At 65.2% G+C, this 456,015-nt stretch carries 404 protein-coding genes, 11 tRNA genes and 1 pseudogene (2 of these 416 cut by a window edge); 200 read left to right on the top strand and 216 right to left on the bottom strand.

Annotated features, from left to right (window positions below; translation table 11 throughout):
* From AC1VVM_RS10905 to AC1VVM_RS10895, 3 genes are all read right to left on the bottom strand, one after another.
* Positions 1-200, bottom strand: partial view of a hypothetical protein gene (locus tag AC1VVM_RS10905; RefSeq protein WP_482955060.1) — the 5' end (the start) only. 286 nt of this gene lie to the left of the window's left edge; 200 of the gene's 486 nt are visible here — the first part of the coding sequence; it begins with the start codon at positions 198-200; the stop codon falls past the left edge of the window.
* Between the two features lie 388 nt (positions 201-588).
* Positions 589-1,581 (bottom strand): cobaltochelatase subunit CobS, encoded by a 993-nt coding sequence (gene cobS / locus AC1VVM_RS10900; RefSeq protein ID WP_482955059.1) that lies wholly within the window; start codon positions 1,579-1,581, stop codon positions 589-591.
* 83 nt (positions 1,582-1,664) lie between these two features.
* Positions 1,665-2,393 (bottom strand): winged helix-turn-helix transcriptional regulator, encoded by a 729-nt coding sequence (locus tag AC1VVM_RS10895; protein ID WP_482955058.1) that lies wholly within the window; start codon positions 2,391-2,393, stop codon positions 1,665-1,667.
* Positions 2,394-2,547: 154 nt separating this feature from the next.
* Between AC1VVM_RS10895 and AC1VVM_RS10890 the strand changes: the two genes are divergently transcribed.
* The 8 genes from AC1VVM_RS10890 to AC1VVM_RS10855 all read left to right on the top strand — a co-directional run bounded on the left by AC1VVM_RS10890 (position 2,548) and on the right by AC1VVM_RS10855 (position 7,248).
* On the top strand, positions 2,548-3,216 hold the full coding sequence (locus tag AC1VVM_RS10890; RefSeq protein WP_482955057.1) for a glutathione S-transferase family protein: 669 nt from the start codon (positions 2,548-2,550) through the stop codon (positions 3,214-3,216).
* A 3-nt stretch (positions 3,217-3,219) separates the two neighbouring features.
* The gene (locus AC1VVM_RS10885; RefSeq protein WP_482955056.1) at positions 3,220-3,591 is read left to right on the top strand and encodes a DUF1428 domain-containing protein; all 372 of its coding nucleotides are present in this window, start codon (positions 3,220-3,222) and stop codon (positions 3,589-3,591) included.
* Positions 3,592-3,593: 2 nt separating this feature from the next.
* Entirely contained in the window at positions 3,594-4,394 is an 801-nt protein-coding gene (locus tag AC1VVM_RS10880; RefSeq protein WP_482955055.1) for a VOC family protein, read from the top strand.
* Positions 4,395-4,493: 99 nt separating this feature from the next.
* A complete protein-coding gene (locus AC1VVM_RS10875; RefSeq protein WP_482903951.1) occupies positions 4,494-5,120 on the top strand; it encodes a glutathione S-transferase family protein in 627 nt (208 codons plus the stop codon).
* Complete coding sequence (locus tag AC1VVM_RS10870; RefSeq protein WP_132385147.1) at positions 5,117-5,611, top strand: VOC family protein; 495 nt, start codon at positions 5,117-5,119, stop codon at positions 5,609-5,611. Before AC1VVM_RS10875 ends, AC1VVM_RS10870 begins: the two co-directional genes overlap by 4 nt.
* Positions 5,608-6,273 carry a glutathione S-transferase family protein gene (locus tag AC1VVM_RS10865; RefSeq protein WP_482955054.1) on the top strand — a complete coding sequence of 222 codons (666 nt, stop codon included), beginning with the start codon at positions 5,608-5,610 and terminating at the stop codon, positions 6,271-6,273. Before AC1VVM_RS10870 ends, AC1VVM_RS10865 begins: the two co-directional genes overlap by 4 nt.
* Positions 6,274-6,295: 22 nt before the next feature.
* Positions 6,296-6,766: an SRPBCC domain-containing protein gene (locus AC1VVM_RS10860; protein WP_482955053.1), complete on the top strand. Its 471-nt coding sequence runs from the start codon at positions 6,296-6,298 to the stop codon at positions 6,764-6,766.
* Positions 6,763-7,248 (top strand): GFA family protein, encoded by a 486-nt coding sequence (locus AC1VVM_RS10855; protein WP_482955052.1) that lies wholly within the window; start codon positions 6,763-6,765, stop codon positions 7,246-7,248. The genes AC1VVM_RS10860 and AC1VVM_RS10855 overlap by 4 nt, the downstream gene beginning before the upstream one ends.
* 3 nt (positions 7,249-7,251) lie before the next feature.
* Here AC1VVM_RS10855 and AC1VVM_RS10850 read toward each other — a convergent pair whose 3' ends face one another.
* Positions 7,252-7,842, bottom strand: a complete 591-nt coding sequence (locus AC1VVM_RS10850; RefSeq protein ID WP_482955051.1) for a J domain-containing protein — start codon at positions 7,840-7,842, stop codon at positions 7,252-7,254.
* Between the two features lie 39 nt (positions 7,843-7,881).
* Between AC1VVM_RS10850 and AC1VVM_RS10845 the strand changes: the two genes are divergently transcribed.
* Positions 7,882-8,154, top strand: a complete 273-nt coding sequence (locus AC1VVM_RS10845) for a BolA family protein (RefSeq protein WP_207904602.1) — start codon at positions 7,882-7,884, stop codon at positions 8,152-8,154.
* A 232-nt stretch (positions 8,155-8,386) separates the two neighbouring features.
* Here AC1VVM_RS10845 and AC1VVM_RS10840 read toward each other — a convergent pair whose 3' ends face one another.
* Positions 8,387-9,460: a DUF2332 domain-containing protein gene (locus AC1VVM_RS10840; protein WP_482955050.1), complete on the bottom strand. Its 1,074-nt coding sequence runs from the start codon at positions 9,458-9,460 to the stop codon at positions 8,387-8,389.
* A 38-nt stretch (positions 9,461-9,498) separates the two neighbouring features.
* On the opposite strand from AC1VVM_RS10840, the gene hisG reads away from it, so the two are divergent.
* The 7 genes from hisG (at position 9,499) to AC1VVM_RS10805 (ending at position 17,679) form a co-directional block, all read left to right on the top strand.
* Positions 9,499-10,155 (top strand): ATP phosphoribosyltransferase, encoded by a 657-nt coding sequence (hisG, locus tag AC1VVM_RS10835; protein WP_132385140.1) that lies wholly within the window; start codon positions 9,499-9,501, stop codon positions 10,153-10,155.
* Positions 10,155-11,444: a histidinol dehydrogenase gene (gene hisD, locus AC1VVM_RS10830; protein ID WP_482955049.1), complete on the top strand. Its 1,290-nt coding sequence runs from the start codon at positions 10,155-10,157 to the stop codon at positions 11,442-11,444. Before hisG ends, hisD begins: the two co-directional genes overlap by 1 nt.
* The gene (gene nusB / locus AC1VVM_RS10825; RefSeq protein ID WP_482903944.1) at positions 11,441-11,896 is read left to right on the top strand and encodes a transcription antitermination factor NusB; all 456 of its coding nucleotides are present in this window, start codon (positions 11,441-11,443) and stop codon (positions 11,894-11,896) included. The genes hisD and nusB overlap by 4 nt, the downstream gene beginning before the upstream one ends.
* A 69-nt stretch (positions 11,897-11,965) precedes the next feature.
* Entirely contained in the window at positions 11,966-12,925 is a 960-nt protein-coding gene (thiL, locus tag AC1VVM_RS10820) for a thiamine-phosphate kinase (protein WP_482955048.1), read from the top strand.
* A gap of 522 nt (positions 12,926-13,447) precedes the next feature.
* Positions 13,448-15,541, top strand: a complete 2,094-nt coding sequence (locus tag AC1VVM_RS10815; protein WP_132385136.1) for a sodium-translocating pyrophosphatase — start codon at positions 13,448-13,450, stop codon at positions 15,539-15,541.
* Positions 15,542-15,649: 108 nt separating this feature from the next.
* Complete coding sequence (locus AC1VVM_RS10810; protein WP_482955047.1) at positions 15,650-16,816, top strand: GNAT family N-acetyltransferase; 1,167 nt, start codon at positions 15,650-15,652, stop codon at positions 16,814-16,816.
* Positions 16,813-17,679, top strand: coding sequence for a transcriptional regulator (locus AC1VVM_RS10805; RefSeq protein ID WP_482955046.1), 867 nt, complete (start codon positions 16,813-16,815; stop codon positions 17,677-17,679). Before AC1VVM_RS10810 ends, AC1VVM_RS10805 begins: the two co-directional genes overlap by 4 nt.
* Positions 17,680-17,740: 61 nt before the next feature.
* Here the strand turns inward: AC1VVM_RS10805 and AC1VVM_RS10800 are convergent, their stop codons facing one another.
* The 3 genes from AC1VVM_RS10800 to AC1VVM_RS10790 form a co-directional block, all read right to left on the bottom strand.
* Entirely contained in the window at positions 17,741-20,422 is a 2,682-nt protein-coding gene (locus AC1VVM_RS10800) for a M1 family metallopeptidase (RefSeq protein WP_482955045.1), read from the bottom strand.
* 406 nt (positions 20,423-20,828) lie between these two features.
* Positions 20,829-22,772: an excinuclease ABC subunit UvrC gene (gene uvrC, locus AC1VVM_RS10795; protein ID WP_482955044.1), complete on the bottom strand. Its 1,944-nt coding sequence runs from the start codon at positions 22,770-22,772 to the stop codon at positions 20,829-20,831.
* A gap of 102 nt (positions 22,773-22,874) precedes the next feature.
* Positions 22,875-25,481, bottom strand: coding sequence for a TonB-dependent receptor (locus AC1VVM_RS10790; RefSeq protein WP_482955043.1), 2,607 nt, complete (start codon positions 25,479-25,481; stop codon positions 22,875-22,877).
* A 244-nt stretch (positions 25,482-25,725) separates the two neighbouring features.
* On the opposite strand from AC1VVM_RS10790, the gene infA reads away from it, so the two are divergent.
* From infA to AC1VVM_RS10750, 8 genes are all read left to right on the top strand, one after another.
* Positions 25,726-25,971 (top strand): translation initiation factor IF-1, encoded by a 246-nt coding sequence (gene infA, locus AC1VVM_RS10785; protein ID WP_007014967.1) that lies wholly within the window; start codon positions 25,726-25,728, stop codon positions 25,969-25,971.
* Positions 25,952-26,593, top strand: coding sequence for a Maf family protein (locus AC1VVM_RS10780; protein ID WP_482955042.1), 642 nt, complete (start codon positions 25,952-25,954; stop codon positions 26,591-26,593). The genes infA and AC1VVM_RS10780 overlap by 20 nt, the downstream gene beginning before the upstream one ends.
* Positions 26,586-27,560 carry a ribonuclease gene (locus AC1VVM_RS10775; protein ID WP_482955041.1) on the top strand — a complete coding sequence of 325 codons (975 nt, stop codon included), beginning with the start codon at positions 26,586-26,588 and terminating at the stop codon, positions 27,558-27,560. The genes AC1VVM_RS10780 and AC1VVM_RS10775 overlap by 8 nt, the downstream gene beginning before the upstream one ends.
* The gene (locus AC1VVM_RS10770) at positions 27,557-27,736 is read left to right on the top strand and encodes a DNA gyrase inhibitor YacG (protein WP_482955040.1); all 180 of its coding nucleotides are present in this window, start codon (positions 27,557-27,559) and stop codon (positions 27,734-27,736) included. The genes AC1VVM_RS10775 and AC1VVM_RS10770 overlap by 4 nt, the downstream gene beginning before the upstream one ends.
* 100 nt (positions 27,737-27,836) lie before the next feature.
* A tRNA-Phe gene (locus AC1VVM_RS10765) sits at positions 27,837-27,912 on the top strand.
* 331 nt (positions 27,913-28,243) lie between these two features.
* Entirely contained in the window at positions 28,244-29,431 is a 1,188-nt protein-coding gene (locus AC1VVM_RS10760) for an efflux RND transporter periplasmic adaptor subunit (protein WP_482905194.1), read from the top strand.
* 7 nt (positions 29,432-29,438) lie between these two features.
* On the top strand, positions 29,439-32,636 hold the full coding sequence (locus AC1VVM_RS10755) for a multidrug efflux RND transporter permease subunit (RefSeq protein WP_482955039.1): 3,198 nt from the start codon (positions 29,439-29,441) through the stop codon (positions 32,634-32,636).
* On the top strand, positions 32,633-34,045 hold the full coding sequence (locus AC1VVM_RS10750) for an efflux transporter outer membrane subunit (RefSeq protein ID WP_482903934.1): 1,413 nt from the start codon (positions 32,633-32,635) through the stop codon (positions 34,043-34,045). Before AC1VVM_RS10755 ends, AC1VVM_RS10750 begins: the two co-directional genes overlap by 4 nt.
* A 1-nt stretch (position 34,046) precedes the next feature.
* Here the strand turns inward: AC1VVM_RS10750 and AC1VVM_RS10745 are convergent, their stop codons facing one another.
* Both AC1VVM_RS10745 and AC1VVM_RS10740 read right to left on the bottom strand, forming a co-directional pair.
* Entirely contained in the window at positions 34,047-35,084 is a 1,038-nt protein-coding gene (locus AC1VVM_RS10745; RefSeq protein ID WP_482955038.1) for an NAD(P)H-dependent amine dehydrogenase family protein, read from the bottom strand.
* Between the two features lie 87 nt (positions 35,085-35,171).
* The gene (locus tag AC1VVM_RS10740) at positions 35,172-36,857 is read right to left on the bottom strand and encodes an MFS transporter (RefSeq protein ID WP_482955037.1); all 1,686 of its coding nucleotides are present in this window, start codon (positions 36,855-36,857) and stop codon (positions 35,172-35,174) included.
* A gap of 271 nt (positions 36,858-37,128) precedes the next feature.
* Here AC1VVM_RS10740 and AC1VVM_RS10735 point away from each other — a divergent pair, with 271 nt between their 5' ends.
* Both AC1VVM_RS10735 and AC1VVM_RS10730 read left to right on the top strand, forming a co-directional pair.
* Positions 37,129-38,382 carry an acetyl-CoA C-acetyltransferase gene (locus AC1VVM_RS10735; RefSeq protein WP_482903931.1) on the top strand — a complete coding sequence of 418 codons (1,254 nt, stop codon included), beginning with the start codon at positions 37,129-37,131 and terminating at the stop codon, positions 38,380-38,382.
* A 16-nt stretch (positions 38,383-38,398) separates the two neighbouring features.
* Positions 38,399-38,887 (top strand): MarR family winged helix-turn-helix transcriptional regulator, encoded by a 489-nt coding sequence (locus AC1VVM_RS10730; RefSeq protein WP_207904600.1) that lies wholly within the window; start codon positions 38,399-38,401, stop codon positions 38,885-38,887.
* 101 nt (positions 38,888-38,988) lie between these two features.
* Here AC1VVM_RS10730 and AC1VVM_RS10725 read toward each other — a convergent pair whose 3' ends face one another.
* The gene (locus tag AC1VVM_RS10725) at positions 38,989-39,300 is read right to left on the bottom strand and encodes a hypothetical protein (RefSeq protein WP_132385123.1); all 312 of its coding nucleotides are present in this window, start codon (positions 39,298-39,300) and stop codon (positions 38,989-38,991) included.
* 339 nt (positions 39,301-39,639) lie between these two features.
* Between AC1VVM_RS10725 and AC1VVM_RS10720 the strand changes: the two genes are divergently transcribed.
* From AC1VVM_RS10720 to AC1VVM_RS10700, 5 genes are read left to right on the top strand one after another with little or no spacing between them, the layout of a single operon-like run.
* Positions 39,640-40,869, top strand: a complete 1,230-nt coding sequence (locus AC1VVM_RS10720; protein WP_482903930.1) for a CaiB/BaiF CoA transferase family protein — start codon at positions 39,640-39,642, stop codon at positions 40,867-40,869.
* A 60-nt stretch (positions 40,870-40,929) separates the two neighbouring features.
* Positions 40,930-41,220, top strand: a complete 291-nt coding sequence (locus tag AC1VVM_RS10715; RefSeq protein WP_482955036.1) for a hypothetical protein — start codon at positions 40,930-40,932, stop codon at positions 41,218-41,220.
* A gap of 4 nt (positions 41,221-41,224) precedes the next feature.
* Positions 41,225-42,724: a class I adenylate-forming enzyme family protein gene (locus AC1VVM_RS10710; protein WP_482903929.1), complete on the top strand. Its 1,500-nt coding sequence runs from the start codon at positions 41,225-41,227 to the stop codon at positions 42,722-42,724.
* On the top strand, positions 42,708-43,913 hold the full coding sequence (locus AC1VVM_RS10705; RefSeq protein ID WP_482903928.1) for a CoA transferase: 1,206 nt from the start codon (positions 42,708-42,710) through the stop codon (positions 43,911-43,913). The genes AC1VVM_RS10710 and AC1VVM_RS10705 overlap by 17 nt, the downstream gene beginning before the upstream one ends.
* Entirely contained in the window at positions 43,907-45,334 is a 1,428-nt protein-coding gene (locus tag AC1VVM_RS10700; RefSeq protein WP_482955035.1) for an amidohydrolase, read from the top strand. The genes AC1VVM_RS10705 and AC1VVM_RS10700 overlap by 7 nt, the downstream gene beginning before the upstream one ends.
* Here the strand turns inward: AC1VVM_RS10700 and AC1VVM_RS10695 are convergent.
* A complete protein-coding gene (locus AC1VVM_RS10695; protein WP_482903926.1) occupies positions 45,260-46,192 on the bottom strand; it encodes an enoyl-CoA hydratase/isomerase family protein in 933 nt (310 codons plus the stop codon). The two genes, AC1VVM_RS10700 and AC1VVM_RS10695, sit on opposite strands and share 75 nt — an antisense overlap.
* Positions 46,193-46,519: 327 nt before the next feature.
* Between AC1VVM_RS10695 and AC1VVM_RS10690 the strand changes: the two genes are divergently transcribed.
* The gene (locus AC1VVM_RS10690) at positions 46,520-47,326 is read left to right on the top strand and encodes a helix-turn-helix domain-containing protein (protein WP_482903925.1); all 807 of its coding nucleotides are present in this window, start codon (positions 46,520-46,522) and stop codon (positions 47,324-47,326) included.
* Positions 47,327-47,402: 76 nt separating this feature from the next.
* On the opposite strand, the gene AC1VVM_RS10685 is transcribed toward AC1VVM_RS10690, so the two are convergent.
* A complete protein-coding gene (locus tag AC1VVM_RS10685) occupies positions 47,403-48,743 on the bottom strand; it encodes an amidohydrolase family protein (protein ID WP_482903924.1) in 1,341 nt (446 codons plus the stop codon).
* Positions 48,744-48,960: 217 nt separating this feature from the next.
* Here AC1VVM_RS10685 and AC1VVM_RS10680 point away from each other — a divergent pair, with 217 nt between their 5' ends.
* From AC1VVM_RS10680 to eco, 3 genes are all read left to right on the top strand, one after another.
* The gene (locus AC1VVM_RS10680) at positions 48,961-51,171 is read left to right on the top strand and encodes an acyl-CoA dehydrogenase family protein (protein WP_482955034.1); all 2,211 of its coding nucleotides are present in this window, start codon (positions 48,961-48,963) and stop codon (positions 51,169-51,171) included.
* Positions 51,172-51,194: 23 nt separating this feature from the next.
* Positions 51,195-52,013 carry an enoyl-CoA hydratase/isomerase family protein gene (locus tag AC1VVM_RS10675; protein ID WP_132385113.1) on the top strand — a complete coding sequence of 273 codons (819 nt, stop codon included), beginning with the start codon at positions 51,195-51,197 and terminating at the stop codon, positions 52,011-52,013.
* A gap of 447 nt (positions 52,014-52,460) precedes the next feature.
* The gene (gene eco / locus AC1VVM_RS10670) at positions 52,461-52,883 is read left to right on the top strand and encodes a serine protease inhibitor ecotin (protein ID WP_482955033.1); all 423 of its coding nucleotides are present in this window, start codon (positions 52,461-52,463) and stop codon (positions 52,881-52,883) included.
* 77 nt (positions 52,884-52,960) lie between these two features.
* On the opposite strand, the gene AC1VVM_RS10665 is transcribed toward eco, so the two are convergent.
* The 11 genes from AC1VVM_RS10665 to cysD all read right to left on the bottom strand — a co-directional run bounded on the left by AC1VVM_RS10665 (position 52,961) and on the right by cysD (position 64,669).
* On the bottom strand, positions 52,961-53,701 hold the full coding sequence (locus tag AC1VVM_RS10665) for a TetR/AcrR family transcriptional regulator (RefSeq protein ID WP_243652339.1): 741 nt from the start codon (positions 53,699-53,701) through the stop codon (positions 52,961-52,963).
* A 46-nt stretch (positions 53,702-53,747) separates the two neighbouring features.
* On the bottom strand, positions 53,748-55,226 hold the full coding sequence (locus AC1VVM_RS10660) for an aldehyde dehydrogenase family protein (RefSeq protein WP_132385743.1): 1,479 nt from the start codon (positions 55,224-55,226) through the stop codon (positions 53,748-53,750).
* A gap of 47 nt (positions 55,227-55,273) precedes the next feature.
* Positions 55,274-56,011 (bottom strand): SDR family oxidoreductase, encoded by a 738-nt coding sequence (locus AC1VVM_RS10655; protein WP_132385111.1) that lies wholly within the window; start codon positions 56,009-56,011, stop codon positions 55,274-55,276.
* Between the two features lie 166 nt (positions 56,012-56,177).
* Complete coding sequence (locus tag AC1VVM_RS10650; protein ID WP_132385110.1) at positions 56,178-56,624, bottom strand: MarR family winged helix-turn-helix transcriptional regulator; 447 nt, start codon at positions 56,622-56,624, stop codon at positions 56,178-56,180.
* A 93-nt stretch (positions 56,625-56,717) separates the two neighbouring features.
* Positions 56,718-57,134 (bottom strand): nuclear transport factor 2 family protein, encoded by a 417-nt coding sequence (locus tag AC1VVM_RS10645; RefSeq protein WP_482955032.1) that lies wholly within the window; start codon positions 57,132-57,134, stop codon positions 56,718-56,720.
* 12 nt (positions 57,135-57,146) lie between these two features.
* Positions 57,147-58,847, bottom strand: coding sequence for a class I adenylate-forming enzyme family protein (locus AC1VVM_RS10640; RefSeq protein ID WP_482955031.1), 1,701 nt, complete (start codon positions 58,845-58,847; stop codon positions 57,147-57,149).
* Positions 58,848-58,954: 107 nt separating this feature from the next.
* Entirely contained in the window at positions 58,955-59,938 is a 984-nt protein-coding gene (gene acuI / locus AC1VVM_RS10635; RefSeq protein WP_482955030.1) for an acrylyl-CoA reductase (NADPH), read from the bottom strand.
* Positions 59,939-60,227: 289 nt separating this feature from the next.
* Positions 60,228-60,896 carry a TetR/AcrR family transcriptional regulator gene (locus AC1VVM_RS10630; protein WP_482903915.1) on the bottom strand — a complete coding sequence of 223 codons (669 nt, stop codon included), beginning with the start codon at positions 60,894-60,896 and terminating at the stop codon, positions 60,228-60,230.
* 73 nt (positions 60,897-60,969) lie between these two features.
* Complete coding sequence (locus tag AC1VVM_RS10625; protein WP_482903914.1) at positions 60,970-61,710, bottom strand: 3'(2'),5'-bisphosphate nucleotidase CysQ; 741 nt, start codon at positions 61,708-61,710, stop codon at positions 60,970-60,972.
* Entirely contained in the window at positions 61,710-63,647 is a 1,938-nt protein-coding gene (gene cysN / locus AC1VVM_RS10620) for a sulfate adenylyltransferase subunit CysN (RefSeq protein WP_482955029.1), read from the bottom strand. Before cysN ends, AC1VVM_RS10625 begins: the two co-directional genes overlap by 1 nt.
* A 119-nt stretch (positions 63,648-63,766) precedes the next feature.
* Positions 63,767-64,669: a sulfate adenylyltransferase subunit CysD gene (cysD, locus tag AC1VVM_RS10615; protein WP_482903912.1), complete on the bottom strand. Its 903-nt coding sequence runs from the start codon at positions 64,667-64,669 to the stop codon at positions 63,767-63,769.
* A 105-nt stretch (positions 64,670-64,774) separates the two neighbouring features.
* Between cysD and AC1VVM_RS10610 the strand changes: the two genes are divergently transcribed.
* Entirely contained in the window at positions 64,775-65,872 is a 1,098-nt protein-coding gene (locus AC1VVM_RS10610; protein ID WP_482955028.1) for a helix-turn-helix transcriptional regulator, read from the top strand.
* A gap of 173 nt (positions 65,873-66,045) precedes the next feature.
* Here AC1VVM_RS10610 and AC1VVM_RS10605 read toward each other — a convergent pair whose 3' ends face one another.
* From AC1VVM_RS10605 to AC1VVM_RS10595, 3 genes are read right to left on the bottom strand one after another with little or no spacing between them, the layout of a single operon-like run.
* Positions 66,046-67,302 carry an MBL fold metallo-hydrolase gene (locus AC1VVM_RS10605; protein WP_482955027.1) on the bottom strand — a complete coding sequence of 419 codons (1,257 nt, stop codon included), beginning with the start codon at positions 67,300-67,302 and terminating at the stop codon, positions 66,046-66,048.
* Position 67,303: 1 nt separating this feature from the next.
* Positions 67,304-68,311, bottom strand: coding sequence for a zinc-dependent alcohol dehydrogenase (locus AC1VVM_RS10600; RefSeq protein ID WP_482903909.1), 1,008 nt, complete (start codon positions 68,309-68,311; stop codon positions 67,304-67,306).
* 23 nt (positions 68,312-68,334) lie between these two features.
* On the bottom strand, positions 68,335-69,126 hold the full coding sequence (locus AC1VVM_RS10595) for an SDR family NAD(P)-dependent oxidoreductase (RefSeq protein WP_482955026.1): 792 nt from the start codon (positions 69,124-69,126) through the stop codon (positions 68,335-68,337).
* 170 nt (positions 69,127-69,296) lie between these two features.
* Between AC1VVM_RS10595 and AC1VVM_RS10590 the strand changes: the two genes are divergently transcribed.
* The 3 genes from AC1VVM_RS10590 to AC1VVM_RS10580 all read left to right on the top strand — a co-directional run bounded on the left by AC1VVM_RS10590 (position 69,297) and on the right by AC1VVM_RS10580 (position 72,083).
* Complete coding sequence (locus AC1VVM_RS10590; protein ID WP_482903907.1) at positions 69,297-70,193, top strand: helix-turn-helix transcriptional regulator; 897 nt, start codon at positions 69,297-69,299, stop codon at positions 70,191-70,193.
* Between the two features lie 148 nt (positions 70,194-70,341).
* The gene (locus tag AC1VVM_RS10585; RefSeq protein ID WP_482903906.1) at positions 70,342-71,523 is read left to right on the top strand and encodes a sulfotransferase family protein; all 1,182 of its coding nucleotides are present in this window, start codon (positions 70,342-70,344) and stop codon (positions 71,521-71,523) included.
* 86 nt (positions 71,524-71,609) lie between these two features.
* Entirely contained in the window at positions 71,610-72,083 is a 474-nt protein-coding gene (locus AC1VVM_RS10580; RefSeq protein WP_482903905.1) for a VOC family protein, read from the top strand.
* On the opposite strand, the gene AC1VVM_RS10575 is transcribed toward AC1VVM_RS10580, so the two are convergent.
* Positions 72,070-72,837, bottom strand: coding sequence for a Coq4 family protein (locus AC1VVM_RS10575; protein WP_482955025.1), 768 nt, complete (start codon positions 72,835-72,837; stop codon positions 72,070-72,072). The two genes, AC1VVM_RS10580 and AC1VVM_RS10575, sit on opposite strands and share 14 nt — an antisense overlap.
* 84 nt (positions 72,838-72,921) lie before the next feature.
* Between AC1VVM_RS10575 and AC1VVM_RS10570 the strand changes: the two genes are divergently transcribed.
* Positions 72,922-73,584 carry a TetR/AcrR family transcriptional regulator gene (locus tag AC1VVM_RS10570; protein ID WP_482955024.1) on the top strand — a complete coding sequence of 221 codons (663 nt, stop codon included), beginning with the start codon at positions 72,922-72,924 and terminating at the stop codon, positions 73,582-73,584.
* Here the strand turns inward: AC1VVM_RS10570 and cofH are convergent.
* Genes cofH through cofE form a run of 3 tightly spaced genes read right to left on the bottom strand, consistent with a single transcriptional unit; the run spans position 73,554 to position 77,559 of the window.
* The gene (gene cofH, locus AC1VVM_RS10565; RefSeq protein ID WP_482955023.1) at positions 73,554-75,872 is read right to left on the bottom strand and encodes a 5-amino-6-(D-ribitylamino)uracil--L-tyrosine 4-hydroxyphenyl transferase CofH; all 2,319 of its coding nucleotides are present in this window, start codon (positions 75,870-75,872) and stop codon (positions 73,554-73,556) included. The two genes, AC1VVM_RS10570 and cofH, sit on opposite strands and share 31 nt — an antisense overlap.
* An 11-nt stretch (positions 75,873-75,883) precedes the next feature.
* Positions 75,884-76,828: a 2-phospho-L-lactate transferase gene (gene cofD, locus AC1VVM_RS10560; RefSeq protein WP_482955022.1), complete on the bottom strand. Its 945-nt coding sequence runs from the start codon at positions 76,826-76,828 to the stop codon at positions 75,884-75,886.
* Positions 76,825-77,559, bottom strand: a complete 735-nt coding sequence (gene cofE / locus AC1VVM_RS10555) for a coenzyme F420-0:L-glutamate ligase (protein WP_482903900.1) — start codon at positions 77,557-77,559, stop codon at positions 76,825-76,827. Before cofE ends, cofD begins: the two co-directional genes overlap by 4 nt.
* Positions 77,560-77,691: 132 nt before the next feature.
* Here cofE and npdG point away from each other — a divergent pair, with 132 nt between their 5' ends.
* From npdG to AC1VVM_RS10535, 4 genes are read left to right on the top strand one after another with little or no spacing between them, the layout of a single operon-like run.
* Complete coding sequence (gene npdG, locus AC1VVM_RS10550; RefSeq protein WP_482903899.1) at positions 77,692-78,342, top strand: NADPH-dependent F420 reductase; 651 nt, start codon at positions 77,692-77,694, stop codon at positions 78,340-78,342.
* Positions 78,339-78,983, top strand: a complete 645-nt coding sequence (gene cofC / locus AC1VVM_RS10545; protein ID WP_482903898.1) for a 2-phospho-L-lactate guanylyltransferase — start codon at positions 78,339-78,341, stop codon at positions 78,981-78,983. Before npdG ends, cofC begins: the two co-directional genes overlap by 4 nt.
* 14 nt (positions 78,984-78,997) lie before the next feature.
* The gene (locus AC1VVM_RS10540; protein WP_243652336.1) at positions 78,998-79,855 is read left to right on the top strand and encodes an SDR family NAD(P)-dependent oxidoreductase; all 858 of its coding nucleotides are present in this window, start codon (positions 78,998-79,000) and stop codon (positions 79,853-79,855) included.
* Positions 79,856-79,868: 13 nt separating this feature from the next.
* Positions 79,869-80,789, top strand: coding sequence for an LLM class F420-dependent oxidoreductase (locus AC1VVM_RS10535; RefSeq protein ID WP_482955021.1), 921 nt, complete (start codon positions 79,869-79,871; stop codon positions 80,787-80,789).
* A 224-nt stretch (positions 80,790-81,013) separates the two neighbouring features.
* On the opposite strand, the gene thiE is transcribed toward AC1VVM_RS10535, so the two are convergent.
* On the bottom strand, positions 81,014-81,652 hold the full coding sequence (gene thiE, locus AC1VVM_RS10530; protein WP_482903896.1) for a thiamine phosphate synthase: 639 nt from the start codon (positions 81,650-81,652) through the stop codon (positions 81,014-81,016).
* 27 nt (positions 81,653-81,679) lie between these two features.
* Entirely contained in the window at positions 81,680-82,228 is a 549-nt protein-coding gene (locus tag AC1VVM_RS10525; protein ID WP_482903895.1) for a hypothetical protein, read from the bottom strand.
* A gap of 101 nt (positions 82,229-82,329) precedes the next feature.
* Between AC1VVM_RS10525 and AC1VVM_RS10520 the strand changes: the two genes are divergently transcribed.
* Complete coding sequence (locus AC1VVM_RS10520) at positions 82,330-82,890, top strand: hypothetical protein (protein ID WP_482955020.1); 561 nt, start codon at positions 82,330-82,332, stop codon at positions 82,888-82,890.
* A gap of 60 nt (positions 82,891-82,950) precedes the next feature.
* On the opposite strand, the gene AC1VVM_RS10515 is transcribed toward AC1VVM_RS10520, so the two are convergent.
* The 5 genes from AC1VVM_RS10515 to tkt all read right to left on the bottom strand — a co-directional run bounded on the left by AC1VVM_RS10515 (position 82,951) and on the right by tkt (position 89,576).
* Positions 82,951-83,874, bottom strand: coding sequence for a fructose bisphosphate aldolase (locus AC1VVM_RS10515; RefSeq protein WP_482955019.1), 924 nt, complete (start codon positions 83,872-83,874; stop codon positions 82,951-82,953).
* Positions 83,875-83,962: 88 nt separating this feature from the next.
* Positions 83,963-85,072, bottom strand: a complete 1,110-nt coding sequence (locus tag AC1VVM_RS10510; protein WP_482955018.1) for an acyltransferase family protein — start codon at positions 85,070-85,072, stop codon at positions 83,963-83,965.
* A 22-nt stretch (positions 85,073-85,094) separates the two neighbouring features.
* Positions 85,095-86,294 carry a phosphoglycerate kinase gene (locus AC1VVM_RS10505; RefSeq protein WP_482955017.1) on the bottom strand — a complete coding sequence of 400 codons (1,200 nt, stop codon included), beginning with the start codon at positions 86,292-86,294 and terminating at the stop codon, positions 85,095-85,097.
* 269 nt (positions 86,295-86,563) lie between these two features.
* On the bottom strand, positions 86,564-87,571 hold the full coding sequence (gene gap / locus AC1VVM_RS10500; protein WP_132385081.1) for a type I glyceraldehyde-3-phosphate dehydrogenase: 1,008 nt from the start codon (positions 87,569-87,571) through the stop codon (positions 86,564-86,566).
* Positions 87,572-87,587: 16 nt separating this feature from the next.
* Positions 87,588-89,576 carry a transketolase gene (tkt, locus tag AC1VVM_RS10495; protein ID WP_482955016.1) on the bottom strand — a complete coding sequence of 663 codons (1,989 nt, stop codon included), beginning with the start codon at positions 89,574-89,576 and terminating at the stop codon, positions 87,588-87,590.
* Positions 89,577-89,787: 211 nt separating this feature from the next.
* On the opposite strand from tkt, the gene AC1VVM_RS10490 reads away from it, so the two are divergent.
* The 4 genes from AC1VVM_RS10490 to AC1VVM_RS10475 all read left to right on the top strand — a co-directional run bounded on the left by AC1VVM_RS10490 (position 89,788) and on the right by AC1VVM_RS10475 (position 91,529).
* A complete protein-coding gene (locus AC1VVM_RS10490; RefSeq protein WP_132385079.1) occupies positions 89,788-89,973 on the top strand; it encodes a hypothetical protein in 186 nt (61 codons plus the stop codon).
* Positions 89,970-90,311 carry a cell division protein ZapA gene (locus AC1VVM_RS10485; protein WP_482955015.1) on the top strand — a complete coding sequence of 114 codons (342 nt, stop codon included), beginning with the start codon at positions 89,970-89,972 and terminating at the stop codon, positions 90,309-90,311. The genes AC1VVM_RS10490 and AC1VVM_RS10485 overlap by 4 nt, the downstream gene beginning before the upstream one ends.
* A 397-nt stretch (positions 90,312-90,708) precedes the next feature.
* The gene (locus AC1VVM_RS10480) at positions 90,709-91,311 is read left to right on the top strand and encodes a 5-formyltetrahydrofolate cyclo-ligase (RefSeq protein ID WP_482955014.1); all 603 of its coding nucleotides are present in this window, start codon (positions 90,709-90,711) and stop codon (positions 91,309-91,311) included.
* Positions 91,312-91,349: 38 nt separating this feature from the next.
* A complete protein-coding gene (locus AC1VVM_RS10475; protein WP_482955013.1) occupies positions 91,350-91,529 on the top strand; it encodes a DUF2842 domain-containing protein in 180 nt (59 codons plus the stop codon).
* A 104-nt stretch (positions 91,530-91,633) separates the two neighbouring features.
* Here AC1VVM_RS10475 and AC1VVM_RS10470 read toward each other — a convergent pair.
* Together AC1VVM_RS10470 and AC1VVM_RS10465 are read right to left on the bottom strand one after the other, a co-directional pair.
* Positions 91,634-91,710, bottom strand: a tRNA-Asp gene (locus tag AC1VVM_RS10470).
* A gap of 64 nt (positions 91,711-91,774) precedes the next feature.
* A tRNA-Asp gene (locus AC1VVM_RS10465) sits at positions 91,775-91,851 on the bottom strand.
* Between the two features lie 245 nt (positions 91,852-92,096).
* Between AC1VVM_RS10465 and AC1VVM_RS10460 the strand changes: the two genes are divergently transcribed.
* Complete coding sequence (locus AC1VVM_RS10460) at positions 92,097-92,552, top strand: hypothetical protein (RefSeq protein ID WP_482955012.1); 456 nt, start codon at positions 92,097-92,099, stop codon at positions 92,550-92,552.
* A 1-nt stretch (position 92,553) separates the two neighbouring features.
* Here AC1VVM_RS10460 and AC1VVM_RS10455 read toward each other — a convergent pair whose 3' ends face one another.
* From AC1VVM_RS10455 to recG, 8 genes are all read right to left on the bottom strand, one after another.
* Entirely contained in the window at positions 92,554-93,138 is a 585-nt protein-coding gene (locus AC1VVM_RS10455) for a YdeI/OmpD-associated family protein (RefSeq protein ID WP_482955011.1), read from the bottom strand.
* Between the two features lie 14 nt (positions 93,139-93,152).
* The gene (locus tag AC1VVM_RS10450; protein ID WP_482955010.1) at positions 93,153-94,469 is read right to left on the bottom strand and encodes a dihydrolipoamide acetyltransferase family protein; all 1,317 of its coding nucleotides are present in this window, start codon (positions 94,467-94,469) and stop codon (positions 93,153-93,155) included.
* A 4-nt stretch (positions 94,470-94,473) separates the two neighbouring features.
* Complete coding sequence (locus AC1VVM_RS10445; protein WP_465152597.1) at positions 94,474-95,526, bottom strand: alpha-ketoacid dehydrogenase subunit beta; 1,053 nt, start codon at positions 95,524-95,526, stop codon at positions 94,474-94,476.
* 5 nt (positions 95,527-95,531) lie between these two features.
* Entirely contained in the window at positions 95,532-96,830 is a 1,299-nt protein-coding gene (locus tag AC1VVM_RS10440) for a thiamine pyrophosphate-dependent enzyme (protein ID WP_482955009.1), read from the bottom strand.
* Positions 96,831-96,984: 154 nt separating this feature from the next.
* Positions 96,985-97,962: a thymidylate synthase gene (gene thyA, locus AC1VVM_RS10435; RefSeq protein WP_482956341.1), complete on the bottom strand. Its 978-nt coding sequence runs from the start codon at positions 97,960-97,962 to the stop codon at positions 96,985-96,987.
* A gap of 116 nt (positions 97,963-98,078) precedes the next feature.
* Positions 98,079-98,155: transfer RNA gene (locus AC1VVM_RS10430), tRNA-Pro, on the bottom strand.
* Between the two features lie 312 nt (positions 98,156-98,467).
* On the bottom strand, positions 98,468-98,773 hold the full coding sequence (locus AC1VVM_RS10425) for a YdaS family helix-turn-helix protein (protein WP_132385070.1): 306 nt from the start codon (positions 98,771-98,773) through the stop codon (positions 98,468-98,470).
* A 67-nt stretch (positions 98,774-98,840) separates the two neighbouring features.
* A complete protein-coding gene (gene recG / locus AC1VVM_RS10420; protein ID WP_482955008.1) occupies positions 98,841-100,898 on the bottom strand; it encodes an ATP-dependent DNA helicase RecG in 2,058 nt (685 codons plus the stop codon).
* A gap of 110 nt (positions 100,899-101,008) precedes the next feature.
* On the opposite strand from recG, the gene AC1VVM_RS10415 reads away from it, so the two are divergent.
* The 3 genes from AC1VVM_RS10415 to mfd all read left to right on the top strand — a co-directional run bounded on the left by AC1VVM_RS10415 (position 101,009) and on the right by mfd (position 105,476).
* The gene (locus tag AC1VVM_RS10415; RefSeq protein ID WP_132385068.1) at positions 101,009-101,431 is read left to right on the top strand and encodes a host attachment protein; all 423 of its coding nucleotides are present in this window, start codon (positions 101,009-101,011) and stop codon (positions 101,429-101,431) included.
* Between the two features lie 186 nt (positions 101,432-101,617).
* Positions 101,618-101,899, top strand: a complete 282-nt coding sequence (locus tag AC1VVM_RS10410; protein ID WP_482903882.1) for an FAD assembly factor SdhE — start codon at positions 101,618-101,620, stop codon at positions 101,897-101,899.
* Positions 101,900-102,002: 103 nt separating this feature from the next.
* Entirely contained in the window at positions 102,003-105,476 is a 3,474-nt protein-coding gene (mfd, locus tag AC1VVM_RS10405; RefSeq protein ID WP_482955007.1) for a transcription-repair coupling factor, read from the top strand.
* An 18-nt stretch (positions 105,477-105,494) separates the two neighbouring features.
* Here the strand turns inward: mfd and AC1VVM_RS10400 are convergent, their stop codons facing one another.
* Positions 105,495-106,817, bottom strand: coding sequence for an EAL domain-containing protein (locus AC1VVM_RS10400; RefSeq protein ID WP_482955006.1), 1,323 nt, complete (start codon positions 106,815-106,817; stop codon positions 105,495-105,497).
* A gap of 102 nt (positions 106,818-106,919) precedes the next feature.
* Here AC1VVM_RS10400 and AC1VVM_RS10395 point away from each other — a divergent pair, with 102 nt between their 5' ends.
* The 4 genes from AC1VVM_RS10395 (at position 106,920) to AC1VVM_RS10380 (ending at position 110,446) form a co-directional block, all read left to right on the top strand.
* Positions 106,920-107,699: an NAD kinase gene (locus AC1VVM_RS10395; RefSeq protein WP_132385064.1), complete on the top strand. Its 780-nt coding sequence runs from the start codon at positions 106,920-106,922 to the stop codon at positions 107,697-107,699.
* Positions 107,700-107,856: 157 nt separating this feature from the next.
* Positions 107,857-107,931: transfer RNA gene (locus tag AC1VVM_RS10390), tRNA-Asn, on the top strand.
* 81 nt (positions 107,932-108,012) lie between these two features.
* Positions 108,013-108,087 (top strand) — tRNA-Asn (locus AC1VVM_RS10385).
* A gap of 214 nt (positions 108,088-108,301) precedes the next feature.
* Positions 108,302-110,446 carry a TonB-dependent siderophore receptor gene (locus AC1VVM_RS10380; RefSeq protein ID WP_482955005.1) on the top strand — a complete coding sequence of 715 codons (2,145 nt, stop codon included), beginning with the start codon at positions 108,302-108,304 and terminating at the stop codon, positions 110,444-110,446.
* Between the two features lie 97 nt (positions 110,447-110,543).
* Here AC1VVM_RS10380 and secA read toward each other — a convergent pair whose 3' ends face one another.
* Positions 110,544-113,282, bottom strand: a complete 2,739-nt coding sequence (gene secA, locus AC1VVM_RS10375) for a preprotein translocase subunit SecA (RefSeq protein ID WP_132385062.1) — start codon at positions 113,280-113,282, stop codon at positions 110,544-110,546.
* Between the two features lie 108 nt (positions 113,283-113,390).
* Positions 113,391-113,669: a hypothetical protein gene (locus AC1VVM_RS10370; protein WP_482903878.1), complete on the bottom strand. Its 279-nt coding sequence runs from the start codon at positions 113,667-113,669 to the stop codon at positions 113,391-113,393.
* Positions 113,670-113,821: 152 nt separating this feature from the next.
* On the opposite strand from AC1VVM_RS10370, the gene argJ reads away from it, so the two are divergent.
* From argJ to AC1VVM_RS10350, 4 genes are all read left to right on the top strand, one after another.
* Positions 113,822-115,048 (top strand): bifunctional glutamate N-acetyltransferase/amino-acid acetyltransferase ArgJ, encoded by a 1,227-nt coding sequence (argJ, locus tag AC1VVM_RS10365; RefSeq protein ID WP_482955004.1) that lies wholly within the window; start codon positions 113,822-113,824, stop codon positions 115,046-115,048.
* Between the two features lie 2 nt (positions 115,049-115,050).
* Positions 115,051-115,689 (top strand): glutathione S-transferase family protein, encoded by a 639-nt coding sequence (locus tag AC1VVM_RS10360; protein WP_482955003.1) that lies wholly within the window; start codon positions 115,051-115,053, stop codon positions 115,687-115,689.
* Between the two features lie 26 nt (positions 115,690-115,715).
* Entirely contained in the window at positions 115,716-116,528 is an 813-nt protein-coding gene (locus AC1VVM_RS10355; protein ID WP_482955002.1) for an inositol monophosphatase family protein, read from the top strand.
* A 160-nt stretch (positions 116,529-116,688) separates the two neighbouring features.
* Entirely contained in the window at positions 116,689-117,699 is a 1,011-nt protein-coding gene (locus AC1VVM_RS10350; protein ID WP_482955001.1) for a hypothetical protein, read from the top strand.
* A 76-nt stretch (positions 117,700-117,775) separates the two neighbouring features.
* Here AC1VVM_RS10350 and trxA read toward each other — a convergent pair whose 3' ends face one another.
* The 9 genes from trxA to katG form a co-directional block, all read right to left on the bottom strand.
* The gene (gene trxA / locus AC1VVM_RS10345; protein ID WP_132385056.1) at positions 117,776-118,096 is read right to left on the bottom strand and encodes a thioredoxin; all 321 of its coding nucleotides are present in this window, start codon (positions 118,094-118,096) and stop codon (positions 117,776-117,778) included.
* Positions 118,097-118,181: 85 nt separating this feature from the next.
* The gene (addA, locus tag AC1VVM_RS10340; RefSeq protein ID WP_482955000.1) at positions 118,182-121,688 is read right to left on the bottom strand and encodes a double-strand break repair helicase AddA; all 3,507 of its coding nucleotides are present in this window, start codon (positions 121,686-121,688) and stop codon (positions 118,182-118,184) included.
* A complete protein-coding gene (gene addB / locus AC1VVM_RS10335; RefSeq protein ID WP_482903874.1) occupies positions 121,685-124,699 on the bottom strand; it encodes a double-strand break repair protein AddB in 3,015 nt (1,004 codons plus the stop codon). The genes addA and addB overlap by 4 nt, the downstream gene beginning before the upstream one ends.
* The gene (locus AC1VVM_RS10330) at positions 124,692-125,417 is read right to left on the bottom strand and encodes a nucleotidyltransferase family protein (RefSeq protein WP_482903873.1); all 726 of its coding nucleotides are present in this window, start codon (positions 125,415-125,417) and stop codon (positions 124,692-124,694) included. Before AC1VVM_RS10330 ends, addB begins: the two co-directional genes overlap by 8 nt.
* Positions 125,414-126,412: an aminoglycoside phosphotransferase family protein gene (locus AC1VVM_RS10325; RefSeq protein ID WP_207904598.1), complete on the bottom strand. Its 999-nt coding sequence runs from the start codon at positions 126,410-126,412 to the stop codon at positions 125,414-125,416. The genes AC1VVM_RS10330 and AC1VVM_RS10325 overlap by 4 nt, the downstream gene beginning before the upstream one ends.
* A complete protein-coding gene (tsaE, locus tag AC1VVM_RS10320; protein WP_482903871.1) occupies positions 126,409-126,855 on the bottom strand; it encodes a tRNA (adenosine(37)-N6)-threonylcarbamoyltransferase complex ATPase subunit type 1 TsaE in 447 nt (148 codons plus the stop codon). Before tsaE ends, AC1VVM_RS10325 begins: the two co-directional genes overlap by 4 nt.
* Complete coding sequence (locus AC1VVM_RS10315; RefSeq protein WP_482903870.1) at positions 126,852-129,218, bottom strand: PAS domain-containing sensor histidine kinase; 2,367 nt, start codon at positions 129,216-129,218, stop codon at positions 126,852-126,854. The genes tsaE and AC1VVM_RS10315 overlap by 4 nt, the downstream gene beginning before the upstream one ends.
* A 253-nt stretch (positions 129,219-129,471) precedes the next feature.
* Positions 129,472-130,887 carry an adenosylhomocysteinase gene (gene ahcY, locus AC1VVM_RS10310; protein ID WP_132385050.1) on the bottom strand — a complete coding sequence of 472 codons (1,416 nt, stop codon included), beginning with the start codon at positions 130,885-130,887 and terminating at the stop codon, positions 129,472-129,474.
* A gap of 214 nt (positions 130,888-131,101) precedes the next feature.
* On the bottom strand, positions 131,102-133,294 hold the full coding sequence (gene katG, locus AC1VVM_RS10305; RefSeq protein WP_482903869.1) for a catalase/peroxidase HPI: 2,193 nt from the start codon (positions 133,292-133,294) through the stop codon (positions 131,102-131,104).
* Between the two features lie 1,060 nt (positions 133,295-134,354).
* Here katG and AC1VVM_RS10300 point away from each other — a divergent pair.
* Positions 134,355-135,089, top strand: a complete 735-nt coding sequence (locus AC1VVM_RS10300) for a class I SAM-dependent methyltransferase (RefSeq protein ID WP_482903868.1) — start codon at positions 134,355-134,357, stop codon at positions 135,087-135,089.
* A 22-nt stretch (positions 135,090-135,111) separates the two neighbouring features.
* Here the strand turns inward: AC1VVM_RS10300 and AC1VVM_RS10295 are convergent, their stop codons facing one another.
* From AC1VVM_RS10295 to AC1VVM_RS10245, 11 genes are all read right to left on the bottom strand, one after another.
* Positions 135,112-136,626 carry an L-lactate permease gene (locus AC1VVM_RS10295; RefSeq protein WP_482954999.1) on the bottom strand — a complete coding sequence of 505 codons (1,515 nt, stop codon included), beginning with the start codon at positions 136,624-136,626 and terminating at the stop codon, positions 135,112-135,114.
* A gap of 3 nt (positions 136,627-136,629) precedes the next feature.
* A complete protein-coding gene (locus tag AC1VVM_RS10290) occupies positions 136,630-137,640 on the bottom strand; it encodes a 2-hydroxyacid dehydrogenase (RefSeq protein ID WP_482903866.1) in 1,011 nt (336 codons plus the stop codon).
* A gap of 174 nt (positions 137,641-137,814) precedes the next feature.
* Positions 137,815-138,771 carry a L,D-transpeptidase gene (locus AC1VVM_RS10285; RefSeq protein WP_482905190.1) on the bottom strand — a complete coding sequence of 319 codons (957 nt, stop codon included), beginning with the start codon at positions 138,769-138,771 and terminating at the stop codon, positions 137,815-137,817.
* A gap of 123 nt (positions 138,772-138,894) precedes the next feature.
* Positions 138,895-139,158, bottom strand: a complete 264-nt coding sequence (locus AC1VVM_RS10280; RefSeq protein ID WP_132385045.1) for a GlsB/YeaQ/YmgE family stress response membrane protein — start codon at positions 139,156-139,158, stop codon at positions 138,895-138,897.
* A gap of 164 nt (positions 139,159-139,322) precedes the next feature.
* Positions 139,323-140,159, bottom strand: a complete 837-nt coding sequence (locus AC1VVM_RS10275; protein WP_482954998.1) for a universal stress protein — start codon at positions 140,157-140,159, stop codon at positions 139,323-139,325.
* 89 nt (positions 140,160-140,248) lie between these two features.
* Entirely contained in the window at positions 140,249-140,998 is a 750-nt protein-coding gene (gene fabI, locus AC1VVM_RS10270; RefSeq protein ID WP_482954997.1) for an enoyl-ACP reductase FabI, read from the bottom strand.
* 23 nt (positions 140,999-141,021) lie between these two features.
* Complete coding sequence (locus AC1VVM_RS10265) at positions 141,022-142,230, bottom strand: ABC transporter permease (RefSeq protein WP_132385042.1); 1,209 nt, start codon at positions 142,228-142,230, stop codon at positions 141,022-141,024.
* Positions 142,230-142,985 carry an ABC transporter ATP-binding protein gene (locus AC1VVM_RS10260; RefSeq protein ID WP_482954996.1) on the bottom strand — a complete coding sequence of 252 codons (756 nt, stop codon included), beginning with the start codon at positions 142,983-142,985 and terminating at the stop codon, positions 142,230-142,232. The genes AC1VVM_RS10265 and AC1VVM_RS10260 overlap by 1 nt, the downstream gene beginning before the upstream one ends.
* Before the next feature lie 10 nt (positions 142,986-142,995).
* Positions 142,996-144,321 (bottom strand): efflux RND transporter periplasmic adaptor subunit, encoded by a 1,326-nt coding sequence (locus AC1VVM_RS10255; RefSeq protein WP_482903861.1) that lies wholly within the window; start codon positions 144,319-144,321, stop codon positions 142,996-142,998.
* A gap of 2 nt (positions 144,322-144,323) precedes the next feature.
* Positions 144,324-145,787: an efflux transporter outer membrane subunit gene (locus AC1VVM_RS10250; RefSeq protein WP_482905189.1), complete on the bottom strand. Its 1,464-nt coding sequence runs from the start codon at positions 145,785-145,787 to the stop codon at positions 144,324-144,326.
* 181 nt (positions 145,788-145,968) lie between these two features.
* The gene (locus tag AC1VVM_RS10245) at positions 145,969-147,009 is read right to left on the bottom strand and encodes an NAD(P)-dependent alcohol dehydrogenase (protein WP_482903860.1); all 1,041 of its coding nucleotides are present in this window, start codon (positions 147,007-147,009) and stop codon (positions 145,969-145,971) included.
* Positions 147,010-147,157: 148 nt separating this feature from the next.
* Here AC1VVM_RS10245 and AC1VVM_RS10240 point away from each other — a divergent pair, with 148 nt between their 5' ends.
* Complete coding sequence (locus AC1VVM_RS10240) at positions 147,158-148,054, top strand: LysR family transcriptional regulator (protein WP_482954995.1); 897 nt, start codon at positions 147,158-147,160, stop codon at positions 148,052-148,054.
* A 40-nt stretch (positions 148,055-148,094) separates the two neighbouring features.
* On the opposite strand, the gene AC1VVM_RS10235 is transcribed toward AC1VVM_RS10240, so the two are convergent.
* Positions 148,095-149,084, bottom strand: coding sequence for an aldo/keto reductase (locus AC1VVM_RS10235; RefSeq protein ID WP_482954994.1), 990 nt, complete (start codon positions 149,082-149,084; stop codon positions 148,095-148,097).
* Positions 149,085-149,204: 120 nt separating this feature from the next.
* Entirely contained in the window at positions 149,205-152,441 is a 3,237-nt protein-coding gene (locus AC1VVM_RS10230; RefSeq protein ID WP_482954993.1) for a CHASE domain-containing protein, read from the bottom strand.
* Between the two features lie 179 nt (positions 152,442-152,620).
* Between AC1VVM_RS10230 and AC1VVM_RS10225 the strand changes: the two genes are divergently transcribed.
* Entirely contained in the window at positions 152,621-152,962 is a 342-nt protein-coding gene (locus AC1VVM_RS10225; protein ID WP_482903857.1) for an Hpt domain-containing protein, read from the top strand.
* Positions 152,963-152,967: 5 nt separating this feature from the next.
* Here AC1VVM_RS10225 and AC1VVM_RS10220 read toward each other — a convergent pair whose 3' ends face one another.
* Positions 152,968-153,825, bottom strand: coding sequence for a response regulator (locus AC1VVM_RS10220; RefSeq protein ID WP_482954992.1), 858 nt, complete (start codon positions 153,823-153,825; stop codon positions 152,968-152,970).
* Here AC1VVM_RS10220 and AC1VVM_RS10215 point away from each other — a divergent pair.
* From AC1VVM_RS10215 to AC1VVM_RS10195, 5 genes are all read left to right on the top strand, one after another.
* On the top strand, positions 153,751-154,725 hold the full coding sequence (locus AC1VVM_RS10215) for a hypothetical protein (RefSeq protein ID WP_482903855.1): 975 nt from the start codon (positions 153,751-153,753) through the stop codon (positions 154,723-154,725). The genes AC1VVM_RS10220 and AC1VVM_RS10215 overlap by 75 nt on opposite strands.
* A gap of 13 nt (positions 154,726-154,738) precedes the next feature.
* Positions 154,739-155,221 (top strand): hypothetical protein, encoded by a 483-nt coding sequence (locus tag AC1VVM_RS10210; protein WP_482903854.1) that lies wholly within the window; start codon positions 154,739-154,741, stop codon positions 155,219-155,221.
* A 74-nt stretch (positions 155,222-155,295) separates the two neighbouring features.
* Positions 155,296-156,345, top strand: a complete 1,050-nt coding sequence (locus tag AC1VVM_RS10205; protein WP_482903853.1) for a hypothetical protein — start codon at positions 155,296-155,298, stop codon at positions 156,343-156,345.
* An 18-nt stretch (positions 156,346-156,363) separates the two neighbouring features.
* On the top strand, positions 156,364-161,448 hold the full coding sequence (locus tag AC1VVM_RS10200; RefSeq protein ID WP_482954991.1) for a hypothetical protein: 5,085 nt from the start codon (positions 156,364-156,366) through the stop codon (positions 161,446-161,448).
* Complete coding sequence (locus AC1VVM_RS10195) at positions 161,445-163,517, top strand: proprotein convertase P-domain-containing protein (RefSeq protein WP_482954990.1); 2,073 nt, start codon at positions 161,445-161,447, stop codon at positions 163,515-163,517. The genes AC1VVM_RS10200 and AC1VVM_RS10195 overlap by 4 nt, the downstream gene beginning before the upstream one ends.
* Before the next feature lie 60 nt (positions 163,518-163,577).
* On the opposite strand, the gene AC1VVM_RS10190 is transcribed toward AC1VVM_RS10195, so the two are convergent.
* Together AC1VVM_RS10190 and AC1VVM_RS10185 are read right to left on the bottom strand one after the other, a co-directional pair.
* Complete coding sequence (locus tag AC1VVM_RS10190; RefSeq protein WP_482903850.1) at positions 163,578-164,984, bottom strand: sugar porter family MFS transporter; 1,407 nt, start codon at positions 164,982-164,984, stop codon at positions 163,578-163,580.
* A gap of 79 nt (positions 164,985-165,063) precedes the next feature.
* Positions 165,064-166,137: a LacI family DNA-binding transcriptional regulator gene (locus AC1VVM_RS10185; RefSeq protein ID WP_482903849.1), complete on the bottom strand. Its 1,074-nt coding sequence runs from the start codon at positions 166,135-166,137 to the stop codon at positions 165,064-165,066.
* A gap of 368 nt (positions 166,138-166,505) precedes the next feature.
* Here AC1VVM_RS10185 and AC1VVM_RS10180 point away from each other — a divergent pair, with 368 nt between their 5' ends.
* Positions 166,506-167,387, top strand: coding sequence for an aldose 1-epimerase (locus tag AC1VVM_RS10180; protein WP_482954989.1), 882 nt, complete (start codon positions 166,506-166,508; stop codon positions 167,385-167,387).
* Positions 167,388-167,441: 54 nt separating this feature from the next.
* Here AC1VVM_RS10180 and AC1VVM_RS10175 read toward each other — a convergent pair whose 3' ends face one another.
* A complete protein-coding gene (locus tag AC1VVM_RS10175; RefSeq protein ID WP_482903847.1) occupies positions 167,442-168,308 on the bottom strand; it encodes an SDR family NAD(P)-dependent oxidoreductase in 867 nt (288 codons plus the stop codon).
* A 229-nt stretch (positions 168,309-168,537) separates the two neighbouring features.
* On the opposite strand from AC1VVM_RS10175, the gene AC1VVM_RS10170 reads away from it, so the two are divergent.
* Positions 168,538-170,175 carry a DUF5597 domain-containing protein gene (locus tag AC1VVM_RS10170; RefSeq protein ID WP_482954988.1) on the top strand — a complete coding sequence of 546 codons (1,638 nt, stop codon included), beginning with the start codon at positions 168,538-168,540 and terminating at the stop codon, positions 170,173-170,175.
* Between the two features lie 28 nt (positions 170,176-170,203).
* On the opposite strand, the gene AC1VVM_RS10165 is transcribed toward AC1VVM_RS10170, so the two are convergent.
* Entirely contained in the window at positions 170,204-170,911 is a 708-nt protein-coding gene (locus AC1VVM_RS10165) for a UTRA domain-containing protein (protein WP_482956340.1), read from the bottom strand.
* The gene (locus tag AC1VVM_RS10160; protein WP_482954987.1) at positions 170,902-172,281 is read right to left on the bottom strand and encodes a formimidoylglutamate deiminase; all 1,380 of its coding nucleotides are present in this window, start codon (positions 172,279-172,281) and stop codon (positions 170,902-170,904) included. Before AC1VVM_RS10160 ends, AC1VVM_RS10165 begins: the two co-directional genes overlap by 10 nt.
* 97 nt (positions 172,282-172,378) lie before the next feature.
* Here AC1VVM_RS10160 and hutI point away from each other — a divergent pair, with 97 nt between their 5' ends.
* The 4 genes from hutI to hutU all read left to right on the top strand — a co-directional run bounded on the left by hutI (position 172,379) and on the right by hutU (position 177,744).
* Entirely contained in the window at positions 172,379-173,581 is a 1,203-nt protein-coding gene (gene hutI / locus AC1VVM_RS10155; RefSeq protein ID WP_482954986.1) for an imidazolonepropionase, read from the top strand.
* A complete protein-coding gene (hutH, locus tag AC1VVM_RS10150) occupies positions 173,578-175,107 on the top strand; it encodes a histidine ammonia-lyase (RefSeq protein WP_482954985.1) in 1,530 nt (509 codons plus the stop codon). The genes hutI and hutH overlap by 4 nt, the downstream gene beginning before the upstream one ends.
* Before the next feature lie 151 nt (positions 175,108-175,258).
* Positions 175,259-176,065, top strand: a complete 807-nt coding sequence (hutG, locus tag AC1VVM_RS10145; RefSeq protein ID WP_482954984.1) for an N-formylglutamate deformylase — start codon at positions 175,259-175,261, stop codon at positions 176,063-176,065.
* Between the two features lie 14 nt (positions 176,066-176,079).
* A complete protein-coding gene (gene hutU / locus AC1VVM_RS10140; RefSeq protein WP_482954983.1) occupies positions 176,080-177,744 on the top strand; it encodes a urocanate hydratase in 1,665 nt (554 codons plus the stop codon).
* Between the two features lie 270 nt (positions 177,745-178,014).
* Here hutU and AC1VVM_RS10135 read toward each other — a convergent pair whose 3' ends face one another.
* The 6 genes from AC1VVM_RS10135 to AC1VVM_RS10110 all read right to left on the bottom strand — a co-directional run bounded on the left by AC1VVM_RS10135 (position 178,015) and on the right by AC1VVM_RS10110 (position 184,756).
* Complete coding sequence (locus AC1VVM_RS10135) at positions 178,015-179,094, bottom strand: oxidoreductase (protein WP_482903840.1); 1,080 nt, start codon at positions 179,092-179,094, stop codon at positions 178,015-178,017.
* Positions 179,087-180,718 (bottom strand): NAD-dependent malic enzyme, encoded by a 1,632-nt coding sequence (locus tag AC1VVM_RS10130; RefSeq protein ID WP_482903839.1) that lies wholly within the window; start codon positions 180,716-180,718, stop codon positions 179,087-179,089. The genes AC1VVM_RS10135 and AC1VVM_RS10130 overlap by 8 nt, the downstream gene beginning before the upstream one ends.
* Positions 180,719-180,915: 197 nt before the next feature.
* Positions 180,916-182,250: a dicarboxylate/amino acid:cation symporter gene (locus AC1VVM_RS10125; RefSeq protein WP_482954982.1), complete on the bottom strand. Its 1,335-nt coding sequence runs from the start codon at positions 182,248-182,250 to the stop codon at positions 180,916-180,918.
* Between the two features lie 459 nt (positions 182,251-182,709).
* Positions 182,710-183,093 carry an OsmC family protein gene (locus tag AC1VVM_RS10120; RefSeq protein WP_482903837.1) on the bottom strand — a complete coding sequence of 128 codons (384 nt, stop codon included), beginning with the start codon at positions 183,091-183,093 and terminating at the stop codon, positions 182,710-182,712.
* Positions 183,094-183,104: 11 nt separating this feature from the next.
* A complete protein-coding gene (locus tag AC1VVM_RS10115) occupies positions 183,105-184,001 on the bottom strand; it encodes a pirin family protein (protein WP_482903836.1) in 897 nt (298 codons plus the stop codon).
* 56 nt (positions 184,002-184,057) lie between these two features.
* Positions 184,058-184,756, bottom strand: a complete 699-nt coding sequence (locus tag AC1VVM_RS10110; protein ID WP_482903835.1) for a pirin family protein — start codon at positions 184,754-184,756, stop codon at positions 184,058-184,060.
* 132 nt (positions 184,757-184,888) lie between these two features.
* On the opposite strand from AC1VVM_RS10110, the gene AC1VVM_RS10105 reads away from it, so the two are divergent.
* From AC1VVM_RS10105 to AC1VVM_RS10035, 15 genes are all read left to right on the top strand, one after another.
* Positions 184,889-185,818, top strand: a complete 930-nt coding sequence (locus tag AC1VVM_RS10105; protein WP_482903834.1) for a LysR family transcriptional regulator — start codon at positions 184,889-184,891, stop codon at positions 185,816-185,818.
* Positions 185,819-186,220: 402 nt separating this feature from the next.
* On the top strand, positions 186,221-186,880 hold the full coding sequence (locus AC1VVM_RS10100; protein ID WP_132385011.1) for a hydrolase: 660 nt from the start codon (positions 186,221-186,223) through the stop codon (positions 186,878-186,880).
* Positions 186,881-187,023: 143 nt separating this feature from the next.
* Complete coding sequence (locus tag AC1VVM_RS10095) at positions 187,024-187,860, top strand: alpha/beta fold hydrolase (RefSeq protein WP_482903832.1); 837 nt, start codon at positions 187,024-187,026, stop codon at positions 187,858-187,860.
* 39 nt (positions 187,861-187,899) lie between these two features.
* The gene (locus AC1VVM_RS10090; RefSeq protein ID WP_482903831.1) at positions 187,900-188,145 is read left to right on the top strand and encodes a DUF1427 family protein; all 246 of its coding nucleotides are present in this window, start codon (positions 187,900-187,902) and stop codon (positions 188,143-188,145) included.
* 32 nt (positions 188,146-188,177) lie between these two features.
* A complete protein-coding gene (locus AC1VVM_RS10085; RefSeq protein WP_482903830.1) occupies positions 188,178-190,022 on the top strand; it encodes an amidohydrolase in 1,845 nt (614 codons plus the stop codon).
* 164 nt (positions 190,023-190,186) lie between these two features.
* Positions 190,187-191,080, top strand: coding sequence for a glyoxalase (locus AC1VVM_RS10080; protein WP_482903829.1), 894 nt, complete (start codon positions 190,187-190,189; stop codon positions 191,078-191,080).
* Between the two features lie 3 nt (positions 191,081-191,083).
* Positions 191,084-191,512 carry a DoxX family protein gene (locus AC1VVM_RS10075; RefSeq protein ID WP_482954981.1) on the top strand — a complete coding sequence of 143 codons (429 nt, stop codon included), beginning with the start codon at positions 191,084-191,086 and terminating at the stop codon, positions 191,510-191,512.
* A 177-nt stretch (positions 191,513-191,689) separates the two neighbouring features.
* Positions 191,690-193,054 carry an alginate export family protein gene (locus AC1VVM_RS10070; protein ID WP_482903827.1) on the top strand — a complete coding sequence of 455 codons (1,365 nt, stop codon included), beginning with the start codon at positions 191,690-191,692 and terminating at the stop codon, positions 193,052-193,054.
* Between the two features lie 12 nt (positions 193,055-193,066).
* Positions 193,067-193,759, top strand: a complete 693-nt coding sequence (locus tag AC1VVM_RS10065) for a YoaK family protein (protein ID WP_482903826.1) — start codon at positions 193,067-193,069, stop codon at positions 193,757-193,759.
* Between the two features lie 141 nt (positions 193,760-193,900).
* Complete coding sequence (locus AC1VVM_RS10060; protein ID WP_482903825.1) at positions 193,901-194,308, top strand: DoxX family protein; 408 nt, start codon at positions 193,901-193,903, stop codon at positions 194,306-194,308.
* Positions 194,309-194,435: 127 nt separating this feature from the next.
* Positions 194,436-194,963: an RNA polymerase sigma factor gene (locus AC1VVM_RS10055; RefSeq protein WP_482903824.1), complete on the top strand. Its 528-nt coding sequence runs from the start codon at positions 194,436-194,438 to the stop codon at positions 194,961-194,963.
* A gap of 38 nt (positions 194,964-195,001) precedes the next feature.
* Positions 195,002-195,928, top strand: a complete 927-nt coding sequence (locus AC1VVM_RS10050; protein ID WP_482903823.1) for a FecR family protein — start codon at positions 195,002-195,004, stop codon at positions 195,926-195,928.
* Between the two features lie 4 nt (positions 195,929-195,932).
* A complete protein-coding gene (locus AC1VVM_RS10045; RefSeq protein WP_482954980.1) occupies positions 195,933-198,335 on the top strand; it encodes a TonB-dependent receptor in 2,403 nt (800 codons plus the stop codon).
* 302 nt (positions 198,336-198,637) lie between these two features.
* A complete protein-coding gene (locus AC1VVM_RS10040) occupies positions 198,638-201,835 on the top strand; it encodes an autotransporter outer membrane beta-barrel domain-containing protein (RefSeq protein WP_482954979.1) in 3,198 nt (1,065 codons plus the stop codon).
* A gap of 158 nt (positions 201,836-201,993) precedes the next feature.
* A complete protein-coding gene (locus AC1VVM_RS10035) occupies positions 201,994-202,965 on the top strand; it encodes a glutathione S-transferase family protein (protein ID WP_482903820.1) in 972 nt (323 codons plus the stop codon).
* Between the two features lie 179 nt (positions 202,966-203,144).
* Here the strand turns inward: AC1VVM_RS10035 and AC1VVM_RS10030 are convergent, their stop codons facing one another.
* Positions 203,145-203,609, bottom strand: a complete 465-nt coding sequence (locus AC1VVM_RS10030) for an Lrp/AsnC family transcriptional regulator (RefSeq protein WP_132384998.1) — start codon at positions 203,607-203,609, stop codon at positions 203,145-203,147.
* A gap of 132 nt (positions 203,610-203,741) precedes the next feature.
* On the opposite strand from AC1VVM_RS10030, the gene AC1VVM_RS10025 reads away from it, so the two are divergent.
* Together AC1VVM_RS10025 and AC1VVM_RS10020 are read left to right on the top strand one after the other, a co-directional pair.
* Positions 203,742-204,488: a tryptophan 2,3-dioxygenase family protein gene (locus AC1VVM_RS10025; RefSeq protein WP_482903819.1), complete on the top strand. Its 747-nt coding sequence runs from the start codon at positions 203,742-203,744 to the stop codon at positions 204,486-204,488.
* Positions 204,485-205,609, top strand: a complete 1,125-nt coding sequence (locus AC1VVM_RS10020) for an aminotransferase class V-fold PLP-dependent enzyme (protein WP_482954978.1) — start codon at positions 204,485-204,487, stop codon at positions 205,607-205,609. Before AC1VVM_RS10025 ends, AC1VVM_RS10020 begins: the two co-directional genes overlap by 4 nt.
* 2 nt (positions 205,610-205,611) lie before the next feature.
* Here AC1VVM_RS10020 and AC1VVM_RS10015 read toward each other — a convergent pair whose 3' ends face one another.
* Together AC1VVM_RS10015 and AC1VVM_RS10010 are read right to left on the bottom strand one after the other, a co-directional pair.
* On the bottom strand, positions 205,612-206,622 hold the full coding sequence (locus AC1VVM_RS10015; RefSeq protein ID WP_482956339.1) for an endonuclease/exonuclease/phosphatase family protein: 1,011 nt from the start codon (positions 206,620-206,622) through the stop codon (positions 205,612-205,614).
* A 270-nt stretch (positions 206,623-206,892) separates the two neighbouring features.
* Entirely contained in the window at positions 206,893-207,696 is an 804-nt protein-coding gene (locus AC1VVM_RS10010) for a hypothetical protein (protein ID WP_482903817.1), read from the bottom strand.
* Positions 207,697-207,979: 283 nt separating this feature from the next.
* On the opposite strand from AC1VVM_RS10010, the gene ku reads away from it, so the two are divergent.
* Both ku and ligD read left to right on the top strand, forming a co-directional pair.
* The gene (ku, locus tag AC1VVM_RS10005; RefSeq protein ID WP_482903816.1) at positions 207,980-208,837 is read left to right on the top strand and encodes a non-homologous end joining protein Ku; all 858 of its coding nucleotides are present in this window, start codon (positions 207,980-207,982) and stop codon (positions 208,835-208,837) included.
* A 3-nt stretch (positions 208,838-208,840) separates the two neighbouring features.
* Positions 208,841-211,378: a DNA ligase D gene (gene ligD / locus AC1VVM_RS10000; RefSeq protein ID WP_482903815.1), complete on the top strand. Its 2,538-nt coding sequence runs from the start codon at positions 208,841-208,843 to the stop codon at positions 211,376-211,378.
* A gap of 220 nt (positions 211,379-211,598) precedes the next feature.
* Here ligD and AC1VVM_RS09995 read toward each other — a convergent pair whose 3' ends face one another.
* Together AC1VVM_RS09995 and AC1VVM_RS09990 are read right to left on the bottom strand one after the other, a co-directional pair.
* Positions 211,599-211,841: a hypothetical protein gene (locus AC1VVM_RS09995; RefSeq protein WP_482903814.1), complete on the bottom strand. Its 243-nt coding sequence runs from the start codon at positions 211,839-211,841 to the stop codon at positions 211,599-211,601.
* 259 nt (positions 211,842-212,100) lie between these two features.
* Positions 212,101-212,793: a FadR/GntR family transcriptional regulator gene (locus AC1VVM_RS09990; protein ID WP_482903813.1), complete on the bottom strand. Its 693-nt coding sequence runs from the start codon at positions 212,791-212,793 to the stop codon at positions 212,101-212,103.
* A 159-nt stretch (positions 212,794-212,952) separates the two neighbouring features.
* Between AC1VVM_RS09990 and AC1VVM_RS09985 the strand changes: the two genes are divergently transcribed.
* The 8 genes from AC1VVM_RS09985 (at position 212,953) to AC1VVM_RS09950 (ending at position 221,334) form a co-directional block, all read left to right on the top strand.
* Positions 212,953-214,425, top strand: coding sequence for an aldehyde dehydrogenase family protein (locus AC1VVM_RS09985; protein WP_482903812.1), 1,473 nt, complete (start codon positions 212,953-212,955; stop codon positions 214,423-214,425).
* 10 nt (positions 214,426-214,435) lie between these two features.
* The gene (locus AC1VVM_RS09980) at positions 214,436-215,218 is read left to right on the top strand and encodes a carboxymuconolactone decarboxylase family protein (RefSeq protein WP_482903811.1); all 783 of its coding nucleotides are present in this window, start codon (positions 214,436-214,438) and stop codon (positions 215,216-215,218) included.
* The gene (locus tag AC1VVM_RS09975) at positions 215,211-216,032 is read left to right on the top strand and encodes an NAD(P)-dependent oxidoreductase (protein ID WP_482903810.1); all 822 of its coding nucleotides are present in this window, start codon (positions 215,211-215,213) and stop codon (positions 216,030-216,032) included. The genes AC1VVM_RS09980 and AC1VVM_RS09975 overlap by 8 nt, the downstream gene beginning before the upstream one ends.
* On the top strand, positions 216,029-216,799 hold the full coding sequence (locus tag AC1VVM_RS09970) for an SDR family NAD(P)-dependent oxidoreductase (protein WP_132384986.1): 771 nt from the start codon (positions 216,029-216,031) through the stop codon (positions 216,797-216,799). Before AC1VVM_RS09975 ends, AC1VVM_RS09970 begins: the two co-directional genes overlap by 4 nt.
* 12 nt (positions 216,800-216,811) lie before the next feature.
* Positions 216,812-217,597 carry an SDR family oxidoreductase gene (locus AC1VVM_RS09965; protein WP_482903809.1) on the top strand — a complete coding sequence of 262 codons (786 nt, stop codon included), beginning with the start codon at positions 216,812-216,814 and terminating at the stop codon, positions 217,595-217,597.
* A 131-nt stretch (positions 217,598-217,728) separates the two neighbouring features.
* A complete protein-coding gene (locus tag AC1VVM_RS09960; RefSeq protein ID WP_482903808.1) occupies positions 217,729-219,117 on the top strand; it encodes an amino acid permease in 1,389 nt (462 codons plus the stop codon).
* 151 nt (positions 219,118-219,268) lie between these two features.
* Positions 219,269-220,900, top strand: a complete 1,632-nt coding sequence (locus AC1VVM_RS09955; RefSeq protein WP_482903807.1) for an NAD(P)/FAD-dependent oxidoreductase — start codon at positions 219,269-219,271, stop codon at positions 220,898-220,900.
* The gene (locus AC1VVM_RS09950; RefSeq protein ID WP_482903806.1) at positions 220,900-221,334 is read left to right on the top strand and encodes a GtrA family protein; all 435 of its coding nucleotides are present in this window, start codon (positions 220,900-220,902) and stop codon (positions 221,332-221,334) included. The genes AC1VVM_RS09955 and AC1VVM_RS09950 overlap by 1 nt, the downstream gene beginning before the upstream one ends.
* 9 nt (positions 221,335-221,343) lie before the next feature.
* Here AC1VVM_RS09950 and AC1VVM_RS09945 read toward each other — a convergent pair whose 3' ends face one another.
* Positions 221,344-222,414, bottom strand: coding sequence for an alpha-hydroxy acid oxidase (locus tag AC1VVM_RS09945; RefSeq protein ID WP_482903805.1), 1,071 nt, complete (start codon positions 222,412-222,414; stop codon positions 221,344-221,346).
* A gap of 80 nt (positions 222,415-222,494) precedes the next feature.
* The gene (locus AC1VVM_RS09940; protein ID WP_482903804.1) at positions 222,495-223,286 is read right to left on the bottom strand and encodes an energy transducer TonB; all 792 of its coding nucleotides are present in this window, start codon (positions 223,284-223,286) and stop codon (positions 222,495-222,497) included.
* Between the two features lie 355 nt (positions 223,287-223,641).
* On the opposite strand from AC1VVM_RS09940, the gene AC1VVM_RS09935 reads away from it, so the two are divergent.
* The 6 genes from AC1VVM_RS09935 (at position 223,642) to AC1VVM_RS09910 (ending at position 229,091) form a co-directional block, all read left to right on the top strand.
* The gene (locus AC1VVM_RS09935) at positions 223,642-224,286 is read left to right on the top strand and encodes a PepSY-associated TM helix domain-containing protein (RefSeq protein ID WP_482903803.1); all 645 of its coding nucleotides are present in this window, start codon (positions 223,642-223,644) and stop codon (positions 224,284-224,286) included.
* An 11-nt stretch (positions 224,287-224,297) separates the two neighbouring features.
* Positions 224,298-224,774 (top strand): DUF2271 domain-containing protein, encoded by a 477-nt coding sequence (locus tag AC1VVM_RS09930; RefSeq protein WP_482903802.1) that lies wholly within the window; start codon positions 224,298-224,300, stop codon positions 224,772-224,774.
* 16 nt (positions 224,775-224,790) lie between these two features.
* Positions 224,791-225,753 carry a DUF4198 domain-containing protein gene (locus AC1VVM_RS09925; protein ID WP_482903801.1) on the top strand — a complete coding sequence of 321 codons (963 nt, stop codon included), beginning with the start codon at positions 224,791-224,793 and terminating at the stop codon, positions 225,751-225,753.
* A gap of 10 nt (positions 225,754-225,763) precedes the next feature.
* The gene (locus AC1VVM_RS09920) at positions 225,764-226,747 is read left to right on the top strand and encodes an FAD:protein FMN transferase (RefSeq protein WP_482954977.1); all 984 of its coding nucleotides are present in this window, start codon (positions 225,764-225,766) and stop codon (positions 226,745-226,747) included.
* Between the two features lie 167 nt (positions 226,748-226,914).
* Positions 226,915-228,387 (top strand): aspartate aminotransferase family protein, encoded by a 1,473-nt coding sequence (locus AC1VVM_RS09915; RefSeq protein ID WP_482903799.1) that lies wholly within the window; start codon positions 226,915-226,917, stop codon positions 228,385-228,387.
* Entirely contained in the window at positions 228,384-229,091 is a 708-nt protein-coding gene (locus AC1VVM_RS09910; RefSeq protein WP_482903798.1) for an HAD family hydrolase, read from the top strand. Before AC1VVM_RS09915 ends, AC1VVM_RS09910 begins: the two co-directional genes overlap by 4 nt.
* Before the next feature lie 152 nt (positions 229,092-229,243).
* On the opposite strand, the gene AC1VVM_RS09905 is transcribed toward AC1VVM_RS09910, so the two are convergent.
* From AC1VVM_RS09905 to AC1VVM_RS09890, 4 genes are all read right to left on the bottom strand, one after another.
* Positions 229,244-230,278 carry a lysylphosphatidylglycerol synthase transmembrane domain-containing protein gene (locus tag AC1VVM_RS09905; protein WP_482954976.1) on the bottom strand — a complete coding sequence of 345 codons (1,035 nt, stop codon included), beginning with the start codon at positions 230,276-230,278 and terminating at the stop codon, positions 229,244-229,246.
* A complete protein-coding gene (locus AC1VVM_RS09900) occupies positions 230,275-230,910 on the bottom strand; it encodes a response regulator (protein ID WP_132384976.1) in 636 nt (211 codons plus the stop codon). Before AC1VVM_RS09900 ends, AC1VVM_RS09905 begins: the two co-directional genes overlap by 4 nt.
* Positions 230,907-232,544, bottom strand: coding sequence for a sensor histidine kinase (locus tag AC1VVM_RS09895; protein WP_482903796.1), 1,638 nt, complete (start codon positions 232,542-232,544; stop codon positions 230,907-230,909). Before AC1VVM_RS09895 ends, AC1VVM_RS09900 begins: the two co-directional genes overlap by 4 nt.
* Before the next feature lie 247 nt (positions 232,545-232,791).
* Positions 232,792-233,889 (bottom strand): DUF5694 domain-containing protein, encoded by a 1,098-nt coding sequence (locus AC1VVM_RS09890; RefSeq protein ID WP_482954975.1) that lies wholly within the window; start codon positions 233,887-233,889, stop codon positions 232,792-232,794.
* A gap of 205 nt (positions 233,890-234,094) precedes the next feature.
* Between AC1VVM_RS09890 and AC1VVM_RS09885 the strand changes: the two genes are divergently transcribed.
* Entirely contained in the window at positions 234,095-234,508 is a 414-nt protein-coding gene (locus AC1VVM_RS09885; RefSeq protein WP_482903794.1) for a hypothetical protein, read from the top strand.
* A 39-nt stretch (positions 234,509-234,547) separates the two neighbouring features.
* Positions 234,548-235,090 carry a Ros/MucR family transcriptional regulator gene (locus AC1VVM_RS09880; RefSeq protein ID WP_482903793.1) on the top strand — a complete coding sequence of 181 codons (543 nt, stop codon included), beginning with the start codon at positions 234,548-234,550 and terminating at the stop codon, positions 235,088-235,090.
* Positions 235,091-235,182: 92 nt separating this feature from the next.
* Here the strand turns inward: AC1VVM_RS09880 and AC1VVM_RS09875 are convergent, their stop codons facing one another.
* Positions 235,183-236,814, bottom strand: a complete 1,632-nt coding sequence (locus tag AC1VVM_RS09875; RefSeq protein ID WP_132384973.1) for a Na+/H+ antiporter — start codon at positions 236,812-236,814, stop codon at positions 235,183-235,185.
* 236 nt (positions 236,815-237,050) lie between these two features.
* Between AC1VVM_RS09875 and trhO the strand changes: the two genes are divergently transcribed.
* Positions 237,051-238,028 (top strand): oxygen-dependent tRNA uridine(34) hydroxylase TrhO, encoded by a 978-nt coding sequence (gene trhO, locus AC1VVM_RS09870; protein WP_482903792.1) that lies wholly within the window; start codon positions 237,051-237,053, stop codon positions 238,026-238,028.
* A 238-nt stretch (positions 238,029-238,266) separates the two neighbouring features.
* A pseudogene (locus AC1VVM_RS09865) lies at positions 238,267-239,823 on the top strand (inorganic phosphate transporter).
* A 161-nt stretch (positions 239,824-239,984) separates the two neighbouring features.
* Here the strand turns inward: AC1VVM_RS09865 and AC1VVM_RS09860 are convergent.
* A tRNA-Met gene (locus AC1VVM_RS09860) sits at positions 239,985-240,061 on the bottom strand.
* Between the two features lie 108 nt (positions 240,062-240,169).
* Positions 240,170-240,712, bottom strand: coding sequence for a 2'-5' RNA ligase family protein (locus tag AC1VVM_RS09855; RefSeq protein ID WP_482903740.1), 543 nt, complete (start codon positions 240,710-240,712; stop codon positions 240,170-240,172).
* A gap of 132 nt (positions 240,713-240,844) precedes the next feature.
* Here AC1VVM_RS09855 and AC1VVM_RS09850 point away from each other — a divergent pair, with 132 nt between their 5' ends.
* Positions 240,845-241,255, top strand: a complete 411-nt coding sequence (locus AC1VVM_RS09850) for a sugar transporter (protein WP_482903739.1) — start codon at positions 240,845-240,847, stop codon at positions 241,253-241,255.
* 34 nt (positions 241,256-241,289) lie between these two features.
* Here the strand turns inward: AC1VVM_RS09850 and mltG are convergent, their stop codons facing one another.
* The 4 genes from mltG to aspS all read right to left on the bottom strand — a co-directional run bounded on the left by mltG (position 241,290) and on the right by aspS (position 246,007).
* Positions 241,290-242,264: an endolytic transglycosylase MltG gene (gene mltG / locus AC1VVM_RS09845; RefSeq protein ID WP_482954974.1), complete on the bottom strand. Its 975-nt coding sequence runs from the start codon at positions 242,262-242,264 to the stop codon at positions 241,290-241,292.
* Between the two features lie 26 nt (positions 242,265-242,290).
* Positions 242,291-243,550 carry a beta-ketoacyl-ACP synthase II gene (fabF, locus tag AC1VVM_RS09840; RefSeq protein ID WP_482954973.1) on the bottom strand — a complete coding sequence of 420 codons (1,260 nt, stop codon included), beginning with the start codon at positions 243,548-243,550 and terminating at the stop codon, positions 242,291-242,293.
* A 171-nt stretch (positions 243,551-243,721) separates the two neighbouring features.
* Complete coding sequence (locus tag AC1VVM_RS09835; RefSeq protein WP_007013838.1) at positions 243,722-243,958, bottom strand: acyl carrier protein; 237 nt, start codon at positions 243,956-243,958, stop codon at positions 243,722-243,724.
* A 240-nt stretch (positions 243,959-244,198) separates the two neighbouring features.
* Complete coding sequence (gene aspS, locus AC1VVM_RS09830; protein WP_482905186.1) at positions 244,199-246,007, bottom strand: aspartate--tRNA ligase; 1,809 nt, start codon at positions 246,005-246,007, stop codon at positions 244,199-244,201.
* A gap of 239 nt (positions 246,008-246,246) precedes the next feature.
* On the opposite strand from aspS, the gene AC1VVM_RS09825 reads away from it, so the two are divergent.
* The 3 genes from AC1VVM_RS09825 to AC1VVM_RS09815 all read left to right on the top strand — a co-directional run bounded on the left by AC1VVM_RS09825 (position 246,247) and on the right by AC1VVM_RS09815 (position 249,910).
* Positions 246,247-247,575: a hypothetical protein gene (locus AC1VVM_RS09825; RefSeq protein WP_482903736.1), complete on the top strand. Its 1,329-nt coding sequence runs from the start codon at positions 246,247-246,249 to the stop codon at positions 247,573-247,575.
* A 93-nt stretch (positions 247,576-247,668) separates the two neighbouring features.
* Positions 247,669-248,853, top strand: a complete 1,185-nt coding sequence (gene rnd, locus AC1VVM_RS09820) for a ribonuclease D (protein ID WP_132384966.1) — start codon at positions 247,669-247,671, stop codon at positions 248,851-248,853.
* A 160-nt stretch (positions 248,854-249,013) separates the two neighbouring features.
* The gene (locus AC1VVM_RS09815; RefSeq protein WP_132384965.1) at positions 249,014-249,910 is read left to right on the top strand and encodes a hydrogen peroxide-inducible genes activator; all 897 of its coding nucleotides are present in this window, start codon (positions 249,014-249,016) and stop codon (positions 249,908-249,910) included.
* Positions 249,911-250,081: 171 nt separating this feature from the next.
* On the opposite strand, the gene AC1VVM_RS09810 is transcribed toward AC1VVM_RS09815, so the two are convergent.
* Both AC1VVM_RS09810 and pgsA read right to left on the bottom strand, forming a co-directional pair.
* Positions 250,082-251,212 (bottom strand): MFS transporter, encoded by a 1,131-nt coding sequence (locus tag AC1VVM_RS09810; protein ID WP_482903735.1) that lies wholly within the window; start codon positions 251,210-251,212, stop codon positions 250,082-250,084.
* Between the two features lie 221 nt (positions 251,213-251,433).
* Positions 251,434-252,027 (bottom strand): CDP-diacylglycerol--glycerol-3-phosphate 3-phosphatidyltransferase, encoded by a 594-nt coding sequence (gene pgsA / locus AC1VVM_RS09805; protein ID WP_132385728.1) that lies wholly within the window; start codon positions 252,025-252,027, stop codon positions 251,434-251,436.
* Between the two features lie 201 nt (positions 252,028-252,228).
* Between pgsA and AC1VVM_RS09800 the strand changes: the two genes are divergently transcribed.
* Positions 252,229-253,542, top strand: coding sequence for an MFS transporter (locus AC1VVM_RS09800; protein WP_132384963.1), 1,314 nt, complete (start codon positions 252,229-252,231; stop codon positions 253,540-253,542).
* Between the two features lie 43 nt (positions 253,543-253,585).
* Here the strand turns inward: AC1VVM_RS09800 and AC1VVM_RS09795 are convergent, their stop codons facing one another.
* From AC1VVM_RS09795 to AC1VVM_RS09785, 3 genes are all read right to left on the bottom strand, one after another.
* The gene (locus tag AC1VVM_RS09795; protein ID WP_243652323.1) at positions 253,586-253,804 is read right to left on the bottom strand and encodes a hypothetical protein; all 219 of its coding nucleotides are present in this window, start codon (positions 253,802-253,804) and stop codon (positions 253,586-253,588) included.
* A 211-nt stretch (positions 253,805-254,015) separates the two neighbouring features.
* Positions 254,016-254,198: a CsbD family protein gene (locus AC1VVM_RS09790; protein ID WP_132384961.1), complete on the bottom strand. Its 183-nt coding sequence runs from the start codon at positions 254,196-254,198 to the stop codon at positions 254,016-254,018.
* Positions 254,199-254,320: 122 nt separating this feature from the next.
* Positions 254,321-254,734: an EVE domain-containing protein gene (locus AC1VVM_RS09785; protein WP_482903734.1), complete on the bottom strand. Its 414-nt coding sequence runs from the start codon at positions 254,732-254,734 to the stop codon at positions 254,321-254,323.
* Between the two features lie 157 nt (positions 254,735-254,891).
* Between AC1VVM_RS09785 and AC1VVM_RS09780 the strand changes: the two genes are divergently transcribed.
* The 6 genes from AC1VVM_RS09780 (at position 254,892) to AC1VVM_RS09755 (ending at position 261,499) form a co-directional block, all read left to right on the top strand.
* On the top strand, positions 254,892-255,827 hold the full coding sequence (locus AC1VVM_RS09780; RefSeq protein ID WP_482903733.1) for an isopenicillin N synthase family dioxygenase: 936 nt from the start codon (positions 254,892-254,894) through the stop codon (positions 255,825-255,827).
* Between the two features lie 155 nt (positions 255,828-255,982).
* On the top strand, positions 255,983-257,674 hold the full coding sequence (locus tag AC1VVM_RS09775) for a putative bifunctional diguanylate cyclase/phosphodiesterase (protein ID WP_482956338.1): 1,692 nt from the start codon (positions 255,983-255,985) through the stop codon (positions 257,672-257,674).
* A 225-nt stretch (positions 257,675-257,899) separates the two neighbouring features.
* Positions 257,900-258,733: a diaminopimelate epimerase gene (dapF, locus tag AC1VVM_RS09770; protein ID WP_482903731.1), complete on the top strand. Its 834-nt coding sequence runs from the start codon at positions 257,900-257,902 to the stop codon at positions 258,731-258,733.
* Positions 258,730-259,908: a MiaB/RimO family radical SAM methylthiotransferase gene (locus tag AC1VVM_RS09765; protein WP_482903730.1), complete on the top strand. Its 1,179-nt coding sequence runs from the start codon at positions 258,730-258,732 to the stop codon at positions 259,906-259,908. The genes dapF and AC1VVM_RS09765 overlap by 4 nt, the downstream gene beginning before the upstream one ends.
* Positions 259,905-260,846, top strand: coding sequence for a signal recognition particle-docking protein FtsY (gene ftsY / locus AC1VVM_RS09760; protein WP_482903729.1), 942 nt, complete (start codon positions 259,905-259,907; stop codon positions 260,844-260,846). Before AC1VVM_RS09765 ends, ftsY begins: the two co-directional genes overlap by 4 nt.
* On the top strand, positions 260,846-261,499 hold the full coding sequence (locus AC1VVM_RS09755) for an inner membrane-spanning protein YciB (RefSeq protein WP_132384955.1): 654 nt from the start codon (positions 260,846-260,848) through the stop codon (positions 261,497-261,499). Before ftsY ends, AC1VVM_RS09755 begins: the two co-directional genes overlap by 1 nt.
* A 66-nt stretch (positions 261,500-261,565) precedes the next feature.
* Here the strand turns inward: AC1VVM_RS09755 and AC1VVM_RS09750 are convergent, their stop codons facing one another.
* The 10 genes from AC1VVM_RS09750 to AC1VVM_RS09705 all read right to left on the bottom strand — a co-directional run bounded on the left by AC1VVM_RS09750 (position 261,566) and on the right by AC1VVM_RS09705 (position 270,067).
* The gene (locus AC1VVM_RS09750; protein ID WP_482903728.1) at positions 261,566-262,690 is read right to left on the bottom strand and encodes a TonB family protein; all 1,125 of its coding nucleotides are present in this window, start codon (positions 262,688-262,690) and stop codon (positions 261,566-261,568) included.
* Between the two features lie 83 nt (positions 262,691-262,773).
* Complete coding sequence (locus AC1VVM_RS09745) at positions 262,774-264,729, bottom strand: potassium transporter Kup (RefSeq protein ID WP_132384953.1); 1,956 nt, start codon at positions 264,727-264,729, stop codon at positions 262,774-262,776.
* Positions 264,730-264,833: 104 nt separating this feature from the next.
* Entirely contained in the window at positions 264,834-265,562 is a 729-nt protein-coding gene (locus AC1VVM_RS09740; RefSeq protein WP_482903727.1) for a tetratricopeptide repeat protein, read from the bottom strand.
* Positions 265,559-265,951: a cytochrome c-type biogenesis protein gene (locus AC1VVM_RS09735; RefSeq protein ID WP_482905185.1), complete on the bottom strand. Its 393-nt coding sequence runs from the start codon at positions 265,949-265,951 to the stop codon at positions 265,559-265,561. Before AC1VVM_RS09735 ends, AC1VVM_RS09740 begins: the two co-directional genes overlap by 4 nt.
* 26 nt (positions 265,952-265,977) lie before the next feature.
* Positions 265,978-266,544: a DsbE family thiol:disulfide interchange protein gene (locus AC1VVM_RS09730; RefSeq protein ID WP_482903726.1), complete on the bottom strand. Its 567-nt coding sequence runs from the start codon at positions 266,542-266,544 to the stop codon at positions 265,978-265,980.
* A complete protein-coding gene (locus AC1VVM_RS09725; RefSeq protein WP_482954972.1) occupies positions 266,541-268,517 on the bottom strand; it encodes a heme lyase CcmF/NrfE family subunit in 1,977 nt (658 codons plus the stop codon). Before AC1VVM_RS09725 ends, AC1VVM_RS09730 begins: the two co-directional genes overlap by 4 nt.
* On the bottom strand, positions 268,514-268,978 hold the full coding sequence (gene ccmE, locus AC1VVM_RS09720) for a cytochrome c maturation protein CcmE (protein ID WP_132384950.1): 465 nt from the start codon (positions 268,976-268,978) through the stop codon (positions 268,514-268,516). Before ccmE ends, AC1VVM_RS09725 begins: the two co-directional genes overlap by 4 nt.
* Positions 268,979-268,980: 2 nt before the next feature.
* Positions 268,981-269,121: a hypothetical protein gene (locus AC1VVM_RS09715; protein WP_165912053.1), complete on the bottom strand. Its 141-nt coding sequence runs from the start codon at positions 269,119-269,121 to the stop codon at positions 268,981-268,983.
* Positions 269,122-269,124: 3 nt separating this feature from the next.
* Positions 269,125-269,853, bottom strand: coding sequence for a heme ABC transporter permease CcmC (gene ccmC, locus AC1VVM_RS09710; RefSeq protein WP_482903723.1), 729 nt, complete (start codon positions 269,851-269,853; stop codon positions 269,125-269,127).
* 137 nt (positions 269,854-269,990) lie between these two features.
* Positions 269,991-270,067 (bottom strand) — tRNA-His (locus AC1VVM_RS09705).
* A gap of 195 nt (positions 270,068-270,262) precedes the next feature.
* Here AC1VVM_RS09705 and AC1VVM_RS09700 point away from each other — a divergent pair.
* Positions 270,263-270,895, top strand: a complete 633-nt coding sequence (locus tag AC1VVM_RS09700; RefSeq protein WP_482903722.1) for a prolyl hydroxylase family protein — start codon at positions 270,263-270,265, stop codon at positions 270,893-270,895.
* 34 nt (positions 270,896-270,929) lie between these two features.
* Here the strand turns inward: AC1VVM_RS09700 and AC1VVM_RS09695 are convergent, their stop codons facing one another.
* Positions 270,930-271,478 carry a superoxide dismutase family protein gene (locus AC1VVM_RS09695; protein WP_482903721.1) on the bottom strand — a complete coding sequence of 183 codons (549 nt, stop codon included), beginning with the start codon at positions 271,476-271,478 and terminating at the stop codon, positions 270,930-270,932.
* 203 nt (positions 271,479-271,681) lie between these two features.
* Here AC1VVM_RS09695 and AC1VVM_RS09690 point away from each other — a divergent pair, with 203 nt between their 5' ends.
* On the top strand, positions 271,682-272,038 hold the full coding sequence (locus tag AC1VVM_RS09690) for a PilZ domain-containing protein (RefSeq protein WP_482903720.1): 357 nt from the start codon (positions 271,682-271,684) through the stop codon (positions 272,036-272,038).
* A gap of 97 nt (positions 272,039-272,135) precedes the next feature.
* On the opposite strand, the gene rpmE is transcribed toward AC1VVM_RS09690, so the two are convergent.
* From rpmE to AC1VVM_RS09635, 11 genes are all read right to left on the bottom strand, one after another.
* On the bottom strand, positions 272,136-272,363 hold the full coding sequence (gene rpmE / locus AC1VVM_RS09685; RefSeq protein WP_132384945.1) for a 50S ribosomal protein L31: 228 nt from the start codon (positions 272,361-272,363) through the stop codon (positions 272,136-272,138).
* 122 nt (positions 272,364-272,485) lie between these two features.
* A complete protein-coding gene (gene fabZ / locus AC1VVM_RS09680) occupies positions 272,486-272,938 on the bottom strand; it encodes a 3-hydroxyacyl-ACP dehydratase FabZ (RefSeq protein ID WP_132384944.1) in 453 nt (150 codons plus the stop codon).
* Positions 272,939-272,958: 20 nt separating this feature from the next.
* Positions 272,959-273,558, bottom strand: coding sequence for an OmpH/Skp family outer membrane protein (locus AC1VVM_RS09675; protein ID WP_482903719.1), 600 nt, complete (start codon positions 273,556-273,558; stop codon positions 272,959-272,961).
* Positions 273,558-276,095, bottom strand: coding sequence for an outer membrane protein assembly factor BamA (bamA, locus tag AC1VVM_RS09670; protein WP_132385724.1), 2,538 nt, complete (start codon positions 276,093-276,095; stop codon positions 273,558-273,560). Before bamA ends, AC1VVM_RS09675 begins: the two co-directional genes overlap by 1 nt.
* 173 nt (positions 276,096-276,268) lie before the next feature.
* On the bottom strand, positions 276,269-277,654 hold the full coding sequence (rseP, locus tag AC1VVM_RS09665; protein WP_132384942.1) for an RIP metalloprotease RseP: 1,386 nt from the start codon (positions 277,652-277,654) through the stop codon (positions 276,269-276,271).
* A gap of 48 nt (positions 277,655-277,702) precedes the next feature.
* Entirely contained in the window at positions 277,703-278,863 is a 1,161-nt protein-coding gene (locus tag AC1VVM_RS09660; protein WP_482903718.1) for a 1-deoxy-D-xylulose-5-phosphate reductoisomerase, read from the bottom strand.
* 8 nt (positions 278,864-278,871) lie between these two features.
* Complete coding sequence (locus AC1VVM_RS09655) at positions 278,872-279,645, bottom strand: phosphatidate cytidylyltransferase (protein WP_482903717.1); 774 nt, start codon at positions 279,643-279,645, stop codon at positions 278,872-278,874.
* Positions 279,632-280,336 (bottom strand): polyprenyl diphosphate synthase, encoded by a 705-nt coding sequence (gene uppS / locus AC1VVM_RS09650; RefSeq protein WP_132384939.1) that lies wholly within the window; start codon positions 280,334-280,336, stop codon positions 279,632-279,634. Before uppS ends, AC1VVM_RS09655 begins: the two co-directional genes overlap by 14 nt.
* Positions 280,337-280,367: 31 nt before the next feature.
* A complete protein-coding gene (frr, locus tag AC1VVM_RS09645) occupies positions 280,368-280,925 on the bottom strand; it encodes a ribosome recycling factor (RefSeq protein WP_132384938.1) in 558 nt (185 codons plus the stop codon).
* A gap of 3 nt (positions 280,926-280,928) precedes the next feature.
* Entirely contained in the window at positions 280,929-281,648 is a 720-nt protein-coding gene (gene pyrH, locus AC1VVM_RS09640) for a UMP kinase (RefSeq protein WP_132384937.1), read from the bottom strand.
* A 134-nt stretch (positions 281,649-281,782) separates the two neighbouring features.
* Positions 281,783-282,223: a winged helix-turn-helix transcriptional regulator gene (locus AC1VVM_RS09635; RefSeq protein ID WP_482903716.1), complete on the bottom strand. Its 441-nt coding sequence runs from the start codon at positions 282,221-282,223 to the stop codon at positions 281,783-281,785.
* 54 nt (positions 282,224-282,277) lie between these two features.
* On the opposite strand from AC1VVM_RS09635, the gene AC1VVM_RS09630 reads away from it, so the two are divergent.
* Positions 282,278-282,886 carry an NAD(P)-dependent oxidoreductase gene (locus AC1VVM_RS09630; RefSeq protein WP_482903715.1) on the top strand — a complete coding sequence of 203 codons (609 nt, stop codon included), beginning with the start codon at positions 282,278-282,280 and terminating at the stop codon, positions 282,884-282,886.
* A gap of 78 nt (positions 282,887-282,964) precedes the next feature.
* Here AC1VVM_RS09630 and tsf read toward each other — a convergent pair whose 3' ends face one another.
* The 5 genes from tsf to AC1VVM_RS09605 form a co-directional block, all read right to left on the bottom strand.
* Positions 282,965-283,888: a translation elongation factor Ts gene (gene tsf / locus AC1VVM_RS09625; RefSeq protein WP_132384934.1), complete on the bottom strand. Its 924-nt coding sequence runs from the start codon at positions 283,886-283,888 to the stop codon at positions 282,965-282,967.
* Between the two features lie 117 nt (positions 283,889-284,005).
* On the bottom strand, positions 284,006-284,761 hold the full coding sequence (rpsB, locus tag AC1VVM_RS09620; protein ID WP_132384933.1) for a 30S ribosomal protein S2: 756 nt from the start codon (positions 284,759-284,761) through the stop codon (positions 284,006-284,008).
* A gap of 1,033 nt (positions 284,762-285,794) precedes the next feature.
* Positions 285,795-286,625 (bottom strand): CDP-alcohol phosphatidyltransferase family protein, encoded by an 831-nt coding sequence (locus tag AC1VVM_RS09615; RefSeq protein WP_482905184.1) that lies wholly within the window; start codon positions 286,623-286,625, stop codon positions 285,795-285,797.
* 20 nt (positions 286,626-286,645) lie between these two features.
* A complete protein-coding gene (locus AC1VVM_RS09610) occupies positions 286,646-287,395 on the bottom strand; it encodes a phosphatidylserine decarboxylase (RefSeq protein WP_132384931.1) in 750 nt (249 codons plus the stop codon).
* A 191-nt stretch (positions 287,396-287,586) separates the two neighbouring features.
* Positions 287,587-287,672 (bottom strand) — tRNA-Tyr (locus AC1VVM_RS09605).
* A gap of 172 nt (positions 287,673-287,844) precedes the next feature.
* Between AC1VVM_RS09605 and AC1VVM_RS09600 the strand changes: the two genes are divergently transcribed.
* Both AC1VVM_RS09600 and AC1VVM_RS09595 read left to right on the top strand, forming a co-directional pair.
* Positions 287,845-288,660 carry a TrmH family RNA methyltransferase gene (locus tag AC1VVM_RS09600; protein ID WP_482903713.1) on the top strand — a complete coding sequence of 272 codons (816 nt, stop codon included), beginning with the start codon at positions 287,845-287,847 and terminating at the stop codon, positions 288,658-288,660.
* Positions 288,661-288,691: 31 nt separating this feature from the next.
* Positions 288,692-289,534 (top strand): hypothetical protein, encoded by an 843-nt coding sequence (locus AC1VVM_RS09595; protein ID WP_482903712.1) that lies wholly within the window; start codon positions 288,692-288,694, stop codon positions 289,532-289,534.
* Between the two features lie 124 nt (positions 289,535-289,658).
* Here the strand turns inward: AC1VVM_RS09595 and AC1VVM_RS09590 are convergent, their stop codons facing one another.
* The 4 genes from AC1VVM_RS09590 to AC1VVM_RS09575 form a co-directional block, all read right to left on the bottom strand.
* Complete coding sequence (locus AC1VVM_RS09590; RefSeq protein ID WP_067732802.1) at positions 289,659-289,931, bottom strand: HU family DNA-binding protein; 273 nt, start codon at positions 289,929-289,931, stop codon at positions 289,659-289,661.
* Positions 289,932-290,349: 418 nt separating this feature from the next.
* The gene (gene rplS / locus AC1VVM_RS09585) at positions 290,350-290,718 is read right to left on the bottom strand and encodes a 50S ribosomal protein L19 (RefSeq protein ID WP_132384929.1); all 369 of its coding nucleotides are present in this window, start codon (positions 290,716-290,718) and stop codon (positions 290,350-290,352) included.
* Complete coding sequence (gene trmD / locus AC1VVM_RS09580) at positions 290,715-291,461, bottom strand: tRNA (guanosine(37)-N1)-methyltransferase TrmD (RefSeq protein ID WP_482903711.1); 747 nt, start codon at positions 291,459-291,461, stop codon at positions 290,715-290,717. The genes rplS and trmD overlap by 4 nt, the downstream gene beginning before the upstream one ends.
* 61 nt (positions 291,462-291,522) lie before the next feature.
* The gene (locus AC1VVM_RS09575; RefSeq protein WP_482903710.1) at positions 291,523-292,437 is read right to left on the bottom strand and encodes a LysR substrate-binding domain-containing protein; all 915 of its coding nucleotides are present in this window, start codon (positions 292,435-292,437) and stop codon (positions 291,523-291,525) included.
* A gap of 101 nt (positions 292,438-292,538) precedes the next feature.
* Between AC1VVM_RS09575 and AC1VVM_RS09570 the strand changes: the two genes are divergently transcribed.
* Positions 292,539-292,856 (top strand): hypothetical protein, encoded by a 318-nt coding sequence (locus AC1VVM_RS09570; protein ID WP_482903709.1) that lies wholly within the window; start codon positions 292,539-292,541, stop codon positions 292,854-292,856.
* 47 nt (positions 292,857-292,903) lie between these two features.
* Here the strand turns inward: AC1VVM_RS09570 and rimM are convergent, their stop codons facing one another.
* From rimM to AC1VVM_RS09545, 5 genes are all read right to left on the bottom strand, one after another.
* Entirely contained in the window at positions 292,904-293,413 is a 510-nt protein-coding gene (gene rimM, locus AC1VVM_RS09565; RefSeq protein ID WP_482903708.1) for a ribosome maturation factor RimM, read from the bottom strand.
* A gap of 20 nt (positions 293,414-293,433) precedes the next feature.
* Positions 293,434-293,868: a 30S ribosomal protein S16 gene (rpsP, locus tag AC1VVM_RS09560; protein WP_132384924.1), complete on the bottom strand. Its 435-nt coding sequence runs from the start codon at positions 293,866-293,868 to the stop codon at positions 293,434-293,436.
* Positions 293,869-293,898: 30 nt separating this feature from the next.
* The gene (gene ffh, locus AC1VVM_RS09555) at positions 293,899-295,347 is read right to left on the bottom strand and encodes a signal recognition particle protein (RefSeq protein WP_482903707.1); all 1,449 of its coding nucleotides are present in this window, start codon (positions 295,345-295,347) and stop codon (positions 293,899-293,901) included.
* Positions 295,348-295,578: 231 nt separating this feature from the next.
* Positions 295,579-295,654 (bottom strand) — tRNA-Ala (locus AC1VVM_RS09550).
* Positions 295,655-296,144: 490 nt separating this feature from the next.
* Positions 296,145-296,465 (bottom strand): TIGR02300 family protein, encoded by a 321-nt coding sequence (locus AC1VVM_RS09545; RefSeq protein ID WP_132384922.1) that lies wholly within the window; start codon positions 296,463-296,465, stop codon positions 296,145-296,147.
* 235 nt (positions 296,466-296,700) lie between these two features.
* On the opposite strand from AC1VVM_RS09545, the gene aroA reads away from it, so the two are divergent.
* The 7 genes from aroA to AC1VVM_RS09510 all read left to right on the top strand — a co-directional run bounded on the left by aroA (position 296,701) and on the right by AC1VVM_RS09510 (position 303,018).
* On the top strand, positions 296,701-298,023 hold the full coding sequence (gene aroA / locus AC1VVM_RS09540) for a 3-phosphoshikimate 1-carboxyvinyltransferase (protein ID WP_482905183.1): 1,323 nt from the start codon (positions 296,701-296,703) through the stop codon (positions 298,021-298,023).
* A 59-nt stretch (positions 298,024-298,082) separates the two neighbouring features.
* Complete coding sequence (locus AC1VVM_RS09535; protein WP_132384921.1) at positions 298,083-298,346, top strand: CBU_0592 family membrane protein; 264 nt, start codon at positions 298,083-298,085, stop codon at positions 298,344-298,346.
* Positions 298,347-298,423: 77 nt separating this feature from the next.
* Positions 298,424-298,669 (top strand): hypothetical protein, encoded by a 246-nt coding sequence (locus AC1VVM_RS09530; protein ID WP_482903706.1) that lies wholly within the window; start codon positions 298,424-298,426, stop codon positions 298,667-298,669.
* A gap of 54 nt (positions 298,670-298,723) precedes the next feature.
* The gene (locus tag AC1VVM_RS09525) at positions 298,724-299,344 is read left to right on the top strand and encodes a (d)CMP kinase (protein ID WP_482903705.1); all 621 of its coding nucleotides are present in this window, start codon (positions 298,724-298,726) and stop codon (positions 299,342-299,344) included.
* A 238-nt stretch (positions 299,345-299,582) separates the two neighbouring features.
* Positions 299,583-301,289 (top strand): 30S ribosomal protein S1, encoded by a 1,707-nt coding sequence (rpsA, locus tag AC1VVM_RS09520; protein ID WP_132384918.1) that lies wholly within the window; start codon positions 299,583-299,585, stop codon positions 301,287-301,289.
* A 390-nt stretch (positions 301,290-301,679) separates the two neighbouring features.
* Complete coding sequence (gloB, locus tag AC1VVM_RS09515; protein ID WP_132384917.1) at positions 301,680-302,438, top strand: hydroxyacylglutathione hydrolase; 759 nt, start codon at positions 301,680-301,682, stop codon at positions 302,436-302,438.
* A 16-nt stretch (positions 302,439-302,454) separates the two neighbouring features.
* Positions 302,455-303,018 carry a nucleoside 2-deoxyribosyltransferase domain-containing protein gene (locus AC1VVM_RS09510; protein WP_482903704.1) on the top strand — a complete coding sequence of 188 codons (564 nt, stop codon included), beginning with the start codon at positions 302,455-302,457 and terminating at the stop codon, positions 303,016-303,018.
* 78 nt (positions 303,019-303,096) lie between these two features.
* On the opposite strand, the gene purT is transcribed toward AC1VVM_RS09510, so the two are convergent.
* From purT to AC1VVM_RS09455, 11 genes are all read right to left on the bottom strand, one after another.
* The gene (purT, locus tag AC1VVM_RS09505) at positions 303,097-304,263 is read right to left on the bottom strand and encodes a formate-dependent phosphoribosylglycinamide formyltransferase (protein ID WP_482903703.1); all 1,167 of its coding nucleotides are present in this window, start codon (positions 304,261-304,263) and stop codon (positions 303,097-303,099) included.
* Between the two features lie 32 nt (positions 304,264-304,295).
* A complete protein-coding gene (locus AC1VVM_RS09500) occupies positions 304,296-304,436 on the bottom strand; it encodes a magnesium transporter (RefSeq protein ID WP_482903702.1) in 141 nt (46 codons plus the stop codon).
* Positions 304,437-304,573: 137 nt separating this feature from the next.
* Positions 304,574-305,404, bottom strand: a complete 831-nt coding sequence (locus AC1VVM_RS09495) for a hypothetical protein (protein WP_482903701.1) — start codon at positions 305,402-305,404, stop codon at positions 304,574-304,576.
* 170 nt (positions 305,405-305,574) lie between these two features.
* Positions 305,575-306,180: a F0F1 ATP synthase subunit B family protein gene (locus AC1VVM_RS09490; RefSeq protein ID WP_482903700.1), complete on the bottom strand. Its 606-nt coding sequence runs from the start codon at positions 306,178-306,180 to the stop codon at positions 305,575-305,577.
* Positions 306,173-306,667 carry a F0F1 ATP synthase subunit B family protein gene (locus AC1VVM_RS09485; RefSeq protein ID WP_132384913.1) on the bottom strand — a complete coding sequence of 165 codons (495 nt, stop codon included), beginning with the start codon at positions 306,665-306,667 and terminating at the stop codon, positions 306,173-306,175. The genes AC1VVM_RS09490 and AC1VVM_RS09485 overlap by 8 nt, the downstream gene beginning before the upstream one ends.
* A 106-nt stretch (positions 306,668-306,773) precedes the next feature.
* The gene (locus AC1VVM_RS09480; protein ID WP_054439786.1) at positions 306,774-306,998 is read right to left on the bottom strand and encodes a F0F1 ATP synthase subunit C; all 225 of its coding nucleotides are present in this window, start codon (positions 306,996-306,998) and stop codon (positions 306,774-306,776) included.
* A gap of 40 nt (positions 306,999-307,038) precedes the next feature.
* The gene (locus tag AC1VVM_RS09475) at positions 307,039-307,821 is read right to left on the bottom strand and encodes a F0F1 ATP synthase subunit A (RefSeq protein ID WP_482903699.1); all 783 of its coding nucleotides are present in this window, start codon (positions 307,819-307,821) and stop codon (positions 307,039-307,041) included.
* A 54-nt stretch (positions 307,822-307,875) separates the two neighbouring features.
* Positions 307,876-308,196 (bottom strand): AtpZ/AtpI family protein, encoded by a 321-nt coding sequence (locus AC1VVM_RS09470; protein WP_132384911.1) that lies wholly within the window; start codon positions 308,194-308,196, stop codon positions 307,876-307,878.
* Between the two features lie 501 nt (positions 308,197-308,697).
* Positions 308,698-309,093, bottom strand: a complete 396-nt coding sequence (locus AC1VVM_RS09465; RefSeq protein WP_482903698.1) for a YdbL family probable chaperone protein — start codon at positions 309,091-309,093, stop codon at positions 308,698-308,700.
* On the bottom strand, positions 309,093-309,329 hold the full coding sequence (locus tag AC1VVM_RS09460; RefSeq protein ID WP_243652316.1) for a YnbE family lipoprotein: 237 nt from the start codon (positions 309,327-309,329) through the stop codon (positions 309,093-309,095). The genes AC1VVM_RS09465 and AC1VVM_RS09460 overlap by 1 nt, the downstream gene beginning before the upstream one ends.
* A 47-nt stretch (positions 309,330-309,376) precedes the next feature.
* Entirely contained in the window at positions 309,377-312,580 is a 3,204-nt protein-coding gene (locus AC1VVM_RS09455; RefSeq protein ID WP_482954971.1) for an intermembrane phospholipid transport YdbH family protein, read from the bottom strand.
* Positions 312,581-312,619: 39 nt separating this feature from the next.
* Here AC1VVM_RS09455 and radC point away from each other — a divergent pair, with 39 nt between their 5' ends.
* The 7 genes from radC to AC1VVM_RS09420 all read left to right on the top strand — a co-directional run bounded on the left by radC (position 312,620) and on the right by AC1VVM_RS09420 (position 319,423).
* Complete coding sequence (radC, locus tag AC1VVM_RS09450; protein WP_482903696.1) at positions 312,620-313,462, top strand: RadC family protein; 843 nt, start codon at positions 312,620-312,622, stop codon at positions 313,460-313,462.
* Positions 313,462-314,205 carry an NRDE family protein gene (locus AC1VVM_RS09445; RefSeq protein WP_482903695.1) on the top strand — a complete coding sequence of 248 codons (744 nt, stop codon included), beginning with the start codon at positions 313,462-313,464 and terminating at the stop codon, positions 314,203-314,205. The genes radC and AC1VVM_RS09445 overlap by 1 nt, the downstream gene beginning before the upstream one ends.
* A gap of 549 nt (positions 314,206-314,754) precedes the next feature.
* Complete coding sequence (locus AC1VVM_RS09440; RefSeq protein WP_482903694.1) at positions 314,755-315,891, top strand: endonuclease/exonuclease/phosphatase family protein; 1,137 nt, start codon at positions 314,755-314,757, stop codon at positions 315,889-315,891.
* A 179-nt stretch (positions 315,892-316,070) separates the two neighbouring features.
* The gene (gene purB / locus AC1VVM_RS09435) at positions 316,071-317,384 is read left to right on the top strand and encodes an adenylosuccinate lyase (protein ID WP_482903693.1); all 1,314 of its coding nucleotides are present in this window, start codon (positions 316,071-316,073) and stop codon (positions 317,382-317,384) included.
* A gap of 101 nt (positions 317,385-317,485) precedes the next feature.
* Entirely contained in the window at positions 317,486-317,824 is a 339-nt protein-coding gene (locus tag AC1VVM_RS09430) for a LapA family protein (RefSeq protein ID WP_132384905.1), read from the top strand.
* A 4-nt stretch (positions 317,825-317,828) separates the two neighbouring features.
* Positions 317,829-318,506 (top strand): orotidine-5'-phosphate decarboxylase, encoded by a 678-nt coding sequence (gene pyrF / locus AC1VVM_RS09425; RefSeq protein ID WP_482903692.1) that lies wholly within the window; start codon positions 317,829-317,831, stop codon positions 318,504-318,506.
* A 161-nt stretch (positions 318,507-318,667) separates the two neighbouring features.
* Positions 318,668-319,423 (top strand): SIMPL domain-containing protein, encoded by a 756-nt coding sequence (locus tag AC1VVM_RS09420; protein WP_482903691.1) that lies wholly within the window; start codon positions 318,668-318,670, stop codon positions 319,421-319,423.
* A 196-nt stretch (positions 319,424-319,619) separates the two neighbouring features.
* On the opposite strand, the gene AC1VVM_RS09415 is transcribed toward AC1VVM_RS09420, so the two are convergent.
* Positions 319,620-320,042, bottom strand: coding sequence for a DUF4019 domain-containing protein (locus AC1VVM_RS09415; protein WP_482954970.1), 423 nt, complete (start codon positions 320,040-320,042; stop codon positions 319,620-319,622).
* A 48-nt stretch (positions 320,043-320,090) separates the two neighbouring features.
* Here AC1VVM_RS09415 and AC1VVM_RS09410 point away from each other — a divergent pair, with 48 nt between their 5' ends.
* Positions 320,091-320,732 carry a phosphoribosylanthranilate isomerase gene (locus tag AC1VVM_RS09410; RefSeq protein ID WP_482903689.1) on the top strand — a complete coding sequence of 214 codons (642 nt, stop codon included), beginning with the start codon at positions 320,091-320,093 and terminating at the stop codon, positions 320,730-320,732.
* Between the two features lie 134 nt (positions 320,733-320,866).
* Here AC1VVM_RS09410 and AC1VVM_RS09405 read toward each other — a convergent pair whose 3' ends face one another.
* Complete coding sequence (locus tag AC1VVM_RS09405; protein WP_482903688.1) at positions 320,867-321,334, bottom strand: outer membrane protein; 468 nt, start codon at positions 321,332-321,334, stop codon at positions 320,867-320,869.
* Positions 321,335-321,621: 287 nt separating this feature from the next.
* Here AC1VVM_RS09405 and trpB point away from each other — a divergent pair, with 287 nt between their 5' ends.
* The 3 genes from trpB (at position 321,622) to AC1VVM_RS09390 (ending at position 325,041) form a co-directional block, all read left to right on the top strand.
* A complete protein-coding gene (trpB, locus tag AC1VVM_RS09400; protein ID WP_482903687.1) occupies positions 321,622-322,863 on the top strand; it encodes a tryptophan synthase subunit beta in 1,242 nt (413 codons plus the stop codon).
* Between the two features lie 3 nt (positions 322,864-322,866).
* Complete coding sequence (gene trpA / locus AC1VVM_RS09395; RefSeq protein WP_482903686.1) at positions 322,867-323,643, top strand: tryptophan synthase subunit alpha; 777 nt, start codon at positions 322,867-322,869, stop codon at positions 323,641-323,643.
* 102 nt (positions 323,644-323,745) lie between these two features.
* On the top strand, positions 323,746-325,041 hold the full coding sequence (locus AC1VVM_RS09390; RefSeq protein ID WP_482903685.1) for a bifunctional folylpolyglutamate synthase/dihydrofolate synthase: 1,296 nt from the start codon (positions 323,746-323,748) through the stop codon (positions 325,039-325,041).
* 4 nt (positions 325,042-325,045) lie between these two features.
* On the opposite strand, the gene AC1VVM_RS09385 is transcribed toward AC1VVM_RS09390, so the two are convergent.
* Positions 325,046-326,380 (bottom strand): MFS transporter, encoded by a 1,335-nt coding sequence (locus AC1VVM_RS09385; RefSeq protein WP_482903684.1) that lies wholly within the window; start codon positions 326,378-326,380, stop codon positions 325,046-325,048.
* Positions 326,381-326,479: 99 nt separating this feature from the next.
* On the opposite strand from AC1VVM_RS09385, the gene AC1VVM_RS09380 reads away from it, so the two are divergent.
* The gene (locus AC1VVM_RS09380; protein WP_482903683.1) at positions 326,480-328,036 is read left to right on the top strand and encodes a pseudouridine synthase; all 1,557 of its coding nucleotides are present in this window, start codon (positions 326,480-326,482) and stop codon (positions 328,034-328,036) included.
* Positions 328,033-328,605, top strand: coding sequence for a 16S rRNA (guanine(966)-N(2))-methyltransferase RsmD (gene rsmD / locus AC1VVM_RS09375; RefSeq protein WP_132384895.1), 573 nt, complete (start codon positions 328,033-328,035; stop codon positions 328,603-328,605). The genes AC1VVM_RS09380 and rsmD overlap by 4 nt, the downstream gene beginning before the upstream one ends.
* A 7-nt stretch (positions 328,606-328,612) precedes the next feature.
* Here rsmD and AC1VVM_RS09370 read toward each other — a convergent pair whose 3' ends face one another.
* Together AC1VVM_RS09370 and AC1VVM_RS09365 are read right to left on the bottom strand one after the other, a co-directional pair.
* The gene (locus tag AC1VVM_RS09370) at positions 328,613-328,870 is read right to left on the bottom strand and encodes a hypothetical protein (RefSeq protein ID WP_132384894.1); all 258 of its coding nucleotides are present in this window, start codon (positions 328,868-328,870) and stop codon (positions 328,613-328,615) included.
* Between the two features lie 90 nt (positions 328,871-328,960).
* Entirely contained in the window at positions 328,961-329,563 is a 603-nt protein-coding gene (locus AC1VVM_RS09365) for a hypothetical protein (protein WP_482903681.1), read from the bottom strand.
* A gap of 146 nt (positions 329,564-329,709) precedes the next feature.
* On the opposite strand from AC1VVM_RS09365, the gene AC1VVM_RS09360 reads away from it, so the two are divergent.
* Complete coding sequence (locus AC1VVM_RS09360) at positions 329,710-331,995, top strand: ATP-dependent helicase (protein WP_482903680.1); 2,286 nt, start codon at positions 329,710-329,712, stop codon at positions 331,993-331,995.
* Between the two features lie 7 nt (positions 331,996-332,002).
* Here AC1VVM_RS09360 and AC1VVM_RS09355 read toward each other — a convergent pair whose 3' ends face one another.
* The 4 genes from AC1VVM_RS09355 to AC1VVM_RS09340 form a co-directional block, all read right to left on the bottom strand.
* Positions 332,003-332,602, bottom strand: coding sequence for a methyltransferase family protein (locus tag AC1VVM_RS09355; RefSeq protein WP_482903679.1), 600 nt, complete (start codon positions 332,600-332,602; stop codon positions 332,003-332,005).
* A gap of 142 nt (positions 332,603-332,744) precedes the next feature.
* Positions 332,745-334,190: a carboxylesterase/lipase family protein gene (locus AC1VVM_RS09350; protein ID WP_482903678.1), complete on the bottom strand. Its 1,446-nt coding sequence runs from the start codon at positions 334,188-334,190 to the stop codon at positions 332,745-332,747.
* 249 nt (positions 334,191-334,439) lie between these two features.
* Positions 334,440-335,897 (bottom strand): DEAD/DEAH box helicase, encoded by a 1,458-nt coding sequence (locus AC1VVM_RS09345; protein ID WP_482903677.1) that lies wholly within the window; start codon positions 335,895-335,897, stop codon positions 334,440-334,442.
* A gap of 179 nt (positions 335,898-336,076) precedes the next feature.
* Positions 336,077-336,697: a hypothetical protein gene (locus AC1VVM_RS09340; RefSeq protein WP_482903676.1), complete on the bottom strand. Its 621-nt coding sequence runs from the start codon at positions 336,695-336,697 to the stop codon at positions 336,077-336,079.
* 154 nt (positions 336,698-336,851) lie between these two features.
* Between AC1VVM_RS09340 and AC1VVM_RS09335 the strand changes: the two genes are divergently transcribed.
* Entirely contained in the window at positions 336,852-338,303 is a 1,452-nt protein-coding gene (locus AC1VVM_RS09335) for an FAD-binding oxidoreductase (protein ID WP_482903675.1), read from the top strand.
* Positions 338,304-338,432: 129 nt separating this feature from the next.
* Positions 338,433-339,203 carry a SapC family protein gene (locus AC1VVM_RS09330; RefSeq protein ID WP_482903674.1) on the top strand — a complete coding sequence of 257 codons (771 nt, stop codon included), beginning with the start codon at positions 338,433-338,435 and terminating at the stop codon, positions 339,201-339,203.
* 330 nt (positions 339,204-339,533) lie between these two features.
* On the opposite strand, the gene AC1VVM_RS09325 is transcribed toward AC1VVM_RS09330, so the two are convergent.
* Positions 339,534-340,472 carry an N-formylglutamate amidohydrolase gene (locus AC1VVM_RS09325; RefSeq protein ID WP_482903673.1) on the bottom strand — a complete coding sequence of 313 codons (939 nt, stop codon included), beginning with the start codon at positions 340,470-340,472 and terminating at the stop codon, positions 339,534-339,536.
* Positions 340,473-340,625: 153 nt separating this feature from the next.
* Between AC1VVM_RS09325 and cpdR the strand changes: the two genes are divergently transcribed.
* The 4 genes from cpdR (at position 340,626) to AC1VVM_RS09305 (ending at position 344,062) form a co-directional block, all read left to right on the top strand.
* Positions 340,626-341,000: a cell cycle two-component system response regulator CpdR gene (gene cpdR, locus AC1VVM_RS09320; RefSeq protein WP_482905182.1), complete on the top strand. Its 375-nt coding sequence runs from the start codon at positions 340,626-340,628 to the stop codon at positions 340,998-341,000.
* A gap of 146 nt (positions 341,001-341,146) precedes the next feature.
* Positions 341,147-341,221, top strand: a tRNA-Val gene (locus tag AC1VVM_RS09315).
* Between the two features lie 196 nt (positions 341,222-341,417).
* Positions 341,418-342,689: a DUF3422 family protein gene (locus AC1VVM_RS09310; protein ID WP_482954969.1), complete on the top strand. Its 1,272-nt coding sequence runs from the start codon at positions 341,418-341,420 to the stop codon at positions 342,687-342,689.
* Between the two features lie 149 nt (positions 342,690-342,838).
* A complete protein-coding gene (locus AC1VVM_RS09305; RefSeq protein WP_132384811.1) occupies positions 342,839-344,062 on the top strand; it encodes an NADP-dependent isocitrate dehydrogenase in 1,224 nt (407 codons plus the stop codon).
* Positions 344,063-344,386: 324 nt separating this feature from the next.
* Here AC1VVM_RS09305 and AC1VVM_RS09300 read toward each other — a convergent pair whose 3' ends face one another.
* The 3 genes from AC1VVM_RS09300 to AC1VVM_RS09290 form a co-directional block, all read right to left on the bottom strand.
* Complete coding sequence (locus AC1VVM_RS09300) at positions 344,387-345,244, bottom strand: TauD/TfdA dioxygenase family protein (RefSeq protein WP_482903671.1); 858 nt, start codon at positions 345,242-345,244, stop codon at positions 344,387-344,389.
* 217 nt (positions 345,245-345,461) lie between these two features.
* Complete coding sequence (locus AC1VVM_RS09295) at positions 345,462-346,307, bottom strand: TauD/TfdA dioxygenase family protein (RefSeq protein WP_482903670.1); 846 nt, start codon at positions 346,305-346,307, stop codon at positions 345,462-345,464.
* Positions 346,308-346,442: 135 nt separating this feature from the next.
* Entirely contained in the window at positions 346,443-347,030 is a 588-nt protein-coding gene (locus tag AC1VVM_RS09290) for a TetR/AcrR family transcriptional regulator (protein WP_482903669.1), read from the bottom strand.
* A gap of 113 nt (positions 347,031-347,143) precedes the next feature.
* On the opposite strand from AC1VVM_RS09290, the gene AC1VVM_RS09285 reads away from it, so the two are divergent.
* From AC1VVM_RS09285 to AC1VVM_RS09270, 4 genes are all read left to right on the top strand, one after another.
* Positions 347,144-348,214, top strand: a complete 1,071-nt coding sequence (locus tag AC1VVM_RS09285) for a PA0069 family radical SAM protein (RefSeq protein WP_482903668.1) — start codon at positions 347,144-347,146, stop codon at positions 348,212-348,214.
* 79 nt (positions 348,215-348,293) lie between these two features.
* Positions 348,294-349,091 (top strand): enoyl-CoA hydratase/isomerase family protein, encoded by a 798-nt coding sequence (locus AC1VVM_RS09280; protein WP_482903667.1) that lies wholly within the window; start codon positions 348,294-348,296, stop codon positions 349,089-349,091.
* Between the two features lie 61 nt (positions 349,092-349,152).
* A complete protein-coding gene (locus AC1VVM_RS09275) occupies positions 349,153-349,440 on the top strand; it encodes a hypothetical protein (RefSeq protein ID WP_482903666.1) in 288 nt (95 codons plus the stop codon).
* A gap of 6 nt (positions 349,441-349,446) precedes the next feature.
* Positions 349,447-349,845 (top strand): GFA family protein, encoded by a 399-nt coding sequence (locus AC1VVM_RS09270; protein WP_482903665.1) that lies wholly within the window; start codon positions 349,447-349,449, stop codon positions 349,843-349,845.
* Between the two features lie 204 nt (positions 349,846-350,049).
* Here AC1VVM_RS09270 and AC1VVM_RS09265 read toward each other — a convergent pair whose 3' ends face one another.
* Together AC1VVM_RS09265 and dnaE are read right to left on the bottom strand one after the other, a co-directional pair.
* Positions 350,050-351,648, bottom strand: a complete 1,599-nt coding sequence (locus AC1VVM_RS09265) for a long-chain fatty acid--CoA ligase (RefSeq protein WP_482903664.1) — start codon at positions 351,646-351,648, stop codon at positions 350,050-350,052.
* Between the two features lie 112 nt (positions 351,649-351,760).
* Positions 351,761-355,363 (bottom strand): DNA polymerase III subunit alpha, encoded by a 3,603-nt coding sequence (dnaE, locus tag AC1VVM_RS09260; protein ID WP_482954968.1) that lies wholly within the window; start codon positions 355,361-355,363, stop codon positions 351,761-351,763.
* Positions 355,364-356,329: 966 nt separating this feature from the next.
* On the opposite strand from dnaE, the gene AC1VVM_RS09255 reads away from it, so the two are divergent.
* Positions 356,330-356,452 carry an RcnB family protein gene (locus AC1VVM_RS09255; protein WP_482903662.1) on the top strand — a complete coding sequence of 41 codons (123 nt, stop codon included), beginning with the start codon at positions 356,330-356,332 and terminating at the stop codon, positions 356,450-356,452.
* A 66-nt stretch (positions 356,453-356,518) separates the two neighbouring features.
* On the opposite strand, the gene AC1VVM_RS09250 is transcribed toward AC1VVM_RS09255, so the two are convergent.
* From AC1VVM_RS09250 to AC1VVM_RS09235, 4 genes are all read right to left on the bottom strand, one after another.
* Positions 356,519-357,010 (bottom strand): glutathione peroxidase, encoded by a 492-nt coding sequence (locus tag AC1VVM_RS09250; RefSeq protein WP_482903661.1) that lies wholly within the window; start codon positions 357,008-357,010, stop codon positions 356,519-356,521.
* The gene (locus AC1VVM_RS09245) at positions 357,007-357,291 is read right to left on the bottom strand and encodes a hypothetical protein (protein ID WP_132384799.1); all 285 of its coding nucleotides are present in this window, start codon (positions 357,289-357,291) and stop codon (positions 357,007-357,009) included. The genes AC1VVM_RS09250 and AC1VVM_RS09245 overlap by 4 nt, the downstream gene beginning before the upstream one ends.
* 91 nt (positions 357,292-357,382) lie before the next feature.
* Positions 357,383-358,096, bottom strand: a complete 714-nt coding sequence (locus tag AC1VVM_RS09240) for an ABC transporter ATP-binding protein (RefSeq protein WP_482903660.1) — start codon at positions 358,094-358,096, stop codon at positions 357,383-357,385.
* Positions 358,089-359,330 carry a lipoprotein-releasing ABC transporter permease subunit gene (locus AC1VVM_RS09235; protein WP_132384797.1) on the bottom strand — a complete coding sequence of 414 codons (1,242 nt, stop codon included), beginning with the start codon at positions 359,328-359,330 and terminating at the stop codon, positions 358,089-358,091. Before AC1VVM_RS09235 ends, AC1VVM_RS09240 begins: the two co-directional genes overlap by 8 nt.
* Positions 359,331-359,698: 368 nt before the next feature.
* Between AC1VVM_RS09235 and purF the strand changes: the two genes are divergently transcribed.
* From purF to AC1VVM_RS09220, 3 genes are all read left to right on the top strand, one after another.
* Positions 359,699-361,147, top strand: coding sequence for an amidophosphoribosyltransferase (gene purF, locus AC1VVM_RS09230; protein WP_132384796.1), 1,449 nt, complete (start codon positions 359,699-359,701; stop codon positions 361,145-361,147).
* A complete protein-coding gene (locus AC1VVM_RS09225) occupies positions 361,144-361,905 on the top strand; it encodes an SDR family NAD(P)-dependent oxidoreductase (RefSeq protein ID WP_482903659.1) in 762 nt (253 codons plus the stop codon). Before purF ends, AC1VVM_RS09225 begins: the two co-directional genes overlap by 4 nt.
* Before the next feature lie 87 nt (positions 361,906-361,992).
* Positions 361,993-362,331 (top strand): PilZ domain-containing protein, encoded by a 339-nt coding sequence (locus AC1VVM_RS09220; RefSeq protein WP_132384795.1) that lies wholly within the window; start codon positions 361,993-361,995, stop codon positions 362,329-362,331.
* Positions 362,332-362,341: 10 nt separating this feature from the next.
* Here the strand turns inward: AC1VVM_RS09220 and AC1VVM_RS09215 are convergent, their stop codons facing one another.
* Positions 362,342-362,785, bottom strand: a complete 444-nt coding sequence (locus tag AC1VVM_RS09215; RefSeq protein ID WP_482903658.1) for a YiiD C-terminal domain-containing protein — start codon at positions 362,783-362,785, stop codon at positions 362,342-362,344.
* Between the two features lie 237 nt (positions 362,786-363,022).
* Here AC1VVM_RS09215 and AC1VVM_RS09210 point away from each other — a divergent pair, with 237 nt between their 5' ends.
* Positions 363,023-363,661, top strand: coding sequence for an outer membrane protein (locus tag AC1VVM_RS09210; RefSeq protein WP_482903657.1), 639 nt, complete (start codon positions 363,023-363,025; stop codon positions 363,659-363,661).
* Positions 363,662-363,737: 76 nt separating this feature from the next.
* On the opposite strand, the gene AC1VVM_RS09205 is transcribed toward AC1VVM_RS09210, so the two are convergent.
* Positions 363,738-365,030, bottom strand: a complete 1,293-nt coding sequence (locus AC1VVM_RS09205; protein WP_482903656.1) for a class I SAM-dependent methyltransferase — start codon at positions 365,028-365,030, stop codon at positions 363,738-363,740.
* 40 nt (positions 365,031-365,070) lie between these two features.
* Positions 365,071-366,459: a cryptochrome/photolyase family protein gene (locus tag AC1VVM_RS09200; RefSeq protein WP_482905181.1), complete on the bottom strand. Its 1,389-nt coding sequence runs from the start codon at positions 366,457-366,459 to the stop codon at positions 365,071-365,073.
* A gap of 41 nt (positions 366,460-366,500) precedes the next feature.
* Here AC1VVM_RS09200 and AC1VVM_RS09195 point away from each other — a divergent pair, with 41 nt between their 5' ends.
* Positions 366,501-367,241, top strand: a complete 741-nt coding sequence (locus AC1VVM_RS09195) for a phosphatase PAP2 family protein (protein ID WP_482903655.1) — start codon at positions 366,501-366,503, stop codon at positions 367,239-367,241.
* Here AC1VVM_RS09195 and AC1VVM_RS09190 read toward each other — a convergent pair.
* The 3 genes from AC1VVM_RS09190 to AC1VVM_RS09180 form a co-directional block, all read right to left on the bottom strand.
* Positions 367,198-368,166 (bottom strand): metal-dependent hydrolase, encoded by a 969-nt coding sequence (locus AC1VVM_RS09190; RefSeq protein WP_482903654.1) that lies wholly within the window; start codon positions 368,164-368,166, stop codon positions 367,198-367,200. The genes AC1VVM_RS09195 and AC1VVM_RS09190 overlap by 44 nt on opposite strands.
* A 336-nt stretch (positions 368,167-368,502) precedes the next feature.
* Complete coding sequence (locus AC1VVM_RS09185; RefSeq protein WP_482954967.1) at positions 368,503-369,534, bottom strand: 2-oxoacid:ferredoxin oxidoreductase subunit beta; 1,032 nt, start codon at positions 369,532-369,534, stop codon at positions 368,503-368,505.
* A 22-nt stretch (positions 369,535-369,556) separates the two neighbouring features.
* Entirely contained in the window at positions 369,557-371,536 is a 1,980-nt protein-coding gene (locus tag AC1VVM_RS09180) for a 2-oxoacid:acceptor oxidoreductase subunit alpha (protein ID WP_482905180.1), read from the bottom strand.
* 282 nt (positions 371,537-371,818) lie between these two features.
* Here AC1VVM_RS09180 and AC1VVM_RS09175 point away from each other — a divergent pair, with 282 nt between their 5' ends.
* Positions 371,819-372,301, top strand: a complete 483-nt coding sequence (locus AC1VVM_RS09175; RefSeq protein WP_132384788.1) for an RNA pyrophosphohydrolase — start codon at positions 371,819-371,821, stop codon at positions 372,299-372,301.
* Positions 372,302-372,591: 290 nt separating this feature from the next.
* On the opposite strand, the gene AC1VVM_RS09170 is transcribed toward AC1VVM_RS09175, so the two are convergent.
* The 4 genes from AC1VVM_RS09170 to AC1VVM_RS09155 form a co-directional block, all read right to left on the bottom strand.
* Positions 372,592-373,134 (bottom strand): tetratricopeptide repeat protein, encoded by a 543-nt coding sequence (locus AC1VVM_RS09170; RefSeq protein ID WP_132384787.1) that lies wholly within the window; start codon positions 373,132-373,134, stop codon positions 372,592-372,594.
* Positions 373,135-373,147: 13 nt separating this feature from the next.
* A complete protein-coding gene (locus AC1VVM_RS09165; RefSeq protein WP_482903652.1) occupies positions 373,148-374,320 on the bottom strand; it encodes an RsmB/NOP family class I SAM-dependent RNA methyltransferase in 1,173 nt (390 codons plus the stop codon).
* Positions 374,321-374,341: 21 nt separating this feature from the next.
* On the bottom strand, positions 374,342-375,799 hold the full coding sequence (guaB, locus tag AC1VVM_RS09160; protein ID WP_482903651.1) for an IMP dehydrogenase: 1,458 nt from the start codon (positions 375,797-375,799) through the stop codon (positions 374,342-374,344).
* 74 nt (positions 375,800-375,873) lie between these two features.
* Positions 375,874-377,484, bottom strand: coding sequence for a M28 family peptidase (locus AC1VVM_RS09155; RefSeq protein WP_482903650.1), 1,611 nt, complete (start codon positions 377,482-377,484; stop codon positions 375,874-375,876).
* 182 nt (positions 377,485-377,666) lie between these two features.
* Between AC1VVM_RS09155 and ypfJ the strand changes: the two genes are divergently transcribed.
* Entirely contained in the window at positions 377,667-378,536 is an 870-nt protein-coding gene (gene ypfJ / locus AC1VVM_RS09150; protein WP_482903649.1) for a KPN_02809 family neutral zinc metallopeptidase, read from the top strand.
* Positions 378,537-378,669: 133 nt separating this feature from the next.
* Positions 378,670-379,410, top strand: a complete 741-nt coding sequence (locus AC1VVM_RS09145; protein ID WP_482903648.1) for a hypothetical protein — start codon at positions 378,670-378,672, stop codon at positions 379,408-379,410.
* Between the two features lie 16 nt (positions 379,411-379,426).
* Here the strand turns inward: AC1VVM_RS09145 and AC1VVM_RS09140 are convergent, their stop codons facing one another.
* The 7 genes from AC1VVM_RS09140 to sdhC all read right to left on the bottom strand — a co-directional run bounded on the left by AC1VVM_RS09140 (position 379,427) and on the right by sdhC (position 385,496).
* A complete protein-coding gene (locus AC1VVM_RS09140) occupies positions 379,427-381,169 on the bottom strand; it encodes a M56 family metallopeptidase (RefSeq protein ID WP_482954966.1) in 1,743 nt (580 codons plus the stop codon).
* The gene (locus AC1VVM_RS09135; RefSeq protein WP_132384782.1) at positions 381,166-381,579 is read right to left on the bottom strand and encodes a BlaI/MecI/CopY family transcriptional regulator; all 414 of its coding nucleotides are present in this window, start codon (positions 381,577-381,579) and stop codon (positions 381,166-381,168) included. The genes AC1VVM_RS09140 and AC1VVM_RS09135 overlap by 4 nt, the downstream gene beginning before the upstream one ends.
* Positions 381,580-381,652: 73 nt before the next feature.
* Positions 381,653-382,084, bottom strand: coding sequence for a YidH family protein (locus tag AC1VVM_RS09130; RefSeq protein WP_482903646.1), 432 nt, complete (start codon positions 382,082-382,084; stop codon positions 381,653-381,655).
* A 26-nt stretch (positions 382,085-382,110) separates the two neighbouring features.
* Positions 382,111-382,701 (bottom strand): HdeD family acid-resistance protein, encoded by a 591-nt coding sequence (locus AC1VVM_RS09125; protein ID WP_482903645.1) that lies wholly within the window; start codon positions 382,699-382,701, stop codon positions 382,111-382,113.
* Positions 382,702-382,895: 194 nt separating this feature from the next.
* On the bottom strand, positions 382,896-384,704 hold the full coding sequence (sdhA, locus tag AC1VVM_RS09120) for a succinate dehydrogenase flavoprotein subunit (protein WP_482903644.1): 1,809 nt from the start codon (positions 384,702-384,704) through the stop codon (positions 382,896-382,898).
* Complete coding sequence (sdhD, locus tag AC1VVM_RS09115) at positions 384,704-385,090, bottom strand: succinate dehydrogenase, hydrophobic membrane anchor protein (RefSeq protein WP_132384778.1); 387 nt, start codon at positions 385,088-385,090, stop codon at positions 384,704-384,706. Before sdhD ends, sdhA begins: the two co-directional genes overlap by 1 nt.
* A 10-nt stretch (positions 385,091-385,100) precedes the next feature.
* Positions 385,101-385,496 carry a succinate dehydrogenase, cytochrome b556 subunit gene (sdhC, locus tag AC1VVM_RS09110; protein ID WP_482903643.1) on the bottom strand — a complete coding sequence of 132 codons (396 nt, stop codon included), beginning with the start codon at positions 385,494-385,496 and terminating at the stop codon, positions 385,101-385,103.
* A 236-nt stretch (positions 385,497-385,732) separates the two neighbouring features.
* Here sdhC and bla point away from each other — a divergent pair, with 236 nt between their 5' ends.
* On the top strand, positions 385,733-386,701 hold the full coding sequence (gene bla / locus AC1VVM_RS09105; RefSeq protein WP_482954965.1) for a subclass B3 metallo-beta-lactamase: 969 nt from the start codon (positions 385,733-385,735) through the stop codon (positions 386,699-386,701).
* The gene (locus AC1VVM_RS09100; RefSeq protein WP_482903641.1) at positions 386,698-387,600 is read left to right on the top strand and encodes a 50S ribosomal protein L11 methyltransferase; all 903 of its coding nucleotides are present in this window, start codon (positions 386,698-386,700) and stop codon (positions 387,598-387,600) included. The genes bla and AC1VVM_RS09100 overlap by 4 nt, the downstream gene beginning before the upstream one ends.
* A gap of 39 nt (positions 387,601-387,639) precedes the next feature.
* On the opposite strand, the gene AC1VVM_RS09095 is transcribed toward AC1VVM_RS09100, so the two are convergent.
* Entirely contained in the window at positions 387,640-387,912 is a 273-nt protein-coding gene (locus AC1VVM_RS09095; protein WP_132384774.1) for a PilZ domain-containing protein, read from the bottom strand.
* Positions 387,913-388,143: 231 nt separating this feature from the next.
* Between AC1VVM_RS09095 and sciP the strand changes: the two genes are divergently transcribed.
* Positions 388,144-388,446 (top strand): CtrA inhibitor SciP, encoded by a 303-nt coding sequence (sciP, locus tag AC1VVM_RS09090; RefSeq protein WP_132384773.1) that lies wholly within the window; start codon positions 388,144-388,146, stop codon positions 388,444-388,446.
* A gap of 100 nt (positions 388,447-388,546) precedes the next feature.
* Here the strand turns inward: sciP and ligA are convergent, their stop codons facing one another.
* The 4 genes from ligA to AC1VVM_RS09070 form a co-directional block, all read right to left on the bottom strand.
* Complete coding sequence (gene ligA / locus AC1VVM_RS09085) at positions 388,547-390,706, bottom strand: NAD-dependent DNA ligase LigA (RefSeq protein WP_482954964.1); 2,160 nt, start codon at positions 390,704-390,706, stop codon at positions 388,547-388,549.
* A gap of 180 nt (positions 390,707-390,886) precedes the next feature.
* Positions 390,887-391,981: an OmpA family protein gene (locus AC1VVM_RS09080; RefSeq protein ID WP_482903639.1), complete on the bottom strand. Its 1,095-nt coding sequence runs from the start codon at positions 391,979-391,981 to the stop codon at positions 390,887-390,889.
* 395 nt (positions 391,982-392,376) lie between these two features.
* A complete protein-coding gene (gene recN, locus AC1VVM_RS09075; protein WP_132384770.1) occupies positions 392,377-394,053 on the bottom strand; it encodes a DNA repair protein RecN in 1,677 nt (558 codons plus the stop codon).
* A gap of 185 nt (positions 394,054-394,238) precedes the next feature.
* The gene (locus AC1VVM_RS09070; protein WP_132384769.1) at positions 394,239-395,039 is read right to left on the bottom strand and encodes an outer membrane protein assembly factor BamD; all 801 of its coding nucleotides are present in this window, start codon (positions 395,037-395,039) and stop codon (positions 394,239-394,241) included.
* Between the two features lie 210 nt (positions 395,040-395,249).
* Between AC1VVM_RS09070 and AC1VVM_RS09065 the strand changes: the two genes are divergently transcribed.
* From AC1VVM_RS09065 to AC1VVM_RS09055, 3 genes are read left to right on the top strand one after another with little or no spacing between them, the layout of a single operon-like run.
* On the top strand, positions 395,250-397,028 hold the full coding sequence (locus AC1VVM_RS09065) for a cation:proton antiporter domain-containing protein (protein WP_482903638.1): 1,779 nt from the start codon (positions 395,250-395,252) through the stop codon (positions 397,026-397,028).
* 18 nt (positions 397,029-397,046) lie between these two features.
* Positions 397,047-398,066, top strand: a complete 1,020-nt coding sequence (locus tag AC1VVM_RS09060) for a hypothetical protein (RefSeq protein WP_482903637.1) — start codon at positions 397,047-397,049, stop codon at positions 398,064-398,066.
* Between the two features lie 44 nt (positions 398,067-398,110).
* Complete coding sequence (locus AC1VVM_RS09055) at positions 398,111-398,320, top strand: hypothetical protein (protein WP_482903636.1); 210 nt, start codon at positions 398,111-398,113, stop codon at positions 398,318-398,320.
* Between the two features lie 4 nt (positions 398,321-398,324).
* Here the strand turns inward: AC1VVM_RS09055 and AC1VVM_RS09050 are convergent, their stop codons facing one another.
* Both AC1VVM_RS09050 and AC1VVM_RS09045 read right to left on the bottom strand, forming a co-directional pair.
* Positions 398,325-398,774 (bottom strand): DNA-deoxyinosine glycosylase, encoded by a 450-nt coding sequence (locus AC1VVM_RS09050; protein ID WP_482903635.1) that lies wholly within the window; start codon positions 398,772-398,774, stop codon positions 398,325-398,327.
* Positions 398,775-399,091: 317 nt separating this feature from the next.
* Entirely contained in the window at positions 399,092-400,045 is a 954-nt protein-coding gene (locus AC1VVM_RS09045; protein WP_482903634.1) for a glutaminase, read from the bottom strand.
* Positions 400,046-400,359: 314 nt separating this feature from the next.
* Between AC1VVM_RS09045 and AC1VVM_RS09040 the strand changes: the two genes are divergently transcribed.
* From AC1VVM_RS09040 to AC1VVM_RS09015, 6 genes are read left to right on the top strand one after another with little or no spacing between them, the layout of a single operon-like run.
* Positions 400,360-401,760 (top strand): class-III pyridoxal-phosphate-dependent aminotransferase, encoded by a 1,401-nt coding sequence (locus tag AC1VVM_RS09040; RefSeq protein WP_482954963.1) that lies wholly within the window; start codon positions 400,360-400,362, stop codon positions 401,758-401,760.
* A complete protein-coding gene (locus tag AC1VVM_RS09035; protein ID WP_482954962.1) occupies positions 401,760-403,355 on the top strand; it encodes a glycosyltransferase family 39 protein in 1,596 nt (531 codons plus the stop codon). The genes AC1VVM_RS09040 and AC1VVM_RS09035 overlap by 1 nt, the downstream gene beginning before the upstream one ends.
* A gap of 43 nt (positions 403,356-403,398) precedes the next feature.
* Positions 403,399-404,397, top strand: coding sequence for a UbiA family prenyltransferase (locus AC1VVM_RS09030; protein WP_482903631.1), 999 nt, complete (start codon positions 403,399-403,401; stop codon positions 404,395-404,397).
* 1 nt (position 404,398) lies between these two features.
* Positions 404,399-404,782, top strand: a complete 384-nt coding sequence (locus AC1VVM_RS09025; RefSeq protein WP_482903630.1) for a hypothetical protein — start codon at positions 404,399-404,401, stop codon at positions 404,780-404,782.
* Entirely contained in the window at positions 404,779-406,242 is a 1,464-nt protein-coding gene (locus AC1VVM_RS09020; protein WP_482903629.1) for a GMC family oxidoreductase N-terminal domain-containing protein, read from the top strand. The genes AC1VVM_RS09025 and AC1VVM_RS09020 overlap by 4 nt, the downstream gene beginning before the upstream one ends.
* A 2-nt stretch (positions 406,243-406,244) precedes the next feature.
* Positions 406,245-407,270 (top strand): NAD-dependent epimerase/dehydratase family protein, encoded by a 1,026-nt coding sequence (locus AC1VVM_RS09015; RefSeq protein ID WP_482903628.1) that lies wholly within the window; start codon positions 406,245-406,247, stop codon positions 407,268-407,270.
* 78 nt (positions 407,271-407,348) lie between these two features.
* Here AC1VVM_RS09015 and alaS read toward each other — a convergent pair whose 3' ends face one another.
* The 5 genes from alaS to smpB all read right to left on the bottom strand — a co-directional run bounded on the left by alaS (position 407,349) and on the right by smpB (position 415,406).
* On the bottom strand, positions 407,349-410,009 hold the full coding sequence (gene alaS / locus AC1VVM_RS09010; protein ID WP_482954961.1) for an alanine--tRNA ligase: 2,661 nt from the start codon (positions 410,007-410,009) through the stop codon (positions 407,349-407,351).
* A gap of 664 nt (positions 410,010-410,673) precedes the next feature.
* The gene (recA, locus tag AC1VVM_RS09005) at positions 410,674-411,750 is read right to left on the bottom strand and encodes a recombinase RecA (RefSeq protein ID WP_132384755.1); all 1,077 of its coding nucleotides are present in this window, start codon (positions 411,748-411,750) and stop codon (positions 410,674-410,676) included.
* Positions 411,751-411,847: 97 nt separating this feature from the next.
* The gene (locus AC1VVM_RS09000) at positions 411,848-414,301 is read right to left on the bottom strand and encodes a hybrid sensor histidine kinase/response regulator (RefSeq protein WP_482954960.1); all 2,454 of its coding nucleotides are present in this window, start codon (positions 414,299-414,301) and stop codon (positions 411,848-411,850) included.
* Positions 414,298-414,927: a DUF2062 domain-containing protein gene (locus AC1VVM_RS08995; protein ID WP_482903625.1), complete on the bottom strand. Its 630-nt coding sequence runs from the start codon at positions 414,925-414,927 to the stop codon at positions 414,298-414,300. Before AC1VVM_RS08995 ends, AC1VVM_RS09000 begins: the two co-directional genes overlap by 4 nt.
* Positions 414,924-415,406: an SsrA-binding protein SmpB gene (gene smpB, locus AC1VVM_RS08990; RefSeq protein ID WP_132385708.1), complete on the bottom strand. Its 483-nt coding sequence runs from the start codon at positions 415,404-415,406 to the stop codon at positions 414,924-414,926. The genes AC1VVM_RS08995 and smpB overlap by 4 nt, the downstream gene beginning before the upstream one ends.
* A gap of 254 nt (positions 415,407-415,660) precedes the next feature.
* Here smpB and AC1VVM_RS08985 point away from each other — a divergent pair, with 254 nt between their 5' ends.
* Complete coding sequence (locus AC1VVM_RS08985) at positions 415,661-417,601, top strand: alpha/beta hydrolase family protein (protein WP_482903624.1); 1,941 nt, start codon at positions 415,661-415,663, stop codon at positions 417,599-417,601.
* A 447-nt stretch (positions 417,602-418,048) separates the two neighbouring features.
* Here AC1VVM_RS08985 and dapA read toward each other — a convergent pair whose 3' ends face one another.
* On the bottom strand, positions 418,049-418,930 hold the full coding sequence (gene dapA, locus AC1VVM_RS08980) for a 4-hydroxy-tetrahydrodipicolinate synthase (protein WP_132384751.1): 882 nt from the start codon (positions 418,928-418,930) through the stop codon (positions 418,049-418,051).
* A 79-nt stretch (positions 418,931-419,009) separates the two neighbouring features.
* Here dapA and AC1VVM_RS08975 point away from each other — a divergent pair, with 79 nt between their 5' ends.
* Positions 419,010-420,974: a lytic transglycosylase domain-containing protein gene (locus AC1VVM_RS08975; protein ID WP_482903623.1), complete on the top strand. Its 1,965-nt coding sequence runs from the start codon at positions 419,010-419,012 to the stop codon at positions 420,972-420,974.
* A 213-nt stretch (positions 420,975-421,187) separates the two neighbouring features.
* Here the strand turns inward: AC1VVM_RS08975 and AC1VVM_RS08970 are convergent, their stop codons facing one another.
* A complete protein-coding gene (locus AC1VVM_RS08970) occupies positions 421,188-422,552 on the bottom strand; it encodes a glycoside hydrolase family 27 protein (protein ID WP_482954959.1) in 1,365 nt (454 codons plus the stop codon).
* A gap of 120 nt (positions 422,553-422,672) precedes the next feature.
* On the opposite strand from AC1VVM_RS08970, the gene greB reads away from it, so the two are divergent.
* The 3 genes from greB to AC1VVM_RS08955 all read left to right on the top strand — a co-directional run bounded on the left by greB (position 422,673) and on the right by AC1VVM_RS08955 (position 424,830).
* Positions 422,673-423,158, top strand: a complete 486-nt coding sequence (gene greB / locus AC1VVM_RS08965) for a transcription elongation factor GreB (RefSeq protein WP_132384748.1) — start codon at positions 422,673-422,675, stop codon at positions 423,156-423,158.
* A 113-nt stretch (positions 423,159-423,271) separates the two neighbouring features.
* Positions 423,272-424,252: a TauD/TfdA dioxygenase family protein gene (locus AC1VVM_RS08960; RefSeq protein ID WP_482903621.1), complete on the top strand. Its 981-nt coding sequence runs from the start codon at positions 423,272-423,274 to the stop codon at positions 424,250-424,252.
* Positions 424,253-424,317: 65 nt separating this feature from the next.
* Positions 424,318-424,830 carry a hypothetical protein gene (locus AC1VVM_RS08955; RefSeq protein ID WP_482903620.1) on the top strand — a complete coding sequence of 171 codons (513 nt, stop codon included), beginning with the start codon at positions 424,318-424,320 and terminating at the stop codon, positions 424,828-424,830.
* A gap of 196 nt (positions 424,831-425,026) precedes the next feature.
* On the opposite strand, the gene AC1VVM_RS08950 is transcribed toward AC1VVM_RS08955, so the two are convergent.
* A complete protein-coding gene (locus tag AC1VVM_RS08950; RefSeq protein WP_482954958.1) occupies positions 425,027-425,695 on the bottom strand; it encodes an outer membrane protein in 669 nt (222 codons plus the stop codon).
* A 291-nt stretch (positions 425,696-425,986) separates the two neighbouring features.
* On the opposite strand from AC1VVM_RS08950, the gene rlmN reads away from it, so the two are divergent.
* Positions 425,987-427,303: a 23S rRNA (adenine(2503)-C(2))-methyltransferase RlmN gene (gene rlmN, locus AC1VVM_RS08945; protein ID WP_482903618.1), complete on the top strand. Its 1,317-nt coding sequence runs from the start codon at positions 425,987-425,989 to the stop codon at positions 427,301-427,303.
* 101 nt (positions 427,304-427,404) lie between these two features.
* Positions 427,405-428,388 (top strand): formylglycine-generating enzyme family protein, encoded by a 984-nt coding sequence (locus AC1VVM_RS08940; RefSeq protein ID WP_482954957.1) that lies wholly within the window; start codon positions 427,405-427,407, stop codon positions 428,386-428,388.
* 121 nt (positions 428,389-428,509) lie between these two features.
* On the opposite strand, the gene AC1VVM_RS08935 is transcribed toward AC1VVM_RS08940, so the two are convergent.
* From AC1VVM_RS08935 to AC1VVM_RS08920, 4 genes are all read right to left on the bottom strand, one after another.
* Positions 428,510-429,247, bottom strand: a complete 738-nt coding sequence (locus AC1VVM_RS08935; RefSeq protein WP_132384744.1) for a response regulator transcription factor — start codon at positions 429,245-429,247, stop codon at positions 428,510-428,512.
* Between the two features lie 1,023 nt (positions 429,248-430,270).
* Positions 430,271-430,972 carry a PIG-L deacetylase family protein gene (locus AC1VVM_RS08930; protein ID WP_482903616.1) on the bottom strand — a complete coding sequence of 234 codons (702 nt, stop codon included), beginning with the start codon at positions 430,970-430,972 and terminating at the stop codon, positions 430,271-430,273.
* A gap of 3 nt (positions 430,973-430,975) precedes the next feature.
* Positions 430,976-431,878, bottom strand: coding sequence for a methionyl-tRNA formyltransferase (locus AC1VVM_RS08925; protein ID WP_482903615.1), 903 nt, complete (start codon positions 431,876-431,878; stop codon positions 430,976-430,978).
* Between the two features lie 21 nt (positions 431,879-431,899).
* Complete coding sequence (locus AC1VVM_RS08920) at positions 431,900-433,153, bottom strand: glycosyltransferase family 4 protein (protein ID WP_482903614.1); 1,254 nt, start codon at positions 433,151-433,153, stop codon at positions 431,900-431,902.
* Positions 433,154-433,552: 399 nt separating this feature from the next.
* Between AC1VVM_RS08920 and AC1VVM_RS08915 the strand changes: the two genes are divergently transcribed.
* From AC1VVM_RS08915 to AC1VVM_RS08895, 5 genes are all read left to right on the top strand, one after another.
* On the top strand, positions 433,553-435,652 hold the full coding sequence (locus tag AC1VVM_RS08915; RefSeq protein ID WP_482903613.1) for a polysaccharide biosynthesis protein: 2,100 nt from the start codon (positions 433,553-433,555) through the stop codon (positions 435,650-435,652).
* 14 nt (positions 435,653-435,666) lie between these two features.
* Positions 435,667-436,914 carry a DegT/DnrJ/EryC1/StrS family aminotransferase gene (locus AC1VVM_RS08910; protein WP_482903612.1) on the top strand — a complete coding sequence of 416 codons (1,248 nt, stop codon included), beginning with the start codon at positions 435,667-435,669 and terminating at the stop codon, positions 436,912-436,914.
* Complete coding sequence (locus AC1VVM_RS08905; protein ID WP_482903611.1) at positions 436,911-437,765, top strand: sulfotransferase domain-containing protein; 855 nt, start codon at positions 436,911-436,913, stop codon at positions 437,763-437,765. The genes AC1VVM_RS08910 and AC1VVM_RS08905 overlap by 4 nt, the downstream gene beginning before the upstream one ends.
* A gap of 176 nt (positions 437,766-437,941) precedes the next feature.
* Complete coding sequence (locus tag AC1VVM_RS08900; protein ID WP_132384737.1) at positions 437,942-438,547, top strand: polysaccharide biosynthesis/export family protein; 606 nt, start codon at positions 437,942-437,944, stop codon at positions 438,545-438,547.
* A gap of 4 nt (positions 438,548-438,551) precedes the next feature.
* Positions 438,552-439,790 (top strand): outer membrane beta-barrel protein, encoded by a 1,239-nt coding sequence (locus AC1VVM_RS08895; protein WP_165912032.1) that lies wholly within the window; start codon positions 438,552-438,554, stop codon positions 439,788-439,790.
* A gap of 206 nt (positions 439,791-439,996) precedes the next feature.
* Here AC1VVM_RS08895 and AC1VVM_RS08890 read toward each other — a convergent pair whose 3' ends face one another.
* Genes AC1VVM_RS08890 through AC1VVM_RS08880 form a run of 3 tightly spaced genes read right to left on the bottom strand, consistent with a single transcriptional unit; the run spans position 439,997 to position 443,663 of the window.
* A complete protein-coding gene (locus AC1VVM_RS08890; RefSeq protein WP_482954956.1) occupies positions 439,997-441,190 on the bottom strand; it encodes a glycosyltransferase family 4 protein in 1,194 nt (397 codons plus the stop codon).
* Positions 441,187-442,569 (bottom strand): pectate lyase family protein, encoded by a 1,383-nt coding sequence (locus tag AC1VVM_RS08885; protein ID WP_482903608.1) that lies wholly within the window; start codon positions 442,567-442,569, stop codon positions 441,187-441,189. Before AC1VVM_RS08885 ends, AC1VVM_RS08890 begins: the two co-directional genes overlap by 4 nt.
* Positions 442,566-443,663, bottom strand: coding sequence for a sulfotransferase family protein (locus tag AC1VVM_RS08880; protein ID WP_482903607.1), 1,098 nt, complete (start codon positions 443,661-443,663; stop codon positions 442,566-442,568). Before AC1VVM_RS08880 ends, AC1VVM_RS08885 begins: the two co-directional genes overlap by 4 nt.
* 337 nt (positions 443,664-444,000) lie before the next feature.
* Here AC1VVM_RS08880 and AC1VVM_RS08875 point away from each other — a divergent pair, with 337 nt between their 5' ends.
* From AC1VVM_RS08875 to AC1VVM_RS08855, 5 genes are all read left to right on the top strand, one after another.
* Complete coding sequence (locus tag AC1VVM_RS08875; RefSeq protein ID WP_482903606.1) at positions 444,001-445,329, top strand: hypothetical protein; 1,329 nt, start codon at positions 444,001-444,003, stop codon at positions 445,327-445,329.
* Positions 445,326-446,789, top strand: a complete 1,464-nt coding sequence (locus tag AC1VVM_RS08870; protein ID WP_482903605.1) for a lipopolysaccharide biosynthesis protein — start codon at positions 445,326-445,328, stop codon at positions 446,787-446,789. The genes AC1VVM_RS08875 and AC1VVM_RS08870 overlap by 4 nt, the downstream gene beginning before the upstream one ends.
* Positions 446,786-447,982, top strand: a complete 1,197-nt coding sequence (locus AC1VVM_RS08865) for a glycosyltransferase family 4 protein (protein WP_482903604.1) — start codon at positions 446,786-446,788, stop codon at positions 447,980-447,982. The genes AC1VVM_RS08870 and AC1VVM_RS08865 overlap by 4 nt, the downstream gene beginning before the upstream one ends.
* Before the next feature lie 112 nt (positions 447,983-448,094).
* On the top strand, positions 448,095-450,419 hold the full coding sequence (locus tag AC1VVM_RS08860) for a GumC family protein (RefSeq protein ID WP_132384731.1): 2,325 nt from the start codon (positions 448,095-448,097) through the stop codon (positions 450,417-450,419).
* Positions 450,420-450,443: 24 nt separating this feature from the next.
* Positions 450,444-451,022, top strand: coding sequence for a sugar transferase (locus AC1VVM_RS08855; protein ID WP_482903603.1), 579 nt, complete (start codon positions 450,444-450,446; stop codon positions 451,020-451,022).
* On the opposite strand, the gene AC1VVM_RS08850 is transcribed toward AC1VVM_RS08855, so the two are convergent.
* Genes AC1VVM_RS08850 through AC1VVM_RS08840 form a run of 3 tightly spaced genes read right to left on the bottom strand, consistent with a single transcriptional unit; the run spans position 451,008 to position 453,827 of the window.
* Positions 451,008-451,715, bottom strand: a complete 708-nt coding sequence (locus AC1VVM_RS08850; RefSeq protein WP_482903602.1) for an HAD family hydrolase — start codon at positions 451,713-451,715, stop codon at positions 451,008-451,010. The genes AC1VVM_RS08855 and AC1VVM_RS08850 overlap by 15 nt on opposite strands.
* The gene (locus AC1VVM_RS08845; RefSeq protein WP_482903601.1) at positions 451,708-452,679 is read right to left on the bottom strand and encodes an ATP-grasp domain-containing protein; all 972 of its coding nucleotides are present in this window, start codon (positions 452,677-452,679) and stop codon (positions 451,708-451,710) included. Before AC1VVM_RS08845 ends, AC1VVM_RS08850 begins: the two co-directional genes overlap by 8 nt.
* On the bottom strand, positions 452,679-453,827 hold the full coding sequence (locus AC1VVM_RS08840; protein ID WP_482954955.1) for a glycosyltransferase family 4 protein: 1,149 nt from the start codon (positions 453,825-453,827) through the stop codon (positions 452,679-452,681). Before AC1VVM_RS08840 ends, AC1VVM_RS08845 begins: the two co-directional genes overlap by 1 nt.
* A gap of 225 nt (positions 453,828-454,052) precedes the next feature.
* On the opposite strand from AC1VVM_RS08840, the gene AC1VVM_RS08835 reads away from it, so the two are divergent.
* Entirely contained in the window at positions 454,053-455,648 is a 1,596-nt protein-coding gene (locus tag AC1VVM_RS08835; protein WP_482954954.1) for an ArnT family glycosyltransferase, read from the top strand.
* Between the two features lie 153 nt (positions 455,649-455,801).
* Positions 455,802-456,015, top strand: the 5' end (the start) of a protein-coding gene (gene rfbF, locus AC1VVM_RS08830) for a glucose-1-phosphate cytidylyltransferase (RefSeq protein WP_132384725.1). It continues 623 nt past the right edge of the window; 214 of the gene's 837 nt are visible here — the first part of the coding sequence; the start codon lies at positions 455,802-455,804; its stop codon lies off the right edge, out of view.

Raw genomic sequence — 456,015 nt, 5'->3', positions numbered from 1 at the left:
TCGCCAGATTGGCTGCCTTGCGGCATCCAGCCGGAGACTTGAGGCATACATCTATCAAGGCTGTATGCAGGAAGGGGCGAATTTGCCCTCGCCTGATTGAGGCATCCGAACAGCAACAACGCTGCTACTGCCGACACAATCAAGCGAATCTGCACAGAACCCCCTGAAAGCGCGATCAAAAGCATTTTGCGTCCATTCAAGCGCGTTCGCTAGCCTCAATACAGTCATTCGGCCTGGCACCGCCATACTTCAAGAGCGGACGTCACTGCCTTTCGCTCATTCCGACCATCGTTTCGATCCCGCTCAGGCTGAGCTTGTCGAAGCCCCCGCGGCGTGGCGCTGTTGCTCCCATCCTTCGACAAGCTCAGGATGAGCGGGGTGTGAGGCGGTCGGGCGGAGGAATAGCGTTTCGGGAGAAGCCGGTTCCCCGCTCCAAGGCTGCGGTTGCCGCAGTGTCGGATGACGAAGCGAGAATGCGGTTCGGAGCGACATCTCCGCGCCTCCGCGTGATCCAATCTCCTCAACACCTCTCCACAGGCACAAAAAAGGGAGGCCGGAGCCTCCCTTTCCGATCCCGTCGCGGCCAACTCAGGCCTTGGAGACAATGCTTTCGGGCAGCTCCGTGCCGAACACGCGCTGGTAGTATTCGGCCACCATGACGCGCTCGGTCTCGTCGCACTTGTTGAGGAACGAGAGGCGGAACGCGAAGCCGACGTCGTTGAAGATCGCCGTGTTCTGCGCCCACGTGATGACCGTACGCGGGCTCATCACGGTCGAGATATCGCCGTTCATGAAGCCCTGGCGCGAGAAGTCGGCAACCTTGACCATCTGCGCGATGGTCTTGGCATCGATCTGCGGCACCTTCTTGGAGACGATGTCGGTCTCGACCGGCTCGGGCAGATAGTTGAGGCCGACCACCAGATTCCAGCGGTCCATCTGGCCCTGGTTGATCTGCTGGGTGCCGTGATAGAGACCCGAAGTATCGCCAAGGCCCACCGTGTTGGCCGTGGCGAACAGGCGGAAGTTGCGATCGGGGCGGATCACGCGGTTCTGGTCGAGCAACGTCAGCTTGCCCTCGGTTTCCAGAATGCGCTGGATCACGAACATCACGTCCGGACGGCCGGCGTCGTATTCGTCGAACACCAGCGCGACCGGGTGCTGGAGCGCCCAGGGCAGCAGGCCTTCGCGGAACTCGGTAACCTGAAGACCGTCACGCAGGACGATGGCGTCGCGGCCGATCAGGTCTATACGGCTGATATGCGCGTCGAGGTTGATGCGGATGCACGGCCACTTCAGACGCGCGGCCACCTGCTCGATATGCGTCGACTTGCCGGTGCCGTGATAGCCCTGCACCATCACACGGCGATTGTAGGCAAAGCCCGCAAGGATCGCGAGCGTGGTGTCCGGATCGAAGACATAGGTCTCGTCGATGTCGGGCACACGTTCGTCGGCGACGGAGAAGGCAGGCACCTTCATGTCGATATCGATCCCGAAGGTCTCACGGACGTCGACTTCGATGTCGGGCGCGGCAAGGACGGTGGCGTCGCGGTTCTCGGGCTTCATGGTCTCGGACTCAGTCATCGTGCCTATCGGGTAGACAAGCGGGCGCTGCACCGCAACAGCCTTTGACGGAGGAATGATACGCGCCGGCGAACTATTCCGCTTCAGGACCGGAACTTGGGCGGCAATGCGAAGAGGTCGATAAACTGCGCGGCCAGTGCCGGATCGCCTTCGATCGCCAGCTTTCCGCCCGCCTCCTCCACCGTGCGCTTGCCGTAGAAGACCGGGAGAAAATCGGAGGCGCTATCCGCGCAGAAGCACAGTTCGGGCGCCGTCATCGCGTCTCCGGCGGGATGGACGATCAGTTCTCCGTCTTGCACGCGGGCAGCGAATTTCTGGCCACCGATCTCGAAAGCCGCCAGTAGCGAAAGATCGCCAGCGCGCGCCCGGTCGATCAGCGCCCGCAGCGAAAGCATCAGCGAAACCGGCGTAAACGCTAAAGCCGGATCGTGCCCCGGCGAGCGCAGCCCCCAGCGCACCAGTTCGAGCAGGACCGGCTCCAGCCCGTGTCCCCACTCCGTCAGGCCATAGACCTGCACCGAGGCGGGCAGTGCCAGCTTGGTGCGGCGAACGATTCCCGATGCCTCCAGCGAGACCAGTCGCTCGGTCAGCACTTTGGCGCTCAACGTGGGCAGCGCCGCGCGCAATTCGTTGAAGCGACGCGGACCGAGCAGCATCTCGCGCACGATCAGCAGCGACCAGCGCTCACCGATCAATTCGAGCGCCAGCGAACCGCCGCAGGCGTCTTCATACCAGCGGCCGTGGCGCGCGGCAGCCTGCGAGCCCGAAGCGCATGCCTCCTTCTCCATCCGCTTTGCTCGCTTCGTCGTCATACCAGTTTCATTTAGTAACTTCATAGTTGCTTTTTGTAACTCATAGGATCAGCTTTCTGCAAGAACGATTCGCCGCAAGGGCAACCTTGGACGAACACTTCGCGGGTCCGATTGCGGACCGACCTATGCTATGAACATCATCGGGAGAGAGCAGATGCCTGTTTGCGACAACGCAGCAACGGTGATCAGCGGTTTCAACAACGTGCCCCCACCGGTGCGTGGGCAGGTGCGCGATCTGCGCATCCGCTGGGCGCTCGAAGAGATCGGGCGCGATTATCGGATGGAACTTTTCGACGCGATGGCCCCGCGTACCGACCAGTACCGCGAGTGGCAGCCCTTCGGGCAGGTTCCTGCCTTCGAAGATGGCGAAACGCGCATGTTCGAAAGCGGCGCGATCCTGCTTTACCTTGGCGAACAGGACGAACGCCTGCTCCCCACCGATCCCGCCACGCGCTGGCAGGCGATCACCTGGCTTTTTGCGGCGGTCAACAGCGTCGAGCCGTTCGTGACGCAAGTGACCGCGCTCGACCTCTTCCACGCCGGCGAGGCCTGGGTGGCCGAAGCCCGTCCCGGCGTCGTCCAACTGGCCGAACGCAGGCTCGCAGTGACCCAGAAGGCCGTGCGCGATCGCGAATGGCTGGCGGGCCCCTTCTCCATCGCGGACATCGTCATGGTCACCGTGCTGCGCTGCATTGACCATACCGCGATCCTCGAAGGCTTTCCCGCGCTTGCCGCCTACAAGGCCCGCGCCGAGGCCCGCCCCGCCTTCATCCAAGCCCTGACCGAACAACTGGACGCCTATTCCGCCCCCGCAGGAGAGTGAGCCATGGCCTACGTCGACGGTTTCCTGATCCCCGTATCGCTTGCCAACAAGGACAAGTTCATCGCCCACGCGCGCGAATTCGACGACTACTTCATCGAATACGGCGCGCTTCGAGTCTGGGAATGCTGGGGCGACGACGTGCCCCACGGCAAGCAGACCGACTTTTACCGCGCGGTCGACGCCAAGGAGGACGAGACGGTCTGTTTCAGCTGGATCGAATGGCCGGACAAGGAAACCCGCGACCGGCAGATGGGCCTGCTGATGGAACTGATGAAAAACGACCCGCGCTTTGACCCCGCGCATAATCCCCCGCCCTTCGATGGCGCGCGGATGGTCTTCGGCGGTTTCCAACCTGTCGTCCAAGTGGGAGAATGACCATGGCCAATCCTGTTGGCAGCTTCATCTGGTATGAACTTCTCACCAGCGACGTCGATGGCGCCGCAGCCTTCTACAAGGCGGTGGTCGGCTGGACGTTCTCGGCCCATTCCGATCCCGGTGCGGGCGGCATGGACTACCGCATGATCCAGCGGGACGATGGCGGCATGGCCGGCGGCGCGATGCAGATCACCCAGGACATGGCGATGGGTGGCGCCCGCCCCTGCTGGCTGCCCTATCTCAATGTCGAGGACGTGGACGCCAAGGTCCACGCCATCGTCGCCGAGGGCGGCCGCGAACAATTGCCCGCCTTCGATCTGCCTGTCGGCCGCATCGCCATGGTCGCCGATCCGCAGGGCGTGCCGATCTATCTGATGAAGCCGGTGCCACCCGCGGGCCAGACCGATTCCACCAGCGATGTCTTCTCCGTCACGGAGAACCAGCACGTGCGCTGGAACGAACTCGCCAGCCCCGACCAGGCCGCCTCGATGGCGTTCTACGGCAAGCATTTCGGCTTCGAATTCAATGACAAGATGCCGATGGGCGATATGGGCGATTACTGCTTCATCGGCCACCATGGGCAGACACTCGGCGCGATCATGCAGCGCCAGAGCGACCAGCAGCCGGCGATCTGGCTGTTCTACTTCGGCGTGCCGTCCATCGCCGCGGCGAAATCGGCAATCGAAAACAACGGCGGGAAGGTCCTGATGGGCCCGCACGAGGTTCCCGGCGGGGACTGGATCGTCGTTGCAGTGGACCCGCAAGGCGCCGGTTTCGGCCTTGTCGCCCCCAAGGGCGACTGATCCGCACGCGCATCGGTGAACGCGCCGATCGGCGCTTGACGATCGGCGTTTGTTCCATGATTGTTCCAACTCGGACGCGGATTGCGAGGAGCACCGGGAATGGCTGACTACACCTTCTACACCAACCCCATGTCGCGCGGTCAGATCGCTCGCTGGGCCCTCCACGAAGCCGGCGCCAATTACGATCAGGTCATCATCGATTGGAAGGAAAAGCCGGCAGGCTTTCTGGACATCAACCCGATGGGCAAAGTCCCCACCATCGTCCACCATGCCGAAGGCGGGGATCGGGTGGTGACAGAAGCCGCCGCGATCTGCCTCTACCTTGCCGAGATGCATCCCGAAGCGGGGCTGCTGCCCAACGACGGCGAGATGGCGGACTATTACCGCTGGACGTTCTTTGCGGCCGGCCCGGTCGAACAGGCGATCACGTCGCGCCATTTCAAGAGCGAGCCCGCGCCTGAGCAGGAGATGATGGCCGGCTGGGGCAGCTTCGACCGCACGATGAATGCGCTGGAAAAGCATCTCGAAGGGCGCGACTGGGTTTGCGGCGCGCGCTTCACCATGGCGGATGTCTATGTCGGCAGCGCGGTGGACTGGGGCCTGACCTTCGGCACCATGCCGCCGCGTCCGGCCTTCGTCGCTTATGCAGAGCGGCTTCAGGCCCGCGACGGCTACAAGGCCGCCAAGGCTGTCGACAACACGCTGATTGCGGAGATGAAGAAATGACCGCCCGCACCAAGAACCGCGTCTGCCTCTGGTACGACGGTACGGCCGAGGACGCCGCGACGTTCTACGCCAGCGTCTTTCCTGACACGCACGTCACCGAAGTGACCCGATCGCCCACCGATTATCCCGATGGCAAGACGGGCGACGTCATCACGGTGGAATTCTCGGTCATGGGGATCGAGTGCATCGGCCTCAACGGCGGCCCCAGCTTCCCGCACAGCGAGGCATTCTCGTTCCAGGTCGAGACGCTGACGCAGGAAGAGACCGACCGCTACTGGAACGCCATCGTCGATAATGGCGGCGCTGAAAGCATGTGCGGCTGGTGCAAGGACAAGTGGGGGCTGTCCTGGCAGATCACGCCGAAGGCCTTGTCGGACGCCCTCACCGATCCTGACCGTGCCGCTGCCAAGCGCGCGATGGAGGCCATGATGACGATGCGCAAAATCGATATCGCTGCGATTGAAGCGGCATTTTCCGGAGCTTCCGCGTGAATTCCGAACCCGTCCTCGAACTCTTCGGTCATCCTTTCTCGTCCTACACGTGGAAGGTTCTGATCGCGCTTTATGCTTACGACGTGCCTTTCACCTTCAGGGTGGTTGACCCTGAGCATCCGGACAATGCGGAAGTGGTCCAGACCGCGGGCCCGCAAGGCAAATTCCCGGTGCTGCGCGATGGCGAAAACCTGCTGTTCGAAACGACCTCGATCCTCGAATATCTGGACCGTCACCACATTGCGCCGGGCACGCTGCTGCCCGAAGATCCTGATGCGGCAACGGCGATCCGCATGCTCGACCGGGTCTTCGACAACTACGTGATGAATATCATGCAGATCGTCGTGGACGAGCATATACGCGCACCGGACGATCCCGATATGGCGCGCTGCGCCGAAGCCCGCACGCGGCTGGAACGCACTTATGCCTGGCTTGAAGGCTGGCTGCGATTCTATCCGCAGATGGACCATGTAACCCTGATCGAGTGCGCGGCAGCCCCGTCGCTGTTCTATGCCGACTGGGTGCATCCCATCCCCGAATCGCTGCCTCGTCTTCGGCAATGGCGCGCACATCTGCTCTCTCTGCCGCCAGTCGCGCGCTGCGTGGATGATGCCCGGCCGTTCCGTTCCTACTTCCCGCTCGGCGCACCCGACCGCGACTGACACTCTTCTGGAGAGATTGCCCGTGAGCGAAACGGACAACGAGCTTTCGATTACCCTCTATATCGACGCCCCGACCGACAAGGTCTGGGATGTCCTCGCCAACCGTCAGGAAGAATGGTGGTGCCCCCGCCCCTGGCGTGTCGAAGTCGACGAGCAGGACAAGCGTCCGGGCGGCGTCTGTCGGATGACCATGTACGGTCCTGACGGCGAAACTGCGCCGCAGAACGGCATCTACCTCGCATTCGACGAAGGCCGACGTTTCGTGACGACCGATGCCATTACATTGACGGAATCGGGCGAGTTCCAGCCGTCTGGTCCGTTCATGATCGGCATCTGGGAAATCGAACCCGAAGGCAACGGCACCCGCTACACCGCGCGGGCCCGCCATTGGAACGCGGAGACCATGAAGAAGCATGACGAGATGGGCTTCGTGGACGGTTGGTCGGCCTGCGCCCGGCAACTCGCGGAGATCTGCGAAGGCAAAGCCGCTTGAGCGCAGGGGCTGAAGGGGGCTGCACTTGCGGGCAGGTCCGTTACCGCCTGCTGGACGATCCGATCGTTGTCCATTGCTGCCATTGCCGCTGGTGCCAACGCGAGAGCGGCAGCGCCTTTGCGCTCAATGCCGTGATCGAGGCTGACCGGGTAGAACTGATCGGCGAAAGTGCGCCGGAGCGCATCGACACGCCCTCGCTGAGCGGCAAGGGGCAAGCGATCCTGCGCTGCCCCAACTGCAAGGTGCCAGTCTGGAGCCACTACGGCGGCGCGGGTGACAAGGCTGATTTCATCCGAGTGGGCACGCTCGACGATCCCGACATCTGCCCGCCCGACGTGCATGTTTTCACCGAGAGCAAGCAACCCTGGGTTGTCCTGCCCGAAAGCGCTGAGCGGTTCGAGCAGTTCTATTCCGGCAAGGATGTCGTGCGCATCTACGGCGAGAACGGGGCGGCGCGCTGGCGAATCCTGCGCGGCCGCTGATTCTCAGGCGAAAGCGGCGGCCTTGCGAAGCAATTGGTAGGCTTCGACCACGTCCTGAAGGCGCGTGGCGTGGCCATGATCGCCACCATTATGGTCCGGGTGATATTGGCGCAGCAGCCGCGTGTAGCGCAGCCGCAGCGTTTTCCGGTCGATGTCGCCATCGAGCCCCAGTACTTCCAGAGCGCGCCGTTCATTCGGCGTGAAGCGCGCATTCTCCGGCTTCATATCGGCCTGACGACGGCGCACATGTGCCCTTGCCCGCGCGCTGATCGCTTCGAGCGGGTCGGCGAAATCGGCCCAGCGCGGCGCTCCGTCCACACCCGCATCCGGGCGGAAAGCCCGCGTCTGCGTCTCCCAGCCATGGAGCGGAGACTGCGCCCGGAGGATCTGCTCCGAATCCATGCCGTCGAAATAGTCGTAGCCCGCATTGAACTGGCGCACGTGATCTAGACAGAACCAGCGATAGTCGCCCGGCCCGTCAAAACCAGAGGGGCGACCGCCCGGTGCGCGGAACTCGCCCGTCTCTTCGCAACCCGGCCAACCGCACTCGCGGCTGCCGGATTCGACCCTGCCATGAAATCTCGTATGTCTCACCGGCTTCCAGATGGGGGATTGAGCGCCTAAATGGAAGCCATGACCGGACCGATCGAACAGGAAATGCGTCAGCTGCTCGAAGCAGCTTTCGCCCCCAGCCACCTTGCAGTGATCAACGATTCCGCCACCCATCGCGGCCATTCTGGCGATGATGGCAGCGGCGAATCGCATTTCACCATCGAAATCGAAAGCCCCCGTTTCGAGGGCGTCTCCCGCTTGCAGCGCCAGCGCCTGGTCAATGCCGCGCTGGGCGACATTCCCGGCGAACGCGTTCATGCGGTGGCGATCAAGGCCCGCGCGCCGGGGGAATAAGGCAGCCAAAGCAAGTTCTTCAGGAAGCCAATCTCGTCGCCCCCGCGAAGGCGGGGGCCCCGCTGCCTTACTTCTGCGCTCTCAAGAAAAGCGGGGTCCCCGCCTTCGCGGGGACGACGAAGTGCTAGGCATCAAGTGAAGTGCCAGACTTCAGGCGAATGGCAAACTAGGGCCGAAGGGCAGACTTCGGCCAAATGACGGGCGCCGGCGAAGCTGCACGCCTCAGTGGCCCCTAACCCAGCCACTCGATCCATGCCCCGTGCGCGTGAGCACGCGCCAGCAAGTGCCATTCCTCGCCGCCGGGCCAATAGCGCACTGTCAGTGCATGCCCGAGCTTGGTCCGGTATCCCTCGACCGAAATCCATGCAAGCGGCTTGTCCGCACTCGCCGCAGCCCCGGCCGCTTCCATGGCCTGCGCAATCCTCACGCGCTGATCCTCGGGAACGTACTGCATGACGATCGAGTGCATCAGCACGCGCGTCGTGCCCGCCGCCTGCGGCATGGCGAGTTGCCGCTCGACGAAATCCGCTGCATTCATCTTCACCAGTTCGGGTGCATGCTCGCTCGCCGCGGCGATGGCAGCATCGAGTCTGGCGAAGCGCTCCGTGTGCTCGGGCCAAATATAGGCGCGCAGCCGCTGCGCCTGCGCCGGATCGGCAAGGTCGACCGGCGCGACATCGCCCCCCCTCAGCGACGCGAACGAGATCGGCTCCGACGGCGGCGGCGCACCGCGCCATTCGGGCGCGAATTGCATGACCGCCCGCTCCGGCCCGACGGTGACACCGCCCAGATCGTAACGATAGCGGTCCAGCATGAGGTTGATGCCCGCGCTCGCGCCGACTTCCAGACATTCGAAGCGGGCAGGCAGGCCCTTCGCGGCCAGCCAGAGCATCGCGGCAACGAAGTTGGACGAACGGCCCGCCTCATTGGTCTGCGGCGGCCCGTCCAGCCAGGGCATCAGTTCGGCATCGTGACGGCGAACCACATCGCGCAGAATCGCAGCGTCGTCCGCAGGATCGCCCGCATAAATCGGCGCCAGCGCAGGCTCACGGCCGGACTGGTGCAAAGCATGGATCCCCCCGGCTGCGCGCAAGGGCACGGCATCCGCCAGCGGCATGCCCTGCCAATCGCGGATTCGCGTCAGGAACGGCCCCGCATCCGCGTCGCCCAGCACGGCAGCCAGCCCAGCGACGATGCGCGCGGTGATCGGGGCGCCGTTTTTGCGGCAATATTCCACCTGATTGGCGAAAGCCTCGGCCACATTGCCGCCAAAACCTTCGCTGAACTCTTTCTGGTCCTGTGCCATGTTGCCCTTTCGCCACTTGCCGCCTAAATGCGCGCACCATGCCGACAACCTTGACCTTTGCCGTGCCCAAAGGGCGAATCCTCGACGAGGCGCTGCCGCTGATGGCACGCGCCGGTGTGGTGCCCGAAGCGGAGTTCCACGACAAGAAGTCTCGCGCGCTGTCATTCGCGTGCGAGAACAGCGAGATGCGCCTGATCCGCGTCCGCGCTTTCGACGTGGCAACCTTCGTCGCGCATGGTGCCGCGCAAGTCGGCATCGTCGGCTCCGACGTGGTGGAGGAATTCGCCTATCCCGACCTCTACGCTCCGGTTGACCTCAATATCGGCCACTGCCGCCTGTCGGTTGCCGAGCCCGAGGGCGAAATCGGCGGCCCGCTGCCCTCGCACTTGCGCATCGCCAGCAAGTATCCGAACCTCACGCGCCGCTATTTCGAAAAGCTGGGCGTGCAGGCCGAAGTCGTGAAGCTCAACGGCGCGATGGAACTGGCGCCTTCACTGGGCCTCTCCAGCCGCATCGTCGACCTCGTTTCGACCGGCCGCACGCTCAAGGAAAATGGCCTCGTCGAGACGAGCCGCATTCTCGACATCTCGGCGCGGCTCATCGTCAACCGCGCGGCGCTCAAGACCGATGATCGCGTCGCGGCGCTGGTCGATGCGTTCCGTGCGCTGGTTGCCGAAACGAAAGCGGCCGCCTGATGCTGCGACTTTCCAGCAAGGACGCCGGATTCGCCGAGGCATTCCGGCAAGTGGTTGCCGACCGCCGCGAGAGCGCCGTCGACGTTGCACGTGACGTGGCCGACATTCTGGCTGCCGTGCGCGCACGTGGCGATGCGGCGCTAGCCGAATACACCGCCCGGTTCGACGGCCACGACCTCGATGAAAGCGGCTGGCGGATCGACGCCGAGACCTGCCGCGCCGCCTTCGATGCCCTCACCCCGGAACTTCGCGCCGCGCTCGAACTCGCCGCCGCGCGGATCCGCGCCTATCACGCCGCGCAGCTTCCCGAGGACCGCGACTACACCGACGAGGCCGGCGTCCGCCTTGGCGCTGTGTGGCGCGCAGTCGATGCCGCCGGACTCTATGTTCCGGGCGGCCGGGCCGCTTACCCCTCCTCGATGCTGATGAACGCGATTCCCGCCAAAGTCGCGGGTGTCGAGCGTCTCGTCGTCGTCACGCCGACGCCGAAGGGCGAAGTCAACGCGCTCGTCCTCGCCGCCGCGCACCTTGCCGGCGTGGACGAAGTCTGGCGCGTGGGCGGTGCCCATGCCGTGGGCGCGCTGGCCTATGGCACCGACAGGATCGCGCCTGTTGATGTGATCACCGGCCCCGGCAATGCCTGGGTGGCCGAAGCCAAGCGCCAACTCTACGGCGTGGTCGGCATCGACATGGTGGCCGGCCCGAGCGAAATCCTCGTCATCGCCGATGCGAAGAACGAACCGCGCCGCATCGCCGCCGACCTGCTGAGCCAGGCCGAGCACGATCCCACCTCTCAGTCGATCCTCATCACCGACGATGCCGCCTTCGCGGACGCTGTCGCCGAAGCGGTGGAACTGGAACTTTCCGCCCTCGCCACGCAGGCAACCGCGCGCCAGTCGTGGAACGACTACGGCGTGATCGTCGTCGTCGAGAGCTTCGACGAGGCCCCGGCGCTGGCCGATGCGCTGGCTGCCGAACACGTCGAGATCGCCACCGACGATCCCGAAAGCCTGTTCCGCCGGATCCGCCACGCCGGATCGGTGTTCCTTGGCCGCATGACCCCCGAAGCGGTGGGCGATTACGTCGCCGGCCCCAACCACGTGCTGCCCACCGGGCGCCGCGCGCGGTTCGCCTCGGGCCTGTCGGTCCTCGATTTCATGAAGCGCACCAGCTTCATCCAGCTCGATCAGGCGGCGCTTGAGGCCATTGGCCCTGCCGCCGTTGCCCTTGCCGATGCCGAAGGGCTTCCCGCGCACGCGCGCTCCATTTCCGTGAGACTTTCCCAATGAGCAATTCCAAGCCCAATTCGAAGCAGGCCCGCTCCGCAGCGCGCCTCGCCGCCGTTCAGGCTCTCTATCAGTTCGAGATGGAAGGCACGCAGCAGGCCATCCTGCTCGACGAATTCCACCGCCATCGCCTTGGCGCGGAAATCGACGAGGACCAGTACGCCACTGCCGAAGTCGCTTTCTTCGACGATGTTGTGAAGGGCGTGATCGCCCGTCGCGACGAGATCGACGAACTGCTGTCCGGCAAGCTGGCCGAAGGCTGGTCGCTCGCCCGTCTCGACAAGACCATGTTGCAGATCCTGCGCGCCGGCACCTACGAACTGCTGGCCCGCGCGGACGTGCCGACCGGCGCGGCGATCGGCGAGTATCTCGACGTCGCCCACGCCTTCTTCGATGAGCGCGAGGCGAAGTTCGTCAACGGCGTACTCGACGCTGTCGCGAAGGCTGTACGCTGACATTTGTGCGCAGCATGACCGTGCACTCGTGATCTCGACAATGGGCCCTCTCGGGCCCATTGTTATATCATGACCCGCGAATTTGCCTTCATCGAAGCCCTGCGCGCCATTGCCGTGAGCCCGGCCGCGCGCGGACTTGCCGACGATGCGGCGGTGCTGGAAATCGGCGGCGAAAAGCTGGTCCTGACCATGGACACGCTGGTCGAGGGCATCCACTTCCTGCACGACGATCCGCCGGAAAGCATCGCCTGGAAGCTGGTGGCGGTGAATGCCTCGGACCTTGCCGCCAAGGGCGCGGAGCCGCTCGGCTGCCTGAAATCACACGCCCTCGGAGAAGACGAGTGGGACCGCGCTTTCCTGCGCGGGATGGACAATGCCTGCCGCCACTTCGCGCTGCCGCTGTTGGGCGGCGATACGGTACGCATGCCGCGCGGATCCGCCCGCAGCTTCTCGCTTACCGCGATCGGACGCGGGCTGGAGGATGTGGCAGTGCCCACGCGCAGCGGCGCGCAGCCGGGCGACATCGTCTGGTGCAGCGGAACGCTGGGCGATTCCGGCCTTGGCCTGGCACTGCTGTCCGACCCGGTGAAGGATGTCAGCCCCGATCATGCCTGGCTGATCGACCGCTACCGCCGCCCCATGCCCGAACCGGCACTCGGCGTCGCGCTCGCACCGCTGACCAGCGCGATGATGGACGTGTCCGACGGGCTGCTGATCGACGCGCGCCGGATGAGCGAGGCAAGCGGCGTCGCCGTTCATTTCGACATTGCCGAAGTGCCGCTCTCGGCCGCCTATCGCGCCGTTGCCGGCGACGATCTCGACCAGCGCATTGCGGCGATGACGGCAGGTGACGACTATGTACTGTTGTTTACCGCGCCGCCGGTACACACCGCTTATCTGCGCGCGGCGGCAAAGGGGCTGGAAACCGAGATCCACGCTATCGGGACGGTGACCCCGGGGAGCGGCATAGTCCTTGAATGGAAGGGCACGCCGATTTCGTTGCCGGACAGGCTCGGCTACCAACACTAGGCCACGCGAATGAAGCGTGGCGCGAGGCTGCCATCCTTCGACAAGCTCAGGATGAGCGGGGTGGTGGCTGCACCCCGTCCGCCCTCTCCGCACCTGCCCCTCCTCCCGCTCAGGCTGAGCCTGCCGAAGCCTCCCGAGGCGTGGCACACGAAGCCTCCATCCTTCGACAAGCTCAGGACGAGCGGGGTGGTGGCTGCACCCCGTCCGCCCTCTCCGCACCTGTCCCTCCTCCCGCTCAGGCTGAGCTTGTCGAAGCCCCCGAGACGTAGCGCGAGGTCTCCATGCCTCGACAGGCTCAGCCTGAGCGGAGTGTGGGAGGCTATCTTGGCCCCCTACTTTTCATTTCTCGACAACCGGCGATCATTCACGCCCCACGTCATCCGAACGCGTTTTGCGGCAGTAAAGTCGCCTTCAAACGAAGTCGCTTGCCACTAATCCTCCTTATCTATAGCCCTTTACGTCACGAACGGGAAAACCCGTCGCAAATTGCGCATGTCCGCATTGGGAAAAAGGGGGCGTTTTGTGAATCCAGTCACGATCGCGATTGTCCTGGGATTTGTGGCCTTACTTTACGGCCTCATAACCAGCAGACAGGTACTCGGTGCTCCGGCCGGTTCCGAAAAGATGCAGGAGATCGCCGCCGCCATCCAGGAAGGCGCACAGGCCTACCTCAAGCGGCAGTATTCGACCATCGCCGTCGTCGGCATCGTGGTCGCCATCATCATCTCGCTGACCCTGGGCCACATCTCGGCCATCGGCTTCGTGATCGGCGCGATCCTTTCGGGGGTCGCCGGGTTCATCGGCATGAACATCTCCGTCCGATCGAACGTGCGCACTGCCGCCGCCGCGCAGACCGGCCTGCAACCGGGCCTGACGCTGGCCTTCCGCGCGGGTGCCATCACCGGCATGCTCGTTGCGGGGCTCGCCCTGCTCGCGATCGCGGTGTTCTACTGGTACCTGACCGGCCCCGGCGGCCACACCGTCGGCGGTGAGGACCGTACCGTGGTGCAGGCGCTGACCGCCCTTGCCTTCGGCGCTTCCCTGATCTCCATCTTCGCGCGCCTTGGCGGCGGCATCTTCACCAAGGCGGCCGACGTCGGGGCCGACCTCGTCGGCAAGGTGGAAGCCGGCATTCCCGAGGACGACCCACGCAACCCCGCCGTCATTGCCGACAACGTGGGTGACAATGTGGGCGACTGCGCCGGCATGGCCGCCGACTTGTTCGAGACTTACGTCGTCACCGTGGGCGCCACCATGGTACTCACCGCGCTGCTGATGAAGGGTGTCGACAACTTTTCGGGCCTGATGGCGCTGCCGCTGCTGATCGGCGGCGTCTGCATCGTTACCTCGATCATCGGCACCTATTTCGTCCGCCTCGGCAAATCGCAGAACATCATGGGCGCCATGTACAAAGGCTTCCTGGTCACGGCGGTACTCTCGGTGCCGGCGATCTGGTGGGCGATCAACTATGCGCTGGGCGACATCTCGGCCGAAATCGGCATGACCGGCTTCGATGGCCGCGCGCTGTTCCATTGCGCACTGGTCGGGCTTGTCATCACCGGGCTCATCATCTGGATCACCGAATACTACACCGGCACCGGCTACCGCCCGGTCCGCTCGATCGCCAAGGCCTCCGAAACCGGCCACGGCACCAATGTGATCCAGGGCCTTGCCGTCAGCCTTGAGGCGACTGCGCTGCCGACGCTGGTGATCATCACCGGTATCATCATCGCCTACCAGCTCGCGGGCCTGCTGGGCATTGCCTATGCCGCCACCGCCATGCTGGCACTTGCAGGCATGGTCGTCGCGCTCGATGCTTATGGCCCCGTGACCGACAATGCCGGCGGCATTGCCGAAATGGCCGGCCTTGACGACAGCGTGCGTGAGAAGACCGACGCGCTCGATGCCGTGGGCAACACCACCAAGGCCGTCACCAAGGGCTATGCCATCGGCTCGGCCGGGCTTGCGGCGCTGGTGCTGTTCGCAGCCTACACCGCCGACCTTCGCGAGTTCTTCCCCGATCTCGACGTCGATTTCAGCCTTGAGAACCCTTACGTCATCGTCGGCCTGTTGCTCGGCGCGCTGCTGCCTTACCTGTTCGGATCCATGGGCATGACCGCCGTGGGCCGCGCGGCGGGCGACGTGGTGGTGGACGTGCGTGAGCAGTTCAAATCCAACCCCGGCATCATGACGTACGAGACGAGGCCGGACTACGCCCGCACCGTCGATCTGGTGACCAAGGCAGCGATCAAGGAGATGATCGTCCCCTCGCTGCTACCGGTGCTGGCACCGATCGTGGTGTACTTCGTCATCAGCTTCGTCGCGGGCGTGGAGAACGGCTTTGCCGCACTCGGCGCATTGCTGCTGGGCGTGATCGTCGGCGGCCTGTTCGTTGCGCTCTCGATGACCTCGGGCGGCGGCGCATGGGATAACGCCAAGAAGTACATCGAGGACGGCCACCACGGCGGCAAGGGCTCCGAAGCCCACAAGGCCGCAGTGACGGGCGACACCGTGGGCGATCCCTACAAGGACACCGCCGGCCCCGCCGTGAACCCGATGATCAAGATCACCAATATCGTCGCGCTTCTGCTGCTCGCCGCGCTGGCGGCACACTAAGCGATCGACCGCGATGCAAGGGCCCCGGCGGAGCGATCCGCCGGGGCCCTTCCCATTTTCACGGAGCCGTTAGCGTTTCCTTGAGCCGGGCACGCTAGAAGGCGCTTCATGTTCACCGCCGCGCCCCTGCCGCACGAGGACGAGACCGGTTTCGGCCGATCCGATCGTGCGGCATCCGATGACGGCCATATCGCCTGCCTGCCCTGGCGCGCGATGGAGAGCGAAGTCGACGCCTGGGACGCACTCGCCCACCGGGCCAGCGAGCCCAATCCCTTTTTCGAGAGCTGGTATCTACTGCCTTCGCTGCGGCATCTGGGCAGTTCCGAATGCGTATCGATGCTGCGGTTCGAGCGGCATGGCCGTCTGGCCGGACTGCTCCCGGTGGTGCGCAGCCGCCAGTACTATCGCTGGCCCGTGCCCAATCTGGCAGGATGGCTCCACGCCAATGCCTTCCTCGGCACGCCGCTGATCGAGCGTGGTGGGGAAAGCGCATTCTGGCGAGCCCTGTTCGACTGGACGGATCACGCGCCCGGCACCGCCCTCTTCCTGCACCTACGCGAAATGTCGCTGGAAGGCCCGGTCCATGACGGACTTCTGGCGGCGCGAGGCACCCGCGCGGTGGAGACCGTGCACCGCGAAGAGCGCGCCGTGCTGCACTCGCCCCTTTCGCCGGATGACTATCTGGAAGCCTCGCTCACCGGCAAAAAGCGCAAGGAGATGCGCCGCCAATGGAATCGCCTTGCCGAACGCGGCCATGTCACCATCGAACGCTGCCGTAACGACGACGGGCTGGACAACTGGGCACGCCAGTTCCTCGCGCTCGAAATGGCGGGCTGGAAAGGCAAGGCTGGATCGGCGCTGGCGAACCATGAAGGCACCGCCAGACTCTTCCGCGAGGCCCTGGCCGGTGCCGCCGCGCGCGGACGGCTGGAGCGACTGGCATTGCGGCTGGACGGCAGGCCCATCGCCATGCTGGCGACGTTCCTCACGCCGCCGGGCGCCTTTTCCTACAAGACCGCCTTCGATGAGGGATTCTCGCGCTTCTCGCCCGGCGTCCTGCTCCAGCGCGAATATCTCGACATGCTCACCCGCCGCGAGATCGCATGGACCGACAGCTGCGCGGCCGAGGACCATCCGATGATCGATCATATCTGGCGTGAACGCCGCGCGGTCGGGCGCCTGTCCATTGCCATCGGCGGGCCGCTGCGCCGCGCGCTTTTCCGCCGCTTCGTCACGGCCGAACTGGCGCGCAATCCTGCGAGGCCCTGCCCATGAACGCCCAGTCCGCCCTGCCCGGTCGCTCTGTCTTCGACCAATCCCAGCGCGAGTGCTTCGCCCGTAATTATCCGGAGATCCCGCACAAGCTGGCCCATGCGCTGCGCAGCCATCCGCTGCTGGAACTGGAAGCGCTTGCCGAACTGGCCGAAGGCTTACCCGCCGGGTCGATAGAGTACAATTTCGGCAACCAGCCGCTCGGCGTGGACGGCAAGCCCGCGCCCACCGGCATTCCCATCGGCCGCACCATCCGGGAGATCGAGACCACCAATTCCTGGGCGGTCATCAAGAACGTCGAACAGCATGCGGACTATGCCCGCCTGCTGGAGGATCTGCTCGGCGAACTGCGCCCGGTGATCGAGGCGCGAACGGGGCGCATGATGAAGCTGCAGGGCTTCATTTTCGTCACGTCAGCGGGCGGCGTGACACCCTACCACTTCGATCCCGAGCACAATATCCTGCTGCAAGTGCGCGGCAACAAGGTCATGACCCAGTTTCCCGCCGGCAATCCCCGTTTCGCGCCGGACGAGGTCCACGAGACGTACCACACCGGCGGCGGCCGCGAACTCAAGTGGCGGGACGATCTGCTCGACGGCGGTCGGGAATTCGCGCTTCAGCCGGGAGAGGCTGTCTTCGTTCCGGTTATGGCGCCGCATTTCGTGCGGAACGGCACCGAGCCCTCGATATCGCTCTCGATCACGTGGCGGTCGGAATGGAGCTTCGCGGAAGCCGATGCCCGCGCGCTCAACGGGGTTTTGCGCCGTTTCGGGCTGAAACCGAAGGCGCCCGGCCGCTGGCCGGCGCGCAATCGGGGCAAGGCGCTGATCTGGCGCGTGCTGCGCAAGTTCGGCGTGGCGAAGTAACCGCCACCCCGGCCCTTCACGGAGCCAATGGTCAGGGAGGGTGTTACCCCTCCCCAATCCTTTACTTCTTCGTCTTCACCCAGGCCGCGACCTGCTCGCGCTGGCGCGGACGGTTGGCGATGCGTTCCTTGAGCGCGGTCAGCGCCTGCACCACCGGCTTGGCCTCATCGGCCGGAAGCGTCGCGGCATAGGCCTCCACCTTGGCGACCATGGCCGGATTGGTGCTGGACGCCACGATGCGCGCGAAGAAGCGCGCACGGCCGGAATGCTCGATCAGCGCATCGACACGGGCCTGATTGGCGCGCACGAAGTCGAAGGCCATCTCCGGATGCGCGCGGGCGACCGAGGTGATGATCTGCGAGGCACTGGTGGCGTCAGGCGTGCCCGAAATCGCCAGCGCCAGCGCTTCCTTCGCCAGCGCCTCGTCGCTTACGAGGCCGAGATCGGCGTAGTACAACTGGCGTTCGACAAAGCCGGTCGCGCCGGTCGCCAGCTTGCGCAGCAGCTCCCAATCCGCACGGTTGGCGTTGGCCGCCGCCACGCCGAGCCAGGTGCCCTTGAGCGGACCGTCGAGCGACTTGGGATCGGCCGCCAGCCCCTGCAGGCGGCGACGCGCCTCGGCCACGACGCGCGGATCGCCTACGCCGCCCAGCGCGTCGATAAGCTGCGCGCGCAGCTGGGTATCGACGAGCGGTTCGTCGGCGACCGGATCGAAGCCCAGCTTGGCCAGACGCGGCGACCATTTGGCGGAGATCATGCCGCCGATGCGGTCCTTGGCCGGGCCCTTTTCGAGCAGGTCATAGACGTTCTGCCACCGCGCCACGGCCTTGCCCGCCAGCGTGGCGTCGGCATTGCCGGGGATCGCCGACAACAGGTCGAGGCCCACCGACATGTCCTGATAACCGGCGAACGAAAGCGAGAGGTTGTCGCGCACCAGACCGTACTGGTCGATCGGTGCCAGCGTGCCGAACGAAGCCTTCAGCGCCTTGATCGCGCTCGCCGAATAGAGCGTGCGGTAGTAGCCGAGCTGGCCCGCGTTCACGAGCACCGGGCCGCAGCCGGGCAGCATCACGCTTTCGCTCCGGCCGGTCATCAGGTGGCGGACCGGCGCGGCATCACCCACGCGCACCAGCAGGGGCATCGGCCAGAGCGGTGCTTCGCCCCCGCGCGTTGCCGGATCGAGCGAGAACGCGTCCTGCGTCAGGTCGAGACGGGTCTGCCCGCCGACGCACGAAACCGCGTTGACGCGCAGCAGCGGCACGCCCGGGGTGTGGGTGAATGCCTCGGCGATGCGGTCCACGTCCTTGCCGCCGGCATCCTCCATCGCCGCCCAGAGATCGCGGCTGGAGGTGTTCGAATAGGCATGGCGCTTCATGTAGAGGCGCATGCCGTCGCGCCAGGTATCGGGCCCGACATAGTCTTCGAGCATGGCGATGACCGCCTGCCCCTTCTGGTAGGTGATCGAATCGAAGGCCTGCTCCATCTCGGAGACAGTGCGCACCTTCTGCACCACCGGATGCGTGGTCGGCAGCGCGTCGAGCGCCATGGCGCCTTCGCGCCCGTCGATGCCGCCCAGCTTCCAGTTCCATTCGGGGTGGAAGTGATCGGTGACCTTGTCGGCCATCCAGCTCGCGAAGCCCTCGTTCAGCCAGATGTCGTCCCACCAGGCCATTGTCACCAGATCGCCGAACCACTGGTGCGCGGTTTCGTGCGCCTGCACCGAATAGATCGACTGCTTGCCCGAGGGGCTGGTGATGGCGGGATCCATCAGCAGGATGCGCTCGAACGTCATGATCGCGCCCCAGTTCTCCATCGCGCCGAAGAACTGCGAGGTGCCGGGGGCAGCGATGTTGTCGAGCTTGGGCAGCGGGAACTTCACGCCGAAGTAATCGTCGTACCACGGCAGGATCTGGGCGAGGCCCTCCCGCGCATAGTCCGCCTGCTTGCCGCTGCCGGTGGGGGCGACGATGCCGACATCGACGCCGTCCGCCGCCATCTGCGAGGAACGCTCGAAGTCTCCTACGCCGAAGAACAGCAGGTAGGAACTCATCTTCGGCGTCGTGCCGAAGGTCACGCGCTTGAGACCGCCGGGAAGCACTTCCTGCCCCTTCACCGGCATGTTGCTCAGCGCCATGCGGTCGGCCGGGACGATGGCCGAGAGGTCGAACGTCGCCTTGTAGCTGGGCTCGTCGAAGCTGGGGACGAAGCGGCGGGCATCCGGCGCCTCGAACTGGGTGAACAGGCCGCGCACTTCCTTGCCCGTACGCTTGTCGGGATAGTCGAGCGCGAAGAGGCCCGAGGGCTGCGTGCCGATCTTGCCGGTGTAGACGATATCGAGGCGGTACTGCCCTGCCGCGATGGTTGCGGGCGCGGCGAAGCGCAGGGTCTGCGCGGCTTCGTCGGTCGAGACGGTGAGCGGCACCGGCTTGCCGCTTACGGGAACCAGCGACGCGCTGGAGACGGTCAGGCCATTGCCGTGCAGCGTCAGTGCGTCGGTGGCGGAAAAGACCGTCACGTCGATCGACACATTGCCCTTGAAGGTCAGCGCCTGCGCGTCGGGCGTCACTTCGATGCGATAGTGGGTGGGCCGGGCGTTGCGCGGAAGGTCGCTCGGGACGCTCTCGGCAAGCGGCGCGAGCGTGGCGGCGGGCACTGCCGGCGCGGCAGCGGCGAAAGCGTGGGCGGATATGGCGAAGGCGATCACGGCACCGGCCGTGGCAAAATTACGCAGGGAAGAACGCATGGGGGGCGAAAGCTCCGGGATATCGGGTATTGCTGCGCAGACAGAACGCCGCGCCAGTCATGCGCGCGTGGTAGCGCGAAATGTCGCGTAGCGGCCATGTCGTTCGTCGATGGGAGTCGGCCGTTCGACCTGTCGCATCCTTATCGTCGTTCCCGCGAAGGCGGGGACCCCGCTTCCTTCTTCAAGCTTGAGGCAGCCCCAAGGAAGCGGGGCCCCCGCCTTCGCGGGGGCGACGGGTTTGGTTGTTGAATCTTAGATCAAATGTCTACGAACGCGCCCCATCCCTCGTCATTGCGAGCGCAGCGAAGCAATCCAGAGCGGCGCAGGAACGCTCTGGATTGCTTCGCTACGCTCGCAATGACGAAGTCGTTTATCGATGAGCAGCGTGGGTCGATCCGTGCCGCCCTCAACCGCCCGGATGGTAGAAATCGTAGATCGTCTGCGCCACTGCCGCGCTAACGCCGGGCGCGCGCTGGAGGTCCTCAAGGCTGGCCGCCCGCACCTTCCCCGCCGTCCCGAAGTGCAGCAAAAGCGCGCGTTTGCGAGCCGGGCCAATGCCGGGAATCTCGTCCAGCGGGCTGGCCGTGATGGCGCGGCTGCGCTTCGCCCGGTGGGCGCCGATCACGTAACGGTGGACCTCGTCCCGCAGCCGCTGGAGGTGGAACAGCAGCGGCGAATTGACCGGCAGCATCTTCTCGCGTCCGTCGGGGAAGTGGAAAATCTCGCGCCCTTCGCGACCATGGTTAGGGCCCTTGGCGATGGCGATAAGGTTCACATCCTCGATGCCGAGTTCCTCCAGCGCGTCCTTCACCGCGCTCATCTGGCCCTTGCCGCCGTCGATCAACACCAGGTCCGGCCACATGCCGCTCTCACGTTCCGGATCTTCCTCCTGCACGCGGCCAAAGCGCCGGGTCATGACTTCGCGCATCATCGCGAAGTCGTCATTGCTCTGCGCCTCGCGGATGTTGAACTTACGGTACTGGTTGGTGAGGAAGCCCTCCGGCCCCGCCACCACCATCGCGCCAACCGCCTTGCTGCCCTGGATATGCGAGTTGTCGTAGACTTCCACGCGCTGCGGCAGGTCCGGCAATTCGAGGAATTCCGCCATCTCGCGCCAGATTTTTGCCTGCGAGCCACGCTCGGCCATACGGCGGTCGAGCGCTTCGACGGCGTTTCGGGTTGCCTGATCCATCAGGCGGCGACGGTTGCCGCGCTGGGGTACCGAGATCTCGACCTTGCCGCCAGCCAGTTCGCGGAAAGCCTCGGCCATCAATTCGGCCTCGGGCAGTTCGCGGTCGACAAGGATCGTGCGCGCCGGCGGTACTTCCTCGTAGAACTGGGCGAGGAAGCTTTCGAAGACCTCCTCCTCGGAAAGCCCCTCGGTGTGCGTCGGGAAGAAGGCGCGGTGCCCCCAGTTCTGGCCGCCGCGAATGAAGAAGGCCTGGATGCCGACCTGCCCGTTCTTGCAGGCCATCGCGAAGATGTCGGCGCTGTCCATGCCCTCGGCATTGATCGCCTGACTGCCCTGAATGAAGGTCGCCGCGCGCAGCCGGTCTCGCAACATGGCCGCGCGCTCGAAGTCCAGCGCTTCGGCGGCTTCGGCCATCTGGCTCTCGATCTTCTTCTGCACCGCGCTCGACTTGCCGCCGAGGAAGTCCTTCGCCTCCTTCACGAGTTCGCCGTAGCCCGCCTCGTCGATGCGGCCGACGCAAGGCGCCGAGCAGCGCTTGATTTGATAGAGCAGGCAAGGCCGGTCACGCCGCGAGAAGAAACTGTCCGTGCAACTGCGCAGCAGGAACAGCTTCTGCAACGCGTTGATCGTGGTGTTGACCGAACCGGCGCTGGCGAAGGGGCCGTAATAGTCGCCCTTCATCTTGCGCGCACCGCGATGCTTCATGATGCGCGGGAAGTCATGTTCGGCCCGCAAGAGGATGAACGGGAACGATTTATCGTCGCGCAGCAGCACGTTGTAGGCCGGACGGAAGCGCTTGATGAGCTGCGCTTCCAGCAACAGCGCCTCGGCCTCCGAATTGGTGGTGACGATGGTCATGCTGCGCGTCTGGCTGACCATGCGCTGGAGCCGGATCGGCAGCCGCTCCCACTGCGTATAGTTGGCGACGCGGTTCCTCAGCACCCGCGCCTTGCCGACATAGAGCACATCCCCGCGCGCATCCTGCATGCGGTAGACGCCGGGCTTCGACGGCAGCGTGCGAACCGTCTCGCGGATGACCTCCACGCCTTGCTGGAGATCGGGCTGATCGGAGCCGCGCAGGGTGAAAGTCGCCTGCTCCTCATTGAAGCGTGCGGTGCCCTTGGGGTGTTCGGGAGTTCCGGCAGGTGTTCGCGCCATTCCCGCCAGATAGGATATCGCGGCCGGATCGGGTAGACCCGGCCGCGATCAATCCTCAGAGGTGTTTTCGAAAATCCGCCGTCCGCGGATTTTGCGATGGCCTCAGAACATCTTGCGCAGATCGATCCCGATCACGCGGCCCTGCGGATTGCGATAGGCCGGTTGATAGGCAATCGGCACTTCGCCGTTGTCGTCGGTGACCTTCTGGCGCGTATCGAACAGGTTGTTCGCCACGAACGAAACGCGCATCCCCTTGAGGATCGGCATTTTCTTCACCAGTTCGGTATTGCGGCTGAGATCCGCGAAAATGCGCAAGTTGGCGACGAAAGTGCTGCCGAAGTGCAAGTCCGAACTGGTCGGCGCGCCGGTGCCGTCCACCGTGCTGGGCGCATCCCATTCGGCCTTCAGGCGCAGGCCGTAGCCATTCACGAACATGCCGCCCTCGGCCTCGATCACGTGGCGCGGCACGCCGCCCGCCGTCAGTGCGCCGCCGTTGAGCTGGTCGAGCACCGGCACGCCATCGGCGATCTTCACGTCATCGGTGAAGCGCCAGGTGTGGTAGATCGAGAAGTTCCAGCGCGCGCCTTGTGGGCCGCGTCCGCCGCCCATCATCGGCGGCGGACCGCCGAAGCCGCCGCCCCCGCCACCGGAGCCGCCAGAGCCACCACCGCCGGAATGGCCAGCGCCGCCCCCACCGGATCCACCACCCGCGCCGCCCGGCGGGGGACCGCCCGGAGGCGGGCCGCCGAAGCCGCCAGGGCCGCCCTGCGGCTGCGCACCGATATTGCCCGAAAGGTTGAAGCCCCAGCGGATGCGTGAGCTGGTCTCTTCGGCGAAGGTCACCGCACGGCGATCCACCGCCGTCAGGTTGCCCTCGTCATCGCGCGTCACGCGGTCCGGGAAGGCCGCCTCGACCGCAGGCGTGAGCATCGGGAACGCCTCGGAGACATTGCTCGAATGGTTGTGGAAGTACTCCACCACCATGTTCGAGCGCTGCATGAACGGAAGTTGCCATGTCGCCGAGAGCTTGATGTCCCGCTGCATTTCCTTGACGAGATCGGGGTTGCCGCCGCTCGTCACCGTCACCAGCGCGGTCTGGTTCGTGGTAAAGTCGTAGACCGACACATTGTAGGTTTGCACCACCGGCGCACCCAACTGGACCAATGTCGGCGCGGCCTCGTTGACCAGATAGCTCGCCTGGAACGTCAGCTTGCCGGTGGGCGACCAGGTCAGCCCCGCGCTCCAGTCCGTCAGCGTGCCGAAGTCCGACAAGTGGTCGAGTCCGCCGCTCAAGTTGAGCGTGATATCGCCGATCGCGCCAAGCACATCATTATTGCGGCTGGTCAGCGGCACCGCGAGGTTAAGGCCGCCGGACACGTCCCCGCGCGTGAGGCCCACCATGCCCATCTTCGAGGCCGAGTTCTCACTGGCGCTGTGCGTATAGTCATAGCCGCCCTTGAAGGTCAGGTTGGCATCGCCCGCCGGCATCGTGAAGGGACGGCCCGAAAGCGTCGCCAACGACGACAGCGTGGTCGTGCGGTTGCGCGCTTCGTCCACGCCCGCGCCCGGTACGACCGGCAGCGCGCCGTCGATGGCGAGCGCGCCCGATTTGGCCGCGTCGATCAGACCCGAGGTGTCGCGCGGACGGTCGGTATCGGTCTCGGTAATCGTGTAGCCGGCGTCATTGGTGACGTTGAAATTCCAGCCGCCAAGCATGCGGCTGTAGCCGAGGCCGGCCTGGAATTCGTTGGTCTCCACCCGCGTCGCCAGCGGATCGGGCAAAGTGCGAACGGCAGAATCGCCGTCATGGACCAGCTTGACCGTATCGAGGCCGGACCAGGCGTTCGTCACCGAATGCGTGAACGTGCCATTGGTGGTGAACGAGCCGTCGAAGCCGTCCTTGCCGATGCCCTGCGTCATCGTGCCGTTCAGTGTGAACTCGGAATCGGCAGCGGCCAGACTGCGATAGCGCGCCGGATCGGGATCGCCCGCCACGGTCGGCAGCGAGTCCGGATCCTGCCGCACGTCGCGCTCGTTTTCCGTCAACATCGAAGTGTCGGTGTACTTGGCGGCCACGTTGAAGCGGCGCGGCCCGACGGTCTTGAAGAACCCGCTTTCCAGCTCGTAATTGTCGTAGCCGCCGCGGGTCGGCAGATTGTACTCGCCCGAAACCGTGGTCGCGGAGAACTTCTTCTTGAGGATGATGTTCACCACCCGCTGGTTGGCCGGATAGCCGAAACGCAGCGCCACTTCCTCGGGCAGAACCTCCATGCGGCGGATCGCTTCGGGCGGAATGTCGCGCATCTCACGGAAGCTGGTGATGCGCTGGCCGTTGACGAGGATCACCGGACGCCCGTCCCCGCGCCCACGCCCACTGCCGGTCTGCGGCGAAATCGCATCGATCAGGTCGGCGATCGAGTTGACGCCGTAAGCGGCAATGTCGTCCTCGTCGTACGTCTGGATCGGCTGGCTGGGTACTTCGAGCTGCCCGGCGATACGCGCGGCGGTGACCACGATTTCATGTCCGTTGCTCTTCACCGTCGGTGCCGGCGTGGATTCGTCGGTTGCCGCCAACGATGTGGGCACGGCTGGCACAGCGACGCTCGCATCCGCAGGCTGGGCATGAGTCTCCTGAGCACTGGCCAGTGCCGGAACCATCGCCGACAGGCTGACGCCCGCCGCGAGGGGGATCAGATGAACGCAACGCAACTCAGGATCTCCGCCAAAAAGATATAGTTTCCCCCACCCGGCGGCGCTGATGCCGCGACTGCGAAAAGGTCGCAAGGCGGCGCCGGGTAACATTTTGTCGCAACTGGAGAACCCGTCACCGCAGGGGTACCCAAATGGGTCAAGTGCCCCAAAAGAGCCAAATATTCGCCAAGGCTTCCATTTTTGGCGAGTCGTGGCTATGTCGCGCCGCGACGACACAACAAGCTCACGGACTAGATCGCCGATGGCGAAAGAAGAACTCCTTGAAATGCGCGGCCGCGTGGTCGAACTGCTCCCGAACGCCATGTTCCGTGTAGAGCTCGAAAACGGCCACGAAATCCTCGGTCACACTGCGGGCAAGATGCGCAAGAACCGCATCCGCGTGCTGGTCGGAGACGAAGTTCTGGTCGAACTGACCCCCTATGACCTCACCAAGGGTCGTATCACCTACCGTTTCATGCCTGGTCGCGGTGGCCCCGGTCAGTACTGACGCCGCGTCCCCCAGCGGGGACGCCATCGCACCGCGTATCGACGCTTCTGCGCAGTTGCAGTTGATCCTCGCTTCGGCGAGCCCGCGCCGCCGCGAACTGATCGGCCGACTGGGCCTGACGCCGCACGCGATCATTGCCGCCGACATCGACGAAACGCATGACGCGCGCGAACACCCGCGCGCCTACGCCCGCCGCATGGCGCGCGAGAAAGCGCTCGCGGTTGTCGCAGATCATGCCCATGTCCTTGCCGGAGACACCGTGGTCGCCTGCGGCCGCCGCGTGCTACCGAAGGCCGAGGACGAGAAGACCGCGCGCGAATGCCTGGCTCTGTTGTCCGGCCGTCGCCACCGCGTGCATTCCGCAATCGCCCTGAAATCGCCCGACGGCACGCTGCGCGAGCGGCTGTCCGAAACGATCGTGCGCTTCAAGGCACTCTCCCGCGAGGAGATCGAGGGCTATATCGGCGGCGGCGAATGGCACGGCAAGGCGGGCGGCTACGCCATCCAGGGCAGCGCCGAGGGGCTTATCACCGCGATTTCCGGCAGCCATTCCGGCGTCGTTGGCCTGCCGCTCTACGAGACCCGCGCGCTGCTCAAGGCCGCGGGGTTCGCGATTGCCTGAATGGCTCGTCGAGGACGGGATCGGCGAATCCCGAGCGGTCCTTGTCGACAATGGCGAGGTGCTCGCCGCCCGGCTTGACTGGGACGACGGCCTGAGAGCGGGTGAAGTCGCCGAGGCGGTGCTGACCTCGCGCGCGAAAGGATCGAAGCGCGGCACGGCACGCTTCGCATCGGGCGCGGAGGCACTGGTGGACGGTCTTCCCGCCGACGCCAGCGAGGGCCGTCCCTTGCGCCTTGTCGTCACGCGCGCCGTCATCGCGGAAACGGGACGGCTCAAGCGAGCGCAGGCAAGGCCCACGGAACATCAAGTCCGCCCTGCTCCTTCACTGGCCGAATCGCTGCGGGAGACCGGATTGCCGGTCCGCACCGTGCGCGCTTTCCCCGAAGATCCCTGGCCCGAACTTTTCGCGGAAGCCTTCGCGGGCGAGATCACGTTCGACGGCGGCGCGATCCTCGTGATCCCGACCCCCGCGATGACTCTGATCGATATCGACGGCACCCTGCCACCGTCCACCCTCGCCCGTGCGGCCGTCCCCGCCATCGCGCGCGCAGTGGAGCAGTTCGACCTTGGCGGCTCGATCGGCATCGATTTCCCCTCGCTGGAGCGCAAGGACGACCGCCGCGCCGTGGACGAGGCCATGGCGGCCGCGCTCGATCATTGGCCGCACCAGCACACCGCAATGAACGGATTCGGATTCGTCCAGTTGGTGGCGCGGCTGGAGCGCCCCTCGATCCTCCACCGCCTGCGCCACGATCCTGCCGGAGCCTGCGCACGCCTGCTGCTGCGCCGCGCCGAACGCATTACGGAGCCCGGCACGTTGCTGCTCACTGCCCATCCGCGCGTGCGGGCGAAAGTCCTGCCGCAGTGGGAGACCGAACTCGCGCGCCGCGCCGGCCGCACGCTGCGATGGCAGGAGGACGCGACGCTTGCGCTCACCGGCGGATTCGCGCAGGCGATCACATCATGACCACGAAAATCCGCAAGTGCCCGATCTGCGGCAAGCCGCGCAGCGACGAACACACGCCGTTCTGTTCCAAGGGCTGCCGCGACCGCGACCTCGTGAAGTGGCTGGCCGACGGCTATGCCCTGCCCGGCCCGCCCGCCGATCCGGACGTACCCGAAATTTTTCCACAGGACGATTGAAGCGGCACTGTCATTTTAGGGTTGCCAAGCTCAGCGCCCTTCGCCATAGGCCCGCCACCGACACGGAACGGTCGCTTCGGCACCGCACCGAACCAGGGATGCCCGGGTAGCTCAGTTGGTAGAGCACATGACTGAAAATCATGGTGTCGGCGGTTCGATCCCGTCCCCGGGCACCACTTCCTTAACCGGAAGTGGTGCCTTTTTCTTTGCGCCGCTCCCGCACTTCCCCTGCCCACACATTCGGAATTGTATCGCGCATCGCCGTGCCGTCATGGCGATTCGCGAAGACGGGGCCGGCAACATGGCCCCCATGACCGATTCCGGCTCCGGCGAGGCTGAAAACACCTCCACCGTTCGACTTTCCTGTTCATCGCAAGTGTCGGAAATCGCAATTAGTCACAAATTGTCGCACCTGCGAAATGGCGACTTGCGAAGCCTCGCGAATGCCTTGATAGCTCGCGCATCCTTCGACACGCGGTGCGCAACTTGAAATCGACCATGCCCACGATGCTTCCGGCCTTTCCGATGCGCCGGACCACTCTCACGCTGATCCTTGCCTCGCTTCTGGTCGGATGCTCCGGTCAGGGTGCGAAGGATGCATCTAAGCATCCCACGCAAGTCGGCTACATCGTTGCCCAGCCTTCGACCGTCCCGCTCGCGGTGACGCTGAACGGCCGCACCGTGGCTTTCGAAACCTCGGAAGTCCGCCCGCAGGTCAACGGCGTGATCGTCAAGCGCTACTTCACCGAAGGCAGCTACGTTCGCGCCGGCCAGCAGCTGTTCCAGATCGATTCAAGCCTCTACCGGGCGGCGGTCAATCAGGCGCAGGCCGATCTCACCAGCGCCCGCGCCACCGCAGAGGCCGCCAGCGCCAAGGCGGATCGCTACAAGCCGCTCGCGGACATGGAGGCAGTCGCCAAGCAGGACTATGCCGATGCGCTGGCCACTGCCCGCTCGGCCCGCGCCTCGATCGCGCAGAATGCCGCGGCGCTGGACACCGCGAAGACCAATCTGCGCTTCACCACGGTCCCGGCCCCGATCAGCGGCCGCATCGGCCGTTCGCTGTTCACCGTCGGCGCGCTCGCCAGTGCCAGCCAGGCCGATCCGCTGGCCGTGATCCAGCGCATGGACCCGATCTATGTCGACATGCAGCAGTCGGCGGCCGACATCACCGCGCTGCGCCGCAGACTGGCGGCTGGCGGCATCAATCCGGGCAGCACCACGGTTCACCTGAAGTTCGACGACGGCAGCAAATACGCTTACGCCGGAACCGTGCAGTTCTCCGAAGTGACGGTGGACGAAGGCACCGGCACGGTGACCTTGCGCGCCAAGTTCCCGAACCCGGACGGCCTGCTGCTGCCGGGCATGTTCGTCTCGGCGATCTTCGACCAGGCCAACGACCCCAATGCCTTCCTCATCCCGCAGAACGCCGTCCAGCGTGACTTCGATGGCTCTGCCTTCGTCATGACGGCGGGCGACGACGGCAAGGCCGGTCGCCGCAAAGTCGTCGCGGACCGCACCAGCGGCGCCTATGTCGTGGTAACGTCCGGGCTCCAGCCCGGAGACAAAGTCATCGTGCAGGGCCTGAACGGCCTGAAGCTCGGCACCGAAATCAAGGCGGTGCCATCGACGGCGCCGCAGAAGGTGGAACCGCGGGCTGCCAAGCCCGGTGAAACCGGCGCGAAGGGCCACTGATCCTCCCATGTCCCGGATATTCATCGACAGGCCGATCTTCGCCTGGGTTCTCGCCATCATCGTCATGCTGGCCGGCGCCGGCGCGCTGGTTTACCTGCCCAACGAGCAGTATCCGGACATCGCGCCCGCGCAGGTCAATATCCGCGCGACCTACAACGGCGCCTCGGCCGAAACGATCGAGAACAGCGTCACCCAGATCATCGAGCAGCAGCTGACCGGCATCGACGGCCTGCTATACTTCTCGTCGCAATCCTCGAACCGTGGCCAGGCCACGATCAGCGCGGTCTTCGCCAAGGGTACCGACCCCGACATCGCGCAGGTGCAGGTCCAGAACAAGGTCCAGTCCGCGCTCTCGCGCCTGCCGCAGGCGGTGCAGAGCCAGGGCGTTACCGTCACCAAGTCGAACCCCGACCAGCTGCTGCTGGTGGCCGTCTACGACGAGACCGACGGGCGTTCGAACCAGGACGTTTCGGACTACCTGACCTCGAACATCCAGGACCCGCTCTCGCGCCTTGAAGGCGTGGGCGACGTCAACGTGTTCGGCGCGCCGCACGCGATGCGCATCTGGCTCGATCCCGCCAAGCTGGCCGCCGTCTCGCTGATGCCGAGCGACGTGACCACGGCGATCACCGCGCAGAACACCGAAGTCGCCGCAGGTGAAATCGGCGGCCTCCCCGCGCCGCAGGATCAGGCGATCGACGCCATCGTCACCGCCGGTTCGCGCCTGCAAACGGCCGACCAGTTCCGCGACATCGTGCTCAAGACCAACAGCGACGGCTCGACGGTAACGATCGGCGACGTCGCCCGTGTCGAGATCGGCGCGGACAATTACAGCACGATCAGCCGCATCAACGGGCACCCCGGTGCCGGTATCTCGATCTCGCTTTCGCCGGGCGCCGACGCGCTGGCGACGGCCGAGCGCGTGAAGGCGGCGATGTCGCAGCTTGCCGTGGGCATGCCCGATGGCCTTGCCTACGATTACGGCAACGATTCCACGGCGTTCATCAAGCTGTCGGTCTCCGAAGTCGAAAAGGCGCTGTTCGAGGCGATCGTGCTGGTCGTCATCGTCATGTTCGTGTTCCTGCAGAGCTGGCGCGCCACGCTGATCCCGGCCATTGCCGTGCCGGTGGTGCTGCTGGGCACCTTTGCGGTGTTCTACATCGCCGGGTTCACGATCAACACGCTGACGCTGTTCGGCCTTGTCCTTGCGATCGGCCTGCTGGTCGACGACGCCATCGTCGTCGTCGAGAACGTCGAACGATTGCTGGAGGAAAATCCGGGCATGACCGCCCGGCAGGCGACCATCAAGTCGATGGAGGAAATCCAGGTCGCGCTGATCGCCATCGCGCTGGTGCTGTCTGCCGTGTTCCTGCCGATGGCCTTCTTCGGCGGCTCGACCGGCGTGATCTACCGCCAGTTCTCGCTGACGATCGTCGTTGCCATGGTGCTCTCGGTGCTGGTGGCGTTGATCCTCAGCCCCGCACTGACTGCAACGCTGCTCAAGGCCAAAGTCCACGGCAAGGAAGAGCCGACCTGGTTCGACCGCCACGTGCCGTGGCTGGCGAACTTGTGGCTGCGCTTCCACACCGGCTTCAACAACGGCTTCGAGCGCCTGACCAACGGCTATGTCCGCCGCGTCGAGCACGTGGTCGCGCACAAGTGGCGCTGGCTCGGGCTGTTCCTGATCGCCTGTGCCGCAACGTATTTCCTGTTCCACCGACTGCCCACCGGCTTCCTCCCCAACGAGGACCAGGGTTCGATCATGGTGCAGTGGCGCCTGCCTGCAGGCTCGCCGCGCACGCGCACCGAAGACGTGCAGCACAAGATCGAGCAGTATTTCGCGACGTACGAAAAGGGCAACGTCGAGAACATGTTCACCGTCTCGGGCGGCGGACAGGGCGCGGCCGGCCAGAACACCGGACAGGCCTTCATTACGCTGGTCGATTGGGACAAGCGTCCGGGTTCGAAGAACACCGCCGATGCCATCGTCCAGCGCGCCAACGGGGCCTTCAAGGGGCTGCGCGACGCACAGGTCTTCACGCTGGTTCCCGGCGCAATTCGCGGCCTCGGTCAATCGTCCGGCTTCACCATGGAGCTTCAGAACCGCTCGGGCATGACCCGTTCGCAGTTCCAGCAGGCGCGTGACCAGCTGCTGAGCAAGGCCGCTGCCGACAGCCGCCTGACCAACGTGCGCCTAAGCGACCTTCCCGAAGTCTCGACCCTGAAGATCGCCACGAACACGCGCGCGCTCACGGCCTATGGCCTCACCGCCGCGAACGTGAACAACACGCTGCAAACGGCGTGGGGCGGCACGTACGTGAACGACTTCCTCGACAAGGGCCGCGTGAAGAAGGTCTACGTTCAGGGCGACGCGCAGTTCCGCTCGCGCCCCGAAGATCTCGCGCGCTGGTTCGTGCGCGGTTCGAACGGGCAGATGGCGCCCTTCTCGGCCTTCTCGACGCAGAGCTGGTCAACCGCGCCAAGCTCGACCTCGCGCTTCAACGGCCTGCAGGCCTATGAATTCTCGGGCACTCCGTCGCCGGGCGTCAGCTCGGGCACGGCGATGCAGATCATGCAGGATCTGGCCAGCCAGATCCCCGGCACCGCCGTCGCATGGTCGGGCTCGTCCTATCAGGAGCGCCTGTCCTCGGGTCAGGCCCCGGTGCTCTACGCACTGTCGCTGCTGGTCGTGTTCCTGTGCCTTGCCGCGCTTTACGAAAGCTGGTCGATCCCGATCGCGGTGATCATGGTCATTCCGCTCGGCCTGCTGGGCGCGGTTCTGGCGGTCACGCTGCGCGGGCTTGAGAACGACGTTTATCTGCAGATCGGCCTGCTCACGACCATGGGCCTTGCCGCCAAGAACGCGATTCTCATGATCGAGTTCGCGGAAATGGCCGAAAAGCAGGGCAAGCGCGTGATCGAAGCGGCACTGGAAGCTGCCCGCATCCGCCTGCGTCCGATCCTGATGACCAGCTTCGCCTTCATCTTCGGCGTGCTGCCGCTGGCCGTGGCAAGCGGCGCAGGCGCCAACAGCCGCATCGCCATCGGTACGGCCGTGGTCGGCGGCATGCTGACCGCGACGCTGCTGGCGATCTTCTTCATCCCGCTGTTCTTCGTGCTCGTACGCCGGGGCGTGCGCGATGGCCTTGCCGCTGTCCGTCACCAGATCCAGAAGCGCCGCGAAGCGAAGGGAGACGCCGCATGATCCGCTCCCGCACCCTGAAGCTGGCGGCACTTGCCCTGCCCGCCATGGCCCTGAGTGCCTGCTCGATGGCGCCGAAGTACGTGCAGCCGACGCCGCCGGTCTCGCAATCGTGGCCGGTGGGCGATGCCTATCTTGCGCAGAGCGAGGCGAACCTCCCGCTGGTTTCCTACACCGAGATCTTCCGCGACCCGCGCTTGCAAAAGCTGGTCGAACAGGCGCTCACCGAAAACCGCGACTTGCGCGTGGCAGCGGCCAATCTCGCCGCAGCCCGCGCGCAAGTGCGCGTGACCCGGGCGGACCAGATCCCCGCGATCGGCGCCACCGCATCGGTCACGCGCAACGAAGTCAACGGATCGGGCGATGCCACCGCGCTTTCGCTCAAGGGCGGCATTTCCAGCTTCGAGATCGACTTTTTCGGCAAATACGCCAGCGCCACCGAAGCCCAGCGCAACACGGCGCTCTCGACCGAAGCCGCTGCCCGCACCGTCCGCCTCGGCCTCGTCGCCGATCTGGCGCAGGCCTGGGCGAACTATGGTGCCGACCGCGACCTGCTGAACATCGCGAAGGCCACGGCTGACAACGCCCAGCACTCGGTCGTGCTCAACACCGCGCGCCTCAAGGGCGGCGTCGCACCGCGCACCGACCTGAGGCAGGCCGAACAGGTCCTGGAAACGGCCAAAGGCGACCTTGCGGCGCAGACCGCCCTGCTCGCGCAGGACGTGAACGCGATCCGCCTGCTGGTCGGCGCCGATTTCGACGAGAGCCTGCTTCCCGGCGGCATCGACGAGGTCAATGCCCAGCTCGCCGTGCTACCCGCCGGCACCAGCTCGCAGGTCCTGCTGCGCCGTCCCGACGTGGTCGAGGCCGAGTACGAGCTACGTGCCGCCAATGCCGACATAGGTGTCGCTCGGGCCGAACTGTTCCCTTCGATCTCGCTGACCACCCTGCTCGGCTTTGCGAGCGACGGGCTGACTTCGCTCTTCAGCAAGGGCGCCTTCGCGGCCACCGCTGGCGCCGACGCAAACTGGACGATCTTCAACGCGGGCGGCAAGCTGGCCAACGTCGATGTCTCGAAAGCCAAGCGCGATGCTGCGTTGGCGACCTATGAGAAGTCGATCCAGACCGCCTTCAGCGAAGTTTCCGATGCGCTGGCCGATCAGGGCACGCTCGGTGAACGCCTGCGCGCGGCCAGCAGCTACACCAATGCCGCCGCCGACACCGCGCGCCTGACCGAGGCGACATACAAGCAGGGCATCGCCAGCTCGCTCGATAACCTCGATGCCCAGCGCAGCCTCTACACCGCACGCAAGCTGGAAATCGCGACGCGGCTTGCCGTCGCCAGCAACCGCGTCACGCTCTACCGCGTACTCGGCGGCGATCAGGCGACCGCCTCCGAGCCGCCGCGATAAGTCAGCCGAAAATCGGGATGATCTGTGGCAGGTCCACGGTCGTCCTGATACCCGGTGCAGCCGCGCAAACGGCCGGAATCGCATTGACCGGACGATGCGCGGTGAGCCCCGGAGTGAAGGCGGCATAGTCCTCGGGCGCCACCGGGAACATGATGTCCATCCGCACCGGCGTATCGCCGCCGGTGGTCACGCGCCAGCCCGATTCCCGCAGATCCCAGTCGTGCTCGATATCGGTGGTGACGTACCAGTTGGCACGAAAACGCATGATCGGCTCGCCCTTGTGCAGGCAGGTGATCGTGGTGCGCATGGCCCCGACGGTACCCGCCGGCACAGTGCCTGCCGCGATGGTCAGGTCCTGCTTCGTTGCGGAAAGTTCGCCGAACGCCTCGATCGCATCGATCTCAAGGCCCATGGCGTCGGCCACTTGCGAGAGCGAGCTGCCGAAGTCACCCTTGAGATGCTCGGCCCGGCGCTGGTCGAACGGGGCCATTTCCGCACCGAAGCCCATGATCTGGAACAGCATTTCCGGCGAATCGCGGCTCGATACGTCGGCGAATTCGTCGATGGTCAGAACGCCGTGGCGACGCTCCAGCGAGAGCAGCGGGATCGCCAGCGCCTCTGTCACGAAGCCCGGGCTCGATCCGGTGGAGTAGACCGAAGTGCCGCCTTTCGCGCAGGCCGCCTCTACCCGCGCGCGAATGTCGGCATCCATCAGGCGCGGATTGTGGAAGTCGCCGCGCGTGGTGATGACGTTCTTGCCCGAAGCCAGCAACGCGCAAAGCTCGCCCCAATCGGTGCCCTGCCGCATGTAAAGCACGCAATCGGCATCCAGCGCGAGGATATCGTCCAGCGAATTCGTGGCGCGCACGCCGGTAGCCGGCAGCCCGCAAAGTTCGCCCGCGTCCTTGCCCGCCTTCTCGGGTGACGAGACCCAGAGGCCCACAAGCTCCATGCGCGGATGCTCGATCACGGTGCGCAGCGCGCGGCTGCCGACATTGCCCGTGGCCCACTGAACCACGCGCCAGATCTTGTCCTGCATTATATTCTCTCCCGCAATTCGTTGCTTCACCACGCCAGCGAGCGTCAGCCTCGGCAATTCCCTTATGGGGACAGACTGAAAGACGCCTCAGGGCGCCATCCAGCCCACCGTTTCCTGTTTCGGATCGTACGATTCCGCCTTCCAGCGCACGGAGCCGAACGGCCGCTCCAACTGCCGCCGTACGCGGTTGGCCGGGCGCGTCCGGTTGAAGGCGTCGGCGGCGGCCTGGATCTCGTAATCGGCCTCGGTAAAGCGGTCGCGCAGCCGCAGGTAATCGCCCCAGGTCGGGCAATGATAGCGTTCGGTCCAGAGTGACGGATTGGCGATGTCACGCGCGATGGACCACGCGAATCCGCCGTTTCGCTTACGCATGGACTGCATCTTCATCATCGTCGCGTAGAATTCGCGCGCCTGATCGGGATCGACGTCATAGTCCACCTCGATCACCACGGGCCCCGAACGCAGCGTCAGCGCCATGCCGACCTCGGGCTCATGGCCCAGCGGCATTTCGGACGTGCCGCTGGCGGTATCGCGCGCAATCGGCAGGATGAAACCGAGCAGCGCCGTTGCCGCCACCGCCAGCCCCGAGGCGAGCATGGCGTGGGCAACGCCCTGCTGCTGCGCGAATTGCCCCCAGCACCAGGCACCGATGCCGATCCCGGCAGTGATGGCCGAGGAGAACAGCGAAAGCGCACGCGCCGTCACCCAGCGCGGCGCCGAAAGCTGCACGGTGACGTTGAGCATGGCGATGGTCAGGATATTGCAGGCGCCCACTAGCAGGAAAGCCGCGCAGGTCAATATGAGGTCGTGACTGAAGCCGATCACCGCCAGCGCCGCGCCGGTGCCGATCGCGAAGAGGCGCACGGCCATCTCGGTCGAGATCGTCTCGCGGATGCGGCTGACGAAGAGCGCGCCCGTCACCGCGCCAACGCCCTGCGCGCCGAGCAGAAGGCCGTAAGTCGCGGCATTGCCGTGCAGCAGGTCGCGCGCGATCAGCGGCGCCAGTGCGGAAGCGGTTGCAGTGGAAAGCCCAAAGGCCAGCACGCGCAGCAGCGCCGTGCGGATCGCCGGGGCGTGGAGCGCATAACGCGCCCCGCCGAGCATGGCCCGGTCCATCCGTTCCGGCGGCAGCCGCGAAGGTACGTGCCGCCTCCGCCACATGACGAACGCGAAGAACAGCGGAAGGTAGAGCAGCGCGGTCATGCCAAAAACCGCACGGGCCCCGTAGAGCACGACGATAAGACCCCCGAGCGCCGGCCCGAAGCTGCGCGCGACATTGTAGCTGATCGTTCCCAGCGCCACGGCGGCGGGTAGATGCTCGCGCGAGACCTGCTCGGGAATCGAGGCCTGCCAGGACGGCGAATAGAGCGCCACGCCCGCACCGATCAGCGCGCAGAACAGCAGCAATATCCAAGGCGTGACAAGGCCGAGGAACGCGATAGTCGCCAGCACGGCAGCGCAGCATGCGCTGCAAGCAAGCCCGGTCATGGCGATACGGCGGCGGTCGAACATGTCGGCGATGGCGCCCGCAGGCAGTGTCACTACCATCAGCGGCAACATCATCGCGCTCTGCACGAGCGCCACCATTTCCGCCGAACTGGTGAGCCGCGTCATTTCCCATGCCGCGCCGACGCCGAGGAAAAGCTGCCCGAAATTCGAGAACAGGCTGGCCGTCCAGATCCGGCGGAACGTGCCCTCCCGCAAGGGCGCGAATGCGCCGCCCTGCCCGGTTATCACGTCTTGCGATGTTTCGTCGTGGCCGCTGGCCCCCACGCCTTTCCCCTTTATCCTGTCCCTACCCCTTGCTTTGTCCCGCGCATCGCTACCGTCAAGCCGGGCCTGCGCCGCCGTCACGATCTATGGCCTTACTGCGTATGCTTGACGGGGTGACTGTAAGCTCCGATATACTTTCAAATGAAAGCAATCGCCGCTGCGATAGGACAGCCCCCTCCAATTGCAATTGCCCTGACCTGCCAGCATGACCTCAAGCCAAGGCGCCGCAAATGACCACCGGCGCCACATGGGAATTTGAGGAGATCCGATCGTGACCGAAGCCTGGATCATCGACACTGTGCGCACCCCCCGGTCCATCGGCAAGATGGGCAAGGGCGCGCTCTCGCAGATGCACCCTGAGCATCTCTCCGCCACCGTTCTTGCCGCTATCAAGGAGCGTAACGCGCTCGATACCTCGGATGTGGATGACGTGATCTGGGGCGTTTCGGCGGCGATCGGCCTACAGGGCGGCGATATCGGCCGTATGGCCGCGCTCGACGCCGGCTATGACGTGCGCGCCGGCGGCGTCACGCTCAACCGCTTCTGCGGATCCAGCATCACCGCCACCAACCTTGCCGCCGCAATGATCATGTCAGGCATGTCGGACCTGATGGTCGCGGGCGGGATGGACATGCTTTCCTACGCCAATGCGCATGGCATGAAGATGCGCGAAGCCGGGGTCGGCAGCGCCGGCATGGGCGCGGGCAATCCCCGGCTCCAGGCCAAGCATCCGCAGACAAACCAGGGCATCGCCGCCGACGCCATCGCCGCGATGGAAGGCATCAGCCGCGAAGAACTGGAAGCGTTCGGCGTAGAGAGCCAGCGCCGGGCCGCCGTCGCCATCGCCGAGGGCCGCTTTGACCGCTCGACGATCGTGGTGAAGGACGATGAGGGCAACGTGATCCTCGATCATGAGGAATACCCGCGCCCCGACACCACCGCAGAAGGCCTGGCTCAGCTCAAGCCGGCATTCGAAATGTTCTACAACATGCCCTCGGCGCCGGGCGGCAAGACTTACGTCGAACTGGTCAACCAGGTTTACCCCGACCTCGATGTGAAGCCGATCCACCATGTCGGCATTTCCTCGGGCGTGGTGGATGGCGCTTCCGCGATCCTGCTGGCGTCCAAGGACTATGCCGAGAAGCACGGCCTCAAGCCCCGCGCACGCATCGTCGCCATGGCCGAGATCGGCGATTGTCCGACGCTCATGCTCAACGGCCCGGTGCCGGCGGCCAAGAAAGTGCTGGCCAAGGCGGGACTGACCAAGGACCAGATCGACGTCTGGGAAGTGAACGAGGCTTTCGCCGTCGTGGTCGAAAAGCTGATCCGCGACCTCGATCTCGACCGCGCGAAGGTGAACCCCAACGGCGGCTCGATCGCGCTAGGCCATCCCATCGGCGCGACCGGCGCGATCCTGATCGGCACCGCGCTTGACGAACTCGAACGCACCGGCGGTCGCTACGGGCTCATCACCATGTGCGCTGCTGGCGGCATGGCGCCCGCCATTATCATCGAACGAATTTGAACCAAGGAGATACGTGTTGGCCACCGAGGCGGAAGACAAGCTGAGCGGGCGATTTGTCGATATTCTGAACGACAAGGACGAAAGCCCCCGCCGCCAGGTGAGCCTGCGCATGACGGTGATTGCGCGCCTCCAGCGCAACAAATTCGATCGGCTTGTTACCGAATTGAACGTCACGCGCTCACAGTGGGCGATGATTGCGGTGGTGGCGCGCTATCCGGGTTCGACCCAGCGCACCATCGCCGAATATCTCGAAATGTCGGAAGCTTCGGCAGGCCGGCTGATCGACCGACTGTGCACGGAAGGACTGCTCGAACGGCGGGACCGGCGCGATGACCGGCGGGCCCGCTCGGTCTATCTGACCGAGGCCGCGCGGCCACTGCTCGACAAGCTCGGCCTGATCGCCTCCGAAGCGGAAGCACGCATGTTCCACGGCTTCTCCGACGAGGAAGTGGGGCAGCTTCGCGACTATCTCAGCCGCATCTACGACAACGTCAGCCGGGGGTAAGCGCCGGGTTGCCACCCGGTTCTGCTCCACACTGGACTACACAAACAAAAAAAGGGCGGCACCGAAGTGCCGCCCTCTCTTTTTCGTGGCAGTCGGAAGACTTACTTCGCCGAAGCGAGGTCCTTCTTCGTCAGCGAGGTGGTGAGCTTGCCCTGGGCATCGGTCAGGCTGGTAGCCGGAACGGTGATCAGACGGCCGTTGAGGATAACCTGCGGGTTACCATCGGCAGCAACGCGGTAGATCGGGGCAATGCGGGTGCCGTTGGCGGCATAGAGCATCTTGCCGGCGCTCAGGTCGACCGGAGCAGCAGCTTCTTCGGTCACGGCGCGAACCGACTGGGTGGTTTCAGCGACAGCCGGGACAGCGAAAGCGGCGATCGAGGCGACGGCGGCAAGGGCAACGAACTTCTTCATGAGGAACTCTCCAAATCTGAAGCGGGTCGGTCCCCGCGATTTACTCACCTAGGTTAGTAATTCCGTACCTAGGTGTCAATTGCGATTGCCGCAACCGCACAAACTATTTTCGCAACCATCGCTCCCGCGCAGTTTCTCGGGGGTAGCGGCGTTGCCGCAGCGCAGCATGCAATGATCGCACCAGCGAATCCGGGGCTTGATCGTCGCCACGATGGGCTGCGGTGTTGCTCCGGGCCACCTTTGCGCGCAAATCGAAACCAACCGGTGCGACCGGCGAAAACCCGCCTTTCGCACCCTGACCGATACGATAAAACGCAAGATAAAACTGGGGACTGTCAGATGCCGACAAAGGTCATGCAGGGCGTGCGCGTCCTTGAAGTGGCACAGTTCACGTTCACGCCCGCAGCCGGTGCAATTCTGGCCGACTGGGGTGCGGACGTCATCAAGATCGAACACCCCGTGCGCGGCGATACCCAGCGCGGATTCCTCAACATGGGCGGCGTGCAGCTCGATCCGCTGCGCCACACCCTGTTCGAACATCCCAACCGCGGCAAGCGCAGCGTCGGCATCGACCTGTCGACCGCGGAAGGGCAGGAACTGCTCTATGAACTGGCCAAGCAGTGCGACGTGTTCCTCACGAATTACCTGCCGCAGGTCCGCCAGAAGAACCGCTTCGATATCGAGCACATCCGCGCCGCGAACCCGAACATCATCTATGCCCGTGGCAGCGCCTGGGGTGACAAGGGCCCCGAACGCGAAAAGGGCGGTTTCGACGGCACCGCGTTCTGGTCGCGCAGCGGCATCGCGGACTGCATGACTCCGCCCGAACTGCCCGGCCCGCTCTCTCAGGGCATGCCCGCATTCGGCGATTCGATCGGCGGCATGTTCATCGCCGGCGGCATTTCGGCGGCCCTCTTCCACCGCGAAAAGACTGGCGAAACCGCCGAACTCGACGTCTCGCTGATGAGCACGGCTGCCTGGGCGTCGGGCGCGAACATCGCGCAGGCCGTTGAGACCGGCGTGATCACCAAGAACTCGATGCCCAGCTCCGGCGGCGGCGCGAAGAACCCCTTCATGGGCAACTTCTGGACCTCTGACGGCCGCACCATCAACTTGTGCATGGTCAGCCCCACCGGCCTGATCCAGGACACCTTCGAACACATCGGCCGCCCCGAAGCGGCGAACGATCCGCGTTTCAAGGACGTGCTGAGCCTGATCGAAAATGCGAAGGCCGCCAGCGACATCCTTGTCGAAGCCTTTGCCGAAAAGCCCTTCGCCTACTGGCGTGAGCACCTCAAGACGCTGAAGGGTCAGTGGGCGCCGATCCTCAACCTGCTGGAACTGGCAGGTGACGAACAGGCGATCGCCAACGACATGCTGATCGAGGTTGAGGCGGCAGACGGCGGTGCACCGCTGAAGCTGGTGCGCAGCCCGGTGCAGTTCAATCGCGAAGCACTGGAAACCACCCGTTCGCCGCAGGCGTCCGAACATACCGAGATGGTTCTCATGGAATTCGGCGTCGAATGGGACAAGATCGAAGAACTCAAGACCAAGGGCGCCATCGCCTGAGATAGAGTGCCTGAGGCACCCTGCCGGTCACGCTAAAACAGATTACGAGGAATTGGGAAAATGAAGCCTGGAACCCGTCTCAAGAGCGCCACCTGCGACACCGAAGTTATGGTGATCCGCTGCGCCGACGGCACGATCGAATGCGGCGGCGCGCCGATGGGCGAAGCCAAACCCGCCGAGCCTGCTCCCCTCGCCGCCGATTTCACGGCCGGCACGCTGATGGGCAAGCGCTACGTCGATGCGGACGGCAAGTACGAACTGCTTTGCGTGAAGCCCGGCAAGGGTTCGCTCTCGGTCGATGGCGTCGCGCTTGTCACCAAGGACGCCAAACCGCTGCCCGCCTCGGACTGACCCGATGAACATCGCGCTTCTTCTCGAAATGGCGGCCGAGGCCGCGCCCGACCGTGTCGCACTCGTCTGCGACGGTCGGCGCTGGACTTATGGCGATCTGCTCGATGCCGCACGCGGCGCTTTCGAGCTGATCCGCCAGAGCCAGGTGGAATATGTCGCGCTGCTCGACGAGAGCAGCGAGGCCGCGGTGATTGCGGTGTTCGGCGCGGCGCTGGCCGGCGTGCCCTATTGCCCGCTCAACTACCGCCTGCCGGACGCTGATCTCGCCGCCCTGCTCGGCCGCATCACGCCGGCACTGGTTATCGGTGATGAGGAGCGTATCCAGCGCCTGGCGGGCGAACACGACCACACCGTGTTCTCGCGCGAGGAATTCGTCCTCAAGGCACAGGAAACCGTGCCCGACGACGATGCGCGCGAGTATGATCCGGGCGAAGGGATCGCCATCCAGCTCTTCACCAGCGGCACCACCGCTGCGCCGAAGGCGGCGATCCTGCGCCACTCCAACTTGCTCGGCTACATTTTCGGCACGGTCGAATTCGGCTCGGCCGATGAAGCCGACGCCGCGCTGGTGGTCGTGCCGCCCTATCATATCGCGGGCATTTCGGCCCTGCTCTCGTCGATCTACTCGCTGCGCAAGATCGTGATGCTACCCAGCTTCTCGCCCGAAGGCTGGCTGGCGCTGGTCGGCGGCGAGGCCGTCACGAACGCCTTCGTCGTGCCGACTATGCTAGCACGTATCATCGACGCCATGGAAAAGGGCGCCAGCGGCGAGGTCTCCTCGCTCCGCGCGATCGCCTATGGCGGCGGCAAGATGCCGCTGGAAGTGATCCAGAAGGCGCTGGAACGCTTCCCCGAGGCCGGCTTCACCAATGCCTATGGCCTCACCGAAACCAGCTCGACAATCGCCCTGCTCGGCCCGGACGAACACCGCGACGCCCTGGCGTCCGATGATCCCAAAGTCCGCGCGCGCCTGACCTCGCTGGGCAAACCGATCCCGACCGTCGAGATCGAGATTCGCGGCGAAAACGGCGAGGCTCTGCCTGCCGGCGAAGCGGGCGAGATCTATGTGCGCGGCGAGCAGGTTTCGGGTGAGTACAAGGAAAAGAGCGCGCTCGATTCCGAGGGCTGGTTCCCGACCCGCGATGCCGGTTTCATGGACGAGGACGGCTATCTGTTCCTCTCCGGCCGTGCCGATGACGTGATCGTGCGCGGCGGGGAGAATATGTCGCCGGGCGAGATCGAGGACGTGCTGCTCACGCATCCGGCCGTCGCCGACGCCTGCGCCTGCGCGATCCCCTCGGTCGAATGGGGCGAGTCGGTCGGCGTTGCCATCGTTACGCGCGAGGGCCATGCCCTCCCCTGCGAAACCGAGCTCAAGGACCTCATCCGCGCCCGCCTGCGTTCCTCGCGCGTGCCCGAGAAAGTCGTCTTTGTCGCCGAGCTGCCCTACAACGAAATGGGCAAGCTTCTGCGCCGCAAGGTCAAGGATGTCCTTGCCGGCTGACGATGATACCCCCGGCCCGGCGATCCCACTGGCTCGCTGGGCCGACCGGCAACTGGACGCGCTTGCCCGCGATTTCGGACTGCCGCGTTTGTCAGGCGCCACGCTGCTCGGCGAGCGCGCGGCGCACGGCGATTATCGGATAGCGGGACGCATCTCGGCCGGGCTTGGCGGCAGCCGCCTCATGCCGACGCGTGACGGCAACTGGTTCGCGCTCACCCTGATCCGGGAAATCGATCGCGAGCTGCTGCCCGCCCTGTTCGGCGATGCCGGGTTGGATGTGCATGACAGCACCGCGATTGCGGCATCCGTGCTGCGCGGCAATGGCGCCGAACTGCTCGAACGCGGGCGCATGCTGGGCCTTCCGGTCGCCCTGCTCGACGAAATTCCCACATCTCCGCCCGTGGAGGTGATCGCACGCGGTCCGCGCCGCGAGCGGACTGCACAGCGCCGCCCGCTCGTCATCGACATGTCTGCGATCTGGGCGGGGCCGCTGGCCGGGCACTTGCTCTGGCAGGCCGGCATGGACGTCGTGAAGGTCGAAAGCCGCACCCGGCCCGACCTCATCCGCCGCGACGATCCGGCGACTTTCGACCTTATCAACCAAGGCAAGGCCAGCGTCCTGGTCGATTTCGCCAGCGACGTCGAGAAAGCGCTTCTCGTCGACCTGATCCGCCGTGCGGACGTGGTCATCGAAAGCGCGCGGCCGCGCGCCCTGCTGCATCTGGGCATCGATGCCGAAGCGCTGGTGCGCGAGATTCCGGGCCTCGTCTGGCTCACGGTCACGGGCCACGGCGCGCGGGGCGAGGCTGCCAACTGGGTCGGCATCGGCAATGACTGCGGCGTTGCTGGCGGCCTCTCCCGGGCGCTCGCGGATGTGACGGGCGAGCCGGGCTATGTAGGGGACGCGATTGCCGACCCGCTCACCGGCATCACCAGTGCGCGCGAGGCGCTGAAAGCCTTGCGCAGCGGCGAAGCACAGCGCATCGGTCTGTCCATGAGCGCAATCACAGCCATTGCACTGGCCGAGGAACGGGCCTTCGACGCCGCCTTGCTCGAAGCCGAACTGCGCGGTTGGGGAGCGGGCCTCGGCCGGCGCTTCCCCGCGCTCGAACGCCGCGCGACGCAAGCGCCCGTCCGCGCCCTAGGCGCCGACACTGCGCACTATCTGCCTGCACTGGCATCATGCTGATCCGAAGCGCGGAAATTCACGGTCACGGCTTGGCCGATTTGCGCATCGAAGGCGATGTCATCTCCGCCATAGGTGCCCTCACCCAGCGCCCCGGTGAACCCGTTATCGAGGCAAAAGGCGGTGTTCTTCTGCCGGGCCTTCACGACCACCATATCCACCTTGCTGCGCTGGCAGTGCGCGCCGCTTCGGTTGACTGCGGCTCGCCTGCCGTGCGCGATCGCGACGATCTGGCCAGAGCGCTGACGCAGCCCGGCTCAGGCTGGCTGCGCGGTTTCGGATTCTGCGAGAGCGTGCTGGAAGGCACGCTGCCCGATGCGTCGGTGCTCGATACCTTGGTGCAGCATCGCCCGGCCCGCCTGCAACATCGTACCGGCCGCATGTGGCTGCTCAACAGCGCCGCGCTTGACGAACTGCTGGCCGAAAATACCCCACCACCGGGCCTGGAACGCGATGGTGACCGCTTTACCGGGCGCCTTTTCGACGAAGACGCCTGGCTACAACAGGCACTCGCCGGCACCCCGCCCGATTTCTCGCAAGCGAGCGCAGACCTTGCCCGCTGCGGCGTGACCGGCCTTACCGACATGTCGCCGCGCAACGATGCGGTGATGGCGCATCATTTTGCACAGCAGGCAGAGTGCGGACATCTTGCCCTGCACGCCGTGATCGCGGGCCGACTTTCGCTTGTCGATGCGCCGCAACATGGCTGGCGGCTTGGCCCGGCCAAGCTGCACCTGCACGAGGCCGCGCTTCCCGATTTCGACGCGACATGCGCGTGGATCGCCGAGGCGCATGCGCAAAAGCGTGGAGTCGCAGTTCACTGTGTGACCGAAGTCGAACTCGTCTTCACGCTTGCGCTGTTCGAAGTCGTTGGCGCCCAGCACGGCGACCGCATCGAACATGCCTCGATCGTTTCGCCCGAACTGGCCGCGCGCATGGCCGCGCTCGGCCTTTGGGCCTGCGTCCAGCCGCATTTCGTCCATGAGCGCGGCGAGCGTTATCTCCGCGATGTCGAAGCCCAATACCAGCCCGACCTTTACCGCCTGCGCACACTGCGCGAGGCCGGAATCATTCTAGCGGGCGGCAGCGATGCGCCTTACGGCAGCCCGGACCCGTGGGCGGCGATGCGCGCCTCCGTGCTGCGCAACACGCGCGAAGGCACGCCGTTCAATCCCGATGAAGCGCTGACACCCGAACAGGCGCTCGCGCTCTACCTTGCCGATCCGCTCGATCTTTCACGCCAGCGCCGAATTGCGGTGGGCGAAGTAGCAGACCTTTGCGTGCTCGACAGACCCTGGCGGGACGCTCGCGAACGGCTGAAAAGCGCGGATGTCCGCGCCACGTTGGTTTCAGGGCAACTCGTCCACCAGCGCATCGACGAGCCTCCAATTCAACGCCTCGCGCGCCGTGAGGCGGCGGCCTGAAAGTATCATGAGCAATGTGCGCTGCCGCCCGATCCGGCGACTCAGCGACACGCATCCACCAGCGCCGGGCAGAATGCCCATCGCCAGTTCGGGCAATTGAAACCACGAACGCCGTGTAGCGACGATGCGTGAGGCGAAGGCCGCCAATTCCAGTCCCGCGCCGATGCAGGCCCCGTCCACCTGGGCCTCGAATCGGTCGCTGCATTGCGCCGCCTCGCGTCCGGGCAGCGTCAGGCAGCGAATCCGATGCGCCTCGGCCGGGTCCGCCGTAGTACCGAATTCCGCAAGCTCGGCGCCAAGGCTGAAGGCCTTGCCCTTGGCCCGCAGCACGACACGAGAAATCGTCGTATCGACATTGGCCAGCGCGAAGGCCTCATGCAGCGCATCGCGCGTGACGCGGTCTATCGCATTCCCGGCCGCAGGACGGTCGAGGGTAATCGCGAGTATGTCGTCCTCACGGGACAACAGCACCGCGCCCTCCGCACTGGCCGCCCTCTCGCGCGCTGCGATCCAGCGCCGATGTGCTTCGCTTCCCTGCAAGGTCGCATAGGCCAGCGACTCCATGGTCAGCGCCTCGGCGACGGGCAATGACGGCAGGGCGCGCAGCAATTGCGTGACGACCATGGCGGCGAGCGGCTGGGCCATGGCGCCCACCACCAACTGCGATGCATCAAAACGCGGTTCGAGCACGGCATCGAGTCGCGCCGACAAGGGATGCTCACGCGGCCCGATGCCGATCACCGGGCATGGCGGCAGAGCAATCGGCACCCCATCACGCGATTCGCGCGCGAGGTCCACGAAGGCGATCGGCGCCTCGGCCCCCGCAATTTCAGCGATTTCGGCTGCGGGAAATGTCAAATCCTCGGGCCGCATTCCTGGGCAATTCCCTTCCGGCCAGTGACTTGGCCCACGCCAATTCATGGCCGCCGCCCGCGCGATTGACCAGCCCGGCCCACGAATATCACGCCTTGCCGAAGCGCAGATGACGAAAAACCGCGGAATTTAGCGATGTTTCCCACAGAAGCGCGTGCGCGCAATTAATCGTCTGCGCGAAGCCTATTGCGGACGTCCTTCTGCAATGATAACCAAGCTTAGCAAAAAACGAGTTGGGCTCAGTTTTCTGACAGCCGACTCGGGAGAGAAGTGAGTTCACCCAATAACCACCCTTGAGGGAGGAGAGACCTCATGCCTGGAAAGTCCACGTCATCGAACAAGGCCAAGATCGCACGCCGCGTGATCGAGGTGCTTGAATATTTCGACGATGCCCACCGCGAAGCGACCGTCATGGACATCGTTCGCCGCTACAATCGCCCGCAGTCGAGCACGTCGGAACTGCTGTCGAGCCTCGTCGAACTCGGCCTCCTCCATAAGGATCCCTATTCGCGTGCCTACAGCCTCACGCCACGCGCCGCGCTGATCGGCACTTCGGGCCAGCCTGAACTGGTGCGTGACGGCCGCATCGTGCGCCTGATGGACCGTCTGGTCGCCCAAACCGGCCTTTCGGTCGCGCTCCATGCGATGGTCGGCCTCGACGTGCAGATCGTAAACTGGCGCCATGGCCCCCGCGCACTCGCCGCAACGCGTGAGCTTTCGGGCGGTATCAAGGAACCGCTGGCACAAAGCGCTGCCGGTTGGCTGATGCTCTCGACCGTCACGCGCCAGCGCTGCGAAGGTATGGTCCGCCGCCTCAACGCCGAAGCGGACGAGCTGAACAAGTTCACGTTCGCCGACATGATGACGCGCATCGACGCCTGCCGCGATCCGCGCCATGTGTTCGGTCCGGCCGGTTTCGGCAGCGGCGCCGAAGCGCTCTGCGGCCTTGTCCCGCGCCAGCCCGAAGGCCACCCGCTCGTCATCAGCCTGATCTACGGCAAGGACGACAAGGTGAACCCCGAAGCCCTGCTTCAGTCGCTGAGCGACGCCATGCGCAAGTGCCTGCCCGACCCCGTCCAGTTCGCGGAGCCGGAACAGCTGCTGCCGCACGCCGCATAATCCAACAAATCCTGAACGGGTCGCACACCGTTACGGAACGGGCCCCGCGAGATCTCTCGCGGGGCCCATTTTCGTTTCAGGCTTCCTGCTTCTGCATCCGCTTGGTCCGGTCTGTATCTTCGTGGCGCATGAACATCTTCATGATGTCGCCCGAAGTCACAGGACGGGTATCGCCTTCCTCGACCGGCCGCTCGCCCTGCGAGGACTTGGGGCTGGTATCGACGTTTTCCGCCTTCGCCCGCTCACGCAGCGCGCCAACGGTCAGTTCCTCGCGCGTGTAGTGCTGGAACGGATCGAAGCGGAACCAGCGCATCGCGTTCTTGTGCGTGATCTTGTCGATCTGCGCTTCGGTCAGATGGTTGATCGAGGGCCAGAGGTGCTCCGGCACTTCCGGCCACAGCGTATCGGAGTGCGGATAGTCGCATTCGTAGGCGATGTTGTCCTCACCGATGAACTGGATGTTCTGGAGGCCGAAGGCATCGTCGATGAAGCAGTTGAGGAAGTGCCGCTTGAACATTTCGCTCGGCTTCATCTTCTGGAAGCGCGAGTTGGTCCAGGCCTTGTGCCGCCAGTTCGAGAAATCCGCGCGCTCGGTGAAGTAGGGCACCCACCCAATCGAACCTTCCGAAAGCGCGATGCGCATGTCCGGATACTGGTGCAGCGCCTCAAGCTGGAGCCAGTCCGACGCGGCATAGGCGATCGACATCGGCATCGTCGAGATCCACGCCTCGATCGGCGTCTCCATCGAGGCATGGGGCGCGGGATTGCCGCCGCCGATGTGGATGCAGATCGTCATGTCGAGATCGTTGATCGCCTTGTAGAACGGGTCCCAATAGGCGTTGTGGATGCTCGGCAGGCCCTGGCAGGTCGGGTTCTCGCTGATCGAGACAGTGTGGCAGCCCTTGGCCGACACGCGCTTCAGCTCGGCGATGGTCGCGTCCATGTCCCAGGTCGGCAGGATCGCACAGGGGATGAAACGGCCCGGATAGGCGCCGCACCACTCATCGATATGCCAGTCGTTATAAGCGCTTACGTGCATTTTCGCGAGTTCGCGATCAGGCACGCGGTGAAGGCGGCCACCGGCAAAGTCGAACACCGAACCGAAGTTCAGCGACGATGCGATGCCGTTGACGTCCATGTCCTTGATGCGCTCATGCACGTCATAGCAACCGGCGCGCAGCTGATCGAGCGAGGTCGGCTCCATGCCGTATTCCTCGAAAGGACGGCCGACGACGGCATTAAGGCCCACCGAGGGGAATTTCATGCCCTGATAGGTCCACAGGTCCTTGCCATGCTCGTCCTGCACGAGCTTCGGCGCGCTTTCCAACGCAGCACCCGAGAGGTGGTTCTGAAACAGGTCTGGCGGTTCGCTGATGTGATCGTCGACACTGATCAGCACCATGTCGTTCATTTCCATTTCGGCACTCCCATTCGTTGCCGGGCCGGATAGGTCCCCGGCGGGCGCATCTTCGGCGCCTTGGTTTGAGAAGCTACGCCTCCCCTCCCCGACCGGCCAGCACTCATGCCGAGCTATCGCGCCTGCGATTGCGGAGGGGCGGTGATTGAACAGGGCGGCGAGGTATGATGAGGACGGGGAAACGTCACAAGAAAAAGCCCCGGGGAAAGCCTGAAACATGAACTTCGACCTCACCGACGAACAGTCCATGATGCGCGAGACTTTCGCGCGCTTTCTTGACGAGAATTCAAGTTCGGCGCGCGTACGCAAGGCGCAGGAGAACGGCGGTTTCGACGCCGAGATGTGGGCAGGCCTTGCCGAACTGGGCGCCTTTGCGATGCGCGTTCCCGAAGAGGCGGACGGCATGGGCCTGGGCCTGTTCGACGCGGGCCTGCTGATGGAAGAGGCCGGGCGCACGCTCGCCTCCGGCCCGCTGGCCGAAGCGCTGGTGGCCACGCGCCTGCTGGGCCTGCTGGGCGGTCAGGAAGACCTCCTTGCAAGCGCCGTCGGCGGCGAAGCGGTGGTAACCGTGGCCATGCAGGACATCGCGCAGTTCCCGAAGCAGTGGGTCGCAGGCGGTCTGGTTGCCGAGGCAGTCATTGCACGCAAGGGCAACGATGTCGTGCTCGTCTCGGTGCCCGCGGAAGCCCGCATTGCCGAGCCGACCCTCGCAACCACGGCCATTGCGGAACTCGATCTGGCCGCCCTGCCGACAACCGTTCTGAGCAGCGGTGAGGCCGCTCTCGCCACGTTCGCCAGCGGCCTTGAGGAGTGGAAGCTGCTGATGGCGCTGGCCCTGTCCGGCCTCAGCCGCGCGGCGCTTGCCACGGCGGCGGAATATGCCGGCGAACGCAAGGCGTTCGGCGTGTTCATCGGCACGTTCCAGGCGTTGTCGCACCCGATGGCGGACCTCATCTGCGAGATCGATTCCGCCAAGTTCCTGGCGTGGAAGGCCATGCGCTCGATCGCCGACGGCGATGCCGAAGCCGGCGCGCAGATTTCGCTGGCGGCGTGGTACGCGGCAGGCGCTGCGGGCCGCACGGTGCGCCACGCGGTGCAGACTTTCGGCGGCATCGGCCTAACCACCGAACATGACGTCCACCTCTACAACTTGCGCGCCAAGGCATGGCCGCTCGTTGCGGGCGACCCCGAAGACTGGCTGGCCGAAGCCGGACGCCGCCTTTACGCGGGCGAGGCGACCTGCCTCCCCGACGTGGGTGAAGTGCCGGTCGAATTCGACCTTGGCGAGGATGCCCGCGCAATCCAGCAGGAAATCCACGAATTCTTCGCCAAGAACGTCACCGACGAACAGCGCGAGAAGTTCCACTTCTCGTGGGAAGGCCACAACCCGGTCATCCACAAGCAACTGGTCGAGGCGAACCTTGCCTACCTCCAGCTTCCCAAGGATGTCGGCGGGCGCGGCCTCAGCCCTTACGCGGTAACGGGCGCGCGCTCTGCTTTCGAGGAAGAAGGCTGGAACAATCCGGTCGCCAATGTTGCGCAGATGGTGGCCCTCATCATGTACCGCTTCGGTACCGAGGAACTGAAGCGCGACGTGCTGTCCAAGGTCATGGCGGGCGATGCGATCTGCTCGCTGGGCTATTCGGAACCGGGCTGCGGCTCGGACGTGTTCGCCGCGCAGTGCAAGGCTACCCAGCTTGAGGATGGATCCTGGCGGATCGACGGCACCAAGATGTGGACCAGCGGTGCCAACCTGACCGACTATGTGCTGATGCTCTGCCGCACCGATCCGGACGCTGCCAAGCACAAGGGGCTGACGATGTTCATCGTGCCGCTGAAGGCAGAGGGCGTCACCGTGCAGGCCGTCCACACCTTCATGGACGAGCGCACCAACATCACCTTCTACGACAACGTGCGTATTCCCGACACCTGGCGCCTGGGCGAGATCAATGCCGGCGGCCGGACCATGGCGGCCAGCCTCGAACTCGAACACGGCGGCGGCTTCGCCAAGGTGCAGCGCGCGATGCTGGAAAACGCGGTCGAACTCTGCGAGGAAATCCCCGTGGCAGGCGGCGGCAAGCTAATCGACACACCCAAGGCGCAGGCACGGCTGGCGCGCACTTACGCCAATGTGCTCGCGTCCGAGATGATCGCCTACCGCGCCAACTGGACGCAGGTCCACGGCAAGGGCAACGGTGCCTATGGCCCGATGGCGAAGATGTTCTCGTCCGAGTTGTTCATCACCGACTCGCGTGACCTGCTCGATCTGACGGCGCCCTATTCGCTGGCCAAGCGCAAGGGCGCGGCGAATGCGCTCAACCTCGCCTATCGCCATGCCCATGGGACGACCATTTACGGCGGCACCAGCCAGGTGCACCGCTCGATGATTGCCGAAAAGGGCCTCGGCCTGCCGCGGTCGCGGAACTGATGCGCGAAATTGAAGGGCATACGATGACCGAAGAAGCACCGCACCTGCTGACCGAAGATCAGGACGGCATCCTGATCGTCACGCTGAATCGGCCGGACAAGCTCAACGCGATCAGCCGCCAGATGATGGATCTGTTAACCGAGGCCGTGCTGCGCTTTCGCGAAACGCCTGAACTGAAAGTCATGCTGATCCGCTCGGCGGGGCGCTATTTCAGCTCGGGCGCAGACTTGCGCGGGGGCAACCAGAACATCGTCTCGCCCGTATCCACCGGCGGCAGCGCGCGCGGCATTCGCGAGAACCACCGGCTCAACCTCAACAACATGCAGCAACTCTGGGACGAGATCGAGCATATCGAGAAGCCCTTCGTCGTCGCGCATCATGCCATGTGCGTGGGCGGCGGGCTGGAAATGAGCCTCTCGTGCGACTTCCGCCTTGCCGCCAAGAGCGCTGCCTATGCCTTCCCCGAAGGCCTGTTCGGCGTGCTTCCGGCATCGGGCGGCGTCTCGCGCCTCACGCGGATCTGCGGGCCGCATTGGGCGCGCTGGCTGATTATGGCGAACAAACCTGCTTCGGCCGACATGGCCTTCACCATGGGGCTGGTCCACCAGGTCTATGAGGACGAGACGTTCGAAGCGGACGTCATGGATTTCTGCCGTCATCTGGCGAAGCAGAACCCGGAACAGATGGGCGCGGCCAAGGTCGCCATCGAACTCTGCGCCGAAGTCGGGCGCGATTCCGCACGCCATGTCGAACGCATGGCCAACAGCGCTCTGATGCTCAACCCCGACTACATTCGGGGCATGGAAGAGTATCTGAAGGGCGTGGGCGGCAAGAAGAAGTAATTTCGACACGGCAGAGCACGCGCCATCCTCCGGAAACGGAAGTGCAGCGTGCTCTGCCGGAGTCATATCACTTGCCTGTTTCCGGATGCGGATCCCGGCACAGATACGCGCCACCGGCGCAGCTCCCCTCCCCTCCCCTCCACCGACGGGAAGCCATGCTTCCATCGCGCCTCCAAATTTGAAGCTGTGGCGTTCGAATTCCTCTTGTTTCTTGGGGGATAGACCTGCGTGCCGGATCGGCGCATGAATAGGCCATCGGAAAGCGATCTTCGCTGGCGAGGACGAGTCCGCCGAGACCGCAGCGCGATGCCACTTGCACGGGAGGATGCCGCGATGGGATTTCACAGTGCCTCAAACAGCTCGAACGTTCGTCCTGCCGGTGGAGGGCATCGGCTCCTCCTCGCCCTGACTTTGGTCGGCAGCACTCTCACGGCAGCGAGCCCAGTCGTGGCGCAGCGCACCCCGCAGCAGGAACTGGCCGCATTTCCGCGTGCGCCCGCCGGTCAGACCCGTTGGGTCATCTTCCTGCCGCATGCCGCCGATGAGAATGCGCTGAAAGTCGGCGTGATCATAGGCCGATCGATGCTGGTCGACTGCAACCGCGCGATGTTCTCCTCCCGGATGGAGGCTCGCACGGTGAAAGGCTGGGGATATGACTATCATGTCGTCACGTCCGTCGGACAACCTGCCAGCACTCTCATGGCCTGCCCGAATACCGCCAAGACCAGACAATTCGTGCGCAGTTCCGACGAACCGCTGCTGCGCTACAACAGCCGCCTGCCGCTGGTGATCTTCGCACCCAACGACGTTCAGGTCCGATACCGCATATGGAAAGCGGGCGCGGAAGTCATGGCGCGATCACAAAACTAGAGCATTTTCCAATCGGGTGGGCGACGGCTTGACCTGACGAACCGGAGGCGGGCGATATACGTCCGCCTCCTGCTCGTTTACCGGGCAGCCCGCTCCCGCGTATCGCGGATCGCCAATTCCATCAGCCGCGCATTGATTTCCACCAGATTTTCCTCGCGCCGCCCCGGCAGCGTGCCGAGAATGCGCTGCAAACGCCGGTCGGTCGCCAGCGTGATCGAGCGTTCGATGCCCGTCATCAAGGTCGTCGCCATCAACACTGCCGTGTCGCCCAACGCACCGCGCGGATCCATTTGCGCGACGAAAAGGCCGATCAGCGGCCGCGTCGAATTGACGCGCTGGTGCATGATGCGCACGTCGAACTGATCCGCCAACGAGTTACGCAAGTGCAACAGGCCGGTGTGGCGCGCCCAGAAATCGTGATAGGAACGCACGAATTCCGTGGAGCGCGCCTCCAGCTCGTCGTCGGACCAATAATCACGGACGAGCGCGAAATACTCCTCGTGCGCAGTGCCCATCACCGGCTCCAGCACTGCAAGCAGCAGTTCGGTGAAGTCGGTGAAGTAATTGTAGATCGACGTCATCCCGAGGCCGACCGTGCGCGCAACAGCACCCAGCGTTACCGGCTCGTCGGTCTTCTCGACAAGTTCGATGGCCGCCGCAAGGATCCGCTCACGCGTGACGCGTCCCTTGCGGCCCATCCTCTGGCCATGAAGATTGTGGCTGATCGCCGCTCCAGCATCGGTGACCGCGGACGCGAGGTACGGCGGGATGGCCGGAATAACCGGTTCCTCCCCGCCGCCATCGGGCTCGGGTGTCACTTCTCCGGTGTCGCTTACCAGAAAAGCCTCGTCCGAACTGCGTTCGTCAGGCCGCCGCCTGGCCGACCGGCCAGGCGAGGATCTTGACGTCGGTGAATTCCTCGATGCCTTCGACACCCCATTCGCGTCCCATGCCGCTTGCCTTGTAGCCGCCGAAGGGAATGTCGCCGGCAATGCACATGCCGTTGTTGACGCTCATCGAACCGGTGCGCACGCGCTTGGCGATATTGATCGCCCGATTGAGATCGCCCGATACGCCGCCCGAAAGGCCGTAGGAGCTGGCGTTGGCAATCCGGATGGCGTCCTCGTCGTCCTCGTAGGGGATGACGACCAGTACGGGGCCGAAGATTTCCTCCTGGGCGATGCGCATGTCGTTGGTGACATCCACGAAGCAGGTCGGCTCGACAAAATAGCCGCCGCCCTTGTCGGGACGGATCTGGCCGCCGGCGAGCAGCGTGGCGCCCTCTTCCTGGCCGAGGTCGATGTAGCTCTTTACGCGCTCCATCTGACGCTTCGAGATCACCGGGCCCATGATATGCGCCGGGTTCTCGATATCGCCCCAGTTGTCGCCGAAGTTGCCGTAAGCGCCCTTGAGGATGGCCTTGGCTTCCTCGTAACGGCTCTTGGGAACCAGCAGGCGCGACTGCACGGCGCAGCCCTGACCGGCGTGGAACACGAGCATCGCCATGCCCACTTCCATCGCGAAGTTCGGAGCATCGTCGAGCACGATCTTGGCCGACTTACCGCCGAGTTCGAGGAACACGCGCTTCAGAGTGGCCGCGCCCTGCTCCATGATACGCTTGCCGACGCCAGTGGAGCCCGTAAACGAGATCAGGTCCACGCGCGGGTCGGTGACGAGCATTTCACCCGCCAGCGCCGGATCGGCACCGAATACGACGTTGATGACGCCGTCGGGGAAGCCCGCTTCCTTTGCGAGTTCGCCGAAGATCGCGCCCATGCCGGGCGTATCCGGCGCGGGCTTGAGGATCACGGTGCAGCCCGCGAGCAACGCGGCGACCATCTTGCCGATGTTGACGTAGAGCGGCACGTTCCAAGGGGTGATCGCCCCCACCACGCCGACCGCCTCACGCACGCCGACGCGCTTGTGGATCATGCCGAAGGCCGGCTTTTCGCCATAGTCCTTCTCCCACTCCACCTTGTCGAACACGGCCATGTAATCGTCCCAGCCGTTGAGCGCCATATCGACATGGGCGCGACCGACCGCACCCTGCGCCGCACCGGCTTCGTAGATGGCGAGTTCGCCGAGGCGCGGACGAGCGGCTTCGAACAGCTCGCGATACTTCTTCACCAGCGCCACGCGCTTCTCGATGTTGGTCGACCAGTCGGTCTCGTCGAACGCGCGGCGGGCGGCGGCGATGGCCGCGTTCACATCGTCGGCGGTGGCGTCAGCGGCCTTGCCCACCGGCTCACCGGTCCAGGGGCTGATGACGTCGAAAGTGCCGCCATTGCTGGCGCCGCGCAGTTGGCCGTCGATATAAAGCTTGGCTTCGGGAAGAGTGGTCATCGTCTGATCCTTGGCGGGAATGGGGTCTTGCAGGATTTGGGCGTCGCTCATGGGTGCCGCGCTCCGACCGAGACGTGGGTCACGCGCACGTCTGCCGGCAGATCCAGCACCGAGCGGAACACGCCGGTCACGTTCTCGGTCTGCGAGATCGGACGTGTGCGCAGGTCGATGCCATTGGCGGCACAGCCCTGATGGAAACGCATGGCGGCATCGGGATCCCAGCCGGGCGCCGTCTTGCCGGCCTCGTACATCGGCCCGGCGCGCACGGTGGTGACACGAATGCCGGCGGGTTCGAGTTCCTCGACCAGCGCTTCGGTAAAGCGTTCGATCGCCGCCTTGGTGGTCTGGTAAAGCGAGAGCATTACGAAAGGCACGGCGATGGATTCGCTGCCCACATTGATGATCTGTCCGCCCTTTTCCAGCATCGGGATTGCGGCGCGGCAGCAATAGATCGGGCCGTTGAGATTGGTGGCGATGATGCCGTCGATCTGCGCGTCGGTCGCCTCTGCCACGGTGAACGGCTCGTAGATCGCGGCGTTGTTGATCAGCACGTCGATCTTCGGGTGCTTTTCGGCAATCGTCGCGAAGGCCTTGCGGACGGAATCGGCCGAAGCGACGTCGCATTCCACCGCCATGGCAGTGCCGCCGATCTCGTCGGCCAGTTCCTGCACCTTGGACAGCGTGCGCCCCAGCAGGATCACGGTTTCCCCTTCACTGGCGAAACGCCTTGCGAGCGCGCGGCCGAGGCCGGCACCGGCGCCAGTGATCACGATCGTCTTACCCACGCATCCTCCACTCGTTTTCGTTCTTGCGCCGGAGCTTTGACCGACACGATTTCCCATACCCTAGCCCGTGCGCAAGCCGCTGCCTATCGCGGCCACGATGGTTCGACAGGAGCGTCCCGGCGATGCCCAGCCAAAACCGAATTCGGCTCGAAACTCAGCGGGATAATCAGCTCTGGACCGAAGCATCCGAAGGGCGGTTGCGCGTAAGGTTGAGACGCATCGTCTCCAGCACTTCAAGCAGCCGCTCCATATCCGCATCGGGCACGCCTTCGAGCGCGATATCGGCAGTTTCCTCCGCCAGCGGCTGAAGCTGTTCGAGCAGTTCACGGCCCCGCTCCGTCAGATAGAGCCGCCAGGCGCGACGGTCGGCCGGATCGGCGCGGCGTTCGACCAGCCCGCCATCCTGCATCCGGTCGATCATGCGACCGGCAGTAATCGGCTCAACCTCAAGGATTTCGGCAAGGCCACCCTGGTTGATGCCTTCCGCCCGCCGGAGCACGCTGAGCACTTGCCATTGCGGCCTTGTCACGCCGATCGCCCGGGCCCGCTCGTCGAAAGAGCGGCGCATCAAGCGCGCCACTTGCGACAGGACAGTGCCGATCTTGCGTTCCATGCACCCGAGATACCCGCTTACCGGCCATTGGCGAGTGAAATCGCCCGGCCCGCCGAATGAACGCCTGGGCGCTGCCCCTTCCTGACAGGCACGTCAGGCCTTGGTCATGTCCACAATCAGGCGCGCGAGCGTCTGCCGTGCGATCTTCCAGCCTTCCGCCGTGCGCACGTAAGCCTCATGGTAATGGCCATAACCGGTGAGCGCGAAACTGTCCTTGATCACCCGGTCCTGCATGGCCCAGACGACCTCCGCGCGGTCACCGTCGATCGTGATCTCGGGCGAGTGGATCTGGTGCGCGGTCTTCGCGTCGGCGAGCGAGGTGCGCACCATCGAGACGAACCGATCGCGCCCCTTTTCCAGCGTGCCACCGGCCGGGCGCGTATCGATCTCGCAATCCTCGGTGAAAAGCGCGGCCCAACCGCCCCAGTCCTTGGTATCGAGCAGCCGGCAATAACGGGCCTTGAGATTGCAGATCTCCAGCCAGTCGCCAAAATCCAGTGCCTGTGTCACGCTATTCCCCCCTCAACCGGGCGTGGCTTCCGCCTCCAGCCGTTCGGCGGCCAGCTTGCGGAGATCCGCCGTCTTGATCTTGGCGCTGCCCGTGGTCTTGAGGTCGCTTTCAGCGACGAAGAGCACCCGGCGCGGCACTTTGTAGCTGGCCAGCTTTTCCTTCGCGAAATCGCGGATCGAGCCGGCTTGCGGGCTCGCCCCCTCGACAGGGACGACGCAGGAGACCACCAGTTCGCCCAGCAGCTCGTCCGGAACGCCCACGGTCTGCACCATCTTCACTTCGGGATGGGCGCGGATCACTTCGTCGATCTCCAGCGGAGAGACATTGGCGCCGCCGGTCTTGATGATGTCGTTGAGGCGGCCTTCCCAAAACAGGCGGCCCTGCTCGTCGATATAGCCACCATCCGCCGTGCGCAGGAAACCATCGCCGTCGAGCGTCTCGTCGAGCGGGATGCCGAGGTAGCCCAGCATCAGCGTCGGCCCCTTCACCGCGATCTCGCCGCGCTCGCCCAGCGGCATCGTCGCGCCGCTGAGCGGATCGACGATCTTGATCGTGGCCCCGGCGGTGGGCAGCCCATGCGACTTGCCCGCCACTTCCTCGGTCGTGCCAGCGGCGAAGACCGAGATCAGCGTGAACGTCTCGGTATTGCCGAAGGCCTGCGCCGGTTCGCGCCATGTCGTCGAAATCGACGGATGCTTGGCGCAAGGCGTCAGCGCGTCGAGATAGATCATCGGCGACAGGTCGACCGTCTCGTAATTCGGCGCGGCTATGAGCTGGGCCCACTGGTGCGGCCAGGCGAGGATCATCGTCGCCCGCTCCGCCTCCATCAGCGCCAGCGCTTCCTCGGCATCGAACCAGCGCTGGAGCACCAGCGAACCGCCCGAGCCGAGCGTACCGCCCAGCGCCATCGCGAAGTTGCCGGACCAGAAAAATCCGTTGGCCGACCACGTGCGCGGCGGCTCCTTGATCGCGTACCACTGCGGCCAGCGCCAGAGTTGCAGGCAGACGCCGCGATGGGCGGAAAGAATGCCCTTGGCCTTGCCGGTCGAACCCGAGGAGAAGAACAGCACGCCGGGATCGCTCGGCTGCACCGAGGCTGCCGCCGCTTCGACCAGCGCCGGATCGACGCTGTTTCCGCGCGCGAGAAACGTGCTCCAGCCCTCGATCGCGCCGAGGCCTTCGTCACTGTCGATCACCGCGAGGTGACGCAGGAACGGGAATTTCGTGGAGGCGACCTCGCCCGGCTTCGCGGTGCCGATCTGCGGCTCCAGTTCGACCAGGATCTGGGCGAAGTCCTTCTTGAGGACGCTGCGTTCGAGCAGCAGCACCGAACAGCCCCCCATGCCCAGCACGGTTTCGAGTTCGGCGGGCGTGAAGAAGGTGCTCACCGTCATCGCGACACCGCCCGCAACCGCGGTGCCGAAGACGCTGGAGAGAAATTCGAGGCGGTTGGTCGCCAGAATGCCGACGCGCGTGCCCTTGCCGACACCGCAGGCCGATAGTGCGCGCGCGACTTCCATCGAACGCGCCCAGAGATCGTCATAGGTCCAGCGCTCTACCTTGTCGCCAAGGTGAATTACCGCCGCTTCGGCCGGACCGTGGCGCCGCGTGACCTCGCGGACGAAGCCGCCCAGCGTCAGCGGGCCGATGCCCTGCTCCTCGGAAAGCGGTATGCCGCGCGCAATGGACAGACCGTCCGTGACTTCGACCATGCCTTCCTCGTCATCCTGCGGGGCTCTGTGCCCCGTTTCCCATGCCCCAAGATGGGGGATGGGCGCAGCGGCGGGCTCCCTCAAACCCGCCGCCGCGCCCGGCTGCATCAGGCGTTCACATCAACGATGTACCGGCCCTTGACCTCACCGGACATGAACTTCTTCGCAGCCTCGATGGCTTCACCCAGACCGATGGTCTGGCCGATGGTCTCCAGCGCGGCCGGATCGAGATCCTTGGCGAGGCGATCCCAGGCCTTCAGGCGCTTGGCCTTGGGCGCCATGACGCTGTCGATGCCGAGCAGCGAGACGCCGCGCAGAATGAAGGGCATGACGGTCGACGGCAGGTCGAAGCCCTGCGCCAGACCGCAAGCGGCAACCGCGCCGCCATACTTGGTCTGTGCGATGGCATTGGCCAGCGTGTGGCTGCCGGCCGTGTCGATGACACCGGCCCAGCGCTCCTTCTGGAGCGGCTTGCCCTTTTCGGCGAGTTCGGCGCGATCAATGATGGTCTCGGCGCCGAGCGACTTGAGGTAGTCGGCCTCGGAAGCCTTGCCGGTCAGCGCGGCGACCGAGTAGCCCAGCTTCTTGAGAATGGCGATGGCCACCGAGCCGACGCCGCCGGTGGCGCCGGTCACGAGGATCTCGCCCTGATCGGGCGTCACGCCCCAGTCGACCAGTGCATCGACGCAGAGCGCGGCGGTATAACCGGCGGTGCCAATCGCCATGGCCTGTGCCGGGGTGAATGCAGCGGGCAGCGGCACCAGCCAATCGCCCTTGAGCTTGGCCTTCTGCGACAGGCCGCCCCAGTGGCCTTCGCCCACGCCCCAGCCGTTGAGCACGACGGTGTCGCCGGCCTTCCAGTCGGCATGGCTGCTTTCGGTCACGGTGCCGACGAGGTCGATGCCGGGCACCATCGGGAACTTGCGCACGACGGGCGAAGCGCCGGTAACGGCAAGGCCGTCCTTGAAATTGAGCGTCGAGAAAGCGACGTCGATAGCGACATCACCTTCGGGCAGCGCGCTCTCTTCGAGCTGCTGGAGAGTGACCGTCTGGCCCTCGTCGGTCTTGTCGATCACGATAGCGGAAAACATGGCATACTCCCTCAGGGTTGGGCTGGCTCTTGCCCTACGATGCAGGCCCTAGCTGAAAGGGAATATGCGCCGCTCCGTCAATGCCGCGGCCCCACGCCATCGCCTAGGCGAAGCGGCATCACGGACGGGGTATCGGCTGAGGTGGTGAAGTCGCACTCCGCCTTCGCCCTCTTCCTCGTCATTGCGAGCGCAGCGAAGCAATCCAGAGCGGAGTGGGCCCGGCTCTGGATTGCTTCGCTGCGCTCGCAATGACGTGGGGTTATGGGGATCCCGCGTTGTTCAGGCTGCCTCAGCCGCCTGGAGAAACCCCGTGCGCGGCCAGCAGGTCCGCAACTTTCGGGAAGGCCTTGGCCCGCATCGTGCCGTACATCGAAAGCCGCAGAATCTCGCGCGAATAGCGGCGCGACAGTTCGCGGCGCTCGCCCTCGCCTGCGGCATGGGCGCGCGCGAGGATCGGCCAGAAGAACACGCCGGCAAGGTTCATCACCGAATAGACCTCGAAGTCTATGCCCGGCTCGGCCAGATCGGTGCCGGCGAAACGGCCCAGCGATCCGCAATATTCCCGCCAGAAAGGGTCCTGCGAAGGATCGGGCGAGGCCAGCACCTGCTGGAGCCAGACCCGGCAAATATCGGGATTATCCATCGCGAAGTCGCACAGCCGATCGGTGAGCGAGACCACGTCCACTTCTTCCACGCGGCGTTCGCCGACCGTCTCGGGATCGCCGAAGACCGCGCGGAACAGCTTGTCCGAAACCCAGTCGATGGTCGCCTCGATCAGCTTTTCGCGCGTTTCGAAATGCTGGTAGGCCGTGCCGCGATTGACGGCGGCGAGGTGCGCGACGGCGGAAAGGCTGACGCCCTCGGGCCCGTCCTTGGCAAGCAGGTTGGCCGCGGCGTCGAGAATGGCGGCCCGCGTCGCGACCGGGTCGCGCGTCCTGCGCCGTATTCTTGCCTCCATGCTCGCCCCTCCTTGATTGAACGGGCGAGCATAGCGGCAGGCTTAGTAAACGACAATGTTGATTAGCTTGTCCTCAGAGGAAGTCCTTGACCTTCTCCAGCACCAGCGCCGCATGTTCCTTACGGCAGATCAGCAGATCCGGCATATAGACGTCCTCGCGGTTATAGACCAGCGGGCTGCCGTCGATCCGCGAGACATGCAGACCCCAGCCCTGAGCGACAGCCGCAGGCGCACAGCTGTCCCATTCGTACTGACCGCCGGAGTGGAGGTAGATATCCGCCTCTCCGCGCAAGATCGCCATGGCCTTGGCCCCGGCCGAGCCCATCGGCACCAGTTCGGCCCCGATGGCTTCGGCCACACCGGTCGCTTCCTTGGCAGGACGCGTACGGCTGACGACCATACGCAGCACTTCCGGCGCGGGCGGCACTTCGCCCGGCTGGTCCGAGCGCAGGACTACCCCTGCCCCCGGCAACGCAACCGCCCCAAGCACCGGAGCACCGTCCACCGCCATGCCGATGTGAACCGCCCAGTCGGCACGTTCCTCGCCATATTCGCGGGTACCGTCGACCGGGTCGACGATCCACACCCGCTCCTTGGTCAGGCGCTCGGCATTGTCCTTCTCCTCTTCGGAGAGCAGCCCGTCTTCGGGCCGCTGCTCGCGAAGGGCGTGGCAGAGGAACTGGTTGGCGGTCTGATCCCCCGCCTTGCCCAGCGACTTGCCTTCGAACAGCCCGGATGCCCGCACGTCGAGCAGGATTTTCCCTGCCACTTCCGCGAGATGCGCGGCGAGATCGCCGTCATTCGCCATCGTCATCAAGCGTCTCCCAGCAAGGTGTCGACGATCAGGTTGGCCGCGTCCTCCGGCGAGATCGCCGTGGTGTCGATGCGGATTTCCGGATTGCGCGGCGCCTCGTAGGGGCTGTCGATACCCGTGAAGTTCTTTAGTTCGCCCGAACGCGCCTTCTTGTAGAGGCCCTTGACGTCGCGCGCCTCGGCCACCTTCAGCGGCGTGTCGATGAACACTTCGAAGAACTCGCCTTCCGGCAGCATCGCCCGCACCATCTCGCGATCCGCCTGGAACGGCGAGATGAAGGCGGTGATCACGATCAGGCCCGCGTCGGTCATCAGCTTCGAGACTTCGCCCACGCGGCGGATGTTCTCGATGCGGTCAGCCTCGGTGAAGCCCAGGTCCTTGTTGAGGCCATGGCGCACGTTATCGCCATCGAGCAGGAAGGTGTGCCGGTTCATCCGGTGCAGCTTCTTCTCGACAAGGTTGGCGATGGTCGACTTGCCCGAGCCCGAAAGGCCGGTGAACCACAGCACCGCCGGACGCTGGTTCTTGAGACCGGCGTGCTGCTTGCGATCGATGTCCACGGCCTGCCAGTGCACGTTCTGCGAACGGCGCAGCGAGAAGTGGATCATGCCCGCCGCCACAGTGGCGTTGGTCATCTTGTCGATCAGGATGAAGCCGCCGAGCGTGCGGTTGTCGGCATAGGCCTCGAACACGATCTGCTTGTCGGTGGTCAGTTCCGCCACGCCGATCGAGTTCAGCTCCAGCGTCTTGGCCGCCAGATGCTCCATCGTGTTGACGTTGACTTCGTACTTCGGCTCCTGAACCGTTGCCGACACGACCTGCGTGCCGATCTTCAGCCAGTAGGCACGGCCGGGCACCATGGCCTCGTCCGCCATCCACACGAAAGTCGCCTCGAACTGGTCGGCAGTCTGCGGCGGGCTATCGGCAACCGAGATCACCGAACCGCGCGAGCAATCGATTTCGTCCGCGAAGCAGACGGTGACCGACTGGCCGGCAACCGCTTCTTCCAGATCGCCGTCATAGGTGACGACGCGGGTGATCGTGCTGGTCTTGCCCGAGGGCAGGACGCGGATCTTGTCGCCCGCCTTCACCGAACCGGTGGCGATCAGGCCCGAGAAACCGCGGAAGTCCAGGTTCGGACGGTTCACCCACTGCACCGGCAGGCGGAACGGCTTGTCGGCATCGACCGAGGAGAGAACCTCCACCGTTTCCAGATGCTCGACCAGCGGGATACCGGCGTACTGCGGCGCCTTGTACCACGGGGTCTTTTCCGAGAGCGTCGTAATGTTGTCGCCCTTGAAGCCCGAGATCGGCAGCGCGGTGAAGTTTTCGATCCCGATCGAAGTGGCGAACTCGGTATAGTCCGCGACGATCTTGTCGAAGACCTCCTGGCTGTAATCCACGAGGTCCATCTTGTTGACCGCAAGAACGATGTTCTTGATGCCGATCAGGTGGCACAGATACGAGTGGCGGCGCGTCTGCACCAGCACGCCCTTGCGCGCATCGATCAGGATCACCGCAAGGTCGGCGGTGGAAGCGCCGGTGACCATGTTGCGGGTGTACTGTTCGTGGCCCGGGCAGTCGGCGACGATGAACTTGCGCTTCTCGGTGTTGAAGAAGCGATAGGCCACGTCGATGGTGATGCCCTGCTCGCGCTCGGCGGCAAGACCGTCGACCAGCAGCGCGAAATCGATCTCCTGGCCCTGCGTGCCGACCTTCTTGGAGTCCGACTGGAGCGCGTCCAGCTGGTCCTCGAAGATCATCTTCGAATCGTAGAGCAGGCGCCCGATCAGGGTGGACTTGCCGTCGTCGACGCTGCCGCAGGTAATGAAGCGCAGCATCGTCTTGTGCTCGTGCTGGACGAGGTATGCGTCGATATCGTCCGCGATCAGCTGATCGGTGACGTAGACGGCTTCTTTGGTTTCAATATCAGCCATGATCAATCTCTCTCCGCTCGCCCTTGAGTCCCGAATTTATCGAAGGATCGAAGGGCATTGGCGCATCGCTCAGGCGGGCTTCGACAAGCTCAGCCTGAGCGGGAACAGGGAACGGGGTCTTAGAAGTAGCCTTGCTGCTTCTTGACTTCCATGCCGGCACCGCCGGCGTCCTTGTCGATGGCGCGGCCTTGCCGCTCGGACGTGGTGGTGAGGAGCGTTTCCTGGATCACTTCGGGAAGCGTCTTCGCCTCGCTCTCCACCGCGCCGGTCAGCGGGTAGCAGCCCAGCGTGCGGAAACGGATCGAGCGTTCGACGGGAACCTCGCCTTCCTTCAGCGGGAAGCGTTCATCGTCCACCATCAGCAGCATGCCGTCACGCTCCACGGTCGGGCGCTTTTCGGCGAAGTAGAGCGGCACGATGGGGATGTCGTTCAGGTGGATGTATTGCCAGATGTCCAGCTCGGTCCAGTTGGAGATCGGGAAGACGCGGATCGATTCACCGCGCGACTTCTTGGCGTTGTAGAGGTTCCACAGTTCCGGGCGCTGGTTCTTCGGGTCCCAGCCGTGCGAGGAGGTGCGGAAGGAGAAGATGCGCTCCTTGGCGCGGCTCTTTTCCTCGTCGCGGCGGGCGCCGCCGAAGGCCGCATCGAAGCCGTACTTGTCAAGCGCCTGCTTCAGCCCTTCCGTCTTCCACATGTCGGTGTGGAGCGCGCCGTGGTCGAAGGGATTGATGCCCTTTTCGATGGCTTCGGGGTTCTGGTAGACCAGCAGTTCCATGCCGCTCTCACGCGCCATCTTGTCGCGCAGTTCGTACATCGCCTTGAACTTCCACGTCGTATCGACATGGAGCAGCGGGAACGGCGGCGGCGAGGGATAGAACGCCTTGCGCGCAAGGTGCAGCATGACGGCGCTGTCCTTGCCGACCGAATAGAGCATCACCGGCTTTTCAGCTTCGGCGACGACTTCGCGGATGATGTGGATGCTCTCGGCTTCGAGACGCTCCAGATGCGTGAGTGTTTTCATCAGGTCTTCCTCTGCCCTGGGCTCATGCCCGTTGGCTGGGTTTCAAACAGTCCCGATTCCGAATCGCAGGGATGACATTCCCGCGAACCTCCCATATGGGAGGGTATGGCCCTTACTAGCAATGACGAGACCGATCTCCTGATCCCGCTCTTTCAGGGAAATGCCGAAAATCCGCGCTTTTCGACATTTCTGGAAAGATTGCGTCGACGCACCCAGGCCGATTACGTCAGCCTGATCCTTCGCATGGGCGATGGCCCGCACGCCGCAATCGTCGAAAGCTACGCCGGAATCGACTTGCGCAAACGCGCCCGCGAGTCGGAGCAGCAGGGGCCGTTCGACCTCGATCGCTACCTCTACGACAGCCTGCGGCCGGGGCGGGTCTATTCGATCGGAGAGATGATCGATCACGACCCCGTGGCGCGCGCGGATCGCAACCGGCGCATGGCGAAGCTTGGCATCGGTGACGAGCGCGTGGTGCGGATCGCCGGTGGCGAACGCTACAGCGCATGGCTGATGATGGCCCGCGCGCGTGAGTGCTCTGCCGCCGACAGCGCCTTGCTCTCCAGCCTCGCGCCTTACGTCGCCATCGCGGTCGAAAATCTCGCGGCGATGGACCGCGACAGGCTTTCCGCGCGGATCAACGCCATGGGGCTGGAGCGCACCGGCAAGGGCTGGATGCTGCTCGACGCCGAAGCGCGCGTGCTCGCGGCCGATCCAGCGCTGGCGGAATTCTGGCAGGCGCACTGCGGCGCGACGTTGCGCCCCGGTGAGCGCGTGCTAGGCTTGGACCTCGCCGCCGAGCGCAAGCTTGCGGCCATCGCGGCGGAAATGACGCAGGACCGTACATTGCCTGCGCGACCGCTGCTGCTGCGGGACAATCCGCATATCGAGGCGCTGCTGATGCCCGCCGAGAATGCCGAGGCCCTCGCGGCACCGGCAATCCTGGCGCTCTGCACCCTGCCCCGTCCGCATTCGGATGACAGCGCCGAGCGACTGGCCGAAGTCTTCGATCTGCCCCGGCGTGAGGCGGAACTGGCGATGGCGCTGACGGACGGTCACTCCATCGCCGAAGCGGCGGAGCGCATGGGCCTGACGCTGGAAACGGCGCGCAATTACTCCAAGCGACTCTATGCCAAGCTGGGTGTACGTGGGCAGGCCGAACTGGTGCGGCTGGTTTATGAGAGCAGCGCAGTGATGGTGTGAGTGTGTTGTGGACCTAGAGTCCAAGACGCTATGCCCCACACCCTCTTCGTCATTGCGAGCGTAGCGAAGCAATCCATGGCCGCCTTACGCCGCTCTGGATTGCTTCGTCGGCTTCGCCTCCTCGCAATGACGATGCAGAGAGGAGGCGATGGGCTTGGCGTGCGCCTACCCCATCAATCGCTGAGCTTGGCCTCCATTGCCCCGATCTCCGAACGCAGCCACATCGTCTCGGACAGGTTCTTGCCGCCCGAAGCCGCCAGCAGCGCCTCATGCGCCGCCTTGCGCACGGTCAGCACCGCCGCATTGTCCGGCTCGGCACTGAGGGCGATATCGGTCAGATGCACAGCCTCCAGCGGAGCCCCCGCATCCAGCTTCGCCTGCGCCCGTTCGGCCAGATTGGCAGCGCCGCCGGCCAGTTCGACCAGATCGGCATCGACGCTCGAACGCGGCACGCCGTAAAGCGCGGTGGTGCCGTCCTCATAGTGCAGCCAGCCCGAATACTCGCGCCAGATCGACTTGATCGCCCAGGCCGCCTTGCCGTGGAATTCGCCGATCTCCAGCCCCTCCGGCCATGCGAATTCGCGCATCAGCCTGTGCACGTCCTTGCCCGCCTTCATGCCTTCCAGCGTGTAGTCGCGCACATAGCTGACCGCCGCGTGCATCTTGTCGAGATCGGCGCGGATGCGCTCGGCACCGCGAATGGCTTCGCCGTGGCCGGTAACGACGATCTCGGCCCCAAGGTCGCGGATCGTCTCTAGCGACTTCAGGTAATTGCGCACCAGACGCGGCTTGTCGCCGCGCAGGGTGTTGAGGAACGGCATCGACAGCCAGACCGGACCGAAGACATTGCCGGTGAAGGCGATCTTCTCCTTGGGCATCCAGACCGTGAGCGAGTCGATGGTCTCCCCCTCCGGCGTGGAGATCAGTTCGAACGTGCGCCCGCCAAGATCGATGGTCAGGCGGCGGTCGACAAGGATATCCGGAACCACGTTCGGCGCCGGCTTGGGCGAACCGCCGCGCTTGAGCGTCGATCCCCAGAGCTTGCCGCTCCTCGGCCCGAAGAAGGGCTGAAGGCTCATCATGTCCGAAAGCGCTTCGTTGAAGCCCGGACCGCCGACGATTTGCGTGCCGTCTTCCAGGAATTCCGGCACGCCGCCGAAGTGATCGGCATGGCTCTGGGTAAGGATAATGAAGGCCAACGGACCAGTGCGCGGCGGGGTCAGCAGGCGCTTGGTGCGCTCCGCATTGTCCATGAAGCCGGTGTTGATCACGACATCGCCCTCGGACGTCGTCACGAGGTAGGCGTTCGAGATATCGTTCGCCTGGAACACGAAATCGGTGATCGGGATGGCTTCGGCCTGCTCGTCGCCCGAGCGGACCAGACCTGCCAGCTTCGGCCCGGCGTCCTTCACACTGTCAGCACTTGGCATTTCAAGCCTCCTCGATACCGATCATGACCTTGGCGGACTGCGGCGTCGCCGCGATTTCCAGGCCCTTCATGATCTCGCTGAACGGCAGCTTGTGGCTGATCATCGCCGCGATCTTGTCCTTCAGGCGCGGCATGGCAGCGATCACTTCGGGCATTTCGGTCGGATAGCCGACCGCCGTGGTGATCGTCATCTCGCTGGTCAGCATGCGGCCGACCGGGAACTCGATGGGCCGCATATAGGCCGCCGTGATGACGAGCTTGGCGTGAAGCTTGGCCATCATGATGACTTCGGTGAGGATGTTCGGCGCGCCTGCCGCGTCGATGAAGGCATCGGTGCCCACGCCCACACGGCCATAGCTCGGCACTTCGCCGTGGAGCTTCGCCAGTTCCGCGCGAAGATCGACCTTGCTCGGATCGAGTGCCGCCTGCACGCCAAGTGCCCGCGCGCGCTCCAGCCGTTCCTCGGAAAGATCGAGCGCGACAACGTCGGTCACGCCGCGATCGATCAGCCAGAGCAACATGCCAAGCCCGATCGGCCCGCAGCCGAACACGACAACCTTGTCGCCCGGCTTCACATTGGCGCGATTGACGCCGTGCATGGCGACGGCCAGCGGCTCGCACATAGCGGCGACGTCATAGGAAATGCCCTCGGGGATCGGCAGGATCGAATCGCCCAGCCGTGCCTCGCGCACCAACAGTTCCTGCGTGAACGCACCTTCCGGGCCGCCTGAGCCGATGTTGCTGGGTGTCATCATCGGATTGACGATTACCGGGTCACCCACGGAAATGCCGGCGACTTCTGCGCCGACTTCCATCACTTCGCCCGCGCCTTCATGGCCCAGCGCGGTCTCCACGCCCGGCGGAATCCCGCCCATCTTGATGTAGGACAGGTCCGATCCGCAAATGCCGACCGACTTCATCTTGACGACCACGTCCTTCGGCCCGGCCACCGGACGTTCGTAAGCATCGACGCGAACATCGCCGACGCCGTGGATCTTGAGCAGTTCCATTGCTTCTCTCCTCTTCCGGTCGCTCAGGGGCGAACCATGTAGCCGCCGTCGATCGTGACCGTCTCACCGGTCATGAACGAGCTGGCATCAGAGCAAAGGTAAGCGCCAATGCCTTCGAAGTCCGCCGGATAACCCGTGCGCTGCATCGGGATCGTCGGGGCGAAGTGGGCGGCCACGGCATCGGCACGGGCGCCCTCACCCATCATCGGCGTGATAATGAGGCCCGGCGCGACCACGTTGGCGCGAATGCCGAGCGGCGCGAGTTCGATGGCAAGGCAGCGCACCGCCGCGGCAATCGCCGCCTTGGACGAGGCATATTCCATCTTGCCCGCAAGGCCCTGGAACAGTGAAAGCGAACCGCAGGCAACAAGACTGCCGCCGCTCTGATCGCCCGCTTCCACACGCTCCTTCATCAGCCGCGCCGCTTCGCGCAGAGTGAAGAAAGCGCCGTGCAGCGCGGTCTTCTGGAATTCATACCAGTGATCGGTCGGCATCTCGAACGCCGAGTTGTAGCGGGGGCTGGCGCCAGAGTTCGCGAAAACGCAGTCCACGCGGCCGAAGTCCGCCATCACCTGCTGGTAACCGGCGATGATGTTGGCTTCTTCCGAAACGTCCACCTGATAGGCGATCACCTTGCCCGCACCCGCGGCTTCCAGCTCGGCCTTGGCCTTGGCGCTCTTTTCGGCATTGCGTGCCCAGATCGCCACATCGCCGCCCATCTTGGCCACGCCCATGGCAAAGCCGAAGCCGATGCCGCCGTTACCGCCGGTCACCACCGTCACCTTGCCCGTGCAGTCAAAAAGGCCCTTGGCCATCATTCTCTCCTCGATCCCGTTACCGGCCTTCTTGCCGGCACTTTCGTTGGCGCGATGTTTCCCGTGGGCGGCTTGTCCCGCAAGCTTGGCAATCATAGAATTCAGGCCCTATCCAAGCGTCAGGGACACGAATTCGGGCCAGAGACCCGACTGGTCCGGGAGAGCCTGCAATGACCGAAAGCCGCTCCGTCCATACGCCGACGATGATCGTCGATGCGGAGCTTTGCGCCGCTGGAATTACCGCGCAGATCGTGCGTTTCGACATTCCCGAGCCGACCGACAACCGCCACGCCGTGGCCGCCGGCTATCACGTCAACATGTGCCTGACCCCGCGCCCGCTGGAATCGCGCGGCGGCTATCGCGAGCGCTGGGGCCCGCACCGTTTCGAGCGGCTTGGCGACATATTCGTGATCCCGCCCGGCGAGTCGCTCTACATTCGCGGCGGCAGCGGCCGTCAGGCTTCGCTGGTCTGCACCATCGACACTTCGCTCGTGCATGACCTGCTGGGCCGCGACCTGCCGTGGGATGATGCGCACCTCGCCGCCGCGCTGGATATCGGCAGCGCACAAGTGCGCGCGCTGCTATTCCGCATCACCGCCGAAGTGCGCCACCCCGGCCTTGCCTCTCAGCGCATGCTGGAACTGCTGGGCAGCGAACTCGCCATCGAACTGGGCCGCTATGGCCTCGAAGTCTCCGAAAGGCCGATGACCGGCGGCCTCTCCGGTTGGCGCCTGCGACTGATCGAGGAGCGACTGGCGAACGACCTCACCGCGCCGCCGCTCAAGGAACTGGCCGATTCGTGCGGGCTTTCGGTACGCCAACTCACGCGCGGCTTTCGCGTCAGCCGTGCCTGCTCGATCGGCGACTATATCGAACAGCGCCGCATGGAAGCGGCCAAGCGCCTGCTGATGGAGGGCGAAAGCGTGAAGACCATCGCCTTTGCCATGGGTTTCGCCTCGCCTTCCAGCTTCACCTTCGCGTTCCGCCGCGCGGTGGGCGCCAGCCCCAGCACGTTCCGCCAACGGCAGGGACGCGCGCTTGGCTCGATGGCCTCCGTTGCAGCCTAGTCGCTCGGCCGGTCTTGTCCCGGATTCGACATATAGACCCGATCTGACGCACCAGCCGCATTGCCAATCGGCCCCGCGCACAGGCTAACTCATGCCCATGAGGTCGCCGCAGCGGCCCGGACCGAGACACGGGAAAGAGGATTACGAAATGGCCGAGCAACTCACGGCGAACAAGCTCGTCGGCGACGCTCTCGTCGAACAGGCGATGAAGGACACCGGCATCCGGGACTTCGACAATGACACCTGGCGCGAAGGCTTCGATGTCTTCGTGAACGACTTCAACGCCGGCATCGCGCGCGGGCAGTACACCGAAGGCGGCATCGGCCGCGCCACTGCGGATACGCTCCACTACCTGCGCGGCCGCCTGAAGATTTCGGACTATCTGCGCCAGAACCGCGAACTGCTCAGCCGCCCGGTCGAAAAGCCGGTCTTCGTGATGGGCGTGCCGCGCACCGGCACCACGCTGCTTTCGAACCTGCTGGCCGCCGATCCGGCGCGCCGTTCGCCGCTGACCTGGGAAATCGACGATCCGGTGCCGCCGGTCGCCTCCAGCGACTTGCTCACCACCGATCCGCGCGCGCAGGCCCGCCTGGCGCAGGAAAAGGCGATGCTCGAAGCCAATCCGGCCATGGGCAAATACTATCGCGGTTCGGCCGTCTATCCGAACGAGTGCGTGTTCTTCATGGCGCACGACTTCAAGACGCTGATGATCGATTCCAAAGGCACGCTACCGGGCTACAAGGAGTTCATCTTCTCCTGCGACATGACCAGCGCCTACGAATACCACAAGAAGTTCCTGCAGGTTCTGCAGCAGAACGCCGGCGGCGTGTGGAACGTGAAGAAGCCCAGCCACGCGCTGTGGCTGGAGACGATCTTCAAGGTCTACCCCGACGCCCGCGTGCTCTGGGCGCATCGCGATCCCTTCTCGGCCACCGCCTCGCTCTGCTCGATCATCTCGCTCAGCCACATGGCCCACATGGGCAAGCCGGATACGGCGTGGCTCAAGGAGAACTATACATGGCAGGCGGCCGAGCACGCCAACCGGATCATGGATTTCCGCGACAAGTACGGCGAGGACAAGATCATCGACGTCCATTACGCCGACATGACCGCCGACCCGATCGGCGCCATGAAGAAGGTCTATCAGCAGCTTGGCGACGAGTGGACGGCCGAGGCGGAAGCCGGCATCCAGCAGTGGGTGGACGACAACCCGCAGGACAAGTTCGGCAAGCACGAATACAAGCTGGCGCAGTACGGCATCGAGAAGGCGGAGCTTGAATCGCTCTTCGAACGCTACCTCTCGCGTTACGACGTCGCACGCGAAGGCTGAACCGCCGCCCGCCTCCCTATCCCATCGCCCCCGCTTTCGGGGGCGATGGCCGTTGAGGCCGGACCCAAAAAATTGAGGAGAGACTGATGCTCGAAGGCCGCCACTATCAAAACGCTTACATCTGCGACAATCTGGAAGCCGGTATCGACCTGTTCCGCGGGCGCGGGCTGACCCGCGAACCGGTCATCATCCCGGTCGACCAGCAGGTACTCACGCCGCAGGGTCTGAAGCGCCAGAAGGGCCGGATCTGCTTCATCTGGATCGGCGAACTCCAGATCGAACTGATCGAGAACGAGATCGACGAAGTGGGCATATACGCTAACTGCCTGTCCAACGGCGGCCCGCTGCGCTTCCACCACATCTGCTTCGCGGTCGACAACTGGGCGGACTTCCGCTCGCGCGTCGATGCGCAGGAATTCCCGCTGGCGATGGAGCGTCCGGAAGGCGACGATCCGAACGCGCTAAAATTCCTCTACCTCGATGCCCGCAAGGTCTTCGGGCACTACATCGAATATACCTGGATGCCCGAAGCCATGTGGCAGCAGATCAGGAAAATGTGATCGGCATCGTGCCGTCGGCTCGTACGGCGGCACGGCCCACCGTGTCACGCGCGATGCGGTAGGCGGTCGGTTCGGCAATGTTCAGCCGCGCCCGCGCCACCTCGAGCGGCTCGGCCAGGAGGCGTTCGTAGTCTTCACCCGGCAGCCATGCGGCGTTCTTGCCCCGGCGATAGCCTTCGCGGATCGCCCGCAGCACCAGCTTGCCGCCGCGCGCGCGCAGCGCCTTCAATGCCCCACCCAGCGCGATGAACCCCCAGCCCAATCCGCGTGTCTGCGCATAGGAAAAGGCCACGAGGCACAGTTCGCCCAACGGTTCATCGGCGCGGTAGCCGGTGAGTACGTGCCAGATATCGTGCGTGTCGCGCATGCGCCGGCCGTACCAGAGATAGGGATGACGCAAGTTGAGATCGACACCGTCGATCTTGCTCACTTCGGCAAGCTCGGTGGCGGAATAGCCGGTCTTGCGCAGGAATTCGGCATAAGCCGCGCCCACGGTGCCATCGCGGAACTGGGCGATGAAGGCCGGGTCCGAAAGGCGCTCGGCCAGTTCCACCCGCTCATAGGCAAGGCGGCCGCCCTGGGCCGTGCCCATCAACCGCAGATAGCCCGCCTTCGCCGTGCCTGCATTGAGCGCCCGCATGATGCGGAAGACCTGCGCCGTATCGTTGGCATCGGCCAGCAGGCGGCGCAGCGCCTTGAAGGCAGTGCCCCAGTCGCGGCGGTCAGGGATCACGGTCGAGATTTCCGGTGTCATCATTCGGTCCTTGGATAGATGCCGATGACGGTATTAATATGAGCAATGCTCATGTTCTGAAACTCGCGTTAGACACACTCTCTCATGACCGACAAATCGCCCGAAAATCCGCCGATCAAGACGCGAAAACCGCGTCAGGGCCGCGCCGTGCACAAAGTGGAACTCATGTTGGAGGCAGCCATGCGGCTGCTCGACGCGAAGGGCTATGATGGCTTTACCACCAATGCCGTCGCCGAAACGGCGGGCGTCAGCATCGGCACGCTCTACCAGTACTTCCCCAACAAGGAATCGATCCTCGACAGTCTCGCCGATCGCGAGATGAACGCGCTGTCGGAGCGGATTGTTAGCGTTCTGGCCGATCAGGCCACGGTATCGGTGCGCGAGCGTGTGGGGCTGATCGTGCGCGCCGTCGCGGCGGCCTATGGCGACCGGCGCCGCGTGCACCGGCTGCTGATGGAGCGGTCACTGGCAAGAGGCACGCACCGGATGGCGCCGCTGCTGGAACATCTGACCACCCTGCTCTCCTCGCCTTCCGGCCCTCCCGCGCCGGGTAGAAACCGCAGGTTGACGCGGGGAGAGGCCTTCGTGCTCACAACGGCCTTCGTCGGCGTCCTGCGCGCGATGATCATGCGCCCGGAAACCGCGCCAAGCGATGCAGAGATCGAGGACGGTTTGGTCCAGCTTGTGATGGGCTATGCCGATCTCGCGAGACCGGTTCAGGCGGGTTCCGACACCACTTCACCGTAAAGCGTAGTGCGCTGCTTCAGCGTGCGGCCCACGCTTTCCGCCGCCGTGCGCAGCTCCGCAATCGTCACGCCCTGCCCGTGCGCGGCCCCTGCCGCACGGCTGATGCTTTCATCCATCAGCACGCCGCCAAGGTCGTTGGCACCCGCCGCCAGCACGGCCGCCGCGCCGTCCATGCCCAGCTTCACCCACGAGCACTGGATCGAGTTGATCGCCCCGTTCAGCGCCAGACGCGCCACTGCGTGCATCATCACCGCCTCACGCCAGGTCGGCCCCTTGCGGCATTGCCCGCGCCGGTAGAACGGCGCCTCCATATGGACGAGCGGCAGTGGCACGAACTCGGTGATGCCGCCGGTATCGAGCTGGAGATTGCGCAGCGCCAGCAAATGCCGCGCCCAATGCTCGATGCCTTCGAGGTGGCCGAACATCACGGTGGAGGTCGTCGGCAGGCCGACACGGTGCGCCGTCCCCACCACGTCCAGCCATTCCTGCGTGGTCAGCTTGCCCGGACAGATCTGCTCGCGAATATCGTCGCAAAGGATCTCCGCCGCCGTTCCGGGTAGCGAGCCCAGTCCCGCGTCCTTCAGCATCGCCAGATAGTCCCGCACCGGCATGCCCAGCGTGCGCGCGCCCTGGCTGACTTCCAGCGGGGAGAAGGCATGGACATGAAGGTCCGGACACGCCGCTTTCACTTCGCGCAGGATCGAAAGATAGGTTTCGCCGGTATAGCTCGGGTGAATGCCGCCTTGCAGGCAGACTTCGGTTGCCCCGCGCTCCACCGCCTCACGGGCTCGACCAGCGACTTCGGACAAGTCGAGATTATAGGGCTTGTCGCGGAAACCCGCCTTGCTGCTGGTCTTCGAAAAGGCGCAGAACGAGCAGGTGTGGGTGCAGATATTGGTGTAATTGATGTTGCGGTTGACGACGTAAGTCACGGTATCGCCGCTGACTTCGGCGCGCAGGGCGTCCGCCGCCTCCACCACCGCCTGCGCCGCCGCGCCGCGCGTGGCGAAAAGGGCGACGATCTCGTCCTCGCTCAACGTCACCCCGCTTGCCGCGCGGTCGAGAATACGATGGAGCGACGCTGCCACCGGCCCGGCATGGAACTGCCCCAGCGGGGCGCGGACACTGCCCGGTGCATGCTGATCGGCGAGACCCGGGCTCCAGGTGCTGTCTCGCGCCAGCCCCTCGGCATCGGCATGGCGCAGCACTGCCGGGCGGATCGCCGGATCGAGCCATGAGTGGTCCTCGCTCATCACGAAGCGCGGATAGATCGTCAGGCGCTCGACCAACGGCAGGCCCTTGCCTGCGCAGATCGCGCGCAGCCGTTCCACTTCGGGCCAGGGCGCTTCCGGGTTCACATGATCGAGCGTGACCGGAGAGATGCCGCCCCAATCGTCGATCCCGGCGTCGATCAGTTCGACAAGCCGCTCGTCATTCAGGTTAGGCGGCGCCTGTACCGAGACTTCGTCCGGCAGCAGAATGCGCGCTGCAGCGACCACGCGCAGGAAATCCGCCTCGCTCGCTTCCGGCGCGCGGGCCATCTTCGTACCCGGCTTGGGGCAGAAGTTCTGGACGATCACTTCCTGCAAATGGCCGTGTTCGCGGTGCAGATCACGCAGAGCGATCAGCGCGTCGATCCGTTCTTCCGCCGTCTCGCCAATGCCGATCAGCACGCCGCTGGTCATCGGCACCCGCGCGCGACCGGCCGCCGCCAGCGAAGCGAGCCGCACCGCCGGCACCTTGTCGGGCGAGCCATGGTGGCACATGCCCTTTTCCAGCAGCCGCTCCGACGTGCTTTCCAGCATGAGTCCCGCCGAGGCCGCGACGGGGCGCAGCATGCGGTAGTCCTCTTCCTCCAGCACGCCGGCGTTGACGTGCGGCAGCAGGCCGGTTTCCTTCAGCACCAGTTCGGCGCAGTGGCGCACGTAATCGATGGTGCGCGCAAAGCCCCGCTCCGCCAGCCAGTCGCGCGCGGCGGCATAACGGCGCTCGGGAGCGTCGCCCAGCGTGAACAGCGCCTCCCGGCAGCCCGCAGCGGCCCCGGCGCGGGCGATGTCCAGCACTTCCTCAGGCGTGAGGTAAGGCGCTTCGAGCCGGGAGGGCGTCGTCGCGAAGGTGCAATAGTGGCAAACGTCGGTGCAAAGACGCGTCAGCGGGATGAAGACTTTGGGCGAATAGGTCATCCGAGCCGGACCACGCGCATCGCGTCTGGCGCGTGCCCGGGCGGTGACCTCCTCCAGCGGAGCGGCCAGCAACCATGCCTTCATCTGGCGGGTCTCATCCTGCATCTGCTCACCCTTCAGATGCCTGCGAGGGCAAGCACCTCCTTCGCGAGCCTTTCCCTGTCGGCGGCTTCGCGCATCATTGTCGTCGTCACGGTGACGCTGAGGCCCCGTGCCTGCAAGCCAAAGACATCGGCCTCATCGGCATGGTCGATCAAGAGGTGATCGAGAAGATCGCTGTAGTGATGCGCGATGGCCGCATTGCTCACCGCCTGGCCACGCTCGGCCAGCATCTTGGCCAGCGGACCCTTCACCGAGGTTCCGCCGACAATCGGAGAGACCGCGATCAGCTGCACCTGCCGCTCCGCCAAGGCCGCACGCACGCCGTCGACGGCGAGGATCGGATCGACACTGAGGAACGGGTTGGATGGGCAGACGACCACGGCGGCAAGGTCGTCCCGCTCCAGTGCGGCGGAAAGACCCGGTGATGGTTTTGCGCCCGGTGTGCCCTCGAACCGCACATCCGACACGGCGGGGCCGCATTGCTCGCCCACGAACCAGCGCTGGAACGGCGTCCATCCCGCTTCGGTCAAGACTTCCGTGCGCACCGGATCGTCGCTCATCGGCACGACGGCATGAACGATCCCGAGTTCGCGCGTCAGCCGCGCCGTCACTTCAGAAAGCGTCTCACCTGCCCGCAGCCGCCATGACCGCGCGATGTGCATCGCCATGTCGCGGTCGCCGAGGTTGAACCACCCCTCCTCGCCCAGCGCACGGAGCATGGCCATGGTCTGCCACGTCTCGTCCTTCACACCCCAACCGCGCTGCGTGTCATTGAGCCCGGCAAGCGCGTAAGTGACGGAATCTATGTCTGGACAGACAGTTAAACCAAGATGCTCGAAATCATCGGCGGTATTGACGACGATCGTGAGATCCTCCCGTGCCATGACCGCAGCAAGCCCCGCCGCCAGCTTCGCCCCGCCCACGCCGCCCGAAAGCGCAAGGATGTGCTTTCTGCTCATCGGAACATGTCCTGCTCCATCGGTCTCAATCCGCCGATTGCACCGGGCCCGTCTTCCTCGGTCACCCAGCGCTCGCAGCCGCGCACCAGCGCGACCGGAGTGCCCTCCGCGCCCTCGCCCATCGCCAGTGCCGCCATCGCCGCAACCGAGTCCGCAATCCCGATCACCGTGGCCTGAAGCGTCCGGCCATAAAGGTCCTGCGCGCGCCCACGGCGATCCTCCAGCACCGTCAGCCCCGCGCAGCCGATGGCCGTGCCGAGCGTGCCGATCCGCCATGCCCGCCCCATCGAATCCGCGATCACCACGCCGATCCGGACTTGAGACCTTTTCTGAAGTTCGGCCCGCAGCCCCCGCGCCGAAGCATCGGGATCGACTGGCCAGAGCAGCACGCGCCCTTCCTCGCCCCCCTCGACATTCGAGGCATCGATCCCGGCATTGGCGAGCACGTGCCCGGTGCGATGCACCGCAATCACCGCGGCCGGCGTGCAGCGCAGGATCTCGGCACTCTCGTCGAGGATCGCCTGCATCATCGGCGCATCGCGCCCGGTTGCGCGGGCGAGTTCATGTGCTTTCTCAGAAGCCTCGAACGCGGCAAGATCGCGCGTGCGCCCTTCCACCTTGGAGACGATCTTCTGCGCCACCACGCAGATATCGCCGTCGCGGAACCGGTCGCCCTCAGCCTCAAGGCTCGCGCATATCGCTTGCGCTATCGACATATCCGTAGCGAACATGGGCAATCCGGCCAGCGGTCGTACGGTCAATTCTGGATTTCGCTTCATCGGCCCTCCCGAACCCCGTGTCTAAAGCCGCCGCGCCGTAAACGACAATGATGACAAACAAGAATTCGCGGGAGAGATAATCTGATGGCAGCGATCGCGGTGATCGGCGGAACCGGTGCGCTTGGCAAAGGTATCGCTCGCAGGCTCGTCGGAGCCGGGCATGAGGTGACGATCGGGTCGCGCACTGCGGACAAGGCGCGGGCGACGGCAGAGGAACTGGGCGCAGCGGGCTCTGCCGAAAATGGCGAGGCCGCGAAAGGCAAGGACGTGGTGATCGTGACCGTCCCCCATGCCTCGCAGGGCGATACGCTTCGCCAGATCGCGGGCGTGATCGGCTCTGCCGTGGTCGTGGACACCACCGTGCCGCTCGTGCCGCCCAAAGTCATGCGCGTGCAGCTTCCTGCCGAGGGCAGCGCCGCCATGCAGGCCCGCGAACATCTGGGGCCGGACGCGCGGCTCGTCACGGCGTTTCACAACGTCTCGGCCCACCATCTCGACAGCGACCATGCCATCGACTGCGACGTGCTGGTCTTCTCGGACGACGTCGAGGCGCGCCAAACGGTAGTTGATCTCTGCCCGGGCATGGGCCTGCGCGGGCTCTCCGGCGGGGCGCTCGCCAATTCGGCGGCGGCCGAGGCGCTGACCTCGATCCTCATCTACATGAACAAGACCTACAAGGCGGACGGGGCCGGGATACGGTTCACCAACCTCACGGCAGCCCCCCAGGTACCGTGAGCTGCTGGGCGCTCATCCCGATCAAGGCGCCGGGACTGGGCAAGACACGACTGGCGCCGGCGCTCGACCCGGACGAGCGCGAGGCCCTGGTGGAAGCCATGTTCCGCCACGTGCTGGACGTGACGCGATCCTCTCGAAGGATCAAGCGCGTCTGCGTGCTTGGTCCGCCGCGCGCGAACCTTGGCAGCGGGATCTTGCGCATCGACGATGTCGGGCCGGACCTCAACGGCGCGATATCCTCGGCATTGGCTGCGATCACGGCGGCGGGTCCGGACCGCATCGTGATCGTCCCGGCCGATCTCCCGGGCCTGACCACCGAGGACCTCGACCGGCTGGCCACCCTGCCCGACAACACGATGGGCATCGCCCCGGATCGCCATCGCACCGGCACCAATGCCCTCTCGCTGCCCTTGCCCGCAGGGGCATGGTTTCCTTTCGCGTTCGGTGAGAACAGCTACCCAAATCATTGTAATGAAGCTGTAAATCGAAGCCTTACCGTGGAGACGATCCTCTCCTGCGGACTGGAGAAAGATATAGACGACCCTCTGGATCTCGCTGATGCTGTCCGCCTGTTGAGACGCGTGTTCATAGCCGGAACCAACCGCAGACCGCGCGCACAAGGCCGAATACGGCCGGCATGATGGGGAGAACGGGTGTGGATGGCTCTGTCATCGACCTAACGGGAAAAGTCGCGTTCATCACCGGCGGCGGCGGCGGGATCGGGCGTTCCATCGCCCTTTGCCTCGCCGACATGGGCGCGGACATCGCGATACTGGAAGTGATTCCCGAACGCTGCGAGCAAGTCGCCGAAATGGTCGAGGCGCGGGGACGCAAGGCGCTCTGCATCGCCGGTAATGCGATGGACGTGGACGTCGTGCAAAACGCGGTGACCGAGGCTGCCCGCCATTTCGGCAGACTGGACGTGCTGGCGAACAACGCCGGCGGCGTGACACGGCGGCCTTTCGTCGACCTTGTCGAGAAGAACTGGCGCCGCCATATCGACCTCAATCTGGTCTCCAACCTCGCCGCCACGCAGGCTGCCGTGCCGATCATGATCGAAAGCGGCAGGGGCGGCTCGATCATCAACGTCACCAGCATCGAAGCCTCGCGCGCGGCGCCGGGCTATGCGGTCTATGCGGCCTGCAAGGCGGGGATCAACAACCTCACCCGCACGCTCGCGGTCGAACTTGCCCATCACCGCATCCGCGTGAACGCCATCGCGCCCGACTATACGGTGACGCCCGGTACGCGCGGCCAGTTTGCCGGCGCGGTGGATCCCAGCCTCTGGTACCAGCCCACCCCCGCGCAGGAGGAGGCGATCCGCCGCCGCATCCCGCTCGGCCGCGCCGGTGTGGACGAGGAATGCGGCCGCGTTGCCCTGTTCCTCGCCTCCGAAATGTCGAGCTACGTCACCGGGACGATCATCCCCGTCGACGGCGGCACCTGGGCCTCGGGCGGCTGGATCCGCAACGACCGCGAAGACTGGGTGCTGCCGCCCGAAGCCACCAATTGAAAGACCGCAAGCCATGACTTTCACGCTCAGCACCAGCCTGCCGTTCGACCGGATCGACAAGCCGGAGGAATACGGCACCATGGAAGCCGTGCACGAGATCGCGCGCACCGTGGAAAAGGCGGGCTTCTACGCCGGTACCGTCACCGATCACCCGGCGCCGTCTTCGCGCTGGCTGGACGCGGGTGGGCACTATGCGCAGGACCCGTTCGTGATGCTCTCGCTGATCGGCGCGGTGACGACGAAGCTGCGGCTTCAGACCAACATCCTCGTCCTGCCCTATCGCAATCCCTTCGTGGTGGCGCGCAGCGTGTCCTCGCTCGACCACTTCACCAATGGCCGCGTGATCCTTGGCCTTGGCGCGGGGTATCTGAAGGCGGAATACAAGGCGCTCGGCGTCGATTTCGACAACCGCAACGATCTCATGGACGAGTATATCACCGCCATGAAGCTAGCCTGGACCGGCGAGGATTTCACGTTCGAGGGCACCGGCTACACCGCGCTCGGCAATCGCATGCTGCCCACGCCTGCGCAAAAGCCGAACCCGCCGCTGCTGGTCGGCGGCAACTCCAAGCGCGCGCTGCGCCGCGCCGCCGAGATGGGCGATGCCTGGCATCCGTTCTTCGTGCCCAAGTCCGTGACCGACACCGCGCGCACCGCCAATCTCGAAGGTGACGACGATATCAGCGAAGCGATCGCCTACATGCGCGCCCATGCCGAGAAGATCGGCCGCGCCGAGCCGCCGAAGGTCATCGCTTCGTCCACGTACTCGATCAAGCAGGGCTGGAGCGCTCAGGAAGCGCTGGACCATTTCGCGCATCTGAAGTCGCTCGGCATCGATGCGGCCGGGGCGACGGTCTATGCCGATACGCGCGCGGAATATTGCGACCTCGCACTGAAGTTTGGCGAGGAAGTGATTGCGAAGATTGATTTTTGATGGAGCAGTTCAAGGCATTGGACGAGCGTTGCCGTCCGGTGCCCTGAACCACAAATCCTGAACCATAAATCTCGTCGCCCCCGCGAAGGCGGGGGCCCCGCTTCTTTGGGCGCTCGAAGAACAAGCGGGGTCCCCGCCTTCGCGGGGACGACGGAGTTTTTAGGGGTAGCCGAGCGGGTTATCGCCCGCTCTACCGCAGGCCGATAGCGCGGTCGAAGTTCGCCTCAGCCCATCGCCCCGGTCATGGCCTCGTGGAAGGCCTTCACCGCCGCAACTTCGTCACCGTTCCAGACCGCACCCGACACGGCAAGGAAGTCGGCACCGGCCTTGACCAGCGGCGCGCAATTCTCGGGCGTGATGCCGCCGATGGCCACGCAGGGAATCTCGAAGATCGCCTGCCACCATTCGAGCAGGTCCACGCCTGCCATGTGCTTCACGTCCTTGGTGGTAGTCGGGAAATATGCGCCAAAGGCCACATAGTCCGCACCCGCCTCGCCCGCGTCCATGGCAAGGTGGCGGCTGTTGTTGCAGGTCACGCCGATCTGCGCATCGCGGCCGAGGGCATTGCGCGCTTCCTCAACGGTGCCGTCTTCCTGACCCAGGTGCACGCCATCCGCGCCAAGGCGCTTGGCGAGAGCGGTCGAGTCGTTGACGATGAAGGCCGTCCCACGCTCGGCACAGATCTTCTGGAGCGGCTCGGCCAGACGCGCGGCCTCATGCTGGTCCACGCCCTTCACCCGGAACTGGAACGCCGCGACCGGCGCGGCATCAAGCGCGCGGGCCAGGCGATCGGGGAAAGCGCCAGTCACGTCGAGCGGCGAAATCAGGTAAAGCTGCGTCGGTTCGCGTTCGTTCTCATCCATGAGCGCGCACCTAGCCTTTTGACGGCCTCAGGAAAAGAGTTCGTCGTCGAACAAGGCGTCGGCATGCTCGCGTTCGAGGCTTCGCACCACGCGCAGCACCGCCAGCAGGATCGTCATGTGCACGAGCGCGTAGAGCGCCGGAAAGCCCAGCGAGCGGTCCAGCACTCCTGCGGAGGCAATGGCGTAGAGGTCTCCAACGATGGCGAAAGCCTGAAAACCCACCATGAGCCGCAAGTTCACCCGGTTCGCGCGCCAGACGATCAGGCATGCCAGCGCACAGCCCAGCGCCAGTTCCAGCACGATCCGCGAACCGAGCGCCCCCGTTATCGCCGCGTCGATCACTTGCCAGGTGTCCAGCGCCGCCAGCAGGACAACGGCCATCCGAAGCGGCTCCAGCAGCGACGGACGATAGTTTTGTAGGATCAGATAGACCGCACCGCCGACGAAGACCGCAGGCAGCATCAGGATCAGCAGATCGTGCAGAAGCAATACAGCCCCGATCCGCAGGCCGATCGCGGCCGCGAATCCCAGCACGGCAAGTGCCGAAGACCACTTGTTGCGGTCCGGACTTATCATTGAACACGTTCAGGCATTGGCGGAAAGCCTAATGACCTTTGTTGCACCGCGAAAGACCGAAGTTCGGAACCAAGGCGCTGTTCGTGCGATGTCTCGGAACGATGAGACGACGCGCCTTCTCGCCGGTGGTTTCGCTGGCCCTTTTCGCTGCCGCACTGGCCGGATGCCGAATCATTCCCGAAGGGGCCGGGCCGGAGAGCGCCGGTGCACCTGCAACGCCGCCGCCCATGACGTCTGCGATACCCGAAGAACGGCAGCCACAGAGGTACCCCGAGCCGCTGCCGGTAGCCACCCCGACGCCCGCCTACGAGCCTGCCGTCAGCCCCGCTCCGCCTTCCCAGCCCTATAGCGGCCCGCCGCTCGCCTATACGCGCATTGGCGAAACGGTCTTCGTGGATGGCCCCAAAGTCACCCCGCTTTCCCTGATCGAGGACAGCCGCTGCGCGCAAGGCACCCAGTGTGTCTGGGCTGGTCGCCTGAAAGTCCGCGTGCGCGTGGATCTCGGCTCCGGCAGCCACAAGCTGGACATGACGATGGGCGAGCCGATCCAGGTTGCCGATGGCAAGCTGTTACTGCTCGACGCATTGCCCGGGCCCACTGCCGGATCCCGCCCCGCGCCGCTGGCCTACCAGTTCGGCTTCCGCTTCATGGGCGGCATCTGACACGAAAAAGGGCGGCGCCCTGCGGCACCGCCCCTTCCCTTAAACGTGACGCCGGAAAGATCAGGCCGCCGTGGCGGCGCCGGTCTTCTCGGTCGAGCCCTTGTAGATGGCGTCGATCGCGTCAGCGAGCGCGGCGTCGAATTCCGCGTCGCTCATCTGCGAGCGCAGGTCTTCCAGCAGCGCGCGGCTGAAGCTGGCGATGATGCCCTTGTTCTTGGCCAGTTCGGCGCAAGCTTCGGGACGCTTGTAACCGCCCGAGAGCGCGACCACGCGCAGCACCTTGGGATGCGACACCAGCGCGTCGAACGTGCCCGGAACCACCGGCAGCGAAAGTTTGAGCATGACCTGCACGCCGTCTTCGAGCGCGTCGAGGTTCTTGAGGATCTCGGCCAGGAGAAGCTTGTCGCACTCCGCACGGGTCTCGCTCTTGATGTTCACTTCAGGCTCGATGATCGGCATCATGCCGTGCGAGAGCACCTGCTTGCCGATCTCGAACTGCTGGCGAACCACGGCGGCGATGCCTTCGGCATTCGCCGAGTTGATCACCGAACGCTCCTTTGTGCCATAGACGCCCAGCGCCTTGGAACGCTCCAGCAGCGCGTCGAGCGTGGGCATCGGCTTCATGAGCTGAACGCCGCCAAACCCGCCAAAACCCTCGTCCTCAAGGCCCTTGTCGATCTTGATGAAAGGCACCACGCCCTTGGCGATCAGCGCCTGCGGGGTGGATACGCCATTCACTTCGCCGTCCATGGTGCGCTCGAACAGGATCGCGCCGATGACCTTGTCGCCGTTGAAAGCGGCCGAGGCGATGATGCGGGCGCGCATCTGGTGGATCAGGCCGAACATTTCCTCTTCGGTCGACCAGGCGCCTTCCTCGATGCCGTAGCCCTTGAGCGCCTTCGGCGTCGAACCGCCGCTCTGGTCGAGCGCGGCGATAAAGCCGTTTCCGCCGGCCATCTTGGCCCTCATATCTGAAAATTGCATGGTTTCTCCTCCTTGAGATGCTCCAACGGACTGGAGCGAAACTGTTTGCCGGGTCCTCCCCCGTGATTTCCGTTCTATCGGCGGAAATTCACGGCAGTGGGTGGACGGCGGGCTTGGACCGGCGGCGCAGCAGGCCGCCCAGAAGCGTACGGGCAGGCACATCGATCCAGCGCACGCAGAGCCAGGCCACCGCGACGCAGGCGCCCAGGAATACGAAGGCCATCAGCACCGCGTTGTAGTGCAGATCGTCCTTGAAATACCGCATGGGCTCGATCAGCGCCCAGTGCACCGCGTAGAGCGCGAAAGAAACTTCGCCCACGAACCAGGCGAGCGGCGCCAGACGGCGCGAAGGCTCGACTCGCGAACCGCACCAGACCAGCAGCGGCGAGACCACCAGCGCGCAAGCGAGATCATACCATACGGTCGAAATGAAACCGGGATTGGCCAACAGCATCACCGTAATGACAATCAGGCAGGCCACGCCCCCCAGTGTCGCCGGGCGGTGCCTCGGCTGCGGCAGGCTGGCGATCAGCATGCCGATGCCGAAGGAATAGAGCGTGCGCGCCAGCGCTACTGCCCATTCCTTCCACATCGCGCCGATATTGCCCGAACCGTTCTCCAGCACCGCCGGCACGAACCACCAGACCGAGAGCAGGCAAACCGCCGCAATGCCAAGCCGCGGCAGGCGGAACAGCAGGACGATCATCGCGAAATTGGCCACGAGTTCGTAGAACAGCGACCAGGCGGGCACGTTGAGCGGAAACAGTGTATGGGTCAGCGGAGACGGCAGCATCAGCGCGTTGAACAGGGTGCTGCCGAAGATCGTCACGAGGCCGAGCGAGGTATCGCCCCCGCTGTGCAGCCGCGCGAGGCCGACACCCGTCGTCAGCACGACGCCGACGAGAAACAGCGGATAGAGCCGGATCAGCCGCTTCAGCATGAACTCGCCCACGCCCATGCCGTCCTGCCAGCGCGGCAGGTAGCTGGTGGCGAGCACGAAGCCCGAGAGCGCGAAGAAGAAGTCTACCGCGACATAGCCGTGCGGGGCCTGCGAAATATTGAAATGGAACAGCGCGACGGCCAGCGCGGCGATCCCGCGCATGCCGTCGAGCGTTACATAGCGGCCATACCATGGCGGGCGTCGCCCTTGCCAGGCCCGGGCCGCTTCGGGAGCGGCAACATGGACCGAACTGTTCATGCGCCGCCGCCCCTACCCGCGATCAGGCCTCAAGGGCCGCTACGCCGGGCAGTTCCTTGCCTTCCATCCATTCGAGGAAAGCACCACCGGCCGTCGAAATGTAAGAGAAATCGCCCGCAACGCCTGCGTGGTGAAGCGCGGCAACGGTGTCACCGCCACCGGCAACCGAAACCAGCGAACCCTCATGGGTAAGCGCTGCGGCGGTCTTCGCCAGCGAGACGGTGGCCGCATCGAACGGCACGGTCTCGAACGCGCCCATCGGGCCGTTCCAGACCAGCGTGCGGCAGGTCTTGAGCACATCGCCCAGCGCCTCGACCGCGCGCGGGCCGACATCGAGGATCATCTCGTCGGCGGCGACTTCGTGGACGTTGCAGGTGCGCAGCGAAGGCGGGTTGGCGGCGAATTCCTTCGAAACCACCACTTCGTAAGGCAGGTGCACGGTGCAACCCGACTTGTCTGCCACGTCGAGGATCTCGTTCGCGGTGCCGGTCAGGTCATGCTCGCAGAGCGACTTGCCCACGTCCACGCCCTTGGCGGCGAGGAAGGTGTTGGCCATGCCGCCGCCGATGATCAGGTGATCGACTTGCGTCACCAGGTGCTTGAGCACGTCCAGCTTGGAGGAAACCTTGGCGCCGCCGACCACGGCCGCGACCGGCTTTTCCGGCTTGCCCAGCGCCTTGTCGAGCGCTTCCAGCTCGGCCTGCATCGAGCGGCCCGCATAGGCCGGCAGCACGCGGGCAAGGCCCTCGGTGCTGGCATGAGCGCGGTGCGCGGCGGAAAACGCATCGTTGACGTAGAAATCGCCGTTCGCGGCGATCGCCTTGACCAGTTCGGGGTCGTTCTTTTCCTCACCCTTCCAGAAGCGGGTGTTTTCGAGGATGGCGATGTCACCGGCGCGCAGGATGCCCACCGCCTGCTTCACCACGTCGCCCGCGATCTCGGGCACGAACATCACTTCCTTGCCGAGCACCTTCTCGACCGCGCCGACCACCATTGACAGCGACATGCTGGGCACGCGCTCGCCCTTGGGGCGGCCGAAGTGGGCGAGCAGGAGAACCTTGGCGCCCTTGGCGGTCAGGTCGAGGATGGTCGGTGCGGCGGCGCGGATGCGGGTATCGTCGGTGACGACGCCATCGTTCATCGGCACGTTGAAGTCGACGCGCACCAGCGCGACCTTGCCGTTCACATCACCAAGGTCGTCCAAAGTCTTGAAAGCGCTCATCTCTCGATCCTCATTTCGTCGCAGCAGGCGTCGCGGCCCGTCCGGCGCCTGTCGCGCGGAGCGAGGGCCGACGCCCGATTGTCCTGTCCTGGTCGGTAGCGCCGGAAGGGAACAGGCGCTGCGCCGTTCCTCCGGTCCGGACGCACCGCGCCGCGAAAGTCCCGTGGACTCCCGCGGCGACGGTCCCCTCGGCAGGCCGCAGTTCCCTATCGGTGCGCCGCCCCTTGGGCCACGCGATGCCGATAGGGTGGCCTGCCGTCATTGGCTCCTCAGAGCAGACCCGCCATCACACCGGCGGTGTCGACCATGCGGTTCGAGAAGCCCCACTCGTTGTCGTACCACGACAGGACGCGGACCAGCTTGCCTTCGAGCACGTGGGTCTCAAGGCTGTCGATGGTCGACGAGTGCGCATCGTGGTTGAAGTCGATCGAAACCAGCGGCTCGGTGGTGTAGGCCAGCACGCCCTTGAGTTCGCCCTCGGCCGCTTCCTTAAGCAGCGCGTTGACTTCATCCTTGGTGGTTTCGCGCTTCGGCACGAAAGTCAGGTCGACGACCGAGACGTTCGGGGTCGGCACGCGGATCGACGAACCGTCGAGCTTGCCCTTCAGGTCCGGAAGAACGAGGCCCACGGCAACGGCAGCGCCGGTGCTGGTGGGGATCATGTTCATCGCGGCGGCGCGGGCGCGGCGCGGATCGCTGTGGATCTGGTCCAGGATCTTCTGGTCGTTGGTGTACGAGTGGATCGTGGTCATCAGACCATGCTCGATGCCGATCTTCTCGTGCAGGACCTTGGCGAACGGTGCCAGGCAGTTCGTGGTGCACGAAGCGTTCGACACGATCACGTGCTCGGCGGTCAGTTCCTTGTGGTTCACGCCGTAAACGACAGTGAGGTCCACACCCTTGGCCGGGGCCGAGACGAGAACGCGCTTGGCGCCCGCGTCGATGTGCTTGCCGGCCGATTCCTTGTTGGTGAAGAAGCCGGTGCATTCCAGCACGATGTCGATGCCCTGCGCGGCGTGCGGCAGGTTCGCCGGGTCACGCTCGGCCGTCACATGAATGCGCTTGCCGTTGATGACGAGGTCGGTGCCGTCAACTTCCACGGTACCTTCGAAAGTACCGTGGACGCTGTCACGCTTGAACAGGAGAGCGTTGGCCTTGGCGTCGGCAAGGTCGTTGATCGAGACCAGCTCGAGGTCATGGTCCGTGCGCTCGAGAATGGCGCGCGCGACATTACGTCCGATACGCCCGAAACCGTTGATCGCAACCTTGGTCGCCATTGGGGTAGTCTCCTGTTTAAACGCTAAGCTTGTTGAGGATCTTCGGAACGATCGCTTCGACAGTGAAGCCGAAGCGAGCGAACAGGTCCTTGGCCGGAGCCGAGGCACCGAAGCGGTCGAGACCGATATTCAGGCCGCCATTGCGGCTCTGTGCGGTGTAGCGTTCCCAGCCCATCGTGACCCCGGCCTCGATCGAGACCTTCAGGATCGAACCGTCGTTGGGCAGGATTTCGTGCTGGTAGGCTTGGTCCTGAGCGGCGAAGAGTTCCATGCACGGCATCGACACGACATCGGTACCGATACCCTGCGATTCAAGTTCCGCACGGACCTTGACGGCAAGTTCGACTTCCGAGCCGGTGGCGACGATGATGACCTTGCGGTCCGCTTCGGCGTGGCGAAGCGTATAGGCGCCGCGTGCCGAAAGCATGTCGCCGGTCTTGCGCAGCTGCGGCAGGTTCTGGCGGGTAAGCGCCAGCACCGAAGGCGTGTCCTGCGATTCCAGAGCGACGTTCCAGCATTCCGCCGTTTCGATCACGTCCGCCGGGCGGAACACGTAGAGGTTCGGGATCATGCGCAACGACATGACATGCTCGACCGGCTGGTGGGTCGGGCCGTCTTCGCCAAGGCCGATCGAATCGTGAGTCAGCACGTAGATCGCGCGGGTCTGCTGCAGCGCCGAGAGACGGATCGCATTGCGGCAGTAGTCCGAGAAGATCAGGAAGGTGCCGCCGTAAGGGATCACGCCGCCGTGCAGCGCCATGCCGTTGAGCGCGGCAGCCATGCCGAATTCACGGATGCCGTAATAGACGTAGCGGCCGCCGTAATTGTCAGGCGTGAACGGCTCCTGGCACTTGGCCTTGGTGTTGTTCGAGCCGGTAAGGTCCGCCGAACCGCCGATCATCTCGGGAAGCGCCGGGGCCAGCACATTCAGCCAGTTTTCCGAAGCCTTGCGGGTGGCGACAGTAGAGTCGCCTTCCAGCCATTCGGCCAGCTTGGCGCGGATCGCGTCGGTTTCCGGCAGTTCGCCGGCCATGCGGCGGGAGAATTCCTCACCCTTGTCCGAGGCGGCAAGGCGGCCGAACCATTCGGCATGGGCAGCGGCGCCCTTTTCACCGAGCGAACGCCAGTCGGCGAGGATTTCCGCCGGGACTTCGAAGGGAGCCGAAGTCCAGCCCAGGTATTCGCGGGCAGCGGCCACTTCGGCATCGCCCAGCGCAGAACCATGAACGTCGTGGCCGCCCTGCTTGTTCGGGGCGCCCTTGCCGATCACGGTCTTGCAGGAAACAAGCGTCGGCTTGTCCGAAGCGGCGGCCTCAGCCAGCGCGCGTTCGATGTCGGCGAAGTCATGGCCGTCGCACTCGAACACGTCCCAGCCCGAAGCGCGGTAGCGCGCCGGGATGTCTTCGCTGGTCGAAAGCGAGGTGTCGCCGTCGATGGTGATCTTGTTGTTGTCCCACAGAACCTTCAGGCGGCCCAGCTTGAGCGTGCCGGCAAGGCCGATGGCTTCGTGGTTGATGCCTTCCATAAGGCAGCCGTCACCGGCGATGACCCAGGTCTTGTGGTCGACGATATCGGTGCCGAAGGTGGCGTTGAGCTGACGCTCCGCCATTGCCATGCCGACTGCCATGGCCACACCCTGGCCCAGCGGACCGGTGGTGCATTCCACGCCTTCGATCAGGAAGTTTTCCGGGTGACCAGCACAGACCGAGCCGAGCTGACGGAAGTTCCGGATGTCGTCCATCGTCGGGCTGGCATAGCCGGTCAGGTGAAGCAGCGAATAGATCAGCATCGAGCCGTGGCCGGCGGACAGCACGAAGCGGTCGCGGTCGGCCCACTTGGGCTGTGCAGGATCGAACTTGAGGAACTTGGAGAACAGGACGGTGGCGACATCGGCCATGCCCATGGGCATGCCGGGGTGGCCGCTGTTGGCCGCCTGGACCGCATCCATGGAAAGCGCCCGGATGGCGTTGGCCATCGGCGCGAGACGGTCGGCTGCAAGGGTCATCGGGTGGCTCCGGTAAACGGAATAAAGGGACGATTCGGCTTGCCGACCCCCTTTAGGGAGAGGCCAGCGGGCGTCAAGTTCGCCCGGACGGCAAACATGCACGGCCCTCGCGCAATCGCGTGGTGGCACAAAGTGCTCGCTTCGTCGAAGCAATTGTCGGCAAACCGTGCGGATTTCTTGCCTTTTTGCGGTTTCGCGGTAACCGTACGTCATGAATGAGGTATCGATCGAACAGGTCGTCGAACGGATCGAGGCCGCGCTGGCGCGTCTCGACAAAGTGATCCCCGAAACGATGGAACAGCGGGCCCGCGATGCGCGCCTGCGAATTTCGGTGGAACAGGCACTCGGCGAACTCGATGAACTGCTGGCGCCGTCCGAACGGCGGGCCCGGCCATGAGCAACGTCAATCTCACGATCGGCGGGCGCAGCTTCACGTTGGCCTGCGCCGATGGTCAGGAAAGCCATGTCGAGGATCTCGGTCGCCTGATCGACGAGAAAGTGGCGGCAGCGGGCGCGGTCGGCCAGACCGAGACGCGCATGCTGCTGTTCGCGGCGATCATGCTGGCCGACGAACTGCACAACTTGCGCGCGGAGCCCGCTCCAGCGGTTCCGGTAGCCGCCCCCACTCCGGCCGTGGCGGAAATCTCACCCGAATTGGCCGAGCGACTCGTCGCCGTCGCCACGCGCATAGAAAATCTTGCCGAACTCCTTGAGGGATCGGGCAAGACCTCCTAACTAGGGGGGGACGGGATCTGCCCGGCACGAGCCGTTCGAAAATCCCTGAGGCTATAAGCAAATCCAAGGGGGCTGTCCCTGCCCGGACCCTGGTCCGACGCACATGGTCCCCACCTGACGTTGAGGCGTCAGAGGATTTCTAGGCAACGACCCATGGTGGACCCGTCACCCTCCTTCCCCATGACCTTTCGGGGACTTATGCATTTTCAAGGCAGGCGGATCGCCAGACCGCACGAAAAATGCAAAGCACACATAATAGATAGAGCGTGATCCGTTTCAGCATGAGCTGATTGCGCGCTGCATCACCCTTCCAACATATGTCATGTTGGAATTCCAACATGCCGAACGAGACCGCAGATGGTACTCTGCCTTCTCGATGCCAGGAATGGGACCACCGGTGGATTCATCACCCCCTCTCTCCCCCGCGACCGAAAAGGCCGCGCTGCGCAAGAAACACCGCGTCGCGCGCGCCAGTCATGTCGCTTCGCTCCCGCAAGGACTGCGCGCGCTGGTGCTTAACCGGCCGCCCGCACCCGTCGCCGAAATGATGCCGGAAGGGCTGACCATCGGACTTTATGCCCCGGTGGGAGACGAAGCCCCGGCGTTCGGCTGGGCGCGCTGGCTTTCGGAACATGACCGGAATGTCGCCCTGCCCTGGTTCGCCACCCGCGAATCGCCGATGGAGTTCCGCCGCTGGGCGAATCCCTTCGATGAGGAGCAACTGACGATCGGGCCCTGGGGCGCGCTACAGCCGCTGCCCGAGAGCGAGCCGGTGGTTCCCGCCATCGTCATCGTCCCGCTGCTGGCATTCACCGCCGAAGGACACCGGCTGGGGCAAGGCGGCGGCCATTACGATCGCTGGCTCGATGCCAATCCCGACGTGCCCGCAATCGGCCTTGCATGGGACTGCCAACTCGCCGACACCCTCCCGATAGAAGCGCACGACCGCATCCTGGATGCCGTGGTGACGCCGACGAGAATATATGAGGGAGCGATCTGAACTTGCGCGAGACTCCAACACTCAGAATCCCCCTCGGCGTGTTGGGGTTGTTCGCTGTCCTGATCGCCTATGGCGTGCTGATCGCGCGCTATCTGGCTCCCGTGATGACAGAATGGCATCCGCTGCTCCAGACGCCGGTCTATGTCATTCTAGGTGTCGTCTGGATCCTGCCGCTAAAGCGGTTCCTGATCTGGATGGAGACCGGGCGCTGGGGGTGATTCCCCGGCGTTTTCTTTTGCCCGCAAGTCACGCAGACAAAAGAAAAGGCCGGGCGTTAACCCGGCCTTTTTCGTTTCATTGCCTTCCACTTCCGTGAAGGAAGTGGCGCGAGTGACGGGGCTCGAACCCGCGACCTCCGGCGTGACAGGCCGGCACTCTAACCAACTGAGCTACACCCGCGCAGCAATGTATGTGAGGTTTTTAGACTACCTCAAGTCGCTGGATTACCAGCATTTTTCCCAAGTGGCGCGAGTGACGGGGCTCGAACCCGCGACCTCCGGCGTGACAGGCCGGCACTCTAACCAACTGAGCTACACCCGCGTTCTTGCGGTTGCGTCCGCTTGGGAGCCGCGCCTCTATGGCAGGGCACCCACCCTGTCAACCGGATTGCTCGGGACAATGAAAAGTTTTTATCCACACCCCCGAAAAATGCCCCACGCACCCGCACGCGCTCATTAGGCGGCGAACATGGTCAATCGCCGTTAACTATATGTTGGCGACTGGAATCGCAGAAAATACCCCATCCACGCGAAACGATCCGCGCGGAGACGACAGGGGGAATTCGGATGAAAGCATTCCATCTCGCCATAATGCTCGCTCTCGCGGGCGGCGCGTTTGCCGCCACCGAGGCGCAGGCAGAGCTGCACACGGGGCCTTCCGTAGCCACCGACAGCGCCGTCTATGTAGAACGCACCGGAACCGCCTCCCGCCGACTGGAGCCCGCCAGCCGCCTTGCGCGCGGGGATCGGGTCGTCACGATCGTCACCTGGTATCGCGCGGCCGGGACGGGCGGCTTCGTCATCACCAATCCCGTGCCCACCGCCCTTTCCTATCAGCAGAGCGCTGAGGACATGCAGGAGGTTTCGGTGGACGGCGGACATTTCTGGGGCCGTCTGGGCTCACTGAGAATCGGCAACCGCCTCGCCACGCCGGAAGACGTCACCCATGTCCGCTGGCGCATCCCGCCGCAGAGCGCGGCACGCGGTCGCGGGCAGATCACTTACAGCGGCATCGTGCGCTGATTCAGCAGCGCTCGTACTTCCAGTTGCGGCGCTTGCCTTCGGAAATCCACTCGACGGCCTGAGCCATGCGCTTGGCGCGCGTCGCCTCCGCCTTGGCCTCGGTGATCCATTCCAGATATTCGCGCCGCTGGGAGGGAGAGAAAGCTTCGAAATGCCCCTGCGCAGCGGGCACGGCCGCGAGCGCAGCGGCAAAATCGTCGGGCACCGCGATTTCCGCCTTGGGCGCACGCGGCGCGGCGCGCTTCAGTGCGGTGCCCTTGTCGAGCACTCTCTCCTGCGCCGCCTGCAATTTTGGGATGAGTTCGCTCTCGGGCGGCAGATCGCCGAGCGTTTCAATACGCCCGAATTGCCCCATGGCATCGCCCTGTCGTCCATCTCCGTGGATGACGAACGTGCAGTGGGCCTTGAACGCCGCCATCCCGGCGACGTTCTTACCCTTCACCAGAAAGTGCGGCATGCCCCATTTGATGGCCTCTTCGGCCTGGGGCAGCGCGCGATGGGCGAGATCGCGCAAATGGGTGAGGATCGGGCGGGCAAAGTCCGCGGCCTTTTCGATATACTCATCGACGCGCGGATCTCTGCCCATGAATGCTCTCTCCCTTAGCCCGCCAGAATCAGCGCCGGAGCCTCGATCAGCTTCTTGAGATCCTGCGCGAAGCTTGCCGCGTCCCAACCGTCTACCACACGGTGATCGCACGACATCGAGATATTCATGATCTTGCGCTTCTCGATGCGCTCTACGCCATCGGCGCCCTTCACGAACATCGGCCGCTCGACGATGCGATTCGGGCCGATGATGGCGACTTCGGGGCGATTGATGACCGGCGTGGTCGCCACGCCGCCCATCGGCCCGAGCGATGTGACCGTGATCGTCGAGCCCGAAAGCTCCGACGACTTGGCCGAACCGTCGCGCGCGGCATTGGCAAGGCGGCCGATCTCGGTGGCGAGCTGCCACAGATTCCGGTCCTGCGCATCGCGAATCACAGGCACCATCAGGCCCGCCGGGGTCTGCGCGGCCATGCCCAAATGGACCGAGCCGTAGCGCGTCACCACGCCCGCCTCGTCATCGTAATGCGCGTTGAGCATCGGATACTTCGGCAGCAACTTGCAGATCGCCGCGATCAGGAACGGCAACATCGTCAGCTTCGGCCTGTCACCACGACCGGCGTTAAGCTGTGCGCGGGTTTCCTCCAGCGCCGTCACGTCGAATTCCTCGACATAGGCGAAGTGGGGGATCTGGCGCTTGGACGCGGCCATGTTCTCGGCAATGCGGCGGCGCAGGCCGATCACACGGACCTGTTCGTCCTTGCCCTTGTTCCCGGCGGGCTGGAAACCACCCGCAGCATTGTAGGACAGGAAAGCGTCGAGATCGCCGTGGCGCACGCGGCCGTCTTCCGCGGGGCGGACTTCGGCCAGATTGATGCCAAGGTCAGACGCGCGCTTGCGGACGGCGGGGCTGGCCGTGACTTTCGCGGCAGGCGTGGGCGTGCGGGCTTCGACAGGCTCAGCCTGAGCGGGGGTGGGGGTTGCCGCGATCGGGGCGGGCTCAGATGCCGGTGCAGGAGACGGCGCAGGCACAGGCGCAGGTGCGAGTGCGGGTGCCGCCTCCACAACATCCGCTCGTGCTGAGCTTGTCGAAGCACCAGCCGCCGCACCGTCAACCTCGTTACCGGCGCCTTCGACCTCGATCACCACCAGCGGCGATCCGATGGCGATGACATCACCCGCCTCGCCGGCGACTGCGACCACCACGCCCGAAACCGGGCTTTCCATCTCGACCGTCGCCTTGTCGGTCATCATGTCCGCAACGCGGTCGTCTTCCTCGATCCGATCGCCGATCTTCACGTGCCAGGCGACGATCTCGGCCTCAGCAATGCCTTCACCGATGTCGGGCAGCCTGAAAGTATAGCGTCCCATCAAATCAATCCTTCAACAGACGATCGACCGCCTCGCCAATGCGGACGGGACCGGGGAAATAGGCCCACTCAAGGCTGTGCGGGTACGGCGTATCGAAGCCGGTCACGCGCTCGACGGGCGCTTCAAGGTGGTAGAAGCAGCGTTCCTGAACCAGTGTCACCAGTTCCGCGCCAAAGCCGGAGGTGCGGGTCGCCTCGTGTATCACCAGGCAACGCCCAGTCTTTTCCACGGACTTTTCCACAGTCTCCAGATCGAGCGGAACCAGGCTGCGCAAGTCGATGATCTCGGCATCGACGCCCTTTTCGGCCAGCACCGCCTCGGCCACGTGGACCATGGTGCCATACGTCACCACTGTCAGTGCGGAACCTTCCTGCACGATCCGCGCCTTGCCGAGCGGGATCGAATAGTACCCCTCGGGCACCATGCCGAGCGGGTGGCCCTTCCACGTCTTCGACGGGCGATCGTAATAGCCGTCAAACGGGCCGTTATAGATGCGCTTGGGCTCGAAGAAGATCACCGGATCGTTGTCTTCGATGGCGGAGATCAGCAGGCCCTTGGCGTCGTAAGGGCTGGCCGGGATCACCGTTTTCAGGCCGGAAACGTGCGTGAACAGCGCCTCGGGGCTCTGGCTGTGGGTCTGGCCGCCGAAAATGCCGCCGCCGAACGGGGAGCGCACGGTAATCGGCGCGATGAACTCCGCCGCCGAGCGGTAGCGCAGACGCGCCGCTTCGGAGACGAGCTGGTCCATGCCCGGATAGATATAGTCCGCGAACTGGATCTCCGGCACCGGGCGCAGGCCGTATGCGGCCATGCCCACGGCAGCGCCGATGATACCGCATTCATTGATCGGCGTATCGAACACGCGGTTGCGGCCGTACTTCTTCTGAAGGTTGGCCGTCGCCCGGAACACGCCGCCGAAATAGCCGACGTCCTCACCGAAGGTCACCACATCGGGATCGCGCGCCATCATGATGTCGAGCGCGTCGTTGATCGCCTCGATCATGTTCATCTGACGGGTCGGCGCGTCGTGGAGGCTGACCGAATCTTCTTCAATCATCATGATCAGTCCTTCCAATCCGGGAACTTGCTCTGCCGCTCACGGATCGCCTGATCCGCCTGCTCTTCAAGGTGCCAGGGCAGTTCCTCGAAGACGTCCTCGAACATGGTGTGGAACGGATGGTGCATGCCGTGGCCGAGGATGCCGTTCTTCTCGGCCTCCTTGGTGGCGGCCTTCACCTGTTCGGCGGCGTCGCGGTCCATCTCGACATGCTGCTCCTCGGACCATTCGCCCAAGGCAATCAGATGCTTCTTCAGACGCATGATCGGATCGCCCAGCGGCCATTCCTCACGCTCATGCGCGGAACGATAGGCCGTGGGATCGTCCGAGGTGGAGTGACCCTCGGCGCGATAGGTGAAGTGCTCGATCAGCGTCGGCCCCTGGTTGGAGCGGGCGCGGTTGGCGGCCCATTCCATCGCGGCATAGACCGCCAGGATGTCGTTGCCGTCCACCCGCAGGCCGGCGATGCCGTAGCCCGTGGCGCGCGCCGCAAAGGTGGTGCGCTCCGCCCCGGCAAAGCCCGAGAAGCTGGAAATCGCCCACTGGTTGTTGACGACATTGAGCACGACCGGTGCGTTGTAGACTGCCGCGAAAGTCATAGCCGCGTGGAAATCGCCTTCAGCGCTGGAGCCTTCGCCCACGAAGCTGGTGGCGATGCGGGTATCGCCCTTGATCGCGCTGGCCATCGCCCAGCCCACCGCCTGCGGGAACTGCGTGGCGAGGTTGCCGGAAATCGAGAAGAAGCCGTAGTCCTTGGCCGAATACATGATCGGCAGCTGGCGGCCCTTCAGCGGGTCTGCTCGGTTGGAGTAGATCTGGTTGACCATCTCCACCAGCGGATAGCCGCGCGCGATCAGGATGCCTTGCTGGCGGTAGCTGGGGAACACCATGTCGTCGAAGGCCAGTGCATGGGCACAAGCGATCGAGACCGCCTCCTCGCCCGTGGACTTCATGTAGAAGCTGGTCTTGCCCTGACGCTGGCCGCGATACATGCGATCGTCGAAAGCGCGGGTCAGCGCCATCGAGGCCAGCATGCGGCGCATCGTCTCGGGATCGAGATTGGGGTTCCACGCGCCCACCGCCGCGTCGTTCTCATCGAGAACGCGGATCAGGTCGAGCGTCAGCGGCCAAGTCTCGCTGGCGGCGCAGCCCTCGTCGGGGCGCGCCAGTTTGCCGGCCGCGGGAATTTCCAGATGGGTATAGTCGACCGGATCACCGGGCCGGAACTTCGGCTCGGGGACATAGAGATCGAGGGGCGGCAGGTTGCCGCGCGACTTGCCTGCTCGTGTCGGGCCTAGGGCCATCTTTGCGTCCTCTCCCGCTTGAATCGGGCCGTGGAACGCGAAACGACGCTGAAAACAGCGATCAACAGCGCGTTTCAAAATTCCACGGTCAGGTCACAATATTTCAACCATGAGTAATGTCAATACAAAGGCGATCCATCGCGCATGCGGTGCGTCAGACCGCTACAGGGGCTGAAATGTGCCCCTGCGGGGCATAGCCGGAGACGGTGAAATCCTCGATCCGATAGTCGAAGATCGAATCGGGACGCCTCGCAATCTCCAGCCGCGCCTCGCCCGACGGCGTGCGCGAAAGCTGCTCTTCGACGAGGCTGGCGTGGTTGAGATAGAGATGCACGTCACCGCCCATCCAGACCGCCTCGCCCGGCTCAAGGTCGCACTGCTGCGCAAACATGCGCGTCAGCAGCGCCAGCGACCACATGTTGAAAGCAAACCCGAGGCCGAGATCGCAGCTCCGCTGGTAGAGAATGCACGAGAGGCGGCCATTGGCGACATGGAACTGATAGGTCTTGTGGCACGGCGGCAGCGCCATGGCGTCGAGTTCGGCGACGTTCCAGCCTTCGATGATATGGCGGCGGCTGCCGGGATTCGCGCGCAGGCTGGCGATCACTTCCGCTACCTGATTCACGCCCTGCGCGCGCTTGCGATAGAGCCCCTCGCCCGCCGGCTCATAGACTGGCCAATCGACCCACTGCTTGCCGTAGACCGGGCCAAGATCGCCCCACTCGGCGGCAAAGCCCTCGTCCTCGACGATCCGGCGCGAGAAATCGGCGCGTGCAATGTCCTCACCGGTGGCCTTGCGGTAGCGGTCGAGCGGCCAGTCGGTCCAGATCTCCACGCCTTGCGCGCAAAGCGGGCGGATATTGGTCTCGCCGGTCAGGAACCACAGCATCTCGCGGCTCGCGGTTTTCCAGTAGACGCGCTTGGTGGTGAGCAGCGGCATCAGCCCGCCGGAGAGATCGAAACGGATCGTCGCGCCGCAGATCGAGCGCGTGCCGATTCCGGTACGGTCGACGCGCTCGTCGCCGTGCTCCCAGATTTGCCGCATCAGATCGAGGTACTGCCATTCCCAGTGACGGTCGCGGCCTTGCGAGGAGGCAATGGTGCTGGCGGTTTCGAGCAGGCTTTCGGTCATGTCCAAGACCTAGCCCTCCACGCCGCGAAGGGAAAGGGCGCGCCGCAAACGCAGAAGCCAGACAGCAAAAAACCCAGCGTTTCCGCTGGGTTTTACTTGCTCATCCGAAGATGAAATGGTCGGGGAAAGAGGATTCGAACCTCCGGCCCCTGCCTCCCGAAGACAGTGCTCTACCAGGCTGAGCTATTCCCCGACCGGAGGGCGTTCCGAAGAGCGCCCGGGGCAGGAGGGCGCCTATAGAGAGCGATTCTGTGGGTGGCAAGGGGCGAAAATCGCTTTTCATGAAGCTTGGCGATTTGAGGGTGTAGACAACTCTGCCCCTGCCCCGCCCTACTGCCCGAAACGCTAGGAAATGCGAGGGTTCGTCGCTCTGCACGGGCTGAATTGAAATGCAGTGGAGGGCCGAAAACCCGCCATCGCAGCCCGCACGTCGATGACAGCAACGGGCAGAATCACCGATACGCTGCTTTGATTCGGCCGCAGAAAAGCCGGCTTTCGGCGTGGATCAGCCCGGCTTGCGGACTTCGGGGCGGCCATCGGGCAGGCTCAGGCCCTCAAGCTGCTTGTCGGTGAGGTTTTCCACGAAAGCGGGCGAAAGCTTGCGTTCGAGACGGCGGCACATGTCCGCATGCTTGATCAGCCCTTGCGAGGCCGAGCGCAAAGCATTGCGATCCAGCTCGGCATCGCCCGAGAGCCAGTCCCGCACTTCTTTCTCGGAAATTCCCATAAAGCGCGCCATCGCACGCTGTCCGCCGACTGCGTCGACTGCCTGAGCAAAGATGGCGAGCTGGATTTCCGGTTTCTGGGACATGGCAGAGGCCATCACAGGGCGCCGGAGCCAAGTCAATTGCGCCCTCCCCGGCTTTCTCTCTGGCCGCTTACCCGCCGCGCAGCAGTTGCACGCCCCAGTCACGCTCAAAGAGATAGAGCAGCAGTCGCGCCGCCTCGCCGCGCGGGCCGGTAAGCCCGCCGTCGCGCTCGATCAGCAGCCGTGCGTCATCGTGGGCAAGCGGCAGCAGCTTGGTGATCTGTTCGAGGCTGGCGATGCGGAACGGCGTATCGCCCGACTGACGCGTGCCGAGCAGTTCACCACCGCCGCGCAGTTGCAGGTCTTCCTCGGCCAGCCGGAAGCCGTCCTGAGTCTCGCGCATCAGGGCAAGGCGCTGACGGGCCGTCTCACTCAATTGCTGCCCGCGCAACAGCAGACAGGTCGATTTCTCGCTGCCGCGCCCGACGCGCCCGCGCAGCTGGTGAAGCTGGGCAAGGCCGAAGCGTTCCGCCTGCTCGATCACCATGAGCGTGGCGTTCGGCACGTCGACGCCGACCTCGATCACCGTCGTCGCCACCAGCACCGATGCCTCGCCGCTGGCGAAGCGCTCCATGCCGGCATCCTTTGCCTCGGGCTTGAGCTGCCCGTGAACGAGCACCACGGTATCCCCGAACCGCTCCTTCAGCGTCGCATAGCGCGCTTCGGCGGCGGCAAGGTCGTCATTCTCGCTCTCGCTGACCATCGGGCAGACCCAATAGGCCTGCTGCCCGGTCTCGATATGCCGGGCGATCGCGCCGACTACATCGCCCATGCGCTCCACCGAAACGACACGCGTGTCGATGGCCTGACGGCCCGGCGGCAGTTCGTCGAGCTTGGAGACTTCCATCTCGCCATATTGGGCCAGCGTCAGCGTGCGCGGGATCGGCGTGGCCGTCATCGCCAGAGTATGCGGCGTGCGCCGCCCCTTGCGCGCGAGCATCAGGCGCTGGCCGACGCCGAAGCGGTGCTGCTCGTCGATCACCACCAGCGCGAGATTGCGGTAGGACACGGTATCCTGAAAGATCGCGTGGGTGCCGACGACGATATCGATGGAGCCGTCCACCAGCCCCATCAGGATGGCCTCGCGCGCCTTGCCCTTGTCGCGCCCGGTCAGCAGCGCAATCTCGACGCCGGTACCCTGAAGCATGCGCGCCAGCGTCTCGTAATGCTGGCGGGCGAGAATTTCGGTCGGCGCCAGCAGCGCGGCCTGCGCGCCCGCTTCCACCGCGATCAGCATGGCGTTGAGCGCCACCACCGTCTTGCCCGCGCCCACATCGCCCTGAAGCAGCCGCAGCATCGGCGCCTGCTGGACCACGTCGCCCTCGATCTCCGCGATGGAGCGTTTCTGCGCACCGGTCAGCGCAAACGGCAGCTTGAGCTTGGCCCGCAGCGAGCCATCGCCCTTGAGCGGCGTGCCGGACTGCCGGCGATTGCTTTCGCGCACCAGCATCAGCGCCAGCGCGTTCGCGAGCAGTTCGTCATAGGCCAGCCGGTCGCGCGCCGGGGCATTGACGCCGCGATGCGCCTCGACCACCGCCTCGCGCCAGACCGGCCACTTCATCTTCGCGTAAAGGCTGGGTTCGATCCATTCGGCCAGCTCGGGCAGAGCCTTGAGCGCCTGCTGGACAAGGCTGGCGACGCGCCCCTGCGTCAGCCCTTCGGACAGCGGATAGACCGCCTCGCAAAGCTGGCCGACCGGCGCGGCGCTGTCTTCCGAGATATGCTCGGGATGCACCATCTGGAGCATCTGGCCATATTGGTCGAGCCGCCCGGCCACCCAGCGCGTCTCGCCCACCGGCAGCTGCTTCTTCGCGGTGTAGGAGGCGCGGCCGAAATAGGTGATCGTGCAGACATTCCCGGTCACATCCTCGGCCAGCACCCGGAACGGCCCGCGCCCCGAGGAGGCGCGATGCTCGCGCACGGTAAGCTGGACGATCACGTTCTCGCCCACGCTCGCCTCGTCGAGATTGGAGACGGCGCGTCGCTCCACGAAACGGTCGGGCAAGTGATAGATCAGGTCGCGCATCCGCGTCAGCCCGAGCTTTTCGAGCGGACGCTTGAGCTTGGGGCCCACGCCGTCGAGGGAATCGGTCTCGGTGAACAGGCAATTCAGAGCTTCGGGCCGCATGGCCAGCCTCTTAGCGCGAGTGCAATGCGTTTCACCAGACCATCGGGGAACGGATTTGCACACAGGCACGTTGGCTTGTGCACCCTCAGCACCCAGCACAGGAGAGATGTATGCTTCTTCCGCATGGAACCGTGTTCGCGATCGTCGATGGCGAGAACTTCGAACTCTATCGCAATTCCGGCCGCGAAGGCGCCCCGCGTCTCACCTCGCTCGATGCGCCGGAACTCGAAGCGACGAACTTCAGCGCTGGTTTTCGCCGCCATGACGCGCCGAAGCGCCATCAGGCCCGCACCGGCGACGGCAGCAACGACGCCCTTGACGAGAGCGCCCATGCCGCTGCCGTGGCAGGCTGGCTCAACCAGCAAGTTCTGGACAGAGAGATCGCGCAACTGGTGATCGTGGCCGACCCTCGCTCGCTGGGCGAGATGCGGCGGCACTATCATAAGGAACTGAAGGACGCCCTGATTACCGAAGTGCCGAAGAATCTGGCAGGTCGTCCGAGTGACGAGATCATCAAGGTGATCCAGCGCTAGGCGCCCTATCGGCCTTCCACACCGTCATCCTGAAACAAGTTCAGGGTGACGGTGTGGAATTTGCTGAAGTCGTATGATTACCTTTTTCGCCTGTATCGTCGTGCAACTCGGGGCCCAGACCTCGCCCGTAGCGCCATAGGACCCAAAAACTTGCCCATGACAGCGCCGCATTGTAACGGCGCGGTCATGACCGAAATTTCGCCTCAGACCGCACAGCGCTTCGCCCGTTTGAAGTTTCGCGCCTGGCATCGCGGCACGCGCGAGGCCGATTACATGATCGGCTGCTACTTCGATCGCTTCCACACCGAATGGTCGGATGCCGACATCGACCTGTTCGAGAAGATGATCGAGGAAGAAGACGTCGACATCATGGCCTGGGCACTCGGCACCCAGAGCATTCCCGAAGAATATCGCGGCCCGCTGTTGGACCGCATGATGAAGCTCGATTACGTCGAGATTCCACGCTGATGCTTCGATCCCTCGGCAAGCCCGGGACTCGGCATGAGCGGAGGATGACGCAATTTCCCAAACCCGCTCAGCCTGAGCTTGTCGAAGGCCCCGCACGCGCCGCATGACCGACTTCCAACGCATCCTCTCGGCCCGTTCACCGCTCACTCTTGCCTCGGTCACGCGCGGGGCGCAGCCGCTGGTCATGGCGGATCTGGCCCGCGCGGCAAAAGGCCGGGCAGTGTTCATCGCCGACAACGAAAGCGCGATGCGCACCGTTGCCGATGCCGCGCAGTTCTTCGCGCCCGAACTGGATGTCGTCGAATTCCCCGCATGGGACTGCCTTCCTTACGACCGCGCCAGCCCCGCCCTTTCGGTCAGCGCTCGTCGTCTCGCCGCTCTCCACCGGCTCCAGCAGAAGCGTAGCGGCCCGCAGCTTCTGGTCACGACCGCCAATGCCGTGCTCCAGCGCGTGCTTACGCCGTTCCGCATCCGCGAATCGGTGCGCCTGCTCAAGCCCGGCATGGAAGTGGGGCATGAGAGCCTGATCGCGCTGTTGCGCCGCCAAGGCTACCAGCGCAGCGACACCGCGATCGACGCGGGCGAGTTCGCGGTGCGCGGCTCGATCTTCGATATCGTGCCCTCGGGCCTTGATGGCGGCCTACGCCTCGACTTCTTCGGAGACGAACTCGAAACGCTGCGCCTGTTCGACACAGGCACCCAGCGCTCGACCGGCACGATCCCCGAACACCTGCTGCTCCCCGCGAGCGAAGCACTGATCGACGACGACAGCGTCAAGCGCTTCCGCAGCCGTTATCGCGAGATGTTCGGCGCCAATGCCACGGCGGACCCGCTCTATCAGGCCGTCAGCGACGGGCGCCGCCTTGCGGGCATGGAACACTGGCTGCCGCTGTTCGAGGACCGACTGGTCACCCTGTTCGATCACCTTTCGGACGACGACCTGCTGGTGATCGACAGCGCCGCGCTGGGCGCCACCGACGAGCGCTTCACCGACATTGCGGACTATCACAAGGCCCGCCTCGAAACTTCGGGTCAGAAGGCGGGATCGTACCGTCCGCTGGCCATCGATGCGCTCTATCTGGAGCGCGAGGAGTTCGAGCAGGCCGTGGCCGCCTTCCCGGTCCACCGTGCTGATCCTTTCGCGCAGCCGGAAACGAAGACCGTCATCGACTTCGGCTTCGGCAATGCCCGCGACTTCACGCCTGAGCGTGCACGCGGCGACAATGCCTATGAGGCCGCTGCCAAGCACCTCCACGCCGTCGCCAAGTCCGGCCGCAAGGCAATCCTCGCCGCCTATTCCACCGGCAGTCGCGCCCGCCTCGTCTCGATCCTTGGCGAGGCACAGGGCCCCGAGCTCAAGCTGGCCGACACATGGCAGGAAGCGCTCGGCCTTGCCGTGCAGGGCGGCTCCGCCGCGCTGGTGCTGCCGCTGGAAACCGGCTTCACCAACGATGCCGTCGAAGTCGTCACCGAGCAGGACATTCTGGGCGACCGCCTTGTCCGCCGGAAGAAAAAGAAGAAGGATTCCGACGCCTTCCTCGCCGAACTGGCGGCGCTGACGCCCGGCGACCTGATCGTCCACATGGACCACGGCATCGGCCGCTACGAAGGCCTCCAGTCGATTCCGGTGGGCCAGAGCCCGCACGACTGCGTGATGCTGACTTATGCGGGCGGCGACAAGCTCTACATCCCGGTCGAGAACCTCGACGTGCTTTCGCGCTACGGCAGCGAGAGCGAAGGCGTCGCGCTCGACAAGCTGGGCGGCGAGGCATGGCAGAAGCGCCGCGCCAAGCTGAAGGAACGCATCCGCGAGATCGCGGGCGAACTGATGAAGACCGCTGCGGAGCGCGCCTTGCGCACCGCGCCCGCGCTCATCGCCGAGAAATCCTCCTACGACCAGTTCGTCGACCGCTTCCCCTGGCAGGAAACCGAGGACCAGGAACACGCCATCGAAGACGTGCTGGGCGATCTGGCCGAAGGCAAGCCGATGGACCGCCTCGTCTGCGGCGATGTCGGCTTCGGCAAGACCGAAGTGGCCCTGCGCGCGGCCTTCGTTGCCGCCATGGCGGGCCAGCAGGTCGCCGTGGTCGCGCCGACCACCCTGCTCGCGCGCCAGCACTATTCCGGTTTCGCCGAGCGCTTCGCCGGGTTCCCGCTGGAAGTCGGCCGCCTCTCGCGCCTCGTGCCCGAAAAGGAAGCCAAGGCCACACGCGAGGGTCTGACCGCAGGCACCATGGACGTCGTCTGCGGCACCCATGCGATCCTTTCGAAATCGGTGAACTTCAAGCGCCTCGGCCTTGTCATCGTCGACGAGGAACAGCGCTTCGGCGTTAACCATAAGGAGCGCCTGAAGCAGCTCCGCGCCGACGTTCACGTCCTCACGCTCACCGCCACGCCGATCCCGCGCACGCTCCAGATGGCGATGAGCGGCCTGCGCGAACTCTCCACCATCCAGACCCCGCCGGTCGACCGCCTCGCGGTGCGGACTTACGTGATGGAATGGGACGAGATGGTCATGCGCGAGGCCCTGCTGCGCGAACACCATCGCGGCGGCCAGAGCTTCATAGTCGTGCCTCGCATCTCCGACATGGCGGAAATCGAGGAATGGCTCGCCAAGCACGTTCCCGAGGTCAAGTGCATCACTGCCCATGGCCAGATGAGCGCGGGCGAAGTGGAAGAGCGGATGAGCGCCTTCTACGAGGGCAAGTACGAGGTCCTGCTTTCGACCACAATCGTCGAATCGGGCCTCGACATTCCGCGCGCCAACACCATCATCATTCACCGGGCAGACCGCTTCGGCCTTGCCCAGCTCTACCAGCTGCGCGGCCGCGTCGGCCGTTCGAAGCTGCGCGCCTATGCCTACCTGACGACGCCTGCGGGCCGCGCGCTTTCCCAAGTCGCGGAGAAGCGGCTGAAAGTTCTGGGCGACCTCGATTCGCTGGGCGCGGGCTTCCAGCTTGCCAGCCACGATCTCGACATTCGCGGTGCCGGCAACCTGCTGGGCGACGAGCAATCGGGCCATATCCGAGAGGTCGGCTTCGAACTCTACCAGTCGATGCTGGAGGATGCGATCCTGGCTGCCCGCGCGGGCGGTGTCGGGCTGGAGAAGGACACTTCGGGCCTCAGCCCGCAGATCACTGTCGATGCGCCGATCATGATCCCGGAGGAATACGTCCCCGATCTGGCGGTGCGCATGGCGCTTTACCGCCGCCTCAACGACGCTGAGGGCAAGGACGAGATCGAATCACTCTCCGCCGAGATGATCGACCGCTTCGGACCGCTGCCGCCGGCGACGGCGAACCTTGTGAAGCTCATTCAGATCAAGCGGCAGGCGATCGAGGCGCATATCGCCAAGATCGACGTGGGTCCGCGCGGCACGCTCGTCAGCTTCCACAACGACAGCTTCCCGAACCCGATGGGCCTGATCGCCTATGCCGAACGGCTTCAGGGCACGGTCAAGCTGCGACCGGACAACAAGCTGGTGCTGACGCGCGCGTGGGGCGATCCGAAGTCGCGGCTCAATGGCTTGCTGCAACTGACCAAGGGGCTGAGCGCGGTGGCACGCAAGGCGGGGTAATCGCCCCGCCGAGGCCCGTTACTGCGAAGCCCGAGCCAACTTCGCGAACATCGCCACGCTCATCGGCTGCGCACGCAGGAAGCCCTGGAAATAGGCGCAGCCCTCGCGCGCGGCGACCTTGCGCTGGGCCTCTTCCTCGATTCCCTCGGCAATCACTTCCAGATCCAGCGCCTTCGCCATGGCAACGATCGCGCGCAGCACGGCCACGTCTCGCCGGTCGGTCGCCACGCCGTCGATCATCGAACGGTCGAGCTTCAGGTAATGGATCGGCAGGACCTTCAGGTAGCGGAAGTTGCAGAACCCCGCCCCGAAGTCATCGAGCGCAATGCGGATTCCCTGCGCCGAAAACTCGGCCATGATCTGCGCAGCCTGCGCGATATCGCCGATCAGCGCCTGCTCGGTCACTTCCAGAGTCAGGCGGCGCGGCGCAAATCCGCTGGCGCGCACAAGGTCGAGCATCTGGCGCGTATAATTGCCAAACGCGAGATCGGCGGGCGTGACATTGATCGAAAGGCGCAAGTCGCCCGGCCAGTCGCCCGCGATCGCCAGCGCCTTGGCAGCGATATGGCGCGAAAGCGGCGCGACATGGTCGGCACGCTCGGCAATCGCGAACAAGGCCCCGGCACCAATGCGGCCAAGCTGCGGATGGTTCCACCGCGCCAGCGCCTCGGCGCCCGTGAGCCGGTCATCGACAAGGCTGAACTGCGGCTGGAACAGGATCTCGATCTCGTCCCGGTCGATCGCGCCCAGCAGGTCCGCTTCCAGCTGCGCGGCCGAATGGCCCGGCGGGCTGACTTCGCCATCGGCCCAGGCGAGCCGGGTGCCCTGCTGGTCGCGCGCGTCCTCCAGCGCATGGCCGAGTCGGTCGAGCATCGAATCGACGCCCTCTTCGGCCAGCGCCCGCACCAGCGCGATGCGTGGTGAGAGGCGCAGCACACCCAAACGCACCGTCATCGGCCGCGCCACCGCCTCGGCCAGCTGATCGGCCACAAGCTGCCAGCGCTCGCGGCTGCATGCCTCATTGGCAACGAGCACGAATGAGCCACCGCCCGCCCGCGCCAGCAGCCAGTGGCCATCGAGTTCCTCACCGGCGAAATGGGCGATGCGGTTGGCGACTTCGGCCAGCGCGCCGTCGCCGGTATCGGCGCCATAGGCCATGTTGATCGCATCGAGTCGGCGCAGGCCCAGCAGCATCGCATGGATGTGTGCGCCCTCCGATTCGCCGCCCGAACGCCAGGCATCGACGCGCTCACGCACGGCTTCGAGCCCGGGAATCCCGGTCAACCTGTCTTCAAGTGCCCGGGCTTTGCCCTGCGGCGCCCCATCCCTTCTCGAACCCATGACCGCCTCCTTAGCCCAAGCCCCTTGCCAAAGCCCTCAAAATTCGAAAGGTCCCCGACGAAGAGACGGAGGCGCGACGGTCGCGCCTTTGAGGAATTGAAAATGAGCGACGAACCCAAGCTGGCTCTCATCGTCTCGGACACCGCCAAGGCGCAGGAAGGCGCCGAGGCCCTCCGCGACTCGCATGCCTGGACCTCGCCCGAGGACGCCGACGTGCTGGTGGTGCTGGGCGGCGACGGCTTCCTGCTCCACGTGCTGCACGAGATGCTGGACCGCGATACGATCAAGCCGGTCTACGGCATGAATCTAGGCACCGTGGGCTTCCTGATGAACGGGCCGCACGATCACATCCCGATCCTGCACCGCGTGATGGAAGCGCACCGCGTTCCCGTTGCGCCTTTGCAGATGCATGCGGTGAGTCACGACGGGCGGGAATTCAATTTCTACGCGATCAACGAAGTCTCGCTGCTGCGCGAGACGCGCCAGACCGCCAAGCTGGAAGTGCGCATCAACGGCCGCGTGCGCATGGACGAACTGGTGGGCGACGGCGTGCTGCTGGCAACGCCGGTTGGCTCCACCGCCTATAATCTCTCCGCCAATGGCCCGATCCTGCCGCTGGGCGCGCGCATGCTGGCGCTGACGCCGCTGAGCCCGTTCCGTCCGCGCCGCTGGAAAGGCGCGATCCTGCCCGAAAGCGCCGAAGTCGAATTCCACATCCGCGAACCCGGCAAGCGCCCGGTCGCCGCCGTTGCCGACCAGAAGGAAGTGCGCGACGTGAAATCGGTGCGAATCCGGGCCTCGTGCGAGAAGGAGCTGACCCTGCTGTTCGACCCCGGCTTCACGCTGGAAGAACGGATTTTCGCCGAACAGTTCCAGGTCTGAATCTGCGCCGGGAACCACGCTATTCCGCCGGCTTGCGTGCGAGGACAGGTGCTGTGGAAAAATTTTCGCAATGTTTTGGTCAAAGTCAGGGTTGCCAATCCCGATGGCGCTGTTATAGGCGCACCCCTGCCCGCCGGTGGAGACACTGATAGGCCGGTCCCCGATAGCTCAGCGGTAGAGCATTCGACTGTTAATCGAATGGCCGTAGGTTCGAATCCTACTCGGGGAGCCACTTCTTTCTGAAGGGTTCGAAGCGGTGTCCAGGCACCGGAAGCAACTCTTCCGCCCGACGGTGGAAACACCGACAGGCTGTTCCCCGATAGCTCAGCGGTAGAGCATTCGACTGTTAATCGAATGGCCGTAGGTTCGAATCCTACTCGGGGAGCCACCTCCCTTCGCCCCAGCGCGGCTATCCATCCCATCCAGCCTTACTGACACGACCGGAATGCGTTCCGGCGCTTCCCCTTTGCTCCAACGACCGTCGATCCGCTTGTCCGGCAAGTGGCGAGACCGCATCCGTGCGGCAGCCGGGTAGCGTTGACATACCGCCCTCTGTCTCTATGCAACCTGCTATTGCAACTCACTCTCATTAGCATAGGGGCATGTACGTGATCGTCACGCAGGGGAACGGGCAGGACCGGGGCAAGCATCGCCGCGCCATTCGAAAGACAATTCTCACGGGAGCCTCGCGCCTTGCGCTGATCGGGCTGGCCGGAGCCACTTTCGCGCCGACCGCCTGGGCTGACGATGCCGACGCCAAACCGCGCGCCGACGACATCATCGTGACCGGCTCCGTGCCCGAGGATTACGTCGTTGCCGGCCAGTCCAGCAGCACCCGTCTCGACTTGTCGCTGCGCGAGACTCCGCAGGCGGTGACGGTCATCACCCGCGCGCAGATCGAGGATTTCGGCCTCAACACCGTCGATGACCTGCTGCGGCGCGCCACCGGCGTAAACGTCGACAGCGCCGAGACGGATCGCACCTATTACAACGCGCGCGGCTTCGACATCGTCAACTTCCAGTTCGACGGCATTGGCCAGCCGCTCAGCTACGGGCTCCAGAACGGGCAGATCGACACGTCGCTGTTCGAGCGCGTCGATATCGTGCGCGGCGCCACCGGCCTGCTTTCGCAGACCGGCAATCCCTCCGCCGCGATCAACTTCATTCGCAAGCGCCCGACCAAGGAACTGGGCGGCGATGCCAGCCTCAGCTACGGCTCCTATGACGAGGTACGCGGCAGTGTGGACGTCAACACCCCGCTGACCGAAGACGGCTCCATCCGCACGCGCTTCGTCGGCTCCTATGAGAACGCCGATTCCTATCTCGATTTCTACCACACCTCGCGCCTGACGCTTTACGGCGTGGCCGCTGCCGATCTCGGACCCGATATTGTCGCCACCGTCGGCTACTCATGGCAGGAGAGCGATCCGCGCGGGGTGAGCTGGGGCGCCCTGCCCTTCACATATGCCGACGGCACACCGGCAACCTATCCGCGCTCGACCAATTCGGCGCAGCCCTGGACGCGCTGGTATTCGCTCGACCGCAATCTGTTCGGCGATATCACCCATGATTTCGGCGACGGCTGGACCGGCAAGGTCTCCGTCCTGCGCCGCGCGCGCAATCAGGACTCCAAGCTGTTCTACGTCTACTACGGCGAAGACGGCGAACTCGCCGCCTACCCCGGCGCCTATCTCGACAAGCTGCGCGAAACGACGATCGATGCGAACGTCACCGGCAAAGTCAGGATCGCCGGCCGCGACCACGACGTAGTGCTGGGCGTCAATTACGGCGTCTCGCAGTTGGTCGAGCAGGAATCGGTCGATGCCGACGCCATCGGCGAGGCCCTCCCCGGCAACAGCGCGTTCGAAGGCACGTTCCCCTATCCGAACTGGGGCCCATACACCCCGCAGGCCGACTTCACGACGAAGATCGCCAGCGCCTATGGCCTAGTCCGCCTCTCGCTGGCCGATCCGCTCAAGCTCATGCTGGGCGGCAATGTCACCAATGCCCGGCGCGACGGCACGTCCTACGACACCCCCTATTCCTTCGACAAAACCAAGTTCCTGCCGTTCGCGGGCCTGACGCTGGACCTGACCGGCAACATCACGGCCTATGCCAGCTATGCCACGATCTTCAGCCCGCAAGTCTACCTGACTGCCGATCATTCGATCATCGCCCCGCTTCAGGGCAAGACGTATGAAGCCGGCATCAAGGGCGAGTGGAACGGCGGCAAGCTGACCGCCGCCGTCGCGGTGTTCAGGACGAAGGAAGACAACGTCGCCGAATCGATCGGCTTCGACCCCACGCTGGGCCAGACGCTCTACGACGGTGTCGATGCCAAATCGCAAGGCGTGGAGGTCGACGTGGCCGGCGAAGTGCTTCCGGGCTTCCAGGTTTCCGGCGGCTATGCCTATGTCGATGTCGAGGACATGGACGGCAACAACGCCCGCGCCTTCATCCCGCGTCACACGGTCCACCTCAATGCCACCTACACGCCGCGCTTCCTTGAAGCCCTGCGCCTAGGCGCCTCGGCCCGCTACCAGAGCCGGATCCACAACGACTACACCGAGCAGGACGGCTACGCGATTGTCGACCTCATGGCGCGCTATCAGGTCTCCCGGAACGTCTCGGTCGCGGTCAATCTCGATAACCTGACCAACGTGAAGTACTGGACCAGCCTGCAATGGGATCAGGCCTACTACGGCGCGCCGCGCACCGTTCGCGGCACGCTGGGCGTAAGCTTCTGACATAAAAAGAGGCCCCGGCACCCGAGCCGCGGCCTCCTTCCTGTTTCCAGCGATGGCGGCCGTTGCAGAGTTGCAGCGACCGCCCTTTCCATGTGCGTCAGGCGAGCGCGCCGTGGCAGTGCTTGTACTTGTTGCCCGAGCCGCAGGGGCACGGGGCGTTGCGGCTGATCGGCAGGTCCGCATAGGGATTCTCGCCCGAAGCGCCGGGTCCGACACCCGCCTGCGGGCTGCCAGCCAGCGAGCCGAACAGTTCGGGCATCAGCGCCGAACCGTCGCCATCGCGCGAATTGTCGATGCCGGTCAGCGGATCGATATGACCGGTCAGGAAGTCCGGAAGCTCGGGAAGTTGCACCGGCTCCGGGATCTGGATCTGGCTGACCGAAAGAATGCGCGTCACGTCCTCGCGGATCGTTTCCAGCATGCGCTCGAACAGGCCGAAAGCCTCGGTCTTGTACTCGTTGATCGGCGTCTTCTGGGCATAGGCGCGCAGGAACACCACCTGACGCAGCGCGTCGAGCGTGGAGAGGTGTTCCTTCCAGTAGTGGTCGATCCGGTCGAGCAGGATCGACTTTTCGACCTGACGCCAGATCGCCGGATCGTCGCGCGACATCTTCTCAGACATCTGCGCTTCGGCCATGGCCGCGATGCGCTCTTCGACCAGTTCGGGATCGATGCCGTCCTCGTCGATCCAGGCCTCGATCGGCACGTCGAGCGACAGGATCTCGCTCGCCTTGGCCTTGAGCACATCGACGTTCCAGTGCTCGGGATAGGAACCCTGCGGGCAAGTATCGGCGACGATCGCGTTAACGGTGTCATTGCGCATGTCGATCACGACATCGTCGACCGTATCGGCATCCATGATGTCCGAGCGCTGCTCGTAAATCACCTTGCGCTGGTCGTTCATCACGTCGTCGTATTCGACGACCTGCTTGCGCACTTCGTAGTTGCGCGCCTCGACCTTCTTCTGAGCGGTCTCGATGGCCTTGGACAGCCACTTGGAGCCGATCGCCTCGCCATCGGCCAGATTGCTGTTCATCATCTTGGCGAACAGCGTGTCCGGCCCGAAGATGCGCAGCAGATCGTCCTCAAGGCAGAGGTAGAACTTCGAAAGGCCCGGATCGCCCTGGCGGCCCGAACGGCCGCGCAGCTGGTTGTCGATGCGGCGGCTTTCATGGCGCTCAGTACCGATGACGCAGAGACCGCCCGCCGCGAGGACGAGGCGCTTCTGTTCGGCTACCTCTTCCTTGATCTTGGCGATGGCGGCATCGCGCTCAGGCCCTTCGGCCATTTCGCTCAGCTCGTCCTCGACACGGAACTCGACGTTGCCGCCCAGCTGAATATCGGTACCGCGACCGGCCATGTTGGTGGCGATGGTGACGGCGCCAAGGCTGCCCGCCTGCGCCACGATATGCGCTTCCATCTCGTGGAAGCGGGCGTTCAGCACCGAGTGCTTGACGCCTTCCTTGTTCAGGAAGTCCGACAGCAGTTCCGACTTCTCGATCGAAACGGTACCCACCAGCACCGGCTGGCCGATCTCGTTCTTCTCGCGGATCAGCTTGGCGATGGCGCCGAACTTGTCATGCGTGTTCTTGTAGAATTCGTCTTCCTCGTCGACGCGCTGGACCGGCACGTTCGTGGGAATGGTGACGACATTCATCTTGTAGATGTCGTAGAACTCGGCCGCCTCGGTGGCGGCCGTGCCGGTCATGCCCGAAAGCTTCGGGTACATGCGGAAATAGTTCTGGAAGGTGATCGAGGCCAGCGTCTGGTTCTCGGGCTCGATCTTCACGCCTTCCTTGGCCTCGACCGCCTGGTGCAGGCCGTTCGACCAGCGGCGGCCATCCATCATGCGCCCGGTGAACTCGTCGATGATGACGACCTTGCCGTCCTTGACGATGTAATCGGTGTCGCGCTTGAACATGACCACGGCCTTGAGGCTCTGGTCGAGGTGGTGAACCACCTGCGTGTTCTCGACGTCATAGAGGTTCGAACCGACCAGCAGCCCGGCGGTTTCGAGAATGCGCTCGGCCTTCTCGACGCCGTCCTCGGTCAGCGTGATGTTCTTGGTCTTCTCGTCAGCCTCATAGTCTTCGGGGACCAGCTGCTTCACGATCGCGTCGACGGCGATGTAGAGTTCCGACTTGTCGTCGGTGGGGCCCGAGATGATGAGCGGCGTGCGCGCCTCGTCGATCAGGATCGAGTCGACTTCGTCGACGATGGCGAAGTTGAAGGGGCGCTGCACCATCTGGCCGCGCTCGTGCTTCATGTTATCGCGCAGGTAGTCGAAGCCGAATTCGTTGTTGGTGCCGTAGGTGATGTCGGCGCCATAGGCCGCGCGTCGCTCGAATTCGTCGAGGTTGGGCACGATCACGCCGACCGTGAGGCCCAGAAAACCGTGGACCCGGCCCATCTGCTCGGCGTCGCGGCGGGCGAGGTAGTCGTTCACCGTGACGATGTGAACGCCCTTGCCCTCAAGCGCGTTGAGGTAGGTCGCGGTGGTGGCGACAAGCGTCTTGCCTTCGCCGGTGCGCATCTCAGCGATCTCGCCGCGATGGAGCACGATGCCGCCGATCAGCTGCACATCGAAGTGACGCATGCCGAACACGCGCTTCGAAGCCTCGCGCACGGTGGCGAAAGCTTCGGGCAGCAGGTCGTCGAGCGTCTTGCCCTCGGACAGCAAGTGACGGAACTTCGGCGTCTGGGCGGCCAGTTCATCGTCGCTCATCGCCTCCAGAACGGATTCGAAAGCGTTGATCTGCGAGACGATCTTGTCGAGCGACTTGACGTAGCGGTCGTTGGACGAGCCGAAAATGGACTTGGCGAGTGCGCCGAACATGGCGGAAATCCCTGTTTTACGTGCTGTTCGTGAATGTCGGAATTGCGCGTCTCCGCCAGTCGCGGGACGCGTGAAAGGTTTTCGCGAAGCTGCGAATGGCGCGTGCGCTTACTCGCGCGCGCGGTCTATCCCGGTCAGGACAGTCGGCACCGCCAGCGAATCCGACACCGCAACGAGCGGGGGAGCATGGCGGCGGGTGTTACGCAGGCCCGGCTCGGGCAACTGCGCCAGAGCAACCGGCGCGCGCGGCGCCTTGGCGGCAACGGCCGCCTCGCCCAGCACCACTTGCAGGCTGGCGACCTGCGACGCACGCGCATCGACAGGGCCGATCTGTGCGGCGAGACCCGTCAGCAGGGCCAGCAGGGTAAGGAGCAGGCGATTTGCCATGGCGGATCAGATAGGGGGCGCTTTCGCCGGTGTCCACAACGGAGAGCACCGCGCCCGAATTTCCGCACGGAAGATCGCCGCCCGGCTTGCTTTGCAACCTGCGATTACAGCGACTCTTGACCTGTCACACGCACGCGCTAGTCGCTTTGCCCATGGCCTATCCCACCTCCCCGCTCGCCTCGCCCTTCCCCGAGATGCCGCCGATCGCCGGCGTGACGCCGCATATCGTGCGCGCCGGGTATAAAGACTGGGGCCGATGCGACCTGACGTATGTGGAGCTGGACGAAGGCACGTCGGTAGCAGGGGTGTTCACTCGGAACCTGTGCTGCTCCAGCGAAGTCGAACTGGGCCGTGAGAACGTGAAGCAGGGGCTCGCCCGCGCGCTGGTGGTCAATGCCGGCAATTCCAACGCCTTCACCGGCTATCGCGGCCGCGAGGCGGTGGAACAGATCATGGATCAGGTTGCTGCCCACATGGGTTGCCCGCGCGAACAGGTCTTCGTCTCTTCGACCGGCGTGATCGGCGTGCCGCTGCCCAAGGACAAGGCGCGCGAGGGCGTGGAGAAGGCCCTCACCGCCGAGCCGTGCTCGTGGGAAGACGTCGCAAACACCATCTCTACCACCGACACTTTCGCCAAGGGCGCGACGGCTACGGCGATGATCGGTGATACCAAGGTGACCATCGCCGCCGTCATCAAGGGTTCCGGTATGATCGCGCCGGACATGGCGACGATGCTCGGCTACATCTTCACCGATGCCGCCGTGGAGCCTGCCTTCCTTCAGGAGTGCCTCTCCGCCGCCAACTTCCGCACATTCTCGTGCATCACTGTCGATTCGGATACGTCCACCAGCGACACCGTACTGGCCTTCGCCACCGGCAAGGCGGGCAACGCACCGCTGTCCTCCATCGCCTCGCCCGGCGCTCATGCCTTTGCCGCCGCGATCCATGATGTCTGCCGCCAGTTGGCCCACCTCGTCGTGCGCGACGGCGAAGGCGCGCAGAAGTTCATCGAAGTGGCTGTTTCCGGCGCCGTCTCGGACGAGAGCGCCCGCAAGGTCGGCATGGCCATCGCCAACTCGCCGCTGGTGAAGACCGCCATCGCCGGCGAGGACGCCAACTGGGGCCGCGTCGTCATGGCCGTGGGCAAGGCGGGCGAGCCAGCCGACCGCGACAAGCTCTCCATCGGCTTCGGCGGCACCTGGGCCGCACGCGAAGGCCTGCCGCTCGCCGACTATGACGAAGCCCCCGTCGCAGCGCACCTCAAGGGGCAGGACGTGACCATTCAGGTCGACCTCGGCCTTGGCGAAGGCGCCGCGACCGTGTGGACCTGCGATCTGACGCACGGCTACATCTCGATCAACGCCGACTACAGGAGCTGACGGTGGCCGGTCCGCAATTCACGATTTGGGGTCGCCTCAACTCCCACAACGTCAAGAAAGTCGCCTGGTTCGCCGAGGAACTGGCGCTGAACTACGTGCGCCACGATATCGGCGGCAAGTTCGGCTATACTGACGAGTACCTCGCCAAGAACCCGAACCGGCTGGTGCCGATGATCGAGGACGGCAAGCTCACTCTCTGGGAATCGAACGCGATCCTGCGCTACATGGCAGCCGAATACGGCGGCGAGCGCTGGTTCCTGCATGATCCTATCGACCGCGCCCTCGCCGACCGCTGGATGGATTGGCAGATCACTTATGCCGAGGCCCAGCGCGTGCCGTTCCTCGCCATGGCCCGCACCCCGCGCGAGCAGTGGGACATGGCGGCGATCGAGCGTGACACCAAGACCTGCGCCGCGCACCTGGCAGTGCTGGAACGCTACCTTTCCGAGAAGCCCTGGCTGTCCGGCGGGCAGTTCGGCATCGGCGACATTCCCATGGGCGTCTATGCCTATACCTGGTTCTCGCTGCCGTTCGACCAGTTCGAGCTGGACCGGCCCGAGTTCCCCGCGCTGGCCGACTGGTACGCCCGCCTTCACGAGCGGCCCGGATATGGCCAGCAGGTCATGATCCCGCTCACCTGACCCCCTCCTGTCCAAAGGCCTCCCGCATGATCACCTCCACGCTCAATACCGCGGTCGAAACGATCATGCGCGAGGTCACGCGCGATGTGATCCTGCCGCACTACCAGTCGCTCTCGGCCGAGCAGATCGTCAGCAAGGCGGTGAACGACGTGGTCACCGTGGCCGACCGCGAGAGCGAGGCGATCCTTGCCGAGCACCTCACCGCCTTGCTCCCCGATGCCGCCGTGGTGGGTGAGGAAGCGACCTTCGCCAACGAAGACGAGCTGCTGAAGCTCAAGGACCGCCTCTGCTGGATCGTCGATCCACTGGACGGCACCAACAACTTCGCCTCAGGCAAGGCGCCGTTCGGCATGCTGATAGCCCTTGCCGACAAGGGCGAGACGCTGGGCGGCTGGATTCTCGACTGCCTCACCGGCCGCTTCTGCCACGCCTCTGCGGGCGGCGGTGCGTGGGTGGACCGCGAGCGCCTCACCGCCCGCGCCACCGGGGAAGTGCCGCCCGTCGCCGCGATCTCGCTGATCTTCACCGAGGAATCGCGCCGCGAACTGATCAGCACCGAAGTCGCCCCGCACTACCGCCTCGTCGACATCCCTCGCTGCGCTGCCGAGCAATATCCCCGCCTCGCGCTTGGCCAGAACGACGTGGCGATCTTCGAACGCACCCTGCCGTGGGACCATGCGGCGGGCGCGCTGTTCCTCAACGAAGCAGGCGGCATGGCGGCCCGGCCGGACGGCAGCCCCTACCGCGTGGACGAGTTCGAGAAGAAAGGCCTTATCGGCGCCTCCAGCCCCGCCCTGTTCGAAGGCCTCGCCACGCGTCTCGCCGCGCTGGAAGATTGACGATCACAAGGTGACGCTCCGGTTGACAAAGTTGACACGGTCCTGAGTGAAAGGTGTCACCTTGTGCAAAGGTGTCACCTTCCGCTCCCGACCGTCACCTTATGCCGCCAAAAATCCCGCACGTTTCCGACGATTTCAAAGATCCCAAATATCCGCAACCTTGGCAGATCTTCGCGATGTAGGAAAACCTGCCATTGACCTGAAATCACAACCGGATGACATCGGCACCGACATTCGGAGTCGTCCATCCGTGCGTATCTCACTCATTTTCCTCGCAAGTTTTGTGTTACTCGTGCCCTCGGCCCAAGCCGCACCGCAGCAGCTTGGCGCCATCTGGCAGCGAGGCAACGATGCTATCGTCGTCGCACCTTGCCCGTCCGACGGCGATAGCGACGACTATTGCCGCGCCGTCGAAGTCACCCAAGGCGCGCAAGCCACGCCATTGGGCGCCGGCTACATGGAAGTAAAGTTGCTCTGGGCCTCGCGCTCACCCGACACTACGCCCAGCGTCGTCGTCCTGGGAGATTCCGGTGGGTCCGGGGGTGAAGGCGAACTTTTCGTTGTCGGGTTCGATCAGCGGCTCACGATCCGGAAACTGAGCGGCGAACGCATGGACAGCGTTGTCGTTCGAACCGATCGAGATTCGCCCCGCTTCGCGCTGTCGTTCGACATCGAGTACTTCAATGGCGCGCCCCATGCCGCCCCAGCCATCGTCATGCTGCCGGTCCGCTGGGCAGAAGATGAGCAAGGCGGGGATTTCGCGCTCGATCCTGCCGTCATGACCGATCCTCCGCCATCCCGCCGGGAGTTGGCGTCCCACCTGACCGCAATGCAGCGGGAATTGCGTGGCTGGGCGCAAGACCAAGATCCCGCCTATCCCCTCTACCCCCAGCAAGCGTCCGCTCTGGGCACGCCGGTCACCGTGCAGACGCTTGCCGATCTCGCGCTTTCAGGACATTCCGATCTGGCGCGGGAACTGCTTCATCGCGCTTGGCCCGAAAACAGGGCGAAGAATGAAAATCCGTCCAACGGCGAAGAGGCATTCTGGGCGGATTTGTGCGGCAGCATCGCCAACCATCCCTTATGGAAACGGCTCGCTCTGGAGCATTTGCCTCATGCCGACCTGATCTTGGCCGGGGCCGCAGAAGCGCGGCCACTGCCCGCTAAATAGAAAAACCCCTCCCGCCTTGCGGCGGAAGGGGTTTTTCTTGCTTGCTGCTCGGGGATAAGTTCGAGCGTGGCGAGGCTCAGAGCTCGCCTTCGATCCAGCCCTTCAGCGCGCTCTTGGGCGCGGCGCCGAGCTTCTGGGCGACCGGCTGGCCGTCCTTGAACAGCACCATGAGCGGGATCGACTTCACGCCGATCTGGCCGGGGATGTCGGTGTTGGCCATGATGTCCATCTTCGCGATGGTCACCTTGCCAGCCAGTTCCTCGCTGATTTCCTCCAGCGCGGGGCCGATCATCTTGCACGGGCCGCACCAGTCCGCCCAGAAATCGACGAGAACCGGCTTGTCCGACTTCAGGACGTCGTCTTCGAAGCTGGCATCGGTAACGGCAATAGTCGCCATGAACTTGAACTCCTCGGGGGGTATTTCGGGTTGAACGCAATCTAGGGAGGATTTGTTGCGTGGCAACGCCCCTGCCCACATAGCTTTACTGGACCTGTGCAAAGTCCGGCTTGTGCGCCTCCAGCACTTCGCCCGGAACCGCGATCAGGCGCGGCACCGAGGTATAGAGCAAGGCTACCTCTACCGCGCGGCCCGGAAACGCCACTTCCAGCGCAGCGGCGTATGCCGCCATTTGCCGCAGGACGCCCTTCGGCACTTGCTCCAGACGTTCGGGCGGACGGCGCGCGGTCTTGTAGTCGACAAGGCGAACGCGGCCCGGCTCGACGACCAGACGGTCGATCGTGCCCGCCACCACTTGTCCGCCAACAACGGCAGCCACCGGCACTTCGGCCAGACTTTCGGGGCCGAACAGTTCGGCCCAGGCGGGTTCGTGAACCACCGCAAGTGCACTTGCCAGCATCGCCTCGCGCGCCGTCTCGTCGAGATCGGCGGCATTGCGGGCGAGCCATTGCCAGCCCGCTTCCTCGCGCACGTCCGCCGCCACTTGCGGCAGGCGTTCGAGCAGCTTGTGCACCAGCGTACCGCGCCGCAGGGCATCGCGGCCGGCGCCCGGCGGGAACGGCGGATCGGGCGCATCCTCCTCACCCAGCGCAGACGGCGCCAGCGGGCGCGGCGGACGCGGTTCGGCAGGCGGCGCGCGCTCCAGCCAGCGCGGCAGCGGCTCGCGCAGCGGCAGTTCGACCGAGCGGACCTCCGGCGGCAGTGGTTCCGGCAGCGCGCCATAATCACAACGGCTGCCCCAGATCGCGTCCGGCGCCTCCGCCCCATCCGGGAACAGCGTGCGCAGCCGCGCGTACCAGCTCTTCTCCGCCGGGCCGTCCTTGTCGCGCTTGCCCAGCGCGCCGCCGACGAACAGCGCTTCCTCGGCGCGGGTCATGGCGACGTAGAGCAGGCGCCAGTGCTCCTGTTCGTCCCCCTCACGGTTTTCGGCGATCTGCGCGGCGATGCGGCCGACTTTCTCGTCCTTGGAGAGCGGCGGCAGCGGCACCTTGCGGCGCGTCTCGCGCGGGTCCGTGAGTTCGAAACCGCGTTCGCGCGCCGCCTCGGGATTGCCGGTGGCGTCGGCGAGGATGACGATGGGCGCCTGCAAACCCTTCGAGCCATGCGCGGTCATCACGCGGACAAGGCCCTGCGCCGCGTCCGCCTCGCGCTTCAGTTCTCCGTCGCCCGCATCGAACCATGCGAGGAAGCCCGCAAGGCTTGGCGTATCGGTCATGACATAGGCCTGCGCGGCGTTGATCAGTTCATCGATCGGATCGTTGGCCTCACTACCGAGCCGCGCCACCAGCTTGCGTCGTGCCTGCCACGGCCCCACCAGCAACCAGTGCAGCATCGCCTGAGGCGGCGCATAGTCGGCCCGAGCCAGCAGCTCGCCCAATTGCTGCATGGCCACGCCGATTTCGGGGCCGGATTGCGTGCGCAAATGGTCCCAAAGCCGCACGCGCTTTTCGCGGTGACCGAAACGCAGCAATTGCGCCTGACTCCAGCCCACCAGCGGCGAGACCAGCAGGCTGGCGAGCGTCAGGTCGTCAAGCGGCTGCACCGCGAAGCGCAGCGCCGCGATCAGGTCCTTCACCGCCAGCGGCGCGCCCAGGCGCAGGCGGTCGACGCCCGCGACCGGCACACCCGCGGCATGGAGCCGCGCGACAATCAGGCCCGCCAGTTCCTTGCGCTGACGCACCAGCACCATGATGTCGCCCGCGCCAGCACGGCGCGGCTTGCCCTTGTGCAGCGCGAAGCCGGGACGGCTCGGGTCCAGCCATGCCTTGACCTGCTGGGCGATCCGCTCGGCCATCTGCCGGTCCGGGCGGGAGAGCCAGTTGGGCTGCGCGCCGTCGTTGTCGTCGGTTTCGAGCGGCTCTTCCTCGTCGAATTCTTCGGCGACCGGCTGCCAGAGCGCGACATAGCCCGGGCGTTCCTGCCCGACATGGCGCTCGGCAGGACGGTCGAGGCCGAAACTGGCATGACCGATGCCGCCGATCGCCTCGTCCACGAAGTCCAGTACGTGCTGCGCGGTGCGGAAGCTGCGATCTAGCCCCAATTCGACAAGGCGGCGCGGCGCAAACCTGCTGCGCAGCATTTCGGCATTGCCCGCAGCATCCTCCATCAAGCCGCGCACGCGGTCGGCGGCGCGGCGGAAGTTTTCCGGGCTGGTGCCCTGAAAGCGGAAGATCGCCTGCTTGTAGTCACCCACCACGAAGAGCGTGCGCATCGTTTCCACGTAGCGCTCTTCGTGCTGGCCAAGGCCCGCCCAGAACTCCTCCGCCATGGCGAAAACGATGTCCCACTGCGCGGCATTGGTGTCCTGCGCCTCGTCGACAAGGATGTGGTCGAAGCGGCGGTCCAGCTTGTAGCGGATCCAGTCGGCCGAGGCCTGCCCGCGCAGCAGGTCGGCGGCGCGGCGGATCTGGTCGTCGAAATCGATCAGGCCTTCGCGCTGCTTCGCCTCGTCCCAGGCAATGGCGAAAGCGCGGCCAAGCCGCAGCGCGGGCACAAGCCTTTCGGCAAGGCCGAGCAGCGCCTTCATCTCACGGATGCGGCCCAGGCATTCGCCGACGCGGATCGCATAGCCCTGGTAATCCGGCTCGAACTTCGCAAGGTTCTTGGCGCTGCGAACCGCATCGTCCTTGGTGAAGAGCGCGCCGTAGACGTCCTCCACCTGCTCCGCCCGGCGCGCGGGTGAGAGCATGAGCCACGGCACCAGCACGTCGGTCGCCTTGTGGGCGGTGGCGGTGTTCCACTCGGCCAGCACTTCGCAGCAGCGCCGCAGCGAACGCACGTCGAAGGCCTCATCCGTGCACATCGCCGCCAGCATGTCCTCCCCGGCGTCACCGGGCAGGCCGAGCAGGCGCAGCACGTGGTCGCGCATGTCTCCCGCCTGCCACGATCCCGGACCGAACCACGCCTCCCGCGCCGAGGCGCAGCGCAGCAGGAAGTCCATCACCGAATCCGGCCCGTGCCGCAGCGAGAATGCGGCAATGGCTTGCAGCAATTGCGCATCGCCGAACGGCGTTTCCTCTGCCTCGACCAGCAGATCGGACAGCACCTGACGTGCCAACAGCGTCCGCTCGCGGTCTTCCATCGGCCGCGCGCCGGGAACGAGCCCTGCTTCAAGTGGGAAGGTCGCCAGCAGCCACTGCGAAAAGGCGTGGATGGTATCGATCCGCAGCCCCCCGCCGGGACAGTCGAGCACGGCCGCGAACAGCGTGCGCGCGCGGCTCATGGTCTCGCGGTCGGTCGGCGCGCCGATGGCTTCAAGCCTCAGGAAAAGCTGGGTTTCCTCCAGCCGCACCCACTCCGCCAAAGTGCCGTTGATACGCGCGGCCATTTCCGTCGCGCCCGCCTTGGTGAACGTCAGGCACAGCACTTGCGACGGCGAGACGCCTTCTTGCAGCAAAAGCCGCAGCACGCGCGAGGACAGCACTTGCGTCTTGCCGGTGCCCGCCGATGCGGAAAGCCATACGCTGTCGCGCGGGTCCACAGCGCGCATCTGGTTGCCGTGAAGCGGATGGACGGCGGCGGGACCGCTCATGCGCCCTCTCCCTCAGTGCCCGATGCGGGACGACTTCCCAGCGATGTGATCCACTCGTCGAGCCGCATAAGCTGGTCGTAATCGGCATAGGAACCGAGTTCGGGATTGAGCCGCGCCGTGAACGGTTCGGTGCCCAGGATCCAGCGATCCAGCGCGTCGTTCAGGAAGTCCTCGGTCCTCGGCATGAACTCATCCGGCGCGATGCCGGATCGCTTGCCGGTTTCCTTGAGCGGCGTGGTGGTGTAGCCGATGGTGTCCTTGTTCTTCGCCATCGACCAGTATTCGAACGCCTCCGCCTCGCCGCGGATCGTGAGGTCCTGAAGGTCCTTGAACCCGCCCGCCTCGGCAATCATCGCAACAAGACCCAGCTGGAGCGCAAAACCTTCCTCCACACGGCGCGTCGAAGGCGGCAAGCCGGTCTTGTAGTCCACAACGCCCAGCTTCCCGTCGGCCAACCGGTCAAGCCGGTCCGCGCGGCCATGGATGCGGATGTCGCGATAGCGCATTTCGCCGCGCGCCTCGGTGGCGATGACGCGGCGGCCGTGGGTCTTGTGGGCAAGCACCATGTCGCGGAACGTATCCAATGCTGCGGACAGACGCGGCCACCAGAGCGCGCGCATCAGCGGATGCGCGTTCTTCTCGGCCAGCACTTGCCGGGCGATGGCGTGAAGTTCGTCCACCGGCTCGCCCGCCAGGTGCCAACGCTCCATGACAAGGTGCGCAACTTCGCCCTTCCACGCCGCGCTCGGCTCGGCATCGAGCGCGTCGAGCCGCGAAAGGCCCAGCACGGCATTGGCGTAGAACTCGTATGGATCGCCGCGCAGCCGGTCGAGCCCGGTCACCGAAAGGTCGACCCGGCGCTGGTCGGCGCCCGGCATCGGCTGCGGGCGCGGGTGCGGCGGTACCGGTGCGGCATCGTCGATCATGCGCGCAAGGCGCAGCGCCTCGCTCTCGACATGGCGCTCGGCCTGTTCGCCCAGCAGCGCCTTGACGCGCAGCACGAAGCGCGACGGGATCACCGGTCCTCCGGCATCGCGCAGCGACCAACTCAGCAGCACCTCGGGCGCGCCAAGCGCCGCCGCCAGATCGTGCGCGGCAAGCCCGATGCGGAAGTCTGCCCCGGGCACGCCGAGCGCGCGCAGTACGGCGGGCGGCAGTAACGCGTCCTGCGAGGGGCTCGCCGGCCAGACGCCTTCGACCAGACCACCGCAGATGACAAGATCGGCGCGGCTCATGCGCGCTTCGAGCAAGCCGTAAATCGAAACGCGCGGATGGCCGCCCCACGGCGGGCGCACCGCCGCGCGGTCCATCACGTCGCGCAGCATGGCATGAAGCTCGCGCGGGTCGAACAGCGTGCCGGCAGAGGCGGCAGCGGCGCGCAGATCCTCGACCATGGCGCTCAGCGCGCGGCCGTCGGGACCGGACCAGATCGCCTCGCCGCACAGCATTTCCGCAGCATCGGCAAGGCGACCAAGCATCGTTGCCAGCGGGTCACCCGTCTCCAGAGCAAAGAGCGGCATGAGCACCGCCTCCACTTCGGCCCACCAGTCGTCCAGTTTGCGCTCTGCGGCGATGCCCGCCAGCGCGGCAAGGCCCCCGCCGGGGCGCGGCCCGCGCAATGCACGGTCAAGCTTGCGCGCATTCTCCAGCCACTGCGCACGCCGTTCTCCGGCACCGGCGAGCGGATGGACCAGCAACGCTATCAGCGGCACCGGCGCGGCCTGATCGGCCATGACTTCGGTGAGCAGCAGCATCAGCCGCCCCGCCGCCGTCTGCGCCAGCGGCAAGCCCGCAGTGTCGTCCGCCGCAATCCCCCAGCGCGTGAGATGCGCCACGACGCGTGCGGCTAGACCGCGATCGGGCGTGATGACCGCCACGCGCCGCTCAGGCACTTCCAGCGCCTCGCGCACGAGAATCGCAATGGCCTGCGCTTCCTGTTCGGGATGTGCGCATTCCATCAGGCGCACGCCCGGCAGGCGGCGCTGTTCAACCGGCAAGTCCACCCAGAGCGTCGAGGCTTGCGGCGGCAGGAACAAGTTGGAAATCACTGTGCTGCGCGAAGGGGCCGAGGCGCCGGGGCCGGATCGGTGCCAGGGCGCCACTTCGCTGCGCGATACGCCCATGCGATTGAGCAGCAGTTTCAGATGATATTGCGGATGCGTCACCGCGTCATTCGGGCCGAACGGCGGATCCTCGGGCTCGACAGGATGTCCGGCAGTGCCGAGTTCATCCCACACGTTCTCGGGCAGCGCGAGATCGAAGTCCGGCAGCACCACGCTGCCTTCGGGCAATTCGCTGACAACGCGCAGCAACCGGGCCAGTGCGGGCGAGGCACTGGTGACACCCGCCGCGACCACCGGGAACGGCGGCGGCGCGGCGCGCCATTCGCGCGCGGCATGCTCGAACAACTGGTTGCGCCGCTCCGGCGCGTCGATCTCGCCGCGTGTCGCCAGTTCCGCCAGCCAGAACTGCTGCACCTTCAGGAACGTGCGCGTATTGTCGGTCCAGTGCCCGGCCATTTCGCCGACAATACCGATCACGCGCTCGCTCATCAGATCGATGGGAGCAATCCCTTCGACCAGCAGCCGATCCATGGTGCGCCCGATTTCCCAGGCACGGCGCAGCAAAGCCGCGCCCTTGCCGGCGGCATCGCCCTCGATCTCGTGCAAGTAGTGGGCGAGACGCAGCCAGCGGCGGGTGGGGTCGGCGGCCGGTGCGATCTCGGCAGCGCCCAGCGGGTCGAGCAGCGGGCCCAGCGTCTCGTCGAGATCGAGATCGCCGACCACCGCCATGCGCGGCAACAGCAGGCCCGGCGTTTCGACCGTGCCTGCATGGCGCACGAAAGCCTCGGTCACCGTGCGCACCGCGCGGCGGCTGGGCAGCAGCAGGGTCAGCCGGGCAAGGCCAAGCTCGCCCTGCCCGTAGCGCGGCGCGAGTCCAGCTACGAGGGCATCGGCGAAACCACGATGGGCAGCAATCGAATAGACTTTCGGCCCTGCCCTGTCAGGCACGGGTCAGCCATTCCTCGGTGGGCCTGATGGCCCCGGGTTCGCCCACTTCGAACCACAGGCCGGTGTGGACGATGCCGAAAAGACGGCCCTCCTCGATGGCGCGGCTCCACAGCAGGTTGGTGGAGAACGGCCCTTCCGGCGCGTCGCGCAGCAGGCGCTTGGACACGAGCTGGATACCCGAATAGATGAATGGCGCCACGCGCCCTTGCTGGCGGCGGCTGACACGGCCCGCAGGATCGAGATGGAAGTCGCCCTCGCCCCGGTAGTTCATCGCGCGCGGGTGCGGCACCATCAGCAGCAGCGCGTCCATCGCCGCCTCGTCCCACCCAAGCGAAAGCTCGTGGAACACATCGACCGGGCCATCAAGCCAGATATTGTCGCTGTTGAGGCAGAAGAACGTCTCGGGCAGCAGCGGGGCCGCCTTGACCATGCCGCCGCCGGTTTCCAGCAGCTGCTCGCGCTCGTCCGAAACAGTGATCGCCGGGCCCTTGCGTCGCACCTTGAGGTGACCTTCAAGCGCGTCGGCAAGATAGTGGACATTGACCACCGCCTTCGTGACGCCCGCCGCATCCAGCTTATCGAGCGTATGGTCGATCATCGACTTGCCCGCCACGCGCACCAGCGGCTTGGGCTGGGTGGCGGTAAGAGGCCGCATCCGCTTGCCGAGACCGGCGGAAAGCACCATCGCCGTGTCGCTGGCGAGCGGAAGGGTGTTCATACCGCAAAGCTCCCGCCGTTGGTCACGCGCAGTTCGTCCGGCACATTGGCATCGAACCAGTGCGCCACCGGTTCCAGCGCAGGATGGGCAAGATCGCGCTCAAGCTGCGCCCAGACGCGCGGAATCAGGTCGAGGTAGCGGGGCTTGCCGTCACGCTTGAACAGGCGCACGAAAATGCCCACGATCTTGGTGTTCCGCTGCGCGCCGAGGCGGGCATAGTCGGCCAGGAAGGTCTCGCCATCGACGCCGGTCGCGCGCAGATAATGGTCGAACATCTCCGCCTCCAGCTCGGGCGAGACATCGCGCCGCGCGTCTTGCAGCAGCGAGACGAGGTCATAGGCCGGGTGGCCGACTAGCGCGTCCTGAAAATCGAGCAGACCCTGCTTTTCCAGCGCGCCGAGCAGCATGATGTTTTCAGCATGATAATCGCGCAGCACGGTCACGCCGGGGCGCTGGCGGGGCAGCATTTCGCCCAGCACGCTCTCCCACGCGGCGGTGAAACCGGCGGCATCGAGCTGCAGCCCCTGCGACGGGCCATACCATTCGAGGAACAGCCGCACCTCGCGCTGATACTCGCTCATCGAATAGTCGAGGAACGGCCCGGCCGGCAGGCGGTGCAACTGCACCAGCGCATCGACCGCGCCCTTGTAGATCGCGCGCTCGTCATCCGGCCACTGGTCGATGTAATCGCGCATGCGCGCATCGCCGAAGTCTTCCATCAGCACGAGGCCACGGTCGGCCCGCTCGGCGAGGATGCGCGGCGGGCGCATACCATTGGCGTCAAGCCAGCGCGCGGCGCGCAAGAAGGGCTGCGGATCCTCGGTAGGCGGCGGCGCGTCCATCAGCATCGCGCATTCGCCGTTCGTTCCGCGTACGCGGAAGTAACGGCGGAACGAAGCATCGCCGACCAGCGGCTCTACGGCGGCGCCGTGCCATCCGGCATCGGCAAGGAAGGGTTCGAGGCCCTCGGGGAGATTGGCGGGAATCGTGCTCATTTCGGGATTCGCCCTACCCAATCCGTACCGGCTTCGACAATGGCGATCCTGCCCTCTTCCTCAACTTCCAGCGTAATCGAGAGGCAACCCGGCTCATGTGCAAAGCCGCCGGCATGATCCGGCCACTCGGCGATCAGCGCGGCGCCCTGCCGATAGTCGTCGAGACCGATCTCGTCGGCCTCCGAAGGATGCTTGAGCCGGTAGAAATCGGCATGGACCAGCGGCAGCCGCACGGCCGGGGGATCGTAGACCTCGACGATGGCGAAACTGGGCGATGGAACGTCGCCCTCGTGCCCCAGACCGGCGATGATCGCGCGGGCCAGCGTGGTCTTGCCCGCGCCAAGGCCACCTTCCAGCGCCACCACGTCGTCGGGCCGCAAAACCTCGGCAATGGCGCGGCCAAAGCGGTCCATCGCCGCGAGATCGGGAAGCGCGATTTTCATTCCGGCAGCTCCACCAAGGCACTCGTCCCTTTCCCGCGCTCCGACACCAGCCGCAGCGCGCCGCCATGCGCCTCGACCAACTGGCGGGCGAGCGGCAGGCCGAGGCCTTGGCTGCGCTCCACCGTCCGACCGTCTGCACTCTGCTTCATGCCGTCGAGCGCGAGCGCGAGATTGCGGCCATCCATGCCCTGCCCGCGATCCTGCACGAGGATCTGAAGCACATCCTCCCCGTCTCCGCCCTCCGATTTGCGGCGTGCGATCTGGACCAGAATGCGCTGGCCGCGGCGCGAGGCGGCGATGGCATTGTCGACAAGATGGCCGATCGCCCGCGCCAGTCGGCGGCGATCCCCCTGGAACGGGCGCAGCAAGCCATCGGCGCGCAAGTCCAGCACCAGCCCGGCACGTTCAAGCCGCGCCGCCCGCTCTTCCACCACCCCGCGGATGAAGGGCATCGGGTCGATCTCCTCCTTCTTGAGCGGCAGCAGACCGGCCTCGCTCTGCGAGAGATCGAGCAGGCTGTCGATATGCTCGCCAAGCTGGTCAACCGAAGCGAGGATCGCGGCGACATATTCGTGCCCACCGGGATCGAGTGAGCCGCCCACGCCCGCTTCCAGCAGTTCGGCAAAACCGCCGATGGAAGTGAGCGGGGTGCGCAATTCGTAGCTGATCTTGGCAAGGAAGCGCGTCTTGATCGCGTCGGCCTCGATCAGTGCTTCGTTACTCTCGCGCAGGGCCGCCTCGGCCTTTTGCGAGTCGGTGATATCGAGCACGGCCAGCAGGCCATTGCCGTCCGGCAGCGGCACGCCCGCATATTCGAGCATGCGCCCATCGGCGAGCACGGTTCGGCCGCCCTTCTGCACCCGGTCGAGCGCGGCGGAGCGCACGACATTGCCCACGGTTTCCGCTTCGGTCGGACGCTTGAGGCGCGGGGCGATCTTCTTGAGCAGCGCCTCGACATGCGGGTGCGTGTCGAGGAAGTCGTTCTCCAGCCCCCAATCGGCGGCGAAACGGCGGTTCCACAACTGCATGCGGCCATCGGGCGCGAAGACCGCAATCGATTCGAACAGACTGTCGAACGTCGCGGTGCGCGTGCGCAGCAGCGTGTCGCGGACGGCGGAGAGGCGAAGCTGCTCGGTCCGATCCTCGGCAATCAGCAGCAGGCCGCCATCGGGCAGCGGCTGGGCTACGATGCGCAAGTGCGAACCGTCGGAAAGCGTCCACGCCTCTTCATGGCTTTCGCTGGAGGCGAACCAGGCCGCCTTCTCGCGCCGCCAGGCGGGAAAGTCGCGCGCTTCGGGAACGCGTCCCGCATCGCGCGCGGCGTCGAGCAGCCGTTCGAACAGCGGCGGATCCTGCAAGGCGCCCTGCGTCAGCTTGAATATGCGCTGGAACGGCTGGTTGGCGAAGCTGAGGCGCTTGCGCCCGTCGAACTGGGCGACACCGGCTGAAAGCTGGTCGAGCAGCGCGCGCTGGGCATCGCGGAACGCGCGGAACGAGCGCGACATCTCTTCCAGATCCTCGATGTCGACGGCATAACCGGCAACCCCGTCCTCGCCCAGCGGCAGGTCGCTCACGCGCATGGCGCGGCGCTGGCCGTTGATCGTGGTGGAAACGATGCGCTGGATCGGCGCACCCTTCTGCGCCGCTACCCGCGCGACTTGGGCGGGGCCCACACCGTCGACGATCTCGACCAGTTCGGTGCCTGCGGCCACCACGGACTGCGCGCTCTCCCCGCCGACGGCGGTGACATAGGCGGAATTGACCAGTTGCAATTCGCCGTCGGGACGGCGGAACCACATCGGCATCGGCGCCGCCTCGATCAGCGAGACGAGTGCCGTAAAGTCTCCGCGCGCACGCGTGGCTTCCTCACGCAGGCGGCTCAGTTCGCCCTCGCTGTCGGAAAAGTCGAAGGCCCAGACCAGCGCAGCGCCGCCGGGCGAGACTTGCGGATCGGCCAGATGCCCCCGCAGTGCCAGCGAGCGCGACGAATTGCGCGGGGTGACGACCATGCGGAACGGCGTTGCGGTCTTCTGCGTGCGGCGCACCGCCTCGGTCAGTTCGGCCACCTTGTCGGCCGGCAGCCCCCGGTCGCCGCCATCAAGTTCCGTGAGGAACTGCGGCACGGTCTCGAAGCCCAGCCACTGCGCGAGGCGCGGGCTGGCCTCGATCCGTCCATCGGAGCGCACCAGCAGCGGGATCGCGGGCGATTCCTCGACCATGCGGGCCAGCCTGCGGGCAGAACGCAACTGCGCCTCGGCGCGTTTCTGGCGGCCTCTCGCGGAGAGCACGGCCCAAGCCGCCGCCAGCATCCAGGCAGCAAGTAGCAGGCCGACGATGAGGGGTACGAGGCGTTCCTTGTCCATTCGCCCTTGGCTATGATGCGCCGGAACTACAAAGACAATGGGGAGAGTACCGCAGTGCCGGTACTCTCCCCATGTTGTTCGCGGGTTGTGTATGACTTCCGCGCTTCTTTTCACCGTCGCCCCCGCGAAGGCGGGGGCCCGCTTGTTCTGCGGGCAAGAAAGGAAGAAGGAAGCGGGGTCCCCGCTTTCGCGGGGACGACGGAGCTTAATGGCGACCCGTAGAGATCGACCCCAAACCCCGCCCACACTTAAATCAATAGCGGTAGTGGTCCGGCTTGTACGGGCCAGCTTCCGGCACACCGATGTAGTCGGCCTGCTTCTTCGAAAGCTTGGTGAGCTTCACGCCCAGCTTGTCGAGGTGAAGCGCGGCGACCTTCTCGTCGAGGTGCTTGGGCAGCACGTAGACGCGGTTCTCGTACTCGTCGTTCTTGGCGAAGAGTTCGATCTGCGCGAGCGTCTGGTTGGTGAAGCTGGACGACATCACGAAGCTGGGGTGGCCGGTGGCGCAGCCCAGGTTCACCAGGCGGCCCTTGGCCAGCACGATGATCTGCTTGCCGTCCGGGAAGGTGACGAGGTCGGTGCCCGGCTTGACTTCCTTCCAGTCGTAATTGTCGAGCGCCGAGATCTGGATCTCGCTGTCGAAGTGGCCGATGTTGCAGACAATCGCCTTGTCGCGCATGGCTTCCATGTGCTCGCCGGTGATGACGGCTTCGTTGCCGGTGGCGGTGACGAAGATGTCGCAACGCTTCACGGCGTCTTCCATGGTCACGACTTCATAGCCTTCCATGGCGGCCTGCAGCGCGCAGATCGGGTCGATTTCGGTGACCATCACGCGGGCGCCGCCGTTGCGGAGCGAAGCGGCCGAACCCTTGCCGACGTCGCCGAAGCCGGCAACGCAGGCGACCTTGCCGGCCAGCATCACGTCGGTGGCGCGACGGATCGCGTCGACCAGCGATTCCTTGCAACCGTAGAGGTTGTCGAACTTCGACTTGGTGACCGAATCGTTCACGTTGATCGCGGGGAACGGCAGCTTGCCGTCCTTGGCGAGGTGATAGAGGCGATGAACGCCGGTGGTGGTCTCTTCCGAAACGCCCTTGATGGCCTTGACCGAGGCGGTCAGGTAGCCCGGACGTGCCTTGAGGAAGGCGTTTAGCGCGCGGACGAACTCGATTTCCTCGGCGTTCGAAGGCTCGAACAGCGGCTCACCGGCTTCGACGCGGGCGCCCCAGAGCGCGAACATGGTGGCATCGCCGCCATCGTCGAGGATCAGGTTGGCGGTCTGGTCGGGATTCTCTTCCGTCGACCAGTCAAAGATCTTGCCCACGTAATCCCAGTAATCGGCCAGCGATTCACCCTTGATCGCGTAGACCGGGATACCGGCGGCAGCGATGGCGGCAGCGGCGTGATCCTGAGTGGAGAAGATGTTGCAGGTGGCCCAGCGCACGTCGGCGCCGAGAGCGACCAGCGTCTCGATCAGCACGGCGGTCTGGATCGTCATGTGCAGCGAGCCGGTGATGCGCGCGCCCTTGAGCGGCTGCGACGCACCGAATTCCTCGCGCAGCGCCATCAGGCCCGGCATTTCGGTTTCAGCGATGGCGATCTCGGTACGGCCGAAATCGGCAAGCGAGATGTCGGTAATGGCGTAGTCGGGGGCGGTGGTCGTGGCCACGGGCGCGAACTCCTGGAAGTGTTGCCTTTACGGCCCCCGCACCGGAATGGCGAAGGGCGCCGCGATGGTGCCGTCCCTACCCGCTCGCTCGGCCGGAAGCAAATATAAAGATATCTTTATATCTGATTTTTATCGCGCGCCGGCGCACCCCTGAAACGCAAGAAAGGGGCGGCAGACCGCAGTCTCCCGCCCCTTTCTTCATTGCGCGTCGAGTTTACGCGAGATCGAAACGATCCGCGTTCATCACTTGCGTCCACGCGGCCACGAAGTCCCGCACGAACTTCTTGCCCGCGTCGGCGGCGGCATAGACTTCGCTGATTGCGCGAAGCTGCGAGTTGGAGCCGAACACCAGATCGGTGCGCGTTGCCGTCCACTTCTGCTGGTTGCTGACGCGGTCGGTGCCGATGAAAGTCTCATCCGCCTCGTCGTCAACCTGCTTCCAGGCGGTCTTCATATCGAGCAGATTGACGAAGAAGTCGTTCGTCAACTGCCCTTCGCGGGTCGTGAAGACGCCATCCTTCGAACCGCCGAAGTTGGCGCCCAGCACACGCAGGCCGCCGACGAGCACCGCCATCTGCGGAGCGCTGAGGCCCAGCAGTTGCGCACGGTCCACCAGCAGTTCCTCGGTCGGCACGTTGTAGGGAACCTGGATGTAATTGCGGAATCCATCCACGCGCGGTTCCAGCACCGCGAAACCGTGCACGTCGGTCTGTTCCTGCGTGGCATCGACGCGGCCGGGAACGAAAGGAACCTCGATCGGCGTACCGGCATCGGCCGCCGCCTTCTCGATCCCGACGCCGCCGCCGAGCACGATCAGGTCGGCAATCGAGACCGACTTGCCGGCACCGGCCTTGATGTCCTCATAGACCTTGAGGACCTTGGCCAGCTTGGCAGGCTCGTTGACTTCCCAGTCCTTCTGCGGAGCAAGTCGGATGCGCGCGCCATTGGCACCGCCGCGATGGTCCGAACTGCGGTAGGTCACCGCCGAGGCCCATGCTGTGGAGACCAGTTCGGCAACCGACAAGCCCGATGCACGGATCTTGTCCTTCAGCGCTGCAACATCTGCCGCGCCGATCGGTGCGCCGTCCGCCTTGGGCAGCGGGTCCTGCCAGACGAAGTCCTCCGCCGGCACATCGGCGCCGAGGTAGCGCGCCTTCGGGCCCATGTCGCGGTGGCAGAGCTTGAACCAGGCCTTGGCGAACTGATCCTCCAGCCATGCCGGTTCGGCGCGGAAGCGTTCGAGGATCTTGCGGTATTCGGGGTCCGCCTTGAACGCCATGTCTGCGGTCGTCATCAGCGTCGGCAGGCGCCGGTCCGGGCTGTGTGCACCGGGCGCCATGTCTTCGGGCTTCTGGTTCACTGGCTGCCATTGCTGCGCACCGGCGGGGCTGTGCACCAGTTCGTACTCATAATCGAGCAGCATGTGCAGGAAGCTCATGTCCCATTGAGTGGGCGTGGGCGTCCAGGCACCTTCGAGGCCGGAGGTGATCGTGTGATCGCCGAATCCGCTCTCATGACCGCTCAGCCAGCCGAGGCCTTGCTGCGCAATATCAGCGCCCTCCGGTTCGAGGCCGACCTTGGCGGCATCGCCCGCGCCGTGACACTTGCCGAAAGTATGGCCGCCCACGGTGAGTGCGGCGGTCTCGATATCGTCCATGCCCATGCGGGCGAACGTCTCGCGCACGTCGCGCGCCGATCCGATCGGGTCGGCATTACCGCCCGGGCCTTCCGGATTGACGTAGATCAGGCCCATCTGGATGGCCGCGAGCGGATTTTCGAGAACCATTTCCTTCTCGGGCTGGATGCGGGTTTCGGCGCCCTGCCCGACCCATTGCTCCTCGGTGCCCCAGTAAACGGCAATTTCGGGCTCATAGACGTCGGCACGGCCGCCGCCGAAGCCCAGCACCGGTGCACCCATCGATTCGAAGGCCACATTGCCGGCCAGGATCATCAGGTCCGCCCAGGAGAGCTTCTCGCCATACTTCTGCTTCACCGGCCAGAGCAGGCGACGCGCCTTGTCGAGATTGGCGTTGTCAGGCCAGGAATTGAGCGGCGCGAACCGCTGGTCGCCCGCACCGGCACCGCCGCGACCGTCACCGATGCGATAGGTGCCGGCACTGTGCCAGGCCATGCGGATGAAGAACGGACCATAGTGGCCATAGTCCGCCGGCCACCACGGCTGGCTGTCGGTCATCAGCGCGGTAAGGTCAGCCTTGACCGCAGCAAGGTCGAGCGACTTGAAGGCGGTGGCATAGTCGAAATCCGGGTCCATCGGGCTGGGGCTGACGCCGCCCTGCCGCAGAATGTCCAGACTGAGCTGGTTCGGCCACCAGTCACGGTTGGTGCGTCCGAGGAGCGATCGCACGGGTTCGCCGTGCATCGGGCAGCCACTGGTCTTCGCGTCCATGGGTTCTCTCCTTGTTGATCCTCTTCCCGGCCTTGTCGATCCCTGCTTCGGGGATTCAGGTCACGAGGTCGGTATGTGAAGGCCTGACGATCAGCCGCAGCAAACGGGGTGCCGCAACAACAGGCTCCCGCATGAAAGACGTGTCGAAAATCCTGAGACCCCTGGCCATGGGTCGCTCCCGGAATCGTCTGCCAACGGCGGGAGAGTGCCAGAATCCGACAGGCGATCAAAGGCCGTATTGTACTGATCGGTCATGCATAATTCCGATCATCAATCGAGAAGGATTAGATGAAGGCACCATGGCGGACGCGCGCGACGGGCGGATGACAAAGTCGGTTTCGACTCATCCCGCGCACAAAACGACCTGCCGCCGGGGATGTCCATCCGGGGTGTTTTCCGCCTCCTGTCGCGCTCGGTGGTGACTTGGCACAGGAGGCGGAAAATCGGCGCTGCAAGAACCCCGACGCTTCAGGACCTTGCAACGCACTCCCTTGCGGGCAGCCGGGAACCCGACTGCCGCGAAACGAATGAACTTGCGAGCGGGCTCGTAGCGACCCGCCGCGAAAAGACAAAGGGAATCGGCATCCTGTCGCGTTAACCCGCCATCGTTTCAGCGATGGCACTCGGAAAAGCGCATGCCGTAGTCGCGTTTCCTCCCCTTCAGGACGCCGAACGTCCCTTGGCTTGCTGTTGCCGCCAAATATTACAGGGATAAGACGATAATCTTGCCCCTTAAGTCAAGGTGTTTCGAAAAACTCATCCTTTAGAGCATCATGCGCCAAATTATAATTTACGCTCGTAGTTAAATTGGGAACGAAATCGAAAAATCCGGACGATTTTTAGCACTCGCCTTCTGGATCTCGGCCAGATGGGTAGCGAATGAACCCAGCCGACAAGGAACCGCAAATCACCAGACTATAAAACCTGCAATATCCGTCAATTTCAGGCGCCGGACGTGCCATGGGTATCGCCGCCTGTGAAAGATAAATTCCGTATCAAAACGTTGATAAGCCTTTACATGCGTTTTGGCGGTCCGAGCAGACATGGATAAAGCCTCGCAATGGCTGACAGCGATCACAATTGGCGCTTATGGGGTGAGCGCGATCCTTATTACGCGGTTCTCACCCACGCCCGCTTTCGCAGCGGCAATATCGATGCAAACCGGCAGCATTTCTTCGAGAGCGGACAGGCATTCGTGGCACATTGGGTTGCGCAGATCGAACGGCATTTCGGTGCCTTGCCGCGCGAACGCGCGCTGGATTTCGGGTGCGGCGTTGGACGGCTGACCATTCCGCTGTCCGAGCACTTCGGCGCGGTCGTCGGGCTCGATATTGCGCCGGCCATGCTGGAAGAAGCCCGTCGCAACAGCGAAGGCCGGCAAATCGATTATCTCCTGTCCGACGACACGCTTTCGCGGGTCGAGGGGACGTTCGACTTCGTGAATAGCTGCATCGTGTTTCAGCATATCCCGGTCGCACGCGGCATGGTACTTCTCAGCCAGTTGCTTGAGCGCGTGCGGCCCGGCGGTGGATGTCTCATCCAGCTCTCCACGAAGCGCAATCAAAGCCTCTGGCACAAACTGGGCTATCATATTCGCCATATCGTTCCTGGTGGACAGGCGGTGCTGAACCTGCTCGGCGGCAGGGCAGCCGACACGCCTGTAATGCAGATGAACGAGTATCCATTGGATGCCGTTCTTCGCCTGTTTCACGAAAAGGGTTTTGGCGAGATACTGGTGCGCTACGAAGATCATGACGGCACCGACGCTGCAATGCTTTGTGCACGCCGGCATTGACGGGCTAGCCGGACCGCCCAGATCAGGGCAGCACCGTCTGCAAAAGCAGTACGAGCACACCCGCCGCGGCCACGTAGCCGAGGCAAATCGGAACCGTGCTCGCAAGTGTTTCTCCCTCGCGTCCAACAAGGCCGACCGTCGCCGTGCCTGCAACGATATTGTGCGGCGCGATGATGTTGCCGATCGCGGACCCCACACTCTGCCCTGCAAGCGCCAACCCATGCGGCATGCGCACGGCATCTGCGGCCGCGACCTGGAAATTGGCAAAGATGATGTTCGAAGCGGTCCCCGATCCCGTCACGAACGAGCCGAGCGCGCCCACCAGCGGCACCGCCAGCGGCCAAAGTCGGCCGAACAGCGTGGTCACACCCACGGCCAGCGCATCGATCAGCCCGCCATGGACCATGAAACGTGCCAGTGTCAGCACCGCCACCAGCGCGATGGCGACTTGCGGCAGCCGCCGCGCCGCCGCGACCATGGAGGTGCCGACCAGTCGCGGCGACGAGCGATGGACCACCGCCGTCACCAGAAACGCCGCCATCAGCATCGTGCCGGGATGATAGAACGGCAGCATCACGTCGCCAAAGCCGGTTCCGTATGTCCATTCGATACGATCGGCCCGCAGCGCCGTGCGCAGCGGACCGATCAGGCGACTGCCGAGGATCAGCACCACCAGCACGATGTACGGCAGCCCCGCCATCAGCACAGCCATGACGCCCGGCCCTGAGCGGCTGGAAGCGGAAGGCCCCCGCCGCAGCCACGCGACGAACAGCGCACCGCCCAGCAATGCGCCACCCAGCGCCGGCAGTTCCGCTCCCGACAGCATGGCGACCACTGCCGCCGCGCCGAAGAAGCACACGGCAGCGACGAGAGCGAAACGCCGCGCCATCGGCGTGGCGTCATTACCTCCGGCCGCTCCTGCTATCGCCGGCCCGACCGCCGCGTAGCGCACGACCAGCAAGGTCATGACCCAGCCGAGGCAGGCGTGGAGCAGCAAGATCTCCAGAGCCAGTCGCCGCTCGTCGAGCAGACCGGCCTCCAGCAGCGGCACCATCGGCGCGCCTACGGCTCCGAACGACACCGCAACGACATGGCCCAGCAGCGCCGTCAATACCGCGCGCGAAGGCGAAACCCCCAGCGCCACCAGCATGGGCGCCAGGATGGCAACCGGCGTACCGAAACCCGAGGCACCTTCGAGGAACAGCGCGAAAAACCAGCCCAGCAACAGCGCCGTCGCCGCCGGACTATCGGAGATCGAGGACAGCCAATTGCCGATCACGCCCGTGGCGCCGGTGTGGGTCTGGTACTCGTGGATCGAGAGCGCGGGAAAGATGATCCACAGGATCGTCGCAGCCGTGAAGGCCGCCTCCAGAATGGGGCCTGCAAGATCCGCCGGAGTTTCGCCGAACTGGAAAACCACGACCGCCACGGTTGCCGCCGCGACCGCTGCCACGGTCCCCGCCACGGCCGCCGACCAACGCAGCACAGTCATCAACAGCACCAGGAGGAGGATCGGAAGGATCGCGAATCCTGCCACGGGTCAGCCCCGGCGTTCGACCTGGACCGGATGAAGCGGCACGCCCGTGTCCTCGAACGCGCTGATATTGGCGATGGTGGTGCCGGCGATGGCTGTCATCGCCTCCCGCGTGAAGAACCCTTGATGCCCGGTAATGAGCACGTTGGGGAAGGTCATCAACCGCACGAAGACATCGTCGCGGATCACCTGTTCGGACAGGTCCTCGAAGAACAGGTCTTCCTCCTCCTCGTAGACGTCGAGCCCGACGTAACCGATCCGCCCGCTCTTGAGCCCGTGGATTACCGCGCGCGCATCCATCACCGCGCCGCGGCTGGTGTTGATCAGCATGACGCCGTCCCTCATCGCCCCAATCGCCGCACGGCCGATCAGATGGTGCGTATCCGGTGTGAGCGGGCAATGGAGCGTGATGATGTCGCACATCGCGAAGAGTTCATCGCGCGGCACATAGCGGCCACCGATGGCTGTCAGTTCCGCTGTCTCGAACGGATCGCTCGCCACCACCTCGCAGCCGAAGCCCTTGAGGATCCGGGCGACGTTGATGCCGATCTTGCCGGTACCGATCACCCCGGCGACCTTGCCCTTGAGGTCGAAGCCCAGCAGGCCTTCCAGCGCGAAGTTGCCTTCCCGCACGCGGGCGTAGGCCTTGTGGATCTTGCGGTTGAGCGTGAGGATCAGCGCCACCGCATGTTCGGCAATGGCGTCGGGCGAATAGGCGGGTACGCGGCCAATTTCGATGTTCAGATCGCGCGCTGCGTCCAGATCGACATTGTTGAAACCGGCGCTGCGCAGCGCGATCAGGCGGGTGCCCTGTCCGGCCAGAATGTCCAACTCGGCCCGGCCGAGATGGTCGTTAACGAAAGCACAGATGCAGTCGTGTCCGCGCGCCAGATCGGCGGTCGTCACATTGAGCCGGGACTCGTACCACGAGAAGGCATGCCGCCCTCCGGTGGCCTCGTTTGCCTGCTCCAGGAATTCACGGTCGTAGGGTCTCGTGCTGAAAACGGCGATCTTCACGCGAGTTCTCCAGAAGCCATGACGAATTCGAAGGGAGACAGGTATTTACCTGACAAACCGCGCGGCCGCTGTCGCCTGTCATCGACGATATGTGCAGCGGGTGGGACGACCCGATCCGGATATCCGATTTGAGGCCCAAATCCCGGGCCGGACGCCCGGCGATGGCGGCCTGAATCAAGGCGCGGGCCTGACCGCGTCGATCACCGTGAGGTGTTCCAGCGGCTCGGCACCCACGCGCGAATCGGTAATCAGGATGGTCGCGCCGGGCGTGAGCGCAGCCTTCACCTTTTCATAGAAACCGCGTGGCAAGCGCAGACGGTTGAGCACGGCCTCATCGACCGCGCGCCCTTCGTCATCGCTGTGGCCGGGAAGCCCGACGAAAACCCATTGCGGCTTCCCGCCCTGCGTCACGAGCGTAATCACATGGCTGCCGGGATCATCATCATTCACTTCGGCAATGCTGCGGCCGATCTCGGTCCCGTTGCGCAGCACGACCACGCGCTGGTCGAGCTTGGAAACGATGATCGAGAGTGGCCCCTCGCGCTCCAGTTCGGGCTTCCAGCGATACTGCTCGCCGCCTGCCAGAGGTTGATGCTCGACCGCCTCGCCGCGATTGTTGAACGGGGTGAGCAGGCTGTTGTCGCTGGTACGCATATGCGTGGCGGCATCGCCTTGGACAACGACCGTGACGCCCAGCTTGGTGATGGAGAACAGTTCGCGCGCGAACTCATAGGGCAAGTGAACGCAGCCGTGGCTCTCGGGATAGCCGGGCAAGCCGCCTGCATGAAGCGCGACACCATCCCACGTCAGCCGCTGCTGATAGGGCATCGGCGCGTTGTTGTACGTGCTGGAACGGTGCTTCGCATCCTTCTGAAGGATGGTGAAGACACCAGTCGGCGTGGCATAACCGTCCTTGCCGCTGGATACCGTGGCCGCTGCGATGCGCACGCCGTTGCGATAGACCAGCGCGATCTGCTTCGAGAGATCGACATAGACCAGGACCGGCCCCGAGGGCGCCACGGTCGGCGCCCAGACCCATTCGCCGGGCTTGAGATTTTCGATCCGCCGCGCGAATTCGGGTGGAGACGTTGCCTTGGCGCCTTGCGCGAAGCCAGGGTTCGTCCAGCACATTACGCCAAGCACACATGACGCGCCCAGCGCCAGCCTTGTTCCTGCCTTCATCAGGTCCTCTGCAACTCCACGTCGAACGGCCGCTCCGTTTTGCGTTCCGCCGGTACTGCCTTCAGCAGGATTTCAGCGGACTGTGCCGCGCTGGATGAAATTGACGATGGCAAGCAGGATCACCGCGCCGAAAAACGCCACGATCAGGCCTACGATGGAGAATTCCTTGACCGATCCGGCAATTCCGAAGCGGTTGGCGATGAAATTGCCGATCACCGAGCCGACGCAGCCGACAACGATGTTCCAGACAATACCCATCGATGCGTCGCGGTTCATGACGAGACTGGCGAGCCAACCGGCGACACCGCCCACGATCAATGCGATAATCCACCCCATGTCCATCTCCTGACCTCTTCCAGCCGCTCAAGACCATCCTGAACGTACCGAAAGTGCTGACACACCAGAACATCGAACTTTTAGTAGAACACGTGCAATGCAGACTGCGCCCGGATGCTTCGATCGTCAATGGATACTGTGTGTTTTCACAGGGTCACAGGCGGCTATGGGTTTTCGGTCTGCTCGGTAAGCCGCACCATCAGGGTATCGGGACGGACCCAGGAAAGCAGCGACGAGGCACGGCTGCCCACTGCCAGTTGGCGCAGAACGCCGCCGCCCTGCGTCCCCAGCACAACAAGGTCCGGCTGATAGGCCTCGATCGCCTTACCCAATGCAACCTCCGGCTCGCCGCCTGCCAGAACGCCCTCGATCCGACCGGGATTAAGGTCCGCAAAGTCCGACGAGGCGAGGAATTCGGCCATGTCTCCCTCGGCGCGGGCCAGCGTTTCCTCCATCACGTGATCGGCCACGCCCCACCCCTCGAAACCGACGTGGAACACGTGCACCACCCGGATCGCTGCGTCGGGAAACAGGCGGGCCGCTGCGAGAACCGCTGCCTTGGATGCTACCGAAAAGTCGCTGGGCACAAGCAGGCGGCGATAGAGCCCCCGCTGGCGCTGCTTGACCACCAGCACCGGCACTTCGGCATGGCGGACAAGGTAATCGACCGCCGTGCCGAGGAAATAGTCCGAAATCTGGTTGAACCGCGCCACTCCGGCCACGATCAGCGCCGCGCCCTGTTCCCCGGCGACCCGCGCGATGGTGCCCGGCGGCGAGCCTTCCGGCAGCAGGATTTCGGCGCTCTCGCCCAGTTCCGGCAGAGTCTCGCGCACGCGGCTTTCGACCAGTTCTTCCAGCAGTCCGGTGTGGCCCTCCGGCTTGACGACATGGACCACTTTCACCGCCGTGCCGAGGTCGCGCCCCAGTTCGAATGCCCGGTCAATCGCACGGTCGCTTCGGGCACTGAGGTCCGTCGCCACCAAGATCGCACCCATCGACATCGCCAAACTCCCTGCTGAAATCGCTCCGGGATCCGGAAACCTAATCGAAGCCGGCGACGAGGTCACTCCTCATGCATCGGCTGCCCCGCTCATCCGCTCACCGCGTTGTAGCCGCTGTCGACATAGACGGTCTGCCCGGTCACGAAGCGCGCCTTGGGGCCCAGCAGGAACGCCGCCATGTGGCCGATCTGCTCGATCGTCACCAACTGGTGCAGCGGCGCCTTCTCCGAGGCGAGGCGGATCAGCGCGTCGAGGTGCGAAAGGCCGGAAGCCGCGCGCGTGCGCACCGGCCCGGTCGAGAGAGCATTCACGCGAATTCCGGACGGCCCAAGCTCCCCGGCCAGATAGCGCACACTCGCCTCCAGCGCGGCCTTGACCGGGCCCATGATCCCGTAGCTGGGCACGACCTTTTCGGAGCCGTAGAAACTCATCGTCAGGATCGCTCCGCCCTCGTTCATCAGCGGCTCGGCATGGCGGGCGAGGCGGATCAATGAGTGGCAGGAGACGTCCATTGCCAGGCAGAACCCTTCCACCGAGCTGTCGACCACGCGGCCGTGAAGGTCCTCCTTCGGCGCGAAGGCAATAGAATGGAGCAGGAAATCGAGACTGCCCCAACGCTCCGCAATTTCTGCGAACAGTGCCTCGACTTGGGCCGGGCCGGTCACGTCCAGCGGCGCGAAGATCGGGGCTTCCAGTTCCTGTGCCAGCGGCTCCACGAAACGGCGCGCCTTGTCGTTCTGATAGGTGATGGCCAGTTCGGCACCCCCGGCCCGCAAGCCCACCGCGCAGCCCCAAGCGAGCGACTGGTCGTTCGCCATGCCCACGATCAGTCCGCGCATATGCCGCCTCCTTTCGGTGACTCTTACTCGTGTCTCAGGGCGTCGATGGGGTTGAGACTGGCTGCCCGCCGCGCCGGAAAATAGCCGAAGACCACACCGATAATCGCAGAAACCGCGAAAGCACCGAGATTGACGCCGGGCTCGAAGATCCACGGCACGCCCATCAGCGGCACCGCCGCGGCGACCACGATTTGTGCGAGGATCAGCCCGATCAGTCCGCCCAGGCATGACAGCACGATGGCTTCCACCAGGAACTGCATCAGCACCTCGCTCGCCACGGCGCCGATGGCGAGGCGGATACCGATCTCACGCGTGCGCTCGGTCACCGAGACGAGCATGATGTTCATGATACCGATCCCGCCGACGACAAGGCTGATCGCCGCCACGGCGGCAACGATCCGCGTCAGCATCGTGGTCGTCTGGGTCAGCGTGTCCGATATCTGCTTGGTGTCGAAGATGTTGAAGTCATCTTCCTTGCCGGCGGTGATCCGCCGCCGTTCGCGCAGCAGGTTGGTCAGCGTGGACTGGACCTGCTCGCTCGAATAGTTGCCGTCGATGCCCACAAGAATGGTGCGGATCGTGGTGGTGCCCAGGAACCGCCGCTGCACGGTCTTGAGCGGCATGATGACGGTATCGTCCTGGTCGCCGCCGAACCCGGCCTGCCCCTTGGTGGAAAGCAGGGCGATCACGTCGCAGCTCACCTGCCCCAGACGGAAGCGCTTTCCAACGGGATTGGCATTGCCGAACAGGTTGCGCGAAACGGTGGAACCGATGATGCAGACCGCCTTGCCCGCACTTTCCTCATCCTCGGAAAACAGGCGCCCTTCCTGTAGCGGCCAGGGCTGGATCTTGAAGTAGTCCGACGTCGTGCCGTTGATCGTGGTGGACCAGTTGGCGCCCTCGAAAATCGCGGTCGCGCTGGACGAGACCGACGGGGCCACAGCGGTCACCCCGCCCACTTGCTGACGGATTGCGACGATATCGGATGGGTCGAAATCACGCGGCGTGGTGCCGCCGCCGCCGCGACCGAAGCCCTGCCCCGGACGGACTTGCAGGATATTGGTGCCCAGTGCCGCAATCTGCTGCGTCACTGCCACGGTGGTCGCCCGGCCCAGCGTTACCATCGACACCACCGCGCCAACGCCGATGACAATGCCAAGCATCGTCAACAGCGAGCGCAACACGTGACGGCGGATCGAGCGCAGCGCGAGAAGGAGGATCGTGCTCAGCATCAGCCGGTAACTCCGGAATCGGACGCATTCGGCGCGGCCTGACGGGCGTTGCCCTGCTCGATCCGGTCGATCAGCCCGTCTTTGAAATGGACGATCCGCCGCGCGAATTCGGCCATGTCAGGCTCGTGCGTGACCATCAGCACAGTAATTCCGGAATCGCGGTTGAGCGTGGAGAGAAACTCCATGATCTCGATCGAGCGCTGGCTGTCGAGATTGCCGGTGGGCTCGTCCGCCAGCAGCACTTCGGGATTGGTGACGATGGCGCGCGCAATCGCCACGCGTTGCTGCTGGCCGCCGGAAAGCTCGCCCGGCGTGTGGTGCGCCCATTCGGCAAGGCCCACGCGCTCAAGCGCATTCATCGCCGCCTTGCGCCGTTCATGCTTGGCATCGCCGCGATAAAGCAGCGGCAGTTCCACGTTCTCCAACGCCGACGTGCGCGCCAGCAGGTTGAAGCCCTGGAACACGAAGCCAAGGTACTTGCGCCGCAGCAGCGCGCGCTGATCGCGGTCGAGCGTTTCGACGTGGTGGCCTTGGAACAGGTATTCCCCGCCGCTCGCCACGTCGAGGCAGCCGAGGATGTTCATCATCGTCGACTTGCCGGAACCCGAGGGGCCCATGACCGCGACGAAATCACCCGCCATGATGTCGAGGTCCACGCCCTTGAGCGCGCGGAACGCGGTCTCTCCCTCGCCGAAGACCTTGGTGATCCCGCGCAGGGCGATGACGGGTACGGCGTCGGAGCCGGTTTCGGCCACGGCCCTGCCCTCAGCTTCCGTTCGAGGCGAGCTGGCCGGTGATGACCTGCATGCCGGGCTTGAGTTCGCCGCCCACCACTTCGGTCTGCTGGCCGTTGCTGGAGCCGGTGACGACCCCGATGGCCTGCGGCTTGCCGTCTGCGCCCAGAATATAGATCGTCCGGCGCGATCCGCGTTCCACCGTGGCGCTCTTGGCCGCCGGCTGGCCCCGGCGCGGCGGACGGAAGCCGATCGCCGAAGTGACGCCGCCGCCCGATTTCTTCGCGCTGCCGCTGGTTTCGGGCGTGAACGAGAGTGCGGCATTGGGGATCAGCAGCACGCCGTTCTTGTCCGAGGTCACGATCTCCGCCGTCGCGGTCATGCCCGGGCGCAGGCGGAAGTCTTCATTGGCCACAGACAGGTCGGCCGCATAGGAAACCACCTGACCGGTGGTGCTGGTGGTCGAGGACGTGCTGGACGAAGTGGCCGAGGACACCGTCTGGTTGGAGCCGATCTCCACGCGGATGATCTTCGCGGGGAAAGTCTCGCCCGGGAAAGCGTCGACCGTGAAGTTCGCCGCCTGCCCTTGCTTCACGGTGCCCACGTCCGCCTCGTCGATGGCGACTTCCAGCTTCATCTTGCTGAGATCCTCGGCAATCACGAACAGCGTTGGCGTGTTGAACGAGGAAGCCACGGTCTGGCCGGGATCGACTTCACGCGCGAGGACCACGCCCGAGACCGGAGAGACGATCAGCGCGCGGGAGCGCTGGGTCTGGCTCTGCGCCAAGGTCGCCTTGGCCGCCTCCACATTGGCTTCGGCGGTCTTCAGGACAGCCCGTGCGCGTTGGACATCAGCACGGCCCGCCTGCAGCTCGGTTCCGGAAGGCACCTTGCCGCCCGACAGCCGTGAGACTTCCTCAAGACGAGCAAGCTGCGCCTGCGATTCCGCCAGCGTCGCCCTTGCCTGCGCGACTTGCGCCTGATTGGCATTCACTTGCGCCGTGTACTGGCGGATCTGGTCCTCGATCTGTTCGGGATCGATCTCGGCAAGCACTTGCCCGCGCTCGACCCGATCGTTGACGTCGACCAGCACCTTGACCACGAGCCCCGAAAGCTGCGAACCGACCGTCACCTGATTGGTCGGTGCCAGCCTGCCGGTGGCGGCCACCGTGGTGACGAGGTGGCCTTTCTCGGCCTTGGTCGTGGCGTAGTTCACTTTCTCCGCGCCGCCGAAGCACTGCGAGAGCAGCAACGCCAGAGCCACGACAAGCGCCAGCGCCGTCCACGGCACCCACTTGCGCTGCCACAGCGGGCGCTTGTCGGCACCGAGGAATTCGTCGAGGGTTTCGTCGGCCATGCTCAGTCGGTTCCCTGTGGCTTCGTGGCGAGCGCGGTGTAATCGGCGCCGGGGTCCCAGCCGCCGCCGAGCGCGTTGTAGAGGGCGATCATCGCAGTCGCGCGGTCGGCATGGGCCTGGACCAACCCGTTCCGCGCGGAAACGAGCGCGATTTCCTGCGTGTTCAGCGTCGTGAAGTCGGTTAGGCCGGAGCGGTACTGCATCCGCGCCAGGAGCGCCGAATTGTTCGAGGCGTCGAGCGCGATCGCGAATTCCTTTTCCCGCGCTTCGGCCGTCTGCAGCGCGACCACGGCGTTCTCGACATCCTCCATCGCGGTCAGGACCGAGGACTTGTAGGCCGCAAAGGCACCGTCCGCCGCCGCGCGGCTGGAGCGGACTTGCGCATTGAGGCGGCCACCGTTGAAGATCGCCTGGCTGATCCCGCCGAACAGGCCGCCGGTGATCGTCTCGAACAGGCCGCCGAAGCTGGCCGCATTGGTGTCGATGCTGGCCGAGATGTTGAACTGCGGGTAAAGCTGCGCCTTCGCCACGCCGATCTCGGCCGTCGCCGCCGCCAGATTGCGTTCGGCCGAGCGCACGTCCGGCCGCTGGCGCAGCACGTTCGCGGGGATGCCTGCGCCGAGCTCGCGCGGGCCCACGGGAATGGGTTTCGGCGCCTCCATCAGCGGGCGCAGCGCACCCGGCGCCTGCCCGGTGAGCACGCCGATCCGGGCCACCGCTGCCGCATATTGTTGCTCGATCTGCGGGATCGCCGCCGCCGCCTGCGCGCGGCTGCCGCGGGCCTGCTGCTCGTCGAGCGAGGATACCAGCCCGGCCATCACCCGCCAGTGGGCGATGCTCAGGTTGTCGTCCTGAATGGCCAGACTGGCCTGGGCATTGTCCAGCTGCGCCTGATAGCCGCGCGCCAGCACATAGTTGCGCGCCACTTCGCTCTCCACCGAGAGCAGCGTGGTCGCATAATCGAAGCCGGAGCCTTCGAACTGCGCCTTGCTGGCTTCCACCGCGCGGCGGTTTCCGCCGAACACGTCAAGCTGATAGCTGGCATCCGCGCCCAGCGAAAAACTGGTGCTGCCGCCGCTGCCGGCAACGACCACGGTGCCGTCCGGCTGGGTGAGCGTGGTACCGCCGCCCTTGAGCGGTTCGGTGCGGTTGATGCTGCCCGACGCCGAGACCGAGGGGAGCAGCGCGGAGCGGCTGATGACCAGCGATTCCCGCGCCTGCCGCAGCCGCGCCAGTGCCTGCGCCAGATCGAGATTGGCGGCGGCCGCCTGATCGATCAGTTGGGTCAGCACGGGATCGTCGAATGTCTGCCACCAGTGCGTCAGGTCCGCAGCAGCCGGCGGCGCGGTGACCGACCATTGGTCAGGCACGCCGAGTTCGGCCGCACTCTTGGGAGCGTAGTTCGGCCCGACCGTGCATGCGGAGAGCAGACAAAAGGCAAGCGGGAGCGGAAGACGTCGGACGATTGCAGCTCGCAAGTTCGAGGGACTCCACAGCCCTTGGGGGAGCGCGAGGATGTCCTTGTTTTGCCTTTCAGGTCAAGGTGAAAGGCCGCAGATAAATTGTTGCAACGTGTATCAGCCGCCCCAACGAAAATGGCCGGCGCAAGATGCGCCGGCCATTCATGGTCCATGATTTGGATGAGACTTAGAGCGTGCTCATGTCGATCACGAAGCGATAGTGCACCTCGGACCGTTCCATGCGTTCGAAGGCGTGGTTGATCTCGTCCATGCGGATCATCTCTACTTCGGGAAGGATGTTCTTCTCGGCGCAGAAGTCGAGCATTTCCTGCGTTTCGGCGATGCCGCCGATCAGCGAACCGGCAATACGGCGGCGGCCGAAGATCAGCGGCGTGGTGATCGGCTCGTCCACCGGGCCGATCTGGCCGACCAGCACCAGGCTGCCGTCGATATCCACCAGCGGCAGGTAGGGATTGAGATCGTGCTTCACCGGCACGGTATCGATTATGACGTCGAAGCTGTTGGCAGCCGCCTTCATCGCCTCGACATCGCTGGAGATCAGCACGCGCTTGGCGCCCAGATCCAGCGCATCCTGCTCCTTGCCCGGCGTGCGGCTGAACACGGTGACGTCCGCGCCCATCGCGGCGGCGAGCTTGACCGCCATGTGGCCAAGACCGCCAAGGCCGATCACGCCGACGCGGCTGCCTTCGCCTACGTTCCATTCGCGCAGCGGCGAATAGGTGGTGATGCCCGCGCAGAGCAGCGGGGCCGCCTTGGAGACGTCGAGACCCTCGGGCATGGTGAGGACGAATTCCTCGCGCACGACGATGGCGCGCGCATAACCGCCCTGCGTCACTTCGCCGGTCACCTTGTCGAGACCGTTGTAGGTGCCGGTCCAGCCGTTGCGGCAATAGTTTTCAAGGTCGCGCTCGCACTGGTCGCAGTGGCCGCAGCTGTCGACAAGGCAACCGACGGCGACCGTATCGCCCACCGCGTGGCGCGTCACTTCGGGGCCGACCGCCGTCACGCGGCCGACGATCTCGTGGCCCGGAACGATCGGGTACCGCGCGCCTCCCCAGTCGTTGCGGGCGGTATGCAGGTCCGAATGGCAGACACCGCAGTAGAGGATCTCGATGGCGACATCGTCCGGACGCAGGTCGCGGCGCTCGAACTCGTAGGGGGCAAGCGGAGTCTCGGGAGACTGGGCGGCATAGCCGATGGTCTTCATGTCTGGGGAGATCCTTGGAGGAAGAGTGCCTGGGAAAGGGTATTTTCGGGGAATCGGATGCCGCAATGCAGCATACCCTCATATAGGGACAGCGAACGCTCACGAAAACCGGAGGAAATCGCAATGCAGTCATGATAGAGGCTCATGAATGCAACGTGAGCACATGGCCGACCTCATCGCCTTCATCGCCGTCGCCGACGAGGGCAGTTTTACCCGCGCGGCCGCCAAGCTGAGTTCCTCGCAATCGGCGCTGAGCCATACGATCCGCCGGCTGGAAGCGCGACTCGGCGTTCGCCTGCTGGCCCGCACCACGCGCAGCGTCGCGCCCACCGAGGCGGGCGAGCGGCTGCTCGCCAGCCTGCGCCCGGCCTTTCAGGAGATCGACCAGAGCCTGACCACCATCGGGGAACTGCGCGAGCGTCCGGCCGGCACGATCCGTCTGACGACCACCGAACACGCCGCCCACGAACTGCTCTGGCCCTCGCTCAAGCCGTTCCTTGAGCGCTATCCCGAGATCAACGTGGAAGTCAGCGTCGATTCCGGCCTGTCCGACATCGTCGCCGACCGTTTCGATGCGGGTATCCGTCTGGGCGAGTCGGTCGCGCGCGACATGATCGCGGTCTGCATCGGGCCGGAGATGCGGCTGGTGCCGGTTGCCTCGCCCGAATATCTCGCGCGCCACGGCAGGCCCGTGACGCCGCACGATCTTGCCGGCCACCAGTGCATCAACTTGCGCTTCCGCACGCGCGGCAATCTCTATGCCTGGGAATTCGAACGCGATGGCCGCGCCCTGAACGTCCGCGTCGATGGGCAATTGACGTTCAATTCGATGCCGATGATCCTGAAAGCGGCGCTGGACGGCAGCGGGATCGCAATCATGATGGAATCGTTCTCGCGCCCCTATGTGGAATCAGGCGCGCTCGTTCCGCTGCTGGAGGACTGGTGCCAGCCCTTCCCCGGATATCACCTGTACTACCCCAGCCGTCGCCAGTCTTCCGCCGCCTTCCGCCTGCTGGTGGACGCGCTGCGTTATCGCGGCGTGTGAATGTCCGGCGCCGCCGATCGGGCAGCGCCGGACCCGTTCATCAGCCCCCGATCGTCGCCATCAGTTCGGGCGGATAGCGATCGCCCTCGATGGCGATGGCATCGGCGGCTGCCTGAAGCTCGGCCAGTTCGGCGGCCGAGAGCTCGACATCGGCAGCGGCGATGTTCTCCTCCAGCCGGTGCAACTTGGTCGTCCCGGGGATCGGCACGATCCAGGGCTTGCGCGAGAGCAACCACGCCAGCGCGATCTGCGCCGGGGTCGCACCCTTGGCATCGGCCACGCGGCGTAGCAGGTCGACCAGCGCCTGGTTCTTCTCCATCGCCTCGGCCGTGAAGCGCGGCAGGCGGGCGCGGAAATCACCGGCGGCCAGTTCGGTGGAGGCATTCATCGCCCCGGTCAGGAAGCCCTTGCCCAGCGGCGAATAGGGCACGAGGCCGATGCCGAGTTCCTCGCACGTGTCGATGATGCCGTTGGTCTCCGGCCCGCGCGTCCACATCGAATATTCGTTCTGGAGCATCGCCACCGGCTGCACCGCATGGGCGCGGCGCACCGTGGCGGCGGCCGGTTCGGACATGCCGAAGTGGCGCACCTTGCCCGCCGCGATCAGGTCCTTCACCGTGCCCGCCACATCCTCGATCGGCACATTCGGATCGACGCGGTGCTGGTAGAACACGTCGATCACGTCGATCCCGAGCCGCTTCAGCGAGGCATCGGCAACCGCCCTGATCTGCTCCGGACGGCTGTTCATGCCCTGCATCTCGCCATCGACGATGTTGAAGCCGAACTTGGTCGCGATCACCACCCGGTCGCGCACCGGGCGTAGCGCCTCGCCGACCATTTCCTCATTGGTGTAGGGGCCGTAGACTTCGGCGGTGTCGAAGAACGTGACACCGTGATCGACAGCCGCGCGGATCAGCGCCACGCCGTCCGCCTTCGCCACCTTGGTCCCATAACCGAAATCGAGGCCCATGCAGCCGAAACCGATGGCGGAGACTTCCGGTCCGGTGCTGCCGAGTTTGCGCGTCTTCATGCGAATTCCTTTCACATCGTGCTCCTCTTTGGGGGGACTTGAGGAGCGAACGGCAAACTAGGGCAAAACTTCGCGAACGATTAGCGCGATCAGTCGGCACGCAGCCATGACCGGGGTTCATCAATGCGTGCGGCGCAGCACCTCGCCCGCGAACTCACGCAGCATGGCGGCCAGCGCCTCAAGCCGCAGCGGCTTGGTGAGATGCGCCTGCATCCCGGCGTCGAGCGCGGCCACGGTATCCTCTGGGAAGGCATTGGCGGACAGCCCGACGATGGGCAGTTCGCTTGCACTCACACCCGCCTCGCGCAATGTCCGCGTGGCATCGTGCCCGCCCATGCGCGGCATCTGGATATCCATGAAGACCAGCGCATAAGGCTCGTTCGCAGCGCGCGCCGCCATCACCCGGTTGACGGCTTCCTCGCCGTCTTCCGCGAACTCGTATGGCACACCGAGCCGGTCGAGCATGGCCCCGGCGACCATGCGGTTGACCTGATTGTCCTCGGCCACCAGCACCCGGCCGGCCAGTTCCAGCGGCTCATCCCCGCCCTCACCCGGCCCGCCCTCGTTCGCGTCGAGCGCCAGTTGCAGCGGCAGGCGCAGGCCGAATGTCGAACCCTCGCCCGGCAGGCTTTCGACCGTGACAGTGCCCCCCATCAGCGCCGCCAGCCGCGCGCAGATCGCGAGGCCAAGGCCGGTACCGCCGAAGCGTTCGTGGATGGTGGAATCGGCCTGCGTGAACCCGTCGAAGATGCGCTGCTGGCGGTCCGAGGCGATGCCGATGCCGGTGTCGCTGACGGCCACAACCAGCCGCCGCGCACCGCTCTCACGCTCGACCCGCGCAGCCAGCGTGACTTTGCCGCTCTCGGTGAACTTGATCGCATTGCTCATCAGGTTGTCGAGGATCTGGCGCAGGCGCAGCTTGTCCCCCCGGATCCACTGCGGCACTGCCGGATCGAGCGCGAGATCGAGCGTAATCTGCTTGTCCGCGGCGGCCTGCCGGAACAGTGCAATCGACCCGGCCAGCAGATAACGCACATCGAAATTGCGCTCGACCAGTTCGAGCCGCCCCGCATCGATCTTCGAAAGATCGAGGATGTCGTTGAGAAGGCTCATCATGTTGCGCCCGGAATCGAGGATGACCTCGACCTGATGGTGCTGTTCGGGCGGCAGTTCGGCGCGGTGAAGCAGTTCGGCGAAACCCAGCACGGCGTTCATCGGCGTGCGGATGTCGTGGCTCATGTTGGCAAGGAACGCGCTTTTCGCATCGGCGGCGGCACAGGCCTCGTCTCGGGTGCGCAGCAGTTCGTTGCGCAGTTCGGCCTCTTCTGTGCGGTCCGCCAGCACGCCGAACAGCCCCGCCGGACGGCCCCGCTCGTCAAGCTCGACGTTGGCCACCACCTCGACATGACGCAGCGCCCCGTCGGCGCGGTAGAGCCGCGCGGCGAAACGGCACGGGGTGCCATGCTCGCGCGCGGCGACAATCGCAGCGGAAACGATGGGCTGGTCATCGGGATAGTAGAATGTCAGCACTTCCGCTGGCGTGGGCACGACGCTGCCCTTCTCCACCCCGTGAATATGGTACAGTTCGTCCGACCACATGAGCGTGCCCGAGATGAAATCGAGCCGCCAGTGGCCGGCATGGACCGTCGCTTCGGCCAGCATCAGCAGGCGGTTGCTCTCGTTCAGTTCCTCAACCGCCAGCCGCCGCTGTTCGGCCACGCGGGCAACTTCGCCGGTGGCGCGCTCCACCTCGCGCGAGATCGTCCCCTCGCGCCGCACGAAATGGCCGAGCAGCATGCCCAGCAATACCGTGACCAACCCGCCGCCCAGCAGCACGCTGAGCGGCTCGTTCGACAGCGTGCGATCCTCGAACGGCGGCAGGCTGGACCATTGCAGTGTCCAGCAGCGCCCGAACACATCGACATTCTCGGTCCTGACGAACAGCGGCGTGCCGCTTATCTGTTCGGTGCCAACCGCATAGAGGCGATGCGCGGGATCGGCATGATCGCCATCGAACACTTCCAGCGCGAAGTCCTGCCCCTGCCGCGAGGTGAGCCCCGCGACGATGTCATCGAGCCCGATCGGCGCATAGACCCAACGGAAGCCGTTCTTCTCGCCGTCATGACCATGCGCCGCATTGCCGAGCGGCAGGATCAGCAGAAAGCCCGGCTGCGGCGGACGGTGCGGCAGCAGCGCGATCGGTGCGGTCATCGTCAGGCGGCCGCTTCGCCGCGCCTGTTCCAACCCCTCGCGCCGGTGCTGTTCGAAACCGAGATCAAGCCCGTAGATCATGCGGTTGTGTTCCATCGGGGCGACCAGCGTGACGATGAAATGCTCGGAGCGGCCCGGACCGAGGCGAATGTTCGGCGGGGACATGCCGCCCCGTGCGGAATTGGCGACAAGGCGCGCGATATCGCCCGACGCGGCCGCCTCGACCGTGCCGATACCGCGCATTCCGGGCAGATGGCGCTTGATCCCGGTGGCGGCGACATAGTCGGACCAGCCCTGCTCGCTCATCGCCGGGTTGACCGCAAGCACCCCGGCGGCACCGTCAAGCGCCTGCGAATAGATTTCGAAGCGGCGGTCCAGCGCGCGTTCGGTCTCTGTGGTCAGCGCGAAGAAACTGGCGTGCGCGCGCGAGAATTGCTGCTCGGCGCTGTGCTTCCACAAGGCGAACGTCACGCCGATGGAAAGCGCCAGGCATATCGCCACCGTGGCGGTCACCCCCCGCATCGGCCGCCCCCGCCAGCGCAGCGGCACCGGCGAACCCGGCGAGAACAGCAGCGTCGGCAGCACAACGACAACGCCGAGCACGTCGCCAAGGTACCATGTGCCCCAGTTGCGAAGCGCCAGTCCCGGATCGACGCGGCCAGCCAGCGCCAATGCCGAAACACCCGCACTCGCCGCGATCATGCAGGGCCCGAACACCACGAGTGTAAGGAAAGTGGCCGTGCGCCGCACATCGGTCAGTTCGACCCCGGCGGAAAAATGCCGCCGCACGCTTGCCGCGCCCACCGTAGCCTGCACGCTGGCGCCCAGGCCCAGTATCGCCCCCATGCCAAGCGCAAGCCCGAACGGAAGATGGCCCGGGGCCCCGTCCAGAGTATGCCACAGATTGACTGTCAGCGAGCCAAGCCAGACTCCCGGCCAGCAGCGCCGCCCCCAGACCAGCAACCCTGCCAGCGCCACACCCGAAGCAGGCCAGACCAGCGTCGCATAACCGGGCGGAACCGCGAGATCGAGGCCCGCCGCGCCAGCCAGCGCATAGGCTGCGGCAAGAACCGCCATCCGGGCGAGCACCACACCTGCGCCCACGGAATCGCCATGAGCCCTGTCGCGCGCAAAAAACCGAGCCATGCCCGTCATCACCGATCCTTAGCGCGATATCGTCCCGAACCATGCGCTTGCACTGCGGTTTTCCCCGGGTATCCTGCCGAAACCCGTCGACAGCAGGGCGCCGCGCGCCATGTTGTCGCCAACAAGACCGATCCGGCCAGCAAGACAAGCCGCCGGACAGCACGCAGCGGAGTTGGATCATGTTGCAGACCGCCGAGGCTCCGCTCATCGATGAAGAGGAACTGGCGCGCGCGATGGAGGCGCTGGGTGAGGAACGGCTGGTGCCGATCCTCCAGACCTTCGCGGCAACGGTGATGGACGAGGCATGGGAGATCGCCTCGGCCGTCTCCGGGCGCGAGCCCGAGCGGGCGCGGCGGCTGGCCCATGCGATCAAGGGCGCGGCTTGTAACCTTTGCGCCACCCGTCTGGCACGCGCGGCCGAAGTGCTGGAGACGCAGAACCTCGACGCCGATGCACTCGCGCTGCTTCTGGCAACTGCGCGCGAAACCGGCGACTGGATCGCCCGGCGCTATCCAGACTAGACCGCTCAGGCCGCTTCGTCCGCCCCCTGTCGCAAGGCCAGCAGCGCCTGCGAACGGTTGTGTACGCCCAGCGCCCTGTAGATCGCCGAGAGGTGGGACTTGATGGTCGGTTCGGTGAGGCCAAGGCTGTAGGCGATCAGCTTGTTGGACTTGCCCTGCGCCAGCTCCGACATGACGCGAAGCTGCGCCGGAGACAGCTTGCTCGCCAGACCTTCGCCCTGCTCCTCACGCGGAGGGAACCAGGTTCCGCCTTCAAGGATCACGGCGATCGCCGATTTCATCTCCGCAAGCGGCGCAGTCTTGTTGAGGAACCCCCGCGCGCCCAGCGTCGCCGCCTTGGCGGGAAGGTCGGCAGCGGCATTGCCGCTCACCACCAGCACCGGCATCCGTGGCGCGATCGCCTGAACCGCGGCAAGGTTGGCCAGCCCCTGGCAATCCTTGAGCGCAAGGTCCAGCAGCAAAGCGTCGAAGCTTTCGGCAGCAAGCAAATCCCGAATTCCGGCAAGCGTTTCCGCTGTCGAAACCAGCATGGAATTGTCAACTGCGTGAACAGCCGAGGTTAACGCCGATACGCAGATCGGGTGGTCGTCGGCAATGATCAGACGTCGAATCAAGAAGCCCCCCAAGTGTTCGTCAATCGCGCAACTGCCCCGTCTAGCGCGAGAATCTGCCACTAAATCCACACTTACATCCAAAAGTATGTTCGATCCAGCAACGATTGCATACCTTGGTATGAACCCATGAGAATGGAAAGGTTTCGCTAACCAGACGAGTTCACCTCGAATGGCATGACTTACGCGCAAACCCGTATTGCAACCAGCACCGCCGTCCTGGCGACCCTGCTCGCGTCCCAGCAGGCGCATGCCGCCAATGTGGCCGCGGGAACGCTGATCCAGAACACCGCCTCGGCCAGTTTCACCACCGGAACCGCCACCCGCACAGTGGATTCGAACACGGTGACAGTGAAGGTGGACGAACTGCTGGACGTAACGCTGGTTACCAAGGACAGCGCGCCGGTTTCGATCTCCACCGGCAGCGCGGTCCTGACTTATCAGCTGACCAATACCGGCAACGGACCGGAAGCCTTCAACCTTACCGCGAACCCGACCGTTTCCGGCAACCAGTTCACCGCCACGGTCACCTCGATCGCCTATGACAGCAACGGCAACGGCGTTTATGACGCGGGGGTCGATACCGTGCTCCCTTCGGGCACGGCGACGCCTTCGGTCGATCAGGACAAGTCGCTCACGCTCTTCGTGATCGTTACCGGTCCAAGCGGCATGACCGACGCGCAGACCAGCAAGGTGAACCTTGCGGCCAGCGCCGTTACCGGCAGCGGCACGCCGGGCACCACTTATGCCGGCAAGGGTCAGGGCGGGGGCGATGCCGTGGTCGGTGCCTCCGGCGCCAGTGCCAATGCCAACGGACCGCTAATCGCGAGCGTCGCCACGGTCGGCCTCGTGAAGTCCGCGACCATTGCCGATCCCTTCGGCGGCACTCAGCCGGTTCCCGGCGCGACGGTGACCTACAAGCTGGTCGCAACCATCGGCGGCAGCGGCTCCATCAGCGGCCTGCGCCTGACCGACGCAATCCCGACCGGCACGACTTACACTGCCGGCACGCTCAAGCTGGACACCACAACGCTCAGCGATGCGGCCGATGCGGACGCGGGCAAGGCCTCTGCCAGCGGCATCGACGTGCTGGTGGGCACGGCCGCTGCGGGCTCCACGCATACCGTCACGTTCAACGTCACCATCCAGTAAAGGTCGCCCAGCGATGAACCGCAATATCCCTGCCCGCCTGATTTCCTCAGCAGCAGCTGCCGCTCTCGGCATTGCCTTTGCCGGAGCCGCCTCGGCGGCCGAGCCCGTCTCACTCAAGGGCGATGTGCAGGTGGAGAAGGTCGTGACCGAAAACGGCGCGGCCAAGACCGTTCTGGCCCCACCGACCACGGTCGTTCCGGGCGACAGGCTGCTGTTCACCACGCGCTACAGCAACGATGGCGACAAGCCGGTCGACAATTTCGTCGTCACCAATCCCCTGCCCGCGCCGGTGCGCCTTGCCGCCGATGAGGGCGGCTACGACGTCTCGGTCGACGGCGGAAAGACCTTCGGCAAGCTGGCCGCGCTGACCGTCGCCGATGCGGCAGGCACGCGCCGCGCAGCACAGCTTGAGGACGTTACGCATATCCGCTGGACGCTGGCGCACCTCGCGCCTCGCGCGGCGGGCGCCCTGGAGTATCACGCCGTGGTCCGCTGACCCGGCAAGAGATTTCCGCCACGGGCCGCGGGCGGGGGTAGGCGCGGCTCACCCTACTTGAAGGAACTTCGTTCATGACACGCACCAGCACGCTGCTGGGTGCGGTGAGCTCGCTTGCGCTCGTCGCGCTTGGCTCCAGCCCCGCCTTCGCCACGGGGACCACGGCCGGCTCCACTATCCAGAATACCGTGACGGTCGGCTATCAGGTCGGCGGGGTCTCCCAGACCTCCAAGTCCGCGTCGGACACGTTCACGGTCGACCGCAAGGTCAACGTCACCGTCACCGAAGTCGGCAGTTCGGCCACGGTCGTCTCGCCGGGTCAGCTTCAGGCGGTCTCGACATTCAAGGTCACCAACCTGTCGAACGACACGCTCGATTTCGCACTGACTGCCGCGCAGCAATCGGGCGGCAGCGCGGCCTGGGGCGGCACCGACAACTTCGACGGTTCCAACGTCAAGATCTACGTCGACAGCAATGGCGACGGCGTGTTCACCTCCGCCGATACGCAAGTCACCTATCTGGACGAACTGGCGGCCGATGGCGCCAAGACGATCTTCGTGGTGATGGACATCCCCTCCACGCAAGTGACCGGCGATATCGCCACCGTCGTCCTCACCGCCACCGCGCGCGCGGGCGGCACGTCGGGATCGATGGGTGCGGCGCTCACCACCAGCGCGACCAACACCACCGGTGTCGATACCGTGCTGGCAGACGCCGCGGGCGCGACCGACGCAGCCAATGACGGCGCGTTCTCCGCCAAGGACGATTACAAGGTCAGCGCCGCCGCGCTTACGGTCCTCAAGACCAGCCGCGTGGTCAGCGATCCGGTCAGCGGGACCACCAATCCCAAGGCCATTCCGGGCGCGACGATCGAGTATTGCATCTCCATCGCCAATGCGACCGGCAGCGCCACGGCCACCAACATCTCGGTGAACGACCCGCTGCCCACGAACGTGACCTACGTCACCAGTTCGATCCTGCTCAACGGCACCGTCAGCGGCAGCACCTGCAACGCGGACGGCACTTCGGGCGGCACATTCGCAAGCAATACCGTGACCGGCACGCTCTCCGACATCGCGGCGGGCGTGACCCGCACGCTCATCTTCCGCGCCACGATCAACTGACGGCTGCTGGCGGGCCGGGTGCGATACTGGACGAACTTCAAGCAGGCAGCAGCGTCCTTCGGGGCGCTGTTGTCGCTTGCCTGCGTCCAGCCGGCCGAAGCCGGCACCATTTCCAATATCGCCGATGCCGCATGGTCGCAGGACGGCGGTGCCCGCACGATCCGCTCCAACGAAGTCAGCTTTGATGTCGTGCAGACCATTGCGACGATCCAGACCTTTCGCCCGGTCTCGTCCTCCTCGCTGTCGACGCCCCTGGCCGCATCCACTTGCGGCGGCACCGAACTCTCCGCCACGGCGCGCACGACAACGAGCGCCACGCTGACCGCCATCGCCAGCGCCAAGACCTTCCATATCGGCGAGGATCTGGTGATCCGGATCGAAGCGGCCAGCGCCAATCTCGATGCCTCGGCCATCGATACCATTACCGTCACCCTCACCACCTCGCAGGGGGACGCGGAAGAGATCACGATCTACGAAACCGGCGCCAATACCGGCGTCTTCGCAGGATCCATCCCCACCACCGCAATCCCGCCCGCCCCCAAGGCCAACGACTGCCGCCTTAGCGTCGCCAACAACGATACGATCACCATCGCCTACAACTCCGCCACCACGCACAAGACCATCGCCAGCACCGTGGTCGCCGTGCTGGCCGATCCCTACGGCATGGTGTTCGACAGCGAGAGCGGCAGCGCCGTCAGCGGTGCGCGGATCACGCTCATCAATGCCGACACCGGCCTTCCCACCCAGGTCTACGCCGATGACGGCGTCACGTCGTGGCCCTCGACCGTGGTGTCGGGCGAGCCAGTGACGGATGGCGCGGGCAATACTTATGCCTTCGCGGCGGGCGAGTACCGCTTCCCGCTGGCCCCGCTCGGCCGCTACCGGCTGGAGATCGAGCCGCCCGAGGGCTACTCCGCGCCCTCCACCGTTGCGCGCTCGGCGCTGGCGAAGTTTACCCGGCCGGACGGCAATACGATGGTGATCGAGGACGCCTCTTTCGGGGGCGTGGTGACGCTCTCCTCGCCCGCGCCGGTGCGTGTCGACATCCCAGTGGACGGCAAGGAAAGTGCCGTCGCGCTGACCAAGACCGTCTCGCGCGCCAGCGCCAATCCCGGCGACGTGGTATTCTACACGGTAAGCGTGCGCAATTCGGACGCCGGACGCGCCAAGTCCGGGGTGGTGCTGGTCGATACCCCCTCGGAATGGCTGCGGCTGCGCAAGTCCTCAATCCGCGTCGACGGCGCCAGGCCGGAGGATCGTGCAGTGACCGTCGCCGCAGACGGCAGCCGCCTGACGATCAACCTCGCCGCGATCCCTGCCGGCGGCACCCGCACGGTCGTCTACGCCATGAGCGTGCGCGGCGATGCCCCGGCCGGGCAGGCACTCAACCTTGCCGAGACCACGGACCTGCGCGGCGATGTCGAAAAGGCCAGCGCCGTGGTGAAGATCGAGAAAGACACCATCGCATCGCGCATGACCGTGATCGGCCGCGTCAGCACCGGGGACTGCACCTTAACCTCGGGCCGGCAGGGCATTCCCGGCGTGCGCGTGATGCTGGAGGACGGCAGCTTTGCCATTACCGATGCCGATGGCCGTTTCCACTTCGAGGGCCTCGCCCCCGGCACCCATGTCGTGCAGGCAGAGCCCGATACGCTGCCCGCAGGTGGTCATTTCGTCGATTGCCGAAGCTCGGTGCGCAATGCGGGCAAGGCGAACTCGCTGTTCGCCATCGGTCAGGGCGGCAGCCTCGTCACCGCCGATTTCTATGCCGTGATTCCCGCGAGTGCCCTGCCCGCGCCCGTCGATACCAAGACTGCTGCGCCCACCGAGCCCACTCCAGACGGCGCACCCGTGCTCGACGATGCCAAGGCTGCAGGCGGCGGCGTCGACTGGCTGGCCATGGGTGACGGCCCCATCGATTTCCTGTTCCCCGCGCCCGATCACAACCCGCGCGCGCCTGCCATCCGCGTGGTGATCCGCCACAAGCCCGGCCAGAAGGTGGACCTCACCGCCGCCGGCAAGACGGTTCCCGCGCTCAGCTTCGATGGCGTGAAGAAGTCCGCCGATGGCCGCTATGCCGTCAGCATCTGGCGCGGCGTGCCGCTTGACGGGGAAGTGACGCACTTGGCCGCGACCGTGCGCAATGCCGATGGCTCGGTGGCGGCAGAACTCTCCCGTAACGTGCATTTCGCCGCCGCGCCCGCCCATGCACAGATCCTGCGCGAGCGTTCGCACCTTGTCGCCGATGGCCGCTCGCGCCCGGTGATCGCGCTGCGCCTGACCGACCGCAAGGGCAACCCGGTGCGCGCGGGCGTCTCCGGCGCGCTCTCGATCAACGCACCTTACGAAAGCGCCGCCGCCATCGAACGGATGCAGCAGCGGCAGCTCAGCGGTTCCGGCAGCACTTCGCCCACCTGGACGGTCGAGGGCGACGACGGTGTTGCCATGGTCGAGCTGGCGCCCACCATGGTCTCCGGCCCGCTGCACCTGACCTTCACTTTCGCAGACGGCGAAGTTTCCAGCACGCAGGATCTCGAAAGCTGGGTGGTTCCGGGCGACCAGAAATGGACGCTGGTGGGTCTTGCCGAAGGTTCAGTCGGTTCGCAGTCCATCGCCGACGCCATGCAGCAGAGCGGCACGTTCGACAGCGACCTTGGCAAGCACGCCCGCACCGCCTTCTATGCCAAGGGCCGCGTGCTGGGCAGCTTCCTTGTCACCGCCGCCTATGACAGCGCCAAGCAGCGTGACGATCAGGTGCTGCTGGGCACCATCGATCCCAAGGCCTATTACACCGTCTTTGCCGATGGCTCGACCCGCCGCTTCGACGCCGCCAGCCGCGACAAGCTCTACGTGCGCATCGAAAGCCGCACGTTCTACGCGATCTACGGCGATATCGACACGGGCTTCGACCAGACCCAGCTTGCCCGCTACGTCCGCACCGCCACCGGCACCAAGGCCGAGGGACGCCTCGGCGCGGTCCATGTGCAGGGCTTCGCCGCGAAGATCGAGACCAGCCACCGCCATGACGAGATTCAGGGCGCGGGCATTTCCGGGCCCTACAGCCTTTCGTCCAAGGCCATCGTCGCCAATAGCGAAACGGTGACGCTGGTCGTGCGCGACCGCTTCCGCTCCGAACTGGTGGTGGAGAGCACGCCGCTGACGCGGTACCTCGATTACGATGTCGATCTGATCTCGGGCACGATCACGTTCAAGTCGCCGGTGCTCAGCCGCGATTCCGACCTGAACCCGCGCTTCATCGTCATCGATTACGAAGTCGACAACAATCTGGACCATGGCCAGTGGAATGCGGGCCTGCGCGGCGACGTGACGCTGGCGAACGGCGCCTTGCGCCTCGGCGCCTCGGCCATCTCCGACCGCGATGGCGAAACCCATACCGAGATCGGCGCGGTCGATGCCCGCCTGCGCTTCGGCCCCCGGTCCGAACTGCGCGCAGAACTGGGCGCCAGCCGCGCGAACGAGCAGACGTCAGAGGCATGGCTGGTCGAAGTGGAGCACCACACCGGCAAGCTGGACATGCTGGCCTATGCCCGCTCGATCGATGCCGATTACGGCACCAACCAGCAGTCCATTGCCGAGCGCGGCCGCCGCAAGTTCGGCGTGGACGGGCGCTACACTTTTGCCGAGGGCCTCAGCCTCACCGCCAGCGCCTGGCACGACGAGAGCCTGACCGACGCCGCCCGCCGCGATGCCGTGAAGGCGCAAGTGAACTGGCGCAACGGCCAGACCGACTTGCGCGCGGGCGTGACCGAAGTGGCCGACCATCTGGCCGACGGTAGCGACGCCAATTCCACCGTCCTCGAATTCGGCGCGACCCGCCGCCTGCTGGGCAACCGGCTGGAACTCTCCGCCGATTCCAGCTTGCCGCTGGGCCGCACGGATTCGGTGGACTTGCCCACCCGTCACCGCCTTGGCCTGCGCTATGCGGTCACGCAGGATATTCGCGCCACTGCCAGTTACGAGATCGCGCTGGGCGATGCGATCAACGCGCGCACGCTGAAGGGCGGGTTCGAGACCGCTGCATGGACCAATGCGCGCGTTTCGGGCGGCATGGGCTTTCAGGACATCGGCGAATACGGCAACCGCGCCTTCGCCGCCTATGGCCTTGCCCAAAGCCTGCCGGTGACCAAGAGCCTGACGCTGGACGCCACCGTGGACGGCAACCGCACGGTGGGCGGCGTATCGGCTTCGAAGATCATCAACGAGTTCCAGCCCGTCACCAGCGGCGGCCAAATCAGCACCTCCGACGCGCTGCTGTTCGAGGATTTCACCGCCCTGACCTTCGGCGCGGCATGGCGGCATGACCGCTGGTCCGTAACCGGCCGCGCCGAATGGCGGGACGGCGAAGTGACCGACCGCAAGGGTCTGACCTTCGGCGCAATCCGCCAATTGGGCGAAGGCAGCGTGGTCGGCTCCGGCGTGACCTGGACGCATGCAAAGGCGGAAGACGGCACCGTGAGCGAAGTGACCGACGCCGCCATCTCGCTCGCCCACCGCCCGGCGGAATCGCCCTTCGCCGCACTCGCCAAGCTGGAATACCGCAGCGACCGTTCGGTCGTCGGCACCGACGGCAATTCGGACGCGGCCGGCAACAGCGCGCTTTCCGCCAGCGACAATGCGACGGCGCGTCGCCTGCTCGCCAGCCTGTCCACCAACTGGTCGCCGCTCGGTTTGGTTAACGCAAAGTTGGTTAATGGTGGGGTAGGGAAAAGCATGGTCCACCGCATGGAGCTGGGCCTGTTCGTGGGGGGGCGCTACAGCTTTGACCGTTACGAGGATTTCGATCTGGCCGGCTTCACCGCCGTCGCGGGCCTCGATCTGGGCGTCGGCATCGGCAACCGCATCGCGGTCGGCGGCACCGCCACGGTGCGCCGTGCCTTCTCCGAACACACCACCAGCTTCGCGCTCGGCCCGCAGATCAGCGTAGTGCCTACGCAGGACATGCTCTTGACCATCGGCTACAACGTCACCGGCTTCCGCGACCGCGACTATTCGGCCGCACGCAGCACCAACAAGGGCGTGTTCGCCACCCTGCGCGCCAAGTTCGACAAGAACAGCCTGGGCTTCCTGGGGCTGGGCCGATGACGGCGCGCCTGTTTGCCCTTTTCGCCGCATTGGCCGCGCTGCTGCTGGCCGGCACCGCACAGGCGCAAAGCGCCACGGCGGCATGGTCGAGCCTTGGCCTGTCGAACGGCGGATCGGTCGGCGCATCGACGACGATCACCGCCAGCGACGGCACCACGGTCAGCACCGCATGGAGCACAACTCAAAGCACGACGAATGGCAGTTCGATGTCGGTAGCGTCGGGCTACAACAACTACGTGGTCTACAACACGAGCGCCATCGGCAACGTCAGCCCCAACTTGCTGCTGAACTTCGATTCCACTCGCTACGATGCCGCCAACAAGATCACCCTGGACATCACGCTGAACCGCAGTGTGACCGGGCTCTCTTTCAGCCTAGCCGACGTCGACAAGGAATCCTCCAATCAGGACGCGGTGACGGTCTATTACGACACCGGCAACGGCACCTTCGTGAACGCCCTCGGCACCTCCTACTGGACGGACGGCAGCGCCGTCAGCACCAGTTCGGACGGCTGGTATGGCAATGCCGCCAGTTCCACATCGCAGACGCGCGGCAACATCGCCTTCGACTTCGGTACCCAGTCCGTGAAGCGCATTCGCATCGTCTACAACAGCTACGCCGTCTCCGGAAACAGCAACCCGAGCGCACAGTACATCGTGCTCTCCAACCTTGCCTTCAATGCCAAGGGCGCTGACCTTTCGCTGGCCAATACCCTGCTCACCAGCAGCCCGACTTCGGGCGGACTTGCAACGTTCCGCCTGACGGTAGCCAACGCCGCCACGTCCACGGACACCGCGACCAACGTGAAAGTCACTGACACGCTGCCGAATGGCTTCACCTATGTCTCCTCGAACGGCACCGGATCCTTTAACGCCACGACCGGCGTGTGGACGGTGGGATCGGTAGCGCCGGGCGCGAGCGTCACCATCGACATAACTGGCACCGTCAACGCCAGCGCTGGCGCCATTCTCACCAACACGGCGGAGATCACCGCCAGCGATCAGAACGATCCGGACTCCACCCCTGGCAACGGCGTCACCAGCGAGGACGACTATGCCAGCGCCACGCTCACCGTCACCGGCAGCCGCGTCGCCGGCACGCCGCCCACGCTTTCCTGCGCGGCGGGAACGGTGGTGTTCGACTGGAGCAACCGCGCGTGGACGGCGGGCAGCACCAGCAATTCCTATTCGTTCGAAACACTCGGCACGATCAGCTTCGCGCTCGCCAATCAGGGGACATGGCTGAGCAGTTCGACTTATGGCGGCCAGTCGCCGGTGCGGCAAAACGTCGTCAACGGCGGCCTCAACGACTATGCGCTGTTCGAGATGGTCAACATGCCGAACATCAGTGCCGAGGCGACGACCACAATCACCCTGCCCACGGCCCTCCCCGGCGCGCAGTTCAAGATCTTCGACGTCGACTATTATTCCGGCCAGTTTGCCGACAAAGTGACCGTGGAAGGCCGCTACAACGGCGCCACCGTCACCCCCACGCTGACCAACGGCGTCTCCAACTACGTGATCGGCAACAGCGCCTATGGCGACGGCCTCAGCGACGACGCCAGCGCGGACGGCACCGTCACCGCCACCTTCTCGCAGCCGATCGACACGATCATCGTGCGTTATGGCAACCACTCCATGGCGCCCAGCGATCCCGGCCAGCAGGCCATCGCCCTGCACGATATCACCTTCTGCCGCCCGAGTACGACGCTGGCCGTTTCCAAGACCAGTTCGGTCGTCAGCGATCCGGTGAGCGGGGCCAACAATCCCAAGGCGATCCCCGGCGCAACCGTGCGATACTGCATCCTCGTAGCCAACACCGGCAGCAGCGCGGCCACCAGCGTCGCGGCTTCGGATCCGATTCCGACGACGCTCACATATGTTGCGGGGAGCATCTATTCCGGCGGCGACTGTGCCAGCGCGAACACGGCGGAGGACGACAACGATACCGGCAGCGACGAAAGCGATCCCTACGGCGCGTCCTATGCCTCAGGCACCGTCAAGGCCAGCGCGCCCACATTGGCGGCGGGAACGAGCTTTGCGATCCGGTTCGACGCAACAGTGAACTGAAACGAAAACGGCGCCCCGTTACCGGGACGCCGTTCGCGATTTCCAGCGATGGCCGGGATATCAGCCCTTCATCGCTTCCAGTTCGATGCCCTTGGTCTCATGCACCGCACGCAGCACGAAGATCACCGAAAGCGCCGCACCCAGCGTGTAGAAGCCGTAAGTCACCGGCAGGCCGATGTTCGCGGCAAGCCAGGGGAAGCTGGAGCTGACCGCGAAGTTCGCCAGCCACTGCGCCGCACCGGCGACTGCCAGTGCCGAACCGCGCATCTGGTTGGGGAACATCTCGCCCAGCATGACCCACATGACCGGGCCCCAGCTCATGTTGAAGAACACGACGTAGACGTTCGCAGCAACGAGCGCGATCGTGCCCACGCCGCCCGGCAGCGCCAGCTTGCCGTCGACGATGCTCGCCTGTGCAAAGCACCAGACCAGCGTCGCCAGCGTCACCGTCATGCCGATCGAGCCCCACAGCAGCAGCGGCTTGCGGCCGATACGGTCAACCAGCGCAATCGAAAGCAGGCAGGCGAGGATCGAGAGCGCGCCCGAAAGGATGTTGATCTTGAGCGCATCCGCTTCGCTGAAGCCGACCGCCTGCCACAGCACCGCGCCGTAGTAGAACACCACGTTGATGCCGACGAGCTGCTGGAACACGGCAAGGCCGATGCCGACCCAGACGATCGGACGCCAGCCGCCGCCGGGCTTGCGAATGTCGGCAAGGCTGGGCGCGTGGTCGCTGGTGAGCGAGGCTTCGATCTCGCCCAGCTTCACGCGCGCGGCGTCGGCGCCGAAGAGCTTGCCCAGCACCGTCAGTGCCTCGGCGTTACGGCCCTTGGAAACGAGGAAGCGCGGGCTTTCGGGGATCAGCAGCAGCGTCACGAAGAACAGCAGCGCCGGCAGGGCCTGAACCCAGAACATCCAGCGCCAGGCCGGATAGCCGCCCCAGAAGATGCCGAGCGACGAGCCCGCCGCGCCGGCCAGCCAGTAGTTGGCAAGGAACGCGCCGGTCAGGCCCGAGATGATCATGACCTGCTGCGCGCTCGACAGACGGCCGCGAATGGCGGCCGGCGTGACTTCGCTGATGTAGGCGGGCGAAAGCACGCTCGCCGCGCCGACTGCCGCACCTGCAAAGAAACGGGCGATGGCAAGGATAATGGCCGAAGGCGCCGCGCCCGAGACCAGCGCGCTGATGAGGAACAGCAGTGCCGCCATCATCATCACCGTGCGGCGGCCGAACACGTCCGCGAAACGACCGGCGAGGAAGGCGCCGAGCGCACAACCGGGCAGCAGTGCGCTGACGGTCAGGCCCAGTTGCCCTTCAGTCAGTCCGAACGCATGGCGCAGGCCGTCCTGCGTGCCGTTGATCGCGCCCGAATCGTACCCGAACATGAAACCGCCGATGGTCGCCACCGCGACAATCAGGCCGATGAACCCCAGATTCGCCCCGGGACCCGTGGATTTACCAGTCATCTACTCACCTCTCCCCGGATTCTCCGGCCCGGACCCGCCCGGGATTGTTAGCGCTATCGAGCCGCTGTTGCGGCCTGTGTCAAGCCCGCTGGGGCGGACCGTCAGAATCCCTTGCGATCAGGCTGAAGGCGACGCTCTCATCGCTGGCCGCCTGTCTCTCCTCCGCTCCCCCGGCGATGGCCCCGGCGAGCAGTTGCGTCGCCATGCGGGCCATTTCGGCCACCGGCTGGCGCACCGTGGTCAGTTCGGGCCAGATGGTGGTGGCGATCGCGGTATCGTCGAAGCCGCAGATCGATACGTCGCGCGGCACGTCCAGCCCGCGCCGATGCGTGACGGCGACAGCGGCAGCGGCCATGTCGTCGTTGGCCGCAAAGATCGCCGTGGGCGGCACGGCAAGGTCAAGCAACGCTTCGCAGGACGCGAGGCCGGAGCGATAGGAATAGTCGCCCGCCGTCTCCAGCGCGGCCTCCATCGCGATCCCCGCTTCGGCCAGCGCGCGGCGATAGCCGGTCAGGCGGAGCTGGCTGGACGCCTGACGCGGATCGCCACCGATGAACCCGATCCGGCGATGGCCCAGCGCGATAAGCCGCGCGGTCATCGCCGCTGCCGCGCCTTCGTCATCCATGCAGACGGTATGCGCGCCCTCGGCCGGTCTGCCGGTCGCCACTTGCGCCACCGCCATGCCGACGCCCACGAGCGCGCCTACCAGTTGCGGATCGTCGCAAAGAGGCGGCGGCAGCAGGACCGCGTCGAGCCGGTGGCGGCGGAGCTGCCCCACCAGCGCCGCGGCATCCGCTTCGGCCTCGCACTGTTCAAGGATGATCTGGGCATCGTGCCGCGCCGCTTCGGCCAGCGCACCGACAAGAAATTCGCTCAGGTAGGAGGCGCTGGGGTTGGAATAGAGCAGCCCGATCCGGCACTGCCGTCCGCTGGCAAGGCTACGTGCCGCCGGGTTGGGCACATAGCCAAGATCGCGGATCACCTCGTCCACTTTCTCGCGGGTCGCCTGCGAAACGCGCGGGTCGCCGTTGACCACGCGCGAGACCGTCATCGGCGAGACACCCGCCTCGCGCGCGACTTGCGAGACAGTCACGCTCGCGCCCCCGCGCCGCGCGGTTCGGCGCGATTCGCCCGATACGTCGCCCTCGATCATTGCCCCATCACCCCACCATTGGCCTTATTGGCCTACCCCATCACATCCGCCTGCCTATCCTTCCCGGACGCCTCTTGGCAAGCCGCTCGGCAGAAGCCCGCGCACGCTTGTCAATCCTGATTGGTAGCGCTACCTATTTGTCCAGCCGACGAGAGTTCAATACCTGGCGTCGCACAATCGAAGTTACCCGTGGGAGTGGGCCTGAACATGTTTCTCGGCATCGATATCGGCACGTCCCCCATCCCCGAAGCATCATTTGTCTTCGATCGCCGGGCATGGCATCCAGTCCAACCGCACGCCCGAGCCGAAGCCGGGCCGTCAGGAATGACTGGAAAACCAAGTCAACGCATTCTGATGGAGACACGCTGATGATCGTGCTGGGGGCAGGCGACTACAGGCTGGAACTCGATCCCGCACGGGGCGGTTCGGTCACACGGTTCGACTGGCAGGGGAAGGCGCTGATGCGCCCCGCCAGTGGACCTTCGATTTTCGATGTCGCCAGCTTCCCGCTGGTGCCATTCTCCAACCGCATCGCCCACGGCCGTTTTCGCGCTGACAGCCGCGAGGTGGCACTGGCGCCCAACTTTCCGGGCTCCGACCACCCTCACCCGCTGCACGGCTTCGGCTGGCTCGCAGAGTGGGACGTGGTTGAGGCGTCGGATTTCCATGCCGTGCTTCAGCATGTCCACCCGGCAGGCGAATGGCCGTGGGAGTATGGTGCGCGGCAGGTCTTCCACCTTGACGAGTCCGGGCTGGTCATGGGTCTGTCGGTGACCAATCTCAGCGCCGAGCGGATGCCGGCCGGGCTTGGTTTCCATCCCTATTTCCCGCGCGACCATGCCACCCGCTATCGCGGCGCCCATCGGGGCGAGTGGCGCAACACGGCGGAATGCCTGCCACTGATGCTCGACACGCGCAGCGAGGCCCGTGACTGGTGGGAGGGCGAGCCCGTCGATGCCCGCGCGGTCGACACCGCCTATACCGAACGGGAGGGCCCGCTCACGATCGAATGGCCGCTGCGGGACCTTGCCCTCACGCTCGCGCCTTCGGACATCCTGGGAACCACGGTGGTCTTCAGCCCGGCCGGCGAGGATTATTTCTGCGTCGAACCCGTGAGCCATGCAACGGATGCGCACAACCGCGAGCCAGAGGAACTGGCATGGCTCGCTCCCGGCGAATCCACCCGCGCCAGCGTCGCCCTTTCCGCACGGGCACTGACACCGCCGCTGATCGAGCCGTTGACGACCTGATCCAATTCGTGGCCGGATGACGGTCAGCCACCCGGCCCATGGCAAGCGGTCCGATCAGCGGATTTCGGCGGGGTGGAAGTTCAGCGGCTCCACGCCGTGGAGTTCGGCGGCGGTCGGCGGCACGCGGCCGCCATCGGTCAGTCCGTACTTGCGCGCGATCTCCGCGCCCACCAGCGTACGGCCGCTCAGCGCGGCAAGATCCGGATCCCCGTAGAGCGCGTGAATCACGTGGCCGGTGAATTCCGGACTCTCGCAATGTCCTTCGAGATGGCCGTACTTCACCGGATCGGCGACCATGATCGCCTTCAGCCGGTCCGTCATCAGCGCGCCCATCCAGATCGAGAGCGCGGCAACCTTGCGGCCGGCGTGGCGGAAGTCTGACGCCATATCGAAGGCCATCTTGTCCATCCCCGCCTTGTGCGCGCCATAGGCGGGCCCGAGCGAATAGTGCGCCGCGCCCGACGCCGAGGTAAAGACGATCAGCCCGTGATTGCGCGCGCCCATGGCCTTTGCCGCATGCCAACTGGCGACATAGCCGCTACGCACGCCCACATTGATGAGATCGACAAGTTTCAGCGGCTTTTCCCAGAATTCGCCGGGCTGGGTCAGTTCGTCATGGATGGCGGCGGCATTGTTGACCAGCAGGTCGATCCGCCCCTCGTCCGCCAGCAGACGCTCGAACAGCGCGGCGACTTGCGCATCGTCGGAGTGGTCGCAGGCCACGGCAACGCCCCGTCCCCCGGCGGCGGTCACTGCCTCGGCGGTCTCGTAGATCGTGCCGGGCAGCGCGTTGCCGCCCGGTACCTGACTGCGCCCGGTGACATAGACCGTATAGCCGTGACTGCCGAGGGCCAGGGCGATCCCGCGCCCCGCGCCTCTGCTGGCGCCGGTCACCAGCGCGATGGGTGCCTGCTGCGTCATGCCTTCTCCCGTTTCGGGGACGGACTGCCTCCGTCCGTGTTGAACGGGTGTTTAGCAACCCCGTAGCAACAGGCAAAGTGAGTGCCATCAGGCATCCCTCGGGCGGTCGACCGCTCGTCAGCCGGTTGATCCGCAAAGCAATACTTGCAAGACGATGCGCAGGACCAATGCCAAGAGGCGCAGGCCAAGACCAAGAGGGGCAAATCGTTTGATGTCCAGGGGATTTTCGGTGGCTCATCGCCGAGTGCGTCATGTAACCGGATGGTCCTCGCTGGCGCTTGGCCTGACCGTGCTCGGCACGGTTCCTGCCGCTGCCGATACGCCGCTTCCCCGCATCGTCGCGCGGAATGGCCGCCATGCGCTGGAAGTGGACGGCAAGCCGTTCCTCGTGCTCGGCGCGCAGGCCAACAACAGCTCGAACTATCCCGAGATGTTGCCCACCGTCTGGCCCGTACTCGACGCGATGCACGCCAACACGCTGGAAATGCCCGTCGCCTGGGAGCAGATCGAGCCCGAGGAAGGCAAGTTCGACTTTTCGTGGCCCGACACCCTCGTCCGCGAGGCGCGCGCGCATGACAAGCGGCTGGTGATCCTGTGGTTCGGCACATGGAAGAACACCGGCGCCAGCTATGCGCCCCAGTGGGTCAAGTCCGCGCCCGATCGCTTCGCGCGAATGCGCAAGGCGGACGGCACGCCGCACATGGTCCTGAGTCCGCACGATCCCGACACGCTCAAGGCCGACGCCCGCGCCTTTGCCGCGCTGATGGCGCATGTGAAAGCGATCGACCCGGACCACACCGTCGTCATGGTGCAAGTCGAAAACGAAGTCGGCAGCTACGGCCTTGCCCGCGATCATGCGCCCGAAGCCGAAGTGCAGTTCCGGGGACCGGTTCCCGCCGCTCTCGCCCGCACCGTGGGCAGGAACGGAACGTGGGAGCAGGTCTTCGGCCTCCACGCCGAGCAGGCCTTCAGCACATGGGCTTTCGCCGGTTACATCGACAAGGTCGCCGCCGCCGGTCAGGCGCAGCTTGACCTGCCGATGTACGTGAACGCCTCGCTCGGCTCGGCCGACAGCGACAAGCCGGGCGAGACCGGCCCCTACGGCGGCCCGAGCTGGAACATGATCGCCGTATGGAAAGCCGCCGCCCCGCACATCGCCGCGCTTGCGCCCGATATCTACAACCGCGACAAGGCTTTCGTCGCCAAGATCCTCGACCGATATGGACGGGCGGACAACCCGCTCCTCGTGCCCGAGATCGGCAATTCGCCCGACCATGCGCGCTTCCTCTGGCCCGTACTGGGGCACGGCGGGATCGGCTTCGCGCCGTTCGGCATGGATAGCTCAGGCTATTCGAACTATCCGCTCGGCGCCCGGCCCGATGAGGACGCGGAGGCCGTGACCGCGTTTGGCGCCGCTTATGGCCTGCTGGCGCCGATGGCGTCGGACTGGGCTCGGATCTCCCTGGAGAACCAGACATGGGGCACGGCCAAAGCGGCGGACGCCGCGGACCAGTCGACCGTCATGGGCACGTGGAAAGTCACTGTCCAATACGCACGCTGGGCCTTCGGCGCGAATGGCAGCGACGGCACGGCCCACCCGCTCAAGGACAAGCCGGTTGGCGGCGCGACAGTGGCGCAGCTCGGCCCCGACACGTTCCTGCTGATGGGCCAGCACGTGCGCATCCGGCTCGACGATGCCACCGCCGACCCGCGCCGTCCGGCCGAAATCCTCTCTGCCGAGGAAGGGCATTTCGAGAACGGACGCTGGATCATGAAGCGCCGCTGGAACGGCGACCAGATCGACTACGGCTTCAACATCGGCCCGGAACCGGTCATGCTGAAAGTGACCATGGGGCACTATCACTAATCATTGGGCACTAATCATTAGGCGCTAATCAGCGGCTTCCCGCCGAGGGGCCGAAATGGGCGTTGAGTTCGTAAGCCCCGGCAAGGAAAAGCTGGCGGACATAAGTGATCGGCTCGGCCCCGCGCCATGTGCGGCGTTCGATGCAGAGGCACGGCGCGCCGGCAGAAACGGCCAGCGCCTTGGCCTCTGCGCCCGTCGCGGCGGCGGCGGTGATGCGGGCATCCGCCTCGGTCCATGGTACATGTTCCAGCAACCAGCCGCCCGGAGACGAGAACTCGGCCTCGACAATCTCGGGCACGGCGGCGGCGTTCACGAAGCGGTTTTCCCACGCCATCGGCGCGTCGTCCGCGAAATGAATGCCCGAAAGCTCCAGCAGTAGCACCTCGCCATCGACATCCCACTTCACCGCCGCATCGAACGCGCGCAGCAGCTTGCGGCGCGAGAGCGCAAAGCGATAGGCCTGCCCGCGCGCGGCGACTTCGGCGCCAAGGTCGGGAATGTCCATCGCCATCGAATGCACGCGCGGCCGGGCGACGAACGTGCCCGCCTTACGCCGCCGCTCGACCAGCCCGGCAGCGGACAGCGCGGAGAGTGCCTTGTTCACCGTCATCCGCGCGCAGCCGTAGAGTTCCATCAGGTCCTGCTCGGTCGGCAGGCGTTCGCCGGGCGCAAGCGTGCCGGAGAGGATGCGGCTCTCGAAATCGTGGCGGATACGTTCGGAAAGGGTCATGCGCAGAGTCGGTCCAGAGTCATCCGATAGCGTCGGACGATCCCGTCGCGTGCGTGGTGGCGGCCAGAGCTAACCACCTGCTTGCCGAAGCGCCAGACGCAATCGATGCCCGATCGCCCGGACGCAAAGACCAGCCCGTCGAGCAGGCGACCCTCACCCCGCGCGCAGAGCGAGGGATGGTCGAGATCGAGCGAAACCGCGTCGAACGCGCAGCCCACTTTCAGCCCGGCCTCGACGCCCAAAGCCTGTGCACCGCCCTTGAGCGATGCCTGCCAGATCGCCTCGCCGGTCGAAGCCGTCTGCGCGTCGGCCAGCAGGTTGCGTTTGCGCGTGAACAGTCGCTGGCCGTATTCGAGCAGGCGCATTTCCTCGGTCGCGTCGATCAGCACGTTGGAATCGCTGCCGAGCCCATAAGCGCCGCCCGCCGCCAGCCAGTCCGCCATCGGGAACAGGCCGTCTCCCAGATTGGCCTCGGTGATCGGGCAGAGCCCCGCCACCGCGCCGCTGAGGGCAAGCCGCGTGGTTTCCTCGCGCGTCATGTGCGTGGCGTGGACCATGCACCAGCGGCGATCCACTTCCGCGTGATCGAGCAACCATTCGACCGGACGCTGACCGCTCCATGCCAGGCAGTCCTCCACCTCGCGCATCTGTTCGGCGATGTGGATATGGACCGGCCCCTCGCCTGCCATCGTTTCGAGACGCAGCAATTCATCCGGGCACACCGCGCGCAGGCTGTGCGGCGCAAGGCCGACCACCGCCTCGTCCAGCCCGGACACCGCCGCGCGGGCGCCCTCCAGCAGGCGCGCGAAACCGTCCAGATCGTGAATGAACCGCCGCTGCCCATGGTTGGGCGCCACCGCACCGAAGCCGGAATGGGCGTAGAATACCGGCAGCAGCGTCAGCCCGATGCCGGTTTCCGCCGCCGCCTCGGCAACCGCAGCGCACATGCGCGCGGGATCGGCATAAGCGCGCCCGTCGGCATCGTGATGGAGGTAATGAAACTCGCCGAGGCGCGTGAAGCCGCCTTCCAGCATCTCCATGGCCGCCAGCGCCGCCACTGCGTGGAGGTCCTCCGGCGTCATGCGGTCGAGGAACCGGTACATGACTTCACGCCATGTCCAGAAGCTGTCGTCGCTATTGCCGCGCTGCTCGGCCAGCCCCGCCATGCCGCGCTGGAAGGCGTGGCTGTGGAGGTTAGGAATGCCCGGAACCACGCAGGCGTGGCGCTCGTCGCCCGCTTCCGGCTGGGCACCCGACTCGATCCGCGCGATCCGCCCATCCGCGACCGTAAAGCGCACATCCCGAGCCCAACCGGACTCGCACAAGGCACGCCCCGCATGGATCGTAAAGGACTGACGCGGCTGGGCTTGAGACATCGGGCACTCCCTTGGATTTCTTTTTGTCTATACATTATCGCGAGCCGATGCAATAAGACGCGGCAGAGAGTGATCCGCCCGGAGAGACTGGCCCGCCATGCGCTGCGATACGATCTGGACCAACGCCCGCCTCGCCACGATGGCCCCGCAAGCGGATGGCATCGGCGTGATCGAGCGCGGCATGGTTGCCGTCACCGACGGGCGGATTGTCTATGCGGGCCCCGAGGCGGATGCACCCACGCTGCAAGGCCGCATCGTCACCGATTGCGAGGGCCGCTGGATCACCCCCGGCCTGATCGACTGCCACACGCACCTGATCCACGCCGGCAACCGCGCGCGCGAATTCGAACTGCGCCTGGCGGGCGCCCGCTACGAGGAAATTGCCCGCGCCGGCGGCGGCATCGTCTCCACCATGACGGCCACGCGCGCCGCCAGCGAGGACGACCTCGTCGCCAGCGCCCTGCCCCGCCTCGACGCGCTGATCGGCGAAGGCACGACCACCGTCGAGGTAAAGTCCGGCTATGGCCTCGACCTTGCCAGCGAACTCCGAATGCTGCGCGCCGCGCGGCGGCTGGGCAGCGAGCGGCCGGTCTCCATCGCCACCACATTCCTCGGCGCTCATGCGCTGCCGCCCGAATTCGCAGGCGATGCCGATGGCTACATCGAGCATATCTGTGAGGTCATGCTGCCCGAAGTCGCCCGCGAGGGCCTTGCCGACGCGGTGGACGCCTTCTGCGAAGGCATCGGCTTTTCCGCGCAGCAAACCGAGCGCCTGTTCGCCGCCGCCCGCGCGCATGGCCTACCGGTAAAGCTCCACGCAGAGCAACTTTCGAACCTCCACGGCGCGGCGCTCGCTGCCCGGTTCGGCGCGCTTTCCGCCGATCATCTCGAACATCTCGATCTTGCCGGGATCGACGCCATGGCCGCATCCGGCACCGTGGCCACGCTGCTGCCGGGTGCCTATTACTTCACGCGCGAAACCGTGCTGCCGCCGATTGCTGCCTTGCGCGCAGCCGGCGTGCCGATCGCACTGGCGACCGACTGCAACCCCGGCACCTCGCCGCTCACCTCGCTGCTGCTGACGATGAACATGGGCGCGACGCTGTTCCGCCTCACCGTCGATGAATGCCTGCTCGGCGTCACCCGCAATGCCGCGCTCGCGCTCGGTCTTGCGGACCGTGGCACGCTGGAAGCCGGCAAGCGCTGCGACCTGGCGATCTGGGATGTCGAGCATCCGTCCGAACTTGTCTATCGCATGGGGCTGAACCCGCTCCATGCCCGCATCTGGAGTGGTCAATGAACGAAGTGCTGCTAACCCCCGGCACGGTGAGCCTCAGGGATTGGCGCGCGATCTATCGCGGCGCCGACGTAAAGCTCGATTCCAAGTGCATGCCGGTGATCGCCGAAAGCGCGGCTGCCGTCGCCCGCATTCTTGCCAAGGGCCAGCCGGTCTATGGCATCAACACCGGCTTCGGAAAGCTGGCCAGCGTGCGCATCGGTGACGAGGACCTCGCCACGCTGCAGCGCAACATCGTGCTCAGTCACGCCGCCGGCACCGGAGAGCCTTCGCCCGTTTCGGTGATCCGCCTGATGATGGCGCTGAAGCTCGCCAGCCTTGCCCAAGGCGCGTCGGGCGTGCGCGTCGAAACGGTGGAACTGCTTGAGGCGATGCTGGCCAAGGGCCTGACGCCGGTAGTGCCCTCACAAGGTTCGGTCGGCGCCAGCGGCGACCTTGCCCCGCTTTCGCACATGGCCGCGACGATGATCGGCGTGGGCGAGATTTTCGTGGGCGACAAGCGCCTCCCCGCCGCCGAAGCGCTGGCTGAGGCCGGTCTCGCGCCGGTCGAACTCGGCGCCAAGGAAGGCCTCGCCCTTCTCAACGGCACCCAGTTCTCGACCGCCAATGCCCTTGCCGGGCTGTTCGAGGCGGAGCGCCTGTTCCAGTCCGCGCTCGTCACCGGCGCGCTCTCGACCGAGGCGGCCAAAGGTTCCGACACTCCGTTCGACCGCCGCATCCATGCGCTGCGCCGCCATCCCGGCCAGATCGAGGTAGCGGGCGCCCTGCGCGCGCTGATGGACGGTTCCGCCATCCGCGCCAGCCACCTTGAAAACGACGCCCGCGTGCAGGACCCGTACTGCCTGCGCTGCCAGCCGCAGGTCATGGGCGCCGCGCTCGACGTGTTGCGCCAGGCGGCAACGACGCTGGAGATCGAGGCCAACGGCGTTTCCGACAACCCCCTGATCTTCCCCGAAGCGGACGAAGCGCTCTCCGGCGGCAACTTCCATGCCGAGCCGGTCGCCTTCGCTGCCGACATGATCGCGCTGGCCGTCTGCGAAATCGGCTCGATCTCCGAACGCCGCGTGGCGATGCTGGTTGACCCGGCGCTGTCTGGCCTGCCCGCGTTCCTGACGCCGCGCCCCGGCCTCAATTCGGGCTTCATGATCCCGCAGGTCACCGCCGCCGCGCTGGTCTCCGAAAACAAGCAGAAGGCCTATCCGGCATCGGTCGATTCGATCCCGACTTCGGCCAATCAGGAAGACCACGTTTCGATGGCCGCCCACGGCGCCCGCCGCCTGATCGGCATGGTGGAGAATGCCAGCGCGGTGATCGGCATCGAACTGCTCGCCGCCGTGCAGGGCATCGATTTCCACGCCCCGCTGGCATCGAGCACAGTGCTGGAACAGGCCCGCGAAACCCTGCGCGCACAGGTACCGACGCTGGAGGATGACCGCCACTTCCACCCCGACATGGAAGCCGCGAACGTGCTGATCCGCTCCGGCGCACTGGTGGACATCGGCGGCGACCTGCTGCCCGGCGTTGCATGATGCACCGCTCCGTCCCTTCCCCCTCCTTCGTCATTGCGAGGAGGCGAAGCCGACACGGCAATCCAGTGCAGCATAAGGCCGCCCCTGGATTGCTTCGCTACGCTCGCAATGACGAGATGGTGGGTAATGGCAGTTGTGTGAGGCGCAGCGCATGAGCACGAGCTTCACGCTTCATCGCGGGGAGGCGCCGCTGGTCGTCGCCTTTCCACATGTCGGCACCGACCTCGCCGACGTCGGCCCGGCCTTCCGCTCGGAATGGCTGGCGCGGCGCGATGCCGACTGGTGGGTGGACGATCTCTACGCCTTCGTCCGCGAGCTTGGCGCGACGACGATTGCTGCACGCGTTTCGCGCAGCGTGATCGACCTCAACCGCGATCCTTCTGGCGCCTCGCTCTATCCCGGGCAGGCGACGACGGAACTCTGCCCGACGACCACGTTCGACGGAGAGCCGCTTTATAAGGCCGAAGGCCCTGATGAGGCCGAGATCACCCGCCGCCGCGCGCTTTGGTTCGATCCGTATCACGCCGTGCTACGCTCCGAGATCGAGCGACTGCGCACGCTCCACGGCAAAGTCGTGGTCTATGACGCGCACTCGATCCGCAGCCATGTGCCGCGCCTGTTCGACGGCGAATTGCCACAGTTCAACATCGGCACCAACCTCGGCCAGACCTGCGATCCGGCGCTTTCCGCCGCCGTGGTCGAAGTCTGCAAGGCAAGCGGACTCAGCCACGTTCTGGATGGCCGCTTCCGTGGCGGCTGGACCACGCGGCATTACGGAGAGCCCGCCAGCGGCGTCCATGCGATCCAGATGGAACTCGCCATTCGCGGCTACATGGACGAGCCCGAAGTGCCGAGCGAAGCCAACTGGCCCCTGCCCTATTCGGCGGCGCGTGCCGCCGCCCTCACCCCGATCCTGCAAGACGTGTTGAAGGCCGCAATCGCCTTCGCGCAATCCTGACCTGAGGAAACACAATGACCCGCCTCGACAACAGCCGCGTCATCAAGCCTGCGACCGGCACCGAACTTTCCGCGAAAAGCTGGCTCACCGAAGCGCCGTTGCGCATGCTGATGAACAACCTCCACCCCGACGTGGCCGAACGGCCCGAGGAACTGGTGGTCTACGGCGGTATCGGCCGCGCCGCGCGCGACTGGGAAAGCTACGACAAGATCGTCGAGACGCTGCGCCGCCTGAACGAGGACGAGACGCTGCTGGTCCAGTCCGGCAAGCCGGTCGGCGTGTTCCGCACCCACGCCGATGCGCCGCGCGTGCTGATCGCCAATTCCAACCTTGTGCCGGAATGGGCGAACTGGGAACACTTCAACGAACTCGATAAGCGCGGGCTTGCCATGTACGGCCAGATGACCGCCGGGTCGTGGATCTACATCGGCACGCAGGGCATCGTTCAGGGCACGTACGAAACTTTCGTCGAAATGGGCCGCCAGCACTACAACGGCGACCTTTCGGGCAAGTGGCTGCTGACCGCCGGCCTTGGCGGCATGGGCGGCGCGCAGCCGCTGGCCGCCGTGATGGCCGGCGCTTCGTGCCTTGCCATCGAATGCCAGCCCAGCCGCATCGAAATGCGCCTGCGCACCGGCTATCTCGACGTTGCCGCCAGCACGATCGAAGAAGCCATGGCGATCATCGAGAAGGCCAATGCCGACAAGAAGCCGGTCTCCGTCGGCCTGCTCGGCAACGCGGCGGAACTGCTGCCCGAGATGTTCGCGCGCGGCATTCGTCCTGACTTGCTGACCGACCAGACCTCCGCCCACGATCCCGTCAACGGCTACCTCCCCGCCGGCTGGACCGTCGCCGAATGGATCGAAAAGCGCGAGCGTGAACCGGAAGCGGTCGCCAAGGCGGCCAAGGCCTCCATGGCGGTCCACGTGCAGGCCATGCTGGACTTCCAGGCGGCGGGCGTGCCCACCACCGACTATGGCAACAACATCCGCCAGATGGCCAAGAACGAAGGCGTCGAGAACGCGTTCGACTTCCCCGGCTTCGTGCCCGCCTATATCCGCCCGCTGTTCTGCCGCGGCGTGGGGCCGTTCCGCTGGGCCGCGCTCTCCGGCGATCCCGAGGATATCTACAAGACCGACGCCAAAGTGAAGGAACTGCTGCCCGACCACACGCACCTGCACAACTGGCTCGACATGGCGCGGGAGAAGATCCAGTTCCAGGGCCTGCCCGCGCGCATCTGCTGGGTCGGTCTGGGTGACCGCCACCGGCTGGGCCTCGCCTTCAACGAGATGGTAGCGAATGGCGAACTCAAGGCCCCGGTCGTCATCGGCCGCGACCACCTCGACAGCGGCTCCGTCGCCTCGCCCAACCGCGAAACCGAGGCCATGCGCGACGGTTCGGACGCGGTTTCGGACTGGCCGCTGCTCAACGCCCTGCTCAACACCGCGAGCGGCGCGACCTGGGTTTCGCTGCACCATGGCGGCGGCGTCGGCATGGGCTATTCGCAGCATTCGGGCATGGTGATCGTCGCCGACGGCACCGAAGCGGCCGCCAAGCGTCTGGAGCGCGTGCTGTGGAACGATCCGGCGACAGGCGTGATGCGTCACGCCGATGCCGGGTACGAGATCGCGCTGGATTGTGCGCGGGAGAAGGGTTTGGACCTTCCGGGGATCCTCTGATCTCGGCCTAAGCGATACCACCCCGTCGTCCTCGCGAAGGCGGGGACCCCGCTTGTTCTTCTGGCCTTGTGCGAGGACGCAAAGAAAAGCGGGGCCCCCGCCTTCGCGGGGGCGACGGGGTTATTTGTGTGAGGATGTCATCCTGACGCGCAGCCGTTACGCTCATCGGCCGAAGGCCATTCGAAGCCGGAATGCGAGCGCAACGCTTCGTCTGGGCTCGACGAAGACATTTTGTGGGTCTGGGGGATCATCCCCCAGAATCCCTTTTTCTTACCGACTTTCAGCCCAAGCCGAGCGCTCTGCCTCGCTCAGGGGCAGTTCCACCGAGCGCCCTTCCGCCGCCGATTGCTGCGCCGCCTCGATCACCGCCATCACGGCCAGAGAATGGACCGGCGGAACCGGGTTCGCGGCCCTGCCCCGCACGGCTTCGGCGACGAGACGATAGAACTCGCGCTGATCTCCGCGCTCGGCCGGGATGCTGTGCGGCTTGCCTTCACCGTCATAGTGCACGAGCGGATCGGGGTCCTCGCCCCAACCCGGCGCACCGGGGGTCATGCCAGCGAGGAGTTGGCTCTCCTGCACGTCCATGCCCTGCTTGACCGCGCTACCGGCAGTCCCGTGGACGATGAAGCGCCCGGAGCCGCCCGCCACCAGCATAGAGGCGTGCAGAATGGCGCGCTTTCCGCCGAAATCGAGCACAACATGCGCCCAATCCGTGCTGCGCGAGCCATCCCGCTGAAGGGCAAGCGAAGCGGTCACCCGCTGGGGCAGGCCCATCAGCAGCAGCGCGTGATCGGTGAGATGCGGGCCAAGGTCGAACCAGATCCCCGCGCCGGGTCCGTCGCCCTCGCGCCAGCGGTCGCGGACTTGCGGGCGGAAGCGGTCGAAGTGGATTTCAAGGTGCGCGGGATCGCCCACCAGACCCTCGTCGATGGCCTTGCGCACGCTCGCGAAGTCGCTGTCCCAGCGGCGGTTGTGGAACACCGTGAGGTGCCGCCCGGTCTCTGCCGCCAGCGCGAGCAAGGCCCGCGCTTCGGCGAGATCCAGCGTGAACGGCTTGTCCACGACGACATGCTTGCCCGCGCGCAGGGCCGCCTGCGCCAGCGGGAAATGCGTTTGGTTGGGCGTAGCGATAACGACCAGATCGATCGCCGGATCGCCCAGCAGCGCTTCGGCATCGGCATGGATCGTCGCGTCCGGGAAACGCTCCAGGATCCGCTCGGGCTGGCCCGAGACGAAAGCATCGAGCGAAAGCCCCGGCACGGCCGCGATCAGCGGCGCGTGGAACGTCGCCCCCGCATAGCCGTAACCGATGAGGCCGACCCTGACGATGTCCTGCGCCTCAGCCATGGGCGGCGTACTCGGCCATCCACATGCTCGCCGCGATGTTTTCACGCGTGAGCGTATCGGGCTCGGCGGTGGCGAGGCCTTCGGCAACTGCCTGCGCGGCCACGGCGACGGCAATCTCCAGCGCCACTTCGCGCAGCGCCGTCACCGGCGGCAGCAGTCCGCCGTCCCCTTCATGCAGTTCACCAAGGCGGCGGGCAGCGGCCATGAACATGCCGTCGCTGACGCCGCTGGCGCCGCTCGCCAATGCGCCGAGACCGATGCCGGGGAACACGTACACGTTGTTGACCTGCGTGACGCCCGGCGTGCCGAAGGGGCTGCCGGTACCGACAATGGCCTTGCCGCCGGTCCATTCGAGAACGTCTTCGGGATGCGCCTCCGCACGCGACAGCGGGTTGGAGAGCGGGAAGATCACGGGGCGATCCACGTTTTCCGCCATGGTGCGGATCGCGCGCTCGTCGAAGGCCGATTTCTGGCCCGAAGTGCCGATCAGCACGGTCGGCTTCACGTTGGCGATCACATCGTGCAAGGTGATGAGATTGGTGCCCGTGAGGTTCCATGCCGCGATCTCGGCCGGATCGCGCGCCAGCTTCACCTGCTGGGGCGGCAGGCGCGGAATGTCGGAGAGGATCAGGCCGTCACGGTCGACCGCCCAGATCTTCGCGCGGGCCTCGGCCTCGCTCAGTCCGTCATGCTGCATGGCCTGCACCAGCATCTCGGCCACGCCGCTGCCTGCCGCACCGGCGCCGAACAGGACCACGCGCTGCTCGGTGATCGGCACGCCGGTCTTGCGGATGGCCGAAAGCAGCGTGCCCACGGCGGTCGCGGCCGTGCCCTGAATATCGTCGTTGAAGCTCAGCAGGCGGTCGCGGTAGCGGCCGAGCAGGTCGTAGGCGTTCTTGCCCGCGAAATCCTCCCACTGGAGCAGCACGCCGGGGAAGCGGTCGTTCACGGCGCTGACGAAAGCCTCGACGAAATCGTCGTAGTCCTTGCCGCGCACGCGGGGCGCGCGCCAGCCGATGTAGAGCGGGTCTTCGCGGCGGGCGTGGTTGTCGGTGCCGAGGTCCAGCAGGATCGGCAGCACTTCGGCCGGGTGGATGCCCGCGCAGGCGGTATAAAGCGCCAGCTTGCCAATCGGGATGCCCATGCCGCCGGCACCCTGATCGCCCAGACCGAGGATGCGTTCGCCATCGCTGACGACGATCACTTTCACGCGGTCATAGGCGGGGTCCGCCAGAATGTCGTCGATGCGGTCCTTGTTGGGATAGCTCAGGAACAGGCCGCGCGGGCGGCGGTAGATCTCGCTGAAACGCTCGCAGCCCTCGCCCACGGTCGGCGTGTAGACCAGCGGCAGCATGCGCGGCAGATCGCTCTGGACCAGCGCATGGAACAGCACTTCGTTGGAATCCTGAAGCTCGCGCAGGAAGGCGTAGCGCTGGAAATCGCTTTCCTTCTCCTCCAGCGCCTTGCGGCGACGCTCGATCTGGCTTTCGAGCGTGCCCACGTGGGGGGGCAGCAGCCCGTGCAGGCCGAAACGGTCGCGCTCGTCCTCGGTGAAAGCCGTCCCCTTGTTGGTCAGCGGATCGGAGAGCAGCGCGCGGGCAGCGGCGTGGCGGGTGGGGGACATCGGCGACCTTTCAACAGACTTCAGGCGCCCGGCCGGACGGGGCGGCAATGCCGAGAAAGGGCAATGCTCACCACGAGAGGGCCGGGAAGGCCCCCGAGGGATCGGCGCGAGCTAGCGTCTGCTCGATAGACCGGCGGACATGCCGTGTCACGCGGCAGCAGGTGCAATTACTGCACGGGCAATAGTGGAAAGGCCAGCTAATCCGCGGCGGCAAGTTGCGCTGTTTGCACGCCGCCCGCATCGGCGCGATTGGCGATCACTGCGCGGAACCGGTCCATGTCGATCGCCTTCTCCCAACGCGAGACGACCACGGTGGCCACGGCATTGCCGATGAAGTTGGTGAGGCTGCGGCATTCCGACATGAAGCGGTCGACGCCGAGGATCAACGCCATGCCTGCCACCGGCACCGACGGCACGATGGAAAGCGTGGCCGCCAGCGTGATGAACCCAGCGCCAGTAACGCCCGCCGCGCCCTTGGAAGAGAGCATGGCAACGCTCAGCAGCAGCAGTTGCTCGCCCAGCGAAAGATGCACGTTGCAGGCCTGCGCGATGAACAGCGCGGCCAGCGTCATGTAGATGTTCGTTCCATCGAGATTGAAGCTGTAGCCGGTGGGCACCACGAGGCCGACGATGGGGCGCGGGCAGCCCGCGCGCTCCAGCTTCTCGATGAGCAGCGGCAGCGCGCTTTCCGAGGACGAGGTACCCAGCACGAGCAGCAGCTCGGCCTTGAGATAGGCGACCAGCGAGAAGATCGAGAACCCGGCAATCCGCGCCATCGCGCCCAGCACGACGAAGACGAACAGCGCCGAGGTGAAATAGAACGTCGCCACCAGCCCCGCGAGATTGGCGAGCGTGCCGACGCCGTATTTGCCCACGGTGAAGGCCATGGCCCCGAAAGCGCCGATGGGCGCGGCTTTCATGACGATGGACACCAGCTTGAAGAAAACCATCGAGATCGTCTCCAGCAGCGAGAGCGCAGGCGCGCCGCGATCCCCCAGCATGGCAAGCGAAATGCCGAAAAGGATCGCCACCACCAGTACTTGCAGGATGTTGCCCTCGGTCATCGAGGACAGGAACGTCTCGGGGATCATCGCCATGAGGAAGCCGCTCACGCTCGTCTCATGCGCTTTCTCCGAATAGAGCGCGACTTTTGAGGCATCGAGCGAGGCGGGATCGATATTGAGCCCGTGTCCCGGCTGCACCACGTTGGCCACGATCAGGCCGACAACGAGGGCAAGGCTGGAGAAGAACAGGAAATAGGCGAAAGCCTTGGCGGCCACCCGGCCCACGGCCTTCAGGTCGCGCATAGAGGCAATGCCGGTGGTGATGGTGAGGAAGATGACCGGCGCGATCACCATCTTCACCAGCTTGATGAAGGCATCACCCAGCGGCTTCAGCGCCTCGCCCGTTTCGGGCCGGAAATAGCCGATCAGTACCCCCGCCGCGATGGCGACGAGGACCTGGAAATAGAGATGGCCATACCAGCGCGTCGGCTTGGCAGGCTGCTCCGGCTCGAACGAAGCGGTATGCATGGACCCGTCTTGTGCTCCCTGGCGCCGCGCACATCCCACGATGGCCGGCGTAGACATCGCGGGACCCTGTGCGATTTGCGGGCGGGTTCCAAGTGGTTTTTGTGGGTTGGTGCGGGATTGCGGGATCGGGCGAGTTTGCGGGAATGCACCCTTCCCAACCCGGTCACCAAGCCCCAACCCGCTCATCCTGAGCTTGTCGAAGGATGCTGGCACAGCGCCTGGCCGAGGGGCCTTCGACAAGCTCAGGCTGAGCGGGACTGGGAGCGTTTTACCACCCAGAATAACGATAGAGCCATCCGTCGCCCCCGCGAAGGCGGGGGCCCCGCTTTTCTTTGCTACCTTGCAGGCAGAGGCGAGGTCGCAGGGAGGAAGCGGGATCCCCGCCTTCGCGGGGATGACGGGGTGTTTAGATGCGCACGGGTGGTTTGCCGGTCGGGCCTGCCAGTCGGGCCCGCCCCCTCACGTCAGCCGCGTCTCGATCGGCAAACCATTCCGCAACGTCAACGTCACCGGCGTCCGCTCAGCAATGTCGGCAAGACGGCTCTTCTGCTCCTCATTGAGCCCGGTAATCGTCAGCGTGCGGGCAATATGCAGATCGCCCTTCCCACCCTTGAGCGCGAGATCGACAGTCAGGTCGCCAAACTCCCAACCCTTGCGCGCAGCATACATCTTGAGCGTGATCGCGGTGCAGGCACCAAGGCTGGCGAGCAGCAGGTCGTAAGGCGCCGGCCCCACCCCCTGCCCGCCCAGCGCGGCGGGTTCGTCGGCAGTGATGGCGTGGCCGTTGACCACGATTTCGGTGCGCCAGGGAGTCTGGCCGATAGTGGCAGTAGCTTGCGTCATGGCCAAAACTCTCAGGCAGGAAGCGGAATGAAGTCGGGTTCGTTCGGCACGGTGCCGAAGCGCTGGGCCTTCCAGTCGTCCTTCGCCTGCTCAAGGCGATCCTTCGACGAGGAGACGAAGTTCCAGAAGATATGGCGCTCTTCGGGCAGCGGCTCGCCGCCCAGCAGCATCAGCCGCGTCTGCCCCTTGGCGCGCAGCACCAGTTCGGCACCTGGCTGGAAGACCACCAGTTCGGCCTCTCCGAACGTGCCGCTCTGCCCCACGACTTCGACCGCGCCGCTGACGACATAGATCGCGCGTTCGACATGCTCGGCCTTGAGCTGATAGCGCGCGCCGTCCAGCATCACGATGTCGGCATAGATCATGTCCGAATAGGTCTTGAGCGGCGAGGTCATCCCGTCGGACGTGCCGGCAACCAGCGTCAGGCGCGTGCCAGCATCCTCGGCCACGGGCATCTCGTCCGCCTTGTGGTGGGCGAACGTGGCGCCGATTTCCTCGGCCTCCTTCGGCAGCGCCACCCATGTCTGCAAGCCGAACAGCTTGCCGCCCGTGGCGCGGATTTCGGGAGAGGTGCGTTCGGAATGGACGATGCCGCTGCCGGCCGTCATCCAGTTAACCTCACCCGGACGGATCGGCTGGACCGAGCCCAGCGAATCCCGGTGCAGGATCTCGCCCTCGATCAGATAGGTCAGCGTGGAAAGACCGATATGCGGATGCGGGCGCACGTCGAGGCCCTCGCCCGACTTGAACACGGCCTCGCCCATCTGGTCGAAGAAGATGAAAGGGCCGATCATGCGGCGCTGCGCGACGGGTAGCGCGCGGCGGACTTTGAAGCCATCGCCAAGATCGCGGACCGAGGGAAGAATGACGAGGTCTACGCCTTCGACATCGGAAGTTTGCACGGACATTTCAGGCTTCTCCGGGAAAAGGAAGGGCGGGCACCGTGGCACCCGCCCCGTCATTGTCAGGCTGCGTCGACGAGGACGATCTCGCTGTCCTCGATCGCGGTTACCCGCAGTACGTCGAGGTCGCTGATCGCAGCGCCGTCACGGGCGTTGACGCGAACGTCGTCGATCTGCACCGCGCCGGTGGCGGGAACGAGGTAGCCCTTGCGGTCCTTGCCCAGCGGATACTCGGCAGTCTCGCCAGCCTTCAGCGTGGCTGCCACCACCTTCGCATCGGTGCGGATCGGCAGCGCGTCGTTGTCGTTCTCGTAGCCCGAAGCCAGCGTCACGAACTGGCCCGAACGCTCACCCTTGGGGAAGGGACGCGAACCCCAGCTGGGTTCCTCACCATTGCGGGTGGGGATGATCCAGATCTGGAAGATACGGGTTTCCACGTCCTCCATGTTGTATTCGGAATGCTGGATCCCGGTGCCCGCGCTCATCACCTGAACGTCGCCGGCCTCGGTGCGGCCCTTGTTGCCCAGGTTGTCCTGGTGGGTGATCGCACCTTCACGGACGTAGGTAATGATTTCCATGTCGCGGTGCGGGTGCGGCGGGAAGCCGGTCTTGGGGGCAATGATGTCGTCGTTCCAGACGCGCAGGTTACCCCAGTGGACGCGGGCCGGATCGTGGTAGCCGGCGAACGAGAAGTGGTGCTTGGCATCCAGCCAGCCGTGATTGGCGCCGCCGAGGCTGTCGAAGGGGCGAAGTTCGATCATGGTCCTAAATCTCCTGTCTTGGCGGGGAGCCGGTGAAGCCCGGTGGCCGCCTTGTCGAAGACCCATATAGGCCTTGCCATCTTTCCTGATCAGAGTGATAAAATCGACTGAACTATTCGACGGAGTTGATAAGTGAGTAATCCGGGTACGCCGACTTTCGACCAGCTTCGCATCTTTCTGGCCGTGGTGGATACCGGAAGTTTCGCAGGGGCGGCGCGCAAGCTGAACCGGGCGGTCTCCGTGATCAGTTATGGTATCGCCAACCTTGAGACGCAACTCGGCCTCTTGCTGTTCGACCGCGAAGGCACCCGCAAGCCGCAGCTTACCGTCGCCGGTCGCGCCGTGCTGGCCGAAGCGCGCGGCGTGGCCGAAGGCATCGACGGCCTGCGTGCCAAAGTGAAAGGCCTGCTGGAGGGGCTGGAGGCCGAAGTCGATCTGGCGGTCGACGTCATGTTCCCGGCGGAGCGGCTCGGCCTTGTGCTGCGCGCCTTCGCGGCCGAGTTCCCCACTGTGCAGCTTCGCCTCCATGTGGAGGCACTGGGCGCGATCACCGCCATGGTGCTGGACGGCAAGGCCGCCATCGGCCTGTCCGGCCCGCTGTTCGCGGGCGTGGAAGGGCTGGAAAGCGTTTCGGTCGGCTCGGTCGCAATGATTCCCGTGGCCGCGCCCGATCATCCGCTGGGCCGCATGTCCGACATCCCGCCGGGCGCCGGGCGCGAATATACGCAGCTCGTCCTGTCGGACCGCTCGCGCTTTACCGAAGGGCGCGACTTCTCGGTGATGAGTCCCAAGACCTGGCGCCTTGCCGACCTCGGCGCCAAGCACGCCCTGCTGCGGCAGGGCATCGGCTGGGGCAATATGCCGTTTGCGATGATCGAATCCGATCTGGTCGCCGGGACGCTGGTACGCCTGCAAATGCCCGAGCATCCGGGCGGCACCTACCGCCTTGCCGGCATCTGGCGCCGCGACGCGCCGCCGGGCCCGGCCGCCGCATGGCTGGTCGACCGCTTCGTTGCCCAATGCGAGGCTGACACGGTGGGATTCGACCTTCCGGACGTGTGACACCTAATATCGAAGACCGATGGGCGGCGCGATCCGGAACGGACAAAGTAAACGCGCCGTCCATCAAGAATTGCCTTACGAATGCAATGCCCTCGGGCGATCCATGGTCCAGTTGCGAATCGCTCTGGAGCACCGGCTTTGCTTCACCAACCCTCTCCCCATCGCCGATGCATTGGCAGCGTTCCTCCCGCCGGCGCACCCATTGCGTCGACTCCGTACAATACCCGTAACGCGCGCGCCGTTAGCGTTTCCGTCATCACCCCCCGCTCCTGAACTGCCGTCCGGCAATCTTTTCAACTCTTTAGAACGATGCGAACGGATTTATCCGGATTTCTGAAAAACGCGAATCCTCATAGCGTTAAGTCACCGCAGCAAGCGCTGCCTCTCTCAAGGAGCTTCCCGATGACGATCACCGCCACCGCCAAGCCTGGCAACTCGCTGCTTTCGCCGGACAACCACGCGCTCATCCTGATCGACTACCAGTCGCAGATGGCCTTCGCCACCAAGTCGATCGCCCCCGAATTGCTGCGCAACAATGCTGCGCTCGTCAGCCGCGCCGCAGCCTCGTTCAAGGTCCCGACGATCCTGACCACGGTTGCGGAAAAGAGCTTCTCCGGCCCGATGTTCAGCGAAGTGACCGATCCCTTCCCCGGCCAGAAGCTGCTCGACCGCACCAGCATGAACACCTGGGAAGACGAAGCGGTGATTGCCGAAGTCAACCGCATCGGCAAGCCGCGCATCGTCTTCGCCGGGCTCTGGACTTCGGTCTGCATCGTCGGCCCGGTCGCCTCGGCCATCGATCAGGGCTTCGAGGCCTATGTCATCACAGATGCTTCCGGCGACATCTCCCCCGAAGCGCATGAGCGCGCCGTGGAGCGCATGATCCAGCTGGGCGCCGTACCGATGACCTCGCTCCAGTACCTGCTCGAACTGCAGCGCGACTGGGCGCGCACGGAAACCTACGACTCCACCACCGGCATCGCAGCCGAAGTGGGCGGCGCTTACGGCCTTGGCATCAAGTACGCCAAAGCCATGTTCGGTGCCTCCGAAGGCGGCCACTGAACCCCTCGGGACCGGCAGCCCTCACCCCCCGTCCGGCTGCCGGTCCCGCTTTCCGCTTCCCATTTTTCCGCTTTTCAGCGACGCCTTCGGGTGTTCCCCTTTCGCGCACCTCCCCCGCTCGCACACTTGAAAGGATCTGCATCATGGCTTTCGTGACCACCATCGACGGCACCCGCATTTTCTACCGCGACTTTGGACAGGGCCGCCCAATCGTCTTCTCGCACGGCTGGCCGCTCAGTTCGGACGCGTGGGACGGCACGATGCAGTTCCTTGCCAACAACGGTTTCCGCGTGATTGCGCATGACCGGCGCGGCCACGGCCGCTCGGACGCCAGCGCCACCGGCAACACCATGGATACTTATGCCGACGATCTGGCAGCGGTGATCCAGCATCTCGACCTTCACGACGCGATCCTTGTCGGCCACTCGACCGGCGGCGGCGAGATCACCCGCTACATCACCCGCCACGCGGCCTCTGACGGCACCGGCCGTGTCGCCAAGATGGTGCTGCTCGGCGCCGTCACCCCGCTGATGGGCGCCGTGAACGGCAATACCGACGGCGTGCCCATCGAAGTGGCCGACCGCGCCCGCAAGTGGCTGCTCGACAACCGCTCGCAGTTCTTCCTCGACTTTCCCGACGTGTTCTTCGGCATGCACCGCGGCGGCGGCGCGCCCCGCAGCGAAGGCTGGCGCATGGACTTCTGGAAGCAGGGCATGGCGGCCGACATCAATGCGCTCTACGCCTGTGTCGAGCAGTTCTGGGCCTCGGACTTCCGCGAGGAAATGAAGCACATCGAGATCCCCGCGCTCGTCATCCACGGCACCCGCGACGAAGTGGTTCCCTTCGAGACCACCGGCAAGCGTTCCGCCGAAATCCTGCCCAATGCCAAGCTCATCGCTTACGCCGATGCGCCGCACGGCTTCCCCAAGACGCATCAGGACCGTCTCAATGCGGACCTGCTCGCCTTCGCTCGCGATTGACGTGATCCAGCCTGACCCGACCGGAAAAGGAAATCGGCCATGAAGATGTACCTCCTCTCGCTCGGCGCCGGTCTCCTGGTCGGCGTGATCTATGGACTGCTGGGGGTGCGCTCACCCGCGCCCCCGGTGATCGCCCTTGTCGGCCTGCTCGGCATCCTGCTTGGCGAGCAAGTCGTGCCGCTCGCCAAGCGGTTGATCACGCACGAGGATATTGCCCACTTCGTCCGCACCGATTGCCGCGAACATGTGCTAGGCCGCCTGCCCGGCGACCGCGAAGACGCCTGAAATAGCTGAGAATTCCCGGAGATTCCCCCCCAATGACTGACACTATCATCGTCAACGCCAAGATCACCACGCTTGACCGCGAGAACCCGCAGGCCGAAGCCGTGGCGATCCGCGACGGCAAGTTCCTGACCGTCGGCAGCGAGCAGGAGGTGCGCGCCGCCGCGCCGGAAGCCACCGTGATCGACGCCAAGGGGCACCGCCTGATCCCCGGCCTGATCGACAGTCACATGCACATCATTCGCGGCGGGCTGAACTTCAACATGGAGCTGCGCTGGGACGGCGTGACCAGCCTGTCCGAGGCGATGGCCATGCTCAAGGCGCAAGTCGACAAGACCCCCGCCCCGCAATGGGTGCGCGTGGTCGGCGGCTTTACCGAGCACCAGTTCGCCGAAAAGCGCCTGCCGACCATCGCGGAACTGAACGCGGTCGCGCCCGATACGCCGGTGTTCATCCTGCATCTCTACGACCGCGCGCTGCTGAACGCCGCCGCGCTGCGCGTCGTCGGCTATACCAAGGACACGCCCAATCCGCCGGGCGGCGAGATCGTGCGCGATGCCTCGGGCAACCCCACCGGCCTGCTGCTCGCCCAGCCCAATGCGACGATCCTCTATTCGACGCTCGCCAAGGGCCCCAAGCTGCCGCCCGAATATCAGATCAACTCCACCCGCCACTTCATGCGCGAAGTGAACGCGCTAGGCGTGACCGGCGTGATCGACGCGGGCGGCGGTTTCCAGAACTATCCTGATGACTACGACATCATCGAGAAGCTCCATGCCGAAGACCAGCTGACCGTACGCATTAGTTACAACCTCTTCACCCAGAAGCCGAAAGAGGAACTGGCGGACTTCTCCGGCTGGGTGAAGCAAGTCACGCCGGGCCAGGGCGACGACACCTACCGCCACAACGGCGCGGGCGAGATGCTGGTCTATTCCGCCGCCGACTTCGAGGACTTCCGCGTTGAACGCCCCAACATGCCGCCCAGCATGGAAGGCGATCTGGAACCGGTCATCCGCCTGCTCGCCGAGCATCGCTGGCCCTGGCGCCTCCACGCCACCTATGACGAGACCATCGGCCGCGCGCTCGACGTTTATGAAAAGGTCAACGCGGATATCCCGCTTCAAGGCATCAACTGGTTCTTCGACCACGCCGAGACCATTTCGGACCGCAATATCGACCGCATCGCCGCGCTTGGCGGCGGCATCGCCGTGCAGCACCGCATGGCCTATCAGGGCGAATACTTCGTCGAGCGTTACGGCGCCAAGGCCGCCGAACGCACGCCGCCGATCGCCCGGATGCTGGCTGCCGGCATCCCCGTGGGCGGCGGCACCGACGCTACCCGCGTTGCCAGCTACAACCCGTGGGTCTCGCTCTCGTGGCTTGTCACCGGGCGCACCGTGGGCGGCCTCTCGCTCTATCGCGGCGACAACCGCGTCAGCCGCGAGAAGGCGCTGCGCTTGTGGACGCACGAGAACACCTGGTTCTCGAACGAAGTGGGCAAGAAGGGCCAGATCAAGGCAGGCCAACTGGCCGACCTCGCGCTGCTCTCCGATGACTACTTCAGCGTGCCCGACAATGAGATCGTCCACATCCGCTCGATCCTGACCCTGCTCGGCGGCAAGGTGGTGCACGGTGAGGGCGACTATCGCCCGCTCGCCCCGCAGCTGCCGCGCCCGATGCCGGACTGGTCGCCGGTCGCCACGTTCGGCGGCTATTACCAGACGCCCGAAGCCAAGCAGAAGCTGGCCTCTGCCTGCGGCTGCGCCAGTTCCTGCGGCGTCCACGGCCACGACCACGCCGCCGCGCTGGGCGCCAATGTTCCTGCCGCCGATGTCCAGACTTTCTGGGGCTCGCTCGGCTGCGGCTGCTGGGCCGTCTGATCCAGCACGGCCCCTTCGGGCGAGGAGGGGCCGTGCCGCAACTATTCCATAATTTCGAACATATTAGTCGACATTATTCGGATCGATAGATCCTCGGTCACCGCCTAGACAGGTCTTGCGACAACGACCGAGCGGCACAGCCCTCCCCCATCGGAGCCACTGACATGAAACGCTTCACCCTGATCATCGCGACTGCCATGCTGGTCGCGAGCCCCACCCTCACGCCTGCCTTCGCCGCTCCCACGGCCGACTACTCGGTCGGTGCCCAGTACGACACCACGCACGTCTACGTGCCGCAGGACCAGTTCGACACGTTCGTCTCCAGCTTCGTCGCCACCTTCGGCGGCACCACCAGCAAGCAGGGCGAATTCCAGGTGACGCCGACCAAGAGCCTCACCAAGTCGCAGCTCGTGCTGACGCCGGCGGGCACCGTCTCGGTCTTCGGTTTCAAGACGCCGATCCCCTATCCGTTCGGTGACGAGCGCACCGGCTATCTGGTCACCGATCTCGACGCCGCCGTAAAGTCGGCCCAGAGCCATGGCGCGGTGCGCCGTCTGGAAACCTTCCCCGATCCGATCGGCCGGGATTCCGTGATCCAATGGCCGGGCGGCGTGAACATGCAGCTCTACTGGCACACCGCCAAGCCCAGCTACACCCCGCTCCAAACGGTGCCGGAAAACCGCATCTACCTGACCGCCGATGCCGCCGACACCTTCATCAAGAGCTGGACCGGCTTCGCCCACGCCAAAGTCACGGCCGATGACAAGGCTGCCTCCGGCGCCGAGATCGGCGAGCCCGGCAAGACCATCCGCCGCGTCTCTATAGACAGCGGCTACGGCAAGATGGTGGTCTACGTCTCCGACGGTCAACTGCCCTGGCCCTATGGCCGCGACATGACCGGCTATGCGGTGAGCGACCTTTCAGCGACGCTCGCCAAGGCTTCGGCGGCAGGCGTGGAAACGCTGGTCGCGCCTTACGATACAGGCAAGCGCCAATCCGCCATCGTGCGCTTCCCCGGCGGCTATATCGCCGAGATCCACTCGAACGAGGCGATCTGAGCCATGTCCGGCACCGGTACTCCAAAATTCGTCGCATCGGTGCTGGACTTCGCGCCGACCGGGTTCCTCGCCCGCCTCCTGCTGGTGGGCGCCTACCTCGTCGGCGGGGTTACCAAGCTCACCGACTGGCCCGGCGCGGTGGCGGAACAGGCCCACTTCGGCCTGACCCCGCCCGCGCTCTGGGCGGCGCTGACCATCGCGGTCGAACTGGTCGGTCCGCTGCTGATCCTGAGCGGCCGCCTCGTCTGGCTGGGCGCGGGGATGCTGGGCGTGTTCACATTCTTTGCCGCGCTGGTCGCCAATGCTTTCTGGACCATGCCAATGGGGCCGGAGCGCTTCGCCGCCACCAATGCCTTCTTCGAGCACATGGGGCTGGTGGGCGGATTTGTTCTCGTGGCGATCCTTGCGCACCGGGCGAAGCGAAGTGCCTGAATCGCAGGCACTGCCTTCCCCGGCTGCCCCTTCCCCCACTCCTTCCATTCCCTCGTCCCTCCCCCAACCCCCGCTCGTCCTGAGCTTGTCGAAGGACCACAGCGCAGCGCCAGCGTCCTTCGACAAGCTCAGGACGAGCGGGGGAGGATTTAATCCGATTGATTCAGGAGCCGTTCGATGAAGCGCCTCGCGCCGATCCATGCGGCAGCCATCATAGCCTTCGCGCCCACCCTCGCCCACGCCGAACCCACCGAAGCCTGGCAGGCCCCCACCCTCTCGATCACCCGCTACGACGAGGACTGGTCCGACCTCGCCGACGCCGAAAAGCGCGGCCACCACTGGACCGGCCCGTTCAAGTACATCCCCATCGGCGACGACGCATGGCTCTCCACCGGCATCGAACTGCGGGTGCGCAATGAGAACCTTGAGAACAACCTCTGGGGCAGCGCAGAAGCCCCGAACGACAGCTACGTCTGGTTCCGCGCGCTGCCTTATGCCGACCTCCACGTCGGCAAACTGCGCGCCTTCGTTCAGCCCATCGCCTCGACCTCGATCGGCGTCGCCCCCTCGCCGAGCCCGGTGGACGGCTCCGGCCTCGACCTGCTGCAAGGCTTTGCCGAAGCCGACCTCGGCCCCGTCACCCTGCGCGGCGGACGGCAGATGCTGTCGCTCGGCACCGAGCGGCTGATCGGCACGCGCTATGGCCCCAACGTACCGCTCGCCTTCGACGGCCTGCGGGCAGACGTAAAACTGGGCGCGGCCAAAGTGAGCCTGCTGGCATTCAAGCCCGTGCAGGCGCGCAAGGGCGATTTCAACGACCGCACTTCGCCCGACAAATCGCTGTGGGGCGCTTACGCCACGCTGCCGGGGCTCGACCTCTACTACCTCGGCTACCGCAACGACGCCGCGCATTGGGGCACTCGCGAAGGTACGGAAACCCGCCACAGCCTCGGCGCACGCTGGCACGGCACGCGGGACGACTGGCACTGGAATGTCGAGGGCGTCTACCAGTTCGGCCGCTTCGCAGATGGCCCGATCTCGGCCTGGACGCTGGGCAGCGAACTTGGCCATGCCTTCCCGGACGCCCCGATGGCGCCGGACCTGACGATGCGCGTCAACGTGGTGAGCGGCGACCAGGACAGGACCGACAACCGCCTCGGCACGTTCAACGCGCTGTTCCCCAAGGGCAAGTATTTCGGCGAGCTTTCGCCGGTCGGGCCCTACAACATCGTCAACGCCTATTCCTCGCTCGGCCTGCAAGTGGCGCCGGATCTCTCCGCCAGCCTCGCCGCGATGGCCTATTGGCGTCATTCGCGGGAGGACGGGATCTACGACATCCCGGGCAACCTGATCCGCGATGCCGGAGATAGCCGCGCCCGCTTCATCGGCAAGGAAGTGGAAGCCACCGTCGCGTGGCAGGCCACTGCCGAACTCGAACTTTCCGCCTCGCTGTCGGCCTTTGCGCCGGGCGCCTTCATCCGCGATACCGGGCCTGCGAAAACGATCCGCATGCTCGGCCTCGAAAGCAACTTCCGGTTTTAGGAACCCTTCCCGATGGACAAGCCTTCCTCTCCCCTTCCCGGCCTGTTGCTCTTGCTGTCGTCCACCACCGGCCTTGTCGATGCGGTGAGCGTGCTGGGGCTCGGCAAAGTCTTCACCGCCAATATGACCGGCAATATCGTGTTTCTTGGCTTTGCCGCAGCGGGCACGCCGGGCTTCTCGGTCGCGCCCTATCTGGTGGCGCTGGGCGCTTTCATCGGCGGCGCACTGATCGCCGGGCGCACCGGCAAGCTGCTCTCGCCGCGCCCCTTGCGCCACTGGCTCACATGGGCGGCGCTGATCGAGGCGACGCTGCTGTGGATCGCGGCCTGGGTGGCGCTGGGATACGATCCGGCGACGCTTTCGCCCAAGCCCGCGCTCTATGCAGTAATCGCACTGACCGCGATCGCCATGGGCTTTCGCAATGCGACGATCCGCCAGCTCAAGGTGCCGGACCTCACGACCACGGTGCTGACGCTCACGATCACCGGCATCGCCGCCGATTCCCGCATGGCCGGCGGCACCGCGCCTAATCTCGTGCGACGGTTGGCCGCGATCTTCGCGATCTTCGCAGGAGCGGCGGTCGGCGCCGTCATGGTGATGCGCTTTGGCCTCTCGGCACCGCTGGCGCTTGCGGGCGTGGTCGTGTTCGTCGCAACTCTTGCCTGCGTGCGCCATCCGGCAGCAGCCCACCCGCACGTCGCCTGAATATCTTTTCTATTTTCCAGAACATATCAAACAAACTTATCGGGATTTTCCGAAAAACGATTTCCCCGCATAACCGGTCCATCGAAGGACGCTGGATGAGGAAAGACCGGCGCCCATAACTGCAAAGTAGGGAAATCCGCCATGAACACCGCAACCCAGACCTTCACTTCCGAAACCACCGAAGCTCCGCTGGTCCGCGCCCTGCCGCTCGTCGGCCGCGTGCTGATCGCTGCCATTTTCGTGCTCTCGGGCCTCTCCAAGCTGGCCGCTCCGGCCGCAACGACTGCCTATATCGCATCGGTCAGCCTGCCTTTCCCGACACTGGCACTGGCCGGCGCGGTACTGGTCGAAGTGGTCGGCGGACTGCTGCTGATCTCCGGCTATCGCCTGCGCACGATCGCAGCGGTGCTTGCGGTCTTCAGCCTCGTCACCGCCGCCTTCTTCCACAACAACTTCGCCGACCAGAACCAGTTCATCCACTTCTTCAAGAACGTGGCGATGGCCGGCGGCCTGTTGCAGATCGTCGCCTTCGGTAAGGGCCGCATCTGAGCCTTACCATTCCCGGCAAACCGAAGGGGCGGATCCGACAGGGTCCGCCCCTTTCGCATGTGCCTTCCCCTCGGCAGCGGGAACGTCTATCCGGGGCGCGCGACTACAAGAACTGACAGCCCTGCGCGTGACTTTGCCCTCTCCCGGAGCCGGCCTCGAAGCGGCATTCCTCGCGCATCGCGATGCGTTGCTGCGCTTTCTGCGCGCGCGCGGCGCGGGCGATGCGGCGGAAGACCTGCTGCACGAAGTCTGGCTGCGGATCGCCGCCAGCCGCCCCGGCCCCATCGCCAATCCGCTGGGCTATCTCATGCGCATGGCGGACATGCTGATGATCGACCGCTACCGCTCGCAGCGACAGGCCGACAAGCGCGACCGCGACTGGACCGAGGTCCATGCCGATACCGCCACCGGCATTGCCGCCGATCCCTCGCCCGAGCGCCGCGTCGCCGCCGCGCAGGAGGCGGCCGAAGTCATCGCGCTGCTCGACGGGCTTGGCCCGCGCGTGGCCGCGGCCTTTCGCCGCCACCGCATAGACGGCATGGCGCAGCGCGATGTCGCGGCGGAACTGGGCGTCAGCCTCAGCACGGTGGAAAGCGACTTGCGACTTGCCTATCGCGCGCTCGGCGAATGGAAGGAACGACGCGATGAGGCTTGAGCCGAACGTCTCCGTCAATGCCGCAGGAGGACTGCGCGATGGCGAATGACGACATGATCCGCGACGCCGCCGCACGCTGGGCGGTGCTGACCGGAGAGCCCGGCTTCGACGATTGGGAAGGCTTCATGCAATGGCTGGAAGCCGATCCCGCGCACGGGCGCGCTTACGACGCGGTGAACCTTGCCGTGGCCGAGGCGGCCGAACTTGCCGTCGCCGCCCCCGCGAACGACGCCTGGATCCATGCCGAGCCCCCCGCCGCCCGGCCCACTCGCCGGATCTGGCTGGGCAGCGCGATTGCCGCCTCGCTGGCCTTGGTAGGCGGCGTCTGGTTCTGGCAGACCCATTCGCGCGAGATCTATTCGCTGGAAACCGCGCCGGGGCAGATGCGCACGGTCGAACTCGAGAGCGGCACCCGCATAGACCTTGCCGGCGGCACGGTGGTCCGGCTGGACCGCAAGGACCCGCGCTTTGCGGTGCTCGACAAGGGGCAGGCGCTGTTCACCGTGCGCCATGATGCGGCGCGCCCGTTCCATGTCGAGGCGGGCGAGGCCACGCTGGTGGACCTCGGCACCGTGTTCGAGGTGTCGCGCGACGACGCCCGGCTCAGCGTCGGCGTGGCCGAAGGCGCGGTAGGCTACAACCCCAAGGCCGAGAACTTGCGCCTCGCACCCGGAGACCGGCTCATCGCCGACGCAGGCAGCGTAAAGGTCGGCCATGTCCCCCCGCGCGAAGTGGGTGAGTGGCGCGAGGGCCGCCTGACTTTCGACGCCGCCCCGCTTTCCGAAGTCGCCGCAAGGCTGAGCCGCGCGACCGGCATTGCCTTCGCCGCGCAGCCGGGTTCCGATGCCCCCGTCTCGGGCTCGATCCTTGTCACGCCGATCCATGACGATCCGCAGATGATCGGCGCCCTTCTGGGGCTACAGGTCCGCCACGAGGGCCAGGTCTGGACGATCGGCAAGCCCTGAAACCATGCGCCGCGCGTTCCTGCTCTGCCTGACGGCGCTTGCCGTGCCGCTGCCCGTCGCTGCGCAAGCGCCGGGGCAACCGGCAATTGTGGCGACGCGCGAAGGGACCGCGAGCGACGCGGCCATCGAACTCGCGCGGCAGACCGGCACCAGCATCGTCATCGCCGATCCCCGGCTCGCCAGCCGCCGCATCCCGGCCCTGCGCGGACGGATGGAAGCGCATGAGGCCGTTGCCCGCCTCGCCCGTGCGGCCGGCGCCCGCGCGGTATCTGCGGGCCGAGGCGCATGGCGGCTCGATCTCGCGCCCGAACCGCGCCGCGTCATTGCCGAAACGCCGCCCGCCAAACCGGCACCGGTCCATCGCCCGGAGCCCGAGTCCGCACCGCAGCCCATCGTCGTCACCGCCACCAAGCGCGACTTGCGGCTCGATCAGGTCCCCTCGCAAGTCACCATCCTTGGCGGCGAGAGCCTGACGGCAGGCGGCGTCGGCGGCAGCGAGAAGATCGTGCGCCGCCTTGCCACGGTCGCCTCCACCCAGCTTGGCAGCGGGCGCAACAAGCTGTTCATTCGCGGCATCGCCGATTCCAGCTTCACCGGGCCGACACAGGCGACCGTGGGGCAATACATCGGCGACATGCGCCTCACCTACAACGCGCCCGATCCGGACCTTCGGCTTTCGGACCTTGCCCGCGTCGAAGTGCTGGAGGGACCGCAGGGCACGCTTTACGGCGCCGGATCGCTGGGCGGGATCATCCGCCTCGTACCCAATCCTCCCGTGTTCGACACGACCGGCGGCTCGATCATCCTGGGCGGCGCGCTCACGCAGCACGGCGCGCCTTCCACCGATCTCAGCGCCACCGTGAACCTGCCCGTGGTCACCGATACCGCCGCCTTCCGCGCCACGTTCGATACGGCCAGCTACGGCGGCTATATCGACAAGCCGCTGATGGGGCGCAAGAACGTCAACCGCACCGATGTCCTCGGCGGCCGCGCCGCGCTGCGCGTAAGGGTGGCACCGGACTGGACCGTTGACGTCATGGGCCTTGCCCAGTCGATCGACGCGGCGGACAGCCAATATGCCGATCGCGGCGGCGCGCCGCTGGAGAATTCCGCCCGCGTGCGCGAAGGATCGGATGCCGACTATGCGCTGGGCCAACTGGTCGTCGCCGGGCGGATCGGCGGGCTGGAACTGCGCTCGACCACCGGGGCCGTGCGCCAGAACCTCCACGAACGCTATGACGCAGGCACGCCCGACGGCCCGCCGCGCCTGTTCGAGCAGGACAACGCCACGCGCATGATCGCGCACGAGACGCGGCTGTGGCAGCCCGAGCGCCATGGCTTCGGCTGGCTGGTCGGCGCCAGCTACACCCGCAACCGCACCACTCTGACGCGCGAATTCGAGGAACAGACCTTCCGCAGCAGCGCGACCGGGGTGCGCAATACCGTGGACGAATTCACGCTCTACGGCGAGGCGAGCCTGCATCTGACGGGTCCCTTCACGGCCACGGCCGGGGGCCGCTTCACCCACGCCCGGCTGGGCGGCGACGGAGAGGATCTTTCACCGCTGGTGGCGCTGGCCATGGCCGCCCGGAACACGACCGCCCAGCGCACCTTCACCGCGTTCCTGCCTGCGCTGGCGCTCCACGCCGCGTTCTCCGGCGAGGACCAGTTCTACATGCGCTATCAGGAAGGCTTCCGCCCCGGCGGCTTCGCCATCGAGAGCGACTATGTGCGCCGCTTCCGCAACGACCGTACCGGCACCGTGGAAATGGGCGCCCGCCACGGCCGCGCGGGGGTGAGCCCGTTCGACCTAGCAGTCAGCCTGTCCTACACCCGCTGGCGCGACATCCAGGCCGACTTCACCGACAGCGCGGGTCTGCCCAGCACCGCCAATATCGGCGATGGGCGCGTCTGGTCGGCCAGCGTCTCGGCGGGGGTGAAACTGGTGCAGGGACTGCGCTTAGAGGCGGGCGCGGCGTTCAACCGCAGCCGGATCGACAAGCCCGAGCCGGGTGCGGAGATGAAGTACTTCTACGCGGCGGCGACGGTGCAGGCATTGCAGATGCAGGTGCCCAATATCGCCCGCTTCGCCGGTCGCGCTGCGCTGGCGTGGAACCACGATCTGGACGGCGACCTTGCGATTTCGGGCAATGCCTGGGCCAGCTACCTCGGCAAGTCGCGGCTCGGGATCGGGCCGGATCTCGGCATGTTGCAGGGCGATTATTTCGACAGCGGGTTCGACCTTCGGCTCGGCACGCCGGGATACGGGGTGACATTGAGCGTGACCAACCTTGCCGACGAGCGCGGCAACCGCTTCGCACTGGGTACCCCGCTCGCCACCGGGCGCGAGCAAGTGACGCCGCTGCGCCCGCGCACGGTGCGGCTGGGCTTCGACGCGAAGTTTTGAATTCGTGCGAATAGCCGCATAGCGAGGCGGCATTCGCCAAACCGGCCGTGCCCGAAGCGGCCTTGGCCAAATCGCCATTCGCTAAACCACCATCAACCAAACAACACTCCGTCGCCCCCGCGAAGGCGGGGGCCCCGCTTCCTTTTCGCCTAGCCGCAAGAACAAGCGGGGTCCCCGCCTTCGCGGGGACGACGGGGTCTGGGAGGCCAAGTTGGAGCGAAACACGTCCGCCCGAAATTATTTTCAAGGCCCCGCCGCAGGGCCTCCGTCTTCCCCTTCGAGATCGATCTGAAGGGACGAAGATGCCTCGCTACCTATTTGCCTCCACTGCGCTGCTTGCCGTGGCGACGGCCGCGCATGCGGAAGACGTGTCGACCAAGAAGACCACGCCCCTCCTCACCTCCACCATCAAGAACGGCGGCGCCGACGCCATCAATGTGACCAAGGACGGCTCGGTCGTGCTCTCGTCGGGCACGGCGATCACGATGGACAGCAACAACGGCGTCGCCAATGCCGGTGCGCTTGCAGTCGGCAATGCCGACGGCGCCATCGGCATCCGCGCGCTCGCCGGCACCAGCGGCGATATCGTCAACACCGGCACGATCACCGTGGACGAGCCCTATACCGCGACCGACACCGACAAGGACGGCGACCTCGACGGGCCTTTCGCGCTCGGCTCGAACCGCACCGGCATCCGCGTTGACGGCGATCACACCGGCAAACTCACCCAGAGCGGCACGATCACGGTCGAAGGCAATCATTCGGCGGGCATCTCGCTGGGCGGCACCCTCAACGGTGCGTTCACGCATGACGGCACGACAAACGTCCTTGGCGACAATTCGGTCGGCATCGAAACCGGCGCGATCAACGGCAATGTACGGCTTGCAGGCTCAGTCACCGCGCAGGGCGCGAACTCGGTCGGAGCGCACTTCGGCGGCGATGTGACCGGGGCCATGGTCGTGCAGGGCAACATCGCCTCGACCGGCTATCGCTACACCACCGCCCCCGCCGATCCCTCCAAGCTTGATGCCGACGACCTGCTGCAAGGCGGTTCGGCGCTGGTGATCGGCGGCAATGTCACCGGCGGCATCGTGCTCGCCGTACCGCCAAAGGACAGCGATCCCAACAAGGCCGACGAAGACGGCGACGGCATTGACGACGCCAAGGAAGGCTCGGCCAAGGTCGTCACCTACGGCAAGGCACCCGCCATGGTGATCGGCGCGGCGGATCGCGACATCGCCATCGGCGCGGTGGCCGGCACAGCCAGCGGCTTCGGCCTCCAGATCGAGGGCGGGATCGAAGGCAACGGCGTCTACACCGGGATCGACGGCAATGGCCTCGCCATCGGCGGCCTTGGCGGCAAGGTCACCGTGGCCAACGGCATCGGCGTGACCGGTTCGGTCACCGCCACCTCGAAGGACGCCGCCGCCACCGCGATCCGCCTCGGCGCGGGCGCCAGCACGCCGCAGATCCTGAATGGCGGCACCATCTCGGCCACCAGCGGCAACACCGCCGCCTCGATCGCCACCGCGGTAAAGGTCGAGGCCGGTGCCAGCCTGCCCGCCCTGCGCAACTCGGGCACGATCAAGGCGGTCGTGGGCGAGACCGGCACCGCCGTAGCCATCGGCGACGCCAGCGGTACCCTCAACCTGATCGAGAACAGCGGCACGATCTCCGCTACCGGCGCCAAGGCCGACAGCGGCCGCAATGTCGCCATCGATCTTTCGGCGAACACCAGCGGCGTCACCATCCGCCAGACGCAAGTCGCATCGGGCTTCGCCGCCCCCGCCATCACCGGCGACGTGCGCCTCGGCAGCGGCAACGACACCTTCTCCATCGCCGACGGCACTATGTCCGGCAATGTCACGTTAGGTGGCGGCAATGACACGCTAGCGCTCTCGGGCGACGCGGTGCAGACAGGCAACGTCACGTTCGGTTCGGGCAGCGACACGATGACCCTTGCGGGCACGTCCCGCTACACCGGAACTACGGATTTCGGCGGCGGCGCGGACACCCTGACGCTGGCCGATACCGCCGTGTTCTCCGGCGCGCTCGCCAATGCCGGCGCGCTGACGGTCAAGGTTTCGGGCGGCACGCTGGACGTCAACAAGCCGGCCTCGATCGGCTCGCTCGATGTCGGCGCGGGCGGCGTTCTGGCGGTAACGCTGGACAAGGCGGCGGGCCTTGGCTCCGCCTACACCGTGGCCGGAACCGCCGCTTTCGCGGACGGTGCCAAGCTCTCGATCCGCCTTGCCGATGTCTCGACCGCCGAGGGCAGCTATCAGGTCCTGACCGCCGGCACGCTGACCGGCCGCGACAAGCTCAAGGCCGCGACGGACCTTGTCCCCTTCATGTTCAAGGCCTCGCTGGACGAGGACGCACCCGCGAACGTGATCGTCGTCGACGTGGCCCGCCGCACGGTGGCGGAACTCGGCCTCAACCGCTCGCAGGCCACGGCCTATGACGCAGTCTTCGCCGCACTCGGCAAGGACGACGCTATCGAAAAGGTATTCCTTGGCGTGACCGACGGCGACACCTTCCGCGAGAAAGTCGCCCAGATGCTGCCCGATCACGCGGGCGGCGCGTTCGAGGGCATCAGCCTTGGCACCCGCACGCTCACGCGCCAGCTTCAAGACCCTCAGGGCCCGGTATTCGGCGATTCCCGTTTCACCACGCGCCTGAACCTCTCGTTCTGGGGCAGCGACAAGAACGCGGGCGCCACCGCCGCCTACAACCTTCAGGGCTACGCCATGTCGCTGGGCGGCGAATACGCGACCGATGTGGGCTATTTCGGCGGCACGTTCTCCTACCTTTGGAACCGCTACACGCGCGGTCCGGCGAGCGAGATCAAGTCGAACTCGTGGGAATTCGCAGGCCACTGGCGCGGCCAGAGCGGCCCGCTGGCGGGCTATGCTCGCGCCTCGGTCGGCCTTGGCAGCTATGACAGCGCGCGCAAGTTCAGCGGCACGACCGGCAGCGAAACCGTCAACCGCACGATCGACGGCAACTGGAACGGCAACTTCGTTACCTTCGCGGGCGGCGCTTCGTGGGAGGGCGGCGGCAAGTACCTCTACTTCCGCCCGAATGTCTCGGTCGATTACGTCCGCCTCAAGGAAGACGGCTATACCGAGACCGGCGGCGGCAAGGCGCTGGACCTCACCGTGGCCTCGCGCACCAGCGACGAACTGGGCGTCAACGGCGCGATGACCGTGGGCGTGGACTTCATGACCGCGGCGGGCCGCGACGATAACTGGTTCCGCATGGAAACCGAGGGCGGCTGGCGCGAGATCGTCAGCGGCGGCCTTGGCGCAACCACCGCGCATTTCGACGGCGGGCAGGACTTCCGCCTCGAAGGCGACGACGCGACGAGCGGCTGGTTCGCGCGCCTGCGTGCCATCGGCGGCACCGTGGGCCTGACGATGCTGGGCGAACTCTCGGCCGAGGATCGCCACGGCCATACCAATCTTGCCCTGCGCGGCTCGGTGGCGATCGGCTTCTAAGCCGGTCCCCATCGTGCCGCCGCGGCGCGCCGACGTCATCCCCACCCCTGCGTCGGCGCGCCGCACCCTTTTCGCTTTTTTCTCCTGATCGGGCCGGTTTACAGCCCGTCGCCAATGGCCGATGCTGCCCCTCCCCCCGATTGGAACGAGGCAAGGCGATGGGCAAGCTGGTCGACGGCGTTTGGCAGGATGTCTGGTACGATACGAAATCGACCGGCGGCCGCTATGTACGCAAGGACTCCTCTTTCCGCGACTGGGTGACCGCCGATGGCGCGCCCACGCAGGAAGGCGGACGCGGCTTCAAAGCCGAGGCCGGACGCTATCACCTCTACGTCAGCCTTGCCTGTCCATGGGCCCACCGCACGTTGATCATGCGCGCGCTCAAAGGGCTGGAGGCGATGATCGACGTCTCGGTGGTCAACTGGCTGATGCTGGAGCGCGGCTGGACGTTCGATCCGGCGCCGGGCGTCGTGCCGGACAGCGTCAATCACGCGCGCAATCTCTATGAGGTCTACGTCAAGGCGGACCCCGCCTACACCGGCCGGGTGACCGTGCCGATCCTGTGGGACAAGCAGACGGGGACGATCGTCAACAACGAATCCTCCGAGATCATCCGCATGCTCAACTCGGCGTTCGACGGCCTCGGCGCCAAGGCGGGCGATTACTATCCGCAAGCCCTGCGCGCGGAGATCGATGCGGTGAATGCGCGCGTCTACGACACCGTCAACAACGGCGTCTACAAGGCCGGTTTTGCCACATCGCAGGAACCCTACGAGGATGCGGTGGGCCCGCTTTTCGACAGTCTGGACTGGCTGGAAGAGCGCCTATCACGCAGCCGCTTCCTTGTCGGCGAGGCCATGACCGAGGCGGACATCCGCCTGTTCACCACGCTCATCCGCTTCGATGCGGTCTATGTCGGCCACTTCAAATGCAACCTGCGCCGGATCGCCGACTATCCGAACCTGCAAGGGTTCCTGCGCGATATGTACCAGACCCCGGGCGTGGCGGGCACGGTGAACTTCCAGCACATCAAGGGGCATTACTACCAGAGCCACCGCACCATCAATCCGACCGGGATCGTGCCGGTGGGGCCGATTCTGGACCTCGATACACCGCATGGGCGGGGGTGAGCGGGCCCCTCTACTTTGGCACTTCGGAGGGAACTCGAATCGCCCACCCTCTCGTCATTGCGAGCCTAGCGAAGCAATCCAGGGGCGTGCCAAGCCGCTCTGGATTGCTTCGCTGCGCTCGCAATGACGAGGGTTATTCGGGTTTTCCGCCGAGCGGTGCGGGTATGGCGTGCCCCGTATCACCCCTTCGCCGCATCCGTCAGGTAAGCGCGCGGCTTCACGTCGCGCATGGCAAGAGTGGTAGTGAAATGACGCACACCCGGCAACCTGCGCAGGCGGTTGCGCAGCAGGTCGTCCAGTTCGGGAACACCCGCCGTGGCGACTTGCAGGAGGTAGTCGAAATCCCCCACCGTCGCATGACACGCGAGCACCGCAGGTTCGTCCTGCACCGCGCTTTCGAAGGCCTCATGCCGGTCGAACTCGATCGAGACCTGCACGAAGGCACTCGTCGAAAGCCCGATACCCGCCGGATCGATCACCGCGCGGTAGCCGGCGATCACGCCTGCTTTCTCCATCGCCTGCACCCGTTTCCAGCTCGGCGTCTTGGAGACCCCCGCCACTTCGCCAAGGCTGGCGAAGGAAAGCCGCGCGTCGTGCTCCAGAGCGCGGAGCAGGCGCATATCGACGGGATCGAGGTCGGGCATGGAACGATTGTTCTCCAGAATTATCAAATCTCCTTATTCCGTTCCCCGAACGCCCGCAATCGCCGTCCAATCAAGACCAATGTTTCGCCCGTAGACTGCTATCGTCCTCGTTCTTGCATAAGGGGAGAGGTCATGGATCGCGCCAAGGTTTACGAACAGCTCGGGGCGCCCGCCGCGCTCGATTATGAGGTCTATCTGAAGACCGACAGCCTGCTCGCCTGCCAGAAACCGTGGGACGCGCTGTGCAATGCCGACGAGTTGCAGTTCCAGATCGTCCATCAGGTCGAGGAACTCTGGATGAAGCTGATCGCCTCGACCGTGCTCGATATCGACGAGTGCATCGCCGCGAAGCAGGCCCTGCGCGCCAATACGCTGCTCGGTCGCTGCCATCGGCTGATGCGGCTGATGACGGCCCAGCTCGACCTGCTGGAAACGATGTCCCCGCGCGAATATCAGGAAATCCGGCTTCAGCTCGGCAATGGCAGTGGGCAGGAATCGCCCGGTTTCCGCGTGCTGCTGCGCATCGTTCCCGAACTGTGGCACACGTTCGACAAGGCCTACGTTTCCGGCGCCGGCCGCACCGTGCGCGAGATCTACGATCAGGGCTTCGCGCATGACGAGGCCTATGTGCTCGCCGAAGCGCTGATCGAGCTGGACGAGCTGTTCGGCAAGTTCCGCTGGCACCACATCTTCCTGATCCACCGTTCCATCGGCATGGGCTCCGCCTCACTCAAGGGCCGCTCGGTCGATCTCTTGCAGGCAGGCGCGAAGCACCGCTTCTTCCCCGCGCTCTGGGACGTGCGCGTGGAAATGACCGACGACTGGGGCCACGATTACGGCCGCGTGCGAGACAGCATCGGGAAAGCCGACGCGGCATGACCGAAACGTGCGACCTGTTCCATCTGCCCGAGGGCGGGCCTTATCTGCTCGCCCATTCGGTCGGCTGTCTGCCACGCTCGGCGGGTCCGGCGCTGGAAGCTGGCATGCTCGCCCCGTGGCGCACGGCTGGCGGCGATGCCTGGGCGAACTGGCTGGACACCATCGAGGGCTTCCGTTCTGCCGTGGCCGCATTGCTGGGCGTCGATGCCGCAACGATAGCTCCGCAGACGAGCGTTTCGGCGGCGCTGTTCACGCTGCTTTCGGGTCTGCGCCCGGAGCCCGGCAAAGGCATGGTGCTATTGAGCGAACAGGCCTTCCCAACGGTCGGCTTCGTGCTCGCGCCGCTGGCCGGCCTCGGGCTGACGCCGCGCTTTATCCCCGCGCATGAGGATCCCTCCGATCCCGCGACGTGGGAACGCCATTGCGACGGCTCAGTCGCCGCGATCATCGCCATGCATGTCCATTCGAACAGCGGGCTAGTCTCTCCGATTACCGAGATCGCCGCGCTGGCCCGCAAGCACGGCGCGCTCTCCATCGTCGATGTCGCGCAGTCCGCCGGAATCCTGCCCATTGCCGCGCGCGAATGGGGGGTCGATGCGATGATCGGTTCCTGCGTGAAGTGGCTCTGTGGCGGCCCCGGCGCGGCCTATCTTCATGTGCAGGCAGAGCGGATTCCTGCGCTTGAACCGCTCGACGTTGGCTGGTTCGCGCACGAGACCCCCTTCGCCTTCAATATCCGCGACTTCCGCTACGCATCCGACGCGCGGCGCTTTCAGGGCGGCACGCCCTCGGTCGCTCCCTTCGCGGTGGCCGCCGAGGGCATCCGCACCGTGCTGGCAATCGGACAGCACGCACTGCTGGCGAACAACCGCGCCTGCATCGCCGCCTTCGAGGAGGAAGCCGGGCAATCGCTCGACTGGAGCGAGCGAGGCGGAACGCTGTGCCTCACCTGCAACGATCCGACCGTTGCAACGCAGGCGCTCCGCGCAGCCGGCTTCGCGCACGATTTCCGCGGGGCGATCCTGCGCGCCTCGTTCCACGGCTGGAACCGGCCGGAGGAAGCCCGGGCATTTGCGCGCACCCTGTGTGAGGCGGGAGTTGCCTTGACCCCCGCCCGCTGATCTCAGGCGCGCTGGCTGCCGCGCCGGATCGCGTAGTGCACCGTGTAGCCCATGTGGTCGGAGAGCATCGAACCATCGGGCTCGGTGCCGAACGGGATCTCGATCCCCACCGGCATCAGCCGCGCGGGGCTGCCGTCGAACGTGAACTGCATGTCGCGGGCCTTGTGGCGGATCCACTGCGCATCGGTGAGCCGCGCCATCCCGCTGGGATCGGCGTCAAACCGACGGCTCAGGGCATCCTCGCGCTCGGCGCCCGGCACTTTGTCGAGCGCGCCGTGAAGCATCGCGATCCGGTCCGGCCGCTGGCCCTGATTGAAGTCTCCGGCCAGAATCGTCGGCACGCCATCGGCGCGTGAGCGGGCCAGTACATTGCTCAGGAAGGCCGCCTGCTGCGCATAGGCCGCGTCGCTGCGCTGCGAACTCGTGCCCGAAGCCTTGCGGCAATTGAGGTGCGTGGTCGCCACCCGCACCGTGCCGCCGCCGGGCAATGCAAGCTCGGCCACCAACACGCCCTTGGCGGCAAGGCAGTCATAGCCCGCGCAGGCCACTGCCGGGAATGCCGCACGCTCGGCGCGGCGGATCGGCAGGTCGGACATCAGCACCAGACCGCTATCGACATGGGCCTCGCCGGTTTCGCCCAAGGTCCATGCCCGCGTCGCCGCCTGATCCTCATTCGGCGCCGGGCGGCCTTGCGGGCCCGTGGCCACGAACGCATATCCGGCCTCGCGCGCAATCGCCTTGGCTTCGGGAATGAAGGCTTCCTGCAAGACCACGACCTGCGGCTGGCGGCCCATCCGACGCAATTGCGCCAAACGCTGGCCGATTGCCGCCAGCGCCTCCGGACGCCCGCTCGCCAGCGGCCAGGGCAGGCCCTTGACGTTATAAGTCATGACCGAAAGATCGCCGCGCATCCCGGTCGGAAGCGGGTTTACCGTGGTCGGCAGTGCGACGGCCGGCTGGCTGAGGAACGCGTCCAACACCAGCCCCGCCACAATCGCCATCGCGAAGAGCATTGCTGCCACATACGCCCTGCTCGTCCGTGCTCTACGGTTCTTCGTTGCCTCAAGAGTAGTCTGCGCCCCCGCAGATTCCCCCGGACCGGTATATTCCAACATCGTCGCTCCCCACATTCGGGTTTCCGCCCGCGTGCGCGCTAGACCACCGGCTTGACGACGTGATGATGAAACGGCGTCAGTTCGGTTACGCCCTCGCACTCGCGAGCCGCAAACCCATGACGTCGCCGCTGCCGCTTATCCGGAGTGATCCGGAGAGCGGCGCGGAATTTATCGGGTGAGTACCGGAGGCACCCGGCTGGCGACCATTTCGGTGCTCTTGCGCTCGATCGACCAGAGCACACGGTTTTCGCCCTGCTCCCAGCCGATAGCCTGTCCATCGGTGGGCAGTGCGATCGTCGTCACGTGCTCCAGCACGCCGCTTCTGGTGGGAACCCGCAGGACGTACATCTCCGGTCGGTCGTGGCCGGTCACATAGAGCAGCCCATCGTCGCCCCAGGCCCCGCCCGAGGCGCTGCGCGGAGAGAACCGCTCCAGCACGCTGTCGGGGAACGTCCAGACCCCGGTCTCACGCAGCTTGTCGTCAAGGCGGACCAGCGTGGTGTAACGATGATCGCGGCCCGGCTCGCCGCCATTGCCGTCGTAATTGGCATAGCAGGCGTACCATGCGCCGCCATGACGGCTCACCCATGTCAGCGAACCGTGCCCGTGGCCAAGCGACTCCGTGCGGCGCAGTTCCAGCGTTGTCGCATCGAACCAGAGCACTTCGCTGCTCATCGGCACATGCGGATAGTTCGACGCTGCGCAGACCAGATCGCGGCCATTGAGTTCGCAGGAATTGATATGCGGAAACCGGGCCGGATCGCCCTCCCAGTGGGCCACGCGCTTGCCCGTGTTCGCGTCGTATCGACCGATCGCGTGATTATCGATCGCATAGACCGAACCGTGCCCGGCCGTCGCGCCCTGCCGCGCTTCCTCGGCGGGTATACGGCGCAGCTCCGTGGCGGCGAGCGGCGGTTTAGGAACTTGGGGAGCCGAAGTCAGCGCGGCAGCGAGAAGAAGAAACATGCTCATCAGAATTTCGCCTGCATGCCAGCATAGACCGTTCGGCCATAGCGGTCGTTGGGAATAGTCCAGTCGCGCATGGCACCGGGGTAAAGGCGGACAGGTTCGTCGGTCAAGTTGCGTCCCGGCAGGAACAGGCCGCCCGCCACCTTCCGATAATTCAGTCAGATGACGGATCGATCACCGTTTGATGATGGTTCAACGACAGTCCTTCGCCGGAGCGCATGGGAACCCCGCCCCTTCTGAGGGCTTATCCCGGCGAAAGGACTGATCTCGCCGAAAGGACTGGGCAATGGCCGCACGCGCATATTGGCAGGGACAGATCAGGCTCGCGCTCGTCTCGATCGCCGTCGAGGTCTATCCGGCAACGCGGTCGGGCGCCGCGATCCAGTTCCACCAGATCCACGAGCCCAGCGGCAAGCGTATCCGCTACGAGAAAGTCGCCCCCGGCATCGGCCCGGTCGACCGCGACGAGATCCTCAAGGGCTACGAAATCTCGAAAGGCAGCTACGTGCTGCTGGACGAACAGGAGATCGAAGCGGTCAGGATCGAGAGCCGTCGCACGCTGGAACTCGTCCAGTTCGTGGCGGCCGACGAGATCGACGTGCTCTATTACGAAAAGCCCTACTTCGTGGTCCCCGCCGACGATCTGGCCGAGGAAGCCTATGCGGTTCTCCGCGAGGCGCTGCGCACCAGCCGCAAGGTCGGGATCGGCCAGCTTGCGGTGCGCGGGCGCGAGCAACTGGTCTCGCTCAAGCCCTGCGGGCGCGGCATGGTGCTCGAAGTGCTGCGCTATGCCGATGAAGTGCTCAAGGCGCAGAACTATTTCCGCGACGTGGGCGATGCCAAGCCCGACAAGGACCTGCTGGAGCTGGCCACCACCCTGATCGACAAGAAGACCGCGCCATTCGATGCGAGCGAATTCCACGACCGCTATGTCGATGCGCTGCACCGGTTGATCGACAAGAAGGCCAAGGCGAAATCGAACAAGCGCGTGCTCGAGGATGTCGAGGAGCCCGCCAGTGGCGGCAAGGGCAACGTGATCGACCTGATGGCGGCGCTGCGCAAATCGGTGGGCGATAGTGGCAGCACCGCGAAGAAGGCGCCCGCCAAGAAGACCGCCTCCCCGCGCAGCCGCAAGCGAGCCTGAGCCATGGCGGCGCGCAAGGCCCCTTCAGATCCCCTCGCCAGCTACAACGCCAAACGCGATTTCGCGAAAACGGCCGAGCCTGCGGGCAAGCGCGGGGCTAGTGACAAAGGCAATCTCTTCATCGTCCAGAAGCACGCGGCGCGGCGGCTGCACTGGGACTTTCGGCTGGAAGTGGACGGCGTGCTCAAGTCCTGGGCGGTGACGCGGGGCCCGAGCGCCGATCCCGATGACAAGCGGCTTGCCGTGCGCACCGAGGATCATCCGCTGGCCTATGGCGGGTTCGAAGGGCGTATTCCCAAAGGCGAATATGGCGGCGGTACGGTGATGCTCTGGGACCGGGGGATCTGGGAGCCGATTGAAGGCAAGAGCGCCAAGGATCTGGACGAGGGACATCTCCATTTCCGGCTCCATGGCCAGCGCATGCAGGGCGAATGGCTGCTGGTGCGCATGAAAGGCAAGCCCGGCGAAAAGCGCGAGAACTGGCTGCTGCGCAAAGTGGCGGACGGCCACGACGTTGCTGGCGACGAACTGGTCGAGAAAGGGCTGACCAGCGTGCTCACGGGCCGCACCATGGCCGAGATCGAGGCTGACAAGGCAGGCACGCAATCGCTCGCGGGCAAGCACGGCGCGGACTTTGCCAAGACAATGGCAGAGGCGGCAAGGCATACCGACAACAAGGCCAGATCGCGTGCCCAGCCGAATACCAAGTCCGCCCGCGCCGCCCCGCTTCCGAAATTCCGCAAGCTCCAACTCGCAACGCTCGTAGATGCGGTTCCCGCAGGCAATCTCTGGATGCATGAGATCAAGTTCGACGGCTATCGCGCGCTCTTCGCCGTCTCGGGCGGGAGCGTTGCGGTCTACACGCGCAGCGGACTCGACTGGACGGACAAGTTCGGGCCGCTCGCCAAGGCCATGGGTGCGCTGGACCTGCCACCGTGCCTGATCGACGGCGAGATCATCGCGCGCGGCCAGCACGGCAATCCGGACTTTTCGGCGCTACAGGCGGTTCTCAAGCGCGGCCACGGTGCGCAAGGGGAAAGCGACGCGCTGGAATTCCACGCCTTCGACCTCCTCGAACTGGATGGCGAAGATCTGGCGCCTCGCACGCAAATCGAACGCAAGGAACGGCTCGAAGCCCTGCTTGCCGACGCGCAGTCACCGATCTTCGTGGCCGATCACCTGATCGGTGGAGGCGAAAAGCTCTACCAGGCGATGTGCGAGACCGGACAGGAAGGCGTGATCGCCAAGCGCATCGACGCGCCATACCTCGGGCGCAGAACGCGCGGCTGGGTCAAAGTGAAGTGCTCGCGCCGGCAGGAATTCGTGGTGGTCGGCTGGTCGCGCTCACGCGCCAAGGGGCGCCCGTTTTCCTCGCTCCTGCTGGGGGAATATGAAGGCAAGCATCTGGTCTATCGCGGCAAGGTCGGCACCGGGTTCGACGGGGCGCTGCTGGACGACATCGCCGCCCGGCTGGCCAGACTGGAGCGCAAGTCTGCCGCGCTGGAAGTGGACAAGGCGGACGCGCGCGGCGCCAGCTGGGTGACGCCGAAGCTCGTGGCCGAAGTAGCCTTTGCGGAGCTGACCGCCGAAGGCCGCGTGCGCCACGCCAGCTTCGTCGGCCTGCGGAGCGATAAGACGGCACCAGAGGTCACGGAGGAGAAGGCACGGCCCATGCCCAAGGCGAAACCGGCAATCGCAATCACCAACCGCGACCGCGTGATCTTTCCCGAAAGCGGCCGCACCAAGGGCCAGCTGGCCGACTACTATGTCGACATCGCCCCTTTCATGCTGCCGTTTGCCGCCAGCCGTCCGGTCAGTCTCGTGCGCTGTCCGCAAGGGCGCGCCAAGGCCTGCTTCTTCCAGAAGCACGACAGCGGCGCTTTTGGCCCGCACGTGCACCACGTGCCGATCCGCGAAAAGGACGGAGGCTCCGAGGACTACCTCTACATCGACGATGCCGACGGCCTTCTGACATGCGTGCAGATGGGCACGATCGAGTTCCACGGCTGGGGCGCCCGCGCCGATGCCGTGGAGAAGCCCGACCGGATGGTCTTCGACCTCGACCCCGACGAGGGTCTCGATTTCGCCGATTGCCGCAAGGCCGCGCAGGAAATTCGCCGCCAGCTTGCCGATTTGGGGCTGGTTAGCTTCGCGATGCTCTCGGGCGGCAAGGGCGTGCACGTGGTCGTCCCGCTGGATCCCGACCATGACTGGGACGCCCACAAGGACTTTTCCCAGCGCTTCGCACAGGCCATGAGCCAGGCGCATCCGGATCGCTACGTCGCCACCATGAGCAAGGCAAAGCGCAAGGGGCGGATCTTCATCGACTGGCTGCGCAATCAGCGCGGCAGTACAGCCGTGCTGCCCTATTCTGCCCGCGCCCGTGCCGGAGCGCCCATAGCCGTGCCGATCGACTGGGACGAGCTTGGCGACATGAAGGACGCCCACCCCTTCTCGATAGACGACGCGCAAAAGCTTCTGGAGCGCGCGAAAACCCTGCGCGGCTGGGGTTTCGCGGCGCAGAAGCTGCCGGAATTCTGACGCGAAATCGCACCTTCGCGCGCACCGAAAGCCCGCACCATGGCTTCCGATCAGCTTCAGCCGATGATGTGATCTGGTTCTGGCGGAACGGCGATGTTGCCTTGCAGGCATCCTCCCTTCCACTGTCTGGAAGGGCGCGTCTCGCTCGCATCTCCCTGTCTCGTTCAGACGCCGTCGTTGATTGCGGCGCCCGTCAGTCGCTTAAGCGTTATCCCGAAGCTTACCTGGCGATCAGCGCGGAGATGCGGTGCGAGAACGGATGACCCGGGGTCGCCCCACGCCCAACTTGCGTGAACATCCCCTCTTCAAGCAGCGAAAGTCGCTCCTCAAGCAGGGGTACATCCTCACCCTTGCGGACATCCATATGGACGTGAAGCTTGCCGTTGAAATCGAGGGTAATGGCCGCCGCTTCCGGAAACTCGGCATGAAGCAGGCCAAGGATTTCATCGAGTTGACTGGTCAAGCTTTTTGCGTCGGACTGTGCAGGAAGTGCGCCGCCGTCGATCGAATATATACGTGCATCTTTTGACATAAGCCAAAGGACCCCTGTTCTGCTGCACAAACCACTTTAACTGATTTCCCTTAAGGGAGAACGCTATATTTTGGCTAAGACCAAAGATTTTTTCCCAAACTCGCAAGCGGCTGGCGGAGTTGGAGGATTTGGCCATCTCCTACGTAACAATCCGCGACTCGGAACGGTTCCCTGTCCCAAAATGGAAAACTCAGGCCCGCTGCGCCATCACGACGGCGCGGTTCTGACGGTTCGCTTCGAACCGGGCGAGATCGGGATCGCCAGACAGAATCGCGGCGATGATCCGCCTGCGCCCATCGCGCCAGTTCTCCACCCCGATCCCCGCGACATCGGTCACCGTACCGCCTTCCAGAGCGGCATGGTGGAGCGTTACCCGCGTTAACATCTCGAACAACGGGCGGCGCACCATCTGGAACAGCAGTTCCTGAAACGCTTCCTCGAAGCGCCCGAACTCCGCCATGTCGCGGCACTGCCCGGCCTCCTCCCCCAGCGCCTTCAGCCGCGCCCGCAACGATGCGCTGGTGCAGCCCGCCGCCGCCGTCGCCAGTTCGGTGAACAGCAGCGAGGTCATGTCGAGCGCTTCCTCATAGCCCGCCGGATTCATGCGCATGTAGGAAGAGAGCGCGCGTTCGAGCGCGGCATCGTCCGGCCGAGCGCCGTAGTAACCGCCGCCGGGCCCGCGCCGCACTTCCAGTAGGCCCTCGTGTTCCAGCACGCGCGCGGCCTGCTGAAGCGTCACGATGCCCACTTCCAGTTCGCGCGCCAATTCGTGCAGCGAGCCGAGCAGCGTGCCCGGCGCCTGCGCGAAGATCCGCTCACGCAGGGTTCCCGCCGTGCGCGCCACCAGATTGGTGCCCTTGCGCCGTCCCGCCGTTCCGGCCATCGCACTCTCCATTAATAAGCACATTATTATCGATTTCGGGCTATTTTCACCCAAAATTCGGTGAAATCAAGTCAATTGACCGCTCATATTTGCCTCAATACCCTTCGCCTCGAACTGAAGCGGTCGCAAGCGCCGCCATTGGAGAGGAATGGTACGAGGATGGGCTTCCAACATCCGGATATTTCGGCATTTCCCGAGATCTCGCTGGTCATCGGCGAGGAACGCGCCAGCGGCGGCAGTGGCGCCGCGTGGGACCACGTCTACCCCGGCACCGGCCGCGTCACGCGCGAGGTCCGGCTGGCCAGTCCGGCCGACGTCGATCGCGCCGTCGCCGCCGCCAAGGCCGCGCAGCCTGCGTGGCGCGCGCTGCCGGGCGACAAGCGCCGCGACCTGATGTTCCGCCTTGCGTCGGTGATCGAGGCCAAGGCGGCCGAAATGTCGCCGCTGCTCACGGCCGAGAACGGCTCGATCCTGATCGCCGGCGGCCACATGAGCCTCGATGCCGCGCAGAAGTTCCGCTATTTCGGCGGCTGGGCTGACAAGATCGACGGGCGCACCGTCTCCACCTGGGGCGGCCCCGCGCACGACTACGTGATGTACGAACCCTACGGCACGCTCGGCATCATCGTGCCGTGGAACGGGCCGCTCTTCGCCGCGACGATGGTGATGGCCCCTGCCCTCGCGGCAGGAAACTGCGTGGTGCTGAAAGCGCCCGAACTGGCGCCATGGTCGCTGATGAAGCTGATGGAAGCGATACACGAAGCGGGCTTCCCGGCGGGCGTGGTCAACCTCGTCACTGGCGGGCCGGATGTCGGCGCGGCGATGGTCGTCCATCCGGGCATCGACAAGATCGAGTTCATCGGCAGCGGCGCGACCGCGAAGAAGATCCTCGCCAGCGCAGCCGAGACGCTCAAGCCGGTAGGCCTTGAACTGGGCGGAAAATCGGCGGTCGTGGTCTTCGCTGACGCCGATCTTCAGGCTGCTGCCAAACGCGGCCTTTCCGGCGCGGTCAGCGCCAATGGACAGGGCTGCGTCAACGGCACCCGCCTGCTGGTCGAGCGGACGGTCTATGAGCCCTATCTCGAAATGCTCAAGGCCATGGCCGGATATGTGAAGGTGGGCGATCCCTTCGCGATGGACACGTTCATGGGCCCGGTGATCTCGCAAGGCGCGCTCGACCGGATCGACGGCATGGTCCAGCGTGGCGTGGCGCAAGGCGGCGAAGTCCTCTGCGGCGGCGCGCGCATGGATGGCGATCATGGCGAAGGCTACTTCTACCCGGTGACCGTGCTGGCCGGCGTCGCTCCCGAAAGCGAGATTGCGAAGAACGAGGTCTTCGGCCCGGTTCTGGTCGTCACGCCCTTCGACAGCGAGGAAGAGGCGATCGCGCTAGCCAACGACAGTGATTACGGCCTCGGCGCCTATGTCCACACCACCAATCTGACCCGCGCGCACCGCGTCGCAGGGCAGATGATGGCCGGGCAAGTGCAGGTCAACGGATCGGGCGAGGCCATGACCCCCTGCGTGCCGTTCGGCGGCATGAAGCATTCCGGACACGGCCGTCTAGGCGGCATCGAGGGCCTGCGCGAGTTCCAGCAGGTCCGCAATGTCTGGGTCAACCTGCAGGACTGAGGAGATACCGATGGCACTGCTTGACCCCGCCGACCGCGCCGCGCGCGGCCTCGCCACCGAGGCCGAAGTCACGGCGCGCACGTCCAACACGCCGGCGACGCTGCTGGAAGAATCGTGGCGCGATTTCGTCTTCGCCGAAGTCTGGACCCGGCCCGGCCTGCCGCGCCGCCCACGCTTCCTTGTCGCCATCGCCAGCGCCGTCACTTGCGGTCTTGAAAACAGCCAGATCGACGACTTCGTGCGCGGCGCGCTGACCACGCAGGCGCTCTCTCTGGCCGAACTGCGTGAGGCCGCGCTGCACCTTGCCGTCTATGCCGGCTGGGGCAACGGCGGAAAGCTCGACCGCGCGGTGACGCGCGTGGCGGACGAACTGGGCTTGCCGCCCGCCACTGTCCCGCCGGTCTGCCCCGAACCATGGGACCCTGCCGTGCGCAGCCAGCGTGGACATGACGAATTCGCGCAAGTCATGACTTTCCCGCCCGGGCCTCCGTCGACGCCCTATCTCGAAGGGATCAACAACTTCGTCTTCGGGGAGATGTGGTGCCGTCGCGGTCTGGACGAGCCTTCGCGCCGCTGGATCACGCTGGTCGGCGTCTGCGAATCCGGGGCCGAGATCCCGATCCGCAGCCACATCCATGCCGCCATGGCCAGCGGCAATTGCTCGCCCGAGGAAATGCGCGAATTCTGCCTGCAATACGGTACGCATGCCGGATGGCCCAAGGCCTCGCGCATTCAGTCCGTGGTGCTGGAAATGACCGACAAGGTGGCGAAGGGGCTTCCCTGGCATGGCTGAAGACAAGGCCCGAACGGGCTTCATCGGCCTCGGCTCGCAAGGCGGGCCGATGGCGGAGCGGATGCTGGCGGCGGGTTATCCCCTCACCGTATGGGCTCGCCGACCGGAGGCGGCGGACGATCTCGTCGCCAAGGGTGCTACGCGTGCCAACTCAGTCGCTGAGCTTGGCGCTGCCTGCGACCACGTGGGCGTCTGCGTGGTCGACGATGCGGGCGTGGAGGATATCTGCGCGCAGCTTCTACCGGCGATGAAGCCGGGGAGCGTGCTGGTCATCCACTCCACGATCCTGCCGCAGACCTGCGAACGGCTGGCGCAGGAAGCGGAAGCACGCGGCATTTCCTTACTCGATGCCCCCGTCAGCGGCGGCGGCGCGGGCGCGGCAGCCGGCACGCTCACCGTAATGTGCGGTGGCAGCGAGGCGGCCTTCGCCCAGGCACTGCCGGTCATGGAAAGCTTCGCGGGGAAGACCGTGCTGCTCGGGTCGGTCGGCTCCGGCCAGCGTGCAAAGATCGTCAACAATGCGCTGATGGCCGCCAATATGGGCCTTGCCCATGCCGCGCTGTCGCTGGGCGAAGAACTTGGCATCGACCGGGCCGCCCTTGCCGATCTCATCAAGCATTCCAGCGGCCGCAGCTTCGGTTTCGAGGTCTACGCCCGCCTGCCCTCGCCCGGTGCTTTCGCCCACGGCAGCAAGCTGCTGCGCAAGGACGTCGACCTGCTCGGCGCGATTGCCGGGCCTGACAATGCACTGGCGCTGGCCGCCGATCCCTTTCTCGACGCGGCTCTGACTGCAACGGAGCAACCGACGAAATGAGCGTGATCTTCAAAAGCCTCGACATGACGGGCAAGGCCGCCGTCGTCACGGGCGCGGCTTCCGGCCTTGGCCGCATGACCGCGCTCAAGCTGGCCGAAGCGGGCTGTGATCTCTGGCTGGTGGATGTGAACGCAGCGGGACTTGCCGAAACGGCAGACCTGCTCGCCCCGCACGGCCGCCAGGTAGGCAGCGAGACTGCCGACTTGTCCGATCCCGCCGCTTGTCAGGCCGTCATCGTCCATGCCGTGGAGAAATTCGGCCGGCTCGACGCGCTCTGCAATGTCGCCGGGCTGATCTACCTCGCCAATACGCCGCAGATGCCGCAGGCGCAGTACGAACGGACCATCGACGTCAATCTCAACGCCCCGTTCTTCCTCTCGCAAGCCGCGATCCCGCACTTGCTGGAAGTGAACGGCGCCGTGGTCAATGTCGCCTCTTGCGCGTCCTACATCGGTGAGGCCTATGCCGCCGCCTATTGCGCCAGCAAGTGGGGCCTTGTCGGCATGACCAAGGCCATGGCGATGGAATTCCAGAAGAAACCCATCCGCATCAACGCCGTCGCCCCGGGCGGCATGATTACCAATATCGCGACCAACTTCACGCCGCCCGAAGGCTGTGACTTCGAACTGCTCAAGCGCTTCTCGGGGCTTCGCGGGCAAGTCGAGGTGGAGGACGTGGCAGACCTTGTGGTGCTGCTCGCCTCTCCGGCCGGACGGGGCTTTCATGGCGCCTGCCTCTCGCTCGACGCGGGCATCACGGCAGGCTGAGGAGACAGGACAATGGCATTTACTCTCGATCAATTCCGCCTCGACGGCAAAGTCGCGGTGGTCACCGGCGCCGGCGGACGCGGTAATTCCATCGGCCGCGCTTATGCGCTGGGCCTTGCCAATGCGGGCGCCTCGGTAGTCGTGGCCGATCTTAACGGCGAAGGCGCCAAGGCCGTCGCCGCAGAGATCGTGGCGGCGGGCGGCAAGGCCGTGGGCGTGCAGGTCGACGTTTCCGACGAGGCATCGACGCTCGCGATGGGCGCCGCCGCGAAGGAGGCTTTCGGCGGCGTCGACATCCTCATCAACAATGCCGCGCTGATGGTGGACGTCAGCTACGACAATTGCGAGACGGTCAACCTCGACGCCTGGAACAAGGCGTTCGCGGTGAATCTCAACGGCGCCCTGCTCTGCGCCCGCGCGGTTGTCCCATCGATGCGCGAACGCGGCGGCGGTCGGATCATCAACCAGACTTCCGGCGGTGCCTTCCCGGCAACCGGGCTCTACGGCATCACCAAACTGGCATTGGTCGGCCTGACCACAACGCTGGCCAAGCAGTTCGGCAAGGACGGCATCACCTGCAACGCCATCGCCCCGGGCAATGTCACCTCGGACGCGGGCAAGATGCTGGTTCCGGACGATTCGCCCTTCATCCAGTTCCTCAACATGACTTGCGCCCTGCGCGCGCGCGGCGAACCTGACGAACTGGTCGGCACCGCGCTGCTGCTCTGTTCGCAGGCTGGAGCATGGATTTCCGGACAGACCATCCATGTCGACGGCGGCTGGGTGATGCGCCCTTAAGATATTCCAGATGCGCAACAAAAGACAAACTTGACGCAACAAATTGTGGCGGGAGCGCAATCACGCCTTGCCTTCCGCCACGAATCCTGCTGCCTGCCGCCGATCAAAATCATGGTTGAGAGGCTGTAGCGATGAACTTCATGACCCGGCGCAAGCCGCTGGTGCCGCAAGGGCACACCGGGAGCGGGCTGAAGAAGTCGCTCGGCTGGCCGCACCTCATGGCGCTGGGTGTCGGCGCCATCATCGGCACCGGTATCTACACGCTGACCGGCGTCGCCGCCGGCCTTGCCGGGCCCGCCGTCGTGCTCTCTTTCGCGATTGCCGGCGCGGTCTGCGCCTGCGCAGCGCTGTGCTATGCCGAAATGGCGAGCCTGACGCCGCAGGCCGGCAGTGCCTATACCTATTCTTACGTCGCGGTGGGCGAAGCGCTCGCGTGGGTAATCGGCTGGAGCCTGATCCTCGAATATACGCTGGTCTGTTCGGCGGTTTCCGTGGGCTGGTCCGGCTACGCCTCGGGTCTTATCCGGCAGGCTGGCTGGGGCGTACCGGACTCGCTCCTGGCAGGCGGCGTGATCGACGTACCCGCGATCTTCATTGCGCTTGCCGTTACCGGCGTGCTGCTGGCCGGCACGCGTGAAAGCGCGACGCTGAACTTCATCCTCGTCATCATCAAGATGATCGCGCTGGCCGCTTTCGTGGCGCTGGCGCTGCCCTCTTTCGACCTTGCGCACTTCCATCCCTTCGCGCCCTTCGGCTTCGGCGCCACCGATATCGACGGCAAGAAGTTCGGCGTGATGGGCGCCGCGGCCATCATCTTCTTCGCCTTCTACGGTTTCGACGCGATCTCGACCGCTGCCGAGGAAGCCAAGAATCCGAAACGGGACCTGACCATCGGCATTGTCGGCTCGATGATAATCTGCACGCTGGTCTATGTCGGCGTCGCTGCCGCCGCGCTGGGTGCGGTGCCCTTCCAGCTCTTCGCGCCGAGCCCCGAACCGCTGGCTTTCGTGCTCAAGAGCCTCAACCACCCCGCCGCCGCCGCCCTGATCGGCATGGCTGCCGTGATCGCCATGCCCACGGTCATCATGGTTTTCATGTTCGGCCAGAGCCGCGTGTTCTTCGCCATGGCGCGCGACGGCCTGCTCCCCAAGCGTCTTTCGACCGTCAACAAGCGCGGCGTGCCGGTGGCGGTCACCATACTGACCGGGCTTGTCGCCGCCGTGATCTCTGGCCTCATGCCGCTGGACGAGATCGCCTCGCTCGCCAATGCCGGTACTCTTGCCGCCTTCATCGCCACGGCCCTCGCGGTAATGGTGCTGCGCCGCCGTTCGCCCGAAATCGAGCGTCCGTTCGTGACGCCGCTGGTCTGGTTCGTTGGGCCCGCCACGATTCTCGGCTGCGCCTACCTCTTCACCAGCCTGCAACTGCGCACGATCGAATTCTTCGTCGTCTGGAACGTGATCGGCTTCGCGCTCTACACGGTCAGCGGCCTGCTGCGCGAAAAGTCTGCCCACGCCTGAGGTTTCAGCGCCCCGCGTATCGATTTCGGTACGCGGGGCGGGAGCCGCCTGTTGTTGTTCTTACAGACACACAATCGAGCACGAAGAGCGCCTTAACCGCCCATAAACCAATTTCTTCCATTCCTCTGCGTGTTACTACGGGGGGCATGAGATGTCATTTTCAAGCGCGGCAGCCGACTTCACGGGCGAAGCGAAAGATGGCGAGATCGCCGTCGATGTTGCCATCATCGGTGCCGGACCGGCGGGCCTGACCGCTGCCTATCTGCTCACCAAAGCCGGCCTCACTGTCGCCATTGTCGAGAAAGACCCCCATTACGTCGGCGGCATTAGCCGTACCGTGGAGCATGAAGGCTATCGCTTCGACATCGGCGGCCACCGCTTCTTTTCGAAAAGCCAGCAGGTCGTCGACCTGTGGAACGAGATCCTGCCCGACGATTTCATCCAGCGTCCGCGGATGAGCCGCATCTATTACGAGGGCAAGTTCTACTCCTACCCGCTGCGCGCCTTCGAGGCGCTGTGGAACCTTGGCATCTGGCGCTCCACGCTGTGCATGGCCAGTTTCGCCAAGGCCCAGCTGTTCCCCCGCCGCACGGTGAAAAGCTTCGAAGACTGGACCACCAACCAGTTCGGCTGGAAGCTCTATTCCATCTTCTTCAAGACCTATACCGAGAAGGTCTGGGGCATGCCCTGCGACGAGATGAGCGCCGACTGGGCCGCCCAGCGCATCAAGGGCCTCTCGCTCTGGAGCGCGGTGACGGACGGCCTCCGGCGCAGCCTTGGCCTCAATAAGCGCCCGAACGACGGTCAGGCGGTGAAGACCCTGCTCGAAACCTTCCGTTATCCGCGCCTCGGCCCCGGCATGATGTGGGAAGCCGCGCGCGACCGGATCGTCGAGAGCGGCAAGGGCGAAGTCCTGATGGGTCACGCCCTGCGCCAGCTCGCCAGCGACGGTCAGGGCGGCTGGCGCCTCACCGCCGATTCCGGCGAGGGCGACGTGACCATTCGCGCCGCGCATGCGATCAGCTCCGCGCCGATGCGTGAACTGGCCGCACGCCTGCATCCGCTTCCGCAGACCACTCTGCAAGCCAGCGAGCTGAAATACCGGGACTTCCTGACTGTCGCTCTCAAGATCCGCGCCGACGACCTGTTCCCGGACAACTGGATCTACATCCATGACAGCAAGGTGAAAGTCGGCCGCATCCAGAACTTCCGCTCGTGGTCGCCGGAAATGGTGCCCGACGACGAGATGGCTTGCGTCGGCCTCGAATACTTCTGCTTCGAAGGCGACGGCCTGTGGTCGATGGCGGACGACGATCTCGTCGCCCTTGCCACGCGCGAGATGGTCACGCTGGGCCTGTGCCGTGCCGACGAGGTCACCGGCGGCTTCGTGGTCCGTCAGGAAAAGGCCTACCCGGTCTATGACGAGGACTATGCCGCCAATGTCGCCGCGATGCGCGAGGAACTCGAAGCGCGCCATCCCTCGCTCCACCTGGTCGGCCGCAACGGCATGCATCGCTATAACAACCAGGACCACGCGATGATGACCGCGATGCTCACGGTCGAGAACATCCTCGCCGGCGAGCGCGTCTACGACACCTGGTGCGTCAACGAGGACGCCGAATACCACGAGGCCGGCGACGAAGGCGAAACCAAGGCCCTGCCCGCCGCCCCCGGATCGCGCGCGCCAACGCCGGATCAGGCCGCCGCGCTCGCCTCGGTCCGCGAGGTGCCCGCGCGCATCGCCGGATCCAGCGAAGGTGGCAGCAAGCGCGAGGCTGCCTGATGCGCATGCTTGCCGAACACCCTCTCGTCGTCCGCCTCATGCGCGACACGTTCCTGCGCTATCTAGCCGCAAGCGCATTGGCGCTCGGCGTCGACATCGCCTGTTTCTGGCTACTGGTGCAGCTTGCGGTGTCCGCGGGCCCGGCTTCGGCGGCGGGTTATTCTGCAGGGATCGTTGCCCACTGGCTGGTCGCCAGCCGCGTGGTTTTCACGGGCGAGGTCGCTGAAGGCGGCATGGCGCGCGCACGGCAGAAAGCCCTGTTCGTGTTGTCCGCCCTGGCCGGCCTTGCGATCACCACTGGCGTCGTCAGCGCGGGGGCCATGCTCGGAATGCACCTCGCGATTACCAAGGCTCTGGCAATTGCCCTGAGCTTCTTCACGAGCTGGCTGATCCGCCGCCGGATCGTCTTCCGCCGCCCCGCAGCCTTCGCCTGACGGCGTAACTCAGGCCAGCAAGCGGCAGTCGATATCGGCAAGCTGCTTGCAGCCGACTTGCGCCATGGCCAGTTCGAATTCCGCGCGCAAGATATGCAGCATGTGCGCGACGCCGGTCATGCCCGCGACCGCCAGCGCATGAAGTTGCGGGCGCCCGACCATGACCGCGCTGGCCCCCAGCGCCAGCGCCTTGAGCACATCGGTCCCGTGCCGCACCCCGCCGTCGAGCAGCAGCGGAACCCGCCCCTCTACAGCGTGGACCATGCCCGGCAGCGCCGCCATCGGCGTCGTGAGGCCGTCCAGCACCCGGCCGCCGTGGTTGGAGACGACGATGCCATCCGCGCCATGCTCCAGAGCGAGCCGCGCATCCTCGGGTGACAGCAGGCCCTTGATGACGATGGGCAAGCGCGTCTCGCCGCGCAGCCATGCGATGTCCGCCCATGTCGGCGCCGCATCGGCCAGCGGTGTGCCGAAGACAATCTGGCCGCCCCCCGGCTCGGCGCGCTGCGTGGTGCGCGGAAAGGCCGTGAGGTTCGCTGCGAAAACGCCTTCCGGCAGCGCGAATTCGGATCGCTTGATCGCGGCGTCGACCGTCACCACCAGCACTTCGTAACCCGCCGCTTCTGCGCGGCGCACGAGTTCGAGGCTATGTGCGCGGTCGGGCTGGAAATAGAGCTGGAACCACAAGGGCGGCAACGGGCGGGCCAGTTCGCTGGCGGCCGCGCGCGCGGTGGCCGCGATCTCCTCCAGCGGCACACCGGAAAGCGTGCTCACCACCATGGTCGTATCGAGCGCGGTCGCCGCCTGCATGCTGGCCCGTTCGCCCGCCGGATGGGCCAGCCCGTGGTAGGCGAGCGGGGCCAGCAGGATCGGCGCCGCATGGCGGCGGCCGAACAAATCGAGCGCGGTGGAGCCCCCGGACAAGTCCCGCAGCATGCGCGGCACGAAGCGAAGGCCGTCGAACTGGGCACGATTATCGGCGAGCGTCAGTTCGGCATCGCTGCCTGACTGCACATGCTCCCAGGCATCGGCCGCGAAATGGTCTCGCGCGCGTCGCTCGTAGTCGGCAAGCGAGCGCACGTCGGCAGGAATCGCGGCTAGCGGCGGCAGGCGGGACAGAATGAATTCCTCAGGACGGGGCGCCGATGCGGCGCACCCGATCAGGTCTGGAGGACGAACGGGATCTCGACAAGCCCGCGCACCATAACTGCCGCGCCATCGCGGCGCGTGGGCTGCCAGCGCCAGCGGCGCACGGCGGAGAGCGCGGCGCGGTCGAGCGAATCGAACCCGCTGCTCTTCGAGATCGAAATGTCCGCCACCTTGCCGTCGAGATCGAGCAGGAGAGTCAGTACCACGGTGCCCTGCTCGTGCTTGCGGCGCGAATCGATCGGATAGCGCGGCGGCGTGGCCAAGATCATCTTCGAGGAGAGATCGCCCGCGTTCTCCACGCGCGGCGCCGGTGCAGGCGCGGCCGGAGCGGCGCTTTGCGACACCACAGGCGCGGCAGCCACCGTAGCCACCGCCGGAACGGGCACCGGCACCGGCGAGGTGGCGATGGGCGGCGGCGTATTGGTCAGCACGATGGGTGGCGGCGGCGCGACGATGGGCGAGGCCGGGGGCGGGATCACGGGCTTCGGCTTCGCCTGCTCGGGCGGCGGAGGCGGCGGCGTCACGTCGAGATCGATGACCGACACGTGCTGACGCTTCACCTTCTCTGCACTGACAACGTTCATGGCCAGAATCGTTGCCAGCATGCCTGCCACGATCGCCAGGGACGCCGCGACGGCGGGCAGATTCGCGCGCCGCTCCTCGCCGTAGCGGCCCGAAGCCTGCCATGGCGCAGTGCCGAACTGCGGCATCGCGACGACTTCACCCCCCGCGACGGCGCGTTGGGGAGCGGATTCCGGTCGCGAAATCGGAGCCGATTGCGGGATCGAAGCTAGTCCAGTCAACGTGGAATCCCCCTGGGGACGGACCGCCCGTCCCAGCTATTGCGAGTCATTCTCATAGCTGTAACAGTTCGGCCCGTCGAGATCCTTTCGCAACAGGCGCCCGGACGATGAGAAAGGCATTCGGCAAGCCGGACGGGAGACGTAGCAATCCGACGAAGGCATCGTCAGTTCAAGGCGATGCTTCGTGTCCGCGGCAAAGCCAATGGTTAGGCCGAACGAAAGGCTTATGGCTCAGCGCGCAAGAAGGCTCTGGCGCAATCGGTCCGATGTGTTAAGGGCCTTCTTGCTAATGCCTCGCAACAACCGGCATTTCGCACCCATTTCGAATAGTTCCTTCCTGACCAGGCCCTTCCCCGTGAACGCTCCCGAGATCCGCACCTTCCCCCGCAAGAAGTCCCGCAAGTGGCGGAACTGGTGGGTCAAGCAGCTTCATACCTGGCACTGGATCAGTGCCGCGATCTCGCTTGCGGCGATGCTGTTCTTTGCGGTCACCGGAATCACACTCAACCACGCCGCCTCGATTCCCGCCGAGCCCGTCGTTACCGACAGTAGCGGACAGCTTGCGCCCACTCTGCTGGCAACGCTGAAGGCGAAGAGCAACGATGCCCCCCTGCCCGCTCCCGTAGCGGCGGCAGTGCGTGCGGCAGTCGGCCTCGATGCCTCCGGCAAGGCGGGCGAATGGTCGGACAGCGAGGTCTACGTCGCCCTGCCCCGCCCCGGCGGCGACGCATGGGTGAGCATCGACCGCGCCAGCGGCAAGATCAGCGCCGAAGTCACCGATCGCGGCTGGATTTCTTACCTCAATGACCTCCACAAGGGCCGCAATTCGGGCTCCACGTGGTTCTGGTTCATCGATGTCTTCGCGGTTGCCTGCATTCTCTTCACGGTGACCGGCCTTTTCCTGCTCCAGGTCCATGCGCGCCACCGGCCCTCGACCTGGCCCATCGTGCTTGCCGGCGTGGCCCTTCCGGTCGTGCTCGCCCTCGTTTTCATCCATTGAAGGATCCACCGATGCGTCTGACTTCCATGATCCTGCTGGGCGGCGCGGTTGCCGTGCCCGCCTCTGCCGCCACGGTCACCGTGACGATCCCGCAGCTCAAGGTTGCCGAATATCACAAGCCCTACGTTGCAGTCTGGCTGGAGCCGGCGGCCGGTGGACCGGCCCGCACCATCGCGGTGTGGTACGACGTCAAGAAGAAGGGCAACGAACCCGGCACCAAGTGGCTGGCGGACTTGCGCTCCTGGTGGCGCAAGGGCGGGCGCAGCATGGCGCTTCCCGCCGATGGCGTGAGCGGCCCCACGCGCGGCCCCGGTGCGCAGACGATCCCGCTGCCTGCCGACCTCAAGCCGGGCAGCTACGTGCTCAATGTGGAGGCCGCGCGCGAAACCGGTGGCCGCGAACTTGTCACCGTGCCGATCACCGTGCCCGCCGCCAATGCCAAGTCGAGCGGCAAGACCGAACTCGGCACCATCACGCTTTCTCGATAACGGGGGTTTTCCAGACATGAAGGCTTATGCAACCGGGCTGCTCGCCGCAGCCGCGCTTCTTGCGCTTCCCACCGCCGCTTCGGCGCACCGCCAGTGGCTGCTACCCTCGGTAACGACGCTGGCCGGGACCGACGGCTGGGTGACGGTGGACGCGGCAGTCTCGAACGACTTGTTCGATCCCGACCACTTCCCGATGCAGACCGACCAGATCCAGGTCACCCAGCCCGATGGCAGCAAGGGCCGGATCCAGAACGCGGCAACCGGGCGCTACCGCTCGATGTTCGACGTTCAGGTCGACAAGGCCGGAACGTGGAAGATCGGCACTTTCTCCAGCAATCTTGGCGGCACGTTCTCCCTGAATGGCGAGACCTGGCGCGTGGGCGCCCGTCGCGGTCCGCCGCCCGGTGCGGCCGGCATGGGCCCCGGCGGTCCCGGTGCTGGCCGTCCGGAAGGTGCACGTCCCGAGGGCGCTCCACGTCCTGCCGGCGGCGAAGGTGGCCCGCGCCCCGGCGGTGAAGGCGGTTTCGCGCCCGCCAAGTCGGTTGCCAGCGTGGCCGAGATTCCGGCCGGCGCCACCGACATCAAGCTCACCGAATCGATCAGCCGCAACGAGTTCTTCGTCACTGCGGGCGAACCGACCAAGACCGTTCTCGCGCCCACCGGCAAGGGCCTTGAGTTCGATCCGGTCAACCATCCCGACGATCTCGTTTCCAACGAGCCCGCGCGCTTCCGCTTCCTGATCGACGGCAAGCCCGCCGCTGGCCTCACCGTCACCGTCATTCCGGGCAGCAAGCGCTTCCGCGACGGCGAGCATGCCTTGAGCCTGACCACCGGCGCCGACGGCACGGTCGAGGTCAAATGGCCCTTCGCCGGAGTCTACTGGCTCAACGTCACCGCGACCGACAACCACGCCTCGGATTCGCGCGCGGCCGAGCGGCGGATGAGCTACACTACCACGCTCGAAGTTCCCGCACCCTAAGGGATATCCGATGCGCATTGCGCTTCCCGCGCATATCGATGCCCATGCCTTCGCCGACTGCGATCCCCGGATCGCAGTCGGCGAACTGCATGGGGAGACCATGGGCACGACCTGGAGCCTTCGCTTCGCCGCGCCAGAAGGCACCGATGCGCGCGCGATCCGCGCGGCCGTGGAGGCCCGCCTTGCCACCATCATTGCCGAGATGAGTCACTGGGAGCCGGAATCGCTCCTCTGCCAGTTCAATCGGGCGCCTGCGGGAAGCTGGGCGGCGTTGCCGAACGATTTCGCAGCGGTGATCTCCGCCGGGCTCACCATCGCCGAGGCCAGTGAGGGTGCTTTCGATCCCGCCATCGGGCGTCTCGTCGATCTCTGGGGCTTCGGGCCGCCGGGGCCGAAGCCAGTGCCGGATGCGCTTGCCGTTACCGCCGCACGCGAAGCTTCCGGCTGGACTCGCCTGGCATGGGACGCCCCGACCCGCCGCTTGCGCCAGCCAGGCGGGCTCGCGCTCGATTTTTCCGGTATCGCCAAGGGGTGTGCGGTCGATGCCGTCGCGGACCTGCTGGCGAGCATGGGCATGCGTCATATGCTGGTGGAAATCGGCGGCGAACTGGTGGGGCGCGGCGTGCGTCCCGATGGCGAGCCGTGGTGGGTGGACCTCGAAACGCCGCCGGATATCGCCTCCGGCGCCGACCTGTCGCTGCGTCTGGCGCTGCACGACATCGCCGTCGCCACTTCGGGCAATTACCAGCGCGGCGAACATACCATCGATCCGCGCACGGGACGGCCGACGGAAAACGGCCTAGCCTCGGTCAGCGTCATCGCGCCGAGCGCGATGTTGGCGGATGGCTGGGCCTCGGCACTCACCGTGGCGGGACCGAAGCACGGGCCGGCCCTTGCCGCCAAACACGGCCTTGCCGCGCGCTTCGTGACGATCCGCGAGAATGCCGTGCAGGAAATCCTCACCCCCGCGCTGGGGGCCATGCTGGCGGACTGAACCGCTCGGCGCATACCATCCGCGTGCTACCCCTTTCCCCTTGGGATTCAGCCCAATGGAGAACATCCCTCCCGGCGTGGACGATTCAGGATTATAAGGTCCTGTAGATTCTGCCGAAGCGCCGTTCCGGCTAGTCTCCTGGTCGGTGCAGAAACTGGGAGGCGCGGGTGACGGCTTATTCGAAGATCGAGGCTCCGCGGCGCGACCGTGAACTGGACCGCCGACTGCTGACGCTCGATGAGAGTCTTGCGCTCGACAACGCGCGGGCCATGGAACTCTACGCTACGCACCTCAACCGCTACATGTTGCAGGTCTACGATATCCTCGGCCTGCGGAACATGGACATCGTCAGCGCGCAGGGCTGCGAGATCGTGCTGCGCGACGGGCGGCGGATCCTCGACTACTCGGGCGGATTCGGCGTGCTGGGGCTGGGCCACAACCACCCCCGGATCATCGCCGCGGAGCGGCGCTGCCATGACGAACTGGTGCTCGACTGCATCAAGATAGCTCCGCACAAATTGCAAGGCGCGCTGGCCTACAACATCGCGCGGTTCCTGCCCGAGCCGCTCGACGTCTCGTTCCTCGCGGTCTCGGGCGCCGAGGCCAACGAAGCGGCGATGAAGCTTTGCGAGCGCGTACAGACGCCCAAAGGCAAGACCAAGTTCCTCTGCATGCAGGGCGCCTTCCACGGCAAGACCCACGGGCCGCTCTCGGTCACCACCGCCACTGACGTACAGACCGGCTTCCTGATGGGCGTGCCTAAGGAGAACGTGATTTTCTGTCGCTACGGCGACATTGCCTCAGTTCGCGAAGCGATTGCCCGCGAGGGCGGCGCCGAGAACCGCATCATCGCGGTGATGATCGAAACCCTGCGCGGCACCTCCTGCGAATCCCCGCCACCCGGATACTTCACCGAACTGGTCGAAGCCTGCCGTGCGGCGGACATCCTGACGATCTTCGACGAGGTCAAAGTCGGCATGGGCCGCACCGGCCTGTTCTGCGCCTTCCAGCACGAGGACGCGGTGCCCGACGTGGTCACGCTGGCCAAGACGCTGGGCGGCGGCAAGCGCGAGATGGGCGCGATGGTCACCTCGCAGGCGCTGTTCGACAAGGCCTATGGCAACACGCAGGACTGCAACCTGCACAGTTCGAGCTTCTCCGGCATGGGTGAGAGCTGCGCGGTCGCCATCGAAACGCTCAATGTGCTCGACGAGGAGCGCCTGATCGAGCGCGCCGGAGCCATGGGCGCCTACTTGCGCGCGGGGCTGGAACGGCTTCAGGCCAAGTATCCGCGCTGCATCGCCTCGCTGCGCGGCAAGGGCTGCTTTCAGGCTATCGAACTCAATTTCGGCCAGTTCATGGCGGAAAAATTCCTCGATATCCGCAAGAACCAGCTCTTCGTCACCTGGGAGACGGTGCTGGTCGGTTCGCTCACCCGCGACTTGTTCGAGCGGCACGGCATTCTCGCCCATTTCCAGCCCGGCGCGCGCGACCTCATCCACTTCATGCCGCCCTATGTGGTGACCGAAGGGCAGATCGACCGGCTGCTCGTCGCTCTCGATGACGTGCTGGGGCGCGGCATTGCCGAGGCCACGGTGCGCTTCGTGTACAAGAACGTCAGGCGCGTGCTGCGCCGATGACGGTTGCCATCGCCTGGGGCGACGTGCGGCTGGTGGTGTTCGACCTTGATGGGACGCTTTACGATCAGCCGCCGCTACGCCTTGCGATGGCGCGGGAACTGGGGCTCGATTGCCTCAGCCGCCGCAGCACGCGGACCTTGCGCACGCTGCGCCACTTTCGGCAGGTGCGCGAACTCTTGGGCGACGGCCCGGCGTTGAAGGACCATGGCGATTTCGCCGCCGAGCAATACCGCCTGACCGCAGAGCTGAGCCGCCGCCCCGAACGCGAGGTGCGTGCGCTGGTGGAGGAATGGATGGAGCGCCGTCCGCTCCAGCATCTGCCGCGTTACAAGGCACGCGGGATCGACCGCCTGTTTGCCGCGATCCGGGCGAGCGGGCGGACCATCGCGGTCTGGTCCGACTTTCCCGTGACCGCCAAGCTCGCCGCGCTCGGCCTTGTTGCCGATCACCAAATCTGGGCGGGAGACGAAGGCGTCGGACGGCTCAAGCCCGACCCGTCCGGACTGAACGCGTTGATGGCGCGCGCCGGCGCCACTCCGCGCGAGACGCTGCTGATCGGCGACCGGATTGATCGCGACATTCGCGCCGCCACCGCCGCCGGCACCCGCGCCCTGCTCCGCGCGCAACGCCCGCATGGACGTGCGCCCAGTTTTCGGCATTACGAAGAGCCGGTGTTCGCACCGCTCTTGCGCGGGTCCGCCTAGTTTGATGAGGTTCGCGCGGAGGCGCGGAGACGCGGAGAATCCCGGCGGCAACGCCGCCCCTCTTCGAAAAACGTGCGATTGAGAGACTTCGCCCACCTCACGGCGCGCCCTCTTTGCGCCTCCGCGCCTCCGCGCGAACCCATTTAAAAACTTCAGGCCGAAACGCCCGCCGCTTCCAGCCGCACATCGCCCCGCACACGTGTCACCATGAGCCATCCGATCCCGAACAGCGCAGTCGGCAGCCAGAGCAGAAGATGGGCGACAAGGATGATCGCCGTGGCCGGTTCGGCCGGAACCCCCAGCGCCACGAAGACCAGCACGCCAAACACCTCGAACGATCCGAAATGGCCGGGTAAAGCAGGTACTAATGTCCCCAGCGTCGCCACTGCAAAAGCCGTAAGCGGTTTGAGCCAGGCGGCAGGATCGCCGCCCAGGCTGACCCATGCTCCCAACATGACGAGGCTCTCCAACAACCAGAGCCCGACCGAAAGCAGCAGCATCCGCGCCATTCGCCGTCCCTGTCTGATCGCCCGCACGGCATCGGCCACCGAACGCGCCGCTGCGGCAAGGCGCTGCACCGGCCCGCGCGGATAGCGCCGCGCCACGGCGGCGGCGATCCGCGCCAGTATGGCGGGCATGGCGAGCACACCGATACTGAGCACCATCGCCGCGCCCGCCGCCAGTCGCAGGTGCATCATCGCCTCATGCGGAAGCGGCGCATCGACCAGCCATAGTCCCACTGCGGCAATGGCCAGAATGGCTACGAGGTCCAGCACGCGCTCGACGATCATCCCCGCCACCACCAGCCCTGCCGGAAGCCCGAAGCGGCGGTGGAACCACCAGATGCGAAACACGTCGCCAAGCCGCAACGGCAGCACGTCGCTGATGCCGAAACTGGCGATGAAAGGCGCCACCGTCGCCCGAAGGGTCAGCCCGCGCGCACCATCCGGATCGAGCAGAAACCGAAAACGCGCCGCCCGCAGCACGAAATCGAGCGCATAGGCAACAAGCGCCATCAGCAGCGGCGGCCAAGCGGCCTGCGCCATCAGCGCCGCCACCCGCGCCATGTCCACCGTGTTCCACAAGAGCGCAAGAAACGCTCCGCCGAGCACCAGTCCGGGCAGAATCCGTAATGAATCCCGCAGCCAGTCCCGACGCGGCGACGTCTCCAGCCCGGCCACGCTCACAAACGCTCCTCCACATGCCGCACGAAAAGCGTCGCCAGTGTGGTGCGGCTGGAGATGCCGAGCTTGCGATAGATGTTGTGCAAATGGATGCTGACCGTGCCCTCGGTCGAGCCGACAGTGGCGGCGATCGCCTTGTTCGAGAAGCCTCGACACACGAGTTCGCTGATCTCACGCTCACGCGGGGTGAGACTGGCGATGGCCTTGGCGACATCGATGCCGCTTTCCTCGCGCGCCCGGGCGACGAGATCCTCGGGCAGCCACTTGCGCCCGGCGATCACCTCGCCAAGGCAGGCGACCAGCGAATGGGCGGCATAGTCCTTCAGCAACAACCCCCAGACGCCAAGCGAAAGAGCCTCGGCAATCTGGTTGCCGCTCATCGTCGCCGACAGGAAGATCACCCGCACCGGCCAGTCCTGCTCATGGATGACCTTGAGGATCGCCATGCCGCCAACATCCGGCATCGTCACGTCGAGGATCGCGATGTCCGGCCGCTGATCGCGGATCACGCTGAGCGCGCGAATGCCGCTGCCCGCCGCCTCCACCAGTTCGATGCCCTCGGTCGCGCGCAGCAGGTCGGCAAGGCCGCGCAGCAGCAGCGGGTGATCGTCGGCAACGACAACGCGCCGGGTCACGCCGCCAGCTCCCCGACCGGGATCACCATCGTCACTTCCAGCCCCGGCGTGCCTCCGGCAAGGAACATCGAGCCGCCAAGTTGCAGCACCCGCGCACGGAGCGAGATCGACCCCTGCCCACCCGACGCGCAAAGCCCTGTGCCGTTGTCGACAAGCGTCAGATGCATCGCCCCGCCCGTATGCCCAGCCCGCAAGCGCACGCTGGAGGCGGACCCGTGGCGCACCGCATTCGAAGTCGCTTCCGACACAAGCTGGACGATGTCCTCGACGGTGCGCCGCCGCAAATGAATCGGCGCCCCCTCCCAATCGAACGGCATGGCGACGCCCCACTTGCGCTGAAGCAGTTCGGCCTGGCGGCGCAGCTCATCCGCAACGTCTACCGCGCGTTCGGCGCGCGCCTCGCGGTGGTCTTCGACAAACCGGCGGATGCGGCGCTGCTGTTCGGTAACGAGGTCCTCGATCTCGCGCGTCTGTCCGCCTGCCTCCTCCGGCGTCAGCGAGCCCGCACGCGCGGCGAGCGCCCGCAGCTTCAGGCTTGTGGCGGTCAGGTCCTGCAACACGCTGTCGTGCAGGTCCTGCGCCAGCCGGTTGCGCTCCTCCGCGCGCACGTTGTCTGAGTGGCGGGCGACGAGGTCGATCCGCTCAAGTTCCGAGCCCGCGCGCGTGGCGATGATGTCGCACAGCAAGGCGGCATCCTCGGGGCGGCAATCGGGATCGGCGATCAGGATCGAGCCGCGAAATCGCAGGCCGGAAAACCCCGCCATCACCGCGAAATCGCGCACCGGCACCAGCGGCAGGCGCAGATGATCGAGCAGAACGGCGAAAGCATCGGCCTCGCCGCGCGTCAGCACCCTGCCCTCGCCCCGGTCGAAGATGCCGGCGCGGTCCACCTCGACACGGTCCCAGAGCACCGAGTTTTCAAGGTCGGCAAGCTCCACGCCGTCTCCATTCCACACCGCGACGACACCGTCGGGCCGGTCATGCTCGCGCCAGACCACCATCATGTGGCGGCTCCCGGTAACGTCTCCCGCATGGCTGCACAGTTCGCCCAGCCAGGCGCGGCGGCTGCCCAAAGCGCGCTCCATCGGCCATTTCGCCAGCCGGGCCAGACGCTCGCGGCTGCTTTCGCGGTAGGCCCCGAAATAGCCGAGCATCAGGGCCGAGAGCAGGAAATAGACCGATCGCGCGATCAGCACGTTGAGTTCGGATTCGCCGTCGAGCGTATCGGGAATGCCGATCGCGAAGAGTGCGATTTCCAGCAGGAACGCGCCCATGATCGCGCCGATGAACCCCCAGCGCACCGTCATCGCCATGAGTGTGAACGGGAGGAAGGAGAAGAACGGGCTCGTCAGTTCATCGGTCAGGAACGCCAGCCAGCCCAGGATCGCAGTATCCGCGACATGGAACAGGAAGTGCACCGGGCTGTCGACCGGGCGGCGGACCGGCGCGACCACCAGAACCAGCGCATAGGCGAGATAAAAGGCAAGCACATGCCGCGCCTCGGGCAGGAAGCGGCCCGGGCGGGTGGGATCGAGGTAGATCGCCAGAATCGCGAAACACGCGGTGACCAGACGGCCAAGGGCGATCAGACGATTGGGATCGGTAATCAGCAGCGTGTTGCGCGCAGCAGCCAACCTGGGGAATGTCCAGTACGAAAAGCCGCCCGCCCGCCTGCTGCCCGGCCTGCTCTTTAATCCTCTGACGTCTTCCCGACTGCTCACCGCCCGACTGTCCAATGCCCCGGCCTCCGCCAGCGCGGCCCGCCCCCGGAGCCTTTCGCCTGACCTCGGCACGATAACACGGCGCCGCCGATTGTTCGGGCTTCATTGGGGGACCTCCCTCGCCTTTGGGGGGATCGCTCCGGTTATTTCGAGATGGGATCTATCGCAGCACGGCCTCTGCATCGACCAGCTTCACGTCGTGCATCTGATCGAGATAGGCCTCGTAATACGCCTTGTGCGAGGCGCCGACGATCGCGAGCAGGCGCGTACCGGGATAGCGCCCCAGAACGTCGCGGATATTCGCCACCATGCGCAAGTTCCGCGTCTCCCAGTACCCCACGTAATTGCGGCCGAACCCCTGCGGCGAGGGCTCGACCAGTGCAGCGCCGAAGTCCGACCGATAGACCAGCTGCGCCTGCGAGGGATCGTTGTAGGCGCGGTACAGCGCGAGCAGGCCGTCAGGCTTGTCCAACCCGGCGTTCAGCCTCTTGCCGTCAGCCTCCCGCTGGTGCGTGGCGGGATTGTCCCAAGCGTGAGAGATCGCCGCATCGTATGCCTCCGGATCGGCGGCTTCGGGCATGTCGGCGGAATGGTCATCAACGCTCCACAGCCGCTCCAGCCCCAGCTTTGCCGCCAGCCGCGCGGCGATCAGGTTGGTCTCATTGTGCTGGTCCTTGCGCTTGTCCAGCTTGGCGGCGAGTTCGGCGGTCAGCCCGTCACCCTCGCGGCGTTCGGCCTCCGGCAGGCGCAACCACTGTACCAGCGCCGATCCCGGCTCTCCTGCGGCGAGGAACACTGCCGCCAGATGCCGACGCTGCGCCGACGAGGGTAACGTGGGCCACGCCGCCAGCAGGCGCTCGGCCTCGGCATTGGCGGCGGGCACATCGAGCCCGGTCGCTTTGCCCGCAAGGGTCGGATCCGGGCAATATGCCTCGACTGTCTCCGCATAGCGCGATGGATAGCGGCGCAGGCTATCGCACTGGAGGCCGGACATGTCCTCGGTGGCAATGGCGGTAGGCCGCCATGCCGCCAACCGGGCGACCACCGGATCCACCAATTCCAGCCGGAAAGTGCCGGGCATGTCGGACAGATGCGGCGTGCCCAATACCATGACCTCGTTCGGCCGGCCCGCTGGAGGCCCCTTGAGTTCGCCGGGATGAAATACCGGATGATAGTCCTGCGCGTCCGCCACATTGCCGAATTGTCCGGCCGCCAGACAGAAACCGCAGGCAAGAAACAGATTGTGCAAGCGGACCATCCAACACCCCCGAAGATATGACGGCTGCGGTGCTAGCAACGGGCTCTCATCGCGACAATATCTGCACTCTATTGGGCCCACCACGCCGCAAGAAAGCCTTGAACGGTCAACGACACAACGAATTCATCGAGGATGAGTGTGTACTGTCAGGCCTGTCGTTGCCGAAGCAGCAATGCCCTGCTGACAACCGTGAAACCTCGACCAGATGCTTCGCCACCAGTCGAAGACTGTCTGGAAAATCTCCGAAGGCGAAATTCGCAGCACCGACGGCAAAAGCCCCCCAACCAACAACGCTGCGCCCCGCGCCATGTCCGTTTCTCCCGCAGTTTTTTGTGTCTGGGAGAAAAAGCGTTCCACAAGGTACTTCAATGCATCAAATAGTGAGATTTGGAGCCGCGATAGAATCTGGCCATGGGCCGTTTACGACTTTCGGATGATCGAACATCCAAGTTCTTTCTTCAACGCTGTCGTAACATTGCAAAAACCGCCAAATAGCGCGGTATTTCATGCACACAAAAGGGGTGTAGCCTGTTTCAAAAAAGAACGATCGGCAAGAAATATGGTCGAAAACCTGCCGGAAGACTTGCGCAATCCTGCCCGTAATGTTTGTTCTGTGTAATCGCACTCAACAAAAAAATTCGGGCAACAGGCAAAAAAGATGGCAGACGACATACTTCTCGAACTCGCGGCCGACATCGTCACCGCACATGTCAGCAATAATCCCGTTTCGACGGCCGATCTTCCGCTACTGATCCAGTCGGTCTACGGCTCGCTCGCGAAGCTGGGCCAGCCGGTAGAAGCCGTGGAGGAGAAACGGACCCCCGCCGTCTCGATCCGCGCTTCGGTGAAATCCGATGCGATCGCCTGCCTTGAATGCGGCGCCAAGCTGAAGACGCTGAAGCGCCACCTCGGCACCGAGCATGGCCTGACGGCGGATGAATATCGCGCCCGCTGGAACCTTGCGGCCGACTACCCGCTGATCGCGCCCGACTATGCGGCACGGCGCAAGGCGCTCGCCATCGAGATCGGCCTTGGGCGCAAGGGCGGGCGCAAGAAGGCACCCGCAAAGGCACCGGCAAAGTCCGCACCCAAGAGCCCGCCGAAAAGCCCGGTAACGGCCGGGGCGACCCCGGAGAAGGCCGCCCCCACGCTGGAAAGCAAGCGCCGGGGCCGTAACACGCTCGGCGTCAAGTTCGACTGACCGGACACTCTTACGGGGCGGCAGAACCGCCCCGTACAAGACGAATAACGCAGCGCGGCCCGGTGCCGCGCTGCATTCGTTTCAGGCCATGCTCACCCGCGCAAACGGGCTTCCGACAGGTCAAGCTCGCGCGTCAGCTTGCGAATAGTCTGGCTGCCGACACTGCGCTGGCGGATCAGTTCCGCCAAGGCCGCGCGCTCGGCCTTCACGCCGACAAGGCGGAAATCGCGGAACAGCCGCTCCTGCGCGCGCACCGCATCCTGCTCATCCTCGCTGAGCCCATCGAGGCGGTCGCGGTAGAGGTCCATCACGCGTCCGCCCGCCGCCGCATAGCGGTCGGCATCGCCATGGTCTTCGGCCAGCCGGTGCTGGTGGCGCTCGATCGCCCGGATTGCCGCTTCGGCCGTGGCCACGCGGGCGGCATCCTCCTCGGCCTGTTTCGACGGCTCGCTCGGCATGGTCAGCCCCTTGAGCAGCACCGGCAGGGCAATGCTGGCCAGCACCAGCGAGACAATGATGACCCCCGCCGCAAGGAAGATCGCCAGATCGCGCGCCGGGAACGGAGCGCCATCATTGAGCACCAGCGGCAGCGTCAACACACCGGCCAGCGTGATCGCACCGCGCACGCCCGCAAAGGACATCGCCGCGACCAGCCGCCAGTTCGGACTGCGTGCACTGACGCCCGACTGTCGCTGGCGCAGGATGGTGAACTTGAACGAGACCCAGACCCACACGAAGCGCAGCGCCGCAAGGCCGAGCACGATCGCCACGACATAGAGCGCCAGCCAGCCGGTCTCGGTATGCCCGGTCACGGCGACGGTCCGCTTCGCCTCGGCAAGGATGGCGGGAAGTTGCTCGCCCAACAGCACGAAGATGATGCCGTTCAGGGTGAACTGGATTGTATCCCACACCGAATTGCGACGCATCCGGGTGACGGCCATCGCCTCTCGCGAGATCTCGGCGAACGTCATCGTCACGCCTGCCCCCACCGCGGCAAGGATGCCGGAGGCGTGGAAGTGTTCCGCCAGCATGTAGGAGCCGAACGGGATCAGCAGGCTGACAAGGATCTGCGAGCCGGTATCCTCGCCCCAGTGGCGCGTGACCCAGGCCTTGGCGCGCGAGACGACGATGGTAACGGCCACGCCGATGGCAAGCCCGGCGCCCGCCACCCACAGGAAGTTGAGAGCCGCTTGCCCGGCAGAGAAGGTTCCGGTCAGCGCCGCCGCCACCGCAAAGCGCAGGCAGACAAGGCCCGAAGCGTCATTCAGCAGCGATTCCCCTTCAAGGATGTGCATCATGCGCTTGGGGATCGGCACGCGCGCGGCAATCGCGGAAACCGCGATCGGATCGGTGGGCGAAACCACGGCGGCCAATGCGAAGGCCACGGCCAGCGGCATCGCCGGGATCATCCAGTTGATGAACAGGCCCATGCCGATCACCGTCGTCAGCACCAGCCCCAGCGCCAGTTCGACAACGGTCGAGACGTCCTTGAACAATTCGTCCTTGGGAATGCGCCAGCCGTCAAGGAACAGCAACGGCGGCAGGAACAGCAGCAGGAACAGTTCGGGGTTCAGCGATACGCTATAGGAGGTCGAAAGACCGACCACCGCGCCCAGCAGGATCTGCACCAGCGGCGTCGGCACCGACCATGGCAGCATCCTCGATATCGCGCCGCTGACGACCACCGCCAGCAGCAGGAAAAGTACGACCGAAACTGACTCCAAACCTGAACTCCTTCCATTTCCTCCGGGGGGACCATGGCGGCCCGGGTTCCGGATTGCAAACCGGTAGCCCCTGTTCACATCGCCTTTGGCTGCCCGGAAATACTTTGAAACATTGGAAGATGCGGGCGGCCAGAACGACACCGCCACCCGTTCTGGCAGGACAATATTGCGCCCGCATGGCCGCCAACGCACCGCGCTTGCTGACGCGCGCGCCGCTAAGCGCTATGGGGCCGGCCATGCACACGCCCCATCGCGAATCCCTTGAGCCCGTGCACGTGGCTGCCCTGTACCGTTTCGCTCGCTTCGAGAATTGCGCCGACTTGCGCGCACCGCTTGAGGCCCTGTGCCGCGAAAACGGCATTCGCGGCACGCTGTTGCTCGCGGCCGAAGGCATCAACGGCACGATCGCCGGCCCGGCTGGCGGGATCTCCAAAGTACTGGAACATATCCGCGCCCTGCCCGACTGCGCCGATCTCGACGTCAAGCTGTCGAGCGCCTCTACCATGCCATTCCACCGCCTGAAGGTCCGCCTCAAGCGCGAGATCGTCACCATGGGCGAACCCGACATCGACCCGCGCGCCAGCGTCGGCACATATGTCGAGGCGCAGGAGTGGAATGCGCTGATCTCCGATCCCGACACCATCGTGATCGACACCCGCAACGACTACGAAGTGGCGGTGGGCACCTTCGAAGGCGCGATCGACCCGAAGACCGCCAGCTTCCGCGATTTCCCCGAATGGTTCCGGCGTGAGCGCGAGAAGCTGCTCGGCGCGGGCAAGCCGCCGAAAGTCGCCATGTTCTGCACCGGCGGGATCCGCTGCGAAAAGTCCACCGCGTTCCTGAAGCAGGAAGGGATCGAGGACGTCTTCCACCTCAAGGGCGGCATCCTGAAGTATCTGGAAACAGTGCCCGAGGAAAACAGCCTCTGGCGCGGCGAATGCTTCGTATTCGACCAGCGGGTGACGATCGGCCACGGTCTGGTCGAGGGCAGCCACACGCTGTGCCACGCCTGCCGCCGCCCGGTGAATGCGGAAGATGCCGCCTCACCGCTCTACGAAGAGGGCGTAAGCTGCCCGGCGTGCCATTCCGAGCGGACGGATGAACAGCGCGCATCCTACCGCGAGCGCCACCGCCAGGAAAAACTCGCCGCCGCCAAGGGCCATGCTCATGTCGGCGCGGTGCGGATCGAACGGACCGAAGACAGCGCCGACTGAGCGCGGCTGGAATCGTCGCGCGCTCCTGAAATCCTCAGGCAGCACGAAATCAATTTGTCGTGACAACGACATGTCCGAATGACGGCGATCCAGGGGCGTGATGACCATTTGGATTACGCAAGAAAGCTGTCACAAATGGGGACCATACCCTAGGCCTGTCAGAACGGGACCGGCTATGGAACGCGCGCTAGGTATTCAGGAACTCGGCCAACCCCGGTCAACGAGTTCTCGGCCGGATCTGAACCAGGGCCTCGGAAAAGTGGGCCTCATCGGGTTCGGCGCCGCTGTGATAGCGGCGATCCTCTATGTCGCATTCAGCGTCTATTCGGACGCACAGGCGGCGGGAGTGCATGCCGTTGCGCTGATGCCCTTCGTGCTGCTGTTCATCGCGCTGCTGATCGCCCTCGGCTTCGAATTCGTGAACGGGTTCCACGATACCGCCAACGCCGTTGCGACCGTGATCTACACCAATGCTCTGCCCGCGCATGTCGCCGTCGTCTGGTCCGGGTTCTTCAATTTTCTCGGTGTGCTGCTGTCGACCGGGACCGTGGCATTCGGCATCGTCTCGCTGCTGCCGGTCGAGCTGATCCTGAAAGTCGGGTCGCAGGCGGGCTTCGCCATGGTCTTCGCCCTCCTGATCGCGGCGATCCTGTGGAATCTGGCAACCTGGTGGTTCGGCATTCCTTCGTCCAGCTCCCATACGCTGATCGGCTCGATCATCGGGGTGGGCGTGGCCAATGCCCTGATGGTCGGAAAGTCCGGCACGGCCGGCGTCGACTGGTCCAAGGCGACCGAGATCGGCCAGGCCCTGCTGTTCTCACCGCTCATTGGCTTCTGTCTGGCCGCGTTGCTGTACCTCGCGGCAAAAACACTCATCCGTCATCCGGCCCTGTACCGCGAGCCTGAGCCCGGCGTGCCGCCTCCCGGATGGATCCGCGCGCTCTTGATCTTCACCTGCACCGGCGTGAGCTTCACGCACGGTTCCAACGACGGTCAGAAGGGCATGGGCCTGATCATGCTGATCTTGATCGGCACCGTTCCCACGGCCTATGCCTTGAACCGCGCCGTGCCCGCACAATACACCGCGACGTTCCACGCCAATGCCGCGCTCGCAACATCCGCGCTTCGCACGGATCCGGTGCCGATGTCGCCGGATCAGGCGCGAACCTCGGTCACCCGCTTTATCGCCGACCGGCACTTTGCACCGGACACGAAGCCTGCACTCGTCGCCCTGATCGCCGACATCGACCGTCAGGTAAGCAGTTATGGCTCGCTGGCCAAAGTCCCTGCCGCGGCAGTCGCGAATGTCCGCAACGACATGTATCTCGCGTCCGAGGCGATCAAACGGCTCGGCAGCGAACACGCGGCAGGTTTGTCCGAAAAGGACATCGCGGCGCTGAACCAGTACAAACAGTCGCTCGACAAAGGTACGCGCTTCGTACCGACCTGGGTAAAGGTGGCAGTCGCCTTTGCGCTCGGATTAGGGACGATGGTAGGTTGGCGACGTATCGTCATCACCGTTGGCGAGAAAATCGGCAAATCGCACATGACATATGCCTAGGGCGCATCGGCGGAACTGGTGACGATGGGCACGATCCTAGCAGCCGACACAATGGGCCTGCCGGTCTCGACGACGCACATTCTCTCTTCGGGCGTGGCGGGCACGATGGCCGCGAACCGCTCCGGCCTCCAGATGGAAACCATCCGCAATCTCGCCGTGGCGTGGGTGCTGACACTCCCCGTCTCGATCGTCCTCGCCGGCACGCTTTACTGGCTGTTCCGACTGATCTTCTGAGCGGGATAGTAGCGCCCCTGCCACTTGACAGCTGTCGGGCGCGCGCCTTGCGCAAGCCTCAGGCAACCGCCGGAGACGGGGTACGCCGCAGCGATCCAACACACGAGGCGGAGAGGCAATCTCCGCGTTTGCGCGTAAAATCGGGAAAATGCTTGGAAAGGTGGTAGCGGAGGAGGGACTCGAACCCCCGACACGCGGATTATGATTCCGCTGCTCTAACCAGCTGAGCTACTCCGCCATACCAAGTCCACCGCTTGGGTGGCTCTGCATGGTGCCGGGGGAGCGCCCCGGGCAGGTGGCTGCCTCTAGGGGGAAGCTTTCGTGCGGTCAACACCCAAAACTGCATTCAGCCGCGAAATTTTACGAGCCGGATGTCGCGCCAGAGCCCATCCTCCCAAGCATAAAGGCCGAAGCCCCGAAAACGGAAGTTTACGGGCGCAAAGCGCGGGTCCAGCTCGGCCTGAAGGGCGCGCGCCTCCGTCGATGGCACCTTGTTCTGGATAGTCACGTGGAGCCGCAACGGGCGCGTATCCTGATCAGTCAGCAAGCCGTGCATGCGTTCGGCGATTCGCGCGTGTAGTTTCGTCATTGCCGGGCTCTCCACGGCGAGCGCCGTGCCTTGATCCAGCTTCATCAGGCCGGTGATTCGCGCCGCCGGAGGCGCCGTCCGGGCCAGATCGGCCAGCACGTCGACCAGTTCCGCCTCCACCGAAGGCGGCAGCGCGTGGAACAGCGTGACGTGGGCACGCAGGCGGTTGCGTTCGGGCGGATAATGCGCACGGCGCAGCGCGTCAGCCCAGCCGAGCACATCGGCCGGCAATTCTGCCGTCACCAGCAGCGGCGCGCCGGCCTTGCGCTTACCCGCCAGTACTTCGCCTTCACGGTTCATTTCAGCCCCTGGATCGTAGCGGGACACTCGCTCACATCCCTGCCCTCGCCCAATTGCAAGATCTTCGGCCCTACGGCAAAGTCCTTAGCCACGACACCCATATCCACGGGTGGTGCGCCTAGGGAGACGGACATGCGCACGTTCTGGATCATCGCCACGGCCATCCTCTTGTGGAACCTGCTGGGCGATGCCGCCTATCTCATGCAGGCCAGCGCCGATCTCGACGAATTGGCGAAGACCGACCCGGTAACCGCTCGTGCCTTCATGCAGATGCCCGCCTGGGCCTGGGGTGCCTATGCCGTGGCGGTCTGGAGCGGGACGTTCGGCGCGATGCTGCTGCTCATGCGGCGCGGCTGGGCCTGGGCCTTCTTCGCGCTCTCGCTGACGGCGGTGATCGTCCAGTTCGCCTGGAGCTTCCTCGATTTCGATATGCTGGGCGCGAAGGGGCCCAGTTCCGCGATCTTCCCGCTGGTGATCGTCGGGATCGCCCTTGCTTCGCTCATCTACGCCCGGCGCAAGAAGGCCGACGGCACGCTGCACTGACGGGAGGCACTCTCCTCGTCAGTGCGCCCCTTCGTCAGATTTCGCCCCGCGCACGGCGGATCGCGAACCACTTCTTCACGTTCTGGTTATGCTCTGCCAGCGTCGAGGCGAAAGCATGGCGTCCGGTGCCGTCCGCCACCATGTAGAGCGCACCGGTCTCCGCCGGATGCAGCACCGCCTCGATCGAGGCGCGGCCCGGATTGGTGATCGGGTACTTGGGCAGCCCGGCCATCGAGTAGGTATTGTAATCGTTCACCGCACGAATCTCGGATTCGAGGATGCGGCGGCCAAGCGCCTTGCCCTTGGTGATCGGGTAGATGATCGTCGGATCCGCCTGAAGCGGCATGCCGATGCGCAGACGATTGGAATAGAGACCGGCGACCATGCGGCGCTCGGAAGGCTTGCCGGTTTCCTTCTCGACGATCGAGGCAAGGATGATCGCCTGTTCGGGCGTCTTGACCACAAGGCCGTCGGCGCGCTTGTCCCACAGTTCGGCCAAAGTGCGGCTCATCGCCGCCTGCATGCGGCGCAGGACGGCCTCGCGGCTCTCACCGTCGCCGAACGCGTAGCTGTCCGGCAGCACGGAGCCCTCATCGGGCACCGCAATATCGCCGGTGAGCTGCTGCTGCGCCATCAGGCGCTCATGCACCATGATCGAGGGCATCCCCTCCGGCACGGTTACGAAGCGGCGGATAACCTCGTCGCTGGAGATGATCGCCATCACGCGCGAAGCGCTGGCGTGGGCGGGAATCGCGAATTCGCCCGCCTTGATCGCACTGCCCGCGCCGAACACCCGGGCGCGCAGCGTAAAGCCGTTGGCCGAGCCGATCACGCCCTGCTTCTCCAGCCGATCCGCAACAACGGCAAGGCTTGCCCCGTTGGGGACGATGAAGTGAGTATCCTTCTTGAGCGGGCCGGAACCATACCACCCGCCCAGGAAGGACCACAGGACGATCACCGCCGCCAGGCCAAGAGCCGCGACGAGAAACCAATTGCGCCGCGACATCATGGCCTGCGAACTTTCTTGACGGTCGATCAGTCGATCTTGCGCATCACCAGGCTTGCGTTGGTGCCGCCGAAGCCGAACGAGTTGTTCAGCACGGCACGCACCTCACGCTTTTTCGCGACGTGCGGGACCAGGTCCACGCCCTCGCAACCCTCGTCCGGGTTGTCGAGGTTGAGCGTGGGCGGAACGATCTGGTCGCGCAGCGCAAGGATGCAGAAGATCGATTCGACCGCACCGGCACCGCCGAGCAGGTGACCGATGGCCGACTTGGTCGAACTCATCGAGACGCTGCCGATGGCATCGCCGAACAGGCGACGCACGGCGCCGAGTTCGATGGTGTCGGCCATGGTCGAAGTGCCGTGGGCGTTGATGTAGTCGATGTCGGCCGGGGTCATCCCCGCCTTCTTCAGCGCCATCTGCATCGAACGGTAAGCGCCGTCGCCAGTGGGCTCTGGAGCGGTGACGTGGAAGGCATCGCCCGAAAGGCCGTAGCCGATCACTTCGCAGTAGATCTTCGCGCCGCGCGCCTTGGCGTGTTCGTACTCTTCGAGAACGAGAACGCCCGCGCCTTCGCCCATGACGAAGCCGTCACGATCCTTGTCGTAAGGGCGGCTCGCCTGTTCGGGGCGGTCGTTGTAGCTGCTGTTGAGCGCGCGGGCCTGTGCGAAGCCGGCAATGCCGATCGGGCAGATGGTCGATTCGGCACCGCCCGCCAGCATGATGTCGGCATCGCCGTCCTTGATCATGCGCGCGGCGTCGCCGATCGAGTGGGCACCGGTCGAGCAAGCGGTGACGACCGCGTGGTTCGGACCCTTGAGGCCGTACTTGATCGAGACCTGACCCGAGATCAGGTTGATTAGGCGACCGTGCACGAAGTGCGGCGAAACGCGGCCCGGCCCCTTCTGGTCGAGCACCAGCGATTCGCTCTCGATCCCCGGCAGACCGCCGATGCCCGAACCGATCGAGCAGCCGGCCATGAGCTTGTCTTCCTCGCTCATGTCGGTGAGGCCGGCATCTTCGAGCGCCTGACCGGCGGCATCGATGCCGAAGACGATGAAGGGATCGACCTGGCGCTGAATCTTGTGGTCGACACGCTTGTTGGCATCGAAGCCATACTCGTGGTCGGCCGGCTTCACCTCGCAGGCGATCTGGCACTTCTGATCGCTCGCATCGAAGCGGGTGATCGGGCCAGCGCCGGACTTGCTGGCAAGGATGTTGGCCCAGGCAGTCTCGACGTCAGCTCCCAGCGGAGTGACAAGACCAAGTCCGGTGACGACAACACGACGCATTCATGCTCTCCGAAAAAGCAATTGGCCGAAAAATACGACTGGCGAAAAGCCAGCCGGCAGAAACGGCAACAGGCCCGCCCCCTTAGAGGTCGAGCCTGTCGATTTCAATCCGCGAGTGGCCGAAAGGTATCCCGGCCGTAACCGGGAACACCAAATCGACCGTAGGCCGGATCAGCCCTTGTTCTCTTCGATGTACTTGATCGCATCGGAGACAGTGCTGATCTTTTCGGCCGCATCGTCCGGAATCTCGACGCCGAACTCTTCCTCGAAGGCCATGACCAGCTCGACGATGTCGAGCGAGTCAGCGCCCAGATCGTCGATGAAGCTTGCTTCTTCGGTCACCTTGTCGGCTTCGACGCCCAGGTGTTCGACGACGATCTTCTTAACCCGATCGGCGGTATCGCTCATTTGAATAGACCCCTTCAAAAATCCAGAGGATGTAATCTCGCCAGTCGCCCTAATGTCTGGGGCGGGCGCTGGCAAGCCTCGCACGTAAGATACGATCACGACGCGGAAGCGCCATGGCCCGATTTATCCACGATTCAGCCGCAATTCCCAGAGTTTTCCGGGAAATCACCGCAAATTGTGGCCGCCGAAGCGGAAGCAAGGCGAGAGGGCCCCATGCCCATGCCTTGCCCTGTATTCTCATCAACCCTGTGCAGGCGCCTGTGCAGCCGGCTTCTGGGGCTCAACCACGCGCATGTGCAGTTCGCGAAGCTGCCTGGGCTCGGCCGGGGTCGGCGCGCCCATCAGCAGGTCTTCGGCGCGCTGGTTCATCGGGAACAGCGCCACTTCGCGCAGGTTCTGCGCGCCGCAGAGCAGCATGACGATGCGGTCCACGCCGGCCGCCATGCCGCCGTGCGGCGGGGCACCGTACTGGAACGCGCGGTAGAGGCCGCCGAAGCGCTCCTCGACGTCGGCCTTGCTCAGGCCGACCATCTCGAACGCCTTGACCATCAGTTCGGGCGACTGGTTACGGATCGAGCCGGAGGCGATTTCGAAGCCGTTGCAGACGAGGTCGTACTGATACGCCTTGATCGTCAGCGGATCCTGACCTTCCAGCGCTTCCATGCCGCCCTGCGGCATCGAGAACGGGTTGTGCGCGAAGTCCACCTTCTTGTTGTCTTCGTCCCATTCGTAGAACGGGAAGTCGACGATCCAGCACAGCTCGAAGCGGTCCTTGTCGATCAGGTCAAGCTGCTCGCCGGTGCGGATGCGGGCAAGACCGGCCAGCTTGGCAGCCTGCTCTTCCTTGCCGGCAGCGAAGAACACGCCGTCGTTCGGGCCAAGGCCCAGCGCGGCGATCAGCGCGGCGGTCTTTTCCTCGCCGTGGTTCTTGGCGATCGGGCCGCCGGGGACGCCGTCCTTGATGTTGATGTAGCCAAGGCCGGAGTAGCCTTCGCCGCGCGCCCAGACGTTCATGTCGTCGAAGAACTTGCGGCTGCCAGCGCCTGCACCCGGAGCCGGGATCGCGCGGATCACGCCGCCATTGGCGACGATACCGGCGAAGATACCGAAGCCCGATTCGACGAAGTGCTCGGTCACGTCCTTGATGATCAGCGGGTTACGCAGATCGGGCTTGTCCGAACCGTAATCCAGCATGGACTGGGCGTGCGGAATACGGCGGAAGCTACCTGCCGGCGTGACCGGCTTGCCTTCGGCGAAATCGGCGAACACGCTCTGGAGCACCGGCTCCATGGTTTCCCAGATCTCTTCCTGCGTGACGAAGCTCATTTCGAGGTCGAGCTGATAGAACTCGCCCGGCAGACGGTCTGCGCGCGGGTCCTCGTCACGGAAGCAGGGCGCGATCTGGAAGTAACGGTCGAAACCGGCGACCATCAGTAGCTGCTTGTACTGCTGCGGGGCCTGCGGCAGCGCGTAGAACTTGCCGGCGTGAATGCGGCTAGGCACCAGGAAGTCGCGCGCGCCTTCGGGCGAAGAGGCGGTCAGGATCGGCGTCGCGTATTCGGTGAAGCCGATGCCTTCCATCTTGCGGCGCATGTCCGAGATGATCTTGGTGCGCTTCACGATGTTGGCGTGCAGCGTCTCACGGCGCAGGTCGAGGAAGCGGTAGCGCAGGCGGATATCCTCGGGATATTCCTGCTCACCGGCGACCGGCATCGGCAGCTCTTCCGCCTTCGCCTGAACCGTCACGGCGCGGGCATAGACCTCGATCTCGCCGGTCGGCAGGTTCGGGTTCACGGTCGATGCGCTGCGAGCCTTCACTTCGCCTTCGATGGTGACCACCGATTCGACGCGCAGCGAATCGAGCACGGCCAGCGCCGGGCTGTCGCTGTCGGTCACGATCTGGGTGATGCCGTAGTGATCGCGCAGATCGACGAAGAGCACCCCGCCGTGATCGCGCTTGCGATGCACCCAGCCCGAGAGGCGGACGGTCTGGCCGACCTCGGCAGCGGCAAGGGCGCCGCAGGTGTGGGAGCGATAGGGATGAGTCATGGCGGGCTCGCGCTTCTCTTCGTCTGAAACAGGTTGCAAGCCGTGCCCCCTAGTCGAGTGGCTGCATTATTTCCAGACATGGAATTGCCGCGGCGCGTCGCGCGGTCACTTCTGTCACGCTTTCGCGCGGCCGACAGCCAGCCGGAGCGCGGGATTAATCGAGCCTAAGGACTGCGCGGTAACCCGACATCAACCATTGCAGCCTATGCCGGGCCCAAAGGGTCACACGGAGAACGAGAATGCTGGCGGACGTCACGATCGACGGCAGGACGGAAGCCCAATTCCGCCTCGCGATCGAGGCCATGGTGCGCGAAGGCGGCGCCGATGAGGCCGCACGCATCCTCAAGGCCGAACTCGCCTGGCTCTGCGGCGATGGCCAACCCCTGCCCGCGCACTTCCGCTCGATCGCATCCAGCGATCTCAATGTCGACGGCTGGGACCGTCTTGTCGAGCGGATCGGCGAGCTGGACAGCCCGGGCGATCCCATCACCGCCATCGGTATCGACATATGCGGCATGCAGGCAGGCCTTGGCGCCGCGCCGATGCTCGCTTTCGAAACGACCTATTACACCGATCAGGCCTGGGGCTTCTCCCATGCCGATCGCGACGGCATTTCCGCGGGCTACCAAGGCAACACCATTGCCTGGCAGGGCGCATTCGAGGACATCGACGATGCCCTGCGCGTGGAAGGGCTCGACGATCTCAATGCGGTGATCGCCGCGCTGGAGCACCACTGCCTCAGCGGCGCCTCCACGCCCGACGAGCGCCGCGCCTATGTTGTGGGCGCCTGCCATCTGGCCGTGCTGATCCATCAGGCCATGCGCGACAAGGCCCTCACCGCGGGACTGCCGCGCGCGATGGCCGTGCTGGTGGGAAGCAACGAGTCGTATCCGTGGTTCGAAGCTCCAGCCGTGACGGCTCGCGAGGGACACGTCGCCGCCGCGGCACCGCGCACCGCCTTCGGGCGCGAGCCTGCGCCGCTACGCCGCCCGCTCGATCTGAGCGCGCAGCTTGCCGCCATGCCAAGGCCGGTGTTCGATACCGAGCACGAGCCGTTCGCCGCGCCCGCCGCAGCCTCCTCTCCGGCCGCGCCTTTCGCGCCGCCGCCGCCCTTGGCCAATCCGTTTCCGCCGACAGCCGCCTTCGCAGCCTATTCCGATTCGGACGAGTCGGAAGACGTCGAACCGGAGGCCCCTGCACCGCTATTCCCGGCCGCATCGTACGTCGACGATACAGACTGGGATGTTGAGCAACCTGAAGCCGAAACCTCGGGTGCCAGCCTGCACGAATTGGAAACGCCGGAATTCGAACATTCGGAGTTCGAACCCTCCATCGAAGCTGTCCCTGCGCAGGAGCAGGACTACGCTCCGCTCGACATGGTCCGTTTCCCCGCCCAGACCGCGCCACTTGAGAACGGGGTCGAGGACGAGGAAGCCCTCCACCTGCCACCGCCCGGCATTCACGTGACCGGCACCCAGCTCCGCCGCCGCTTCGTAGATCGCGAGACCATCGCCATCGAGGAAGAGCGCCGCCCGGGTCTGCTGGAACGCCTGTTCCGCCGCCGATAGTCATTCCTGTCGAACTTCTCCGACAAAACTTGGGGCCCGGGCCAGCGGGGGAGATTGATCCCCTGCTCGGTTCGGCGTAACGCCGCTGACGCAATGATCATTCACCCTCTGATTACAAAGACGGACGAGCTCACGGCTCTGTGCGAACGCCTCGCGAAATCCGATTTCGTGACGGTCGACACCGAGTTCATGCGCGAGAACACCTATTGGCCCGAACTGTGCCTTGTGCAGATCGCCAATACGGAGGAAGCCGCCGCCGTCGATCCCAAGGCCGAAGGCCTTGATCTTTCACCGCTCCTGGACCTTCTCACCGACAATGAGGACGTGCTGAAGGTCTTCCACGCGGGCGGCCAGGACGTGGAGATCATCTACAACTTCACAGGCCGCACCCCGCACCCGATCTTCGATACGCAGATCGCGATGATGGCGATCAGCCAGTCTGAACAGATCGGCTATTCCAACCTCGTCGAATCGTGGCAGGGCCTCACCATCGACAAGGGCGCGCGTTTCACCGACTGGTCGCGCCGTCCCTTGACCGAGCGTCAGATCGAATATGCGATTGGCGACGTGACCCATCTCGCCAAGATCTTCCCCAAGATCCTCAAGCGTCTGATGAAGACAGGACGCGGTGCGTGGCTCGACCAGGAAATGGAAAAGCTCGCCGATCCGGACAACTACCGCAACGACCCGACCGAGGCGTGGAAGCGGATCAAGGCCGCTGGCCGCAATCCCACCATGCTCGGCCGCCTCAAGGCGATTGCCGAGTGGCGCGAAATCGAAGCGCAAGGCAAGAACATCCCGCGCGGCCGTATCGCCCGTGACGAAACGCTGGCCGATATCGCCAGCCACCCGCCCAAGCAGCAGGCCGACCTCGCCAAAGTGCGCGGCCTCTCGCAGGGCTGGAAGGACAATGACATCGGCAGACGCCTCATGACGACCATCGCCAAGGCCGAGCCCATGCCCGAGGACGAACTGCCCCCGCGCGCGCCGCGCGGTGCGCCGCTCGGCAAGGAAGGCGCGCTCGTTGCCGACCTTCTCAAGCTGCTGCTCAAGATCCGCTCGCGCGAGATCGACGTGGCTGCACGCCTGCTCGCCCGCAGCGAGGAACTGGAACTGCTGGCCGCCGGAGTGCGCAAGAACCTGCCAATTCTGGAAGGCTGGCGTTACGAGGTGTTCGGCCATGACGCGCTCGACCTCGTGGAAGGCAAGCTCGCCTTCGCGGTGGTGGACGGCAAGCTCAAGATGACCCGCGTCGAGGATGTACCGGCGGACGAATGAACGAAAGCCCGGCGAAAGCCGGGCTTTTTTGTGCACGCAGAGACGCGGAGGTGCAGAGGTGTCCCGCCGGGGCTCCACGCCTCCACCTGAATCTCGTTCACACCGGCGGTAACCAAGCAAACGGTTGGCGAAACAGGGCTCTTCGTGCGATAGCCCGGGCGTGACCGTCTATCAGCCCACGCTCAAACAGCTCCAGTATCTCGTCGCGCTTCACGAGCATGGCCACTTCGGCCGTGCCGCAGACGCCTGCTTCGTCTCGCAATCGACGCTTTCGGCGGGGCTGCGCGATCTTGAGGTATTGCTGGGCGTGACGCTGGTTGAACGCACCAAGCGCGCCGTGCGCTTCACGCCGCTGGGCAATGCGGTTGTTGAAAAGGCGCACCGCGTCCTGCGCGAGACAGAGGAACTCTCAGACCTCGTCCAGTCGAGCGGCAAGCCGCTCTCGGGCGAAGTGCGCATGAGCGTGATCCCGACGATCGCGCCGTTCCTACTGCCGCGCATGCTGCCCCGTCTTCGGCGCGAGCGGCCGAACCTCAAGCTTTTCCTGCGTGAGGAACCCAGTCAGGCCGCCATCGAATCGCTTCACCATGGCCGCGCGGACTGCGTGCTGCTCGCCCTGCCCTATGCCACGGGCGAGGTGGAAAAGGAGACGATCGAACTGGACGCCTTCTTCGTCGCCTTCCCGGCCGACGATCCGCGCAACCCGCCCGAGGAAGTCGGGCCCGACATCATCGACGAGAATCGCCTGCTGCTGCTGGAGGACGGGCACTGCCTGAAGGACCACGCGCTGGCGGCCTGCAACCGGCCCGAACTGCGCGCCTCGGCCACGATGATCGGCACGAGCCTGCACACGTTGGTGCAGATGGTCGACAATGGACTCGGGCTGACCATGCTGCCGGAAATGGCAATCGATGCGGGGATTCTCAACGGCACCAATGTCGTCGCCCGGCCGCTGATCTCGCCCCATGCCAACCGAGAGATTGCGCTGGTCTGGCGGAAGAATTCACCGCGTTCGGAAGAGTTCCGCCTACTGGCGGACGAACTGCGCGCGGGCTGAGCCAGCCTCTATCGGAATGAAACGATCCGACAAAAATCCCTAAACTCCGTCGTCCCCGCGAAGGCGGGGACGAGGCTTGTTCCTGAGACGTAGCGTGAAGGAAGCGGGGCCCTCGCCTTCGCGGGGGCGACGGGAATGAGTTGCGGCGTCAGATCGCCATGCCCGAGGCCCTCAGCCCCGGCGGCGCAACGTCTGTAGCGCCAGACCGACAGAAGCGATGCCAAGCCCCAGCATCGTCACGCCGCTCCAGCCCCAGTTGTGCCATACTACCGTCGCAGCACCTGAACTGGCCGCGCCGGCCAGGAACATCGACGACATGTAGACCGTGTTGATGCGCGAGCGTGCCTCAGGCCGCAGAGCGAAAATGATGCTCTGGTTGGAAATCTGGCTCGCCTGAATCGCAAAATCGAGCAGCAACACGCCCACGACCAGCCCGACGATAGAGGTCCAGAAGGCGAAGACCAGCCACGAGACCAACGTCAGCGCGCTCGCCGCAACGATCACCATGTGCGGCCCGCGCCGATCGGCGATGCGCCCGGCAATCGGGGCCGCCAGCACACCTGCCGCCCCCAGAACGCCGAACAGACCCGCCACTTCCGAACCGAGACCAAAGCGCGGCTCTTGCAAATGCAGCGCCAGTATCGTCCAGAACACGCTGAACACGCCAAACTGGGTGCACTGGGTGAACGTCGCGAGGCGCAGCGCCGGAAACTCGCGCCACAGGTCCAAGAGCGAAGCGATCAGGCCGCCATAGCCCATCCCTGCGGGATGCGGACGGCTGCGCGGCAACTGCCAGGCCATCAGCCCCGCCGTGCCGAGCGCCAGCGGCACCGCCAGCCAGAACATCGCCCGCCAGCCGAACTCGGCACCGACGAAGCCCGCCAAAGTGCGGCTGAGCAGAATGCCGCAGAGCAGGCCCGCCATGACGGTCCCTACCACCACCCCGCGCTTGTCCTCGGGCGCGAGATTGGCAGCCAGCGGAACGATCTGCTGCGCTACCGAGGCCAGCAGGCCCACCACCAGCGATGCGGCGAGCACGATCGCACCGGTCGGCGCCAGCGCCACCAGCGCCAGCCCAACCGCCAGCGCAAGGCATTGCAGCACGATCAGCCGCTTGCGTTCGAGAAGGTCACCCAGCGGCACCAGCAAGAGCAGGCCTACAGCGTAGCCCAACTGGGTCGCGGTGGGCACATAGGTGATCGCCGCGCCGGGAACGTCGCGCGCCATCAGGCCCAGCATCGGCTGGCCATAATAGATATTGGCAACCGTCAGGCCGGCCGAGGCCGCCAGCGCGAAGACCATGCCTCGCCCGAAAACGCGCGGCTTCGGCTCCCGGGTACGGATCCGTGCGGCAAACGATCGACGAGAAGCGGTAATGGGACTTATCCTTGGATTACGATGTCCCCCCGGACCGCGATCCGCCCTTACGCGCGGAGACGCTTGAGCCAATCGCAACGATCACACGGCGAGTGGAGGTTTTTGCAATGCCGCGCGAATGGGGGGCTTATACGCCCCCGCCCCGCTCAATCCATGTGCTTGAGGCCGACGCGCAGATAGTCCCACCCGGTAATCAGCGTCAGCACCGCCGCCCCCCACAGCGTCGTCAGCCCGACAGTGTGGGGCACATTGATGGACAGCCCCAGCAGGTCGACGTTCCACCACGGCATCGCCGCGCCCAGAATCAACGCGCCGAGCGAGATCAGCTGGAAGGTCGTCTTCCACTTGGCAAGGCGGCTCACCGGCACGGAGACCTGAAGACCGCCAAGAAACTCCCGCAGGCCCGAGACCGCGATCTCACGCACGAGAATGATCAGCCCGGCGATGACGTGCATGTCACCCACGTAAGGCCCGGTCAGGATCCCCTGCGCGGTCAGCACCAGAATCACGGTGGCGACCATGATCTTGTCGGCAATGGGATCGAGAAACACGCCGAGTTTCGAAACCGTCCCGCTCGAACGGGCAAGATAGCCGTCGAAATAGTCGGTAATGGCCATCAGCGCATAGAGCGCGAAGGCCAGGCCGTAGCCAAACTCCCACCTTGGCCACCACAGCAGGAAGGCCAGCAGCGGCAGCGCCAGGATGCGGGAAAGCGTGAGGATATTCGGCAGAGTCAGCATCAAGACAAGGCCATAGCGGCGAAGCAGGCGTTTGAGAATGGAGGACTGCATCCAAACCCTTAAAACACGCCCTCGCGGCCTCCATCGGCCTTCTTGCGTATCCTGCAACACCCAACAAAATACCGATCAGGGGTTGTGCCACCGCCTTACACCATTAAGTGTCCCGCCAGAGAGAGCGAGGCCGCCGATTTTTCCCACGACATGACAACGACGTCCAAACTCATCCGCGCGAGGCGCTTCCTGCCTCTTTTCGTGACCCAGTTGCTTGGCGCGTTCAACGACAACCTGTTCAAGAACGCCATGGTGCTGTTCGTCGTTTACGGCGTCTACAACTCCGAGGCCGCAGAGGCACGTTTCAGCGCAATGGCATCGGGGATCTTCGTGATTCCCTTCTTCCTGCTTTCGGCACTGGCCGGGCAGCTTGCCGACATGCGCGACAAGGCGAAAATCATTCGCGTGATCAAGTTTTGCGAAATCCTGATCATGGTCGTGGGCGGAACCGGTCTGGCGCTGGCGTGGCAACACGTCGCGCTCGATACGCTGGCGATCCCGCTGATGCTGCTCGCGCTGTTCGCGATGGGCATCCATTCCACTTTCTTCGGCCCCATCAAATACGCGATCCTGCCGCAGCACTTGCGCGAGGGTGAGGTGCTTTCGGGCACTGGCCTTGTCGAGGCAGGCACTTACATTGCCGTGCTCGCGGGTACGATCGTGGCGGGCTGGATCAGCGTCAATCATGCCGCCGTCATGGTGGTGATCGTCGCGATCATCGGCTATCTCGCCGGCCGCAAGGTGCCCCCGGCGCCGCCGATGTGCGCGCCCGAGCCGCTCGATTACCACGTCGTACGCGCCTCCATCCGGCTCGTCCGCACGACGCTGAGCGACCGGCGCGTGTTCCTGGCGGTCTGCTCGATCAGCTTCTTCTGGGCGATCGGCACCGTGCTGTTCATCCAGTTCCCGCCGCTCACCAAGAACATCCTGTCCGCCAGCAAGGAAGTGGCCAGCCTGTTCCTGGTGATCTTCTCGGTGGGTGTGGCGATCGGTTCGATGGCGATCAATGCACTGCTTAAGGGCACCGTTTCCGCGCGCTGGTCGCCGCTTTCGGTGATCGGCATGGGCGTCTTCCTGATCGCTTTCCAGGAAGTCTGCGCGATCTGGCCCCGGAATGCCGGCCCCAATACCCTGATGAACGTGGGTACGTTCGTGGTCCAGCCGCTCGCTCTGCCTCTGCTGGGTTCGCTGCTGGGCATCGCCGTATGCGGCGGCATGTTCGTGGTGCCGCTCTACGCCTTCCTGACGACTTTCGTCGACAAGTCACAGACGGCGCGCACGATCGCGGCGAACAATATCGTCAATTCGGGCGCAATGGTGGTGGGCGCTCTGGTCACCGGCATGATGACCATGCTGGGCCTGCCCGTGGTCCAGCAAATGATGGTCGTGGCGATCGCCTGCGGCGCCTCGGCCTGGCTGGGCTATCTGCTGTACCGCGCCGAAGTGGCGGCGCGCACGGCCTGAAGCCTTCCAACACGCCGCGGATACGGCGTGCAGTTTCCATCTATCAGGTGATGAACACCGTGATCGCCACCAGCGACGCGCAGTAGGCCGAGAGGAAACCGCGCCAGTCGTTGCCGCTGAGGCGCCACGTCCGGCGTGCCTCGGCATTCTCGGCGGCCTCCACGTCGGCCGGGAACGGCGCCGCGAGGACATGGGGTGGGAGCGAGCGCCGGAACGGATGTCCGGCGGCCTCGCTGGAAAGGACGAGCGCTCGACGTTTCATGTTCTTCATGAGCGCGAGGTTAAGGTTTTGTTTACTCTCCGGCCAGATGCCCGAATCGGTACATCCCAAAACGGGACGGGTCCGCCACCGCCTCGCCTTTCAAACCTTTAACAACGTGAGAAAACCCTGCGAAAAGGGCCGCCCCGAGGCGGCCCTTCGCGATACCTGTGCCACTAACTGGCGCAGGCCTGACGTCTCTTTCGGGTAAGCCTCAGATCCGGTCGCCCAGTGCGCCCTTGACCTTGCCGATTCCCTGCTGGAGTTCGCCCTTCTTTTCCTGTGCCTTGCCTTCGGCCTGCTGCACAGGGTCGTTGCGTGCCTTGCCCGCAACCTGCTTGGCGTTACCGGCAATCTCATTGCCGAGGCCTTTGGCGGTGTCCTTGAGCTGACCCATGATCGTTCTCCTTGGCGGTTCGCCGCGCCATTGCGCTGCGTTCACGACAAGCAAACCGGCCGTACCGCCCCAAGGTTCCGCCCCTGCGCCGAGCCGTGCGCCGGAAACGACGCGGGGAAAGATCAGCCCTTCGCCAGCGACAGGATGTAATCCCACTCCTCAGGCGTCACCACCGCCACCGACAGGCGCGAGAACTTGACGAGTTCCGTCTCGGCCAGCTTGGGATCGGCCTTGATCTGCTTGAGCGTGACGGGACGGGCAAGCTTGCGCACCGCCTTCACCTTTACCGCCGCCCACTTGCCCTCGAGATCGCTGGGATCGGTGAGACCCGACTGGCTGATCGTGGCGATGCCGACGATCTCCTTGCCGATGTTCGAATGGTAGAAGAACGCCTCGTCCCCCACCTGCATCGCACGTAAGTTGTTGGCCGCGCGGTGGTTACGCACACCGTCCCAGGTGCCCTCGCCCTCCGCGACGAGATCGTCCCAGCTGTACGCATCCGGTTCGGACTTCAGCAGCCAGTAGCGCTTTGCCATGAATCGCCTTTCGAATTTCGATTTGGGACGGAAACTTCTATGGGGGCGGCATAGCGATTCAATCGGTGGAAACAATATCGGTGATTCGGCGTCCATTCCAGGGCCGCCGGGCCACCGCCCCCGATCCTGTTTGCCCGATTTTGTTTGGAAGACCACGATGAACCTTGCCCAGATCCCCGTCCTCAGCCTCGAATCCGACCGCGCCGAGTTCGCCGCACGCATCGGCGAGAGCTTCCGTACCTTCGGCTTCGCCATGGTCCGCGACCACGGCATCGATCAGGCCCTGATCGACCACGCCTGGGAACTCACCGCGCAATTCTTCGCCCTGCCCGACGCGGTAAAACGCCAGTACTTCATCGCCGGTCAGGGCGGCGCGCGCGGCTACACGCCGTTCCGCACCGAGGTCGCCAAGGGCGCGACCGAGAAAGACCTCAAGGAATTCTGGCACGTCGGCCGCGACCTGCCCGCCGGTTCCCCGCTCGCCGCCTCGATGCCGCCAAATGTCTGGCCCAGCGAGATCGAAGGCTTCAAGGAAACCTTCACCGAACTCTACGCCCAGTTCGACAAGGCGGGCGCCGAGATCCTTTCCGCCATCGCGGTCGATCTCGGCCTCCACGCGCGCTGGTTCGATCCGGCCATCGAGGACGGCAATTCGGTCATGCGCCTGCTGCATTACCCGCCCGTCGGCGAAGGTGCCGGCGGCGCCATCCGCGCCGGCGCTCATGAGGATATCAACCTCATCACCCTGCTGCTCGGCGCGCAGGAAGCCGGGCTCGAACTGCTCGGCAAGAACGGTGAATGGCTGACGGTCGCCCCGCCGGAAGGCGCCGTGGTCGTCAACATCGGCGACATGCTGCAACGCCTGACCAACCACGTCCTGCCCTCGACCACGCACCGCGTGCGCAATCCGGAAGGCGAGCGCGCTGCCCACAGCCGCTATTCGATGCCGTTCTTCCTGCATCTTCGCAGCGACTTCCCGTTCAGGACGCTGGAACAGTGCATCTCGGCGGAAAACCCGGATCGCTACCCGGAGAGCATCACCGCCGACGACTATCTTCAGGAACGTCTGCGCGAAATCGGCCTCAAGGCCTGATTGTACGCACGTTTTTGCGAAATTCCGAACCCGGCGCGACAGTCTTTAAGACTTTAGTCTGATCGCGCCGGGTTGAAAAACTTAACCAAAATTTCAGCCCCCCCGTCTATTTCCCACTCAAGGGTTGCCGTTCTGGGGGGACTTATCCCGTGAAGATTGCTTTGGTCGCACAGTCGGAGAATTCCGGCGATGAATTCGATGGCGACCGCCAGATCGACATCATTGCGCTTGGCATCGTCACCGCCGCGATTCTTCTTTTCATCGCCACCGGCAGCGAAGTCGGCCCGGACGTGGTCCGGTCTCTGCTCGGGCACGGCCCCGGGCCGGACAACTTCATCCTCAACGCCTTCCTGCTGAACGTCGCGATCATCATCTTCGGCTGGAGCCGCTATCGCCAGCTCTGCGAGGAAATCCAGCTGCGCAAGAAGGCCGAGCATCAGGCCCGCCGCCTTGCCGAGACCGATCCGCTGACGGGCTTCCTCAATCGCCGCAGCTTCAACGACGCGGTCAACATGATGATCCACGACGCCGCCGCGAGCAACGACCGCGCCGTCACGCTGATCATGATCGACCTCGACAACTTCAAGCAGGTCAACGATTTCAACGGCCACAACACTGGCGACCGGCTGCTTCAGGAATGCGCCAAGCGCATCACCGCCTGCCTGCCCTCGCAATCGCTGGTCAGCCGCATCGGCGGCGACGAGTTCGCGGTTGCGGTCGAATTCGATCGCGGCCGTCCTGACCGGATCGACGGCATCGCCGCCTCACTCGTGGAAGCCATCGCCCAAAGCGCGACGATCAACACCATCAGCATCGAGGTCACGGCCTCGATCGGCCTCGCCCGCAGCGACAGCCACGCCAAGGGCGGCACGCCGCCCGATGCCCGCGCGCTGCTCGAAATGGCCGACATCGCGATGTACCATTCCAAGCGTCAGGGCCGGAACAGCTACTTCTGGTTCGAAGCGCCGATGGCCGACGAGATGCGCTTCCGCAACGAGCTGGAATACGGCATCCGCAAGGGCGTTGCGCGCGGCGAATTCGTGCCGTTCTACGAACAGCAGATCGACCTCCAGACCGGCGGACTGACCGGTTTCGAGATGCTCGCCCGCTGGGATTCGCCCCAATTCGGCATCGTCTCACCCGATATCTTCATCCCGATTGCAGAGGAAATCGGCGTCATTGCCGAGCTTTCGGAAAGCGTGATCACCCAGGCCCTTGAAGATGCCAAGGCCTGGGATCCGGCGCTGACGCTGGCGGTGAACATCTCACCGCTCCAGCTGCGCGATCCGTGGTTCGCCCAGAAGCTGCTCAAGATCCTGCTGGCCGCCAATTTCCCGCCGCACCGGCTGGAGATCGAGATCACCGAATCGTGCCTGCACCAGAACATGGCGCAAGTTCGCTCGCTGATCACCAGCCTCAAGAACCAGGGCATCACGATCAGCCTGGACGATTTCGGCACCGGCTACAGCTCGCTTGCGCAGCTGCGCAGCCTGCCGTTCGACCGGATCAAGATCGACCGCTCGTTCGTCTCCAGCATTGCCGAGAACAAGGACAGCGCCGCCATCGTCCACGCCATCGCCATGCTCGGCAAGGGCATGGACCTGCCGATCACCGCCGAGGGGATCGAGACCGGCGACGTGCTGGAACAGCTGCTCAAGTACGACAAGATCAAAGGTCAGGGCTATCTTTACGGCCGCCCGCGCCCGGCTGGCGAACTGGCCGAGTGGCTGGGCAGGATCGGCCTTGTCGCCAACAGCGAAGTGGCACAGGAGATGCTTTCGGTGACGCAGGGGCTTGGCATGCCTGCAAGCCAGGAGCCCGGCGCGCACAAGGCAGGCCTCGGGTAAAACCAAATCGTCATCGAACGCGACACTCTATAAGTCCCGTCGCCCCCGCGCAGGCGGGGGGCCCGCTTCCTTCTGCCGACCTCGCAAGAACAAGCGGGGGCCCCGCCTTCGCGGGGACGACGAGGCTTAAAGTCCGAGCTGGCGTACGGTGCTCCAGGTTGCTGAGCGCTATCCCCCATCCGCATCCCACTGGACCTCGACGCGCGGAGCGCATACATCGCGCCCATGCGGATCGAATTCACCAAGATGCACGGACTCGGCAACGATTTCGTCGTGCTGGATGGCCGGACGGGCGCGCTCCCGCCGGTCGACACGACGCTCGCGGCCGCGCTGGCTGACCGTCACACCGGCATCGGCTGCGACCAGTTGATCGTGCTCGCCCCCTCCGACAGGGGCGATTTCCGCATGCGCATCTTCAATGCCGACGGCAGCGAGGTCGAAGCCTGCGGCAACGCCACACGGGCGGTGGGCCTGCTCAACGGCCGCCCTGCCCGCATCGAAACGCTGGGCGGCATGGTATCGACCACCCCCACCGACAACGGTATCTCGGTCGAGATGGGCAAGCCGCGCTTCGGCTGGCAGGAGATCCCGCTCGGCTACGCGATGGACACATACAAGATGCCTGTCGCCTGGGAGGAACTGGTCGCGCCCATCGCTGTCAATGTCGGCAATCCGCACGCGATCTTCTTCGTCGAGGATCCCTACAAGATCGACATGGCCCGCCTTGGCCCGCTGGTCGAGAACGACCCGCTGTTCCCCGAACGCATCAACGTCAACGTCGCCGCCGTCACCGCGCGCGATGCGATCACCCTGCGCGTCTGGGAGCGCGGGGCCGGTCTGACCCGTGCCTGCGGCACCGGCGCCTGTGCAACCGCCGTGGGCGCGATGCGGCGCGGGCTGGTCGACCGCAAGGTCACCGTCACCCTCCCCGGCGGCCCGCTGGTGATCGAATGGCGTGAGGACGACGAGATCGTGATGACCGGCCCGGCGACCGAATCGTTCCGTGGTTCGTTCGATCTGGCCGACTATGGCGTCATCCCGGGCAAGGTCGAAGCTTGACCCTCGAAGTCCACTCACTCGGCTGCCGCCTCAATATCTCCGAAAGCGAAACACTGCGCGGCCTGCTGGGCGGCGCAGAAGACCTTGTCGTCGTCAATTCCTGTGCCGTCACGGCCGAAGCCGTGCGCCAGACCCGGCAGGCGATCCGGCGCGCTCGCAAGGCCCGGCCTGAGGCCCGCCTGATCGTCACCGGCTGTGCCGCCGAAGTCGAGCGCGCGATGCTCGCCGCGATGCCCGAGGTCGACGGGATCGTCGCCAATACCGCCAAGCTCGACCCGCGCGCCTGGAACGTGCCACCCGCGCCGAAACCACGCGAAGAGCGCGCCTATACGCGCGGCTTCGTGCAAGTGCAGAACGGCTGCGACCACGCCTGCACGTTCTGCGTGATCCCGCAAGGACGCGGCCCCAGCCGCTCGCGCACGGTTGCCGAAGTGCTGGAGGACATCGTAGTCCACACCGCGCGCGGCGTGCAGGAAATCGTTCTCACCGGCGTCGATCTCACATCGTGGGGCGGCGATCTGGACGGTTCACCCCGTCTCGGCACGTTGTGCGAGGCGATCCTCGCCCGCTTCCCCGGCCTGCCCCGCCTGCGCCTCTCATCCATCGACGGGGCGGAAGTGGACGAGGCACTGTTTGAGCTGCTCTGCGGCGAGGCGCGTGTCATGCCGCATGTCCACCTCTCGCTCCAGCATGGCGACGACCTGGTCCTCAAGCGCATGAAGCGTCGCCACAGCCGCGCCGATGCCGTGCGGTTGGCGACCGGCCTCAAGGGCCGTCGCCCGGACATCGCCATCGGTGCCGACCTCATCGCCGGTTTCCCGACCGAGAGCGAGGGCGCCCATGCGGCCAACCTTTCGATCATCGAGGAACTGGACGTGGTCCACGGCCACGTCTTCCCCTACTCTCCGCGCCCGGGTACGCCCGCCGCGCGGATGCCCCAGATTGATGGCGACACGATCCGCCGCCGCGCCGCACAGCTACGCGAAACAATTGCCGGCACGCGTGCCCGGTGGCTTGCCGGGCTCGTCGGCCAGCCGCTATCGGTGCTTGCCGAAAGAGGCGGCACCGGCCATGCGCAGAACTACGCGAAAGTCCGCGTGCCCGAGTCTACCCCGGCCGGCACGCTGGTCCGCGTCACGCCCGCAAGGGTAGTCGAAGGAATATTGGAAGCATGAGTACCGACGGCCAGCAGGCTGAACGCGACTGGTCCGACCGCCTCTTCGGAGGCTTCCGCAAGACCACCGAGCGCCTGACCGAGAACCTGTCCGGCATCGTCGGCAAGACCACGCTGGACGATGCGCAGCTCGACGACATTGAGGACGCGCTCATCATGTCGGACCTCGGCCCGCGTGCAGCGGCCCGCATTCGCGCGCGCCTTGCCGATGAACGCTTCGAGCGCGATGCCGACGAGCGCGCGATCATGGAAGTGGTAGCGCGCGAGATCGCGGAAATACTGCGCCCGGTCGCCAAGCCGCTGGACGTGGTGGCCTTCCCGCGCCCGCAAGTGATCCTCGTGATCGGCGTGAATGGGTCGGGCAAGACCACCACGATCGCCAAGCTGGCCCATCTGTTCCAGGAGCAGGACTATTCCGTCATGCTTGCCGCCGGTGACACGTTCCGTGCGGCTGCCATCGGCCAGCTCGGCGTCTGGGCGGATCGTTTGGGCATTCCCGTCATCAAGGGCCCCGAAGGCGGCGACCCGGCCTCGATCGTGTTTGACGCGGTCAAGGCCGCCACCGAACAGGGCATCGACGCCCTGATCGTCGACACCGCCGGCCGCCTTCAGAACAAGCGCGAGCTGATGGACGAACTGGCCAAGATCCGCCGCGTGCTCGGCCGCCTCAATCCCGAGGCGCCGCATGATGTGGTGCTGGTGCTCGATGCCACCAACGGCCAGAACGCGCTCTCGCAGATCGAGATCTTCAAGGAAGTGGCGGGCGTTTCCGGCCTCATCATGACCAAGCTGGACGGCACCGCGCGCGGCGGCGTGCTGGTAGCTGCAGCCGAACAGTATAGGCTGCCCATCCACGCCATCGGCGTGGGCGAGAAGATCGACGACCTTCGTCCCTTCAACCCGGACCTGCTGGCCCGCGTCATTGCGGGGATCGCGTGATGAACACTGAAACACAGGCTCCCGCAAAGCCGAAGTCGAGCTGGGTAAACCTTGTCGTCGATTTCGGGCCGCTGCTCGTCTTCTTCCTCGCCTACGAGCACTTCTCGCCGCCGGGGGACGCCGGGCCGCTGGCAACCGTTACGGCCGTGATCAAGGGCACCGTCGCCTTCATGGTGGCGACCGTCTTCGCGCTAGGGATCTCCAAGTGGCGGCTTGGCCACGTCTCGCCGATGCTCTGGCTGACGACGGTGCTGGTTCTGGGCTTCGGCGCGCTGACCGTGGTGTTCCACGACGCCTTCTGGATCCAGATCAAGCCCACCGCCGTCTACCTGATGTTCGCGGGCATGCTGTTCTACGGCCTGTGGCAGGGCAAACCTATGCTCAAGTACCTGCTCCAGTCCGCCTTCGAGGGGCTGGACGAGGAAGGTTGGTTCAAGCTTTCGCGCAACTGGGCATGGTTCTTCCTGTTCCTTGCCGCTCTCAACACCCTGCTGGTCTACACCGTGAGCTTCAATGCATGGCTTCAGGCCAAGATCTGGGGCTTCACCGTGCTGTCCTTCGTGTTCACCTTCTCGCAGCTTCCGATGGTCCTGAAGCACGGCATGGGTCAGGACGCGAAGGAAGAGCTGATCGAGAACCCACCGCACGATTGAGCGGCATCGAACCCGGCTGCGGGGCAGCCGGGATTTTTCCGTGACAGCCGATGCTTGTGCGGCCCGCTAATCCGCGGAGAAATCGGCAAGGTCGTCGGCGCCGCCGTCAACCGGCATCACGAATTTCATCCGCTCGACACAACCGCTGGCACCTTGCGGCGAAGGCTCGAATTTCGCTGTCTCAAGGTTCCGGGCGGCCTCATCGCCGAACTGCTCCGATGGTTGCGCGGCCAGCACGGTTACGTTGCCCACCACCCCCCAAGGCGCGATATCGTAGCGAACGATCGCCCACCCCTCGATCCGGCGGCGGCTATAGGCTCCGGGATATCGTTTGACCGGCGGCGTTGCCCACTTCCGGTCCGCCGGGCATGCCGTCCCGGATACGAGGGAAGCGGACTTGTCAGGCATGGCAGGTGCAGCCAACTGCTCCGGCATCCGCCAGTAAGGATACGTGCACCCCGTCCTTGCCCCGCCCGAAAAGCGCGAATCGCTTATCGCCTTGACCGCCGCATCCTCAAGCGCCGCATTCCCGTTGCTCTGAAACAGACGGACGTGGATCGGCTTGCCCTCGGCATTGGTGTCATATGCGATAGCGGCCCAGTCCTTCACACCCGGTGCTCCGGCGATATGCCGGAAATCGGGAAATGCCCGAAGCAGCGGCTGTGGTCGCGGCAATTGCCCGCAGGTTCCCTCCAGCCGGATACGCGCCCAGCCCTCTGGCGGTAGCGCTCCGACGATCGGCGAGATCGTGTAGGAAACGAGATCGGCGACGGACGCGGAAGCCACGGGCTGCGCGCTGGCCATATACGTGATCGAGCAGCCCTGCCGCGCCGTGGCCGGGAATTTGCTGGCGGCAAGCGCCGGGCCGAAATCTCCGAGCGCGTGCTTGTCCTTGATCGAAACCGCGCGTCCCGCCGAATCGATGTCGAATTGCAGGGTCACTGGAGACGGAGCGGAAGGCGGGGTGACACGCTCTCCCCAGGCCAGATCGTTCAGCGGCCTGCGCATGGCACCGCCCGTCACTGTCACACCGCCTTCGCAACGGACCGGACCAGGCATCCAGGTCACCAAAATGCGTCTGGAACCGGAGGATGCGTCGATTACCGGCGCGAGAGGCGTCGCCTGAGCCAACGAGGTGGCCCCGGCCAGGCTCAACACCAGCGCAGACGACAACCAACCCCGAACCGCCATGCCTGCCTCTCCAATCGTATCAGCGGCAAGCTAACACGCCAGAAAGACAGGACAATGTCGAACCGTTCGGCTTTGGCGGCGACTCAGATCTCGAGCTGGCTGCCCAGTTCGACCACGCGGTTGGTTGGCAGGCGGAAGAACTCCATGGCGCTGGCGGCATTGCGCATCATCCACGCGAACAGCTTCTCGCGCCAGATTGCCATGCCCGGCTTGGCCGAGGGAACCAGCGTCTGGCGGGAGAGGAAGAAGCTGGTCTTCATCATCTCGAATGGGCCGCCGCAGACCTCGTAGTGGGCCAGAGCGGCAGGCACGTCGGTCTCCTCCATGAAGCCGTAGCGCAGCGTCATGCGGTAGAAACCCTGCCCCAGATCGGTCATCGAATAGCGCTCGGCCGGCTCCACGTAGGGCACGTCCTGCACTTCGACGGTCAGCACAACCACGCGTTCATGCAACACCTTGTTGTGCTTGATGTTGTGGAGCAGCGCGGAAGGCACGCCCGCATTGGTGGAGGCCATGAAGATCGCCGTGCCTGGCACGCGCGCGGCCGAGCCGTGCGCGCTCTTGGCGAAGACATTGAGCGGCAGAGCGGCTTCCGTCATGCGCTCGCGCATGAGGCGGCGACCCTTGTTCCACGTCGTCAGCAGGGTGAAGGCGATGCCGCCGATCATCAGCGGGAACCAGCCGCCGTCCTTGATCTTGGTGGCATTGGCCGCGAAATAGGCGCCGTCGACCACGAAGAAGGTGACGATCACCGGAATCGCCTGCCACAGCTTCCAGCGCCAGATCACGATCAGCAGCACGGTCATCAGGCAGGTGTCGATCAGCATCGCCCCGGTCACCGCGATACCGTAGGCCGAAGCGAGGTTCGACGAGTTCTGGAATACCAGAACCAGCACGATCACGCCGGTCATCAGCGCCCAGTTGACGAAGGGGATATAGATCTGGCCGACTTCGTGCTCGCTGGTGTGGCGGGTCGAAAGGCGCGGGATGAAGCCCAGCTGCATCGCCTGATGGGTGATCGAGAACGCGCCGGAAATCACGGCCTGGCTGGCAATGAACGTGGCGCAGGTCGCCAGAATCACCAACGGCAGGCGCAGGTTCTCAGGCGCGAGGTGGAAGAACGGATTCTCCATCGCCTCGGCCGCAGCCGCGTCGTTGAGGCCAAGGATCATCGCCGCCTGGCCGAAATAGTTGATCAGCAGGCACGGCATCACGAACCCGAACCACGAAAGACGCAGAGGGCCGCGTCCGAAGTGGCCCATGTCCGAATAGAGTGCCTCCGCGCCGGTCACGGCCAGCACGACCGAGCCGAGCGCCAGGAAGCCGAGCATCTTGTCGGTCAGGAAGAACTGGATCGCGTACCACGGGTTCAGCGCCACCAGCACGTGGGGCATCTGCACGAGGTGGTAGACCCCGAGCACGGCCAGCACCGTGAAATAGACCACCATCACCGGCGCAAACAGCGCGCCGACTTTGGCCGTGCCGCTCTTCTGGATCACGAACAGCGCGACCAGCAGAACCAGCGCAATCGGCAGAACGAGCGGCGACAGGCGCGATTCGACGACCGTGAGACCCTCGACCGCAGAAAGCACCGAAACCGCCGGCGTAATCATCGAATCGCCGTAGAACAGCGATGTCGCGAAGACCCCCAGCAGGACCACCAGCGGACCGTAGCGCGACTTGCGGATCGCGCCCGAGATCAGCGCAACGAGTGCGAGGCTGCCGCCCTGCCCCTTGTTGTCCGCCCGCATCAGGATGCCAACGTACTGGACCGAGACGACCAGCGTCATCGACCAGAAGATCAGGCTGACGACGCCGAGGATGTGGAGTTCGTCGATCGCCAGCGGATGCGGGCCGACGAAAGTTTCGCGAAAAGCATAGATCGGGCTGGTACCGATGTCGCCGAAAACGACCCCGACCGCGCCGAGCGCCAGCTTGGAGAGATTGCCGGAACCATGTCCGCCGACCGGTGTTCTCCGGCCCGTAGCCGGATCGATCACTGTCGGGACGTCAGCGGTATCCGAACTTGCATCACTCATTGCAGCGCCCCGTAATGGCCTTGTCGGATCATGATTTCACGTCGCGACAAGGGCCCGCCGTTAGCAGCATGCCCGGAGCCAAGCAACGATACTTAGCGGGTCGTTCACCGTGGCGACGGTGCCGACGCGGAATCGGCGGCGCCGACCGGCGGACGGGCCGGAGAACCGTTCTGCGCGGCGATAAACGCGTCGAGCCGGATCAGTTGCTGTTCCAGTACGGGACGCCATTTGGCCTCCTTCGGAGCCCGGGCCAGCAAGTCTGCCCACATCGCACGGCCTTCGCCAAGGCGACCGGACTGCGCCAGCGCAAGGCCGAGGAAGAACGGCGGCCCGGCAGCATCGGGATCGGCCTGCCCGGCCCGGCGATAGGCGTAGAGCGAGGCCGGAGTAAGCTGCCCCTCGGCATGGGCGACCAGCGCGTTGCCCAGCGAAAGCCACGCTTCCGAGCGGCGTTCGCGCGTGTCGGGATCATTCGCCGGCGGCCCCGGCGGATCGTTGCCGATCGCCCCGCGCAGCACTTCGGCGGCATCGCCATATTCACCGTGGCGGGCCAGCCCGTCGGCGATCACCACCCAGCGATCGCTCGGCGGCAAGCCGCTGGAACTGAACGTGGCGCGCGCCTCTGCGAAGAACGCGCCCATATCCCCCGAGCGCCCTTCTGCACCGTCCTTGGGCGCGCCGGGCTGGGCGGGCGTGCCCTGCGCGGCATAGCCGGCAATGCCCAGCGCCAGCGCCGCAGCAATCGCCTCACGGCCGCCACGGGGTGCTTTGAACACAAAGACAACAAGCAGGAAGGCGGCGACCGCCAGCAGGATGACGAAAACCCAGGTCATGCCTGTCCTCCCCGACGGAAACGTCCGCGCAGCAGCAAGGCGGCCAGTGCCAGCAGCGCCAGCGGCACGGCGAAAAGCGGCCATGTCAGCGCGGTCACACGCGGTGCGTAGCTCACATAGTCGCCGTAACGCTCGACCAGCCACGCACGAATCGCCTCAGGGTCCTCGCCCGCCGCAATGCGCTCACGCACGAGGCTGCGCATGGAACCGGCGATCGGTGCATCCGAATCGGCAATCGACTGGCCCTGACACTGAAGGCAGCGCAGCGTCTCCATCAGCGCTTCGGCCTTCTGCTCCTTGGCCGGATCGTCGAGCTGGCGATAGGCATAGGGCGCGGTGGACTGTTCTTCCTGCGCCAGCGCAGGTGCCAAAGCCCAGAGGCCGAGCATGGCCAGACACGCGGCGAGAATCGCCCTCACTGCGCGGCCTCCTGCAGCTTCCCGAGGATCATCGGCACCTGATCCTCACGAATCTCACCGATATGCTGGTAGCGGATCACGCCCTTGCCATCGATCACGTAAGTCTCGGGCACGCCGGAGGAGCCGAGCGCAAGCTGCACTTTGCCGTCATCATCGGCTCCGATGCTCTGGTAGGGATCGCCGTTGGTCTTCAGGAAGACCTGAAGATCCTCGGTCCGGTCACGCACCGAAATACCCTCGATGGGAACGCCCGCCCGGGCGAGCGCGGCAAGCTGCGGTGCCTCGACACCGCAGGGCACGCACCACGAGGCGAAAATGTTGACGAGATGCGGCTTGCCGTCGGTAATCGCCGCACTGTTCAGCCCCGGACGGCCCGGCAAAGCGGGCGGCAAGTCGAAGGCGGGCATCGGCTTGCCGATCAGCGTGCTGGCAACATTGGTATCGGCCGGATTGCGAAGCTGCACGGAAACCAGCACCACGAAGGCGAAGAACAGCGCCAGCGGCAGCCAGATCGCCCAGCGGGGCGCCTTGCGCACGGGTTCGGGAGTCGAATCGGTGCTCACGAGTACTTCCCTGCCCGTCCCTGCCGTTCGCGGCGGTATTCGATCTTGTCCCGCGCGATGATGCGGCGCAGGTCGCTGGCGACGCGGCCCACCAGCGCCAGCGCGCCGCCCAGCGCGATCATCAGGCCGCCCAGCCAGATCAGCGTGACGAAAGGCTTCCACCACAAGCGAAGCTGCCAGCGGCTGCGGCCATCCTTGGCGTCCGCCTCGCCGCCGAGCACGGTATAGAGCTGGCCGTTCCAGCGCGTCAGCAGTGCCGATTCGCTGGTCTGCTGCGGTGGAGCCCAGAAACTGCGCGATTGCGGGCCGAGTTCGACGACACGGCCATCGTCGCCGTAACGCACCAACAGGCGTGCCTCCAGCGCGGTCCAGTTGGGACCCGCCACAGGCTCGACCGCATCGAGCTTGATCTGCCAGGGCCCCACTTCGGTCGTCTCGCCCACCCGGATCGCGACCAGCTTCTCGACAGAGAAGGCACTCTCGCAGCTCATGCCGAGCAGCGCGACGGCAATGCCGAGGTGCGCCGTCACCATGCCCCAGACCGGCAGCGGCGTGCGCAGGAGGTTACGGCCCTTGAGCGGCAATACGCTCGCCCAGACGAGGCCAAGGGCCAGCGCCAGCCCAATCGTCGGCATCAGCGGCACGCCGCCCAGCATGACGGTGAGCAGGACGCCCGCGACCACCAGCATCGCCGGGATCACCATCATCTTGCCGATGCGCGAGAACTTGTCGCGCCGCCAGCGCAGCAGCGGGCCGACCGCCAGCACCACCAGCATCGGCACTGCGAAAAGCGCGCTCATCGGTGTGAAGTACGGCGGCCCGACCGAGACCTTGGCGCCCATCGATTCGGCCAGCAGCGGGTAGAGCGTGCCGAACAGCACGATGCTGAGGATCGCCGAGAGCATCACATTGTTGAACACCAGCGCGCCTTCACGGCTGGTAACGGCGAAGCGTTCGCCCTCGGTCACGGTCCGGGCGCGCAGGCCGAACAGCGTCAGCGCGCCGCCGATATTGATGGCGAGCAGTGCAAGGATGAACGTGCCGCGCTCCGGATCGACCGCGAAGGCGTGAACGCTGGTGAGAATACCCGACCGCACGAGGAAGGTGCCGATCATCGACATCGAGAAGGCCACCACGCCGAGCATGACCGTCCATGCCCGCAACGCGTTACGCGCTGCCAGCACGCTGCACGAATGCAACAGCGCGGTCGCCGCCAGCCAGGGCATCAGCGAGGCATTCTCGACCGGATCCCAGAACCACCAACCGCCCCAGCCAAGCTCGTAATAAGCCCAGTAGGACCCGGCGGTGATGCCGATGGTCAGGAAGATCCATGCGCCCAGCACCCAGGGCCGCATGGCCTTGGCGAAAGCCGGGCCGACTTCACGCGTGACCAGCGCGCCCACGGCAAAACTGAAGGCGATCGAAAGCCCGACATAGCCGAGGTAGAGCGTGGGCGGATGGAACGCGAGACCAAGGTCCTGCAACAGCGGATTGAGCCCATTGCCCTCCTGCGGCACCGGCCAGAGCCGTTCGAACGGGTTCGAGGCGATCAGCAGGAACGCATAGAAGCCAAGGCTGACGAATGCCTGCCCGGCCAGCGTCGCCAGCATGGTCGGCTCCGGCAGGCGCCGCTCGATCAGCGCGACAAGGCCGCCTGCGAGCCCCATGATCGTCACCCAGAGCAGCATCGAGCCTTCGTGGTTGCCCCATGTCCCGGCCACGCGGAAAATCAGCGGCTTCAATGAGTGCGAATTCATCGCCACCAGCTTCACCGACAGGTCGGTGACCGCGAACAGGTAGACGAGGCTCAGGAAAGCGATGAGCGCCAGCAGTCCCTGCACCACCGCCACGGGGCGTACGATTCCGGCGAGCGAAGCGCCCCGCGCGCTGAGCGCCAGCGCTCCGGCCACCAGTTGCAGCCCGGCCAGCGCGGCGGCAAGCCAGAGCGCGGCAAGTCCGAGTTCGGCGATCATTTCGTGTCCTGCATGACTTGCCGAGCCTGATCGCGCGTCATGTTCTGCATTTCGCGCGGGACGTAGTTTTCGTCATGCTTGGCAAGGAGGTTGTCGGCCACGAACGTACCGTCCGCGCCCATGTGTCCTTCGGCGACCACGCCCGATCCTTCAACGAAAAGCGACGGAACGATGCCCTTGAACACCACCGGCACGCGCGCCTTGCCGTCACTGACGACGAAAGCGATGGTCACGCCATCAGCCTCGGTCCGCAGCGAACCGCGCTGAACCATGCCGCCCAAGCGGACGCCGCGGCCTTGCTCGGGTGGATTGGCGACGATCTCGCTCGGCACGTAGAAATAGCTGGCCTGATTGCGAAGGGCCCATGCGGCCAGAAGCGCGGCGGCGACCAGCACCACCAGCGCGATAACGAGCAGCACGAGCCGCTGATGCTTGGCCTTGATTCCCGTCCCCCCGGCCATGCTCAGCGTTTCCTTGCCTCGTCACGGCGTTTCTCGGCGCGCCTCATGGTCAGCAGCGACCAGGCGACCATCGCGGCCGCCGCGCCCATGCCCACGGCATAGGCAGCGACCACGAAGGTCCAGGGGTCCATTGCCTCGCGCATCGTTCAGTATCCTTCGGAAAGCGCTTTACGGCGCAGCCGCGCCTCGGCCTGCTGATGGGCGAGGATCGCGCGCATGCGCGCCAGCACCACGCCCGCAAACAGCAGCGTGAAGCCCAGCATCGCGAAGAGCAGTGGGTAGAGGAAGGCCCCGGCCATGGCGGACTTGCCCATGGTGATCGAGGGCGCCTGATGCTGGCTCTGCCACCAGATCACCGAATAGTGGATGATTGGAATGTTCACCGCGCCGACAAGGCCGAAGATCGCCGGTGCCTTGTTCTGCCCGCCGTCCGCAGCTTCGCTAGCCTGTGAGAGCGCCATCCAGCCGAAATAGAGGAACAGCAGCACCAGCATCGAGGTCAGTCGCCCGTCCCACACCCACCAGGTACCCCAGGCCGGACGGCCCCAGAGAGATCCGGTGACAAGGCACACGGCCGTGAACACCGCGCCCGGCACCGCACAGGCCCGCGCGGCAATTCCCGCCAGCGGGTGGCGCCAGACCAGCTCGGTGAAGCTGGCGGCAGCGATGCCCATCCAGCCCGCCATGCCAAGCCAGGCGGATGGCACGTGAAGGTAGACGATGCGCACGGTTTCGCCCTGCAAGCGTTCAGCCGGCGCGAAGAACAGGCCCCATCCCAGCGCAGCCGTGGCGATCGCGATTCCCGCGCCCATGCACAGTGGCATCAGCCAACGAGCGATACGCAGGAACCGGGCGGGATTGGCGAAGCCGTGCATCTTAGCCGCGCTTCTATCGTGCGTGTAAAAAGGAGCAAGTGGCCTTGATCGCAGGACAAGGCTTATCACCCGCCTGATGGCGTCTCGACCGGATCATCGCCGGGAGGAATTCAGACCTGCACGTGGTTTTTGAAAAATGGGGCGATCGATGGGGTTCGAACCCACGACCTCCGGTACCACAAACCGGCGCTCTAACCAACTGAGCTACGATCGCCACAGGAAGCAAGGCTTGAGGCCAGACTTCCGAACCGCTGTCCGGATCGCCTTAGCAGCATCCGGTGCGGAGCGCGCCCTTTGCACAAGCTGTCTCACCTTGCAAAGCAAAAATGAAAAGACACGGGCAAAAAATCGGATCGCGACGCAACTCCGGCGATTTTCCCGCTGCGAGACCGTGGCTAAGGTCCCTCTCATGAAGGCCCCCGGCGAATCATCTCCCGACATCCTGCTTGCCCTTCCGGGCATGCAGCGCTTTCCGTCATCGCGCCTCGACCTCTTCGTGAAGCGCCAATTCCTTTCACCGACCGAGTGCGACGAACTGGTGGCGATGATCGAGGCGCAGCACCGGCCCTCCACGATCGCCAACTATAATGGCGACGACGTGTTCCGCACCAGTTCGACATGCGACCTCGATCCGCAGCTGCCTGCCGTTGCGGCGCTGGCCGCCAAACTGGCGGGCATCTCGGGCATCGATCTCACGCATGCGGAACCCATTCAGGGCCAGCGTTACGAAGTGGGTCAGGAGTTCAAGGCGCACACCGACTACTTCGAGCCGAACAACGCCGATTACGACAAGTACTGCGCCATACCGGGCCAGCGGACATGGACTTTCATGGTCTACCTCAACCCGGTCGACGCCGGCGGCGCGACCCGTTTCAAGGTGATCGATAAGCTGATCCAGCCCGAGCGCGGCAAGCTTGTGGCCTGGAACAACCGCCGCGCCGACGGCAGCCTCAATGCCGCCACGCTCCACCACGCCATGAAGGTCCGCAAGGGGCTCAAGTACGTCATTACCCAGTGGTACCGCGAGCGCCCCTGGGGATAGGACGGAAGGGAGGGAGAGAGCCCTCCCCTTCCCATCATTTCGGCGCGCTGAGCACCGCACAGGCGATTCGGCTGCCTGCATTGCCTGCCGGTTGGCTGGTGTAGTCGTCAGGGTCCGCGTGGATCACCAGCGCCGTGCCGTCGGCATCGACGATCGACTTCGGTCCGGGCGTGATCGTCACCCCGGTGTTGAGCACCTGCGTCTTCAACACTCCATCAGCGCCGACGTGCTGGTTCGGCATATCGCCGCCGTGAGGCCCGCCCATGGACATGAGGCCATGCACCGGATCGCCGGCCGTGAAGTGACCGCCCGCCGTGGTGAACTTCTGGGCCGGATCGCACAGACCCTTCTCATGGAAATGGAAGCCGTGCTCGCCCGCCGGCAGCCCCTGAATATCGGTAATGACCAGCACGCCGGTCGGCGTCTGCTCGACAGTGACGGTGCCCAGCGCCTTGCCGTCGATCCCGATCACATCGGCCTTGAGCGAGGCGGCAGCGGGCGGGCTCGTATTCGCGGCCATTGCCGGGCCGGCGGCGAGCGCTGCGATGCCAAGGGCAATGGAAAGACGTGACGAACGGTACATGGCGATTCTCCGCTACGAGCCCGCGCGGGCCCTCTTCCCGGCCGGATGCCGATGCGGCGCAGACTAAGCACCGGCGCCGGAAAGGCAATTGTCGGAACGCTGCCGGTGCAGGAAGGGGCATGCGCAGGTGTGCTGATGACCCGAAGTTAACGATCACCTGTCACAACGGCTGGCAGAAAATCGGTCGCCAAGGACGCAATTGCATGAATGCCCCCCTCGCCAGACTCTATTCGAGCGCACCGATATCCCGTTCGACGTCCGCCGGGGATGAACGTCGCCGCGAACAGCGGCATGCGACCCGCTATTCCGCAAGCGTCGAATCCTCGCGCGGCGAACAGGCAGGCGTCGTGCTCGCGGACGTCTCGCTCCACGGCTGCTGCATTTCGGGCGAGGCCGTGTGGCTGCGTCAGGGCGCCTTCGTAAGCATCCGCATAGGCCAAGGCGCGACACTCAAGGCCGTCGTGCGCTGGGTGCGCGGCGACAGCGCGGGCATGGAATTCCTCCATGCCGTTCCTTCCGACGCCCGCGAATGGCACGAATTGATGGATATCGCGGGCTGACCACGCACGGCTTTGCCAAGCAGCTTCCTATCGCGACAAACAAAAAAGGCGGCCCGCAAGGACCGCCTTCTTCGTGTTTGTGAAGCTTGCTTCGCGCTCAGTTCTTCTTGAGCGAGAGGCCGCCGAAACGCTTGTTGAACTGGGCAACGCGGCCACCGTCCTGCAGCTGCGCCTTGCCGCCGGTCCAGGCCGGGTGCGACGTCGGATCGATGTCGAGAACCAGCGTGTCGCCTTCCTTGCCCCAGGTCGAGCGGGTCTGGAAGGTGGTGCCGTCGGTCATCTGGACGGTGATCAGGTGGTAGTCGGGATGCGTATCGGCCTTCATGTCGTATCTCTCTTCGCATATGGCCGGTTCCGACCGGCCTGCTTGGGAAAGCGGCGCCCTTACACGGGCAGTCCCGAAAATGCAAGAGTCAAGGGAAAGGCTCGCACCCTTCCCTTTCTCTGTCAGGCATCCGCGATCATGGCGGTGAAGTTGACCTCGCAGGTCACCTTATCGCCTATCGCCGCCTTGCCCCAGAACTTGCAGACGCGCGAACGCTTCTGGACGAAGCCGGCGCGCAGATCGAGAAGGTTGCCGGGCGTCACCGGGTTGCGGAACTTCGCTTCCTCGATCGCCATGAAATAGACGAGCTTGCCGCTACCGGCCAAACCCAGCGATTCAATGGCAAGGATGCCCGCCGCCTGCGCCAGCGCCTCGATCTGGAGGACGCCGGGCATGATCGGACGGCCAGGGAAGTGCCCCTGGAAGAAGTCCTCGTTGAAGCTCACGGCCTTGACCGCGTGGATCTCGTTCTCATCGAACGAGACCACACGGTCAACCAGCAGCATCGGGTAACGATGCGGCAGTGCCGCCAGGATCTTCGCGGTGTCGTACACGAATTCAGTCGACTCGCTCATCGCCCGGTCCCGCCCTGCTCTCAGCGGCCCGTGGGAGCCGCCTGCTGCTGCGGTGCGGCAGGAGCGGTGGTGTTGATCGTGGTCAGCGCGCCATTGAGGGCGGTGAGCACGTCGGTGGTGATGTCGAGCGACGGATCGTAAGCGAGCGTCTGGCCGACTTCGACAAGCACGTTGGCGCCGCGCTTGGTCATCGCCGGCTTGTAGAGACCCTGCAGCTGCTGCTGGATCTGCTGGCCGACGAAGGCCTGGTTGCGCTGGATCTGAACCTGCTGGCCCTGCAGTTCCTGGCCGGCCTGCTGTTCCTTCTGCTGGTAGGCCTGGATGCGGCCCTGCAGCGCGGCGTCGGGCTGCTTGCCCGCCAGCGCCTTCACGGCAGCTTCCAGCGACTGCGCTTCAGGCTGAAGCTGGGTCGAAAGCTGGTTGCGACGCGCTTCGAAGGCCTGAATCTGACCCTGAAGGGTCTGGTTCGCGGTCTTGCAGGCGTTGCATTCCTTCGCAATGCGGTCGAGGTCGACAACCGCGACCTTCGAGGCCGGAACGGCCTGTGCGAAAGCGGGCGTGACGAGAGTGGCAAGAGCCAGGCCCGAGGCCACTGCGGCGGACTTGAGAATCTTGGTCATCAGAATTGCGTTCCCACGTTGAAAGTGAAGGTCTTGGTATCATCGCCCTCCTCCTTGAGGAGGACCTTGGAAATATCGATGCGGAACGGCCCGAAGGGCGAGTTCCAGTTCACACCGAAACCGATGGCCACGCGTGGATTCCACGAATCGCCGAGGAAAGTTTCCGTGAAGTAGGTCTTGTCGGTCGCGGTGCTCAAGGTGCACCCAGCACTACAGTCGGTCGTTTCGGGCTTCTTCACACCCCAAACTGCACCGGCATCGACGAAGATCGACGGACGAAGGCCCATTTCACGCGCGCCCGATCCCAGCGGAATCTCCAGCTCGGCGCGGCTCATGTAGTAATAGTTGCCGCCCAGCGCGTCGTCGTTCTTGGTCGAATTGGTCTTGTTGCCGTCCGCATCGACCGTGAAGTACTGACGCACGATACGCGGACCGACGCCGCGGATACCGAAGCCGCGGATCTGCGGTTCACCCAGGTAGAAACGGTCGGTCAGACGAACATCGTTGCCGCCCCAACCCTTGATGATACCGCCCTCGCCCGAGAGCGAGAAGATGAAGCCCTTGCCCAGCGGCCAGTATTTGGCAGCATTGGCACGCAGACGCGCATACTTCACATCGCCGCCAAGACCCGCGATATCCAGATTGATTGCAGCGGTCACACCACGCGTCGCACGTATACGGTTGTCGAGCGTATCGTAGATAATCGATCCGCCGACGATGGAGCTCAGACGCTTGCCGAGCGCATCGCACAAGTACAGGCCTGCATAGAGCGGGTCGCACTGATAGACATTGGGATCGACGCGGTTCGAATAGTATGTCGCCTTGTCGACCGAAACGTCATCGTAGTTGAGCGTATAACGCGCAATCGCCGTCAGATACTCGGTCAGCGGAACACCGGCACGGACCTGGAAGCCCGTGGTGGACTGCTGGTAATTCGTGTTGCGGTTCGAATCGACGAGATTGAAGCTGTTATAGTCGCGGCGATAGACATCGACGCCCAGCGAAACGTTCTTGTTGAACAGGTAAGGCTCAACGAAGTTCGCTTCGACCGACTTCGAATACGACGAGTAGCTGCCCGAAAGGCCTACCGTCTGGCCGCGACCACGGAAGTTGCGCTGCTGGATCGATGCCTGGAAGATGAAGCGTTCAAGGCTTGAGAAACCGGCCGAAAGCTGGAGCTGACCGGTCGGCTTTTCCTCGACGTTGGCTTCGAGGACGATGCGGTCGTCGGCACTGCCAGGCTTCTGCTCGACCTCGAACTTCTCCTGGAAGTATCCGAGCGACTTGATGCGGTTGGTCGAACGCTTGACCTGAAGCGAGTTGAACGCGTCACCCTCGGCAATGCGGAACTCGCGGCGGACGACCTTGTCCTGCGTCAGCGTGTTGCCGTTGATGTCGATGCGCTCGACATAGACGCGCGGCGCTTCCTGGATCACGAAGGTCAGCCCCATGGTGAGGTTGTCCTTGTCGCGATCGTACTGCGGGCGCACGTCGGCAAAAGCATAGCCGAAGGCACCGGCAGTGTCGTTCAGCCCGTCGATGGTGTCTTCGACCAGCTTGGCGTTGTACCAGTCGCCCTTGTGGATCGCGAGCGTCTTCGCCAGCTTGTCGCCATCGAAGTCGCGCAGCTGGCTTTCGACCTTCACGTCGCCGAACTTGTAACGCTTTCCTTCCTCTACCACGTACGTGATGATGAAGTCCTTCTTGTCCGGCGTCAGTTCGGCCACGGCCGAAACCACGCGGAAGTCGGCATAGCCCTGCGTCAGATAGAACTGGCGCATCTTCTGCTGGTCGAACGCCATGCGATCGGGATCGTAGGTGGTGTTCGAGCTGAACAGGCGGCTGAAGCGCGCCTGCTTGGTCACCATCTGCGCACGCAGTTCGCCATCGGAGAACTGCTCGTTGCCGAGGATGTTGATCTGGCGGACCTTGGACTTGTCGCCCTCGGTGATCTCGAAGACGATGTCGACGCGGTTCTGGTCGAGCATGACCATCTTCGGCTCGACCGTCGCGGCGTAACGGCCCTGGCGCTTGTAGAGTTCGATGATGCGGGCAACGTCGGCGCGGATCTTCGAGCGCGTGAAGATCTGGCGCGGCGCGACCTTGATCTCCGGCAGGATCTTGTCGTCCTTGATGCGCTTGTTGCCCTCAAGGATGATGCGGTTGACGACGGGGTTTTCCTTGACCGTGATGGTCACGGTGCCGCCTTCGTTGGTGATCTGCGCGTCGGCGAACAGTTCGGTCGCGTAGAGATCCTTCAGCGCGGCGTCGGCGGCGGCCTTGGTGTAAGCCTGTCCTACGCGCAGCTGGATGTACGAAAGCACCGTCTGCGGTTCCAGACGTTCCGCGCCGACCACCTGGATCGTCTGGATCGTCTCACCCACCGGTTCCGGCGCAGCCGGAGCGGCAACGGCCGGCGTTGCCGCGGGAGCCACATTCTGCGCGAAAGCTACAGCGGGCACGCCAGCAAGGATCGTGGTCCCCAGAAGCATTGCGGCTAGCTGCGGCGCACGGCGAGCATCAATGCTGCGACCCATTTCCCATCCCATCATTCAAGCAAATTCCTGTATCCGCTTACGCGAGGCTCAGAGATCGATCCGCCAGGCTACCTACCTCCCCGGCAGGCAATCGCGCCCGTCTGCCCGATGGATGACGTCCAATCAAGCAGCCAATCCCGACAGAAGTGTGATCGAGAGAAGATTCCTTCAGGCTATCCCCCGAAAATCGGAAGGGACGCCAGATCGTTGACCGTGACGAACAGCATCAAGGCCAGCACAAAAGCCACCCCGGTGCGTATCGCCCATTCCTGACTGCGTACGTCCAGTGGCTTGCGACGGACCAGTTCAGCCGCGTAGAAAGCCAGATGCCCGCCGTCCAGCCCCGGAATTGGCAGGAGATTGATGAATGCCAAGTTAATCGAAATCATGCCGGCGAAGAACACGAACGAGCCCCATCCGAGGCTGAACTGCTCGCCCGAATACTTGGCCATCTTGATGGGTCCGCCCAGTTCCCGCATCGAGCGATCGCCGGTGATGATCTGGCGGATTCCGGTGATCATGTTGCCCACGATCATGAAGCTGCGATCGACACCGAGGCCCAGCGCCTCAACCGCGCCAACCTTCTCAAGCCGGCCTACGCCGGATTGGACACCGATCCGTCCGATCGTGTGACTCTGCCCCTTGGCGTCGGTCACAGACTGGCTTGCCACGGTGAGCGGTAGCACATGCGCGACGCCGCGACGCATCACGGTAACCGTAGTCTGCTTGCCCGGGATGGCCACAATGACGTCCTGAACCTGCCGGAAGCTGGTAACGCCGACATCGCCGACGGCGACAATGCGATCGCCCACTTCCATTCCGGCCGCGCGCGCCGGCGAATCGCCGTAGAAGCCGCTCACCAGCGGCGCCGCAAAGTCGATTCCCAGATCGCCGAGCGTGGCCTTGTTGCCGAATTCGTCGCTGAGTTCGACCGCGGCCAGCTTTGTGGGAAGCGTCAGTTCCTGACCGTCCCGGCGCACCGTCACTTGCACGGTCTTGCCGGGATAGAACGATGTGTGCTGGTCGATATCGGCGACATTGCCGATCTTCGCCCCGTTGATCGCAAGAATGCGGTCGCCAACTTCAAGCCCCGCCGCCTGCGCGGCCGAGTGCTGGGAGAATCCGGCCACGTCGGGATCGGCGACCAGCTTGCCGTTGAACCAGGCGAACGCCGCCAGAATCAGCACGCAGAGCAGGAAATTGGTCAGCGGACCGGCAAAGACGATCAAGGCGCGCTGCCACAGCGGCTTGACGTGGAAAGTCTGCGCGCGCTCCTCGGGCGAGAGGCCGTCTTCGGCCGCACTCGGCGCCGATGCGGGGTTCATGTCCCCGGCGAACTGGACGTAGCCGCCAAGCGGCAGCATCGAAAGCTTCCAGCGCGTGCCGCGCCGGTCGGTCCACCCGGCAATCTCCTTGCCGAAGCCGATCGAGAAGGCATTGGCCTTCACGCCGAAAAGGCGGCCGACAAGATAGTGGCCAAGCTCGTGGATCAACACCAGCGGGCCCAGCAACAGCAGGAAAGCGAAGATCGTCGTCAACAGATTGGGCGATCCGGTCAAGTCAGGCACACTCCATCGGGCCCACGCCGCATTGCCACCAATTCCGGTTTACGCGGGTCCCGCCACCATGCTTGCCCTTGCGCGGGCCTCGGCGTCAACAGCCAGCACGTCGTCAAGGCTGGTCGGGGCCGGTGGCGCGTAGGCGCCCAGCACGTCCTCGACATGTTCGGCAATGCGGGTGAACGGGATCTGACCGGCGAGAAAAGCCGCCACGGCGACTTCGTTGGCGGCATTGAGCACGGCGGGAATCGCGCCGCCCGCCTCAGCCGCCGCCCGCGCAAGGCGCGTTGCGGGAAAGCGTGTTTCGTCGGGCTTACGGAAGGTTAGCTCGCCTATCGCGGCGAGGTCCAGCGGATCGCAAGGCGTGTCCATGCGCGCGGGCCACGCCAAGGCGGCGGCAATCGGCACGCGCATGTCGGAAGGCCCGAGCTGCGCCAGCGTCGAACCGTCGCGGTACTCAACCATCGAATGGACGATCGATTGCGGGTGCACCACGATCCGCAGCCGGTCGAGCCCGATGGGGAACAAATGGTGCGCCTCGATCAGTTCGAGGCCCTTGTTGAACATGGTTGCCGAATCGACGCTGATCTTGGCGCCCATGTCCCAATTGGGGTGCTTCACCGCCTGCGCGGGCGTCGCGGCCTGAAGCTGCTCCCAGCTCCATTCGCGGAACGGGCCGCCGCTGGCCGTCAGCGTGATCGATCGGACGTGAGCGATATCGTTGCCCTGGAGGCACTGGAAAATCGCATTGTGTTCGGAATCAATCGGCAGCAGCGTGGCGCCGTGCCGAGCGACCGCCGCCATCATCACGCCGCCGGCCGAGACCAGCGCTTCCTTGTTCGCCAGAGCGATCGCACCGCCCTGCTCGATGGCGGCCATGGTCGGCGCCAGACCGGCGCAGCCGACGATGGCAGCAACGGTCATGTCGGCACCTCGCCCGGCTGCCTCGACAAGCGCCTGTCGTCCTCCGGCCGCCGCGATGCCGGTCCCGCCAAGCGCCTCGCGCAGTGCCGGGAGGCGCGCCTCGTCGGCAATGACTGCAAGGTCGACGGCGAATTCGCGCGCCAGTTTCGCCAGTTCGTCGACGTTGGAATGAGCAGTCAGCACAGTGACGCGCCAGTCCGCCGGATTCCGCCGCACGAGGTCCAGCGTCGACGCCCCGACGGAGCCGGTGGCGCCAAGAATGCAGATGGAGCGCTGAACGGTCATGGGACCCCTTACCTCGGCTGGAACAGGATCATGAGTGCAAGCAGGAACAGCACTGCAAGCAGGCCGTCCGCACGGTCGAAGAAACCGCCGTGGCCGGGAATGAAGTTGCCCGAATCCTTGACGCCCGCACGGCGTTTCAGCCAGCTCTCGAAGAAGTCACCCGCCTGCGCACAGACGGCGACGAAAAGCCCCGTCATCAGGCACGAAGCGAACAGCGCCACGGGACTGGCCGTCAGATACCAGCACGGCTGCGAGCCGAAGCAGGAAAGACCATCGGCCGCATTGCCCTGCGCCAGTATCGAGATCATGCCCTCCTGCCAGAACCGCGCTGCACCGAAGAGCACCAGCGTTGCCCCCAGCACACCGCCCAGCAGGCCGGACCATGTCTTCGATGGGCTGATCGCAGGTGCAATCTTCGGGCCGCCCAGCGCGCGTCCGGTGAAATAGGCGCCGATATCGACACCGATCACTGTAAGCAGCACGGTCAGCAGCGGCGCCAGACTGAAAGCGGGATTGCGCAGGAACAGCAGCATGGCTGCCCCCACGCCGATATAGAACATGCCCGCGAAGTTCATCAGACCGCGGTGCATCGGATCGGTCATCGCCGCTCGCGACAGCTTGACCCATTCCCACAGCACGCCCAGCGCGATTACGCAGACGAAGGCCGTCCAGACCGATCCGCCCAGCCACAGCGCGGCGCCGGCAACAGCCAGCATGACCACGGCGGAAACCGTCCGCGCGCCCAGGTCGGACTTCTTCCTTACCGGATCAGCGTCCGCCATAGCGTCGCTCCCTGTTCGCGAATTCCTCAAGCGCCTCACGCAGGTGATCGACCGAGAAGTCCGGCCAAAGCACGTCGGTAAAGAGCATCTCGGCATAGGCCGCCTGCCACAGCAGGAAGTTCGAGAGGCGCACTTCGCCCGACGTGCGGATCAGCAGGTCGAGCGGTGGAAGATCGGCAGTATCGAGTTCGGCGGCGATGGTCTCGGGCGTGATCGGACCCTTTTCGGCCGCCTTGGTGGCGGCGCGGGCGATCTCGTCCTGCGAACCGTAATTGAGCGCGACTGCCAGCGTGGTGCCGGTATTGGCCGCCGTGCGCGCTACGGCGCCTTCGACCAGCTCGACAACATCGGGCTTGAAGGCCTTGTAATCGCCGATAATTTTCAGCCGAACCCCGGCCGCTGCGAACTCGTCGAGGTCAGAAAGGATGAAGCGCTTCATCAGGCTCATGAGGTCAGAGACCTCTTCCTCCGGCCGGCGCCAGTTCTCGGTGGAGAAGGCGTAGAGCGTCAGCGCTTCCAGCCCCAGCTCGCGCGCACCGCGCACGACGCGGCGCACCGCCTCCACGCCGCGCTGGTGGCCCAGCGCGCGCGGCAGGTGGCGCTTCTTCGCCCAGCGCCCGTTGCCATCCATGATGATAGCAACATGGCGCGCCACAGCGGGGCCACTTTTCGCGGGCTCACTCTTCGCCATCAGACATTTCTCCCGGAGAGGCCCAAAGGCCTCACTTACCGAGGATTTCCTTCTCCTTGCGGCCGAATTCCTCATCAAGCTGCTTGATGATGTCGTCGGTCAGCTTCTGGACTTCGGTTTCGCTGCGCTTGCGCTCGTCTTCCGAAATTTCCTTCTTCTTCTCGTCGGCCTTCAGGTTCTCGATGCCGTCGCGGCGCACGTTGCGCACGGCGACACGGGCCTTCTCCGCGTAAGAGCTGGCGAGCTTGGCGAGTTCCTTGCGGCGCTCTTCGGTCAGATCCGGAATCGGCAAGCGCAGCGTATTGCCGTCATTGATCGGGTTGAGGCCGAGACCCGCCGAACGGATCGCCTTTTCGACGGGACCGATGTTCGACTTGTCCCACACCTGCACCGAAAGCATGCGCGGCTCGGGAGCGGAGATCGTCGCGACCTGCGTGATCGGCGTGTTGGCGCCATAGACGGTGACCATGATCGGCTCGAGCAGCGCGGTATTGGCGCGGCCGGTGCGCAGACCCGAAAGGTCGTGCTTGAGCGCGTCGATCGCGCCCTTCATGCGGCGTTCGAGGTCCGCCTTGTCGTACTTGGCCATGGGTCAGGCTCCTTTCTGGACGATCGTCTTGGTTCCGCCACCGGCGAGAACAGTGGCAAGGTTGCCCTTCTCGCGGATCGAGAACACGACAATCGGAATATTGTTATCGCGGCAGAGCGCAACGGCGGATGCGTCCATCACTTGCAGATTGTCTGCAAGAACAGTGTCGTAATCGACGGTTTCGTAACGCTTGGCGTCCGGGTTCTTCTTCGGATCGCTGTCGTAGACGCCGTCCACGCTGGTGCCCTTGAGCAGCGCGTCGCACTGCATCTCGGCAGCGCGCAGCGCGGCGCCCGAATCGGTGGTGAAGTAGGGCGCGCCAACGCCGGCGGCGAAGATTACCACGCGGCCCTTCTCAAGATGGCGCTCGGCGCGGCGGCGGATCACCGGCTCGCAGACCTGATCCATCTGCAGGGCCGACTGCACGCGCGTATGCACGCCAAGCTGCTCAAGCGCGTTCTGCATGGCGAGCGCGTTCATGACGGTGGCCAGCATGCCCATGTAATCGGCCTGCGCACGGTCCATTCCGCGCGCGGCACCGGCCATGCCGCGGAAGATATTGCCGCCACCGATGACGAGGCAGATCTCAAGGCCGGTCTCTTTGGCCGCCTTCACTTCCTTGGCGAGTTCGGCGACGAAATCGGAATCGATCCCGTACTGCTGGTTCCCCATCAGAACTTCGCCCGACAATTTGAGAAGGACGCGTTTGTAGGGGGAACTCATGGCCGCACTTCTCCTCGGGGGCTGGATGGCCCCGGCTTTAGGAGCGCGCGCGGAAATTGCCAAGGGGCGAGACTGTGGATGAGCGCGGATCGACGCAGCAAGGCCTCTGTCCGGCCAGCGCGGGAAAAATACCGCTAATTCCACGCCCCGCTCAAAGCACGCTCGCGCAAGTCGTATGCCTGCTGCGCCTCGGCCACCACAGCCATCCGCAATTCAGCCCAGTCTATCATCGCTTGCAGGGCATCCAGCAATTCCCGGCCCAGTGGACTGATCGCATAGCCGACCGTCACCGGCACGGTCGGCACGACATGGCGGAGCACCAACCCGTCGCGCTCCAGCGAGCGCAAGGTCTGGCTCAGCATCTTCTGCGAAATTCCGTCGATCCGCCGCTTCAGCGCATTGAAACGCATCTCGCCATGACCAAGCGTGGTAAGGATCAGCACGCTCCACTTGTCCGCCACGCGATCGAGCAATTGCCGCGTCGGACAGTTGGCCGCGTAGACATCCGGCGCACGAGATTCGGGAGCTGCGGTTCCCTCGGGGTAACCCGGTGCGATCAAGGTGCCTTCTTGCATAGGTGCATTCGATAGCACACCTGGTCACCATTGGATACCACATGGAGAATCGCTATGAAGATTGCAGTCCTTGGCGCCAGCGGCCGCGCCGGATCGGAAATCGCCCGGGAAGCCGCGCGGCGCGGACATCAGATGCTCGCCATCGCCCGCAATCCGGAAAAGATCCCCGCGATTGACGGCGTGACGGCCAAGGCCGCTGACGCGTCCGATTCCGATGCCCTCGCCGCCGTCATCGCGGGCAACGACGCCGTAATCAGCGCCCTGCACTTCGATGTTACCGCCGAAACCTTGCTTGCCGCTGTCCGCAAGGCCGGGGTACCGCGCCTGCTGGTCACCGGCGGTGCTGCCAGCCTCGAAGTAGCGCCGGGCGTGCGGGTGATCGACGATCCCGAATTTCCCGAAGCCTGGAAGGGCGCAGCAATGGGCGGCATCGCCTTCCTCGATGTGCTGCGTCAGACCAAGGATGTGGACTGGACCTTCTTCTCACCCGCAGCCCTGATCTTCGAAGGCCCGCGCACGGGAAGCTACCACCCCGGCACCGACCAGCTCATCACCGACGACGCCGGCGAGAGCAAGATCAGCTTCGCCGACTACGCCGTGGCCATGATCGATGAACTGGAAGCCCACCGGCACAGCCGCGCGCGCTTTACCGCCGCCTACTGACGCGGCACGCACGCAAAGAAAAAGGGCCGGGAAGCCAAAGCTCCCCGGCCCTTTTCTTATCTCGGTATCCGCGAAGGATCAGCCGGCGACAGCGGCAGCCACTTCGGCGGCGAAGTCCGAAACTTCCTTCTCGATGCCTTCGCCGAGCTGGAAGCGGACATAGTCCTTCAGCACGATCTTGGCACCGGCTTCCTTGCCGGCCTGGTCAACGACCTGCTGGATCGGGGTCTTGTTGTCCATGACGAAGACCTGCGAGAGCAGTGCGTTTTCCTTGGCGTACTTGGCAATCGCGCCATCGACCATCTTGGCCTGCACGGCTTCGGGCTTGCCCGATTCGGCGGCCTTTTCTTCGGCGATCTTGCGCTCGCGAGCGATCAGGTCGGCGTCGAGGTCGTCAGCGGTCAGGGCCAGCGGGAAGGCAGCGGCGATGTGCATCGCGATCTGCTTGCCAAGGGCTTCGAGAGCGGCAGCCGGAGCTTCCGATTCGAGCGCCACGAGCACGCCGATCTTGCCGAGGTTCGGCGCGGCAGCGTTGTGCATGTAGGGAACGACGAGGCCCTGGGCCACTTCGACGGTCTTCATGCGGCGAACCTGCTGGTTCTCGCCGATGGTCGCGACGTTGTTGGTCAGCGCGTCGCCAACGGTGCCGCCGCCCGGGTAGGCAGCAGCCTTGAGCGCTTCCACGTCGTCACCGGCAACGCCGAGGGCGACTTCGGTGGTCTTGCGGACGAAGTCCTGGAACTGGTCGTTCTTGGCGACGAAGTCGGTTTCCGAGTTGACTTCGACGGCAACGCCCTTGGTGCCGGTCACGGTCACGCCGACGAGGCCTTCAGCCGCGGTGCGGCTCGACTTCTTGGCGGCAGCGGCCAGACCCTTGGCGCGCAGAGCGTCCACAGCGGCTTCGATATCGCCACCGGTCTCGTCCAGAGCCTTCTTGCAGTCCATCATGCCGGCGCCAGTGCGCTCGCGCAGGTTCTTCACGTCAGCGGCGGTGTAAGCCATCGCTCAAATCCTCTTGTTTGGGTCGGACCGGTTCTCGGCCCTTAAAATGGATGCGCGCCAGGCCCATTGGACCCGGCGCGCGACAATTCCATGACGAAAAAGTCGTCGCCGGACCTATCAGGCCTCGATAGCCTCTTCGGCAACCGGCTCGTCCATGGCGCCGATGTCGGCACCGCTGTTCACGAGCGCGTCACGGCCACCCTTGGTCGCTGCCTGGGCAACGGCCTCGCAGTACAGACGCACGGCGCGGCTGGCGTCGTCGTTGCCCGGGATCGGGAACGAGATGCCCTGCGGGTCGACGTTGGTGTCGAGCACGGCGATGACGGGGATGCCAAGGACGTTGGCTTCCTTGATGGCCAGCGCTTCCTTGTTGGCGTCGATCACGAACATCACGTCCGGAATGCCGCCCATGTCGCGGATACCGCCGAGCGAAAGCTCAAGCTTGTCGCGCTCACGCGTCAGCTGGAGAACTTCCTTCTTGGTGAGACCGGCGGTGTCACCCGAAAGCTGCTCTTCAAGAGCCTTGAAGCGCTTGATCGAACCCGAGATGGTCTTCCAGTTGGTGAGCATGCCGCCCAGCCAGCGGTGGTTGACGTAGTGCTGGCCGCAAGCGCGGGCAGCCTGAGCGATCGGCTCCTGAGCCTGGCGCTTGGTGCCGACGAAGAGAACCTTGCCACCGGCCTGGACAGTTGCCTGCACGAATTCGAGAGCGCGGGCCATCAGGGGCACGGTCTGCGACAGGTCGATGATGTGGATGCCGTTGCGGGCGCCGAAGATGTACGGCTTCATCCGCGGGTTCCAGCGGTGGGTCTGGTGGCCGAAGTGGGCGCCGGCTTCGATGAGCTGCTGCATGGTGACGACAGGTGCCGCCATAAGATAATTCCTTCCGGTTTGAGCCTCTGGAAAGCTGGAACCAGGCGGGGAACCATAAGGCTCTGGCCGCGAAGCACCGGTATGTGCGCTTTCCATGTGGATTGCCCGAGTCGCGAGAGAACCGCGAATTCGGTCCCCTGCTTCAGGCGGGGCCGCCCTTAGTCCGGTTCGTCGGCAAAATCCAGCCCCAATCGCGCAGGAGCCGCGCTTCCCGCCCGGCGCAGCGCCGCCCCGGACCGCCGCAGATTTCATATCCCCCGGGAAACCACCGTGTTCCCACAGCTTTTCCACAGATCCATCCCGGCAGACGATCCGCTTACGGGAACCGCGATTCCCGAACAGCCCTGCTGCAAAAGGATTTTGCCCGCACGGGAGGCGGCTTCGCCGGAGCGAAGCGCGTGCGAGGAAATCGGTTCATGGATCTCACCCCTATAGAGATTGTCTCCATCGCCGGACATTCGCTCTTCATGCTTGGCGCCTTGCTCGCAGGCGCCACCATCGCAGCCACTCTGCGCGCAGCCCTGCCCGCCATCGCCAGACTGCGGCGAGAGTTCGTAAAAGCCCGCCTCACCCACCGCGTGATCGTTCGCGCCAAGGCGCCCGTTCTCGATTCCGAATCGCGAGCCCGGAACGCTCCATTCGCGTCCACGCCGAACGAGGCCACTCAAAAATCAGGGAATTCCAAGCATTTCCGGGCCCGAATATTTTCGCCTTGACAGGGGATGAACAAAAAGAGAACAAATGCATCAACGGAACATTGATAGAACACGAGTCGGTTTTCCACAAGACATCCACAGCCGGACCCGCCTCATCGGCACCGGCGCAGATGGCTCGAAAGGATTGGACATGACTGCATTTGCCGCCTGCCTCTTCGCCCTCGCCGCAGCGGCATCGCTCCATGCGATGCTGGCGACGCTCCGCCGCTATGGGCACGAAGCGCTCTCGCTTCGGGCCCGACTGGCAGCCTGCCCGGAAACGCTGGCGATCAATTGGGCGATGGTGGTACGCGTGCCGGTTCCGGCATTGTCCGCACTCAGGCGGGATCGTGCGGTACGTCCTCGCTCGTGGACGACACAGCGCCCCGGACTGGAATGGCCGAGCGGGGAGCTTGCCGCCTGACCTTGAAGTACGTCCTGATCCCGATGGGAATCAGCGCAAGATAAACGATGGTGATGACTGCCAGCGTCCACCAAGGCTCAGTCAGCAGCGCCGCGACAGTCAGACCGACCAGCGCGATCACGCCAAGACGCAGGCTCGACGGCGGACGCATCCGCGACCAGCTGAGCGTCGGCAGGTTGGAAATCATCATGAACGCCATCAGGACCATCCACACGCCCACCACAATGGGGTTGGCGAAGATGGGCACGCCGCTGGCGATCCACAGATAGAGCGGCAGAAAGCCGAGCCCGGCGCCAAGCGGCGCCGGAACGCCCGTCAGGAAACCCGCCTGCTTGTGCGGCTGATCGAGCATGTCCATGCGCGAATTGAAACGCGCGAGGCGCAGAACGCAGCAGATCGCGAAAGCGAGCGCGGCAATCCAGCCCAGGCTGGGAAGCTGATGCAGCGTCCAGAGATAGACGATCAGCGCCGGTGCAACGCCGAACGAGATCGAATCGGCAAGACTGTCGAGTTCGGCCCCAAAGCGCGTCTGCGCCTTGAGCATGCGCGCCGCGCGGCCATCGATCCCGTCGAGCAGTCCGGCGAGAATCACCGCCTGTACCGCACGCTCGTAATCGCCGCCGATGGCAAAGCGAATACCGGTCAGGCCCGAGCAGAGCGCGGCGGCAGTAATCGCATTGGGCACGAAGGCCCGCATCGAGAGCCCGGCGGCAAGGCGGCGACGCGGATGCTGGCGCGCCGCCATGAATTCACCGGGCTCCTCGGTCACTGCGAAATGCCTTCGATCACCGGGGCCGCGCCGATTTCGGCAAGCACGGTCTCACCCGCAACAATGCGCTGGCCCATCAGAACCTTGGGTTCGGTGCCGGCGGGAAGATAGACATCCACGCGGCTGCCGAACCGGATCAGGCCGATGCGCTGGCCGGCAGCGATGATGTCACCCGGCTTCACGAAAGGAACGATACGGCGGGCAACGAGGCCGGCAATCTGCGTGAAGCAGATGCGCTGACCATCACCGCGCTCGATCAGCAAGTGCTGGCGCTCGTTCTCTTCGCTCGCCTTGTCGAGGTCGGCATTCATGAACTTGCCAGGGATGTAGATCACCCGGCGCACGGTGCCGCCGATCGGCGCACGATTGATGTGCACGTCGAACACGCTCATGAAAATCGAGATGCGCGTCACCGGCTCGGTCGACATCGGCTGCGATCCGCTGCCGTCCTCAACCGTCAGTTCGCGCGGCGGCGAGACCTTGCCGATCAGCGTCACGAGGCCATCGGCAGGCGCCACGACGAATCGGTCGTCCTGCGGCGTCACGCGGACGGGATCGCGGAAGAAAGCCAGCACGCACAGCGTCAGCACCGCCAGCGGCCAACCGACCCACGGGCCGACGAGCAGCCACGCCACAAGCGCGACGACGGCCGCAATGGCGCCAAACTTGCGACCCTCGGGATGAATCGAGGGCCAGTTCCAGGACGCTTCGCCGCGTCCCTGATTATCGAGAATATCTCCGGGCATGGCATTCCTCTAGTGAGAGTGCGTCGCTCCCGCAATGGCGGGAGCCCGAGTACATCCCCGGCCGCATATAACGCCTGCCAAGCGTACCGCGGCAGAGTCTGTTCCCTGCACGCGGGCGGATGTACTCTGAGAGAGTAGCGATCGAGATGTCCGGGGGTCCCCGAAGGGAATTCCTTGATGAAGGAAGCTGGTGGTGGACAGGGCTGGATTCGAACCAGCGTACGCTTGCACGGGCAGATTTACAGTCTGCTGCCTTTAACCACTCGGCCACCTGTCCACACCAGATCGCTGGCGGCGGAAGACCTTTCCCTAGGGAGAGGAACCCGCTGTGTTGAAGCTCTGAAACCAGAGCCTCGCTGCCGAGGAGGGCGCCTATGTAGAACCGAGCCTTGCCTGTCAATGGGGGTGCTGGCAGGAGCGGGACAGATTTTTTCGTAAAGGACATTTTCATGAGCAATCGTAGCGACCGGGACGGCGAACGGCCCGCAAAAGCGCTGCGCGGCCGCGCCGGCCGTATGAAGAACGGGCGTGGCAGCGGTCGCGCAAGTTCCGGCATGGTGCGCCTCTGGGGCCGTCATGCGGTCGAAGCAGCTCTCAAGAACCCGAATCGCCAACATAGAAAGCTGTGGGCAACTCGCGAGGGAGTCGAATCTCTCGACGGTGAATTGCCGGCCGATTTCCCGGTCGAATGGGCACAGCCTGCCGATCTGGCCCGACTCGTCGCGCGCGACGCCCCCCATCAGGGCCTCGTCCTCGAATGCGAGCCGCTTGAGGACATCTATATCGACGATGTGCTCGACGGTGATCCGGCGCGGCCGGTCGTCGTGCTCGACCAGGTTACCGATCCGCACAACGTCGGCGCCATCATGCGCTCGGCCGCCGCGCTCAATGCCTGCGCCATCGTCACGCAGGACCGGCACGCGCCGCCCGAATCGGGCACGCTGGCCAAGAGCGCCTCGGGTGCCCTTGAAATCCTGCCGTGGGTACGCGTGGTGAACCTCGCCCGCGCGCTCGAAGAGATCGCCGAGGCCGGTTACTGGCGCATCGGGCTCGAGGGTAGCGCCACGGAGACGCTTGGTAACGCCCTCCCCGCCGGTCCGGTCGCGCTCGTGCTCGGCGCCGAAGGTGATGGCATGCGCCACAATATCGTCCAGCACTGCGATTCGATCGCCAAGCTGCCGATCAACGAGGCCATGGAGAGCCTCAACGTCTCCAACGCCGCTGCCATCGCGCTTTACGCCGTAGCCACACGCCCGGCCCCCTGATCCGGGATCCGACGACGACAGGGGAAACGACATGATTTCGACCGAACGGCGCAACCCTGCGCGAGGCCTGCTTGCAGGCCTCGCCGTCGCCGGGATGGCGATGCTGGTGGCAGCCTGCATTTTCGTGCCCGGCAAATTCACCTCGCAGCTCAGCCTCAAGACCGATCGGAGCTTCCATTTCGCCTATACCGGCGAGATCGTGATGCTGCCTCTGCAAAAGTCGAAGGAAACGCCGTTCGAGCCCGAGACCTGCCACGACGACAACTCCGACGAGCGCACCTGCACGCCGGCCGAACTCGCCGAACAGAAGTCGAAGTGGGAGGAATCCCGCGCGGACAAGCAGAAGACCGATGCGCAGGCCGCCAAGGCGCTGCTGGGCGGCATCGATCCCAGCGATCCCCGTGCCGGCGAGGAAGTGGCCGCCAAGCTGCGCCGCCAAACCGGCTGGAACAACGTGGTCTACAAGGGTGACGGCCGCTTCGACGTCGATTTCGCGATCGGCGGCAAGCTGGACCACGACTTCACCTTCCCCACCATCGAAGGCTTCCCGATGGCCAATGCCTTCGTGCAGCTCTCGCTGCGGCAGGACGGCAGCGTGCGTATCGATGCGCCCGCGTTCGGGCCGTCCCAGTCGTCAGGCAACATGATGGGGGCCATGCTGGCAGGAATGAACAGCGACGCCGGAAGCGAGGCTGCCGATACCGACAGCACCAGCGAAGCCGATGGCACCTTCTCCATCATCACCAATGGCGAAATCCTGGCCAACAATACCGACGAAGGTCCGCAAAACGGTCCCGGTGGGCGCACGCTGACCTGGAAGGTCAATGCCCGCACGCCCGCAGCGCCCACTGCGCTGGTGAAGCTCAAGCCCTGATCCGACATGCGGGGCGCTCATCCGGGCGCCCCCTTCCCCAAATGCAAAACGCCGCGCCAACCTTGAGGTTGGCGCGGCGTAATTACTTCAGCCTGCGAGGCGTCGACAGGCTGCCGGATGCTGCTTAGTTGACAGCGTCCTTGAGGCCCTTGCCGGCCTTGAACTTCGGCTGAGCCGAAGCCTTGATTTCCATCGGCTCACCCGTACGCGGGTTGCGACCGGTCGAAGCCTTGCGCTTGGCGACCGAGAAGGTGCCGAAGCCGACCAGGCGCACTTCGTCGCCCTTCTTCAGCGCGCCGGTGATGGCATCGAAAACGCTTTCGACGGCCTTGGTGGCATCGCTGCGGGTGAGGCCGCTCGAGTCTGCGACCGCGCTGATCAGATCGTTCTTGTTCATTATGGGTACCCCCTAACCTTTCAGTGAAAACAGGATGTGATGGGATAAAATTTGGATTCGCCTCTGAACGGCACGGAATTGAGCGGTTTTTGCTGACGCTGTCAAAGCCTAAACAAGGCGAAAATGCGCAGTTTATCGTGTTTTTCCGCCACTCAGATGACGTTTTCGACAATTGCGGAGCCTGAATGCATTCAATGCGATGCACGCATGCTCCGAACTGCCCCGTCTGCACGGCCTTTCGCCTGCCTTTGAAGCGGGTGCCGCCGCTTCCTCTCCATGATTCGCCTCATGAAATCAGACGGGTGCATTTACCGTATAGGGACAGCCGGATTGCCGACAGGCACAAAAAAGGCGGCCCGAAAAATCGAACCGCCTCTCAAGCTGCCCGGCTGCGAAGAGCCGGGCATCACTCCCGGACTTACGCCTGGGTGTCGTTGACGCGACGCTCGGCGATGCGGGCGCGCTTGCCGGTACGACCACGCAGGTAGTACAGCTTCGCACGACGCACGACGCCGCGACGGACAACGGTGATCGAATCGATGTTCGGCGAGTAGAGCGGGAATACGCGCTCAACGCCTTCACCGAAGCTCATCTTGCGCACGGTGAAGTTCGAACCCATGCCACGGTTCGAGCGCGCGATGCACACGCCCTCGTAAGCCTGGACGCGGGTACGGGTGCCTTCGACAACCTTCACGCCGACGCGGACGGTGTCGCCCGGACGGAAGGTCGGGATATCCTTGGCGGCCTTGGCAATTTCCTCGGCCTCGATCTGCTGAATCAGGTTCATGAACCTAAGTCCTCGTTTTTGCGCCGCGCACCAGAGGCAGACTGGCCCCGAACGTCACTGCGACGTTCCCAAAGGTCCGGCCTGCGTGACCGTGTATCTTCCTCCGCCTGTTGTTTCCGCCAGGCGGCGATCTTCGCATGATCCCCCGATCGCAGCACTTCAGGGATCGTGCGCCCTTCCCACTCGGTAGGTCGGGTATATTGCGGGTATTCGAGAAGACCGTCCTCGAACGATTCCTCGGTCCCGCTGGAAGCCGCGCCCATTACGCCGGGAAGCAGCCGAATGCAAGCGTCTAACAGCAGGATTGCCGCGGGTTCGCCGCCCGAAAGCACCGCGTCGCCGACCGACATCTCTTCCACCTGACGGCCTTCGAAGATGCGTTCATCGAAACCTTCGAAGCGGCCGCAGAGGATGGTGACGCCGGGGCCGTCCGCCAGTTCGCGCACGCGCTGCTGCGAAATGGGCTTGCCGCGCGGCGTCATCGCGATGATCGGCGCGTCGGGATTGATCGAGCGGGCATGGTCGATCGCGGCGGCCAGAACGTCCACTTTGAGCACCATGCCGGCGCCGCCGCCGGCGGGCGTATCGTCCACGGTGCGGTGCTTGTCCGTGGTGAAATCGCGGATGTGGACGGGATTCATGGCCCACTTCCCCTCCGCCAGCGCCCTGCCCGCAAGGCTGATGCCAAGCGTGCCGGGGAACATCTCCGGGTAGAGGGTGAGAACGGTGGCATTGAAAGTCATGCCCCCGCGCAAAGCCCAATTCGCCGGCTACGGCAAGGGGAAAGCGCCGGATTTGCGTCCTTCAGAGCGGTTCCCACACTTCGGCGGGCAGGAAACCACGGTCAGCGGCGATCTCCTCACGCAGCCATTCGCGCAGGCGTTCGATCTTGCGGACGCCGACGCGGCTTTCCGAATGGATCAGCCATTGCGCCGGGCCCGGATAGTAGAGCGTGTCGAAAGGCTGCACGAGGCGGCCCGCTTCCAGATCCGCCCGCCAGAACAACGGCGACATCAGCGCAATACCGAAGCCCTGGCGCATCGCGGTGGCTTCCTGAAGCTGGTTGTCGAAGACGATGCCGGCGCGCGGCGGAGGCGGGGTGCCGATGCCGTTGGCGGCGAACCAGCCTGCCCACCAGCGATCGTTCGGCGCGAAGCGCTCCACCGCCAGCAGATCTTCCGGCTTTTCGACGCGATTCTTTTCGAGGAACACCGGCGCGCAGATCGGCGAGAAATGCTGGCGGAACAGGAATTCGGCGCGCAACCCCTCCCACTTGCCGTAACCGACGCGGATCGCCGCGTCGTAAGGCGAGGTGGCCAGATCGACGACCTCGTTGCTGAGCGACATCCGTACCGCCAGATCGGGGTGGCGCAGCTGGAAGCGGCCGATCCGCTCGCTCAGCCACGACGCACCGATCGAGACCGAAGCATTAAGCGAGAGCACATCCTCGTCCTCGCTCCACACAGCCGCGAAGGCATCGGTCATCGAGGCGAAGGCGCCGGTCAGCGCCGGCAGCAGCCGACGCCCGACATCGGACAGGTGCACCCTGCCCTTTTCGCGCACGAACAGCGGCTTGCCGACGCGGTCTTCAAGCTGGCGGATCTGGTAGGACACTGCCGCCTGCGTCATTCCCAGTTCCTCGGCCGCGCGCGAGAAGTTCTCGTGGCGGCCCGCAGCCTCGAAGGCGCGGATGGCGGTCAGGGGCGGCAGGCGGTCCATGGCGCAACGATAAGCCAGCCTTATGACCCGTGCCAGAGGCTTTGTTGGCGAAGTGCCGCCCGATCAAGCAGATTCCAGTCATCCGATGGAGGAACCGGACAATGCAGGATCAACACTTCATGCAGCAGTGGAACGCCGGCCATGACCGGTTTTCCGGAGATTTCGACCGTCTCGCACGCAAGCTGTTCAAGGCTCTTGGCAGCAGCTTGCGCGGCCGGCAGCCCAACGACCCGGACGATCAGAACAAGCGCCCTACCCCGCAAGAGGCCGCCTTGACCCGCAGGGCACGGCTGACGGGGATCGGGATCCTCGCCGGAATTCTGGCGGGATCGAGCCTGGCCATGGTGACGCCGCTTGTAACCGCGCTGGATTGCCCGCAGCACGCCAATCAGATCTGCGTCAGAGCGGCGCTCGCCTGATTGCAGGGCCCGAAAAGCAGAAAGGCCGCCCGAGGGCGGCCTTTCCTTTATTCTTCCGCGAAGGCGGCGTTGACCACCACGCGTTCGTGATCCCACTCGGGGACGGCGGCGGGGGTCATCGGCACCATGAAGCGGCGCCGTTTCCCATCCTCGCCCACCGGACGCTCGATCTCGATCACGTCGCCGGCGCCGAAATTCTCGACCGCGATGCAGGTGCCGAGTTCCTCGCCCGCGTCGGATACCACGCGCAGCCCCAGCAGGTCGGCGTGATAATACTCACCTTCCGCCAGTTCCGGCATCGACGAGCGCGGAACGGTCAGCGCGGTGCCGCGCAGCTTCTCGGCAGCGTTGCGATCGGGCACTTCCTCGAAGCGGGCGATCGCGCCGCCCTTGCCGTCGTCGCGCAGCTTGGCGAGCGTCAGAGTGGAATCGTTGAAGGCGCGGTAACGCTTGAGCGCCGCCACGCCTTCACCGAACAGCTTGAGGCGAACCTCGCCCGTCACGCCGTGCGCGCCGGTAACGGCAGCAAGCGTGACGGGGCGGTCTTGACCAGCCATTGTGGACTCGAACCTGAAGCTTAGGCTTCGGTCGATTCCTCAGCGGCAGCTTCCTCAGCCGGAGCTTCGGCCGGTGCTTCAGCAGCAGCCTTGGCAGCAGCGGCAGCTTCTTCAGCTTCACGCAGCTTCTCGGCCTTTTCCTCGGCGCGGTCCTTGGCCTTCTTGCCCGGCTCAGCCTTGTTCGGGTTCACCGTGGCGGCGCGTTCCTTGATGCCGGCCTTGTCGAGCAGGCGAGCAACGCGGTCGGTCGGCTGGGCGCCAACGCCGAGCCAGTAACGCACGCGGTCTTCGACCAGGCGCACGCGGTTCTCGTCTTCCTTGGGGAGGACCGGGTTGTAGGTGCCGACCTGCTCAAGATACTTGCCGTCGCGCGGAGCGCGCGAGTTGGAGACGACGATCTTGTAGTAAGGACGCTTCTTCGCGCCACCGCGCGACAGACGGATCGAAACGGACATTGTTTTACCTTTCCTTCAAATCTTCAAAAATTACTTTTTCAGAAACTTGCTGAGATCGGGCGCACCGCCCATTCCCGGAAGACCACCGGCGCCGCCACCGAGACCGCCGCCCAATCCGGGCATGGCAGCATCGAGGCCACCCTTGCCGAACATCGCGGCCAGCCCCTTGAGGCCGCCCATCTTCTTGATCTGCTTCATGGCCTTGGACATCTCCAGGTGCATTTTCAGCAGCTTGTTGACGTCCTGAACATTGGTACCCGAACCGTTGGCGACGCGGATCTTGCGCTTGGCATTGAGCAGTGCGGGGTTGGCGCGCTCCTTCGGCGTCATTGAACCGATGATCGCATCCATGCGCAGCAGCACGCGGTCATCCATGCCCGACTGTTGCATCGCCGCCTTGGCCTTCTTCATGCCCGGCATCATGCCGGCCAGAGCGCCAAGGCCGCCCATCTTCTGCATCTGGCCGAGCTGGGTGCGCAGGTCGTTCATGTCGAACTTGCCCTGCTCCATGCGCTTGGCCAGCGCTTCGGCATCCTCGATCTTGACGGCTTCGGCCGCCTTTTCGACGATCGAGACGATATCGCCCATGCCAAGGATGCGGTTGGCGACGCGGCTGGGGTGGAAGACCTCAAGGGCCTCCATCTTTTCGCCGGTGCCCGCGAACTTGATCGGCTTGCCGGTGACGGCCCGCATCGACAGCGCCGCACCGCCGCGCGCGTCACCGTCCATACGGGTGAGCACGACGCCGGTAAGATCGACTTCGCCGGAAAACGACTGCGCAACGTTGACCGCGTCCTGACCCGTCAGCGAGTCGACCACAAGCAGCGTTTCACGGGGGTTCGAGATGGCGGCAACCGCCTTCATCTCGTCCATGAGCTGCTGGTCGACGTGGAGACGGCCGGCGGTGTCGAGCATCAGCACGTCCACGGCCTGAAGGCGCGCGGACTGCATGGCGCGGGTGGCGATCTCGGTCGGCTGCTGGCCGGTGATGATCGGCAGGGTGGCGACGCCGACCTGCTCACCCAGAACGCGAAGCTGCTCCTGCGCCGCCGGACGGTTGACGTCCAGCGAGGCCATCAGGACCTTCTTGCCCTGCTTCTCCTTCAGGAGGCGGGCAATCTTGGCGGTGCTGGTGGTCTTACCCGAACCCTGCAGACCGACCATCATGATGACGACGGGCGGAACCGCTTCCAGATCGAGTTCGGCGGTCTGATCACCGCCCAGCATCTCGATCAGCGCGTCATTGACGATCTTGACGACCTGCTGGCCGGGCGTGACCGACTTCAGGACCGACTGGCCGACGGCCTTTTCGGTAACCTGATCGATGAAGCGGCGCACGACGGGGAGCGCAACGTCGGCTTCGAGCAGCGCGATGCGTACTTCGCGCATGGCATCGCGAACGTCCTGCTCCTTGAGCGCGCCGCGGCCACGCAGCTTGTCGAATACGCCACCAAGACGATCAGACAGAGAGTCAAACATTCTCGCTCCTAACGTCACTCGCGGCGAACATGCCGAAATCCCTTTCGACGGCCGGAGCCGCCAGAACGCCAAAAACGCCGGTGGGCGAAACCTCGCTGACCGGCGTGACGGAAACCTTATGCGAAAAACGCCGGCGGACGAAAACTCGTCGGCCAGCGTATCGCGTTTCCGCGAAACTGATATGTCGAAATAGCCAAACCCAGAAAACTTTGAAAGGCTATTTCGGTGAAATGGTGGAGCCTAGCGGGATCGAACCGCTGACCTCCTGCATGCCATGCAGGCGCTCTCCCAGCTGAGCTAAGGCCCCAATCATTTCGCCGGATCGACCCGGGAGGTCCGATCCGTTTCCCGCGTTTCGGCTTACGCCTCCGCTTGGGAGGCCGCCCTCTAGATTGGGTTCGCCGGGCTGGCAAGAGGAAATTTTCACGGGCCTGTCATTTTTCAGATCGCCCCCGGAAGGCACCCGATTTCCCTACGCCACTTGCGAGGATGAGCAACTGCTGAAGCGCTCCGCTGCCCCCACGAACACCGTCCATCCACACTCCGCTCATCCTGAGCCTGTCGAAGGATGGAGACCTTGCACCACGCCGCTGGGGGCTTCGACAGGCTCAGCCTGAGCGGGATTGAGAGCGGTGGGAGCGATGAGAGCGGGCGAGTCGGAGCGGCTCTCGCTCACAACGCAAGTTCGCATCGCCCGACGAGACCAGCGCCCCCTCCGTCCCCGCACTTGCGCAAAAAAGAAAGGGCGCGACCGCCGAAGCGCCGCGCCCTTTCCTGAATCAGATAGCGCCCGAGGCTTACTCGTCGCGATCGCCATCGTCGTCGCCGCCGCCGATGCCGAGATCGTCGTCACCGCCGAGGTCGACGTCGTTGTCCGGCGAATCGCCATCGTCGTCGATGTCCAGATCGTCATCGGCGAGATCCGCGTCCTCGGTCTCGACGACTTCCTTCTTCTGGATTTCCTCATAGGGAATCGGCTGCTTGGACTTCAGCACCGGCTCCGGGTGCCACGAATGGCCGCACTCGATGCAGGTGACCGGGTCATCCTTGCCCAGATCGTAGAAGCGGGTGCCGCATTTCGGGCAGCCGTGCTTGGCGCCCCACTCAGGCTTTGCCATGAAATGTCCTCAATTATTGCCCGACCGAAGGGTACGGGCGTGAATTCTGTGTCTTGATGGGAGGGCCCGCGCGCAAAATCAAGCATGCCGGATCAGGCGTGCCAGATCTGGCGTGTAGGCCGCATCAGGGCGCGCGCCTTGCCATAGGCCGCACCCGCTGTCAAAAGCCCGGCGATTTTGCGCCCCTTCCAGCCTCGAAAGAAGCACCGCCGTGAGCCACGACCCCGCCTCCCCCATGCGCCCCCGCCGTTTCCTGCCCGCAGGACCGCTCAAAGGACGGATCCGCGTTCCGGGTGACAAGTCGATCAGCCACCGCTCGATCATGCTCGGCGCGCTGGCTGTGGGCGAGACGCGCGTGACCGGCCTGCTCGAAGGCGAGGACGTGCTGGCCACCGCTGCCGCCATGCGCGCGATGGGCGCCTCTGTAGAGCGCATGGAAGACGGCGAATGGCGCGTCAGCGGCGTCGGTGTCGGCGCCCTGCACCAGCCCACCGGCCCGCTCGACATGGGCAATTCCGGCACCTCGACACGACTGCTGATGGGCCTCGTTTCCAGCCATCCGATCAATGTCAGCTTCGTCGGCGATGAATCGCTCTCCAAGCGCCCGATGGGCCGTGTGATCGATCCGCTGTCGGAAATGGGCGCCAGCTTCGAAGCCAGTGAGGGAGGCCGCCTGCCGCTGATCGTGCGCGGCGCCTCGCCGGCCGTACCGATCACCTACCGCCTCCCGGTCGCCTCCGCTCAGGTGAAGAGCGCAATCCTGCTCGCCGGCCTCAACACCCCGGGCACGACCACCGTGATCGAGCCGGTGCCGACGCGCGACCACTCCGAGCGCATGCTCAAGGGCTTCGGCGCCGACCTTGACGTGACCGTGGAGGCCGACGGCACCCGCGTCATCACCATCAAGGGCGAGGCCGAACTGAAACCCCAGGTCATCGACGTGCCGGGCGATCCGTCCTCGGCCGCCTTCTTCATCGTTGCCGCTCTGGTGGTGCCGGGCAGCGAAGTCGTGATCGAAAATGTGGGCCTCAACCCCACGCGCGCGGGCCTCGTCGAAGTCCTGCGCCAGATGGGCGGCCAGATCGAGTTCCTGAGCCCGCGCGAAGTCGGCGGCGAGCCGGTGGCGGACCTGCTGGTGAAGCATTCGGCACTCAAGGGCATCGAAGTCGATCCCGCCATTGCGCCTGCCATGATCGACGAATTCCCCGTCCTCTTCGTGGCCGCATCGCTGGCCGAGGGCGTAACGGTGACCAGCGGCCTCGACGAGCTGCGCGTGAAGGAATCGGACCGCCTCTCCGCCATGGCCGCCGCGCTGACATTGGCCGGCGCCGAAATCGAGGAGCGCGAGGACGGCCTGGTCATCACCGGCACCGGCGGCGCGCCCCTGCCGGGCACCGCGACGGCCGCGCAAGTGACCACCCACCTCGACCACCGCATCGCGATGTCGATGGCAGTCGCCGGACTCGTCAGCCGCCAGGGCGTGGACGTCGACGACACGCGCCCGATCGCCACCAGCTTCCCCAATTTCGAGGACCTGCTGGCCACTCTCGCGGAATAAGGGCATTCTCGCAGGGGCGGCCCCGTGTCGCCCCTACCCCTTATGCCGCCGGAGTCCGCATGATCCTCGACCTGCCGGAATGGCTCAGCAACACACTCGGCTTCCTGGGCACGGTGTGCTGCATCGCCGCCTATGCCTACATCACCTATCAGGACAATCCGAACCGCTACCTTCAGCACGGCTTGAACCTGGTCGGCGCGGTCCTGCTGCTGATCTCGCTGATGGTGAATGTGAACCTGCCCTCGATCGCGATGGAAGCGCTCTGGGCGCTGATCGCCGGGTGGGGACTAGTAAAGGCGCTGCTCACGCGCCGGAAGACCTGACGCCGCGATCCCGATTCGTACGGTTACCATTCGACAAGGGTTCCGGGCATAGCCTCTCCGCAGGAAAGGAGGCAGCGATGGAGTCGAAGCTGGCACATCCGGGCGCCCCTCGCAGCGTGCGCCGGGCTCTCGGCGGCCTGCCGCTGCCCCTGCTGGCCGCGCTCACCCTGATCCTGCCGATGATCGGCGCGAGCCTTGGCGTCGCGCTGGTCGTCGTCGCCTGGCTGGCCCGCGATTCCGGGCGCTTCGAACACGAACTCATAGAGATATACGGCGCCGACAGTCCGGAATTGCTCGACCCCGACCGCGCCCGCGAATCCTGAGGAAACGGTACGCGCAGCTTGCCTCACCGGCTCCAAGCCGCCATGAGCCGCCGCATGATTATCGCCGTCGACGGACCCACCGCCTCGGGCAAAGGCACTATTGCCAAAGCCCTCGCCCGCCATTTCGGACTGCCCCATCTCGACACCGGCCTGCTGTATCGCGCGGTCGGCCGCCAGTGCTTCCTCGACGGCGGCAATCCGGATGACCCCTTAGCCGCGCTGGCCGCCTGCGCGTTTTCGGAAGGCCTGTTGACGGACCCCGAACTGCGTTCTGAAGCAAGCGGCGGCCTCGCGAGCCGGGTCTCGGTCCATCCGGCGGTGCGCCGCGCGCTTTACGAGCGCCAGCACGCCTTCGCCGCGCACCCGGGCGGCGCCGTGCTGGACGGGCGCGACATCGGCACGGTGATCGCCCCGGAAGCCGATGTGAAGCTGTTCGTCACCGCCTCGGTCGAGGCCCGCGCCCAGCGCCGCTTCCTCGAAATGCAGGCACAGGGCCGCGACGTTTCGCTGGACGACATCGCCGCCGACCTTGCCGCCCGCGACGAGCGCGATCGAAACCGCAAGGATGCCCCGCTGGTGGCTGCTGACGATGCCGTGCTGCTGGATACCTCCGATCTGGGCCGCGAAGAGGCGGTTGCCGCCGCCATCGCCGCTGTCGAAGCCCGCAAAGGCTGACTCGGCAGGCCGCCGAGACCGCCATCCCGGCCGCCATTTTCCTTGCATTTCGCCCCTTAGGCGCGTAGTGGCCGCCGGTCTGGAGAACCGTCAGGTTTGAAGGACGCTGCGGCGGGCATCCGGCCCCCGTGGCGGTTCGGCCCTTTTGGCCCGGGTTCCGCATGGTGCGGGGCGCGGAGGAAGACCGGCGGATTCAACCGCCTGGCCGGAAAAATCGATAAACAGGAACAAACCTTTAATGGCTACTTCTGCCACTCCCACTCGCGATGATTTCGCGAAGATGCTTGAAGATCAGCTCGGCGGCGTCGCCGACGACGGCTTTGAAGGCCGCGTCGTCAAGGGCACCGTCACCGCGATCGAAAACGACAAGGCCGTCATCGACGTTGGCCTGAAGAGCGAAGGCCGCGTCTCGCTGCGCGAATTCGCCCGCGGCGAAGGTGAACACGGCCTCAAGGTCGGCGACGAAGTCGAAGTCTATGTCGACCGCGTCGAAAACGCTGACGGCGAAGCAATGCTGTCGCGTGACCGTGCACGTCGCGAAGCTGCCTGGGACAAGCTCGAAAACGAATTCGGTGAAGGCAAGCGCGTCGAAGGCGTGATCTTCGGCCGCGTCAAGGGCGGCTTCACTGTCGACCTCGACGGCGCCGTTGCGTTCCTCCCCGGCTCGCAGGTCGACATCCGCCCCGTGCGCGACGTCACCCCGCTGATGGACGTGCCGCAGCCCTTCCAGATCCTGAAGATGGACCGTCGCCGCGGCAATATCGTCGTGTCGCGCCGCGCCGTCCTCGAAGAAACGCGCGCCGAACAGCGCAGCGAACTGATCGACAAGCTGAGCGAAGGCCAGGTTATCGAAGGCGTCGTCAAGAACATCACCGACTACGGTGCGTTCGTTGACCTCGGCGGCATCGACGGCCTGCTCCATGTCACCGATATGAGCTACAAGCGCGTCAACCACCCGAGCGAAGTGATCGCCATCGGCGACACCGTGAAGGTGCAGATCATCCGCATCAACCAGGACACCCAGCGCATCAGCCTCGGCATGAAGCAGCTGGAAAGCGATCCGTGGGAAGGCGCAGCCGTCAAGTACCCCGTGGGCGCCAAGCTCACCGGCACCGTCACCAACATCACCGAATACGGTGCGTTCGTGGAACTGGAAGCCGGCATCGAGGGCCTTGTCCACGTTTCGGAAATGTCCTGGACCAAGAAGAACGTCCACCCCGGCAAGATCGTCTCGACCTCGCAGGAAGTCGAAGTGGTCGTTCTCGAAGTCGATTCGGACAAGCGCCGCATCTCGCTCGGCCTCAAGCAGGCTCAGCAGAACCCCTGGGAAGCCTTCGCTGAGAAGCACCCCGTCGGTTCGCAGGTTGAAGGCGAAGTCAAGAACGCCACTGAATTCGGCCTGTTCATCGGTCTCGACGGCGACGTCGACGGCATGGTTCACATGTCGGACATCGCCTGGGGCATCTCGGGCGAGGACGCGCTGGCTCTGCACCGCAAGGGCGAGCAGGTTTCGGCCGTGGTTCTCGACGTCGACGTCGAGAAGGAACGCATCAGCCTCGGCATGAAGCAGCTTGAGCGTGGCGCTCCGGCCGCTGGCATCGTCGCTGCGGGTGGTTCGCTGCGCCGTAACGAAGTCGTCACCGTGACGATCCTCGAAGTCCGCGACGGCGGCCTGGAAGTCCAGGCTGGCGAAGATGGCGCCACTGGCTTCATCAAGCGTTCGGACCTCGGCCGCGACCGCGACGAACAGCGCCCCGACCGCTTCCAGGTTGGCCAGAAGCTCGACGCCATGGTCACCGGTTTCGACCGTTCGAAGAAGCCGACCTTCTCGGTCAAGGCTCGCCAGCTTCACGAAGAAAAGGAAGCTGTCGAACAGTACGGTTCGTCGGACTCGGGCGCTTCGCTCGGCGACATCCTGGGCGAGGCTCTCAAGAACCGTTCGTAAGAACGTTTCGAGCTTCACCGCCAGGTGAAACAGTAAAGGCCCGTCCGGAGCGATCCGGGCGGGCTTTTGCTTTATGCGGTGCGCGCGGAGGCGCGGAGATCGCGGAGGAGAACAAGAAGAAGGGGATCGCGCAAAGGCGCGAAGGCTCAAAGGTGTTGCGCTTGCGGCCAAGCCGCCTTTGATTTCCAGCCGCGCCCATGCCGCTACCTTCAATTGAAACAGGTGCCTTCGGCAGGAACGACTCTCTTCGCGCCTTTGCGCCTTTGCGCGATCCTTTTCCCTTCTTCTTGTTCTCCTCCGCGATCTCCGCACCTCCGCGCGAATCCTCTTCGCCGCGCCTCTTTCGCCCACAGCCCCAAAGGACTACATCGCCCGGCAAGGAGAGATCCCATGCTCGAAGTCCACCAGTTCCCCTGCCTCAGTGACAACTACGGCTTCCTGCTGCACGATTCCGTCAGCGGCGAGACCGCCTGCATCGATACCCCCGATGCCGACGAATATCTGCGGCAGGCCGCCATCAAGGGCTGGCAGATCACGCAGATCTGGAACACCCATTGGCACCCGGACCACGCAGGCGGAAATGGCGCCATCAAGGCCGCAACCGGCTGCACCGTGACCGCGCCGGAAGGCGATGCTGGCAAGATCGCGGGCGTAGACCGCACGGTCTCGCAGGGCGATCGAGTCACAATCGGAGACTGGACGGCGCACGTCATCGACGTGGGCGGGCATACTTTCGGCCATTGCGCCTATCACCTGCCCGAAGCCCAGATCGCTTTCGTCGGCGATTCGGTCTTCGCGCTCGGCTGCGGCCGCATGTTCGAAGGCACCGCGCCGCAGTTCTGGGCCAGCCTCCAGCGCATCAAGGCGCTCCCGCCCGAGACCATGCTCTATTGCGCCCACGAGTACACCGCCTCGAACGCCAAGTTCGCCCTCCACGCGGACCCGGAGAATGCCGAACTCGCCGCCTATGCCGAGGACGTGGCCCGCGCCCGCGCAGCCGGCATCCCGACCGTTCCCACCAAGCTCGGCCGCGAACTGCTCACCAATCCATTCCTGCGCGCCGACGATCCGGCCTTGCAGGCCCGCTGGGGCGGACACGACGCAGTGGAGACCTTCGCGGCGCTGCGCGAAGCCAAGAACACGTTCTGAGACTGCCCGCCCCCCGATGACCTTGCACAAGCTTGCCCCTCTCCTCGCGCTCGCCACACTCTTCACGGCGAGCGCGGAGACCACACCCGCCATGGCCTCCAGCACGATCGTCACCTCCCCGCAGCCCCTGCCCGCGGCACACGACGCCCCCCGCGTCTTCCTCGGCGGCAGCATCGACATGGGCAGCGCCACGGACTGGCAGGCCGATCTCACCAAAGCCCTGTCGAACGAGAACGTGGTAATCCTCAACCCACGCCGGCCCGACTGGAACCCGGCATGGAAACCCGAGGCGAACGAGCCCGAGTTCCGCCGCCAGGTCGAATGGGAACTGGCCGCGCTGGAAAGCGCCGACGTGATCGTGATGTACCTTGCGCCCGGTACGCAAAGCCCGGTGAGCCTGCTGGAACTCGGCCTCCATGCGCGGGACGGCAAACTGGTGGTACTTTGCCCCGAAGGCTTCTGGCGCAAGGGCAACGTCGACATCACCGCGCAGCGCTACGGCGTGACGCAAGTGGCGACGATGGAGGAACTGCTGGCGAAAGTGCGCCAGCGGGTTCACGGCTGGAAGAAGCCGGCCTGACACTCAGGCATTGATTACCGTCGCCCCCGCGAAGGCGGGGACGACGAGGTTTTGAACGGCAAGCAAAAGCCCCTCACCTCACTTGTAAACGATGCGCACCTTGCCCGCCGTCTCGGCCGCAACTCGCCGCGCGGTATCGGTGTCCTCGGCCAGCGCAAGCGCAACGCCCATACGGCGGTAGGGCCGCGTCACGGGCTTTGCAAAGACGCGCAGGTCCACTTGCCCACCTGGTGTCGCCAACGCGTCCGAGAGACCTTCACAGGCGAAGGAATCGCTATCCCGATCGGCAAGGATCACCGCCGAAGCACTCGGGCCATAAAGCGTGACCTCGGGGACCGGCAGGCCAAGGATCGCACGTGCATGGAGGTCGAACTCGGACAGGTTCTGCGAGATCAGCGTGACCATGCCGGTGTCATGCGGGCGCGGGGAGAGTTCGGAGAAAATCACCTCCTCGCCCTTCACGAAGAATTCGACGCCGAACAGGCCATAGCCGCCCAGATCGTCCACCACCTTGCGGGCCATGTCCTGCGCATCGGCAATTGCCGCAGGCGCCATCGGCGTTGGCTGCCACGATTCCTGATAGTCGCCGCGCTCCTGCCGGTGGCCGATCGGCGGGCAGAACGAAACGCCCTCGCGGCTGCGCACGGTCAGCAGTGTGATCTCGTAATCGAAAGCCACGAACTCCTCGACGATCACGCGCTTGCGGTCACCGCGCATGTTGGCGACGGCATAGTCCCACGCCTTCTCCAGCTCAGCCGCGTCGCGAACCGTGCTCTGGCCCTTGCCCGATGAGGACATGACCGGCTTGATGACACAGGGCAGCCCGGTGTGTTCTGCCCCGGCCAGAACTTCGTCGAGCGATTCCGCGTAGCGATAACGCGAAGTGCGCAGCCCCAGTTCGACGGCAGCGACCTCGCGGATGGCATCGCGGTTCATGGTCATCTGCGTGGCGCGGGCAGAAGGAACCACGCAGAAGCCCTCCGCCTCGACTTCCGCAAGCACTTCAGTGCGGATTGCCTCAACCTCGGGCACGATAAAGTCCGGTTTGTGCTTCTCGATCGCCGCGCGCAGGCGCTCTCCATCCAACATCGAGAAAACCTCGAAATGATCGGCCACCTGCATTGCCGGCGCGCCCTCGTAAGCGTCGCAAGCGATCACCTCACAGCCGAGGCGCTTGGCCGAGATGACGAATTCGCGCCCCAGTTCGCCCGAACCGAGCAGCAGGATCTTCGCGGTGAATGCCATGATGACCGTCCTTCTTTGTGGCTTCCGGGGCGCTAGAGCAGCGTCCCGGAGAGAAACGCAAGCGCAATGCTGAAATAGATCACCAGCCCCGTGACATCGACCGGTATCGCCACGACGGGCACCGAAGCAATCGCCGGATCGAAACCCGGCCCCTGCAACACGAAAGGCAGCATCGCTCATACCAGAGCGGACCGAGCCCCATCAATATCGCCACCGTGCCGAACGGTTGCTGCCACAAGCAAAAAGCCCCCGTGCGGGTGCACGAGGGCTTTGTCTTCGTTCGGTCAAACGCCGAAAATGCCACGCATGTTTATTGTACGGTGAAGTCGAAGATCCGTGCGGTCATCGCGCCGGCCGAGCCGTTGCCCGCCAACGAATAGATGAAACCATATTCACCGGGTTCGAGCGGATGGGTAACGTCGATACGGTAGACGCCGGGACGCACCAGTTCATGCCGGAATTCGATGCGATCCTTGTCCATCACACCGGTCTTGGCACCGGCGATATTGACGCTTCCAACGCGGGCCTCGCGGCGTCCGTCCTTCCGCATCAGGCGGATCAGCGTGAGTTCAGCCGGTGAGGCCACGACGGTATTCGTGCCGCTTGCCCAAGCGCCGCCATCGCTGCCGTTCGATTCCGCCGAGAAGAAGTAGAAGCGTGGCTGGCGCTGTACGGGAACGGCGGACGTCTCCTTCTGGATCGACGCCTTGACGCTCATGGACGCGATGCCGCCGGTGAAGGCATAGCCAAGCAAACCACCGGTCTTGGCCTGGTTGGTTACGGTCGAATCCATGCGCAGCATGTGCATATGGCCGATGTCCTGAACGGCGTAGAGACCGGCCGGATGCGGGACCGCCGGGTCCGGCGAATCGAGCGACATCTCTGCCTTCTGCTGATAGCGGTTCGAGATCATGGCCGCGATCACGGCCGACGATACGCCTTGCTTGCGCAGCGCGATCATCTCGTCGGTGGAAAGGTCGAAGTCCACCTTGTCGGCACTGATCTTGGCAACGATGGCGTCGTCACCCAATCCCAGTTGGGTCAGTTGTAGTGCGTTCTGCTTTGAAAGCGGCTGCGCGGCAGCAAGAACAGGCATTGCCGCCAGCGCAAGGCCGGCAGCAAAAGTTGCTACGATTTTCATAGTTCCCCCTATTGCAAGCTCATAGAGCTTAGCGCCGATCAATTGGGAGACACGCCCGGCTTGTCAACTCACAGGACTTGCCGGTTTCAGAACGTTCATCGGCCCGGCAACAAAAAAGCCCCCGTGCGAATGCACGAGGGCTTTTTTGTGTTCGTTACCGGAAACCGGGATCAGATGCCGGCGATTGCCTGATCGACCAGAGCCTTGTCGGCAGCAGCCGAATGGTTGTCCTTGATCAGGTCAGCCGCGGCATTGGCGGCAGCCGCTGCGGCCTTGCGGCGCAGGTCGGTGATCGTGGCCAGTTCCAGCGCCGAGATCTTCTCTTCCACCATCTTGCGACGACGGGCGATCAGTTCGGTGGTGTCAGCCTCAGCCTTGGCGACGATCGCTTCGGCTTCATGCTGAGCGTGCTCGAGCATGGCTGCGGCGTCCTTTTCGGCATTCGCGATCTTGTCGGCATATTCCTTGCGCAGGGCTTCCGCCTCGGCACGCAGGGTCTTGGCCTCTTCGAGGTGCGCCTTGATCTGGCTGATCCGGGCATCCAGTCCGCCGGTGATCAGCTTCGGCACTCCCTTCCAGAGCATGATCGCGATGAGCACCAGCATCGAAGTGCTGACGACTGCGACGGGCGGAGCCACGCCAAGCAGTTCGGGTTCGGCATGCTCGACAGCGACGTGAGCCTGCGTACCGGCGGCCTCGGCGCCCTGCGGCACAGCGGCCTGCTGGGTGCCGGCCTGTTGGGCGCCAACCTGTTGGGTGACAGTGTTATCAGCCATGAACCAGGCTCCCCTTTACGGCGGCGCGCACGGCGGTTTCGTCAAGCGAGAGGCCGGCAACGCGGCTGACGATCTCACGCGCAGCGTCGGCCGCGACGGTCTCGATCTCGCTTGCGGCCGAACGGCGCGCTTCGTCGATACGCTTTTCGGCGGTAGCCAGATCCGCTTCAATGCCGACTTGTGCGGCGTTGAGACGGTCGGCAGTGGCAGCACCAGCCTTGGCACGGGCCGAGGCGATGAGGCCCTGAGCCTCGGCGCGGTTCGCGTTTTCACGCGTGCGCCAAGCTTCCTCTTCCGCGTCGGCGCTCTCGCGCAGCTTTTCAGCCGTAGCGAGGTCCTCTGCAATCTGCTTGTCGCGCTGGGCGACGGTATCCATCACCTTAGGCACCATGCCGCGTCCAACGACGAAGAAGGTGATGGCGAAGAAGATCAGCATCCAGAAGATCTGGCTGGCGTAATATTCGCCAAGCTGTGCGATCTGAGGCATGGGTTAAGCCCTGTCCCGAGGTAGCCGGTAGAAATCTTGCATCCGGTGGCCCGGCCGCGGCACCAAAGGGTTCGCGCGGCCGGATCGGATTAGTGCGCTATTGTGATCAGGCGAAGATCAGCAGCGCGGCAACGACGAACGAGAGCAGGCCGAGAAGTTCGGCGCCCGCGAAGCCGATGAACAGACGGCCCTGCTGGGCGTCGGCAGCACCGGGATTGCGCAGCGCGCCTTCGAGGAACTTCGCGAACACGCTACCCACGCCGATCGAGGCGAGGCCGCAACCGATCGCGGCAAACCCAGCACCAAGCAGCTTTGCAGCTTCTGCGTCCATTTCAAAAACTCCCTTTGGAAAATGCGATATGCGATTGAAATCAGTGAAGATTCTCAGCGTCGTTGAGATAGACGCAGGTGAGAAGAGCGAAAACGTAGGCCTGAATGCCGGCGACCAGCAGTTCCAGTGCGCAGATGCCGACCATCAGGATGAAGCTGGGCAGACCGGCGATGGCGAAAAGGCCGATGCCGGCGTTGCCCGAGCTGATCACGAAGCTCGAAAGCACCTCAAGAAGAACGTGGCCGGCCATCATCGCGACGAAAAGACGCAGGCCGAGGCTGAACGGGCGCACCAGGAAGGAGATCAGTTCCACGCAGAAGATCAGCGGGATCATGACCACCGGAGTGCCGTGCGGCACGAACAGCGAGAAGAAGTGGAGCTTGTGCTTGGCAAAGCCAACCCCAAGCACGATCGCGAACGACATCACCGCCAGAACACCGGTTGCCGAGAAGTGGCTGGTGAACGTGAAGGCGTGCAGGCCCAAAACGCCGAGCGGCAGCAGGCCAAGGAAGTTCGCAAAGAGAATGAACATGAACAGCGAGAAGATATACGGAACGTACTTCTTGCCTGCCGGACCGACGTTGGCGGCCAGCATTCCGTCGATGAAACCGGTGAAAGTCTCCACCGCCATCTGCCAGCGACCCGGCACCAGCTGGCGCTTCATGCCGCCGGAGACGAACACGACCAGCACGACGGTAGCAATCGCCATCCACAACGCACTGTTGGTAAAGGCGATGTTGTATCCCGCAATGTTCCAATTGGCACCGGCCAGCGTCTCAAGCTGGAACTGGTGCATCGGATCGAGCTTCGCTTCGGCAGCCACGCGAATATCCCTGTCGCCAATGAACGACAGCGCCCTGTATCCACCCCCTCTGGGTCAATCCGGGCGCTGGTTCGAATTCCTTATGATATTCCTGAAGGCAACGAATATTCCGAGGAACATCATCACCAACAGACCCCAGGGCGACGTTCCGGCGAAGTGATCAATCACCCAACCGAGAAACAAACCGCCGGCAACCCCACCCAGCAAATCGGCCAGAACGCGGTTACCGGCACGATATGCATCGTCCGTTTCCGCGCCCTTGGCCGGTCGATTGCGCTGCTCTTCACGCTCGCGAAGGGCTTTCAGCCGATCATCGAGCCTGTCAAGGCGCGCATCCTCGCCGACAGGGTCCCCTACAGGTGGCTCGTCGCTCATGTCAGATCTTCCTCCTCCATCAAAGGACGATTGACGCGCTCAACGGCTCCCTGCCTAGGGCGCCGCCCCCTTAGGGTGGGGCTTATCCCGAGTCAACCTTGGCCGGGCGCGCGCCGCGCCTCTTGTTCACACGCATCCTCGCGGGACCAAGTACCCGCAGGAACACAGCATTCGCCAACAAAAGGAAAAGCGCAAGGGCGATGCCGGAATGAGGCTTTCCCCCGAACGGATGCGAATCATTGCTGTCGGGTGTTCGTCACGCGTCTGTCGGACTGACGAAAGATTGGGAAGGAAATGAGAATAACGCCCCACTGATCTGGAGCCGTGTTCTCTGCGGCACCGGGCCCCGAGTCATTTGTCGGGTGCGCCTTCGACATTCGTCGAAGGCTTGCGGCACCGGCCCTCTCCCGTCCCGAGGAACACGAAAAGGTCCAGGGGAGCGGGCCGGTGCCGCGGAAAGGTCAGTGCTAAATCAGGTTTCCGTGTTGCGCTTCACTGGGCTTACGGGCAGCGCGGATCCCGCTGCGGCGGCGCGGCGGTGCGGGTCTGCCACGAGTCATCGGGAGCCTGATATTTCTCCCCCGGGCTGGTCTGCGAGATCAGCCGGCAGGCCGTGGCGAAGGCATATTCCTCGATCGTGCCCTTGCCGGCGGCCTTCTGCGTATAGATGGCGCGGCGCTTGTTGTTGAGATCGCGAACCATCGCCTGGACGGCGGCCGACTGGCTGCCGACCACGCCGAGATACCCGTCACGCTGCTCGCCCACCTGACCGGCGGCGCGCGCGGCGGCATAGGCCGGGTCGCGCGCTTCCTGCGCGGTGGCGGCCCCACCTGCCCCAAGGACCAGCGCGGCTGCGCCCATGAAAGCGACGGAGCGGCTGAAACGGATCTTGCTCATCAGAATACGCCTTCGTTGTCTTGGATCGTCTTCTCCGCGTCGGCAGAGAGTTGATAGATCACTTCCTGACGAATGTTGACATTAAGTTCGATCACGATCGGCTTGTCGGGCGCAGTCACCTGAATGCAGCCGGACAGCATCGGGATCAGACCCGTCATCATCGTTGCGGCGCGAACGGCGCGCCTGCCGGTCCGGCGAGCGGTGCGCTGCGGAAACGGGCTGGCGAAACGCGTCATCGCCGGGCTTGTCGCAGCCGGAACGCTTCCGGTCAATTGCGGGCCAATCATGGTTTTTTCTCGCTGTCTGAAGGCTGAATGGTGGCGGACGCGGGATCAGTCGCGGTTTTTGCCGCTGCGGCGGCTTGCGCCCGGGCGGCAGCCTCGGCGCTGAGCAGGCGCGGGTCCTTGAGGTAATTGGCGTCGTAAAGCGAACGCATGTTGCCGAAGAGGCTCATGAACGGCGCCTTCACATTGACGATGAAGTGGATCGGCAGCTTGGCGATCTGCTTGGTCACGAAGTTCTTGGAGGCCCCCGCCCCCTGACTGAGCCCATCGAAGCTGATACGCGTGAGGATATCGCCGTCCAGCGAACCGCCCAGACCGATCTCCATCCGGCTGTAATCGACCGACTTCAGCGCCCCGAAGGCGAAATTGCCCATCGCCGAGAGGTCCTTGTAAGTAAGCGCACCGATATAGCTGACATTGCCGCCCGGCGCCCGCGAGGCGAGGTAGCCGTTCTCTATCCGCCCGCCGTTCTCGTCGAACACCAGCGGCAGTTCGCCGTCGAACACGCCGGTTGCATTGATGTTGCCGAGGTCCAGATGCTGCACGAAAGTCGCGGCATTCAGGCCCTTCACGGTAATCTTGTACCGGCGTGTTTCCGATGCCCCCATTGTCATGGTAGCCGGTTCCAGCGTCAGCACCCCGTCCATGAACGGCCAGCGCGCGCCGTTGACGCGAAGGAGATAGCCGGGCTCCAGCTGGAACGAGAGGACGCCGTCGGTCACTTCCACACCGGGATTGATCGAGGCGAGCTTCAGCTTCTGGTCCGGCGCAGTGACGAGCCCGAGAAGGTCGGTGAAGACCACGGCGCCGGACAGGCCCTTCACCGGCCCGAACGGCGCGGCGAACGCAAGCCCGTCACTGAAGAAGCGGCCGTGGCTGGTCACACCCCTGGCGTTCCAGTCGATCCGCCCGGTGCCGCTCACTGTGCCTTCGAGGTTGGAGACGATGCCCAGCAGCAGCGGCGAAAGCGTCTCGGCCTGCACTTTCTTGTCGAACAGAATGCCGTCCACGGTGAGATCGGCGTGCCCGGTGGTGGCATTGAGATCGTGGACGATATCGGCACGCACCACGGCGCGGTCGCTGGTCGGCTCGCGCAACAACGCCTGTGCGGTGACGACGCCGTTTTCCAGTCGCAGCGAAGCATCGCGGGCAACCAGCGGCTTGAAGCGCGGCACCTGCTGGCGGTCGACCAGCGTGAAGCTCTGCCCGTCTATCGCCAGCACGTCGTTTGCATAGCGCCAGCGCCCGGCCGCCTGGTGCATGTCGAGCGGGACGGCAGCGAGCATGATATCGCCCTCATCGAACGTCCCTGCGATGTCCTTGCCGACCTCGGCATCAAGGTGGGAAATGCGGAAACGTGAAGGCGCATCGGCGGCGCCCAGTTCCACCGCGACAGCCTTGGCGGTGAGCGCGCCGGGCCTTCCCGGAGCCTGTGCGTAGCCCACCGGCCCGCTGGCGACGTGGATGCGCGTGCCGCCCAGCCTGCCGGTAACGTCGAGCGAAGGCACGCCGGCGGTGATCGTCAGCCCTCGGGCATCGTTCCGCAGAATCGATCCACCTTGCGCCGGGCAGACCGGCAGGCTGCGCTTCTCCAGCGTGAGGTTGGCCACTGCCAGCCGGTCGAACGCCACCGTGGTGCAGCGCGGCCAGAGCGCCAGTGCGCCGTCCGCCGCCCAACGCCCCTCGATCGGCAGGACCAGCCCGTCCGCCCTCCCACCGGGCAATGGGCCGGAGAGCCTAGCCTCGCCGGTGAAGGTCATCGTCCCGTCGGCGGACTGCGTCAGCGAAAGATGCGGCAAAGCCAGCCGCGAATCGCCCGCCAGATATTCCGGCATCGACACGCTGAGCGCCAGACGGCCGTCGGTGCCGCTTTCCATTCTGCCGGAGACTTGCGGCAGGCCCGCGCCTCCGCTCGCGAAGTTACCGGTGATCACCGGTCGCGACTGGCCGAACACCGCCTGCAGGCGCGAAAGCGCCAGCAGTGAAGCGCCGCTGGTCCCACGCCAGTTGCCGCGCGGGATGACAAGACTCCAGCTTGCACCGTCGCGCCGCAGGACGAGGTTGGCATCCAGCCGCGACCCACGCGCCTCGCCCGTCAGCCCCACGCGTATCCGGTTCGCCAGCGAGGCGACCAGCGTGCCCTCCCCGCGCTTCGCGAGATCGCCAAGCGCGCGGTCCCCGATGGCTCCGGGAACGAGCCCGCTGCCGGTCACATCTCCGTCGATATCGACATGGGCGAAGCCGGCATCCGTGCGCACTTGCCCATCGAATCCCAGCGCATCCGCGCGGGCCTGCGGCGTCGTAACTCCGCGCGCGACGAGCGTGTAGGTGGCAGTGAGTGCCTGCTTGCGGAATGTGAAACGACCCGAGGCCGCAAGCCCGGCAAGGCCATTGTCGGCCAGCCGGACCGCGCCGCCCTCAAGCCCCAGCCGTCCCTCGACCCCGTCGAGCGGGCGGTCGAACGTCAGTTCAAGCTGCATATCCGCCCGGTCGGCATGCAAGGCATGGGGCGGACAGTCGAGCCCCGCTATCCGCAAGGGCCCGGTGAACGCAGGCTTCTCGCCATGCACGCTGAGCTTGCCATAGAGCGTGGTGCGCCCGGTCCGGCAGCCCTGATAGGTCAGCCCCGGCGAGATCGCCGCAAGCTGTCCCGCGAAACCGCCGCGCAGGGGCCCTGCTCCGTCGATCTTGGCGGCAACGCGGCCGTAATCGCTTTCGACCAGAACCCGGCCGTCCACCAGCGCCACGTCGTAGTCGGGCAGCGGGTGTTCCTTGTCGCCACCGCCCGATGCGAGCGCCTTGTCGAGAGTGCCGAGGCTCAGCTTGCCCTTGTGCAAGCTGCCGTAGAGGCGCGGACGGACCAGAGTGATGCGGCCGATTCCGGGCAACCCCCAAGAGAAATCCGTCGTCACGCGGACTTCCTCTATCGTCAGGTCCGGCCGCCTGGGATCGCCGATCACAAGATCGCGGATCACTTCCTCGGACGGGGAAATCCGCACGATCCGGTAGCGAGCGGGTAGCTCCAGCTTGGCCAGTTGATGCTCGATCAAATTGTCCGCGATATCCTCGCGCATGACCCAGACCGCGCTGACGCCGAGCGCGAACAGCCCAAGCACGCCCGTTACCGCCGCGCCGCGGCGCGTGCGCAGGAACGGCCGGATAAGCTCCGCCGGGGCGTTGGACTGGTCGGGCACCTCAGGCATTCAGATCGTTCACTTGCGCGCGTGGACCGGGAAAGGCAATTGTCCGTGGAGCTTATGCCCGATCAGGACAGTCTCTTTGATGAACCGCCTTCCGCGAAGGCATTCGGCGCCGGAAACGACGCCGAAACGGGCATGCCCGTAGCCTCGGGCAAGAACAGCCTTGCAGAGGCCTACGCGGGCAAAATCACGGCTCCGGAGGCGAAGGCGGCAGGCAACGACCCCAGCGGACATCGCGCCCGGCTGCGCAAGCGCCTGATCGAAGGCGGCGCGGAGGCTCTGGCCGATCACGAAGTCATCGAACTGCTGCTGATGCAGGCCGTGCCCCGCCGCGACATGAAGCCGCTCGCGCGCAGCCTGATCAAACGCTTCGGTTCGCTGGCGGGCGTGCTCCAGGCTGATCCGCGCACGCTGGCGGGCCACCCCGGCATGGGCGAGGCGACCGCCGCCGCGCTGAAGATCGTCACCGTCGCCGCCACCCGGCTATCCCGCCAACGCCTGCGCGAGGCGCCGGTGATCGGATCGTGGCAGGTCCTGATAGACTACCTCACCATCGATATGGCCCACCTCACGCGCGAGCGCGTGCGCGTGCTCTATCTCAACGCCAAGAACATGCTGATCCTGGACGAGATGGTTGGCGAAGGCTCTATCGACGAGGCGGCGATTCACCCGCGCGAAGTGATCCGCCGCGCGCTCGACATCGGCGCGACCGGGCTGATCCTTGTCCACAATCACCCCTCCGGCTCGCCGGAGCCGAGTCAGGCCGATATCGAAATGACGCATCGCCTCGCCGCCGCCGGGCGCCTGCTCGGCATCACCGTGCACGACCATGTGGTGATCGGGCGCGAGGGGCATGTCAGCCTGCGCGCAAAAGGCCATATCTGATGTGTGTCGCCGCCGTCGCGTGGAGAGCCCATCCCGACTGGCCGCTCGTCGTCGCCGGCAATCGCGACGAATTCCATGCGCGCGCTTCCGCTCCGCTGGCGCGCTGGGAAGACGGCTCGGGCGTGATCGCCGGACGCGATCTCGTCGGCGGCGGGACGTGGCTGGGAGTGACCAACAGCGGCCGCTTCACGCTCGTCACCAATTACCGCGTACCCGAAGGCGCGCAGCCGGGACGTCCCTCGCGCGGGGTGCTCGTCACCGACCTGCTTGAAGGCCGCCCGCCCGAACCGGTCGAGACGATGAATCCGTTCAACCTTGTCGAAGTGGCGGGCGGCGCAGCGCGGTTCCTCACCAACTATCCGCATACCGAGACACGGGCCCTCACCCCGGGCATCCACGGACTGTCCAATGGCGGCTTCGACCTGCCCTGGCCCAAGACCCGCGCGGTGGAACAGGCAGTGGCCGGCTGGCTGGACGCCGGGGACGAGGATCTCTCCCCGCTGCTCGATGCCCTGCGCGTGGAAAAGCCGGATCGGCGGACGGCCCGCGTGGAGGACGGCCCGGAGCCGCGTTTCGCACCGGTGTTCATTCGCGATTTCATCTATGGCACGCGGTGCAGCACGGTGCTCGTGCTCTCGCGCACCGGCCAAGGGCTGATGGTGGAGCGCAGTTTCGCGTCGGATGGCAGTGTGTCCGGTGAAGTCACCGTGGCGTTTGAGTGGCCAGCGGCGGCTTTGCCCTGAGCGGAATGGGTTCGCTTCGCTCAACCCGCTCTCCTCGCTCCTTTTACCACCTCTCCTCTCCCATTCACCCCGCTCATCCTGAGCTTGTCGAAGGATGGAAACTGGCGCCACGCCTCATGGGGCTTCGACAAGCTCAGCCTGAGCGGGACTGGGGATTGGGGACTGGCAGAATGGCGGGAATGGCACGAAAAAGCGCCCGTCGAGACACCTTACCACGTCATCCTGAACTTGTTTCAGGATCCATCTCGCCGCCGGCGCGGTGCTTCGATCGGCGATGCGCGATTGCCGGGCTTTTCGCGCGGTCGTCTGGGTGAGCGGCCAAATGGATCCTGAACCAAGTTCAGGATGATGGATTATGAGGGAGTCACGGATTGCGAGGAACTGCCGTTTCCTCGCTTTGTCGTCTTGGCCCTCACCACATTCAAAATCCCGCAAAGTGACAGGCTTGGCACAAGGTGACACCTAACGCATAAGATGACACTCGCTTGAGGTGACGCCGGCACAAGGTGACACTTTCGGTCCCGCCAGCAGGAATACGTCCCGACCGGCATGCACGGTTTTCGTCCGCCTCGTTATCTCGCCGGCCTTGCCGCGCTGCTCGCCACCGGCTGCTCCACCCTGCCCCCGCCGCGCGCGCATGTCGCCTGTGCCGATACGCACCCGCCGGTGATCGCGACCTCGGGCAGCGCCATCGCCACGACCCGGCTGACCGTGCTCACGTACAATATGGAAGGGCTCGGCTGGCCCGCGCGCAGCGGCCGCGCGCCGTTTCTTGAACAGATCGGCAGCCGGCTAGCAGCGATGCGCGCGGCGGGGACCGCGCCGGATGTCGTGCTGTTCCAGGAGATGTTCAGCGATGCCGCCAAGCGCGCAGTCATCGCCACCGGCTATCCGGCGATCTACTCCGGCCCCCACCGCACCACCAGCGCGAAGGGTGCGACGCGTGAGCGTCTGCCGGGCCATTCCAGCCTCGCGCGCGGAGAGATCGGCATCCATGTCTTCGGCAGCGGCCTTGCCATCGCCTCGCGCTATGCCATCGTCGATTACGGCAAACGGGCCTACGGACGGCGCTCCTGCGCGGGATTCGACTGTCTTTCGAACAAGGGTATCGCGCTTGCCCGGATCGAGATCCCGGGCGTTCCTTCGCTGATCGACATCTATGACACCCACATGAATTCACGCGGCGCGTCCCGGGCGCCGGCGGTCCGCAATCTTTCCGCGCACGACCGGCAGGCGCGGGAAGCATCGCGCTTCATTGACGAGACCCACGATGACGAGAATCCGCTGATCTTCGGCGGAGACTTCAACATGCGCCGCTCCGAACCGCGCTGGGAGAATTTCGCGAAGTATCAGGCGCTGGGCCTCGTCCACCGGATCTGCGCCGCGCCCGTTTCGGGCTGCGACGTCAAGATTTCATGGGACGGCGACGCGCCGTGGATGGATACGCAGGACCTCCAGTTCCTGTGGACCGGAGAGGATGTGCGGATTCGCCCGATCCGGGTGGAGGCCATGTTCGACGGCAGCCCCGGCAGCCCGCAGCTTTCCGATCACGACGGTTTTCTGGTCACGTACGAATTGCGCTGGAACGCCGCGCTCACCCGCACGCCGGGGTGCGGGGCGCTGGCCGGACGGGACCGGCGGCGGAGTTTTCCTACTTCCGCGTCGCCTGTCATAAGCACGCGATGACGCCGCTTTGTGCTTCTCTGATGCCCGGATCCGGCCGCTCCAGGACCGTGTCAACTGTGTCAACCTGACTGTCACCTTGTGCCCTCGGGCGGCAATTCGGAGGGGGCGCTGCGTCTCCGCCCTTGCCTTCGGAGCCCTGCCAGCCTAGCGGCACGCGCGTCAGCCATAGGAGTCTAAAGATGGTCCCCCGCTACGCCCGCCCCGCGATGACCGCGATCTGGGAGCCCGAAGCCCGTTACCGCATCTGGTTCGAGATCGAGGCCCACGCCGCCGTGAAGATGGGCGAAATGGGCACCGTGCCCGCCAGCGCCGGCAAGGCCCTGTGGGATTGGTGGGCCACGAACCCGACCATCGACGTCGCCGCGATCGACGCGATCGAGGCCGTGACCAAGCACGACGTGATCGCCTTCCTTGACTGGGTGGCCCAGCAGGTAGGCCCCGAAGCGCGCTTCATGCACCAGGGCATGACCAGCTCCGACGTGCTCGACACCACGCTGAACGTCCAGCTCGTCAAGGCCGCCGATATCCTGCTGGCGGACCTCGACGCCCTGCTCGCCGCGATCAAGCGCCGCGCCGAAGAGCACAAGTACACCCCCACCATCGGCCGCAGCCACGGCATCCATGCCGAGCCGGTGACCTTCGGCCTCAAGATGACCGAAGCCTATGCCGAATTCGCGCGCTGCAAGACGCGCCTGCTTGCCGCCCGCGAGGAAGTCGCCACTTGCGCGATCTCGGGCGCTGTCGGCACTTTCGCCAATGTCGATCCGGCAGTGGAAGACTACGTCGCGGACAAGCTGGGCCTCGCGGTCGAGCCGGTCTCGACGCAGGTGATCCCGCGCGACCGTCACGCCATGTTCTTCGCGGTGCTGGGCGTGATCGCCAGCTCGATCGAGCGCCTTTCCATCGAAGTCCGCCACCTCCAGCGCACCGAAGTGCTTGAGGCGGAAGAATACTTCTCGCCCGGCCAGAAGGGCTCGTCGGCGATGCCGCACAAGCGCAACCCGGTGCTGACCGAGAACCTCACCGGCTTGTCGCGCGTGGTCCGCTCGGCCGTGGTGCCGGCGATGGAGAACGTGGCGCTCTGGCATGAGCGCGATATCTCGCACTCCTCGGTCGAACGCTTCATCGGCCCCGACGCGACGATCACGCTCGACTTCGCGCTGGCCCGCCTCACCGGCGTCATCGACAAGCTGCTCGTCTATCCCGAGCGCATGCAGAAGAACCTCGACCGCATGGGCGGCCTCGTCCACTCGCAGCGCGTGCTGCTGGCGCTGACGCAGGCCGGCCTCAGCCGCGACCAGTCGTACCGTCTGGTGCAGAGGAACGCGATGAAGGTCTGGGAATCGGACGGTCAGCTCTCGCTGCTCGAACTTCTCAAGGCCGATCCCGAAGTCACGGCGGCGCTGCCCGTCGAAGTGATCGAGGACAAGTTCAACCTCGACTACCACTTCAAGCACGTGGATACGATCTTCGCGCGCGTTTTCGGGAACTAAGCGGTCCACCGACACTTCCCATGGCCGCCAATCGCGCCTAGCATCGGCGCGATTGGCGGGACCTACTTGCAGGAACACCTGCAGGAATTGCCGGAGGAAGCATGAACATCATCCGCACCGTGTTGTGGATCGCCATCACTGCGATCCTCGTCGCCTTCATTGCGATGAACTGGGCCAAGGTTCCGGTGAATTTCTGGCCGCTCGATGATGGCAACTACGTTCACTTCGAATGGCCCATCGGCGTCGTCGCGCTGCTGTTCTTCTGCCTCGGCATGACGCCGGTCTGGCTTTACCTGCGTGCGGTGCGCTGGCGGCTGAACCGCCGCATCGCCACACTGGAGAACTCGCTGCGCGCCAGCTCGATGCCGTCCATGACCGCCCCCGAACCGGCGTCCACCACGCCCGTTCCCTCCACTCTCGATCCCACCCCGGAAGTCTGATCCCATGAGCAACAATCCCGTCTATCTCGCCCTCGACCTGCCCCGCCTCGACGCTGCCGAGGCGCTGGCCCGCAAGGTCGCCGGGCATATCGGCGGGATCAAGCTGGGGCTGGAGTTCTTCTGCGCCCACGGCCACCACGGCGTGCATGAACTGCACAAGCTGGGCCTGCCGATCTTCCTCGACCTGAAGCTGCACGACATTCCGAACACCGTTGCCGGCGCCATGCAGGCGATCCACGTGCTGCAGCCTTCGATCGTCACGATCCATGCCGCCGGTGGCCGCGCGATGATGGAAGATGCCAAGGCCGCCGCGGGTGAGAACACCAAGGTGGTGGCCGTCACCGTGCTGACCAGCCTCGACGGTGACGACCTTGCCGCCATCGGCGTCAACGACGAGCCTCAAGCGCAGGCCATGCGCCTTGCCGAACTGGCCCATTCTGCCGGCCTCGACGGTATCGTCTGCTCCGGCCACGAAGTCGGCGCGATCCACAGCCAGTGGAAGGACGGCTTCTTCGTGGTTCCCGGCCTGCGTCCCGACAACGGAGGCAATGGCGACCAGAAGCGCATCGTCACCCCGCGCCAGGCCCGCGACGACGGCGCCAGCGTACTGGTGATCGGCCGCCCGATCAGCCGCGCGGACGATCCTCTCGCCGCCGCGCGCGCAATCGAGGCCACACTCTGACCGGGGTGTGATCCGCAGCGGAGCCAAGGTCGCAGGACCATGGCTCCGTCTTTCCATTCATCCCCCGGAAATGCACGGTTCAGCGCCGGGCAACCTCGGGGGACGCAGATCGTTGATCCGGTCCTGATGGCCCGATCCCGATGGATGGAGAGTGCGACTATATGAAATCCCCCAAGCTTCTTGCCGCAACGGCCTTCGCCGTGCTTGCGATGGCGTCCGCCCCTGCCGCCATGGCGCAACAGACCGTTCCCGCCATCGAGGCCGGGCACACGCTGCTGACCGTCAATGCCGATGGCTCGTCCACCCGCACGCCCGACATGGCGAGCTATTCTGCCGGGGTGACCACCCAGGGCAAGACCGCGAGCGAGGCCATGCGCGCCAACTCGCAGGCGATGACCCGCGTGATCGCTGCGTTGAAGAAGGCAGGCGTGGCGGACAAGGACATCCAGACCACCAACCTCAGCCTCAACCCGGTCTATGCCCCGATGCAGCGCCAGCCGGACGGCAGCTTCGCGGGCGAACCGCGTGAGATCGTCGGCTATCAGGCCACCAACACCGTCTCCGTGCGTCAGCGCAAGCTGGCAGACACCGGCAACGTGATCGACGCACTGGTGTCCGCTGGTGCCAATCAGGTCAACGGCCCGGACTTCACGCTCTCCGAACCCGCCGCCGCTCAGGACGAGGCCCGCACCGACGCAATCAAGACCGCCCGCGCCCGCGCGGACCTCTACGCCCGCGCCGCAGGACTTCGCGTCGTCCGCGTGGTCTCGATCAGCGAGGGTGGCGGTAACGCGCCGATGCCGGTGATGTTCGCCCGCAAGGCGTCGATGGACATGGCCCCCGCTGCCCCGCCGGTTGCCGCCGGTGAACTCCAGATGTCGATGAACCTCACCGTTCAGTTCGAACTGGCACCGTAAAATATAAATTCGCGCAAAGGCGCAAAGGCACGAAGGAGTTACCCTGCACCGCAGGTACTCCTTCCCGCGCGAGGCGGCGCCATCGGATACCGCCGAATAACAAAGCGGCTTCGCCGATGACACCACCTCTTTGCGCCTTTGCGTCTTTGCGCGAATCCCAAAATCCAATGCCCGCCCCAAAAAGGCGGCAAGCTGGTCAATCCAGCATCATGTCCTGCGACTGGATATTGTAGCCGACCAACGCCATGTGCCCCGCGTCGCGCTTGCGATAGACGAACTGCTCGACACCTGATCCGTGCTCGAACGTCGTCTGCATCGTCAGGGTGACGAACGTGCCGTCGGTGGTAGCATTGGCGTTCCAGCCCACCTGCTTGCTGGCGCGCACCTTGCCGAGCTTGCGATGCACCGCGTCGATCAGCTTCGCGAACTGCGCCTGCTGACTGGCACTGCGGAACTGCGGATCCGCGTTGTTCCAGATTTCCTGAGAACGCCCGGCATCAAGCGCGCGGTGGAACTTCGCCACTTCCAGCCCGGCGTCCGCGAACGACTCCTTCATGCCGCAACCCGCCAGCATTGCGACGGCCGCAAATGGCACTAGATAGCGCGTCAGTCGGTTCATCATCGGTCCCCTAAGCATCGGGGCCGCAATCTAGGCCAGAAAAACGACATGCCAACAGCGGCGATCAAGATCTGCGGGATAAGCACGCCCGATGCCCTCGAAGCCGCGATTCGCGGCCGCGCCGACCACGCAGGCTTCGTGTTCTTTCCGAAAAGCCCGCGCAACGTCACGCCGGCCGAGGCTGCCCTGCTGGCAGCGCGCGCCGAAGGGCGGATCGGCCGCGTCGGCCTGTTCGTCGATGCCGATGATGCAACGATCGCAGAGGCCGTGGCGAGCGCCCGCCTCGACGCGTTCCAGCTTCACGGCAGCGAGAGCCCCGCACGGGCCGCCGAACTGCGCGCACGCTACGGTGTCGCGGTGTGGAAGGCCCTCTCCGTCGCGACGGCCGAGGATGCCGACAGAGCCGCCGCCTATGCCGGTGCCGTCGATCTCGTGCTGTTCGATGCCAAGACGCCCAAGGGCACGCTACCCGGGGGCATGGGGCTGAGTTTCGACTGGAGCCTTGTCGCCCAATGGAAGGGCCCGGTGGCTTGGGGCCTGGCGGGCGGCCTTACGCCCGACAATGTGGCCGAAGCCGTACGGCTGACCGGCGCGCCGCTGGTGGATACGTCCTCGGGCGTCGAGAGCGCTCCCGGCGTCAAGGACTCCGACCGGATCGATGCCTTCGTGCGCGCCGTCCGCAGCCTCTGAACAGACCCACAAACGAGAAAGGGCGGCCCCCTCATGGGCCGCCCTTTCCTGGCTTACGCTCACAGTGGAGCGATTCCAGTCAGTTGCCCCCGGCCCGACGCCTCGGTGGCAGATTCGGGCCGGAAGCAGCTAGATCAGAACTTCACGCCAACGCCGACCAGACCGAGGTCCGCATCGGGGGTGTTGTCGCCAACCAGCAGGTGCTTGTATTCAGCCTTGGCGTAGAAGCGGCTGTCGAGAGCCTGCTCAACACCGCCGCCAACAGCAACGGCGCTGTTGCCGTACTTGCTGAACTTCGACTGCCAGGTCGAGTTGGCATAGAGCTTGGTGGTCGGGGTGACCTTCATGCCAACGCGGCCGCCAACGCCCCACGAAACGCGGGTGCCACCGGTCAGGACCTTGTCGGCCGAACCTTCGACGCCAGCGAAGAACTTGTTGCCCAGGTCGTAGTCGTAACCAGCGGCAACGCCTGCAACTGCGTCGCTGTCGCTACCGTCCCAGATGATGCCGGTGCGAGCTTCGACGCGCGCTTCATTGGCCAGGGCGGGAGTGGCGGCGGCCACGGCAGCAACCGCGGCGAGCGAAACGAGTGCAATACGCATGTTTTTTCTCCAAATTTTCCCCCGGCCCTCACCGGGGAAGGACCCGCTGCGCCCCCCATCCTTTCGCCCGGATGAACAAAATAATTCATAATTGCCCGGAAACGTCATGAAACTGCCACTTACAGACATTATATTGCTAATAGCGTTTGCATAGTTGCATGCTTTGCAATTGAAAACGGGCCGACCGTCCCCATGCAAGGTCTGAAGCGCGCAGAACGGCCCGGAACATCCCCGAACCGACAAAGCGCGCTGGACTTGGCCGCGCGGCTCTGCCAATCGGCCGGATCATGACCGCACAGACGCCCGTGAACAGTTTCAGCAACATGCCCGACGAGACCGGCCACTTCGGCCAGTTCGGCGGTCGCTACGTCGCCGAAACGCTGATGCCGCTGATCCTCGATCTGGAGAAGGAATACCGCAAGGCGCAGCAGGACCCGGCGTTCTGGGCGGAATTCGACGCGCTGATGAAGGATTTCGTGGGCCGCCCGAGCCCGCTCTACTTCGCGCCCCGCATCACCGAGCATTTCCGGGGCCTTGCGCCTGCCGGAAAGGGCCCGAAGATCTACTTCAAGCGCGAAGAGCTGAACCACACCGGCGCGCACAAGATCAACAACTGCATCGGCCAGATCCTGCTCGCGATCCGCATGGGCAAGACGAAGATCATCGCCGAGACCGGCGCGGGCCAGCACGGAGTCGCCACCGCCACTGTCGCCGCGCGCTTCGGCCTGCCCTGCAAGATCTTCATGGGCGCCAAGGATATCGAGCGCCAGAAGCCCAACGTCTTCCGCATGAAGCTGCTGGGCGCGGAAGTGATCTCCTGCGAGAGCGGTTCGCAGTCCCTCAAGGACTCGATGAACGACGCGCTGCGCTACTGGGTCGCGAACGTCCACGACACGTTCTACATCATCGGCACCGCTGCCGGCCCGCACCCCTATCCTGAGCTGGTGCGCGATTTCCAGTCGATCATCGGCAAGGAAACCCGCGAGCAGATGCTGGAGAAGGAAGGCCGCCTGCCCGACATGCTGGTGGCGGCCGTAGGCGGCGGATCGAACGCGATCGGCCTGTTCCACCCCTTCCTCGACGATCCCGAAGTCCAGATGACCGGCATTGAGGCGGCAGGCCACGGAATCGATACCGACAAGCACGCCGCCTCGCTGACCGGCGGCAAGCCCGGCATCCTCCACGGCAACAAGACCTATCTGCTGCAGGACGAGGACGGCCAGATCACCGAGGCGCACTCGATCTCGGCCGGTCTCGACTATCCCGGCCTAGGGCCCGAGCATTCGTGGCTGCATGAGAGCGGCCGCGTGAACTACGTGCCGATCACGGATACGCAGGCACTCGAAGCGTTCCAGCTCTGCTGTGAACTGGAAGGCATCATCCCGGCGCTCGAAAGCTCGCACGCTCTGGCCGCGCTGCCGCAGTTGACGGCACAGATGGACGAAGACAAGCTGCTCGTCGTCAACGTCTCGGGCCGCGGAGACAAGGACATCTTCACCGTCGCCGAAGCGCTGGGTGTGGAGCTTTAAGCAATGACCCGCTTCGAAACCGCATTCGCCAAAGGCCCGGCGCTCGTCTGCTTCATCACCGGAGGGGACGGTGATACTGCCGCCAATCTCGACGCGCTCGTGAAAGGCGGCGCCGATGTGATCGAACTCGGCATGCCCTTCACCGATCCCATGGCCGACGGCCCGGCGATCCAGGAAGCGAACATCCGCAGCCTCGATGCCGGCACAAGGACCGCCGACATCTTCCGCATGGCCCGCGAATTCCGCGCCCGGCATGCAGACGTGCCATTGGTGCTGATGGGCTACGCCAACCCGATGATCGCGCGCGGCGCCGACTGGTTCGCGGACGAATGCGCGAAGGCCGGCGTCGACGGCGTGATCTGCGTCGACATTCCGCCCGAGGAAGACGCCGAACTCGGCCCTGCCCTGCGCGGAAAGAGCGTTTCGCTGATCCGCCTCGCCACGCCCACCACCGACGCCGCGCGGCTTCCCGCCGTGCTCGAAGGCTCCTCGGGTTTCCTCTACTACGTCTCGGTAGCGGGTGTGACCGGCATGCAGCAGGCCGCGCAAGGCTCGATCGAGGATGCCGTGGCCAGGCTCAAGGCCGCCAGTTCGATCCCCGTCGCAGTCGGCTTCGGCGTCCGCACGCCCGAGCAGGCCAGCGCGATCGCCAAAGTGGCGGACGGCGTGGTGGTAGGCTCAGCGCTGGTCGATCTGGTCAAGCAGCACGGCGCCGAAGCACCGGCGCATTTGCGCGCGCTGACCTCGGCGCTGGCTGAGGCAGTCCACGCCGCGCGCTGATCCCACTTAATTTCGTCATTGCGCAACGCGTGACGACGACGCAATCCGTGCATCGCGGCGGCCGCCAAGGCTTGCCGCGATGTGCTTTTCCGGACGGGTGCCATGAAAGACTTCGCCGTTTCCGAAGACCCGCGCGTTCAGGCCCAGCTTGACCGACTCGCCGCGCTTTCGCTTCCGCAGGGGCGCTTCGGGCTGGAGACGATCCACACCCTGCTCGAACGGCTGGGCAATCCGCAAAAACGCCTGCCGCCCACGTTCCATGTCGCCGGCACCAACGGCAAGGGATCGACCTGCACTTACCTACGCTTCATGCTGGAGGCGCAGGGCCTGAAGGTCCATTCCGCCACCAAGCCGCATCTGGTGCGCTACAACGAGCGCATCCGGCTTGGCGGCAAGCTGATCTCCGACGCCATGCTGGCCGACCTGCTGGCCGAAGTGCTCGACGCGGGCGAAGACCTTCAGCCCAGCTTCTTCGAAGTGACGACGGCAGCGATCTTCCTCGCCTTCGCGCGCGAGCCTGCCGATGCCTGCGTGATCGAGGTGGGCCTCGGCGGCCGGCTAGACGCCACCAATGTGCTGGAGCATCCGGCGGCCTGCGGCATCGTCACGCTCGGCATCGATCACGAGGCCTTCCTGTTGCGGCCCGAGGTCGGCGCGCCGGAAGAGCCCCTCGCCCGCATCGCCTTCGAGAAAGCCGGAATCGTCCGCAGCCCCGCCCCGGTCATCACGCTGGCCTATCCGGAAAGCGCCGAACTCGAAATTGAGCGCGCCGCCCTGACCGCCGGTGCCCCGCTGCACATGCGCGGGCGCGACTGGGACGCGAGCGTGGGCGACGTGATCGAGTATTCGGACCGACACGGCGAACTCACCCTGCCCCTGCCCAGCCTGCCCGGCACGCATCAGGCCGAAAACGCGGCGCTAGCCGTGGCCATGCTACGACATCAGGACCGGGTGAGTGTTTCTGCCGAGGCCATGGCGGACGGCATCCACGCCGCGCGCTGGCCTGCCCGGCTGCAATTGCTCTCGCAAGGCCCGCTGACGCGCCATGCCGGTGCGCGGGCAGTCTGGCTGGACGGTGGGCACAATCCCGACGCCGGGCTTGCCATCGCCCGTCATTTCGCGGGACAGCGGTTGCATCTCGTGATCGGCATGCTGGCGAACAAGGACCCGCGCGCGCTCACCGGGCCGCTCCGCGACTCCATCGTCAGCATTCATGCAGTGCCGGTTCCGGGTCAGGACTGCCACGGCCCGGCCAGTTTCGGCCCCTCCGCTCTGGCCACAGGCAACGTGGAAGAAGCGCTGGCCGCCTTGCCGGAGGACGGCCTACCGGTGCTCATCGCCGGTTCGCTTTACCTCTCGGGCGAGGTCCTGCGCGCCAACGACGAGATCCCGGACTAACTGCTCAGGCGTCCGCTTCCAGCTCGGCAACGTCCTCGCCTGCCGTGCCCATGGCCTGATCGACCAGTCCGGTGCGGCACATCCACCAGAAGATCGCCATGCCAGGCAGCGATGCAACGGTCGTGAGCAGGTAGAAGTTCACGTAGCCGAAGGTCTCGATCATCGCGCCCGCCGTGGTGCCGGTGAGGAACCGGCCCACCACGCTCGCACCTGCCGAGATCAGCGCGTATTGCGCGGCGGTGAAGCGAAGGTCGCAGAGCGCCGAGAAGTAAGCGATCACGACGACGCCGCCGAAGCCCGACGAAATGTTCTCGAAGCCGATCGCCCCGGCCATGCCCCAGTTGCTGTGTCCGGCCGCCGCCAGCGCTGCAAAGCTGAGGTTGGAGAAGCCCATCAGCACCAGCGAAAGCATGACCGAGCGCTTGAGGCCCATCTTGGCGAAAGCCACGCCGCCGATGAACACGCCGATCAGGTAGGCCCAGAAGCCGAGCCCGACATCGTAAAGCGCGATTTCGTCGTTCGAGAAACCAAGGTCGTCGAACAGCAGGCGGAACGTCAGGTTCGCCAGCGTGTCGCCAATCTTGTGGACGAGGATGAAGGTCAGCACCAGCCACGCGCCGTTGCGACGGAAGAACTCGGCGAAAGGCCCCGCGATCGAGCTCCAGACTTCGACAACGCCGCGCTTCTGGACGACCACCTTGCGGCGCGCCGGCTCACCCAGAAGCACCGCGGTCAGCATCGCGGGCAGTGCGAACAGGGCGCAGACGGCATAACCGGCGCTCCAGCCATGGCGCGCCGAGACAACCAGCGCCAGCGCGCCCGCCCCGGCCGAACCGATGCGCCAGCCATACTGGCTCATGCCCGAGCCGGTGCCGAGCTGATAGGGCTTGAGCGTCTCGATCCGGTAAGCATCGATCACGATGTCGAAGCTGGCGCCCGCCGCGCCTACCAGCACGGCGGCGATCACGGTCGCGGCCATGGCGTTGGGCAGCGGCTGGACGAACGCAAGGTTGAGCACCGCCGCGATCACCAGAACGCCGCAGACCAGCATCCACGAGACGCGCTGGCCCAGACCGCCGATCACCGGCAGGCGCACGCCGTCGATGATCCAGGCCCAGAAAATCTTGAGATTGTAGACGAGGAACGCGAGCGTGAAGGCGGTGACGGTTTTCTTGTCGATTCCGTCCTGCGCCAGCCGCGTCGTCAGCGTCGCCCCGATCATCGCATAAGGGAAGCCCGAGGAGAGCCCCAGCGCGAAGGCTGCCAGCGATTCTTTCTCGAAATAGGGTTTGACGGAATCCCAGACGCCGCGACGCTGTTCGATACTATGGGCGTCCACGCTGTAATCCCTCCAAAATGCGATCCTGCAGCAACCTAGCGCGCACTTGGCCGAAGGGAAGGCTGGATGAAGTGACGATCAACAGGTATGGGCGGGCGAATGTCCAAACCTCCTTTTAAATCCGGCGGCCCGAAGCGTGGCGGCGGCGGTTCGCGCGATGGCTCTCACCGTGGCGAACGTGGCCGTGGCGCCGGTTCCCGCAGCAATGGTCCCCGTGGCGATGGCCCTCGCAGTGATGGCCCCCGCAGCGAGAACCGGCGCGGCGATGCGCCCCGAGGCGATCGGCCCCAATTCGGTCGCGGTCCGCGCAAACCTGCCGAGGGCAAGTCCTTTGGCGACAAGGCCCGTGAGCGCACATTTGGTGAACGGAAATCCGGTGATTACCGGAGCGACGATCGTCCTAGCGGCGACCGCTATAACCGCAGTCGCGACGACAACGGTGGTGGTCGCAGCGGCAGCCGCGGCGGTGAACGTGGTGACGGCCGCAGCGGCGGCGCCCCGCGCGATGGCTTCCCTCGCGGCGAACGCGGCCGCAGCGATAATCCCCGCAATAACGGACCTCGCAGCGAGAATCCTCGCGGCAACGGCTCACGCAGCGATGCCCCCCGCAGCGACCGGCCTGTATACGGCCGTGGTCCGCGCAGGCCCGATGACGCCCTGTCGTTCGGAACCAAGCCGTCCGGCAGTCGTTCCGGTGAACGCGAAGGCGGCGAACGCCGTTTCGGCGAACGTAAGCCCGGCGCATACCGAAGCGACGATCGCCCCAGAGGCGACCGCTATGGCAACCGTTATCGGGACGAACGCCCCTCCGGCGACCGATATCGCGATGAGCGGCGCACGCGCCCGTCTCGCCCCGTATCCGCCGCTCCGCGCGCGGCTGCGCCCACGGCCAAGACGCCCGGCATGCCCGTCCGCGAAGGCGAACGCATCGCCAAGCTGCTCGCCCGAGCAGGCATCGCCAGCCGCCGCGAGGCGGAGCGCCTGATTATCGAAGGCCGCGTGAAGCTGGGCGACGAGGTCATCGAGACCCCCTCCACTGTGCTGGCGAACCTCCGAGGCGTGACGGTCGACGGCAATCCGGTGAAGGACGCCGAGGACACCCGCCTCTTCGCCTTCCACAAGCCCGCCGGTCTCCTGACCGCCGAGCGCGATCCCGCCGGGCGCCCGACGATCTACACCGCGCTGCGTAATGCCCTGCCTGAAGGCGCGGGCCGCGTGATGCCGATCGGCCGCCTCGATCTCAATACCGAAGGCCTGCTGCTGCTCACCAACGATGGCGAGTTCAAGCGCCGGCTGGAACTGCCTGCTACCGGCGTGCCGCGCACCTATCGCGCCCGCACCTTCGGCGACATCTCGCAGGCGCAGCTTGAAGACCTGATCGAAGGTATCGAGGTCGACGGGGTGATCTACGGCAAAATCGACGCCAACATGGAGCGCCGCACCGGGCGCAACCAGTGGATCGAAATGACGCTGACCGAAGGCAAGAACCGCGAAGTCCGCCGTGTCCTCGAACATCTCGGCCTTCAGGTCAGCCGCCTGATTCGCACGTCGTACGGTCCGATCCGCCTGCTCGACCTGCCCAAGGGCATGGTCATCGAGATATCCCAGCGCGATCTGGAAAACTTCCGCAAGACGCTGCCGGTCGACAAGTCGTGAAGGCACCCGTCGCAAAGACCGGCCTTCGGATCGTCGCGGGCGAATGGCGGGGACGCAAGCTGGTGACGCCCGAGGGCGACACCACGCGCCCGACGGCGGACCGCACGCGCGAGACGCTGTTCTCGATGCTGGCAAGCCGCCTCGGCACGTTCGAGGGGCTGAAGGTCGCCGATTTCTTCGCGGGATCGGGCGCGCTGGGGCTCGAAGCGCTTTCACGCGGGGCGGCGCATTGCCTCTTCGTCGATCAGGACGCAGGAGCGATCCGCGCGATCCGCGCCAATATCGCCAACTTGCGCGCCCAGGCACAATGCGATGTGCGGGCGAGTTCAGTGCTGTCACTGGGTCCGGCGAAAGACACGCTGGACCTCGTGCTGCTGGATCCGCCTTACGACACGGGTGCGGGCGCCGTCGCCATAGACAAGCTGGCGCGGCTCGGCTGGATCGGCGAGCAGACCTGGATCAGCCTCGAAACAGGGCGTGACGAAGCCGTCTCGATCCGGGGATTCGAGATCGAATCAACGCGCGACGTAGGCAAGGCGCGGCTGCATTTTCTGCGCCGCGCCCCCTGATCGTTCGTTACTTCTTCTTGTGGCTGGTGGACTTGCTGCGGGTAGCGTCGCGCTTGACGCCGATCTGACTCGGATTGATGCAGCTGTCCTTGATCGTCGCCGAGCAGACCTTGTAGGTCGTACCATCGATTGAGACCTCGGTGGGCCGACCACGACTGTCACGCGCGGTTACATCGGCCTTCTGCGGGGGATCCGCCGCCATCGCAGCCGAACCAAGAGGCGCTGCGACGGCAGCAGCAGCAAGTATGAGCAAGTAGCGAGACATCCGGATTTCTCCTTCAACGGGACGAGTCCGTCCGCCCGGTGAAATACACCGGGCGGGCCTTGGTTCCCATCCATACTTTTTCTCTGTAAATCAGACGCCGCCGCGGTTGCGGCAGTTGTCCTTCACTGTCTTGCTACAGAACGGATAGCTCTTGTTCATCGCCGTTGCCGGCGGCGGTGTGAGCGCCCCCTTGTAGGGCCCGCCCTGATAGTTCTCGTCGGCCGGCATCGCCGGCGGCACCGTCTGCGCGGCGACCTTCGGATCGGGCACGCCGGTCGTCGGCATGCCCTCCCCTGGAGGGTTGGCCTGCGCCGCCGGCGTCGAGGGCGTCTGACCGGCGAGTTGCTGATTCACCGCGTTCCAGGCGACCTGTTGCTGCTGGGGGCTCATCTTGTAGATCTGTCCGCGCTGGTCGGGCGTCAGCGCCCAGTAACCGCGCTGCTGCTCGCCGGTAAGATGCCAGAAATAGGCCTGATATTCGGGAGACCAGCTATCGTAATCCGCCCGCATGTCGGCGGGCCACGAATCGTACTGGGCTTTCTGATCCGCCGTCATCGCGCCGGAATTGGCAGGCGCTGCGGGCGATGGCGGGGCATCGGGCGTCGGATCTCCGACTGTGCTCTGGGCGAAGGTAGGGCCGGACAGTGCCGCGACCGAAAGCGCGGCGGCGCCGGCAAATAGAAGGGTTCGCATGGCTTCACTCTCCTGTTGGTCGTGATGGCCGTTGATGACAAACCGACGCCCCGCGCCGGGGATTGTTCCTGTGATGCGGTGAAGCGGCCTTGCGCCGCGATGCCCCGTTCCCTAGATGTTCACGGGTGAACGATTTGCAATCCTCTGTGCCTGACGCCGCTTCCGACCTTTTGCTCGAAGGTCTGAACCCGCCCCAGCGCGAGGCGGTTCTGACGACCGAAGGGCCGGTGCTGATGCTGGCAGGCGCGGGCACGGGCAAGACCGCCGCGCTCACGCGCAGGCTCGCGCATCTCGTGCGCAGCCGGCTGGCATGGCCCAGCGAGATCCTCTGCGTCACTTTCACCAACAAGGCCGCGCGCGAAATGCGTGAGCGCGTGGGACACCTGATCGGCCCCGCTGTCGAAGGCATGCCCTGGCTCGGCACCTTCCACGCGATCGCCGCGAAGATGCTGCGCCGCCATGCCGAACTTGTGGGCCTCCAGCCCAATTACACGATCATCGACACCGACGATCAGCTTCGCCTTCTGAAGCAGCTCATTCAGGCAGAGGGACTGGACGAAAAGCGCTGGCCCGCCCGCCTGCTCGCCGGCTGCATCGACCGCTGGAAGAACCGCGGCCTCAATCCCGCCGATCTCGATGCGGGCGAGAGCGAGGCTTATGCCAACGGGCGCGGGCAGAAGTTCTACCAGCTCTATCAGGATCGCCTGAAGACGCTAAACGCCTGCGACTTCGGCGACCTGCTGCTCCACATGCTCAACATCCTGCGCACCAACCGCGAGGTACTGGAACAGTACCAGCAGCGCTTCAAGTACGTGATGGTGGATGAGTATCAGGACACCAATCAGGTCCAGTACCTATGGCTCCGCCTGATCGCGCAAGTGCGGAAGAACATCTGCGTGGTGGGTGACGACGACCAGTCGATCTACTCCTGGCGCGGCGCTGAAGTGGCCAATATCCTGAAGTTCGAAAAGGATTTTCCGGGCGCGAAGGTCATCCGGCTGGAGCAGAATTACCGCTCCACGCCGCAGATCCTCGCTGCTGCCTCCGGCCTCATCAACGAGAACAGCCAGCGCCTTGGCAAGACGCTGTGGACCGAACGCCATCCCGGAGAGAAAGTCCGCGTGATCGGCGTCTGGGACGCGCCCGAAGAAGCCCGCCGCGTGGGCGACGAGATCGAGCGGCTAGAACGCGAAGGCGCGGCGCTGGACCAGATCGCCATCCTCGTGCGCGCCCAGTACCAGACGCGCGAGTTCGAAGACCGATTCATCTCGATCGGCATGAAGTACCGCATCATCGGCGGTTTCCGATTCTATGAGCGCGCCGAGATTCGCGACGCCCTCGCCTATCTGCGCGTGATCGCGCAGCCGGCGGACGACCTTGCCTTCGAGCGCATCTACAACGCCCCCAAGCGCGGCCTCGGCGCCAAGGCGCTGGAAGCACTGCATACGCTGGCGCGTCGGCGGGGCATTCCGCTCGCCATGGCCGCGATCGAGATCGCCGATACCGACGAACTGCCCGCCCGCGCGCGCAATACGTTCCTCTCACTGATGCGTGATTTCGCGCGCTGGCGCGATGTAGCGGGCACGGAGAACCCAGCCGACCTGATGCGCACCGTGCTCGACGAGAGCGGCTATACGGACGCGCTACAGGCCGAAAAGACGCCCGAGGCCAATGGCCGGCTCGAAAACCTCGTCGAACTCGCGCGCGCCATGGAAGAATACGAGAGCTTGGGCGACTTCCTCGAACATGTCAGCCTCGTGATGGACAACGACGCGGCCTCGGACGAGGAAAAGGTCACGATCATGACCATGCACGCGGCCAAAGGGCTGGAGTTCGACAACGTGTTCCTGCCCGGCTGGGAGGAAGGCGTGTTCCCCTCACAGCGCGCGATGGATGAAGGCGGGCTGGCCAGTCTCGAAGAAGAACGCCGCCTCGCCTACGTCGCGATCACCCGCGCGCGGCGCAAGTGCACGATCCTCCATGCCGCCAACCGCCGCATCTATGGCCAGTGGACCAGTTCGATCCCCTCGCGCTTCATAGGCGAACTGCCGGACGATCACGTCGACAGCGAGACCACGCTGTCGGGCGGCGCATCGCTCTGGCGCGCGCAATGGTCGGAACATGGCGATCCCTTTGCGGATGTCGCCCGCGCGCAGCCGGCGCGGACGATGACGCGCGGCCCCGGTTGGCAGCGCGCCTCGGCGCAGGAATACGATCCCAAGCCGCGCCGGATCGCCGAATCGACCCGCAGCGCCGCCAGCTTTGCCGCCAAGCCGCGCACCGACATCGCCATCGGCGCGCGCGTCTTCCATGAAAAGTTTGGCTACGGCACCGTCGCCGGGCAGGAAGGCAACAAGCTGGAGATCGACTTCGAACAGTCCGGCCACAAACGCGTGCTGGACAGCTTCGTGAAACCCGCCGGCGAAGCCTGAAACGCGCTCAGATCAGCCCCGGCACGAGGCGCGAACGGACTCTGGAGGCGTAGGCACGGTAGGCCGGATCGGTGCGGAGAACCCGCTCTTCCTCATCGGTGCGCATCCACAGCAGGATCCAGGTAAGGACATAGATCGCCACGTTCCAGGCTGAGAGATAGAGCATCAGATAGCCGATATGGTTGACGATATAGGCCATATACATCGGGTGACGGACCAGCTTGTAGAGCCCACCTTCCTTGACCCCGCGATTGGCCGCGACCAGCCCGAAACTGCGGCGCAGCGAAAGCTTGGCCAGGATCGACAGCGTGGCTCCGCCCGTGACCAGCGCTGTAGACACGTAATCGGGGGCCAATTGAATGCCCCTCGGCAGGATCAGAAGCGCCGCGCCGGTTCCTCCAAAACCCAGCAAGACCGGCCTGAGACCCGTCGCCATGTCGCCGGGGCGACGAATAATGATCAGGACGACGGCAAGCAGTTCGGCCACCAGAAATAGCGCGAGCTGTGGGTGCCGCGGTATCGCCGGCGAGAGTCGCCAGACCGCCAGACCGGCAAGCAGAATCAGGAAGGCGCATTCGGCAAGATGTATCAAGCGAGCTGACGTCATCGATTTCCCCCGCCCCGGCGAAACGCCGAGCACGGGAAAACTCTAGCCCAACAGTGGTAAACAGCCATTTAAGTCTATTTCACGCCGATTTCCTGAGACCTCCGTTCGGAGACGGGAAACCATAAGGCCATCAAATTCGAGCTTATTTTTCTTCCGATGCCGCCTCTATTTGCGGCAGAAGCGGATCGGGCACATCGGCTGCGGTCCCATCCGGCGTGATTTCCAGAATTGCCTCGCCCTGCCGCGAGCGCGGCTGCCACACGGGCAGATCTGCGCCGTTGGGATCGCCCGTCTTCGCGAAATTCACGATATAAGCGCTGGCGATCCGCCCCATCGTATTGTCGCGCTCGCTGGTGGCATCCCCGTATTTGATCGCCTGTGTACCGAAGAAGAAGGGAATGTCGCTCGCATGCTGGGCGCCCTTCCCGTCCACTGCGATCGAACTCGCGACGTAACCGAACCGATATTCCCACACCGGCACGCCCAGATCGGCGACAAGGCCGGAGAGCTGTCTCGCGCCCGCGATCATGCCGCCAGTGACGCCGCCCATGTCATCGCTGGTCGCGCCGATTATCATCGGCACCTGGTGGAATTGGCCAGAGGCATAGGCCTTGCGCTGGTCGAGCGCGATGCGTCCATCGATGAAGGGGCTCGCGAAACTGCGCGGCGCATCGGATGGTGCGAAAAGGCTGGCCAGATTGAGCCCGTCCACCACATCGTCCGCCGACAAGGCCCGCAGCTTCGCCAGCGCGTCAGGATCGTCCGGCGCGATGCCCTTGCTCTCCGCAAAGCGCAGGCCGGACGCTTCGGCGGAGGCCAGATCGGGACCGATAAGCATCTTGCCGTCGCCGCCGGACAGCACCACGGCCTTGTCGAACAGACCATCGGCAAGCGGCGACGTGACGAGATTATGCACGGACATCCCGCCCGCACTTTCACCCATAATCGTCACATTCTCCGGATCGCCGCCGAACGCCTCGATATTGCGCTGGACCCAAACGAGCGCCGCGATCTGGTCGAGATAGCCATAGTTGCCGATCAGGCCGCCGTCCTCGCCATCCTTCGTCAGCGCGGGATGGGCAAAGGTCCCGAAGCGGCCGACCCGGTAGTTGAAGCTGAAGAGCAAGACCCCCTGCTTCGCCAGTTCCGCCCCCGAATAAGTCGGCGGCGAGGCACCGCCATTGACGAAGCCGCCGCCATAGATCCACACGACGACGGGCAGCTTGCCGCTGGCCTCCGCCGGGCGCCAGATGTTCGCATAGAGGCAATCCTCGGCCGGAGGGGTACCAAGCGGGGCCGCATCGCCCTCGAACGGCTTCTGCATGCAGTCGTGGCCGTATTCGGTGGCGGGGCGCACACCGTCCCAATTGGCCGCCGGTTGCGGCGCACGCCAGCGCAGGTCCCCCACCGGAGGCGCGGCGAAGGGAATGCCCTTCCAGCTGATCACGCCATCCTCGACACGGCCTTCAAGGCTGCCGGTGTCCACTTGCACGATCGCGTTCGGATCGGCCTTGGCGGCACAGGCCGCGCCCATGCACAGCGACAGCACCAGAACCAGCCTTGCCCCTCTGTGTCCGGCCCATCGCATACGGCAACTCCCCTGCATATTTCCCGAGGCTTCTGACACAGCAGCGCCTTGCCCGACAAGTGCCCGACAAGCAGGTGTCCTGCCCCTCGCCACCGCTTGCAGCACGGGCGCGGGAAAGTCATCCTCTGCCCGCAAAAACAATGGGTAACCGGATTGCCGCTGCGGACAGCGGCCGCCCCCTGACATACGGGCGCCCAAACGAAAACGGGGAGCCGCGAAGGGCTCCCCGAAAACGGTATAGGTTCGAAATCAGGCCAGCGCGGAAACGCCGAGGAACTCGGGAACCGGGCCGTTCCAGCCCATGTCCGCCGGTTCTTCCTCACGGCGGCGGCCACGGCGGGCGTCGCTGCGCGGTGCCTTCGCTTCGCGTTCCGGCGCGGTATCACGCGCGGGACGGCGGTCCGCACGCTCATCGCGGCGCGCGGGACGTTCGCTGCGCTCTTCGCGCTGACGCTCGGGGCGTTCACGGCGCGTGGAACGCTCTTCGCTGCGTTCGGCGCGATCTTCCACCGGCTCTTCACGCGTCTCGGTCCGCGCACGCTTTTCGCGGCGGGGCCGCTCTTCGCGTGCCGGGGCCGCAGCGGCTTCATCCGGCGAAAGCGTGTAGACGGGGATCTTGCCGCCGGTCAGCTTTTCAACGCCTTCGATTGCTTCGGCATCCTCGGGCGTGACGAGTGTGAAGGCACGGCCCGTTGCACCGCCGCGGCCGGTGCGGCCGATGCGGTGGATGTAGTCGTCCGGGTGCCAGGGCGTATCGAAGTTGAAGACGTGGCTCACGCCCTTCACATCGAGCCCGCGCGCGGCAACGTCGGAAGCGACCAGAATGTTGATCGCCCCGTCCTTGAACCGCTGAAGCTCGGCATTGCGCCCCGCCTGATCCATGTCGCCATGGATCTCGCCAGCGGCGAAACCGTGGCCCTTGAGGCTCTTGGCGAGTTCACGCACCGTCGTCTTGCGGTTGGCGAAGATGATCGCGGTGGACACGTTGTCCGTCCGCAGCAGGTGGCGCAGCGCCTCCCGCTTGCCACGGGACGTCACGGCCACCTTGTGCTGGACGATGTTGGTGTTGGCCGTCGCCGGGCGGGCGACTTCGATGTTCTTGGGATTCGACAGGAAGCGGTCGGCCAGCTTCTTGATCGGCGGCGGCATCGTCGCCGAGAACAGCAGCGTCTGCCGGTTGGTCGGCAGCTTGGAGCAGATGCTTTCGATGTCCGGGATGAAGCCCATGTCGAGCATGCGGTCCGCTTCGTCGATCACGAGCAGTTCGCAGCCGGTGAGCAGGATCTTGCCGCGTTCGAAGAGGTCCATCAGGCGGCCCGGCGTGGCGATCAGCACGTCGACGCCTTCCTGCAGCGCCTTGACCTGATCCCCCATCTGCACGCCGCCGATCAGCAGCGCCATCTTGAGATCGTGGTTCTTGCCGTACTTCTCGAAGTTCTCGGCAACCTGCGCGGCAAGCTCGCGCGTGGGTTCGAGAATGAGAGATCGCGGCATCAGCGCACGGCGGCGGCCATGGGCAAGGATGTCGATCATCGGAAGCACGAAGCTGGCGGTCTTTCCCGTCCCAGTCTGTGCGATGCCGATGAGGTCCTTCATCATGAGGACCGGGGGAATGGCCTGCGCCTGGATAGGAGTCGGTTCGCTATAGCCCGCGGCTTCCACCGCTTGCAGCAATTCGTCAGACAGGCCGAGATCGGCAAAGCTCATAGGCAGACTGGTTTATCCGAAGTTCAGGGAAGCAAGAGTATTCGCCGATATCGCGACGGGTGCGGCCTAGGCCTTCGCGCGTGTCGAACGTGCACCTTTGCGGCGCCTTTGCGCGAACCATCCCCAAAGTCAAGAAAATCCGCAAAAGAAGGCGATTCGCCTCCATTTCGAAGTCGATTTCAGTGCTCGACGGCGACGAGCTGCCGAATGCGGGTGAGCTTGCAGTTCGAACCGCTGCGCGACAGCAGGGAGTCGCGGTCCACGCAAAGCTGCCCGTCCGCTGAGCGTGAGAGCAGGAACCCCGAGTAGAACGCGCCCGCGCGGCAGGCCCGTTCCAGCTCGACACTGATGATTCGGCGGTCACGCATATAAAGCAGCAGGTTGCGTTGCCCGTCGGGCTGAACGCCCGCAATTCCTGCAATCGGCAGACACTTGCCGATCTTGCGCTCGGTGAAGCGCGGACGGCTTTCCGGTGCGTCGGGATCGCCAAGCGGCTCGGCCGGGAGCGGCGCGCGCGGGCTGATGCGGATGGTCATGCGCTGCTCGATTCGAATCTGCCAGGCGCTCTCGGGCTCGGGATGCGGAAAGGCGAACACCGCGAAAGGATGCTTGCCCGCCGATTCGGACCAGTCGGCAGGCCAACCGCCGGGACCGTCTGCGTCAGGTGCAGCGTACCCTGCCGAATCGGACTGCCTCGTCTCGTCGCCCCGGCCGGACGAATCGCCTTTACCCGATTCGCCGCCCCCTGCCGCTGGAAGCAGCAGCATGAGCGGGTACAGCAGGACGGAAGCGAGATTCATGAAAAAGAGCAGATCCCCGAACGGCCCGGGGCGCAATAAAGGCCGAGCCCCCTCCCCTTAGCGGGAGAGCTTGAACCACCGCTTAACCCATTCGGCAAGTCACCCCGCGTGCAAACCGCGTGAAACGCGCAGATCGGTGTGCCATATCGCCGGTATGACGACCTCCGACAGCCTGACCGCCGAAAGCACCACCGCCCGCGCCTTCTTGACCGAAGCCGCCGAGCTGCTCGGCCCGCGCGGCCTGACCGCCGATCCCGACCTGCTCGCCCCCTGGCTGACCGACTGGCGTGGCCGCTATACCGGCAAGGCGCTGGCCATGGCGTCTCCCGGATCGACCGAAGAGCTTTCGGCGCTGGTCCGCCTCTGCGCGCGCCACGGCATCGCCATCGTTCCGCAAGGCGGCAACAGCGGAATGTCCGGCGGCGCCACGCCTGATGACAGCGGCCATGCGCTGCTGCTCTCGCTGCGCCGGATGAACGCGGTCCGCCATTTCGACGTAGAGGCCCGCCAGATCACCTGCGAGGCGGGATTCGTGCTCCAGACGCTCCACGAAACGGCCGAGGCGGAGGGGCTGCGCTTCCCGCTGTCGCTGGGCGGCAAGGGATCGGCGACGGTAGGCGGCCTGATCTCGACCAATGCCGGCGGAACCCAGGTGCTGCGCCACGGCTCGATGCGCGCGCTGGTGCTCGGGCTGGAGGCCGTGCTGGCCGACGGGCAGATCTACTCGATGCTTACCCCGCTAAAGAAGGACAATCGCGGTTTCGACCTCAAGCAGGTCTTCATCGGCTCCGAGGGGACGCTGGGCGTGGTCAGCGCCGCGACGCTCAGGCTGCTGCCCGCAGTGGCCGAGCGCGTGGTGATCTGGGCGGGCGTTCCCACGCTGGTCGACGCGCGCAAGTTGCTGCTCCACTGCGAGGATGCGGCGGGCGAAGCACTTGAGGGCTTCGAGGTCCTGCCGCAGGCCTGCCTCGATGCCGTGCTGCAACTCCTGCCCGATGCCCGTGCGCCGCTCGAAGGCCGCCATGGCTGGCACGTTCTCATCGAAGTCGTGGCCGACCGCGCCGGAGCCGACACGCTGCGCGACCGCTGCGAGACGATGATGGCCGATGCCCTCGAAGCCGAACTTCTGGAAGATGCCACGATGTCTGCCAGCGAAGCACAGGCAGAGGCCATGTGGCTGATCCGCGAATCGATTTCCCCCGCCGAGCGCGCGCGCGGTCCGGCCGTGCAGCATGACATTTCGGTCCCGGTCGAAAAGATGCCCGAATTCGTGGAAACCACCGCGCCGATGATCGAGGCCAAGTGGCCCGGCACCGAGGCGGTCGCCTTCGGTCATCTGGGTGACGGCAATGTCCACTATCACGTGATCGCGCCCAGCGTGACCGACGGCGCCGCCTGGCGAGCCCGGGAAGGCAAGGAAATCAGCCGCTACATCCACGATCTCGTGACCGAATGGGGCGGATCGATCTCGGCCGAGCACGGCATCGGCCAGCTCAAGCGGGACGAATTGGCCCGTCTTGGCGATCCGGTGGCGCTCTCCATCATGCGCTCGGTCAAACAGGCGCTCGATCCACAGGGACTGCTCAATCCCGGCAAGCTGATCTAGCTTCGAGGGACAGCGCACGCCGACTCGCCGGATATCCCCGCATCGCCCCGGCAGCCCGCTTGCGCACACCCCTTCCTGCTTCTAAAGCCACCCACTCGGAAAATTCCCAGACTTGCGGAGAGTATCGCAATGGCCACCGCGCCGCAGAATCCTGCCCTGCCCCTGTTCTACAAGGACCTTGTGCCGCTCAATTCGCAGCAGCACGCCAGCTGGAAGACCCGTTCGACCGACAAGGCGACGTGGTTGGTCGGCATCAATTCGGTACCGCTCACGGTTGAGGAATTTCCGCAGGCCCAGCGTAACTACCCGATCATCTTCACCTCGGGCGAAAACCCCGTTCCGCTCATCCTGATGGGCATGAACGAAGGCGTGAACGTCTTCGTCGACGATGAAGGCATTGTCAGCCAGCCGGTCTACATCCCGGCTTACGCGCGCCGCTATCCCTTCATGCTCGCCCGCCTGCGCCCGGACAGCGAAGAGCTTTCGCTCTGCGTCGACCCGTCGAGCGACCTCGTGGGTGAGATCGAGGAAGGCGAGGCCCTGTTCGCCGAAGGCGAGCCGACCGACGCCACCAAGAACATGCTCAAGTTCTGCGAGAACTTCGAGATCGCCGGCACCAAGACCGCCAACTTCATGGCCGAGCTGGCCAAGCACAACCTGCTGATGGAAGGCGAGCTGAACATCGACGTCGGCACCGGCCAGCCCTTCACCTATCGCGGCTTCCAGATGGTCGACGAGACCAAGCTGCGCGAAATGCGCGGTGACGTGCTGCGCCAGTGGAACCAGAACGGCATGCTGCCGCTGATCTACGCCCACCTCTTCTCGCTCGACCTCGTTCGCGACATTTTCGGTCGCCAGGTTGCGCAGGGCAAGGGCCCGCAGATCCCGGTCAACGCTTGATCTCTCGGCCGCGAACCGGCCTAAATCCTGATTTCGGGGTGGAATTTTGACATTTTTGTCACAGTTCCACCCCAATCTGTATCGGCTTTCTTCCCCGCGCTTGCAAAGCCGATACACTTTGCTTCATTCTAAGGGTTGAATGTCGCCGAAGGTTTGCTATGTTGGCAATGCCTGATCGGCGCTACCCTCATGGCCCGGTCAGGTTTGGTGCACATCGTGCACCTCCTCCCTGAACCTTGGCCACCTCGCGCATAGCGCGGGGTGGTTTTTTATTACCTCCAGCATTTCGCCATGACGGTTGGAGAGAACGCGCCCTCAAGCGCGAATCAGCTACTCGGCCGCTTGCACAAAGCCCTTGCCGCCCAGTTCGCTGACACCGGCCGCAAGCCGGCGTACCAGCCCCGACAGCAGTTCCACGGTGGCAGCCATCCCCGGCCCCGGCTCCGACAGCCGCGAATCCAGATAGCAAGTACGGTCCACTTCGAGTTGAACCGCGTGGATGCCCTCGGCAGGCGCGGCATGACGTTCGAGCACATAGCCGCCCGCATAAGGGCGATTGTGCGCAGCCATGCAGCCATGGGCCGCAAACCACGAAAAGGCACCGGCAATCAGGCTGCCATGGCACGTCGCACCGAAGCGGTCCCCGATGACGAATCGCGGCGGCTCACTGCCGATCCGCGCCGGCAGCGGCGGCATCGAATGAAGGTCCAGCAGCAGAGCCGCGCCCCAGCGCTCGCGAAGCGAGGCCAGTTCGCGCGCCAGTGCCTCATGATAGGGCTGGTGAATGCCCTCGATCCGCGCGGCAAGGTCTGCACGCTCATGCCGCCGTCGCCAGAGTTCGCCCACGCCCGGCAGGCGGCGGGGAATCAGGCCAAGGCCGCTGCGCGCACGACGACTCGGCAAGCCCGGCGATTCGGGACGGGCACCACGGCCAAACATGTCCCAATCGATATCGTCGGGCGCGCGATTGAGATCGATCATCGCGCGGGGCGCCTGCGCCAGCAGCAGCCCTGCCCCCGTCTCGCGCGCAACCGCCTGGGCGATCCGGTCGACGTAGCGATCCTCCAGCCGCAGCGCGACCGAATCGGGATGGCGTAAATCATCGAGCAGTGAACGGGGATAGGCGCGCCCCGCATGCGGCGCCGCAATCAGCACCGGCACGACGGACGGTTCCGAACCTTCGAAGGTAAAGGCCGGAATCCCGGGAGCCCCGGGAATCCAGCCACCCGCCTGCCTTTGCGAATCGTTCTCGCCGGTGCCTGTCGCCATGGCCCAAAACTGGCGCTTCAACATCTACAAGTCAAAGCGTCCCGTAACCGGTCACCCGTTATTCCAGGCGAGAATTTTAACCGGTTAAGCGCTATGCTGGTGCTCTTAACCAGCGCGACACGCTGTAGACGAACGATTCAGGACATGACGCCGATGATCCGCATCCTGCTTGCCGAAGACGACCAGGCCATGCGCACCTACCTTGCCAGGGCTCTGGAGAACGCCGGCTACAATATCACCGCGGTCGATCGCGGCACGGCCGCCCTGCCCCTGCTGGAGCGCGAGCATTTCGACCTGCTGCTCTCGGACATTGTCATGCCCGAGATGGACGGCATCGAGCTGGCCCAGCGCTGCGCCGAAGTTTCTCCGACGACGAAAGTGATGTTCATCACCGGCTTCGCCGCCGTCACCCTGCGCGCCAGCCGCGAGGCCCCGCATGCCAAGGTGCTGTCGAAACCCTTCCACTTGCGCGACATCGTGATGGAAGTGCAGCGGGTGTTCGGCCTGTCCGAGCACGCCCAGCTCTGATTGATTTCATCCACAGGTCTTCCACAGCCTCGCAAAACCAAGGCTGAACTTTTTTGAAATTCCTTGTTGCCAACCCGAAACACCGCAGCTAGAGGGCCAGTCCTCCGAGCGGCACACCACGCCGCAACGGACCGACCGAATGGTGTGGGCGTATAGCTCAGTGGTAGAGCACTATGTTGACATCGTAGGGGTCGCAAGTTCAATCCTTGCTACGCCCACCATTCGAGAAAACCCCGTAAGCCAAAGGCTTAACGGGGTTTTTCTTTAGGCTCCCGACGCCGCGACAGACGCAAATTTTGCGTGAAGCGCCGGTCCCGGCCTCCCATCCCGAAAAAGACAACTGCCGCACCGCTCTTCGCGCTTGCCTGTTTCGCCTCTAGGCGAGAACTTGCCCTGCGCAAGTCCGGGGGCCCTGCCATGTTCGACGATATTCGCACGGAAATGGCACGGCGCAGCCGGCCCGAACGCGCAAGCCTGACGGCCGAAATGCACAGCCGCAAGCTGCCGCCGTTCTCCGCGCCGGCCCGGCTTATGCAAATCATGCTGCTGGCGGACGATGCCGAGCTGGAAGCCGCCGCCGCGCATTTCGGCACCGATGGTGCCAAGCACGCGATTCTCGATCTTGGCGGCGCTACGCTGGTCTGGGAACGCCACAGCGAATTCACCACATACAGCTTCATCATCCCCGGAGCCTTCGACGCGCCCTTCGACGAGACCGCCTTTGCCCCGTTCGTGGCGCAGTGGCTGGACCGCATGCCGGGCGAGATCATCCGCTCCAGCTTTCTCGCGATTGCGCGCACCGGTGATCCCGCCCGCTTGCCCGAGCATCTCGAACAGTGGTTTCACGCCAACGATCTGGTCGTCTGCGACGTTCACGACGGCATGGCGCGGATCTGGTCCGACTTCCGGCTCCACGGCGGCTTCGGGCGCATGTTCGTGGCGGTGCGGGACGATGACCCGCGTCGGATCCCCGCTCTCGCCCAGTCGCTGCTGGAACTTGGCAACTATCGCAAGCTCGCGCTGCTCGGCCTGCCGGAAGCACAGCGCCACGGGCCGGAGCTGCGCCAGATCGAGCAGAGCCTCGCCCATCTCAGCGGCGATATCGATCGCGCCACGCGCCCGCGCGAGGAATTGCTCCATGCCATCGGCGAACTCGGTTCGCGCCTTGCGCAGATCACCGCATCGACCCGCTACCGCATGAGCGCGACCGCCGCCTATGCCGCGATCTGCGATGACCGGGTGGGCTCGCTGGCGGTCAGCGCGGTAGGCGGCGGGCAGACGCTGGTCGGCTTCACCCAGCGCCGACTTCACCCGGCAGTGCAGACTTGCGCCAGTTTCGTACAACGCCTCGACGATCTTGCAGGCCACGTCACCTGGACCGCCGAGCTGCTGCGCACACGGATCGACACCGAAATCGCCGCCCAGAACCGCGACCTGTTGGCCTCGCTCGATCGGCGCAACGCCATGCAGCTGCGCCTCCAGCAGACGGTCGAAGGGCTCTCGGTCGCGGCGATTTCCTACTATGCCGTCAGCCTGGTCGGTTATCTTGCCAAGGCCTCGCACGCGGCATGGCGTTGGCCCAATTACGAACTGGCGACCGGCGTGAGCGTGCCCTTCGTCATCGCCTTCGTCGCCTGGACCACGCACCGGCTGCGCAAGGTCCACGGCGACCATGACGGACACGGATAAGCCCGACGCTTCCGAGACCGTCCGGACGATACCGCCCCGCGCAAGTCCGGTGCCGCGCATTGCGCGCCGCCGGGCCGATACCTGCCTTGCTAAGCGCCCCACTGCTGCCTAAGAGACCCGCAAATCTCATCCCCAGGGGAGTTTCAGAAATGGCGAAAATCAAGGTCAAGAACCCCATCGTCGAGATGGACGGCGATGAAATGACGCGGATCATCTGGCAGTGGATCCGTGAACGGCTGATCCTTCCCTACCTCGACATCGATCTCAAGTACTACGACCTCTCGGTCGAGAAGCGTGACGAGACGAACGACCAGATCACCGTCGATGCCGCCAACGCCACCAAGGAATGCGGCGTTGCCGTGAAGTGCGCCACCATCACCCCGGACGAAGCGCGCGTCACCGAATTCAACCTCAAGAAGATGTGGAAGTCGCCCAACGGCACGATCCGCAACATCCTGGGCGGCGTCGTGTTCCGCGAGCCGATCGTGATCTCGAACGTGCCCCGCCTGGTTCCGGGCTGGACCGACCCGATCGTCGTCGGTCGTCATGCTTTCGGCGACCAGTACAAGGCCACCGACACCCTGATCCCGGGCGCCGGCAAGCTGCGCCTCGTGTGGGACGGCGAGAACGGCGAGAAGATCGACCTCGACGTGTTCGACTTCCCGGCTCCGGGCGTCGCCATGGCGATGTACAACCTGGACGAATCGATCCGCGACTTCGCGCGCGCTTCGTTCAACTACGGCCTGAACCTCAAGTGGCCGGTGTACCTCTCGACCAAGAACACCATCCTCAAGGCCTATGACGGCCGCTTCAAGGATCTGTTCCAGGAAGTCTTCGACAACGAAGGCTTTGCCGCGAAGTTCAAGGACGCCGGCATCACCTACGAACACCGCCTGATCGACGACATGGTCGCCTCGGCGCTCAAGTGGTCCGGCAAGTTCGTCTGGGCCTGCAAGAACTACGATGGCGACGTGCAGTCGGACACCGTTGCACAGGGCTTCGGCTCGCTGGGCCTGATGACCTCGGTCCTCATGGCGCCCGACGGCAAGACCGTTGAGGCAGAAGCCGCTCACGGCACCGTGACCCGTCACTACCGCCAGCACCAGCAGGGCAAGGCGACCTCGACCAACCCGATCGCCTCGATCTTCGCCTGGACCCGTGGCCTCATGTACCGCGGCAAGTTCGACGAGACCCCGGAAGTCGTGAAGTTCGCCGAGACCATCGAGCGCATCTGCATCGAGACCGTCGAAAGCGGCAAGATGACCAAGGACCTCGCGCTGCTGATCGGTCCGGACCAGAACTGGATGACCACCGAGCAGTTCTTCGAGGAAATCGTCAAGAACCTCGAAACCGAGATGGCGACCTGGGCCTGAGCCCTGCCTGACCGGACCTGAGTTCGAAGAAGACCCTCCGCCGAAAGGCGGGGGGTTTTTCTTTGTGGGCTCGCGACGTCCACGGACGGTTAATCAAAAAATCGCGTCGCCCCCGCGAAGGCGGGGGCCCGCTTTTTTGGTTCACGCAAGGCATGCACACGCAGAAAGGTCGTGCAGTTAACGACCTTTCTGCGTGTGCAAAAGAACAAGCGGGATCCCCGCCTTCGCGGGGGCGACGGTGACTATGTGAGCGGTTTGAATGAGGGGACTATTGCCTCGTGGACCCGGCCCTGGCGTCATCAGCCCGGACTCCCACCTTGACCATCAAGCGAAGGCTTCCTCGCCCTCCAGCTTGGTGCGGTGCATCAATCGGCCGCTGTCGGTCGGATACCAGGTGGCGCGGTGCATGGTGCCGGTATTGTCCCAGATCACCGTCTCGCCCAGCGACCACTTGTGGCGATAGACGAAGCGCGGCTGCGTCGCCCAATCGCGCAGGCGCACCAGCAGTTCCTCACTCTTGCCCCAGTCCAAGCCCACGACCTGCTGCGCAGTATTGCCGAGAACCAGCGACTTGCGGCCCGACTCATGCGTCCAGACCAGCGGCAGCGTATTCTCGCCGCGCGACTTCCAGGCCATCAGCAGCTCATGGCTTGGCTCGGGCTGGTGATAGAGCTGCGAGCGCCAGAGCGAGTGGACCACCTGAAGCCCCTCGATTGCGGCCTTGTCCTCATCGGGAAGCGCGTCGTAGGCGGCATAAGTATTGCAGAACTCGGTGTCACCGCCCTCTGCCGAAAGCTTGCGGCTCGACAGGATCGAAGCGCGGATCGGCACTTGCGACATGGTGCCGTCGATATGCCAGAAAAACGCGCCCTTCAGGTAATCGGCATTGGGATTGATGCGCGAGTCCATCGTGATCGGATAGACATTGTCGCCTTCCTTGCCGGCTTGCTCGTGAATTTCGTGCGCAAAGGTGCCGAGCGTCTTGGTGAAGGCGATCTGCTCCTCGTCGGTCAGGTGAGCTTCGGGAAACACCAGAACGCCGCGCGCTTCCAGCAGTTCACGGATTTCGGCGGCGCGGCTGCCGGACAGCAGGGTCTCCTTGTCGGTCCGGATCACGGCGCCGATATCGGGCGCGGCATTGGATACGTTCCAATGGGTGGATGGAATCGAAGTCGTTGCCATCGAATACTCTCCCATGCGCTCTTTGGCGCTTGTGCTGAACATGGGTACAGCACACGTCCGAGCAGGGTCAAGGACAGTAGGTGCAAGGCACCGGGCCTCTTCATGCCGGCTCCACCAAAACCGAAAAAGCCCGCCGGACCGGAGTCCGACGGGCTTCAAAGGACGGCGGGACGGCGCCCCCCGACGCCGTCAAGCCAACCCTCTTTCTCAAAATCCCTTATTCGAAAGGCTCTTCGCCCTCCAGCTTGGTACGGTGCATCATGCGCCCGCAGGTCGGGTCATAGGCCTCGGCCCGGTGCATGGTGCCGGTGTTGTCCCACATGACGAGATCGCCGACTTCCCATTCGTGGCTGTAGGTGAACTCGGGGCCAGTCGCCCATTCGCGCAGCCCATGGATGATCATCGCGCTTTCCAGCGCCGACTTGCCGACGACTTGTGCGCTGGTGCAGCCGATCACGAGGCTCTTGCGGCCCGAAGCGTGCTTCCACACGAGCGGCAGTTCCTGCTCGCCGATCTGGGCGTAGCCCTGAAGCTTGGCGAGGCTGGGTTCCGGTTCATAGTAGAACAGGCTGGCCCAGGGGCCGTGGACCACGCGGTACTGCTCGTACTCGGCCTGCTTGTCGGCAGGCAGGTGCTCGAACGCAGCGTAAGTATTGGCGAAACCGGTGTTGCCGGTGCCCTTGGGGCTCGGCACCCGGCACGACAGCAGCGAGGCCAGGATCGGCACGTCGTTGCGGGTGCCGTCGATATGCCAGTAGAGCGAGCCCTTGAGGTACTCGGCCGCCATCGGATTTTCCTTGGCGTCGAGCGTGATCTTCGAGATCACCTCGTCACCGCCCTTACGCTCAGGCGCGAACGTGCCGAGCGTCTTGGTGAAGGCGATCTGTTCCTCGTCCGTGAAGTTCACCTGCGGGAAGACCAGCACGCCGCGCGCTTCCAGAAGCTCGCGGATTTCAGTGGCGATTTCGCCCGAGAGCAGTTCTTCCTTGGTATTGAGAACGCGGCTGCCGATCTTCGGCTTGAGATTTTCCGCCTTCAGTTGGGTCTTGGTATCGACCGACATCGTACACACTCTCCAAAAATCAACTTGCACCGCTCTGCGGCGCTTGGAGAGCTGGGTATCACGGGCTGAACGCCCGTTCAAACCCGTCAGCGATTGCCGCTGCGATCAATCGCCCCTACGCGTTTCGACACGAGTTCAGGCGCGCGTTTCCAGCCGCGCCAGCCAGGATTCGACAATGGCCCGCGCCTGTTCGTGGCCTGCCGTGACGCCCAGCGCCTCTTCCATGACGATGCAGCGGCCGATGCCCGCAAGCAGCACGGACAGGCCCGCGGGATCGAAACCGTCCACCGCGCGCAGCCGTTCTCCGAACAGTTGTCCGATGATCTCGACCTGTCGCTGGCGCATGGCGACGCTGTGCTGCGCCATCTTCTCGCGCACGGCCGGGCGGTGGTTGGCGAGCGCCATGAACTCCAGCGACATCGCCGTGCGACTGGTATCGACGAAGAAGCGCCAGAGTGCACGCACCGGATCCTCGGAGGCCAGCGCCTCCTCTATCATACCGTCGCTGTCCTCTGCGCCCTGCCGGCAAACTTCCAGCAGAAGATCGTCGGTGGTCGGGAAATAGTAATGGACCAGCGACGGCTTGAGCCCCGCGCGCGCGGCCACGCGGCGCGTACTGGCGGCGGCATAGCCTTCATCGCGGATGAGATCGACGGCCGCCTCGACGATACGCGCCCGCGTTGCGGACGTTTCAGCGCCGACCCTGCGCACTGCCCCTGCCATTTGATCTCCTCTTAAGAGGCACTTGCCTAGGGCGTGCTGACCACAAGATCAACACAGCCATCAACAGCACCGACTCGCTTGCCATTTGTTCCCTTTATGTTCACATTGCAGGCATGCGAGTCCACAAAGGAAGAGGCGCCGTCAGCGGACAGGCCAGCAAGCGCTTCAACCTTCCCCAGCGGGAGGCCGATGGCGACTGGCTGGACGAAGCCGCGCTCGTCGACGGGGAGGCTCCGCCCTTGCGCACGCAAGTGATCGAGCTTCACCCCCGCACCATCCTGTCTTTCAACAAGTCACCCGATGTGCCCTTCGACCGCTCGATCAATGCCTACAACGGCTGCGAGCACGGCTGCATCTACTGCTTCGCCCGGCCGACCCACGCCTATCACGACCTCTCGCCCGGTCTCGATTTCGAGACCAAGCTCTTCGCCAAGCCCCAGGCGGTGAAGCTGCTGCGCGAAACACTCGCCAAGCCGAGCTACCGCCCAGCCCCCATCGCCATGGGCACCAATACAGACCCCTATCAGCCCATCGAGGCACGTTACCGGATAACCCGGCAAGTGCTCGAATTCTGCCTAGAAGTGCGCCACCCGGTGACGATCACCACAAAGTCGGACCGCGTGCTGCACGATCTCGACCTGTTGACCCAGCTTGCGCAGCACAACCTCACGCATGTCGCGATTTCGGTGACGAGCATGGATCCGGCATTGTCGCGCCTGCTCGAACCGCGCGCGTCCTCGCCCGCCAAGCGGCTCGCCGCGCTCGGCAAGCTGGCAGAGGCGGGCGTGCCGGCGCATGTTTCGATCGCTCCGGTCATCCCGGCGATCACCGATCCCTATATCGAGGAGATACTCGAAGCTGCGGCCGGGCAAGGCATCCGCAGCGTGTCGTGGATCATGGTCCGCCTGCCCCACGAGGTCGCCCCGCTGTTCCGCGAATGGCTGGACACCCATTTTCCCGACCGCGCGGCCAAAGTCATGGCCACGATCCAGTCGATGCGCGGCGGGCGCGACTACGATCCGAAGTTCTTCACCCGCATGCGGCCCGAAGGAGTCTGGGCGGAAGTCTTCCGCCGCCGCTTTGCCGTGGCGATGAAGCGGCTGGGCTTCGGCAAGGCGCACGTGATGCTCGACTGCTCGCAATTCCGCCCGCCCAGCCGCGACGGACAACTGGCGCTGTTCTAGACAAATCCCTGTTCCGGCGCAGTCGTGTCACCGACACGCACCTCCGCTTAGGTCCGGCAGAGAACAAGGGAGTGCGCCGATGTTCGAGAAGCCCATAACCATCGTCACCCACGGTGCGGTCGAAATCGTGACGCTGAACCGCGCCGAGGCGCTCAACACGTTTGACGAGCCCATGACGTTCGCTCTGCGCGACTATTTCACTGCGCTGGCCGAGCGGCACGAGGTACGCGTCGTGATCCTGCGTGCAGAAGGGCGCCATTTCAGCGCCGGTCTCGATCTGGCCAGTTGGGAAAACGACAGGACGCGCGGCGCGCTTCAGCACTGCTGGCACCTCCAGCGCGCAATCGCGGGCCTGCTGGAGCTTATGCGCGCATGCCCGCAACCGATCATCGGGCTCGGCCACGGCGCCGCCTGCGGAGCCGGCTTCTCGTTGCTGCTCGCCTGCGATATCCGCTACGGCACGCCGGATCTCCGGATGAATGCGGCTTATATCAAGGTCGGGCTCGGCGGCTGCGATCTGGGGTGCAGCTATTTCCTGCCGCGCATGGTCGGTGCCACGGTGGCGGCGGAATACATGCTCACCGGCCGCTTCATGGATGCCGAAACGGCGCTCCGCCACGGATTGCTGGGCGCGGTCGTGCCTCACGAGGATCTGTTCGACAAGGGGCTTGCCGTCGCTGACGAGATGCTCGCCAATGCCCCCATGGGCCTCAGGCTCACCAAGGACGCGATCAATCGCAATCTCGACGCGCGCTCGCTGTCGGACGCCATGGCGCTGGAGGACCGCCAGCAGGTGATGATGCTGATGAGCGAGGATTTCGCCGAGGGCGTCTCGGCTTTCCGCGCCCGGCGAACACCGGAATATCGCGACCGCTGAAACTCTTCGGCCTCTCTGCGAGTTGTTCACTCCAACGAACGGGAGAGGACAGGAGGCCCGAATGGAGGAAAGGATCGTCGAGACCGAGCGCGCACCTGAAGCGCCGGTCCATACCACCACCGTGATCCACGAACGCAGCACTTCAAGCAGCGCGACGGGTATTCTGCTGGCATTCGCCCTGCTCCTGGCCGTTGTCGGCGCACTCTATCTGTTCAGCCGGCTGAACCAGAGCGAGGCCACGCGCGACGATGCGGTGACACAGGCCGCCCACGATGTCGGACAGGCCGCCAACAAGGTCGGCGATGCCGCGCAGGACGCGGCGAACAGCGTCAATCACAAGGACAATTGAGCGGGCTTGACCATTCGCACAGCCACCTGCCGATGCAGGCAACTGCGCGCAACCTGCACCGGCGATCCTGTCCGCGTGTCGGTCTGCCACTGCCTTGCCTGCCAGAAGCGCACCGGCAGCGCCTTCGCAGTGCAAGCCCGCTGGCCCAACGCAAACGTGGAGCTAAGCGGCGAATTCCGCGAATGGTCGCGAACGACGGACAGCGGATCGCTCACGATTTACCACTTCTGCCCCCACTGCGGCGCGACAGTCGCATTTTCCGGCGCGGGAATGCCGGACGTCACCGCCATACCTGTGGGTGCCTTTGCCGACCCCGGTTTTCCGCCGCCCAGGTTCTCGGTGTACGAGGAGCGCAAACACGCCTGGGTCGCCATATTGGGCGACGATATCGAGCACATGGACTAGGCGCGCGCTAAAGGTGCTTCCCTGTAATGATCGATGATGACCTTTCAAACGCACACCACCGTCGCCCTCGCGAATGTGGGGGCCCCGCTTCTTGGCAACCTCTCGCCTCGCACAACAGAAGCGGGAACCCCGCTTTCGCCGGGATGATGGGGTTTGTCTTTGTAAAGTGCGGGGTACGGCGGCCCTCCGCATTCATCCACGCCCTTAAGCGGGAAGCCTGTAGTCCGCGAACAGCCGGCGCAGCGCCTTCTTGTCGAGCTTGCCGCTGCCGGTGTGTGGCAGCGCATCAACGAATTCGATCGCATCCGGCAGCCACCAGCGGGCGACCTTTCCGGCCAGGTGATCGCGCAACTGCGACGCGGTAAGCGTGCTGCCCTCCTTGCGCACGACGGCCAGTAGCGGGCGCTCGTCCCACTTGGGATGAGCCACGCCGATCGCGGCGGCCTCGACGATCTCCGGATGGCCGACAGCAGCATTTTCCAGCTCGACCGAACTGATCCACTCGCCGCCCGACTTGATCAGATCCTTGGTGCGATCGGTCAGATGCAAAGTGCCATCGGGCGAAATCGTCGCGACATCGCCGGTGTCGAACCACTGGTCCTTCGTAACCGCATCGTCCTCGGCGCGAAAATAGCGCTGCACCGTCCAGGGGCCGCGCACTTGCAACGCGCCGGGCGAAGTACCGTCATGCGGCAGTTCCCGGTCGGGATCGTCAAGCGCGGTCACGCGGACTTCGGCACCGTAGAGAGGCCGTCCCTGGCTGCTCTTGAGCGCCACTTGCTCGGCAAACGTCATCTCGTCCCATTCGGCCGGTTCGTAAGCGACCGTGGCGATGGGCGACGTTTCGGTCATGCCCCAGGCCTGAGACACACGCACGCCTGCACGCATCAGCCGCTCGACCACGCTGGCCGGGACCGCCGCCCCGCCCGAAAGCACTTGCCGGATCGGCGGGAGGTCATCCCCGGTGCGCTCCAGATGCTCGAACATCGCGAACCATACGGTCGGCACGCCGGCGACGTGCGTCACGCGCTCCTCGCGCATCAGCGTGCAGAGCGCTTCGGGATCGTTGGTCTGGCACCAGACCATCTTCGCCCCGCTGGCTGCCGATGCCCAGGGCAGCCCCCAATTGTTGGCATGGAACATCGGTACGATCGGCAGCACTACCGATCGCGGCTCCAGATTGAGCGCCGAGGGTGCGATCATCGCCAGCGTGTGCAGCACTTGCGAGCGATGCGTATAGAGCACGCCTTTGGGATCGCCGGTGGTGCCGCTGGTATAACACAGCATGCAGGGTGAGCGTTCGCAGCCCGTCGTCCAGCGCGCGTCGCCGTCCTCGCGGCCGATCCAGCTTTCGAAATCGGCGCCCCAGTCCGACGAATCGAAGCAGATTGCGTGCTTCAGACGCGGACACAGCGGCAGCAAACGCTCGACGATGGGCCGGAAGGCGGCATCGTAGAGCAGCACCCGGTCTTCGGCATGATTGACGATCCAAGCCAGTTGATCGTCGAACAGGCGCGGGTTCACGGTGTGGAGCACGCAGCCCGCCCCGGTCGCCCCGAACCAGGCGGCGAGATGGCGGCCATGATTCATCGCCAGAGTGGCCACGCGCTGACCCGGATAGATGTTGAGCCGGCGCAGCGCCTGCACCATCTTCAGGGCATCGCGGCGAATGCCGGCCCAGTTCGTGCGCGTAACGGAACCATCGGCCCAGCGCGTGACAATCTCACGCCGACCGTGCTCACGCGCCGCGTGATCGATCAGACCCGATACGCGCAGGTCCCAGTCCTGCATGTCCCCCGGCATGGCCATCTCCCGCTGACACGCGGAGGTTATGGGTAGTTGTACAGCCAAGGCAAGCGGGGACCGTTCGGTCCATCGCAAACGCCCGCCTTCACCGTCCCATTTCGAGATTCATTCAAGCAGCCCGGCGCAGTCCTTCGGGCCCGCGACGCGCGATCAGCGAGATGTTGGAGAGCCCCGCCACACTCGCCAGTTGCTCGGCAAAGTCGCCATCCAGCGCGAAGTCACGGCCGAGGCGGAGTTTCTGGGTCCGCCCACCACCAAGGTGCAGCGTCGCCATCACCTCGCCGCAACCCGCCGGGCCCGGGCGCATCAGCATCGCCAGTTCCTGCACGGCCTCGATCCGGTCGATATCGAGCGAGAGCAACATGCGCGCGTCCGCCTTCACTTCCGCAAGCGGCCGCGCGGCGCGCACGGTGACGCGCGGCGGTTCGTCCGCACTGGGCGAATCGAGTTCGACATTGAGCAGGACGCAGGTGCCTTCTTTGGCCCACTTCACGAAGTTCTCGACCATGCTTTCCTCAAAGCACGAGGCCGAGAAGTTGCCCGACTGGTCCGAGAAATCGGCCATGACGAAGTCCTTGCCCCGCTTGGTCTTCCGCTTCTGCACGTTCTCGACCATCGCCGCCATGACCGCGCCGGTGCGCCCTGCCCCGGCCCCGCTGGTCATCAGGCTGGCATGGGTTCGCGCGCCGTTGGCCGAAGCGACCGCGCGGTACTGCTCCACCGGATGGGCGGCGAAGTAGAAGCCGAAGTTCTCGCGCTCCTTCGCCATCTGGTCCATGCGGCTCCACGGCTCGGCCTCGACAAGGCGCAGGCCCTGTTCGACATGATCGTCGCCGCCGAACAGACCGTGCTGGGTCGAATTGCGCTCCCGCGAGGATCGATCCGCCTCGGCCAGCAGCGTATCGGCATTGGCCAGGACTTTGGCGCGGTTCGGCTCCAGCCCGTCGAAACCGCCCGCCGCCGCGAGGCTTTCGAGCTGGCGGCGGTTCATCGATCCGGCCGGAGCCCGGCGGAACACATCGTCCAGACTGACAAATTTGCCGTTCGCCTCCCGCTCCGCGACGAGCGCGTCCATCGCCTTTTCGCCGACGTTGCGGATACCCGCGAGGGCGTAGCGCACCGCGTGGCTGTCCGGCGTTTCGACCACGCAGAACTCGGCTTCGGACATGTTGATGTCCGGCGGGGCCAGTTCGATGCCATTGCGGCGCGCGTCGTCCACGAAGATCGCCAGCTTTTCCGACTGATGCATGTCGAAGCACATCGATGCGGCGTAGAATTCGTGCGGATAATGCGCCTTGAACCACGCGGTGTGGTAGGCGAGCAGCGCGTAGGCGGCGGCGTGCGACTTGTTGAAGCCGTAGCCCGCGAACTTGTCGATCAAGTCGAACAGTTCGTTGGCCTTCGCGGCATCGATGTTCGACACTTCCTTGCAGCCATCGACGAAGCGCTGGCGCTGCTTGTCCATTTCCGCCTGGACCTTCTTGCCCATGGCGCGGCGCAGAAGGTCAGCGTCACCCAGCGAGTAGCCCGCCAGGATCTGCGCGGCCTGCATGACCTGTTCCTGATAGACGAAGATCCCGTAGGTCTCGCCCAGGATGCCCGAGAGCTTGTCGTGCGGATATTCGATCGATTCCAGCCCGTTCTTGCGCCTGCCGAACAGCGGAATGTTGTCCATCGGGCCCGGACGGTAGAGCGAGACGAGCGCGATGATGTCGCCAAAATTGGTGGGCTTCACGGCCGCCAGCGTGCGGCGCATACCTTCCGATTCCAGCTGGAACACGCCCACGGTATCGCCGCGCTTCAGCAGTTCGTAAACTGCCGCATCGTCCCACGCGAGGGTCGACAGGTTGATCGTGATGCCGCGCCGCTCCAGCAGGTCGCAGGCCTTCTTCAGCACCGACAACGTCTTCAGGCCGAGGAAGTCGAACTTCACGAGGCCGGTGTCTTCCACCGACTTCATGTCGAACTGCGTCACCGGCATGTCCGAACGCGGATCGCGATAGAGCGGCACCAACTGCGCCAGCGGACGGTCGCCGATGACCACGCCCGCCGCGTGGGTGGACGAGTTGCGCGGCAGGCCTTCCAGCTGCACGGCAAGGTCCACAAGGCGCTTCACCTCGTGGTCCAGATCGTATTCGCGGCGGAATTCGGCCACGGGCGGATCCTTGGTCACACCGTGCTGCTTGCGGCCGTGCAGCGCCTCGGTGAGCGTCCAGGGGTCTGTCGGATGGTTGGGCACCATCTTGCAGAGGCCGTCGACGCGGCCATAGCCCATCTGGAGAATACGCCCGCAGTCGCGCAGCACCGCGCGGGCCTTCATCTTGCCGAAGGTGATGATCTGGGCGACGTGATCGTGCCCGTACTTGCGCTGGACGTAGCGGATCACCTCGCCGCGACGGGTTTCGCAGAAGTCGATGTCGAAGTCCGGCATCGAGACGCGTTCCGGGTTCAGGAAGCGTTCGAACAGCAGGCCCAGCTTCAGCGGGTCAAGGTCGGTGACGGTGAGCGCCCAGGCCACCAGCGAGCCTGCACCCGAACCACGGCCCGGACCCACGGGAATGTCGTTGTCCTTGGCCCACTTGATAAAGTCGGCAACGATCAGGAAGTAGCCGGGGAAGCCCATGCCGACGATGATCTGCACCTCGAAATCGAGGCGCTTGGCATAGTCGAGGAAGTCCTCGGTAACGCCGCGTTCGGCCAGTTCCTTGTAGGCCGCCTCGCGCTCTTCGCCCTGAAGGGCCATGGCGGCATCCAGCTCGGCTTCGGTCACCTCCGGCCAATAGGGTGCCAGACGCATGGCAAGGCCGGCGCGGGAATTGTCCGCCAGCATCCGCGCCTCGCCCTCAAGGTCACCCGCGAGGCTGGGCAGCAGCGGCTTGCGGCGCGGCGGCATATAGGCGCAGCGCTGCGCGACGACGAGCGTGTTGGCCAGAGCCTCGGGCAGGTCTGCGAACAGTTCCTGCATCGTCTCGATCGGCTTGACCCAGCGCTCGGACGACGAACGCGGCCGCTCCGGCGCATCCACCTGCGTCGAATTGGCAATGCAAAGCATCGCGTCATGCGCGGGGTGGAACTTGGCCTCGGCGTACTGCGCGGGGTTGCTACCGACCAGCGGGATATCGCGGGCGTAGGCGAGCGCGATAAGGTCTTCCTCGCTCTCGTCTTCCACTGCTTCGCCGGTGCGGGTGATCTCGATGTAGAGACGGTCCCCGAACAGCGATTGCAGCGTATCGCAATAGCTCTCGGCCGCCTCGATCTTGCCCGCCGCGTAGAGCCGCGCAAGGGCGCCTTCGGCCCCGCCGGTAAGGCAGATCAGGCCATCGGTGTGACCGCGCAGGCTCTCCAGTTCGACATGGGCGTCCATCTCCAGCGGCCGGTCAAGGTGCGCGCGGCTGACGAGATCGCACAAGTTGAGCCAACCCACCTCGCTCTGCGCAAAAAGCGCCAGCCAGTCGATCGGCCGCTCCTGCCCTTGCGACACTGCGCCGGGACGGACGACCGCAAGGAAAGTGCCGACGATGGGCTGCACGCCCGCGCCCTTGCAGGCTTGCGCAAAAGCGGGCGCGCCGTAGAGGCCATTGCGGTCGCAGATTGCCGCGGCCGGGAACTTGCGCTCCTTGGCCAGCTTGGCGGCGGCCTTGGGATCGATCGCCCCGTCCAGCATCGTAAAGCTCGAAAAGATGCGCAGGGGGACGAAAGGTGCATGGGCCATCCCCGAATTTAGGCATTGGCACCCCATGCGATCAAGGCGCCGCTGGGGATAAGCCGGGGGATAGGCCACTTACCTCTGCGGGAAGCGAAGGACGAACCCGGCCGCGTCCACCCGTACCGGCATGCGGCCCGGCTCCCGACGAGGACGCAGAGCCTTGAAAGCGCGCGAAAACAGGCGCATCGTCAGCGAGACGTCATTGATTCCGATTTGCCTGAAATTCCCTAGTCCGCATCGGGCTTTCCGCAAATATTCAGACAAGTCTCGATAGAGTCCGGGACGGCGCAAAATGGACGCCATGCCTATGGTTCAATGCTCCATCGTCCGTTGCCCTGTCGTTCCATGAATGGCCGTACTGGGAGACCCTGAATGAAGTACGCCTACCTCGCCCTCATCCCCCTGCTGCTTGCGCCAGACGCCCTGCTTCCCGGCGAATTCGCCGCATCTGCACAGCAGGGCCATCCCGGAGGGCCGCCGCAGGGAGCACGCCCCCCGGGCGGGAACCCCGGCCACCCACCGGGCAATCCGGGTCGCCCACCGAGCGGCGGCGGCAACGCTGCTCGCCCGCAACCTCAGCCGCATCCACAACCCCAACCGAAACCGCAGCCGCAGCCCCCACGCCCCGGCGGAGGCAGCGGGAACGCCAATCGCCCCCATCCCCAGCCTCCGCAGCAAGGCGGGAACCGTCCGCCGGAGCCCGGCAATCCGCGACCGCCCTCCGGGAACCAGCGTCCGCCCTCGAATAATTATCGCCCACCGTCAAACAACTACAGGCCGCCCTCGAACAATTACCGGCCGCCGGTCGTCACCCAACCCCACCGTCCCGGATCCGGACGGCCGAGCACGTTCCGCCCGATGCATGCGCCGCCGTACCGCTACCCGCACGGTTATTCCTATCGACGCTGGCAGACGCACATGATCCTGCCGTCGCTGTTCCTGTCGGCGCCATACCTGTTCCAGGATTATGCGATGATGGGAGTCGGCCCGCCGCCTCCGGGCTACTACTGGGTGCGTTATGGGCCTGACCTGCTGCTGGTCGATCGCCGCACCCGCATGGTGGTCGACGTGATCTACAGCGCGTTCTATTATTGAGAAACGAAAACGGGGAATGCACGAAAGCGCATTCCCCGTTTTCGTAAACCACCTTGCCGGCGCTGATTAAAGCAGCGCCTCGATATCCTTTTCGAGCGATTCCGGCTTGTCGGTGGGCGCGTAGCGGCGGACCACCTTGCCGTCGCGATCGAGCAGGAACTTGGTGAAGTTCCACTTGATCGACTTGCTGCCAAGCAGACCCGGCGCCTCCGCCTTCAGCCATTGCCAAAGCGGCGGCGCATCGTCGCCATTGACCTCAACCTTGCCCATCAGCGGGAACGAGAGGCCGAAATTCACCTCGCAAAAGCTGGCGATCTCATCGGCCGAGCCCGGCTCCTGCTTGCCGAACTGGTTGCAGGGGAAGGCGATCACTTCGAAACCGCGCTCGCCGTACTTGCGCCAGAGTTCCTCCAGCCCCTTGTACTGCGGCGTGAACCCGCACTTGCTCGCCGTGTTGACGACGAGCAGCACTTTGCCCGCCCGGTCGGCGAGACTTGCGATCTCGCCATTGGGCAGGCTCGCCGTGAAATCGGCGATCGTGCGCGGGTCCGAACTCACGCGTCTTTGCTGGGGAAGTCGGCGCGGCGGGAAAGAGCGCGGATCTCGCCAATCCGGAACGTGCGGTCGCCGTCTTTCTGGATGGCGTAATCGTCCTGTTCGTTCTCAGGCAGGCTCATCACGAAATTGATCAGGGCAACCACGGTGCCGCGACGGATCACCTTGAGGTTGTGGAACAGGCCGCCGCCGTCCGCGCACTTGTGCAATTCCGCCGAATCTTCCCAGTGGAAGCGTTCCGGCCCGGAGCTTTCGGCCCGAATGGTGGACGGAATGTCGCTCATATTGTGCAGTCCCTTGTTTAGTACTTTTCGTTCTATCGTATCTGGTATGTGAAATCACTGAATTCAACGGGGTTCCATCACCCCTGTTGCGTCATCTCAGCACGCCTTCGTGAAGCCTGACCACGCGGTCCATCATCGCCGCCAGTCGCTCGTTGTGCGTGGCGACCAGCGCGGCGCTGCCCTGCCCGCGCACGAGTTCCAGGAACTGCGCGAAGACCTTGTCGGCAGTCGCCTCGTCAAGGTTGCCGGTGGGCTCGTCCGCCAACACCAGCCGCGGCTTGTTGGCGAGCGCGCGGGCCACGGCGACGCGCTGCTGCTCGCCGCCCGAGAGCTTGCTCGGCCGGTGTTCAAGGCGTTGGCCCAGTCCCAGCGCGCTGAGCAGTTCGGTCGCCCGCTGCTCGCAATCCTCGCGGCTCTTGCCGGCAATAAGCTGGGGCAGCACGACATTCTCGATCGCGTTGAAGTCGGGCAGCAGGTGGTGGAACTGGTAGACGAAGCCGATGTGATCGCGGCGCACCGCCGCCCGGCGGTCCTTGCCCAGTTTCGAGGCGTCGATCCCGGCAATCTCGATCCGGCCGCCGAAGCCGCCTTCGAGCAGGCCGATGGCCTGGAGCATGGTCGACTTGCCCGAGCCCGAAGGCCCCAGCAGCGCGACGATCTCGCCCGGCCGCACGGTCAGGTCGACGCCGCGCAGCACGTCGATGGTGACGCCGCCCTGCTCGAAGCTGCGGGTCAGCCTTTCGAGGCGGACAACAGCAGTCGGGGCGGCAGTCGGGCCGGCAGTGGTAGTGTCGAACTCACTCATAACGCAGCACCTGCACAGGATCGGTGCTCGCCGCCTTGTAGGCTGGGTAGAGCGTGGCGAGGAAACTGAAAATCAGGGCCATGACGCAGATCACCGCGATTTCGACGGGGTCCGAGCGGGCCGGCAGTTCGGTCAGGAAGCGGATCGAGGGGTCCCAGAGGTTCTGGCCCGTCATGATCTCCACCGCATGAACGATGGGCTGGCGGAAATAGAGGAAGATGAAGCCCAGGATCAGCCCGGCCAGCGTCCCCATCGCGCCGATGCAGAAGCCCGTGGTCACGAAGACCTTGAGCAGCGACCGCCGCGTCGCCCCCATCGTGCGCAGGATCGCGATGTCGCGCGTCTTGGCGCGCACCAGCATGATCAGCGAGGACAGGATGTTGAACACCGCCACCAGCACGATGATCGAAAGCACGACGAACATCGCCACGCGTTCCACCGCCAGCGCCTCGAACAGCGAGGCATTGAGGGTCTTCCAGTCGGTCACCACCGCACGGCCGGCCAGCTTGCGCTCGACCGGGGCGAGGATACGGCCCACCTGATCGGGATTGTTGGTGGTCACCTCGATCATGGCCACGGTGTCGCCCGTCAGCAGCAGCGTCTGCGCGTCCTGCATCGGCATGATGACGAACATGTTGTCATAGTCGTAGACGCCGATCTCGAAGATCGCGCCCACCCGGTAGGCAACCTGCCGGGGCACCGTTCCGAATGGCGTGGAGCGGCCCAGCGGATTGATCAGCGTGATCGTATCGCCCACTTGCGCGCCCAGGTTTTTCGCCAGTTCCGACCCGATCGCGACGGTGTTGCTGCCGGGGACGAGCGTGGCGAGATCACCGCTTTTCAGCTTGTCGTGCAGCCGGGCGATGTCTTCCGCCGTGTTGCCGCGCACCGACACGCCTTCGACGCGTCCGTTGAACGTGGTCATCAGCGGCTGCTCGATCAGCGGAGAGGCCCGAACGACACCTGGCGTGCCCTTGACGTCCTTGAGAACGTCCTGCCAGTTATCGAGCCGGCCGCCGTAGGCCTGGATGATGGCATGGCCGTTGAGCCCGACGATCTTGTCGAACAGTTCGGCGCGAAAGCCGTTCATGACGCTCATGACGATGACCAGCGCCGCGACGCCGAGCATGACGGCGAAGAGGCTGATGCCGGCGACCAGGGCGATAAAGCGCTCGCCCTTGCCGGGCAGCATGTAGCGCTTTGCGATGGTCCATTCGAAGGGGGACAGGATCAAGCGACGGTCCGTCTGTGATCGGAGGATATGGCGGCATTAAGGGCATGCGGCGGGGCTGGCAAGCATGTGCCGCCGCATGCCGTATACGACTGGATTTCCAAGGCTGAACAATGCGTGAAGCGTTTGACCTGTCAGGCCGCTTGCGATTCGCCGCCGATCCTTCAGGTTACCGCTCTCACCATCGCACCTGCCGCGTGAACCGCCGTCATCAGATGGTCATCTTGGCGGCGCATTCGGCACGCTGAGCCCCGGCTGTCCGCGCTCCTTGGCGCCAAGTGAGCGTCCGGCGACCTTCTCCCCTTGCATTTACGACCGAACCGCTCCAAATGCGCGGCAGATTTTGACGCGCCCTGGGCCGGAAACAACTCATGAACATCACACACCCCTTTCGTGACGCCGACGGGGACAAGCTGCGCGAAGAGTGCGGCATCTTCGGCGTAATCGGCGCTCGCGAAGCGGCTAATATCGCCGCTGCCGGGCTTCACTCGCTCCAGCATCGTGGCCAGGAGGCGGTGGGTATCACCAGCTTCTCGGGCTCCGAGTTCCACTCGTACCGTGGCCTCGGCCATGTCGCGCAGGTCTTCTCGCAGCGCGAGCTGGACACTCTGCCCGGCACCATGGCTTCCGGCCATGTGCGCTATGCGACGACCGGCGGTTCCGGCCTGCGCAACGTGCAGCCGCTGTTCGCGGATCTTGCCGCCGGCGGTTTCTCGATCGCGCATAACGGCAACATTTCCAACGCGATGACGCTGAAGCGCGATCTCGTGTCGAAGGGTTCGATCTTCCAGTCGACCTCCGATACCGAGGTGATCATCCACCTCGTCGCGACCAGCCGCTATCCCACCCTGCTCGACCGCTTCGTCGACGCGCTGCGCATGGTGGAAGGCGCCTACTCGCTGATCTGCATGACCGCAGAGGGCATGATCGCCTGCCGCGATCCGCTGGGCATTCGCCCGCTGGTCATGGGCCGCATCGGCGATGCCACCGTGTTCGCGTCCGAAACCGTCGCTTTCGACGTGATCGGCGCCGAGTTCATCCGCTCGATCGAGCCGGGCGAACTCGTGCAGGTGGACCACAAGGGCACCATCTCCAGCCACCGCCCGTTCGGCAACCCGGCCCCGCGCCCCTGCATCTTCGAGCACGTCTACTTCAGCCGACCCGATTCGGTGATGGACGGCCGCTCGGTCTATCAGGTGCGCAAGCAGATCGGCATGGAACTGGCCAAGGAAGCCCCCGCGGCTGCCGACGTCGTGATCCCGGTGCCCGACAGCGGCGTGCCGGCCGCCATCGGCTATGCGCAGGAATCGGGCATTCCCTTCGAACTGGGCATCATCCGCTCGCACTATGTGGGCCGCACCTTCATCCAGCCGGGTGACGCGGCGCGCCATGCCGACGTGAAGCGCAAGCACAATGCCAACCGCGCCATCGTCGAAGGCAAGCGTATCATCCTGATCGACGATTCGATCGTGCGCGGCACCACCTCGCTCAAGATCGTCGAGATGATGCGCGATGCCGGCGCTGCCGAAGTGCACATGCGCATCGCCAGCCCGCCGACCGAGCATTCGTGCTTCTACGGCGTCGATACGCCGGAGCGTTCGAAGCTGCTGGCCGCCAACATGGACATCCAGGCCATGGCGGACTTCATCAAGGCCGACAGCCTGGCCTTCGTCTCGATCGACGGTCTCTACCGCGCGGTTGGCGAGGAAAAGCGCAACAAGAAGCGCCCGCAGTTCTGCGACGCCTGCTTCTCGGGTGAATATCCCACCAAGCTGACCGACTTCGCCGAGCGTTTCGCCACCGAGCTGACCGCCGCGTGAGCGAGCAGACCGGCGTGAGCGAGCAGGTCGTCGACCAGAGCGAGACCAAGCCCTTCGACGGGCAGGTCGCGCTTGTCACCGGCTCCAGCCGTGGCATCGGCGCGGCGACCGCGATCGCGCTCGCCGCCGCGGGCGCGCACGTGCTGCTGACCGGGCGCGATACCAAGGCGCTCGAAGCGATCGAGGACCAGATCTACCAGTCCGGCGGCGCGGCCACGATCGCGCCGGTCGATCTGGTCGAGCCGGACGGCATCGCCCGCCTCGCCACTGCGGTCTCGCAGCGCTGGGGCAAGCTGGACATCCTGATCGTCAACGCGGCGATCCTGCCCGAACTGACCAGCGTGGCCGATATCGACCAGCGCGCCTTCAACAAGGCGCTCACCACCAATGTACTCGCCACGCAGGCGCTGATCGCCAATTTCGATCCGCTCCTGCGCAAGAGCGACAATGCCCGCGTGATCGGCATGTCTTCCGGCGTGGCGACCAAGCCCCGCGCGTTCTGGGGCGCCTATGCCGCCACCAAGGCCGCCGGCGACGTGCTGCTGGAATGCTATGCCGAGGAAACGCGCAACACGTCGAAAGTGCGCGTTGCCGTGGTCAATCCCGGTGCCACCCGCACCGCCATGCGCGCCCGCGCCTATCCGGGCGAAGCGCCCGCCTCGGTCAAGCCGCCCGAAACGGTTGCCGAGCGCCTCGTCGCGCTGCTTGGTGAACAGTTCCCGAGCGGACACCGCGAATCCATTAACCAATCAGCGTAACCTCGCGGTAACCTCAATCGGCGATCATCCATCCGGACGGCGCACGATCCCCGCGCCGTCCAACACGGGAAGCAGGTTACCGGCACGATGATCAAGACGCAGCCTCCGCAGCGCTACGAACTCGCGGCACAGGAAGACCGCAGCGCACCGCGCATCCGCATTTCCATCCCCGCCGGTTTCCGCGCGTCCGGTACCAAGGGCTACCAGACGGCGGTGCGCGACCTCTCGCTCTCGGGCTTTTCAGCCACCGCGATCAGCCGCATCCAGCCGGGTACTTATTGCTGGCTGACCCTGCCCGGCATGGAAGCCCTGCCCGGCCGCGTGGTCTGGTGGCAGGACGGGCTTGTCGGCTGCTCCTTCGAACAGCTTCTGAGCCCGATCATCCTGGAGACAATCCTCACCCGCTGGAGCGGCGCGGGCGGCTGAGGCTTAGAGTCTACGTTTCTCGCAAGAACGCCACGAACCGGCCGCTCAGACGGCCGGCAATGGCATCTTCAAACGTCAGCACCGACTGAACTTCCACGCGCGCCCGTTTCCGGCGCGTCAGCGTGTTCACGAACTGCGGCCATGCAGCAGGATCCGCCAGCGAGGACGTCGCGGTGAACGCGCCGCCTATGGGGCGATCATAATCCATCCGATTGGACTGGATCACGATCTCGCAGGCCAGCCCCTCCTCCAGAAGCCGCACGTGCAGCAGGGACCATGCCGCCAGAATCGCGACCGCCGAGGCGCTGCCACCGAAAATCGTGCTCTTGTGATTTATGTTCGGTTCCAGCGGCGCGCCCAGCGTGACGGACCGCCCCGTCGCCTCAAGAACGGAGACCTGCATGGCCGACGACAGGGGAATCTGCCGGTGCAGATAGCGTTCCAGATCCGTCATATTAGTCATTCATATTCCACCAGAATTGCCTCTGGCCACGAATGCCATTGCCGCCGGTGCGATCACAGCCCGGACGTGCCGAACCGCGCCTTTGTGACCCGATTCGCGCGCCGCCGAACCGTTGCACTTACGTCACAGTTCTTCGCCTTTTCCGGAAAACTACCAGTTTCAGGGCAACCAAGCATGGTCCTGTTCTGTTGGGTCTTGGGCAACTGACGAGCATCAAAGGATGAGGCAATGACCATCAAGTCCCTCTCACTGGCCGCCGCCCTGGCAGCAGGCATTGCATGGCAACCTGCTGCGGCGCAGGATTCCACCACCACTTCAGACACTTCGGCACCTTCCACCAACGGCACCTCATTCCGGGGCCTGCGCGTTGAAGGCAACTTCGGCGGCGACCGTTTCCAGTCGCAAGGCATTCATAACGACAATTTCGGCTATGGCGCTACGGTCGGCTTTGACGGCATGATTGGCGACCGGATCGTGATCGGCGCCGAAGGCAGCTATTGGCAATCAAGCAGCTCGGCCGAGAATTGCCAGGTTCTCCCCGATACCAACAACATCTGCCACAAGTCGTTCGAGGAATGGGGCGCGGCGGTGCGGGCCGGCTATCTTGTGACGCCGCAATTGCTCGTGTTCGCCAAGGGCGGCTACGTGAACAATGAACAGCGCCGCCGGATCGACGATTCCTTCGGCACCCAGCTCGTTCGCGATCACTTCAATACCGGCGGCTACCAGCTTGGCGGCGGCGTGGAATATACCCTCACGCAAGGGCGCATGCCGGTCTACCTCAACGCGCAGTACGTCTATTCGCAATATGACGATCATACGGCGCGCCAGCGGATCATGGGCGGCGTGGGCGTTCGCTTCCGCTAACCGATCAGCACTTGCCGGAAGGGCGGCGGAGAGGCGGATCCTCTCCGCCGCCCTTTCGCATTTTTATAGCGGACGCTCAGCCCTGCTTGACGAGCGTCACTTGCGCCACGTCGATGCCGCCCCCCAGAAAACCGCCTTCGCAGTACATCAGGTAGAAGCGCCAGAGACGAATGAAGCGCTCATCGAAACCGGCGGGAAGCCGTCCTTCCTCAACCGCCGTGTCGAAGTTCTCGCGCCACATGCGCAAGGTGCGGGCATAGTCCGCGCCGAAGCCGGTGCGATCTTCCCACGCAAGCCCGCGCTCGGCGGCAAGGCTGCGGAATTCCGGTTCGTTCACCAGCATGCCGCCGGGGAAAATGAACGTCTGGATGAAATCGGCGCTGCGCGCGTAGTTCTCGAAAATCCGCTCGTCGATCATGATGTACTGGATCGCCGCGCGCCCGCCGGGCTTGAGGTTGCGGGCCACGCAGTCGAGGAATTCGGGCCAATAGCCACGCCCCACAGCCTCCACCATCTCGATCGAGACGATGGCATCGTATTGGCCGGATACGTCGCGATAGTCCTGCTTGCGAAAATCGACCGAGCCGACCGTCGGCTGCCAGCGCTCACGCGCGTAGGCCAGCTGCTCGTCCGAGAGGCTGATCGCGTCGACCGAGACTTGCTCGCACTCCGCCAGGAACGCCGCCATGGTGCCCCAGCCGCAGCCGATCTCCAGCACGCTGCCGCCGGGCTGAAGCCCAAGCCGCCGCGCGATAGTGACGATCTTGTTGGACTGCGCCGCATCGAGCGGGGTGACGAACTGGCTCAGCGCATTGGGGCCGCTGCCGGGGCGGGCGAAGATCGCGCTTGAATAGAGCATCGTCTCGCCCAGCCAGGCGCTGTAGAAGTCATTGCCGAGGTCGTAGTGCGCATGGATATTGCGCTGCGATCCAGAGCGGCTGTTGCGGCGCAGCCAGTGGACGAAGCGGCCCGCCAGCCGCCACGGCCCGCGCGCCCGCGCGGCCCCGCCAAGGCTGAGGGCATTGTCCATGAACAGCGCGAACAGCGGCACCGGGTCCGGGCTTTCCCATTCGCCGGCTTCCCACGCCTGATACCAGCCGACCGAGCCCGCCGTCGCCAATCGCAGCAAGGCGCGCCAGCTCTTCAGCTCCACCACGGCGCCGAACCCCGGCTCTCGTCCGCCCAGCAGACGCGTCTCGCCCGAGGGCAGCGTTGCCTCGATCGATCCGCGGATCAGCCCCGCGTCGATCCGGTCGAGTATCCGGGCGATGCCGCCCGACCACAACCGTGCCAGCCACTGCGGCCCCACGCCGATAGCGCGGCCGCCTTCGACCAGCTCCTCACCCCTGCCCGGTAGATGCGCGTTCATGAATAGGGATATGAACCCGAAGCCGCTCACGGGCAATTGCCTATGCCGTCAAATCACTTGCCTTTACCTTCTGCCAAGCCGCAAGAGCACGCTCGCGCCCGGCCCGATGCTCGATAATCTTCGCCGGATAGGCCTTGGGACGGACCATGGAAGGGGGATCGTGAATCTCCGTATCGGATAGATCCGCAAGCTCCGGCACCCATTCGCGGATGTAGGCGGCGGCATCGAATTTCTCCGACTGGCTGAGCGGCGCCATGATTCGTACGAACATCTGGGCATCGACCCCGGAGCCCGCGCTCCACTGCCAGTTGACGGCGTTGGAGGCGTAGTCGGCATCGACCAGCGTGTCCCAGAACCATTGCTCGCCCTCCCGCCAGTCGATCAGCAGGTGCTTGATGAGGAAGCTGGCGGCGATCATCCGCACGCGGTTGTGCATCCAGCCGGTGTGCCAGAGCTGGCGCATGCCCGCGTCGACGATGGGATAGCCGGTCATCCCGCGCTGCCACGCCCGCAAGTCCTCCGCCGCCGCCTTGCCGCTGCGCCAGCCGAGCAATGTGAAGTCCTCCTTGGCGGAGCGGCTGCCGTAATCGGGAATCTGGAGGATCACGTTCTGCGCATAGTCGCGCCAGCCCAGTTCGCCGAGGAAGGTGCCGACCGAACCGCCCTCCCCCGCCACCGCGTGCCAGACTTGCCCGGGCGAGATTTCCCCGAAATGCAGATGGGGGGAGAGAAACGAAGTTCCCTCGACCGATGGCAGGTTGCGCTGCGCCTCATAGCGCGCGGCCTCGTCCGCGAAGGCGTCGAGGCGCTTCATTGCGCCGTGCTCGCCCGGTTCCCACATGGCGCGCATGCCGCCCGCCCAATCGGGCTTTGTCGGGAGAAGGCCCCAGTCCTCCAGCCGGTCCGACTTCGGCCAGACGTCAGGTGCGTCGATCTTTCGGGGCGCCGGCAATGGTTCGTGCGGCGGCATGCGCTCGCTCAGCGCCCGCCAGAAGGGCGTGTAGATGCGATAGGGATTGCCCGCGAGGTTGCGCACCGACCCCGGCGGCGCGAGGTAATTGCCGTGGTGGAGATGGAGGTCGAGCACTTTGCCCACCGCCTTCTCGGCATTGCGCCACCACGGCTCGTAATGATGCAGCGCGTGGACCTCGCGCGCGCCGGTTTCCTGTGCGATTTCGGCCAGCACGTCCTCGCACTTGCCCCGGCGTAGGATCAGGCGCGAGCCCTTGGCGCGCAGGGCTTTGTCGAGACTGGCCAGCGAATGGTGCAGCCACCAGCGCGAGGCCCCGCCCATGCGCCGGTGCTTCGGCGTCTCGTCATCGAGGACATAGACCGGGATCACCGCCCCTATGCTCGCGGCCTCGACAATGGCAGGCTGGTCGGACAGGCGCAGGTCGCGCCGCAGCCAGACGATCCGGGGAACATTCATGGAAGCGGAACGCAGATGGGCCATCGGAGTTTCCTAACGTCATGAGCGACTTGCCCCAAGCCCCCGCGACATCGCGGCACCGCATCGATCCGCGCAAGGCCGGGATCGCCGCGCTGGCCTGCTGGGCGGGCTTCGCGCTCTTCGCCTGGGCGGTTCCGGCGGGACGCACGCGGCAGTTCGACCAGCTTGGCCTGATGTTCTGGCGGGCCCACGACCTTCACCCGCTGGGGCCGCCCTGGGTACTCGAATGGGTGCGCGACCTGACCGCCATGGGCGGGTTCCTGCAACTCAAGCTCTACACGATCATGGCCTTCGTCGCGCTGTTCTGGCTGCGCCGTCGACGTGAGGCGGTGCTGCTGGCGCTGACAGTGCTGAGCGGCAGCGCGGTCAATGCCCTGCTCAAGCTGGTCTTCGGCCGCCCCCGGCCGGAGATCGTGCCCCATCTTACCGAAGCGGGCGGCGCCAGTTTCCCGAGCGGGCACAGCTTCAACTCGGCATCGACCTATATCGCCCTCGCCCTCGCCTTCGCGGCGCTGAGCCCGCGCGCGAATGTGCGTCATACCCTGATCGCCGGTTCGATCGTACTGAGCCTCATGGTGGCGTGGAGCCGGGTCTGGCTCGGCGTCCACTGGCCGAGCGACGTCATGGCCGGATGGCTGGGCGGCGCGGCGTGGAGCTTTACGGCCAGCGCCGTGCTCTATCGCCCCGCGCGGGTCGTTCTGGAAACGACGGGAGACTTCAGCGAGCCGGACAGCCCGCAGGCACCTCCACCGGAAAATTGAAGTTGCGGCGCACGAAGGTGCCCGAATAACGCGCATCGGTGAACGTCACCGTGGCGGTGCAGCCGTGCCGCTCGATCCGCGCCATCGGAAGCTGCGACCAGGCAAGGAACTTCGCCGCCTCGGGCGTGGCACCTGCGGCCTTTACCGCCAGCGGATCAGCCATGTTGTCCGCGACCGGCGCGCTGTGTTCGACCAGCGTGAAGACACTGCGCAGCGGATCGTAGCGACCGAAGGCGATCCGTCCGTCCTGCCGCCAGATCACGTCGCGGCGCCAGAATGCCAGCGGCTCGGGCGATGCGAAAATGCGGTCGGGCGCCGCGTGGGGCTCCCCAACTGACGGAGCCCGCCACGCCAGCGCAGAAAGGCCAATGTTGAGCGCGATGAACCCGAGGACGCCGGCCAGCGCCAGCCCTGCGGGACGGCCGACGCCCCGCCTGCCCCGCTTTGCGCGGCGACGGCTGGCCCAGACGCCCGCGCCCAGCATCGCCAGCAGCCACGGCGAGATGATGAACAGGCCATCGCTATGGAACCAGCGCGCGCTCATTGGCGACAGCAGCTGGATCGCATAGACGTTCTGCATATCGAGCAAGGGATGCGTCAGCGCGCCGAGATAGCAGAGCGTCAGCAGCCAGCCGAAGTGCATGGCCAGTCCGCTGGGAAATACCGTGCCCCGCCGCACCTGCCAGCGGTCGAACAACCAGAGCAGCAGCGCCAGAATCGGCGGCATCAGCAGTACGCCGCCCACCAGCCCATGCGTGAACCCGCGATGCATCGCCAGCGGCGCCCAGGGCGACCAGCCGAAGAACACGTCGATATCGGGCATGTTTGCCGCCAGCACGCAGGCCGCCAACCCCTTGCGCGTGCGGCGCTTGAGCCCGGTTTCCGCGAGAGCCCAGCCGACGAGGCTGTGGGTCAGATTATCCATGAAGGGCAGTGTCTTGCATCGGATAGGTCATATCGGGTGGCATCTGCTTGCGTGTAAGCGTGATCGCAAAAAGAACAAGCGGGGTCCCCGCCTTCGCGGGGACGACGGGGTGTTTTGGTTCACCCCCATCTCCTCCCCTGCAAGGGGAGGTGGCAGCGCGAAGCGCTGACGGAGGGCTATCACCGCTGGCGTGGAGGGCATGATCCTTCGACAGGCTCAGGATGACCCTTCGACAAGCTCAGGATGAGCGGAGGTTGATCCAATAGATGGCATGCTCGGGGAACGAACAACATCCGATCGGGCGAAACGGTCCGGAAAGCAGCCCTCAACCGGCCGCTACCCGGCCTCCGGCTTCTCCGCCACGGTCCACGTCTGCCCCTTGCCCAGCAGCTTGCCGAGATCGGCGGTCTTGCCCGCAACCAGCTTCGCGCGCTCCTCGATCACGGCGCTTTCGAATGTCGGCGCCGGATCGTCGTAGATTACGCCCAGCGCCATCGGGAACGGGCCGAAGGGCATCTCCACCAGCATATGCGCGAGGCCCCGGTTCCGGACGTTGTGCACTGCCACGCCTGCCGCCTGCCAATCGCCATCCGCCACATCGACGACCTTGAGCGACAGCGTATCCATATCGAGCGCGAGGCCCTTGGTTTCCTTGGCGAACAGCAGCGGTTCACCCTGCCGGACCCAGATCTGGTTGTCCGCCGCCACGGCCTTGGCGACGAAATCGTCGAACCGGTCCTTGTTGTAGACGATGCAGTTCTGGAAGATCTCGACGAAAGCCGCGCCCTGATGCTCGTAGGCCGCCTTCAGCACTTCGGGCAGATCCTTGGACACGTCGTAGCCGCGCGCCACGAAGCGGGCGCCTGCCCCCAGCGCGAAAGCGCAAGGCAGTGCCGGGCGGTCCACCGAGCCGATCGGCGAAGTGGGCGAACTGGTGCCGATGCGGCTGGTGGGCGAGTATTGCCCCTTGGTCAGGCCGTAAATCTCGTTGTTGAACAGCATGATCTGGCAATTCACATTCCGGCGCAGCACGTGCATCGTGTGATTGCCGCCGATCGACATGCCATCACCGTCGCCGGTCACCAGCCAGACGTCGAGGTCCGGATTCGCCAGCTTGATGCCGGTCGCGAAAGCCGGAGCGCGGCCGTGGATCGTGTGGAAGCCGTAGCTTTCGATGTAGTAGGGAAAGCGGCTTGAACAGCCGATGCCGGAAACGAAGACAGTGTTCTTCGGATCGGCGCCGACCATCGGCAAAGTGCGCCGCACCGCCTTGAGGATCGCGTAGTCCCCGCAGCCGGGGCACCAGCGCACTTCCTGATCGGTTTCCCAGTCTTTCAGGGTCGTCGCAATGGGAGTCATGTCATTCATGATGGGTCTCCGCCACTGGCGCTCAGGGCTGTTCGATTTCCGGTGCGGGAAGCTGGCTTTCGTTGACGGGCACTTCGCCGCCCTCATTCTCAGGAATGCCGTCGAAGAACTTGCCGATCGCCTGTTCCAGTTCGGCGATGGCAAAGGGCTGGCCGCTGGTCTTGGCCAGAGGCACCGCATCGATCAGGAACTGGTCGCGCAGCACGGTCTTGAACTGGCCGGTGTTCATCTCCGGCACCAGCACATGGTCGAAGCCTTTCAGCAACGCGCCAAGGTTTTCGGGCAACGGCCAGACGTGACGGACATGGACATGGCTGACGTCCTGCCCTTTCTTGCGGGCGCGGCGGACGGCCTGATGAATCGGCCCAAACGTAGAGCCCCAGCCGACCACCACCAACTTTCCGGTCGCGTTGCCGAGGCACACCTGCTGCGCGGGAATGGCCTTGGCAACACCGTCGATCTTGGCCTTGCGGGCGTCGGTCTGGGCCTGGTGGACATCGGGCGCATAGTCGATGTTGCCGGTATCCACCGCCTTCTCGATGCCGCCGATGCGGTGCATCAGGCCCGGCGTTCCGGGCTTGATCCACGGACGCACGCCCCGCTCGTCGCGCCGGAAGGGCAGGACTTTGCCGTCAGGATCGTTGCTGTCTTCGAGGAACGCGACCGGGAACGGCGTGAACGTGGCCGGATCGGGCACTTTCCAAGGCTCCGAGGCATTGCCGATATAGCCGTCCGTCAGCAGGATCACCGGGGTCATGAAGCTGGTGGCGATGCGGCAGGCCTCTATCGCACATTCGAAGGCATCGGCTGGGGAGCAGGCGGCGATCACCGGCATCGGCGCATCGCCGTTGCGGCCATAGACCGCCTGATAGAGGTCCGACTGCTCGGTCTTGGTGGGAAGCCCGGTGGACGGCCCGCCCCGCTGCGAATTGACGATGACGAGCGGCAGCTCGGTCATGATCGCCAGCCCCATCGCCTCTCCCTTGAGCGCGATGCCGGGGCCGGAGGACGAGGTCACGCCAAGGTGCCCGGCGTAACTCGCGCCGATGGCGGCGCAGATCGCGGCGATCTCGTCCTCGGCCTGAAAGGTCGTGACGCCGAATTCCTTCATCTTCACCAGATTGTGAAGAATCGCCGAGGCCGGGGTGATCGGATAACCGCCGAAAAACATCGGCAATCCGGCAAGCTGCGCACCCGCCACAAGGCCGAGCGACACCGCTTCCGCGCCGGTGATCGTGCGGTAGAGGCCGGGCTCGGAGGGCACCGGGTCGATGTGGAGCTTCCTCAGGGGCCCGGCGAGTTCCGCCGTCTCGCCATAGGCGTGCCCGGCGTTAAGCGCGGCGATGTTGGCATCGGCCAGCACCGGGTTCTTCGCGAACTTGGCCTTGAGCCAATCGACCAGCGGCTGCCGGTCACGGTCGAACATCCAGAGCGCCAGACCCAGCGTCCACATGTTCTTGCAGCGCAGCGCTTCCTTGTTGCCAAGGCCGAAGGGCTTCACCGCCTCCAGCGTCAGCGCCGATATGTCGAAGGCGAGCACGTCCCACTTCGCAAGGCTGCCGTCCTCGACCGGATTGGCCTCGTACTTCGCCTTTTCGAGGTTGCGCTTGTTGAACTCGCCGGTGTCGATCACGATCAGGCCGCCGGGCTTGAGCGCCTGCACGTTGGTCTTCAGCGCGGCGGGGTTCATCGCCACCAGCACGTCGGGCGCGTCCCCCGCGGTGGTGATCTCGCTCGACCCGAAGTTGATCTGGAAGGCGGAGACCCCGAACAGCGTGCCTTGCGGCGCGCGAATCTCTGCGGGGAAATCCGGGAACGTGGCCAGATCGTTGCCGGCGAGCGCGGTGGACAGGGTGAACTGCCCGCCGGTGAGTTGCATGCCGTCACCCGAATCGCCGGCGAAGCGAACGACGACGGCCTCTACGGAGCCATTCTGCTGGGATGCGTCGTGCTGCGACGCCTTTTCGTTAGATGGGCCTTGATCCGACAACACTGTCGCCATCATCGTCCTCCTCCGGGAGTACCGTTCTGATGCCGGCCAATTTGTCTCCCGCGCCCCAGACTATGCCTGCTTAGTAACGGTGCAAAACAGAAAAACTGTCTAAGTCACAATCTCGACCCCCGCTGAATCGTTCCCGGATGGTTAACGGGGGCGGATCGATAAATCCCACTGGCATTGCGCGCGGGCTTGGGCCATTGTGCCGCCCATGCGCTCCGAAACAGCGATCCACGAGCAGATCTCCGCGACGAGCCTCCTCCTTACAATCTGGATACCATCCCGACGATGAATGATTTCGCGTCCCTGCCCTACCGCCCGTGCGTGGGCGTCATGCTCGTCAATGCCGACGGCAAGGTTTTTGTCGGCAAGCGAATCGACACCAAGGAAGGCGACTGGTGGCAGATGCCCCAGGGCGGCGTCGATGACGGTGAAGACCTGAAGGCCGCCGCGCTGCGCGAGCTTTGGGAAGAAACCGGCGTGGCCGAGCAGAACGTCACGTTCCTGTCCCGCACCCGCGAGGAACTGCTTTACGACCTGCCCGACGAGCTGATCGGCAAGCTCTGGAAGGGCAAGTATCGCGGCCAGCGCCAGACCTGGTTCCTGCTGCGCTTCGACGGCAGCGATGACGACGTCAATCTGGAGGCGCACAAGCCCGCCGAATTCAACGACTGGAAGTGGGTCGAGGCGGAACTGCTGCCGGAGCTGATCGTGCCGTTCAAGAAGCGCGTTTACCGTGCGGTGCTGGAAGAGTTCCGCGCTTTGATCTGAATTTTGGCCGGCGTTGGGTGCTGTGATCCTTCGACAAGCTCAGGATGAGCGGGGGTGGGTGCAGGCCTCCCGAGGTTCGGCGATTGGGTTGGGTGGCCACGCCCAGAGGTTATGACAGGCTCAGGATGAGGGGATTGCTCAAGATCCTCATCCTCAGCTTGCTGAGCCCGAGAGCGAAACCGGGCCCGCTCAAGCCGCGCCCATCGAGACCCCGGGCAAACCACCAAGGCCCGCCCAGGCTGAGCCTGTCGAAGCCCTAGCTCAAGCCCGCCCCAGCCCAGCCAAAAACCTCAGTTTTCCGAAACCACCGGCTTGGGCGCCACCGCATCGGCGCTGACCATGCGCGGGGCGCCGGCCTTCGATATCTCCGCCGCCAGTTCCTGCGTTTCCGCGCAGTCCTTGCCGCAAAGCGTCTGCAAGCGGGCGAGATTGCGCCCGGCCTTGTCGGTCGCGCCCTTTTCGGCCAGCGCGATGCCTTCGCCCGCGATCGCTTCCAGATTGCGCGGATCGGACACCAGCGCGACGCGGTAATAATGGAGCGCCTTGCCCTGAAGACCCTGACGGCGCGTGGCATCGGCGAGCGCGAGCAGCACACTCACATCGCCGGGCGCGACAGTCAGCGCGGCTTCGTAGGCATCGATAGCGCCATTGATGTTGCCAGAGGCAACGGCGGTATGTCCTTCATTCAGAAGAGCCGCTGCACGCGGATCGATCGCAACGGCGGGCTGCGAGAAGATGGCGCTGGAAGAAACGGCAACAACGAGAGAAAGGGCAATGGCAACAGGCGTGTAACGCATCAACAGGTCCTTGGCCGAGGGCTTGGTCCTCATCATAGGGCCGACGCTATCACAGCCGCACGAAGCGTGCGACGAAAAAGCCATCTGTCCCGTCGTGCCACGGGGAGAGCCTGAGGCCGCTTCCGCGTGGCGTTCCGGCCGCCAATTCCGGCAGATCGGCACGCCAGCCGGACCGTCTGGCAAGGAATTTCGCCGCCTGATCGGCGCCCTCTTCGTCCAGCAGCGAGCATGTGACGAAGATCAACCGCCCGCCCGGCCGCACCAGCCCCGCCGCCACGTCGAGCAGGCGCGATTGCGTCGATACGTAGCGGGTAAGCTGCGATTCGGTGAGGCGCCAGCGCGCTTCCGGATTGCGGCGCCAGGTGCCGGTGCCCGAGCATGGAGCGTCGACCAGCACGGCATCGGCGGCGCCGACGAAGCGCTCCAGCGCCTCGATCTCGCGCCCAGGATTGAGCAGCACGGTCTCGATCCCGCCCGCCCCTGCACGCTCCGCACGCGGCGCAAGGCGCGACAGGCGAGCGCGGTCGGAATCGCTGGCGATCAGCGTGCCGGTATTCTCCATGGCGGCGGCAAGCGCGAGCGTCTTGCCTCCGGCCCCGGCGCAGAGGTCGATCACGGTCTCGCCCGGACGGGCAGCCACTGCTTCGCAGGTGAGCTGCGAGCCGAGATCCTGCACTTCGATCGCGCCGTCGACATAAGCCGCCGACTGCTCGATGCGGGTTTCGGGCGGATAGCGCAGCGCGTGGGGCAGCACCGTGGCTTTACCGCCTTCGGGCAGCGGCGCAGCGGCGGCGCGCAAGATGTTCACCCGCACGTCCAGCGGTGCGCGGCCCAGCAGCGCCATGCCGTCCACCTCGCTCACCCCGCTTGCGGCGAGGCGGTCCACCAGCCAGCGTGGGGCGAGGCCCTGCTCCGCTGCCTGTTCGGCAGGATCGATGGGGGCCGGTGCGTGCCCGGTGCCGTCAAACAGCGCGGCCAGTTCCGGGTCTTCGGCGGCAACGCGCAACATCGCGGCGCGGCCATCGGCGGGCACTTCACCGCAGGCACGGATGGCGCGGTAGGCCAGTTCGCGCACCGCGCGGCGGTCCTTGCTGCCCGCAAAGCGGCGGGTGCGGAACCAGTCCCCGATCAAGCGGTCGGCGGGCGCACCATTGGCACGCGCCGCCTTGATCACGAGGTCCAGAACCTCGATAGCCGCCTGGACGCGCGCGCCCGGTGTCATGCTTCGATTCCTCCGACGCGATCAGCGCGTCGGGTAGTTCGGAGCCTCACGGGTGATCGTCACGTCGTGGACGTGGCTTTCGCGCAGACCGGCATTGGTGATGCGCACGAACTGGGCGTTCTTGCGCAGATCCTCGACCGTGGCCGAGCCGGTGTAGCCCATCGCCGCCTTGATGCCGCCGACGAGCTGGTGGATGACGTCCTTGGCCGGGCCCTTGTAGGCAACCTGACCTTCGATGCCTTCGGGAACCAGCTTCATCTGGTCCTTGATGTCGCCCTGGAAGTAGCGGTCGGCCGAACCACGGCCCATCGCGCCGACCGAGCCCATGCCGCGGTACGACTTGTAGGCACGGCCCTGGTAGAGGAACGTCTCGCCCGGCGCTTCCTCGGTGCCCGCGAGCATCGAGCCGACCATGATGGTCGAGGCACCGGCGGCCAGCGCCTTGGCTGCGTCACCCGAAGTGCGCAGACCGCCGTCGGCGATCACCGGCACGCCCGACTTGTCGGCCTCTTCGGCGGCTTCCATGATCGCGGTGAGCTGCGGCACGCCGACACCGGCGACGATGCGCGTGGTGCAGATCGAGCCCGGGCCGATGCCCACCTTCACGCAGTCCGCGCCCGCGTCGATCAGCGCGCGTGCCGCTTCGGCGGTGGCGATGTTGCCAGCGATGACCTGTGCCGAGTTCGACAGCTTCTTCACGCGTTCGACCGCGAGCGCCACGTCCCGGTTATGGCCGTGGGCGGTGTCGATCACGACGACGTCGCACTCGGCAGCCAGCAGCGCCTCGGTGCGGGCGAAGCCCTTGTCGCCCACCGTGGTCGCGGCGGCGACGCGCAGGCGGCCCGCGGCGTCCTTGGTGGCGTCCGGGTAATTGACGGCCTTCTCGATGTCCTTGACGGTGATGAGGCCGACGCAGTGGAAGGCATTGTCCACCACCAGCAGCTTCTCGATCCGGCGGGCGTGCAGCAGGCGGCGCGCCTCGTCCTGATCGACGCCGACCTGCACGGTGGCGAGGTTCTCATGCGTCATCAGCTCACGCACCGGCTGCGCCGGGTTGGCGGCGAAGCGCACGTCGCGGTTGGTGAGGATGCCGACCAGCTTGCCCGAATTCTCGACCACCGGGATGCCGCTGATGCGGTTGGCCTGCATGACAGCCTGCGCCTCACCCAGTGTGGCGTCGGGGCTGATCGTGATCGGGTTGACCACCATACCGCTCTCGAAACGCTTCACGGCGCGGACGGCGGCGCACTGTTCCTCGATCGTGAGGTTGCGGTGCAGGACGCCGATGCCGCCGAGCTGTGCCATGACGATGGCCATGTCGGCTTCGGTCACGGTGTCCATGGCCGAGGAGATGACGGGAATGTTGAGACCGATGTCACGCGTCAGGCGGCTGCGGGTGTCTGCCTGGGTGGGGACTATGTCGGACTTGGCGGGACGCAGAAGTACGTCGTCGAAAGTAAGTCCGAGGGGAATGTCCATGTGCGCCACCATTGTCTTGTCGGGGGAGAATCGTGGCGGCCCATGTAATCAAGTGGGGGCGATAGTGCTAGGCCTCATTTTCCCGTTGGCGGATCGGGCGGCAAAGTCCGGGTTGCCGGAGTGGTAGCGCTCCCCGCCGCTCCCCCGGCGGCAGCGCCTGTCACCGCGCTCGCGGGAACCTTCCGGGTATCCGCAAACCACCGGCCCAGCGCGGAAAGCAGCTTCACGTCATCCACCGCCCCGCCCAGTTCGAGCGGATGGGCCATGTGGACCAGATCGTCGCTCGGCCGGTGGTAATCACCGTCGAAGAAGGCCCGCATGCGCGTCATGTCGCCATAGGCGGTCGAGACGAGCACGGCCGGAATGTCGTGCTGGAGCAGAGCCCAGCCATCCTGGCGGCGGACATATTCATTGCCATCGTCGCTGTTGGAAACCTTGAACTTTTCGGACTTGGCGACTTTGGCAATCGTGCCGTCGAGCCCGGTCATGCCGCGCCCGACGATGACGAAGGGCGTGCCATGCGGCGCGATGGCGTTCGAATCGATGTTGAAGGCGGCCACGATCTGGCGCAGCGGCAGCGGCGGGCTCTCGGTAAAGGCATGGGCACCGAGCAGGCCGAGTTCCTCACCCGTGGTGGCGAGGAAATAGACATCGCGGTCCATTTGCGGCCCGCGCGAGAGGCGGCGCGCCACTTCGGTCATCGTGGCGACGCCGCTGGCATTGTCTATCGCACCGTTGCAGATCACGTCCTCGGCCGGGGGCTCGCCGCATTCGCCGAAGTGATCCCAGTGCGCCAGGAACAGCACCGCGCCCGCTTCCGGGCGACGGCCGGGCAGCTTGCCGATCAGGTTGTGGGTGCGGATCGTGGTCTCACGCGTGGTGGCTTCGAGCGAGGCCGTGATGTCGAGCGGGACCGGCGCAAAATCGGACTTTGCCGCCAGCGCCTCAAGCCCGGCAAGCGTATGCGAGGAACCCTTGAGCAGCGCGGTCATCGCTTCGCGCGTGATGAATGCCTCCAGATCGCCGCCCAGCGATTCGTTGGACAGCGCATATCCGGACCGCTTGCGGCGCGCGGAAACCTGATCGAGGCTGCGGTCCCCGTCGAGCACGGTGAGCACGGCGGAGGCGCCCATTTCCAGCAGGTCGTTCTGGCGCTTGCTGTCGGGCGTGTCGCCGTCCAGCACTACCGCGATCCGCCCGGCCAGCTCGGTGCGCGAATAGTCGCGCGCCTTGGCCGTGCCGAGGAACAGCAGCGGCACGTTGCGCACCATGCTGCGCTTGCCCGAGGTCAGCACCAGCACGCCGCTGGGCGAGGTCGGCGCGCGTGCGCCCTTGCGCTGGAACTGCGCCGAGGACGTGGCAGGCTCCCGCGCGACGAGCGTGACCGGGGCGAACCATTCGTGGCCGGGATCGTTGGTGCCCGATGTCATGCCGATGTCGAACCACTGCTTGCCAAGGTAGCGCAGGGTCTTGGCCTCGCCCTGCGTGCCGGGTTCGCGGCCGTCAAAGTCGTCGCTGGCGAGCACTTCAATCTGCGCGTGCAGCCTTGCAGCGATATCCTGATCCGCACGCGAGGATGCCGAATGCGCGACACCGGCGCAGACGAGCGCTCCGCCCAGCGCCGTCACCCCGAAAGTCCGGACCCATTTTCGCCGGACCATGCTCGCCTTGAAACCCCTGCTCATCGTTCCGCATGCATAACCGCGAATTGCGGACCCGGTTAGCGAATCTCGACCAGTGCCCGGAATGGACGCGATTTTTCCTTGCTGCGTGCCTACGGAACCACAGGATACCTTTTCGATTGAACAGGACGGTGCCGCGCGATTAGGCTCGGCCCCACAGGGCAGGTGCGAGAGGACGACAGCGGATGCGGCTCGACAGGTTCAATCCCGACAACATCCGCGTCACGCAAGGCGGCAGTCGCTTTCCCGGTGGCGGCGGCGGCAAGATCGGCTGCGGCACGCTGGTGATCGTGCTGATCGGCATGTTCGTCTTCGGCGTCGACCCTCAGCAGATGCTCGGCACCATCGACAGCGTGCAGCAACAGGAGCCCCGACAAGGCGCTCCCGCGCAACCGGGGCAGCCGCAAAGCGCCGCCCAGATCTGCGGCCAGAACGAATATTCGCTGGAGGCGTGCAACGCGCTGAGTTCGCTCAACCAGACGTGGGAGCAGCCGTTCAAGCAAGCGAACATCGCTTTCGAGCAACCCGAACTGCACTTCTATAACGGCACCGACCGCTCCGGCTGCGGCGCCGCGCAAAGCGCAATGGGCCCGTTCTACTGCCCGGCCGATCAGGGCATCTATATCGACACCAGCTTCTATGATGAGCTTGACCAGAAGCTGGGCGCCAAGGGTGACTTCGCGCGCTATTACGTGGTCGCGCATGAGTACGGGCATCATATCCAGCACCTGCTCGGGCTGGACGCCAAAGTCCGCCGCGCGCAGCAGCAGAATCCCTCGCAGGCCAATGCCTTGCAAGTGCGCATGGAGCTTCAGGCGGACTGCTATGCAGGCGTCTGGGCGGGCAAGAACCGGAACCGCATCGAGCCGGGCGACATGGAGGAAGGGATGACCGCCGCCAGCGCCATTGGCGACGATACGCTGATGAAAAACGCCGGCCAGCGCGTCAGCCCCGAAAGCTTCACCCACGGGTCGAGCGCGCAGCGCATGAAATGGCTCAAGCGCGGCCTCGACAGCGGGAACGAGGACGCTTGCGACACGTTCTCCGACGTGTGATGATTTGACCGACGGGCGGGTGCGACCGATCCTTAGGCTGGGCATGATCCGGACCGCCATGGTTCCGGCTTCATCAAGGGTCCCAGACCGTTAATCCGGAACGCGCGCCTCTCCCGGCAGACAGGAGACGACCATGCGCCAGGTCTGGACTGCCGCCGCGTTGACCGTGCTGCTCATCGGCTCTCCAGCGGCAGCAAAACAGCCCCAGCGCGCGATCACCGATTCGGAACCAGATGCCATAGACGTCGCCAAGACGCCGGTGACCGACCTCAATCTGGACAGGATCGAAATTCCGCCGCTGCTCAAGGCGGCGATCCACAAGCCCTATGATCTCAGCGGCCTCAAGACTTGCGACCAGATTGCGGCGGCGGTGCAGGAACTCGACACCGTGCTGGGGCCCGATATCGACCTCCCCTCACCCGGGCGTGACATCATCAGCCCCGGCCGCGTCGCCAAGTGGGCGGTCGCGTCGTTCATTCCCTTTCGCGGCCTGATTCGCGAGATTTCGGGCGCCAATGCGCAAGACCAGAGCGTGCTCGCGGCGGCGCGCGCGGGCATTGCGCGGCGGGCTTTCCTCAAGGGCGTGGGCGAGGCCAAGGATTGCAGGTATCCCGCCTCCCCCGCGACGCCTGCGATCATTCAGGCCCGCGCGATGGACACCCACGTACGGCGGGACCGGAAAGGCACGAACAAGGCCGCGAATATCGCCGCTGCCACCCCGGGTCCGATGCTCCCCATGCCCAGCGCCGCAGAGGAAGAGTATCCACACGCCACGCTCATCACCGTTGCGGACACATCATCCAACAGGAAAGGGAACGTGAGCATGGCCCCCGTTCCCTTCACGGCTATTCCAGTCGTTCAGAAGATTCCCTGAGGCGGGCGCTTCCCGGTCACCAGTTGGTGTTGCGTTCGCGATAGGCCTCCGCACGATCGCGTTCGGCTTCGGCCCGATCCCGCTCCGCCTCGGCACGGTCGCGCTCTACGTCGGCACGGGTCTCGATCATTTCCGCATCGAGATCGGCAAGGATTTCGGTGCGCGTCGCGGCATCGAGCCTCTGGTTCGCAGCCACCGCAGCGCGGGCCTTGGCAATGGCCTGCACGGCCGCGTCGGCCGTGTGCTTCGGCGCGCCGGTGCAGATGACCGTCGACGTCACCGTAGCGCCCTGCCCGACCTGCGCCTGAGCGCGGCGGCTGTCGGCGGGGCAGCGGCTGTCGATCGTCATTTTCCTTTCGATCCGCGTCTGGCCATTCCCGTCCCGGCGCACGATGTGGATGACCTGGACTTTCCCGTCGGACGACACCGTCTGGCGGACCTCGGGCACGTTACGCATCGCGTTCGTCACGGTGGCCTCGACATCGCGGCTGATGCTGTCACGCAGTGAAACGGCGGGAGGAGCAGGCGGTGTCGGCGGTACGGGCGGCGCCACCGGCGCGTTGACGGTCATCGCATTAACGGCGGGTGCAGGCGCCGGACTTGCAGGCATGGCCGGTGCATCGGGCGCATTGGGAACATCGGGCACATCGGGATCAACCGCACGGATCGACGGCGCCGCAGGTTCCGGGGGCACGGGAGCCTCTGGCACGGCGGGGACTTCCGGCACTTCCGGCGCTTCCATCGCGGCGTAAGTGACAGTGGCGGTGAACGGTACCGAGACCACTGCGAGCGCGAAGAGACTGCGCGCGGCGACCTTGCGCGCGGGCGAGACTTCAGCCCGGCCGAGTGCCTTCAGGCGCTGGATGATCGGCTTTTCGCCTGACAGCGTTCCCGCCATCGGCGCGGCGAGTGTAAGTCGCGTGGCCGCCGCAAAGCTGGCGATCAGGCGGCCATAGCGCGCCCTCATCTCGCGTCCGCACCCCGCCATGACGCGGGCATCGCACGCGGCTTCCTGATCCGCCCGCAGCGCGCGCCACGCCGCCCAGCCGAGCGGATTGAACCAGTGCAGCGCGAACAGCGGCTGAAGCGCCATGATCGCCAGCAGGTCATTGCCGGCATGGTGCTCCAGTTCGTGCGCGATGGCGAAATCGGACGATTCCGAGTCGACGCTGGCAAGGAAGCCCTGCGGCAGCGCGACCAGCTTTTCGAAGACGCCGAACGCCAGCGGCGCGCCCGCTGCCGGGCTCTCGATGATGCGCACGTCGCCCGAACGGGCCACAAGGCGCGCCTCGGCCAGGATCTCGCGGCGCATCAGGCGATAGTTCCAGATCCGCCAGGCCAGGAATACGGCAGCCCCGCCCAGCCACACGGTCAGCAGCAGCGCGGTCCACGGCACATGTGCAAAGAGGCCCGGATCGGCGACCGGAGTCGCGGCAAGATGGGTGCCGAAATCGGTCGCGGCCGGCTCAGCGGCGGAGGTCGCCTGCGGCATGTCCATCACCGTATCGACCGGAACCGATGCCATCGGGGCCTCAACGGGCACCGCAGCGGCCGTGATCGGCTCCACGCCCAACGAAAGCTGCGGGATCAGCCCGCGCGGCAGCGACAGCGGGGGCAGGACCAGCCGGATCATAGGCAGGGCCCAGAGCGCATAGGCGGCCATCGGGCCGAACAGGCGCGCCACCGGGCGGCGGACCAGCAGGATCAGCGCCATCAGCGCACCGGTCATCACAAGCGTATCGGCAAGCCATGCGATCATGACCTGAGCTCCTTCAGGAGGGCCTCGATTTCGGCGATGTCATCTTCGGTCAGGGCGTCCGCTTCGGCAAGATGCGCGAAGAGCGGCGCGGCGCGGCCGCCGAACAGGCGGTCGACCAGACGGCGGCTCTCGGTGCCGACATAGGCCTCGCGGGCGATCCTGGGCGAATAGAGGAAGCGTTTGCCGTCAGGCTCGGTGGCGACGGCCTGCTTGGCGACGAGGCGGGAGAGCAGGGTCTTGACCGTGGCGAGGCTCCACCCGCGCGGCCCGCAGACCCGCTCGCACACGTCGGCGGCGGTGATCGGGCTGCGCTCCCATAGCGCTTCCATCACCGCGTGTTCGGCATCCGAGATCCGCTCGGGAGAGTTCTCGTTAGGGGTGTCGGGCTCTTCGGCCACGTCGCTCTCCATCGTTTACACACGTAATCGACTACGTTTGTAAACATGAACGCCAGATGAACGGCGCTGGGAAGCCCATCCCCGACTACTTGGAAAGGATGCCCACGATCACGGCGATTCCCAGCACGACCAGAAACCCGTTGAAGCCGACCAGCAGCGCCGCCGGCAGACGCGGCGTGTCGCTCTCAGGTGCCGGCGTCATCGGCCGAAGCTCGCGCCAGATGCCGGCGATGAAGCAGAATTCGGAGAAGAGCAGCAGGGCGACGGTGGTGGTCAGTACCAGCCATTCGCTCACCACCCCTTGCAGCAAGGCGCGCGCGCCGATCCCCGACGCCAGAGCGCCGAGGCCGGTGCGCACCCATGCGGCATACGTGCGCTCGGCCGCGAGTATGGTGCGGTCGGCGGCAAGCACCGTCCGCCGGTCCGCCGTGTCCGTCTGTTTTTCGACGTTGCGAGCGACCTTGTGCGCGTCCTCGGCGATTTCGCCGGCGAGTTTGCCTTCGGGTCGCTCGCTCATCGTCGATCTCCGTTACCGGAACCCGATCACCCTGCCGCTTTGCCCAGCCTGCGCAGGCCCAGAGCGACGGCGATCATGAAAATGCCGCGCATGAAGAAGCTGATCGCCACCATGATCGCCAGAAAGCCGATGGCCGTCCTCGGATTGGAGGTCAACAGCAGCACGCCCAGCACCACATCCAGCGCGCCCAGGAACAGGCGCCAAGCCTTGTCGTGACGGGCCTTGAGCGCGAAGGCAATCTCGAACCCGCCGGAAATCAGCAGCCATGCACCGATCGCCCAGACCACCGTGAGCGCTCCGGCCACAGGGTTGAACAGCACATAGAGCCCGGCAATCAGGCCGATTGCACCGAGCAGGATCTCCGTCCAGCGTGCGCGGCGCGACATCGAATGGACACCGGCGGAAATCGCGGCGACGCCGTAGACGCAGAGCACGATGCCCAGCAGGAACCCGGTCGCAAAGCTTGCCACCAGCGGATTGGCGATGACGACGACCGCAACGAGGATGAGCAGCACGCCATAGGCCAGGACCCAGCCCCAGCCGAGCGGCGGGGAGCCAAGAAAGGGAGGGGCCAGCGGATCGGTGAAGGCATTCGGGTCGGTGTGTGAGGTCGTCATGCAATCGACTCCTGTTCCCGCGATGTCGCACAAGTAATGCGACGGAGTGGATTCGGTTGCAATGCAAATAGTTGGGCAGATGTCGGGGCAAATGATTGGCCGAATAGCCAACCAAATGAAAATGGCGGCGCCCCGGTTGTCCGGAGCGCCGCCATTTTTGTTATCGATTTACCGGGCCGTTGCCGGCGCGTCGATCAGTACACGCGGGCCTTGGGCTTGATGTACTCGACGTCGTCGGTCAGCGTATATTCGTGGACCGGGCGGTAATCGAGACGGACTTCGCCGCCCTTGCCGCCCCAGCCGTTGAACCAGCCCACGGTGTGCTTCATCCAGTTCGCGTCGTCGCGGTTGGGGAAGTCCTCGTGCGCATGGGCGCCGCGGCTTTCCTGACGCGCCTGGGCGCCGTGCAGCGTGACGGTGGCCTGCGAGATCAGGTTGTCCAGCTCCATCGTCTCGACCAGATCCGAGTTCCAGATCAGGCCGCGGTCGGTGACCTTGATGTCCTGCATCTTCTCGTAGGTCTTGGCGATTGCCGCCTTGCCCTCGACCATGAGTTCGTCGGTGCGGAACACGGCGGCGTGGGCCGACATGTTGCGCTGCATTTCCGTACGAATCTCGGCCGTCGGCGTGCCGCCGTTGGCATGGCGGAAGTGATCGAGACGGCCGAGCGCGAGGTCTGCCGAATCCTTGGGCAGCTCGTCCTGATTGGCGCCGGGCTTGACCAGTTCCTTCAGGCGGTGACCGGTTGCGCGGCCGAACACCACGAGGTCGATCAGCGAGTTCGAACCAAGGCGGTTGGCGCCGTGGACCGAAACGCAGGCCGCTTCACCGACCGCGAAGAGGCCGGGAACCACGGTTTCGGGATTGCCGTCGGCACCGATGGTGACGACTTCGCCGTGATAGTTCGTCGGAATGCCGCCCATGTTGTAGTGGACGGTCGGGACGACCGGCAGCGGCTGGCGGGTAAGATCGACGCCCGCGAAGATCTTGCCGCTTTCGGTGATGCCGGGAAGACGCTCTGCCAGCACCTTGGGATCGATGTGATCGAGGTGCAGGTAGATGTGGTCCTTGTTCGGGCCGACACCGCGACCTTCACGGATTTCCAGCGCCATCGAACGCGAGACGACATCGCGCGAGGCGAGGTCCTTTGCCGACGGTGCATAGCGCTCCATGAAGCGTTCGCCCTCGGAGTTGGTGAGGTAACCGCCCTCGCCGCGCGCGCCTTCGGTGATGAGCACGCCCGCGCCGTAGATGCCGGTCGGGTGGAACTGCACGAATTCCATGTCCTGAAGCGGCAGGCCCGCGCGCAGCACCATGCCGCCGCCGTCGCCGGTGCAGGTATGGGCCGAAGTGGCGGTGAAGTAGCTGCGGCCATAGCCGCCGGTCGCGAGCACGACGGCCTGCGAGCGGAAGCGGTGGATCGAGCCGTCATCCATGCACAGCGCGATCACGCCGACGCACTTGCCGCCGTCCATGATGAGGTCGATCGCGAAGTATTCGATGAAGAAGTCCGCGTCGTACTTCAGCGACTGCTGGTAGAGCGCGTGCAGCATGGCGTGGCCGGTACGGTCCGCGGCGGCGCAAGTGCGCTGCACCGGCGGGCCTTCGCCCATGTTCTGCATGTGGCCGCCGAACGGGCGCTGGTAGATCGTGCCGTCGGCATTGCGGCTGAAGGGCACGCCGGCGTGCTCCAGCTCGTAAACCGCCGCCGGGGCTTCGCGCACCATGTATTCGATGGCGTCCTGGTCGCCCAGCCAGTCCGACCCCTTGACGGTGTCGTACATGTGCCAGGTCCAGTGGTCCGGGGTGTTGTTCTTGAGCGAGGCGGCGATGCCGCCCTGCGCCGCGACGGTGTGCGAGCGGGTGGGGAACACCTTGGTGATGCACGCGGTGCGCAGGCCGGCTTCGGCCGAACCCATCGTGGCGCGCAGACCCGAACCACCGGCGCCGACGACGACGGTGTCATAGGTGTGATCGATGATCTTATAGGCAGGGCCGGACATTAGGCGTGGGCTCCCAGCGCGAGGCGAATGACGCAGAAGACGCCGAAGGCGATGCCGCCGCAGGCAGCAAGGTTCAGCGCCACGATGCAGGCGAACTTGTTGGCGTGCTCATGCACGTAGTCTTCGACCAGCACTTGCAGGCCGAGGCGTGCGTGCCAGAAGGTCGTGACGACCAGCAGGATCATCGCCACGGCCGGGACCGGGCGGGCCAGCCATTCGGCAACCGAGGCGTAGCTGAGGTCCGGCAGGAGGACGAGCGAGACGGCGAGGAAGATGCCGGTCAGCAGGTTGCCGATCGCGGTGAAGCGCTGCAGCAGCCAGTGATGAACGCCGGTCTTGGCCGCGCCGAGGCCGCGAACGCGGCCGATGGAAGTTCCGTTACCCATGTTCCGTTCCTCAGCGAAGCAGCAGGAGCGCCCAGAAGGCGACCGTGACGAGCACACCCATGACCGGGGCAAGGATCGAGAAGGTCCGGTTGGCCTTCAGTTCGAAGCCGGCGCCGATATCGAGCACGAAGTGGCGCAGGCCGCTCATCATGTGCGTGAAGAAGGCCCAGGAGACGCCGACGAGCACGACATAGCCCGGAATCGACGTCATGCACTTGGCGAACTGCGCGTAAGCCGCGGGACCGCTGGCCAGCGCCCCCAGCCACCACAGCAGCAGGCCGAGGCCGGCAAATGCCATGCCATCGCCCGTCACGCGGTGCAGAATCGAGACGAACATGTGAGGGCCCCAACGCCAGATCTCGAGATGGGGCGAAAGCGGACGGTTCCTGGTGCCGTCTTTGGCCATGGCTCTTTCGAATCCTTTTTGCCTTTTAGCAGCCCCTGAGGCTGCCCCTGTCGAGAAGTCCCCTTAGACAAATCACGGCTTGGCGCAAGTTCCGCGACGCACAACGCGGATGCATCGCCCACAAGCGTCCTTTCGCCCGCCACATCGGACGAGCCGCCCCGATCGCCTTGTACGTGCGGGAGCACCGGTCCCCTGCCACTGGCCTTGGCCGCAGGTGCGGTCTAAAGCGCACGCTTATGAATCGCCTGCCGAACATCCTCGCACCGGCCTTGCTGCTGGCCGCCTGCTCCGCCTCTCCCGGCGCGGCGGCATCGTCACCGGATGCCGCGAGCGCAAATACCGCGAACGATGCCGGAGCGCTTCCGGCCGGCACCGACGCAGCGCGACTCGTCGCCGCCTGCAAGGACCATGATGGCTGGGCCTATCCCGCCCCGCCCGCGCGGCTTTTTGGCAATACCTGGTACGTCGGCACTTGCGGGATCTCCGCCATTCTCATCACCGGCAAGCAGGGCCACGTGCTGATCGACGGCGGCGTGCCGGAAGCGGCCCCGCTGGTTCTCGCCAATATCAAGGCGGCGGGCTTCGACCCTCGGGACGTGCGCTGGATCCTCTCCACGCACGAGCATTTCGACCATGCCGGCGCCCTCGCCGCGCTCCAGCGCGGAACCGGGGCGCGCGTCGCCGCCCTGCCCGCCGCCGCGCAAGTGCTCGAAAGCGGCAAGGCCGATGCCGCCGACCCGCAGTTCGGCCAGCTTGACGCCTTCCCGCCCGTCCATGTCGGCCGGCGCCTGACCGATGGCGAGAAGCTGACGCTTGGCACCATCACGCTCACCGCCCATTCCACACCCGCCCATGCCGCCGGATCGACCAGTTGGACATGGCGATCGTGCGACAATGCGGGCAAGTGCCTGACCATCGCCTATGCGGACAGCGTGAGCGCGATTTCTGTCAAGGGCTACCGCTTTACCGACCACCCCGAGCGCATTGCCGCCATCCGCGAAGGCTATGCGCGAATCGCCGAACTTCCCTGCGACCTGCTGGTTTCCCCGCATCCGGGCGCGAGCGATCTCTTCGCGCGCCTTGCAGGCACGGCCCCGCTGGTCGATCCCACCGCGTGCCGCAAATATGCAGCCGCAGCCCATGCTCGCTTCGACCAGCGCCTTGCCGAAGAGGCCGCTCCCGAAGCGAAGGAGACGCATTCGTGAGTTGGAAAATCACTGCCTTCGCCCCCCGCGCCGTCGTCGAGGGTGCGCTCGTCGCCCATGAGGACGCTTTCGACTGGGATCCGGATATCGTCATTTCCGGCAGCGAAATTGCTGAGGACAAGCCCGACGACTGGCAACTGGAGGCGTGGCTCGCCCATAAGCCGAAGAAGGCGGACAAGGACGCCCTCGCCGCGCTGTTCACCGGCGACGTGCCCGAATTCATCGTCGAGGAACTGCCCGAAACGGACTGGCTGGTCGCCAGCCAGGAAGGCCTGGAGCCGATCCGTGCCGGTCGCTTCTACGTCCACACGCCCGAATATCCGCCGCTGGACGAGCCCGGCGTAACCGACTTCGTGATCCCCGCCAGCCAGGCGTTCGGCACCGGACAACACGCCACGACGGCTGGCTGCCTCGAAATGCTCAGCCACATGAAGGCGCAGGGCGTGATCGTGCGCAACCATGCGGACATCGGCACGGGCACCGGCCTGCTCGCCTTCGCGGCGATGACGCTCTGGCCGCGCGCGCTCGCCACGGCCAGCGACATCGACGCGGTCTGCGCCTCGGTGGTGGCCGACAATGCCGATGCCAACGGCATGAAACTGGGCGGTCGCTCGGGCGAACTGGTCATGACCATCGCCGACGGCATGGACAACCCGCTGCTCGCCGCGCGCGGGCCTTACGACCTCATCATGGCGAACATTCTCGCCGGGCCGCTGGTCAGCCTGGCGCCAGATTTCGCCAAGTCGATGGCACCGGGCGGACACCTGCTGCTGGCGGGCCTGCTCGAAACGCAGGAAGATGCCGTGCGCCGCGCCTGCCGTCGGGCCGGGCTGCGACTGGCTGCAAGGCTGGTCAAGGGCGACTGGTCGATCCTGTGGATGCGCGCGCGTCGGCGCTGATCCGGAACCTCGATTGGCCGGAGGCTGTGAAGCGCGCGCTCAGGCGCGATGGAGTTCCAGCCCCGGCCCCTGCGGGCCAAGCCGCATGATCCGCATCAGGTCCGCGGCGATCGGTGCGTCGAAGGCAAAGCCCGCGCGGTCGGCCACGACCCAGCGAACGGTTCCCGTCGCCCGCGGATTCCCCGCCAGCGCCAGCACCAGCCGCACACCCTTTTCGAGCAAATTCCGCTCAACCACGAGCTGGCACCCTTCCGGCGAAACGTGGCGCGCAAGCGCGATCGCATAAGGGGAAAGCCCGGGGGACACGTTCATAACTCCATGCGGATCGGGGGGATCCGCTCTATCCGGGAGTGTAATTAAGAGAGGTAAACGCCGCGTTAATATCTCGGCAATATTTCATAGGCAAATTTACCTATATTTCCCAGTATCTTACCTAAAACGCCAAAATCAGAAATTAACCATCTTTAGTAAGGTAGAATTAGGGATTACAAACAAGAATTAGTGACCAAGGGGGGCTGGTAACAACAGCTCAAGAGGCCAAATATGCTTCGTACCGAACTCGACCGACCGAACGTCGTCGTGGGACCCCTGGGTGAAGCTCTCGACCGCAAGAGCCTGCCGCCGCGCAACACGCTGCGATGGGTTGCGCGCCGCAAGGCGGAAGTCGTGGCTGCCGTCAATGGGGGCCTGATTACGATTGCCGAGGCCTGCGAACGCTACGATCTCACGCTTGAGGAACTTGCCTCGTGGCAACGCGCAGTAGAGCGCGAAGGAATGGCAGGGCTGCGCGCAACCCGCGTGCAACACTACCGCCAGGTGCATGAGCGACAGAACCGCGTCTCCTGAGCGGCGCGTCACTCACACTACAGGTGCCGGCAGGGGCAGTGCGCCCCTCCGGCACCGGGCATGGGTCCGGGACGCGAACCCCGGCTGATCTTGCGACCCGTCAGCCGGCGGCTTCCACGATCCGGGCCCATTCAGCTTCATCGATGACCTTGATGCCAAGGTCGGCCGCCTTCTTCAGCTTCGAGCCCGCACCCGGCCCCGCGACCAGAATGTCGGTCTTGGCCGAGATCGAGCCTGCCGCCTTGGCGCCCAGCCGTTCGGCCTGTGCCTTCGCCTCGTCGCGGCTCATCGTTTCCAGCTTGCCGGTAAAGACCACGGTCTTGCCCGCGACTTCGCTCTCGATCGTTTCCACGACATAGGCCGGCGGCGTGACTTCCGAGAGGATGTCCTCCCAGACCGCGCGGTTGTGCTCCTCATGGAAGAAGTCGCCCAGCGCCTCGACCACGGCGGGACCGATACCGTCGATCGAGACCAGTTCCGAATAGGCCTCGCTGCCTGCCAGCGCGGCTTCCTCGCCCTGCTTCTCGTGCGCTTTTTCGGCCACTTCGCGCAGCGCCGGCAGTGTCTCGAAACGCTTCATCAGATCGCGCGCCGTCACGGCGCCGACATGGCGGATGCCAAGGCCGAAGAGCAGCCGCGCGGCATCGGGCTGGCGCTTGTTTTCCACCGCTGCCAACAGGTTGTCCACAGACTTGTCCTTCCACCCGTCCAGCGCGAGAATCTCCTCGCGGCGCTTGCGCAAGCGGAAGATGTCGGCCGGACTTTCCAGCCAGCCCTTGGCGAAGAACTCATCGATGGTTTTCTCGCCCAGTCCCTCGATATCGAGCGCGGCGCGGCTGACGAAGTGCTTCAGGCGCTCGGTCCGCTGCGCCGGGCAGATCAGCCCGCCGGTGCAGCGCACGTCCACCTCACCCTCCTCGGCGACAGCTTCGGAGTGGCATTCAGGGCAGTGATCGGGGAATGCGAAAGCATCGCGCTCCACATCGCGGGTCAGGTTGTCGACGATCTGCGGTATCACGTCGCCCGCACGCTGGAGCACCACGGTATCACCCGGACGGACGCCCAGACGGCCGATCTCGTCGCGATTGTGTAGCGTGACGTTGGTGACGGTAACGCCGCCCACCAACACCGGCTTCAAGCGCCCCACCGGCGTCAGCTTGCCGGTACGGCCGACCTGGATGTCGATCGATTCCAGCGTCGTCTCCGCCCGCTCGGCCGGGAACTTGTGCGCCAATCCCCAGCGCGGCGCCTTGGCCACAAAACCGAGACGCTGCTGCCAGTCGAGCCGGTCGATCTTGTAGACCACGCCATCGATCTCGAACGGCAGATCGGGCCGCCCGTCACGGATCGCGCGATAGGCAGCGAGCATTTCCTCGACCGAATGGCAGAGCCGGAACTGCGGCGAGACCGGCAGGCCCCAGCTTTCGATGCGGCGGATCACTTCGTGCTGGCTCGCCCCCGGAACGTGGCTTGCCGCACCCCAGCCATGGGCCCAAAAGCGCAGCGGGCGCTTGGCGGTGACGGAGGCATCCTTCTGGCGCAGCGACCCGGCGGCAGCATTGCGCGGATTGGCGAACTGGCGGACCTTGCTCTCATCGAAAGCTTCGCCCTTCTCCTCGGCCAGCGCGCGCGCCTCGGCCATCAGCGTCTCGTTCAGAGCGTGGAAGGCGGCCTTCTCCATGTAGACTTCGCCGCGCACCTCGAAGACCTCCGGGATATCCTCTCCCTTCAGTTCCTGCACGATGTCGGCGATGTGGGCGACATTGGGGGTCACGTCCTCACCCACCTGCCCGTCGCCGCGCGTGGCGGCGCGCACCAGCTTGCCGTTCTCGTAGCGCAGCGAGCAGGAGAGGCCGTCGATCTTGTCCTCCGCCGTCACCTGCACGAGTTCCTCGGCGGAGAGCGAGAGGAAGCGGCGCACGCGGCCGACAAAGTCTTCCACTTCCTCATCGGTGAAGGCGTTGTCGAGGCTCATCATCCGAACCTCGTGCCGCACTTTGCCGAGAGGCGAAGCGGCGACATCGTGGCCCACCTTGTTCGAAGGCGAATCGGGCCGGATCAGGTGCGGATAGGCCGCTTCCAGTTCGGCATTGCGGCGCACCAGCGCGTCGTACTCGGCGTCCGTGATGTCGGGCGCGTCCTCGGCATGGTAGAGCCGGTTCGCCCGGTTGATCTGGCGCGCCAGGCGCATGAGTTCGTTGGCGGCTTCGGCTTCGCCCGGAAGGTCCGGCTTCGCAAACAGATCGGGATTTTCGGTCATGCCCTAGCCTATGCCGCAAGCCTTGGCCGGACGGTAGACCACAAGGTGACGCGGCCGACACTGTTTACACGGTTCAGAGCAATTTGGGTGGCCTCGCAAGGCTGCTCGCCCCGGATAAGAGGACCGGACGACGGTGGTGTGCACACCGTTCAGCGTAAAGCGTGCACACCACCGGAATTGTCATTCGCCTACGGTCACGTCCACGCGGCGTGCTTGGGCGTTGGTATCGCCGTTACCGGTCGTATCGGCGGGCTTGATCATCTTGATGGATGCGGCCGGGATCCCGGTATCCACCAGCGCCTTGCTGACTTCCTCGGCGCGCCGCTTCGAAAGGGCGGCATTGGCGACAGGGTCTCCGGTCGGGTCGTTATAGCCCGAAACGGCCACGAAGGAGCCAGGATGTGCGTCGAGGTATTCCTTCACGCTGCTCGCCGCGGTCGACAGGTCCTTGGTCACATCGGATTTGCCGACGGCGAAGAACACCCGCAGCACCGGCCGGCCGTCGGTCACTTCGCTCACCATGCCGGAACCGGTTGGGATCGCGGCCGTTGGAGTGGGTTCGACCATCGGGCTGGGCTCGACCGCCGCAGTCGGTTCCATGCTGGGAGTCGTGACCTCCTTGTTGCTGCACGAGCGCAAGGCCCAGATGAGCGCAATGATCGCCAGCAAAAGCAGGAGCAGGGGCCACCACTTGCCCATCCCGCCGGATGCGGCGCGGACGGGTTCCTCCAACCTCTGCGATGCTGTCGCGGCGGGGGAACCCAAAAGGCCCGACACGCCGGGCGGCAAGGCGGCATGGATCGATGCCCGCTCGCCATTGAGCAGTGTGGTGACTTCGGGGAGCGACGGCGTCGAGCCCAGCAGCTTGCCAATGCCGCCAGCCGCGAACAGCCCGCCAACCCCCAGGAGAGAGCGCACGCTTTGCGGAGCTATGCCGTAGTGGCCCGCCAGCGTGGATACCAGACCACCGAAGTTGGAGCCGAACAGGTCCGGAAAACCACCTCCATGCGGAGTGATTGCCGGCTCGGCGCCCACGCGATCGGTCAGTGCCGCCTGGTGATCCAGCGGGTTTCCACTCGCCAGCGCGGCCTTGATCATGCTGAGGACCCCGCCACCGCTGCCTGCGGCGACGCGGCTGGACATTGCGGCAAGGATGACGGGGACGATCCCGCCCAGAGCGCTTCCGGTGGCCTGCGGGCTTTCGCCCAGTTTCGCCGCCAGATTGTCAACGGTGCCGGGCGCGATGGCCCCGCGAATGGTGTCGAGTAGAGCCACTTTCTTCTCCTCTTCCGGCACCCCCCATTTCGAGATCGGCAAACGCCAACCCGGCAAAATCAGTCCATTGCACTAAGTGGAATTATCTATTGGCATCAATTGGACAATCGGTACTTATACCGATCGGGCCGGTTATATGTGTGCAAAAAACACATTCTCATTTCTTCAATTAGTTTCGCAGAAATGTTCAATTGAATGTGCAGAATACCAAACATCGATTTCGATGTCATTTCATTACCGCAGACAGATAATCCTGCGACAACAGGCATTGTCTTTGGTGCGATCCGGCGAAATCGTCAGCCGTGCGCATTCTGCTTTAAGAGCATGCCTAAGATAAACGCTGCAAGAGGGACCCGCGCAGCACAATTCGCCCCCAGCGAATGTTCAAACGGGCCCTAAGCCCGTTCCAGCAACCGGTTCGCTTGCGCCCTCGCCTCTTCGGTCACTTCGGCGCCGGAGAGCATGCGGGCGATCTCTTCCTGTCGCTCGGCCGCGCTCAGCGGCGTAACCGACGTGCGTGTCACCGTCCCTTGCGAGGACTTGGCGATCATGAAGTGGCGGTCGCCGCGCGCGGCCACTTGCGGACTGTGCGTCACGGCCAGCAACTGGCCGCCCTGCCCGCTGCCATTCGCCAGACGCGCCAGACGCTCGCCGATGGCATCCGCCACCGCGCCGCCCACACCCCGGTCGATCTCGTCGAAGATCACGGTCGCCGCCCCGCCCTCTTCGGCCAGCGCCACCTTGAGCGCGAGGATGAAGCGCGAAAGCTCGCCGCCCGAAGCGATCTTGGCGAGCGGCGCGAAGTCGGCGCCGGGGTTGGTGCTGATCAGGAATTCCACCGCGTCCATGCCGTGCGCGCCCCAGCGATCCTCGCTCAGCTTGAGTACCGAAGTCTGGAAGCGCGCAGCATCGAGCTTCAGCGGCGCGAGTTCGGCGGCCACCGCCTTGTCCAGCCGCTTGGCAGCCGAGCGGCGCAAGTCGTGCAGCGCCTCGGCCTGCTGGCGATAGGCCAGCGCGGCCTTCTGCGCGGCCGCCTCAAGCGCGGCGACATGTTCCTCGCCCCCCTCGATGGCATCGAGCGCCTCGCGCATCTCGCGCATCTTTTCGGGCAGTTCGTCTACCGTGCAGAGCTGCTTGCGGGCAGCGGCACGCAGATCGAACAGGCGGGTTTCGATGCGGTCCAGTTCGTCGGGATCGAAGGCCAGCGCTTCCGCCGCGCGCTCCAGCTTTTCCTCGGCCTCGCTCGCCTCGATCACCGCGCGATCGAGCGCTTCGAGCGCATCGCCCAGCAGCGGATGCTCCCCGGCAATGCGGTCGAGCCGCCGCGCCGCGCCGCGCAGGCGTGCCAGCGCCGAATCGGAACCGGTCCAGAGGTGTTGCAGCGCCGAGAGATCGTCGGTCAGCTTCTCGCCCTTCTGCATGTCGGCGCGGGCGTGGGCGAGTTGCTCCTCCTCGCCCTCCTGCGGGGCAAGGGCATTGAGCTCGGCCAGATGCGCGAGCAGCAGGTCCTGATCCTCGGCCGCCTTGGCGACTTGCCCGCGCGCCGCATCCAGTGCGCCCTGCGCTGCGCGCCAGGTCTTCCACGCGGCCTCCACGCCGGCCACGTCGCCGCCCGCGAAACGATCGAGCAGCGTGCGGTGGCCCTTGGGGTTCACCAGTCCGCGATCGTCGTGCTGGCCGTGGATCTCCACCAGCGCCGGGGCGATCTCGCGCAGCAGCGAGACGCTGACCGGCTGGTCGTTGAGGAAGGCGCGGCTGCCGCCATCGGCGCGAAGCTGGCGCTTGAGCAGCAGCGGTTCGCCCGGCTCCACTTCAAGGTCGGCGGCGTCCAGCACGGTGCGCACGGCGGCGGGAAGCGCGGAAAACTCGAAGCTGGCGGTCACACTCGCGCGGTCTTCCCCGGCGCGCACCAGCCCGCTGTCGGCGCGATTGCCGATCACGAGGCCCAGCGCATCGAGCAGGATTGACTTGCCCGCGCCCGTCTCACCCGTGAGAACGCCAAGACCGCGCGCGAAATCGAGATCGAGCGCTTCGATCAGCACGATGTTGCGAATGGCGAGGCGCGTCAGCATGTTCGCGTTGCGTTCTAGCGAAAAGAAATTCGCCCGTCACGCCCCTTCGTGCGGTTGTCGCAAAGAGCGCGGCGCGACGGGCGCTCTATCGCATTGATCGCGCGGGCATCCCCGATTCGCCAAACGACAACGCCGGCCGGCCACGGGGGCCGACCGGCGTCGAAAGCCTGCGAAGTGCGGCGCCGTCAGGCGGCGGCGACGTTCTTCGGCGCGTGGCGGCTCATGAGACGATAGGCGCGCTCATACCACTTCGAATCGGGATAGTTGTGCTCCAGCACCGCCGCAGCCTTCTGCGCTTCGGACGGAATGCCCAGCGACAGATAGCCCTCAACCAGACGGTACAGCGCCTCGGGCGTGTGGCTGGTGGTCTGGAAATTGTCGACCACGTTGCGGAAGCGCAGCGTGGCGGCCAGCCACTTGCCGCTGTTCTCGTACGAACGGCCGATGGTCATTTCCTTGCCCGCAAGGTGATCGTTCACAAGATCGATCTTCACCTTGGCGTCCGCCGCGTAAGGCGAGTTCGGATAGCGGCGCATCACGTCGGTAAGCGCCTGCTTGGCCTGTTCGGTGGTCTTCTGGTCGCGCGTCACGTCGCTGATCTGCTCATAGTAGGAGATCGCGATGAGGTAATAGGCGTAGGGCGCGTCCTTGTTGCCCGGGTGGATCGAAAGGAAGCGCTGCGCCGACTGGATCGCCTTGTTGTAATCGCGCGCGGCATAATAGCTGAACGCGCTCATCAACTGGGCCCGGCGGGCCCAGGGCGAATAGGGATGCTGACGCTCCACTTCGTCGAACAGGGCGGCAGCAGCCTTGGTCTGCCCCTTGTTCAGGCGGTCTTGCGCCGCCGCGTAAAGCGTATCGACGTCGCGCGCGACGTAAGCAGTGTCCTTGTTCTTGTTACCCTTCCCGGCACAGCCGGCGGTGAGAACGAGAGCCCCGGTAGCGGCGGCAAGGAGAGCGATCTTGAAGCGCGAACGTTCGTACATGGGGCCGGTCTATAGACAGCGCTTTGCTGAACGCCAAGTGAAGTTACACGCCCTCGCATAACGATTGGAATAATGCGCCGAGGGGGTGTTTTCCGTGCGATGCCCGGGCCCTGCGGACGTGCATGGCGGTTTGCAACGATTTGCCCGAACCCCATGAGCACGGGCACATGGGCATTGTCTGTCCGCCCCGCCCTGCCATAGTGGCCGGACATGGCCGGTACCAACGCACTTTCCTCTCCCGTCATGTCCGACGCCCTGGTGATTCTGGGCGCTGCGGGCATCGTCATTCCCGTGTTCAGCCGATACCGCATCACCCCGGTGATCGGTTTCATCCTTGTCGGCCTGCTGGTCGGCCCGTTCGGCCTTGGGCGGCTGGTGTTCGACCACCCCTGGCTTTCGTGGGTGACGATCACCGATCCCGACGGACTGGAGATATTCGCCGAGTTCGGCATCATCCTCCTGCTGTTCTCGATCGGGCTGGAGCTGTCCTTCGCGCGCCTCTGGGCGATGCGGCGCTTCGTGTTCGGGCTGGGATCTCTCGAACTGGTGCTGATCGGCGGCTCCATGGCGTTCATCTTCGCGGCGCTTGGACAGGGCCTGTCGGGCGCGCTGGCGCTGGGGCTGGCGCTGGCGCTTTCCTCCACCGCGCTGGTGCTCAAGATCACCGATACCAGCAATCCTGTCGGCCGCGCGGCGCTGGCGATGCTGCTGTTCGAGGACATTGCGCTGGTGCCCATCGTGTTCCTGCTCGGCGCGCTCGCACCGCATGCCAAGGGCGGGATGGACGACCTGATCCACACGCTGATCTGGGGCACGGCGGTCGTGCTCGGGCTGCTGGTGGCGGGGCGTTACCTGCTGCCGCCACTTTTCGCGCAGGCCGCACGGACCAAGAGCCCCGAACTGTTCCTCAGCGCCAGCCTGCTGGTGGTCATCCTCGCCTCGCTGGCGACGGCCGCAACCGGCCTCTCGCCCATCGTCGGTGCGCTCGTGGCCGGGCTGCTGATTGCCGAGACGGAGTACCACACCGAAGTCGAGCAGATGACCGAGCCGTTCAAGGGCCTAGCCCTCGGCGTGTTTCTGATCACCGTCGGCATGCGCATCGACTTGCGGGTGGTCTGGGAGAATCTCGGCCCGATTCTGGTGGCGACTGCGGGGGTGATCGTCCTCAAGGCCGTGGTCACCAGCCTGCTGCTGCGGCTGATGGGCGCGCGGCGCGGCACCGCGACCGAGACCGGCATCCTCATGGCCAGCCCTTCGGAAACCACCCTGATCGTGCTGAGCGCGGCCAGCGCGGCACAGCTGATCCAGCCGGGTACGGCGATGTTCTGGCAGATCGTGACTGCGTTGGGCCTCACTATCACGCCGCTGCTCGCCAAGATCGGCCGGATCATGGCCCGCCGGGTCGAGGGCGTTGAAGCTCCGCATCAGCCGGTCTCCGCTGCCGACAAGCCGCCCACGTTGATCGTCGGATTCGGCCGCGTTGGCCGCCTCGTCGCCGATATGCTGACGCGCCACGGCCGGCCCTATCTGGCGGTGGACAGCAATACGGACCTCGTCACCGAGGGACGCCGCCTTGGCTACACGGTGGCCTTCGCCGATGCCGCGCGGGGAGACGCGATGCTGCGGTTGGGCGTGTCGAGCGCGGCAGCCGTAATCCTGACGATGGACGAGCCGGTCTCCGCCCAGCGCATCGTCCGCAAGCTGCGCGCGGACTTTCCCGACCTGCCGATCATCGCCCGCGCCCGCGATACCGACCACGCGGGCGTGCTCTACCGCGCAGGGGCAACCCACGCCGTGCCCGAGACCCTGGAAAGCTCGCTCCAACTGTCGGAGGCCGCACTTGTCGAGATCGGTGTGGCGATGGGCCCGGTAATCGCCTCGATCCACGAAAAGCGCGACGAATTCCGCGAGCAGATCATGGAACAAGGCGGCCTTTCTCAGAAACCGGCACTCAAGTCCGGCCAGCTTCGCGAAGCCGAGCCGACCTGACCATCCAAGAGGAAAGCAATGCGCGCAACAAGGACCCGGACCGCCCAATCTCCCTTGCGAAACCTCGCATGGCTGGCGCTTCCGCTCCTTGCCATCGCGCTCGCGAAACTGGCCGGGCACAGCGGCCTTGCCCAGCGCTACCCCCGCATCGCCGCGCTGCTGTTCGTGTGGATCGCCGCCGACACGCTGATGCTGTCGCTGATGGCGAAGGAGCACCGCCCTTCGCGTGAGGCTGTTCTCGCGCGGCTGGCGACCGCAGCGCTGGTCGTCCTGCTGGGCGCACCCCCGGCCGTGCGGAGCGGGTTGGCGACCATGCCCTCCGTTTCTGTCGCGCTCATCCTGACGCTGCTGGTGCACACCAGCTGGTCGCTGCTGCGGGCAAGCAAGGCTTGGCGGGTGAACGCGCCCGGCGAGCGTTGGCGCAAGGCGGCGGCCGTGTTCGTGCCCGAACCGCTGCTGCGCCTTGCCATGGCGGAGCTGACTGTACTGCGCATGGCGCTCACTGGCTGGCGTGCCAAACCGGACGTGCCTGCCGACGCCCTGCCCTTCGCGTATCATCGCCATCTGGCGCCGATGATGGCTGTGCTGCTGACCTTGCAAGCCATCGAGATCGCCGTGCAGGATGTCTTGCTGCGGCTGTGGAGTCCGCGCGCCGCGAACCTGCTGCTGGAAGTGGGCGTGGTGCTGCTGCTCTACAGCGTCGGCCTGATCCACTCGCTGCGGCTCCGGCCGATCCTGCTGACTGGGGATAGCCTGCTGATCCGCAGCGGCATGATCGCACGGCAAATGGTGCGGCTGGAGCACATCGCCGAACTTGCGCCCGAGGTGACCGCTGTCGAGGTCAAGGCCGCGACCACGCGCAATATGGCGCTGCTCGCGTGGCCCAATGTGATCCTGCGGCTAAGCCACCCCGTTGAACGCAAACCCTTGCTACGCCCGCGCCCGCCGATTTGGGCACTGGCCTTTCGGGTGGACTATCCGGCCGCTTTCCTCGCCGCGCTGGAGGCGGCACGGCAGGACGGTCCCGAAAATCGTTAACAACGCGAGCGAATTGCGCCACAGGGGCGCTTTTAGGACATGTCATGACCGAAGAGAGCAGCCAGGCGCTGGGACGGACCCAAAAGCGGCTCTTGCGGCGAGTCTTCAACGGCCGAACGGTCCCCATCGTGGTGGGAGGAAAGCCCTTCCTCACGTACAAGGAAGCCTTGGCCCATCTGGAAGCGCTGGCGCCTGAAGAACAGGATGCCGCTTACGCGGTGATGAAGACGTTCGCCGGAAAACGGGAAGACTGAAGGGCTATCGCAGATAGCGTTCGATCGCCCGCCACAAAGTGAGCTTGGCCGCTTTCGACATGCTGGCATGGGCGCCGCTGGATGAGGGAAGGTCCAGCAGCGCCCAGCGATTTTCCTGCCCGGCCAGTTGCTTGCGCCCGTCTTTGGCCGCCTTGCCGCCGTTGAAGGCGATGGCGCGCAGATGGGGGAGCTTGGCGGCGAAGGCGGCCAAGTCCCGGTGCGTGGCTTCGCGAATCGCGGTGTCGAGGCTGCCCCGTCGTTTCGCGCTTTCGATGACATCCCAGAGGCCTATGCGATGGTCTCGCAGTACCGAGAGCTTGGCGGTGTAAGGCATGGTGGGGAGTTCGCTTTCGCCCAGCACCTCGCCTATCAGCCACCAGAAACCGTTGCTGGGGTTGGCGTAGTATTCGCCCGCCGCCAGCGACTTTTCGCCGGGCAGACTACCCAGCAGCAAGACGCGCGTGTCTGCGTCTACCCATGGTGGAAAGCTGGTTTTGACGGGCGAGTTCTGCATGGATTGAGGGCCGAGTTTTGGTGGAGGCGATGTACCTAGACATCAACAATCGCCTGACCAGCCTTACGGTAAAAAAGTACCTACTTCCCCGTCATCCCCGCGAAGGCGGGGATCCCGCTTGTTCTTGCAGCGCGGCGCAAAGGCAGCGGGGCCCCCGCCTTCGCGGGGGCGACGAGCAGATAGGTTGGTCCAATTCACGCGTCGTTCCGGGGAGGTTGCTGAAAGCATCCGAATATCCCCTTCAAACACCCCCGCGATCAGCCCCCCTGCCCTCCACGCGGCTCGAAGACCGACCAGCCGGTGTGCTGCACAAGCCGCTCCAGCGCCAGTTGCCCCAACTGCGAATTGCCGCTGGCGTTGAGCCCCGGCGACCACACTGCAATGCTGGCGATGCCCGGCGCCACCGCAAGGATCCCGCCGCCGACGCCGGACTTGCCCGGCAGGCCGATGCGATAGGCGAAGTCGCCTGAATTGTCGTAGTGCCCGCAGGACATCATCAGCGCATTGATGCGCCGCGCGCGGCGGTCGGTGATGACGCGGTGGCCGCCCTTCTCGCGCGTGGTGCGGCCGCCGTCCATCAGATAGCGCCCCGCGAGCGCAAGCTGGCGGCAGCTCATGGCCAGCGCGCAGAAGTGGAAATAGGTGCCCAGCACTTGCTCCACGTCGCCATGGATATTGCCGAAGGCGCGCATGTAGTTGGCCAGCGCCTTGTTGCGAAAGCCGGTATCCTGTTCAGCCCGGGCGACCGCTTCGTCCACGGTGATAGTATCGTCGCCCGCCAGTTCGCGCACGAAGCGCAGCATCTGGCCGATCGCCTCGCGCGGCTGGTGATGGCCGAGCAGCACGTCGGTCACCACGATGGCCCCTGCGTTGATGAACGGATTGCGGGGAATGCCGTGCTCGCTCTCCAACTGGACGATCGAGTTGAACGCGCTCCCCGAGGGCTCTCGCCCCACCCGGCGCCAGAGCTGGTCCCCCACTGCGCCGATCGCCAGCGTCAGCGCGAAGACCTTGGAGATCGACTGGATCGAGAACGCCTCCTCGGCGTCGCCAGCCAGATGCACCGATCCTCCGGCCGTCACCACTGCCATGCCGAACTTATGGGGCGAAACGGCGGCCAGTGGCAGGATGTAGTCGGCCACTTTACCCCGGTTCTCCATCCCGCGCATTTCCGCGGCGATCCCGGCCAGAATGTGGTCGAGGTTATCCATCGTCGAAATTCCCCGGAAGCGAAAAGAGGCAGCGAGGGCCGGAAGCGACCGATCTGCTCTCGTCTGCCGCAAGGCGCGGTTCCGGGCAAGCGGATCGGCCTGCAAACCGCTGTCCGAACCGGAGGTAAAAAGGCAGCGCATTGGGGCTACCACAGTTGATCCCCAAATGGCCGCCACGCTCCCGAAAGGGACAGTGCCCCGTCCGGCCGGACGGGCTCTGGGGTCTTCGGGATTATACCTTCCTGTAGATACTTCCGGCCCCCGAAAAACCGTACAGTTGCGGCGCAGAATGGTGGAATGGGGAGCGTTTCCGCGTGGCGAGTCAGGTATCGATACCAGCCGGAAAGTCGATCACGAACCCGCAGCCCAAGGCCCGGCGGGACCGCAATATCCGCCGCGATCTGCTGACGCTGGAACAGTGCCTCGCGCTGGACGAAGAGACCGCGCTGGACCTCCATGCCGCCCACCTCGATCGCTATGCCTTTCTCTATGCCGAGCTGCTCGGCCTGCGGAAGATGGACATCGCCAGCGCGCAGGGTTGCGAGATCGTGCTGCGCGACGGGCGGCGGATCCTCGATTATTCGGGCGGCTTCGGCGTGCTGGGGCTCGGCCACAATCATCCGCGCGTGATCGCCGCAGAGCGGCGCTGCCATGACGACCTTGTGCTCGACTGCATCAAGATCGCTCCGCACAAATTGCAGGGCGCGCTGGCCTACAACATCGCGCGGTTCCTGCCCGAGCCGCTCGACGTCTCGTTCCTCGCCGTCTCGGGCGCCGAGGCCATTGAGGCGGCGATGAAGCTGTGCGAACGCGTGCAGACGCCCAAGGGCAAGACCAAGTTCCTCTGCATCGGGGACGGCGCCGACGGCTTGGGCCCGTTCCTGATGGGCGTGCCCGGAGAAAACGTGATTTTCTGCCGCTACGGCGACATCGCCTCGGTCCGCGAGGCGATTGCCCGCGAGGGTGGCGCGGACAACGGCATCATCGCAGTGATGATCGAGACCCTGCGCGGCACTTCCTGCGAATCCCCGCCGCCGGGATACTTCACCGAACTGGTCGAGGCCTGCCGCGCGGCGGACATCCTGACGATCTTCGATGAAGTGAAGGTCGGTATGGGCCGCACCGGCCTGTTCTGCGCCTTCCAGCACGAGGACGCGGTGCCCGACGTGGTCACGCTGGCCAAGACGCTGGGCGGCGGCAAGCGCGAGATGGGCGCGATGGTCACCTCGCAGGCGCTGTTCGACAAGGCCTACGGCAACACGCAGGACTGCAACCTGCACAGCTCCAGCTTCTCGGGCATAGGCGAAACCTGCGCCGTTGCCATCGAGACGCTCAATGTGCTGGCCGAGGAACGTCTGATCGAACGGGCCGGAGCCATGGGTGCCTACCTTCGGGCCGGGCTCGAACGGCTTCAGGCCAAGCACCCCCGCTGCATCGCCTCATTGCGCGGCAAAGGCTGCTTTCAGGCTGTGGCGTTCGATTTCAGCCCGATCCGGACGCTCGGCCGGAAACCGCCGATCGCCACACTCACCGCCGACCTGTTCGAGCGGCACGGCGTTCTCGCCCATTACCTGCCGGAAGCGCCCGAAGTGCTCCATTTCATGCCGCCCTACGTGGTGACCGAGGCGCAGATCGACCGGCTGATCGCCGCGCTCGATGATGTGCTGGGCCGCATCGGCGGCCATGTGCCGGTCACGGGAAGGATGCTGCACTGATGGACATGACCGCCTCGGCTGGCGCGCTGGAACGCGAACGTCCCTACCGCGACCGCGTACAGGCCCGAGGCAGCAGCGTGCAAGGCTGGATAGCCTGCACGCTGCTGCTGGCGGTCGCTTTCGCGACGTTTGCATTCAACGTGCATCACGGCCTTGGCACCTATCCCGACACCACGCGGTACATGGGCATCAGCCCGGTCCCCTACGACGCGCCGGTCTACCACTGGATGCTGACGGGCGGCCACGCGTTGGGCGTCTCGCTGCTGACGGCGGCGATGGCGGTCGCGATCGCCTGCCTGTTCGCCAATGTCGTCCTGGTCTTTGCGCTGGTGCAGCGCGGCAGCCATGACTGGCGCTTTGCCGCCGCCGCCACCGCGCTGCTGATCCTCGCTCCGCAGTTCGTCACGCTGCACGCGGGCGCGATGTCCGAAGCGCCGTTCATGATGTTCCTGCTGGGCACCTTGTGGTTCGCGCTCGACTATTTCGAACTTGGCCGCCGGCGCGACCTGCTGATCGCATCGATCCTGCTGGGCGTGGCGACGCTGACGCGCTTCACCGGACCGCCGATGGGCGCGGCCATCGCGCTGGTCATTCTCGCCCGGCCGGGTGTGCCGATGGGCCGCCGGATTGCCGACTGCGTGCTGCTGGCCTTGCTCGGCGGCGCGCTGTTCTTCGCATGGGTGGGCTGGAGCACCGAGACGGTCGGCCACTCGATCGGTCGCGAGCTGCGCTTCTACGGCAACATGGGCCCGCAGCAGTGGCACAACAATCTGGAGACATTGGCGGCCTGGCTGTTCCCCGATCAGGTGCCGCTCGGCGCGCGCGTGGCCGTGCTGCTGGGGCTGTTCGGCTTTGCGGGCCGGCAAACGCTGAGCCACTGGCAGCGCTGGCGTGCCATGGCCCCCGGCACCGTCTTCGACTTGCGCACGCCGCTCTCGCTGGTGCTGGCCGCATTCCTTGTCGCCTACCTTGCCTTCATCTGGCTCTCGACCTCGCTGGAGGCCAATCTCTCGCTGAACGGGCGCTATGCCCTGCCCGCCTATTTCGCCTTCGTCATGCTGATGGGGGTGGAGGCGAGCGGGCTGGACCGCAGCCGCAAGGGCGAGCGCGGCGTGTTGATCGCCCTCATTGTGGTCGGAGCCGCCGTGCTGGTCTCACACGGCGCGCGCTCGGCGATCCGCACGCATGAGGTCTATGCCAAGGGCTTCGGCTACAACGCGAAAGTCTGGCGCGAATCCCCGACCATTGCCGCCGTCCGCACCCTACCGGCCGACGCGGTGATCTTTTCCAACGCGCCCGAGGTGATCGCCCTGCTTGACGAGCGCCGCGCCCTGCTCTCGCCGCAGGAGCGCCAGTTGCGCACCGACCGTCCCGATCCGAACAACCCGGTTACCCGCCAGATCGCCGATCTCCGCGCATCGGCTGCCGGTGCCGCGCCGGTCTACCTCGTGATGTTCGATAACGTGGACTGGCGCTTCTACCTCGCCACCGAAGACCGGCTGGTGCGCGATCTCTCGCTCCCCGCTCCGACGCACCTGCCCGACGGGCGGATCTACCGCGTTCCGCCCCCTCCCGCAGCCACCGCGCCCCGATGACCCAGCGCTCGCCCGGCCCATCATGCCCCAGGAGAAACCGCAAATGCCCGTTTCCGTGACCATGGAGAGCCGAACGGCGCGGCTGCGCGACTACCTGAGCCTTGCGCGGTTCGATCACATATCCAAGCACGTGTTCATCGTGCCCGGCCTCATCCTGGCCTATGCCCTGCGCGAACCTTCGCTGCTCGACATGCCGCAGCGCGTGGTAGTCGGCTTCATAGTGGCCATCGCCATCGCCTCCGCCAACTATGTCATCAACGAATGGCTGGACCGCGAATTCGACGCGCACCACCCTTCCAAGCACCGCCGCACCGCCGTTTCGCTGCAACTCTCGCCGACGCTGGTCTATCTGGAATATGCGGCTTTCGCAGCGGTGGGCCTGCTGCTGGCGGCGTGGATGGGCGGACCGTTCTTCGCCTGCGCGGCGGTGTTCCTGGTATCGGGGCTGGTCTACAACGTGCAGCCGCTGCGCTCCAAGGACCGCCCATTCCTCGACGTGGTCTCAGAATCGATCAACAACCCGATCCGCCTGACGCTGGGCTGGCTGATGATGGACCCCACCAGCATGCCGCCGGTCAGCCTGCTGCTGGCCTACTGGACCGGCGGCGCTTTCCTGATGGGCTCCAAGCGCCTGTCGGAATACCGCGACATCACTGCCAGCGTCGGGCTGGAAACGCTCACCCGCTATCGCAAGTCGTTCGGCGGCTACACGGCCGAGAGCCTGATCGTCAGCTGCCTGACTTATGCGATGCTCTCTTCGTTTTTCCTCGGCGTGTTCCTCATCAAGTACCGCATCGAATATGTGCTGGCCTTCCCGTTCATCACCGGGCTGTTCGGCTGCTACCTCTGGCTCTCGATGCTGCCCGATTCGATCGCGCAGCGGCCCGAGCGCATGTTCCGGTCTCGCCGCCTGATGACGATGCTGGGCGTGAACCTCTGCGTGCTGCTGCTGGTGACGTTCCTTGACGTGCCGCGCCTTGCCACGCTGACCAACCGCAGCTTCACGCCGGTCGACATGTTGCACCTGCACAAGGGCAATTGAGATGGCGCCGGCCACCGCCTTCGGCCGCATCGTCGCCCCGCTGGTCGACACGCTTGTCGACGATCAGTGCGCCGCCACGCGCGAGCACGAGCGCGTCATGGTGCAGGACTATGTGCTGGCCACCGTGGCCGCCATGCCGGACTTCTTCCGGCTGGGCTTTCACCTGCTCGCGTACCTGTTCGAATATGCGCCGGTACTGCACGGAGAGGCGCCCTTTTCGCACCTCGTCCCGGCACGGCGCAAGGCGCATGTCGCCCGCTGGCGCGGCTCCGCCATTGCGCCGCTGCGCTCGATGATCGCCTTCTACGCCAGCTTTTCGGCCTATGGCCTCTATTCGGTCGCCTATCCCGCCGGGCAGGACGAGCGCGGCAGGATCGCAGCATGACGGGCGGAGGAAAAGACGCCACCATCGATACCGCCGACGTCCTGGTGATCGGCTCCGGCCCCGGCGGCGCGGTCAGCGCCGCGCAGCTCGCCCGCGCCGGGCATGCGGTGCTGATGCTGGAGGAAGGCGCGCATGTCCCGCTGGCCGCGGTCGCCCATTTCTCGCGCGAGGAGATGCTGTCCAAGTACCGCAACGGCGGGGTCAGCGTCGCCATGGGTGGCAACAAGCTGGCCTGGGTGGAAGGACGCTGCGTCGGCGGCGGCAGCGAGATCAATCGCGGCCTCTATCACCGCACGCCCGACTATGTGCTGGACGACTGGCGCCGCCGTTTCGCGGTGAACGATCTCGACCTTGCAGGCATGACCCCGCATTTCGAGGCCTGCGAGCAAGTGGCGCTGGTGGAATATGTGGCGGGTCGCCCGTCCGAGATGTCGCAGATGCTCCACCGGGGCGCGACTGCCAACGGCTGGCATTCGATCGAAACGCCCCGCCTGTTCCATTATCGCGGCGACGGTGGCGGTAACGGAAGCGGCGAGCGGCAATCGATGTCCGCCACTTTCGTGCCCAGCTTCCTCGCCGCCGGGGGCCGCCTATCGCCCTCGACCCGGATCGAGCGCCTGCACCGCGCGGGCAGCCTTTGGATCGCCGAGGGCAGCCGCACCGACGCCGACGGCGTGCGCCGCCGGGTCAGCTTCCGCGCGCCGGTGGTGATCGTCGCCTGCGGAGCGGTGCAGACCCCCGCCCTGCTGCGCCGCTCGGGCGTAACGCGCAATGTCGGCAATTCGCTGCGCTTCCATCCGATGGTCAAGGTCGTCGCCGAGTTCGACCACGACGTGAACCGCGCGGGCGACTGCGATCCCGTCCACCAGATCAAGGAGTTCGAGCCGCGCTTCGGCATGGGCTGCTCGATCAGCAATCCGGCCATGCTGGGCATGGCGCTGGCAGGCCGCGCGGATGCCTGGGACCTCATTGCCGAGCGCTGGCGGACCATGGGCATCTACTACGTCCAGAGCGGCGTCGGCACGGCCTCCGTGCGCAACCTGCCGGGCTTCCGCGACCCGCTCGTCCGCGTCCGCTTTGCGCCGGATGACTTGCGGGTCCTGGCGGAGGGCCTCGCCCGGCTGGCGCAGGCGCTGTTCGCGGCGGGCGCGCTGCGCGTCCACCCCTGCATCGCCGGCTATCCCACCCTGAACTCTGCCACCGAGATCGCGGAGCTGCCCGAAGTGCTGGCCGCATCGGACGGGGCGCTGACATCGGTGCACGTGTTCTCCTCCTGCCCGATGGGAGAGGACGAGAGCCTCTGCGCTGCCGATTCGTTCGGCAAAGTCCACGGCACCGAGGGGCTCTATATCGGCGACGCCTCGCTGTTGTGCACGCCGACAATGGTCAATCCGCAAGGCACCGTCATGGCCATCGCGCACCGCAATGCGCAGGCGATGATGGCCCATCGGTTTCATTGACGATGCTGCACCTGATCACCGGCGGCTCCGGCTTCATCGGCACGCGCCTTGCCGCCCGCCTGCGCGCAAAGGGAGAGCGCGTTCGCGTGCTGGACGTGGTGGACGATCCCGCCCGCCCTGCCGATATCGAATTCCTCCCCGGCAGCGTGACCGATCCAGCCATGGTGGAAGCGGCGATGGCGGGCGTGGACGTGGTCCACCACAATGCCGCGCTGGTCGCGCAGGCGGCGGCGGGACGCGCCTATTACGACGTCAACGAGACCGGCACACGGATCGTCGCCGATGCCGCCGTCTGCGCCGGGGTGCGCATGGTCGTGCACCTCAGCACCACCGCGGTCTACGGGCTGCCGCCCAGCGGGCCAATCACCGCCGCGACCGTGCCGCGCCCGATCGAGGACTACGGCCGCTCCAAGCTGGCGGGCGAACGGGCCATGCAGGCGGCCTGCCAAAATGCCGGGATCCCCGTGGTGACGATCCGCCCGCGCGTGACGCTCGGCGCCGGACGGCTGGGCATCTTCGCGATCCTGTTCGACTGGATCCGCGCCTCCCGCCGGGTCTACGTGATCGGCGACGGCCACCAGCGCCAGCAGTTCATCCATGTGGACGATCTGGTCGATTTCCACATGCATGCGTTGGAGATGGGCCGTTCGGGCACCTGGAACGTCGGGACCGACCGGTTCGGCAGCCTGCGCGAGGATCTGGACGCGCTGATCGGCCACGCCGGTTCGCGCTCACGCGTTACCGGCCTGCCCGTCGCGCCGTCGAAAGCGCTGCTCCACGCGCTGCACACAGTGGGCCTCTCGCCGCTGACAGCATGGCATTACCGCACCTACCATCGCGACTGCCATTTCGATTTGGCACCACTGCTGGCCAGCGGCTGGAAACCGCGCCATTCCAACCTCGACATGCTGCGCGAGAGCTACGACGGCTTCCTTGCCCAGAGTCCGGCTCAAGGCGAGCGCGGTCCCTCTCCCCACCAGCGCACGCTGGAACAACGCGCATTGCGGGTGCTGCGGGCATTTTCCTGAGAAGACCTGCTGCACAGCAAACGGGGGCGCAGGCACCCACTGCCCACGCCCCCGCCTTAAATTCGGAATGAGGTCGGATCAGCCTGCCAGCACGGCCTTCACGGCTGCGATGGCGTCGGCCGCCTTGTCACCGTCGGGACCGCCACCCTGCGCCATGTCGGCGCGACCGCCGCCGCCCTTGCCGCCCAGCGTCTCGACGCCCTTGCGGACGAGATCGACGGCGCTGATCGTGCCGGTGAGATCTTCGGTGACGGCAGCGGCGATGCTCGCCTTGCCCTCGTTCACCGCGACGATCGCGGCGACGCCCGAGCCCATGCGCTGCTTCGCCTGATCGAGCAGGCCGCGCAGTTCCTTGGGATCGAGGCCCTCAAGCACTTGGCCCGAGAACTTGACGCCGTTCACTTCTTCGTCGGCCGCTTCGGCCTTGCCCGAACCGCCGCCGAGCGCGAGCGCCTTCTTGGCTTCGGCCAGTTCGCGCTCCAGCTTGCGGCGTTCGTCGAGCAGCGCGACGACGCGGGCTTCGACGTCTTCCGGCGTCGTGCGCAGCGCGCTGGCGGCGCTCTTCAGCGCTTCCTCGCGGGCGACGAGCCACTGGCGCGCGCCTTCGCCGGTCAGCGCCTCGACACGGCGCACGCCGGACGAAACTGCACTTTCCGAAACGATGCGGAACACGCCGATGTCGCCGGTGGCGCGCACGTGCGTTCCGCCGCACAGTTCGACCGAATAAGTGTGCTCGCCCGAGGCGTCCTTCGACGAAGTGCCCATCGACAGCACGCGCACTTCATCGCCGTACTTCTCACCGAACAGCGCCATGGCGCCGGCCTCGATGGCGTCTTCCGGCGTCATCAGGCGGGTGAGAACGGGTTCGTTGGCGCGGATCTCGGCGTTCACTTCGGCTTCGATCGCGGCGATGTCCTCGGCCGAAAGCGCGGTGGGGTGCGAAAAGTCGAAGCGCAGGCGCTCGGCTGCCACCAGCGAGCCCTTCTGGGTAACGTGGCCGCCCAGACGGTTACGCAGCGCCGCGTGCAGCAGGTGCGTGGCCGAGTGGTTGGCGCGCACGGAATCGCGGCGCGTCACATCAACGGTCAGGTTGACGGCATCGCCCACCTTGATCGTGCCTGCCTCGACCTTGCCGATCATGGCATGGAGACGGCCGAGCGGCTTGGCGGTGTCGAGCACGGCGATCTTCAGGCCTGCGTTGGTCGTGATCGTGCCGGCATCGCCGACCTGACCGCCCGATTCGCCGTAGAACGGCGTCTGGTTGGTCAGCACGGTCACGTCCTCACCGGCCGTGGCCGATGCGACTTCCTTGCCGTCGCGCACCAGCGCCACAACCTGTCCTTCACCGACGGTCGAGGTGTAGCCGGTAAACTCGCTGGCGCCTTCGCGCTCGGCAATGTCGAACCAGACTTCGCTGTCGGCAGCAGCGCCCGAACCCTTCCACGCAGCGCGCGCGGCAGCCTTCTGCTGCGCCATCGCGGCCTGGAAGCCATCGTCGTTCACGGTGATGCCGCGCGGACGCAGGGCATCGACGGTGAGGTCGTAGGGGAAGCCGTAAGTGTCGTAGAGCTTGAACGCGGTCTCGCCCGGAAGCTCGCCGCCCTCGCCCATGTCGGCGGTGGCTTCGTCCAACAGCTTCAGGCCGTTGGCCAGCGTGCGGCGGAACTGAACTTCCTCGCGCTGCAGCGTTTCCTCGATCAGCGGCTGCGCGCGGCCGAGTTCCGGATAGGCCTGGCCCATTTCGGCAACCAGCGACGGCACCAGACGGTGCATCAGGGGCTCCTTGGCGCCCAGCAGGTGGGCGTGGCGCATGGCGCGGCGCATGATGCGGCGCAGGACGTAGCCACGGCCTTCGTTGGACGGCAGCACGCCGTCGGCCAGCAGGAAGCTGGTCGAACGCAGGTGATCCGCGATCACGCGGTGGCTGGCGCGCTGTTCACCCTGCGCGGCAACGCCGGTCAGGCTTTCCGAGGCGGCGATCAGTGCCTTGAAGGTGTCGATATCGTAGTTGTCATGCACGCCCTGCATGACCGCCGAGATGCGCTCAAGGCCCATGCCGGTGTCGATCGAGGGCTTCGGCAGGTTGCCGACGATTTCGCCGGCGCTCTGCTCGAACTGCATGAACACGAGGTTCCAGATCTCGATGAAGCGGTCGCCGTCTTCTTCCGGCGATCCCGGAGGGCCGCCCCAGATGTGGTCGCCGTGGTCGAAGAAGATTTCCGAGCACGGACCGCACGGGCCTTCGTCGCCCATCGCCCAGAAGTTGTCCTTCGTGGGGATGCGGATGATCTTCGATTCCGGCAGGCCGGCGATCTTCTTCCACAGATCGAAAGCTTCGTCGTCCGTGTGGTACACGGTGACCAGCAGCTTCTCGACCGGAAGGCCCCATTCCTTGGTCAGCAGGGTCCAGGCGTGGGTGATCGCCTGTTCCTTGAAATAGTCGCCGAACGAGAAGTTGCCCAGCATCTCGAAGAACGTGTGGTGGCGCGCGGTGTAGCCGACGTTGTCGAGATCGTTATGCTTGCCGCCGGCGCGGACGCACTTCTGCGAGGACGTGGCGCGCGGCGCGAAGGGCGTTTCAAGGCCCGTGAACACGTTCTTGAACGGTACCATGCCCGCATTCACGAACATCAGCGTCGGGTCGTTGTACGGCACGAGCGGCGCAGACGGAACGGCCTGATGGCCGTTCTGGGCGAAGTAGTCGAGGAAGGACCGGCGGATCTCGTTGGTCGTGTGCATGAACGCGCCGATAATGCAGCCGCGCGGCGGCGGCAAGCGGGTTGCAGCGGTCAGACTGTTCGGGAATTGCGATATCCCGCCTAGCGTGGTGGGAACGCCACGTACTGAAGCGCTTTCGGTGCGGGGTTTGCCTCGGGATCCGGCCTCGACTGGTTCCGGCTGGGTCAGGTCGGCTATCCCCAGTCCCTTCTGTTTCGGGCGGCGCGTCTCGTCGTCGAATCGGGCACGTATCACCAAGCGCCGAAGCAGAGATGATGACGATCGAGAGGGCGCTCCGCCGTTTGCGGTACTCTAAACGGAGGTGCGTGTGCGTTACGCCCGTGTTCGGTTGATGATGGTCACGTATCTCTGTGGCGCGAAGGAAAGCGGGGGCCCCGCCTTCGCGGGGGCGACGGGAATGGTTGGGGTTGCGTCAGTCCACACTCCCATCTGAACTCCCATCCGAATGCTCTCCAGCCAACTCTGCTTGGGCTAGAGAGCATTCGGATGGGGGAGTCAGCGACTCCCTCGTCATTGCGAGGAGGCGAAGCCGAGGAAGCAATCCAGAGCGGCTTAGTCCCTCACATCGCCCATTTCAGACACTTCGGCCCTAAAACGAAAACCCCCGGCCATTACAGACCGGGGGTTTTCGTTTCGTCTTCCCAAGAGAGAAGCGCTGGAAGGCTTATTCGGTATCGTCATCCGCCGAAGGGCCGACCATCATCTCGTCGGAGAGGCCTTCGGTGCGGGCGCGGATTGCCTTTTCGAGGCGGTCGCAGAGTTCGGGATTTTCCCGCAGGTAGGTCTTGGCGTTTTCCCGGCCCTGACCGATGCGGATCGAATCGTAGCTGAACCACGCGCCCGACTTCTCGACGATGCCCGCCTTGACGCCAAGGTCGAGGATTTCACCGATCTTCGAGATGCCCTCACCGTACATGATGTCGAATTCGACCTGCTTGAACGGCGGGGCGACCTTGTTCTTCACGACCTTCACGCGGGTGGCGTTGCCGACGATATCGTCGCGGTCCTTGATCTGGCCGGTGCGGCGGATGTCGAGGCGGACCGAGGCGTAGAACTTGAGCGCGTTACCGCCCGTGGTCGTCTCGGGGTTGCCGTACATGACGCCGATCTTCATGCGCAGCTGGTTGATGAAGATCACCATGCAGCGCGAACGGCTGATCGAACCGGTCAGCTTGCGCAGCGACTGGCTCATCAGGCGGGCCTGAAGACCGACGTGGCTGTCGCCCATCTCGCCTTCGATTTCCGCGCGGGGAACCAGTGCGGCGACCGAGTCCACTACCAGCACGTCGATCGCATTGGAGCGCACGAGCGTGTCGGTGATTTCGAGCGCCTGCTCACCCGTATCGGGCTGCGAGACGATCAGTTCATCGATGTTGACGCCCAGCTTCTTGGCGTAAACCGGGTCGAGCGCGTGCTCGGCATCGATGAAGGCGGCGGTACCGCCGGACTTCTGCGCCTCTGCGATGACATGGAGCGCCAGCGTGGTCTTGCCCGAGCTTTCCGGCCCGTAAACTTCGATCACACGGCCGCGCGGAAGACCACCGACCCCCAGCGCGATGTCGAGCCCCAGCGAGCCGGTGGAGATTGCCTCCACCTGCATCGTCTCCTTGGAACCCAGCTTCATCGCGGAGCCCTTGCCGAACGCCTTGTCGATCTGCGCAAGCGCGGCTTCGAGCGCCTTCTGACGGTCCATCGCTTCCTTTTCCTTGCCTTCCTGGATCAGCTTGAGCTGAGCAGCCATTACACTTCCCCTTTGCTACTGGCCTGACCGGAAAGGTCAACGTCACGGGGAACGATGTATCGCCTTTGTTCTCATAGAACAAGAGGCGAACAACGGCTTATTTCCTATTTTTAACACCGCCTGCCGTGCGGGCGAGAACATCCCCCACTTTTTCCGACAGCTGCTGCACGGAGAAGGGTTTCGGCATGAACCAGGCGTTGGCGATGCCGATCTCCTTGCGAAGCTGCTCTTCGGCATAGCCCGACATGAACAGCACCGGCAGGCCCGGCGCGATGCGGCGAATCTCCCGCGCCATCGCCGGGCCGTCCATCGTCGGCATGACGACGTCGGAAACGACGATATCGAACTGCCCGCCGCTCTGGACCAGTTCCAGGCCTTCCTCGCCATCGCGCGCGCAAGTGACTTCATAGCCCTGTCGGGTGAGCGCACGTTCGGCGACGACACGCACCGGGTCTTCGTCCTCCACCAGCAGGATTGAGCCGCCGCCTGCCCACTGGCTGGGCGGAGCCTCGTCCTTCACGACGGGGACAGCCTTCTCGCTGCCCGGCGCCACGTGGTGGACCGGCAGGTAGACGACGAAGCGCGTGCCGATGCCCGCTTCGCTCTCGGCAAAGATGAAGCCGCCCGATTGCTTGACGATGCCGTAGACGGTGGAAAGGCCAAGGCCGGTGCCCTTGCCCTGCTCCTTGGTGGTGAAGAACGGCTCGAATATCTTGCCGAGGTGTTCGGGCGGAATGCCGCCGCCGGTGTCCTGCACGATCAGCGCGGTATAATCGCCCGCCGGGATGATCTCGCTGCGCATGGCGCGCACATCCGTCGTGGTGACACGGTGGGTCGCCAGCGTCAGGGTGCCCGAACCGTCCGCGCCCTTCTTCATCTGCATGGCATCGCGCGCATTGACCGCGAGATTGACGATCACCTGTTCGAGCTGGGTCGGGTCCGCACGCACCGGGCCGAGATCGCGGTCATGCGTGACCACGAGCTGGATCTTCTCCCCGATCAGGCGGCGCAGCATCTGCGAAACGTCGGCCACCACGTCAGGCAGTTGGAGCACTTCGGGGCGCAGCGTCTGCTGGCGCGAGAAGGCCAGCAACTGGCGCGTCAGCGAGGCTGCGCGGTTGGAGTTGGCGCGGATCTGCTGGATGTCGTCATAGTCCGAATCGCCCGGCGTATGGCGCATCAGCATGAGGTCGCAGGTGCCCAGGATCGCGGTCAGCACATTATTGAAGTCATGCGCGACGCCGCCAGCAAGCTGACCCACCGCCTGCATCTTGGTGGCCTGCGCGACTTGCCGCTTCAGGCGCGTTTCTTCCGAAGTGTCGGTCAGGCCGAGCAGCACCGCCGCCTCGCCCAGCCCGCGCACGCCGGCAAGGCTGAGCGAAACCGGATCGTCCGGCAGTCCGGACAGCCGCACGGCAATGTCGCCCGCGGCCGAGGGCCCTTGCGCGAAACGGCGGATCGCCTCGGACAGTGCGCGCTTGTCCTCCCGGGTAACGAGATCGGTCGGGTACGTCGGTGGAACCTGCCCCTCGCGCCCGGCGGCGCGCATGAAGGCGGGGTTGGCGAACAGCAGGCGGCCGTCGCGGTCGGCCATGGCAAGGCCGAGCGGAAGCTGGCTGAGCAGCGCTTCCAGATGCGGTGCGGCCGTGCCGCCGCCGCCGCTGGCGCCGATGCCCTGCCCGGCTTCCACCACCAGCATGAGCGAGGGCGTCAGGTTCGGATCGGGATCGCCCGGAAGGTCCGGATCGGCCACCGGCACGTGGTAGAGCACCAGCGGTCCGCCGCGCCCGCCCTCGCGCGCCCAGCCGATGCGCTCGCCCTCTTCCTGGCTGAGCAGCGAGACGAAATCGAGCCCGGTCACGTCGGCCAGGGCATCGCCGGTGGCGCGCTGCGCGAAACCGGCGCTGGCGGCGCGGATGGTGCCGTCGGGATCGACCAGCGCCGTGGCAATACCCGAACGCGCCAGCCCCTTGCCGAGCTTGCCGTCAACCTGCCGGACGAGATCGCCGACCAGATCGACCGCGCTGACGGGCTGGACGCGCCAGACCAGAAAGTCCTCGCCCCGGCCGGAACGGCGCACTTCGATGCGCCAATCGGTCTCGGTGCCGCCGGGGATCGCGGCGCGAACTTGCGTGACGCCCTGCCCGTCGCGCCATGCCGAGCGCACCAGTTCGGCGATTTGCTCCAGCGCGGCATCGCCCATTGGCAGGCGTGACGGATCATGGCCGATGCCGAACCAGTTCTCGTAGCTGGAATTGGCGCAAGTCAGGCGCCCGGCCCGGTCCGTGAGGGCAATGGCCATGTCGCTGCGGTCGATCGCGGCGACCGTCACCGACCAGTCGGGCAGCGCGAATTCGGGCTCGGTCACGGCGACGCGCCGGTTGGCGATCATCCATGCGAGGCCCGCAAAAACCATCAGCGCGCCGGCCAGAACCGCCGCCAGCAGGCCGTCCCCGCTTACCAGCCAGACCAGCGCGACGCTTCCCGCCAGGGCCAGCCCGACGATCGATGTGTCGGGCAACCTGCCGGAGCGCTGCTGGCCTGCGATCATGCGATTCCTTCCCTGTCCTCAACCTTTTCCGCTTCGGCCACTTTCGCCGGGCCGTCCGCAGTCGCGAGATGGCGGAACGGCGCGCGATTGCGGCGAGCGCGATGCTTGCGGCCGATCCAGTAGCGCCAGAACCATACCGTGACGAAATAGCTCAGGACGGCGGCGATCACCGACTGGATGAACAGCCCGATCACCACGGCGGGCGCGGTGTCGGTCAGCATCCAGACCCGCCACTCGGCCAGACCGGCCCCTTCGCGCACCATGGATTCCACGGTCGCGATGTCGGCGTGGTAGCCGAAGCTGTTGCCGATCGCGACCGCCACCGGAAGGATAATCAGCAGCGTCGTCACCGGGTTGCTGATGAAGGTGACAGCGGCGGCGAGCGGGATATTGCCGCGAAACGGCACGCACATCACGGCCGCGCCAACGATCTGGACACCCGGAATCAGCGCAAAGATGCCGATGAACATGCCCACCGCCACGCCGCGCGGCACCGAGCGGCGGGTGAAGCGGAACAGTTCCGGACGACGCGTGAACGGCGCGGTGAAGCGATTCGCCTCAAGCTGCGCGTGCGTGGGCATCTGGCTGTGCAGCCAGGCCCCGAGCCGCTGCAACAGCGTGCTCACTTGTGTTCGCGCAGGATGCGGCCCTGTTCCCGCTTCCAGTCGCGTTCCTTGATCGTATGGCGCTTGTCGGCCGCGTTCTTGCCCTTGGCGAGCGCGAGTTCGACCTTGGCGCGGCCCCGGCCGTTGAAATAGATCGAGAGCGGCACCAGCGTCATGCCCTTGCGCTCCACGGAGCCTTGCAGGCGCGACAGTTCGCGTTCGTGCAGCAGCAGCTTGCGCGGCCGCTTGGGCACGTGGTTGTAGCGGTTGCCGTGGCTGAATTCGGGCACGTTGGAATTGACCAGCCAACACTCGCCGTTCTTGATCTCGGCATAGGACTCGGCGATCGACCCCTCGCCGAATCGCAGCGATTTAACCTCCGTGCCGGTCAGCGCGATGCCGGCCTCGAAAGTCTCGTCGATATAATAGTCGAAGCGCGCCTTGCGGTTTTCGGCGACGGTCTTCTTCTTGTCGAATGTCGTGTGCTGCGGGCGTGCCATGTCGAAGCGCATTTAGGGTTTCGCGCGCGAAAAGGAAATGTCCGTTTGCGCGATTTGCGACCATACGGCACCAAACCCGCGCAGACCGCGCCGCATCGCCCCACACAAGCGCGGCGGAAACGGCCGGAAGCACGCCACCGCAAAGCGAAGAAAGCAGGATAACAAGTATTTAATCGCGGTGCCGTGATCCTCCCCCCTTGCCGATTTCGGAGCAGGCGGAAATACCGACGAAATCGAAGGGGGAATTTTTCAATATGAAGTCACGTGCGAGATGGGCGCAGGCGGCGCTGCTGCCTGCGTTCTGGCCATTTCTGGCGCATGCAGCGGTCGAGCCGCCGCCGCTCGACGCCTATGGCGAACTTCCCCGCGTCGAGGATGCGGCGATCTCGCCCAATGGGCACAATCTTGCCAGCGTTACCCAGGTGGAGGGGGACCGTCGTATCTCGGTGTTCGACGAGACCGGCGCGATCAAATTCAATGTCTCGTCGGGCAAATCCAAGGTGCGCTCGATCGAATGGGCCGATGACGACACCGTCCTGCTCACCAACAGCGCAACGGTTCCCCTCTTCGGCTTTGCCGCTGCCAAGTACGAATTTTACGGCACGGTCATCCTGCCCCTGAACGGCGGCGCTGCAGGCCTTGTCTTCAGCAAGACCCACAGCATCGCCACTGTCACCCGCGGCAGCTTCGGCATTCGCCAGATCGGCGGCAAGACGGTGGGCTTCTACGGCGGCATCGCGCTCGATACCCGGGGCTCGGATCCGCAGTTCGTCCACGGCCGCACCACGCTCTTTGCAGTCGACCTGAAGACCAATCGCCCGCGACTGGTCGCCAATGCCCCGGCCGAGGACCATTACCGCGACTGGCTGATTGACGCGGCAGGCCAGGTCTCGGTCCTTCTCGATATCGACGAGAATAGCGGCACGTGGAAGATCAACGCCGTGAAGGGCGCCGAACTGGCACGCGGGGTCGATCTCCACGGCAATGTCAGCCTGATCTGCTTCGGCAAGGACGGCAGCACCGTGGTCTACGCCATCGACGACAAGGAAGGCGCCTCGCACTGGTTCGAGGTTCCGCTTGCCGGCGGTGAGGCGCACGAAATCCTGGACGACAGCAAGATTGACCGCATCTTCGTCGATCGCGCCAACGGCAACCTGCTCGGCTATCGGCTCGACGGCGAGAAGGCGACGACGGTGATGTACGATCCCGCCAAGCAGGTCGCGCTCAACAAGATCTTCAAGGCCTTCACCGGCCGCAATCCGCATCTGGTGGACTGGACGCCCGACTTCTCCAAGGTGCTGCTCAACACCAGCGGCAATGGCGACAGCGGCACCTGGTACCTTGTCGACGTGGCGGGGCGCCATGCCGATCCGGTCGGCAACGAACGCCCGGCAATCGCTGCCGAACAGGTCGGGCCGATCTCCATGGTCCAGTACAAGGCGGCGGACGGCCTTGAGATGGACGGCGTGCTGACCCTGCCGCCGGGGCGCGAGGCAAAGAATCTGCCGATCGTGGTGCTGCCCCACGGCGGCCCGGCGGCGGAGGACAAGCCCGTGTTCGACTGGTGGGCACAGGCCTTCGCCTCGCGCGGGTACGCGGTGTTCCAGCCCAATTTCCGAGGCTCCACCGGCCGCACCGACGCCTTCCGCCATGCCGGGGACGGCCAGTGGGGCCGCAAGATGCAGACCGACATCTCGGACGGCCTTGCCGAACTGGTGAAGCGCGGCGTGGCCGATCCCAAGCGCGCCTGCATCGTCGGGGCCAGCTATGGCGGCTATGCGGCGCTGGCGGGCGTCACCCTGCAACACGGCCTCTACCGCTGTGCCGTCGCGGTAGCCGGGGTGGCCGACGTCAGACTGATGTATGACACCGACATCACCGAAAGCGGCGATTCGCGGATGCTGCGCAAGAATCTGCTCGAAGAACTGGGCGATCCATCGGGCTTCGACGCGATATCGCCCCGCCGCTTCGCCGCCAAGGCCGACGCGCCGGTGCTGTTGATCCACGGCAAGGACGATACCGTCGTCGCCTACCGCCAGAGCACGATCATGGCCGATGCGCTGAAAGACGCAGGCAAGCCCTACGAAATGGTCACGCTGCCCGGCGAGGACCACTGGCTGTCGCGTGAGGAGACGCGCAAGCGCATGCTCTCCGAAACGATGCGCTTTGTGCAGAAGTACAATCCGGCGGATTGAGAGCTTCGTTACGCGATGGGCAATTGATTAGTCGTCAGCCCGGCAAAATCCGGGCTGACGACAAGGAAAACCGCCGGCACCCGAACGTCATCCTGAACTTGTTTCAGGATCCATTTCCCCCCCGCGTTACGCTTCGATCGGCAACAGGCAATCGCCGCGCCCTTCACACCGCCGTTCGGGACAGGTCGCGAATGGATCCTGAAACAAGTTCAGGATGACGTGGGACGTCAGGATGACATGGGACGGACTGGGTAGCGCTTCCCAATCCCGCTCAGGCTGAGCCGGTCGAAGCCCCCGGAGACCGGGGCGCGGTGCTGCCATCCTTCGACAAGCTCGGGATGAGCGGTGCATGGGAGAGCGTGGCCCGCTTGAAACCCGCACCGAACAGAACGAAAAAGGGGCCCCGGTTCGCACCGACGCCCCCTTGTCCCTGAAAACGGAAACCGCTCAGATCAGCCCGGCATGCACCAGCGCGTCATCCACGGCCTTGCGGGCCTTGTCGCCGCAAGGCACCAGCGGCAGGCGCAGTTCGTTTTCGATCCAGTCGTGGACCTGTGCCAGCGCGTACTTGCACGGCCCCGGCGAGCTGTCCTCGAACATCGCATAGTGCAGCGGGTAAAGCAGGTCGTTGAGGCGGCGCGCTTCCTCAAGGTCGTTCGCCGCGCAAGCGGCCTGGAATTCGGCGCAGAGCTTCGGCGCCACGTTCGCGGTCACCGAAATGCAGCCGACGCCGCCGGCCGCGTTGAACGGCAGGGCCAGTTCATCGTCGCCCGAAAGCTGGCAGAAGTCCTTGCCGATACCCATGCGGTGATCGGTTACGCGGCTGAGGTCGCCGCTGGCGTCCTTGATGGCGACGAAGCGATCCGGATAGCGGCGCGCCAGTTCGATCACGGTTTCGGGCAGCAGGTCGGTCACCGTGCGGCCGGGCACGTTGTAGAGCACGATCGGCAGGTCGTTGTGCTCGGCAAGGTAGCTAAAATGGGCCAGCAGGCCTTCCTGGCTGGGGCGGTTGTAGTAAGGCGCCACCAGCAGCGCGGCCGAGGCGCCGCACTTCTTGGAGAAATTCATGTGCAGCAGCGCGTTCATCGTGTCGTTGCTGCCGCAGCCGGCGATCACGGGCACGCGGCCCGCCGCCTGTTCCACGCAAAGTTCGATCACGCGATGGTGTTCGGCGTTCGAAAGCGTGGAGTTTTCACCGGTGGTACCGCATGGCACAAGCGCGGAAGAACCCGAATCAATCTGCCAGTCCACCAGCCGCCGAAAAGCCTGTTCGTCGAACGCTCCGTCGCGAAACGGTGTAACAAGAGCAGGAATAGACCCCGAGAACATGGACTTTACCTCAGCTGATCGTCATTCATCGGGTGATCGGTCCCGACGTTCAGCGCCTGATAAGGAGCCTTTTCCCCAAATGTCCAGCATGCAGCGTGCCGCCCCCCTCATCCTGCTTGCTTCCACGTTCCTTTTCACGAGCCCTGTTCTCGCACAGGACGGCCGCGAATGGGACATCGCCAAAGCGCAGCAAATGCAATCGCACGACATGAGCGTGCATCAGTCCATCGACCGCTGGCGCCAGCTTTCGGCCAGCGATCAGCTCGACTTCGGTACTTATTCGAACTTCCTGATGACTTATCCGGGTTATCCGATGGAGGATCGGATTCGCCGCTACGCCGAAGGCGCGCTGACCCGTTATCCGGCCGACGCGAATACCACCGTCGCCTTCTTCACCCGCTTTCCACCGCTGACGAGCGAGGCCGCCGGACGCTACGCCGTGGCGCTTTCTACGTTGCAGCGGCCGGATGCCGCGCAAAAGGCGGTTGCCGCATGGCGCGGCGGCAGTCTGGCAGCGGATGACGAAGCCCGGCTGATGTCGACCTATGGATCGCGCTTCACGCAGGCCGATCACGACGCGCGCATGGACGAACTGCTCTGGCAGGGCCAGACCGATCAGGCGCAGCGGCAGATCTCCTTCGTCTCGGCCGCCAATCGTTCGCTGTTCATGGAGCGGCTGTCGATGCTGCAAGGCTCGCCCCCCGGCACCATGGGGCTGACGCTGAGCCCGCAGATGAACGCGGATCCGGGCTATATCTATGCCCGCGCGGTGCAGGCGCGGAAATCGGGCAACCTCCCCGGCGAGATCTCGCTGCTCTCCACCCGCCCGCCGCTGTCCAAGCCGGTACCGGAGCCCGAGAAATGGGTGCGCGAACTGCTCAACGCCGCACGCGGGGCGGGTTCGGATTCGGCAGTGCGGATCGCGAGTTCGATCGACGATGCCTTCGCGCCGGGCACGGATATTTCCAAGCAGTCCTTCCGCCTGCGTGACGATTACACCTCGCTGGTCTGGCTGGGCGGCACCAAGGCGCTGTGGTCAATGGGCGATCCGCGCCGCGCAGCGCCGCTGTTCTATCGCTATGGCGCCGCCGCGCAGACCCCGGGTACGCGGTCCAAGGGCTTCTACTGGGCGGGCCGAGCACTGGCGCAAGCGGGCGACAGCTCCGGGGCGAAGCGCTATTTCGAAATGGCCGCTGCCTATCCGCAGTACTTCTACGGCCAGCTGGCGCTGGAACGGCTGGGACGCCCCCTGCCCGACCTCGATTCCAAGCCGCGCTCGATGCCGACATCGGCCCAGCGCAGCGCCTTCATGGCCGAGCCGATCACCAAGGCCGTGCGCGACGTGGCCCGCGATGCGGACTGGAAGACCGCCGTTCAATTCTTCAAGGAAATCTCCGATCAGGCACAGAGCGAGGCGGACCACGTGCTGGTCGCCGATCTGGCGCGCGAGATCGGGCGGCGCGACCTTGCAGTGATCCTCGGCCAGAGCGCCCATGCCGATGGCTATGGCGACTTCGGCCAGATCGCCTATCCGATGATCCCCACTCCGCCGGGCGCGGACTGGACGATGGTACATGCGCTCACCCGTCAGGAGAGCCAGTTCGCGCAGAACGCGCTCAGCCACGCCGGTGCGCGCGGACTGATGCAGCTGATGCCCACTACCGCGCGCGAGCAGGCGGGCAAGCTGGGTCTATCCTACGACGACGGCCGTCTGGTCAGCGACGCGCAGTTCAATATCACGCTGGGCGATGCCTATTTCGCGCGCGTGCGCAGCTACTTCGGCGGTTCGTACCCGCTGGCGATCGGCGCTTACAACGCGGGCATGGGCAATGTGAACAAGTGGCTCGCCTCCAACGGCGATCCCCGCATGGGCTCGGTCGACTGGGTGACATGGATCGAGCAGATCCCGATCTCCGAGACGCGCAACTATATCCAGCGCGTGCTGGAAAACGCGGTGGTCTATCAGGCGATGTATCCGGACAAAGCGGGTGTACGCAGCAGCCTGCCGCTGAGCCGGTTGATGGGCAAGAACACGCCGGGTTGAGGGGGCACGGGGACTAAATGTCCTCCACCTCTCACCACAAAACTCCGTCGCCCCCGCGAAAGCGGGGGGCCCCGCTTTTCTTAAGTTCGCGCGGAGACGCAGAGGGCCCGCGCACTAGTGCGGCCGTACTCTCCCCGTCTCTACGAGAAAAAGAAGCGGGATCCCCGCCTTCGCGGGGATGACGGGGATGGACAAGGCTGAGCTTGAGGCGGCTTACGCTGCCTTCACCCGGTATAGCGCCGAGGCGTGCGAGCGCAGCTTGGCGATCACTCGGCCCTCGCTCACGCCAAGGTCCTCGCCCTTCCACAAATCGCGCACCGCCGCGCGCTGATGGCCGAGTTCTCGCAGCGGCACCGAAACCTCCAGCGGCGCATCGCCGGTGTTGAACAGCGCAAGATAGCGATCCTCGCTCCCCTCCGGCCGCGCCGACCAGACGCGGGTATTGTCGGCAAGGAAATGCGGACGATTGCCCGCGCTGTGCTGGTTAACCGCCAGCACCTCGCGATTGGTCAGCAACGCCATCGTCGCGTCGTCGATGCCCCGCAGATCCCCGCCCATGATTAGCGGCGAACGGGCAATGGACCACAACGTCATCAGGGTCTGCTGCTCGTCGGGCGTGAAACGGCTGCTGCGCTCGCCAAGAGCGATGCGGCCCAGCGGCAGCATGTCGGCGTCGGGCCATGAACCCGGCCCAGTGAAGGGCGACCAGTTCTCCAGTCGCGTGAACTGCGCGGCAAGCTGCGGCCATTCGTCCCAGAAATCGTCCGAAATACGCCACATCTGCGCATGCTTGCGCACTTCCGCCCCGCGCGGGACCGGCGTTTCGCCCGGCGAGAGGCTGAGCACGATCGGCCGGCCGCAACGCGCGATGGCCCTGGCAGCCGCCTCGATCTCCGGCGCATGAGCGTCGTAAGGGCGGCTCATGTCGTCCATCTTCACGAAGTCCACGCCCCACGAGGCGTAGAGACGGAAGATGCTGTCGTAGTATTCCTGCGCGCCGGGCTTGGTCATGTCGACGCCGTACATGTCCGGATTCCACGGACAGATGCTGCTGGTGTCGGCAATGTCCTGTGCGCGGTAGGGCGTGCCGAGGATCGGGAGGTTCTTCTCGACCGCCAGTCGCGCGATGCCGCGCATGACGTGGATGCCGAACTTCATGCCCATCGCATGGACCTTGGCCGCCAAGGGCGCGAAGCCCTTCCCGCCCTTGGACGAAGGGAAACGGTTAGGCGCGGGGATCAGCCGCCCGTTGGCGTCCAGCGCGGGCACCGGGTTGGCGTTGTAACTGTAACTCTTCGCCTCGGGCTCGTACCACTGGATGTCGACGGTGAAGACGTCGTAGCCGAAGGGCAGTAGCTTATCGCGCATGATCGCGGCGGTTTCGAGCGCCTGCGCCTCGGTAATGGTTCCGGCGAAGCTGTTCCACGAATTCCAGCCCATGGGCGGACGCGGCGCCAGCGTCGCGCCCGGTGCGGTCGGCAGAGCGCCGACGCCCTCCGCCGCAACGGCGCGCGCGGCCATCCCGGCAAGTGGCGCGGCAGCAGCAGCGATGAGCGCGGAGCGGCGTGAGAGTTCCATGATTTCCTCGATCCCAGATAGATTTGCCTTCTTTTGTCGGACTAATAAGCCGAGCGCAAGGCGGTGGAGAAGCGCCCCCGCCCCTTCCCCGCATCAGCCTCGCCGGATAAGGCTCACCCGATGAAACCCGCAGGTCCCCCGATCACGCCCGCCGGAATGGCGAAATTGCGCGCCCGCTACGACCATCTGCTCGGCAAGGAGCGGCCGGAGATCGTCGAGATCGTCTCGTGGGCAGCGGGCAATGGCGACCGTTCGGAAAACGGCGACTATCTCTACGGCCGCAAGCGCATGCGCGAGATCGACCGGGAACTGGCTTTCCTCGCCCGCCGCATGAAGGCGCTGCGCGTGGTCGATCCGCGCGAGCAGACCGAACGCGCCAAGGTCTTCTTCGGCGCCACTGTCACCATCGCGGACGAGGACGACAACCACAAGACCGTCACCATCGTCGGCGATGACGAGCAGGACGCGGCGAAGGGCCTGATCGGCTGGAGCGCCCCCATCGCCCGCGCCCTGCGCGGTGCCGCCATCGGCGACCTTCGAATGGTCCGCCTGCCCTCCGGCGAGAAGGAATGGGAAGTGATGGAGATCGCCTACCCGACTGCCTGAGGCGGCAAGAAGATCAAATTCCCCTTGGCCCCGACGCAAAGGCCATGGCACCATGCTCAGCAAGCTTAGGATCGTTCCGGCACGCACCGGAACGGCCAGAGAGGAGCAAGGCCATGAGCGGCATTCGTGTGGAGAATCTTCAGGACAACCTCAGCTTCGGCGCGCGGGTCGAAGGCGTGACCTTCGCGGCGCTGGAGGACGAGGCGGTCCGCCAGCAATTGCGCGACCTGTTCGTCGAGCGCGGCGTCATCGTCTTCACCGACATGGAGCCCAGCTCGAAAATGCAGGTGGCGCTCAGCCGGGTGTTCGGCCCGCTCAAGGACCATCCGACCAAGACCACCACCCGCGACGCGGAAACCGGCGACGATGCGGAAGGCGTGATCGACATGCATTACCAGCCCCGCGACGAGATCGCGCGCGGCGAGGGGCTGGTGGAGATCGACGGGCAGATCCTCGCCCGCTTCTCGCCCTGGCATTTCGACCATTGCTACAATGACGAGCTGAACTACGCAGGCGTGCTGCGCGCGCCGGTCAATGCGCCGGTCGGCGGGCGCACCGGGTTCATGGACGGCGTCGAACTCTACCGCCAGTTTCCCGAAGGCCTGCGTCGCCGGCTGGAAGGGCACAACGTGGTCTACACGCTCGATACTCGGCTCTCGACGATGAAGTACGGCGTCGATTTCACGCCGCTCACCGAATACGAATCGACGCCGCAACTGCTGGCCGAAGCCGCGCGCTTCCCGCGCGCGATGCATCCGGCCGTGTGGAAGCGGCAGACCGGAGAGAAAGTGCTGCACTTCGGCCCATGGATGGCCGTGGCGCTCGAACATCACGAGGATGCCGATGGCGATGCCCTGCTCGACGAGGCGGCCCAGGCGATCAACCGCCTCGGCACCGGAACCAGCGCCTACTGGCATGACTGGAAGCCCACCGACATGGTGATCTGGGACAACCACCGCATGCTCCACGCGGTGGAGGGCTGCGACGCGCACTACGAACGCCGCACTTTGCGCACCACGATCAAGGGTGATTACGGCCTCGGTTATTTCGAGGACGGGAAAAAGATCGGCGAAGTCCTGCGCGAAATCGCCTGAGAAATCCGCCGGCACAGCCTCGGACCTTTTACCTCAAGCGTGTTTCATGCCATGGGCACGCCACGATGAAACGCATGTCCGGTCGCTCGCTCCGCCTCATCGCCCTGCTCGCATTTTGCGCAGCCGGTGCCGTGCCCGCACTCGCACGCGAAAGCCTGGGGCTCTACAGCACCTGGGGCGCGTTCCGCGATCCGGTCGTGCCGCGCTGCTATGCCATCGCCATGGCCGAACCGAACCAGTCCGCCCGTGAATACCAGCCCTTCGTGGCCGTCGGGACATGGCCACGCCGGGGTGCGCGCGGGCAGCTCCATTTCCGGCTGTCGCGCCGGATCATGCAACCCTCCACCATCACGCTCAATGTCGGCGGACAACGCTGGCAACTTACCGGCGGCGGCGGCGATGCATGGCCGCGCGGCGAGGGAGACAATGCGGCCATAGTCGCCGCCATGCGCTCTGCCCCGCGGTTGACCGTGACGGCCACCGATCTCAAGGGCAATCGCTTCGTCAATGCATGGCCGCTGGCAGGCGCCGCCTCGGCCATGGATGCCGCGCTGATCGGCTGCGCGAAGGTTCAGTAGTCGATACTTGTCCTCCCCGGCACGGGGAGGTGGCAGCGCGGAGCGCTGACGGAGGGGATTGGCAGTCTCGCTCGACCGTTGCGTCGTGGTGCGAATCCCCTCCACCACCCTTCGGGCGGTCCCCCTCCCCGTGCCGGGGAGGACAAGAAAAGGGCGGGAGCCGAAACCCCCGCCCTTCCCCCGCCTCAAGCTGAAATCAGAAGCGCACGCCCACGCCCGCCATCACCTGATGCCGGTCGAGATCGAGGTTGAAGCGCTGACCGTCCGGAATGTCGCCGGTGTAGTCCAGTTCGCCCTTGCCGTAGTTCGAGTAGCGATATTCCAGCTTCACGAAGGCGTTGCTGCTGAGCGCCTGCTCGACGCCCGCGCCGATCCGCCAGCCGTCCGCATCGATGTCGCGCTTGGTATCGACAGTGCCGACCGCATTGCGCACGTCGAACTTGGCATTGGTATAGCCGCCCTTGAGGTAGACCATCGTGCTGGGCGCCACCACGTAGCCGACCCGCGCGCCCAGATAGAGGTCGCGGTTGCTCTTCACATTGCCGGTGCCGAAGCCTTCGAAATCGCCGTCGTTGAACTTGGTCTTGGCGGTCGACCACGTCACTTCCGCCTCTGGACCGATGACGAAGTTGTTCATGCGCACGTCGTACCCGGTGCCGACACCGAAGGCGAAGCCGTCGATCGACTGATCGTTATCGACATTGACGTCGTCATCGACACCGCTGCCGGCCTTGGTCACGTCGTAACCCGCCAGCGCATCGACATGGAAACCGTCGAACGGCTGCCTCGCGCCCGCGTCCTGCGCCATGGCGGGAACCGAGGCGATGGCGGTGCCGGCGGCGAGGCCGAGAAGGATCTTCTTCATGGGATGCTCCATTCCTTGTGTTCTCCGACGGGCTCTTATGGATGGCGACCGGCCCGTCCGGACTGGTCAAATGCCCGTCACACAAAGGGAGTTTCATGAACCTAACACAACGAAATCGTTGATGTTTTCGGGTCACACTCAATCGACGGAGCGAGCCCCCGGCACGTCCGGAAGCGGGAACCGGACAGGCGTGACAACGGTTCGCGCGCACCCGCTGCGTGGGCACGAACGCCCGAATGCTTACCGGCATCTTTCGTTTTGCGCCCGAATGCACTATATGGCCGGCCAATCATGACAGACGCGAACCCGATCCTTTCCGGTGCCTCCGGTGCCGGCCCGATGCCGATCCCGGGGCATATCGACCCCGTTCCGGTGCCCCGCCCTGGCCTTGTCGAGGGCGTGACCCCGCGCGAAGACGGCCGCGTGGACCTGATGGGCCTGCCCAAGAAGCGCATTGCCGAATTGTTCGAAACCGCCGGGCTGGACCTGAAGGCCGCGAAGCTGCGCGCCAAGCAGGTCTATCACTGGATCTACCACCGCGGCGTCACCGAGTTCGAAGCGATGACCGACATCGCCAAGACCATGCGCCCCTGGCTGACCGAACGCTTCGTGATCGGCCGCCCGGAAATCGTCGAGGCGCAGCACTCCAGCGACGGCACCCGCAAGTGGCTGCTGCGCACGGCGGACGCGCACGATTTCGAAATGGTGTTCATCCCCGATGCCGATCGCGGCACGCTCTGCGTGTCCTCGCAGGTCGGCTGCACGCTTAACTGTCGCTTCTGTCACACCGGCACGATGCGCCTCGTCCGCAATCTGACGGTGGGCGAGATCGTCGGTCAGGTCATGCTGGCGCGCGACGCACTGGGCGAATGGCCCAAGGGGCGCATGGACTTTGCCTTCGGTGACGGCGTTGATGGCGCCGAGACCGACGAGGATGAAGGCGGTTACTCGTCAGACGGCCGCCTGCTCACCAACATCGTGATGATGGGCATGGGCGAGCCGCTCTACAATTTCGACAATGTGCGCGATGCGCTGAAGCTGGTCATGGACGGCGACGGTCTGGCCCTGTCGAAGCGCCGCATCACCCTCTCTACCTCGGGCGTGATCCCGCAGATGGCTCGCTGCGGCGAGGAAATCGGCGTGAACCTTGCCGTCTCGCTCCACGCGGTCACCAAGGACGTGCGCGACGAGATCGTGCCGATCAACAAGAAGTACGGCATCGAGGACCTGCTCCAGGCCTGTGCCGACTATCCGGGCGCATCGAACGCGCGCCGCATCACCTTCGAATACGTGATGCTGAAGGACAAGAACGACAGCGACGAGGATGCGCGCGAGCTGGTGCGCCTGCTCAAGCAGTTCAACCTGCCCGCGAAGGTGAACCTGATCCCGTTCAACCCCTGGCCGGGCGCGCAGTACGAATGCTCGACACCGGAGCGGATCAAGTCGTTCTCCGATATCGTATTCAAGGGCGGCATCTCGGCCCCGGTGCGCACCCCGCGCGGGCGTGACATCGATGCGGCCTGCGGCCAGCTCAAGACCGCCGCCGAAAAGAAGAGCCGCGCCGAACTGGAACGCCTCTACGCCGAGAAGGAAGTGGCGCTCGGCTAAGGCCCCTTCAGTTCTTCGTTTAGGGCTGCAAAGAAAATACGCGTTTGGCGTAGCTTCGGCGCAGCCCTAAACCGGATGCAATATCCGTTGAGAGGACTGCGATGACCGACCCCCCCCTCACCCAAGGCAGCGAAGCTCTGCTCGGCATGATCCATGTCCCGGGCGGCACATTCACCATGGGGTCGGAGCGTTTCTATCCGGAGGAAGCCCCGCTCCGGCAGGTCGCGGTCGACGCCTTCTGGATAGACGAGACGCCGGTCACCAACCGCGAGTTCGCTCGCTTCGTCGCGGCGACCGGCTATGTCACCATCGCCGAAATCGCACCCGATCCGAAGGACTATCCGGGCATGCTGCCGGAAATGGCGCAGCCCGGCGCGGTGGTATTCCGCAAGACGGCAACGCCTGTCGACACCTCGAACCCGGGCAACTGGTGGCGCTACGAATTCGGCGCCTGCTGGCGCCACCCCTACGGCCCCGAAAGCGATATCGACGCGCTGGACCTCTGGGACCATCCGGTCGTGCAGGTCTGCCATGCCGATGCGGAAGCCTATGCGAAGTGGGCGGGCAAGGACCTGCCGACCGAGGCCGAATGGGAATTTGCCGCGCGCGGCGGCCTCGCCGATGCGGACTATGCCTGGGGCGACGAGCTCGCGCCCGAGGGACGGATGCTGGCCAATTACTGGCAGGGCCTGTTCCCCTTCGCCAACCAGTGTCTGGACGGCTGGGAGCGCACGTCGCCCGTTCGCACCTTTCCCGCCAACGGCTACGGCCTTTACGACATGATCGGCAATACTTGGGAATGGACCCGGGACTGGTGGTCCGAGAAACCCGGCGTGAAGAAATCCGGCGGTTCGTGCTGTGCGGTCAGCAATCCGCCTCGGAACCCAGGCGGCGGCAAGCTCAAGGAGAGCTTCGATCCCGCACAGCCGCATGTCCGCATCGGGCGTAAGGTGCTGAAAGGCGGCTCACACCTCTGCGCCGAGAATTACTGCCAACGTTATCGGCCGGCAGCGCGCCATCCCGAAATGATCGATACGGCGACCAGCCATATCGGTTTCCGCTGCGTGGTGCGCGCTCGCGGCTGACCGCTTGCGCCACCCCCACATCGTATACCGTTCCCCCGCGACGCATCGACGCGGCAGGCCGCACCTGTCGCGCCGATGGACGTTCTGATGAACGCCGCATCCGGGGTCATGTCCGGCTTGCCTAGCGAGCGTAGGCAAGCGTTGCCGGACGAACCACTTCTTCGGCAGCGGGCACATACTCCGCAGCCTGAAAATCCCCCGCCTGCGTGACGAGGCCCTGATTGACGGCCCAGATCGCCGCTTGCGTGCGGTTCTGCACCATCAATTTGCGCAGGATCGCCTTGACGTGGACCTTCACCGTCGCCTCGCTGATGTCTAGGCGATAGGCGATCACCTTGTTGGGATAACCCATCACCAGGCAGCGCAGCGTGTCGATCTCACGGTCTGAGAGCAGTTCGCTGAGCTGGACCTGCACATCTGCCTGTCCTTCGGCAATGGCCTGCTTCTGCGGAAGATGCTGAAGCAGCGCGCTGGGCAGGACTTTCTCGCCCTGATTGACCAGTCGCAGGGATTCTATCAGTGGCTCGGCGCCGATCTCCTTCAGCAGATAGGCATGGGCGCCCAACTGGAAGGCATCGACCATCTGGCCGAACTCGAACTCATCGGCGAGCAAAACGGCCCGCATGTAAGGGTGACGTTCCTTCAGCGTGGCCAGACAGCCAAGCAGGTCGTCGCAATGCCCCATATCGAAAATGGTCAGCCCCAGGTTCGCGCCTGCGTCCTCAGCCATAAGGTCGTCGCAGTCGCGGTAAAAGCGGCCGCAACGGAACTCGCATTTGTCGAGGATCTTGCAGATCCCCTCGCGAACGAGTGAATTGAATCCCACAATGGAGACACATACTTCTTCAAAATTCGCCATCGTCTTTCTCTCCTGAAACCCGGAAATACGGACGACCCAATGTATGCTTGTTGTTTGAGACGGATTGCTCCGTCGACATCATGCCGGAGGATGATCAAGGATAGGCGAATTCGCCCGTTTTGGTCGGGAGAATACACGTATGACAATTGGTGGTTGACCAGATGGACTGGTGCTCCCCCTCCAATGCCCCTTCAAACCCCACAACATAGGTGCATCTCCTTAAAACATATCCGGCAGTTCAAGTCGAGAGGGCGTAAAGTATGAGAAAATGGGTAGTCCAGATTGGGACAAGTCAGAAAATCCGCGTTCCCGCAGGAGTTTGCTTAAGGGTTTCAACATTTTCATTGGCCTGTACCCCCGAAACCTGCCCGTTTCCCGGGCGCACTACCTCGAAATAGGTAGATGATTAAAAATATCATTTTTAATCATTGATTTATCTAGAACTGAATCCTTGTGCACACATGCCGGCGGTCGTTAAATCCTGTCAGTTTCGCACTTTCAACCGCCTGTGCGCGGCCCCTTTCCCTGAGAAGTGGGGAAAATCCGCCATCGACTCGGCGCCCAAAACCTTCGCCTGATCGTTCGGAAGGGCCATGGCGTGGCCGGTTTTCTCGAAAATTCGCTTGAAACTTGGTGGGTTGCGCCGAGCGAAGGGAACCCCATTCGTCCGTTGTAGAGGCCCGAATTGCCCCAAAGGACGCGCCCACTCCATCCGATGGAGCGCATCGCGAAGCCCAAATGATGGGACGTATGCGGCGGTTCAGATCATTCGGGACGCGGCGGTTGTTCCGCCATGTCAGCTAACCAACCCGAATCAGTGCCGCCATTCGATCATTCTTCACCAAGTCGAGAGGGCCCGACGGCAAGCTTCAAAAAGAGGACAGGGCACGTCCGTTTAGTGTGCACAAGTGGGCACTAACCAAGTATTATCCGGTCATTTAAAGTCACCATAAAAGTAAAAGCGATTTCTTCTGACCACGCGATGGACCGCCGTGGCGCTGGCAGGCACCCCAAACAACAGGGTCAGCGCTCGATCGCGCGCACCAGCATGAAGGCCTCGGCAGCCTCGGCAAACACGCTGGAACCGCGCAGCCGGGCCAGAGACTCTATCGTGGTGAGGGAGCGCTCATCGGGGAACGCCTTCACCTGACTTTCGAACATCGCGAAGGCTTCCAGCTTGCGCGCCAGCGTCGATGCGATGTCGATATGGACGTTGGGGACGAACGCAGGCGTCATCGGCGCCGCGTACCAGTTCGTTTCGGAAAGCGTCTCATAGCACAGCACGCGCGATGGAACCCGCCGGTCGCGCGGGCGGGCGGCCACCATGGCGCCCAGGAAGGTAAGCTGGTGATCCTGATGGATGTCGCCCAGAAAGGGCAGGAACAGCGTATCGGGCCGCACTTCGCGCACGAGTTGGCCAATTGCGGCATTGATCTCGGCCGCCGGCAGCGTATCGAGCGCCGCAGCGGGCAAGCCGAGCATGTGCGCCTGACTCACGCCCAGATGGGCATGGGCCCGGCGCATCTCGGCCTGCACCTGGGCGACGGATCCCTCACTGAATGCAGGCGGGCGTCCCGTCGTGACGACGGCCACCTGCACATCGAGCCCCTCCTCGGCCATGCGCGCCATCGTGCCGCCGCAGCCGAGCACTTCGTCATCCGGATGCGGCGCGATGACCAGCACTTTGCCATAATGGTGCAGGCCCGTGCCCGGACGGCCGACCAAGGCCTAGCCCTCCAGAATCGCGTGGAGCGGGGGCAGCCTGCCCTCGATCTCCCACTCCACAAGGTCCAGCAGCCCCTCCCCCGTCTGGACAGTGAGCACCATGCCTTGCCGGGAGACGATCTGGCCCGGAAGCGCGTGGTGGCGCTCGCCCCCGGCCGCCAGCCGTGAGGACCACACCGTGATCCGGCGGTCCCCCAGCCGCGTGAAGGCGCCGGGATAGGGCCGCCCCACCGCGCGCACCAGCCGATCGATCGCGACCGCCGACTGGCGCCAGTCTATCGCGCCATCCGCCGCCGTGCGCCTGGTCGCCCAGGTGGCATAGCGCTCGTCCTGCGCCGTGCGCGGCTGCTCGCCCGCCGCGAGCCGGGGCAACAGCCCGCGCAGCATCGTGCGCAACGCGTCCATGTGCTTGTCGTAGAGACCCTGCGCGGTCTCGTCGCGGGCCACGTGGAAGTACTGTTGGGCAAGGATATCGCCATCGTCGGTGCCCGCGCCGATCCAGAACAGGCTCGATGCCGAAATCAGCTCGTCCAGCAGGATCGTCCACGGGATTGCCGCCCGCCCGCGCAGGCGCGGCAGCGGTGCCGGGTGATAGCCGATCGATCCCTTCGCGGCGATCCCGAGGAAATCGGAACTGCAAAGCTGCGACCAGCCGACCACGAACACGTAGTCGGGCTTGGCCGCGCGCACGAGCAGCAGCGTTTCGGGATCGTTGGTCCGCGCCGCCGTCGCCAACAGGGCGCCCGCATGCGCGGCAAGGGGTGAGAGGTCCACAAGGTCGGAATGCCGCTTGTGCAGTTCCGGCGGCAAGGTCACCACCAGCGGAAGCACCCATCCGGCCGCCGCCGCCAGTTCCTCCACCAGTACCGCTGTGCTGCCGACCGCTCCGACAACGACCGCCCGCATCGCCTGCGTTTCCATGGCCTGTCAGCCCGCCGCGACTTGCGAGGGGCCGGTGCCGCCCTCGCGCGGTGCCTTGACCATCGGCGTGCCGACAAGCGGCGCATCGGCATCCACCCCGCGCGCGGCGGAGACGGCATCTGGCACATTCCACGGCTCTCGCAGCAGGTCCATCTCGTCCAGCAGCTGGTGATTTACCTTGCGCACGTCGTAAACCTTTTCGGCAAGAGAGCGGGATCGGGCACCCATGCGCGCCACCAGCTCGGGATCGTCGATGAAACGCTGCATCGCCCGGCGCAGCGCCGCCGTGTCGCGCGGCGTTATCAGAAAGCCGTTCTCGCCCTCGATGATAGGATCGCGGCAACCGGGCATGTCGGTGGTGATGACCGGGCGGCCGGTCGCCATCGCCTCAAGGATCGTGCGCGGCAGGCCCTCGCGGTAGTAGGAGGGCAGCACGAAGACCGAGCAACTGGCCAGGTAGGGCCGCACGTCGGATGTGCCGGGAATGAACTGGACCGGAAACTGGCGCGAAAGGCGCGCGCATTCCACTTCGTCGATCCCGGTAGGATTGGCGGTTTCGTAGTGGCCCAGGATACAGAATTCGACATCCGCATGGTCCCGCCGGATCAGGGCCGCCGCTTCCAGGAATTCCTGTACGCCCTTGTCGCGCATCAGCCGTCCCACCAGCAGGAACCGCATCCTGCCGCGCGGCAGCGGCGCCAGAGCGAACCGCTCAAGATCCACGCCTGAGCCCGGTACGCGCACCACGTTCTGATGCTCGTGCACGATGCCAAGGTCGATCATGTCCTGCCGGTCATCGGCGTTGAACACGAAGACCCCGCGCGCCCGGCGTACAGCCTCGCGGTAGAGCCGCGCGACCGCGCGGCGCAGCAGCCGGCGATGGGCTGCTGCCTCGCTGAAGACGTAGCCCAGCCCCGACATCATCGCGTAGAAGCGCGGCACGCACATCAGGCGCGCGGCGATGCCACCGTAGATGATCGGTTTCTGGGTATAGGCCAGCACGAGGTCCGGCTTCTCGGCCACCATCAGCCGCGTGTAAGCTGCCAGCAGCGCGGCATCGCCGATCAGGCTGGTGCCGGTACGGTCCATCGGCACGATCCGGAAGCCCACGCCCCAGTTCGCAAGCTCCGCCTCGACCGCCGCATTGCCGTCCGGCGCGACGGCCACGACGTGGTGTCCATTGGCTTTCAGCTCGCGCAGCAGCGCCCCCCGGAAATTGGTGAGCGAGTAGGCAAGGCTGGAGAGAACGAGAACTTTCATGGCTTGCTCAAGCCCCCCCGGGGTGAATGATCGGCAAGAAATTCAAGATCATCACATCGGCCATTTTCGGGAGCCCCATACATCCCAGCGGTGTCCCTGATGATGAGCCCGGCCGCGCCGACCGCAAGTTCCTAATCGGCTGATAGCCCTTAGAGATAATGTCGGGCGATTTAGGGATCACAATCCTGTTGCCCATTCGAACCATTTGAGACCGGCCCTGACCCAGCAAGTGTATACCTCCCCCTATTACCGAAGAGGGCGGCAATTCCGGCTGATGACTTCATGAATACATGCGTGACCAGACGTTCACCGGTAGACAGTTAGTTGCTGCGAGCGGGTCAACACAGCCTTCGCAGAAGAAAACCACTTCGCCACAAGCAACCCGCGAAGGCTGACGCAATGAACCAACCCGTCGCAGGATCCACTGCCTCGAACATGGCCGGAGGCTCGGCCAATACGTTCCTGCGCGTGCGAAAACTGGGGCCGAGGGCACCGCGCTCCCGCTCCTCGATCGCGCAGTTCAGCCTTCGCCGCACATTCCGCAACACCGTGCTCATGCTGGTCGACTTCCTGGTGCTGGCAACAACGCTGGGACTGGCCTTCCTGTTTATCGGCCGCACCGGCTTTCCCCGATCTGACGGGCACCTGGCCGCGATCCTCGTCTTCGCGGCGCTGGCCATCGGCTGCTTCTATACGGCCGGGATCTATCGGCGGAGCTGGCGCTATTTCAGCTTTTCGCACGCGATGCAGCTGGCCCTGCTGACGCTGCCGGCCTTCGGGCTCGGCTGGGCGGCGATCCTGCTGGTTCCCGGCGTCCACGCCGAACGCCCCCAGCTTGCGCAGATCGCGCTGGCGCAGTGGCTCTTCGCAATTACCGTGCTTTTCGCCGTGCGCGGCTCGCGGCGCGCCCTGCGTGAGAAGCTTTCGCAGACCGGCAGAGCCCTCCCCCTAGCCGCCCAAGGCCGCGACTTGCGCCGGGCGCTGCTGGTGGGATCGTCCGACTGGGCACTGTCGATCATCGAGATGCTGAAGCGCGAGAGCACGCCCTCGCTCTCGGTCGTCGGCATCCTGCTGCCGGCGTCGAACGACACCCTGCTCCAGATCTCCAAAGTGCCGGTGCTGGGCACGCACGAGGATCTCTCCCTCGCAGTGGAGGAACTGGAACTCCAGGGCCGCCGCCCCTCACTGGTGATCGCCTGCGATGACGGCACCGACCTATCCAACCGCGAAATGGCGCGACTGACCTCCCGCTCGCGCCAGTTGGGGCTGGAACTCTCGCGCATTCGCGACGGCTGGAGCCACATTCTCCAGCGCGGCCACGGCGCCGCCCCGGACGAGCTTTCGGTCAAGGACCTGCTCGGCCGCAGCGAATTCACGCTGGAGGGCGAGCAGATCACCAGCCAGATCACCGGCAAATGCGTGCTGGTGACCGGCGCGGGCGGCACTATCGGCGGCGAACTGTGCTGGCAGCTGGCAAGCTTCCGCCCGTCGCGTCTGGTCCTGCTCGAACATAGTGAATTTCACCTTTACGCCGCCGAGATGAAGCTGCGCGAGCAGTTCCCGGACCTCGATATCCAGCCCGAACTCTGCAACGTGCGCGAGCGTGACGACGTGCGCCGGGTGTTCGAGAAGCACCGGCCGTCGATCGTCTACCACGCCGCCGCGCTCAAGCATGTGCCGATCGTCGAGACCAATCCCTGCGCGGGCGTGCACACCAATATCCTGGGCACCCGCATCGTCGCCGACGCGGTCTGCGAGTTTTCGGCGCGGGCGATGGTGCAGATCTCCACCGACAAGGCGGTGAACCCGGTGGGCATGATGGGCGCGACCAAGCGCGTGGGCGAACTCTATGCGCAGGCGCTCGACATGTGCGGCGTCGACGATACCGAGGCGCCGCGCTTCATGACCGTGCGCTTCGGCAATGTGCTGGGATCGAGCGGGTCGATCGTCCCGCTGTTCCACCGCCAGCTTCGAGAGGGCCGCCCGCTCACCGTCACCCATCCCGATATCGAACGCTTCTTCATGACCGTGCGCGAGGCGGTGCAGCTCATTCTCCAGAGCAGTTCCGCCGCGCTCAGCCAGAACTCCCAGCGCGGTACGATCTTCGTGCTCGACATGGGCAAGCCGGTCCGCATCGTCGACCTCGCCTATCGGATGATCCGCCTCTACGGCCTCCAGCCCGAGATCGACGTGCCGGTCGAATTCGTCGGTCTGAGGCCCGGCGAGAAGCTGTTCGAGGAACTCTTCGACATTTGCGAGGAGCAGCTCCCTTCGGGCATCAAGGGCATCTTCGAGGCGCAGTCCAGACCGATCCCGCTGCCCTTCATCTCGCGCTCGATCGACCGGCTGGCCCGCGCGGTCGAGCTTGGCGACCATGTCGAGGCGCGGCGGATCACGCACACGCTGGTCAAGGTCCCCAGCGGCAGCGCCGGCTTCGGACTGATCGAGAACGAGGCGCTGACCGGGCCGCGCGGTTCCGGCGAGCCTGTGAAAGTCTGAAAGGGAGGCCTGCCTTGACCCCGGTATCGACAAGCGCTGTCGCACCGGCGCAGCCCGGCCTTCGCGAACGGGCCCCGCTCCGTTCTCAGTGGCCGCGCCACGAGGCGGACGAGATCGAAGCGGTTGTCGATGTCCTGCGCTCCGGCAAGGTAAACGCGCTGGTCCATGGCGAGGAAAACCGCGCATTCGCGGCCGAATTCGCCCGGTACATCGGTGAAGGCACGAACCGGACGCTTGAGGGGCTGTGCATTGCCAACGGTACTCTGACACTGGAAGTGGCACTGCGCGCGCTGGGGATCGGGCCGGGCGACGAGGTCATCGTGCCCGCCCGCAGCTTCTTCGCCAGTGCCAGTTGCGTCATGGTGGTCGGCGCGCTGCCGGTCTTTGCCGATATCGATCCGGTCACCCAGAACATCGATCCAGCCTCGGTAGAGCGCATAATCGGCCCCGCCACGCGGGCGGTGATCTGCGTCCATCTCGCCGGTTGGCCCTGCGACATGGACGCACTGGGCGCCGTCTGCGCACGTCACGGCCTCAGGCTGATCGAGGACTGCGCGCAGGCGCACGGGGCCGCGTGGCGCGGCGCGCGCGTCGGATCGTTCGGCGATGCCGCCTCGTTCTCGTTCTGCACCGACAAGATCATGTCGACCGGCGGCGAAGGCGGGTTGCTGCTGTTTCGCGACCATGAGGCATGGCTGCGCGGCTGGGCGATCAAGGACCACGGCAAGGACTATCGCAAGGTAACGGGCGGAAACGCGGGCGGGACACCCGGCGCGTTCCGCCATGTCCACGACCACCTCGGATCGAATTACCGCATGACCGAGATGCAGGCCGCACTTGGGCGGCGGCAGCTTGCCAAGCTGCCGCTCTGGCTCGCCGCCCGCGCCCGCAACGCGCGGCTACTGCGCGAGGCACTGGCCGACCTTCCCGGCGTGACCCTGCCCGAGCCGCCTTCCGAGGCCCGCCATGCTTGGTACAAGTTCTACGTCCAGCTTTCCGGCGATGCACCCGAAGCGCGGCGCAATCGCGTGCTCCGGCGCCTGCTCGAACTGGGCCTGCCCGCCGCCACCGGCTCCTGCCCTGACATGAGCCGTGAGGCCGCGCTCGCCGGGCAGCCGGTGCGGCGTGACGGCACGCTGGAGCAATCCGTGCGGCTGGGAGAGCGCACCCTGATGTTCCCGGTGGACCACACACTGGGCGACGAGGCGATGGCGCGTATGGCCGGGGGCCTGCGCACGTCGATGCAGGAGGCCATGGCATGATCGATCGCACCTGGCGTCCGCAGTTCCTCATCATCGGCGCGGTCAAGGCGGCGACGACCTGGATTCAGGCGCGGCTTCAGGAAAATCCGGCCATCTTCATGCCCGCTCCCGAACCCCACTACTTCAGCAGCGAATTCGAGCGCGGCGAAGAGTGGTACCGTACTTTCTTCGCGGAACGCCCCGCCGCCGCGCATGTGATCGGCGAGAAGTCCGCCGATTACCTTGCTCACCCTCTCGCCGCCCGGCGCATCGCCTCCCGGCTGCCCGACGTGAAGCTGGTGCTCCAGCTGCGCAACCCGGTCGATCGCGCCTATTCGGACTACAAGATGTTCTACCGGCGCGGCACCGTGAAGGGCCCGCCAGAGGAATACCTGTCCTCGCCCGACAATCCGTTCCCGCGCTTTCTGGAGGACGGCCTCTATGCCCGGCACCTCGCGCGCTGGTTCGACTTGTTCCCGCGCGAGCAGATGCTGGCCTATCTTTACGAGGACGTGGTCGCGCAGCCGCGCCAGATCATCACCGCCGTCTCGCGCCACATCGGCACCAAGCCCTGCTTCGAGCCCGGACACGCCGCCACGCACGACAACAGCAGCCGTACGGCAATCCTGCCCCTGCCGCTGCGCCGGGCACTGGCCCCGCTGAAGGACAGCATGCGCCCGCTGCGCGGCAATCCGGTGTTCGAGGGGGTCCGCTCGCTGATCGCGCGCGAGGTGGCCTATCCGCCGCTGACCCCGGCCCTGCGCGAGCGACTGCGCGATTTCTATGCGCGCGACGTGGAGACTCTGGAAGCCATGTTCGGGCTGGACCTTGCGCGCTGGAAGGCGCCCACAAGGCATGTCCCGGTTTCCTAGACCGATAAAACCCGTGCTCCAACGGACAACTTGCCGCCACCCCACTGTGCTTTGACATAGCCCTTAATAACCAAGGAAATTCGCCGTATCTCCCGTAATCTGGACGGGATGATTCCGGGACTGGGTATGCGTGCGTGGGTACGCGGGGCCAGCCCGAGGTTGTCGGGGAGCATATCATGACAGCACTTCGCAATCGTCCGCGCCCGTGGAAGACCGCCCTTGCGGTTCCCTTGCTGGCAAGTTTCCTTTCGGCCTCGATGCTCGGCGGCTGCTCGTCGCCCACATCGTCGATGCCTACGCTCGCATCCACTCCGGCAGGTCCCTACCGGGTGGGTGCGGGCGACAAGATCAAAGTCGTCGTCCAGGATCTCGACGCCGCGAATGGCGAGTACACGGTGGAAGACACCGGCCTGATCTCGCTTCCCTACGTCAAGCAGGTCGCCGTGGCCGGCATGACCTATCGCGAGATCGAACAGGGCATCGCCGCCGCCCTGTTGAAGCAGGGCATCATGACCGGCGATCCGGTGGTCAACGTGGCGCCGGTCGAGCTTCGGCCGTTCTACGTCACCGGAGAAGTCAACCAGCCCGGCCAGTTCCCCTATCGCCAGGGCCTGACCGTGCTCTCCGCCCTGTCGGCGGCCGGCGGCTATACCTACCGGGCGCAGAAGGACAACGTGGCGATCACCCGCATGGTCGATGGCAAGGAAGTGACGTCCAAGGCGGGCGAAACCACGCCGGTTCTGCCGGGCGATACGATCCGCGTCTACGAACGCTGGTTCTAGGCGCGTGAAGCACCGGAGACTCGCGCTCGCCGCCCCGGTCCCGCTGCTGCTGGCGTCACCGCAGCATGCGCTGGCCCAGCAGACGGGGCAGATCGGCTCCACCGCGCCGGCCGTGTTCGCCAACGACAAGGAATATCGCGCGCTGCCGCATCATATCGGCTCGCTTGAGGTTACCGCCGGCGCCGAGGCCAAGATCGAATACGACAGCAACGTCTACGCGGCCGAAAACAACGCCAAGGACGATGTCCGCTTCGAGATTTCGCCCAGAGTGCGGGTACGCACGGCCCCGGCCCCGCTCACTTTCGAACTGAACGCAGGCGGCATGATCCGCCGCTATGCCACTTATTCCACCGAGAACGCCGAAAGCTGGCTGGCCGATGCGGGCCTGCACTGGCAGACCGGCCCAACATCCAACCTGAACGCCACGGTCTTTTCGCGCCGGGCGATCGAGGATCGCGGCGACACCGAGGCGCGCCTGAATCCCAATTCCGGCCCGCGCCTGATCGACAGCCTGGGCGGCGAACTGTCCTATCACCGCGTCTCCACGCGCACGATGATGGACGTCCTGCTCGATACCACCAAGTACAATGCTGTGTCGCAAATCGACGCCGACCGCGATTTCACGGCATTTGCCGGGCAGGCGACGTTCGGCCTGCGCGTGACCGGCCGGGCCTTCGCCACCGCCACGCTCTTCGCCACCCGGCGGGACTTCCGGCTCGACCGCACGCCCAGCGGCGCCGAGCGCGACACCACTACGTTCGGCGGCCGTCTGGGCATCAACTTCCAGCCCGGCGGTCTGCTGGAGGGCGGGCTTTCGGTCGGCGTGTTCCGCCACAATCCGGACGATCCGAACACTCCGGGTCATACCGGCCTGTCGGTGGCGGGCAACCTGACCTATCACCCCACGCGCCGTACCGCCGTGCTGTTCGATGCGTTCAACGGCGATGTCGCCACGTTCCGCGTCGGCGCCACGCAGCGTACCGATACGATCGCCAGAGTCACCGTGAACCAGGAAATCCGCCACAATCTCTATGCCAACGTCGCTGTCGGCTACCGGCACACCAAATATACCGGCTCGGGCATCCGCGAGGAGACCCTGACCGGATCGGGCGAGCTGGAATATCTGGTGATGCGCAACGTGTCCGTCGCGGCTTCGATGAGCTACGGCAATCGTACCAGCGACAGCGCCACGCTGGAATTCAACCGCTTCCGGGGCGGTGTGGCGCTGCGCGTACGGTTCTGAGGGAATGCCCGATATTCGGACGATTCCGATAGCGGATCGCCAATATCGATGACGAGCCGCCGGTTTCACCCCTTCGTCGCCCTCGCGAAGGCGGGGGCCCCGCTTTCTTCTGCAACCTCTCGCATGTCGCAAGAGAAGCGGGATCCCCGCCTTCGCGGGGATGACGGTTTTTTTGGGGCTTGCTTTATCGGCCGGGCCCAACTCAGTCAGATCAGCTCTTCGTAAATCTGGCGGATCGCATCGACATGACGGGCCTGCGAGAACCGCCCCCGCGCGGCGGTCCGGGCATCCCTGCGCATCGTGTCCGCCCATGCCGGATCTGCCAACAGCCCCGCTGCCGCCAATGCCATGGCGCGCGGACTGTCGGGCGGGCAGAGCACACCGCAGCCATGGCGCAGAGCCTCAGGATTCCCGCCTGAATCGGTCGCGACAACCAGAGTGCCGACCAGCATGGCTTCCACCAGCGTACGCCCCAGCGGCTCGTCCACCGCCGGAACCAGCAATTGATCGCACCCCGCCAGCCAGGCATGCCCCGGCGAACGATAGCCCATGCGCATCACCCGCGCGGGCGCCTCGACCCGGGCGATGCGCTCGTCCAGCCGCCGGTCCAGCTCCGTTTCGCGCGGCTCTCCGAACATCACGCCGAGCACCGGCCGGTTGACGATCCGGCCCAGTGCCTCGACCGCCTCGACAAAGCCCAGCGGGCGCTTGCGATCGACGAAGCTGCCAAAGTACCCGCAAATCACCGTATCCGCCGGACTGCCGGTTTCGGACAGGATCCGTGCGCGCATGGCCTCGCGATCCGCCGTGATCGAAACGTCGAACGGGCTGTGGATCACCCGCGCCGTCCGCGCTGCGCCGCGCCGCCCGCGCGGCAGCGCGAAAGCTGAAACCGCCACGATCCGGTCGGCCAGCACCGGCGCGACATAACGCAACCCGCGCGCGCCGGGATCGCCGCGATGGTGCCAGACCAGACGTGCCCCCGCGATCCGCGCCGCCAGCGCCCAACTCGCATGGCTGCGCCCGTCGTTGGTGTGGACGATATCGACCCCGCGCTCCTTCAGGAAGCGCACCCGCTTCGGCAATCCGGTCAGGGTGCCAAGCACTTTGGCGATGCCGATGCTGCGGCCGGGTATAAAGGGATTGGTCGGACGCGCCGGGTCCGGGCACTGGGCGATGCCGGAGAAGAACGCCGCCAGCCGCCCGTCAGGCACTTCGGGCACGACCAGCACTTCGACTTGCGAGGGATCGAGCCCGTCCAGCAGCCCCCGCAGCGAGACATGGCTCCCCCCCAGCGCATCCCCGGCCAGCGGATAGCATACGGTCGGCCGATGCGAGCGCACGGCGACAAGGGGGGCGATATCTTCCTGCCGCGTCTGGCCCGCATCGATTGCCTTCACAGCCCCAGCACCTTGTCGCGATAGGCCAGGAACTCGTCGAAATTGGAGACGCCGTTATGGTTGGCGTCTCCCCAGGCATCGGGGACCCGGGGATTGGCGCCGATCGTCACTTCCCAGTTATCGTCCATGCCGTCCTTGTCAGCATCGGGATAAGGCGTGCCCGCCGTCTGCGCGGGCATCACCGGCGCCGGCTGTCCAATCCGGCCGGATCCGTGCTCCACGTCATAGACGGCCTGATCGTCAATGGAATCGCGGGGGAACGCGCCTGCCTTCTTCAGCACCGAGGTATAGGCGTTCACCGCCGAGGCCGGGTTAATCGTCAGCGGGCACGGCGGCTGGTTGACCAGCGCCTGCTCGGCTTCCGCATTCATGTCCTGAAAGGCGCCGACAAAGCGGTTGTCCCACGCGTAGATCACTGCTGGCGTCCCGATAGACGTACTGGTGTCGCGGGCGATGCCGACCGTCAGGTTCGTCGTGTTCGGCCCGCCGATGAAGCTGTTGCCCACGAAGGAGACCGGAGTACCGCCGAACAGTTCCCACACTTCGGCAAAGCGCGACTGGGCATTGTAGAAGATGTTGTCGACCACTTCGAGGCACGAGCCGTGCGGGAAGTTCACATCCGGCATGCGGTCCCCGTTATGGGCGCAGAGATTGCCGATGAAGCTGAAGTGCTGCGCGTCGGTCGGGTCGCTGGCCAGCAGCGCGCACTTGTCATGCGTCGGGATACCCCATGCGAAGATCGAATTGCTGACCGTGATATAGTCGTTATCGGCATAGCCGTTGATCAGCTCGTCACGCGCCCATGAGGCGCTGACGTGATCGACCAGAACCTTCGTCGCGTGCTCGATAGTGATGCTGTCCTCCGACCCGCGGCTGCCGCCGGGGAGATCGGCGCGCACGCGGATGTTGCGTACCACGACGTCATGGGTGTTCTTGATGACCAGCGGCGTCCGGCCCACCGGGGCCCCGGCATGGGCCAGCACGATGCCGCTGCCGGGCGCGGTTTGTCCGGCGATGGTGAGATAAGGCTGGTCGATCACCGGCGGCGTGGTGGTGAAGCGGATCACGCCTGCCACGCGGAACACGCAGACGCGCGGGCCCGAAGCCATCACGCAGGCGCGGAACGATCCCGAACCGGAATCGGCCAGCGTGGTCACGTAGATGATCTTGCCGCCCCGCCCTCCGGCGCTCGATGCGCCCCAGCCAATGGCGCCGGGAAAGGACTTGGTGCCGCCCGGCGTCGAGACGGTGGGCGGTTGGGCCGCCTCCAGCCGGGCGCCATCGGTGGGTATCAGCGCATAGGCCGCCACCAGCACCATGCCGAGGATCGCGAGTGGCCAGACCTTGCGGCCTGCACCATTCCTGCGCTTTGCCGTCATCCGCCTGCTCCCATGCCCTTGTTGCCGACGAGGCCCGCGCGGGGAGAGGACGGCGAACGGCCCTCCTCTCCCGCCCCGGTACCGGAGACATATCCATATCGCCGCAGCAGCGGTCCAGTGAGGCGCGTGACGATCCGGCGAGTCGCGTCGGGCATCTGGCGCTGCCAGACGTGATCCTCGCGGATCACCAGCCCGGACTGCATCCGGTGCCGGCTGCCCGCCACCTGATGCCCCGGATGGAGCGTTTCGGACCCGGCGCGTTCTTCCTCCGAAGCGCCATCCTGCACGGTAGAAGCCAGTTGCGGCGCGCAGCGGCAGCGGATCGACTCCAGCACGGCCTCAGGATCGGCCACGAAGTCTTCATAGCGAACCCGGATCGTCCGCCCCTTGCCAAGCCTGCGGCACAGCCATTCGCACACAAGGTTCACCATGACCCAGCGCAGCGCGACGTAAGCCGCCGGCTTGGGTCGCAATTCGCGCTGCACACCCGCCTCGATGCTCTTGGCGTGCCGCCGCGACATCGACCACGCCACCGCGCGCGGATCCCGCACGAGGTGGATCACGTGAAGATCGATGCCCGGCATCGACGCCAGCGCGAGCGCCCGGCCGGGCAGCTTGCTCGAATCGAGAATATAGACCTCGCCGCGTGCGCCCTCGCCGTTTTCCTCTTCGTGGCCCACCTGCTCGCCGACGGCGCGGAACAGCGCCGCGTTGGCCGAGTGGTAGCGATTGCGGGACTTCGGCATGAACCGAGCCAGCAGCCGGCGCGGCGCGGCAAGCGATTCCATGCGTTTCTGGACCCTTGCTAGTTCCTCCAGCATTACGCGCGTCTCTTCTCCGTCTCCAGCCGATCCCTCGTCGCCATCCGCGCGCACCATCACGCGGCTCCAGAACGGACAGTCGCGGACCGTGGCGCCGCAGGCGCAGTATTCGCCGTTCTTCCAGGCATGGCGAGCGAGCGCGGTCAGTTCGCCCGCCCCGAACACGTCCGCGCGCATACCCAGCGCGATGTCGAGAAGAGTCGACCCGCTACGCCCGTAGCCGGCTACGTAGATGACCCTTAGCTTGGTCTGGTCGGACGGGTGCTCTGACAAGCCGGCCTCTCGACAGTGACGACACAGGGCGAAGTTCAAACAGCGGGCGAACTCAAACTGCGAAAAATCAGGGGTAGAAAGGCGCAGGGGCAAAGTCCGGCGGCAATCCGGCCCGGTGGCACGCTTCAGGAGTCGATTGCCCCGTCTCGCACCGGCCTTGTTCCGCATCGCATCGCGCGCTGCCCGGGGTGCAGACTAAGTTCTCGTAACATATACCGGCAAGTCACCAATTCGGGTTGCCGGTCATGCCGGATGTCCTGTTGGGGTACCAACTTTGCGCAGGCATCTGGCCATACTTGTCTTTGCCTCGTCCGCGCCCGCCGACCATCATCGCGGCATGGCTATCTCGGTCCCGAACCAGCTTCCCTCCCGGCCCGGCGGCGCGGCGCTGGCCCGGCCGGGCGCGCGACCGCATTCGCGATTCGCCATGCGCCGCTGGATCCCCGACATCCTGACACTGGGCATCATCCTGTCCGCATTGGTGCTGCCCTGGCGTGTGCTGCGCCCGCCGGTGGCCAACATCACGCTTTCGGACGTGCTGCTGGGCGCCTGCACGGTTGCGCTGGTTCTCAAGGGACGGCTGCGCGTGCTGATGCTCGGGCCCTATACGTCGATGTGGGTGCTGGGATTGACCACCATGCTGGGCGCGCTGCTGTTCAGCTCGCTCTACCATGGCGAATTCGTCCGCTGGCCGATCGTGGGCAGCCAGTACATCTTTGCGCTGGTGATCGTGCCGATGACCTTCGCCAGTTTCGACAGCCGCGTGCTGCACCGCTGCATCATCGCCTTCATCATTGGCGTGGCGATCTCTCAGATCGTCGGCTTCTATACGCTGTTCCATTACGACCGCACCAGCCTCGATACCGTGATGGGCAACGGCTACGTCACCGGCAACGGGCGCCTTGGCGCGATGTCGGGCGAGCCCAATCCCAACGGCGCGCAATGCGCGTTCGCGCTGGTGATGATGGTCCATGCCGTGATCGCCCGGCGCCTGCACTGGGGCTGGGCACTGCTCATGCTGGGCCCGATCGGCTGGGGGCTGCTGGCCAGCGCCAGCTTCACAGCCTTCACCGCCGCCGCGCTGGGCCTGATGTGCTTCTTGGCGCTTTCGCGGCTTTCCAACCTGATCCGCTTCGGAATGCCGCTCGTCCTGCTCGTCGCGGCCTATGCCAGCCTTGGCGGCCCGGTTCCCGCGATCTTCGAGAAGCGCGTGGGCACGGCACTGGAAACCGGCGATGCGGACAAGGCCGGCACATTCGTCGGCCGCGCCGCGCTTATCAAGGAGGCCTGGGGCCTTGCCGACGACAACCTGATTATCGGCCTCGGCACCGACCGCTACCGCAAGGCGAGCGCTTTTGCCGCCCCGGTGCACCAGTTGCACCTGCTGGTCCTCAACGAAGGCGGCATCGTCGCCCTGCTCGGCCTCTGGCTGCTACTGGGGGCGCTGGTGATGACCGCGATCATGATACTGCGGGAGGACCCGTTGGACGGGGGGGCTGCCCTGGCCCAGGTTGGCATCCTGCTCATCTACACCACGGCCCTGCCGCACATGTACACGCGCGTCTGGTTCGAACCGATGCTGATATTCCTCGCCTTTGCGCTGGCGCACCGGGCTGAGTGGCTTGAACGGCAGCGCTTTTTCGACGGGGCGCTGACGCGAGCATGACCGACCGTGGCAACGACGCGGGACAGGTCACGCTGAAGCTGCCCATCGCGGGACGGCTGTGGCAATCCTGGTGCGCCTCCACGCTGATCCGGCCCCGCATCGTCAGCATGGCTCACTTGCTGTCCGGCAATTTCGGATCGGGCATGCTGATGGTCGCGGCACTGTCGCTGGCGACTCACGGGCTGGGCAAGAACGACTTCGGCGTGATGGTCGTGGTTCTCTCCATCGGCCGCGTCTGCGAGCGGCTGGTGCGGTTCGAGTCGTGGCAGCCCCTCGTCCGCTTCGTCGCCGCCGAGGAGGCGAACGGCTCGGTGGACCGGCTGGCGCGGCTCTATGCCTATGGACTCAAGCTCGATCTTGCGAGCGCGCTGATCGCCGGGCTGCTGGCCATCGGGCTGGCGCAAGTGGCGGGAAAGGCCTTCGGGCTGGGCAAGGATCACGTCGGGCTGGTGGCGATCTATGCGCTGGCGATCATCTGCAATCCGCGCGGCATGGCCAGCGCGGCGCTGCGGCTGGGCGGGCGATTCCGCACTTTGGCCTATGTCCAGTTGGCCTCAAGCCTGTTCCGGCTCGGTTTTTCGGTGGTGCTGCTCCACGCCCACGCGGGCCTTGTCGCCTTCGTCGCGCTCTGGACGGCGGCGCAGATCCTCGACTCGCTACTGTTCAACGCGCTCGGCTTCCAGGCGCTGCGCAAATCGGGGATCCCCAGCCCGCTCGGCGTCAGTTGGCGCGGCCTCAGCGATGATTTTCCCGGTTTCCTGCGCTTCGCGCTCTCCACCAACGTGTCTTCCACGCTGCGCACGCTGACGCACGAGGTCGATACGCTGATGGTCGGCTACTTCGCCGGAGCCGGGGCGGCGGGCCTCTACTACCTCTCCCGCCGGATCGCGAAATTCGCGCAGACCGCCGGGGACATGATCCAGACCGTAATCTACCCCGATCTGGCGCGGCTCTGGGCGAAGCTGGACCGCAAGGCGCTGGAACGGCTGGTCCGGATCCTGCAATCGGCATTGCTGGTCTTCGCGATCGCCTTCATCCTGATCTGCATGGCAATCGGCCATCCGGCGCTGCTGCTCTTCTTCGGCGACGATTTCACCGACGTCTATCCGATGCTGTTCACCCAGCTATTCGCAGTGGCACTGACGCTCCACGCCGCGCCTTCGCGGTCCGGCCTGCTGGCGATGAACCGGCCGACTTACGTGCTGGTGGTCGCCGTGGGTTCTACCGTGCTGTTCTTCACTGTCGCGCTGGTGCTGATGCCGCGCTGGGGCGCCATCGCCGCCAACTATGCCCATGTGGCCTTCGGGTTTTCGACCGCGCTGTTCCTGGATATCGGCCTGTGGCGCGGGCTTTCCCGTCATCGCAAGAGCGACGCGGCTGCCGCCGAAACGGCCAGCCCGGACGACGGTGACGCGCATGCGCAGGCCCCCGCACAAGCCTCCACGGAAGAACGGACATGACCTCACTGGCCCGCCTGCCGGACGAAACCATGGCCCGCGTGATCCCGGACTCTGCCCCCCGCGTGAAAATCTGGTCGATCCTGAACAGCCTGACTTCGGGCGGCGCCGAAATGCTGGTGTCGAACCTGCACGGCAACTTTGCGCTGCAAGGCGCCTCATCGACGGTGGTGGCCCTGTGCCACGCCCCGACGCTGGGCAATTCGACGCAGACCGAGGCCCGGCTGGCCCGCGAGATCGCGGAAAGAGGCGGTTTCGTCTCGCTCGGGCTGGATCACCGCCGGGGCATGTTTGCCGGCGCCCGCGCGCTGCGGCGACTGTTGCGCGCCCAGCGGCCCGACGTGATCCACGCCCATACCGCAAGAGCCCTGCCGATGATCGCGCTGGCCGGTTTCGGCGGCCCGGTGGTCCTGACCCACCACAACAGCCGCCTGTCGTTTTCACCGCAGATGTTCCGCCTGTTCGACCGAATCGTCTCGCACTACGTCGCGATCAGCCACGAAGTTGCCGATATCTACCGCCGCCATTCCCGGCGCCCGTTCACGCTGATCGCCAATGCCCCCGCCGCCACTTTCGCGGCCTCCGCCCCGCGCGCGGAGATGGCAAGCCCGCTCCGCGTGCTGAGCGTGGGGGCTATTTCGGGCCAGAAGAACTACCCCCTTCTTGTCGAGACCGCGCGCACCCTGCGCGAACAGCTGCGCCGCCGCATGCCGGATGCCCCGCCACCCCGGTTTCGCATCGCCGGGGGCGGCGGCGAGCTGGAGGAGATGCGCGCGCTCGTGCGCAGCCTCGGGCTGGACACCATGATCGATTTTCTGGGCGAGCGCGATGACGTGCCCCGGCTCATGGCGGAGAGTGACGTCTTCCTGAATACCTCGCGATATGAAGGCATGTCGGTCGCGATTCTGGAGGCTTTTGCCTCGGCGATGCCAGTGATCGCAACGGACGTGGCGGGCAACCGCGACCTCGTGGAGCCCTACGGCAACGGCCTTCTCGCACCCGAACGGCCTCACCAACTGGCCGCCGCCCTGCTGCGCCTGTTGGAAACCCCCGGCCTCCATAACCGCCTCTCGCAAGGGGCGCTGGCCACCAGCCGCGACTACACGATCGAGGCCGCCACAAGCCGCCATCTCAGCCTTTACGCGGCGCTGCTGCCGCAGAATCGGGCCGTCGGCGCACCAAAGGTATTAGCCTGATTGCCCCGCTTCCCCGTCCGATGCGCTTTTTGCTTCACCGCCGGCCGGGGCCATAATCGCCGTAATCCGCGAACAGGGTGATCCCTGCGCGTTTCCCTTTCGGAGGGCCAAGATGACTTCCGCACTCGTTCCCGATGTCCCACGCAACGCCCCTGTCCGGCGTCCCCTGCCATATGGACGGTCGAGGAACGACCATACCCCCCCGGCGGAAGGGCAAGTCTCTCTGCGCGATCTCATGCGCATCTTCATGCGCTATCGCACGATGATCCTGCTGATCGTCGGCATCACCACAACGGCGGTGCTGATCCAGCAATTGCTTTCGCCCACGCTCTACAAGTCCACCACCAATGTTCAGGTGGAACTGATCGATCAGGTGGGCACCAACCAGGCCGACGTGAATTCGCGCAATGCCGAACGCGTTGCCAACGCGGTGCGTCTGCACCGGTCCGGATCGGCGGCGGAGCAGGTCATCAAGGACCTGAACCTGCTGCACAATCCCGATTTCCTGAATGAAATGGGCAATCCCACCCTGACCGGCAAGCCGCTGCTTCAGGCCGCCGTGAACAAGCTGCTGTCGATGATCACGATCGATTCCGAGGCCGGTTCCGACCTCATCGAGATCTCCGTCGTGGCGCGCTCACCCGAACTGGCGGCAGACATCGCCAACGAGATACCCCCAGCCGTGCGCGCCCTGCGCGGCGCAATGACCAATGAGCGCCGCTCCGAACTGCTGGCCTCGCTCGAACAGGAACAGCAGGCACGCGGCCGTACCGCCGTGGCATCGGCGCAGCTCGTGGCCGACTTCCGCGAGCGCAACCACATGCTTGCCGGTGCCGGGACGGACGAGGACCTGGCCCAGATCAACCGAATCGCCGTGCAAAGCGCTGCCGCCACCGCCGCCCGCGATGGCGCCGCCGCACGTAGCGCCGGTATCGCCCGCGCCTCAACCATGCAGAGCACGGCAATGGTGACATCGGCCGCGCTCGACCAGCTTGAACGCCATCGCGGCGAACTCGTAGGCGAGGCGTCGAAGCTGAGCACCAGCCTCGGCCCCAATCACCCCGACGTGAAGCGCGTGCATTCGGAACTGGCAGCAGTCGACAAGAGCATAGCTGACGAACGTGCAGCCGTGCAGGCCGCCGCGCAGGCCGATGTCGCCGCCAAGGGCGACCAGATGGCGCAGATCGCGCGCAGCGAAGCCGATGGCGATGCCGCGCAAGCCTCACGTCTGGAGGGCATTGTCGCCGGGCTCAGCTCGATGGCCTATCACAACACCGAAAATCGCGTGGAACTCGACAAGCTGCTGCGTCAGGCCGATCTTGACGATCAGGCCTACAAGTCGATCTCCGCCCGCATCGAACAGGTGCGCGCGCAGATGCAGATGGAAGGCGTGTCCTCTTCCGTCGTCTCGCCGGCAGTGCCCGACTACAACCCGGTGGCACCAACGCCGTTCAAGCTGGCGCTGACCGCCTTCGTCGGCTCCTCGCTCCTTGCCCTGATGATCGCCTACTTGCGTGACTTCCTGGACGATCGCCTGCGGACCATGGCGCAGATCCGCCGCCAGTTCGGCCTGCCGACCCTCGGCATGCTGCCGCTGCTGACCCGCGACACCTCCTTCGATCCGAAGGACAGCCCGGTCATCAAGGAACCGCAATCGCTCTTCGCCGAAGTCGCCCGCTCTACCTATAGCGAGGTACGCGGGTTGCAGAGACGGGCTGGCGTGCAAGTGGTACTGGTCACGTCTCCGCTGCCCGGAGACGGCAAGTCCACTGTCTCGCTCACTCTCGCAGCCGCCGGCATCGCTCTGGGCGAGCGGACCGTGGTGCTGGACCTCGACTTGCGCAAGCGCGGGGCGCTGCAACAGCTCCAGAACGAATCGAGCGCGCCCGACCTTGTGGACATTGTCTGCGGACGTGCAGAACTGGACAGTCTGGCGATCCCGCATCAGGGCAACCCCTATGACCAGGACGAGCCGCTTTCGAGCGACGCGATCGCCCGGCAGATCGTCCTGCTCAGCGCCAAGGAACCCGTGGCCGAACCGGCCGTGCTGCTGTCCTCCAACCGGCTGCGCATCCTGCTCGGCCAGCTTCGCGAGCGTTTCGACCTTGTCATCATCAATGCCCCCGCAACGCTGGCGGTGCGCGATGCCCGCGCCATGTGCAACTTCGCGGACCAGACGGTGATGGTGGCCCGCTGGGGACACACCACCGGAGACCAGATGCGCGCCGCGCTGGAATCGCTGGACGACAGCGTGGGCGGGGTGATCTTCGATCAGGTCGATTACGCCGAACATGCCCGCCGCCGCTACGGCGACTCCGTGCAGTTCTATGCGGACTCGGCCAGCTACTACACCTCGTCAGTCGCGGGCCGCGAGGCCTGGGCCGCTCGGATCCGTCGCTTCTTCCGCGGCCATTCCTGGCGCCCGTCCGAAGTCTGAGCGCATCGGGGAAGAGTGCGATCCATGCGACGTCTCATGACCCGGGCGCTCGGCGCCGCCCTGCTGATCCCTGCCCTGCCGCTGATTGCCGGACTGGCGCTGGGCGTACGCCTTTCGATGGGCTCGCCCGTGCTGTTCCGGCAAGCGCGCGCCGGGCTGGGCGGGCAATCCTTCACCATGTTCAAGCTGCGCTCCATGCGCGAGGCGAACGGCCCCGACGGCCGCCCGCTGTCCGACAAAGTGCGCGTGACGGCCTTCGGGCGATTCCTGCGCCGCAGCCGGCTCGACGAACTGCCCGGGCTGTGGAACGTGGCGCGGGGCGACATGGCCTTCGTCGGCCCGCGTCCGCTGCTGCCGGAGACCATCGCCGGGCTCGGCCCGCGTGGAGAGGCGCGCGGCAGGGTCCGTCCCGGCCTGACCGGCTGGTCGCAAGTCAACGGCAATACGCTGCTCTCGCTCGACGAGAAGATCACGCTGGACTTGTGGTACGTGGACAATGCCTCGCCGCTGCTGGACTTGCGCATCCTTGTGCTGACGCTGTGGGTCATGGCGGGCGGTGAGCGACGGAAACCCGCCGTCGCGCTAGCCTCAGGCGCGGACTGAGCGCACGCCGGAACGCTCGAAAATCAGCGCATCCAGCGTATCGATCACGACATCGGCGGCATGGGCGGAAGTCGGCGGCTCGCCATGGTGGATCCGCCCTTCGCGCAGGATCTGCACCGTCTGCCATCCCCGCGCGCGCGGCGTGATGAAATCCTTGGCGCTGTTGTCGGCGATATAGACATGCTCGGAAGGCGACTGGCCGGACCATCGCTCTACGAGCTGGTAGGGCATGGCGTGCGGCTTGCTGCAACCCGGCGGCAGCATTCCGGTCAGCACCAGCCTGCCCAGCCGTCCGCCCAGCCCCAGCGCGCCCACTTTGGCAGCCTGCATCCGCGCCGGGCCATCGGTGATGAGCGCCGAGGCCGGACCGTCGATCCGATCGAGCAGCCGCGCGGCATCGGGCGCCAGTGTGATCCGGGGCCGATGTCCGCGATAGACCTCGACCAGACCCGCCACCGCTATTCCCGCATCCGCCGCGCCCAGTGCAGCCAGCGCCCGGTCGAAAATCGAACCGCGCACGCCCGCTTCGAGCAGCCGCGCGCATTCCTCCGCAAAGCCGGTGATCCCGTGCATGGCCTCCAGCCTGCGCCCGACCACACCGAAGCCGCTCAATGCGAAGTCCCGCTCCAGATAGAGCGTGTCGTCCAGATCGAGGACGACCACCCAGTCTCCCCGCAGGACCACCTCAGCCATGGAATACCGCCGCGTCGTAGCGCAGCATGGTCACGTCCTCGCGCCAGTCCTGGGTGGCGCATTCGGGCAGCCCGGCAAAGCCCGCCAGCAGGCTTTCGGCATAGCGCCCGCCCGCATGGTCGGCGAGCGGATAGCCGCCACCGAACCGCGCGTTGATCTCGAACACGCTGGGGCCGCGATCGGGATCGTCGATCAACTGGAAGCACAGCACGCCGCGCGCGCCGGGCAACGCGGCCGCGATCCCGGCCGCGATGGCAACGAAGCGCGGATCGCGGGTGGTGCGGCCTTTCTCGACCTCACCCGCGCGTACCGTGAGCCGCCGGTGCGGGATCGCCGAGAGCATGCGCCCGGCCGCGTCGATGTACATGTTGACGGTATATTCGGGCCCGCGCAGCAGTTCCTGCACCAGCATCGGTTCGGCATAGGCGAGCGCGATATCCTCCGGGCCTTCCAGCACGCCGATACCGCGACTGGCGCTGCCGCCCACGGGCTTGACGAAGGCGGGCCAGCGCCACTCGCCCGGCGCGACGCGCACGTGTTCCGCCGGGGCCGAGCGCGGCACCGGCACGCCCGCTTCGCCCAGCACCGCGATGGTCCGCGCCTTGTCGCGCACGATGGCCACTGTCTCGGGATCGCTGATGTGGACCCGCGTCCCCGCTGCGGCGAAACTATCGCGGGTCAGGGCCAGCGCTTCCAGTTCGGTGTCGATGGTCGGCACCAGCAGGTCGATGCGTTCGCGCCTGCAATGATCCAGCAGATGCTCGACATAGGCGGGATCGGTGCAGCGCGGCACCGCAAACGCACGGTCCGCATCAAGGCACGCCGCGCTGAGGTCGGGGTAGAAGTCGCAGGCGTGGATCTCCGCGCGCAGCCCCAGCGCCTCGGCCGCACGGCGAAAACAGCGCGTGAGTTCGACCCGTCGCCCTGCCGACGTGAACAGGATGCGCACCGTGCTCCGCGTCATCAGGGCAACCCCGCTTCGCGTTTTGGGCTGCGCCCGGCCTGTGGTGCGGAGGCGGGCCTGCGTCCGGTTGCGAGGACCCGGGCAAGCAACTGGTCCCAGCGTGCCAGCACCCGCTCCGGCGCGAAGCGCGCCATGGCCGCTACCGCCGCAGGGCCCATCCGCTCGCGCGCGGCGCGGTTCTCGATCATCTCGGCAAGCACGTCGGCCAGTGCCTCGGTATCTTCGGACGCGACAAGCACGCCGGTCTTGCCGGTCTCGACCATGTCAGCGGGGCCGAAATCGCAATTGGCGGCGATCACCGGCAAGCCGGCCGCCATTGCCTCGCCCAGCACATTGGGGAAGCCTTCGTAGCGGGAGGACAGCACGAACACGTCGCACTCCGCGATCCAGCCGCGCGGCACCGGGCTCAGGCCGGGCAACTCTACACGACCGGAAAGGCCGAGTTCGGCCACGGCCGCCTCCAGAGCGGCGCGGTCGGGCCCCTCTCCGTGGATCGTCAGGCTCCAGCCGGGAAAGCGCGGTGCGATGAGTGCGAAGGCACCCAGCAGGACGTCGAACCCCTTCTGCTGCGTGAGCCGCCCCACCGCGCAGATCCGGCGCGTGTCATCGGCGGTCGGAAAGACATCCGGCGTGGGGACCGGGTTGGGAATAGTCACCAGCTTGCGGCGCACGGCCGCGGGAAAGCAGCGGCGTACCGCGTCGGTCTGGCAGACGATGGCGTCGGCGCGGCGGTAGAGCAGGTCCAACGCGCGGTTCCACAAGGGATGCGCGTCCTGCCGCTCGGGATTGTTGCGCTCGGCACAGACCAGCCGCGTGCCGGTGCCCAATGTCGCCAGCGCGGCGATCAGGTTGTTCTTGGTAAGAAAGGAGACCAGCACCGCCGGCCGCTCCGCCGCCAGCACGCGCCGCAGCGCAAAGACCCGGCCAAGCACACCCCATGTCCCGGCCCGCCCGCCAAGCCGGTGCAGCCCCGTCGCAGCGGGAAGCGGATGGTAGACGGCATCCCCCGGCCTATCGAAAGTGACCACCGAAACCCGATGGCCCGCCGCGCACCAGTGCCGCGCCAGTTGAGCGATCACCTGCTCCGCGCCTCCGGCCCCCAGCCCGGAAGCCAGTATCGCAACGTGCAACGGTTCGAGATTTTGCACCAAGGAGAGCCTGCGTACTTTCTTCTGATCTGCCCAGAGTACCGCAAGCCCCGCAGCGCCGGGATCCGATCATGCGGTCTAACCCTTTATTGGCGAAGGGATCATGCGCCGCAGATGCGCATGGGAGCCAGTCGTCATCCAGAGTGATTACGCCCTAATCGCGCTCACGGCATGGCCGGGCAATCGGCGAGAATTGCAACGGATCGAACGATGACGGGGGACGCGATGACGTCGGACGAAACGCAAGTCGCAGCGCCCCGGGGCGGGGTCGTTTCGGTCATGTGCTGGGCGCTGCTGGCCTTGCTGCTGGTGAGCCTGGCCGGACGGATGATGTCCTATCCGATGGGGCGTGACGAGAACCTGTTCATCACCGTCTCGGCCCTGTCGGGAACCGGCGATATCTACCGCGACCTTGGCTACAACCACCTGCCCCTGCTGCCGTGGGTGTTGGGCAGCATCTACTGGATTTTCGGCACCGCGCGGTTCCTGTTGACCGGACGGCTGCTGGTGCTGGCGGGCTGGGTTCTGGCGCTGGTCGCGCTGTGGTTTCTTGCGCGGCTGACCAAGGCAGGATTCTGGGGCTTTTTCGCGCCCGCCGTGCTGCTGATGACCAATGTGCTCCTGCTGGGATCGCCGGGCATGCTGGCGACCAACAATTTCCTGCCGATCCCCTTCGCCTTGCTGTCGATCGGCTTCCTGATCTCCGGCCTGGATGCGGAGCGGCCCTCGGCGCTCTCCTGCCTTGTTGCCGGGATCCTGACGACCGCCGCCATCGCGCTCAAGGTCAATTACGTATTCCTGGCCCCGTTCCTCGCACTGGCGACCCTGCTGGCACCGTCCTCGCGAACGCTCGGGCGGCGGCTGATGCTGGGCACGCTGCCGTTGGCGGTGGGAGGACTGGTCGCCGGGCTTCCGGTGCTGCTGGTCATGGCCGCCGATCCGCAATCCTTCTTCGCCCACACCATGCGCTATTTCACGCAGGCGCAGGCCGCCTACTGGGCGCATTCGTCAGAGCCCAAAGTCATCGGGATCGCGCAAAAAGTCCTGCTGGCCGAGGATATCTGGGCCGCCAACGGCACTCTGCTGACGATAACCGGCTTCGTGGTTCTGATCGCCCTGCCCATGGCGCGCGGCAGCTTTCGCGAGGGTGTACGGATGGCCTTCGCCTGGCCGGTGGTGCTCGCGGCGTCGCTGGCAGTGATGGGCTTCGTCGTCGCCTTCGTGCCGACGCCGTCGTTCCCGCAGTATTTCGTGCCGCCGATCCCGTTCCTGCTGCTCCTGCTGCTGCTGCTGCGCGCGCGCACCCAGCCTGCCGACCGCACCGCCGCCGACGCGGTGCTGGCGGCACTGGCGCTGGTCGCGCTGCTCTGCGCGGTCTCGCGGCTGGGGCCCGGCTTCGCGGCGCTTGGCCGCCCGGCGCAATGGGAGACCGTCTCGCTCCACCGCGACATCCGCAAGCTGGCGCGCGACGCCGGTTTCTCGGGCGGCGAGCGCGCCGCCACACTGTCCCCGGGTATGGCGCTGGAAGGCGGGTTCACGGTCCCCCGCGAATTCGCCGCCGGTCAGTTCGTCTACCGCGTGGCGGACCTGCTCCCCCCGGCCGACCGCCCGTACTTCACCACCACCTCGCCCACGCAGCTCACCGGCTTCCTTGATGCCGACCCGCCGCCGGCGATCCTTGTCGATGGCGAGGAGCCACTTGAGCAGGCCTTCGCGCACTATGCCCGCACCCATGGCTACATTGAGTTTGCCGGGCAGGGAAAGCACCGCCAGCTGCGGCTTTTCCGCCGTCCCGGGCCTCCCATGATGGCGGATAAATAGCCCTTTGGTGCCCTTGCTGGCTAAAGCTGGGCCCCTTCTGGCAATAGCTGCCTACCCCCGATGCCCACTTCGCCGGGAACCCGCTCTGCCCTTAACCTTGCGCCATCGAGCGGAGAATTTTCTCCAGAAATTTCCGTGACCGGAGAACGTGTCATGAAAGTCGTTCTGCTCGCAGGTGGTCTGGGCTCGCGCCTTGCCGAAGAGACCGTTCGGATACCCAAGCCGATGGTGGAAGTCGCCGGGCGGCCGATCATGCTCCATGTCATGGATATCTACGACCACTGGGGACACAACGACTTCATCGTCGCTTGCGGATACAAGTCTTTGGCGATCAAGAGTTTCTTTCAGGCGCTCCACCTGATGTCGA

The sequence above is a fragment of the Novosphingobium sp. BL-S-33 genome (assembly GCF_056857025.1).
This window is presented reverse-complemented; position numbering and strand designations above follow the sequence as displayed.

Coding starts and splice junctions, on each gene's coding strand:
- AC1VVM_RS09180 (WP_482905180.1), bottom strand. CDS start 371,536: ATGGCGACAGTGTTGTCGGATCAAGGCCCATCTAACGAAAAGGCGTCG.
- AC1VVM_RS10485 (WP_482955015.1), top strand. CDS start 89,970: ATGAGCAACGTCAATCTCACGATCGGCGGGCGCAGCTTCACGTTGGCC.
- purB (WP_482903693.1), top strand. CDS start 316,071: ATGGTCCCCCGCTACGCCCGCCCCGCGATGACCGCGATCTGGGAGCCC.
- AC1VVM_RS08870 (WP_482903605.1), top strand. CDS start 445,326: ATGACCGACCGTGGCAACGACGCGGGACAGGTCACGCTGAAGCTGCCC.
- AC1VVM_RS09365 (WP_482903681.1), bottom strand. CDS start 329,563: ATGCGAACCCTTCTATTTGCCGGCGCCGCCGCGCTTTCGGTCGCGGCA.
- AC1VVM_RS10625 (WP_482903914.1), bottom strand. CDS start 61,710: ATGACGATGGCGAATGACGGCGATCTCGCCGCGCATCTCGCGGAAGTG.
- ftsY (WP_482903729.1), top strand. CDS start 259,905: ATGAGTACCGACGGCCAGCAGGCTGAACGCGACTGGTCCGACCGCCTC.
- rpsP (WP_132384924.1), bottom strand. CDS start 293,868: ATGTCCGTTTCGATCCGTCTGTCGCGCGGTGGCGCGAAGAAGCGTCCT.
- AC1VVM_RS10015 (WP_482956339.1), bottom strand. CDS start 206,622: ATGCTCTTCGCGATGGCGATTGTGGCGGGGCTGGTGTTGGACGCGTTC.
- AC1VVM_RS10075 (WP_482954981.1), top strand. CDS start 191,084: ATGTCCGGCACCGGTACTCCAAAATTCGTCGCATCGGTGCTGGACTTC.
- AC1VVM_RS10650 (WP_132385110.1), bottom strand. CDS start 56,624: ATGGAACGCAAGATCGGCACTGTCCTGTCGCAAGTGGCGCGCTTGATG.
- AC1VVM_RS09035 (WP_482954962.1), top strand. CDS start 401,760: ATGGACATGACCGCCTCGGCTGGCGCGCTGGAACGCGAACGTCCCTAC.
- alaS (WP_482954961.1), bottom strand. CDS start 410,009: ATGCACACGACCAACGAGATCCGCCGGTCCTTCCTCGACTACTTCGCC.
- AC1VVM_RS08985 (WP_482903624.1), top strand. CDS start 415,661: ATGAAGTCACGTGCGAGATGGGCGCAGGCGGCGCTGCTGCCTGCGTTC.
- AC1VVM_RS09490 (WP_482903700.1), bottom strand. CDS start 306,180: ATGGCTGATAACACTGTCACCCAACAGGTTGGCGCCCAACAGGCCGGC.
- AC1VVM_RS10245 (WP_482903860.1), bottom strand. CDS start 147,009: ATGAAGACCATCGGCTATGCCGCCCAGTCTCCCGAGACTCCGCTTGCC.
- AC1VVM_RS10125 (WP_482954982.1), bottom strand. CDS start 182,250: ATGCATACCGCTTCGTTCGAGCCGGAGCAGCCTGCCAAGCCGACGCGC.
- AC1VVM_RS09500 (WP_482903702.1), bottom strand. CDS start 304,436: ATGCTGCCTTTCGTGTTGCAGGGGCCGGGTTTCGATCCGGCGATTGCT.
- gloB (WP_132384917.1), top strand. CDS start 301,680: ATGCTCGAAGTCCACCAGTTCCCCTGCCTCAGTGACAACTACGGCTTC.
- hutI (WP_482954986.1), top strand. CDS start 172,379: ATGCGCTGCGATACGATCTGGACCAACGCCCGCCTCGCCACGATGGCC.
- AC1VVM_RS08905 (WP_482903611.1), top strand. CDS start 436,911: ATGATCGATCGCACCTGGCGTCCGCAGTTCCTCATCATCGGCGCGGTC.
- AC1VVM_RS09380 (WP_482903683.1), top strand. CDS start 326,480: ATGTCCAAACCTCCTTTTAAATCCGGCGGCCCGAAGCGTGGCGGCGGC.
- AC1VVM_RS10505 (WP_482955017.1), bottom strand. CDS start 86,294: ATGAGCGCTTTCAAGACTTTGGACGACCTTGGTGATGTGAACGGCAAG.
- AC1VVM_RS08960 (WP_482903621.1), top strand. CDS start 423,272: ATGAGCGGCATTCGTGTGGAGAATCTTCAGGACAACCTCAGCTTCGGC.
- trhO (WP_482903792.1), top strand. CDS start 237,051: ATGCACACGCCCCATCGCGAATCCCTTGAGCCCGTGCACGTGGCTGCC.
- AC1VVM_RS09785 (WP_482903734.1), bottom strand. CDS start 254,734: ATGGCAAAGCGCTACTGGCTGCTGAAGTCCGAACCGGATGCGTACAGC.
- thyA (WP_482956341.1), bottom strand. CDS start 97,962: ATGACCGAAAGCCTGCTCGAAACCGCCAGCACCATTGCCTCCTCGCAA.
- AC1VVM_RS10600 (WP_482903909.1), bottom strand. CDS start 68,311: ATGGAACTGCTCAAGATCCACGGCGTCGGCGATGTTCGCGTCGATGCT.
- AC1VVM_RS09725 (WP_482954972.1), bottom strand. CDS start 268,517: ATGATCGCCGAACTCGGACTTGCCGCGCTCTGGCTTGCCGCCGCGCTG.
- AC1VVM_RS09130 (WP_482903646.1), bottom strand. CDS start 382,084: ATGAGCGAGCGACCCGAAGGCAAACTCGCCGGCGAAATCGCCGAGGAC.
- AC1VVM_RS10700 (WP_482955035.1), top strand. CDS start 43,907: ATGCTGATCCGAAGCGCGGAAATTCACGGTCACGGCTTGGCCGATTTG.
- AC1VVM_RS10085 (WP_482903830.1), top strand. CDS start 188,178: ATGACTGACACTATCATCGTCAACGCCAAGATCACCACGCTTGACCGC.
- AC1VVM_RS10330 (WP_482903873.1), bottom strand. CDS start 125,417: ATGAACACCCTTCCGCTCGCCAGCGACACGGCGATGGTGCTTTCCGCC.
- AC1VVM_RS09135 (WP_132384782.1), bottom strand. CDS start 381,579: ATGGAGAGCGACGTGGCCGAAGAGCCCGACACCCCTAACGAGAACTCT.
- AC1VVM_RS09850 (WP_482903739.1), top strand. CDS start 240,845: ATGCGCACGTTCTGGATCATCGCCACGGCCATCCTCTTGTGGAACCTG.
- AC1VVM_RS09480 (WP_054439786.1), bottom strand. CDS start 306,998: ATGGACGCAGAAGCTGCAAAGCTGCTTGGTGCTGGGTTTGCCGCGATC.
- AC1VVM_RS10875 (WP_482903951.1), top strand. CDS start 4,494: ATGGCTGACTACACCTTCTACACCAACCCCATGTCGCGCGGTCAGATC.
- AC1VVM_RS09145 (WP_482903648.1), top strand. CDS start 378,670: ATGCGCCAGGTCTGGACTGCCGCCGCGTTGACCGTGCTGCTCATCGGC.
- AC1VVM_RS10725 (WP_132385123.1), bottom strand. CDS start 39,300: ATGAAGAAGTTCGTTGCCCTTGCCGCCGTCGCCTCGATCGCCGCTTTC.
- purF (WP_132384796.1), top strand. CDS start 359,699: ATGAACATCACACACCCCTTTCGTGACGCCGACGGGGACAAGCTGCGC.
- AC1VVM_RS09630 (WP_482903715.1), top strand. CDS start 282,278: ATGAAGATTGCAGTCCTTGGCGCCAGCGGCCGCGCCGGATCGGAAATC.
- AC1VVM_RS09610 (WP_132384931.1), bottom strand. CDS start 287,395: ATGCCCGGAGATATTCTCGATAATCAGGGACGCGGCGAAGCGTCCTGG.
- AC1VVM_RS09175 (WP_132384788.1), top strand. CDS start 371,819: ATGAATGATTTCGCGTCCCTGCCCTACCGCCCGTGCGTGGGCGTCATG.
- AC1VVM_RS10845 (WP_207904602.1), top strand. CDS start 7,882: ATGACCGGACCGATCGAACAGGAAATGCGTCAGCTGCTCGAAGCAGCT.
- aspS (WP_482905186.1), bottom strand. CDS start 246,007: ATGACTCATCCCTATCGCTCCCACACCTGCGGCGCCCTTGCCGCTGCC.
- cpdR (WP_482905182.1), top strand. CDS start 340,626: ATGATCCGCATCCTGCTTGCCGAAGACGACCAGGCCATGCGCACCTAC.
- AC1VVM_RS09460 (WP_243652316.1), bottom strand. CDS start 309,329: ATGACGCGTTTCGCCAGCCCGTTTCCGCAGCGCACCGCTCGCCGGACC.
- thiE (WP_482903896.1), bottom strand. CDS start 81,652: ATGGATGAGAACGAACGCGAACCGACGCAGCTTTACCTGATTTCGCCG.
- pgsA (WP_132385728.1), bottom strand. CDS start 252,027: ATGCTGACTCTGCCGAATATCCTCACGCTTTCCCGCATCCTGGCGCTG.
- greB (WP_132384748.1), top strand. CDS start 422,673: ATGAAACCCGCAGGTCCCCCGATCACGCCCGCCGGAATGGCGAAATTG.
- AC1VVM_RS09570 (WP_482903709.1), top strand. CDS start 292,539: ATGCAGGATCAACACTTCATGCAGCAGTGGAACGCCGGCCATGACCGG.
- AC1VVM_RS09025 (WP_482903630.1), top strand. CDS start 404,399: ATGGCGCCGGCCACCGCCTTCGGCCGCATCGTCGCCCCGCTGGTCGAC.
- AC1VVM_RS09275 (WP_482903666.1), top strand. CDS start 349,153: ATGGAGGAAAGGATCGTCGAGACCGAGCGCGCACCTGAAGCGCCGGTC.
- cysD (WP_482903912.1), bottom strand. CDS start 64,669: ATGAAAACACTCACGCATCTGGAGCGTCTCGAAGCCGAGAGCATCCAC.
- AC1VVM_RS08970 (WP_482954959.1), bottom strand. CDS start 422,552: ATGGAACTCTCACGCCGCTCCGCGCTCATCGCTGCTGCTGCCGCGCCA.
- AC1VVM_RS09095 (WP_132384774.1), bottom strand. CDS start 387,912: ATGAACGTGTCCCCCGGGCTTTCCCCTTATGCGATCGCGCTTGCGCGC.
- AC1VVM_RS10050 (WP_482903823.1), top strand. CDS start 195,002: ATGGCGAATGACGACATGATCCGCGACGCCGCCGCACGCTGGGCGGTG.
- AC1VVM_RS10630 (WP_482903915.1), bottom strand. CDS start 60,896: ATGGAGGCAAGAATACGGCGCAGGACGCGCGACCCGGTCGCGACGCGG.
- argJ (WP_482955004.1), top strand. CDS start 113,822: ATGGCCTATCCCACCTCCCCGCTCGCCTCGCCCTTCCCCGAGATGCCG.
- AC1VVM_RS09020 (WP_482903629.1), top strand. CDS start 404,779: ATGACGGGCGGAGGAAAAGACGCCACCATCGATACCGCCGACGTCCTG.
- AC1VVM_RS10890 (WP_482955057.1), top strand. CDS start 2,548: ATGCCTGTTTGCGACAACGCAGCAACGGTGATCAGCGGTTTCAACAAC.
- AC1VVM_RS09370 (WP_132384894.1), bottom strand. CDS start 328,870: ATGTCTCGCTACTTGCTCATACTTGCTGCTGCTGCCGTCGCAGCGCCT.
- AC1VVM_RS09990 (WP_482903813.1), bottom strand. CDS start 212,793: ATGGCCGGAACGGCGGGACGGCGCAAGGGCACCAATCTGGTGGCGCGC.
- AC1VVM_RS10840 (WP_482955050.1), bottom strand. CDS start 9,460: ATGGCACAGGACCAGAAAGAGTTCAGCGAAGGTTTTGGCGGCAATGTG.
- AC1VVM_RS10400 (WP_482955006.1), bottom strand. CDS start 106,817: ATGGGTTCGAGAAGGGATGGGGCGCCGCAGGGCAAAGCCCGGGCACTT.
- AC1VVM_RS10750 (WP_482903934.1), top strand. CDS start 32,633: ATGATCCGCTCCCGCACCCTGAAGCTGGCGGCACTTGCCCTGCCCGCC.
- AC1VVM_RS10315 (WP_482903870.1), bottom strand. CDS start 129,218: ATGGACAAGGAACGCCTCGTACCCCTCATCGTCGGCCTGCTACTTGCT.
- AC1VVM_RS09070 (WP_132384769.1), bottom strand. CDS start 395,039: ATGTACGAACGTTCGCGCTTCAAGATCGCTCTCCTTGCCGCCGCTACC.
- AC1VVM_RS10205 (WP_482903853.1), top strand. CDS start 155,296: ATGACACGCACCAGCACGCTGCTGGGTGCGGTGAGCTCGCTTGCGCTC.
- AC1VVM_RS09140 (WP_482954966.1), bottom strand. CDS start 381,169: ATGATCGCATGGCTTGCCGATACGCTTGTGATGACCGGTGCGCTGATG.
- AC1VVM_RS10370 (WP_482903878.1), bottom strand. CDS start 113,669: ATGGCAAATCGCCTGCTCCTTACCCTGCTGGCCCTGCTGACGGGTCTC.
- AC1VVM_RS10770 (WP_482955040.1), top strand. CDS start 27,557: ATGACCACGAAAATCCGCAAGTGCCCGATCTGCGGCAAGCCGCGCAGC.
- AC1VVM_RS09295 (WP_482903670.1), bottom strand. CDS start 346,307: ATGTCGGTCGATACCAAGACCCAACTGAAGGCGGAAAATCTCAAGCCG.
- AC1VVM_RS10285 (WP_482905190.1), bottom strand. CDS start 138,771: ATGTGCTGGACGAACCCTGGCTTCGCGCAAGGCGCCAAGGCAACGTCT.
- AC1VVM_RS09195 (WP_482903655.1), top strand. CDS start 366,501: ATGAGCGACTTGCCCCAAGCCCCCGCGACATCGCGGCACCGCATCGAT.
- AC1VVM_RS10080 (WP_482903829.1), top strand. CDS start 190,187: ATGAAACGCTTCACCCTGATCATCGCGACTGCCATGCTGGTCGCGAGC.
- AC1VVM_RS09285 (WP_482903668.1), top strand. CDS start 347,144: ATGCGAGTCCACAAAGGAAGAGGCGCCGTCAGCGGACAGGCCAGCAAG.
- dapF (WP_482903731.1), top strand. CDS start 257,900: ATGCGGATCGAATTCACCAAGATGCACGGACTCGGCAACGATTTCGTC.
- AC1VVM_RS09960 (WP_482903808.1), top strand. CDS start 217,729: ATGAACTTCATGACCCGGCGCAAGCCGCTGGTGCCGCAAGGGCACACC.
- AC1VVM_RS09200 (WP_482905181.1), bottom strand. CDS start 366,459: ATGAATGTTCCCCGGATCGTCTGGCTGCGGCGCGACCTGCGCCTGTCC.
- dnaE (WP_482954968.1), bottom strand. CDS start 355,363: ATGGCCCATGCACCTTTCGTCCCCCTGCGCATCTTTTCGAGCTTTACG.
- AC1VVM_RS09955 (WP_482903807.1), top strand. CDS start 219,269: ATGTCATTTTCAAGCGCGGCAGCCGACTTCACGGGCGAAGCGAAAGAT.
- uvrC (WP_482955044.1), bottom strand. CDS start 22,772: ATGGCGCGAACACCTGCCGGAACTCCCGAACACCCCAAGGGCACCGCA.
- AC1VVM_RS09890 (WP_482954975.1), bottom strand. CDS start 233,889: ATGGTCCGCTTGCACAATCTGTTTCTTGCCTGCGGTTTCTGTCTGGCG.
- AC1VVM_RS09215 (WP_482903658.1), bottom strand. CDS start 362,785: ATGACGGATCTGGAACGCTATCTGCACCGGCAGATTCCCCTGTCGTCG.
- trxA (WP_132385056.1), bottom strand. CDS start 118,096: ATGGCGACTATTGCCGTTACCGATGCCAGCTTCGAAGACGACGTCCTG.
- AC1VVM_RS10680 (WP_482955034.1), top strand. CDS start 48,961: ATGAACTTCGACCTCACCGACGAACAGTCCATGATGCGCGAGACTTTC.
- trpB (WP_482903687.1), top strand. CDS start 321,622: ATGACCGCACAGACGCCCGTGAACAGTTTCAGCAACATGCCCGACGAG.
- AC1VVM_RS10180 (WP_482954989.1), top strand. CDS start 166,506: ATGATCGTGCTGGGGGCAGGCGACTACAGGCTGGAACTCGATCCCGCA.
- AC1VVM_RS10110 (WP_482903835.1), bottom strand. CDS start 184,756: ATGATCGAACTTCGCCCCTTCGACAGCCTCGGCGGCGCCAATCACGGC.
- AC1VVM_RS09780 (WP_482903733.1), top strand. CDS start 254,892: ATGAACCTTGCCCAGATCCCCGTCCTCAGCCTCGAATCCGACCGCGCC.
- AC1VVM_RS09535 (WP_132384921.1), top strand. CDS start 298,083: ATGATCCTCGACCTGCCGGAATGGCTCAGCAACACACTCGGCTTCCTG.
- AC1VVM_RS09065 (WP_482903638.1), top strand. CDS start 395,250: ATGGCCGGTACCAACGCACTTTCCTCTCCCGTCATGTCCGACGCCCTG.
- ccmE (WP_132384950.1), bottom strand. CDS start 268,978: ATGGCCGGGGGGACGGGAATCAAGGCCAAGCATCAGCGGCTCGTGCTG.
- AC1VVM_RS08875 (WP_482903606.1), top strand. CDS start 444,001: ATGGCTATCTCGGTCCCGAACCAGCTTCCCTCCCGGCCCGGCGGCGCG.
- AC1VVM_RS08950 (WP_482954958.1), bottom strand. CDS start 425,695: ATGAAGAAGATCCTTCTCGGCCTCGCCGCCGGCACCGCCATCGCCTCG.
- addA (WP_482955000.1), bottom strand. CDS start 121,688: ATGAGCGGTCCCGCCGCCGTCCATCCGCTTCACGGCAACCAGATGCGC.
- AC1VVM_RS10575 (WP_482955025.1), bottom strand. CDS start 72,837: ATGACACCGGAAATCTCGACCGTGATCCCTGACCGCCGCGACTGGGGC.
- AC1VVM_RS09975 (WP_482903810.1), top strand. CDS start 215,211: ATGGCTGAAGACAAGGCCCGAACGGGCTTCATCGGCCTCGGCTCGCAA.
- AC1VVM_RS08900 (WP_132384737.1), top strand. CDS start 437,942: ATGACAGCACTTCGCAATCGTCCGCGCCCGTGGAAGACCGCCCTTGCG.
- sdhD (WP_132384778.1), bottom strand. CDS start 385,090: ATGGGTAACGGAACTTCCATCGGCCGCGTTCGCGGCCTCGGCGCGGCC.
- AC1VVM_RS10195 (WP_482954990.1), top strand. CDS start 161,445: ATGACGGCGCGCCTGTTTGCCCTTTTCGCCGCATTGGCCGCGCTGCTG.
- rnd (WP_132384966.1), top strand. CDS start 247,669: ATGATCATTCACCCTCTGATTACAAAGACGGACGAGCTCACGGCTCTG.
- AC1VVM_RS08925 (WP_482903615.1), bottom strand. CDS start 431,878: ATGCGGGCGGTCGTTGTCGGAGCGGTCGGCAGCACAGCGGTACTGGTG.
- AC1VVM_RS09055 (WP_482903636.1), top strand. CDS start 398,111: ATGACCGAAGAGAGCAGCCAGGCGCTGGGACGGACCCAAAAGCGGCTC.
- AC1VVM_RS10895 (WP_482955058.1), bottom strand. CDS start 2,393: ATGACGACGAAGCGAGCAAAGCGGATGGAGAAGGAGGCATGCGCTTCG.
- AC1VVM_RS09660 (WP_482903718.1), bottom strand. CDS start 278,863: ATGACCGTTCAGCGCTCCATCTGCATTCTTGGCGCCACCGGCTCCGTC.
- AC1VVM_RS10095 (WP_482903832.1), top strand. CDS start 187,024: ATGGCTTTCGTGACCACCATCGACGGCACCCGCATTTTCTACCGCGAC.
- AC1VVM_RS09245 (WP_132384799.1), bottom strand. CDS start 357,291: ATGAGCGACATTCCGTCCACCATTCGGGCCGAAAGCTCCGGGCCGGAA.
- AC1VVM_RS09735 (WP_482905185.1), bottom strand. CDS start 265,951: ATGCTCGGCCTCTGGGCTTTGGCACCTGCGCTGGCGCAGGAAGAACAG.
- sciP (WP_132384773.1), top strand. CDS start 388,144: ATGCTTCGTACCGAACTCGACCGACCGAACGTCGTCGTGGGACCCCTG.
- hisG (WP_132385140.1), top strand. CDS start 9,499: ATGCCGACAACCTTGACCTTTGCCGTGCCCAAAGGGCGAATCCTCGAC.
- AC1VVM_RS08885 (WP_482903608.1), bottom strand. CDS start 442,569: ATGACGGCAAAGCGCAGGAATGGTGCAGGCCGCAAGGTCTGGCCACTC.
- cysN (WP_482955029.1), bottom strand. CDS start 63,647: ATGGCTGATATTGAAACCAAAGAAGCCGTCTACGTCACCGATCAGCTG.
- AC1VVM_RS09325 (WP_482903673.1), bottom strand. CDS start 340,472: ATGGCGACAGGCACCGGCGAGAACGATTCGCAAAGGCAGGCGGGTGGC.
- AC1VVM_RS09330 (WP_482903674.1), top strand. CDS start 338,433: ATGGCCACCGCGCCGCAGAATCCTGCCCTGCCCCTGTTCTACAAGGAC.
- AC1VVM_RS09205 (WP_482903656.1), bottom strand. CDS start 365,030: ATGAACGCGCATCTACCGGGCAGGGGTGAGGAGCTGGTCGAAGGCGGC.
- AC1VVM_RS10425 (WP_132385070.1), bottom strand. CDS start 98,773: ATGTCCCAGAAACCGGAAATCCAGCTCGCCATCTTTGCTCAGGCAGTC.
- ffh (WP_482903707.1), bottom strand. CDS start 295,347: ATGTTTGACTCTCTGTCTGATCGTCTTGGTGGCGTATTCGACAAGCTG.
- AC1VVM_RS10755 (WP_482955039.1), top strand. CDS start 29,439: ATGTCCCGGATATTCATCGACAGGCCGATCTTCGCCTGGGTTCTCGCC.
- AC1VVM_RS10020 (WP_482954978.1), top strand. CDS start 204,485: ATGACCGAAACGTGCGACCTGTTCCATCTGCCCGAGGGCGGGCCTTAT.
- AC1VVM_RS09220 (WP_132384795.1), top strand. CDS start 361,993: ATGATCAAGACGCAGCCTCCGCAGCGCTACGAACTCGCGGCACAGGAA.
- AC1VVM_RS10580 (WP_482903905.1), top strand. CDS start 71,610: ATGCTCGAAGGCCGCCACTATCAAAACGCTTACATCTGCGACAATCTG.
- AC1VVM_RS09340 (WP_482903676.1), bottom strand. CDS start 336,697: ATGAATCTCGCTTCCGTCCTGCTGTACCCGCTCATGCTGCTGCTTCCA.
- pyrH (WP_132384937.1), bottom strand. CDS start 281,648: ATGAGTTCCCCCTACAAACGCGTCCTTCTCAAATTGTCGGGCGAAGTT.
- AC1VVM_RS09950 (WP_482903806.1), top strand. CDS start 220,900: ATGCGCATGCTTGCCGAACACCCTCTCGTCGTCCGCCTCATGCGCGAC.
- cofH (WP_482955023.1), bottom strand. CDS start 75,872: ATGCAGGATGAGACCCGCCAGATGAAGGCATGGTTGCTGGCCGCTCCG.
- AC1VVM_RS09410 (WP_482903689.1), top strand. CDS start 320,091: ATGCCAACAGCGGCGATCAAGATCTGCGGGATAAGCACGCCCGATGCC.
- AC1VVM_RS09545 (WP_132384922.1), bottom strand. CDS start 296,465: ATGGCAAAGCCTGAGTGGGGCGCCAAGCACGGCTGCCCGAAATGCGGC.
- AC1VVM_RS10885 (WP_482955056.1), top strand. CDS start 3,220: ATGGCCTACGTCGACGGTTTCCTGATCCCCGTATCGCTTGCCAACAAG.
- AC1VVM_RS10030 (WP_132384998.1), bottom strand. CDS start 203,609: ATGCCCGACCTCGATCCCGTCGATATGCGCCTGCTCCGCGCTCTGGAG.
- bla (WP_482954965.1), top strand. CDS start 385,733: ATGAATCGCCTGCCGAACATCCTCGCACCGGCCTTGCTGCTGGCCGCC.
- AC1VVM_RS10675 (WP_132385113.1), top strand. CDS start 51,195: ATGACCGAAGAAGCACCGCACCTGCTGACCGAAGATCAGGACGGCATC.
- AC1VVM_RS09345 (WP_482903677.1), bottom strand. CDS start 335,897: ATGAGCTTTGCCGATCTCGGCCTGTCTGACGAATTGCTGCAAGCGGTG.
- AC1VVM_RS10115 (WP_482903836.1), bottom strand. CDS start 184,001: ATGTCCGTGCAAACTTCCGATGTCGAAGGCGTAGACCTCGTCATTCTT.
- AC1VVM_RS09045 (WP_482903634.1), bottom strand. CDS start 400,045: ATGGATAACCTCGACCACATTCTGGCCGGGATCGCCGCGGAAATGCGC.
- sdhC (WP_482903643.1), bottom strand. CDS start 385,496: ATGGCCAAAGACGGCACCAGGAACCGTCCGCTTTCGCCCCATCTCGAG.
- AC1VVM_RS10570 (WP_482955024.1), top strand. CDS start 72,922: ATGACCGACAAATCGCCCGAAAATCCGCCGATCAAGACGCGAAAACCG.
- AC1VVM_RS10160 (WP_482954987.1), bottom strand. CDS start 172,281: ATGTCTCAAGCCCAGCCGCGTCAGTCCTTTACGATCCATGCGGGGCGT.
- AC1VVM_RS09925 (WP_482903801.1), top strand. CDS start 224,791: ATGAAGGCTTATGCAACCGGGCTGCTCGCCGCAGCCGCGCTTCTTGCG.
- AC1VVM_RS10455 (WP_482955011.1), bottom strand. CDS start 93,138: ATGGGCAGAGATCCGCGCGTCGATGAGTATATCGAAAAGGCCGCGGAC.
- fabZ (WP_132384944.1), bottom strand. CDS start 272,938: ATGAGCGAGTCGACTGAATTCGTGTACGACACCGCGAAGATCCTGGCG.
- AC1VVM_RS09415 (WP_482954970.1), bottom strand. CDS start 320,042: ATGAACCGACTGACGCGCTATCTAGTGCCATTTGCGGCCGTCGCAATG.
- uppS (WP_132384939.1), bottom strand. CDS start 280,336: ATGGCGAAGAGTGAGCCCGCGAAAAGTGGCCCCGCTGTGGCGCGCCAT.
- AC1VVM_RS10490 (WP_132385079.1), top strand. CDS start 89,788: ATGAATGAGGTATCGATCGAACAGGTCGTCGAACGGATCGAGGCCGCG.
- AC1VVM_RS09930 (WP_482903802.1), top strand. CDS start 224,298: ATGCGTCTGACTTCCATGATCCTGCTGGGCGGCGCGGTTGCCGTGCCC.
- AC1VVM_RS10120 (WP_482903837.1), bottom strand. CDS start 183,093: ATGACGCAAGCTACTGCCACTATCGGCCAGACTCCCTGGCGCACCGAA.
- AC1VVM_RS09675 (WP_482903719.1), bottom strand. CDS start 273,558: ATGACCAAGATTCTCAAGTCCGCCGCAGTGGCCTCGGGCCTGGCTCTT.
- AC1VVM_RS10685 (WP_482903924.1), bottom strand. CDS start 48,743: ATGGAAATGAACGACATGGTGCTGATCAGTGTCGACGATCACATCAGC.
- AC1VVM_RS10395 (WP_132385064.1), top strand. CDS start 106,920: ATGAGCGACGAACCCAAGCTGGCTCTCATCGTCTCGGACACCGCCAAG.
- AC1VVM_RS10710 (WP_482903929.1), top strand. CDS start 41,225: ATGAACATCGCGCTTCTTCTCGAAATGGCGGCCGAGGCCGCGCCCGAC.
- AC1VVM_RS09965 (WP_482903809.1), top strand. CDS start 216,812: ATGGCATTTACTCTCGATCAATTCCGCCTCGACGGCAAAGTCGCGGTG.
- AC1VVM_RS09280 (WP_482903667.1), top strand. CDS start 348,294: ATGTTCGAGAAGCCCATAACCATCGTCACCCACGGTGCGGTCGAAATC.
- AC1VVM_RS09190 (WP_482903654.1), bottom strand. CDS start 368,166: ATGGATAATCTGACCCACAGCCTCGTCGGCTGGGCTCTCGCGGAAACC.
- AC1VVM_RS10035 (WP_482903820.1), top strand. CDS start 201,994: ATGGGCAAGCTGGTCGACGGCGTTTGGCAGGATGTCTGGTACGATACG.
- AC1VVM_RS09015 (WP_482903628.1), top strand. CDS start 406,245: ATGCTGCACCTGATCACCGGCGGCTCCGGCTTCATCGGCACGCGCCTT.
- hutH (WP_482954985.1), top strand. CDS start 173,578: ATGAACGAAGTGCTGCTAACCCCCGGCACGGTGAGCCTCAGGGATTGG.
- AC1VVM_RS10325 (WP_207904598.1), bottom strand. CDS start 126,412: ATGAGCACGATTCCCGCCAATCTCCCCGAGGGCCTCGAACCCTTCCTT.
- AC1VVM_RS10255 (WP_482903861.1), bottom strand. CDS start 144,321: ATGGCCGACGAAACCCTCGACGAATTCCTCGGTGCCGACAAGCGCCCG.
- AC1VVM_RS09750 (WP_482903728.1), bottom strand. CDS start 262,690: ATGGCGGTTCGGGGTTGGTTGTCGTCTGCGCTGGTGTTGAGCCTGGCC.
- AC1VVM_RS10640 (WP_482955031.1), bottom strand. CDS start 58,847: ATGGTCGAAGTCACGGACGGTCTGTCCATTGCGCGCGGCATACCGCTT.
- AC1VVM_RS09420 (WP_482903691.1), top strand. CDS start 318,668: ATGAAATCCCCCAAGCTTCTTGCCGCAACGGCCTTCGCCGTGCTTGCG.
- AC1VVM_RS10715 (WP_482955036.1), top strand. CDS start 40,930: ATGAAGCCTGGAACCCGTCTCAAGAGCGCCACCTGCGACACCGAAGTT.
- cofD (WP_482955022.1), bottom strand. CDS start 76,828: ATGAGCAGAAAGCACATCCTTGCGCTTTCGGGCGGCGTGGGCGGGGCG.
- AC1VVM_RS09465 (WP_482903698.1), bottom strand. CDS start 309,093: ATGAGCAAGATCCGTTTCAGCCGCTCCGTCGCTTTCATGGGCGCAGCC.
- AC1VVM_RS09350 (WP_482903678.1), bottom strand. CDS start 334,190: ATGCGATGGGCCGGACACAGAGGGGCAAGGCTGGTTCTGGTGCTGTCG.
- cobS (WP_482955059.1), bottom strand. CDS start 1,581: ATGACTGAGTCCGAGACCATGAAGCCCGAGAACCGCGACGCCACCGTC.
- AC1VVM_RS09210 (WP_482903657.1), top strand. CDS start 363,023: ATGACCATCAAGTCCCTCTCACTGGCCGCCGCCCTGGCAGCAGGCATT.
- AC1VVM_RS10040 (WP_482954979.1), top strand. CDS start 198,638: ATGCCTCGCTACCTATTTGCCTCCACTGCGCTGCTTGCCGTGGCGACG.
- AC1VVM_RS08940 (WP_482954957.1), top strand. CDS start 427,405: ATGACCGACCCCCCCCTCACCCAAGGCAGCGAAGCTCTGCTCGGCATG.
- AC1VVM_RS09290 (WP_482903669.1), bottom strand. CDS start 347,030: ATGGCAGGGGCAGTGCGCAGGGTCGGCGCTGAAACGTCCGCAACGCGG.
- AC1VVM_RS08835 (WP_482954954.1), top strand. CDS start 454,053: ATGACGTCGGACGAAACGCAAGTCGCAGCGCCCCGGGGCGGGGTCGTT.
- tsf (WP_132384934.1), bottom strand. CDS start 283,888: ATGGCTTACACCGCCGCTGACGTGAAGAACCTGCGCGAGCGCACTGGC.
- AC1VVM_RS10535 (WP_482955021.1), top strand. CDS start 79,869: ATGACTTTCACGCTCAGCACCAGCCTGCCGTTCGACCGGATCGACAAG.
- AC1VVM_RS10760 (WP_482905194.1), top strand. CDS start 28,244: ATGCTTCCGGCCTTTCCGATGCGCCGGACCACTCTCACGCTGATCCTT.
- AC1VVM_RS09700 (WP_482903722.1), top strand. CDS start 270,263: ATGAAGGCCCCCGGCGAATCATCTCCCGACATCCTGCTTGCCCTTCCG.
- AC1VVM_RS09165 (WP_482903652.1), bottom strand. CDS start 374,320: ATGACACCGGGCGCGCGCGTCCAGGCGGCTATCGAGGTTCTGGACCTC.
- recG (WP_482955008.1), bottom strand. CDS start 100,898: ATGCGGCCCGAAGCTCTGAATTGCCTGTTCACCGAGACCGATTCCCTC.
- AC1VVM_RS09530 (WP_482903706.1), top strand. CDS start 298,424: ATGGAGTCGAAGCTGGCACATCCGGGCGCCCCTCGCAGCGTGCGCCGG.
- pyrF (WP_482903692.1), top strand. CDS start 317,829: ATGAGCAACAATCCCGTCTATCTCGCCCTCGACCTGCCCCGCCTCGAC.
- thiL (WP_482955048.1), top strand. CDS start 11,966: ATGACCCGCGAATTTGCCTTCATCGAAGCCCTGCGCGCCATTGCCGTG.
- AC1VVM_RS10065 (WP_482903826.1), top strand. CDS start 193,067: ATGGACAAGCCTTCCTCTCCCCTTCCCGGCCTGTTGCTCTTGCTGTCG.
- infA (WP_007014967.1), top strand. CDS start 25,726: ATGGCGAAAGAAGAACTCCTTGAAATGCGCGGCCGCGTGGTCGAACTG.
- rplS (WP_132384929.1), bottom strand. CDS start 290,718: ATGAACCTGATTCAGCAGATCGAGGCCGAGGAAATTGCCAAGGCCGCC.
- frr (WP_132384938.1), bottom strand. CDS start 280,925: ATGGCCAAGTACGACAAGGCGGACCTCGAACGCCGCATGAAGGGCGCG.
- AC1VVM_RS10060 (WP_482903825.1), top strand. CDS start 193,901: ATGAACACCGCAACCCAGACCTTCACTTCCGAAACCACCGAAGCTCCG.
- AC1VVM_RS10100 (WP_132385011.1), top strand. CDS start 186,221: ATGACGATCACCGCCACCGCCAAGCCTGGCAACTCGCTGCTTTCGCCG.
- recA (WP_132384755.1), bottom strand. CDS start 411,750: ATGGCTGCTCAGCTCAAGCTGATCCAGGAAGGCAAGGAAAAGGAAGCG.
- AC1VVM_RS09265 (WP_482903664.1), bottom strand. CDS start 351,648: ATGCCGGGGGACATGCAGGACTGGGACCTGCGCGTATCGGGTCTGATC.
- AC1VVM_RS08865 (WP_482903604.1), top strand. CDS start 446,786: ATGACCTCACTGGCCCGCCTGCCGGACGAAACCATGGCCCGCGTGATC.
- AC1VVM_RS10175 (WP_482903847.1), bottom strand. CDS start 168,308: ATGACGCAGCAGGCACCCATCGCGCTGGTGACCGGCGCCAGCAGAGGC.
- AC1VVM_RS09510 (WP_482903704.1), top strand. CDS start 302,455: ATGACCTTGCACAAGCTTGCCCCTCTCCTCGCGCTCGCCACACTCTTC.
- AC1VVM_RS09835 (WP_007013838.1), bottom strand. CDS start 243,958: ATGAGCGATACCGCCGATCGGGTTAAGAAGATCGTCGTCGAACACCTG.
- AC1VVM_RS09390 (WP_482903685.1), top strand. CDS start 323,746: ATGAAAGACTTCGCCGTTTCCGAAGACCCGCGCGTTCAGGCCCAGCTT.
- AC1VVM_RS10460 (WP_482955012.1), top strand. CDS start 92,097: ATGAAAGCATTCCATCTCGCCATAATGCTCGCTCTCGCGGGCGGCGCG.
- AC1VVM_RS09155 (WP_482903650.1), bottom strand. CDS start 377,484: ATGAGCAGGGGTTTCAAGGCGAGCATGGTCCGGCGAAAATGGGTCCGG.
- AC1VVM_RS09030 (WP_482903631.1), top strand. CDS start 403,399: ATGCCCGTTTCCGTGACCATGGAGAGCCGAACGGCGCGGCTGCGCGAC.
- smpB (WP_132385708.1), bottom strand. CDS start 415,406: ATGGCACGCCCGCAGCACACGACATTCGACAAGAAGAAGACCGTCGCC.
- AC1VVM_RS10025 (WP_482903819.1), top strand. CDS start 203,742: ATGGATCGCGCCAAGGTTTACGAACAGCTCGGGGCGCCCGCCGCGCTC.
- guaB (WP_482903651.1), bottom strand. CDS start 375,799: ATGGACATTCCCCTCGGACTTACTTTCGACGACGTACTTCTGCGTCCC.
- ku (WP_482903816.1), top strand. CDS start 207,980: ATGGCCGCACGCGCATATTGGCAGGGACAGATCAGGCTCGCGCTCGTC.
- AC1VVM_RS09355 (WP_482903679.1), bottom strand. CDS start 332,602: ATGACGTCAGCTCGCTTGATACATCTTGCCGAATGCGCCTTCCTGATT.
- fabI (WP_482954997.1), bottom strand. CDS start 140,998: ATGCGCGGACTGATCGTGGGCATGGCGAACGACCAGTCGCTCGCTTGG.
- hutU (WP_482954983.1), top strand. CDS start 176,080: ATGACCCGCCTCGACAACAGCCGCGTCATCAAGCCTGCGACCGGCACC.
- tsaE (WP_482903871.1), bottom strand. CDS start 126,855: ATGAAAATCGCGCTTCCCGATCTCGCGGCGATGGACCGCTTTGGCCGC.
- trpA (WP_482903686.1), top strand. CDS start 322,867: ATGACCCGCTTCGAAACCGCATTCGCCAAAGGCCCGGCGCTCGTCTGC.
- AC1VVM_RS09445 (WP_482903695.1), top strand. CDS start 313,462: ATGTGTGTCGCCGCCGTCGCGTGGAGAGCCCATCCCGACTGGCCGCTC.
- ligD (WP_482903815.1), top strand. CDS start 208,841: ATGGCGGCGCGCAAGGCCCCTTCAGATCCCCTCGCCAGCTACAACGCC.
- gap (WP_132385081.1), bottom strand. CDS start 87,571: ATGGCGACCAAGGTTGCGATCAACGGTTTCGGGCGTATCGGACGTAAT.
- AC1VVM_RS10410 (WP_482903882.1), top strand. CDS start 101,618: ATGACCGAAATTTCGCCTCAGACCGCACAGCGCTTCGCCCGTTTGAAG.
- sdhA (WP_482903644.1), bottom strand. CDS start 384,704: ATGTCCGGCCCTGCCTATAAGATCATCGATCACACCTATGACACCGTC.
- AC1VVM_RS10045 (WP_482954980.1), top strand. CDS start 195,933: ATGCGCCGCGCGTTCCTGCTCTGCCTGACGGCGCTTGCCGTGCCGCTG.
- AC1VVM_RS10355 (WP_482955002.1), top strand. CDS start 115,716: ATGATCACCTCCACGCTCAATACCGCGGTCGAAACGATCATGCGCGAG.
- AC1VVM_RS10610 (WP_482955028.1), top strand. CDS start 64,775: ATGGCCCTTACTAGCAATGACGAGACCGATCTCCTGATCCCGCTCTTT.
- AC1VVM_RS10135 (WP_482903840.1), bottom strand. CDS start 179,094: ATGGCTGAGGCGCAGGACATCGTCAGGGTCGGCCTCATCGGTTACGGC.
- AC1VVM_RS10880 (WP_482955055.1), top strand. CDS start 3,594: ATGGCCAATCCTGTTGGCAGCTTCATCTGGTATGAACTTCTCACCAGC.
- AC1VVM_RS10510 (WP_482955018.1), bottom strand. CDS start 85,072: ATGAACAGTTCGGTCCATGTTGCCGCTCCCGAAGCGGCCCGGGCCTGG.
- AC1VVM_RS09695 (WP_482903721.1), bottom strand. CDS start 271,478: ATGTACCGTTCGTCACGTCTTTCCATTGCCCTTGGCATCGCAGCGCTC.
- AC1VVM_RS09575 (WP_482903710.1), bottom strand. CDS start 292,437: ATGGACCGCCTGCCGCCCCTGACCGCCATCCGCGCCTTCGAGGCTGCG.
- AC1VVM_RS09885 (WP_482903794.1), top strand. CDS start 234,095: ATGCTTCGCCACCAGTCGAAGACTGTCTGGAAAATCTCCGAAGGCGAA.
- AC1VVM_RS09525 (WP_482903705.1), top strand. CDS start 298,724: ATGATTATCGCCGTCGACGGACCCACCGCCTCGGGCAAAGGCACTATT.
- AC1VVM_RS10705 (WP_482903928.1), top strand. CDS start 42,708: ATGTCCTTGCCGGCTGACGATGATACCCCCGGCCCGGCGATCCCACTG.
- AC1VVM_RS08845 (WP_482903601.1), bottom strand. CDS start 452,679: ATGACGCGGAGCACGGTGCGCATCCTGTTCACGTCGGCAGGGCGACGG.
- hutG (WP_482954984.1), top strand. CDS start 175,259: ATGAGCACGAGCTTCACGCTTCATCGCGGGGAGGCGCCGCTGGTCGTC.
- purT (WP_482903703.1), bottom strand. CDS start 304,263: ATGGCATTCACCGCGAAGATCCTGCTGCTCGGTTCGGGCGAACTGGGG.
- AC1VVM_RS10800 (WP_482955045.1), bottom strand. CDS start 20,422: ATGCGTTCTTCCCTGCGTAATTTTGCCACGGCCGGTGCCGTGATCGCC.
- AC1VVM_RS10010 (WP_482903817.1), bottom strand. CDS start 207,696: ATGAGCATGTTTCTTCTTCTCGCTGCCGCGCTGACTTCGGCTCCCCAA.
- AC1VVM_RS09985 (WP_482903812.1), top strand. CDS start 212,953: ATGGGCTTCCAACATCCGGATATTTCGGCATTTCCCGAGATCTCGCTG.
- AC1VVM_RS09600 (WP_482903713.1), top strand. CDS start 287,845: ATGAGCAATCGTAGCGACCGGGACGGCGAACGGCCCGCAAAAGCGCTG.
- rpsB (WP_132384933.1), bottom strand. CDS start 284,761: ATGGCGGCACCTGTCGTCACCATGCAGCAGCTCATCGAAGCCGGCGCC.
- AC1VVM_RS09715 (WP_165912053.1), bottom strand. CDS start 269,121: ATGCGCGAGGCAATGGACCCCTGGACCTTCGTGGTCGCTGCCTATGCC.
- AC1VVM_RS09810 (WP_482903735.1), bottom strand. CDS start 251,212: ATGGTCTTCGCGCTGGCGGCCTCGGCCGGCCTGACGGTTGCCAATATC.
- AC1VVM_RS09615 (WP_482905184.1), bottom strand. CDS start 286,625: ATGGCGGCGCGCCAGCATCCGCGTCGCCGCCTTGCCGCCGGGCTCTCG.
- AC1VVM_RS09740 (WP_482903727.1), bottom strand. CDS start 265,562: ATGACCTGGGTTTTCGTCATCCTGCTGGCGGTCGCCGCCTTCCTGCTT.
- AC1VVM_RS10520 (WP_482955020.1), top strand. CDS start 82,330: ATGAGACGACGCGCCTTCTCGCCGGTGGTTTCGCTGGCCCTTTTCGCT.
- mfd (WP_482955007.1), top strand. CDS start 102,003: ATGACCGACTTCCAACGCATCCTCTCGGCCCGTTCACCGCTCACTCTT.
- AC1VVM_RS09880 (WP_482903793.1), top strand. CDS start 234,548: ATGGCAGACGACATACTTCTCGAACTCGCGGCCGACATCGTCACCGCA.
- AC1VVM_RS10720 (WP_482903930.1), top strand. CDS start 39,640: ATGCCGACAAAGGTCATGCAGGGCGTGCGCGTCCTTGAAGTGGCACAG.
- AC1VVM_RS10225 (WP_482903857.1), top strand. CDS start 152,621: ATGTTGCAGACCGCCGAGGCTCCGCTCATCGATGAAGAGGAACTGGCG.
- rlmN (WP_482903618.1), top strand. CDS start 425,987: ATGACAGACGCGAACCCGATCCTTTCCGGTGCCTCCGGTGCCGGCCCG.
- AC1VVM_RS10220 (WP_482954992.1), bottom strand. CDS start 153,825: ATGCGCCTGCTGGGACGCGAGCAGGGTCGCCAGGACGGCGGTGCTGGT.
- ypfJ (WP_482903649.1), top strand. CDS start 377,667: ATGCGGCTCGACAGGTTCAATCCCGACAACATCCGCGTCACGCAAGGC.
- AC1VVM_RS10745 (WP_482955038.1), bottom strand. CDS start 35,084: ATGCAGGACAAGATCTGGCGCGTGGTTCAGTGGGCCACGGGCAATGTC.
- AC1VVM_RS10525 (WP_482903895.1), bottom strand. CDS start 82,228: ATGATAAGTCCGGACCGCAACAAGTGGTCTTCGGCACTTGCCGTGCTG.
- AC1VVM_RS09430 (WP_132384905.1), top strand. CDS start 317,486: ATGAACATCATCCGCACCGTGTTGTGGATCGCCATCACTGCGATCCTC.
- AC1VVM_RS09000 (WP_482954960.1), bottom strand. CDS start 414,301: ATGATCGCAGGCCAGCAGCGCTCCGGCAGGTTGCCCGACACATCGATC.
- AC1VVM_RS09170 (WP_132384787.1), bottom strand. CDS start 373,134: ATGATGAGGACCAAGCCCTCGGCCAAGGACCTGTTGATGCGTTACACG.
- AC1VVM_RS10805 (WP_482955046.1), top strand. CDS start 16,813: ATGAACGCCCAGTCCGCCCTGCCCGGTCGCTCTGTCTTCGACCAATCC.
- AC1VVM_RS08855 (WP_482903603.1), top strand. CDS start 450,444: ATGCGACGTCTCATGACCCGGGCGCTCGGCGCCGCCCTGCTGATCCCT.
- AC1VVM_RS10265 (WP_132385042.1), bottom strand. CDS start 142,230: ATGCTGAGCACGATCCTCCTTCTCGCGCTGCGCTCGATCCGCCGTCAC.
- AC1VVM_RS10185 (WP_482903849.1), bottom strand. CDS start 166,137: ATGATCGAGGGCGACGTATCGGGCGAATCGCGCCGAACCGCGCGGCGC.
- AC1VVM_RS10415 (WP_132385068.1), top strand. CDS start 101,009: ATGCTTCTTCCGCATGGAACCGTGTTCGCGATCGTCGATGGCGAGAAC.
- AC1VVM_RS09855 (WP_482903740.1), bottom strand. CDS start 240,712: ATGAACCGTGAAGGCGAAGTACTGGCGGGTAAGCGCAAGGCCGGCGCG.
- AC1VVM_RS10590 (WP_482903907.1), top strand. CDS start 69,297: ATGACCGAAAGCCGCTCCGTCCATACGCCGACGATGATCGTCGATGCG.
- AC1VVM_RS10090 (WP_482903831.1), top strand. CDS start 187,900: ATGAAGATGTACCTCCTCTCGCTCGGCGCCGGTCTCCTGGTCGGCGTG.
- AC1VVM_RS09185 (WP_482954967.1), bottom strand. CDS start 369,534: ATGAATGACATGACTCCCATTGCGACGACCCTGAAAGACTGGGAAACC.
- AC1VVM_RS09470 (WP_132384911.1), bottom strand. CDS start 308,196: ATGAGCGACGAGCCACCTGTAGGGGACCCTGTCGGCGAGGATGCGCGC.
- aroA (WP_482905183.1), top strand. CDS start 296,701: ATGCGCCCCCGCCGTTTCCTGCCCGCAGGACCGCTCAAAGGACGGATC.
- AC1VVM_RS09060 (WP_482903637.1), top strand. CDS start 397,047: ATGCGCGCAACAAGGACCCGGACCGCCCAATCTCCCTTGCGAAACCTC.
- tkt (WP_482955016.1), bottom strand. CDS start 89,576: ATGACCCTTGCAGCCGACCGTCTCGCGCCGATGGCCAACGCCATCCGG.
- AC1VVM_RS09335 (WP_482903675.1), top strand. CDS start 336,852: ATGACGACCTCCGACAGCCTGACCGCCGAAAGCACCACCGCCCGCGCC.
- AC1VVM_RS10210 (WP_482903854.1), top strand. CDS start 154,739: ATGAACCGCAATATCCCTGCCCGCCTGATTTCCTCAGCAGCAGCTGCC.
- AC1VVM_RS10585 (WP_482903906.1), top strand. CDS start 70,342: ATGGCCGAGCAACTCACGGCGAACAAGCTCGTCGGCGACGCTCTCGTC.
- AC1VVM_RS09255 (WP_482903662.1), top strand. CDS start 356,330: ATGATGGGAGTCGGCCCGCCGCCTCCGGGCTACTACTGGGTGCGTTAT.
- AC1VVM_RS09970 (WP_132384986.1), top strand. CDS start 216,029: ATGAGCGTGATCTTCAAAAGCCTCGACATGACGGGCAAGGCCGCCGTC.
- AC1VVM_RS10810 (WP_482955047.1), top strand. CDS start 15,650: ATGTTCACCGCCGCGCCCCTGCCGCACGAGGACGAGACCGGTTTCGGC.
- AC1VVM_RS10380 (WP_482955005.1), top strand. CDS start 108,302: ATGTACGTGATCGTCACGCAGGGGAACGGGCAGGACCGGGGCAAGCAT.
- AC1VVM_RS09800 (WP_132384963.1), top strand. CDS start 252,229: ATGACAACGACGTCCAAACTCATCCGCGCGAGGCGCTTCCTGCCTCTT.
- AC1VVM_RS10280 (WP_132385045.1), bottom strand. CDS start 139,158: ATGGGGTGGATTATCGCATTGATCGTGGGCGGTGTCGCCGGTTGGCTC.
- AC1VVM_RS08850 (WP_482903602.1), bottom strand. CDS start 451,715: ATGGCTGAGGTGGTCCTGCGGGGAGACTGGGTGGTCGTCCTCGATCTG.
- AC1VVM_RS09795 (WP_243652323.1), bottom strand. CDS start 253,804: ATGAAACGTCGAGCGCTCGTCCTTTCCAGCGAGGCCGCCGGACATCCG.
- ligA (WP_482954964.1), bottom strand. CDS start 390,706: ATGACCGAAAATCCCGATCTGTTTGCGAAGCCGGACCTTCCGGGCGAA.
- mltG (WP_482954974.1), bottom strand. CDS start 242,264: ATGATGTCGCGGCGCAATTGGTTTCTCGTCGCGGCTCTTGGCCTGGCG.
- nusB (WP_482903944.1), top strand. CDS start 11,441: ATGAGCAATTCCAAGCCCAATTCGAAGCAGGCCCGCTCCGCAGCGCGC.
- acuI (WP_482955030.1), bottom strand. CDS start 59,938: ATGTTTTCCGCTATCGTGATCGACAAGACCGACGAGGGCCAGACGGTC.
- AC1VVM_RS09635 (WP_482903716.1), bottom strand. CDS start 282,223: ATGCAAGAAGGCACCTTGATCGCACCGGGTTACCCCGAGGGAACCGCA.
- katG (WP_482903869.1), bottom strand. CDS start 133,294: ATGGACGCGAAGACCAGTGGCTGCCCGATGCACGGCGAACCCGTGCGA.
- AC1VVM_RS10660 (WP_132385743.1), bottom strand. CDS start 55,226: ATGACCACTCTTCCCGAAGCCAAGCTTTATATCGACGGCCAACTGCGC.
- AC1VVM_RS10450 (WP_482955010.1), bottom strand. CDS start 94,469: ATGGGACGCTATACTTTCAGGCTGCCCGACATCGGTGAAGGCATTGCT.
- rimM (WP_482903708.1), bottom strand. CDS start 293,413: ATGGCTGGTCAAGACCGCCCCGTCACGCTTGCTGCCGTTACCGGCGCG.
- AC1VVM_RS09595 (WP_482903712.1), top strand. CDS start 288,692: ATGATTTCGACCGAACGGCGCAACCCTGCGCGAGGCCTGCTTGCAGGC.
- AC1VVM_RS10440 (WP_482955009.1), bottom strand. CDS start 96,830: ATGGCCCTAGGCCCGACACGAGCAGGCAAGTCGCGCGGCAACCTGCCG.
- AC1VVM_RS08920 (WP_482903614.1), bottom strand. CDS start 433,153: ATGAAAGTTCTCGTTCTCTCCAGCCTTGCCTACTCGCTCACCAATTTC.
- AC1VVM_RS09440 (WP_482903694.1), top strand. CDS start 314,755: ATGCACGGTTTTCGTCCGCCTCGTTATCTCGCCGGCCTTGCCGCGCTG.
- AC1VVM_RS09745 (WP_132384953.1), bottom strand. CDS start 264,729: ATGAGTGATGCAAGTTCGGATACCGCTGACGTCCCGACAGTGATCGAT.
- AC1VVM_RS09495 (WP_482903701.1), bottom strand. CDS start 305,404: ATGAAAATCGTAGCAACTTTTGCTGCCGGCCTTGCGCTGGCGGCAATG.
- dapA (WP_132384751.1), bottom strand. CDS start 418,930: ATGTTCTCGGGGTCTATTCCTGCTCTTGTTACACCGTTTCGCGACGGA.
- AC1VVM_RS10240 (WP_482954995.1), top strand. CDS start 147,158: ATGCAACGTGAGCACATGGCCGACCTCATCGCCTTCATCGCCGTCGCC.
- AC1VVM_RS10445 (WP_465152597.1), bottom strand. CDS start 95,526: ATGATTGAAGAAGATTCGGTCAGCCTCCACGACGCGCCGACCCGTCAG.
- AC1VVM_RS09590 (WP_067732802.1), bottom strand. CDS start 289,931: ATGAACAAGAACGATCTGATCAGCGCGGTCGCAGACTCGAGCGGCCTC.
- fabF (WP_482954973.1), bottom strand. CDS start 243,550: ATGCGTCGTGTTGTCGTCACCGGACTTGGTCTTGTCACTCCGCTGGGA.
- AC1VVM_RS09310 (WP_482954969.1), top strand. CDS start 341,418: ATGTTCGACGATATTCGCACGGAAATGGCACGGCGCAGCCGGCCCGAA.
- AC1VVM_RS10690 (WP_482903925.1), top strand. CDS start 46,520: ATGCCTGGAAAGTCCACGTCATCGAACAAGGCCAAGATCGCACGCCGC.
- AC1VVM_RS09790 (WP_132384961.1), bottom strand. CDS start 254,198: ATGGGTCAGCTCAAGGACACCGCCAAAGGCCTCGGCAATGAGATTGCC.
- AC1VVM_RS09125 (WP_482903645.1), bottom strand. CDS start 382,701: ATGACGACCTCACACACCGACCCGAATGCCTTCACCGATCCGCTGGCC.
- ccmC (WP_482903723.1), bottom strand. CDS start 269,853: ATGCACGGCTTCGCCAATCCCGCCCGGTTCCTGCGTATCGCTCGTTGG.
- AC1VVM_RS10275 (WP_482954998.1), bottom strand. CDS start 140,159: ATGTCGATGGGTGCGATCTTGGTGGCGACGGACCTCAGTGCCCGAAGC.
- AC1VVM_RS08975 (WP_482903623.1), top strand. CDS start 419,010: ATGTCCAGCATGCAGCGTGCCGCCCCCCTCATCCTGCTTGCTTCCACG.
- AC1VVM_RS08860 (WP_132384731.1), top strand. CDS start 448,095: ATGACTTCCGCACTCGTTCCCGATGTCCCACGCAACGCCCCTGTCCGG.
- AC1VVM_RS09690 (WP_482903720.1), top strand. CDS start 271,682: ATGAATGCCCCCCTCGCCAGACTCTATTCGAGCGCACCGATATCCCGT.
- hisD (WP_482955049.1), top strand. CDS start 10,155: ATGCTGCGACTTTCCAGCAAGGACGCCGGATTCGCCGAGGCATTCCGG.
- AC1VVM_RS09485 (WP_132384913.1), bottom strand. CDS start 306,667: ATGCCTCAGATCGCACAGCTTGGCGAATATTACGCCAGCCAGATCTTC.
- bamA (WP_132385724.1), bottom strand. CDS start 276,095: ATGGGTCGCAGCATTGATGCTCGCCGTGCGCCGCAGCTAGCCGCAATG.
- AC1VVM_RS10300 (WP_482903868.1), top strand. CDS start 134,355: ATGGCTGACAGCGATCACAATTGGCGCTTATGGGGTGAGCGCGATCCT.
- AC1VVM_RS10515 (WP_482955019.1), bottom strand. CDS start 83,874: ATGCAATTTTCAGATATGAGGGCCAAGATGGCCGGCGGAAACGGCTTT.
- AC1VVM_RS09305 (WP_132384811.1), top strand. CDS start 342,839: ATGGCGAAAATCAAGGTCAAGAACCCCATCGTCGAGATGGACGGCGAT.
- AC1VVM_RS09910 (WP_482903798.1), top strand. CDS start 228,384: ATGACGGTTGCCATCGCCTGGGGCGACGTGCGGCTGGTGGTGTTCGAC.
- AC1VVM_RS08915 (WP_482903613.1), top strand. CDS start 433,553: ATGAACCAACCCGTCGCAGGATCCACTGCCTCGAACATGGCCGGAGGC.
- AC1VVM_RS09455 (WP_482954971.1), bottom strand. CDS start 312,580: ATGCCTGAGGTGCCCGACCAGTCCAACGCCCCGGCGGAGCTTATCCGG.
- rpmE (WP_132384945.1), bottom strand. CDS start 272,363: ATGAAGGCCGATACGCATCCCGACTACCACCTGATCACCGTCCAGATG.
- AC1VVM_RS10215 (WP_482903855.1), top strand. CDS start 153,751: ATGACTTACGCGCAAACCCGTATTGCAACCAGCACCGCCGTCCTGGCG.
- AC1VVM_RS09920 (WP_482954977.1), top strand. CDS start 225,764: ATGCGCATTGCGCTTCCCGCGCATATCGATGCCCATGCCTTCGCCGAC.
- AC1VVM_RS09825 (WP_482903736.1), top strand. CDS start 246,247: ATGCTGGCGGACGTCACGATCGACGGCAGGACGGAAGCCCAATTCCGC.
- AC1VVM_RS09300 (WP_482903671.1), bottom strand. CDS start 345,244: ATGGCAACGACTTCGATTCCATCCACCCATTGGAACGTATCCAATGCC.
- AC1VVM_RS10190 (WP_482903850.1), bottom strand. CDS start 164,984: ATGACTGGTAAATCCACGGGTCCCGGGGCGAATCTGGGGTTCATCGGC.
- AC1VVM_RS09655 (WP_482903717.1), bottom strand. CDS start 279,645: ATGGCGGACGCTGATCCGGTAAGGAAGAAGTCCGACCTGGGCGCGCGG.
- AC1VVM_RS09240 (WP_482903660.1), bottom strand. CDS start 358,096: ATGAGTGAGTTCGACACTACCACTGCCGGCCCGACTGCCGCCCCGACT.
- secA (WP_132385062.1), bottom strand. CDS start 113,282: ATGTTCGGCGCACTCGCCAAGTCCATTTTCGGCTCGTCCAACGACCGC.
- AC1VVM_RS10235 (WP_482954994.1), bottom strand. CDS start 149,084: ATGAAGACGCGCAAACTCGGCAGCACCGGACCGGAAGTCTCCGCCATC.
- AC1VVM_RS10230 (WP_482954993.1), bottom strand. CDS start 152,441: ATGGCTCGGTTTTTTGCGCGCGACAGGGCTCATGGCGATTCCGTGGGC.
- rpsA (WP_132384918.1), top strand. CDS start 299,583: ATGGCTACTTCTGCCACTCCCACTCGCGATGATTTCGCGAAGATGCTT.
- recN (WP_132384770.1), bottom strand. CDS start 394,053: ATGCTGACGCGCCTCGCCATTCGCAACATCGTGCTGATCGAAGCGCTC.
- npdG (WP_482903899.1), top strand. CDS start 77,692: ATGGCAGCGATCGCGGTGATCGGCGGAACCGGTGCGCTTGGCAAAGGT.
- AC1VVM_RS10870 (WP_132385147.1), top strand. CDS start 5,117: ATGACCGCCCGCACCAAGAACCGCGTCTGCCTCTGGTACGACGGTACG.
- AC1VVM_RS09980 (WP_482903811.1), top strand. CDS start 214,436: ATGGCACTGCTTGACCCCGCCGACCGCGCCGCGCGCGGCCTCGCCACC.
- AC1VVM_RS09755 (WP_132384955.1), top strand. CDS start 260,846: ATGAACACTGAAACACAGGCTCCCGCAAAGCCGAAGTCGAGCTGGGTA.
- AC1VVM_RS08935 (WP_132384744.1), bottom strand. CDS start 429,247: ATGGCGAATTTTGAAGAAGTATGTGTCTCCATTGTGGGATTCAATTCA.
- AC1VVM_RS10605 (WP_482955027.1), bottom strand. CDS start 67,302: ATGCCAAGTGCTGACAGTGTGAAGGACGCCGGGCCGAAGCTGGCAGGT.
- AC1VVM_RS09405 (WP_482903688.1), bottom strand. CDS start 321,334: ATGCGTATTGCACTCGTTTCGCTCGCCGCGGTTGCTGCCGTGGCCGCC.
- AC1VVM_RS10130 (WP_482903839.1), bottom strand. CDS start 180,718: ATGTCCCCCACCCGCCACGCCGCTGCCCGCGCGCTGCTCTCCGATCCG.
- AC1VVM_RS10070 (WP_482903827.1), top strand. CDS start 191,690: ATGAAGCGCCTCGCGCCGATCCATGCGGCAGCCATCATAGCCTTCGCG.
- AC1VVM_RS08955 (WP_482903620.1), top strand. CDS start 424,318: ATGAAACGCATGTCCGGTCGCTCGCTCCGCCTCATCGCCCTGCTCGCA.
- trmD (WP_482903711.1), bottom strand. CDS start 291,461: ATGACTTTCAATGCCACCGTTCTCACCCTCTACCCGGAGATGTTCCCC.
- AC1VVM_RS10595 (WP_482955026.1), bottom strand. CDS start 69,126: ATGGCCAAGGGCCTTTTTGACTGCACGGGCAAGGTGACGGTGGTGACC.
- cofE (WP_482903900.1), bottom strand. CDS start 77,559: ATGTTCGCTACGGATATGTCGATAGCGCAAGCGATATGCGCGAGCCTT.